Here is a 461,373-nt window from a genome sequence, read left to right as displayed (position 1 = left end):
GATGCCAATCAGCATCAGCATCCCGATCATGCTGCTCATGGATAAGGTTTCACCCGTCAGCATGAGCGCTCCGAGGGAACCGATCGGGACAAAGATGATGGAGGATAGGATGACCAGTGGTGTGATGATTCCACCGTATGTGATCGTTAAGGTTAAGAACACAAGTCCTACGGCGATCATCATCGCCTGCCCCAAGTCCCGGAAGCCGTCCGTCATCATGTCTTGACCGCCACCGACCTTCCATTCAATATCGCTCGGTAAGGATAGGGCTTCTAAGTCTTTCTTGACATCTTCTGTTACTTTTCCGACATCTTCCCCTTCGCTTTCTGCAGACAAAGTGTAGGCAGACTTGGTGTCCTTATGTTCGATCGTTGCCGGTATTTCCTGTTCTTTGATGACAGCAATGTCCGACAATCGTTGAATGCCACTAGGAGTGATAATTTCTACATTTTCCAACTCCTGCTTCGTTGACACCAAGGAATCATAAGACACCCATACTTCCTCTTCCAATTCAAGACTTCCGACAGGACGTGCGTTCATCTGTTCCTGGACCTGCTGATAAACTGCCTGTTGGGTCATGCCCTGCTTCTTGGCTTCCTCTTTCAGCTCCAGAATGATCTTTTTTTGCTGTTGAGCTGCGGTATTCGAGATATTGGTCAATTGATCGTTTTGCTCCATGAGATTCTCTACTTTATCCGCTGCTTCTGTTAAGTGAGCTGGATTCTCGCCATAAAGGGTGATATCGATGGTTTTACCCGATGGAGGTCCTTCCTGGCGTATTTCCTTCAATCTGATGGTGCTTTCAAGATCATGCTCTTTTACTAGATCCGAAACGGTCTCTTCGAGTTGGTCTTTCTGTTCTTCCACCGTTTCTCCCTCTGACAGTTGAACGGAGAAGGTAGCTGTTGAATCACTGCCACTCTTCATCTGTAACGGAGAGCTGTTGTTCGCCATGCCGACGGCTCCCTGAACGTACTCAACCTCTTCGTTTTTCATGAGCGCTGCTTCGATGTCCTTCGCGATTTTATCCGTTTCAGACAATGACGTCGTCACGGGAAGCTCGACCTCGAGTTCAAGAGCATTGGCCGAACCGCTCGGCAGGAATGACTTATTGATCCCAGGTACCATCGCTAAGGCACCGGCAAGCATGAAGATGGAAACCGTAATGACGACCCATTTATGGGAAAGGGACTTACGTAAAATTCGGTCGTACCCTTTTGCCAACCACCCTGTTTTCTCCTCCTGCTTTCCTTTCTTTAAAAACGTGAAGCTCAATACAGGGATGACCATGAATGCCACGAGCAGTGACAGAATGATCGATGTGACCACTGCAATTGAGAACGGTCTGAAGAACTCTCCTACAATTCCACCCACAAAGGCAAGGGGCAGAAACACGACGACAGTCGCAATGGTTGAAGAGGTGACAGCACCGATCACTTCTCTTGTCGCATTCAGAATGATCTCCCGTTTCGTATACGATTCTTCCTTGTGTAGCCATTTAAAAATGTTTTCAATGACGACGATGCTGTCATCCACGATTCGCCCGATCGCCACGGCCATTCCGCCAAGGGTCATGATGTTGAGGGAGTACCCCAGATAATCAAGTACCGCGATCGTCCCCAATATGGATAGAGGGAGCGATAAAATGGCGATCAGGGTGGCTCGGGTATTCCGTAAGAACAACAGAATGATCACAACGGTGAAAAACGCACCGAATCCACCTTCCTTAAGAAGGGAATCCACTGATTTCTCGACTTCTTTTCCCTGGTCGATGATGGTATAGGAATCATAGTCGAACGTCTTGTTAAAATGATTCCATTCTGTTTTTAATGCTTCTACCACTTCGGCTGTGTTGGCGTCCTGGGATTTCAACACTTCCACTATAATGGCGGGATCCCCATTATAGCGGGTAATGGCATTCGCTTCGTTCACCTTTTTTACTTCTGCGATGTCAGATAGGGCAATCGACTGGGCGGGTTGTGCCCCTTTAGAGGCAACAGGAATGGGGGTTTCTTTTAATTGTTCGATGGAACCCACATGCCCTTCGAGACTGACTGGAATCTCATCGCCTCCATTCTCCAGGCTCCCAACTGGAAGAACCACATTTTCCTTTTCCAAGGCAGCCGCAACGTCTGATGCAGTCAACCCAACCTGACGGCTTTTTTCTTTATCGACTTCCACAAACAGCTTGGTGTCCGTTGTTCCTGAAAGATTGACCTCACTGACGCCTGGTACATTCGTTAATGAGGGAAGTAATTCTTCGTTCACATCGTTCTGTAACTCCTCCAGATTCTCACCAGACAACGCCATTTTATAGATTGGCTTTGCACTGGCAGAGATCCGCTTATACGATAGGTCGACCTCATCCGGCAGATTCATCTTCCCAATCGAAGACTGGATGCTGCTTTCGATTTCATCCATATTCTCTCCGAACTCATAGGTCACCTGAATCATAAAGCTATTTTCTCTCGTGGTGCTGGTTAAGGAATCATACGGTTTGATCCCTTCAATTGCTTCTTCTACCGGTGTCGTCACCGCTTTCTCAATTTCTTCCGATGAGTGATTGTGATAGACTCCCTGTATCATGAGGGTCGGTGAATCAACATCCGGATAGGTTTCTACTTTAATGGATTGGGTTGAAACCAATCCTGCTGCTACCACCAATAGGGCCAATACAATAATGGCCACGTTTTTCTTTAGGCAATAATCCACTATTTTCTTCATCATGATCTCTCCTTTTCGATAGGAATCATCGTATAGGAGAATTGTGACCCCAATATGACCAATGGATTAAATCTGTTTCCATAGAAAAAAGCATGGACGTTAATCCATGCTTTTCGGAAGAGTGAATGTGAAGGTGGTGCCTTGGTTCGCTTTACTGGTAACGTCCACGCTGCCATGATGAACGTCGATGATTTTTTTCACAATCGATAATCCGAGTCCACTCCCCTGTTTCGAGCTTTCCCTTGCCCGGTCCACCATGAAGAAGCGATCAAAGATGTGAGGAACATCTTCCTCAGATATCCCTACACCTGTATCAGAGAAAACGACGACGATCCGTTCTCCTTCTTCTTTCAAAGAAACCGTTATTTCTCCACCATGATCCGTGAATTTGATACTGTTTGTCAGGAGGTTATGCCATACTTGCTCAAGTTGATCTTTGTCCGCTGACAGTTCTGCCGGATGTACATCTTCGAGATCGATGACGATCCCTTTGTCGAGCCACTGTGGTTGATGGCTGAGGAACACCTGTCGGATCTGCTGGTCGAGGCGGTACCATTCTTTGTTCGTTGGATTTTCTTTACTCTCGAGGACAGATAACTGCAGCAGGTTTGCACTTAGTTTACCCAGCCGTTCACTCTCCTTTTCAATGATGGTCAAGTATTGATCCTGCTGTTCTTTAGGAAAGGAATGTTCCTTTAAGGCTCTGGCAAATCCCTTAATGGACATCAACGGGGACTGAAGATCGTGAGAGACATTTGAAATGAACTCTCTCCGCATCTTCTCTACGCTATGTAATTCCTTATTCATCCTGTTAAAGCTCTCCGCAAGCTCACCGATTTCGTCTTTTCTCTTCACAGAAACCTGTTCATGAAAGTTCCCTTTCGCCACCTTCGACGTGAAGGCCGTCAATTTCTTGATGGGACTCACGAAATAAAGGGCTACGAATAGATAAAGGAGACTTCCAATCATCAACACGTTGAATAACACCGTCTTCAAGATTCTCCTCACAAAATCAAGCTTTCCGGCGAGACCAGGCTTTAAGAAGAGGGCATACTTCTTCCCGTTCAATTCAAAGGGTAGCCCCACTGATGCATAATGAAATAACTTTCTATCCTTATTGGTGATACGGTGAACCCCTCCCGCAAGCACCTCTTCTACCTCATCCGGTGTGGCATAGTTGTCGGGCTTTGCTTCTCCGTAAAACTTCGACTTTCCATCTTCTGAATAGAGTGCAATGTTATAGCGTATGGTTGATACTTTCTCTATGTAATTCTCGACGCTTTCCGGTTCCATCACTTTCGATAATTCAATGATCCCTTTACCCGCCACCATCAATTCTTCCTCGATTTCGGCAACGACCCGTTCTTCGTACATATTATAGGTGATAAAAAAAGACGCTGTAACGCTGATGAACACTACTCCGATAAACGTCAATACCATTTTGGAATACAGCGTATTAATCATCTTGTTCCATTCCTAACCGATAACCGAGCCCCCGGATGGTCGTAATCGACACGTTCGAGCTCTTCGCCTCAAGTTTTTTTCTGATCTTTTTAATATGAGAGTCGACGGTCCGTTCATTTCCTTCAAAATCGATTCCCCAAATTTCTTCAATCAGCTGCTCCCTGGAGAAAACGAGACCCGGGTTGGAAGCAAGCTTGTATAGAATCTGAAACTCTTTTAAAGGAAAGTCGATACGCTCATCTCCCAAAGCGACTTCAAGGCTTTTGCTGTCAATCGTCAGATTCCCGATCGACACCCGCTTCTCTGTGTGCACCTTATTGCGGCGAAGAAGGGCTTTCACCCGCATGATAAACTCTTTCGCCTCGAAGGGCTTCACAATATAATCATCCGTCCCGAGCTCGAATCCCTTCACTTTATCCTCGCTTTCACCCTTCGCCGTCACCATGATGATGGGCAGGTCATAGTCCTCCCGGATCTCCCTGCAAAGATCCCAGCCATCCTTCTTCGGCATCATAATATCAACGACCACTAAGTGAATCTCTTTCTGCTTCACAAGTTCCATTGCTTCTTCGCCGTCATTGGCTTGTAATACATTGTATCCTTCCATGGTTAAATAAAGATTGATCAGTTCTCTGATATGGGGATCGTCATCGACGATCAGGATGGTGATGAGTGACATGGTATCTACCTCTTTTGATTGGGGATTTCTATTTATTCTTTAACATTGTTTATCTGAATTTCCATTTACTGATATGTATTATAGCAATATTATTGATTGGGTTAAACTTGGTGTCAATTCAATACGATTTGAAAATGCTCTGTCATTGAGTGTGTGCTTGAGGGTGAGGGGAACTGCTTCGCTTTCCACGGACGTTCGGCCGAGCCTCCTCAGCAAAATTCGCTTCCGGGGTCTCGGCACGCCCGTTTTCCGTAGGAGTCTACGCAGTTCCCCTCACCCTCTTAATACATTTTTTGTGACAGAGCTAAATGGTTTTACTAATAAATCCTCAGTTAAAGTAAAAAACTTTGCATGGTAATCAACCACTTCACCATAGTTTAGAAAAACAGCCTATTAAAAAGATGCCTCCTTCACCGAAAGCGTCCTTATCCACCTTCTATAAGGTTCTCTTCACCCGATCAAAACGCTCCTCTTTTCCAACAGGGGTGATGTCTACCTTTTCAGGCTTCTGTAGACTTTTTGATGAAGACGCCTCTACATTCTGGTACCCTTCAAGCATCAGTTTAAATGCAAGGATTGTCAGGGTTAGTAAAAAAACGGGGCAGATGGCGATCCACCAGTACGTTGTAAATAGAAAGCGAAAGTTGTTGCCGATGATCCCTGACCACTCATTGGAAAAGGACACGAAGATCATATTTTGAAAGAGGTCTTCTTTCATTGTTCCTCCTCCGAAAAAGATGCCCAGGATTCCGAGGTGTGCGAGAAGGATCAGGACCTGGATCATCTCCCTGAGAAAGATGACGACAAGCTGAGGCTTCAAAAACGGCAGGATATGTTTCATGAGAATATGCCGGCGATTCCCACCAAGTACCTGAACACTCTCCATAAACTCTTTCTTTAGAATCAGATTGACTTCTTTTGAAATCGTCAGCGAAGTGATGGGAACGGCAGCGAGAGTCAGGACGAGGATCTCGATTGCAACCCTGGCTCCAAAGCCATAGGTGAATTCGCTATCAGTACCGTTAAACTCTCCGTCTGAAAGCAGCACCCAATACAGCATCAGGTAAGCAATGAGCGTGACCGGATAGTAGTAAAATGCCTCAAGGAACGGACGGGTCCGTTCATTCAGCTTTGGCAGATAAAGCTCCGATAACGTTCCCCATACAGATGAGATCACAAAGCGTAAAGCCGCAATCAGGAACGCGACACCGAGCGTATACTTCGCCCCAATCAGGAGGATATGGAAGATGCTTTCAGCGAGATTATTTGTCCCGAATGGCGGATACTCCCACGGGGAATAAGGCGGGCTCTTCACACCATCTTCCGTAAAGCGGAGTTCTGCCACCGGGATATGATTATCGAAGAACCAACCGTATATCAAGCTCCCGATAAGCGTGAGGAAGATAAATAAAAAGCCGGTCATAAAGAGTTTATTTCTCCACAATGCGATCATCCTCCCACCACCTTCGTTTTCATCTTTTTGACCCATTCCTCCAGTAGAAAAAGCGGGATGAACATGAGGATGACACTCATGGTGGCAATTTCATACGAGGGATGATTGATGACAAACCAGGTGAGACCGTATGTATTAAAGAGAATTTCCAGCATGATCAGATTGGAGAGCATAAACGAAATGATCATCTTCGAATGGTTGATCAAACTCACCACGCTGTTGCGGAACACATGCCTCATCAATACTTGAATGCCGGTCAGTCCTTTCCCCGTTGCAAGCTCCACATAAGGCTTCATCAATTCCTCTTCGAATATGAGGATCAGCGTCCGGTACAGAAAAATCGTCGGCAGGATGCTGTACGTTAGGAGCGGAAGGGCATAAGGCCGTTCCGCTCCCCCCACCACCTCGAAGACCAATATTCCGGTCTTTTTAAATAAAAACACAAAGAACATCTGGGCCAAGACGATGACGAACACATCCGGGACCGACTCAAGGATCGTCGAACTCCGGATCAACAGCTTCCTTTTATTCAAGGAAAGCTGAAACGTAATCAGAATCAATAAAATGGCGAGGCCCAATGACAATAGAAAGCCGAGGAATAAAATCGTCAGTGTGTAAAAGTAAAAGCCAAAAAAATCAGGAAAGACATCATACTTCGCCTCATGCATGAACGACTCGGTCTGGAAGGTCATCGATGCCGGATGGGTGAGCGTGTAGATGAGGTGGGTGAAGTTCTTCCAAAAGGATGCGAGACTGAGATGGATGCCGTTTTGGAAGAGGCTGATGAAGGCTCCGAGGATGAGGATCGTCAGCATGATGGATAGAATGCGGATGGTGGTTTTCATTGTGGTCACTCCTTTTTATCTAAAAAAGGAGTCTGCTTATCACAAACCCCTATTACTGAAACTGCTCATGAAACCATGTGGTAATGGTGGCATTCAACTCCTGCTGCTTATTCATGAGACCATGATCCCCATCAGGAATGAGTTTATATGTCGTATGTTCATTTTCTTTTTTCAGACGATCATAGAAAATCTCGACGGTATGCGAATCAATATGCGTATCGGCATCTCCTTGTACCATCAGGACCGGTACATCTATTTTTTCAACCTGGATGGACTCTTCTTTTGTTTCCTCCGAGTGTTGATCATAGTCACCATATGCTTCCTGAAACATATCCAGAAAACCGATGTCTTTATCGCGATTGTCCAACAGCCACGGATAGACCACATCCAGTCCGACATAGGGACTTACGGCCACAACATCTGCAATATCGTCCCGCATGGTGGCAAGCTTCAGTCCGACTCCACCTCCAAGCGATGTTCCGGATACAAACACTTTTCCGGTGCTCTTTCTTGTCTCATTTTTTTCAAGATAGGCGGTTAAAGCATCGATGGCATGACTTGTGTCAAGAGTGGCTCCCTTCAATCCGGGAACAGTCCCATCGCTTTCTCCGTATCCTCTGTATAGGGGCACGAGATTGATCATGCCGGGGGTTGAGGTATAGAGAAGCATATTTTCATCAAAAGTCAACCCCATCATATCCTGTACATGGGACAGATCTTTTGACGCTGGAAAACCGCCGTGTAATGAAAGATTCACATGATAGGCACCTGCTTTTTTCGGTAACGTCACGTAAGCAACGGCTTGTTCCCCTTCGCTGAAATAGGTCATTTTATATGAAAGCAAAGAGGAATCCAGACCGTCCACTTGTATCGGATCAAATGATAATACATCATGTTTGGCCGCTTTCTCCTTCTCACCAGAACAAGAGGCCAAAAGCAGACACAAGATGAATAGAAATAGAGATTTTGTGAATTTCATATTATCCCCCTTTAGATACATATATCAGCTCAATCAAACTCCCCTATCCACACTCTGCTCCACCAAAACAAAATCACTCTCAGCCAACGCCCCTTCACCTATCATCGAAGAAGATTCAGCCCTACCTGCTCCCGCTTTCACCTCATCCTCCTCCAACAATCCTTCAAGTCCCCTCGCGATTCCCGTCAGGGCAAGGATCGTCAAGGCAAAGAAGCTCATCGGAATGATAAAGATCCACCAGGCGTTGGTCAATTCCACAAAGCTCATGGACATGATGCTTGCCCACTCCTGGACGAAAGGTTGTGGAGGATCACATGCCGGGCCGTAGCAAACATCAGTGCCTCCGAAGAACAAGTCGAAGAATCCGAGGTGTGCGATGATGAGGAGTACCTGGATCGTAATCTTCGGAAAAATGATGAAAAGTCGCAGCTTCAAATGAGGCAGGACATGCTTCCGGAACAGGAAGAACCGGCTCCCGCCAAGGACCCGTGCGCTGGTCACGAACTCTTTATTCAGAATCTCCCGGGTTTCATTGGATAATAGAATCGCTGTGGTCGGTGCCGTGATCAAAGCCAGGGTGATCGACTGCCAAACGACGCGTTCTGTAAAACTCGTTTCAAATCCCTGTGGAGTTTCCCACAGCAAGGGATAAAGAATATTGTAGGCAATGATCGATTGCGGGATGAAATAGAAGGACGTAAAGATCGACTGCGTCCACTTTTTCACACGAGATGTTGTAAATCCTCCCGCTACTCCGATGACAAAGGAAAGCATGAAGCTCAAGAGGGAGATGAGGATGGCAGCGCCAATCGTATACTGCGCCCCTTCCAACACTTTGTAAAACAGGTCGTCCCCTTCCCGGTCCGTCCCAAATGGAAAATCCGCTGAAGGCGGGAACGGCGCATCCCCGATGATCCTGCCCTCATCGTCATACTGAACGAACGTATTCGGGATTTCCCCGTCCGTCACATTAAAGATCAGGCTCCACCCGACCAGCACGACAATGAATAGGAAGCAGAAGGCAATGGTGATATGATGTCGATTCCAGGTTTTCATAGACTCATCTCCCTGCCTATTTTTTTGGAAATCACAAGCTGCATGATTTTTAATAGGAAGTACAACGGCACAAATAGCATGATCGAGGTGATGGCAAAGATGGCCGGTGTGTTATAGGAAAACAAGAACGATGTGACCCCGAATACATTGAATAAATACTCCAGGATCAATAGATTCGACAGCATCATCCAGACGATCTGTTTTCCGTGATACGTTAAACTGACCAGCACGTTCCGCATCATATGGATGAACATGATCCTGAATTTGCCGAGACCCTTCCCCTTCGCCAATTCCACATAAGGGAGTCCCTCTTCTTCCTGCAAAAAAGACACCATCGATCCGAGGAAAAAGAATGTCGGGAGGATCGAGAGCGTGATTGCCGGGAACAGGATGACCTGATTTTCCCCGAGTGAGGCGATATCGATGACGAGAATGCCGGTTTGTTTAAAGAACCAGATGACGAGCATCTGCAGGATCCCAATGATAAAAATATCAGGCAGCGATGCGAGATAAAACGAGACTCCTTCGATTCCTTTCCGGATCCTTTTCCCCACTGAAAAATAGAGGATCATCAGGAGGATCGAACTCACGAGGGCCATACCCAGCGCCAGGAAAAAGATTCGCGCACTGCTCATGAACGCTTTTAATAGGATCGGAAATAGTGGACGTTCGACACCCGAGACAGGGTTTGAATAGACAAGCTTATGAGGTTCTACCAACTCTTTGCATAACGTGAGGAACTCCTGACCATAGCTCACGAGGGAAAACGCCTGATGCTTGAAGAGGCCGGATGTTGCACTGACGAGGATGATTCCTAGTATGATAAGAACAGCTTCCAGACTGGATTTTTTCATTATGTACCCCTTTTATCTTTCTAATAATTACCAGTATACTAGAATTGAAAATTCTGTCAATTGATCATATCTGTGTCAGAATGGCTTATATAGCAGGGTTCCAGCTTTTATTTTCGAATTCAGAATCATCTTCTCATATATCCGAAAAGGGATTCATACAGTATTCAAATCAGGTCATAAATGGAAAACCATGAACCAGTGACTCTTTCAATGAAATGTTTACAAAATGACGAGATTCATCAATCATTTCGCTTCCTTATTGGGAAATTTCGATAAGTAAGTGATTACTCACTTTTTTATTGACTTTCTTTCAAAACGGAGTAATATTAGTTGTGAGTGATTACTCACTTTTATCAATAGGAGGTTCATACATTGAGCATTTTTAAAAACAAACTGGTACTTGCATCCCCTCTCATTGCACTGGCCATCATCTTTATTTTTTCCCTGACGCTGTTCCCCTCGGTTCAGCCTCAGCCGAAAAATCTACCGATTGCAATTGTGAATGAAGATGAAGGTGTTCAAGTACCGGATCAACCGAAGATGAATATGGGGGAAACCCTCGTTGAAAAGATTCAAACGATGTCCAATACGACAACGGATGAAGACCCTGCCGTTAAGTGGGTGAACGTGAAAAGTACTGAAGCCGTGCAAAAAGGATTAGACAATCAGGAATACTATGCTGCCCTTGTCATTCCGAAGGATTTCAGCGCGAAGCAGGCTTCCCTGCGCACACCGGATCCGACTTCTGCTGAAGTGAAGATCTTCATCAATCAAGGGATGAACACGATGGCCTCCACTGCTGCAGGTCAGATCTTGAATGGCGTCGTGGACAATATGAACAACGTGGTCCGCGAACAGATCCTGGATGGATTCGAGAAGCAAGGTGCGACTCTGACTCCGACACAAGTTTCAAGTATGATCACCCCCATTACTAAATCGGTGACGAACGTCAATGAAATCGGAACGAACAGTGCAAACGGGAATGCACCTGTTTCCTTATTCCAGCCACTTTGGATGGCAAGCATGGCAAGTGCCGCGATCATCTATCTCGCTGTCAGCAAATTACCGGTCGCCGGCCGTAAAGAAAAGCTTACCGCTAAATTCGTCCAAATCCTGATCGGAGCGGTTGTGGCCCTGATTGTAGGATTCGGCCTGACCTGGCTAGCGGACGGATTGATTGGATTCCATATCCCGGATGTGAGTGATACCGCCTTATTCCTAAGTCTGACATCGTTCAGTTTCTATCTTATGATTTCTGCGATCCTATCACTGATCGGGATTAAGGGCATGCCGCTCTTTGTACTCATGCTATTCTTCGGGGCTCCGCTTCTCGCCATGGCTCCTGAAATGATGTCTTCGTTTTACCGGGACTGGTTCTATTCCTGGCTGCCAATGAAATTCATGGTGCAAGGATTACGTGAACTCTTCTACTTCGGAGAGGACTTATCATGGAGCTCTTCAGTATCGACGCTTGTTTGGATCGGGGTTGGGGGAATGCTGGTCATTCTTGCGACTGCGTTCAAACCTCAAACGTCCGGCAATACAACATCAGTAATAGAAAATGGTCAGGGCGTATAGCCTCTGACCATTTTTTATGAACCACTGGAGTATTTATTGATATCGCTAATCTTATACGCTTCACCGATTTTCGTAGCGTGCTCAGTTAAATCTGGAGGCGTCATGCCTGATTTTCTTTCTAAATAAATGGCGATGCCTGAGACGAGGATGACGGGCACTAATATGAATAGGAAAACCATGTGTGACCTCTCCTTTCTTCTATCTCCCGGTTCGTTCTTTCTCTAGAAACTCGACTCTCTGTTTTAAAGAATCGATTTCTCTTCTCCATGATAGTTGCTTATTTCTTTTTGACGTTTTTAATAAAGAGGTTAGACCCCAGTATGCGATGAATAAACTTAGTCCTAAAATAAAGAGAACGATTACGATTCCAAATACGGTTTCTACAATAATGGCCATCCCTTTCTTTTTAACGAATCTACTCAAGTGTAGATGAATGGAGATGATTAGTGTTTTTCATTCCGTTTCAATTCATTTTCCAAATCCTCGCTGTACTTCGACCAAAACCCGATAGCGACCAAGGAGATGATGGTAAGTACAGGGACAGCGAGCGCAATCATTATTTTCAATGCTACCTCCCCCTATCAAGCTTCAGAATCTAAAACGCCACATAACACTTCCGACAATGCTGACCATTCATCTGCCTTTTATTCTTCGCACCGCAATGGGGACAAGTGATCGTGACCGACTGCTGGTCCATCCCCTTCCGATTGTGCATGTATTGAAACAGAGCTTTATTGGCTAAAAAGATTGTCCCGACGATGGCACATCCGATTGCCATTAGGATGATGATCAGGAATATTCCATCCATTACAATCCATTCCTTTCATAGTGTTCCTTACTTATTCATACGTAAAAGATGGTAAAAAGTTTCAATAAACAAACCGGCAGACGCCGCTGCCGGTTTCAAACGTTATGAAAAATCGTTCTGGTCTACATTCAGTTCAATCAGATTCCCATCCGGATCGGCACAGAAAATCTGGGCGAATCCGCTTTTCGAATAGGGTTTCTCCAAGGTTTCCACATCATTCTCCTTTAGCCACCGAAGCGTATCATGGTAGCTCTCTACTCTAAGGGCAAAGTGACCTTCACGGCTTGATAAATGCTTGTCCTGTCGGATCGTCTGAGAGGTTGGGTCCAAGATCAGATGAAGCTGCTGCCCTTCTATTTCGTACCATGCTCCGGGGAAACCGAAATCCGGCCTTTCGATTTCCTTCAGGCAAAGGGTCTTTCCGTAGAATTCTTTCGCTTTCTCAAGATCGGTCACGTTCAGGCTTACATGGTGGAGACTTTTGTATGTAATCAATTGGGGTCACCTCTTTCTTTTGTATTGTTTTATTGTACAGAAGAAAAAGCTATTGAGCTAACAATCTCGTTGAACCTTAAAGGAAATAATGCCCATACCGCCGAATAACATAGAGTACTTTAGAATCATTTAATCAGAGGAGAGAGCTCATGAACAACCATCACAATAAAAGAAGAGACGACCTGGATTGGATCAAGGTAATCGCCACAGTCTGTGTGTTCCTGTATCATTGCTCTATGTTTTTCAATCCATTTGACTGGCATGTCAAAAACAATGACATCGACTCGCCCGTAATCCTGGCTTTTTCCCTTTTGATAGGAAGCTGGATCATGCCGGTCTTCTTTGTCATCTCAGGGATCAGCTCACATTATTCGCTACAAAAGAGGAGCCTGGATACCTATCTGAAAGAACGGTTCATCCGTCTCGGGATTCCCCTTTTATTCGGTGTGTTTATCCTGTCCCCACCTCAGGTTTACATTGAGAGGATATACAATCATCAATTCACAGGCTCATTTCTCGATTTCATCCCCCACGCGTTTGAGGGTCTATATTTGGAAATCGGCGGAAAGGGGAACTTTGCATTCTTCGGATTGCATCTATGGTATTTGCTTGCACTCATTGTTTTCTCTCTTTTGACTGCGCACGCCTTTGTCAAAACGGATTCATTAAAAAGAGTTACTGTTTTACACCTCCTGTCCCTACAGGTAGTCATCATTCTCGTGTCGACATTCATTGAGACGATTCATCTCGGTGGTTGGGATTTGCTTGTATATCTATTATTCTTTCTCGCAGGGTTTTATGTGTTCAGCAACCATTCACTCCTCCCCCTATTGCATAAGACCTTTCGATATCATCTTTCGCTAGGGGTCGTCTCTGTCGTCATCTATACAATATGGTTCATGACAGGACTTCCATCAGAGAAGTCGCTCAGTGCATTACTATTTACCTGCTTCATGGTGATCGGCAGCTTCCATTTGATCCTGACGTTTTACACTTTGGCAAACCGCTATTTATCCTTTACCAATATGGTGCTTAGGTATTGCAGTGAAGCTTCCCTGCCGTTTTACATCCTGCACCAGCCCGTCATCGTGACCATAGGATTCCTTATCAGGGACCTCAGCTGGCCGATTCCGGTAAAAGTGGTCATCCTTGTAAGCGGATCATTCTTCATCATTGCCTTCACTTACCACGTACTCATCCGCCGGGTCTCCTTCCTGCGGATCCTATTCGGAATCAGAGGGAAGAAAAGGTCCATCCCTCAAACTCCGCCTGTTCATCCGGATATGCTTACTTAGGTAGGGACGGACCTCCCAAAGCACAACCTAAAGCCCCAAACCAAGGGGTTTCCCCCTTGGTTTGGGCTGCAAAAGAAGGTCCGTCCCTCACTTAATGCAGTGAGGAGCGGACCTCTGTTGTTTGTTTGGGTGTATGTTCTTTTTGTTCTTTTTGGTAGGTGGGAAAGGACATGATGACGGAAGTGCCTTTGCCGGGTTTGCTTAGGACTTTGATGGTGCCTTTCATGCCTTCGACGAGCTGGAAGACGGTCATCATGCCGAGGCCTGTTCCGTTCTTGCCTTTCATGGAGAAGTACGGTTCCCCGAGGCGCATGAGCTGCTCTTTCGTCATGCCGATTCCTGTGTCGTTGATGACGATGATCACTTTTCGTTCTTCAAGATAGCTGAAGATTCGTAGAGTCCCGCCTGATTCCATCGCCTCTAAGCCATTTTTCATGACATTGATGAGAATCTGCTGCAGCTTATTAGGGTCTCCCATGATGGAATGGTGATGCAGGATGTTCGCTTTCAAAATGATGCCCTTTTTGACGGCAAGGGGCATGATGATCTCCTTCGACCGATTAATCTCATCCCGAATCGCGATTTCCTCCTCAAGCTCTGGATGCGGTCTGGCGAAATTCAAGTATTGGTTGATGACTTCAGTCGCCCGGTCGATTTCACTGACGGCGACCTCAGAAAGTACTTTATTATTGGTAATATTGGATGGATCTTCATTGATCAGCTGCAGGAAACCCTTCACCGTAGTCAGCGGATTCCGCACTTCATGACTCATGCTGGCCGCAAGGTGACTGACCACTTGCATTTTCTCATATTTGATCGATTTCAATTGAAGGATGTGAATGGTCCGGATGATTTCACATAAGTAATACACAAAGAACGTGGACCCTGTCAGAACGGCTGAATAGATCGCGAATGAACTCGGCTTACCGAAATCAAAGATCATTGCAGGTATCCATAAGGAAAGAATGGAATAAACGAACGACACTGCCGTATACGAATACACCCTCACCCTCAATGCTTTTGTCATCAACTTCGGGCGCAAATATAGAATGACCATGGTGAATACAATCGCAATGATCGCCGTAATCGCCAATCCCTCGCCTAACATCGGAACACGGATGGCAATCATTGTGGCGGCAAGCCAAGGTAAGACCCGTGTACCTCCATAAATTCCTCCTAAGAGAAAAGGGATGAACCGCAAATCATACAGGAATCCATCCTCCAACTGAACGGACAGCCCTAGACTAAGAATCATAAGAAACGAACTGATCAAGTAAAGCGAAAGAGGTTTCATATGAACTTTATGTACTTTATTCCTGGATAGAAAATGAAAATTCAACAGCAAAATAACAATCAAAATGACAAGGAGATTAATCAGTAAACCGGTCAGTAACTCATAATGATTCATCGGCTTGGCATCCCCACTTTCCATTTTCAAAATTTAAACATCATTCCACACTCCTTATTATAACCGAATTTGCAAAATTGTGAATCATCATTAAAAAGTCCCATCTTTCAATTTTAAAAATGTCGATTATTGTGGATAAAGCAGGAAAAACCACCCTGAAATACCTACATGATAAAGTTCTTGTAGCAAAGTTACCACCTCAAAGTGTAAGGAGGGGAGATTGTCAATACGTATAACTTGGGAAAATTTCGAACCAGGGGGACAGGCACCCCGGCTCCAAATACAAAAGTCTGTGCCAAGGTACCTGTCCCCATGGCTTCCCACAAAAAAAAAGAACAACCCCACACGCTCAAAGGGCTGTTCCCTTGATTTTTAGTTTCATAGGGTTGGTCTGGTTATAGATATCCATGATCTTTCCGTTTTCGCTTCTGAAACACACGATGGCCAGTGGCTCTTCGTTGCGTTTTAGTAACACCCCATAACCGGTATTGATTTTTACGCTTACCATTTTGAGGTCCTTGTAACTACTATGTTGAACTTGTTTAGAAAGATAGGAGAATAATTGGGCAAAAGCTTTATAAGGAAGTGGTTTGCGTGCGATGGGTAGTTCCCCTCCGCCTTCAGCATAGTACGTGACGTCTTCTGACAGTAACTTTAGGAAGAGAGACGTCTCACCTGTTTCCAATGCTTTGATAAAAGCTTCGCTCAGGTCATTTTCCACTTCTGTTTCTTCTTCCCGCATTGATCCTTCCTGTACTTTCTGCCTCGCCCTGCTATAGATCTTCCTTACAGCCGGATTGGATTTATGAAGGATTTCCGCAATCTGTTCATAGGGATATTCGAATGCCGAACGTAAGATGTAGACCGCCCTTTCGACTGGTGAAAGGCGTTCCAAGAGGAACATGAACGAATAGGACAACGTACGTTTCGTGATCAACACATCCAAAGGATCATCGTTTACAGAAAGAGGTTCCGGCAGCCATGTCCCTACACATACTTCCCGTTTTCGGGTGCCTGACTTTAAGACATCAAGGCATCGATTGGTCACGCTTTTGCAAAGAAAAGCCTGGATGTTTTCCACCCTGTCAAAAGTGTCCAGACCTAGATTTCGGGTAAATACATCGTGAACCGCATCACGCGCATCGTTGATGTCACCGAGCATGTGATAGGCAATATGGGTTAGCAGATGCTTGTTCTCTTCATAGATGGCTTCTATCTCACTCATGTTAATCTCCCTATCTATTTTTTTACCAAACTGGCTGAATCCCACGTGGATTTTCGAATAAAGAGAGCCAGCCTGTTTCGGAGCACCATGCTGTACTTCCCTTTTTTCATCCACACTAACGCTTTGTTTTGCCCGAGGCTTACACAGTAAAATTCAACCGGAATACTCTTGTGGGTGAGTCTCTTCCCACTTCCAGTCATATCCTTCACCATGATCCTGCTTAATTTGCCCGATTGATAAACAGCTTCTTTGCACGTCATATGGTCTATTCTGCCTGTCTTCACATCTGTAACGAGTGCACAGTCCCCAATCGAGTAAACATTTTTCATTCCCTTCACATGGTAAGACTCATCCACCATGATCCTGCCCTTTTCTCGGCTCGCAGATAATACATTGGATTTCAAACCGGTCGTCCAGATACACACATCAACCGTTTCTGTTGTTCCATCTGAATAATAGAGCGTTTTTGCCTGATCATCATACTGATTAACCTTGACTCCATGGATCACATTCACACCCACCTTTGTGAGTTCTTCTTCCATGTGCGCCGATACCTTCTTAGGAGCTGAGCTCAACAATCGACGATCTGCGTTCACCAACGTAACCTTAGCATCCTTAAGCCAGCCTCCGATTTCCGCAGCTGTTTCAATCCCAGAAATACCGGCCCCCACAATGGCTATGTGAATCGATTTTCCGGACTTGATCCCCTCTTCAATTCTGAGCCTGATCAAATCGGCAGCCTTGCTCGTTTCAAGGGCAATCCCGCCTTGATCCTCCTGATGGCGAGATGAACTCCCCATCGCTAATACAAGTTGATCATATGAGATATTTTCCCTTTTCATTCCATCGCGTGTTACGACAATCGCCTGTTCCCTCTCTTTGATTTCTTCTACTTCTCCCTGCACAAACGAAATACCTTCTCCTATATAAGAAGTAAGGGGTATATGCAGATTGAAATCCTTATCTGAAATGCGTCTGAATAAAAGGACTTTCCTTAAATGGTATGGCTGCTTATCAATGAGCGTCATCCGTATGTCCTGACCCAGTCTATTTCCAAACCGCTTCTTTAAATGCTCCAGCGTATTAATACCCGCATATCCTCCGCCTACAATCACAATATGTTTCATCTTACATCCCTCCATATCTACTAATAGAACGATTCAGGGATACAAAATGTGACCAAACGGAAAAAAAAGATAAAAAAGACCAGGGGAACAGGTACCCTGGCCCGGTTTCTTCTCAACAAGTTTGGCCAAGGGACCTGTCCCCATGGCCTCACATCGGCAGCCGAATCACAAACTTCGTGCCTTCTCCCTTCTGACTAAACACGTCAATCGTTCCTTCATGCATGAGCACCAATTGCTTCACGATGGAGAGGCCGATGCCGAATTCGCCGTACGGGTTGTTTGTCCGGGACAGGTCGGCTTTATAGAATCTGCGCCAGATCGACTTGATTTCATCCGGGTCCATGCCGATTCCAGTGTCTTCAATTTCAATTACCGTTTCGTTTCCATCAGAGGAACCGCTGAGGGTGATCATACCTTCGGTGGTGAACTGGATGCTGTTCTTCGTGATGTTGATCAGGATTTGGATAAGACGGTCGTAGTCGGCGTGGATCATCGCATCCGGATCTGCAAGGATTCTGATTTCATTTCCTTTTTCTTCAGCCTGGAAATCAAGTTGTTCCTTGATGACTTCGAAGACATCGAGGAGCGGCAGGGTCACTTTCGAGAGGACCACCTGATTGGAACGGATTTTTTCATAATCCAGGTTTTCGTTCACGAGACGGATAAGACGCTTCGTTTCCTCGCTGACGAGACCGAAGCTTTTCTCTTTCTGTTCTTCAGGGATCATGTCGTTCCGAATGCCCTCGATGACACCGCGGATCGTGGTCAGCGGTGTTCTCAGTTCGTGGGACACATCCGCCATGAACTGTCGCCTCCTGCTTTCAAGATTGTCGATTTCCTCCTTGGATGCCTGCAGCTTTGTCACCATTTCATTAAAGTCTTCGGCGAGGTCACCGATTTCATCGAAGTTGGAGCTTGGGACGTGTACATCGTAATCCCCTGATGATACCCGTGACGTCGCCTCTCTTATCCGCTGAATCCTTTTTACGTGAAGCTTCGATAAGAAAAGGCTCAGCAGAACGGAAATCGCCAATGCCAACAGAACGATATACAGCAGATAGTGATTGATCTCACTCAGCATTTCCCTCGTCCCGCTTATCGGGGAAATCAGTATCAGTCCGCCTGTCAGCTGATCATTGACGATCCGGGGCATGATCACAAGGGATACAGCTTGGTTAAAGCGCCCGAAATCTTTTTTCAACGGGACGGTTTCCCCGCTTTCAATCTTCTCCCATTCTTCCTTGGAGAGCTGAATCCGCGGATACACCCCTCCTCTTGAGAAGGATACTTCCCCCTGACGATTGAAGGTGATCACATCGATATTCCGGGCGTGCAGAAGGTTACTGTACTCTTCCAGGTACAGGGGCCTTCTCGGGCTTGGCCGTTCAAGGTCTGATAAAATCTTCTCTCCATACGTCCTCAGTTCCGTCACCTTATTTTCATACACAAGGTTTTCAACATATTGCGAAAACAGAAGACCGAGGATCATGAAGGCGATGATCAGGACGCTCGTATGACTAAGAAGCAGCTGATACAGATATCTAAACTTCATCTCCGGCCGCCGTCTCATCGAACTTATAGCCTACGCCCCACACCGTATGAAGATACGGCTGGTCCTTGCTGCCGATCTTATTCCGAAGCCGCTTGATATGGACATCCACCGTCCGTTCGTCCCCGTAGAAATCATATCCCCATACCCTCTCGAGAAGCTGCTCCCTTGAGAACACTTGACGCGGATGCTGGGATAGAAAATAAAGCAGTTCAAACTCTTTCGGCGTCAAATTCGTAAGGGGTGCGCCTTTCAGGAAGACTTCACGGGTTTCCTTGCTGATGCGGAAATCAGAAGATCCTTGTTCTGGAGTTCCCGAATTCGTTTTCTCCCCTTGATAACGGCGGGTGACGGCCCGGATCCTTGCCATCAGGGCAAGGGGCGAGAAAGGCTTGGTTACATAATCGTCGGCACCGAGTTCAAGTCCAAGCACCTGATCGGACTCACTGTCCTTCGCCGTCAGCATGATCACAGGAACTTGTGAGCCCTCTTCCCTAATCTTTCTGCAAATCGTCACGCCGTCCATCCCAGGGAGCATCCAGTCCAGGATGACAAGATCCCAATCCCCTTCCTGATAACGACGGTACCCTTCTGCCCCGTCGTGGACAAACTCACCCTTTATATCTTCTTTCGTAAAAAACATCTCCAGCATGCTGGTGACACTTTGATTATCTTCCACTACCAATACATTCATGAACATCGCTCCCTTCCGTGGCAAACCATGGGGACAGGTACCTTGGTTCCTGCGCCATGGTACCTGTCCCCATGGCTCCCTTTCTCTTTAAAGTATAGACGTTTTTCCCCTTACGTTCTATGTATTTACACACAATGGAAAAACCCCCGCTCACCCGGCGGGGATTCCCTGACTTATAACGTTGTGTTTGCAGATTCTTCTGAAGTCTGGTCACTTTGTTCCGCTTCATCTTCATGTGGTCCTTTTCCGTGTCCCGGACCATGATGGCCTTTGCCACCTTTGTGGAAAAAGAAGCCCTCTTCCTTATCCTTATTAAATGGGAAGAAGTCTAGATTCTTCGCTTCATCGGCATGTTCGGTCATAATTTCTTCCATCAGTTCTCTAGACGTCTTGCCATCGGTTTCGACGCCCAGTTCTTTCGCTGCTTTCAGGATGGACGCATCCATCACTTCATGGCGCAAATCGTGTTCATCTTTGCCTTCCGTTTCAATTCCAAGATCCTTTGCCTGTTTCATGAGAGCTGCTTCCCTCACCTCATCCGCAAGGGCTTCAAGATCCTTGCCGTCGGTTTCAACCCCAAGCTCTTTCGCCTTTTGCTTCAGTACGGTTTCCCTCACTTCTTGAGCCAGCTCTTCCTGGTCTTTTCCGTCAGTGGAAATCCCCAGTTCCTTCGCCTTATTGTTCAGTTCCGCCTGACGGATCTCATCCATTACGGCACGATGATCTTTTCCCTCGGTGTCGATCCCTAATTCTTTTGCTTTTTTCTCAAGTTCAGCATCCATGATCGCTTTGGCCAGTTCCCGAGTATCCATATCAGCGCTGTCGATCCCAAGCTCTTCCGCTTTCGTCTTCAACTGCTCTTCATTCAGATGAAACTTTCCTGGTCCACCGCCATGTCTTCCAAACTCATGGTTGCCTACAACCGCCGAGTCATTCGTCTTCCCTGCAGTATCCTCATCAGCGGCGAATGCTGGAAGGGACCCCAGAATTCCGACTGCCAAAGCACCAGTTAAAACATACGTTAGTTTTCTTTTCTTATTCATGTATTTTCCTCCTTTATTATGTTGCAGCTGCATGTACAGTATTTCCAACAATTATGACCAAATCATGAACAAACCATGACCGGTTTATGAATCTTTCAATAGATTCTCGATTTGATAATCCTCTTTCTTTTCCTGAAGCCATGTTCCATACTCTGTCTGTAGAGCCTGATCAAATAGGGTGTCTTTGATTTCGTCTTTATGATCGGCAAGAACGGCCTCTTTCGCTTCCTTCTTATCCGTCACTTTGATGATATGGTAGCCGAATTCCGTCTTGACCGGCTCACTGATTTCCCCTTTTTTCATGGAAAATGCCTTATCATCGAACTCCGTCACCATTTCACCTTTGCCAAAATAACCTAGCTCCCCGCCTGACTCGGCATTCGATGTATCCGTGGAGTACTCTTTCGCTAGTTCCGCGAATTCCCCACCGTCATCGAGCTTCGCCTTCACTTCCTTGGCGGTCTCTTCATCATCCACTAAAATATGACTGGCCTCTACCTGTTCCGCCTGAGCAAATGAGTCTTTATTCGCTTCGAAGTATTCCTTAATCTGATCATCCGTAATCGAGACTCTGTCTTTCAGTAGCTTCTCCGTCAGCAGGTACGTCTTGATATTCTCTTTGACGCTATCCAGATCTGCCCCGCTTGATGTGAGAGCCTCATTGAATGCCTCTTCACTGTCATATTGACCTTTTATGTTCTCCAGTTCCTTATCAATTTCACTTTCCTTCACCGCGATGTCCTTCTTCTCGCTCTCAAGCTTCACAATCTTCTCGGCAATCAACGTATCCAAAGCGCCTTCCCCGTATTGATCCACCAGTGTCGCATACAAGTCCTCTTTACTGATCGACTCGCTTCCGACCTTCGCCACCACCTCCTCCTTGGAAAAGCCAAACACCGCCAGCAGTGATCCGATGAGGACAACTCCTCCAATAATGCTCCAAATTGTGATCGATCGTTTCTTTTTCGTCACTTACCCGTACTCCTTTGTGATCTTTTCGTCGTTTTTTTGTAGATTCTTGGTGTTTTGGTATGATTGGTTTTTTGGGGTTTGGTGTCTGGTACATTTCATTTGATTTGTACCTGGTACATTCCATTCACTTTGTACCTGGTACATTCCAGCCCATCTGTACCAGGCACAACTCATCCCATTTTTAATTCATCATTTCATTACTAGTAAGCGTCAATCCCACACTCATCTCTTTTCCATCCCGGAAAATCTTCAGGGTGATTTTATCCCCAACCTTCAAGTCTCCATACAGCTGTCTTCTCAAATCGGCGACACTTCCAACAGATTCTCCGTTCAGCTCTGTAATGACATCGCCCTCTTTAATTCCTGCGTCGGCTGCTGCGGATGTTGGGTCGATATTCGCGACAATCACACCGGCTTCTACTGATTGTGGCAGGTTCGGCAGATAGTGACGTGGAACATCTGAAAGGTTTGTCATACCGATTCCGATATACGGACGTTCCACCTTACCTGTTTTGATGATTTCGCTGACGATCGGCATGAAATCCTTGCTTGGAATCGCAAACCCGAGTCCTTCGACACCGGAGTTCGAGATCTTCGCACTGTTGATCCCGATCAGTTCACCCTTGGAATTCAAGAGCGCGCCTCCGCTGTTACCAGGGTTGATGGCAGCGTCGGTTTGGATGACGTTAAGTTCCGATTCACCTTCAGAAGTTTGTACAGGAATCGTACGGTCGACGGCACTGACAATTCCTTGTGTCACCGTCCGTGATAGATCCAGTCCGAGGGGGTTCCCGATCGCGATGACCTGTTCACCGGCGCGCAGGGCACTGGAATCACCGACTTCCAACAGGTTGTCTGCATACTTCCCATCGATCTTCACAACAGCAAGATCCGTCAGTGGGTCGGCTCCAATCAGCTCACCATCCGTCTTTTCTCCATCATAGAGAGACACTTCAATTTTAGAGGCTCCTTCGATCACATGGTTGTTCGTGATGATATACGCGTTATCCCCGTCTTTTTTAAAGAGAACACCTGAGCCTGTCCCGGCCGCAGCCTCCTGTGATCCACCCATGCTGTTCTGCTGTTGATAGTTGACGATTCCGACGATGGATTCAGAGGCATCCTCCACGATATTGGCGATATCGCCGCTGTTCCCGGTAGAAACCGTTGTCGGCGTGATTCCTGAATCCGCTGCCGTATCCGCCTGTCCGGTGTCTGCCGATTGTTCAACACCAGACTGAGTCAGATTGTCGAAATAATTCGTTTGAGGGAGTACCGTCAGTGTCAGGACAGATCCGATGATCCCGGCGCCAACCGTGTTCAGGAAGCCACGTCCTTTAAACGTCTTCTTCGGCTTCGGGCTTCTCTGCATGTCTTCTTTCTTCACAGGTTCTTCTGATTCTATATGCGTCATTTCTTCGTTTTGATTGTGATTGTCTAGCATGTCGCTACCTCCTATTGTGGATTTGCTTAGTGTTCTTTGCTGTTAAATCCATCTTAGAAGGTAAATATTACGAAACTATTAACAATGTGTGTACATGCTGGGAAGATTGTGGGAAAGAAAAAAGAACCTTGTACGTTTGGTCTCACGTACAAGGTTCTGGTTACTTCTTATCTATATTACTCTGAGAATACCTGCTCCGGATTGTCAGCAATGAAATACCATAACCCATCATCCTCGAGCTTCCCTTCACCCGGAAGTTCCGACGATTCCATCTGTTTCATCGCGTGTGAATAGTCTGTGTATAATTCCTTCAGGTCTTTCTCCTGGATATTCCATTGAAGGTATGGAGAGACGGTATCGAGCAGTTCAAGGATTTTTCCGTAATCGTTCTGTTCCAGAAGCTTATCGACGGATGCCTTGATGACTTTCCGCTGACGTTCGTTCCGGCCTTCGTCACCCATCGGATCCTGCTTTCTCATTCGGACATAGGCGAGTGCTTCATCCGGGGACAGCGTCAATTCTCCTTCTGGGAAGTGGTATCCATCAAAGGTGAAGTCCAAATCATTCTCAAAGGTCAGTTCACCGACTTCTTTGATGACTTCTTCAAATCCGTTCATATTTACTTTTGCGTAGTAGTCGATGTTGATGTCCAATAGTTGTTGAACCGTCTGGACGGTGAGGGTGGTCCCTCCATATGTGTACGTATGATTCAGCTTGGTGCATTCATCTCGTCCCGGGATGGATACTTTGGTATCCCTGGGCAGACTGACTACCTTGGTTTTGTCGGATACGGGATCGATTTCGACTACCATCATGACGTCCGGCCTTCCTTTATCATGTGGTCGTTCATCGACTCCCATCAATAGGATATGGATTTTATCTTCGGGTGCCGTTTCACTTTTTTCTTCTTTAGCTTTGGGAACGTCAATCGGTTCATATGTTTCATCGAAGAATGCCCCCACCTTTGCAAAAACAAAGAACAGAAGCCCTCCCGATATGACGGTCAATCCAATCAGGATTGTGATGCCTATTTTCCATTTCTTATTCATGTGTTACAACTCCTCTTTCGTTAAAATGTCACGGGATCCATTTGCTGTGTGATTGCCTTCATGTCGTATCCCTTTTCTGTCAAGTCGATGAGAAGCTCCTCCAAATACTCAAGGGTCACATCTTTTTCATGAAGCAGGATGATTTTCGGTGAATCTCCATAAGGGAACGCATTGATTTGTTCCATCACATTCGGAACAAATTCTTTGCTTAACAGCCTCCAATCTTCGCTGTCGATGTTCCAGTCCCACATGTGAAATCCTGCTTGATCAACGGCTGCCCGGTAAGCAGGCGTCATATTCGGCACCGATCCGTAAGGGACCCTGATCAGGTTGCTGTGGATACCGGTGATCGATTCCAGGGTCGCTTGCCCTTTTTTCATTTCGCCGACTACTGATTGACTAGATTGATAGAATTTCGCCGCATCATGGGTCACACCGTGCATGCCGACTGAATGGCCTTCTTCAGCCATCTCTTTCACCGAATCTTGGAATCTCCTCATATTCGGCTCAAGCATAAAGAATGTCGCTTTCGCATCGTATTGTTCCAGGACGTTCAGGATGGCTTCTGTGTTTTCATTTGGACCGTCATCAAATGTAAGATAAACCGTCGGCTGTTCGTCTTGTGGAGTTTGTTCTTCCTGTGCTTGATCACCCTCCGTTGTTTCCTCCACTTCAGGCTGATCGACGGTGGATTGTGACTGCCCATCAACCGGAACGGACTCTTCTGCCTTCCCTTCTTGTTCAGGGGTATCCTTGCTCCCCTCTTCCACCTTCTTTTTCACATCATCATTCTGATCCTTGGCAGGCTTCTGCTCTGCTGTTTCTTTTGCCATTACTTTTTCCATATTCTCATTTGTTTTGGCTTCGCCTATATCCATCACCCAAATGGTCGATACTAGGATGAGAAGGGCCGATAGTAACCCGAATGTCATTCGTACACTTTTCTTTAATCTTCTTTTTCTTCGCATGTGATTCACCTTTCCTCCGGCTGTTTTGTTCTATATTCATCGTAAGAGAAAACCGGCGGGAAAGGGTTACTAGGCGGTTACAATCACTCTGCAAAATTTGTTACTTTCTTGTTACTTTTGTCGAATAAATTTACACTATACTATTGAAAGCAATTGGTAGGATGTGAAAAACAGATGAAAAAAATGATCTTTCTCTTGACCGGGATCCTGCTTGTCACAAGCGGCTGTTCCTTATTTCAATCCAACTCCTCCTTGATGAAGCCTCCGGAGCTTCCTGTCGAACAGCAGGAATTGAAGCAGGCCATTCAGGCATTCGTTCCTGCACAGGCGGAGTGGCTCTCTCCAAACGAAGATAAAACGGCAGACACGATCATGAAAACCGATCTGGATGGGGACGGACAAGAAGAGTTGATTGTCTTCTACCGCCTTCCCGACGAAACCTCTCAAATGGAGGGGATCATCCTTGAAAATAAAGAAGGCAAATGGACGAAGATGTCCGGCGTTAAAGATATTGGAAGGGAATTGATGAAGGTCGAAGCAGCTGATTTGAACGGGGACGGCACGAAGGAACTGCTGATTGGCTTTTCCTATGCAGCAGAAGCGTCTGACTCGGCCCTCGTCATCTATAATATAGAAGGCAAAAAGCCAGCCAAGCTGTTCGAGTCCCAATATAGTGCATTCTTTTCGGATGACTATGATGAAGACGGGCGTGAGGAGCTCCTGCTTTCATCGTTGATCCCGAATCAGGAGCATACCGTCTCCCTTTATACCTTTTCAAAAGAGAAACCGGAGAAGGTGGATGAACTGAAGCTCGATCCTTATGTCTATCCATACTATAACTCGGCATCCGGCTACGTCACTCCGTCCGTTAAAGGGGCGATATTCGATTCCACTGTCGGGGCCCATTCCTCGACTTCGTTCATCGTCGGTGTAAAAAACAAGAAGCTAGTGGAACTCGTTCCAAAGGAAATGAAAGATAAATTATTCCGTGCCACTTCCGCAAACAGTGAAGACAAAAATGGAGACGGCATTCTGGAATTTCCGATCCTGATCGAGGCGAATCCCGACAAACCGTATGTGGATATGCCTTTCATACACGAATACTATCAATTGTCTGATGGCGGCAAGCCGGAATTCGTCTCCCGTTCCTATCAGAACTATCCGTATCAGTATGAACTGACGATCCCGGAAGAATGGCCGGAAATCAAAATTGAAGCATCCGATGGAAGGAGATATGTCAAATTCCTCTCGGAGGAAGACGGCTCCCTCCTATTTGATCTATATGTCGTGGACAAAGATAAGAAAGATTCCCTTGAAGGCTGGAATGTCCTGATGGAAAGCAACCAATTCGTTTACGTGACGAAATCGTCCGCATCCGAATTCAAGGAATATGTACATGTATTATCTTCTGAATAACAGAAGCAGTCACTTTCAAATGAAATGCAGGTGGTAAGATTGAAGCGAATCATGATCATTGAAGATGAAGAAAGCATCAGGGGCTTCATTGAAATCAACTTGAAACGATATGGATACGACGTGCTGCAGGCAGACAATGCAGAGGCTGGCATCGAGCTGTTGAAACAACAGGTGGATCCGGTGGATATCGTCCTTCTTGATGTCATGCTGCCCGGGATGAACGGGTTTGAAGCATGCAAAGAGATCCGGGAGTGGAACCGGTCAATCGGCATCATCATGTTGACTGCGAAAGTCCAGGAAATGGATAAAGTTCATGGCTTAATGAACGGGGCCGATGATTATATTTCGAAGCCCTTCAGCCCGAATGAATTGATCGCCCGGATCGAAGCGCTTTTAAGAAGGATCCGCCCTGTTGAACCGGAAAAGCCGGCTACATCCATTTATCTCGATGAAAGCAAGCGGCTCCTAAAGTTAAAGGGGAAGGACGTCGATTTGTCCCCGGTGGAATATGATCTGATCAGCACCATCCTGAAAGCAAATGGAAAAGCCATCAGCCGTCACGACCTGCTCGACAAGGTATGGGGGATCAATTATATGGGGGACCCAAAAATCGTCGATGTCAACATCAGGCGGATCCGGCGAAAAATTGAAGAAGACCCCTCCAATCCGAACTATTTATTGACGGTATGGGGCTACGGATATCGCTGGGATGAATCCGGAGAAGGTAAGCATAATGGGAATTAGACGTCGTTTACTCATACAAAATCTAACGCTGATCACGATGACGATCTTACTGTTCCTAGGCATCGTCGCTTCCGGCATTTATCATTATTATTACAACGGCACGGCTGAAATCCTGCAAAACCATGCAGAGAATTCAGCAACATTCGCCAAGCGCTATGGTCATTTATCAACGTACAATCTAAGGGAGAATCTGCAGGACCTTCAGAGTAACTTCTCCATCGACCAGGCCGAGACCCAAATATTAAGCGGAACTGGAATCGTCTTATCGTCCTCGAGTGGATTCATCCCCGATGAAAAACAGGACTATCCCGACGTAAAGGATGCCTTTTCAAAAGGAGAAGGCACCTGGTTCGGCACCAATCCGGCAACAGGAGAGAGAATCCTTGCCGTCTCGGTCCCACTGGAATCCAGTGATAAGACGATCGGCATCCTCCGTTTTATCACATCCGTCGAAGGACTGGATGAAAATTTTCAAAGAATCTTGATCACCCTGTCCGCAATCGGGATTGGGATTCTTGGGATTGTCTTTATCGTCAGTACCTTTTTTTCCCGGATCATCACGGAGCCCGTCATCGAATTGACGAACGTCTCGAACCGCATGGCGGAAGGCGATCTGGAAGCAAGGGTGAACGGACAGTACAAAGATGAATTCCACACCCTGAGCCAAACATTTAACAATATGGGAAAAGAGCTTCTCAGGACGGAAAAAATGAAAAACGAATTCATTTCGTCCGTATCCCATGAACTCAGGACCCCCCTCACCTCCATCAAGGGCTGGAGCGAAACATTGCAAACAGGGGATCCCGAGAATGTGGAAGAAACCAAAACGGGTCTTTCCATCATCACGAAAGAAACCGACAGACTGATTGACATGGTGGAAGAACTCCTGGACTTCTCCCGCTATCAGAACGGGACATTTGAAATCAACCCGTCACCGTTTTATTTTGATCAGCTGGTGAAGGAAGTCATATTACAGCTCGATAAGAAGCGCCAGCAAAAAGAACAGGAAATCATCCTGATTGAGGACGGACCTCTTAAACTAATGGCTGATCAGAACAGGATCCGGCAAGTGCTCCTCAACCTGATCGAGAACGCCATCAAATATTCAGGTAAAAACAGCACCATCACGGTTCGATACTCAAAAGAAGAACATGACCTGAAATTTGAAGTGGAAGACCAGGGCGAAGGAATCGAAGAAGAACACTTACGGCATGTCTCCACCCTGTTCTATAAAGCCAACGAGAATACAGACGGCGTCGGACTTGGGCTGGCGATTTGCAAACAAATTATTGAACATCATGACGGTGAGCTATTCATCAGAAGTAAAAAGCATGAAGGAACAACGGTTGGATTCTCGTTGCCGCTTTTGAATAGTGGGCGGGGTTGATGGTGTTGGAGAGAGGCAGATCCGGTTGGGTCTGTCTTTTTTTGTGGGGTGGTGAGGTTGCTGTGCCGGGGGGACAGGTACCTTGGCTCATGATTGTCTAGCAGACAGTGTACCTGTCCCCTGATCTATGCCGCAACTTATCGAGAAAATGGACTTCATCGCTTCCGTAATAGAGTAAGCCTCTGTATATCATAGCGATGATGGCCACTCACCTCTGATAATAAGAGAATTTTAATCCATCAAACGACTTTCATGGAGGAATTAATCCGGTTTTAAAATGATTCACCCTTTTTCCAAAACGATTAATCCCTAATCCAGCGTATTCTACCCTCAATCCGTTTTATTAATCCGTTTTTCCATTTATTCAACCAACTTGTCGAATAATCTTTACGGAAAACCATGGGGGGGGACAGGTACCTTGACTCATGACCAATTGAAGAAGGGGACAACGCACCTCCCTGATTTGTTAATTTATGTTAACATTTAAATATAGAAAGATAGATAGACGAATAAGGGAGGACTTTCATTGAACACGTTGGAGTATCGATTGGAAAATCAATCAATCAAAACCTTTGAGGACCTATCCAGTTTGGAAACAAGTATCCGATTCTTTGTAAACTATTGGGTCCATGATGGAATCGTTTATGAAAATAAGGGTAATCATTTCAGAGATGGTCACTATGTGATGGAACTGCATGAATGCAAGGGCGAAGAGCCATATGCGGACGCTAGTGAAAAAGCACCCAACACGATTGAATACCGTTTGTTTCATTCAGGCAGAGAGATCATCAAGGAATCTACTGAAACGAACAAAGAGGATATCATGCTGGCGTTATCTTTAGACAGCGTCACGCTTGAGGATCGTACATATAATCGTTTATCTCTCGAGTATGATGAAGACCGAAACGTGTATGTCTATTATTTAAATGGATAATGAAAGCCAGGGGGTCAGACCCCCTGGCTCATCAAGACTGGGACAAGGAACCTGTCCCCCTGTCCCACTCTTCCTTAAACTCCTTCAGCGACTGCTGACGCTTCTCCCGATCATCACTCACTGCTTTCATCGCCACTTCATATAAGTCACTGCTCAATCTCCATTTTTCAATCGACCGGTCCCGCTCTCCGCCAAACAACGCGAAGGCGGTGGCTCCCATCAGATACACATTCGTGATGTTATCGATGACGGCACCTTGTTCGAATTCCTCGGGAGACATGAATCGGGAGGACCCCCACATTCTGCCCATTGGATTGATATAGGAGCGTTTCGAATAAAGGTCAATGTCGCAGATCACTGTCTTTTTTTTCACAAAATCATAGAGGATACTGCCGTCATAGAAATCGATGGCGACATACCCCTGCTCCGCTACATGGATATGAAAGTCGAGGATATCACGGAAGACATCCATTTTTGTGCTGTCCGGCATTTCCATAAATTTTTCCCGAGAGCGTGGATACATTTTCCCCATGCACTCCCCGTCCGTCCATTCAAAGATCGCGGCATATCCCCCACCGACTTCTTCCCCACGAATCAATGTGATCAAATGAGGATGTCGCAGATCTTCATACACCTTGACGGCAGCCTTCAACTCGGCGACTGCCTCTTCCGGTTTGCCCGCATAACGCGCTGTCGGGGCGCCGGCGAACTTGATAAACATTTTGTGTTCACCGTTTTGTACCCCGAAACAAATATTGCCCGAATCCTGATCGTCATACACCTTGAAGACCTCTCCATACTCCCCGATAAAAGAAAGGTCGTACGGGGACTTTAATTTAAACGGAATTTGATCGATATATTGAATATCAAAATCCTCCACATACCACGTCGGTACCGGATTCTTCATCCCGTCGAACCACTCCAGCACTTCCTTCGCCTGCTTCTTCATCGTATCCACTTCCTCTTCCCCGAACATCATCGCCCAGGGTATGGAAGACAGCATATTGCTGCTGATGTAAAAGGTCATGAGCTTGAAGAACTCCTCCGGCGGCCTTCCGTTAAAATAGCCGTTGAGCTGTCCCGTGGCAAAATGGGGACTTGCCGACGCACTGAAGGCGATGCGGTTAAACTCCTCCCATGGATCACCGAAGTCATGGCGATTGAAGTCGATGACGGAGAGCTCCCCTTCATTTGAAATGACCATATTTCCTACATGATAATCGCCGTGATGAAAGGTTTGCGGACGGCCGACGAGAAGATGCCGGTTTGCCTCTATGTATTCAAGAATGAGATCACCGGCTTCGATTTTCACCGGACAATCATGATATTGCTGAATCTTTTTGTCTACCTTGCGATTGAATTTCGTTTCCCACTTTTCATGATCGGGGGGTGCCTGCGTGGAGTGAATTTTCCGGAGATAGCGACCCGCCTTCAGACCGAGCTCGTACTGCTCCGTATCCGTCAGCTTAGGCAGCACCTCAGCCGCGTCGTCTCCTTCACACCATGTAAAAAGGGTATACACTTGATCATCGTCACACACACCAAACTCGAGGGGCTTTGACATTGGGATCCCCGTCTCGACCAGACGCTTCATCGCCTCGAACTCGCTCTTCTTACTCTCATATTCGGAAGCATCCGCCGTCCGGAGCAGCAGTCTTTCACCTGTATCTGCTTCTACATAATATTTCTTGTCACTTGACCAGCCTTTGGTGATGGGGTCTATTTTTTTAAAATGGTATTCGGTTTTGATATTGAGCATGTGGCACCTCCAGTTAGCCATGGGGACAGGTACCTTGGCTTTTTTAGTTTACTAGATTCATAAACCTAATTTTACCAGAAGGTGAGCTGTAATGGGTAAGGTAAACGAAAAGGTCTCGCTAGCATTTTTCGAAATTTAGTTGCCTGCCCTACGTTTTACTTGGAATGATAGATACACTCTTCTAGAACTCCCCCCTCACACTCCTCTTCATGATCCGGCTGTATACCCCAGGCACGATCCTGCTTGTGATCAATGACAGTTTGGCAATTGGACTTATATAGATCCTTTTCCGCTTGGCCATTACCCCTTTAACAATCTGTCCAGCTACAAACTCTGGTGTTAGAACGTTCCCGACGGTTTGTTTCTTCTGAACGACGTGGTTCCCATCACCTCCATAGGCTGTGTGTTCCATTGCTGTTTTCATAAAAGAAGGACATACCATCAAGACGTTCACCCCGTCTTCCTCCACTTCTACCCGAAGTGTTTCAAAGAAGCCATGCAGCGCATGCTTACTGGCTGCATATCCTGTTCTCCCCATTAACGGAGCAAAGCCTGCGACACTTGAAACGACGACATAGGTCCCTTTACTCTGGATAAGATGATCCAGGGTAAAGTGAGTAAGATTGATCGTTCCGCTTATATTGACGGCGATGATTCTTTCAAGCACATCCAGCTGTGTCTGAGCGAATGTACTGCGATGGGAAATGCCCGCATTGTGGATGACCATATCAAGGGTGATACCACTAGCCTCCACCTCTCTAACAACGCGCTGGCATTGATCCTTGTCAGCTATATCGCATACAAAGGTGCTGCATGAGATGTGTTTCTCCTCCAGAAAATCCTTTAATGATTGAAGGGGTTCAGGTTTTATATCCAAAGCGATGATCCTCGCTCCCCTGCTGCCGAATGCCAAGCTAAGTTCTTTTCCCAATCCACCTGCCGCTCCCGTAATCAAGACATTCTTACTCTTAACATCCATCTAATCCCTCCTAAAAAAGACCGGTATCAAACCGGTCCATTCCCATCTATGAAGCAACTGTTGATTCCCTTTTTGCATTGATTGATCTCTTTTCTAGAAAATAGCGGAATACTTCCTCAGAAGTAAGGGCAGGTGTATAGCCGAATTCCGTCTTTAACTTTTCATTCGCAAGAACAGGGCGATACCTTAAAAAATTCACCTGCTCTTCCCCGTATTGAGTCATAGACAATCGTTTCAGAACAAATAGCACAGACTTCAACAACCATGCGGGGATTCGAAGCACCCGCTTCCCAAGAATATCCGCAATTTCTTCAACAGAGAGTGCACCATCTCCTGCTACATTGAAGATTCCTGTATTCGTTCCAGTGATTCCTCTTAGAAGACACTCTATCACATCCTGATCCCAGATGAAGACGAAGGGGCTGTCTGAACCTGCCACCCCGATCATCATCTTCTTCTCAAATAGAGCCGTAATCTGATTGTTGGTTGAATCGCCGAGGATCGTGCCAATTCGAAAGATAACCTGTTCAAGTTCCGGGTGATTTTGGCGGTACTCAGAAAGCATTTCCTCCACCAGCCTCTTATGATAGGAGTAAGCAAACTCCTCGTTCCCGCGGATGGCATCCTCTTCTATCAACCATGCCGGCTGATCGGCATGATATCCATAAGCCGCACCGCTCGAAGTCAACACGATGCGCTTCACTCCATTATTCACACAGGCTTTTAATACATTTTCGGTTCCCAGTACATCAACGGAATACTCGAATTCCCGATTGCTCTTCCTTCCCGGCGTGACAATTGAAGCCAGGTGGACGACCGTATCAATACGGTGTTGTTTTAGCACCTCATTCAGTTTCTCTGAACGGACATCCAGTTCCACAAACTCCACACTCGGGTGGTGAACGGAAATGTCTTTAATATCGGCTGCGACAATCTTCCTTATCAGCCCACCATTCTCTGTCAAACGTTTCAGAAGAGTGCTGCCAAGATACCCGGCAGCACCGGTGATTAGTACATTCATGCCTCAACCCCTCCTTTGACTGGTGGAATGACTGCCGGTTCCCTTCTAGACCAAAATGCGGCAAGGGAAAGACCGGATATGAGATGCCACACGCCCCACCAGGCGGCAACGATAGCCATGCCGCCAAGACCGTCAAAGAAATTGAAGATCAAGACAAGCCCAAGTCCGGAGTTTTGGATCCCCACTTCGATTGCGATTGCGCGTCGGTCAGCTTCCGGAAGCTTGAAGGCCCGAGCGGAAAAATATCCGGACAGCATAGCAATCAAATTTTGAAGGAAAACGACCAGCACCACCATGCCGACAAACTGGACAAAATACGTAAAGTTTGAAATCAGTGCCGATAGGAGGAACAAGATGAAGAACGCTATGGATATATTCTTCATCCGTTTATTCACCTTCATGGCGAGTACCGGGTATTTATACCGGATGAACATCCCTATGACGAGAGGAAGCCCGAGCATCAAGAAAATCATGAACAGCATATCGACAGGATTAATGGTGAAGGACCGAAGCAGAGATTCCGTCCCCGGGTACAATGAGCCCCAGAACATCACATTCACCGGGGTCAAAAAGATTGCCGCAACAGTGGACACGGCTGACATCGAGATGGACAAAGGCGTATTCCCTTTGGATAAGTACGTGATGAAATTAGACAGGTTGCCTCCGGGGCATGCTGCCACCATGAACAAGCCCAACGCAATGCTCGGAACCGGATCGATCAATGAGACTAACACGAAAGTGAAAGCCGGGAGAAGCAAAAATTGTGCCGTCAGCCCGATCAACATCGGTTTAGGGGTAGAGAAAGTCCGTTTGAAATCCTCCAGCTTCAAATCCAGTGCCACTCCAAACATAATGAACCCGATCACCATGTTCAAAATGGTCAGCGTAGTCGGATTGAAATTCAACTGAACCTGATCAATACTCATTATTTGCCCTTAGGTTCCTGATGCATATCTTTGAAATACTTCAGCCCTGGCGCCCACATATGCTTGACGGGATCAACGTCTACGTGGATCACGGAGCATTTGCCCGTTTCAAAACAACGCTCAATTGCGCCCTTTAATTCCCTCGGGTCATTGACATGCTCCCCATGGGCTCCCATGCTTTCCGCCAGTTGATCAAATTGGATTACCCCTAAATCCGCATTGATGGTCTCTTCAGGGCTTAATGACTTTTTAATCAAAGTCTTCACTGGTTTTAAAGCGAATTGCTGGTTCATCTTGACCATTCCCCACTGCTTATCACACATCACAAGGAAAATGATGGGCAACTCATTTCTGACAGCGGTTTCAATTTCCTGTGGATGAAAGCCCATGGCACCATCCCCGATGATACAGCAGACGGGACGATTCCGATTGGCAGCCGCCGCTCCAAGTGCCTGCCCCGGTCCCGCTCCAAGCATACCGAATTTATAGGTCGAGAGAACCGTTCCCGGTCTCTTGACCTGATAAAAGAAGTTCGACCAAATCACCGTATTCCCCCCATCGAGTACAAACGTCGTATCCTCTGGGAACACATCCTGGCAGATGGACGGAATATGCGCGGGGTTCATCGGGACAGCCATATCTTCCAGATGCTGATCTAGTTTCTTTCGGTTTTTTTCCTTTTCTCCGATGATCTTTTGATTCTTCACTTTTCGTTCTCCTGCAGAAATTTCATTCCTCCGTGTCAGCAGGCGGTCATAGAGTTGGGTTAGAAACGTCTTAATATCCGCTTGGACCGCTAAGTCCACCGGCTTATTGGCTCCAAGAATCCCTGGATCCAGATCAACTTGTATCACCTTTTGTTCTGGGTTCCAATACGGCGCTTTCCCCCACCAGTCTGTTTCTCCAAGCCTGGACCCGAGAACGAGAACGACATCCGCTTCATTTCTTAATTTATTGTTGGTCGCGATGTGTATCATCGGAAGCATCAAATCATTCGTCTCTGGGATTGCCCCCCTCGCCGCCCAGCTTGTCGTAACCATGGACTGCAGGAGCTCCGCTGTCATTTCAAGCTCCTCATAGGCCCGGGAGTGAACCACTCCACTGCCGGCGTGAATCATCGGGTATTCGGCATGAATGAGCAATTCAACAGCCTTATCCAACTGCTGTTCTGATGCACCAGGCATTTCTGTAACCCTGTACTGATGAGGTTCCCAAAAGGCTATGTCACATTTATTCTTGGAGTTCAGGATATTTTCAGGGATATCAATATGAACGACACCCGGACGTCCTTCATAGCATTTCCTAAGGGCCGTGCGCATCATTTCAGGAATGCGCTCAAAGGAAGGAACGGCCTCACTCCATTTGGCAATGTTTGAGATGACCCCCGTCTGATTAAAGCATTGATACGTACCGCCGCGATCTGGATACATGATGCCCGTCCTTCGTGAGCTCGTAATCACAAGTACCCGATTTCCCTCACCTTCCTCGACAACCAGCCCTGGAAGGATATTCGCCACTCCCGGACCATTGCTCGCCATGCAAACACCAAGCTTCCCCGTCACCCTCGCATATGCACCTGCCATGTGAGCGGCGCTCGTCTCATGCCTCGGCGTAATGAGCTCAATCCCGTTATTCCCAAGATTCGAATAGAACCCGAAATACGTTCCATCAATGATTCCAAATACCTTTTCTACATTTTCTTTCCGCAGCATATTCGCAATAACTTCTCCACCCGTCATTTCTCCCATACTTGCCCTCCTATTATGGTTCGATTTAATTTCGTCTTTATGTTTCATATGAACCTATGTAAAACGTCACCTATATCGATAACGCTTCAGCCAGTCCGTTCATTACTTCTGAATCCCACTCATCCTCCACTCCTCTTTCAAACTGGTCAAAAGTTGCAAATAGATTCTCTCTATATCCCGTTCATCAGGTACCGTCTTATTCGTTAAAATACCGTTACCGGACATAGCATTCTGAATCAGAGTCGGCATGACATTTATAAAGGCTTCTCCATCAGGTATATACGCTGAACCCTCTTGAAGGATGTTAAATCTGTCATTAAACTCTCTCACTCTTTCAAGTACATACTCTGCCTTTTTCAGAGATTGTTCTTGGTTGCCCCCTAGCATATGGCCGATATCAGCATAACGCTCGGCTGCTGCCTCCAGTCCGAACTCAATGACATACGGCATCAATAATGCAACACTCAGACCATGAGGAATATGAAACCTTGCTCCGAGCGGTCTGGCAGCGGCATGTGCGAGATTCGTAGAAGCATTAGAAAACGCCACCCCTGCATAATAGCTTCCGAGAAGCATCATTTCCCTCGCCTCCAGGTCTTCACCGTTTTCATATGCCTCTGGCAGCCATTTCCCTATCAATCGGACCGCTTCAAGAGCGAAGTGATCACTTAATGGCGTCGCTTTTCTAGAAACATAGGCTTCCATTGCATGAGCGAGAGCATCAAGACCTGTATAAGCTGTCACGTGTTTCGGCAGACTGACCGTCAACACGGGATCCAGAATCGCTGCATCAGGGACCATTCCTTCATGACCGGGATTTTTCTTCACCTGACTTTCACGCTCCGTGATGACTGTCACCCGGGATGCTTCGGATCCAGTTCCCGCAGTCGTCGGCACCGCTATCAACGGGAGCCGCTCCAACACCCTCATCCCGGGGATTGAATCAAGGGTCGCCTCTTCAACAAGTCCCATGACTGAAAGAGCCTTTGCAAGATCTATGACACTTCCTCCACCAACCGCCACGATACAGTCGGCTCCACTCTGTTTGAGCTGTTTCAATGCTTCATTTAACTCCTCTGTAGTCGGCTCTCCCTTTATACCGGAGAAGAAGTCAGCCGTCAGTCCTTGGCGACTGAGCATCCCTTTGAATTGGGAGAGAAACGGTTCCCTCATCAACAATGAACCGCAGACTATAAATAGATGAGAAGCGTGCAACTCCTTCGCTACTTCCCCTACTTTATAAAACGAGCCTGCCCCTACTTTCAATCTTCTTGGTAAACATAGCTCCTTCATTCATACTCCCCCCTCTCCTAAAACAGTTTCTTCCGTCTCGTTTTGATCCTGAACACATACATATCCGGCCGGAACACACTCGTATAATATTCAATCGTTTCCCCATTCACATCCGTCATCATGCGTTCCACACACAGCACATTCGAGCCTGCCCGGACATCCAGTTCCAGCGCATCCTCATCTGTGACCACTTTACTTGAAATAAACTGTTCTGCCTCTTCCATTTCAATTCCCAAGTCATTCTCAAGCAAATCGTAAATCGCTGCAGCCTCCAAATCATATTCCGCTACCTTCATTCCGAGCTCCTTCGCATAATGATGCCGTTCAATCGCTATCGGGATGCCATCTGCCGTTCTCAAACGTTCAATCGTGAAGAACCTGTTTACGTTTAACATCTCAGAAACCAATTGATCCTCTTTCTCCATCCCACAATGAAGCAGTCTGGAACCTGGCACCATCCCCATCTTCTTCACCGTATCTGTCAGACTGTTCAATGAATCCAGCCACTCATGTACAGGGGGTTTCTGAGAAATGAACGTTCCTTTTCCATGGATTTTCTGAAGGACCCCTTCAGTGACCAAATGCGAAACAGCTTCCCTAATTGTCGTCCGACTCACGGAAAACCGATCCATCAAATCTCTTTCACTCGGAATCCGCTCCTTATGAACCCCTTCCCCAATCTCCCTCGTAAGGATATCTTTAATCTGAAGATGATAAGGAACAGGATTATTTGTATCAATCAAATGGACTTCACTCCTTTACGTGTCAAATACACATCGCGACGTCCGGACCAGTTGGAACATAAAGAATGCTTCAATTTCATGCCTTTGACCGGCGCTGCACTTCAAGTATATGAATCTAATCTGTAGGGTATGATCGTACAATGGTGTTGTTGGAAATTGTTCGAAAGAAGATTGGTAGTGGTAGATGGAACATAAGTAGTTGCATTCTATTCTTTAAAAAGAACAGTGGTGTAATTAAATAGTATTATAATTCAGAATTTTCAGCAAGTAGTTTTTTACTTCTTTACTTGTTGAATCTGGTGCATATTCGTTATTACTTTAAAATAATTCTTCAATCCAAACATCCTCCTTCCAAATCTCATCTCTTCTTTTCTACTTGATGAAAAATGAAAGCAGATACTATATTCCTAACTGCAATAAGAGCCATATTTACACAAAAACACAATACCTATTTATGTTAAAATAACCCAGTAATCTATTTTCAAAAGGAGCTGTAAGAATGAAGAAACATCGTGCATTTATTTTGGCCACATCATTCACCATTCTATTGTCAGCCTGTAGCCAGTCATCCGGGGATGCAGAGAATCACTCTGAGTCAGAATCTGTATCCGTAAGTAAGGAGGATCCGTCAACCGACACATCCTTGAAATCCGATGAGGACAGCAGCCAAACGGATTTCAACCAGGAGGAAGCTTCCGCTGAAAAGACCAAAGAAGAAGAACCTATCAATACCGTCACAAAAATAGAAGGAAAACAAACCTACATAGAAAGACTGGACAACATCCAAAAGGAACTGGATGCCATGCCGGATAAAAAGGATTCCGATAAAGGTGTCACTAACGCGATGAAAAACTATTATGGCGTGTCTTATGAGAAGTATGACGATGCCTTGAATGAGATCTATGCCCTGCTGAAGAAAGAACTGTCCCCTGAAGTCATGGCAGAGTTAAAAACGGAACAATTGAAATGGATCGAGGAGAAAAAAGAAAAAGCGGAAAAAGAAAGACTGAAGTATGAAGGTGGAACGTTTGAATATGTAGCGTGGTATATTTCGTTGTATGAGTCGACGAAGGATCGATGTTATGAGTTGGTGGAGGAGTATATGACAAACTAAAGCACGGGTGTTATAGAGGGGAGTTTCAGGACTTCCCTCTTTTTGTTTCACCTGAATAGGCTGTTGCACATACACTTTAAATGATCGAACTCACTGCACGGCAGTCTATTGAATAGGAGTTGACTAAAATGTTGGTTCACAGAGGAAACAATCAACCAGTGTATGCCAATGCCCCGGGATACTATCACCATGTACGTCAGTATCCAGGAGGCTATGAATCGGAGATAGATATTCTCAGGAAACAATATGCCATGCTGGATCGAAAGATTTATTCCTTAACTCAAAGAGTCGAGAGGATCGAGAGGCACCTTAGGATTCTGAGATAATTCTCATTTTTATAATAAGAATGCTTATCAGCAAACGGCAATCCGGGAATTGATCCGGATTCTCCCCTTTTTAATCCGGAATCAAAATGATTAATCCCTTTTAGCTATTATTAATCCAAATCAGAAAAAATTAATCCGTTATCCCATTTATTCTACGTTCGTGTCGAATTTTCTTTACGAAACGGACGTACTAGAACCAGCCTCATGTTCAACAGACCTCTCCTTCTTGATCACAATCACAAACAAGCTCGCTACGATACAAAAAAGACCCGCTAAGAAAAATGCCCACGTGTAAGAATCAAAGGCTTGAAAGATCACTCCGCCGCCAAAGGCCGCCACGGCTGCACCGGCCTGGTGGGAGGCAAAGACCCATCCGTATACGACCCCACTCTTCTTCACTCCGAATACTTGCCGGGATATCCCAATGGTCGGCGGGACAGTGGCGATCCAGTCCAGTCCGTAGAGAACGGCGAAAATGATGAGCAATGGATAGGATCCTTGCGATAAGGCGATCGGAAGTAACAGTAGCGACGCGCCTCTTAAAGCGTAATACCAGAATAATAGCCATCTGTTATCAAATCGGTCTGATAACCATCCGGAAAGGGTGGTCCCGACAAGATCAAAGATCCCCATGAACGAAAGTAGCGATGCAGCAGTGACAATAGGGATACCGTAACTGATGCAGTAGGACACAAAGTGCGTGCCGATCAAGCCGCTGGTGGAAAGCCCGCACACAAAGAAGCTGCCTGCCAGTAACCAGAATTCTTTTACTTTTACCGCTTCAAATAAACCTTTGAATGCAATCACAATCGGATTTTGCTTGGTATCTTCCTCTGTAGTTTCTGCTTCTTTTTCAAGACCATAAGGAAGGATTCCAACTTCCTTTGGGGAGTTTTTCATGAACAAAAGAATTATGACCAGCATGATGGCGCTGAGGAGCATAATCAAGGCGATCGCCCATCGCCAGGAATAGTGATCAATTAGCATAGCGAGGATGGGCAGCAGGATGAGCTGACCGGTTGCGGTACTGGCCGTCAGGATCCCTAACGCTAGCCCCCTTCTTTTTTCAAACCAAGTGTTGGCTACATACGGACTGAGGACGGTTAAAAATAGACCGGAACCTAACCCGATAATGATTCCCCAAATGAGGAGAAGCTGCCACGACTGCTGCATTAGGAACGTAAGCAGTGTGCCCGCCAGCAGGGTGGCCATGGATAACAGCATGATTTTCTTCAGTCCAAGCACCTCAATAAGGGCCGCCATGAATGGACCGGATATTCCGTATAAAAACAATCCGACGGCAAAGGCCAACGAAATGACGGAACGATCCCAATGAAACTCCTGTTCAAACGGCTCGATGAACACCCCGGAAGAGGACCTGACAATTCCGGCTGCAATGATCGAGAAAAAGACGATCATCAAGATGATCCAGCTATAATGCACTCGACTCCGACCCATACTTCCTCCCACATCCTTCAAAAAAATGTTATAATTAATATATTGAACAAATTGAACACTATACTGAATTTATTATATTGTACAATATGGTTATTATAATGTATATAGGAGGAATGCCCTTTTGGAAAAAATTCATGGAATCATTTCAAATAATCTAAAGAATATACGAAACAAGAGAAAGTTAAGCCTGGATGATTTATCCTCGATGACCGGTGTCAGCAAAAGCCTTTTACGCCAAATTGAAAAAGAAGAATCCAATCCGACGATCTCGACGATATGGAAAATCGCCGACGGATTGAAAATACCGTTCACTTCCTTGATGGAGCGAGAAATTCCAGAAACAGAAATCGTCCGGAAGTCAGAGATCGATCCTCTTATCGAGGGGAATGGGCTATATCGGTTATTTCCATCCTTCCGCTTTGAGGATGACAAGCCATTTGAAATGTACTCTGTCGAATTGGAACCAACGGCCAGCCTGAATGCAGGTCCTCATCACTCAGGAGCGATTGAATGCATCACGGTGTTCAGCGGTACTCTTTCTCTGACCGTCAATGAAAAGGACTATGTGCTGCAAACGGGGGACTCCATTAAATTCAAGGCAGACACCCCTCATACCTATTCCAATCCAGGCAGCGAAATGACAAAACTGAGCATGGTGATTTACTACTCCGAATCCAATTAAAAACAGAATGCCGGGTGTGGCATTCTGTTTTTTTCAACCATGGGGACAGGTACCGTGGCTCTTTATCATGATGATGCCAGGGTACCTGTCCCCCGGCTCAGAGGTCCGTCCCTCATCTATATACTACTCGGCAAAAACACCTTAAACGTCGTCCCCACACCAGGTTCACTTTCGACCTTTACTTCTCCCTTCATCCGTTTGACTATTTGATAACTGACTGTGAGTCCAAGTCCTGTCCCTTTTTCCTTGGTGGAATAATAGGGTCTGCCCAGTACCTTCAGCTGTTCAGGAGACATGCCGACTCCGTTATCCTGAATCATGATCAGCATCCGCCCGTCACGATGACGACTAGCCGTGGCCTTAATTTCCCCGTTCTCCTTTACCGCCTCGATGGCATTTTTCAGAAGATTAAGGAGGACTTGCTTCACCTCTAGCTTCATCCCCTGGATCATCAGATCATTCTCTACCTGTTTAGTGATCTTGATGCTGTTCATCACCGCATACGTAGACATGACGTCGACCGATTCATTCATGGTATCCGTCAAACTGAACACCTGGTATTCCTCTGTCTGAGGCTTGGCCAGGGAAAGATACTGATTAATGACCTCCTGGGCGTGATCCAGTTCCTGTATGGAGATGTCGATGAAGCTCTTTTGTTCTGCCGTTAACGATCCTTTCTGCAGAAGCTGCATGAATCCTCTGACCGTCGTCATGGGATTTCGAATTTCGTGTGCGACGGAGGCCGCGAGCTCGCTGACGACGTTAAACTTTTCCGCCTTGATGAGTTCTTTTTTGATTCTGAGTTGCTCCAGTCGATTCTCAATCAGATAGATGGAGAGGAGCAGCGTAATCCATATGATTATGGTGGAGCTTACCATAAATAGGAGTTGCTCCTTTTCATGGGTCTGAAGTAAATAAACGGATCTTGTCACCGGGATGAACAAATAAAAACCAGAAAGCAAAATGATTTTTTTCATCCAGGTAAACCGCCTATACCACTTAGATATGGGGATCAGCAACACGGTATAGATCGCATAATTCATTAGCAAAAACATCCATACATGTTCAGTAAATACCCCAATCACAAGCATGGCGATAAACGTACTAAACCCTACTCTTTTTCCTCCATAGAGAAAAGCGAGGATGATGGGTATCACTTTAAAATCGTATACGTATCCGCTGGAGTAGACCACTGGAAACGTCATGGTAAACACTAATACAGCACTATTCATCAAGATAAACGTAAGGACGAACCCTCTTGTGCCCCTGTCCGATTCGCTCATGAACATCTGAAAGACAAGAATCGCAAATAGAATAAATACCACATGCAAAATTAAATGATGAATCGTCTCTAACATAGGGGTATCTCCTTTAGGGAAAATAGCATTTATTCCTAACCCTTCGACATTTTCCCGGGAAATACCTCCTGTTTTTTGTGATTATTCGACAAAAATGGATGGACTGCTGCTTATTGGGTCAAAGGTCCGTCCCTCACCTTTTTGATACCATCGCATAATTCGTATGCTTTTTTCTTATACTAATCCAAAATATTTCCATTATGAATGAGGTGACACCACTGCATGGAAGCAACCAGTTTAACAACGAATGAACTGATTACAATCACCAGCGCCATCGTGATTGGTACATTGGCAAGAATCACGATCATGAAAGAAGATTTCAGGCAGTATCCAAGCTATCCGAATGGCTATCTGATTCAGATCATTACAGGATTTGTTGCAGCATCACTTGGTGCAGTCGCAATTCCCGCATTACTTAGCAAAAACTTCGTGGCCGTGACCTTCCTGACATTGGCTCTCCAGCAATTCAGGGACGTCCGCAAAATGGAAAAGGAAAGTCTGAGTGACTTGGAGGAAACAGAATTCACCTATCGAGGGAAGGCATACATAGACGGCATCGCGAAAACGTTCGAAGCAAGGAATTATATTGCCTTTATCGTCGCACTCGTCACATCCCTCACGATTTCCATTCTGCACAACGCACTGAACGTTAATAATCTGGTGATCTGCATAGCAGGTGGCGCCGTTACAGGCTTCGCTCTCCTCTATTACCTGCAGCGATTCACGAAAGGCAAGACGATTGGGGACATTGCAGAAGTAAAGGAAGGAAAAGTAGAAGTCAAAGAATCATCCCTCTATGTGGACGATATGTATGTCAGCAATCTGCTCGGAACGGACAACGCTGAGAAGCTTTTTTCAGAAGAAGGGATGGCCGTCGTCATCTACCCGAAAGAAAATCATTTCAGAATCAACCTGGATAATTTTGGTCAGAGACAGGCGGCACTCTTTGAAGCCTGCCGGGCACTCGGGGTCAAACGATATCAATTTACACGTAAGGACTATGTGGACGGAAAAGTCATGATCACCCTCGTCCCCATCAAGCGAGACATCGATGCCTTCATCGAAGCCGTAAAAAAATGTCCACTGCTCGAAAGCACAAAAAAATCTCATGCTGTAATGAAAACCAACTTGAAAGGGTGAGGAGATATGAGCAGGGAAAGTTCCATGAAACCAGCCTATCAAATATTGGCGTATCTAACCTCTGACCGTGACAGAGTGATCAGCGGAGGGCCCTTGCTTTTATACAGCGACAACCTTGAAGAATTAAAACAAATGACCGTCGACATCGCCAAAGGAATGAAAGCCGATGTTGTCCAAATGACAAATGGGGACTACCTGGTGATCAGAGTGTGAGGGACGGACCTCTATTTTCATAATTTGGGATAGATTATTTAGGGGTTTAAAGGTCCGTCCCTCTACTTCTTAGGAATTGATCCTGTTTGGAGTATTTTTAATCCTTAATTCCAATAATTAATCCAGTTCGAAATTTATTGCCCTTCTAACTCGATTTATTCATCCTATTTTTTGTTAATTGATCCGTCGTGTCGAATTTTCTTCATATCAGAATGAAAAAGGTGCCTGTTCCCTGATATTCTCGGAAGCCAGGCACCTATATTTATTATTATTGAATCTTGGAAGCAGCAGAACCGTCCCCAAGCTTCCCTCATCCAGCCACTTCACCAAATTGACTATTATACAGATCCGCATAAAAACCGTTCTTCCTTAGTAGTTCTGCATGCGATCCCTGTTCAATGACAGAACCCTGATCCATGACGAGAATCAGATCGGCATCCTTGATCGTCGACAAGCGATGAGCGATGACAAAGCTTGTTCGTCCTTCCATCAACCGGTTCATCGCCTGCTGAATCAAAAGCTCGGTCCGGGTGTCAACGCTCGAAGTCGCCTCATCCAAAATCATGATCGGAGGGTCAGCTAAGATCGCCCTTGCGATCGTGATAAGCTGCTTCTGACCTTGCGAAATATTGGATGCTTCCTCATTCAGGACTGTATCGTACCCTTCAGGCAAAGTACGGATGAAATGATCGGCATGGGCCATCTTGGACGCCCGCATAATCTCTTCTTCCGTAGCCCCCGTCTTACCATAAGCGATATTTTCCCTGATCGTCCCCTTAAAGAGCCACGTATCCTGCAGCACCATCCCAAAGCTTCTTCTCAGTTCACTTCGAGGGACAAGCCTCGTATCGATGCCATCAATCTTGATTTCTCCGCCGTTCAGTTCGTAGAACCGCATCAACAGATTGATCAGAGTCGTTTTTCCCGCTCCGGTCGGTCCGACGATGGCGACGGTCTGACCAGGCTTCACGTCGATGTTCATGTCGTTGATCAACAGATTCTCACCGTAACCGAAGTCCACATGTTCAAAGGCAACCGCGCCTTTAGGACGGGATAAGTGCGCCACTGTTTCTTCCTTCACTTCTTCTTCCTCATCCAACAGTTCAAATACCCGTTCAGCTGCCGCCACCGTTGATTGGATGATGTTCGCGATGTTTGCCGTCTGAGTGATCGGTTGGGTGAACTGGCGTGTGTACGTGATAAAGGCTTGAATATCCCCGATGGAAATCGCACGATTCGTGACGAGGATCCCACCGACGACACTGATCAGCACATAGCTAATGTTTCCGATGAACATCATGATTGGCATGATGATACCGGAGATGAACTGCCCTTTGCTACCCGCTTCATACAGTTCGTCATTCACCGAATCGAATTCTACACCGGCCTTCTTTTCATGACCATATGCCTTTACCACTTGATGCCCGGTGAACATTTCTTCAATATGACCATTCAGCTGACCAAGCGTCCGCTGCTGATCGGCGAAATGTTTCTGGGACCGTTTCAAGATTGGTCGGATCGCAAACATGGAAACCGGTAAGCTGACAACGGAAATCAATGTCAGCAGAGGACTGATGGAGAGCATCATAATGATGATTCCGACAATCGTCACAATCGACGTGATGAACTGCGTCAAACTTTGCTGAAGCGTACTGCTGATCGTATCGATGTCATTCGTCATCCGGCTTAGGGTCTCCCCGTTCGGACGACCGTCGTAATACTTCAATGGAAGCTTTTCAATCTTTTGATTCACATCTTCCCTCAAGTCATACGCTGTCAGCTGGGCAACGCTCGACATGATGTATTGCTGGATAAAATTAAACACACTACTGAACACATAAAGTCCGGCAAGCATCAAGAGAATCTCACCGATTTTGCCAAAATCGATTCCGGCACCGGGCACCCCTTTGAACTTCGCATAGGCTCCCTCGAATAATTCCGTAATGGCGTTCCCCATGATCTTAGGACCTACGATAGCAAAGACAGTACTTAAGATGGCTGCGAAGAGAACCGCCGTTAACTGTCCACGGCGCGGTTTTAAATACCTGAGGAGCCGTTTCAAGGTCGCCTTGAAATTCTTCGGCTTCTGCCCCATCATCATCATGTTGCCGCCACCCGGGCCGAATCCCATCTGACCGCCGCCTCTTTGAGGTTTTCGTTGATTACTCATGCCGTTTCCTCCTCTGAAAGCTGTGATGCGACAATTTCCTGATACACCTCATTGGTGTCAAGCAGCTCCTGGTGGGTACCGATACCGGCTACTTTTCCCTTCTCGAGCACGATGATCCGGTCGGCATCAACGACGGTGCTGACCCGTTGAGCGACGATGAGAACCGTTGCGTCTCCGTTTTCTTTTTTCAAAGTAGCACGAAGTCTGGCATCCGTTTTGTAATCGAGAGCAGAGAAGCTGTCATCAAATAAGTAAATATCCGGCTTCCTAACCAGGGCCCTTGCGATCGACAACCGCTGTTTTTGACCCCCGGAGAGATTGGAACCGCCTTGCTCGATTTCTGCCTGGAATCCGCCTTCCATCCGGCTGACGAATTCTTCCGCCTGGGCGATACGGGCAGCCTCTGCTACCTCATCATCACTCGCCTCTTCTTTTCCAAAACGGATATTCTCCGAAATGGTTCCCGTAAAGAGGGTGGCTTTCTGAGGCACGAGACCAAGCTTCGACCTAATTTCCTCTTGGGAAGCTTCTCGAATATCCACCCCGTTGACACGGATGGTTCCACTCGCCACCTCATAAAATCGCGGAATCAAGTTAATAAGCGTCGTTTTCCCAGAGCCGGTTCCCCCAATTATGGCCGTCGTTTCTCCCGGATTTGCGGTAAAACTAATATCCGACAGAGCAGGCTCTTCAGCACCCGGATAATGAAAGGTGACCGAATCGAATTCCAGTGTCCCCTTCAGAACGTCTGCTTTGTTCGTCCCTTTATCTTCAAAAGAAGGCTTCATTTCGAGTACCTTGTTAATCCGTTTCGCCGATACATCGGCACGGGGCACCATGACGAACTTCATCGACGCCATCACTAGAGCAAACATGATCTGCATGACATATTGAATGAAGGCCATCAAGTCCCCGATCTGCATGCCGCCGTTATCGATCCTAATGCCACCGAACCAGATCACGGCGACGACGGTCATATTCATGACGAGCATCATGACCGGCATCATGAATGCCATGATTTTATTCACCTTGATCGACACGTCGGTCAGTTCCTTGTTCGTATGCTTCAATCGTTCCTTCTCTTCCGGTTCACGGTTGAAGGCGCGGATGACACGAATACCGGTCAGGTTCTCACGAAGCACGAGATTCAACTGATCCAACTTTTTCTGAACGGTTTGGAACAACGGAATCCCTTTATACAAAATCAACAGGATCGAGCCGACCAATACCGGCATCGTCAGGATAATGACCAGGGATAACTTCGCATCCATCAACACTGCCATGATGATTCCGCCAACTAACATGATAGGAGCGCTGATGATCATCCTGAGCATCATGATGACGACCTGCTGTACCTGTGTAATATCATTCGTCGTTCTCGTAATCAGAGAAGCCGTTCCCACTTCATCAAATTCCTGCAGTGAGAATTTCTCAATTTGATAAAAGAGCTTTTGGCGGACATCGCGTCCTAAACCAATGGCAGCTTTAGAAGAATAGAAGCTTGCAATGATGGAAGCCACCGCACCGAAAGCGGACACGACAAGCATGAATCCACCAATCTTCCATATATAAGGGATATCCCCGACAACGACACCCTTGTCTATGATGTCAGACATAAGCGTAGGTAAATAAAGGGTCGACATGGATTGAATGAAGATCAGCAGAAAGATCCCGACGACCATCCATTTATACGCCGATAAGTGTTTTAAGAGCTTAATCATGTGGCATCCTCCTCTTTCGCTTTCTCATCAAAGAAGTCAGCAATCCGCTCATGAGCCAGCAAGAGTCCTGCAAACTCCTCTTCCGACAGATTGTCAACAGCGCCTGCTGTCAGCTGATGGATGCTTCCTTCCTGTTTGTGAATGCCTTTTAACATCGTCTCCCCTTCACGACTCAGAGAGAGAAGCATTTCCCTTCGGTTGTCCTCCACTTGCTTCCTTTGGAGGTAGCCTGCCTGAACAAGCCCATCGACGGCTTGACTTAGCGTGCTTTTTGGCAGGAACGTCCTTTCACCCACTGCCTTTTGAGTCATCTCTTTCTCAGGGGCAATGGTGACTAAAATCGTATATTGTGGAACGGATAGTCCATTTTGTGAAGCTGTTTTCTGGACGAATCGCATCATGGTTTTATTCACTCTCGAAAAGGAACGCAATAATTGAAGTGCAGGAGTGATCCCCTTATTTCCATTTTCCATCCATTTACCCTCACTTCTAATAGTTAATGTATTGAACTGTTCATAATGGAACTATTTTAGTGTATTCCTTTCAAGTTCGTTAGTCAACGAAATGCTTTCGACATGGGAAAATGGTGAAGGTCCGTCCCTCATGTTTCACCATGGTGGAGTCATATACTTTTCTTTAGAAGGGGGAGAAGCGAATGAATCCTGGTAATGAGCCAATAAGAAAAGGATTGAATGGAAAAGCGGTGGCGTCTTTTATATTGGGTATCGTATCCATTGTGATTGTGATTATTCCTATGATAGGAGCGATATTTGGGGTGGTGGGTGTCATATTGGGTATGATTGCCCGAAATGAAGTGAAGCGGAGTGGCCAGGAGGGGAGGGGGCTTGCCATTGCAGGGGTAATTTTTAGTTGGATCGGCATTTTGTTTTCAATCTGTTGGGTGGCTATGGCGTACATGACGTTTTCGAGTGGGATCTCATTTTAGCGTTAAAAAGGGAATTTTCGTATGGGAAGTTCCCTTTCTCCATCTCTATAATGGATGAGGGGAATGAGAAGCTCATCTCTATTTATGGTCATAATTCCGTATGGGTTTCAACATGATATGAAGGGAACTTCTTCTCCGTATAATATGGTATTCTTTATCTAAAATAGAAAGGAGTTTTATATGATCCAAGACTCCAACACAGTTACCCACACATTCACAGGAGAAACCATCTCTTTTTTAAAGAAAACCAAAGAAGCATTATTAATCGAAGTAAGTCTTCCTCCCAATACAGTGGGTCCGCCTCTTCATTTCCATGACCGTTTTACAGAACAATTCACCGTCATAGAAGGAAAACTCACTGTCACTCACAAGAAAGAACAACACGTCCTAACACCTGGTAAAACAATATTTGTTCCATTAAAAGAAGCCCACACATTTCATAATCAATCTACTAAACCTGTTCGATTCACCGTATCATTGGCGCCTGGTGAAGGTTTTGAAGAATCAGTACGCATTCATTATGGTTTAATGGAAGACGGCTTAACCAATGATAAAGGTATACCGAATAACCTGTTTAACACAGTGTATATTCTTTACCTTCAAAACACCTTAGTATCCGGTATCCCCATTTGGATTCAACGATTCTTGTTTCGGTTTTTCATTCAAATTGGAAAACGAACAGGTAGGTATAAGCTTTTGAATAAGTATCTCTCACATTAATAGGGATTGGCCGTGACAAGGGGCAGGCCCTTGTCACGGTCAAGAAACTCCGCCTGTTGTTATTGAGGTCTTCCTTATGTTCAAGGTGAATTACATACAAAAAAAGCACTGCCATCAGCAATGCTCACCTTTATTCAAATACGTGTCTTCTCCCTCAAGTAAAGACTTTCCACACCATCTCATTAAGAAAAACGAACGCAACCTTTACCAACCGTTAACACTCCCTCAACAATTGATTAATATCCAAATGCTACAGTAATACTTTCATCTCAATTTATAATGGAGGTTTTCTATTGCTATTCCCGGTGATAAAAGGACCTTTTTCCTCTAAAAAACATGCTATAAAGAATACCAAGGTGACGGAGTGCGGGATTCCTTATCCCGATTTTTTTGAAAATATCCGATCGGCGAAAAAGGCGATCTTTTTTAAAGAAATTAAAGAAATCTCTTGTCCCTTCTGTAGAGAAAAAATCAGCACCCTTTTCTAGAATAATGCAACTGTCTGTCTCGATTGGAGGCAGATTTTTTTATGGTGTGGTCCTACATCCAAAAAAAGGACCGTCCCCCCTGCGCGCCGAATACAGCACATAGAGGGACGGTCTAGGATGTAGGTTACTTCTGCTCCATCATCTGAATCAGGTTTCCACATGTATCATCAAACACAGCAATTGTGACGTTCCCCATTGCTGTCGGCTCCATTGTAAAGTTTACCCCTTTGTCCACTAATCGCTTATGCTCTTCATGAATATCCGAAACCCCAAACATCGTGACTGGGATGCCATCTGCGAATAGTTTCTCCTGAAATTCTTTCGCAGCCGGGTGTTCATTCGGTTCAAGCAACAGCTCGGTCCCTTCCTCGTGATCCGGTGAAACAAGTGTGATCCATCTGTGTGCCCCGGTTGGAACGTCATGCTTCTTAACAAAGTCCAGCGTTTCTGTATAAAACGCCAATGCTTTGTCCTGGTCCTGAACGAATATACTGGTAATGAAAATCTTCATCTGTAATGGCCTCCTCTGGAAGGGTGATTGAGTAATTCCTTATTCTACCCATCCTTTTAATAAATTCGTAAGCGGTTCTTTGTTAAACGTAAGCACTCGATATTTCCCCTTGCGCTGTGACAAGACGAGCCCGGCTTCTTCCAATAGGTTAAGATGTTTCGTAATGCCCTGCCTGGTGATGGAAAGATCATGCTTCATCACGAGACGAGCCGTTAGTTCATATAACGTCAACTCGTTCCGATCGGAAAGCTCATCCAGGATCAATCGCCGCGTCGAGTCGCTAAGGGCTTTGAATATAACGTCTTTATCCATACGTCCATTATAAGCAACCAAATAGTTGCTCGTCAATCAGGCAAAGTAGAGTCTTCCTCGAACCCAAGGTAAAAAAATAGACCTTCTTTCAATAAGAAAGCCTACCTCAGGTTCAGTCTAACTAGTAAAAAAAATCCCCTAAATGTCGTATTGTTTAATTCCCCACACTACGAATGAATCAGAATCACTTCATAAGAACCTTGAATGAATAAGATCAGATCACCAAATACACCTATACAAAAGAAAACAAAATAATAGCTCGCGTTACTGATATCCAGCTTGAAGAGTTCTTTGAATGCTTGAATAAATAAATGTTGAAACTTAAACCAAGTGAGCACCCATCCAATGAGTAGAAACGTGATAATAGCCAATGACGTATTCGTTCCTTTATCGGCAATTATTTTTACTAAACCGCCTAATTATTATGTTGATTCTATCATATCAATGGATGAGCCGTTGTATAACTTAAATATCTCTCTGACTTCCACACAGGAAAAATATGTTAAACTTAATGCGAGGGGGCGAGAAAAATGAGTGAACACGTTCAAACGTTGAAAGAACCTATCCATTTAGAAGGCGGATTCAAACTAGTTTATCAAGAACCAAAGGATTACATACGATATTATTCCATCTTTTATGGACAAAAATATGCAGACTACTATTTTAGAAGATCAGCTGCGACATTAATCGAACAAGCTTCGATTTTTGACTGCGGGCATTTCATTATGAAGGATGAAACCATCATTGGCGGTGTATTCCTGAAACCTAATTTCATGTCAGATTTATTTATTGTTCCACCTTATGAGGATTATAATGGGTTAGTCCAAATGCTATTACCCTATTTAAAAACGATATCAAAGACCGAAGATAAGATCCTCATTAGAGAAGTGGTAGAAGAACATGTGCCAACGTATGAACAACAAGGATGCCAGATTCATGAAGTGAATTATTGGATGACCCGTCCAACACAATCCATGTCGGCCATACTTCCTGAAGGATATGCATCAAGAGCGATTGTCGGTGAAGATACGGATGAGATAGCCACTTTGATTATGAAAGCCTATAGAGCGAATTCTGTTTATAAACACATCGCAGCCAAAGAGGATTATATGCTGCATGTGAAGGAATTTCTGGACTTACACCAAAACAATCCCATCATGGATGAGAGCTCACGAGTGATCATCGATACGGGAACGAACACCATCGTGGGTGTCTGCCTCCACATGGAATTTGAGGAGTATCCTCTCATTATGAGTTTAGCCGTAGACCCCGATCATCAGCATAAAGGTCTCGGTCGATTTCTATTAACCCATTCCATCAACAGTTCAAGTAAAGAATACCCGGCTACCCGCCTCGCTGTACTCAAAGATAATCCAGCGATTAAGCTTTACGATAGCCTTGGATTCATTCGAAATAAATCGATCACGGATATGTATGCAGAGTGACGAACGGGAAGAAAAAGGAGAAGTGCCATGAAAGGACTCATCATAAAATCCCCTTGGATCGAACACATATTGGACGGAAAAAAGACGTGGGAAATCAGGGGCTCCAACACAAAGATACGTGGAACGATTGCTCTCATCAAGAGTGGATCAGGTATGGTGTATGGGGAAGTCAATCTCATTGATAGTAAAGAGTTAACCTTAAAGGACTATCAGGAAAGCCAAGAGTTTCACTGCGTTCAAAGTGAGAATGCTCAAGACTTACCTTATCAAAAAACCTATGCCTGGGTTCTTAAAAACCCCAAGATCTATCCGGAGCCCCTACCGTACAAGCATCCGATGGGGGCGGTCATTTGGGTCAATCTTCCGGCGCAAACAATAGAGTCTTAGAGGTAAATCCTCTAAGACTCTATTGTTTCTGAGCTTTCATATACGCTCTATAACGCCATTGAAAAATAAGATGAGTCATCAAAAACAGAATGACCCCCACTATATTAAACAGAAAATATACATTTACGACATCTCTCATGGAATCCAGTGGATACATACCGCTCAGAAGCAACGTCGGAAAAACCGTTACCAGCATAAGCACATAATGAACGAAAATTTGTTTTATGAAACGCCAACCTTGACGCTTGTCACTCCAAAGAAAAAAGCGATGAGACCCATGAAAAAGGCGTGATTTGAAGCTACCGATAATCCTTGATAGGTAAGCCAAAGGGACACGAGTGTCAGGAGAATAAATGGGATCGTGCCTCTGAGTAATCCTTTTTTTAATAGATTCATTTGGGTTCCTTTCTTATGATCGATATTTCCCATCATCTAGAGCCACTCTTCAACGCAATGTACTAATTTGGTTTTGGTATCGAACCTTACTTTTTTTCCTATGGCTAAAGGATGCATGGGATGAGTATGACAGGTATCAAATTCTCCTAAAATAGGAATCTCTTTATCATCTAATTGCTCCATAAGGATCTCTATAGGTTTCTTTCCGGTCCCTAAATCATCATATCCCTCGTGCTTTCCTAAAATGATTCCTGATACCTTCTCAAAGATTCCATGCATTTTGAGCATCGCAAAGTTTTTTTCCACGATAGACGCGTCCTTCGCGCAATCCTCTATCAGTAAGATGTCCCCATTTTGAATAGGTGGGAAATACTCTGTTCCAATAAAACCATACATGGCATTTACATTTCCACCTACTAATCTCCCTTCTGCCGCACCGGTGTTTCTTGTTATCCACTCATTTGGATAGAGAGCTTTATCCCTGGTCTTTTCTAACCAATTAACAGGTTCATCAGACCAAAACTTCGGCATCGGGATTTCATAAGGAAGGTGACATTCACTCATAAAGTAATTTTCAAAATACTGATACGTATCGTTCACTAACGGTTCAAATTCACCAAACGAAGGAATAAGAGCAGGGCCATAATAGGTCGTTACATTTGTTTTATGATAAAGTGCAAGTAAAATGGCTGTTACATCTGAATACCCTACCACGATTTTAGGATTTCGTTTGAACTCCTCATAATCGATATACGGTAATAAGCTGTTAGAGTTAGTACCTCCGATCGTTGACATGACCATCTTAATTTCAGGGTCTCTCAATAACTCATTCAATTCATTTGCACGCGCTTTAGGTGAACCTGAGCGATAGACTTCAGACTTATCCGTTAAATTTCCTTCTACTATGCTGAACCCTTTACTTTCAAGGAATGCCTTAGCCCGTTCGTATCGTTTCCTTGCTGTAACCGTCGCAGGTGCTGATGGAGTGAAAATCCCTATCTTATCACCTTTTTTTAATGGAAGCATCGATGTCACCTTACTTTCTTAATAGCGTTATACATTGTTTTTCTTATTTTTGAACAAATCCTATTATTGGGCACTACCCAGCCAAGTATGTGCCAATCTGCCAAACCAGAACTCCGGCCGCAGCAAAGACAAAAATGGCATTCCCAATCATTGACTTCTTATGCCCATTCCTCTTATCTTCTATCAGATCAAACAAACCCTTATATAACCAAAATAGGATCATCATAATCCAACCTAAGCCGTCATTATAAGGATCTTCATCAAATAAATAACGGACAGAAATCAAAAGGATGATCGCAAGAGGAACCGTTCTAAAGAACGTCCACTTCTTTGATGTTGCTTCACTTTTCAATTTTATCCTCCTATTCTTGAACCACAGGGACAGGTACCGTGGCCCTGTGGTTCACATACCCAATTCGCGCTGCACAAAATTACGCCCCTCTATTGTTCATTCTCCTGATCTGATAGTTCACCTCGATTTTCCGAGTCAGAACATACACAAAATACCCAAGCATGGCACCGATTCCATTACAAATAACATCATCAATATCCGTCACTCGTCCCCATCCACCTTTCAAAGATTCCAGCAGTTGTAAGCACTCAATCGTGACAGAAACAACAAATCCCCATAGAACAATGCCCTTTAGACTTTTCGTTTTATCCCATAAGAATGGTGCCAAAAAGCCAAACGGCATGAATAATAGAATATTCCCTCCTACATTTCGAGCAATGAGGGAAACCATAAAGAGTACGTCTCCATCATAAGCAGTCCCGATCTGACTGATATCACCCATGATAGATACCAAAGGAACCAAATTTATACTACGGAACAGGAGATGGGATTCGTGCGGAAATCCAATAGGGAATGGAAATAACGTCACCGAAATAACGCAACCTATATATACAACAAAAAGCAAGTGAATCATTTCCCTTTGCCACTGGACTTGAGCGAGTTTCTGATATTTCATTCCAACCAAAATACCTCGTATTGTCATATAACATACGATCATTGGCACAATGATGACATTTCCATTTAGTAGAATCATTCTTTGACCTCTTCTTTTTCAATTAATATGAGCCATATGGACAGATACCTCGGCTTACTTTCATGGTAAGGCCACGGTGCCTGTCCCCCTGGCTTCCTACCCATCGATCTTCTCAATCAACCCAATAACCTCTTCATCCTCCCCCGCATCAACCGAAACTTTCTCCGCATCTTCCACGATTCCTTGCGTATACTCCTCCATCGACTCCTCTAGCTGTTCACTAGTTGGCCAGTGCGATGGAACATCATACACATTTATCGTGCCGTCCCCATTACCGCTGTATGTGACGACGCCATCGGCCATGGCTTTGCCGCTTAATACGATGACGTCTTCAGGATAAGAAACACTCTCTTCATCATAAGGATTCAACTTCTCCCCGGCTGAAATATGTCGGACATTCAGCTCTTCTACTACGTCTTGATTCCCGATCACCTGCAGCCAGACGCGGGCGTATTCGATTTTGTCTGAAGGGTATGTAGACAGAGGATCTTCTTCGCTGTCTGATTGGTTTTGAGATGTTGCCTCTTGCAAATCAACGGAATCAACCGGTTCATCTGCTTCAGCCTCTTCTGCACGTTGACTTTCTTCCTTTTCGGGCTCCGCTTGTTCCGTACTTCCACTTTGCTCCGCTGCCCCACTACATGCCATCAGGAGGAACCCCATGGCGAGTATCATGATAAGCAATAATCGTTTGTTCATTTTTCCTCCCCCAACACTCTTTGAATAAATGATGCTTTCCCTTCGGAATACGCCTCCCGATCATTGGAAAATTGCTCCGCCAGATGCTTTTTAAGCTCGGCGTACTCTTCTTTTAAGGAAGGGTTTTCATTTAATCGGTCTCGAAATAACCGCTGTTCCTCCCATCTCGGTTCCCCTTCCAGCATGAGGTGCAGATGGGCGACGCGCTTCTCATTCTCCACCTTGATAAAGAATCTTCTCCATGGCCGGTTATCGAGCTCCGTCGGTACATAATGCCATTGATCCTTCGCAAGCTTCTCGGATATCTCCTCAAGATCAGCAAAGGATGGAATCATGGCCATCACGTCAAGAACCGGTTTCGCCGGCAGGTCGCGTATCGAAGTGCTTCCGACATGCTCCACGTCCTTTACACCAAAGGGACTCAAATGGTGCAAAAGCTCCTTCACTTCCGTTCTCCCGGCTTCAATCCATTCCGGGTTTGGACGCTTTATCTCAATTGTTTCCACAGCCCATTTTGGCCAATTGTGATGTTCCATCCGTCACCCCACCCCCTTCTCGAGTTCAATCTCATCTCTGATCGGAATCCCTTCATTCCCAATCAAAGGGATCTCAGGCTAAATCTCTCTCGCTTTCTCCACGGCATTCCGGTGGATATTCGATAGGACAAAGCCCCTTTTTTGATAAAATTTCAACGCCAGCAGATTGTCATTGGTCGTAATCAGTGTCATGCGTGTGCATCGGTTCTCAGCAGCGACTCTTTCTACTTCTTTCATCAGGGCAGTGCCGATTCCCTTTCGTTCTTCCAAACTATCAAGTGAAATAATCTCACATTCTCCATCCCTAAACATATATGTAATCAAGCCCGTGATAACACTCTCTTCATTCAAAACGGCAAAGCCGTCTAAACGAGTGCAATCATAGACTCCGCTTGAAATCACTATCTTCGAGCTACCCCACTTCTGATTAAAAAATTCAATAAGGTCTTCTTTCGGTATCTCATTCAGCGATACAATGTTCATTCGTCCTCTCCCCCTTTTTTCCTTCTCACGAGGCACTCTACTGGAAGATACCATAGATTTAATTGTAAAAAAAGGAAAATATAAGAAGCTCCATGTTAAAATAGAATGAAAGACACACCAAAAATGGGGGATGTATAGATGTTTGATACATTTAATTTTGACACCATTTATCGTGAAAGAAATGATGTAACCCCTCTAGTGGTCATGATGTGTGGGATTGCCGGATCTGGGAAAACCACATTTTCAAAAATATTGGAACAGGAAGGGTTTATACGTCTTTCAGTTGATGAAGAAATATGGGCTACACACGGCCGCTGGGGGATTGATTTCCCCATGGAAAAGTTTGATGAATATAGAAAATCTGCAGAAAACAGATTACGTAACCGTTTAGTAAAGTTAATCCACGACAAGCAACAGGTGGTGATTGACTTTAGCTTTTGGGACCGCGTCAGAAGGAACCAGTACAAGAAACTGATTGAGGATTCAGGCGGTAAATGGAAACTGATTTATTTAAAAGTACATCCAAAGGATTTACGTGAACGACTAAAGCTACGTAACCAACGTTTTGATGCAAACTCCTTCCCTATTTCAGAGGAACGTTTAGCATCTTACCTTAATGGATTTGAGGTACCAAGTGGGGAAGGAGAAATGGTTATTGAAAATTAGACGTTCCCAACGACTAGACCACTTCAATACAAATCAAAAAGCTTGGGAAGCATCCCAAGCTTTTGTATGGCTATTTAAGATTTCTCCCAACGTGATCGTCTTTCAAAGGGACTTTCTCCCTCACTTCCCAACACTCTCTTCCAACACCTTCGCCCTCACCCAGCTCCGGCCAAACAACCCCGTATAAACGAGAACCGTTCCAACCATCACGATGAAACCGATATACACGCTCATCATCGTCGGCATCAGAAAAGCACCGATAATGATGGTGGATCGTGCGACCAGGTCCGCTCCGCTGAACGACAGATTAGAGAAGGCAGAGTAGGAGCCCCGCTTGTCGCTTGGGATCATATTCGCTTGCTCTGCGTTTCGGATTGGGGAGTAGATCAGTTCCCCCATCGTTGCAACCAAATTAAACGCGATCAGGATGTACCATGTGTTGGCCGATGTAACCGTCGCATAGCCGATGCCATACAGGATAAGCCCGATCAAGAGGGCGTTCTTTTTATTCAGGCGATCGGTGTAGCGATTGATGATGAATGTGAGGCATACGACGAGCAGCATGTTCTCGATGTTCAGGATACTGAGCATCCTGACCCCAACAATTTCAAAATTCCCGATACTCACGGCCTTGAATGTTTCCGCAAGGCGGATCCCGATATAACTGTTCAAAGAGAATTCCGCTGCGAAAATGAAGGTGGACCCTGCCACCACTTTGACAAACGCTGAATCTTTGAAGGCAATCCGGTAATTATTCACGAGATCGATGAACACATTTTCATGCTTTTTCTGCAGTTGGTCCTTGAAGTTGTCCTGAAGCCAAATCCCATAGGCAATGGGAATCGTCGTCGATGTGAAGGTCAGCATCATAAAGAGCTCAGTCTGATGGTTCAAGTACAGCAGTCCCCCGAGGGCGGCACCGATGGCCATGGACAGGTTTATTAACCAGTAATCCAGAGCGTAGACAGCTTTCCGGTTCTCCGGTGTCGTCGAGTCGATGATGATTGCATGCATCGCCGGTCGTCCCAGACTGCTCGTGATGATGAACCCGATATAAGCACCCGCAAACAGCATGATCAGATTATCTTTTGGAAATAAGCTTACCGTCATCATGAAGAAAAACAAGGCATTCAGCCAGGACGTGGTCAGCAGGACTTTTTTCCGCGGAAAGCGGTCTGAAATGTACCCCCCGACCAGATTAACGAAGAATCCGATCATCACGGTGGAGATCAGGAAGATCCCTGCCCAGATCTTATTCAGTTCTTGTGCAAAGAACAGCGCCATGAACGGCATGACGGCGGATGAAACGGCACGGTTAAAGAATGACGTAATCATCCGAACTTTAATATTTTGAGGTAATTCCTTCCACTTCATGTTGTTCCCCCTCCTCTATTTACAGTATAGTAAACTAGACGGAACATTATAAAAATAGACACTTTTCAAATCGATGTCCCCTTTTAGGAGGAGAAGCAACATGGAGAACAAATTACTCACCCTTTGGAGGTACTACCCTTCAGGCAGCATCCGTGTGGAAGAAATCTCTGAAACCCTTCAACTGAGCCACAAACAAACCACCCGCTATTTGAAAAAATGGAATGAAGAAGGCTGGATTGCCTTTACACCCGGTCGAGGACGGGGAAATGTATCGACCCTTTTATGGAAGAAGGATGTGGAAGAAGAATTTGAAGAAGAAGTCGTGAAGCTGATGGATGAGGAACCGATTGACGAGAGCAGCAAATATCTCATGTACAACTGGTCGACGGACAGCAAGCTGAGGCTGATGTCGCATTTCCACAGTAAACTCGGCTTTGTGAAGGAGTCCAAGGATAAGCTGATCGTACCGAAGAGGTATCCCTTTTTCTCCATCCATCCCTTGGAGGCAGCGGACGTCATGAGCGCCCACCTCGTGGCGAACATCTTCAACCGCTTGGTCTCCTTCACGGAAGAAGGAGACATCCTCCCGGAACTTGCCCACAGCTGGGACGTATCCCCTACCAAACTACGACTTTATATAAAAAAGGATGTCCGGTTTCACGACGGATCCATCCTGACAGCAAAGGATGTCGTCCATTGTCTCGAGCAGCTCCGGACCTGCACTCACTATCAGGAGCTATGGGAACCGGTTGTTCGGATAGAAGTGAAGGCTCCCCTCATCATTGATATCCATCATCCCAAAGGCTGTAGCTACATCCTCCCCATGCTCAGCATGATTTGTGCGAGCATCTATAAAGAAAACAAGGGACGGACCTTCGGGACAGGATGCTTTTCCCTTGAGGAGAATACCGATTCGAAGACGACCCTCGCTGCTTTTAAAGAGCACTTTCAGGAAAGGCCACTCCTCGATGCCGTAGAATTCGTCCAAGTGCCGAAAGACTTTAAGGGAATCTATCATTCTCACATCGAGGAGAATCAAGTCTCCTCCGTTGAAGTCGAAAGTGACTCTGGTTTCGGGATTGTCGTCATGAATGCCTTGCCGGGGCGAGATTCTCAGATTCAAAGAAAAGAAGTCCGGGATTATTTACACTGGGTGATTGCGAAGAACCGCCACAGCCTCTCTGACCTGGACCCCCGTCTGACACCGAACGGAAAGAGTATTCTGATCGGGCAGGATCAATCCATGACTATTTCGGAGGCGGACCGTCCACAGTTTACAGAACCGATCGTGATCCGCTGTGCCAATCATACAGCGAAAACCACCGAGTGGCTTGTCGAGATTTTTGAAAAAGAAGGCATCCCGGTCGACGTTCAATGGTTCTCCTTTGCTGACACCTTGACGAGACAGCCTGAAACTTTCCATGTGGACCTCTTCGTGCATGGTGAAATCTTTGAATCGAACCAGGATTTTTCGTTTTATTATTTTTTGAAAAACGGCTATTCCCCTTTGGCTGGACTTTTTGAAAAAGACTCTAAATGGGAGGCTTACTTAGAGGAGTATCGTCATACTCCATTTGCAGAATGGACTTCGTTGAATATGAATCTCGAGCGCAGGCTTATGACAGAATCGATCATGATCCCACTATATTATGAGAAACGCTACATTCCTTTTTCGACTGATATTATGAATATTGAGATCAAGCACTTTGGGTATGTAGACTTTTCGAAGTTGTGGGTGCGTCCGGAGGTATAGATTGAACGAGAAGCCGGACATATGTCCTTTTATTTTTTACCTGAAAACGGGTATCTTAAGGAAGAAGAAAAGATCGCTGAATGGAAGAGGAGATAACAATGACACCACCATCTATTTGTATGATAGGAGCAGGATTTCACGCCACAACCAATATTTATCCATCTTTGATCGAGGCAGGCGCGACGATCAAGGCTGTGGCAACCAGAAACATCGAGAATTCCAAGAAGACCTTGCTTCGTTTCGGCAGTACAGGGAATGCTTATGACCATCACATCACGATGCTTGAAGAGGAAGAGTGCGATGGAGTGATTGTTGTTGCCCAGCCTCAAGATCAAGCACGACTCGTAATGGATTGTATCAAATCAGGAAAGCATGTTTTTGTTGAAAAACCACTCGGAATGACAAAGGATGAAGCTCAGGCCATAGCCGATGCGGCAGAGGAAGCAGGAGTTCAGGTCATGGTCGGCTTTATGAAGCGATACGCACCGGTCTACAAAACCCTTCATACTCTTATCCAGGAAGAAGAACTGGGTGCTGTCCGATCGTTCGAAGCCCGCTTCGCTGTTGACAGTACTCCGTTTTGTGAAAACGACGAGCAGTATTTGAAATTCGCCGCAATCCACATAGTCGATCTTCTCCGGTACTTGTTTGGGGAAGTAAGGAACGTGAAAGGATTCAAGAACAGTGTGGGACCACATATTTCACAATGTTTAACCCTTAAGTTTCAAAATGGAATTGTCGGAACGGTTTTCCTAAGCGGAATGACCGCCTGGTCCAGAGAAAGCGAAAGGCTCCAGGTCACATTCGATCACGGTTTTGCGGAAGCAGTGGAAATCGAAACCCTTCGCATTCACGCATCCCAAACCTTTGAAGACCTTCCATGGAAAGGATTAAAGGAACAGGATACGGTCTTCACTCCATCTGCCTCCCCTATGTCTGGTACCATGAGGGACTTGTATCTTAGAGGATTTACAGGAGAAATGACACACTTCCTCGCGTGCTGTGAAGGAAAGGTAACTCCTATTTCCAACGCGAGAGACAATGTCGGGACCATGTCATTATGTGAAGATATCCTTAAGGCATTAGAATCGTAAGAGCCAAGAGACCTGTCCCCTTGGCTTTCCCTCTCTTAGAATTGGGACCCATCTGTCCTCATTTATCTGCTTTTTGAAGGGCAAAAGTGTTAGATTGTCTATTTTTAGCTGGAATCAGTTCCCGGAATAGTATGTTGGAGTGGATCTAGAGCCCAATGTCTCATGGGGATTCTCGATTTGATCCAATTTCGGCGAGATTTAATCCCTATTGATGATTATTAATCCCGTTCAGATTTTTTTAATCCTCTTTCCGAATTATTCATCCCCTTTTTAAAATAATTAATCCTCCGTGTCGAATTTTCTTTGAATCTTCACGCACACCATGAGTCAAAAGCATCTCTTCTCAACGGATCATTCCATCTGGTATGCTATCAGATATAGAGAAATCACCACCTAAGAAGGAGTCCCTTACAACCATGATTTCATTTTTTCTTACTGTGAAACGACTAGTCAAAGCGTTATGGCAAGCTTTTAAACTTAAAAACTTTCAAGTTCTTTTTACATTGGTTCTCATTCTTTTATTTTCAGGCACCACCTTCTATGTGAAACAGGAAGGACTATCCATCATCGACGCTCTTTATTTTTGTGTGGTGACCCTAAGCACCATCGGGCATCCCAGCTTTGAACCTCAAACCACCTTTGGGAAAGTGTTCACTATCCTCTATATCTTTTGCGGGAATGGAGCATTCATTGGTTTGATTGGGTATGTCGCGTATGCCATGATTCAGAAACCGGAAAAGAAGAAAAGGAATGCCAGGGAGTGAATGGCATTCCTTATTTGTTTCTCTTCAGCAGATATTCAGTTCGTCCTATGACAAAAATAAGGACCACAATACCCTGTTTCATGTGTTTGAACGTAAGTCCAGTTAAATTTTTTATCAACTACATAAACATCCTGTTCATCCATTAAGTCATCCACGCTAAGCCGCGAGGCATTTTCGAGAAGTAGAGCATAATCCGAATGCTGATAAAACACGTAACAACCCTTCTTTGGCTGCTGACGAAACGCATCTTGAGCCTTTTCTCTTTCCAAACACTCTTTCTTTTCATAACTAAACACATGCCAAAGATAGCCACAGAAGCTTCCATCATCATGAAGAAAAATCGATTCCTTATCTTCATCGCTAAGATGAGACACAAACGCTGCTTCCCATTTCTTACGTAAGTAAGGCCCCCACTTGGGAATTTCAATGCTCTTCATGTTTCGATCTTTCAATCTTTCGTACAGATCTTTCATGTTGTTCCTCCAATTTTCAAACCAATCCGAAAGCATTACACCAGAACCGGCCCATGCTCAAAACTTCAAAATCGAGTATACCTTTAAGTCCTTATGTTCTCCTTTCACATACATTGCCTTTCTGCTTATCCCTTCGAAAGACATCCCTACCTTTTTCATCACGCCCTCGGAACCTTTGTTTTCTAAAAAGCACCTCGCCTGAATACGAACCAAGTTCATACGGTCAAAACCAAAAGAGATGATGGCCTCAGCTGCTTCGGTCATTAACCCCTTGCCCCAGTATTCATGAGATAGGACATATCCCATTTCGGCACTATTGTGTTCTGACTGCCACCAAACAAAGTGAACGGTCCCAATAAACGTTCCATTTTCTTTAAGCTCAATTCCCCATAATGCATCATATCGAGGTAAAAACGTTTGGATAAACCGAACGGTATCTGATAGTGAAGAATGAGTATCCCACGTGACAAGTCTCGTTACTTCTCCATTCGAAGCATATACATACATATCTTCTGCATCATCCTCTGTGATTTTTCTAAGGATGATGCGTTCCGTCTCGATTTTAGGTACATCCGGAAACTTTTCTAAAATTTTCATAGATTCACCGCTTTATTGATAATTTACTCTTATACATTATGTATACCACAAACCTCTGCTCAATTGTTCTGTCTTTCCATCATGCTGTATCTTCAGGAAGCACTAGAACCGTCCCCCTGCTCCTTTCTCTTTTGGCATTAGATTGATTGGATATGTCGCGTATGCCATGATTCAAAAACCAGAAAAGCAAAAAAGGAATACCAGGGAGTGAATGGCATTCCTTTTTTGACTCAATCTGATTTTAGCTCGACTTATGGGTGAAATAAGGACCGAACTCCCCACTATCATGCGTTTGTACGTACGTCCAGGTGAACTCTTTATCGACAATATACACATCCTCTTCATCCAGTAAGTCTTCCATTCGAATCCCCGACGCGTTTTTCAGGAGAAGAACATCGTCTTTTAGTTGATAAAACACAAAGCATTCTTTTTTTGACTGTTTTTGAAAATACTGTTTGGCCTTCTCGCCAACAAAACGATCGGTTCTCTCATAACTAAACACATGCCAAAGAAATCCGCAGGAGTATCGGTCACTATGAAGAAAGATCGATTCCTTTTCTTCGTCGTTCAGGTGGGACACAAACGTCTCTTCCCACTTCTTCAATAGGTAGTTGCTCCATTCGGGCATTTCAGTGACCTTCATATGACGAGCGGTCAGTCTATCGTACAGGTCTATCATCTTCGTTCCTCCGTTAACTATGCGCTTACTCAAACTCCAACGTCACGCCGTCCCCATTCTCTTCATCGGCTTTCATGATGTTGACGGTTTGGATATATCCCTTCACTGCTTCATCCCCATGGGTCATCGATTTCTCTGAATCTGCTTCCTTTAATACTTGAAGTCCGGCCAGTTCATCCAGATTGCCGGCTTGTTCGATTAATTGCTGCTTGATTTCTTCCTCCTGCCCGGCAGGTTCAAAGAGTAATTCAAGTTTATAGCGGGTCGATGTATCCGGTCTTTGAAGGGTTTTCGTTGCAAGGGCTCCACCCTCTTCAACCGAGGTCCCAATCCCCACAATATTTGCAGGTACTTCATTCAGTGTACCGGCAGTATGACCTTCAATGTCTTTAACCGTTGCATTTCCTTTATAAGGCTTCAGACTAATCGTCAGTAAGGTATCAGCCGGTAAGTCCGTATTACCTGACAACACCATATTCTCTCCATTCAGTGTAAGAGACGCATCAATGTTAAACGCTGGTTCTTCTGGCTCTTCCTGAACGACTTCCTCCTGCTCCTGAACGTCCGCTTTTTGCCGATGTTCTTTTTGAATTTCCTTTTGCTCCGCGTTTTGGGCGAATGGATCAAAGACAACCCTGCAGGCCGTTAGGAAGAAACAGGATGAAACGAGTAAAACAAAAACCAATCTATTTCGACACATTCCATTATCACCTTCGACACTATTTTCTGAATCGTGTTTACTATTGAATGTCTTTATTGTAGCATGAAACTAGTAAAAAATGTAATTTTACCAGAGTTAGGAAGGTGGACTTCCATGATTAAAGCATTACGTGCGCCTCTTCATTTTGCAATTGTGTTCATCGGTTTGTTTCTACTCAGCGGAATCAGCGCTTTATTGGATTATGATACAGAGCTTGTCATCAACGTGGGAGCCTATGGCCTTCGTTTATGGCAGACGATACTTGAACTCGCTTCCCCCTCTTCTATCATCGTGCTGTGGGGCGCAGAGGATAAACAATACGGGATGTTCGACATTTTTCTCAAGACCTATCCGTATTCGTTTAGCCTATTGTTCATCTCATTTGCTGTCGCCATCCTAATTTCGGTTGTCGTGAGTTACCTAATGATGCTTATGCCGAGAAGGCTTTACAGGGTCTCAGAAAAAGTGGTCAACATCCTCGACGGAATACCGGATGTATTCCTCGTCGTGTTGTTCCAGCTGTTCATCATTTGGCTGTTCAAAAAAACAGACTTCCTCTTATTCGACATCTATACGACCGGTGAAGAACAGATTTATATGCTGCCCATCATTTGCCTCTCGTTTCTGCCCGTCGTGTTTTTAGTGAAACAATTCTTATTCCAGCTAAAGGAAGAAGAAAGTAAACCTTATGTAGAGTTCTCCTTTTCTAAAGGGTTCAAAAAGAGCTATACGATCTGGTTCCATGTGTTCCGGAATGTGTGGATCCACTTCTTCCTGCATTTGAAGCCGATCTTTCTTCTCATGCTTTCGAACCTGCTTGTCATTGAGGTTTTATTTAATATTAAAGGCTTCATGACGGTTCTGCTCAGAACGGCAACGTCGTCATCGCCGGCGTTTTTCATCGGGATGCTTCTGATTTTCGTCCCGTTTTACATCGTATTTACAATCGGGTCACTGCTGTTGAAGAAATGGCTGAAAGGAGGAGAATACCATGTCTAGGACACTCGTCAAACGGTTGGCTTTTCCTGTGTTGATCATCTTCGGTCTCCTTGTGGCAAGCTTTTTGATTCCATTCCTGAACCCTGACTATGATAAAATCACCCAATATTTAATGGATGACAACAATAAGGTGACGGCTGCACCGCCCTTTACGCCTGAAGAAATGCCGCTACTCGGAAGTGACCGTCTGGGCCGGAATTTCCTGCTCCTCCTGATTGCCGGTGCAAAATTCACGATTTTCGCTGCCCTTTTCATAGCAGCTCTCAGGATGATTTTTGGATTTGGATTCGCCCTTCTTTATACGTTTTTACCCGGTTCATTCACCCGCACATTGAAAGGACTGGGAGAAGCGTTTCAATACCTTCCTCTTGCCATTGTCGTGTTTGGGCTTTTAGCACCGTTAGAGGGGGCTTTCCAGGGAGACGCCCTCCCATCCGGCCGCTACTTTTTTATCCAACTAGCCGGGATCGCGGCCATCACGATTCCCTCTTTAGGGATCTATCTGGGAGAAGAAATGAAACTCTTTATGAAGCAGGAATTTGTTGATGTCTCGAAGACCATGGGCGCGGGCAGGTTTCACCTTATCCGGAAACATCTCCTGCCACAATTTCTGCGTCACTCCATCGTGTTATTTTCCGAACAGGTATCACAGGCCCTTTCCCTGCTCATTCAACTCGGTATTATCTTAATGGCTCTTGGTGGAATGAAGGTGGCGGAATTTGCTATCGGTCCTTTTGAACCAAGCAACCCGGTTTATTTTTCAGAAACGAATGAATGGGCTGCCACCATCAGCATGAACATCCAGCAAGTGTTCACCACTCCCTTGCTCGTGGTCGTCCCGTTGATTCTATTCTCCATCCTGATCCTGAGCATCAATTCCATCAGCACCACGTTAAAGAAGGTGTTGATTGATAGTGATCTTCCTTTTCAAAAAGAAGTGAGTGGAGAAAAGAAGGCCAACGAAAAAGTGGTACGTTCAGAGGAATTGTTTACGTTTAAGGGGTGAAGCCAAGAAGCACGGGGACGGTTCCTGTGCTTCCCTTTTTGATTCAAATGAAGCATTAGAACCGTCCCCCTGCTTCTTAAATATCTCGCGAAGAGAGCCATGGGGACAGGTCCCGTGGCTCTTTTTCAGGTTAGATGGACTTCGGGACCGGAAACAAAGCGATGAAATGTTCGAATTGGGATCTACCTGTCCTTTTTTAACTGCTTTTTGAGGGGGAAAGATGGTAGATTGTCTATTTCTAGCTGGAGTCGGCTCCTGGAAGGGGATGTGGTAATGGTTTGAGTGTGCAATACCCTACAAGGATTTTCGATTTGATCCAATTTCGTCGAGATTTGATCCGGATTGAAGATTATTAATCCAATTCAGAATTTTTTAATCCTCTTTCCGATTTATTAATCCCTTTTTTAAATAATTAATCCCTTGTGTCGAATTTTCTTTAAACCTTCTCACAGATTATGAACCAATAGGAAAGTATGATGACCACAGCCTTACACATCACGCGAATACCGCAACGATCGATACTCCCCCTCCTCATTCCCATAAACAGGCTGCTCCCTCTCATACCCAAACCCCTTCGCTTCGTAAAAAGGAATCCCTTTCTCGTTCCCTTTTTGCACAGACACCCATTGCTTGTTGGCATGGAATTCTTCTTTCTGCTGTTGAGTGATGGCCTCTAACAAGAGCGTCCCGATCCCTTCATTCCGCCTGGTTGGATCCAAGTATAGGACAAACAGTTCTCCATCGGTCTCACCGATCATACCACCTCCACCAGCGCCGATGACTTCATCGTTTTCAACGGCTACAAAATATCCTCCCCAATACCGGTCCGATGTTGTGACTTCGTTCAGTATTCGTTCATCGTTATAAAAATCTTCTATCACTCTTTCAATATATTCTTTCGTGTAGATATCGCGGTACGTTGCCCAATAACCATCAGAGCAGACTTTTTTTATACCTTGTATGTGGCTAGGGTTTGCTTTATGAATATGTATCATGATCCATCCTCCATTTCTACTTCAATAAAAGCTGAACAATTTTATCTATTTGTTTCTGATTGATCTTGAAAAAATGATCCCTACTATCACTGGAAATCAACGTTTCATTTGTATCGAATCCTTCGTGAAGAAATAAAACTTCCTTAGTCTCCTTATATTCCAGTTGAAGTTTGTAGGTTAGCTGCACAACAAGTTTATAATGTATATTGGTCATTTTATTCGACCGATTCAAAATGCCCGTGACGGTTGCGATGATTTCTTGATCGGTAATCTCTTCAGCCCCCTCAAATGTTTCATCGTACTCTTGTATGCTTATGCTTTTTACTCCGGAAAAACCGTTGTATAACATGGAATAGCTGATAAAACCAAAAAGAATGATAAAAACGAAAGTCAGTATTGTCCTTTTCATTGATCTCCCCCAAGCACACTCCATTTATCCAATTATTTCAAATTACCTTTGCCATATCCACTTATTTCTTCACAACTTCATCTAGTGATAACGTCACATAAAATGATTCTGAAGGTACAGGCATAAAGATTCATCTTTCTAAAAATACCATCGTTTACAAAATATTAACTTGTTAGAAGGTTATTCCATCCCCTATCATTCAAGTAGAAGCGAACACACTATATGCCATTCCTCATAAAAAAAATCATTTCTCACTGCCTGACTACATGGTTGTACTATGAACCTTCCATTCTCTAAAGGAATGAAAGGTTGATATAAAAAAATACATACAGGAGGCTTTCCCATGCTAAAGAAATCGATGTTGATTGTTGTTGCCCTACTTCTCTCGTTCGCTTTATCCCTGCCATCGGCGCTGGCATTCCCGCCTGGCACACCGTCGAAGTCCACAGCCCAGTCTCAATTAAATGCTCTTACTGTAAAATCAGAAGGTTCCATGACCGGCTATTCCAGGGACAAATTCCCTCACTGGATTGGCCAGGGTAACGGTTGTGACACCCGCCAGCTAGTCCTGCAACGCGACGCCGATAGTTACAGCGGCAGTTGCCCTGTCACATCAGGATCATGGTACAGTTATTATGACGGCGTGACGTTTACCGATCCGTCCGATCTTGATATCGACCACGTCGTTCCGCTTGCCGAAGCATGGCGTTCCGGTGCCAGCAGCTGGACGACACAAAAGCGCGAAGACTTCGCCAATGACCTAAGCGGCCCGCAGCTGATCGCCGTTAGTGCCAGCTCCAACCGCTCCAAAGGCGACCAGGATCCATCCACATGGCAGCCTCCTCGTTCCGGCGCAGCCTGCGGATACTCAAAATGGTGGATCAGCACGAAATACAAATGGGGCTTAAGCCTGCAGTCTTCAGAAAAAACGGCCCTTCAAGGCATGCTAAACAGCTGCATCTACTAATGTGAATAACGGAAATGCCCGTACGATCAGCTCGTACGGGCATTGTTCATATCCAGAATGGAGGGATACATATGGAAAAGAAATCAACTGTTTTTACGGCAACTCACGGGGTCATGACGTCTGAGGTCGGTGTGATCAGCGGGGAGCTTGAACTGGTGACGACCTGTGATGAGGATGGTGTGCTTACACTCGAAATCACCTATGTTGGAGCAGAAGAATGGTATTCGTTGCCCGGTGATGAATATAAGTTGCACGATGTGCGGGATCATGAGGTTGTGCATAAGATGCTGGCTGCTGTGTTGGAACGTCCATAACAAAGAGCCGCGGGGAACCGCGGCTCTTTTTCAACATTGTGCCAAGGTACCTGTCCCCTTGGCCCTTTATTTACTTCTTCTCCATCACCGCAAAATAATTATCTTCATCATCAGCAAAGTTAAATACTCTGCCAGCAGGCATATTGACAATTTCCCCTACTTTGATTTTCTTATTGGAAAGATCAGTATACAGATCATCGAAACGATCGGTGAAAAACATTAAGGAAGGCGTACCAAGATTGACCCCAGCTGACATCTTTGCCACGAATTCCTTGTTGTGCAGAATGATGCTTGTTTCGGCGTCCTTCGGGGCCACTTCAATCCATCTCATTCCTTGACCGTTATCTTCCTCAGCTTTTACTACAAATCCTACTTTTTCCGTCCAAAAGGTTACTGCCTCATCCTGGTTATTGACGTATAACATAATTTGACCGACTTTATTAATCATAGATTTTCGACCCCTTTAAAATAAGTTCATTTATTTATTTTACGATTTGAAGAGCTTCTTCCAAACGATCCCACGTTTCAGTGATTCCCTGTATCATTCCCATGTCCATAACGGTCTTAAGAGCGTCTGCCGATGAGTACACAGAACGGCTGACCAGCTTCGTCTTGCTGCCCATATCAATGAATTCAAGCGTCACTTCTGTTGATGGCATGTCTTCATTCGTATGGCCTTCTGCATCCGAGAAAGCATCGATGTAGACGATCTTTTCCGGCTCGATGATTTCTTGATAAACACCTTTTCCCCAAGATTCCATCCCGTAGAATTGACCCTGGCTTTGATCCACGCACTTCATGCAGTAGTGCCAGACACCGCCAGGACGGAAATCCACTCGGCATACCGGCAGCTCCCAGCCTCTTGGTCCCCACCAGTTCTTGAGATGCTCCGGTTCTTTGAACATCGAGAACACCAGGTCACGCGGTGCGTCGAAAACCCTCTCCAGCACTAGTACCCGGCTATCTTCTACTCTCGATACTTGATTGTTGACGGACATGTCGTTTCCTCCTCAGATTGAAATGTACATATGTGAAAACGTGATGGCTTTACCTTCAATAGCCCTGTAAAAAAAAGCAACCGATTGTAGTATTCTTCAGAGAATCCGTAACTCCTTCTTTCTTTCTAACTATGTTTCATTTTTCATACATACGGCTGCTTCATGAACAACTTCCGGCTATTCTTCCTCCACTTCCTTTCGCTGTACTTTGTGCAGGTAGTCCTCCAATCGGTCAAATCGTTCATTCCAAAGGTGTCTATACGATTCCACCCACGTATCCAACTCTTTAAACGGCTCGGGTCTTAGCTTGTAGTATCGTCGATTGGCGATTGGTTGAACTTCGACTAGCCCTGACTGATTCAATACTCTGAGATGCTTCGAAACTTGCGGCTGGTTCATTCGTAGTTTGTCGGTGATTTCCCCCACTGTAAGAGGGCCATCACGCAGAAGTTCGACTATTTGCAGGCGATTTGGCTCGGCGAGAGCAGTTAATATGGTTTTCATATATATAATATACTCCGAAAGGAATATTCCCGTCAAGGAATATTTAGAAAATTTTCAAAAAAGGGCAAAAGAACCATGGGGACAGGTACGGTGGCTCGTGGGACAAGGTACCTGTCCCCACGTCCCAGTTCATGTTCCAAATGAAAATGGAGCATATTATGCATAGGAGGTGATTCCATGGACAATAAGAAAAAGGAGAAAGACATAGAGAAGCACCGTATATTAGAGAACGAAAATCAAAACGATCGACATAATGAAAATGCGCGAGCAGCAGCTGAGCTTGAACCAGAGGCGCAGAGGATGAGTACCGATCATATATAGAGAAAAAAACCAGATCCACATGGTTCTGGTTTTTTTCTGTTACGTCTATGCCAGATAAGGTGAAAGTGCATCATGACTATATTGACCAGCCGCCTCTTGTTTCACTTCCTCCATGATGCCATCCATTTCAGTGATCAATGCATGTAAGGATTCTTTCACTGTACCATTTTCAAAAAGCTCAATGGAAGTGGGCAGCTCATCTTCATCTAAAATGGCATACCTTCCATCTGGATACACTAATACGTCCAAAATTAAATCTTCAAACGAAACCATCTCAGACGTAATTTTTGTATTTTTCACCAAGTTAAAGTACGCGCCCAGGAATCCTCCATCGCGGCTTCTCCAAAAATACACATTGTACGGTCGATCTTCCCAATAATAAGCTACGGTATAACTTCCTTTAGGAATCGTTATTTCACCCTTTTTACTAACTATGGAAAAAGGCGTTTCGATGAGATGAAAAAGCTTCGCCCTTCGATCCTGTGACTCTAATACCTTACATCTATAATCCACAACGTCTAAAGTATATTTAATCTTTCTTTCCAGAATATCTTTCATTTTCAACAACCTTTACTTAGTTTTGGGAAGCAGTAGAACCGTCCCCGTGCTTACCAGGTCGATGATATTTCAACTTGGAGAAACATATTAGAGAAGCATAACATTCAAATCCTGAAAGGGATACCGATACCCGGGTTCGAACCGTTTGAGTTCAGAGCCCCTTTTGGAAATTGGGTGGAAATGATACAAGCGGTTTGAGAAGCGGGGGAGAACCACTCCCCCGCTTTCTTTTGCAAAAGTTAAATCGAATCCGTCCCTGATCTTCCAAAAATCCCATTATTTCCCGACTGTCTTTTGTTTATTTTTCATTCCAAGTGGATATTGAATAGTAAGAAATCAAACCATAGAAATGAGGTAGTGAAAACATGCGGGAAAATCATGATCAAGTAAATGGAAAAACAAAGCAGGCAAAGGGAGATTTGAAGAAAGGGCTAGGCAAACTGACAAACGACGATTCTATGATTGCAGAAGGAGAACGCGACAAGGATAAAGGGAAGATTCAAGAAAAGGCTGGAGATGTGAAGGAATCCTTAAAAAAGAGTTGGTAACAGCCAGAAAGCGCGGGGGCTCTTCTCGCGCTTTCTTTTACGTCAAAATGAAGCAGCAGAACCGTCCCCCATGCTTTCCCTACAAATACTTCCTCAACCCTGCCTTCGCCTCATCGCTCGCAAAAGCAGCCTCCACACTGTTCAAATAAATCTCCCGATAATCCTCCTCACTCATCGCAAACTCACCCCAGACCAACTCACATTCCTTGGTCATCGTGGTATCGGACACCGTTCTGTTGTCTGTATTGATGGTGATCTTGATTCCGTCTCTGTGAAAATCATACAAAGGGTGATCGCAGAACTCTTCGACGGCTTTCGTCTGAACATTGCTCGTTGGACAGATTTCAAGCACAATCCCCTTATCCTTTACAACCTGATACGCTTCCGGACAGTCCGTAATATAGACACCGTGCCCGATTCGTTCTGCACCCAGCCATTCAACGGCCTCTAGCACATTTTTTCCGATTCCCGTTTCGCCGGCGTGGATGGTGACTCTGTAGCCGTACTCTCTCGCAAGGGCAATGGGTTCAATGAATTTACCACAGAATCCTGCTTCTTCGGATGCACATAAATCAATGGCGACGACTCCTTTTCCAAGGAAGCCCTTCCCCTTTTCCACAACCTCAAACGCACTTTCAGGCGACATCGTTCTCATACAACACAAAATGATATTTCCTTTAATATCAAATTTCTCTTCCGCTTCTTTCATCCCTTCAATGACACTTCCAATGATCTCTTCTACCGATAATCCTTTTTGTGTATGAAGCAACGGAGCGAACCGGACCTCCATATATTTCACCTGTTCCCTGGCTGCATCTTCATAAAGCTCATAGGTGATTCTTTTTAAATTTTCCTTTGACTGCATTACAGCATTCGGGATCGAGAATTTCTCCAAGTATTCATCCAATGATTCACAGTCTAATGGGGCAATCAGTTCTTCTTTGATCTCTTCTTTATCAAACGAAGGAATGTGGATACCGTCCTTCTTTGCTAGTTCAATGATCGTCTCGGGTCTGACACTCCCATCCAGATGGCAGTGCAGTTCAATTTTTGGCATTGTAGAATAATTCATCGTTGGACCTCCTCAATTTTTCTATAAAAAAAATCCTGATTACGAAGAAAATACAAATAACAGTACCTTCTTCGTAATCAGGATTTTTTGGTTCCTGGTAGAGACCCCCAACCCATATTGTTGGAGTTATACGAATGTGAGAAACATATGATGTTTTTTATTACGATAATAAAAATCGGTTGGAATGTCAAGGGAAGCGCGAGGACGGTTCTCGTGCTTCCCTTCAGATTAAAATCGAAGCAGCAGAACCGTCCCCATGCTTCCCCCTTGCTTCCTCAATTAATCTGCGACATATAGTCAAATGCAGTGATTCCATAGATGCTTTTAAAATGTTTGTTTAAGTGAGTGAGATCAACAAATCCACATTCAGCGACGGCTGTATAAATGTCACGATCCTTTTCGATGATCTGCTTCGCACGTTCTACCTTGCAGGTCAGATAGTATTGATAGGGTGAAATTCCGGTGTGGGCTTTAAAGGCTCGGATAAACTGATAGTTTGATAGCCCCAACTCTTTACATACTTCGTTAAGTGAGAGCACCCCTTCTACGTTAGTGTGAAGCATACCTTTCGCTTTTCGAATAAATGCGTTATCTTTCTTATACTCTGTAGTGAAACTGGTTGGAACGAGGCTGTCTGTCAGGGACAATAGTAATTCACTGCAGTATGCTTCGTCCTTTTCTCTTAATATGGCATGAGCAAGGTTTACGACTCTCTGTTCAAGCCTTTGGTTATACACAATCGGAGTTGTAAAAAGGACAGGCTCCTTTTTCTCACTCACTTCCAGAAGCAGCTCAGGATCGATGTAGAGCATGATGTAATCAAGTCCCCTGGCATCATGCGCCCTTCCATCATGTGTCTGTTCCGGATTGAAGAGCATCACCCCGCTTTGATGGGACAATTGAACACTTCCATTCAGTTTATACTGCTGTATCCCCCGCAGCGTAACCCCAATCGCATACTCTTGATGAGCATGGTTTTTATATGAGAAATCCGTAAAACTGGCCGATAGTGCCGTCACACCGGCCGATTTTTTATAAATGAATGACTCCATTCCATTCGCCCCTCCGTTCACCTTACAACCAGATCATGACGCCAGAATAAGCTAAAAACAAGGCCATCAGGACATTCACAACCTTACTATGATGCTGTAAAAACCGCTTGAAGATGGTACCGAATAAGACCCATGTGATAAATGCGGCAAACCCAATACACGTGATGGCAAATACCCCCATGCTCACAGCAGGCATAGCTGTATAGTGAGGCAAAATAAAACTGGGGATGACCGTCATGGTGAATAAAACGACCTTTGGGTTTAAAAACTGCATGAGGAATCCTGATATAAAAGTTCCCGTTTGCGCTACCGTTTTTGAACTGTCGGCGTTGTATAGTTGATACGCAAGATAGAACATATATATACTTCCGATCATCTGCATGACGATTAATAGTTTGGGTATGACCTCTATTAGTAAAGAGTTTACCACAGCAGAAATGACGAGCAATAGACCGAAAGCGATGGTGGCTCCATACGTATAGTCCATGGCCTTTTTAGCTCCAAATCGATGCACGGTGGACAATATGACGATATTGGTGGGCCCGGGTGTAAATGTCACAATCATACAATAGAGTAGGAAAGATGCCATATTCATGAGGACAACCCCTTTCAGAAATGTTTCTGATGTCATAGTACAACAATCCTTTTGATGGCTTATAGTATATTATTGCAGGATGCGTTTGCTTCCTTTAACCTCAAGGCATAGAATAGCACCGCCCATTCCCCCAAAAATATGGGTAGTCTCGTCGACCCTATGTCGTTATATAATAAGTTTTGAAGAAATCATTTGATTACTCAAATAGCAGGAGTAGATATCATGAACATTCGAAAGGCAACACCAGAAGATGAACCTGTCCTTAAAGAATGGTTAAACAATCCGGAGGACTGCATGCTTGTCACCGGAAGGCAACCCTATTCATCCGATATGTTCCATAGCTGGTATGAAGAACCTGATCAATTCGGATTTATGTTAATGGAAGACTCAAAAAGCGTTGCTTATGGTGAGATATGGGTGGATGAGGAAGAAGAAGATCTGGAGCTTGCCCACTTGGTGGTTGAACCTTCTTTACGAAATAAAGGCTTAGGCAAACAATTAATAAAAGCACTTCTTGAAAAGTGTAAGGACTATCCATATGAATGGGTGTATATGAGAATAGAGCCCTTAAATAAACAGGCGATTCAATGCTATAAAGGCGTGGGATTTGTAGAAGATCCCAGTCTACGATCGTCTTTTAATGGTAGATGGATATGGATGAAAAAGAAGAACATCGTGTCATCTTGATGATACGATGGGCAATGGTTTTTGACTGCTATTGCCCCATTGTTCCCCCTATTTTACTAGAGTCCCGTCGAGCTCGATCAGCACCTGGGTACCTTTTCCATATCGACATAAAAGCCATTGTACCTGTCCCCCTGGCTCAGCCCAACCTTTCCCTCTCTACCCCTCGCTCTTCATTATGTTAAAATATAATTGGAAACCACAGTAAAAGGAGAGATCTTGAGTACATGATCGATCAAGTGAAACTAGAATACAAGAAAGTAATCTGTGATAAAGTAATGAGTCAAAAGCAAGAGCTTATCGTTCAAAAAGACAATCTGAGAGTAAGCGAATATAGTAATATAGAGTCGAGGCTTCATAGTTGGCGTGAGGATATCATTGAGATTTATGCAAAATCAATTGAAAGTGGCTTAGACCCGGCCTTCGAACATTTACAAGAGTGGGGATCGGAAGCCGTCGATACACTTGTTAATTTCAATCTTCCATTGGAGATTGCTCTGGACGAGGTGAGAGATTACCGGAATTTAATCGGGCACATTATCAAAGAGGAAGCGTCGAATATTAACTTATCAATCGACCAATTCTATGACATGATTTCAGATTTTGACGCCGTGGTGGACAGGGCCGTCCATTGGCTGAGCATGTCGTATACAAGAAGATTTTATACACGGATCAATGCTGCCGAAGCGACAGCATTAGAACTATCGATCCCGGTGATTAAAATAACCGATGTAGTCGGTATCCTCCCCTTGATCGGGGACATTGACACCGAAAGAGCCCAAGAACTAATGGATAAGGCTCTCTCTAAAGGGAGCGCCTTATCCTTAGAGTACATGGTGATTGACCTATCCGGTGTTCCGATTATTGATACGATGGTAGCAGACCGCATCTTCAAGGTTGTGGATGCCCTATCCCTGATCGGAATCAAAACCATCCTATCCGGAATCAGACCCGAGATTGCCCAGACCATGACCCATCTCGGAATCAATAGCTCAAGAATCCCCGTCACCTCCAGCCTCCATATCGCCCTGGAGAAATTTCTAAGCCAAGGGGACAGGTCCCTCGGCTCCATATAAAAAGAAGCACAGGAACGTTTCCTGTGCTTCCTTTATTCTCAACTATTCTCAACGCGAAGCAGAAGAACCGTCCCCATGCTTCCCAAACGTCACCACAAACCGGCAACCGGCATCATACCTCTCATCCAACTCAATCGATCCGCCATTTTGCTCGATGATTTTCTTGGCAATCGCGAGCCCGAGTCCCGTTCCTCCGGTCTCACCATTTCGGGAATCATCCATCCGCACGAATGGTTCGAATATCTTTTCCTGGTAGTCGACGGGGATTCCACTTCCCCTATCTTCAATGATCAATACGGCCTGATTCTGTACCTCTTGTAGTGAAATGAACAGGTAACCATCACTGTACGTCATCCCGTTTTGAAGAATGTTCGTAATCGCCCTCTCAAGCTTCAAAGGATCAAACGTCACCATCAAAGGAGATTCGGTGATATCCAATTGGTACTCCAACCCTTTTTCCTCGAACTCTTCCACAAACGAAGACAGCAGGGTCCGGAGCCATTCGGCCATATCATGCACTTCAGGAGAAACGGCGTCATGCTCCATATCCAGATGGGACAGGTCGAACAGGTCATGAATGAGCCGGTTGGCTCTCTTGCTGTTTGATACGATAATGTCTGTATATTTCTGCTGATCCGCTCGACTCAGATGCTTGAAGCTATTTAACGTTTCAGCGTAGCCTTGTATATTGGTCAATGGCGTTTTCAGATCGTGGGAAATGTCCAGGATGAGCTGCTTCCTCAACTGCTCGGACCTTTCCTTCAATGCGATTTCCGTGCCGATCGTCTGTGCCATTTGGTTTACCTTGCTTCTGAGCTCATTCAATTCCTGATTCGCCTCGAACACGATCTTCTCTCCATAATTCCCTGATGAAATCGAGTCGATCCCCTTCAGGAGCTTTTGAATCGGCTGAATGAGCTGGACAGAGGTTCTCTTCACATACCAATACAGGATGGCCATCAGGCACACCATGAAGAAGAGGATCGTGAAGAAGAACACATCGTCTAATTGGATAAAATCATCTGCGGGAAAATAGAGCAATAGATACTCTTCCCCTTTTTCAGGTATAAATAAATCGGTATCGTACGTGTCAGTATGCTTAAGAAATGCATTCAACCCATAGCTAAACCCTACCTTGTGGGGACTGTTGAATTGGTCGATTACTTTATAATCGGTACTGACGATTTCAAGATACGCATAATCCGGCAGCTCATTCTCCTTGAAGGCTGCTTTTAACCCAGATTTCTTCGCATCTTTATACATCTCTTCTAGGAAATCTTGATCCAGGTCCTCATAGACGGTCTCCACGTACACGTAGTTCGCCAAGAGGGTGATCGTCCCTACTCCGAGCAGGATGATGAACAATAAGGCATAGTTGATAAAGAACTGTCTGCTAATGGATACGGACTTCTTAAGGAGAATCGGATTAGTCTTCATGGTCCTCCATCCGGTACCCTAGACCTTTTACCGTCGTGATGTATACAGGTGATTTAGGATCGGATTCGACCTGCTCCCTGATCCGGCTGATATGGACCATGATCGTATTGCTGTCACCGATGTAGTCGGTGTTCCACACAAGCTCATACAGCTGTGCTTTTGTATACAATCGGTTTACATTTTTCATAAAAATCGATAGCAGCTTGGTCTCCTTCGGGGTGAGTAAGAGCCGCTCCCCGTCCTTGGTCACCGTTTGATTGGTGGGATCATATTCGAGGGCTCCGTTTCGTATGATTCCTTCTTGTTCCGACACACTGTAATCCGTATAGCGCCGAATCTGGGCATTCACTCTTGATACCAGTTCCACCATACTGAATGGTTTCACCACATAGTCATCGGCCCCCAGTCCAAACCCAAGCACCTTATCCGCATCATCGGCCCTCGCCGTCAGAAGCATGATCGGAACCTTACATCTTTTCCGTACTTCCTTTATTACCTGAAACCCGTCCATCTTCGGCATCATCAAGTCCAGAATGAGAAGGCTCGGCCGCTCATCCCTGCACTTCAACATCACTTCTTCTCCATTATAAAACTGCTCGACCCGATACCCTTCATTCCGCAAATGAAGGGTGATCAATTCGTTTATTTCTACATCATCTTCTGCAATATATATTAACTCTGACATACGCTTACTCCCAGTCTTCTAAATTCTAATTCTATTTTACCATGAAAGCTGCGGCGATTTTTGAGATTTATCGTTAATTTAAGGTTGCCTTAAGGTTGGCGTTACATAAATTGTGTACAATGAATGAGTTAAAGGTCAGACTGACCAATTCCAATAAAATCGTTATAACGGGTGGGGAAAGAATCATGACCAAAGAACTGAATGACTACATATTAAAAGGACATTTTGAACAAGCCAAAATAAAAACAAAAGAACTTTCTTATTCAGAGCTTGATGAAGAACTAATGGATATTGCCTTCCAGGATTCAAGCATAGCGAACTATTCCTTCATCATGAGTTTACTAGTTGAAAATGAGACCGTACAGTTACATGAAATGGCGTTTCGATTGATGGTAAATCCACTAAGCTACCTGGATGGTGCCTATTATGCCGCCCTCTATCATGCAAGGCGGTGTATTGAATTGACCAATCGACAGGAGGTTGGCTACCTTTCCAATCTCTTATTTCTGCATATGATACCGGATCAAGTGGTGGACGAAGAGGAAGCGTATGAAACGGCAAAAGAGATCCTGATGTTGGATCCTGATGATAAGCTAGCGAAAGACTTTTTAGATAGACGATAGATGCAGTGAGATTTATTATGGGAGTGTCAGTATGAGGATTAAAATCATTTGTTCCATTCTAGTAACGGTTGGCCTACTCTTTGCTTATATTGCAACGAAAAGCAATGATTGGGAGAATACACTTGGTTACTCTTTTGTTGCAATCATTGGATTTGTGGATGCATATTTATTTTGGAAGCACAGGGACGGTTCTCGTGCTTCTTAGATGAAATGGAAGAATCGAAAGGACCTCTCAACATAGTAAGTAGTTCAGATAATGTGGAGAAAACTTATAATCGCGACTCAAATGACATACGTTTTCGCAACGTAAATAACAATGCAATTAACACACCAAAAAGCTTGGGACGGACATCCCAAGCTTTTTGGTATTCAATATGTTGTTCTTATTTAATTAAAGCCACAGTTAATCGAAGGACAATCAATCATTTCCCCAACCTTCTACCAAATTCCTTACCTAGTATTGTTCCAATAAATGATGAAACGGATACAAAAACTAATAAGAAAAAATACCCCATAATACTCCAACCATCTGTAGTAAACAAAGATGTTATAGCTAAAATGAAGGACACAACAGTTAAAATGGCACCAGGCAAAACGTGATGCTTTTTAGTTGGGTTTTTCTTTATTAAATATGCCGCTAATACTGAAACAAAGATTGTTATACTGATGAATATGACAAGAAAATACTTCATCAAACAAATCCCCTTTCACTGTTTAAAGGAATTTGAGTTTCTGTTTCCAAAAACAGCACTTTATTATTAGACGGATATTCGATTGTTTAAGTTTCATATCTTTTTTTATAACAAAACGAAAAATCATGCTAGTAAGGATATCATACATTTCAATTATTCCTTGTACCACAAATCTCCATTTTCAATCCCTTTAACCTAAATACCTACTACAATATAATTCATCTTCCGGAACTGGAATATTGTTTGAACGTGGGAAACAGAATTTAGCGAGAACCTCCAGTTTGACGGGGTACTCTACTTGTACATCTTTACAAAGCACTACTTTGAGAGGAATCATCGGTCCAAATGGATCAGGTCCCATCAGTACACCAGTAGTACTGCAGAGAACTTGGTAGGCTTTGACTTTCAGGTTATCATTTGAGATTCCATTTGGTACACACAGCATGATTTCATCAGAGAATTGGGTGCGGACCGTAAACGAACATTCTTCTACTCCATCAATGAGAATGGACACGGATACCGGTACTGTCCAGACGATCAGTACCTTTCCCGGGTTTCCGTTTTCCAGGATGGTTGCCGTGCTCTGCACTTCACTCGGATCTGAAGGAGTACACTGAACCTCTACTCTTTGACCAGCTGCCAATGCTGCACTAACAGCTGCACCGCAATCTGCGTCTGGGATGAAGTTCTTATTCTCATACTTGTTTGCAAAGAACACCCAGTCATATACTTTATTCACGAGAATACATTCTGGAGTTAAATCATTGGGGTCTAATGGAAGTGAAGAAGGGGTAGGCGTAGGGGTCTGGGAACCCCTGATAGGTTTACTCTTGTTCAAAAAAATCCTTCCTTTCAATTAAATGAATATAATTATACTCTATATCCTATGAACCATATCAACTGTTGTATAGCATAAACATCATGCTCGGGGTAATTTTTTGACTATTCCCCGTTGATTGAAAGATGAATGAAAATAGGCATAGTTTTATAGGCTATGAGGTAGTTCTTCCTATACATTTTACATAAAATGGTATAAATAACAGAGATTGATTCAGATTCAAGAACTCTATGACTGAATTTCAATAGGAAATAGAAGGAGATGCAGTGATAGGGTCTTTCTTGAGTGTTATTTAAATCTTATCAATATAGGAGTGAACGACATGAAAGAACCATCTAGAAATGGTTTACCCAAGTTAAGAAGAGCAACATCTTATCAAGTGAATCAAAGCCTTTATCCAGAAGGTTGTGATTTCTTCCCTTATAATTGTGATTGTCCTCCTGGGCCTGCAGGACCTCAAGGACCGACAGGAACTTCTGGAGCACCAGGCCCTCAAGGAGAGACAGGGTCACAAGGGGAGCCAGGACGTCCGGGAGAGCCAGGAGAACCAGGAGAGGCGGGACCTCAGGGTGAGACAGGGCCTCAGGGAGAACCTGGCCTACCAGGTACAGGTGCTATTATTCCCTACGCATCCGGACTTCCAGTTGAATTAACCACTGTTTTAAATGGACAAGTCGGTACAACCAGCCTGGTTGGATTTGGGAACAGTGTGACAGGCGTTACTCTTCTTTCAACTGGTCAAATAGATCTTACCGGAGCCGGAGGAACCCTACTAAACTTTGCGTTTTCAGTTCCCCGGGATGGGATCATTACTTCGATAACTGCATACTTTAGTGCCACTGCTTCCGTAACCCTTACGGGGGATGCGACGATCAGAGCACAGCTATATCGATCATCCAACCCTTCTACTAACATCTTCGACCCAATTCCCGGAACTCTTGTAATCTTAACCCCAACGATTCCGGTACCTATTATTCCACCTATTACGATTGCTGATATTAGTAGGGGAGAACTCTCATTAGCCGAAACAGTCGCTCAGGGCGATAGGCTATTAATGGTGTTTTCTGCGACCGTGACGGGAGGAACCAATTTGGTTGGTTCTGTTCTAGGATATGCTAGCGCTGGGGTTGCTATTAGCTAGTCTTGAAGCAGGGGGACGAAGCAGCGGGACGGTTCTTATGCTTCCTAGTTGAAATTGAAAACAAGAAAGGACCTCTCAACATCGGGAGGTCCTTTCTTACACTATACATTATCTTTCTATTCTCACTCGTTTCCATATAAGAACACTAAACATCACACTTGTGAGGATATAGTAGATTCCTATAATCGACAAGGCGTCGGTTAACACGGGCCATAGACCATTTCCTTGTATGACAAATCCCCATAATAAAAAGCTCGTAATTAGAAGGAGTGGGAATATGAGAAAGTATCCGAGGAAGTATAGGTTTTCTTTTTGTTTTTCCATCGTGATCATCCTTACAGTCGGGAATGAATTTCTAACACTACAAGTCTGTCAAATAGCAAAAATAACAGTAAAACATATTGTTTAATAATGGTAAATCTGAAATAATTAATCAACGATTCGTTCATTTTGAACAGGTTAGTATATCAATCGAAACAATAAAATGCCGTCTAAATATTTTATGTATGACATTGTGTGAAGGAAGGCGAAACGAATTGAAAAACCAGTTAAGAAAATCGCGAACAGATAAGTCTATAAGTGGGGTTTGCGGAGGTATAGCGGAATTTTTCGATATTTCTTCTTTGGGCGTAAGGTTAATATTTCTCATTTTACCTGCTAATGTACTTATATACATCATTCTTGCCAATACAATGCGAGACAGCCCCCCGTCATTGTAATAACTTATTCCATGATAATAGGGATTGCTGAATAGGTAATCCTACTATCTTCCAGACTCACCTCATCACCATATAAACAAAATTCAACCTTCATCTCCGTTTTCACTGGATGGGTCAATGTGTTTCTTTTTCATAATCAAAAAGCCCCAAACAAAATATATAACACCAACTCCCATTGTAAGGTACATCAATACATTAAAAATATCTGGTGTGAAAGATACATAAAAGGAAAAATCTTCTTCACTCCATGTACCACTATCTGCGCCGGCTATAGCAGCCGCAATGTATTTGGTACTATAAAGAATCGTAGTCATAAGGAAAAACATAGAACCAATCAGTTGTTTATTCATAATATTGATTTCTCCTCCATTTTCCTTCCCACTCTCAGGGTCCACTGCAAGAACTAAAAATCTATTAAATAGCAAAAATAAAAGACGTAATACTCAACGAAAAAAAGAGACTAATGAAAAACGAAAGTGCCCAATGTTCTTTATCTGTCAGCTTCAAAAGGATATTTAAGGATGAACTAATGGTAAAACAAACTATGAATAGAAATAGGACGATTAAAAGTATCGGCATCTCTTTCCTCTTTTCTGTAGATCAAATGATTCTAGTTCAAATAATAAATTACCATACAAAATCAGAGGATTCCGCTGAATATCAGAACATTAATTTTATTTAAGTTTCAAGAAGCACAGGGACGGTTCTCGTGCTTCTTTTCCGTCAAGACAGAACAGCAGTAATTTTAAGGTTGCTTTAAGGGTGGAATGAGGAATGTGCTGTACAATTATTAAGTAAATGGTCATGGAAATATATGAACTTGGAGGAAGACGTGTTGTTTTTTAAAAAAGACGAAAATATGAATATGAATAGTGTTAATACGGCATTTCAGAGTACATTTATATTTTGGGGAGTTTCCCTTTTTATTAATTCTCTCTTCGAAATGGTTCATAATAAACCGTTAATAAGCAGTTCATTTCTTATTTTATCTGCAGGATTAATCATTTTTTATTGTACTGAACAAATTGCTAACTACATTCATAAAAGAAAGAGTGATTCAAAACTTAGCCAATAATCCGTTTTCTTTTGTTCCATAGATTCATTTTTTTTACGAAGCAAGTGACGAATTCTATTTTCTGAGGGAAGCAGTAGAACCGTCCCCATGCTCCCACAAATAACAAAAGCGAGCTCACCCCTCATCAGGACAAGCTCGCTTCATCATTTAAAGAGCATCATACCACTCATCAGAAACCGGCTCCAGCCACTCAGGCGTTCCGGCCGTGATGGCCACATGCGAGAACCAACTGTCCTTCGTCGCCCCGTGCCAGTGCTTGACCCCATCATGGGTGACAATGACATCGCCGGCTTTCAAGAACTGAGCTTCTTTCCCTTCTTCCTGGTACCAGCCTTCTCCCCCAGTGACCAGCAGCACCTGATAGCCATCGCGATGAACGTGCCAATTGTTTCGGCACCCAGGTTCGAACGTGACGTTGCCGATCCCGACACTCACCTTGGGATCAAACACCAAGCCATTCAAATAACTCTGCCCAATAAAATACTGCGCAAAGGCTTCATTCTTCTCTCCAACAGGGAACAAGCCCCCTTCTTGCAACTCTTCATGTTTTGCCATAAGAAAATCCCCCTCCTATTATTTTTTGCTAAAGACCGGGAAGAAATTATGCTCCCCGTAGCTTTCAAGACTTTCCACCTGCTTCAATGCTTCCATGTCGCGATCGCTGATGACGAAATCAAGCTCGGCGTTATTCTTCATATGAACCGGATTCGCCGTCTTCGGAATGACCACAAGTCCAAGCTGGATGTCATAACGCAGGCAAAGCTGGGCCACACTCACTCCGTATTGATCTGCGATTGCCTTTACTTCTTCGTGATCGAGTACGGCTCCATGGCCAATCGGAGAATAAGCTTCCACGAGGATGTCATTCTGCTGACAGAATTCGATGAGCTCCGTCGGTGTATGGCTTACATGGGCCAGAATCTGATTGACCATCGGCTTGATCTTCGAATGCTCGAGTATGTTCTCAACATCATCCTGAAGGAAGTTGGACAAACCAATCGCCTTCACCTTCCCGGCTTCATACGCATCCTCCAGTGCCTTCCATACGTTTCTGTTTTCTTCAAAATAACGATTCTCTTCACGGAATTCCACCCACGGCTGCGGGCTATGAACGATCATCAGATCGATATAGTCCATCCCAAGCTTGTCTAATGACGCATCAATCGATGCTGCGACTGCTTCATACGTCTTCACCTCTCCGGCTACCTTTGATGTGACGAAGATCTCTTCTCTCGCCACTCCACTCAAGCGGATTCCTTCTCCGACGCCTGCTTCGTTTTCATACGCCTGGGCCGTATCGATGTGGCGATACCCAATGGAGATCGCCTCCTGAACCGCCTTGGATACTTGCTCGTCATCCAGAAGCCAAGTCCCAAGACCAAGCATCGGAATTTCGACTCCGTTTGATAATCTGCTTTTTTCGTTAAACATGTAATCGTCTCCCTTCTTTAAAATGCGAAATCGTATATTGATACGATACCGCAAATCTGTGTATAATATAAAACGACATAGAGAGATCTTCAATGATCAAAACCCCTTGATCTGTGCGTTTCCGCACAAAGAAGACCATATTGTACGAAATCTTTAAAGGAGTCACAGATCCATGACTAAGATTGACCGCAGGGTACAAAAAACACAAGAAGCCATCAAGCAGGCATTCATACAATTGATGTCGGAGAAAGGATTTGACCATATCACCATCCAGGACATCTCCGACCGGGCCAACGTCGGCCGCAGAACCATCTACGACCACTACCTCGACAAATTCGATATCCTGGATCGCCTTATCGAAGAGCATATCCATGAGCTCAGGAAACTATGCCGGGAAGCGGCCGATCTGAGCTTCGAGGAAGGCAACTTGATCTGGTTCGATTATTTTCAGCAAAACGAAGCCTTTTTCACGACCATCCTATCGAGCAAAGGCGCACCCACATTCCGTACGAGCTTCCTCGCTTTCGTCATTGAAGAATTGGAGGCGGACGTCGATACCACCGAAGGAATCAATCAAGGTTTGAGCCAAGAGCTTGTGCTCAAATTTTTTGGAGCCGCTATCGTTGAAATTGTTGAAGCATGGATTACGGGGGGACTCTCTGAACCTGCAGTGGTTGTGGCGAGGCAGATGGGGAGTTTGTTGGATCGAAATTTATGAGGAGCCGAGGGGACAGATTCCTCGGATTTTTTATTCAGAATCAAGAAAAAAGCCACGGTACCTGTCCCCGTGGCTTTCTTAATCTAAAGGATTATGCAAAATCATATCAATATGAGGAATTCCATCATCCAGATAGGTTTCCGTTACCGCCTTGAATCCAAATGACCCATAGAACTCCCTTAAATATTCCTGAGCCTGGATCTTCACGGTTTGTCCCCCCCACTCATCATGAATGAAAGCCAATCCTCTTTTCACTAACTCGCTTGCGAACCCTCTCCCACGATAGGCTTCCTTCACGAGGACTCTTCCAATGGACGGTTCTTTGTATGAAACGCCTGCAGGCAAGAGTCTGGCATAGGCAACCACCTCACCATTTTCTTTTTTATAAAGATGATGGGCGTGCAGATCTTTCCCGTCGACTTCCAGGTAGGGACATTCCTGTTCCACTACAAAGACCCCGGTCCTTACTTGTAACATTTCGTATAGCTCGTGGGTTGATAGTTCATTAAAGCTTTTCACCTTCCAGCTCATGACATAGGACACCTCTTCTGTATAGTTTCGAAAGTCACTGGGCTTATTATAGCAGTTTGCGGGGGTTAACCGAGAACGATCTACATCCTGGGACGAAACAATAAAAAGGTGCCTGATCATTAATTGATCGGGCACCTTTCCCTTTAAAATTTATGGTTCTTTTAAGGTAGGTATAAGTCCTACACTGCTATAATTACTATGTGGACCATCGAAGGAAATCATGAAGTTTTTTAAAAAGTCCGTTAACGCTCCAGAAAATATTTAAGATCTTCATTCCAAAAAAGCCTCCTCCTCCTTTTCTCATGTTAAAGAGGACATGTTACCTATAAAAGAAACAGGACTTTCTCATCAATTATTTAATAATTAAAAATATTTAGTTATTTTCGACACAATTCGTGCTATTATGACATTATTAAATAATGGAAAGGGGGTAAAATAATGGATATTTTCTTAGCTGTTCTGAATTTTGCTGCTAAAGCACTTCCACTCGTTATTGATTTGATCAAAGCATTATCTTAACATTCATGAACTCATACTTATCTGACAAACACCGCTCCTCTAGCCAGGAACGGTGTTTTCTGTTCTTCCCTATCACTCCACTTCAACAACCACACACCCATAAGAATCTCCATCCTCTATCTTCTGATTGGCCTCCGCAACCCGATCCAACGTATACGTTCCGGCAATACGATGCTGCAGACGATTATTCTCGAGAGCAGTTGTAATATCCTTGATAGCCGCCTGCTTCGCACTTTCCGGCATGGCATACACAATAATCAAGCGCAGTGTTAAATCCATAAACATCATTTCTTTAAAAGGCAATGTAGGTTCGGGTATAACCGTAGAGGAGTACGTCGCAATCACTCCCCCAATCCGGATCAACTGCAATACTCTCGGTAAATTGGCTCCAAATTCAACATCGATCACTCGATCCACCTTGACTCCGCCGGTAATTTTGAGCACCTCATCGACCATTCCGTCACTTCGATGATTGACTACATAATCCGCTCCTGCCTCCAAACAATGCTCACGAGCTATCTCGTTACTCGCTGTCGCAATCACCTTTGCACCTGCCTCTTTAGCCCATTGAATCGCATAGTGACCAACCCGACCGGCACCACCTGTGATCAACAACCATAGCCCTTCAACCGGCCCATCAGAGAAGACACTGCGATGCGCAGTCATGACTGGAATCCCTAAACAAGCCCCTTCCGCAAAGCTTGTGTTTTCCGGAAGAGAAACGGCACGATTACTTTCAATAGCTACGTACTCTGCGGCAGTGCCATGAAGTCGTCCATATTGAGCCTGGTACACCCAAACCCGTTCACCTATACGGGAATGAGGGACACCCGCCCCTACCGCTTCTATGATTCCTGCGCCATCACTATTGGGGATGACAGCACCATGATCAAGTAAATCCGGGAATGATGCAAGGCGCTTCTTCGTATCGGAAGGATTGACACCCGATGTGTGTATACGAATCAGAACTTCTCCATGTGATGGGACAGGAGTTTCTACCTCCCCTACTTGAAGAACTTCTGATGCTGGACCAAATTGAGTAAACCACGCTGCTTTCATAGATAACTTCCTCCTTCTTAACTATTCTTTTATCTTCACCACTACTAAGGTTGTTATATACGTTTTCAGAAGTATAGGGACGGACCTTGATCTTCCTTTTACTTCTCAATTCCCTTTGCCGAAACGAAGAAACCTCTCCATTTTTCACCATTTACCCCTGAGCCAATGGACCTGTCCCTATGGCTCACTCTACCACCTTAAGATAATAAAAAAAGCCTAGGGGCAATCCCCAAGACTGAGTTAAGCGTTAAGCTAATGACTTTCTTCTCTTATGACATATTGACAAATATCCATTTCCGCCTCTAAATCGTTCACGATAAATGATAGCATAGACGAAGAAAAATGCATGCCAGGAACATCGTCTTCATAAACCTTAATGACAATGGTCCATCTACATCCAAGCTTACCAGCTCGTTTAATCTCAATGATTTTTTCTTTCTTATCATGAAGGATGTCCTTCATTTTAACCAAAGCATCATTGATGTCTAGTGATGGAGCATATCCTGTTTCGATCTCCCAGCATCCCTCTACTCTTGTCATCGTTCCCTTTTCTTTAATGAGATCACCTTTTTTATAATGTAAAGAAGGTACCAACTCAAGAGACTCTGTAATATCATCTGGATTTAATTCATCACCATATAGGCAAAATTCCACATTAATTTCCGTATTCATTTATCTTACCCCTTTCTACATTACTTAATGAAGTCATCCCCAGCTTGATGCTAGAACCTTTCCCTTCAAAAAGAATTACATGCAGATACTAACCATGCAATCACGCAGTAAAATAGGAACCCTATTGTCCTCACCCACTTAACCTTCGATCAATTGTTGTACAGAACCTTATTATTATAATGTCCGTAAGTTAAACCAACCTTAAATAATCCTTAAATGAACCATAAATATGTTCATCCACCTTTATACGGCTGGCAGACACTCTTATCAATTCCCACCCTGCAATGAAACAACAAAACGGTGCCTGACCTTCTACTGATCAGGCACCGTTCCTATTTCTTAACTCTTTTCATTCACTCCCTAAAATTTATGGTTCATTTAAGTTATGCGTAACGGAAGATGCTAATTACCTTTTTAATAGTTTTCAAAATTAGAACCATCCTCAACCAGTGGACCTGTCCCTCTGGCTCAATCACTCTCCTTCGTAATCCCCCCGACACCCCAATACTTATGAGGGATTGGCTGCACAATCACCCGAACCTGTTCAGGTTTAACTCCGAGTGTTTCAACAGCAGTTTGAGTGATTCCAGCGACTAAATCCTTTATCTTCTCATCACTCCGCCCTTCAAGCACCTGTACTTGAATAATTGGCATCGAACCATCACCTCTTTGGTAAACATTCAGGTGGTGACACAGGCACCACCCTCAGCTATTAGAATCCTAATAATCTTGGAATGAACAATGTGGTCTGTTCCCAGTAAGTAACGATCAATAGCATTCCAATACCTAATAGGAGCATTGGCGTAACCGCTTTGATTAAGCTTTCAAACCTTACTTCGGCTATTGAGGATACGATGAATAATCCTGTTCCAACCGGTGGTGTCAGGAGACCAATCGTCAGGTTAATACAAATGATCACACCGAAATGAATCGGGTCGATTTGAAACCCGCTCACCAGCGGCATAAATACCGGCACCAGGATAATCAGCGCAGCAATGCCATCCAACAATGTGCCGATGATTAACAAGAAGAGATTGACCAACAGCAGAAATACAAACGGATTATCAGAGATGGACAACATTGAATTGGCAATCATTTGCGGAATCTGTTCAAACGCTATCAGCCAGCCAAACAAGTTCGCCATTGCGATCAAGAATGTCACCGTAGCTGTTCCAATTACAGTGTTAATCAATATCTTCGGCAAGCTTTTCCACTTCAATTCTCTGTAAAAAAACATCCCCACCACAAAAGCAATAACACTCGCTACCGCAGCAGACTCGGTTGCAGTAAAGGCCCCGCTCAGGATCCCGGCAATGATGACAAAGGGAACCAAAATAGCCGGCAATACTTTTACAAAGGAATTCCAAATAAGCCCAAAACTTGCTCTTTCACTACGAGGAAAATTATGTTTATAACCTAAATAGGCGATCAATCCAATAAAACCTATTCCGAAAATCGTTCCTGGAATGATCCCTGCCATAAATAGCCCGCCAATGGACGTCCCCGACAAGGTTCCATAAATGATAAAAATCATGCTTGGTGGAATAATGGGCGCAACAATGGAGGATGCAAGCGTCAATGCAGAAGAGAATTCACGGGTGTACCCTTCTTTCTCCATTTCGGGGACCATGACCTTACTCATCATCGCTGCCTGGGCATTGGCAGAACCCAGGATCGAAGCTAGGAACATATTCGCAATGACTGTAACATAGGCGAGTCCCCCACGAACATGTCCGACAAGCACCCTTGCAAAGACAACAAGCTTGTTCGTGATTCCCCCGCTATTCATCAACTCCCCGGTAAGCATGAACAATGGAATCGCAAGCAATCCGAAATTCTCCATGCCTGAATATAGCCTTTGTGGTGTTGATTCTAGCAACATGGTATTACCTGTTACTAAAAAATATACAACGGTCGTCATCCCCAGCACCAAGGCGATAGGAATCCCCATCAATAAAAATACGACAAAAGCCAATATGACAAGCAGCATCATTATTCTTCACTCTCCTTTGCGGCAGCTTGGAGATTATGGACCATTTCACTTTCAATACGTTGATTCTTTATAATCTCAAGCATATTGCTTAGTAAATGAATGGAAGCAAATAGCAGACCGACCGGCAGAATCGCATATGGAATCACCATAGGTAGCAATATTGCGCTCGATTTTTGGATTGCGACGGTAGGTGAAGTAATCCATGAAAAACAATAGAATAATAGAATGGCCATGAACAAGAGCATAAAAATATGTGCTGAAATCGCCACCCATTTATTTACCTTAGCAGGAAGATAATCCGTGATGAGCGTCATGGATGCCTGTGTCTTATACTTAAGACCAAGGCTCCCTCCTATGAACGTTATGTAGATTAGAATAAAAACCGATACTTCCCCTGCCCAGAATAGGGGTTCATTGAACACATATCTAAAAACCACTGCAGCCGCGACAATGACAGCCATTGCAAACATTAGGATAATAGCCAGTTTCTTTTCGAAACTGGCTACCATATTGCTGATGTATTTCACGCATTTCCCTCCATTAGGTTATTTGCGGAATGTATCGATGAATTCCTGAATCAGTGGATCAGTTGGTCCATACTTTTCATCGAATTGCTTGATATAAGGATCGAATAACGTTTGGTCAATTTCATAGATTTTCATCCCTGCATCACTAAGAGTCTTTTTGAATTCCTCTTCTTGTCCGGAACGGGTTTTTACTGCATACTCTGCAGCAGCCTTAATGGATTCATCAATAATCTTTTTATCACTATCAGACATTTTTTCATATTCTTCTTTGTTCATCATGGCAACTGCCGGCCATACCATGTGATTCGTCACCGCCCCATACTTGGCAACTTCATAGTATTTATTGGTGATGGAAGCGTCCAGGTCCATATCCATCCCATCGATGACACCAGTCTGGGTGGCAGCGTATACTTCGGGCAAAGGTAATGATTCAGGTGAAGCTCCCATTGATTTGTAAAAATCCTGAAGCGGCGGGCTAGGTGTTACACGGAAGGAAAGACCCTTCAAGTCTTCAGGCTTCTTGACTTCCTTATCCTTGAACAGCATGACCCGGTTCCCTGCAAAAAGGTAATCCAAACCTTGTAGTCCCTGGTCATCCAGTGTTGCAAGAATCTTCTTCGCGACTTCTGAATCACGTGCAGCATTCGCAGCTTCCAAATCTTTAAAAGCATATGGAGCGAACCATGCCGTAAATGCAGGAGCACGAGAGCTCATATAGGCAGCCGTTATGAATCCGAAGTCTACAGAACCTGAAGAAATTTGCTGTACCATATCTGCTTCTGTACCAAGCTGGCTCGCTGGATAAATCTCAAGTTGCATTCTTCCATCGGAACGCTTATCCAATTCTTCTTTGAATTTCTCTGCAGCCTTATGCCACATATGATCTGTTGGGGTAATGTGTGCCAGCTTGAATGTATACTTCTCACCAGATTCAGATCCAGATGCAGGCTTTGCATCGGTGTCATTGCCGCAGGCAGCAGCCGTCAGCACCAGCAAAAAAGTTACGAATGTCAGCCCTAGTTTCCTTAAACCCATCATTTCTTGCACCCCTTTTATCTCCTTTTTGAAAACGCTTCCGTAAAATTTCCCAAAGCTGTCTCTACCTGTGATTATAGTCACTTTCTCCTACACAATGTGTAAAGTACTTAACATAGAAAAAGAAATTCATCTATATATTTTGAATATTCTAAAATATAGAGACAGACACTTAGTCACAGGAACTAAGTGCTGGATTTGCAAGAAAAAGTGACACTGCCAAGCTCTGCGAATTGGACCAAAATCGTATCATTAGGTTCGAAGCTGATCGCTTCGGAAACGGCCCCACTCAGTATGACGTCTCCCTTTTTAATTCCCTTACCAACTTCACCAAGCTTGTTGACTGCCCATGCAACCGAAGTTGCCGGATGCCCCAGTACCGCTGCACTCGACCCGGTTTGGAGAACCTCTCCGTTTTTCGACATCACCATTCCGAGCTGCCCCAAGTCCAGATCCTTTGGAGACATCCACTTGCTGCCGATGAGGAATTTTGAGGAAGAACAGTTATCTGCGATGACATCAGCCAGAGTGAACTTAAAGTTTAAATAGCGGCTGTCGATAATTTCAATTGCCGGAGCGACAAATTTAGTCACTCTCAGTACATCCTCAGCCGTAACATTTGTCCCTTCCAAATCCTCTTCGATAAAAAAAGCAATCTCTGGCTCTGCTTTCGGGTGGATAAAATCGTTAAAATCGAGGGGTTCCCACTCCAATGCGAGCATGTCATCGGTCAAGTATCCATAAATTGCTTCATGGACCCCCATCATTTGCTGTTTTGCCTTGCTCGTCAAACCCAGTTTCAATCCGATTTTTCTAGCGCCTTCCTTCTCGCGTCTCTCGATCAATTTTTCTTGGATTAAATAAGCATCATCAAAACTCAATTCCGGATAACGGTCGGTTACTTTTACCACTTCACGACATTCTTTTTCTGCGGAATATAAGTATTCTACGATTTCCAGGTCGACTCCCTTTGTAATCGCCATCCTTTACACCTCCAGCTTTCGTGCTTTTGCCAATTCGGCAGCAACATCAAGGATCATATCCTCCTGGCCGCCTACAACTTTCCTTTTGCCTAACTCTATTAAAATATCTCTTGAATCAATACCAAATCTCTGGCCGGCCCGTTCAGCATGCAGCAGGAAGCTGGAATACACCCCGGCATATCCCAAAACCAGGCTGCCTCTGTTAATTTCCTGAGGCCTTGGAATCATTGGCCCAACCGTATTTTCAGCCAAATCCATCATTTTATAAATATCGATCCCTACGTCCATACCCATTCGGTCCAATACGGACAATAAAACTTCAGTTTGAGCGTTCCCCGCACCGGCACCCAGACACCTGACACTTCCATCGATTCTCGTAGCACCTTCTTCAATAGCAGCCAGTGTATTTGAAACGGCCAATGAGAGATTATTATGAGCATGGAAACCTACTTCAATAGACAATGTCTCTCTTAGTGCTGCGATTCTCTCTTTTACTTCATGGGGCAAAAGGGCTCCTGCAGAATCAGTCACATATACTGCCTGAGCTCCATAGCTTTCCATCAGTATCGCCTGCTCGACCAATTTTTCAGTCGGAGCCATATGGGCCATCATCAGAAATCCAAGTGTCTCCATTCCAAGCTCCCGCGCCATACTGATATGCTGGGCCGAAACGTCAGCTTCTGTCACATGTGTGGCTACCCGGACCAGACCGGCCCCTAGCTGATGTGCCTGCTTTAGCTCATGTACTGTACCGATTCCAGGTATAAGAAGCACAGCGACCTTTGAGTTTTTACATTCATCGACAGCTGCTTCGATCAGTTCCATCTCATCAACGAGGGACTTTCCATACTGCAGCGTCGAGCCTCCTATTCCATCGCCATGGCTCACTTCAATGAAGTGCATTCCTGCATCATCAAGTTCGCGGGTGACACGTCGCACCTGTTCTTTTGTATATTGATGCTGCATGACATGGCTCCCGTCACGCAGGCAAACTTCCGTAATCTTGATAGGCTTATCACTTTTGCGATTCAAAAAAATTCACCTAGCCTTTCGATTTGACACTCTGTTTATCAAGTATATGGATCGCAAAATCCTCAGCAACCCGGGTCGCCGCAGCCGTCATGATATCAAGGTTTCCTGCATACACCGGGAAATAGTCCCCCGCACCTTCGACCTCAATGAAAACCGTCACTTTGTTTCCATCAAATAAGGGATCCTGTTTGAGGCGATATCCAGGAACATATTGCTTCACCGTTTCGACCATATGCTCAATCGATTTTGTAACCGCACCTTCATCCATATTTTTCACTTCACAATAAATGGTGTCACGCATCAAAATCGGGGGCTCTGCGGGATTGAGAATAATCAGGGCCTTCCCCTTGTCGGCACCGCCCACTACTTCAATTCCCCGGCGGGTTGTAATCGTGAATTCATCAATGTTTGCGCGCGTGCCAGGTCCTGCACTCTTGGACGAAATCGTTGCTACAATCTCCGCATAACTTACATCGGCGACCGAGTTAATCGCATGGACAATTGGAATCGTCGCCTGACCTCCACAAGTAATCATATTGACGTTCTTTTCATCGAGGTAATGTTCATTTTTGACGGCTGGTGAGACAAATGGGCCTCTAGCTGCCGGAGTCAGATCAATGGCAAGCTTCCCCAATTCAGCGAGTACCTGAGCATGTCTTACATGGGTCTTTGCAGATGTAGCATCAAACACGATGTCTGCGATTTCAGGATGATCCTTTAATGCCTGGATGCCATTATCGAAGGCAAGATAGCCCCGTTCCTTCGCACGCTTCAAACCATCGGACTCGGGATCGATTCCAATCATCGCCTTGAGTTCGATGACTTTACTCCGTTCAAGTTTATACATTAGATCAGTTCCGATATTTCCAGAACCAATGATTGCTGCTTTGATTTTTGCCAATTCTTCCACTCCTCTATTCAAAAGTGACTGACACAGATCCGATCGGACCGAATTGAGCTGTAACTGTATCTCCTTCAGCTACTGTAATCGCCGCAGAAAGTGCCCCCGGCAAAATCAGTTCTCCAGCCTTAAGGGTAATTCCGAATTCATGAAGCTTATTTGCCAGCCAGGCAATCGCATGTGCCGGATGGCCAAGAGCAGCAGCACCTGAACCTGTCGCAATCATTTCACCATTCTTGGATAAAATCATCCCAATACTGCGAAGGTCGATTCCGGTGATGTCTGTCATTTGCTCTCCAACCACAACCATCGCCGATGATCCATTATCAGCAACCGTATCAACAAGACCGATTTTCCAATCAGCAATCCGGCTGTCGATAATCTCAAGGGTCGGTACCACGTAATCCGTTGCCATCAACACATCCAGAAAAGTAACATTCGGACCTTCTAAGTCTTCGCTTAATACAAAGCCGATTTCCGCCTCAATTTTAGGAATGAGGAAGTTGGACATCTTTACTGTTCCGCCATTTTCTACTTTCATATCATCCAGCAAATGACCATAATCAGGCTCATCCACTCCAAGCATTCTTTGCATCGCGACACTGGTCAGGCCAACTTTTTTGCCAATGACCGTGCGGCCTCCTTTAAGCTTTCTCTTTATGACCTCCAGCTGAACGTGGTAGGCGTCCGTTACATTAAGATTCGTAAATTGTGAAGTTAACGGTGATACCGCTTCTTTGCTTTTTTCCGCCTCTAAAAGCGTATGAGCAATGTTTTCGATCGACGCATTCATCGATTCACCCTCCTTTTCTACCATTTATTATTTTCTATCATGCTATGCGCTTCCTTCTATAGCTTCATGGTGATCGTCTTTGCTTCGGTATAAAACTCGAAGCTGTGCCTGCCGCCTTCACGTCCTATGCCGCTCGCTTTCGATCCGCCAAACGGTGTGCGCAAGTCGCGGTAATACCAGCAATTGATCCACAGCAGGCCAGTATTTACATTAGCTGCTACACGATGGGCACGGCGCAGATCATTTGTCCACACGACGCCAGCCAGACCGTACATGGAATCATTGGCCATTTGTACGGCATCTTCTTCCGTTTTAAAAGGAATGACAGTCAATACAGGGCCGAAGATCTCTTCCTGGGCGACACGCATTTTATTGTCTACATCATACAGAACAGTAGGTTCATAGAAATTGCCTTCTCCAAGGGAGGTAATAGTCTTTCCGCCAGTTGCCAGCTTTGCACCTTCTTGCAGACCGACTTGCACATATCCATCAACTGTCTCGAGATGTCCCTTTGAAACAAGAGCACCCATATCTGTATCCTCATCAAGTGGATTACCGACTTTGATGGCACGTGCTGCTTCCACGAACTTCTCCAAAAATTGATCGTAAATGCTTTCCTGGACAAGCAGACGTGATCCCGCCAGACAAATCTCACCCTGATTTCTGAAAATGGCTTCAATCGACCCGGCAACCGCTTCGTCCAAATCAGCATCTTCGAACACGATATTCGCGGACTTTCCGCCTAGCTCCAGAGAAACCGGAATCAGCTGAGATGCGGCATTCTGCATCACCGTGCGGCCAGTCGTGCTATCACCGACAAATGAAATTCGTCTTACGGATGGATTTCTAGTCAATTCTGTTCCGACTGTCCCTCCAGGACCCGTGATAATATTCAACACCCCTGGCGGCAGCCCTGCCTCATTGGCAATTTCCCCGAGCATCACTGCGCTTAATGGAGTATAAGAAGCTGGCTTTACTACCACTGTATTGCCTGCAGCCATTGCCGCCGATGCCTTCCATGTCATTTGCATGAATGGGAGATTCCATGGAATGATCAGGCTTGTCACACCAGCGGGAGCATATTTTGAATAAGACATGTATCGTGCCTGGTCATAATGCTCATGGTTTATGTAGTTAGCCATTTCAGCAAAGAAGCGCAAATTCGCAGCTGCCCGGGGAATATCAAACCCCCGGCTCTCCTTAATCGGCTTCCCTACATCGAGGGTTTCAACCAGTGCCAATTCATCCACCTTTTCCATGACCAGGTCAGACATTCTGCACAATATCTTTGACCTTTCAGCAACCGGCATCTTGCTCCAAACACCACTTTCGAACGTCTTTTGTGCTGCATCAATCGCGAGTTTAGCATCCTCAACACCAGCTTTAGCAACCGAAGCGAGCTTTCGATTGGTCGAAGGATCAATCGTATCAAAGGTTTCACACGACATCGCATCACGGTATTCACCATCAATAAAGAGTTTGGCATCTTTTACTTTTTGTGGTTGAGTCAGTTTCATCCTAAATCACCCTCCTCATCCTCGACTTCAACAATCATTTCAACCTCGACGGCATTGTTAAGGGGCAGCTGCGCCATGCCTACAGCAGAACGGCCATGCTTCCCGCACTCCCCAAACACCTGCACGAGCAGATCCGAGGCGCCATTCAAGACCTTCGGCTGATCAGTAAAGTCAGGGGTGCTGTTCACGAAACCAAGCACTTTTACAACCCGCTTCACTTTGCTTAACTCACCCAGTTCCTGCTTGAGAACGGTCAAAAGGTTCAGCATGCATTGTTTCGCTGCATCATAGCCGATTTCAACCGAAACATCCTCCCCAAGTCGTCCCCGGTATTCATTCGTTCCCTGGCCGGATGTGAATATCAGATTGCCGGTCCTTACACAGCTTACATAGTTCCCTGCTGCAGGGCGAGGAGCCGGCAAGTTCAGGCCAAGTTCCTTCAAGCGTTCTTCAGGTGTCACCTTTACCTGTTTCATCAAATCAACTCCCCACTTTGACTGGTATATTCAAGAACCGAAGCGCATTTTTACCAAGTATTGCTTCCGTTTGTTCCTTTGACAATCCAACCGTTTCATCAACGACCTTACCCGGCGGGACCTCTCTTAACAGGAATGGATAATCAGAGCCCATGATGATGCGTTCATGGCCGAAATTCTGTACTAAGTAGTTCAGGTTCACTGGTTCATTTACAAGGGAATCATAGTAAAACTGTTTTGCGTAATGGCTGGGTGGCTTATCCAGAAGACGCAGGTGCGGCCAGACTTTCCACCCTTGGTCAAGACGAGGCAGCAAATAGGGCAGCGAGCCGCCGCCATGAGCCAGGCAGATTTTCAGCTTGGGGAATTTATCCATGATTCCGCCAAGAATCAAACTCCCCCCAGCCAGAGCCGTTTCACTCGGCATCCCTACTGTATACATGAGGTTGTGACGAGGCATCCGCTCCTTGCCAAGTGTTTCCCATGGGTGGATAAACAATGGAACATCCCATTTTTCAGCCATCTCAAAAAACTCAATTAAACCAGGATCATCAAGGTTCATACCGTTTATATTTGTGCCAATCTCTATGCCGCTCATGCCTAATTCATGCTTGCAACGGTCCATTTCCCGGATTGCCACATCAACATTCTGCATCGGCACAGCACCCAGTCCAATGAACTTAGTCGGGTACTGGTTTACCAAGTCAGCGATAAAATCATTTTGAACACGAGCCAAAATTTCTGCTTCTTCAGCTGGTGCCCAGTATGAGAACGTTACAGGAATGGGAGAAAGAACTTGCATATCGACCCCTTCCCTCTCCATATCCTTCATTCTCTTCTCAGCGTTCCACACCTGGTCTGTCACTTCACGGAACACTTTCCCGGCAATCATGATGTTTGCACCGCATGCACAAGTACGCTCCAGCTTCGGCCATTTGTCGCCGCCGAAACGCTTCGTCAGCTCGCTGAAATCCTCAGGAATGATATGGGTATGGAAGTCTACTCGCATGTCCATTCACTCGCTTCCGGAGGCATCATGTATCCACAATTGTCGCACTTGCGAAGTTCCTCGTTTCCGTTAAAGCTTGCGATGGCTTCCTTTACCTGCTTTTCAATATTAGTCAATTGAATCGTGGCACGGTGCATTTCATGGTCGCACTCATCACAGAACCAAACAAAGTCCTCAAGTTCACCTTGTGCACGGTTGCGTTCGATCACAAGTCCGATCGTGTTCTCCACTCGGTGCGGAGAATGCGGAACGTTCGCTGGAAGAAGAAACATTTCACCTTCCTTTACCTCCACTACTTCACGCTTTCCTTCTGCATTGATCACCTCTACATAACAACTGCCCTGAATTTGATAGAAAACCTCTTCGGACGGATCAACGTGGAAATCGCGTCTTTTGTTCGGTCCTCCTAGAAGCATGACCATCAGCTCAGCATCCTTCCAGATCACCTTATTGTTGACCGGCGGCTTGAGCTGATCTCTATTTTCCTCAATAAATTGCATTAGATTAATCGGTACAAATTGACTTTTCATATTTCTTCGTCTCCCTTCGATTCTTGTAAAATCAGTTAAAGATTCTTCTTGGCATTACCAGCTTTTACTACCATTCATCTCATATCTCTGCTAGTACAATCAGTCTGCCATCTCGACCGGACTTCCTTTTAATGACCTTTGCATATGGACCACTTCATCTGCGAGAATGGAAATCCGATTCAACAAATCCTCATCTACGATTTGGTTTTCCAGGTTGAAATGATCGAAGGTTGCGTATACATGGCAAGGTGCAACGAAGGCCCGGAAATAACCAGCAATGGGCTTCAACTGGTTTTCGATTACGAGAAAATGCTGATACGTTCCACCATTTGCGACAAACCCCATCACCTTATTCCTAAAGGCAGCCGGGTGGATCAAATCAAATAGGTTCTTCAATACCCCTGGAATCGAGCCTTGGAAAATAGGTGTCCCAATCACATAAAAATCGGCAGAAGATACTTTTTCAATCACAGCCCTGGTATCGTCAGAATAGTTTTCAGCAGGACGGCCATCACAGAACTCAACGTTATAATCCATCATATCGAGCATTTCCACCTCGATATCAGGGTACTTCTTTGTCACTTCTTCAAGCACTTTACGGACCACAATCCCTGTCTTTGCTCCGATGATGGTGCCTGATATCCCCAGCAATTTCATTCGTACCGCCTCCTACTCTTGTAAAATATGATTCTTCGCATGAACTCCTGTCTCCCAACCTAGCAATGCTTTCGAGAGGTTGAGCTCCCCATCTGAAATCAGCTGGCGGATCCTGGATGAAGAGATCACGCTGCCTTGAGGGCAGAATACCGGTTTTGTTACGCGTACGTTAAAATAGTTTTCAAGAAGTTTTACATCTCCCAATCTATCTTTGCCAAAGCGGAAATCCCCGCCAACAATGATCTCCACCGGGTTAAGCTTCGCCAAACATACGATAAATTCGTATGCACTTCTCTCTGCATACACTTCATCAAATCGGGCAACCACTGCATGCCGGGTACCGAGTTTTCCGATTTTATCCAACTTTTCCTCCACGAGGGTCAGCATCCTTGCTCCTTGAAAAAACACACGGGGCGGCGGGTCGAATGTATACACGACACTCGGAACCCCGAGCTTCCTGCTTCTCTGTACGGACTGGCGGATGACGGCTTGATGCCCCCGATGGACACCGTCAAAAGCGCCAATGGCAACCACCGATCGTGGCAGTGCCAACGAAGAATAAACATGTGCTTCCATCCAGCCATCACCTCCTGAGAATGCTCATGAATTTGTAAGCGCTTCCTTATTATCCAAAAGACCGCCCTTCAACGCTTCATCAACCATTGTTAGTGGGGTCTGGCGTTTATAGTTGTTATAGAAAATCCCCCTCTTACGAATCGGATCACCTGTATAATAGCGCTCGTATTGAAGCAAACGCTGACCGAATGCCTCACCGCACAGATCCCATGCAAGCTTGAAAATGCTTACCCTCTCTAAAGAAGAGATGCCTTCACGTCCTACATAGTAATTGTCGATTGAATCTCTTAATGCTGTATGTTCAAAATCAGCTCCCGTCGGGGACATGAGCAAACCGCCTGCACCGATAATCTGGATGACTTCGATTGCCCGGGGATACATGGTAGGCAGCAAGCCACGGATGGTTTCAAGTGCGACGTAATCCGGCATTGCTTCTCCATGCTCGGTCATCGTATGCTCGTATTCAGCCACTTTTAACAGCGCTCTGATCGACTCAAGTGACTGGGCAAGCTCTCCAAGCTGTTCCTGAACATTCAAGTATCCATCGACGCCAATCGTATCCGCCACCTTCATGGCCACTTGCGTTGCGAATTCCAATTTCACAAGACCCCTGACCCCTGATTGATGTGCCGGCTGCTGACCAGCGCCTGTCATTGGATACAGCTTGTTGGCTGCTTCGACATTGTTATATAAGAAAATACGGTCCCAAGGAACGACCACATCATCAAACACCAGCAAGGCATCCATCTCTTCGAACCGTGAAGCGAGGGGATGATCAAAGAACGAACGTGTTCCATCCTGCATCGGCTCGCGGCAGATGATTCGCAGCCCCGGGGTATCAATCGGAATCGCAAAAGCCAGTGCATACTTTTCATCACCTGGGGCAAATCCAGGGAATGAGTAAATGATCACTTCATCTGTCACCGGTGCAAGGGTCGCAAGCATCTTTGCTCCCCTGACAACCAGGCCATCCGGAGTTTCCTTCACTGCACCAAGATGGGTATACGTATCCTTCTGTTCATGTGACGTTTTACTGCGGTCATTTTGCGGGTTGATAATGGCATGAGTCAGGAATATGTCGTTGTCACGGAGGTATTTATAATAGTTGCGGACATTATCTGCCCAGTTTTTGTTGTATTTTTCAAAGAACCAAGAATTGTAGTACATGGATGTGACCACGACGTTCAAGAAATCCGGAGTTCTTCCCATCAATCCAAAGGTTGCCTTGGCATATGCTTCGAAAACGTTGCGACGCTTCACTAAGTCATCGTAGCTTTTCGGCACAAGGAAGGAATTATTCACCCGCTCTCCCGTTTCCTCACATACATGAGTGATCTTATCCTGGAATTCAGGATCATGCTGCATGTCAAACAGCTTGGCGATTTCAAGTATCGGCTGCTTGAAAACCGGTTCCTCAAACACATTCTCAACCTTTTTACCTGAAAGCCAAACTTCAGGTTTGCGTGCTTTAACCGCTTCGATATATTGAGCTCCAGTCCTAATTCCCATATACACCCTCCTGAAAATATTATTTGAAAATTCATACTGATTTTAATACTAATTTTTCATCCTAACTGTAGCCTATTTAACGTTTTCCCTGAAATAGTTTTGGAAAAATCAAAATTATCCAAATACTTATAGAAATTCAGCGTTGTTTCCCCTATGCTTATCTTAGAAATCATCTTCACTTTTTGGGGAGGTAATGGTATGGCCACAGTTTACGAAGAAACTTTTCATTGGGAGGGTTATTTAAAATACGGGACACGCCAATTTATCAGAAAAAAAGAATGCATTTACCAGCAGGGCAATCTCGGAGAAGGATTTTATTATTTACATGAAGGCCTGGTCCGGATTGTTACCAAAACAGCCGCTGGCAAAGAAAATATGCTTAACATCGTCATACCCAACCAGCTATTAGGAGTCCAGTCACTTGACCAGAACACTCATTTCACAACCGCGATTGCCGTAAAGAATTCAGTCGTCTATCATTTCTCAGCAGACGAATTTCGAAAACTTATGATTGCCCACCCGGTACTCTTCAAACTCTTTTCCAAAAGCGTCATCCATAAAATGAAAATCCTCTTAGATCGCATAAATATGAATGCGCTTACATCAGAGCAAAAGCTTGCTGCTTTGCTCCACAATATCTGTGATGAATTTAAAAATTATGAGATTCCAATCTCACAGCAAGATCTCGCCTGCTGTACAGGCCTGACTAGAATCACCGTCTATAAAGTTCTAAAACAATGGCAGGAAGCAGGGATCATTGAGGTAGACAAGCGAAAATACTACATAAAAAAACCAGATTTCCTTAGAAACCTGGTTGGTTAATCTTTATAGAATTTATTGGCAATCATCCTGATTTCAGGAAAATCTTTTACGACGATTTTTCGTTTTTGAAGCTCGATGTACCCCTTCTGTTTCCATTTCTGAATGATTTTGTTCACGGTAATTCGGGACGTGCCAATGTATTTTGAAAATGCCGTCTGGTTCATCGAAGCATTTCCGTTTTCCTGAATAAGCTTTAGTAAATAGAAAGCCATCTGCTGCTCAATGGGACTATCCAGGTGAGCGATGATTTCAGCCAGGGTCCTGAATTTGTAAATCAATGAACCTGTATAGATGGCAGCTGCCTCTGGATGATCCTTGCAAATTGCATCAATCGCATCGTTGGAAAAATAGTAAATCGTTGATGGGCAGTTCGTTATCCCGCTTGTCAAATATGGCTCCCCATGAATCCCGTGCTCCCCAAACAACATCCCCGGGGGAACCATATTGATAATACGCTCATCCCCTTTGTCGGACAAGAGCGTAATCTTTATTTCACCCTTCTTCAAATAATAGATTCCCTGACCCGCCTGCCCTTGATGATAGACCACTTTATTCTTCCTAAACTCGAATACCTGCCCGTATGACAAATACGGCTCCCATTGGTGACGGAGGTAGTCCACACAATCACCTTCCTCTATACATGCAGTTTTAAAATTTTTATTATTTAGATAATTATAACATTTATTGAAATATACTGGACGACTATTTGTCGACTTTGCAAAGTCTGAAACTATGGGAGAACCACAGGGACAGGTAACTTAGCTTCATCGGCCTCAAAAAAACACAGCATCCGGGACCGAATGCCGTGTTTTACTTTCACTTCAGAAGCTTCTCACTCCGCTCACCCGTGTACTCAGGATAAACTACTGCCATCAACCTTCTGTGAATCTCTTTCCAAGAACCTTCCAAATCCACCGTCATCACTTCCATCCAGACATTCTGACTCCACTGATACTTCTCATCAATAACTCTTCCATTCGTCGGATAAATCAATATCCCCCTTAGTTGGAGCCCTTTCTTCTGGTGCATCAAATAGGTAAACAGCTGATACATGTTATCGCTGTGAAAAGTAGACTTCCCGAAATTCTCTTGAAACGCATTCTTATAAAATTTAGCGTCGATGATGATTTTCTCCACACCATTTTGATGGGTAAGAGAAACATCCGTTTTCATCTGAGGCAGGAAGGACGTGTTTCCTTCAAGCCTCCACCTTAATACTTCCGACGACACTCGATAAGCCTTCTGTTCAATTCGGTAAAAATGAAACAGAAACTTTTCAAAGATGCCATTCAAGGCTTTTTCATCTAGTTCCGCGGAAAATAAGCTCCACTTCCCTTGTTTGTGAGACAACAAGCTAAGCTCGAATAACATCTTAGCGAGGTGAATCATCCGCTTGTAATGCACATTATGTCTTCCAAAATAAATCTGGGAAAAAACCTTTTTCGTCAGTTGGATCTCCCCGACCTCATGAAGATAATCCAATTGCATGAAACTCTTCTTCCGCGTCTCTTTTTTCACATATCGATTCAAACAGATTGACTGCAACGTAGACTTCATCACTTGGTTGAGCAGAATATCGGGTGAATACTCATCCTTTTCACAAACAAGTACCGGCTTTCTCCCGACGAGATAAGGAATGGATTCATTGATAAGTATCCGGCCAGCCAGCCGGTTGGTCCCTTCCTGCTTCTCCACATAATCCTTTACGAACCCCCGCCGGTGAAGCCATTCCACTTCCTTAATGAATTGATTGACGATGAAGTCATACGTAATCAGATCTTCATCGACATCGTTCAGACTCTCAATCAGCTCCGGCATGTCATTGACATAGCTTAGAAGGCAGAACAGATTGCGGATTGGTACTTTGAACATCTGGTCCATCTTACAAACCTTCTACTAGTGAGGTGACAGTCTCCGGCCGGTCAAAAAAGTATTCTTCCAATAGGGGTTGGATTTCAAACATGAGGACCCCTTGATACCAAGCTTCTTCATCCATCTCCTCAGGCTTTCCTGCAAAGAAGGAATGACCAATTGCATACCCTGCACCAAGTTGAAAATCTTTCACAATCTCATCATTGATTTTTGTGACGGTATTCGTGATTCGCTGCATCATGGCTCCCGATACTCCTGTCTTCTGAACTGCTTTATACCACTTTTCATTAAAAGCAGGTTCAAGCGCAATAAAGGCAAACCGACGGCGAAGGGCAACTTCCAGCTGTGCGAGGGAACGGTCGGCCGTATTCATCGTACCGATCAAATACACATTGGAGGGCACTGTAAACTTTTTCTTCGAATAGCCCATCGTGACATACTCATCCCGCTTGTCACGCTCAATGAGCATAAATAGCTCTCCGAACACTTTGGACAGATTCCCACGGTTGATTTCATCGATAATGAAATAATAATCCTCACCCGGATTCTCCAATGCCCGCTGGCAGAAATCATAGAAAACCCCATACTGAAGGGAAAAGCCATGCTTATCCGGTCTAAACCCCATCACAAAATCTTCATAAGCATAATTCTGGTGGAACTGAACCATTTCAATCCGGGAAGAATCCTTCACTCCCATAAGTGAGTAGGCTAAACGCTTGGACACAAAGGTCTTCCCTACTCCCGGAGGACCCTGCAGGATGATGTTTTTCTTGTACCGTAGAAGACTGGTGATTTTGTTGTATTGGTCTTCATCGATGAATACTTCTTCAAGGAAGTCTTCTTTTGAGTAGGGTTGAAAGATTTCTTCAGTTTCTACAGGTATTGATGAAAGAGCCTCTTTTAAATTTGGTTTTAAAATCCATTTAAAGTGGCCATTCTCTTCATATTTGCCATTAAACAGGACGCACCAGTAACAATTTGACCCATCTTCATTCTTAACGGTACTGATTCCTGTAGATTCCATAACTCGTTTTGCTAATTGAACGACCGGGGTATTGAAAGAGGAATAATGTCTTCCAAGAGCTGCTGCCAACTGAGTAGGCGTAGCACCTCCACCTAACTCATTCATTTTTTGCAGATATACTAAATCACTTTTCATAAATACCGCTTCATTTTGTAGAAGTTCCAGCCACATTTCAATACTAAGGTTATCTTCGTAATAGTACTGAATATCCACGTTTTCCTCTTTCACTTGAAAACCTTCCCTGTTCACTTCTTTAAATAAAGTCAATATATTCACCATTTTCTCGTGAAGCTTGTCGTAGGTAAAAGAATCGATATTCCTCTCCCTATCAAAATCTCCATCTCCACTCCTCTGGTGTTCAGACCCAAAGAGTAAGCCATATCGAATGCCATTTTCATCCACTGAAACAAACAACTGCGGAGCCGTCTTATGACTGATATGCCCTTTCTCATATACCGCCAGCCAGCACTCCGAGCATCCAAAATTTTGATTCCAGTTAAATCCGTTCAATATCTTAACTTCATCCAAATCGAACTCCTGGAATTCCTTCATCTTTCTTAACGCCTCATGAATCTTCCTCTGTTCCTCCTGTACCTTTACTTTCTTATCGGCATAGTATAGCTGAAATAAGATCGTGAAATTATTCCATGAATTCAGGATATTCGTTTCGTATTTTACCTTCACTTTATTCTTGATCTCTTCAAGCTCTTCGATCGTCACAGAACCAAACTCGATTATCCCATCGATAACCTTGGACTTGATCAAGTTGACCTTCTGAGAGTTTTTGTACTGGCCTTTCAGATTTTGGAGACTCTCCGAATCAAACGTGGAGAGAGTGTCCAGCAACTTCTGAGGCTCCAACTTGTAGCTATGCAGTTCAGTCGCAATACCATATAAATAATCTACTGCACTTTCCACCTTGATTTGATCATATTGAGTACTGCAAAAGAAGAAATCTTGGATATCAAGCATCGTCAGATCCACGTAGCTCTCCTTTAAATAAGCCAGGGCAACCTCACACAATTGTAAGTAGGTCTGATAATTTGAGCCAACACTCGAAAGTTTCAAATCAATACCGTAAGACCGCTTTAAATCCATGAAGACTTCCTGCTTATACAATGAATATTTAGTGTAGTCGATTGCCGCCAGGATATATCCGAATAAAGGAGCCCCCAACGATATACTAGGATTGAATTCCTTCCCCTTCTCCCTGAAAACTTCAATCCTTTCCTCCAACGGAACAGTAGAATAAATCAATTCATTTAATAGATCAGCGACTTCATGCGGCCTCTCCTCTGCATACTTCGCCAAATCAGCCGTATTGCTCCAGTGAACAAAGCTGCCAGCAGTCGGATTTTCCTTCTGCAGCTTTCTTGTAATATCCACTACCGTGTATTCAGTGATATCCTGTTCTCCCATAAAAGTGTTTAAACTGGATAGGATCTCTTTTTTATATGACTCATCATAAAGGGAATTGGATTTAAATTGCAGATAACGTTTGAAGGAAATATCTATGTAAGAATCTTTTAGAAGTTTACGTTGAAGTTCTTGATTGATCATGGTAGGCACCCCTTTGATTTTTGTTAGTTTAGTAGGTTACAAACCTGATTTTACCAGTAGATAGTTTAGAATAAAACCTGTCTTGATTTAATATAAAATAGAACCCTAACAAAAAATGTTAAAGGGTTCTTAACATATATGATTTTATTCATCTATAACCGCAGCGCACGAACAGAGCTCAAATAAATCTACTTAATTAGTTATAGTCACCATTGGTTCAGGTAGAGAAGATTGAGTAGGAATATTTACATTCTCTAATTGATAACGACCGATCATTTTTGCTTCTTTAGAGAAAAATGATTCTAGATATTTAACATGGGATTTCGTAAGACTACTTGTTTTAAAACAGCTACAACAGCAAAATCCAAAAATCTTAATTTACATCTCTGTTATGCTGCTTCAAACGTTCAGAAACAATTTTCAACTTCTCCTATGTAGACGCTAGGTTTCACATCAGTATCTGATTTGCCAAATAAAAAATAAACCCCTACACTTTTCCCATCTTCTCTTTGACTCATCTCTGCAAGTTTATTTCGTGGGATTAAGATAAGTTGCACAATTCTTGTAGTGACTTCAGCAATTTATACTGGTGGGGGATCCATCAGGCATATAAATTTGTATGGTTTTACCTAAATTCAACTTGTTATCTCCTTTCTACTTTGACTTTCATTTTAAGCTTTCTCACATCTTCTTCTAGATTTAACGAATGCATCTTCCTATGGCAATTAGCACAAAGTGCAACTGTGTTATCTATTGAATCTGTACCACCATTAGCCAACCATTCAATATGGTGTGTTTCTAAAAATGGGGCTCCATTGGGTTTAATGAATGGGGCTGGCTGCTCGCATAGTTGACAATTACCTTTTGCTCTTCTCTTTGCCAATTCCGACACATATGCGTTTCTTTCGTATGTTTTGGTCATTGTATTTCTTGTGCCTGGTTGCTGCGGAGCGTACTTTGCTTTATCTTCTAGTACTTTATTCGAAATTCTTTTTACCAATCTTTCTTTAGCTTCGTCGATTGATTCCATTTCCTCCGCATGGACAATAGGTATCGGATTACCCTCTTTTAATTTCAAAGGAAAGATCCATACTAATCGCTCATTACCATCTCTATCAGGTTGTGTTTCCTGGAATGGTTCATTCGCTAGAAAAACTTCTCCTCTATAAATATAATTATTTGGTTGGAAAACCTCGAATAGGTACACTGTTACATCTGTTGAATTCGAATGATTCAGCGTTTTATTTTGGGCCGAATTTAACCCCTGGTCTCCTACCTGGCCCATCCCCGTATAAAACAACGTATCATCGATCCACCTGTCGTTATATAGACTTGTGTGATCTGAAATTAGTACTAATAGGTTATTTCTATTAGACTTTCTCATACCTCCAGAAGTAGATACTCCGAAAGTATCAATTAACTCTCTATGTGACAAAACTTCACTAGGCGATAATCCGTGGTTAAAGCTCATACTAGACACTCCCTAAGTCTTTATATAATTCTATTAAATAATAGCATCATTTTATCAAACAAGGAAAAAGTTGTATAATGCAGTTGAATTATTGAAATGTAAAATATGAGTTATAACTATGGAGGTTAAGATGAAAAAAACAATAAAAGTCGTCGCAGCAATTATTGATAATAAAGAGGATGAGATTCTTTGTGCGCTTAGATCTCCTGAAATGTCTATCCCAAACTTATGGGAGTTTCCTGGTGGAAAGGTTGAAAATAGTGAAGATATCTATTCAGCCTTAGAGAGAGAAATCTTAGAAGAGCTTGATTGTAAAATTGAAACTGGAGATATATTTAATCAAAATACTCATGAATACGCTTCATTCTTCATTCATCTAATTTCCATTAGAGCTAAAATTGTTGAAGGAACTCCCAACCCTTCTGAACACTCAAAGTTAATATGGTTAAAGAGAGCAAACCTCAATTCATTAAAATGGGCTCCTGCTGACATACCTGCAGTAGAACAATTAATAAAAGAAAAATAGCCTTCCTTAAAAGGAAGACTACCTGATTAATTGATTTCATCGGCACCCATCTGAATAAAAAACTTATAAGTATCATCAAAAGACGGATCAGAAGGGATGTACAGCACCATCCCTCTTCTCGCTCTTGATAATAGGATTCTATAAATATTTTGCATAATGACCTCAAAATCTTTAAATTTGTGGCTATGCTTACGATAGACTTTCGGTTCGATTATCCATTGACCTCTTTGCACAGAATAATCTCCACCAAAACATACAAGGGGAAAATCTAATTCTAGTCCTTGGCATACAAATTCTGTTGCACCAATTTTCCACTCTCTACTTTCTCTTAAAAACCATTTTCCTGCCTCTGTATCTTTCATATAGCTTGAGAATGAAGGATTTTCTGTAAACATACTTACCTGTGCTTGTTCTGCTTTTGAAGAGACCAATAATCCATACATTATTTCCTGGTATTCACTCTTTTTACTCTCAATGAATCGTTTACTTGCCTCATATGTCCGGGAAACTCTAAGGATATATCCTTTTTCTTGCACCTTTCCCAATTCACTTTTAGCTTTTGTTAAATTCAAATCTAAAATAGCTTCTATCCAGTTACTCGTATCAATAAAGTTACTTCTTATACTCGTGTCCAAAAATAATTCATTAACCGTTCGGTGATGTACGTTTTGGAAACTGTTTTTATAATTTTGAGGTATATAAACACGCCAGCCAGAATAGTTATTTAGTGCGTTCTCCCACAAGCTCATTCCTTGTTCTTCACCAATATGAATGGTTTGCCCATCTCCAATGAAGCATACGATGGTTACTGACCCATGCTTTTGATATATCTTTTCTCCAACATGAAGGAGACCCTCAGGTTCACTTAGTTGCCCACCCATCTTATTCTGGTCCCATGCTCTCTGTGCTTCATCAAAAAACACACAATGAAATGGAGGGTATTTTTGGTTGTTCAGATATTCCTGTTTAAAAGCATATACCCCTTTAATAAATGATTTTCCAACACTCCCATTAAACTGAGTGCTTTGAAGTTGTTCTTGTAGAACATTTACTAAAGGTCCATTACCTGATAAGTAAATAGCTCCTAAAGGATTTTTAAAATCCCTATATTGATAGGAATTGAAATCATATAAAGTTTTTAAAGCTACCAACGTCTTACCCGCCCCGGGCACTCCGGAAATAAAAATAATGTTCTTTTTTCCTTCAATGTCATTTTGGTAAATGTTCTTCTTTATATAAGTAACAGTCTTACTAATAGCTCCATCTTCTATATTTTTAATATGAGGAAGTTCTCCATACTGAAAAAGATCTAATGTTGCATTAATTACGGTTGGTAAAGGAACATAAGGGGAAGCTAACCACTCCAAGACATCTTCTTCATTTAGAAAAGAATGGCCGAGTTGTAATAAATGAAGAAAGTTATCCTGTGATAGAACTCTAATTCCTCTCACACCATTCTGTATGTTGCTTAAACCTGTTACAACTAGATATCCATCTATATTAATATTTTTTTCATATGTAATATGGTGAAATTTTGTTAAATCTTCTCTATAACCTATAGTCTGCTCAATATCTTCTAGTAATACTTCATTCTTTCCCTTAAACTCTAAAATAATTATTCGGCCTTCTAACATTAATAGAACGTCTGGCCTGCGCCCTTTTTCTAAAGGCAACATATACTCGAAGATAATATATAAATCTTTTAAGTCCTCTATACAAGGTGATAAAGCATTATATAAAAATTGATATGTATCTACCCATGAATCTCTATGTCCTTTATTAACTGGGAAGCCGTGATCTACTAAAAATGATTCCAAAATATAGACTAATCTCTCTTCTCCCATAATAAAGAGTTCACCTATTGTGCCTTTCCAACCGTAGTTATCTAACAACAAATTCCCTCCTTTAAACTTTTAGTTTTATCTACATATATTGTAAGGTAGCTGGAAACCCATTTCCAGAAGTTATTTTATTTATTTCAAGATACTTTAGAAATATTGGTTACAAAAAAAGGTATGTCCATAATACGCTATATTTATAGCATATTATGGACATACCCATTGTTCCGTGAAAAACGAAAAGATATAATAACTGATGAGTAAATGTATAGAGAAACTTTAATGAATGTTACTCAGGCTATCCTCTTTCCTCTGAAAATAAGCATGCAACCTATACTCACAAATCTCCCTAGTAAACTCAAAAACAATCTGCTCAAATCTCTCAGGCACCTCTAACTGAACCTCAAAACGTCCACCTTCAAACCTAAGTAACCCATCAGAACTCTCACTCCACTTAGTCATAGGCATCTTAGCAATCAATCCAGCAACCTTCTTCTCATCATACTCCCACATCTGCTTATGAGACTTCCCGGAGAAATCAATCCGCTTCCGATATTCCTCACTAGTTAAATACGAATGGAAATATGGAGCAACCTCAATTGGCGTTACAGGCATATACCACTCAGACGGTCCTCTTTCAAGCATTGCTTTTAATAGCACCATTTTATAGCTTCTGCTCATACTCGTCTTTTCTACATCCTTCAGCCAAGGTTCATACTGTAAATATACGTCCTGTTCTAACTCAGTCAACTCTCCCACTTCATAAAGAAAACGATGATATGATTTCCACTCATCATAATAAGCTTTCGCACCTATTCTTCCATTCAAGTGTAGCTCCAAGTAACTAGGTCGTCTCCCCATCTCATACTTAAGCTCGTAGTATGCATCCTTAAGAGCATCCCTTCTCGGCTGCTTTTTCCGTGCCATCTCGGCAAGAAGATCTACTACTTTCGTTTCTAAATTCAATGTACAACTGGCTGGAGTAGTTGGAATGACATTTGTTTTCCCCTTCTTCGCCTTCTCTCCTTGATCAAACAAAGACATCTTAATATCAGCATTTCGGTAGTTTCCGATCAGATCGATGATGACACACTGATCTTTGCTTTCGTGTAAACGAAGACCACGACCAACTTGTTGGGTAAATACAGTCAAAGACTCAGTCGGCCTTACGAATAGTAGGGTATCAACAGAAGGAATATCTACTCCTTCATTAAACAAGTCAACCGTAAAGATCGCATCAAGGGTTCCGTTTTCCAGCATTTTAATAACTTCAGACCGACTCATACCATTCGGCTTTGAAGTAAGAGCAATCGTGCGGTATCTTCTTTCATTAAAATACCCTGATAAAAATTCTGCTTGGCGAATGGATGAACAGAACACCAGGGATCTCTCTTGTTTGTGAGATTCCCACGCCTCGATAATCTTCTCAGCATAGCTTGTTCTTAATTGCACTGAAAGAAGTTCTTCTTCATCGTATCTCGAGCCTAGCCAGGTTAGCTGAGAATAATCCGATTCATCATAGACCCCATAATAATTGAATGGAGACAGCCAGCCATGACCAATCGCCTGGAGAAAATCGATCCGATAGGCCAGATTCCCTTCACAGATGGCATAGATATCACGGTTATCATTGCGATCAGGCGTGGCTGTGATACCTAGTAGAAATTCCGGTTTAAAATAGTTCAGCACCCTCTGATACGTGTTGGCTGCTGCGTGATGAAACTCGTCAATGATGACGAGATCAAAATCTTCAGGACTAAAACGCTTAATATGTTTTTGCATACTCAGTGTGAAAATTGAGGCAAAAACAGCATCCGCGTCCCCATCTTTTGTCGTCCCATTATATATCCCTGTGGTTAGATCAGGGAGCACATTCTTAAACGATCGCTCTGCCTGCTTTAAAATCTCTTCTCGATGCGCAACAAATAGAATTTTCTTAAAACGTTTTGCAAAGAACGCAGCTAGATACGTTTTCCCTAATCCAGTAGCCATAACGACCAACGCTTTATGGTACCCTTCGTCATACGTCTTCTCCAGTTCCTCTAGAGCTTCAATCTGAGCAAAGCGCGGGACAATCTCCCCGTAAGGTGCAGGAGTCTCTAAAACGACATTCTCTGAATGCTCCTTCTTTTCAGCAGGAAGCATCATGTTAACCTCTTCCTGCTCCGTCCATACTTTTGCTAGATTCCCATGATTTCGATGGAATTCTCTATAAGACACCTCATACTCTAGAAGGCTCTCAGCATTTAATGCGATGGTTTGCTCATGATAAAACAACCTCATGAACTCCTCTGATCCTTCCTCGAATATTTTTTTTTCATCATTGATTAAAACATTCCACTCAATACCCTTCCCCAAAGCTGAAGCAGATAAATTGGAAGATCCAATGAAGAAATGATCATGTACTGCCGTCTCAACCAGATACGCCTTTGGATGAAAGCTAACTCCCTTACTTTTCCACAGACGAATCTCTATAGAAGGATGGATAGACAGTAAACCCTTTAATGCTTCCGGCTGGGTGATGTAAAGGTAATCCCCAGTTAGGATCTTAATGTCTGCCCCCTGCTCGGCAGCAAAGTGCAGAGCAGGTTTCAATAACTCAACTCCAGATCTCATTGAAAAAGACGTAATGATGTAAACTGTCTTCCCTTTACGGATTCTGTCTTTTAATTCCTCGCCTAAGCGAGAAGTAATCAATTCAATTGAACTCATCTAATCAATCCTCTACCTCAATTAAAAAGATCTTTTCTTCAAACCCACCACGCTTCTCCGCTTTCTCTTTACGTACCGATTCAACTTCTTCTATAGATGATCCATGATGCTTAGATAGAGCTTGAATAATCTCTAACAGATCCGCAAGCTCCTCTACTGCTTCTTCACTCGATTCAGCTGCACAATACTCATCCAGTTCCTCATAGCTTTTTTCTTTCAAGTATTTTATGTAGTCCTGATCATTTAGGATTTCTGTTGAAAACTTCTTTCCTGTGTTCTCAATGATTTGTGGAATTTTATCTCTGACTAGTTTGTTGTACGTTGGCATACTGCTACCTCCTATTTTATGTATAAGAATAGTTTAACACGACATTTAGTTCACAATTGAAAATACTTTAGATGCACTACTAAAAAAATACTATTCCGCCATACTTTATTTCAAAATGTGGTGTTTAGTCTGTGTAAACTCTCGATTGCCCCTTGAATAATAGAGTTAGAGGTGGGTAGTGAGAGATGGATATACATAACGGATTAAACGACATTATTGGCAAGCAGATTCGTAAAGAACGAAAACTTCAGAATTTAACGATTGATGAATTGGCAGAATTAGCTGGTCTTCATCACACCCACATGGGAGACATTGAAAGAGGAAACGTTAATACTACTATCGTCACACTTTTCAATGTAGCTTCTGCGTTAAACCTTAATAATCCATCTGACTTGTTGACCAAAGCCACCCAAGATCTTTACCCTCACTTTCAAGAAGAAGTGAAAAAGCGTACAATTAAGAAAAGGTAAGCTTTCATAATATTATTCTCTATTTAACTAGGGAGGTATCATGATAAAAAGAGAATTTTACGTTATTAAAGATAAAGATACTACCCTTTATACCATTATGGGGTTTAATTGTAAGGACGGTTATGGAGAAGTATTTATTCGAGATAAAAACTCAACGACTTATGCTTTTAGGGGATTTAATAGACAAAAGACATTGAAGGAAGCTAAGAAACAGATTGATTCTTTACCTTAGATACCATCGCTAACCTTAATTATGCATTTAAAAGGGTGTCACACATTGTGTCACCTTTTTAAGTATTTATTTTCTCCCAAATCTTTATCCACAGCACTTATAGGACTTCTTTATAAACTGGAAGGAACGTTTAAAGATTGACAATAGAGGATGTTTGATTTTGGATTTTTCAGTTCCAGTGTAAACACAAACTTGAATAACATTAGCTAGCTCTTCCTAATAAAACAGTCTTGTATAGACTATTTTAACCTAATGGGAGTAACAATGTGAATTCAACAACAGCCTACTGTGGAGTTAGCCAAGATATCTTTGTAGCTGCGTCCGGCACAAAAACCTTCTTTAAAATGATTGATAAATCTTATTTGTGATACCGTTCACCATAATTAATTCCAAAGAACACATTGCTACAAGCCATCCACCAATACGGGGCTAGTTTATAGCTTCTTTCATTGAATAATGAATACCTTTAGATAAATGATTTCATTTATAATGCATAGAGTCATACTTACTTTATTTTTATATAGTAACAGCCTATGTTAAACGAATTATTATACAACAAACTTTAATAATTTATCACCACTTAATTCTTCCAAAAGTATTAAATATTCATTATAAAACTCTTTATATATCGTTGATAAACTTTCAACCTCATTTATAACAGTAATAATTTGTGGTGCCTCACTACTTTGCGTAAGCAAAGCCCTCTTTTCCATACTGCTAAGGCCCTGTTCTTCCATATAAGAAAGAATATTTTTCAACTCCTGAATAAACAAAGGGGCCTTTATTTGCAACTGGTCAAATCGCTCTTCTACATTTGGCTTCTGTGTAGTTTCCACCACTACACCTTCCCCAAAATAGGCTTGGAGAGATTCATACAACTTTCTGATCTCATCTTCCGAAAGCGTAACCCCTTTACCCATTTTAGAATGCGTTTCATCCCACGTACGAATATCAAACTTCGGTTTGGTATCATTCCAACTGACAAGATTGAGTTGTTTTTTCCATCCTTTGTTGTTGACAGACAGGGTTGTGATTTCTTCTTGGATTGTGTACTTGATGTTGGCCATTTGGAAGTCCTCCTTGGTTTACTGTTTGTAGATGGATTTATTGAAATCCTTGGCAACGTAGTCTTTTGTGTTAAAGTCGCGGATCATTTGACAAATCATCGTTGGTTTGGGTGCTGTGTACAGCATTTGCAGTTCTTTTTTTGCCCTGGTCATGGCGACATAGAGTAGTTTTTTCTCGTCATTAAAGATGTCATCGTAATCTTTGTCGTAGCTGTCTGTGTTGATTTTGCCATCACATCGCTGATTTAGTTCTTCAATCCTTTTTTGGTTCGGATAGTGATTGCGATCAAAGTGAATGACGAATACGTAATCGAATTCCAGCCCCTTTACGGAGAAGGCATCTGTATAGAAAATCGGTTTTCTCGCTTGATTAAAGTCGAACCGCTTTGCATAGTCATTGGTTTGGATGATATTGAACTCTCTTCTTAACATATCATACACCATGCAATCTCTTGCCTCATTTGCGTCGTAGTCGTGCCGGTGGATAATGGCGATAGATGCGCCTGGATCTTTTTGATGAATGTCTTTAATTTGTTTTAGCAAATAACGGTTTTGCCATTTTGTTTGAGAGAAATAGCGAATGATCGGAACAGCCCCTTCACGTACAAAGTGCTGATCATCATAACGGTCGTTCTCTTCGTCATCAAATTGAATACGTCCGGCCAGCTGCATGATCTGTTTCGTAGACCGGTAATTCGTTTTCAATGTTCTATTTTTCCTGCCTTCAATGTTTAATCCTAACTCTCTATATGAAAAAGGACTGCGTTTATAGATGCGCTGCTTAGGATCTCCTGATACGACAATCGATTTTTTCTGAAGAGCGATGAGCGATTTTAGCTGCATTGCTTGTAGATCCTGAACCTCATCAACAAAAATATAGTCATACTTCAACGATTCAGGTATCTCTTCCAGATGCTTCAGCAAAAGGAGTGCATAGTCTTCTAAATCCAAATGATTTTGGAATTTTTCTTTTAGCATGTCACGATATTGATTGTACAAGGTAAAGACCGTGTTTCGTTGTTCCTTTGTCAGCCGGGGGTTGGCCCCTCTTCCCGCACGTTCACATTCCGCATATTGCTCCCATGTAATGAACCCGTTTGCTTTCATCCACAATACTTCATCCATTAAGAACTTCCCTTGGTGAGTCTTATACAGTCTTTGTTCCGTTGGGAGCTTTTCATAGCCTGGTGATGATATAAAATTATCAACTAACACCATAGTTCTCCTGGTAATGGTGTCTTCAGCTTTTTTAATATTTTTCAAACTCATCTTCAAATACTGGGCATTGGCAAATCCAATACCTTGCAAGATATCTGTCGCTGCATTATGGAAGGTCTTTAAATGAACAGTATGCTTGTCTTTAATATCCTGAAATTTAGAAGATTGTTGGATCCGTTTCCGTGCATCTTCTATTAACGTTTGGTTATACGAGCAATAAAGGATACGCTTACGATCATTTTCCTGATCCATTACCTTGAGAAGTTTATAAAGAAGCGTTAAGCTTTTTCCACTTCCTGCTGATCCATTAATCAGCAAATGTTCTTCCTCTTGCTGCACTACAGAAATTTGTTCAGGACTTAAATGAATATTAGGAAGCAGCCCTTGTGCATCAAAGTAGTTTTGCCAGGCTTTGGCTGACCTTTTCGCGAACGTTTTCTGCTTCTCTATTAAACTAGTCATTGGCATCAACGGCATACTCCCCTTCCTTACAACTCATCAAGAATGGACACATTCTACAATGCTTACCACTGTGAGCATATATTTTAGTTCCTTTAATGGTCTTTGCAAGTTCATCCAAATGTGACTCCAGTTTAAAGGAATTGTTCTCATATTGATGTTTCGCTTTCCAGTTCTCTGTTACTTTATTGCTACTAAAGAGTTTTTGAACACGATCCATTGCTTGGGGATAATAGATATTTTCGTAAGACTTGTATTCTCTTAGTCCCTTTGCAGAGGATGTTTCGATTAGATTTTCTTTTAATGCATTCGTCCAATGGGGAAACAATGGATACACGGTCTCCCTTACTTCCTCTCTACCTTCCCCTTGCTCAGCAAGTAATTTCCCTATGATTGCAAATACCCGTTGTTGGTGAAAAGCATGCTCGTAGATAGGGTGCTGCTCAATAAAGGCATTAAGGAAAAATTTCTTTTTACAAAAGTCGCTATCCAGCCAGAGTAAGTCTGGAACTTGAGAAAGACGATCTTTATCGATTTCTTTATCGGAAGTTTCTGGCTCATCCCAGTCAAATTCAACTTGACTACTTTCTCCATCTTCTCTTTCAGTTGAATATAACTCTTGCAAAATAGATAGGTAGATACTCGGACCATCTCTATCTACTAACCCTTCAATGTAACTAAACGTGGTCATTCCATTCCCATAAGCGAGCAAGTGGTAAATGTTATATAGAGCAGTACTTCTTGTGACTCGTCGTGAGTAGAAATCAACCAGTAAGGCGTTTAATCGAATTTCCCGATTGATCGATATGTATTGATCATATATACTCTTCTTTAACCACGTATGATTCAACAAACTTGGTAGTTCCGGCGATTTCCAAGGGAACGTTTTGAAGGATAACCCGGTTACATGAATGTGATCCGTCATCAAGACTTTACCAGCAAGTTGGTCAAAGTTTCGAATTACACCTTGATCCTCGCTCTTGGAACCTAAATACAACGATAGATAGGCAAAGATCTCTTCTTTTCCATATTCCCAATGAGCGTTAATAGGTGCTTTAAAAACCTTTTCAAATCTAAGCTTTAGATCGTCTGGCCATGAACCATTGACCGATGCATAAACCACTTTTAACGTTTGAAAGTATTCGGCTACATTCACTTGCCTATCCTCTTCAATCAGCAGCTTGTTTAGCTTTCTTGCCAAGTCTTTCGTACACTCAATTAATTGTTTGATGGTGATGGAATACCTTGACCTGTGCAGAATAGGAAAGCTTCTCCAAGGATTTGTAAGATACCTTTTCATCCGATTACGTCCTGCCTGTTCTTTCCCTACCTCATCAAAAATATCTCCGACTTCTTGAAAGGTAACCAGAGCCTGAAAACGATTCATTAAATCGGGAAACGTTTCAACGTCTTCCAAATACGATCGCATATCAATTAATAGTGTCAGTGCTTGGTCTCCATTCATTCCTCCAGATTCCACCCAGCCGGAAGTCATCATGTTGACGTAATCGTCATAAGAGAAATGAATCCCATCACTTTTCTTCTCACAGCTCTGAAGTGATAGAAAGAACTGACCATACTTTGTTGAATAGAAAGAATCGTTACTTGTTAACGACGAATAGATGTTCAAGTTCTCATCAAATATGGCAAAGATCTCATGTTGATTCTCCACAATAGGATGATTTCTGACGTGCTCTTTAAAGCTGGTTGGATGTTCATACCAATGAAAATCGATATTAACTGAGTCACCCGAAGTATCATGAATGTTTTGATCAAGGTATTGAGCGAATTTGGCCCCTTTTTCAGGCACCGATTCTTCTGAGCACACCCATTCGTCCTTTGAAACCCCTAGGATATTTTCATATATACTTCTCCAGTTTTTATAGAGATCTGGAAAATCGGAATTATAAGGAATACAAAAGATGACCTCTAATCCGATTCGTTGGAATAAATGGAACAGGCTCATTCTTTCTGCATCCACATAGTCGAAGTGATGAACATATAATTTGGTTATCTTTTCAGACCGCTGAAACGTTTCCTTTAAAGTATCTGGAGACAGTGTCGCTCTACTTCTAAAGCAATCAATCATGACGTCTTCAGTCATCAGATTCTCTAATAATGTTATAAGGGCTTTTTGTTCAACGTTGAGTCCTTCCAAAGGAATTAATTTCAATCCGCCCATATTCATTAGGAAAAGGATAGAGTCTACGTAATCAATGATTACTTTTTCTCGTTGTTTTTCTTGTAGCGCAGGAAATCGCTCGTTTACAAATGATCTGACCTTAGATTGTATGTAGATCTCTACTTGTGGGCTTTTCCATTCAGGGAATAACTCTTTCGTAAAGGATTTATATCCAATTACTCGGTCAGTGTTGGATTGTTGCCTTAAATATTGAGCAAAGCTGGCACTCTGTGTAAGATGTATTTCGTTTTCTTGAGTAACGAAATCCTGATAGAAGTTTTTTGTATGTTTATAATAATGCACTTTGAACATGTAACTTCTCCCCACTTTTCACTAGGTCATTCCAGCATTCGACTCTCGAACCATTCATTTGATCACTTCCATGAATCAACACCGATTTTTTCGCTCGTGTTAACGCAACATACAGAAGCCTGGTTTCTTCCCCGATGGTTTCTGTGTTCTCATCTGTAATATTCATATTAAAGAGGTTATTTTGAAAATTCATTCCATACCACTTCACATCATATCCATAGTTCCAGTTCCCTTGTTCTTGAACCAATAAGTGGTTCGTAAAGTGATCGTGAAGGAATGACATCTCCGTTGAAGGCAGAATCACATAATCAAACTCTAACCCTTTCGCCTTATGAACAGTCATTACTTTAAAGCGGTGTAGCTTCTCGTCTCTCTTTTTCCATTCATTCTCTGACGTATCCGTCGCGATCTTAATCGACAGAAATTTTTCAATATCATAAATGGAAGCCGTAATATCACTAAATTCTTTCTTTAGGATAAACAATAAATGCTCTAAGTTTGCTTTGTATTCCTCATATCGTAAGATTGCCTCATCTTTAATGATAGAAGTGTCCTGATCGGGAAACTCCAGTCGTTTCTCCTGATAAAAGCGCTTACGATAAATGTCTGCAGGATCCGTTTTTTCAACGATCTTCTCTAGAAGCTGCAGAGCATTTTCACTGCTATTCATATTGGGATGTTTCTCTATCTCATCTAAAAGGTCAATGGTAGTATTTTTTTCATAGTCAAGCTGGTTAATAAAGGTCATTATTTCTACGCTATTTTCTCCGTAGGAAGATTGGTGAAAAGCAAAACGATCCTTTGGAACCTTAGAATGAGTGAACCTTCTTACTAAGATGTAAAATTCCCTAACCGGAACAGAACGGTAAAATGAACCTGAAAGATCGGCCTCACAGAAATACCCGGCCCTCTCAATTCTTCTCACTGTTTCTGTCGCTTGGCGGTTCGAACGAACTAGAAACGCGACTTCGTTTCCATACAATCTCTTTAACACGTGCTTCAGCGATGTGTCGTCTAATCGGATCGTATTCATCCCTTCAGAGTCTTCACCCTTTATCACGGGCTTCAAAACATCCGTTTCTTGATAAGTAAATCGCTTCACTCGTTCATCCCATTTCGTGAAGAGCTGATTAAATTGTGCCAACAAGAGAGTAGTAGAGCGATAGTTTTTCTGAAGGGAATATTCTGTGTATGGTTCATGGTTCAATTCAAGCTGATAGATCAACTGATTAAACGCTGTATAATCCGCTCCCCTAAATCGGTAAATACTTTGCTTCACATCTCCCACAGCAAACAGTTCGGCTGAATACTTACTGGCTAACCAGCTAACATATCGCACCTGTGACTCGTCTGTATCCTGAAATTCATCCACAAAGACGTACTTCAACGGTAGTGTCAATTCGTCTTCTCTTAAGAACCGAACCTCATCTAACCGACTAATCAGATCATGAACTTCCATCGTTCCTTCACGCTGCTTTAAATGTAGGAGTGAACTTGTCAAATGCCGAATAATAAATTGAGCATAAAAGTGAAACTGCTTTTCATCCAGCCCATAATTAATCCTCAAAATGTCTTTGTGACTAATCGCTTTATTGTGAATTTGCTCCATCATTTGAGAAAACAGTTTAACCATCTGATAATGTGGGACTCTCTTGAATGCATGATAGACATCTGGGTATTCAGAAGCAAATTTATCAATCGCCTTCTCAATCTGTTTTCGTTGCTCATGACGGTAACTTCTAATCTCAATCAAATGAGGAAAACCTAATGATTTCCCCTCATGGGAAAGAAAATAACTCGCAAACGCATGGATCGTCCCAATAAACATCGAACTCATCTCTTCCAGCCATTCAAGGTACTTCTTATCACGAGTCAATTCATAGTAATCCTTAAACTTTCCCATCAGTTTAGATCTCATGTGAATCGATGCTTCATTTGTAAATGTAATCAATACAAATTCCTTTAGATCCACTGAAGATTGGTGAAGGTGTTTCAAGAAGGCAATACGATTGATCATCGTCGTCGTCTTACCGGTTCCGGCTCCTGCCTTCACTAAAGAGTGAGATCTCGTTTCTTTGTGTTCAAGTATGTACTGTGGCAAATTAAATGAGCTAGTATGGTCAAAATACGTTAACCACTCATGTTGAGTATCATTTCCATCATATATCAACAATTCTTGATTCAATTCTTGGTTGTACTTTATTTGAAATGTATTAAGTAGTTTTTTCTTAGATGCTTGATTTAAGTATTGATCGGTAATCTTCTCTGCAGGATCATCAAAGGATAATAAGAAAACCTTATTCCCTTTCATTATGTATCTTTTTATAGCATCCATGATTTCTCGATTCACTTCAGGGACAAACCATAGAACTGAATAGAGTGCTTCGTTCATGTATTCCACACCTTTATTTTACATTTTAATTACATTGTTACATCACTATTACCATTTTACTATAATTTGTAAGGAGTCTAAAGATAGAAAATATAACCAACTTTAGTTTTCTAGTATATTTTAACTAATAACCTTATTAAAAAAAGGAAAGGGTTACAGTTATGATATACATCTTTAGCTATAGGTGAACACCCTTTGTGTATTCATCGTTTTGTCTATAACTTGCTGTTTAATAATTTCGGTGGACCATTTTAGAGTATCCTCCAAAAAAGTTAGTCAAGAGAAGTTATTTGTTAAAAGGACCTATCATGTGAGAGTTGCAAAAACTCTATTATTTATCAATTTAAATAAGAAGGTTTCCTTAATGCCCTTCCCAATGAAAGGTGTTATACATAACATATAGCATACAATTTTTGGATATTGGTAGGTGGTATCTATATGAAAAGTAACCCAATTCAAAGTCAAACAGATTTTTTTGAGAAAACACCTTTGTACTTTATCCCCAATAGTGGACAGTGGAGTAATAATAATATTTATTACTACGCAAAAGATGCTGACTGTGAAATATTTTTCACGGATAAAGGAGTTAGTTTTGTCTTTATTGACGCAGAGAAAAAAAACCAAATAAATAATGACAACGTGCCAAATAAATATAAAGGAGTTCGCCTTGATTTCCACTTTTTAAATGAAAACAACCCCGTGATTCCAATCGGACGAACAGAGCTTTCAGGAAAAATTAACTTTTACCAAGGATCCGACTCCAAAAACTGGCACACCAATATTACCCCTTATGGTGAAGTGGTCTATAATAATGTATGGGAAGGAATTGATCTTCATTTTCATGGTAAAGAAGGAAAATTTAAATATGAATTTTTAGTTCAGCCGAGATGTAAAGTAGAAGACATTCAATTCACATACAAAGGATTCGAAAATCTCTTCGTAGATAACGAAGGAAACTTGAGAATCCAAACGCACATTGGAGAGGTTGTAGACAAGCGTCCACTAAGTTTTCAAGGAAAAGGAAAGGAACTTAAACAAATTGACACGAAATTTAAGTTAAGCGATTATAACCTCCAAATAATATCACTTGGGTTTACTCTTGAGGATAATTATGACCCGCATATCCCCCTTCTGATAGATCCCGGTTTGGTCTTCTCCTCTTACTTAGGGGGGGCGGGGGGAGAAGACGGATATAGCATCTCTACAGATTCCACAGGGAACGCATATGTTACGGGACAAACTAATTCACTTGATTTTCCTACTCTAAACGCCTTTCAACCGATATATGGGGGGAATACAGATGCATTCATTACTAAGGTGGACCCGGCTGGAAACTTGATTTATTCCTCTTATTTAGGTGGAAATGGAGGAGATAGCGGGGATAGAATAGTTACAGATAACTTAGGGAATGCCTATATCACAGGCTTCACAAATTCAACTGATTTCCCAATTCAAAATGCTTTTCAACCAACCTTTGGAGGGAACGGTGATTGTTTTGTTACCAAACTTTCCCCTCTAGGAAGCTTAATTTATTCCTCTTACCTAGGAGGTTCGGGGGGAGAATTCGGATTGAGCATCTCTATAGACTCCACAGGGAACGCATATGTTACGGGGGAAACGGGTTCACTTGATTTCCCTACACAAAATGCGTTTCAATCGACCTTCGGAGGATTTATCGATGCTTTTGTTACTAAGATAAACCCAATAGGGGATTTGATTTACTCCTCGTATTTAGGGGGAACACAATCTGAATTTGGAGGTAGCATTCTAACAGATTCTATTGGAAATGCCTATATCTATGGCGTCACTGAATCAACGAATTTCCCCACACAAAATGCGTTTCAATCGACCTTCGGAGGAGTTAGCGATGTATTTATTACAAAGGTGGGCCCGACCGGAAGTTTAATTTACTCCACGTACCTTGGAGGAACGGACTTCGAATTTGGGGAGAGTATTGATATTGATTCCATAGGCAATGCCTATATCACAGGCTACACTGCTTCTAGCGATTTCCCCACACAAAATGCTTTCCAATCGACTTATGGAGGAAATATAGATGCGTTTGTTACTAAATTGAATCCCACGGGAGACTTAATTTTCTCCACGTACCTTGGAGGAACAGATGCAGAAAATGGGTATAGAATTATTACAGATTCAACAGGAAATGCCTATATCACAGGCTACACTGCTTCTAGCGATTTCCCCACACAAAATGCTTTTCAACCTACTTTTGGAGGAGGTAATGATGCGTTTGTTACTAAGGTGAGTTCAATGGGGGGGTTAATTTATTCCTCTTTTCTTGGGGGGACCGACGGAGAATTCGGAAATAGCATTTCCTCAGATTCTACCGGAAATGCTTATATTATGGGGACAACTAATTCAATAAATTTCCCTACTCAGAATGCCTTTCAACCGAATTACGGTGGAAATGGGGATATTTTTGTTACTAAAGTTAACCCGACGGGAGGTTTAATTTATTCTTCGTACCTGGGGGGGGCGGAATATGAATTCGGATATCAAATTATCACGGATTCCAATGGAAATGGTTTAGTCACAGGTTACACACAATCCCAAAATTTCCCTACACAAAATGCTTTTCAACCTAACCTTGAAGGTAGTAGAGATGCTTTTATTACTAAAATCGGCTTGATTTGTCCAAAAGATATTACTGTCGTTAACTCACCAGGGGAATGTGGAGCTATTATTGAATACAATAGTTCTCCCGGTGCAGTTTGCACTCCTCCATCTGGTTCTTTCTTTGAAGTTGGAAAGACTATTGTAGAGTGTTTAGAAGGCGACCAATCCTGTTCGTTTACCGTTACGGTCATTGACACGGAGCCACCAACCATTATTTGTCCCGATGATATCGAGCAGGACAACGATCCCGACGAGTGTGGGGCCTCTGTTACCTACCCTGCACCTACCATAACGGATAACTGCCCAGGCGTTACCTTTACCTGTACACCTTCTTCCGGATCGTTCTTCCCCGTAGGAACAACACCAGTGACTTGTGTTGCTACAGATGCATCTGGGAACCGCAGTGAACCGTGTACTTTTAACGTCACTGTCATTGACACAGAGCCACCCGTCATCAAATGTTCAGATTCTATCCTCATATTTGTTTCACCTAGTGAAAGTGGCACAGTAGTAACCTATCCGGCCCCAACTGTATCCGACAACTGTCCAGGAGTTACCTTCTCTTGTTTACCACCCTCAGGTAGTTTCTTTCATAAAGGTAGTACGATGGTGACTTGTACTGCTACAGATCATGCTGGTAACAAGTCCTCGTGTTTCTTTGAAGTGATAGTTAAAGATTCTCAGATGAACTCGACAGAATGTATTAATGTTATGAAAGTATTTGATTGGTTGTTCTATTCCAATAAATATAAGCAAATGAGTATAATTCCTTATGCAATATATCAACCCTCTTTATCAAATGCACTATCCCTTGATGGGTCGGTGATAGTTAAATGTATTCCTCCTGCATTAGATCAAATCCAATATCAGATATACATTATCCAATATGGGAACCCCGGAAAGGTCCTCATCAATTGGACAATACCAGTAAAAGTCTCAATTCAATTTCAGGATGATTTGACTTTTTCATACACAGTGCAAACTCAAGTACAGGATGAAGTTATGGCCTGTATTCCACATATAATTACTGAAGAGAACATCATATGCAGAGCTCACAAAATTCTGTGTCAAACCGATGAAGTATCGATGAACTCAGTGCCCTCTGGATCTATAATTCAATTCACCACCATTCTATGTAAGGAAATTGACATAACCTACCCCATGAACCTTAAAGTACCAGGGACAATCTGTTTTCCAAGATCGAATAATATCTTATAATTATGGGATTCATAAATGTGTTTCGACTTTCTTAAAGTCCGCTCCTCTACTAAAAAGTTTGTTAATAACAAAACGTTAAAGGAGGGGAAAAGGATGAAAGCTCCCCTTCTCAAATAATTGATTCTTTATAATCGGAACTGATTTACCAAGAAGTACTTTATGCTAGTTAAATCGACTCTTCTAATTCTGCACGCCTTGTTTTCCTTTAATTTGATCAAACAAATTTTCAATCGTTAAAGTCCCGGCATTAGCATACTTCGCTAAACTTACTAGCTCTTTTGGTAATTGTCCTACAGTCATAATGCCGTTTTGCTTAAGTTGTTTCAGCAAACTGGGTACACCGGAAAACTCTTCAGGACTTAAGGGAATCGCAGATAATTCTTCAGTGACCACTATATAGTCAGATTTATAGAAGAATAACAATTCTCCCCGCCGTGTGTGAGTAATATCTTTTCTGGTAAGCTCCTCTTGAACAAAGATAGATAATTCTTCAAAAAGAGTTTTGTCATTTTTTTCATTGTATCGTTTCACATGTTTGTGGAGATCGACCAGATCATGCGGTAGTTCACTTACAAATCGTGCCTGCTGCACTTCCCCTAATCTTATTAGAAACGTTTCAGACTTCTGGAACCGTTGTGGAAGTAAGAATGCATCTCTTAAGAAAAATGGAATTTCCACATGCTTATCCATATACGATATTCTTCTGATGGTTGAGTATCCCTCGGTTGTTGGATTTTCTTCCTCGGAAACCGTAGCTGCTACCTCTGCGTTAGACGGGTGCATGGTTGGGGTCTCTTTTGCTGAAAGTGTTCTTTCCAGAGATACCAACCTGGATAACAATTCATCAAGATCTAATTGTTCATCATGAGGAAGACGTGGTTCTTCATATACAGGAACCGCAGTACTGACCGGTCCATAACTTTCGATATACCACTTTACAACATTGAAGAGAGATTCCCATGACGTTAAAGACTCAGAGTAACGAAAAATCCGTGTTTGGTGGGCTGCTTGATTTCCTCTCATACGGATAGAGTGCAGGTCATTTAACACATCTTTGATCAATATCCCCTGTTCATTCAGGAGATTGATTCGGTCAACTATAGTCATTTGTGGAACCTCTGAAAGCCCCTCTTCCTTCATGACGCTTTTAAGTATATTCTCAATAAACACTCTAGAATGAGTTAGCATAGTGCGCGGACTTGTGAATACACTGTGTTCTAGTTCTTTTGCCAGTAGTGCCAGTTCGTTTGAGAGTGGTTCAAGGAATTGGTAAAAGTATCTATGATTCATTTCGTGAGATCTCCCCTTTTTAGCCTTTGCTTATATAAATATTACCAAATAACGGATGTACAAAGGCTAGATTCATTTACTCCATTTGATTATTTTTGCAATCTGAAGTTATACGCCTCATCAATAAATCTAGTTATCTGCTCTAATGTATCTACCCACTCCAACCTTATATACACTTCACCCGGCGTGAGCTTTCCTTTATCCGATTCTTTATATACACTGCCGAGCAACTTATCAATTTCTTTCTGCATGTTCATTGCCGTTTCAGTATGAAGTCTCTTACCAAGATGGAGCACAAAGCACGCCTTCCTTGCAGACGTGATAGTAGCGAATTTGTAATGAGATCTTCTACTTACATATCCTATGCAATCAGTACGAACCCCATTATTAGTACGTTCATGATAATCTTCTACTTCTTCTTTGTAAGGACTCTTCTCGTATAAGTAATGATCTATTTCCTCTGCCAAAGCAATAGCTTTATCTGTATTAAACAAGCTGTAATAATACTCTTTTGACTTCACTGGAATTGGTTCAGTGACCCATCCAAAATACAATTGTATTCCATCCACTTCTACCGGCCCAACAACAGAGTCTTTAATCGCTTTCAAACCAAATAAATCCACAAACTCCCTGTAATCTTCAAACCATTTTGCCTGTTGACTAAATGAATGTACCAGCATCACAGCATGTCGAGCATGAATGTTCCTGGCTTCAATTACTGCTGAAGCTGTACGATGAAATAACTGATACCTTTTATTCAAAACCTCTTCTTCATCAAGGTTCAACAACTCTAGAATTGAACGCAATCTCTTTACCTTCCCAATACTCGGGTTCTCACCTTTCCAAACCCTCACTTCTTCTCCAAACGGTTCAGACACTTTTCCTTCAATCATAATGGGAAGCAGTACACCACCTGCATTTGTCAGTAGGTAAAGATCATTTTGAGACGGAGTTCCACCTCCTGGAAGTGAAACTTTGTATTCAGGAAACCCATATAGGACTTTCACATCTTCAAAAAGTGGAATATCACTGTTTCTAAAGGCCCTTTCTACAATTGAAGGGAGATTGTCAGCACCCTCCCAAGACTTTGCTAATTCGTATGCAGAGTATGATGGTTTCCATTGTTTTTCGGGATCGGCTAAGAACTCTTTCCAAGAATCCATCCCTTTGGTTGGAACATAATATTTTCCCATGATTACCTCCTGATTTACTTATGAGATCTCTTCTTCAAATCCCATAAACCAATACCCAAAATCATCTTCCTTACAGAATGCTCGTCGCTCTTCTATCGTTTTATCAGTCTTAAACCAGTATGCTAATACTTCCTCGCACTCAGAATTCCCGTTATAAAAACGATAAATCATGAGCACGTGAGATTTTTGAATACTATTTTTCTCCGAAATAAGATTGTTAAGAAAAGCAATTCTCTCCTTAGACTTTATATATTGAATACCAATAACGTGCGTGGGTCTAAATCCTTCTTCTGTATCGGAAAATAATTTCTCAAGAGTTTTCACATCTTTGTGAAACTGACTCTCACGCTCTAAGTGCAAGTCTAAGGAAACATATACATCATCACTGATCCGCTTATCCCACTTCCACCAGGCTAAATCCATAGGACGTGACCGCCCCTTCGCCCTATCTACTTTCCCGTCTTCAATAAAAACATCGAAACCTAGCATCTCTCCCAAATTAGCAAAATAGTCGATTTCTCTCTTTGTAAACATGGATATATTATGATCCGAAGAGAGGTTTAGTCTTCTATAGTTCCTTACATAGCCCTCGAAGAATTGCATAAGATTAAAATGGTTCATTTGGTTCTCCTTAAAAAGTTTTCTTAACTCACTTCTTCCTTCAAAAAATACCGAACTACATTCGTCGTACTATGACCACTAGCCGTCCTATGCAAGACCTGAAATCTATACACACCTAATGACTCCATCGCATTGCATACAGGCGCTATTCTATTCCTTAACCCCATCTCTTTATGAATGTCCCCGGACCTCAAATCCAAAAACAGGCTCCCTTTACTAGCCTCTTCATTTAGGATGGTCCTAATATACTTTCTAATAGAATCCGTTAACCCTAATCCTTCAGAAAGCCTTTTATTATTTGATTCAACTTCTGCCATAGGTGCATTCAGCTTCTTTGATTTATACTGAGTCGCATACTGAACCACTCTACTGATTTCCTCCTCAAACTGATCTGAGTTATCCAGCATATACCCAATCTGCCAAAAATACATATCTACTAGTTTCATCGGCGTGTAGTGAATATCTTGTGAATTCAGAAGTTTTCTACATGCACTAAACTCATCGACGTGTTCATTGTGGAAATTTGCTAATTCTTTTAATGAGCGTGCGTTTAGCTGCATGTTGAAATCGAATAGAGCCATCCCCATTTTAAAGTACCTGTCATATGCAGGAACGTTTCCAAATACGCCAAGCATAATCTTTGTAACAAGAGTATCGGATACATTAATGTCTACTTCCTTCCCTTGCAACACTGAAATATTATTTTGATAAGTGTTTCTTATATCCTCAATCAGATTTTCTATATCTTTAGAGACAGCCACTTCGAGAAGTTCACACTGATTCATTTGAAATTGCTCTTTAAAGACGGGATTCTTCACCACTTCAGAAATAAAATACTGATGAACCTTATAATCTTTGAACAAAAGAAAAGAGCTTCCCCTTAACATCCCCCAGCTCGCTAGATAAAAAGCTAACTGCAGACAAGCCTGATCAGCAAGTTCTTTATCATCGAGGTCCTTATGATGTTTGGTGAAAAAACGATAGCAGTGTTCCCAGGATTTAAAACGATGATGTGGGTCGTGGGTAGTTTCTTGGTGGTAGTTTGATATGATTTCTTTTATCATTACCGCTCTCCTCTAAGTAATAATTACATGTAATTTTATGGTAACATATAAGGAGTATTTTACTAATAAAAAGTTAAAGTAAGAGAGGTAGAGAGAATGCTAACATTCAACGAAGCCAGATCAATATTTCTTTCCTATCCAGAACTTAAAGAGACTCGATCTGGAGATAGGTATAGATATGCGGTCAGGAAAAGTATCCACCGGGGAAAGCAGATCGCAAGGGAGATACGCTGCAATCAGGATGGAACATTTAATGGGTATATTTCTTCTAAATACATGAGCCCTCAAACAAAGCTGAAATATGTGGAACATACTGATATTAGAGAGATGATCAAGATAAAAACCTTTTCTAATGAAGGATTACACAATGTTATTAAAGATGCGATTATTTCAATGGGGCATGTGTCCATTGATAAAAGTGCAACCGATACTATAAGAATGAATTCCTAACAGAAAAAGATCACTCCATCAATTTACGGAGTGATCTTTTTCTGTTTAGTACATAACCAATAATCGTACAAGAAATGAGCTTAACTCTTCATTAGATTGAAATGTAAATGAATACCCATAGTTCATGAGAGTTTTCCCAGTATGTTTTCTCTTTGGAAAACATCTCAATGCTGTACTGTGATATTTCTTCTCAGCCTTTTCTTCTAAATCTTCATTACCTTCTACCACCTTAGGATTAACCACTAACGTTAATTCGTTATTAGGCAGTAAATAGACAACCTCTTTACTTTCGATGTTCTCGTACTCTGTTGCTTTTGATGTTTCATTTGTAAGTTTGAAGTTGTTTTCTTTGAATAGAGTATGTAGGTTTTGCATTAGTGACACTTCCTTTCATGTAACACTATTATATAATCTATTTATCAGTAAAAAGTTACTTTAATTTAAAGTCGAATTAAACTGATTTACTTTAGTTCATTACGTTGAAAGCATAGATGCGGTCTATCTTTGTGCAAGTTTAATTCTCACTCTTGCATAATCTAGTATCTTACATATAAAATCGGATCCTTCTTCAGAAGAAATAGACTTATTTGCTGGTAAGATTCCTAATTTAACTTTGTTATCCTCAACTAAACTTGGTGTGTATTTTTCAACCAATTTGATCACATCTTTACTCTTATAACCGTTCCGCCTTCCAGAATGAAATATTTCATAAGAGTGATTTTCTTGAGAGTAAATTAAATATTTGTCTATATTTAATTGAAGAATATTAGTTGAGGAACCAGACTCATCTAAAGCTACAGTTAAGTATGTATTTCCTTTTCGATTACCATATTTGGGATCATCTTTTAATATTGAAGTTCCGAATACCCCTATTCTTACTACTATTGGTTTTTGATCTAAATCCGTTATAATAAAACTTCTATAGTATCCTGGGTAACTGCCTCCACTTGCATTTCCGAAAGAAAAAAATCCATACGAGAGATCTTCAATAATACTATTTTGTTGGACATCAAACAGCACATTTCCACATAATATGAAATTTTGCAAGTCCGAAATAAACCCGTGCATATTCGTTGATGTCCCTTCTCCTATATAACCTAAATCCAATAAATGAATAACATATCGGCGATAAGTCGTTAACTCATATGGTAACCTTCTTAATTTTCTACTCTTTGAAAAAACAACTTTCTCTTCTAATAGATCAGAATAAGTATACAGATTACTAGTTAATGGAACAGCTTTCCCCTCTTGTATTTTATAGATATTAAAACTGTTCCCATTGGAAACCCCAACGTACCTAGCTTTTAGAATTTTATTGTATGACATTACTTGTTCTAAAGCATGATCTGTTAATTCTATATGCGCTGCTTTTACTTCGACAACTAATAAAGCTTCTTTGATACCATCTCTACCTCTATTCCAAACAACAATATCAGCTCTTTGTCCTGAATTTGAATCCACTTTATTAAGTGCGTACTCAGTACTGATTAACTCTATAGGGATCTTCATATCCTTAACTAATATTTCTATTAGGTTCTGCCTCACTTCCTCCTCAGGTGTAAACTTAAGGAGAATTTGTCTACAAGGATCAAAGATTACTTTTTCATTACCTTCTTTAAATACTTTCATGAAAGTTTTCCTTCACATAAATCTTCACAGGGAATTTATCAACAATACCTACGTCTATAAACTCAATATAACCCTTAACTAGAAATTGAATATCAGTGGTTACGGTAGTATGAGGTTGATTTGAAACGTCGTAAAGAATTACATTTTCTTGAAAATCATTAGAATGTAAAACTAGAAAGGTGGATATTATTTCTTCATTTTCTTCTATACTTTCATCCACCACCGCAAATACCTCGTATGGGTTTTCTCCAAATAATTGTGTTAACTCCCGTTTATTTAATTTCTTATCTATACGAAGATAATTCATTTTTCTTTGTTTAATTCTTTCTGGAAATTGCATGCTTATTTAATCCTCTCTATCATCTATTTCTCTAACCGCTTCTCTTTTGCATATTATTATTTTCAAGAGGTACATTAGATTTTTTTACATCAATAATATTTCAACATGTATAATTATGGTAACATAAAAGGAGTATTTTACTAGTATCCAATGAAACGAGGAACCACTAATGCCTATAGCAGAAAGAGACTACTGGAATGATGACCGATATCGATCCAAAAGCAAGAAAGCTCCCAAATGGTCATGGGGCGTCATCGGATTGACCCTCTTGGCGTTGTTCGTCAGCGGATTACCCATGAAAATCTATAACGAAATCACAATTCAACAGGAACAAAAAATACGCAGCTACCTGCAGGAGCGCGAACAATACTTCAGTTCCAGCGATCAAAGCTTCAAACAGCTACTGACCAAGATCAATGCTGCCAACGGAAACCTTTCATCCGTGACACTCGACATCAACGAAACCAACTTGATACTCACTCAAAATTATCAAAAGCTGATTGACCTCAATCCTCCGCGGGAATTTAAGGAGCTACATAACAAAACCGTCGAACTGTACATTATCAAACAGGCTGCCGTTGACTATCTGATGTCATCAGCAAATGCCAATACCTATCATTCCGAGATACTCTCTACTTACATAGAAGAAAGTAATCAAATGTTGAGCGATTTACGTCCATTGATGATTGAAGGTCTGCAGAAAGCCGATCTGCGTTATCGTATTGAGCAGGATGGGACGTTGACGTATTGGGTGAAGGATCATTATGGGGGGAGAATGGAGTAGGGTTTTCTTGTTCTTGAAAATGAAGAACATTAGGTCGTTGAGTAAAAGAAAAAAAGATTAGTGTATTTGAAATTTTTATAAGTGAGGTGAAAAAATGAAAAAGTTTTTGTTGGTCTATGGGAAAATGCTAATAACAACATTAACGATTCTGGTGCTAACTTCCATTGTTGTGAATATACCAAGTGAGAATAACTTGGTAACTAAAGTAATGTTCTTCCTGGAAAAACTACTTATATTAGTTCCTGTCATTGTTTTATATAGGCTTTTCGAGAAAAACAATTGGGGCTTAGGAATGAAACAAATGAACCCCTTGAGCAATTTCTCAAAAGGGGCTTTATTAGGACTTATTTCGATCACTATTTCTTTAACCATTTCTATATTATCTGTTAAACATATGATTGTACTGCATCATATAAATGATCAGTTGATATTATCGCTCATTTATTTTCTGGTAGTTAGCTTTTTAGTTTCTCTATCTGAAGAAGTATTGTTTCGCGGCTATATCCAAGGTTTAGCCTCATTTTATTACAATTACAAAGTTGGTATAGTGTTTTCAACCATATTTTTTGTTGCCATGCACGGATTAAACAATGGGATTACTCTATTTGCTTTCTTAGAATTAGTTCTTGGTGGAATATTCTTAGGGATACTACGAGCAAAAACCAATGGACTGTGGTTTGGTATTGGTTTTCATTTTCTTTGGGATTTCATACAGGTGGGCATTTTTGGATTATCTTTATCTGAGCAAAAAGGGATATCGCTATTATCTGTAACATTTTTAGAAGATAACATTTTACTAACAGGAGGTGTATGGGGGCCTGAGGCAAGTGTCATTACTACATTTGTTTTGGCGTTGCTACTTTTATCGATAATAATACGAGGATTTATAAGCGAGAAAAATGATAAATTGAATAAACTCAAAGCAGCTCAGTAATTAGTAATTGCTGAACTGCTTATTTTATTGGATCATAATGGTACTAGAACTACGGATTGGTTTATACTGGTAAAAACAGCGGATGCCGAAGCAAGCATCTTGCTTGTTCCTTGCAGCTATTAACAATCTTGAAAGGTGTGTCTGAAATGAAATACATAATCGGCATGTATGTGGTAATGTCTATGATGGTGTGTGTGAATTTGATAAGTGGGTATCTATTGAAGGGAGAGTACTGGGCGATTGCGAGTTGGTTGCTTATCGCACTATTTTTCTTCGGTACTTTATTCTTCATTAATGCTAGATATATATTTTCGAAGAAGAAGGTTGAAAGGTAAAAGAAGCACGGGAACCGTCTCCGTGCTTCCTTACTTAAAACGACGCACTCGACGAAGCCTCATCCGCCTTCACACAATCAATCGCAATCACAAGGGCAAGAATAATCGTTTCCATCTCTTCATTCAGTATTTCCACCCTGTAACTGTCACCCCAACTGAACCACTCTTTACCTACTTTCCCTACGACTCTGCCATTCTGTAATACCTGGAAGTCCATATCCAACCAGTTCCCCTGCACGTCAATGCCTGCCGCGTCAATTGAATAGCGTGCTTTTAAAAAGGATAGTTCCTTCTTGATCGTCAAGACCTCTCGACCGTTTACCTCAACGAAAAACTTGGGTAAAAAGCTTAATACCTTTTTCGTAATAAGCGCGACTTCATTTCGATCTTGATTCATGATGGAGAACGTTTTCGGGACCTTCATAAAGCTTCCCTCTACATAATAAACATCTTTCTCGTCTTGGTTCTTTACGGTGAATTTCTCGCTGAGACTGAATACCTTCTGCTTTATATATAGCTGTTTCATACTGCTTCCTCCCATCCCGTTTAGATGTATTACCAATATCTACGTTTGAGATGGGATTTAGTTCCACCATCATGCCCATTTTTATAACTGGAACAAAACAAAAGGGACAAGCCCCCTTGTCCCCTACTCCTCAATATACGGCTGCTCCCTCAAATGACTTGTCTGCTCCACCATCGCATAATAAAACTGGTGATACTCCACCCAGCGCATTGGAACCTTCATGGTGAGGACATTTTCTTTGTTGTATACACTGATCTGCTTCTTATCATACGTCACTTTCCTAATATCCTGCAGAGGAATGCTTTCCTTCTTCTCCCCTTTTGCCTTGATCAATTCTTTGCCCACGATGACGACGGCACTCCGCTTATTTTTCCACATTTCATAGATGGAGAGGATCGCTCCAAGGAATGTGAAGGCGAGGGATACGTAAATCTCTTCTTCCGTCACTCCGTTAACGAAGATTCTGATCCAGTGTGAAATCAGTATGGCGTAGAAGAACCATAAGCCTTTGGATAGTTTCGGTGAGCTTTCATAGTACACGGTGTGTTCATTTTCACGAGCAGTCTCTTCTCGCATGTTCAAGAAAAGCTGTTTATGCTCCTCGACGGTTCTGTCCTGTAAAGGTTCGAGGTCGGTGTGTGTTCCTTCCCACATTTCCGCACTGTCGTCTTCATCCTCCAGGTTGTAGCCTCCCACCCAGGCTGCGAGCACGTCGTCCCCATGGGAGAAGCTCATCAGATAATAGCGCAGGGGCTGGCCGTATGAGTTGGCGGTGTCCACTGTATCCACCACTTGGATATTCTCCGGATAGATATTCAGAAGCTCCCCTTCTTCATCACGCATGTAGACAAGATGGTCGAAAAGATGCGACTTGGCCAGCACCGGCTGCTTCGGACTGACCGGGAAGACATGTTCTTTATTGTGTTCCGAGAGCCCCCAGTACAACATTTCCGCGCTTTCGAGATTGGTAGAAAGCGATTCTAAGATATGGATTGGGACTTCGATATTTTTGTTCAAACAAACGATGACGGCATTGGTACTGATCCGTGGATCCTTGAACTGTACAGCCTCTTTCAGAAGATCAACCGTCTCATCGGTAAAATAATAGTTCATTAATTCGATCAGCACGTTAAGTCGATATCTCAACAGGAAATAAGATTCCTTCCACGATTGATACACAAATGCCGGTTTGTATTCACCGTCGTATACACGGTACTCTTCCCTCAGCTTTTTATAATCGGCAAGAAGCACCGGCAGGATTCTCGTCCTTTTATAGCCAGGATCCACACCCGACTCATTGATCGCAGTGATGAATTCATAATACACAAATTTATAATGAGATGATTCCAGTTTCTCAAACGTCTGATCGACAATCCCATTTACGAGCATCGGAAACCTACACAGTTCCTCGACCGGCAGTTTCACGTCCTCTTCTGTAATCAACTGTACCGTTTTATCTTGGACTTCTTGAAAAATCCCCTCATCCTTCGTGAGCAACAGACACTCCAGGGCACGAACCTTCGCATCAGGATCCAGTCCATCAAAGCGCTTGATAATCTCATCGATGATCTCAGGCATCGGATAATCACAAACAAAATCCATCAGCCCATAGGAAGGGTTATCCCAGGCGTCCACACGCTCAGGAAAAGAAGTGGCCGCGTCCTTCACCATATCCTTCAACACTTCCACCCGGATCTTCAGATCATCCTCCTGCTTCAACTCATACAACATCCCGAGCGCCTCAAACCGCTTCCCGGGATCGGAACTATGCAACTGCTTCAACTTACTTCTCAATTTAATCTCGTTCATATTTTCCCCTTCTTCAAAAGAAATTCACCATTTCTTTGTTATTTTAATGTGAGAAAACAGAGAATACGCGTGTCAATGTACCTATGAGAATAAAAAATTTTGACAGTTAGTTCTAGGTTTGATGAACTAGGATGTTTTTTTTTCTTCTACCCTCTGTAGTACTTTGTCAATCATGGTTTTTACGAATGAGATCACCTGTGGTTCCTGATCTCCAAGTTCTCCCCGAATCCAATCAAACTCACTCTCTAATAGACTCGCAATTTTCTTCGCAGCCTCCCCATTTCGGGACGGAGTCATCGTCTCATAAATCTCCACCACTCGATCCTGCACCTCTTGCGGCAGATCTCTGTGAATGGTCTTCAATCCAAGAACCGCCCGCTCCTTTACATATCTCGAAAGCAGAATGGTCGTCACGTTCCTCATGGAATGACGAAGCATTTCCGCAGCCCATGTATGATTCCCTCTCGCCGCTGCTTTCCCATGTTGAAATAGAAACCAGGCTGCGTCTAGGACATTACCCGTGAACTGTTCTTTTGAAATTGATAGGTTTTGGCTAGATTCGTATTTTCCCATAAGATGCTCAGGATCATATAACACCGTAAAGAAATCCTTCTCCTGAAACGTCTTCTCCGTTACCGTGAACAGATCGATGTGCAGCCAATCTTCATAGATGGCGATGATCTGCGGTGCGATGATGAAGATATCATCGTGAAAGATAAGGTCTTTGTACGCCTTCAAATGATCGAGGCGTCGTGTCAGAAATTCCTTCTCCTCCCCTTCCTTTACCAAACAGTACAGGTCGATATCTGAATGTTCATCGTGTTCATTCCGTCCCATGGATCCTTTTAGGAATACACTTCTGACACTGGGGTCTTTCTGTAGACTCTCCAGTACTTTTTCAACGGCCGTTTCTTGTCGCATGTCTGCTTCCCCCTATGTAAAAAATGGATATTACGCCATTATACCAATTTTTTCATATTGATTATAGGGTCAATTCTTTAGAGCAAGTCATAAAAAAACAGTCATCCGGTAAAAGGATAACTGTTTTTTGTGGATCTACTTTCGTTTCCCACGATGCTTCACTCTATAAAGGATGGAAGCAAAGAAATTGGCCAAGAAGAACAACGGATTTCCCTGCATATTCCCATGAAGACTCAGTTCTCCCGCATTCATGGCGTCATACATTTCCCCCTGCTTCTTTCCTTTTAATCGATTCTTTTGTTCTTCAGCTTTTAAAGCGATTAAAAAACGATATTGAATCGGTAAAATCAATAGTGACACCAGAACGTATAAACCAAAAACAGCTAGAAATATATACAATTCCATCTCGTATGCCTCCTCAAATCCAACGCTACGTTCATTCCTTATATATGTATACGACTAACTGAATTGCAAAGTTTCGTTAATGGAAATCTTTTGTCAGTTGGATTCATTTAGTATGATAGAAAAAGAGAATTCAACGCTTGGTAAAGAAAGGAATACATATGTACTTCACGTTAGATATTGAAATGGCTGTATATATATTTTCTATAATCATTTATGGCATCCTTGGTAGCCAGCTCGCCCACTCCTTTGGTTTTTTCATCATAGGTACAATTTTGCTGGAGCGCTACGAGAATGGTATTTCAGACCCACCCGTTACTGTATTGGATAGAGTCTTTAACGCCATGCAAAAGGGAATGTTCGGCATCGGACCCCGTGTATATAAAAAGCTAAATAGGTTCAATTGGCTCACAGGAAAGGCGCTCTTTCTCGTTTTCTTTTGTGTTCAAGGGATCCTGACATTCGTACTTGTTGAGATTATATCCTCTCTCGTAGATTTATTTTTTTAGGGAAGGAAGGGGACGGTCCCCTTCCTTCCCCTATCATTATTTTAAACTCTTCGAAAGCTCCGTAAAAATAACCCCCAACGCATAAGCACCGGCATCCGGATGTCCGAGGCTTCTTTCCCCTACGGTACCGGCACGTCCCATCCGGGCAACAATCTCCTTCGTTTTCTCGGCTCCTTCTACAGCAGCCGCAGCACCTTTTTCAAAAGCGGTCTTGAAGTCATCTCCGTCTGCGGCACTTTGTGACCAGGAGTCCGCACATGGAACGAGTGCATCGACGAGGGTCTTGTCGCCGACCTCTGCTCCTCTGCCGAAGGATCGTTCACCTGTATCCTGGATTCCCTTCACGGCTGCCTGCAGCATGTCTGCAAATTCTTCCACGGTCAATTCCTTTCGATCCTGCGCTGATTTTCCTGCCGCACGGAACGCGGAACCCCAAATTGGACCGGAAGCACCGCCGCAGTATTCCATAATGATCATGGAACTTGCATCTAAGAAGCTGCCGATGGTGAGGTTCTCTTGACTCAGGATGTCTTTCCACTCCCGCTTCAATTGCTTGAATCCTTTCGAGACGCTCATTCCGAAATCCCCGTCCCCGGCATGGGAATCCAATTCACAGAAAGGTACTTCTTTTTGGATGATGACATCACTCATTTTATCCACTAGGTAGATTATGTTTTCGAGTGTCGCTCTATTATGTTTAATCTCAGCATGTTCTTCCGGTGTTTCCACCTCGAAGGATACTGGTTTCGTGTCATCTTCCTCCTCAAGATCGATGTACTCCACACCCGGCACTGGTCCGTCTACTCTTAACGCTGACGCAGTACTCTCCCTTGACAGCAAGGTTTTCAACTCTTCGTCCAGCTTCATCACGGTCAAGGATGCACCTGCCATATCGATGCTGGTCATATAATTGCCGACAAAGGCACGGTTAATGGAAATCTTTTTTTCTGCTAAAATTCTGGTAACGGCATGGTTGAAAAGGTAGAGCTCTTGCAATGGCGTGCCACCAAACCCATTTACAAGAACCGCAATCTCAGAGGAATCATCATCTTCCATTTTGAGATCCTTCAGAAGATCATTGACCATACGCTGGGCTAATTCATCAGCAGACGCCATTTTTTCCCGTCTAGTCCCTGGCTCTCCGTGAATGCCAACACCATATTCGATTTCATCGTCACCCAACTCAAACGTCGGAGATCCGCTTGCCGGTACCGTACAGGAGGTGAGCGCGAAGCCAATGCTTCGGACATTTTCAGCGGCTTTTTCCGCCACGGCTTTGACTTCCTTCAAGCTTCTGCCTTCCTCAGCTGCCGCTCCGGCTATTTTATGTACCAACACGGTCCCCGCGACACCGCGGCGCCCTACTGTATAAAGGCTGTCTTCCACGGCAATATCATCATCCACTTTGACATATTCCACAGGGATTCCATCCTCTGAAGCCATGTGAGCCGCATTTTTAAAATTCATGATATCCCCGCTGTAATTCTTAATGACGAGCAGAGCACCCTTTTTACCGGCCGTCGCTTTGATCGCCTGATAAACCTGGATCTGCGAAGGCGATGCAAACACATCCCCACACACGGCAGCGTCCAACATCCCTTTTCCCACCAGTCCGGCATGGGCAGGTTCATGTCCGCTTCCCCCGCCGCTGATCAACGTGACCTTGTTTTCATCGAGGTCCTTCTTCTTCATAACCTTATACTTTTTCATAAATTCGAGCTCCGGATGAGCCATGGCCATCCCATTACACATTTCCACGATCAGATCTTCAGGTTTGTTCATGACTTTCTTCATTACGATTTCCTCCTCCAGTTTATTCACCGACTTCTTCATAACGAAAGCACCTCACCTTGTTCGCGATTGCTTTCTCTATTTTATATATCCGTTTAGGGGGTGGTTGAAAACCTGGAAGCAAAGGGACGGTTTTCCTGCTTCCAACCCATAAAAAAAGAAGCAAGGGAATCCCCTTGCTTCTTTTCTATTAAATCGTACTCGTATCAATCACAAACCGATACTTCACATCAGAACCCAATACCCGTTCATACGCTTCATCAATGTAATCAGCGGCAATCACTTCGATTGAAGGGACGATTCCATGTTCTCCGCAGAAATCGAGCATTTCCTGAGTCTCACGGATGCCTCCGATCAGGGATCCTGCAAATGAACGACGATGGCCGATCAATGAGAATACATTGACTTCCAGTGGCTCAGCAGGTGCTCCCACATTGACCATCGCTCCATCCAGCGTCAGCAGGGAGAGGTACGCATTGATGTCAATTTTCGCACTTACCGTGTTAATGATCAGATCAAATGTACCTGCCAGTTTCTCGAACGTCTCCGGCTCAGTGGTAGCATAATAAGCTTCTGCCCCGAATTCCAGTCCGTCTTCCTTCTTATTTAATGTACGGGAAAGAACGGATACTTCGGCACCCATGGCATGTGCAATCTTGACTGCCATATGACCGAGTCCACCCATGCCGACAACGGCTACCTTCTTCCCTGGTCCTGCATTCCAATGGTTCAATGGAGAATACGTCGTAATCCCCGCACATAGAAGAGGTGCCGCAGCATCCAGCTCGATGTTATCAGGGATGCGAAGAACGAAATCTTCCTCTACGACGATATGAGTTGAATACCCGCCTTGAGTAAGCTCACCATATTTGTCCACGCCTGCGTACGTCGGTACGTTTCCTTCCAAGCAGTACTGCTCTTCCCCTTCACGGCAGTTCTTACATTCGCCGCAGGAACCAACCATACATCCGACTCCTACACGGTCGCCGACTTTGTATTTCGCAACCTCTGAACCTACTTCTGTTACGATTCCCGCTATCTCATGTCCGGGAACGAGCGGATACTTCACTTCTCCCCACTCTCCGTGTGCCGTATGGATATCGGAATGGCAGATCCCTGCATATTTGATTTCAATCAGTACATCATGCAGATCCAGATTCCGCCTCTCGATTTCAGCCTCTCTGAAAGATTTGTCAGGACCGTCAACAGCTCGTGCTTTAGCAATTACCATGTATAAAAACCTCCTGTAATAGTAGCTTTCAAGAGAAAATGAACTCTTGTTACATCCATGGTAAACCCTATAGTGAACTCTAGGTCAAGAGATAACCCTTACTCAATCTGCTGAGTCGTTTTGCTTGGACAACAGGGGTTGACCGTGCTACGATTCTCCACAAATATAGAGTTAACTCGACGTCTAGATAACTAGAAAGGGAGCGCGAATATGAAGACCTATTCCATTGGAGAAGTGGCAAAGCAGTTGGACCTATCAATCTACACCCTGAGATACTACGACAAGGAAGGCCTCATGCCTTTTGTCGAACGGACTGAAAGTGGCACCAGACGATTTAAAGAATCGGATATCTCCGCACTACACATCATCGAGTGCCTGAAATCCACCGGAATGCCGATCAAGGAGATCAAGCATTTCATCGATTGGTGCTCGGAAGGCGATTCCACCCTGGAGAATCGATACAATATGTTCCTGGAAAGAAAAGCGACTGTGGAAGCCAAAATCAAGGAGCTACAGCAAACCATGGAAGTCATTAATCATAAGTGCAGCTATTATAAAACCGCAGTGGAAGCTGGTACAGAAGATGTTCATAAGGATAAAAAGATAGAGATTATTCATCCGTAAGGGTGCACAGGGACGGTTCTTCTGCTTCCATTTCATTTAAAAAGAAGCAAGGGAGCCGTCCCCTTGCTTCACTACCGCTGATTCAATACCCCTAAATACTCCTTCCAAGGCCCTACATCTTCCCCATATCGTTTCGAGAACACCCTCACTACTTGTGAAAGATGCGTCAAATCATGAACCACCCAAGTAGAGATGAGCTCCCGGGCCGTGACTTTTCCGAAAGCAGGATGCAATCCTGTTCGGTCAAAAGCATTTTCGTGGAGAGCCAACAGCTCATTTAATTTCTTAATATTTTCAGTTCGAAGAGCAGTAAATTCCTTTAATTTCTCATCAAGACTCCTGCTTGAAGCACCACCTTCAAGGTGAGAATGCCGGTCAAAAACAGGAAACACCATACTTTCCCCCTCTTGAAGAATCATCTTTAATCTCGGGATCCAATTCTGTTTTTCCCCTTCAATGAGATGATCCACTACTTGGACCGCATTCCAGGTACCATCGCCTTCATGGCATTCAAGCCATCCCTTCGACAAACCAGTCAAGAACGTTTCCAGAGTGACTGGAGTTCTCTCCAATATTTCGATTGCTTCATGTAGTGTGAAGTTCATCTGCTCTCCCCCTTGTAGTTTGATTACGCTTCTTCCAGTCCATCATACTTCAATAGTTGCCCTGGTTGATAGAATTTCTCAAACAATACGCCGAGGAAATAAGCAAACACAAGCCCAAAGACAATATGAATTATAGTGAATTTCATTCCAAAGGAAGCTAATTCATAAATCACAACCGGCAATTTGGAAGTTGACCAAACTCCAAGAAAAAAGACGATATAGCGTACGCTTGCCCCTTTTTTCAAAAACAGGATAGCCATTGGAAATGCTACGTATAATGGTCCCGCAGCGATGGTTCCTAATAGAAGAGAGAAAAGGATGCCATAGAATCCCGAGTCTTTCCCCATATAGCGGATCATCGTTTCCTTTTCCACCCATTTGTCCAATAATCCCACTAATAAAAGAACCGGGGGAAGAAGGTACAGCATATCCAACATGCTGTTTCCCGTCAGTTGTGCCGCTTTCCATCCTGCTGATCGGTTAACAAAAGTGAGGATGATAAAACCGACAAGCAAAAATAAAAATAAACGATACTTCTTCAAATTCTTCATACCATCACCATCCATATGAGAACCGCAAACAGAATGGACATGACAACGGCAGCTCCATTTCGTGCCAGTGCAAAACTTCTACCAAATACTTTTTGTTCCATAGGGAGCGTGACGATACCGACTGCCATGAACGAGGCCATCAATGCTGCTACTTGAGGAAGTCCAGCCCCGTTCTCCACCAGTGTTCCCCCAAGTGGGAAAACCACAAAGCTTGGGATGAGAGAAACCGAACCAATGACTGTAGAATAGATAATCCCCATAAGACCAGACTCCTTACCAACAACGGAAGAAATAAGATCGGGAGTAAGAATGGATAAAGATAAACCGACAAATAGCATAATAGCCAGCACATCAGGCATAATATTGCTAAACATTTTCCACGCCTTCTTAATGGCTTCTTTTGTTTTTTCCCTATCTTTACTGTAAGAAATCCCAGTTAAAATAAACGCTGTCCCATAAAGAATTAGACCGTTAATCATGGTGGGGTCCCATCTTCCAGTCTTCATATTTCTCTAAGAAAAAAGATAAGTTTTTGATCTTGCTTTCAATATCTTCATGAAACTCCTTCAATGTCTTTTTTCCCGATTCGGTTATTCGATACATCTTAATCGGCTTATCTGCCGTTGCATCAACATACGATTCAACCGCCTCTTCCGCCTCCAACTTTTTGAGTGTGCGATAAATAATCGCACTATCAATAGGATTTACCGGAATTTCTTCCTGGCATTTCTGAAGAAGCTGCCCTCCGTAACAATCACCTTCTGTTAAGAACATTAAAAGAAATGCACCGGTATGTCTTCCTGTATGTTTCATATATATCAAGCCTCCAACATAACTGTCATTAACAGTATACTGTTAATGACAGTTATATGTCAACAACAGTTATATATACTCGTAACGATAAGGTTAGATAAACTTATTCTTAAGTGCAACGGGAATGGTACCTGAGCCGACTTTAATGCTTCCTTTAGATTCACACAAAAAAGAGCCAAGGGACCTGTCCCCTTGGCTTTCTTTCCCTACATGGAAAACCCATCAACGTAACATGAAGAAATAAAAGTTGGCGGTGTTCCTACCCCAGGCCGTTCAAACTGAATTAGTCCCTCAAATACATTTTCTACAGTGGCATTTGTGAGATTCTGCAATGAACTACCGACTGTATTGACAGTAAATGTTGTGGATGAACCTTCGAAGTCTGAGAAAAAGGACGTAATCGGGTCTTCACAACAAGCACAGCTCCCGTTACTTTCCACCGGTTCCGGCAGACTGCTCAGATCAGGTAATGTGCTTCTCACTTGAATGGCGACAATTTGGCAGATTGGCACATAGTTCGTTTCATCATACCTTACGATGTAATCCTTTACGATCATATCCAGATTCACATTGGAGATATTGTCATCTTGCGTGAATATATTAACCGCATTGTCTTCATCCATGATCAGTAGACTGATTAGATCCTTCATGGTCTCGGTACAACAATCACAGTCTGAGTCTGCTGTAGGACCTTGTTCACCCTGAGGGCCTTGCTCTCCTTGAGAACCTTGTTCACCTTGTGGACCTTGTGGACCTTGCTCTCCTTGAGGACCTTGTTCACCTTGTAGACCTTGCTCTCCTTGAGGACCTTGTTCACCTTGTGGACCTTGCTCTCCTTGAGGACCTTCTGGCCCTTGTGGACCCTTCGATCCCTTTGGACCAGGCGGCCCTGATCTTCCTCTAGGTCCACGCTTACAGTATTTCGACATTTCGGAACAATCTTCTTCGTCTCGATGTTTCTTTTTATGTTTCTTACAATCCGACTTTCCTATTTCTTTGTCAGCCATGAGCCTCACCCACTTTCTCGTTTGGATTTTAAGAGTCACTCTACAAATGATCTCGACATCAAAATGATTCATAACATTATATGAGAAAAGTGGGTATAGGTGAGGACAACAACCCAGGGGAGGCGGAGCCGGCTTTAATGCATCCTATAGATTCCCACAAAAAAAGAGCCAAGGGACCTGTCCCCCCGGCTCTCTCTTTCTTCTATTATATAGCTGCTGCCACTCTTCGTTCTTGAACGTTTGTGACTTGGTCTCTTCCCATCGAGATATATTCGATCTCAAGGTTTGCTAGGTCTTCGTTTGAGTAGCAGTTACGCCCGTCAAATACAATCGGTGTTTCCATGAACAGGTTAGAGAAGATAAGTGTTTTCTCCACAATCTCTTTCCACTCGGTCAGGATGAACACGACCTCTGCCTGTTTGATGGCTTCTTCGATTTGGTCGACGTACTGCACTTCTTCTGGAAGTACTTTTTTCGCATTTTCGGTTGCAATTGGATCGTATCCAATGACTTCTGCTCCTTCTTCGATGAGTTCGCGGGCTACTGAGATGCTGGCAGCTTCGCGCATGTCGTCGGTTTCAGGCTTGAAGGCAAGTCCTAATAACGCGATTTTCTTTCCGTGCAGGGTGCCGAAGCGCTCTTTTGCTTTTCTGACAAGAGAGGTCTTCTGCTTTTCATTGACATTGATGACCGACTTTAATAGATGGAAATCATAGTCACGTTCTTCGGAGATTTTCACAAGGGCTTGGGTATCTTTCGGGAAGCAGGAGCCTCCGTATCCGATGCCGGCGTTCAGGAATTTGTTCCCGATTCGTGTGTCCATTCCGATTCCCCTGGCCACTTCTTCGATGTTGGCGTTCGTCCGTTCTGATAGATTGGCAATTTCGTTGATGAATGAAATCTTGGTAGCAAGGAACGCATTGGCTGCGTACTTGATCATTTCGGCACTGTGCAGGCTCGTCCGTAGAATCGGGATGCCGAATGGCTCGTTGATTTCCGCGACGATATCGCCTGCTCCTTCATGGTCAGATCCGATCACGATGCGGTCTCCGTTAAAGGAATCTTCAATGGCAGATCCTTCACGCAGGAATTCAGGGTTCGATACGACTTCTGCACAGACGTTGTCTTGTAGATTGGCCATGACGAGTTGACGTACCTTCGCATTCGTGCCGATTGGAACCGTACTCTTCGTCACGACGACCACATCTCTCGTGATGTTCTGTCCGATGCTGCGTGCAGCGTTAAACACATACGTCAGATCGGCTGCACCGTCTTCGCTTTGAGGGGTGCCGACTGCAATATAGACCGCTTCCTTGTCTTTCAGACCAATGATGTAATTGGTGGTGAAGTCTAGGCGACCGGCTTCACGATTCTTCTCCATCAATTCTTCCAATCCAGGTTCATAGATAGGGGAAATCCCTTTTTTCAGTTGATCGACCTTTTCTGGATTGATATCGATACATGTGACCTCGTGACCGATTTCGGATAGACATACACCTGTCACAAGTCCCACATATCCCGTTCCAATAATGGCAATTTTCATCGTAATTCCTCCTCAAATAAAGATTGTTCATTCTGGTTGTTGCCGCAAGCATTAGTGAATGCCCATGTACTCTTGATTGGTCATGATCTCTTTCAGATATCCTCTCACATCATCGCTCAAGTCAGGGCGACGCAGGGAGAAATCGATCGTAGCTTTGATAAAGCCGAATTTATCTCCTACATCATAGCGTTTACCAGAGAAATTATAAGCCAGTACATTTTGTGTTTCATTCAGGATTTTGATGGCATCTGTCAGCTGGATTTCGTTGCCGGAACCAGGTGGTAATGTCTCAAGGATCGGCAGGATATCCGGAGTCAGCACGTAGCGACCCATGATTGCATAGTTGGATGGTGCATCTTCGGTCTTCGGCTTTTCCACCACGGATGAGATCGCGACCAGATTTTCATCCAGCGTCCGGTTATCAAGTGGTGAGATGACACCGTACTTGGATACATCCTCTTGTGGAACCTCCTGCACACCCAATACCGATGACTGATATTTATCAAATACGTCAATCAGTTGCTTTAGGCAAGGTGTTTCAGACTTAACGATGTCATCCCCGAGTAGGACGGCAAACGGTTCGTTGCCGATGAAATGACTCGCGCATCCGATGGCATGTCCAAGTCCTCTTGGTTCCTTTTGACGGACGTAGTGGATGTTCGCCAAGGACGAGATGTCCTGAATTTCATCTAATCGGGTATATTTCTCTTTTTTCAAGAGTGTTTCTTCTAATTCATAGGATTTGTCAAAATGATCTTCAATCGCACGTTTTCCTCTGCCACTGACAATCAGAATATCTTCGATGCCTGATTTGACCGCTTCCTCTACTATGTATTGAATCGTCGGTTTGTCGACGATCGGAAGCATTTCTTTCGGCTGAGCTTTGGTGGCCGGTAGGAATCTTGTCCCTAAACCGGCCGCAGGAATGATGGCTTTACGTACTCTCATTTACAACATCTCCTTTAGTAGAATCATTGTTTTTTATAATGGTAAGGGGCTTCTTAGCCTCGAGTTCCCCAAGAAGTGGAACGAAGAGTTAATAGAGCCCAGAAACGCATCGGGCAAAGGATGACTAGGAACAGTATCCCGTATATAGGTGCCAGCAAGAAGGTCAATGGCCTCTTATAGGCGTAGAACACATTCCGTGCATAGGCACTGATTACCACGTACGCCAGGTAATAGACGAGCATGATTAATCCCATGGTTGTCGATGTATAATACACCGCGAAGATCAGGGACACACCAAAGGCGAGCCACAAGAACATTTCAAGCATGACCCATACGAACACATTCGGTTTCGTAAGGCCGATTTTCAGTGCGATCAAGCTTTCGCGGAAGAACGATTTGTTCCAGCGGTTTTGCTGCTTGATCAAGGTTTTCAAACTGGTCGGTGCATCGGTGATACAACGGGCCGTTGATTGGTATAACGTCTTTCCTTCCCGGATCGCATAGTTCGTAAGACAGCGGTCGTCTCCTAGCTGTACTTGTTGTCCGAGGAATTTCTGATTTCCATAATGATCTAGATTCTTCATAACCACTTCGCGGCGGTACGCACTAAGTGGTCCACTGCATACTAACACGTTATTCGTAACAGAATGCGCTGCACGTTCAACACGGAACGCATTGTCATATCGCATATCGATCAAGCGGGTCAACACATTATCCGTACGATTTCGGATGTTTACATGTCCCGTCGTCGCGACGACTTCTTTATCATTAAGAGGTTTCAATAACTCTCTGACTGCATTCGAGAATACGGTGCAATCGGAATCGACTGTGATGAATACATCTCCCGTCGCTCTTTCAAATGCCCAGATTTGCGCATGGCGCTTTCCTTTATTTTGCGGAAGACGGTGGACGATAAGATTCGGCATATGGAAGGATGGGTTATCCTTCTTCAATTCCGAGAATGTCGCTCCTACACCGGCTTGTAGATTTTCATGTAATTTCTGTACGGCGTGATAGGCAGATACATCCTTACTTCCATCATCGATGACGAAGATTTCATGAACCGGATAGTCCTGCTTCAATATACTTTCGATTGTTCCGAGAACCGCCTGCGGCTCTTCATTATAAGAAGGAATAACAACCGAAACCTTCAGATCAGGTGGATCACCCATGATTTCCTGGTATTTAAATGATAAAAGCATTTTTCCTAATAGGTAACTGATCATGACGGCACCGTAAAGTCCGATTGTTAAGTTCAGCTTATCTGAAGCTGTCCAGTTCACGTAGAACAGGGCCAAGACGGTAAGTAGAAACAACGTGATAACAAATGTCTTCTCTTTGGAGGAAAGTTTCTTCTGTGTTTGTAGATTGGTATTATCCATTCCTCCTGGCAGATCTTGTTCCAGTTTAGCCATTCCCATTCTCCTCTCGTATATAAAATGTATTTCTTTCCTTCGCTAATCTTCCCGTTTCCGATTTCCGTAACGGGGAGGTTTCACACACCGATCTTATAAAACCCAACCGGCACTTACAATCTATCTATTTACACCGAGACTATTCTCACTCTTCTTTCAAACCGTTCACCGGAAAGCTTTCATATCAACGTTGGAAACGATTACTTTTCCCGCGTTCATCATTACTTTATACTGTAACGCGTTTGTAACATTGTCACGAAAAAGGTCTGATCCTGCCGATTCATGTCAACGAAAAACAGGAAGAGGTCAGACGTTCGTCCGTTACTTTACAAACAACATATTCCTGTAATAACGCTGAAAAAATAAAAGTGGATTCTTTTCTATTTTTTTGTGTAGATCCCTATTTCCCCCAGTTGTGAAAAAATTCAGTCAAAAAATGAGACGTGTGGCATGCCCCTTTCTCGATGTATGCGCTTCATATTCCAATTTCACCCATATAACGTGTATTTCATATCATTCTATTATCATCCTCACGCTCTCGATAAGTAAATATTTGTAAGAAAAAGGACCAAATCTTCGTGAAGAAAGAATCATGGTCCCTCTTCTGCCCATCAACCCCCTGTTGCAGGTTACCCGCCTGGGTGCTATATATGGGGAGAGTTCAAGCTGAAAGGGGCCAATGAATGATAGAAGTGAAAAATGTATCAAAGAAATTTCCTAACGGAGAACATCAAGAATATGTCTTAAAGGACGTTCAATTTGAAATAAAACGGGGAGAATTGGTCGGGATCTTTGGCAAATCCGGAAGTGGTAAGTCAACCTTATTACACATTCTTTCGGGAATTGACACTCCGACTTCCGGCACCGTACAGATAGATGGATCGAATATTGCCAGTCTCTCTAACAGGGCCCTCACGAAATGGAGAGGAAAACATGTCGGAATCGTATTTCAGTCCTTTCATCTTATTCCGACCCTGACCCTGGTAGAGAATGTGATGCTTCCAATGGAATTTGTGAATAACCGAAAGCGAAAGAGGCAACGTGCACTGGAGCTGTTGGATCAAATGGGGCTCGGAATGAAAGCAGACAAGTTCCCGGCATCGGTCTCAGGCGGGGAGAGACAACGAACCGCTTTCGCCAGGGCACTGGCCAATGACCCGCCGGTGATCGCAGCAGACGAACCGACGGGTAACCTGGACTCCCAAACATCCAAAGAGATCTTCGAACTGTTCCAGGAACTGGCCGAATCGGGGAAAACGGTCCTGTTTGTCACACATGACCTCGACTTTTATGAGAAAGTCTCAAGAAGGCTTCATGTTGAGGATGGATCTGTTTATGAAACCCCTTCGCAAAGGGTGTGATAAGCATGCCGATATACGTAAGGCTTGCCTTAAGAAGCTTCTTTCACCAAAGAACAAAAGCATTATTGATGTTGGGATCGTTACTGTTCTGCCTGATTTCCATCGGTACGCTGCTCAACTCGAAATACTTATTTCAAGAACTGCTGGAGAACAGCCGGCAAACATCAAACCTAGCCGATATCACCTTTTACACCGGGCGATTTGATCAAGACATCGATTTTGTTTCTTCTATAGAAGGAGTCAAACACGCGGAAGCGAAGACCGAAGTGAGAAGCCGTGCGAAGCTCCATGGGGAGTATATGAATCTTCAGTTACTGATCGTACCGAATGATTCCCGCTACTCCATCAATCAAACGAAACTCATCGACGGTGATCCTTTACGGAATCAAACGATCTGGATCGAGAAAGCCACCGCCGAAGATACGGGATTGAAGCAGCAGGAAAAAATGGATATCATTCTGCCATCCCAAACTAAAGGGTCGGATCTTACCGTGGCCGGTGTCGTCCAGGATCAATCCCGGATTCCGGCGAAGTACAGCGGGATTGGGTACGGCTTTATTTCTGAAGCGACGGCAAAGAAATGGAATATCCCACTATCGAAGAACATGATTCACGTGAAGCTCGAGGACGGATCGAAACAGAATGAAATGGTCAAGAAACTGCAAAAAAGTCTGGAAGACAACGGAATCACGGTTTACCGTAGCGAAACCTCGTCCGAGACGTTTTTCATCAGGGAGACGATGGTCGATTCATTGTTGAACATCTTTATTCTCCTTGGATTGTTTGCGTTTGTTCTTGGTTTCATCTTAATCGTCCATATCTTCCATCGCATTATCTCGGAGGATATCTATTCCCTTAGTATTCAGAAGGTAACCGGGGCCACATACGCTCATCTCTGGAAACAGTACCTTCTATTGATATTCCTGATTGGAACGGTGATCAGTACGCTGTCTATTCCGATCATCAGCGTGGCCTCACGCTATTTCGTTTCATATCTCGGGGCAGAATTGAATTTCGGACGTGAGCTGACGCAATGGATATCACCGACCCTTGCCCTTGGGTTACTTATTCTGTCGTTCATCATCCCGTTATTCGGTGCCATCGTACCTGTCAGGAGCTTGCTTTCCTCCCCTATGGTGGAAGGACTGAAGGGATCGGGACGATTACAGATGAAGGCATCGGGCAGAAGCCGGCGACGATTCTTTCACCTGTCCCTTCTGTCCATTCGGAACATTTTATCAAAGAAGAGCCAGTCGATCCTGAACATCCTCATGCTTTCCTTCGGCGGAGCGGTCATCATTGCCTGCTTCTCCATGCAGGAATCACTGGGGCACACAATGGAAGAGATGGATGACTTCTGGCACCATGATGTGGAATGGTCTTTCAGCAGTCCCCTTCCCAAGAACGAGATCACTTCCCTGGCAGAAAGCATCGATGGCGTGAAAACCGTCGAAGGCTGGACGAAACGAAATACAGAGGTGAAGGATGCTTCTTCCTCTGATTATATAAATGCGTTACTGTACTCCCTTCCGGCAAAATCTGAATTCATCAAGCCGGAGCTTGTAAAAGGACGCTGGCTGAATCCGGAACACCCTGATGACATCGTGGTGAACTCGGAGCTTGCAGAGAAATTGGGACCGGTATCCACTGGCGACACCGTTTCGTTGCAGATTGGAAAAGAGAAAAAGGAATGGCGGGTGGCCGGTATCATCAAAAGCTCCCTGACCGGTCCATCGGTTTACATGGTTCAGCCCTCCTATCAGAGTTGGCTCGGACAGGAGACCATCAACCGTTTAATGGTGGAAAAGAAAGACGGTACAGACGTCCACTCTCTCCTGAATGATGGAGAAGACGTATTATCATCCAATGGGATTCGGATTGAAGGATCCGAAACGGTCGAGAGCATGAATGCACGACCGAAGGAGATCATCAAGCTCGTTCTGTTGACGATCGCCTGCATTGGCTGGGTGTTTTCCATCGTTGGAATCGTCAATCTGATGATTGCAGTCAGCATGAATATCTATGAGCGGACACAAGAAATCGGGATCATGAAGAGCCTCGGGGGATCCAATGCGAAGGTTTATGGATTATTTATCGGGGAAAGCACCATCGTCGCAGTATTAGGCTGGGGACTTTCGTGTGCGATGTCCTATCCGCTTAATTGGCTGCTCGGATGGAAGCTTGGGGATTCGCTCCTCCATTTCACGATCAATCCGCACATTTCACTGAAAGGCAGCATGATTTGGCTGTGCATCAGTTTACTGATCGGATTCGCATCCAGTGTCGTACCGTTAAAGAAAACGCTGAAACAGAAGCTTACAACCTTACTATAAATCGTATTGTCCCTGGAGGAATGATTCATGAAACGCGTACTATTTCTACCCCTTTTTCAAATGGAATCAGGACATCATCGAACGGCTGATGCGTTGATCGAAGCCTTTCACAAACAAGATCCTGACATCCAATGTACGAAAGTGGACTTTCTCAGTTACACGAACCAAACCCTGGAGAAGGTCATCTCACAGCTCTATTTGAACTGGATCACGAAATGGCCGTCTGCCTACAGCTGGATGTACACATCTTTCTTTCAGAAAGACAAATCTTTCATGCACTCCCTGTATGAAACGCTGTTCGTGGAAAAGATGGAGCAGCTCTTGGAGGAGGAGCAGCCAGACCTCATCCTCTGTACCCACAGCTTCTCTTCTCTCTTAATCGATAAACTGAGAAGCTATGGGATCGAAACGGCTCCCGTCGTGAATGTGTATACCGATTTCTTTATGAATGGGGTCTGGGGAAAAGAGCACGTGGATATGCATATCGTCCCCACCTCCGATATGAAGCAAACGCTGATCGAAGGTGGAGTCGATTCCGATTCGATCAAGGTCTCAGGAATTTTGACCAATGACACGTTTAAAAAACGGAAGCCAACGAAAAAGGATGCTAAGCTCCATGTACTCGTCGGCGGCGGAAGTCTCGGATTGGGGGATTCCCTTCAATCCCTTGTCACTAAAAAGGGGTCAAGCAAGATCGACTATACGATCCTTTGCGGTCATAATAAGGAACTCCTGGATCATGTCCAGGCATTGAAGTCTCCGAATATAAAGGGAATGTCGTATATAGCAGAAGCAGAACAAATGAATCACCTGTACAACTGGGCCGATGTCCTCATTACGAAACCCGGTGGAATCACGATGGGAGAGGCCATCAAGAAAATGCTTCCGATCTTTGTTCATTCGGTGCTGCCAGGTCAGGAAGAAAAGAATATGAAGTACTTAGAAGAGGAAGGATTGGTGCACAGACTGAACCCGAACACTCCAATCGACCGGCAGGTAATCGCCGTCCTGAAAGATGAGAGTGCTCAATTCTTAATGAAGAAATCACGACATCAATTTGTAAAGAACATCGATGTATCGTCCTGCAGCGAACTGGCTGGCCTATTGACCGAGACCTACTTACAGGAACATCCGGATGAACATATTCGCTTCATCGATGACGTATTTTCGAAGTTATATCAAACTCTTTAGTTATTTCGTTTTTTAAACAATTGATAATAGATGAAACTACAACCGACTAACATGATGATGGTATAAACAAGCTGGTAGCCGAATCGAAAGATCTCAAAAAAGGCAGACATATGGATCACTCGCTTTTTACTATTTTATTTCCATGTCTTCCACCGAACGGGATATTTCATCCTGGGGTAAAAGACCCTATTTCCGTTTCTAGTCTTATATCGGTATAAAGGTACTATTGTTTATAACCTATTCCATCAAAGTTACACACATCCAATTTTTGATAATTAAGAAGATTCCTTCTATTTATACTGATTATAACATCTGTCTATCAAAATCATACTGGAATACATCACCAATACCCGAGGAGGAATAGAATATGGCAGCTCAAACAGAAACGAAGCCAAGCAACAAAAAGTATATTTTCGAAATCCATTTCTTACGCGCCTTTGCCTGCTTACTGGTGGTAGGCGTTCACGTCTCTGCCACCCATTACGGAATGAACGATGAAACGTGGAATTGGTTCACCTATTTCCTGAATCAATATGGCCGATTTGGTACCACCATCTTTGCTGTCATCAGCGGCTTCCTGCTCTTTTATCAAGTCAAAAGACGTGGATTCGAGCTTGGCCGTTTCCTGCAATCAAGATTTTCAAAGATTGTCATTCCGTTTCTCATCTGGAGCGTCGCTTACCGCTATCTGCTCTTCCATTATGATAAGCAGACACTCGGAGACCCAGGAGCTGAAATCACGAAAATCCTGACGGGAGATTCATTCTATCATCTCTATTTCGTCGCCATCGTTGTGCAATTTTATATTATTTTTCCATTCTTGCAGAAGATCTTCCGGACGCAGACGCTGCTCTTGATCTTCACGTTCGTCTCATTGATCATCAGCTATCAGCTTTACGGCTTTCACCCTGACATTGATGGAGCGCTCGGGGAATTCCTTGCCAGCAAATCATTTATGCCGATCTGGATTTTCTACTTCGCCTTTGGCGGCTTTATGGCGTATTTCTGGGAAGAGATTGTCGCGTTCGCCACGAAACGCCCGTGGAAAATGCTTGGGGTCATCCTGTTGATTTCTGCCGGTGCCGTCTTTGAATATCAAACGAAAGGATACGTATCCAACCGTCGATTGACGAACCTGGTGAACATCCCCGTCCTCTGTATCGCGGTGGTAGGGATATACCCATTCCTGTCAAAACTAAACATCGTCAAAAAGACGTTAACCGTCATCGGCCAATATTCCATGGGGATCTACCTGATCCATCCGATGATCCTATATTTATTCGCCCGCCATCTTCCGGAAACCTATTGGCAGGCACAATATGTTCCACTGATGTTCTTAGCCGTCATGGTAATCGCAGCTGTCTTCATCCGGATCCTTCAGTTCATCCCGCTGAGCGGATTCATCATTCCGGTTCCGAAGATCAAGAACAGTAAACGAAAGCCAGCCGTACAACCAGAACACAAAGCATCCGCATAAAGAACCAGAAAGCAGCCCCTTGGCTGCTTTCTTTTATTGGTAAATATTGATAAATCCTTTCTTTTTGTGTAAAAAGGTTCATACCCTTCCGATACTATTGGAGGATATAATTCCTATTTTATTCAAAAGGAAAGGAAATACGTCATGAAAAAAGGATTGATTGTTATCGCCATGCTGATCCTGTGTGTTGCCGGAGCGTCAAACGATACCGCTGCGGACAACGGTATGATCAATGTCAAAGCCTATGGAGCCGTCGGGGATGGAAAAACGGACGACACAACCGCCATCAAAAAGGCACTCTATTATGGAAAGAACCGAACCGTTTATTTTCCAGAGGGAACCTACCTCATCACCGATACCGTAACCGTCAAAATGAATACAGAAGTCTATGGAGAAAATGCGGTCATCAAAGCAGCTGCACCGGGAGACACGATGTTTCGAATCTACGGGGAGAACATACACATACACGACTTAACGATCGATGGAGGTCGTACATTCCTACGCGGGATGACCATGATGAACGGAACAAGCAACCTGACAGTGAAGGATGTTGAGCTTACCCGCTTCAGCCAGCCCGATGATTCTCCTCTGTCCACGTCCACGCCGATTGCTATCCGTGTGGAAGGTGGCGTCCAGGAAGTGTTGTTCGAAGGTTTGACGATTCAAGATGTCTTTGCCAAAAACATTTCATCCAATGTCGGCTGGAACCATAAAGTCGCCCGTGGGATCCTCATCAGCCCTGCTTTATCTACCCAACCTGTGAGCCGGAACATCACGATCCAGCATTCGTTGATTTCAGATATTGGGCCTAAAGATGATGGAGACGGGATCGTCGTCCAGGGATTTCAGGATGATGTGCACGTGACCATCCAGCACAATACATTTGAACGAAATCATAAACGGGCGATCAAAATCCAGTCCCCGGGTGTGATTGTCGCTCATAACCAGATCCACAACAGCTTTTATCAGGATAATGTCTATGACACGTATAAAGAAACCAATGAATACGACATGTGGTCTGCTATATCGGTTTATGAAGACAATGTAGAGATCACGGAAAATACAATCGACGGCATTGGAAGATATTCGGCCGCCATTGATATAGCCGGTGGGAATAACGTCCGTGTCAGCGGGAATACGATTGCCAATCGGGAAGCTTCCCCTGCATCGGATGTAATCCGGATTAACAAAGGCTATGATGGGACGAGTTCATTCACCAACATATCCATTCAGGATAATTCTTTGAGAAATGGCCGTTATGGGATCAATGTTGTTGCTGGTGTCGAACAGCTGACTCTATCGGGGAATACGTATGATGGGGTAGAGCGCTTGGCTAGTAGTGGGATTGAGGCTAAATAATAGAAGAAATAACTTCCTTTTGGGAGTTATTTTTTTTGAGGGACGGACCTTCGCCGAGTTCTTTTTCTTATCTTTTATCGAATCAAAATCTCCCCATACCACTCTTGTAACAATTCTCTTAAAAATGTCACAGCCACACCGTTATATTACAACCTTCTATCATTTTAGTATGGACCCCATCCCCTTCCCTCAAAGTATGTTACCTTTACCAAACAGACTATCAGGATGAAAGGTGAGACGATTGACCATATCGAAGAAAACAACACTCATTTCACTGGCCATCATACTACTGGCGGCCATCATGATGCTTTTCATTCCTGACGATGAACAGGAAAAGCCTAAAGAAAACACCCTACCCAAATTGAAACAACGATATACTACCTATTTAACGGACTCGCTCAGCGACCAGGACATAGGTTCCCTCGAGAAAAAACTGAACAGTGAAGGAAAATTCTCGGATATCACGTACAAAGAGAGTGCTGAAAATCCGCGTGAAACCGTGCAGCACTTAGAGCGTTTGGAAACCATGGCAAAAGCCTATCATACACACCAGGATCAAGAATTGAAAAACGACATCCAGGCAGGACTGGAATACTGGAATTCTCATCCCGTAACAGCCGGAAACTGGTGGTGGAATAAGCTGAGAATCCCGATGCTCATGAGTAATATCCTCCTGCTGATGGACGGGGAACTCCCGACGAACACCGAGGAAGATTCGTTAAACCTACTGCAAAAATATACAGAATCCGAATCTCCCCCACAGCACGGTCTGAACTTAATTCAAGGTGAAAAAGTGAGGTATGTCACCGGTTTAGTGCGGGAAGATCCCGTGGCCATCAAGCACGCGGTCTCTTCCATTGAAGAATCATTAAAGGTGAGCAGTATCGGCATCCAGCCCGATATGACGTTTCACCAGCATGAACAATCCGTCCAGACCGGTACATATGGGATACGGTACGCATTAGAGGTGTCGAGGATGTTCACCTATGTGCACGGAACACCCTATTCTTTTTCCAGTAAAGACTATCATTTGCTCTCTCACTTTATCCTGGACGGCATTCAATGGTTCATCACCGGTGACACCTTCGATTACACGTCATTGGGAAGAGGGATTACTCGGAAGGATAATGAACTCCAGGATGTGATATCCACCGCCAGGATGATGGAAACATTACCGACCAACCGAAGTGATGACTTCAATCGTCTGATCGAACGCCTGGAAGGCAAGCGTCCCCCATTCACCGGCAATCGGGCGTATGAGAAATCCGGATTGATGGTTCATCATCAGAAGGAGTACTACAGCTCCGTCCGGGTACTGCCGGAGGAAATGACATCAAGCGAGCCGTACTATAACGGAGAAGGCATCAACAATCGTCATATGGCCGACGGTGCGAATCTCTTCTATTTAAAAGGGAACGGTTATGCAGGCATCTTTCCGGTCTGGGACTGGCGCAAGATCCCCGGGACCACCGTCGTCCACAGCGATGATAAGAAAGAACCCCTTTCCGGCAAAAACAATGACACCTTCATGTTCAGTGATGGGAAGAATGGGGTCTCTGCCATGAATATGAAGTATCAGGAATTATCCGCGAAGAAATCATGGTTCTTCTTCGGGGACAGTATCGTTGCCCTAGGTGCCGATATCCATTCGGAGAGCAAGCACCCGATCGTCACGACCATCGACCAGCGCATCTGGAATCAGCCGGTTGAAACGTCCGAAACACCAACACTCAATGATTCCACTCACGAGACGATTGATAAACCGAGCTGGGTCTACCACGACGGCATCGGATACCTGTTTCCCGGAAACAACGACCGCATCCACCTGATGCTGAACAAACGGGAAGCGAGCTGGAATAAAATCAATCAACGGTATGACGGCGAACCACAGGTCAAAGAAAAAGTACTGAGCCTTTGGATCAATCACGGTCACAAACCGAAGTCGAATCGCTATCAATATATCGTCGTACCCGGTGCGACGAAAGAGGAATTCAATGCGATCAAAAGCGACTCTCCTATAGAGATCCTTCGCAATGACCGGGATGTTCAAGTCGTGAAGAACAAGAAGCTACAGTTGACGGAAGCCGTCTATTGGAATGCCGATACGTTTAAAACATCTGATGGTTTACTCATCAGCATGAATCAAGCAGGGATTCTCCAGCTAAGTCGGAACGGAGACGATTGGAGCATCAAAGTCAAAGCCGCCAAACACTCTGCCAAACTGAAGGTCATCGTAAAAAACAAAGAGAGAACGCTGATTGAGCGGGAATCGAAAGCAGGATCCATCAATATGAAATATAACGCCAGATAAAAAATCAGCAGCCTTAAAAGAAGCGTAATGAACACAGAGCATGCTACAATAAAGTTGATTACATTAAAGGAGGAATTGCCATGTTCTCAACGAAAAATGATTTCTTACAAGAATGGAAACAAGAAGCTGCCGTCACTCAAAAGGTATTAGACGCATTGACGGACGAGTCACTGAAGCAAGAAGCGACACCTGATTTGTACAGCATCGGAAGCGTTGCCTGGCACATCACGGGAGCTACATACTACTTCCCTGCTCAGCTTGGCATCACATTCGAGGTGCCGGATCTTCGCAAAGACGCACCAGTGTCAGCTGCAGAAATCAGCGAAACGTATAAGCTCGTCAGCGACCGCCTTGCAGAAGCCGTTTCTGAGCAAGTGTCTGATGAGAAAATGAACGAAATGGTGAATCTCTTTGGAATGGACATGCCGGTTCAAGCCGTATTCCGCCTGTTAATTCAACATCAGGCTCATCACCGTGGACAATTGACGGTGTTAATGCGTCAAGCTGGTTTGAGAGTTCCTGGCGTGTATGGCCCGAGTAAGGAAGAATGGGAAGCGATGAATGCGCAGAAGAGTTAAATGAGTGAGGAACAGCCGGCTGAGGCCGGCTGTTTTTTATTTTCCAAGTACTTATATTGATCATTTAACCCGTTCTGGACCTAATTTGTGTAAATGGAACCTATCAAACTCTTTTTATTAACTATGTACGGGGCTAATGAAAGGTATTTGAGGGTTGCAAAGAGATAGAATGTGTCCCTCACCACAGGATATGAGCCAGTTTTGACCATTTATGAGCCGGAATAAAAATATATGAGCCCGTTTGAAAATATATGGGCCGGAATTTTGATATATGAGCCGTTTTTTCATTATATGAGCTGTTTGTCGAAACATGTAGTTGCATTCGCTTATAATCTTATGATAATCGTTTATTCTCCACCTCCACTTTTTCACGAAGATGAGAGATAAACGGTTCTGGATCCTCCATATAAACCAACGCCTTCTTCACCACTTTTTTCTGTCCGAAATACCCTCTCGCATTAATCGGTTCCTTGAAGATGATCTCATACCTCAATTCATCAATCATCCCGAATACACGTGTGAATACTCTCGGCAGCATAGCCACATGAAACACATGTTTCTCATGGATGATGCCGCCACTTTTGGCATATCGTGTCCTTGCCGGCTGTATGGCTGCGACATCTTCTATGTGAAACCGGAGTGACCTCCTCACGCCGACGTTCATGAGGACTTGATTATCTTTGAATTGAATCGGTAAGTTGCGGACAAGGTTATAGTCCCCGAGCATATAAAGGATACTGTAGACATGCAGTACGACGAGGATATCCGCTCGGAGTGGATCCACATCTTTTAAATAGTAATGAAAAGCGAACGCTTCGATAACCTGTTCATGGAGAAGGGCAATAAAGAGCCAGAAATAGTTGGAGCCTTTATGGTAGGCATACGTTCCTTCGGTCGGCTTTACCTTCCACCTGAAAAGGGCATAGTAGAAAATCTGAGCTTCTTTCTTCAGGATGGTGATGAATGGATTTACCTCCATGTCTCCTCTTCTAAATTTCACAAAGAGGATGATGGCACCGATGTCAGCTAGAATGATCAGAATAACGAGTGAGATGATTAGTTGAGTGTCCACGACCTTCCTCCTTTACGTGAGTGACTTCATATGAAACTATCTACATTAACCATTTTTATCCTATTATGTATTACCTTAAATGTAAGGGATCCCATACACGATGCACAGGACTATTTACTTTATTTTCTAATTAAATGATTAACTGTGACGAAATTGTTAATAATTGGTTGATACGTTGACAAGTGGACATATTTTCACTTACAAAAAAAAGAACCACAGAATCTGTCCCTGTGGCTCTTCTCTATTAAAATCCAAACCTCTCTTTTACTTCCTCACTCGCATCAGGAAGCTCCATCCCCTTTTTCCAAATCAGCGTTTTGTCCTTCGCCGTTCCGAAATAGATCGCTTTGATCTTCTGCCCCCGGGTATTTTCCTGATCAGGAACATCGATAAAATCATACCCTTTTTCAAGGGCAAATGGCTGCTGTGCTTCTTCCTTCATAACCGGACGCTTCGCCGTAATGTAGAAGTTCCCGTCATCGTCCATGCTGTACTTCAATGTATTCACACTGTATCCATCATCGATATTCAAGTGATACATAATTTTGCCGTCTTCCGTTTCACTGACATCACTGATTTCCACTTTGTCTGCCGGTACACTTGTAATCTGCCATCGAAATAAACCGACATAGACGAGAAGTAGAAACGTAATAGACAGGGCAGAGATAAAGATACCTTTCATAAACGATTTCTTCTTTCCCGCTCTCCACGTGGATGCCATTCCTTTAATCACACGTTCATCCGCCGTTGCATCCATTTCCTTTTTTTCCGGGATGGGAAGATCCGCTTTCATCCGCTCCCACTTCATCTTGCACTGTTCGCACTGGGCAAGATGCTCTTCTACCATCTTCCTGCTTTCTTCACTGCATACGTCATCCACGTAAAGTGGCAATACATCTTCAATGATCTGACATGGTACGTCACGCATCCTCACTCCCCCTTTACTGCATCCTGAATTTTTTGTTTGGCACGATGAAACGTGACTCTTGCCCAGCTTTCCGTTTTCCCGAACAGCTCGCTGATTTCCCGGAAGGATAGTTCCCCGAAGATCCGCAGGGTGAACACTTCCTTGTACGGCTCCGCTAAGGCATGCAGGGCTTGATGAACACGGAATGCCTCTTCTTTTCGTTCCATGAGCTCTTCGATGACGATGTCGCCAGAGCGGTCCGTCATCTCTTCCGGAGCATACCGCTTTTGCTTGGAGTGATGGGTGAAGTAAGTATTCTTGGCGATCTGGCACAACCACACACTCATCTTGCACTGACCCTGAAACCGTTCCATGCTCTTCAATGCTTTGAAAAACGTCTCCTGCGTGATCTCTTCCGCCAGCTTCTCATCCCGGCTCAAGGAGAGTACAAACGCGTACAGTTCCCGAAAGTACTGCTCATAGATTCTCTCAAACTCTATCACCCGCCTGCCTCCTTTCCTATGTAAGACTAAGCTTGTGTGATTTTGTTACAAAAAAAATTCGGGACAGAGGGACAGGTCCCTTGTCCCACCACCTCAAAAAAAGCACCAACGGACCTGTCCCCCCGGCTACCCATGTGCTATAGTATCCTAGTATTCAACGAGAATGGAGTGATGATATGAATACGACAGCGAAAGAAATGACATTGATTATTATTGGCTCCTTATTCTTCGCCCTCGGGGTCAATTTGTTTGCGATCCCGAATGAGCTTGGGGAAGGCGGCGTGACGGGGATCTCCATGACCCTTTATTATGTATGGGGATGGTCGCCGGGTATCACCAACTTCGTCATGAACGGCATCCTGCTCGCCATCGGGTATAAGGTATTAAATAAACGGGTGACATGGTACACCATGCTCGCCATCTTCTTTACGTCCCTCTTCATTCATTTGACAGAAGGAATGGGGCATTCCGTCGACATCATGCTCGGCACCGTTTTTGCCGGTGTGTTCATCGGGCTCGGGCTCGGCCTTGTGCTTCGTTCAGGTGGTACGACGGGCGGTTCGACCATCATTGCCCGCATGCTCAATCAGCATTTTGGCTGGGCCGTCAGCACGACGATGTTCGTGTTCGATATCCTTGTAGTACTTGGTTCTTCGTTCGTCATTGGAATCGAGAACACGATGTACACCGGGATCTCCATTTATATTAGCACGAAAATCCTCGATTATTTGATCGATGGTTTCGATACACGAAAGGCGGTCACGATCATTTCACTGGATACCGATGCCATCGCGCAGAAAGTGAGTGCCGAAATGGACCGCGGGGTGACCGTCATCAATGCAAGAGGACATTATTCCAAGGAATCGAAGGATATTCTGTATGTGGTTATCAATAAGCAGGAACTCTTCCTACTGAAAAAAATGATTCAGCAGATCGATGAGAAAGCATTCGTCGTCGTTCACGATGTGCGGGATGTATTTGGGGAAGGATTTACGTTTCCGAAGACGTAAGAAGCAGGGGATGTCCCGTGGTCGGATTGCCGTACCGCGGGATGTCTTTTTTTTAGTATAATTTGAACTCGATTCGTTCTAAGAAGCTATTTCACTGGTTTAACCACCTGTCCATGACCCTCTCCTTTTATTTATGATCAGCTTCTAGTATCATTTTATCTAGATTTATGGGGAAACTCTATTTTCATAGATATGATCTCTATATCGAATATCTCGCCCTCCCCCATTATGTAGTCCACAGGACCTGTCCCCTTGGCACATCCACATTTTCAATCCTTCCATTTACACCTTTTTAACAAAAAATGAGTCTAACCTCCCCTTCTGAAGAGGAAATCTTTACAATAACCCTCAGGATACTGGGAGTTTTTTATGATAGATTAATAGTTGCCCGGCCAGGCTAGTACATATTAGGAGGATCATCACATGAAGAAAACCGGACTACTTACATTATCTTTAGCTTTATCCATGACATTCTTACCGAATGCGACAAGTGCATCGACTGAGACAGCGATCACCGATTCCCAAGGGAACACGGTGGAAATCGGACATGTGCTGCCGAAAGCGAAAACAAAAAGGAAGCAGACATTTGACGTCCCCTCCCGCGTTGAGAGCAATACGACCGCGGATGTTTTGAATGAAAAAGGGAAGAAAATCAAGGAGAAATCCATTAAAAAGTCGAAGGAAAAAGATCCATCCTCTGAAGAATTATTCGGCTTGTTCGACTGGCTTGGAGGAGGCGGTACCGGAACTGGAACCGAGGAGCCGGCAGCGACAACAGACCGCACCGTTACAGTACTCGTAGCCGTGGATGAAGAATACCGCGCGGCGCATCCTGATTGGCAGACGCTGACGACGAATATCGTTGAGAAAGCGGATGACGGCTTCACGCGTGATCACGGCATTGATTTTGAAATTAAAGCCTTTGCACAATGGGACTCTAACGGAAACAGCGCCTCTGAAATCTTGCAGGATCTTGACCGCGACTTTAACGGAAACGGCTATGATTTCGTGGCAGGCTTCACACGTGATGTGAACTTCAATTCAGGCGGTATCGCATACGTGTACCCTTCTGCACCTAACGGAAGTGCCATCAGTGTCAACCTTGATCAAGGAGCCGAGAACACATGGCATGCGGCACAGCACGAATTCTCCCACAACTACGGTGCGGGTCATGACGCTCAGGGCAGTGGAATACAGTGTATTATGAACTATGATTATTCGTATCAAGTAGACTATTGGGATCAAGAGCACGACAACGAAATCGAAGCGCATAAAACGTGGTTCGGAAACTAATGATTGAACCTCCTCATAAAGTTTGTGAGGGGGTTTTTATTTATCAAAAAAAAAGCGATCTTCCACCATGCTGAAGATCGCTTTTCATATCCGTGCTTGTACCATCACTATTCAGGCGCAAACAACACCGTCTTAGTACTACCCATTGATAATGTATTCCCGTTGTTGTTGAAAAAGTAGTTGGAGGCCCCATCGACAAACAAGTCCCCAGTCCAAATAATGTGATCGAAATCACTATTGAATATACCTGCCGGAGGAAGATCACTTCCCACCTCAGGGATCGTGACGTTGCCCCCGAACAATGTGGCGTTAATATGATTATAGGCGGCAACAGCTATGACTCCGTCTGCCCGGGATTCGACCATCCGCTGAATCCTTAACCCGTCATGAATCATCCGGTTGATCCGGGTACTGTAGAGGTACGCGTTCACATCCCTCATGTTGCCGGCCTGCTGGATGTCTCCGACTACCCTGGCATTTAATAGTTGAAATTCAACAGCGGTAGCCGGATCGACCTCGTTCACATTTTGAAAGGTGATATCCCCACTTATGATGGCTCCATCTGTGTAATTGGAATTCGTGCTGACAGAGGTTCCATTGTTGATCGTACCCACCACTGTCACAGGACTGGCCACAAATTCCGGTCCCTGGGACGTGTACGCCTGTTCAGCTGCAATACTGGTCTCAATGGTAATGCTTCTCGGAACCGCTGAAGCAAAATCGGCCAGAGTCGAATCACCTAGTTGCCACGGTCCCACGCCGAGCATTTGAACATGTCGTGCAGGAGGAATGACCACATCTTCGTTAAAGGCAGAGTTTGCGGCGATAAGAACAATAACCCTCGCCCTCATCCCGGTTGCAACAGCCTCTGCACTATTCGTTCCGGCATCAACGGCTGCCTGGAGGGACGTGTACGGATCCGATGGAGTCCCATCTCCCGGGCCCGGCGCATTGGAATCTGCCCATATCACCAGTTCCCCCCATTCAAATACACCTGATCCTTCGGGTCCCTGTGGTCCTGTTTCACCCTGTGGCCCCTGCGGCCCTTGTGGACCCTCACTTTGATAAGGAAAAAAGTCACAACTCTCGGGAGGAAGTAAGCCTGCACTTTTATTTAAGCTTCCTCCTTTTCTTAGCTTCGGCAATAAATTGTAATCGTTAAATTTTTTCATCGTTTTCACCTCTATCCTATTCTATTCAGCAGAGGGATAGAGGCATGGACCATTCCATTAGTACAGGACAAAATTCCATGGTATTTTTCAAATAAAGCCTATTTTTTCAAAGGTTGTTGGATCTCATTGGTTTTTTCAGTTCCGATCTCCTTTATAAGTATGGACACGGTGGACTTCAAGTCTCCAGCCGAACTCCTCCCCCGCTTCCACTTGGACCGATGGATGCAGGGACGCTACCCGGATCGCTTCTTCCAAGTTCACCGCTTCAAGAATGAACACACTGCCGATCTTTTCTCCGTCCTCTTGTGAAGCTGTCACCTTCACCTGCCCACTGTTTCTCCTTACCTGTTTCTCACCTTGTTCCACGCCCACGTCCAGCAACACTTGACCCGTCTTGTAAAATGTATCAAGATGTGGTCCACATTCTGACATGACTGTCTCGATCACTCCCTTTGGTTTTGCATCCATCTTCTGCGCATTATAATAGCCGATACATAGGAATTTCATAGAATTCTCTCCTTTTCTATTCCTTTTCTTCTCCTCATACCATTCGACGCCCTGTGCCGGTGACCCTCTATTAAAAAGACGGATCTGCTTTTACCAATAAGCATATCCGTCTTTATTAACACCTCACATACTTCCTCTTAAACCCGATCCGTCCCTTCTCCACCTGCTTTTCAATATCATCAGCAGCCTTCAGGACACTGTTCTTCTTTCCTTCCCGCACCATTTCAACCGGTCCGATTTCCTTTGCTGTCTGGAGGGCTCTTTCATGAAGGGGAACATAGGATACCCCTACGGTCGTGACGAAGTTATTCATCGCGGATTTCGTCCGTTCCGGTGCATCATGGATGGTGTCTTTCACTTTCTGGAGCATATGGTCAAGCTTTGTTTCGGAAAATTCTTCGTCCTTCCGACTTCCGAGGAGCCAGCAGTAGCAGCTCCATCCTGCTGACATTTTCAGCTCTTCCCCGCTTGCGATCCACTGATCGGCCACTTCTTGAGCGATATCGGCTTCTGAGAGTGTCACCGCCACTACGTAGTCCGATAGCATGTAGAAGTAGGCACCTTCGATCCAGCGTTCGAAGTCTGCTTTTGTCATCTCTTTCGGATCGGCGATGATGCCGGCAAAGTACATGGCATCGTAATTCCCTGTAGCATACAGTTCTTCTGCGAGCGCCTGATCTTTCTTGATTTTCTTCGCTATCCGCTTCATGGCACCCGTCGCGACGCCAAACACCGGCTCATGGGCACCATTTGATATGTACATTTTCTTCGATCGTTCCTTCCCGAGGGCTTCGAGCTCCCCCATCACCGTTTCCAGATCCATCCTATCCACTTCCTTTATTTAATCCTTCTTATTTATGTATTCTCTCTCCATTCTACTGTCCCTTCTATTTTATAGAAAGTTTACCCGGTTGTTTTTTTCCTATTTTTCACGAACGCAATCAGAAGAAGGAGGATCGGAAAGATGACAAGAAGAGGCAAATGGACGACATACATGGCTACCTTCATTCCTTCATGGATATGCTCCTGAAAATTACTCGCAATCGACATCGAGATAAATAGAACGATCAGCCCTAGGGGATAAGCCAATCTAGAAGGCGATTGAACCTTGAATAAGCTGGAGGTCCCGATGACGGCCGCGTAAAACAAAATACTGATCTTAAAGAAAATACCGATGACTAAACCAAGCATGAAAAAGACATCCAGCCGTTCCAGAAAATCGGCTACCTGGATCGTCTGAACCGTACTGAGCAGGGGAAATTGGGAACGTGCCGTCAAATCCACACCAAGGACACTGATATTAATGAGCATCGTCAGAATCAAATTGATTCCACTTAATCCTGTTGCACACATCATCGTCAACTTCGCCTTCTTTGGATTATTCAAGTACGGCAAAATCATCGTGAAAACAATAACTTCTGTAAACGGGAAATATAAGGTTTGAGTAAGGGCGACTTTCAGGACAGGCATAAGCCCTTCTTCAAGTACCGGTTGCAAGTTGCTGAAATCGATCAGACCGGAAACGACGATCAAAATAAATCCAACGACCGAAAGGCTAAACATGAACATAAACAGCAGCTCTCCTGATCGTCCGATGACCTCGATCCCTTTTCGAACCATATAGATGATGACAAGCATTAACAGGGCATTGGCAATGAATAAAGGCGTTTCCGGATAGGCTGAAGATAATAACATTTCACCAAAGTCGCGCAGAACCCTTGAAGCATCATACATGAAGTAAAAAATATACAGGAGCGCAAGGATCGTTCCTGCTACTTTCCCCAGGATCTTCTGCACGTACTCTGTCGGCAATAGGTCTGGGTAATACCAATACAGTTTATGATAGACGAGCAATAGAACTAAACTGACGACCATTCCGATCAGGATCGCCAGCCACGCGTCTTTTTTGGCATCTATGGCAAGAGGGACGAGTAAAGCACTCCCCATTTCAAATAAAACCATCAAGACAAAGAGCTGAATACTGCTGATTTTTGCCTTTTCCACTTTACTGGTCCCTCCTTTCTCTTACTCTTCGTCCAAGCTCGAAAGAAACGATTTATTTCTGAGGCCGGCACGACGAATGTACGCTTCCACTTTTACATCCACTTTTAATTCCGGAAAATACACATCGTTCCACATCGGCTTCAGCTTCTGCCAATCATCCCGTGCAGAACGCCGGATAACATCATCAAAGCCAAAGACATCGGCTTTGTTTGCCTGAGCTTGTTCAATGGCTTGCTTGATTTCCCCTTTGATCTTTTTCTCCAACTTTTTTTCCATCTTCGAAATGATCTTTACATCCGTGATATCAAGAGGCACATTCATTTCCCCTATGCTTCCTTCCACCCTCGTATGAACGGAAATATGAGGCTGACCATATTTCATTTGCCCGGACACGGTTGTTTTCTGGCGGATCGTTTGATAGGCGATAGCCTCTTTATGCTCTTTCCAATCAATGTTGATGTCTGTACCCTGGATTTCATCCTTAATCCATACCGTTCCTCTCGCCGTTTGGCCGTACGCCCAGTCCACTAGTTTTCCTTTTTTCAAAATGGCGATGCCACTGGCTTCGAGTGTGGATTCCGGCTCACTTTCCTGAATATTGTCCAACTGGCTGGCTCGCTTCGGATCTCCTACAAGACGAAACCCCGATACCACCGTAGCCCCATCGGATGATTGCAATCCCTTCATCACGTCCTGAATTGACGTCTTCAAGCTATGACCCCATTTCTTTTGGGAGAATTCCAATGCTTTTAGAATTTTATTGGCTGGAATTTTATCAATCGGGGTTAACGTTCTAAGCAGATCTTCTGCGGTAGAAGAATTCGCAATCACCATGGTCGTCGTGATCCGAAATTCATGATCTCGGTCGATGGCATCGATGATTTTCGCTACACCTTCTTCTCTGGCAAGATTCTCTCCCACCACCACGAGATTCGCGTGGGCATAATATAACCTGCGGGAAATTTTGCCCGAGGCACGCCTGCTTGCTTCCACTAGATTATCCCCGGTTGCCGAATAGATGGAAACGGGCGGACTTTGTGAACCATGCATCCCCCCGGCGACGTTCCCGGGATTGATGATTTGCAGGGTCATGGCATATTTTCCATCTTCTGTTTTATCCACCCCCATCGCGGATACGATGGCAAGGTCGGTCAGTTCTTTCTTACTCCAACAGCCCGAAAGCAAAACAGTCACGGTCATCATGATGAAGAAAATCATCCCTTTACTACGACCCATTGCTGCCACCCTCCTTCCGACCCCGGTTGACCATTTTACGGGATGCAGGCGTCTTCGGACCTTGCTGCGTCCCTTGCCTTGTTGTATTCGCACTCATTAACCGTGGTCGTTGTCTTAACGTCCACCACGGTAATCGTACAAAGGTATCTTTATTATTGACGGGGATGAATGGAGCAAGCGGCGCCATATAGGGCACACCAAAGGAACGCAGACTGGACAAATGAACGACCATCATCAGGAAGATCAAGATGATACCGTAGAAACCAAATGTGGCAGCCCCAATCATGAACAAAAACCTGATCAAACGGGCAGAAATTGCCATGTCAAACGATGGGGTCGCAAAGCTTGCAATCGCCGTCATCGATACGATGATGACCATCGCCGGTGACACAATGCTCGCTTGAACCGCCGCCTGCCCAATAACAAGTGCCCCTACAATCGATACGGCGGATCCAATCGCTTTCGGCAATCGAATCCCTGCTTCCCGCAGGATCTCAAACGTGATTTCCATCAGGAGGGCTTCCACGAATGCAGGGAAGGGGACGGACTCCCTCTGAGCGGCGATGGCGACAATGAGCGTCGTCGGCACCATTTCCTGATGAAAGGTGGTGACGGCCACAAAGGTCGCAGGGGCAATCAGTGAAATCGCAAACATCAGTATCCGTAACAGACGGATCGACGTCGCAATATCGAAGCGGGCATAATAATCCTCCGCCGACTGAAAGAACTGAATAAACACAGCAGGGGCAATCAGCACAAATGGACTTCCATCCACAAATATGGCGACACGTCCCTCAAACAGATTCCCTGCAACAACATCAGGCCGTTCCGTATTAAAAATAGTCGGAAACGGGGTCATCGTTTGATCTTCTATCAACTGTTCGATATAGCCTGATTCCAATATGCTGTCGATATCAATCTTGTTTAACCGCTCACGAACCTCTTTGACCACTTGATCATTCGCAATGCCATGTATGTACATCAGGTTCACATCTGTCTTCGTGACGCGCCCCACCTTGAAGGACTCCATCCATAAATCAGGGGACTTGATGATGCGGCGTACCATGGCGGTATTGGTCGCGATCGTCTCTGTAAAGGCCCCTTTCGGACCGCGGACCACCATTTGAGTGGTCGATTCTGAAATGGACCTCGTTTCCCCGCCTTTCGTGCATGCACGTAAAGCCTTTGAAATTCCATCGATCAGAACAACGGTGTCCCCTTCCATTAAGTAATGAAACAGATCCACCCATGTATCAAAAGATGACACGTGTCCAACGGTCATCATGTTATCTGAAATCACTTCCAATGCATCGTGCTCGTTCAGTGTTTCTTTATGCTCATCTTTCATCATCGATTGCAGCAAGAACTCTTGAATGAATTGATCGTCCACAATTCCTTCAATATAAACGATCGCCGCTTGAATGGTGGACTTCTCCCCCATTTTCACATGACGAATGACAACATCTGAACTATTTCCTGTTTTCTGTTTGATGAACTCAAGATTAGCGGATAAGGACTCCTGTATATGGTCTTCAGAGTGCCCGGATGCTGGCTCAGAATCCGGCTGTTGGTTCTTCTTTGGTTTCCTACCTTTAAAGAACGAAGGCATAAGTGATAGCACCCTTCTTCTACTTTTTTTATTACTTTAACCATATCCGGGGTTTCTATGTAATTTTTAACAAAAGGAAGAGAAGTATGAACCACCCACTAAGAGAAGAACCTAATAGCAGGAGTGTGATCGGCATGAAAATCATGGGCATTACCTTTTTAATGATGGGATGTTTAACGGCGTTTTCCATGGGTCTCGACCTTCTACAGGGATATGATGTTTCGAAAGCATGGCAAAATGCCTTCAGTCCCTTTCGAGTGATGGAATTAGCCGAGTTGTTCGTGCTCTATTTACTACTTTTCCTTTTTTTCACGGGGATTGGGTATGATTTTTATAAAAAGAAGAAAGCAAACACAAAAAGATGAGCTGCACACAGCTCATCTAAAATGGAATTTCCAAGATATTCGTTTTCGCCCCATCCTTTGCCGAGTAGAAAAACAACTCAAGTTTCATTTCATTTTTGGTGACCAAGTCATTTTTAAACGTAAGGGTAAATTCACCCCAGGCAGGTGCCCCTTCAGTTTGGTAGTGATCCTCTGCCAACACGATTTCTCCATTATAAAGAGCGTATTGAAAAACCCCCTCAAATACTCTGGCCTTCCCTGTTACAATGATTTCATCTTCAGATTGAGTGACGACTACCTCTTTAAAGGAATCATTTGCATAAGCGACTGGATTTTCTTCTATGACGTCTTTGGTCCCCACTGGTTTCCCCTTTCCAGGTGGTTGTAGATTACAAGCAGCCAGGCTAACAGCTACAGCTAAAATCAAAACCCATCCCTTCATCATTCCGCCCCCTTTTTATGTTATAAAACACACTTATACAGGACATTTTATAAGGAGTACTACTTAACTAGTATTCCATTCCATATACAATCATGCTCTTCCGGCCAGGCTCAACGCGTCTAAAAATCTCGATTTGTTAACACCATGTTAAAATTCACCATCCTTGGAAGCTTCACGCTTTCAATAAACATTCTAATCTTTTATAATGATAATTAAGAATTATTATAATTATCACACTATTTATGTGGTAGTTGCTTTGTCCATCATTTTAAAACAGGAAGGTGAATCGTAATGGAAAACCAAAATCGCCCTGATCAAAAGGATCACTCAGCAGCATCTGGAGAATGTCCTTTCACTCATCACAAGGACAGTGCCATCACGACGACGACAGCTCCTGGAGGTACGACGAACAAACACTGGTGGCCGAACATGCTCAACCTCAGCATTCTTCGCCAGCACGACCGGAAATCCAACCCGATGGGAGAAGACTTCGATTACAAGGAAGAATTCGCAAAGCTTGATTACGATGCCCTGAAGCAGGATCTTCACAATCTGATGACAGACAGTCAGGATTGGTGGCCGGCCGATTATGGTCACTACGGTCCATTCTTCATCCGTATGTCATGGCACGCGGCAGGTACATACCGTGAAACGGACGGACGCGGAGGTGGTTCGTCAGGTTCACAGCGCTTTGCACCATTAAACAGCTGGCCGGATAACGTCAACCTGGACAAAGCCCGCCGCCTGTTATGGCCGATCAAGCAAAAGTATGGGAACAAAATCTCCTGGGCGGACCTTCTCGTCTTTACAGGTAACGTCGCCCTTGAATCCATGGGCTTGAAGACATTCGGATTCGGAGCTGGACGCGAAGACATCTGGCATCCTGAAGAAGATGTGTATTGGGGAAATGAAAAAGAGTGGCTCGCCGACAACCGTTATTCAGGTGACCGCGAGCTTGAAAATCCATTAGCAGCCGTCCAGATGGGACTTATCTACGTCAATCCGGAAGGCCCGAACGGAGAGCCGGATCCACTAGGAAGTGCCCGTGATATCCGCGACACGTTCGGACGCATGGGGATGAACGACTATGAAACCGTCGCCCTTGTCGCAGGCGGTCACACATTCGGTAAATCACACGGAGCCGGAGACGCTTCCCTTGTCGGCGAAGATCCGGAAGCGGCAGATATCGAAAATCAAGGATTTGGCTGGATCAGCTCATACGGAAGCGGAAAAGGCCGCGACACGATTTCAAGTGGTGTCGATGGTGCCTGGACAACGAACCCGACGAAATGGGACAACGGCTACTTTGACCTTCTATTCGGATACGAGTGGGAGAAAACAAAGAGCGCAGCTGGTGCATCCCAATGGGCTCCGGTCGGCATGACGGAAGAACATATGGCGCCGGATGCTGAAGATCCATCCATCAAAGTGAAAACGATGATGACAACGGCGGATATGGCGCTCCGTATGGACCCGGATTATGAAAAAATCTCCCGTCACTTCCACGAGAATCCGGACGAATTCGCAGACGCCTTCTCACGCGCCTGGTTCAAGCTTCTTCACCGTGACATGGGGCCGAAAGCAAGATACTGGGGTCCAGAAGTTCCGGATGAAGAATTAATCTGGCAAGACCCCGTTCCAGCCGTGGACTACGATCTATCAGATAGTGAAGTAGCTTCATTGAAAGAAAAGATCTTAGATACTGGCTTAACGGTTAGTGAGCTCGTAAAAACAGCCTGGGCATCCGCCGTTACCTATCGCGGTTCCGACATGCGCGGAGGCGCAAACGGGGCACGCATCCGCTTAGCTCCTCAGAAAGATTGGGAAGCGAACGAACCGGCTCAGCTTGAAAAAGTCCTGGGTGTGTTCGAAGATCTTCAAAGCAAGCTTGATAAAAAAGTCAGCCTAGCGGACTTGATCGTATTAGGCGGAAACGCGGGGATTGAAAAAGCCGCTCGTGATGCTGGCTTCGACGTAACCGTACCGTTCTCACCTGGCCGCGGTGACGCCACTGCCGAACAGACCGACGTCGAGAACTTCGGTGTACTGGAGCCGGTATCAGACGGATTCCGTAACTATCAGAAACAGGAATTCGCCGTCAGCCCGGAAGAAATGCTGGTGGATAAATCACAGCTTCTTGGTTTGACTGCACCGGAAATGACCGTCCTCATCGGAGGCATGCGTTCCCTTGGCGCCAACCACGGCGACTCGAAGCACGGTGTCTTCACAGACCGGGTCGGTACATTAAACAACGACTTCTTCGTGAACCTGTTGGATATGGGCATTGAGTGGAAACCAACCGGATTCAATGAATACGAAGGCCGCGACCGCAAGACGGGTGAAGTCGTGAGAACGGCTACACGCTTTGACCTTGTTTTCGGTTCGAATTCTGTTTTACGTGCCCTTGCGGAAGTATATGCACAGGATGATAATCAAGAGAAATTCGCCCGTGATTTTGTTGCCGCGTGGGTGAAAGTGATGGATGCGGATCGGTTTGATTTGAGATAGTGAGTGTCACGCCTTGTCCTGTGGGATGAGGCGTGTTTTTTCTTTTATAGTAGTTTGGATTTTGTTACCATTATCTTACAAACACGTAGTAAGGGGGAAATCCATGAAGAAGAAATTATTCTTCACCCTTCTCTTTTTATTGCTCAGCTCCTGTATAGGATATTTGTTTACACTTTCATCCATGTCGATGGCCCATAAAATCAAATCTCATTTTTCAGTCGAAGAGAAAGTCATGGAATCAGACGCTCCCCCTGTCAATGTAAATTCAAATTCGAAGTGGGAGGAATGGAATGGAGAACTACCTAAATGGAGAGTTTTGTATAGAATCATAGGTGGCCCCGATCTAGTAGCAGACTTCCGAAACAAAGGTGGATCACGTAAGAAAGCTGCCATTGGAGCCATAGTACTGGTGCTCCTATTACTTTATTTCTTAGCTAAAAGACGCAAAAAGCATCGGGATGAGTCACAGGAAAATGTCATGGAGCAACGCACCCCTTTACCTAAAACGGATGTGTATGAGGAGGATATTCCAGAACCACTGTCGTTTCAAGATTTGGATGAGGTCAGGGTCTTACTCATAAAATGGGAGCAGCGTTTATCCGCTTCTCAAAAGAAACGGCATCACGAAACACTATCTGAATGGTTTAAGAGAATCGAAGGACCAACCGAGATCATTCCCATTTATGATAAAGTCAGGTATGGTCTGCTGAGGAGTTCAAAAGAGGAATATCAATTTGTAAAAGAGCAATTTTTTTCAATCAAAGTCCCCCCTATCCGTTGATGAGAGGGGCTTTTTAGTTAGATTAAAGAAAATTCGACACGGAGGATTAATTATTGTATTTTTGGATTAATAAATGAGAATTCAGGATGAATACATTCATTTGAGGATTAATAATCAGGAAACCGGTTTAAAAAAAGTCAAAACCCGTTTAATTCCTCTGCGAAGACCGTACTCATCAAGAATGACACTTCAAATCCAGCCATCTGAGACCCTTTCAAGATACCACTCCAGCTAAAACAGACCATCCAAAGACCTTCCCCTCCAAAAGCAGACAAAATAACGCCATCCGGATCCTTTTTCATCCCACCACCTCTTCCCCACAAATCCATTGACAAATCCCCCTTCCTCCATTATTATCAACAAATCGAACAGACGGATGAAGGAACACTCATACCATCCCTTAAAGGACGTGACCATACATGATTAGGACCACATTTTATCGAAAAGTATTCGAATTGAACGGACATCCCGTCATCGCAAATGGACTACGACGATTCGCTCAATCAAAAGTGAGCAAACCGTTCATCGCCTCTTTTGCCAAACTCTATAAGCTGAATATGGACGAAGCCACACGGGGACTCCGTGACTATGGCACCCTTCATGATATTTTCACACGGGAATTAAAGCCTGGTGCGCGACCGGTCGCCGATTCCCCCGATGCTTTCGTCAGTCCGTGCGACGGATATCTTTCTGTCGTCGACGATTTGACCCCGGAGAGCACGTTTATGGTCAAAGGTCAGGATTATACGGTGGAAGAACTATTGGGATCTAAAGAGAAAGCAGCACCCTACGCGGGCGGACAGGTTCTCATCTTCTACTTGAGCCCGACTGATTACCACCGCGTTCATGTACCGATCGATGGGAAAGTGGAGGAAGTCTACACGCTCGGGAAACACGCAGATCCCGTGAACGAGCTCGGACTGCAGCACGGTCTCCGTCCCCTAACCCGGAATTATCGACTTGTCTCCCGGTTCGATGTGGCAGGATCTCCTCTTGCCCACGTCATGGTCGGGGCACTGAATGTGAACTCGATCGTGCGGACGAATGAAGCGGACACCGTTCATCGCGGTGATTCGTATGGGTACTTCTCATTTGGCTCTACGGTCGTCATCTGTGTTCCTAAAGGGAAGTTCATCTTCACCCGGGAAAAAGGCCCGGTGAGGATGGGTGAGGAAATTGGAAAGTGGCATTCATAGACGAAAAGGCGCATGCCCCCATTAAGGAGCATGCGCCTTCTCTATGTTATTGGGCATCACGCCCCTATACTTTCTCTTTCTTCTTCAATCTGCTCCTCATTCTGCTTCTCCAGCTTATACACCAACACCCCGCCAATCAACAGGACAATCCCGAGAAGTTTCTCCCAGGACAATGAAGACGGTTCAAACCCGAACCAGCCTCCTGTGTTGACCATGAACGCGATGGTGATTTGTGAAATAAGCGCAATGGAAATCGCATACGCCGGTCCGATCAGCGTGACTCCCCTCATGAGAAAGAACACGATTCCGACACCGAACACTCCGCTAAAAAGAAACACGGGATTCACACCGCTGAAGTCCAAGAGACTTTTATCTTCCATTGTATAGAAAACCGGCAGGGAACACACGAGGCCGAGTCCGAGGACAAGACTCGTGGTCGCCCATGGGCCTGTTTTTTCACTGACACGGGCGTTGAATACGTTTTGCAGACTGATCAGGATGCCTGCTATGATGGCTAATCCGATTCCGAACATATGAGTTCCTCCTTATTCGTAGATGTTTCCTTTTCCAAGGATGCTGAGTTGCGCAAGGTCCTTAATGGTGATGGAGCCGTTTACCCGTTCGATGAGACCGTCCGTTGCCATCTTCTTCAGCACCCGGTTCAGGTGGCGGTAGCTTGTGCCGATCCATTCGGCAAGCTCCATGAGATTGGACGTATGCATTTCCTGATGAAACATGGTCCCTTCGCCTGCTTCGGAAATGGATAGCAAGTAGCTTGCGAGCCTTACTTCGACGGGATACAGCATATGCATGCTTGTGATACTCATTTCGGTATAAAACTTGTGGGCCACGGTATCAAACAGAAAGCGCATGATCGCCGGGTTCTCTTTCTCTAGCCTTGCCAAATCGGTAAAACCTACTGACAGGAACACCCCGTCCGTAACGGCTTCCACCGAATTAAGAACCGCAGTGCCTTTTGAATATTCCACATCCCCAATCAGGGCAAGGGGCCGTTTGAATCGGTTGATTAACAGCTTTCCTTCCGGTGAATGGGTGAAGATCTTAATTTTCCCTTCCATGAGAAAATACAGTTCGTCGAGCTCTTCTCCTGTGGAAAATAAAACGTCTCCTTTTTCAAAAGAGTACATGTTGATCTTTTTTCTGAAATCAGCTGGAAATAAATCGTCCAGCTCAAACTGTGTAATATAGCGGTCTGGTTGAGCACCTTGGATTTCTTTCATCATCAGACTCCTTTTCTACAATTGAAACAGAATGACTCCTGCAAGCATCATCGTGAGTCCGACAACCTGCCTCGTTGTTACAGGGATCTTCTTTTCACCGAACCATCCCCTTGATTCAATGAGGAAGGCCGTTCCGATCTGTGCGACGAGCAAGATTGCGATCGCCGCTGCCGGCCCGATACTGTGGATCGCCGTCAGTTCCGAGAACACCACGATCACTCCGAACGTGCCACCGATCAAATACAGGAACGGCACCTGCCTGAAACTCTTTCCTTTACCATCCCTGACTTTCATATATATGGTCATCGATATAATAAACGCCACCAGGTGGACCATCGAAGTCGTATGCCACCCGCCGATCGCGTCACTCATCCGTGCATTGAAGATCCCCTGCATCGTGATGCAAAGTCCTCCTAACAGAGCAAATAAAGCACCTTTCATCGTTCATCCTCCTATTCTTTGTTCTATTTAATAGGAGGTTGGGGTTTTGTGAAAGGACATATGTCCTAAGGGTGCGCAGATGGGGGATTGGGTATGCGTTTACATATGATATTTCTTGCCTCTTTCTCATTTATCAGCGAAATTTTCGATATATCAGCGAAATCCCCATTTTATCAGCGATTTCAAATTTACTAAGTCATCCCTCTCTCGCAGTCAACCCCTATGGTAAAATATAACAAGGAGGGGATGCATTTGAAAAGAGTGTTGGTGTTTATCACAGACGGCTTCGCCGATTGGGAAGCAAGTTACGTCACGGCGGAGTTGAACAAATCGTGGACGGGCTATCAGGTTCAAACGATTGCCATCGATAAGGAGCCTAAGGTTTCCATGGGAGGATTGAAGGTTCTTCCCGATTACAGCTTGGAGGATGCGCCATCGGACTTCAGCATGTTGATCATGCCAGGCGGAACCACATGGCGCGAAGAAAAGAATCAACAGGTAAAGAAGATTGTACAGGATTGCTTCGAAAAAAACATCCCAGTCGCGGCCATTTGTGATGCCACGACATTCCTTGGCATACACGGATTCCTCGATCACCATAAGCATACGGGAAATTCTCTTCCTTATTTAAAAGAGGGAGCGCCTCAATATCGCGGCGAGGAACACTACATTGCCAAACCATCGGTACGCGACAATGGGCTGATCACGGCGAATGGAACCGCAGCACTCGAATTTTCAAGAAACATTTTACTGGAATTGAATGTGTGTGAGGAGAAAGACATTCAAGGATGGTATGAACTCTTTAAAATCGGGTCCGTCCAGGAATAGAAGAAAGAGCCAGGATACCCTGGCTCTTTTTCAATAAAAGCCCGCGGGACATGTACCTTGGATTCCTTTCACCATTTCAACTATCGTAAGAATGACTTACACCCCTTCAGCGCATACTATCCTATTGACACTACCAAAAGGGTGAGCGTAATGAATCAGAACTTAGCAGAAAGAGTCTCAGGCCTTCTTGCATCCTTCGGGGAAAGCTCGGATGTTAAATCCCGGTATTTAAAGCTACCCGGCGGTCACCTTTCAGCCTGCCTGCTTTACATAGAAAACATTGTGGATACGATGTCCATTCAGGAACATATTATCGAACCTTTGCTGCAAAAATCAGTGCCTGAGAAAGAGGAGTTTTCCTTCCCTTTTCTAATCCAAGAGGTCCTTCAGGTTAGAGATATAGAGATCGTTCAAGACACGAGCAAGGTCATTGAAAAGCTGGTGAATGGTGCCACTGTCATCCTTTTTGAAGGCGAAGCGGACGTTCTCTCTGCAGATACATCAAAATGGATGGAACGGTCCCTCTCCAATCCTAAGGGACAACGCACTGTCCAGGGGCCGGATGTCGGCTTTACCGAGAGCCGAAGCGGGAATGTAGCCCTTATTCGGAAATACATCAAAAATCCGACGCTAAAGGTTGACACCCAAACTTACGGGAAGATCACCAATACGTCCGTCACGCTTGTTTACCTGGAGAACAAGGTCGATTCCGAGATTTTATCCAGCATTAAAGAGAAGCTAAACGAGATGCCGTATGATTCTGTCATCGGTTCGAATTATATTACCGAGTATTTGACAAAAGAGTCAAAATCGCTTTTTCCCTTGGTCTTGAACTCTGACAGGCCGGATGTGGCAGCAGCGGAAATCCTTGAGGGTCGGGTGTGCATCGTCGTAGATGGAACCCCGTTCGTTCTAATTGCGCCGGCTGTTCTTATTCAGTTCTTCCAATCGCCAGATGATTATTACTTAAACAGCGAAGCCACCAAATACGTACGGCCATTACGATTTATTTTCTTCTGGTTATCGCTCTATATCCCTGCCTTGTATGTGGCATTCACAACCTTTCATAAAGGTCTTCTGCCGGTAAATTTATTGGTGGGTTTCACGGCACAGCAGCAGTCCGTCCCGTTTCCCACCGTTTTTGAAACACTTCTTGTATTAAGTCTGACCGATGCCATCTATGAAGGCTCGAGCCGTCTACCACAGAATCTTGTCATCACCATCTCTCTGTTTGGTGCCATCGTTTTCGGCCAGGCATCCGTGGAAGCACAGCTCGTACAGCCCATCACTCTGGTGATCATCAGTATTTCGTTCATCTATTCTAGCATCATCCCAATTGCCTCCATGAATTATTCCGTTAGGATTCTTAAAATCAGTTTGATCTTGATTGGAGCTTTGCTTGGATTATACGGAATTGCCTTATTCACATTAATGTTATTGGTTCATCTCTGCTACCTGAGATCATTCTCGGTCCCGTACCTTGCACCGATCTCACCCTTTACACGACGGGATTTGCAAAAGGATGTCTTCATCCGTAAGCCAATACCTGAAATTAACCAGTCCATTCCCGCATTTCATAAAGAGGAACAAATGGAAGATCAGTCGAAAAAGGAGAATGACTCGTGAATTTATCCAAATTGCGTCTCATCACCATTTTGTTCATCCTGTTGGGATCGATTATTGTGGGATATATAAAGAATAGCCAATTAAATGAAGTCGAACTGGTGTCTGGCCTCGGGATTGATCAATTGGATGACCAGTATGTCGTTACCCTGCAGGTTTTCAACCCTTCGGCCAACCAGAAGAATTCAGTGGATCCGACAGGCGGATTCACCTACACCCAAAAAGGCAAAACCATACCGGAAGCCATCGAAAAAATCAAGAAAGAAACGTTGAAAGAGCCGATTCTCGATACTCTACAAGTGGTTACCTTGAGCGAAAGACTTGTAAAACAGGAAGGCTTGAATGAAACATTGGATTTTCTCGTCCGCAATCCCAGGGTTCCGGCGAGCATTAACACTATCATTGTCAAAAATGATCGTCCCGAATTATTTTTAACATTGTTCACCCCCCAGGAGAAACTGACCGCCTTATATACGAATACGATGCTGAAAAATTCGAAAGAAGTCTGGGGAAATCTAGTGAACTCTTCATCGGAACGGATCCTAAGTTATTTAACAGACCATACGTCGGATATCATCATCCCTTATGTGGAGATTCACGGCGATATCGATAAAGGCATGACCAAGGGGAATATAGAGGAGTTTTCCCCAGCCGCCCATATTTCTCTTGAAGGGTTTGCCACATTTAAAGGAGAGAAGATGTCTTCCTACTTAACCAATGAAGAAAGCAATACGTTGGCTCTTATGAAAGGAATAGACCAGGTCGTAAATATATCTGCTCCATGTCCGGATTCAGATGATGAATTCACGATGAATACAATTTCCACTTCCTCCTCCCTGAAAGCAGAAACCCAGCCGGTCTCATTCCGCTTAAAAGTGCTGGTCAAAGGAAATCTCGAGCAAATCGGGTGCGGGAAGGATCTGACAAAGCTCTCACTTAACAAAACACTGGAGTCTCAATTGGAGAAAAAAATCAAGGCTGATATCGATTCTGTCATCAAAAAGGCACAGGAAGAAGGCACAGACGTACTTGGACTGAAAGATGCCCTTTACCGTCAGGAGCCGAAGATTTGGGCAAAAAAGCGGAACGAGCAAGATTTTCTATCGAATGTAAGTGTGGACACCAGTGTCAATGTCGAATTCATTCGATTCGGCCATATTAAACAATAATACAAAAGGAGGAGGAAAACATGAATAAGGTATCTATGTCCACGCTTGAAGTATGTTCCATGATGCTTCTTTTTCTTACTGGAAGTACCATTGTGGTCGGCCTGAACTTCACCGCCATGGAAGACAGCATTTGGGCCGTTGCGATGGAAATTGGATTTGGGATCATCTTATTCTACTTCTATCTTCTTATCGTAAAGAAAAGCTCATGGAAGGAATTTGTGCCCCTATTGCAAATGGGGTTCGGTTCCTTTTTGGCCAAGATCATTGCTTTCATTTTTAGTTTTTACTTTCTTTACATAGCAGCCAGGGTCATGAATGACTTTGCCTTTTTCACTACTCAGATTCTTTATCCCGATGCCCCAAACTGGATTGCTTCTGTTCCTTTTTTGCTCATTGTCGGCTATAGTGTGATGCTTGGGATCGAGGCGATTGCGAGAAGCGCAGTGATCATGACCTTCTTTTCCTTTTTGATCCTGGTCATATTGTGGCTGCTCGGTTTCTTCTCGGAAGAATTTCAGGCACGGTACCTGCTCCCTCTTTTCTCACATGGTTGGAAACCAATCAGGACCATGATTTTCCCGACAGGACTGACTTTTCCATACGGAGAACTGGTCGTATTTCTCGTGTTGCTTCCATTCACTGCCCAAAAAGAAAAGCTGCAAAAAGTCGTTTGGATTCCAATCGTCACTGCCGGCGTGATCATTATGATCACTATGGAACTGGTCATCGGGATCCTGCATGCTCCCTTCGCCAACACCTATTACTTCCCTTTTGTAAAAGCGATGGAATTGGTCACATACTTAGGGATCATCGAGCATATGGAAATCTTCACCTACCTCCTGTTAATCGGAGGAGGTTTCATAAAAGTCTCCGTCTTCATGTATGCTGCACGAGTCGTCCTCACCCAGCTGTTCAAAATGAAACAGAAGAATTGGCACGTCTTCCTCTTAATGGCGGCCGTGTATCTCCTGTCCCTCCATCGAAGCCGAGACATTGCCGAGCATTTATATGTTGGTTTGAAGCTTGTCCCATATTATCTTCATATTCCGATTCAATTCGTCCTGCCGTTTCTATTGGGGGTGGTCGTGTTTTGGAAAACGAGAAAGGGGAAGGGAGAACAGCGTTCAGGATAAAAAAAGCCAAGGGGACAGGCACCGTGGACCGGATTGGTCCGTGGTACCTGTCCCCTTAGTACGTTGGTGGGACTTCATGATGAAGGGTTTATCGGCGATATTTTGGATATCGGCGATATTTTAAATTTAACGGCGATATCTGGATTTTATCGGCGATATCTCAATTTTAACGGCGATATCTCAATTTTAACGGCGATTTCCGGATTTTATCAGCGATATCTCAATTTTAACGGCGATTTCCGGATTTTATCGGCGATATCTCAATTTTAACGGCGATTTCCGGATTTTATCGGCGATATCTCAATTATATCTACGAAACCCGAATTATATCAGCGAAATCTCAATTATATCAGCGAAACATCCAATATTTCATCTGTCCCCATCCTACTCCACTACACCCAATCCCCACTTCAAATATCCTATTAACAACTCCGTCTGCTCTTTCAGCTGAATCGTCTCAGAATCCAGAATGGCATGATCCATTGCCATCCCATCTATATGGGAGATGATAGCCTTTGCCATCACCTCTGGATCAAACCTAGGAGAGAACTCCCCCGCTTTAACACCTTCTTCGATGATGTTGACAGTCATCTGATACGCCTGAGCAAATCGTTTCCTCGCGTGTTCCTTCTTCCTCTCATCATTCCGTCCCGTGATGAAGTATTCAAGCTTGGAAGGGGCGAGGGCATCCATCTCATTCGTTGCCTTCTTACTTTCCCCGAGAAAGCTCATAAGCAGAACGTCCCAATAACTCCCTTGCTGTTTCAGCATCGCCTGGACGCTTCCCTCGATGACCTCCACCTGCTCTGCTTCGATCAAGGCTTCAAAGAGATCCTCTTTATTTTCAAAGTATTGATACAATCCGCCCCTGCTGACACCTGCCTTCTCCATGACGTGCTTCATCGTGGTGTTTTCATATCCATGCTCGATGAAAACGTCACGGGCGGCCTGCAATAAGTTAGAGCGGCGCTGCTCCTTGTGTTCCTGACTGACTTTCGGTGACATCTGGCTCCTCCTCTACTTTATTTTTAACTGCGATAGATATGAAGAATAATACGATCAACAATGACCCGGTCACGATAAAGGACGGGATAATGCCGATCAACGTGGCAAGGGCTCCCCCGGCCAGCGGACCTATGATCGTCGCCGTTGTCGTCGTGCTGTTGACGACGCCGAATACCCTACCCGTCATGTGAACGGGCGTTTTCTCCTGGGTCGCTGCCTGAAACGGGATGAAGACGAAGCCGGCAGATGCTCCTGCCATTAGACCAAGAGCGGGCACCCAGAGCATCGACAAACTCAGGTCAAAATACGTCAGAACCCCCATCAATCCAAATCCAAGACCGATCCCAAGCACTCCGATACACATCAAGACAAAAGCATTGTACTCGGTTTTCCTTGAAAGATAAATTCCTGTTAGCAGCATCCCGACACCTGCACTCGACACCAAATACCCGAGGAGATTAGGTGAAACGTCCGTCAATTGACGAAGCAAAACAATGAACTGTGAATCCGATAACTGCAGAATCAATAAACTGACCCCCAGCAAAAACAATCCATATAATAAGAAGCTGCTTTTCTTAATGAACGAAAATCCGACTTTGACTTCTTCTTTGAAGGAAGGTCCGTCCCTCTTCTCGACTTCTACTTCTACTTCCACTTCCTTGACGGCTTTCGGCAACAGGAAGATGAGGATTGCCGATAGGAAGAAGGTGGCGGAATCCAGATAAAAGACGTTGTATGTGCCGATCAGTGATACGAGGATCCCGCTCACAAGTGGACCGATGACCTTAGTGCCTGAATCGATTGTAGATGAAAGCGACATGGCCCCTTTGATGTTCTCGTTGGCCACCAGTTCCTTCAACTTCCCATTCTTCGCTGGAATGAAGACCGAGGAGAACATCCCCGTCAGAAACAAGCATCCATATACCATCCACACATTCGTCGCCAGGGTCAGGAGCAGAATCAATACACCCCTCACCACATCGGAAAACACCATCAGCGTCTTCCGTTCCATCCGGTCAGCAATTGTACCCGTGACCGGTCCAAGGAGAGCCATCGGCAATGCCAGACTCAAAATGATCAATGACATCTGCATCGGTGTTGCTTCCCATTTTAACCCGACCAGCGTAATGATCGCCACAATACTCAACCAATCCCCAAGACCCGAAATGGCCTGTGCCGTCATCAGTGTGATGAACGATTTGTTTTTTCGTAAAGAGTTCTCCATTTGAATCTCCCCTTTTAAAATGACATTAGTGTCGTTTTGTTAATCTCATTATATCGACACCAGTGTCATTTTGCAACCTACTTTTTAAAATTTTCTAAAAATAATCAATAAACCCACTCTTCATCATAGTGAAAAGGAGATCTTCTTATTCCTCAATCAGTATGTCTGACTTTACTCCACCAGCAGCACTCCATAATAATATCCTGCATCCTGAAGCGCTGCCTGCATTTCGATATAATTCGTAACCGCAAAATAAACCGCACCACAAGCCAGAAAGGCAATGAACAATCTCAATTTCCAAAAGATATTCCTTCTTTTTTTATAAAGTATCCATGCTATAATCCCGACAAAAACAAAATACCCAGCCGATGCCACCAGAGTAAAACGGTGAACTTCTGCTTCACTCACAGCTTCCCGAAAACTCTCCACATATCCTTTATTCTCACTGTTTTGCTTGAACGTCTTCTCATGTTTCTCAGAACCAATTTCCCAAAATATCGTACGGTCTTCCTTGATCATTTTATAATGGAAACCACCCGCACTTCCCTCTACTATAACCTTTGATGTAGCAGCATTGACCTGCATAGGAAACAAAGCGAGCAGGAATACTATTATCATTGCGTTTTTGAACATGAAAATCCCCCTTTTCTAAATATAGAAGCTTTTCCCTTGACAAAAAAACGTAAATATATAATAATGAATATCGAATTAGAATTATTACAATCTGTTAATGATTCTCAATCAAACACCACTACTTAGGAGGAATTTACACTATGTCATTAATCGGTTCACAAGTCGTACCATTTAAAGCAGAAGCATTCAAAGATGGTGAGTTCATCACTGTTACAGACGAAAGCCTAAAAGGTCAATGGAGCATTTTCTGCTTCTACCCTGCAGACTTCACATTTGTATGCCCGACAGAACTTGAAGACCTTCAAAATAACTACGAAACACTTAAAGAGCTTGGCGTAGAGGTATATTCTGTTTCTACGGACACGCACTTTACACATAAAGGCTGGCACGACAGCTCTGAAAAAATCGGTAAAATCAAATACGCAATGATCGGTGATCCGTCTCAACGCATCACTCGCGGTTTCGATGTACTTAATGAAGAAGATGGTCTTGCTGACCGCGGAACATTCATCATCGATCCAGATGGTGTCATCCAAGCAGTTGAAATCAACGCTGGCGGAATCGGCCGTGACGCAGACATCTTAGTAAGCAAAATCAAGGCTGCACAATATGTACGTAACAACCCAGGCGAAGTTTGCCCGGCTAAATGGCAGGAAGGTTCTGAAACTCTTAAGCCAAGCCTTGATCTAGTTGGTAAATTATAAGGAGTGCTACGCATGCTCGAAGCAGATATTAAAGCACAATTAGAACAGTACCTGCAGATGATGGAAGGCGACATCGTCCTGAAAGTCAGCGCAGGAGAAGATGACATTTCAAAGGATATGGTGGCTCTTGTTGATGAGCTATCTTCCATGTCATCACGCATCAGTGTTGAACACACTGAACTGACAAGAACACCTAGCTTCAGCGTGAATCGTCCTGGTGAGGAAACCGGCATCATTTTTGCCGGGATCCCTCTTGGGCATGAATTCACATCCTTGGTTCTAGCCCTTCTTCAAGTGAGCGGCAGAGCACCGAAAGTGGATCAAAGCGTCATTGACCAGATCAAGAGTGTCAAAGGCGAACACCACTTCGAGACGTATGTCAGCCTAAGCTGTCATAACTGCCCTGATGTCGTGCAGGCACTGAACATCATGAGTGTCCTGAACCCGAACATCACGCACACGATGATTGACGGAGCTGCCTTCAAGGAAGAAGTGGAACGCAAGAACGTTATGGCAGTCCCTGCTGTCTACCTGAATGCGGAATTCTTTAACGGTGGGCGCACGAGCTTAGAAGAAATTTTATCTAAAATTGTAGAAGGTCCAAGTGCCGATGAGCTATCGGATAAAGACCCATATGACGTCCTTGTCGTAGGTGGCGGTCCTGCTGGTGCCAGTGCGGCTATTTATGCTGCACGTAAAGGAATCCGTACAGGAATCGTCGCAGAACGCTTCGGTGGTCAGGTCCTTGACACGATGAGCATCGAGAACTTCATCAGCGTGAAGCAGACGGAAGGTCCTAAACTTGTGGCGAGTCTTGAAGAGCATGTGAAGGACTATGGCATTGATGTCATGAATCTTCAGCGTGCAAGCCGCCTCGAGAAAAAAGACCTTGTGGAGCTTGAGCTTGAAAACGGTGCTGTCCTGAAGAGTAAAAGTTTGATCATCTCAACAGGTGCACGCTGGCGCAACATCGGCGTTCCTGGTGAAGAGAAGTTCAAAAACAAAGGAGTGGCATACTGCCCTCACTGTGACGGACCTCTGTTCGAAGGGAAAGATGTCGCTGTCATCGGCGGAGGAAACTCCGGTGTCGAAGCAGCCATCGACCTTGCAGGAATCGTCAAGCACGTAACGGTCCTTGAGTTCAACTCAGAACTGAAAGCCGACGACGTGCTGCAAAAACGTCTTTACAGCTTGCCGAACGTGACAGTGATCACGAACGCTCAAACGCAGGAGATCACGGGTACGGATAAGGTGAACGGCATTACCTACACCGAGCGTGATACTCGTGAAGAGAAACACGTCGAACTGCAAGGCGTATTCGTCCAAATCGGTCTTGTTCCTAACACAGACTGGCTCGGCGATCTTGTAGAACGCACGAAATTCGGTGAAATCATCGTGGACAAACACGGTGCCACCAACGTCCCTGGCGTATTCGCCGCAGGAGACTGTACAGACAGTGCCTACAACCAAATCATCATCTCCATGGGATCAGGAGCAACCGCTGCACTTGGCGCGTTTGACTATCTGATTCGGAACTAACTGGACATATGATGTTGGATATTAGAGGTCCGTCCCTTGAAACAAGGGACGGACCTTCTTGTATTCAGGACAACTTCTTACGAAACGAATAACACCATTTCTCATATCCCAGTTTTTCTTCATAAAATCTGTGGGCATCTCTTCTTGCAAGTCCAGACTCCAGGGCCACATACTCTACCCCGAGTTCACCTGCCAATCGATGTACATACTCTAATAACAGCTTTCCATATCCCTTGGAACGGTGGTTGGGTGACGTAATCAAATCATAAATGTAAATATGATGTTTGTTGTAAAAATTGACACGCTCCCCGATGCCGGTGAGGGAAACGATCTCTTCATCCACATACAAAGCGAATAAACGATACCCCTCTTTCCCCATCTCCCCGAACAATGCCAGATACGTTTCTTCCGACAAATCAGTACGTAACTCATGCATAACCGGGTAGGCTTGAATTATTTCACTCCGAGTTTGAAGTTCTTTAATGGTTTCCATCTCTCATCCCTCTTTATGAATCATCTATAAAAATCAAAATGCCAACTGCATTCTAGTAAATTTTAACATATCCACAATCCATTAGTTTCTAAAATAATTGAGGGACGGACCTCTGTTTCACCGAAACAGAAGGTCCGTCCCTCCGATTTTATTTTCCCAATACATATGTTTTGTAGCCGCCGCTCAGATTGCTGACTTGGAAACCGTTGTTGGTGAGGATTTTGGTTGCAAGATATCCTCTTAATCCTACTTGGCAGTTGATGTAGATGTGCTGCTGTTCAGGGAGTTCATCCAACCTGTCCCGCAGCTGTCCGAGTGGAATATTAACAGATCCCATGATGAAGCCACACTCTCTTTCTTCCGGCTCCCTCACGTCCAGGAGATACCCGCCTTTTTTAACGATGTCATCAATCTCGTGATGATGCACAACGCTCAGTTCACCATCGACAACATTTCCTGCTACATACCCTGCCATGTTGACTGGGTCTTTGGCAGATGAATAAGGAGGGGCATAGGCAAGCTCAAGATCGGCCAAGTCCCATACCTTCAACTTCCCTTTGATGGCGGTTGCGATGACGTCGATCCGTTTCTCCACTCCCTTGTATCCGACGGCCTGGGCACCGAATATCTCACCTGTTTCAGGATGGAATAGTAATTTTAGAGAAAGCTGACTTCCTCCTGGATAGTACGTTGCATTGGAGTTTGGATGAATGTGCACCGCTTCATATTCTATTCCAAGGCGATTCAACACTTTTTCATTATTACCTGTTGCCGCCACGGTCAAATCGAAGACTTTAGCAACGGATGTTCCGAGACTGCCTTTATACTCTGCAGCTTTTCCATTGATATGATCTGCAGCTAGTCTACCCTGACGATTCGCCGGCCAAGCAAGCGGTATCATCGCAGGAACTCCCTGTACATAATCCTTCACTTCAATCGCATCCCCGATAGCGTAGATGTCAGGGTCATCGGTTTGAAGATGGGAATTAACCACAATCCCTCCGCGTTCACCAAGTGTAAGTCCCGCTTTCCCGGCAAGTTCATTTTCAGGTCTGACCCCGATGGACAGAATGGTCAGGTCACTGTGTAATTCCTTTCCGCTTTGAAGGACGATGGTACGTCCGTTATCTTTAAAGGCTTTCACTCCATCATTTAAGTACAAATCCACATCGGCATTCTTCAGTTCACGGTGGACAATCGCTGCCATTTCATAATCAATCGGTGCCATCACCTGGTTCCCTAGCTCCACCACCGTCACGTTGACTCCCCGATGATGCAGGTTTTCAGCCATTTCAAGGCCGATGAATCCTCCGCCGATGATCACCGCTTCTTCCGGTTTCGTTTCATCGACCCATGCTTTGATTCGGTCTGTATCAGGGACGTTGCGTAGAGTGAAGACATTTTTTGCTTCCTCTAGACCTTCTAGTGGTGGAACAATTGGACGCGCACCGGGAGAGAGGATTAGTTTATCGTAGCTTTCTTCATACATCTCTCCCGTTTCCACTTTCTTAATTGAAACGGTCTTACGGTCACGGTGGATCTCCACTACCTCACTAAGGTTTCGAATATCCAAATTGAACTTCTTGGACATCCCCTCCACAGTTTGAACCAATAGTGCCTCTCTGTTCGTAATGACCTCCCCGATATAATACGGTAGCCCGCAATTAGCGAAAGAAATGTATTCTCCTTTTTCCACCATGATGATCTCATTTTCCTCACTTAAACGGCGAAGCCTTGCTGCTGCAGTGGCTCCCCCGGCAACTCCACCCACAATCACGATTTTCTTCTTCATGACCCTTTCCCTCTTTCCGAATAAAGTTTGTTAAGTGTTTCACAAATCATCCAATAAGTATTCCTTACACTTTTATTATATGACTCTTTTTCTGGAAATCAATATACCCCTGCGTGTATATTTTGTGACACATTGAGGTACGGACCTCCATTCGCATCAAATACTCATACACTCAAGCCTGTGTGGAGGTCCGTCCCTCTCTATACACCCTATCCATTGTTCCAAACCTTACTTCATAGGTCCGTCCCTCTATCAAACTCCAGCACGATGCCGGCTTTGTCGTCGCTTTTTTTGAATCGTGGGTAGGTGATGCATTGGGGGTCTGTTTCTTCTAGGTTGATGAGGTCTTGGGCATATTGCTTGATTCCTTTTTGGAGGACGCTTTCGGCTGTGTGTTCCCAGTAGGATTCTCCTTCTGGAATTGATTCCGCCGGCAGGAACAGTCCGTCCGTCATCAGGATTAGATGGGTAACGCCCACCTTATTGATCTTTCCGTATTCGAAATAGTCCACAGCTTCCTCTTCCCCATTCAAAACACCATACCCTTCTACCGTATTACTCTTCTTTCGGTTGGCGATTAACTGTTCTTTCACGTGAGGTATGATGTCATCCCTGGTCCTGAATCCCCTTCGGATGCACTCCCTCCATATTTCAATTGCATACTCTTCCAAGTGCTCGACCTGAAGTCTTGTTAAGGGACGGACCTCTCCGCTCTCATACACGGCGAGGATCATGCAGTCCCCTGTTTGGATGAACTCGATCCCGTTCTCCACTAACCGAACCACAGCAACGGCGGTCCCCCAAAGATCATCTTTATTCTTGAGCTCGATTCCATATTCCCTCATTTTGTTATGTAAACATTCATTACTCTTCGTTAAAATTTGAAGCAATGACTGATTATCCAAATCACTGGACTCCATATGTTCTTTTACCATGTGGGAAGCCATATACCCACCCGTCAGGTTCTCTTCTAAAATGAACGGCACTAAAGAAGATACACCGTCTGCGACTCCGAATAATGATAGCTTCTCATTCATAATCAACGCGTCTTCGTTTAAAGGTCCGTCCCCTTTAATCGTGATGTGATGTAATTTCATGTGATTCCCTCCTAGTAGGTTGTGTAATCAACTTCTATCATTCATTTCCGGATATGTAAATCAATTGTCTTATTGAAACCTACACCTCCCATATTACACGTTTCCATTATATTCTGATAAAAAATTGTCCTATTACGATCGCATTTACCCCTCTGCCTTTTCCAACTATCGAACATAAAAACACCATTTCAGGCAACCATAAAAGAAACACTAACTGAACGGCGGGTGAGCCATGAATGAGTTCTTCAGACAAACTATCAACGATCATGAAAGAAAATATCGAAGCAATAAAAGCCGCCGTCTATGAGGCTGAAGATTTTAAGATCAGGGATTTAACCTTTCTGAATACCCCTTGCCAACTCATTTATATTGATTCTTTAGTGGATAAAAACTTAATAGAACGAAATATTATCGAGCCGCTCCTGAACTCCCAGGCAGAAACAATCCCGGAAACGGTCATTAATAGCGCAGAATATAGCAGGACAAGCGATTTAGAATCCACAGTGAAAAGTCTACTCCAAGGAAGCTGTGCTCTCGTTGCAGAAGATGACCCTACCGCTCTTTTGATACCTGTTGGTGCAGATAATGAAAGAGCCATCCAAGAGCCTCAAAACGAGCATACCATCACAGGGGCCCATGATGGATTTACAGAAAATATGAACAAGAATATCTTCTTGCTCAGAAAAAGAGTGAAAGATCCCAGCTTCCAAATAAAAAGTTACACTCTCGGATCTAAAACCAATACAAAAGCATCGATTGTGTATATTGAGGAATTGGTGGAGCATGATCCTTTAAACGTCTTATTTCAAAGAATGGACAGCATAGATGTAGGAGAAATCCAATCAACCGGGGAGCTAGAAGAATTAATCGAGGATAATCGTTATTCCCTTTTCCCACAACTACTGACAACAGAAAGGCCTGATCGTGCATCCTCCTATTTATTAGAAGGGAAATCCATAATCATAGTCGATGGAAATCCTAACGTCCTCATCTCCCCGATCGACTTTTTCAGTTTTTATCAATCACCTGATGATTATAATAGCAGGTGGCTGATTGGATCTTTCTTCAGACTGATCCGGATTTTCAGCTTTTTAGTAGCACTTTGTTTACCTGCCATCTATATTGCGGTCGTATCTTTTCATTCAGAAGTTCTTCCTCTTTGGATTTTATATGCGATCAGGATTCAAATTGCCTACGTGCCGCTTCCACCATTGTTTGAAGCCATGGCGATGCAGCTTGTCCTCGAGCTGTTGAAGGAAGCCGCCATTCGTCTTCCTTCGCCTATCGCCCAAACAATTGGGATCGTCGGCGGGTTAGTCATCGGAACGGCCATCGTAGAAGCCGGTTTTGTTTCCAACACGATGATTGTCGTCATCGCACTTACGGCCATTGCCTCTTTCGTAGCACCTGTCAATGAAATGGGAACAGGTGCCAGAATTATGGCTTTTCCGATCATGCTAGCCGCCAATACGTTTGGTTTCTTAGGAATTGTTCTCGCCCTTACCGTCGTATTGATCCATTTATGCCGATTGGAGTCGTTCGGAAAGCCTTACCTGCAGCCAGTTGCACCATTACATTTAAGGGGACTGAAAGATTCCATCATCAAAACCAAGAAGAAAAATCATTCCTTAAAACAAACATAGGAAATTTAGATAAGGAAAGTGTGGAATTGCCCATGTCAAAGACAGAATCCCTAACGAACGTGCAAATTTTCTTTCTTATGGTTCAAACCCAAGTCGGGTTCGGCATTCTGACATTGCCAAATGTGTTGCAAGCGACCAGTAAAGGAGACGGCTGGATGTCAGTCCTTTTGGCAGGATTGGTGATCCAGTTGTTTCTAGTCATCATTTGGCTGTTATTAAGGCGGTTTCCCCAATTGACCTACCCCGAAATCAACACATTTTTACTTGGAAAAATGACGGGGACTTTTGTCAATATCATTATCTATGTTTATTTTATTCTGGCCGCGGCATTTGTCTTATTACAGTATTCAACCATCATCAAAGAACATCTGTTATTGGACACTCCTTATTGGGTCCTCGGGCTTGTCATGATGCTGACTTGTACCTATTTAGCCATTAGTGACATCCGGATCATCGCCAGGTTCTTTGTGCTCATATCCCTTCTCATTGTAGCTAAATTCGGGTTCTCCTTTTTTTCGTTTTCTTTGCCTATGGACCTCCATCATATTCTTCCTCTGGGGAGCAGTGGCATGAAGAACATTATTCTCGGAGGTAAAGATTGTCTGCTATCCGTATTAGGATTTGAAATCATCCTGTTTTTATATCCACTTGCCTCCAAGAAGGGAACCACGTTTTTAAAAGTGGTCACATGGGCCAATGTCTTCGTAACAGGGTTGACCTCCTATTTTGTGATGCTCTGTATATTGATTTTCAGCGAATCGGCCTTGGATAAAATCAAATACCCGGTTATCTATTTTTTGCGTCCACTCCATTTTCAAATGATTGACCGTCTTGACATGCTCTTTGTATCCATCTGGATTGTGCCCCTGGCAGTATCGATCGTCATCTTTATACATTTAGGCGGTAAAAGTCTCACATTCTATAAAGGGAAACCTCAACACCTGGTCATTATGAATAGCGCATTAGTTTTCGTTCTATTTACCATTGCAAAAAAAGATCCAGCTTCCCAAAAGCTGTATTCACTTACCTTAGAATACTTAAGCTATGGTGTCGTATTCACCATTCCAGGCCTGTTGCTATTACTTTCATTCCTATTTAAAAAGCACGGAAAGGAGGTATCCTCTTGAAAAAGATTCCCATTTTGTTCATTGCGATGTTCTTACTGTCAGGGTGCTGGGACCAAAATCAGTTAAAAGACAATCGTCTTGTGAACGGCGCTAGCTTTGACGTAGCAGAAGAGTCCGATGACATCCTCGGAACAGTAAGGGCGATTAATGTTCGCAGTTCTGGTGCAGGGAACCTCGACGTGAAGGATGAATTTTACATATCTGAAAGTAAAACCGTATCGGAAATCGAAACGGATTTTCAAAATAAAGTATCCGGCAATTTGGACGTGGGGAAAGCGTTTATTCTGATTATGGGGGAAGATCTGGCCAAGACAAAAGGACTGACTCCCATAGTTGAACCGATTATTCGCTCCACCCATGCGTATATTTCCTCTCGAATTCTGATAAGTGAGGGATTGGGGAGCGATATTCTCTCTTTGGATATTCAAGATAGCCCTATCGTATTTCAGATTGATAACCTGTTGACCGGTGGTGTCAAGGATGGCTATATTCCTGAACATACGGTGTTTACAGCTTGGAATGAAATATCAGACGACACAAAGGATATCATCATTCCTTATATTAAAAAAGATAAGGGGGACAACCTGAAGCTTGCGGGTTCTGCTTTATTCAATGGAGACCAATTCAGCGGGCACACCCTCTCCACCGGTCAGACCTCGCTGCTCTTACTATTACGAAATGATATTAAGAGAGGAACGAAGCTAAGCATCGAATCAGATAGGTTAAGCCAGCCATTAGTCATTGCCATTGAAAAAGCCAAGACAAATATAGAAGTAACAAAAGATGGTGAAACAGTGATCTGCACGATTACCACTGACTTTAAAGCCAGGATCGTAAGTTACTATGAAAACAAAACCAATAAATCAATCAACACCCTCAATACCATTGCCTCAAAAGAACTGACCAAAAATACGAAAGAACTAACCGACTTATTACTAAAAGCCAATAGTGACGCTTTAGGTGTCGCAAAATATCTCTCTACAAACAATTATGAATCCTGGAATCCTGACACGTGGAAACAAGATTACCAACAAGTGGTCTTTAAACCAAAGGTTCGCGTTGATATTATTGAGACTCAAAGTCTCCAGTAGAAGGAAAACGGCCAAATTTCCTTTGGCCGTTTTTACATTCAATCATTCGTATAGAGTTTGATCACTTAATCGGCACAACATCCCTATATAAAAACCGATCTTTATTTGTCAGATAATCCGGCGTCACCCGCTCCTCTCCCAGCTCGTACGGAATCGGACATTCAAAATTCGGTCCGTCAAACACAAACGTGTGAAATTCGCCATTTTCTCCGCAAACATCGCAGCTTTCAGGATAATCTGTTAGAAAATCCTCATCATATACTCTTCCCGCGAAGGATCGATCCAGCTGCTCCAGATCGACGCAGGTAAGAACGGTTTTGAACCCAAGTTCGATAAATTCACGTCCCAGTTCTTGGACAGGTCGACCCCAAATAGGAAAGACCGGTGTAATCCCCGTTCCTTCAAGCATCTCTTGCCGATACGCCTTCACATCCTCGAGATGAATATCCCCGAAGATCATATGAGTGATTCCGTCATCAAGCATGCCGGAGACCGCCTTTCCCATCCGTTCCTGGTACACCTCATTCGGGCAATCTTGCGGAATCCATACTTCCCTGAGCGGAATGCCAAGGGCCTTCGACTGCTGCTTTAACATTTCATAGCGGACACCGTGAATCGATACACGGTCGAAGCCTTCCGTGAGTGTGACAAGAAGTGAATCCACCTCATAATCGGGATTTTGCTGAATTTTATATAATGCCAGGGTGGAATCTTTTCCACCACTGTAGGCGATGACTGTTTTCATATGGGACCTCCGTTTTTTCGAGTTTTCTCACTATTCATTATTCCAAACCCTGTCTTATAACTCAAATAAAAAAAGCCGGAGTGTGCTTCAGCCTTCAGTTGATGATTTTTTCTATAAATCGTAATAGATCTCCCTGTACTTAGGACATCACTCACCACTTTTTACCGTTTTCATCAGTAAAAATGCCTCTTTATGTTAAAAAACGATAACTTAGTAACCGAAATACTGGAATCTTCCAGCCCTTGAAGGTCCATCAACCACCTGCACATCCATTTATCAGCGAAATTCGGATTTTATCGGCGAAATCCACAATATAACGGCGAAATTTTCATTTTATCGGCGATATTTCAAATTTATCGGCGAATTACCCTATTAAGAGGGACGGACCTCCAATCTCCAAGCAAACGAACTCTCACAAGCCCAATTTGAGGTCCGTCCCTCTAGCAAGTCCTCTCTCAACTCCCGTCTCGATGTAACTTCTGACTAGCTTCCAATTGTAATCTTCATTCTTGAAGGTATCGAAGAATAGGTTGCCGGTTTCCATCGGTTTACTATCGAGTACGATGGTGGCAAACAAGACAGCCATGACCTCATCTTCTTTCATGGGTATGACCGCCACTTCCCGGATCTCCCATGCTGCACCCTTCCCTTTCACGAAATCAAATCCCTGCCTCCAGCCTTCGATTGATTCCGCGTATCCGAATGCCTCCATTTCTCCATCCCTGACTTCCCGCGCTTCATATTCAGTAGAAATATATCTCTCCAATTCTGTGAGTGACGATTTCTCCCAAGCTTGTAAAAATGCATCTAGAACGTCTCTAAACGATTGATTGTCCATGATAACCTCCTAAACTTCGTTCCTACCAATTATTTCAAATCACCCTATTAATCTCAATCCCCATAAAAAAGAAGCCTGACTTATTCAGTCAAGCTTCCATACTCATCTAAGTATTTACCGATTTCTCGTCCCTGTGCAGAGTATCTTTCATACCCGTGTGAGGAAAATTCTTCACCACATGCAGAATTCGTCACCTGGAATTCATCAAATACTCTCTCTTCTCCATCGGAACTAGTCACTGCTCCACCCCCGCTATGGTAAATGCAGTCATCTTCAAGAAGCGTTCGATTTCCTTCTTCATCCACATAGTAATATTGATTTTGACTGATTTGAAGAATTTGGTTCTGAGTAGATGTTTGATAAAGCCCGTACCGTTCAATATCCGTACGCATGAGCGTGGGTAAACTCTCGATTTCTACAGGGACCACGGAGAAATCTCCCACCTCTTCAAGGGCAGGACGATTCTCTATCCCATAGAGGATGACAACCGTCCCCTCAAAACCTTCGGGGATCAGATACTGAGACTTGATTCCCTCTTCCCTATCCATACCAGGTATCCAATTCACAGCCACAATCACGACTGCCAATAAGAAAATAACACTCAATAATTGCAGATAAAATCGCTTGTTGTCACGATCAACCCCCGACGAATCCTTCCTTTTCAACCATTCATCAATGAAGAAAAAGATCACCGCACAGATGACCGCAAACCAGGCAAACCCGTCGATGACAAAATATGTAACGCCCCCAAAGAACGCGTGGATAAAGCCAGCAGCCAACATCCGCCCCTTCGACATCCTTTTCGTCAACCAATCAGAAAGAAGAGATACGGGAATACCATATGCCATGTTTCCTGCCAGGGAATAGATCAGGACAATTGGAAAAATCCAGAGCCCGCCGTCCGTAATACTTATGATCATCATGAATGTAGAGAGAATCAGACTTGTGTAAAGTGCCGGTTTGATTTTATTCATGGAAGCAACCTCCCAATGAGATTGTGAACATTTTCACATTATAACTTTACCATATATTGTGATTATCCTCAATTAAAATTACACGAATTTCCTATTCCACTTCACCATCACCAACATCACTAATCCATGAATCATTGAAACAAGCACTAACATCGCATAAGGAGACAGTCCATCCCAAGCATCCACTATATACTGTTTGTCGGAGGATGCGATGACCACGATTCCGATCACGAGCAGAAAGAAGACCTGATAAAATACCATCGGGTACAGTCCCCTTTTATAAAAATTTCCTTGAGGATACCAGATCGAAACGAATAGCCCATTCAGCAGCACTGATCCAACAGCAGCAATAAGAATCGTTTTCCACGACAAAGTATTGCTAAGGATGTCAGTGAAAACAAATATACATAGATTCATAAGCAGTACACACATAAAGGAAAATAGAATCTTCTTCATTGGACTCCCCCATTCCAATCCATTTGTACGTTTGACGCACAGTTCATTAGTGTAATTTTACACTTAATGGAGATTATTTCCAAGCGTTTTTTTTTGAAATGATATATAAAAACAAACAAAAGACCTGTCATCAATCCCTGACAGGTCTACATTTATTCCCGAAACGATCCGGCTGCTAGATTTAATTGTTTGAGTTATTCGATCCGCCAGAATTACTGGATTGTCCGCCTTTCGCCCCGATTTCCTGATAGAATTTCTTGTTATGATTCTCTGAAGTTGCTTCTCCACCTTTTTCACCGATCTCTTGGTAGAATTCTTTGTCGTGATTTTTCGCTGTTTGTTCTCCGCCTTTGCGGCCAGCTTCTTCGTAACTCATTTTGTTTCCGTTATTGTTACTGTTAGACATAAATAAAATCCTCCTTAAGTTTAGTAAAATGGTGTTGTACGATTGTACATTGGTTATATACCTCGTGATTTTAATAATAAACAGATTTGGGTTCTTTTAACATATATGTAATTTAATTTACACTCAACAAGCAACTGAATAGAAGTGCTTTCCGGGGAGGTGTATGATGGGGGTACAAGAATCGATTAAAGGAGACTTGCTTTATGGAATACATCAAGCGGGGAACATCAGCCTTTAAGAATACAAATCTCGCTTTGTTTGCTGGCGGGTTCAGCACTTTTGCCATTCTGTGGGGGACGCAGCCTCTGCTTCCGGAAATTGCTCGTGAGTTCGATGTTTCACCTGCAATTTCTAGTCTTAGCCAGTCTTCCACCACCATCGCCCTCGCCATCAGTTTATTAATTGCGGGATCGCTATCGGATGTGTACGGACGGAAATCCGTGATGACCTTCTCTTTACTAGCGTCTTCGATCCTTGCCATCTGTACGGGATTCGCCACGGGGTTTCACACGCTTGTAGCCGGACGCATTCTACAGGGGATCACGCTTGCAGGACTACCAGCTGTTGCTATGGCATATTTAGGAGAGGAAATTGAAGCGAAGAGTCTCGGGATGGCGATGGGACTATACATCAGCGGAAACTCCATCGGCGGAATGTCGGGACGAATCATCAGCGGTGTCCTCACCGATTATTTCAGCTGGCACTTCGCACTGATGGGAGTGGGGATCATCAGCCTGCTTTCGAGCATTATTTTCATGACCCTGCTTCCCACATCCAAGCATTTCAAACCCCAGACCTTCAAACTGAAATCATTGGCAGGTTCCCTGTTCAGTCAGTTCAAGGTACCTGGGCTCACGTTTCTCTTCACAATCGGATTTCTGTTGATGGGCGGATTCGTCTCCCTCTACAATTACATCGGATTCGAGCTGATCGCACCGCCCTACTCCCTCAGCCAGACCGTCGTCGGTTTCATCTTCATCGTCTATATCGTCGGCACGTTCAGCTCGACCTGGATGGGGATGCTGGCGGATCAGTATGGAAAAAAGAGAATCCTGCCTTTATCCCTGGTCATCATGCTAGCAGGCGTCGTGACAACCTTGCATCCAAACCTTTTGATAAAAATTATCGGGATTTCCGTCTTCACGTACGGTTTTTTCGCCGGCCACTCGATTGCAAGCAGCTGGGTCGGACGCCTCGCCGTCCACGACAAAGCACAGGCTTCGGCACTTTATTTATCCGCCTACTACGCAGGCTCAAGTATCGGCGGTACCGTCAGCGGAAGCTTCTATCATCAATGGAACTGGCCGGGTGTCGTGTGGATGATCGTGCTCCTCTCCCTAATTTCCATTGGGATATCCATGAGGCTCGGGAGAAGAAAGCTCCCGGGAACAATATAAAAGAGGACTTCCCAAGAAGTCCTCTTCTCTCATTCACCCTTTCACTCCGGCATCCGTATTCCACCATATAAAATCGCACTGACCACTAAGCATGTTAACCCAACCCATAATTGTTTCATCTCGACACACCCTATCTTCCAAAAAACTCCGGCAAATGAACCCCCAGATCGAACAGAGCGCTCGTTACAAGGAGGATCAAGACCGGGATGAGACACAGAATCAGGATCAGGTTCCAGGTTTTGTTGGAAGAACCCTCCTGTTTTCGTTTTCGATATAACCTTTGAATCCGCTTACGCTTTTCATTTATATGCCTCATCATGTGTCCCTCCTTCATGATGGTCACTTTAGAATCCGCTCCCCATCAACGCAACCATAAACAACACAATAAAAAGGATGAACCCAACTGGAAGCACCACCAGAATCACGGCCGATGCCTTCCTCCAAAAACCAGGTGCACTATACCAAGATGCAAAGGCTGCACCGGCATACCCTATTGCGATGATTCACACCCATAGATGTCCGATTTGTTTTCCAACGAGGGATTGTAAGATCAAGAACGTGACCAATAAAATGAATATTGATAAGAGACCTAAATATTTTCTCATTTCGCCCTCCATTCATATTGAATATCCGGCAGATTTTCTTCATTCTCATGACCCCTGCCGATCACCGCAAATCCGTTCTTTTCATAAAACCTCTGTGCGTTTTGATTTACTTCAAAAGTGTAAAGAGTCAAACGCCCGCTGGACTTCGCTTTCGCTTGATCCAGTAACATCTGCCCGATTCCCAACCCTTGATAATGACAGTGAATGTAAAGCTGATTGATTTCCGTATCATTATATGCGACGATCCCGACTACTTTTCCATCCAGCATTGCCAAATCGATTTCACATTCCTCCGGCAGGATATGGGTTAAAAAATAAATGTGACTGTCCACGCTATGTATTTCCTTTTGGCCAATGGCCCTTTCTTTACTTTCCCGCCACATGGCTACGGTTTCTTCGGCATACTGCCGGCTGAAGGGAATAATGTCTGCTTTCATCCATGCACCTCCTCATGAGTCTTTTGTGTATTGAAAAGCAAGGCTTGATAATATGAAGGACAATCCCATAAGAATAGGTGTCACAATAAACAACATCGCCATATCCGTTTTAAAGTTCCACGGCACGAACTCCTCCCATAAAAATGCCGTCCCCTTCCATAACACGATGAAGATAAACAGCGTGAAGACAAGATATATGAGCCTTTCCACCAATCGTTTCATCATGGCCTAAAGCATCAGGGAGTAAAAAGAATAGAATAAAGCGATAATCCCCCTTACCATGCCAAGACTTTTCACGTTCTTTGCATTATCCAGCATAAAAAAAAGGCCCGTACAGAGAAAAGCAATGAAGAATCCGAGTTTAAATTGGAAAATCCCTAATACACAACCTGCCACACCAATCATTTGAAAAATCATAAGCCAATTCTTTTTCAATTTCATATAATGCTCCTCCAGAACCCTATTTTCCCTTTCTTAAAACCGTAAAAATCAAAAAGGAGATCAAAATTAAAAAGACGATGCCGACCCCACTCAGGATGTCGAAGATGCCGTTTACAAGATAGACCATGCCTTTCTCATCCCCTTCTTCTGTTTTTCCTAATTATTTCAAATATTGAAATCTTTCTCAATCTTTTTTGTGCAAAAAGAGAGCTTAACCGCTATAGGTAAGCTCCTTCCTTTATTCTTCCGGTATGATCCTCAATTTCTTAAGCACCCTTAACGTTACATTTTTCACTTCTTCCAGATTGACGACACAATAACCTTTATTAATAAACATAAAAGCGACCTTCTCCCTCCGGTGAAGACTCCGTTATACATAATAACAGAATCAAGATGATATTGACTTTGTATTTATTACTGTCGTTTATCGACAAAAGAAAATGATTAATTAGATCGTCGGTATGGAGCAAGGGTAAGAAAAGTAGTCGTCAAATATAAACAGGAAAATAGTTTCATGGTAAGATTTCTAACACTTTTTTACACGAGTTTCTTTTATTTACTTTAGATACCTCATGAATACTATTTGAAACAAAGTTTACTTTTTATAAATATAGCCTCTATCTTTTACAGAACTGGGACTAACATATTTAGTACGTTGCAAATTCCAATTTGCCTCTTAGGAAACCAAAGTTTTATAGAATAAGATATATATTTAAGGATTATTTAAGGTCGTTTTTTAATATGTTAAATATTTAATATGGTAATATTTATAATTGTTGTAAATAAAATGGATAAATGGAGGATGTTTAAATGATTAAAAAAGCTTCTTTAACCGGATTAGCATCAGTAATGCTAGTTTCAGCAATTGCACCAGGTGTTTCTGCATCAAATGGAGAAACTCAAAAACTAGAAATTAATGAAACTGAAAACATGAACGAGCTTAATTTAACTGGAATAGAAGGGGACGTCGTTATTACAGAAAAAGAAAAAGTAAAATTTGAACAATATGTTAAACTTAGAGATAATTCGGAGTATATCATTAGTGATGAAGCCAAGGTCAAACTAAGTAAACAAGAATACGAAAAATTACAGTCTGTCCTTGATGATACTAACATTTTCATAAGTAATAATTATGGGAACATAAACATTATTGATCCTAATCAAGAGAGTATAAAAAAAGATTCAGATAAAATGATGGTAAGTATTGCTGCTTTTAAAAATGGCAAAACAGATGTTGATACATTCTGGTGGGGAGTAAGAATATATCTTAGTAAGTATACAATTCGGGCTATTGGAGCTGGGGTAACTATTGGGGGTATATGGGTACCAGAACCATTAATAACAAAAATTTTAGCTACTCTCGGAGTAGTAGTTGCTCTTTGTCCCGGTGGAATCCAATTTGATATGAACTGGCTTCAAATCAGTCAAATACCAAATCCTTCCATACCTTTATCTAGTAAGTACAAAAATGCAAAATTCCAATAAAATATAAAAGGTTGGCGATAATAAATGCTTAGCTTTGTTAAAAAAAATTTTTTGAGGTTTATAACGACGCTAATCCTAATCACATTATTCCTTTTATCAACAGAGGGATATATTAGTCACTATCTGGATTTGGGATTATTATTGTTCACCCTGCTCGCTTTTTTTATTATCCAAAATTATTTGGATAATAAAAAATAGTTTTATTTCAAAAAAAGGCGCTTAAAAGCGTCCTTTTTTTTAGAAGAAAATTTTTTGCTGTAAATTTTAAGTTTCATCCATAATCAATAGCCGGAAGACTCCCCTCTTCCGGCTCTACTCTCCATTACTTTATGATCGTCGACCCCTGCAGCAGTTCCGGCTTCGCTCCAAGGATCAATAAGAATAATTTCGAGTCACTGATTTGTCTATGTTTTTTCATGATGTCTTTCAGCTTTACAATATTCGGGTGTTCTTTTAATTTCTGCACTTCTTCCTGATAGAGTGAGAGAATCGAGTCCCGTACAAACTGTGGTTCGTAATCCGGCAGCTCTTTGTCACGGAGTAATGACCCCATATATCCGTACTTCAGCTGCAGTTGACGTGTCAGGCTAGTGACGTGAACAAGCTGTTCATTCAGCTCCGGGTAATCCTGTTTCAGTGCTTCCACGTCTTTTTTCGCTTCGTGGAGTTCGTTCATTCCCGCTACCATTGTGGTCATGATGCTTCCCCTCCCATATTCCAAGGTTTTTCTAGTCCGATGATGCCATTCAGGATTTTACTTTGTTTGCGGCGGATTCTTCTTCTTTCCGCCCGTTCTTTTCCTGATTCGAACAAGAATTTCTCTTCTTCCGTTTCCGGTACGATTTCCGGAACTTTAACAGGTATTTTATTTTCATCAAGAGCCACGAAAGTAAGGAAGGCCGTTGCCGCCATTCGTCTTTCCCCTGTGATCATGTCTTCTGCGATCACCTTGCAAAAGATTTCCATTGATTTATTTCCGACGTAAGAGACGAAAGATTCGACGCATACGGAATCGGATTGGTGAATCGGATACAGGAAGTCAATGGAATCGGTTGATGCCGTCACGCACTCCTTAACCCGTGCATGGCGTCTGGCGGATAACGTCGCGTTGTTATCAAGCTTCTTCATCAAAACGCCCCCGAATAGGGTGTTATAGTTGTTTAAATCATTGATCATAACCTGATCGGTACTGACGACCAGACTTTCTTTCGGATGTTTGGTTTGAGGCATGAAAACAAGTCCTTTCTGTGTGTAAATGGTATTTCAAACGTTTGATACCCAAAGTGTACGCCCCTGATTCCGATAAGTGAAATGAATGTTCCTCATCATCACCATAGATGCTGTCTATGCAACGGCTTACAACTGAATGGTATCAATCCCCATTTCCCCTAAATCGAGGCAAAAAAAAGAGCATTCCTCAGTCGGAAATGCTCCCCATTAATCGTTCCTGGGTAAAAGTCAGCCACTCTTTAGTGGCATAGGATAAGTATTGATTTTTCCTCCAAATGATGGCGAGGTCCCACTCGATGACGGGTTTCACGACGCGAATCGCGATCAGATCTTCTTTCAACTGCTCGTACACGCTGAAAGGCAGGATCGAAATCCCAAGTTCCGCCTCGATCATCTTCCCGATGAAGTCCCACTGCGAGCTTTCGGATACTACTTTCGGGATAAAGCCGGCTTTCTTGCATGCCTCCCGGATCCGGTCATTCAAGGCAAAATCTTTGTTAAATAGAATGAGCTGTTCGTCCTCAAGCTCCATCAATTTGACTTGCTTTCTTCCCGCCAATCGGTGGGTTCTCGGCACCACGAGCCGCAGTTCCTCTTTCATGAACGAAAAGTGATGGAAATCTTCCTCAGCAGCAGGCAGCACACCGACACCGACATCCAGTTGATCAGCGAGGATATCCTCTTCAATCCGTTTCGTCCCGTTCTCAATCAGCTGGAACGTGATGCCGGGATAGAGCGCATGGAATTCCCCGAGCACCTTGATGAACTGACCTGCGTCCATGATAGGCGGGAGTCCAATTCGGATATGCCCCCGCTGAAGGCCGATCAGGTCATCCAGCTCATGCTGGACATTCTCGAATGCTTTATCGATCGTCTGGGCTTGCTTCAAAATAGCCCGGCCTGCATCCGTCAGCACGAGCTGCTTCCTGGAACGGTCAAACAGCTCAACGCCAAGCTCATCCTCCAGATTCCGGATCATCTTACTAATCGTCGGCTGCGTCACAAACAAGTGATCCGCCGCGCGGGTGAAACTCTTAAAACGAGTCACCTCTATGAAGTATTTTAAGTGTCTGATGTCCATTTGCTCACCTTCTTATGTTGAATCATATGACATCATCTTATCATACCCTCCAAATAAAAAAGGAAAGCCTAGCAAGCTCTCCTATTGTTTGCACTCATTTAAAACGATAACTAATCCAACATCTTTAATTCCCTTTTAAGAAAAGCACGCCTGGCTTTAATGAATTCAAAAATAAACGAAGGCTCCCGGTCAAACTGCCGGATATCTTGCTTAATATGAGGATCATCCAGTACATATGGCCGCAGGTTGGCATGTAACGCCATAACGCTCTCTTTTAAGTACTTCACGGTAAATTTCGTTTCAAGGATTTCTTCTAATAACTCTTTATATTGCCTTCTGAATTCGGGAACCTTCATAAGCCGAGTGGTTAGTTTATTTTTTTCTTTCCCCGTTAAGGGTACGTAATCGTAATTCATGACTCCGCCGCTGACTTTTCTCCCGAATGTAGCATCATAATCCCAGGGGATGATGCTAAACAGTCCGTTTTCTGGATTGCGATACAACGCGTAGTTATGAGTGAAGCCATCGTTATTCATTGTACAAACAGCTCCTGCGAGCCATTTTAAGTAATTTTCAACGTCTAGAAGGTTGGGAAGGACATCTGAGAGGGAAGAGCTAGGTGTGGTATTGATTGTCTTTACAAGGTCGATGAGGTATTCATCCTCTTGCTCATTTCCATATTTTTTTTGATAACCGGAGAGTAAAGATTTTTTCTTTTTTCCTTTTCTTTTTAAGGAGAAATTCGCATTATTACTGGTCGCGTAATAAATAGGACCCAATGGGAGGTTACGACTTTCTAAGTAAATTTGGTCAACGGATTCAAGTTGGAGGTAAAGGCCTAGTGGCTTACCGTTCTGAATAAGGAAAATATGCTGGCTTTCTGGAGTGTGGATGCCAATATCCCTCATGAAATCCAGGGAGAGCTTGTTCCGGAAGTGCGAAGGATCATACAATTCCGCATTTAAATGGATATCTAATTTGCCATCATATGTCCTCGGATTCACAAACTCTACATAATAGGATTTCTTTTCTAATTCCCTTGTGTAGGACCCTCTGTAACAAATATCGATATCATAGGTTTCTTGATCAATTTTGATATGAGCAGGTACCGGCAGATCATTCCACACATCGCTTTGAAGCTCCCTTAAATCATTTTTCTCAAATAGCAATTCATATAAAGGGAGGGAAAAAGTCATGTCCATGATGCTCCTTTCATCGTAATATTAGTCCTCTAATGAAATCTCGAAACAAAAAGTAGAAGAAACAGGAACGTATCTTCTACTTTTTTGTCCCTCTTAGTTCCTCTGTTAGCAGTTTCTTCTTCCGCGTGAACTGCTTGAACTACTTGAACTACTTGAACTACTTGAACTGCGTGAACTGCGTGAACTGCGTGAACTGCTTGATCCAGTAGATCTACTAGAACCAGTAGAACTAGATGATGCTGTAGAACTTTTCGAGTGTTTTTTCGGCTTTCTTGGTGGCATATCTTCTCCTCCTTTAATTCAAGATAGAATATTATATTTGGTATTTGTCCTTGTTGACACGTCTCTTGTCCTGATTTTTATTTATTACTCAAATTCAGATCGCAATTTTGCAAAATGTTTGTACTTATAGCCCCTATTTCATAAAAATTCATTTCCCTTCAAAATAAAAACAGCTCAGAGCATATGATTCATGCTCTGAGCCTCTGAACTTCATTACTTTCCTAAACTATTTCAAGTGCCTGATATTCACTTGCTTATCTTCTTTTACATGGTCAGTTCCTTTATAATAGTAACAAACTTACTATAGCTGTTAAGGATGGGAATCAAATGAATACGAAACCAAACTATCAAACGTGGATTCGAATGAACAAACTACTTATTTTCTTATGTCTTTCTCTCCTTCTTCTCCTGGGCACCTTATTTCCCATACCGGTATACCTACGCGTCTTATCCGGCGTGCTTTCGCTGCCATTTCTTTATATCGCCTTTATTCTCTCTTATTCTATTTATCAATTCTCGGCTTTCGGAGGAAACTATCAATCGAGGATTCATGATTTGATTGTGTCCAAAGTGGATGGTGGGGCTGAAAAAATCCTTGATATCGGTACAGGGAGCGGTTCACTGATCATTAAACTTGCCAAGCACTTTCCGAGCTCCACATTGACTGGAATCGACTACTGGGGTGAGAACTGGGAATATTCGAAAGTTCAATGCGAGCAAAACGCTGAGATTGAAGGAGTATCGAATCGCATCCATTTCTTGAAAGCTAGTGCTTCTAAGCTTCCTTTTCAAGACGCTGCATTTGATGTTGTGGTCAGCTGCCTTACGTTTCATGAAGTAAAGGATTCCACTGATAAGACCGCGGTCATCAAAGAGGCGCTTAGGTGCTTAAAGCCCGGTGGCGATTTCGTCTTTATGGATTTGTTTCAAGATGAGAAAACATTCGGGGATGTAAACGAGCTTATCGCTTCCTTGATGAAGGATGGTGTTTCTGACATCGAATCCTATACTCTTGCAGAGTATATTCCTATGCCAAGTATTCTATTAAATAAAAAAGTTCTAGGTCATGGAATGATCATAAGTGGAAGGAAGTAAAAAATCCCGGAGCACACACGCTCCGGGATTTCTTTATAAGACTTTGTTATCCTAGGATATTAAGGAAGCATCCAAGCGACATTATAATCGTTTTCTCCCCCGAAGTACTGCCAAATTTCCGCCCGCTCGTCCGTTCCCGGAAATTCAAGCCATTCCGAGTTGTCCGTTGTCAGGTCTGTCGGCACTTCCATCGGGTAGTATGCAACCCAGTAAGCACCAGGCGTGTTGGGAGTGTATTCTCCCATCGACACTTCCCAGCTCCATGGAGAAGAGTATGTACCAGGTTTGACGCCTTCCCCATACTTTTCAAGATAATCAATGAATGCACTGTAAATCAATTGATTGTTCGCATAATCATAGCTATTCATGCCCGTATATGCCGGTTCAACATCAATGAAGATGACAGGTCTGACTTTCGTGCCATAGACACTCTTCATTGCTTCATAGGTTTCTAGAGCAAGTGCCGCCTGATTTTCTCCCCATTCAATCGGAGAGATGCCGTCAGGTGCGATTTGCATACCTGAAAGGAACCAGTATCCGTAAAGGTACGTAGCTTCCTCTGCTCTATCACTGTTGAAGAAAATGCCGCCGCCAGTCGTCGTGTCAAACTGCACCTTGCTTCCATACCCTAACTTCCCGATATAAAAATCCTGCCCTTCAGGGTTTGCGGTTGAAGCAGAGTCCGATCCGTATGCATAGTCCGCAGCTGCCTCAGCTTCATTGGATTCTGTCACTACTTCGGATTCTTCTCCCGGCACTTCCGGCTGTTCAGGTGTTTCTTCTGTCGGAGCTGAAGATAAAATCGCTGAATTCACGTTTGCATGCTGGACAGCTGTTTCACTTGCATGCTCGCTTGCCTGTGAGTTCACTCTTTTGTTTTCAGCTTTTTGTGGTTTTTCAGCCTTTTTTTCTGTATTAGGCTTCACGTTAGGTTTAGCAGAGTTGGCTTTTTCTTCAGCTTGTCTTTTAGGCTCTTCCTGTTGCTTCTCTGCCTGATGTTGATTTTCTTCTGCTTTCGACTGTTCAGGAGCCTCAGGTTTTACATGAGTTTCTTTTTCTCTTTCATGTTCAAGCTTTGAATGGACGGCTTGTTCAGCCTTCACGTTTTCCCCTTTTTCTTTATCCATTCCCGCTGCCTGAGCGAACGTGCCTCCAGACATAAGTCCAAATGATAATGCAGTCGTAACAACCATTGATTTCATCCATTTGTTTGATGTTTTCATCTTCGTTTTTCTCCTCTTCTATATCGTTATTTAAATTCGTATTAAACGGTAAGAAAAGGAGCTTTTTCCGGCGGTGGCGAAGGCGGGGCATTCATCCACTGATACCAGTATTGAACGTCAGAAGCATGATAAATGTTGCCGAGGTACAACCCTGTTTCCCAAAGGAATCCGACTGCAATGAAGCTTGTCGCACTTGACCCCGTACCGGGAAGGTCTTGAGTCTTCCCCCCAGAAGGCTGGTTCCGGTGTGTAGAGGTGTGAATCACTTCTATATCGACTAGCTGCTTCTTGGATGGGGAGTGGTTATCCGGTTCTGGAATCGGCTTCTGAACAGAGGTTCGAGTTGAGGTCTTCTTTTTAACTGGAGGAGATTCTACTTCTTTCACGACCGCCTTTACAACAGCAAATGAAGGCTTCTCATCCGAGTGTTTCACCTCATGTTTTTCGGTAGTGAGAGGTTTGGCAGATTCTTTACGCACAGGTTGCCTGATGGTATCCGCCTCTCCTCTTACTCCCTTTGCATCTATTGACTCTTTGACTATTGCAGCAGCCTTCACAGACCGCTTTTCCTGAGCATTAGCCTTTTGGTGGACACTAGGAGGCACAGCCTTTTCAGGCCGCTTACCCTTTTGAGGTGTCTGAGCCTTTGCCGGCAAAACCTGAGGTGGACCGGGAGTCTTCACCTGGCTTTCTTCTTTGCCTTGTTTCTCAGGAAGGTTTTTCTTCTCCTTATCCTCTGCATCCGTATGTATAGCAGCTTTCTCTGATCTATGGTCGTTTTCCCTGTGATCTTGTGCATATGTATGAATCGGCAGGATTGCCGCTGCCCCTATCAAAATACTCATAAAGAGGATTGATCTGATGTGCATGATTTCACCCCCTTTCATAGACACTATTCGACATTTTCTGTTTATTTTTGTCGGTAGTACCACCTTCTCTCACGAAAAAAAGCCGATTTTCAGTGATGAAAATCGGTTTTCGTAAAGTTTTATTTAAGTTCTTATTATTCTTCTTTAAATGCCAAGCCCTTCTCGCCAAGTGCCTTCCGAAGCTTAGGAATAGAAGAAGGCCCCATCCCGTGAAAAGCAAGAATCTCTTTCTTACTGTAGGCAGCCAGCTCTTCCAACGTCGTGATCCCGTTATTCTCCAATGCCCTTCTCGCTGGACTTGAGAGGACCGATAGAAAACCGGTCTCAGGTTTCCGTTCTTTTTCACAGACAGGGCAGGTCGGGCAGTCGCTCTTTTTTACATAGGTATGCCCTTTATCGCAAATCCTTACGTTTTCTTTCGAAGTCATGATATCACTTCTTTCTTATGACGGATCATTGTCATGGTATTTAACAGAATCGTTACGATGATCAGGATCGCCGAAGCGAGCGCCACGGATCCTGTTACATCCATTATTGCCGACCAGTCCCCAATTTTGACCAAATGATAGTGATAGAAAATTTGAAAAGATAGAGACAGTGCACACGCCCCCATGCTCATGACGGCAAGGGTGAGGTGATTTTTTCTATACGTCACAAGCGTCACTACCGGAAGGGTCCAGGCAAGAATTCCAAGCAACAAGCTTCCTACATTGAGCCAAACCATCATATTATTTCCTCCTCATTTGCTTTCTTATTGTTTCTCCAAACCCATGAAGACAAAAGCAGAACCATCGCAACACAAGTCGCGATCAGATTGTACACAAGAATATCTCCTGTTTTTATGTAAAAAATCGCAAGCGCCCCGCCGAAGATCAGCATGATGGAGAATGATAAACGGATGAGATAGGCATTGATTTTCATAGTACTCCTCCTTATCTTTATTATTCCAAAATTTTCTATCCTCTTCAATCGTTTCTCAGTAATAAAATTGTTACGTTTGTAGAATAGAGAAGCAGCATAGACCTTTAGATGAGTTTACTGTATTCATTATTAAAGAATTTTCGACAAAGAGCTTATAAAAGTAAATAACGGATTATTAATCTAGATTCTGGCTCATATTTTGAAAATCCGGTTCATAAATTTTTAAATCCAGCTCATAAGTGGGCAAAACCGGCTCATATCTATGTACAGCCTTGGTAAGCTCTTTACGTTTTGGTCTAAAAACCGACATACAATCTCAAAAAAAGCAGGAGATGCTCTCCTTATGGCGAACTATACCTATGAATACCTCATCAAAGGAGTGATTTTTTGATTATAAAAGAAAGACAACCCCCTCAAAGACTTCTCCAAACCGAGGCTCTATTAAAAAGGCTGGTTCCCATAAACCATTCAAAACGGCCAGACATTGAACAAGACCTCAAGAAACGAAAAGCAGGTTATAATGGTGAAAAAGCTGTGGATTACCAGCTTAGGTTTCTGACCGACAAGAAATATATGATCTTCAGTGATTTACGACTCCCCATGAAACCGGATTTCTTTCAAATAGACTCCCTTCTTATTACTTCATTCTACTCACTTCCTATCGAAGTAAAAAACATCTCCGGCACCCTGACCATAGACCCGGAATTCAATCAATTCACTAAGTCTTACAAAGGAATTGAAACGGGATTTCCCGATCCCATTACACAGGCAAACCGCAAGAAACTATTTCTTCAAAGATGGTTTTACAACAACAAACTACCCTGTCCCCCTATTGAATACCTAGTCGTATTCAGCAATCCCTCTACTATTCTGAAAATGGCGTCTGGCCACAAGCTCCTTCCCCCTCATGATAAAATCATCCATGCCCAAAGCCTTGTCAGTGAAATAAGCAAACTAAATACGAAATATATCCGGGATGACAACCAAGTCATTGATCTGAAGAAGACTAAAAGACTTTTATTGAATCAACACCAAGAACCAAACTCTTCAATACTAGCTACCTATCAATTACAACCATCAAACATTAAACGTGGAGTTCTCTGCGAACAATGTACCCATGTCATGACCAGAATGACCGGCGTGTGGCATTGCCAACACTGTAACCACTTCTCTAAAACGGCTCATGTGCAGGCCATTGAAGATTATTTTCTCTTAATCAAGCAATCGATCACCAATCAGGAATTAAGAGACTTCCTCCTCCTTCCTTCTCGTAAAACGGCGTCAAATATTCTTCAATCACTCAATCTCACTAAGATAGGAACCAAAAAGGGAGTGTTCTATACTAAAGGATCTTAGTCTACTCAGGAAGTTTTCATTTCCATTCATATATTGAGAATCTTTTTCCTACATGTAAAAACAATCATAATACAAACAAAATAGGGTGCCCGTAAATTCAAGGCACCCCCTTACAAAAATTATCGCTACAATCCAACATTGAATCTATCTCTTTTTCTTAAGAGAGAGTATCAATACCACACCAAACAGAATCGCAGACACCAATAAAGTGGTTCCCGATCCAATCGGTGTCAAAAATCCAGCTATCAAAAGAAGAATAGCCACTATCAACAAACCAATAACCATCCCTATCCCCCTATCTTAAATTTGAATACCACTCCCCGAACTTCCTCATCCCCGACGTCTCCTTCACCCGGTTATACTCCAAGAAATCCCCTTCATCAAATTCAGCCATCGTTTTACGAAAGTGCCGCGGGATAAAGATATACCAAAGATCGGACCAGCTATTCTCATTCTCTGAACCTCTTATTTTCTCTGCGACGACTCCGGGGGATTTACTCTCAAAGAATCTCAATTCCTCACCGTCATAATAAGCTAGGCAAGATCTGAATTCACAAACTCTGTTCTCCACACCATGCATCAGCTTTAATATCCCCTCGATGCCGATTGTATCCAGCATGTGGTTGACGTATGCTCTTGGAAAACCGTTTAGCGACTCTATAAAAAATCCGGAATCCAAAGCGATGCAGGGTCGATTCACAATTGAATATGCCTGTAACACCTTTTGCTTCGCGATTTCTTTAATATCATCGCTTCTCGGTTCACTTAGTTCAGCCTCAATCGGCAAAACCTTTATGTTGGTTAACTCCTTCTGTGCAGAAGCAACTTTTCCTTTATTCGTTGTGACGAAAATGATTTCTTTCATCGTTTTCTCATGTACTTCTATCAACGTTACTTCCTCCCGATCCTTCTAAGAACTTTCATCCAAATGTGAGTCACTGCTTTTTTTATACTGAAGCTGATGATACCCCAAGACGATAGCTAGCACACCTATCACGGATAAAATGCTGCCGCCAACTAAAAAGGTATTGATATATCCCTTTACTATAACGTTGTAATATTCAGGGTCCGCACCACCACGATTGAACAACCAAGCATCAGCCTTAGCAGTTCCAAAATATACACAAAAGAAAAGCATAATAAAACCCGCTATCGCTGATAAAACACCTAAGATGATAATAAGGTTCAAGTTATCTTTTGACATTGGATTTTCCCCTTTCGTGATCATCTTCACTTCACTCTTTGATCAATCCGCGCCAGCACCTCCACCGCCGCCGTCAAATCCGCCTCCTCCATCAGAATATCCTCCAATAAACGAACCGGACTCACCAGGAGGTGGACCGCTCCATTTCCATGAATTGGTGAGGAACTCATGGGGATTCTGATCTGAGATCATGAGAGCAGAAAGTGGCGCAGCCGGTAACACGGTATGGTTCTCCACCCACTCACCTGTCATATGTCTTAATTTCCTCTTCCGTTCAAAAAGAAGGATCCGGATCGTCCATATGTCCATTTCCTCTCCATTCCCAGCGGGGAACCCTTCTCGTTTCACCTGTTTGCGGAACCGGCGGATACCCGCTTTTACATCAAGTGCCGCTCCCGACATCGTATGGCGAGGGACCGTGAACATAAGAGTGATAGTGAGAAATAGGCATAAAAGCAGGAACGAGCCCGCTGTTTCATTATGAAGTTGAGCCATGGCAAAAAAGGTTATAACACCAAAAATAAAAATCGGCCACTTCTTTTCTTTCTTCCACCATAGCAATGCAAGGGATCCACTACCTATGATTCCATACATCCATAGAGCAAATGCCGATTGCATGTCAAAATAATAGGCACATAAGGTCCCGATTACAACGGAAAGAGGCACGAGCTTCGTGACAAAATGGAACCAGCGGTCATGCAGGAGTCCGGCTTCCTTTGCTTCTTTTAATACTTCAGCAAACCATTCCTTCTCCTGCTCTTTGAGAGCCTTGACCTTGGTATGATATTTCTTTACATGGCGGCTGAGATCTTTCTCACTCTTCGTAGCCCCGGCAAGGTCCGTCATGGCAAATGCGGCCGATCCGTTCTTTCCTTTTCTCTTAAAGATCCATGACACCAGCTTTGCTTCAATTGATGATAGTGATTTGTCTTCAGAGATCAGTGTGAAGAACAAGGTCTCATCCGGAGCCCAGCTATCACTCAGAAAACGGGTCGTCGTTTTCTGTTTATGAACCTTCACTTTCCCTCTTTCCACCAACGAGTACAACCCGGCCATCAACGCTCCGTGTCTGAACTTCCCACGCCTATGGACCATGTACAAGAGAAGGGGATCCGCTTCCAACACATCCCTCGTTCTGCCACTTCCTCTTATTCTGCCTATCAGGAATCCCAGTATCATGATGAATAAGATTCCGCCTAAAGTGAGTGCGAGCCCACCAAGTACTTTTTTAACTGTATTCATTTGAGTTTTTCTTTTCTCCACGAGTGCCATCCGGTCTTCTTCTTCTTGAATGGCCTCTTCCAATGATTTCGAAGCAGCGGTCTTTGTCTGCTCGGTCATGATTGAAGAGGGAAAGAAAAGCCGCGTTTCCGTTAAGGAATACATGTCAGAAACAGGGGTCGTAAAGCGAACGACCTCTGGCCCCTCCTCTTCCACCTTCCCCTTTTGATCGTGGAAGAAAGCTTCATACTCGGCAGGGTCGACTTTTTCAGGGAATACAAAGTCGATCGTTACGTTATGTAAATCGATGTCATGATTGCTGTCTGTTCCGAAGAAAGGAACCGTCAGATCGCTGTATGTATTATACGATTTCACGGCATTTTTCAGCTCATAGGCGTAAAAAATGGTCTTCTTGGTGTCCTCCACCGGAAATGGTGAACGATACGTACCATCCTCCCGTTTCACATCAAGCGGACGCAGATCCGCATCCTTGGTGAAGCCAAGCTCCGCCTCATCATTGATCAGTTCATAGGCTTTAAACCACTGAACTCCCTCGTGGTGATCTTCAGGAATGGACCTCCTGACACTCTTAAACTTCCCATTAAAGGTGTACGTGAACATTTCGTTGATCATTAGATTTCCGTTGGGCTGAATCCATGCCCGGATTTGGACTTCATCGATACTGTAGGACTTGGCATAAGCTGTTTGACCAAAGGAGAAAAGAATGAGGAGAAGGATGATGAGTTTTTTAAGCATATTCGTTTTCCTCCTTTCAAAAATCTTGCCTTACGCTAGGAAGTACCTTCGCACTTCCTCCCAATTATTCACACGTTCATACCCCGTCTCATACTTGTTATGGGGAGCTGAAAATAATATGCCCCTACCTTTAAAGTTCTTAAAGTGTCTAGGGCTGTCGTCAATTAAATAATCCGCATGAATAATGCTTTTGTTCCCACAAAAGACAAATTGTAAGTCTGATAGAAAGGGGAAGTGTTCTTTTAACCATTCGTATTTAGCGGTGAAAGAAGTAGGATGCTCCATTGCCGCAGTCGTGATATAAATCTCATAGGATTCATTCAATTCCTTTATGACTTCCTGACTCCCTTCCATCACTTCCAAGTCCCGAAAAAATGTCGGATCATCTACATACGCAAGGATGTCATCTGCAGAGCGTGGCCGGATTTTCCAAAGTCTTGTTCCAAATAAATCATCTGTTGTCAGTGTTTCGTTGTAATTCTTATTAAATAAATCCAGATGTTTTTTATGTAAATCCGCCATCACCTCATCCATATCAATGGCTATTCTTTTCATATGCCCGCTCCTTTCCGTCCAACATACTCCTCCCGCAGCATCCCATAAACTGCACAGTCTTTATACTGACCTTTCGCATTTCGAATCATATGCCGTATGATTCCTTCCTGCTTCATCCCGACCTTTTCCATGATTCTGCCCGAAGCCGGATTATCTGTATTATGGGAGGCTGACAACTTGTGAAGGTTCATATGAATAAAAGCAAACTCAACGACCGCTTTCAACGTTTCGGTCCCATACCCCTTATTCCACCAATTGTATCCAATGGAATAACTGACCTCACAGTTCCCAGTAGCGTGGTCAAAGTCATATAAATCAATCTCTCCAATGAGGTCATGACCATCTTTGAGCTCTATACCCCAGTAACAGAACTTTTTAGAATCGTACCCACTCACAATCTTCTCAACCCGTACCTTTGTTTCTAAAACATTCTTGTGTGCAGGGCTGATACGATGATCTGATATTCGTTCGTCTGAAAGCCACCGATCAAATACGATCTGCGTATCGTCTTGGCGCATCCTCCTAAGAATGAGTCGATCGGTTTCTAATGTGGGGGTTCCACAAAAATCCAGCATGATGTCCCTCCTATCTGAAACAGACTCTCACTAAAAATAACTCACCATCATTACAACAAAGCTAACACTCGTAAATAAAAGAACCCCATAAAACACTGCCCCCACATTCGCCTTCAGATCATTATCCTTCTGAACCTTCCACCCTGCTTGACTCGCATTTAGAGTGGCATTTTTAGATAACGCCCCGCCGCTACTGTTAAAAAAGAAGAGTACCACTGTTATACCAAGACCTATAAAAAAGCTCCACTCACCGTACGAAAAGGCGAACAGGAGGCTTCCTATCCAAATCGCAATTGCAAGTGCCACAGCCGTCACTAATGATGTTCTTGAGATGAATTTTTTCATATATATTCCCCCTCGTATTTCTCATATTTACGAATGGGGCTGTGAAAAAGTTTCAATTTTCAGTCAAATACATTCTTCCAAAACTCTTCATGATTCAACTTCTCCACACACCATTGATAATGACCGTCCTCACACGTTGGAGAATAAAGATTCGCCGTCATCAAACTAAAGATTAATACATAAAAATATAAATCCTTCTTTACCCCTTCCCCTAAAGAGGATAGGATGATTTCCAAATATCTTTCGGTAAGATCAGTATTCAGTTGATTATACATATCCAGACACACCCAGCCGATGGCCACATCAAATAAATAATCCCCATACATGGTCAGCATTCCAAAATCAATCACCCCCGTAATCTTGTGGTTCTCATTGATTAAGATATTCCCAGGATAGAAGTCTCCATGTATGATTGAGTACTCGCCATTATATCCCGCTGCCAATCTTTCCATCACGAGCTTCATCTTTCCCTCGTAATCCTGGACATCTCTCATAAAATAAGGTTTCAACTCGAGCTGTTTCAGCACAATGGTTTCACTTAATAGATCAAACCAATTATCCATATGGTCTAACAATACTCGAGAATCACGGAATAGCTGGAAGCCTTCGATGGTAGAGTTCCCTTGTACAGATTGCAGTGCCATATTTGCCTGAAGATACGCCTTCATCATGTTTGTTTGCTCATCGTATGTCATCCCAGGAAGCTTACTTTGCATATCACGGCCATTTATCCGCTTTTCAATCGTCACTAACTTCCCCTCTTCCACAAAGATATCGTGAATATAAGGAAGCTCGTAGCTCAGCTGACTTGTATCTATCTTGGAATAGAAATCCCTCAAGGATTCCTGCTTTTTAAAATCTGACTGATCATTATACACTTTTAATATTCGGTCGTGGCCCAGTGCATAAACCTCCGCTTCCATTCCTGAACCCAGGAAATCGGCTTGAGACAATTGAAACCGATCCAATAGAAGTTGTTTCGACTTGTCTTGATTCATGTTTTTTCACCTCTCTTTTATGAACGATTTTGACGGAAGAAGCGTAAGTTCCTCCATCGTCCATTCTCGATGTTCATCCATATACCACTCTATCAAGTGATATCCTAATGAATACCCACTCCAAAATGGCAAGTTCATTTCTTTATTTCCGAACATATAGGAATTTGTTATCTCCCCTTGCTTATGGATGTGATGCCTGAATGTTGAGTTCCACAAATCCCGAGCTTCCTTTATTGAAAGAACATCCCTATAAGGTCCCAGGAAATGAACGCCTAATTCATACCGTACAAAATGCTCAGCCAGTCCTTCTAACACCAGCCGATCCAACAGGGTTTCTTCTCGTTCCGTGCCCTTGAGCTTACTCATTCTCCAGTGGTGATGGTACTCATGATAAACCACTGATTTCAATGTGTTTTTTACACCTTGATTCGCTTCCACGATAAAACACATCTTCCCATTCCAATCAGTAAACGCCGAAACGCCACCAAGCTTGTCTTTTACAAACGAATCATGCTCATCCAACATAAACAACTCAAGCTGAATGGATTTATCAGACGGATATTTCATCATTAATCTCTTTAATTCAGCTACAATATAGGATTCAAAATCTAATAAACTCATTCTGTCAAACTGCTTACGTAAAGATTCAAGATCTGAATGAACATCAAACATTCCAAAAAATTTCATGGAATCAAGCTCTTCTTTCGTCATCTGGAACGTTTCCATGAAAAGCCCTTCTCTATCGCTCATCGGCTCTTTCTGCAATTGAAGGATGAACTGTTCCATCTGAATCATTCTCGGTGTTGTACCCACTTCACTCATGAATTCTCCCTCTCTTCCCCAGCACGTCCCCTTACATTCAAATACTCCTCATACACTTCTCCCACTCTACCTTTACCAGGAGCTATTCCCTTCAACCTTTTATGAATATCATTCAGCAGATACAACCCTCTAAACAAAGTACCCATTACAATTCCGAGCGCTATCACTCCCCCTACAAGAGGTCCCAGCATGAGCAGGACATATCCCAACATCAAGCTTAGAAAGATCCAGAATACCAAATTCAACTCAATCCCCCTTAGAATTCAACATAAAACGGCTGCTGCGCATTCAAACAGTGCTCAATCCGTTCTCTGAAATTCAAATGGGTCACCATTTCAAGCGCCTCGTCAATCGGAAAGAAGCCTACCTCCAGGCTCTCCGAAGAAGTCGTCGGCTCCCCTCCAACAGGCTTTGCAAGAAACAGCGTATTGCAAATCGACCGTTTCACATTCTGAAATACCCCGCAAAATGCTACGATCTCAACATCAATACCTGATTCCTCTTTCGTCTCCCTGATCGCCGCGTCCTTCAACGACTCTCCTTCTTCAACCTGACCTCCAGGCATTTCCCAGCCTCGTCTTGGTCCTTTGATTAATAGAATTTCCTGTTGATCATTGATGACAATCGTCGCAGCTGAAACGATATGTTTTGGTGGTGTGTATGTTTGGTGTGTCATAATACTTCCCCCTTCATATAAAAAGGAGCTTATCTTCCTAGATAAACCCCCACTGTTTTTATCCGTGATTCATGTACCAAATGAGTAATGGCCCTAATCCAAAACCTACTATTACACTCACAACACTTAAAACCATAAAAAACATTCCGTACCTTTTCTCCCCGTAGTCCCTTTTCAGGACAAGACCAACGCAAAAGACGATGACACCTGCCAGGATGGATGGAGAGATGACAGCAAGCAGGATGGAAATCCAACCGGCGAAGATCAGAATGTTGTTGCTCTTTTTTTCTTCCATAGAATCCCCCTTTTTTTAAATAGGCTGAGCGTTTTCAGCAGTCGTGAAAAATGCCTTTTTCACATAGATCGTATAGATCAAGACAACCACTGAAAAAACAACATTCCCTATAAATGGCTGTTGGGGTTGATTCGTTGCTAAAATGGAACTGATCAGACCAAATAGAGCAGAGTAAGATACTAATAACCAGAAACCCCATTTTTTCAATTTCATGTATCCATAAACCATCAACAAAGAAAAGAATGCCAGGATGATTCTCATCATCCGTTCAGGCAGGATGGATACTCCAAACCGTTCTGAAATGCTGATGGCATCTGCACCACCTTGGTAAAAAATAGCTGTGAATAATAAAACGATGCTACCGAAAATATAAAAATAGCCTATGATTGATACACCAAGCGGCCTTTTCATGCCTTCTTTCACCTCAATGTTTTATAGTACAACGCACTACTACCAATTATGTCAAAATAACCCATTATACTCAATCACTAATTCTATTAAAAGAAGCTCCCCCTTCTAAGATAAGCTTCTCTTTGATATAGACTACAATCCCTTTTCCACCCAAAACCCCTCATCCGAATTCCTCACCACCACATCAAAAAGCTCACTCTTCGTATGCATAAACACTTCATATTGAATTCTCCGCTCGTCATGGGTTTTCCGTAAATAGTCTACATCCATTCCTCTTTCGTTTACGTCTCGGATGCCCCTTCTCATGAGCTCCGTCTCGCCATCTGTGTAGAAGTAAATCTTCAGATCATATAACTCCGGTTGGCTGAACGCAACCGACATCCCTTCTACAATCGTCAGGTTGTTTTCAGAAGAGATAAGCCGACTCGGTTCATAGGGGACGTCCAGGGTGTAGAAATCCATTCCGTCCCTCACCATCTTGACGTCCCGGTCGAGGGCGAATAGATGGTGAGCGTCAGGATGACATGCGGTCATTTTAGATTGATGTTTTTCATTCATATACTCATATTCAATGACGGAATGCTTTCTGACTGCAGAACTCACGATATAAGGATCGGTATTGATATAGTTGGCTTCTCCAATCAGCGTCAACAAATTCTTCGCAAACGTTGTTTTACCTGAAGCGCCGTGACCTGAAATGCCGATCACCATTCTTCCTTTTTGTTTCGTCAATCGATCGGCTATGATATGTAAGATGTTCTCCATGGATTTACTCCTTCTTTCAACTATTCATTGTCTTGCTGATATTTCACTTGAAACCCGCCAGTCTCACAAATTCCTCACTATCCTTCACACACAACTCCATCCCTTTTTCCCAAAAGGCTTCGTTCGTAATGTCTTCCCCTAAATGCTTCATGACAAGGTCTTCTGCCGACATACGTCCCGAATCACGCAGGAGGTCCATGTACCGCTCCTCAAAGCCTTCCCCTATTTCCTTCGCCCGGGCGAAGAGGTGGAGAGCCAGCAAATATCCAAAGGTGTACGGAAAGTTATAGAAAGGAGAATCTGTTCTATAAAAATGTGGCGTCCATATCCACGAATGAACCGGGACTTCATCAAGGGCACCAGCATATCCCTCTTCTAAGGCAGACTCCATCAGTTCATTCAGACGAGCAGCCGGGATGAATCCTTTCCTCCGTTCTTCGTGCACATTCTTCTCAAAGATGAATCTGGCCTGCAAATTCATGAAGTTCATGACGCTTCTCTTTAATTTCTCATCCAGGAGGAACAGCTTTTCTTCGTCGGTCTCCGCTTTGTCCATGGCGGCTTCCAGGATGACCATCTCCGCGAAGGTCGACGCTGTTTCTGCCATGCTCATGGGATAGGACTTGTTCATGCCGTTTACCGATTTCATCGCATGGTTATGAAAGGCATGACCTAGTTCATGCACCAGGGTCAACACGCCTTTAAATGTGCCGGGGAACGTCATGAACACCCTCGATTCCCCCGTCAAAGGGAATCCAGCACAAATGGCCACGGCAGACTTTCCAGGACGATTTTCCGCTTCGACCCAGCCTTCCCGGAATGCCGTCTCCGCAAATTGACCCATTTCAGGACCGAAGGCACGAAATCGCTCCTCGATGAGCGAAGCGGCTTCTCCGTATTCCATTCCTTGATGATCATGATTCATCGGGGACCAGAAATGATACGACTTCATTTTCGTATCGCCATTTAGGCGGGCTTTCACGTTCAGATACTCGGCAAATGGCTCTTTATACTTCTCCATGACCGAAAGCATCGCATTCAGCGTTTTCGGCTTGAGCCGATTTTGAGTGAGTGGGATTTGCAGGACATCCTCGACGCCCATGCTCTTATACATATTCAACCTGAATCCTGTCAGATGATTGAGGATCTGTGCGAACTGCCCTTCAAGCTCAGTCCACTTTTCTACAAGTGCCTCATGAGATTCCTTTCTGACTGACTCATCCGCATGGGATCGAAGGTTGATGGCCTGGCCGACGGAAAGTTCCTCTCCTTTTACCCTGACTCTAATGCTGCTCATGAAAGATTGATAGAATTGTCCCCACGCATGGTAGCCGTCTGTCATGAGGTCCAATACTTCCCTTGATGGCTCCCGCTCGGCCTCTGTCCTCCATTCTTCGAGCACGAACTGATACTCCTTTAAGTTCTTGGAATCAAGCATGCTCTTCCACTCTTCTTCTCCAATGCGTGCTAATTTCCTTTTCAATTCACTGATTATCGATTCATATGTAGATTGAAGGGTTGTGGTTTCCCCTCTATAAAACTGTGCCCCCTGGTCTGTTGGGTTCACCGAAAGAAGGCAGATTGAAAAGGATCTTGCCTGTGAAATCGACACCTTTATGACCCTTAGCCTTTCAAGAACATCAGGTAGTTGCTCCGGCCCCGGCGTCACCTTTTGCATAAGCTCTTCCAATTCAGAGATGTTGTCTTCTGTCCATTTCATATGTTCCTGTAGTTCAGGTGATGCACTTCCACCTCCAAAAATGCTATCAAGATTCCATACCGGATTATATTCTTTTATCATCGTAAGCTCCCCCTATTCTCTTCCGAACAAAACATACGTTCTTATTTTATCCCAACTTGAACTTTTTTCCAACTTTTATTTGTCCTAAAATTCCAAATAAACTATAATTTGTTCATACTACTGAATCGGAGGATCACACATATGTCACACATTACTTTAGCAGAATATCACCCATCATTTGAACGCAAACTTAGCGACTTTCACCTGCCGGAGGATCAGCTGCAGTTCACGAGTATGCCACTCGATAAAATCCATAACCCTTCCATCTCGAAAGACACTAGCCATATTGTCATCCTGCATAATGAAGAGCCCGTCGGTTACTTCGCATTGGAAAAAGGAGAAAAGCTTCATAAATACTCTTCTAATCCAAAAGCCAGACTACTAACCTCGTTCTCTATCGATGCAAGACATCAGGGACAAGGTATCGCCAAGAGCGGACTTAACCAATTACCAAGCTTCATCAAGGAACACCTGCCCGACACGGACGAAGTAGTCCTTGGCGTGAACAAACGAAATCAAGCTGCCATCAGCCTCTATCTCAAGACAGGTTTCACAGATGAAGATGAAATCTACGAGGGACCTAAAGGACCTCAGCATATTCTCCATCTGATGATATAAAAAAACAGGAATGCCCGTTATCTGGGCATTCCTGTTTCATTATCCTGTGCAGATCATCACCCGGTTTCCATCGGGATCCCCAATGACGAAGAAGGAAAAATCATCAAACCTTGTAATCTCAGAGACGATCTCATAATTCAGCTGTTCTACATATGAATAGGCTTCCTCAATGTTTTCAGTGTGAAAATTGAAGAGTGGATGGTTATGACCAGTCTCTTTTTTTACTCCCTCAGGTCCTGCATCCAAGGTCAATCCCGTAAAATGATTGATCGCCAGGTTGTATACAGGATCCTGCACCTCTTCCAGGTCGTAGGGCTGCCCCAATAAATCCGAATACCACCGGACGGATTCCTTCAAGTTACTGACATGGACAAATACAGTATTGATTTGATTCAAGATTGGACTTTTCATTGATTCCGCTCTCCTTTCATCATCAATATGAAATGCTCTTAGACGAATGACTTTGAACTCCTCGAACACCCAGAGAATAGAAGTTCTTCTCCGTACATAATCTCCATCCAAAAGAGTCAGAACACCGTTTGACATCATGGTTAATGAGTCACTATTAGTACAATTAAAGACAGGCAAACTCACGCCCTTTCACCCACTCCAAACAACGATGGAAAATAAATCCAATCTATACTTTCATGGTAATATAAAGCTCACCGATAAGACAACCCCATCGTTACCAGATCGTAACCGAAAATATCCTTTGTATGATCAAGAAGGAATTCTTCTACTATGACTTGAAATAGTTAAAGATACAATCTAAGGAGATGAGACAATGAACGTCCAACATGTGCTTGACCAATACAGTAGCAGCATCCAAGAAAGGGACATCGAGAGATTCCTCTCAATCTATGATTCCGAAGTCCATATCTATGACTGCTGGGGACAATGGGAGAGTAAAGGAATTGCTGCATGGCAAGAGAATGTGACCGAATGGTTCATCGGATTGAAGGCTGATGAAGAAATCCTGGAAGTCGATTTTCAGGATGTCATGATCGAGGAAACTTCTGATCTCGCCTTTGCCCACTGTGCCGTGACATTCGCTGCACATAAAGAATCGGATGGGGAAAAACTCCGCCAGATCACCAACCGTTTTACCTTTTGCATGAAAAAGGTGGAGGATACATGGCTGATCGTCCACGAGCATTCTTCATTGCCGATCAATATGCAGGATGGCAAAGGGATGTTCGGATTAAGATAAGAATCGGATGGAACTTAGCTCACAATAGAACGAGCTAAGTTCCATTGTTGTTCTAGAGGGTACCAGAATGGGAGGATCATATGCATATTCAACAGATTGACAGTTCAAAGATTCCGCACTATGCGACCATCTCTATTGCATACGAAGTGACCACCATACTTCAAGTAAGCCCCGTTAACGACGGGCTTGAGGGACTTCGGTTGGTCGAAAAACCGTGTGCATCCTATGTAAAGGACTATGATCTCTTACCGGACTGTCATCCACTGACTTGGACAGAACAGTTTGATTTAGACGGATGGGGATTGTTCTTAGCGTTAGAAAACGGTATGTATGTTGGCGGGGCTGCAGTGGCTCCAGAAATGGATGGGTTCAAGAAAGGTGCCGCAACCTTATGGGACTTACGTGTTCAGCCCGAAACGAGGGGGAAGGGAATTGGCGGGAAACTGCTTGAAACGGTGATCCTTTGGTCCAAGGAACGGGAATACACCACACTAATGGTTGAAACCCAAAACGTAAATACACCTGCATGTAAATTTTACTCTGAAAAGGGATTTGTACTAGAAACGATTGATCAGCATGGATATGGTGATTCTTTGGTAGAGAATGAAGCGAAATTGATCTGGACTTTGAAGATCTAATCGGGTCATCTCCCGTTATAGTTCTCCTGCATGTAAGAGAATGAGAATGAATGGCAGAAGCGATATCCCTACTACTGAAGGCAGACAAATGAACATGATTCTTTTTAGCGGAATATCCCAAATGAAGCGTAAAGCTGCCCCTAAGAAGAAAACAACCCAAAAGAGACCAACCAACGTACCGATCGGCTCTGATATACCCCAATGTGATTGGATAAAGGAGCCTTGATTCACATCAAATGAAGTGAAGTTCACCCCTAACATGAGGAACATCAAGAGTCCCATTCCCAGCGAGGCATAGCCATACGATTTCTTTTTCATTCCTTTACACCCCTTTCTTCTATTCGACTTCCCTTAACCATCTCAATACTACCGGAATTCTGTTTCCATACTCCCCAAGCTCCTGGATCGTTTCAATGACTTGCATGGTCCCCAACCGTTGCTCTTCTTCATCCGTACATTCCATCCTCAATGACCGCTTTAGGTTGTACTCTAGCCACAGCAATTTTCCAGAGAAGCCTTTCGCCAACACAACCTCCCAGTTCGCCTTTAGACCTCCGAGTTTCCTTTGGTACCCACTGATAAACGCTGAAAATTTGTCTTGATCAGACGTTCCGGACCAGTATAGGGCTGTCTCCACCAGATCGTGCATCGGATGGATGTAGCCCGCCGACTCCCAATCAATCAGGATCGGTTTCCCCTTTAGCCACATCACATTCTTCGGATCTAAATCCCGATGGCTGATCACCGAGTCGGATCCAAGCCTTGCCTCAGCTTTCCGGGCCCTAGCATCCCACTCTTCCAGATTCTCGATACTGCCCTTGAAAACCTCCAACCACTCTTCTTTCACATCCTGGCCTTTTTGAAGATAATAATGCCAATCAATCGAGGAACGTACCTCCTCCTCTTCTTTTTCTAAGTCGAGCCCTTGGAAATCTGCACGATGAATATCTGCCAGAATTGCCCCCATCACTTCACAATGACTCATGCTGATTTCACCAGCCTTTATACTTCTGCCTTCTACCCAATCAAACACAAGAAACCACTGATCATCCACTTTCAGAACGGCATCACCGTTGTACGTTACAGCGGGAAGTGCCGGTACATTTTCAGATGCCATATGGGCGATTTGCTCTGAACGGGTGTAGTTACCTAGGGCATCCGGTCTCTTCATGATCGAAGGATTCAATGCTTTTATAGCATATTTTCCTCTCGTCGTTTCCACAGCGTACATTGTATGTAAGAGACCACCCGACACTTTTTTCGGATCAGTAATCCAATCGCCGAGTTGAGTGATGTGGCATAATTCTATTAAAGTGTGCTGTCGATTATCCTTACCTTCGCTCACTATTGACACCCACCCTTTGAACGATTCTTTGGGATGCTCAATACAATCCAATCCTCGTCCTTTATTTGCTTCCCAATATACAGTATCTGGCCAACATGATAACTCACATGGGCCACTTCTATTTGGATCGCACTCATCACACTTAGCGGCTTACCTCTTAATGTTACAATCTTTTGCAAATCTTCTTCTCCAAGAAAGTTAATCGTTTTGAACAGCAACTCCCAGCCATCATTCCATTCCTGCAAGAGGACGTCTTTCGTTTTGAATTGATGGATAAATTCCAAATCTCGATCACGAAAGTCCTTTTCACCATCACTATGTAAAAAATCGATCCAACGCGAATGCATATTCCCACTTAGGTGTTGCATGATGATGGCTACGCTATTTGATTCCCGACCTGGTGTCCAATGTAAATCTTCCTCAGACAATTGGGCTATGGCTTGTTCTGCGCGTATTTTAAAATGATGGAATTGCTGTTGAATTGTTGTAAGGTATTCTTGACCTATAGTACTCACTAATAACCCTCCTTTTGCTCTGCCATAGAACAAAAACTTAAAACTACAACCTAAAGCCATAAGCCTTAAAATGAATGATATGCAGAAAAAATAAGCGGATCCGTCTATCATACCCAGCCCATATTACAGTCTCTTCATTAACTCAATATCTGCAAAGCTATCTTCTCCATACACAGGATCGCCATAAATTCCATTAACCTTATCAATCCCAAGCTTTGTCCAGAACCTTAGTGCTCCCCAGTTCTTCAACGCAACATTTGCCCGCACTTCCTTAAAATTGTGCTGCTTCACGATATCCAACAATTCCTTCACCACTTCCCGTCCCAACCCTTTTTTGTGATAGTCAGGGTCGATGGTAAAATAATTGATGTAAAAGGATTCCGGAGCAGGGTAACCGTGATAGGTGAATAGCAGCCCGACTAATTCATCGGATTCCTTTATCCTGACCACTTGAATCTTAAAATGTTCTTTTGTTCCTCCAGGCGGCAGATCACCTTCCAGAAAACAGCGTTTGATGTATTCCTCATCCAGGTTGCTCCCGTCCCATTGATGGATGTAGCTTCCCTTTTCATAGATAGATTGGGCATCATCTATTTCTTCTTGCCGAATGTCCTGTATTGAAAGCCTTTCTGTCTCCCATGTATTCGGAATTATTTTCATACGTATTCAACTCCACTATCCATTGTACCTCTCCTTCTTTCTAATACATTACATCTCTTTCACTTCGATCATCTATCACTCTATTCTTTCCGTTCATATTCTTTTCCAATGACCGTCTTTTGATCCTTATCAATATACACAACTAGTCTACCTAAAGACTCATCTTCAGTACCATTAAAGGCAACTTTATAAATAGACCGCCCAATCCATTTCTCACCTATATGTTTGCCAAGACCTTTACCAACCGTAACTTCCTCCACATCAGAATCCTTGGGGCTGACCGGGATTTTGGTCTTCTCCTCCTGACTTAAATGGTTAAAGGCAACCATCTCAATTGATAACTGTCGGTAGCATCCGCTCATAAGAACAAAGAAAGTATATATCAATATGAACCGGGACGATTTCAATCTTCCTCACCACTTCCTTCTAAAGGCTCAGGATATCGTTTATTTATCTATCTTCAAGTTTGGAATCAACCTCCACACCAGTCGGTTTTTTTTGAAAAGGAGTTTCATATTCTTTAAACGTCAAAGTCACACCGGATAGATTTATTACAATAATGGCCCATCCTTATCCGTTACGGTCACAAACCATGGCAGTATGATCATATATCCCAACATCATCACCATAAACAAAGGCATGTATCCAAGCATGAATGAAAGAATAAAGAGAAGGGGTATCAGTATGGTCATGCCCACCAGCCACTTTTGGGAACGGTTTGTGAAATAAAGTCTTTTATGGCAGGCTGGGCACTGAGTGTCAGGTCTTTTGATGATAAACAGTTTCTTAAAAATTAAAAACCATGACAACTTCGCATCACAATATACACACCGCGCCACCTATTGTTCCCCCTTCACTCTTCCTTTTGATTCTGTTTTTCCAAAAGCTCTATGATTCTATCCAACTTCTTATTCATCTCATCAGAAGCATGATGACTGCTTTTACTATTTACCACGATCTTTCTAATGAAGAGAGTGAAGGATAGTGCTCCCACCAGCAATAATAATAGAATAACGATTAAATAGAGTACATCACCTATATACATTGGCATCTCACCGACTTATCTTTATTTTTTAATCAAACACAGTGTCCTTTTGAGGATCCCTCAAGAATTCAAACATCATCTTAATCTGCGATTCTGTATTTCGTCCAACCGACAGCTCCGGCAAATGCTCTTCCTCAAAGAATCCGATTCCCTTCGTTTCAACACCACTTTTGGCTTCCCCACCCGTTATTCTGCATTGAATGAATATTTTGTAGTAGTGGTATGCCTGAGGGGGATGTGGATGCTTATTCAGATCAAGCAGTGCGAGTAATTTGACCGGGGTCACATCATATCCCGACTCTTCTCTTATTTCCTTGACGATGTTTTCACCCGGAGACAGACCAATGTCACAGAAGCCTCCTGGCAGAGCCCATTTGTCATCGATTTTCTCTTTAACCATCAGAATTTTATCATCCTTGAACACGACACCCCTCACATCGACTTTCGGTGTCTGATAGCCCTTTTCGTTCGTGAATAAATCCTGGATCTTCTTCATCTCGAGACCCGTATATTCCTGCATGATCTCTGTACTGATCGCCCTTAATTCTTCATATCTCTCAATATCGTAAACGCTCTTTGAAAAGGCCAACCCCGATTGAGACAGAGCCTGAATCCGCTTCGCACATTCCAGCCATTTATCACTCATCGCTCTGCACTCCCTTCATATTCCGATTTGCACAATCGGTAATGATGGTACTTTTCTTGATCAATCGTCACTTGCACCTGATAGGTGAATCCACATTTTCCAATGACTTTCATAGACGAAGCATTGTCGATGAGAGCTACCGCGTTCAGGATTTCAACCGTTGTTTGAGTAAACAAATAATGGATCAATCCCAAAGAGGCTTTCGTTGCATAGCCCTTCCCTTGATGTTCACCCGAAATGGCATACATGATTTCCCGATTCGGTTCAGGCAGTTCTTCTTTTATTCCTGTACAGCACCAGCCGATGAACTCATCTTTACCTTTGAGAAAAACCCCCATCTTCAAAAAATGATTCTCTATATCCCCTGTTTTCGCAGCAGACTGAAGGAATGCTTTATTCGCTGGCATTTCGTAATGGGTTACCCAGTCGAGTCTTTGTTCTAGTGTTGATTTCCAGTCAGGCAGGTAATGAGCTATTTCAGGTTCGTTGGAGATCCTGTGAATATGTATGGCATCGGCCTTTGAGAACTCCTGTAGATAAATATCTCCACAATCGATTCTGAAAAGGTCGCTGATTTCTATATAATGAGTAGAATTGGGATATCGATTGCCTTTTACAAACCCAAATGAAGTGTAGAAATGATCCGCCTGCTTGGTATCGGTATTAAGCACCAGAACGTGGAAAAAACGACTAGCATCATTGATAATTTGGTTTAATAGAAGTGTCCCTAACCCTTCATTTCTGCATTCTCTTTTCACATAAAACCTTCGTACTCTGCCAGCTTCAGCCGTATCGGGATCGATCGTAAGTCCACCCACCGATACCAACTCATTCTTTTCATTATAAATACCGTATAAAGCTTCCCCTTGTTTGTTAAAACGATTGGTTCCTTCTTGATAATCGTTTATGAGTCTTTCTACAAAACGAAAACCCTCTTCCTTGCTTTCTTTCACTAGCGTATTTAAGTCGTGCTCAAATAGATTGGTTATGTTAGCTATCCTGTATTTTTTCATATGCTCTCCATAAGATTTCAATTGTTTTATTAAAAATGTGATGACCAGCTCATTTTAATAAATGATTAGCCTTTGAATTCTATGTCATCAACCGTATCCTTATTTCGACAAACGATCCACCCAACGTACTAAATCCCCGATCATATCCTGTGTAATTTGATGATTCACACCTTTATACACACGGAAATCTACATTCCTACTATTCGCTCTTACATAACGAGCATAATCTCTTTGTCCATCGATTGGCATGATGTCATCACTGTCCCCATGCATGAGAAGAACCGGGGAAAAACCAGATTCCCTTGCAACCGGATCGTACTTCATTAATCGGTTTTTCAGTTCGTCAGGAGTTTGCTCCCGTTGATCTCTTTCTCTGAACAGCTTCTCTGACAAAACAAATGAGCCAGATCCGTTTATATTGATCAGCCCCCCTGCCATTGGTTCACGGGCAAAAATTCCGTTCGCAATACAGCCGCCCATGGAACTTCCCAGCAGGATCACATTCTCTTTGGTCATTCCTAAGGTCGCCATAAAATCAGGAAATTCATCAATCGTCGCCATGATCGTTTCCCAAAAATAAGTCTGTACCGTTTCTTGGTCAAAGTGGTTTGCCAACGGCTGTCTCGTATCGTGATGGACGATTTCTGGAATGATCACATGAAACCCTTCCCCCGCGAGCTCCGCTGCCAGGTCCCTGTATCCGAGAGCACTTCCTCCCCATCCGTGGTAAATGAGGATGACTTTATTGGATTCGTTTTGGTTCATTGGATCAACCGAATAATAGCTGAATCCATTGATGGTGTTTTTTTGCATTACTTTTTTCTCCCTATCTTCACCGACAATGTCGCCTCTTCTTTAAATACTCCCGATTCACTCAGTTCGAGCATCGCCTCTCTCACTTCGCGCTCAAATAATGGTACATTCGTACCAAGGAAACGCTTCGAACCATATGAAGTTGAGTAAAGGTTCCCCAGTAGCGACTCTATTGTCCAGGTGATTTCATACGTAGGCAGTGTGTGGGATTCCAGGTGGAATTTAGATTGTGAAATGATGTCTTCGTGACTGGCGACAGGGTGTGTATAGGTAGAGTTCCCGGCTTTCCGTTCATTTCCGTACCATTTTTCAACCACATCCTTAAATCTTTCTTGCCAAGGAGTTAGTAACTTATCAGGTTCATAATTGTCAATGATCGCTACCCCTCCACCTGGAGAAATGATTTCATATAATTCATCCAACACCTCCCGCCTGTCCATCCAGTGAAACGCTTTGGCAATCATCACGAGATGATATTGATCCGTGTGTTTATATTCTTCTAACCTTCCATTGAACCATTGAATCTGACCGATCCTTATTTCATCATGGAGACGTTTCGCTTCTTCTATCATTTCCGGTTCAAGATCGATCCCGACGATCTCCTTACACCAATCTGAAAAACGTATGGTCAGATGTCCTGTCCCGCAACCGAGATCCAGGAGGTGCTGCTCTCCATTTAAAGAGAATGTTTCAACCAGGAATCTGATTAACGCAGAAGGATAGATGGGTCTATTTTTTGAATAATAGGTTGCCGCTCCCTTAAATAATTCCGATCCATACATGTTCATATGTTTCCTCCAGAAAAAAGTTATGTATATCCAATACCAATTATTTCAAATAAAGAGTGTGATCACAATGATTATTTCAAGGAACACTGTTGGCGTTAGCCCTTTAAAAATAAAAAGCCCATCCACTGATGAACTAAAGTGAATAGGCTTTGATTGTTGTTCTTTCCGTTATGGTAATACGAGTATGCCGTCTGACACAGGGCGTTCACCCGTGGCGTCTGATGGTTGGTTCACCAGTCGGTCATGAACCACCATCGCGGAAGAACCTCCGCCATCAAGATTCATTCCTTTAACCGCCCCCAGAGATTGTAGGATTTGAGCACTTTCATAGAAGCTGACACCAATGCTCTGTTCAGGGTTACGGCCCTCTACAGTGACCAACAGAATATTCCCGTTATCTTTTACACCTGCAAAAGATCTCGGATGACGATATTGTGCAAAATGATAATAGAAGTCATGACTCCATGCAAATCCTTCTTCTTTTGCCTGGATGTCGATCTTTCCATCTTCAAGTAGTTGAGGTGCCCCGCCGATGATATCTAAATCAGTTGAAGCCTTAACCTGCTTCCCATCGGCTAATACGTTTCTAGCGATTGACAACGTCTCTCCTTCTGAGACATTCTGCTTCAACCAATCTGCCTGAGCACCTGTTGCTGAAAGCACGCTTCCATTCTCAGGGATAGCATGTCCACGCTCAGTGTATGAATCCACCACTTTCCCCTTGTCATCCAGCACGACTTCAAAGCCGTCTCCTTTGGGAGTTGCATCACCGAAGTAGGAGTTATATTCGATGATTTCATCTGGATCCGTACAGGTCACATCATGCTTTGGCTGATTGGTTTCCATGTCCTCGATTCCTCCGCAGCTGCGGATCTGTCCAGGTTTCCGGTTAATCCCATCCATCATTGAGCTCTCGCCACTTTCGGTTTCGACTTTCAATGAAGTGGAGGTATTGGCAATCTCTGCTTCGTTACTAGTTAGAAGAAGACTTGTACGATCTCCAACTGCCTCGCTTACCAATTGGCCATTCACGACCGAAATCCCCGCCGGATCACCAGGAATTCCATCCTCGGATCCTACGACGAAGTAGCCTCCATTCAAGCCGGCTAACGCTTCACTCCGACCCGACATGGATGACACGGTTTCGCGACCTGTAATTGAATCATTTGCTAATGTATTGGTCAGCTCACCCTGAAATTCATGAGGATCAATTTCAAGAACATCGATTTTCCATGGGCCCGTTGATTTCGTTGTTCCATCATATTCCGAATAAGTGGCTTTAGCCTTCTCAAAGCCTTGAGTTTTCAGCTGATCAGCCACATCATTCGCTGAATTTTCTTCTTTGAATTCCCCGGTACGAACCACATATCCAATGGTTTTGTCCTGGACATCTGTGTTTTGCGAGTATTGATTCTCTACTTTATGAAGCTTTGCTTTGTATCCTACTTTCTTCAGATCTTGGATAAGAGTATCGGCTTCTTCCTTTGTATCAAAGAACGCGACATCTACCGTAAAATACGATTTGTCTGAAACGTACCCTCTATTAATATCTGTATATGTCACTCCTTTAGCTAATTGCTGTGTGTTTCGCGTTTCAGGTAAATGGTTCTTACCGATTGAAAGCTCCTGAGAATTCGCAGCCTCGGCATCCTGTCCCTGCCAACCCACTGTCAGAATAGTAGAAAGGGATAACGCAGATACAATGGCCGTTTTTAAGAAAGAACGGTGCATAATGTAAAACCTCCAAACAAATTTTTAATGCACCTTCATAGTAGAGGCAAATTGAAAATAGAACGTTACAGTAGTATAAAGAGTTGGTGAATTTCCATGAGATTTTATTTACTTTATCGTACGGGGTTGGATAAAATGCTCACCCCTACAGCCAAATCTAAAAAAAGGTTAAACATTTACATATTAGCTATCCAAGAATGTATCGATGATCTTATCACACACATCATGATGGGTAGTCCCGTCAAAGTTAAGCAAAACCACTATTCCCAAGTCGAGTTCAGGTACCATGGTCATAAGGGATCTGACAGCCATTTGACCGCCTCCATGTTCGACAATCCGAAGACCTCTATACGTGTCCGTAAACCATGCAAGCCCATAACTTCTCACTTCACTCCCAAACCGCCATTCTTCACTGACAAGATGAACAGGTTGTTGCATTTCTTCAATTAAATCTGTCCGTAAGACATCCGACTCTTTCGAAAGATGAAACGCTACATACCTCCCTAAATCATTGGCTGTAGAGTATAAATAACCTATCGGAGCAGATAGAGCATTTTTTGGAAATGGCGTTTCGACCTTCTCCTCACCTAAGTAATACCTGGCACTGTTTGCATCTTCTTCAACATTCTTTGAGTCACTCGTTGTCCGATACATATGTAAGGGAGAAAGAATTTTATCTTCAAGATGTGATTCCCACTCTTCCCCTGTAACCTTTTCGAATAAATCTGCCAGAATCACATACGCATCGGTGCAATAATTCCACCCCTGCCCTACTGGATGCTCCAACTCCACCTTTTGGAACCACCTCGTTACATCCTCTCTCGTTTTCACACTATCAATCTCTTCTTCTGTAAGATCATAGTGGTCTAATGCTTCTTGAAATTCAGTAGGTGTATCCGAAAATATGTCTCTCACATTCGGGGCTGTCATATTAGCAATCCCCAATTCTGAAGGAAAGCCCGCCGTATGGGATAAAAGATGGCGTATCGTGATCCTATCGCTTTGTTGTTTATTCTTCGTTCTGAAGTATGACAGATATTGAACAACGGGATCATCCAATGAAACCAAGTTCTCTTCTACAAGCTGCATGATGGAAAGGGCCATGAAATTCTTTGAAATACTTTGGATACTCATCTTAGTATCTCCATCCATCGGTTGGTTCATAGGTTGAACCTGTGAGTAGCCAAACCCTCTGGAGTAGATGATGTCAGAGCCTTTTACGATTGCAACGCTTAATCCGGTTCCGTTTTGATCAGCTAGTTTATGATTAATATATCTTGTTATATAATCTAGTTTTTCATTTAGTTGATTCATATTTGTCTCCTTTATTACTCAATGGTCACGAATCAGATTCCATCCTATGAAAATACTTTTTCTGTCTTTACTAGAATAAAAATGATTCAAACTCAATCTTATTATGTATAAGAGAAAGGAGAGACAACCGCCTTCGGGAGCGATTGCCTCCAATACTTAAATATATTTCTCCGTCTCCCTTAAGTATCTTTCAATTGCTTCCTCCAACGGCCTTATTGATTTTCCCCAGAAGTTCGTCCCTAACTCTTCCTGCAGGAACCCGACACTCAGCTCTTCCATGGATTGGTTCCCTGATGAGGTAAGAAGCTGATCGTATCGTTCAGGGAAGGTTTCTTTGTCCTCCTGGTAGAGAGAATAAACACCGTTACTGAACAAGTAGCCAATCGTGTATGGCAGGTTGTAGAAGGCTTTCTCTGTATTAAAGAAGTGAGGTATGCTCATCCAATTATGGGTATTCACTTCTTCCAGAGAATCCTTGAACCAGACCCTTTCTGTTGCTTCCATTAGTCGAACGATTTCGGATGCTGAAAGCTTTCCATCTAAGCGCTGTTCGTAAAAAGCCGCTTCGAACTCAAACTTGGCCGGAATGAATGTCGTGTATTTCAACCCATTCGTGATTTTCATTTCTAAAAGAGATAGTCGGTCTTCTTCTGTTTCCGCCAGATCTATGGCCGCATCGAGGACGAGATTTTCAGCGAACGTTGACGCCGTTTCAGCCAGGCCTGTACCCACTTTATGTGAAAAACCAGGCTGATCATGAAGGAGCGAATTATGGTAGGCATGTCCCAGTTCATGGGCAATGGTGACAACATCATTGTAGTTACCGGTGAAAGAGAGCATCACTCTGCTTTCCTTCGCATTGGGGAACGAAGCACAAAATGCGCCATGACGCTTATGCTCTGCGGGATTAGCATCGATCCACCCCTCTTCGAATGCGTTCTTTGCAAACTCTCCAAGTTTCTCACTAAAGCGAGTGAACTGCCCGATCACGATGTCTGCCGCTTCTTCATACGTCAAAGTCGTCTTGGACGTGAAGGTTGGAGCGTAAAGGTCATACCAGCTCAACTTATCAACTCCGATCAGTTTAGCTTTACGTTTCATTAATTGATCCAACAAAGACTTGTGTGAGTGGAGCGTATCCATCATGCTTGTGACCGATGTTTCAGATATCCGGTTTTGCTCGAACATCTCCTTCAGCGGATTCTTCCATCCTCTCAACCGGTACAGCTCATTTCGGAAACCGGCAAAATGGTTAAAGATTGATGCGAACCTGTCTTCATTTTCACGGCATACTTTTGCAAGGGATGCTGCGATCTCTTGTCGCTTACTTCTGTCATTTGACAGCATTCCGAGAATATAGGCTTTATCAAAAGAGATATCTTCCGTGACCTCATCATTCTTCACCGGCACTGTGAGGCGAGCATATTCCTGTCCGTATTGATCCTCCCAACCGCTAAACCCATCGACTGAAAGGGCGTTGATCAACGTTTCCATCTCAGGAGCGAGCTGATCCTTTACCTTTCTCCTTTGTTCCTTCAGAAATCGTTCGCTTCCCGCTAATTCTTTGCTCTCGATGAATGACTGCCACTCATCTTTTGACATCTCGGCAAGACGTTGACTGTATGCAAGGAGTAGCGTATCCATCTTCGCCTTAAGGTGATTAATTCTGGCCATAAGATCCTGGGCTTCCTCGTTCAACACATTTTCAGATGCCAGGCAGAAGATGTATTCATCCATGTGAAACACCTTCGTATATAGGTTCTGCACTCGATCCGTCATCTCTACTGCTTGATCAATGCCTGTCCCAGGTTGCAATAATGCTTGTGTATCCTCGATATGTAGAAGAATTTCATGAATTTGATCCTTTACTGGATTCTGCCCTGGACGGACACCTTCCAGATTCCATTTCATTGTATGTACTTGGTTCATGTTTATCCCCTCCTATGAATCTATTTCTATTGTGAAATAAAATGGAAAATTTTACATCAGGCGGAGGTCGGAGTATTGATTGAATGTTCAATCATTTGAGGACACTCCTTCATAAGCCGTGATTTTCTCAAAGTCGCTCCCTGCTATGATTTCGGCTTCATGCATGCTGGTCCATCTCTCAATTGATGTTTCCGGATGATTCTTTCGATAGCTCTGGACGATTTCATAACCGATTTTGTAGTTGGCCCATTGTGGGATATCTTTAGAAGAGATTCCCTCTCTTAACTTTTCGTAGCTCTTCATATCACTTGAATATCTAAGCTCCGTAATCTCAGCCACTACCTTTTCCCTTTCCTCCGTTGTCATTGGTTCTTGCCAAGGGACTTCAATCTTTGGATAAATGGTATGGGCAAATGCATCTGCCTTCCCTTCCAACACAACCCCACCGAGGATGCCCCTTATCATTCCCCGATTACTTTCTTCTGCGATGAGATGGTTGTATTCATGAGCGACGGTGTACTTCAAAATGTCTTCTTGCACGGAAGGTGAAAGTTGCAACACAATGACATACTCTGATAAGACAAACCCGGAGACACCCCCCATTTGTTCCACTGTAAACGTGTCCTCTGGGTTCGCTGGCAAAATAACATATTTCTTATCCTTACCAGGGAGTTCTTTTGCGGATTTAAGCAATGCTTCTTTAATAATCCGGTTCGTCATATCTTTGTTCTTTTCCAACTCCTTTATGGATTGTCCAAGCTTGTCCACTTCTGAGGACGGTTTAAAAGTATATCGTAAGCTGATTTCCTCCATATTGGACTTCTTTTTAAACGGTTCAAATACCTTTTCAATAAACACGGTCTCATTACTTTTCCCCGTCTGTTCACGTACGGTGTCTATGTAATCTTGCATTTCATCATACATATAAATAATTTCGAATTTCTGTTCTTCTTGTGAAAAAGTGATGTGCGAATCTTCCGGTTCTTTCTTTTTAACTGGCTCATGATTGGAACATCCCATAAACATGAAACAAAATGCTGGTATAAGTAGCACCTTCCCTAAAGTTTTCAAATTCGCACCTCTCCACCCATTTCCATTTGTTACCTACCTATACGTTTTACATTTGGAAATAGTTTCAAATAAATGAGAATAAAAAAAGAACCACCCGATTACAACCAGGAAGTTCTCATCATCCTCACCCGCCCGTATACACACTTGCACAAGTCCCTGCCGCCGGCTCATAGTAACAATGATTCTTGAATTGTCCCGCAAACGGCTGGCCGTACCATGTCGGGGGACACGGTGCATAAGGATTGAAATACCATAGGGAATACTTCGCCGGGTGCTGGGCCCAGTAATCCAGATTCTGTTTAGCTAACTTTTTCTCGACAGATCTTGCTCTGTTATAGAATAAATTCCCTTTTTGAACCGCTTCAAAGGAGTAGTTCCCGCCCTGGACCTGGAAGATGACTTGACGAATGCTTCTTACATCCTTGAAATCCAGACAGTCTGCTTTCGCACGGTTCACGATAACATTGCCAACGTACAACATCCCTTGCTTCCCTTCGCCTTCTGCTTCCGCTCTCATCATCCTCGCCATCAAGGCCACATCAGCATCGGTGTATTTGACTCTTGGCATTTTACTCACCTCAGGATATTTTATGAAAAATGCCGGGTTTCATGTCAGGAATTATTCGATATGGAGAAATGGGATAAGCTTTCGGTGCTTATTTTGACATGATTTTCTCTTTAAATATGATCTCTTTTTCTGACTTATGATCCATCTTGATCAGCCGATCGTAACTAATCGCACTATCGTCCACCGCATAGTCCACTCTTGCCGTTACCACCATACTTCCGGCTTTCCACCTCATATCGAGGCTCGTGGTTATATAATCATTTCTCATGTCATTGCTTTTGTAATAAACGTAGGTATATGACCCTTCTTGAAAAACTCGAAAGCCTGTCAGGTCTGTATTTTCATGAATCTCATTCCGGATTGTCTCAGGTGCTTCTTCAAGAGAAATTTCTTCATCATCCACTTTAAAACCTATAGTCATATAATAAAAGAAACCTAACCCCAGGAAGAAGGTTAAAAGAATGAGTCCTTTTTTCATGATCTTACCTCTCCATCTTTCCGCATGTCATCATCTCTAAAAACGGTCTGCCTCTTCAGCAAGTAAGAACATTCTCTCATTGGAACCAACCGTGATATCTTCAATCGGCCTGGAGTAGGTAATAGATTAAGCCGATGGTGACGATCATCACCGCTATTTTTTTGATCATGGTTACCCCCTCCCGATGAAGAATCAATACCTTTCAAGTTCCTTTAGGAAGATATTCATCCGCTCGTCTATCTGTTCTTTTGTTCCATACCGAATCATTTGCTCCTTGCTTAATGTTTCCTGCTTCAGCAACTGATCATGTTCATGGGTCATGGTGACGAGTTTCAGATACACTTCCACGTTCAGATCATTCCATTTCTGCTTGGAACCGTTCGTATATCCTTCCACGAATCCTTCTGCACTGGCCTTCAATTGCCGGAGCAGGCGATGATAGTGATTCTTTGCGTGCCGTTTTGTGTTGTGCAAGGCGTGAAAAAGCGTCTGATAGTTGAAGACATAATTAGCAGCAAGGGACGTCCCCGTATAAATAATCGGGAACGGATCGATCATTCTGACACCACTTTCCGTAAAAATCATATTCTCCGGTGACGTATCCTGATTGGTCAGGACACGTTTTTCCCGGTCGACGGAACGGGATGAAAACAGTTCTTCACCGGTCCTTCTCACTTTTTCTTTATTAAATATATAGTCACTTTCAAGGAGCGACTCCCATTCTTCCCGGTACTCTCCGGTTTCTTCCCGGATAAACGCACTCAACTCTCCTTCGTACAGCCCTTTGATGTTTCCCTGTTCTCCTACGGTTATGTATCCAATGCCAGGAATGGGAGATTCCAAGTCTTCAAGGGCCAAGAAGAACTCTCCTACTTTTCTTCCATACCGGTTCGATTGCTCCGGGGTTTGTCCAGCTAGCCCGATCGATTTTCCCACATATGATTCGATCGTATAGGTTAGCTCTTCGGAAACATGGTATTCGTAAAATCCAGGACACATGCCTTTTCCGGTCCGATTCGCATGCTGATAGAACGCCTTCGTCCCAGCATAATCAGCCGTCAACTCATTCCGGTTGAAAACGACCTCCTTCTCATAGGCGATCCTTTTCGGAATACGGAGAACGAGCTGCTCCCGTTCAATTAAGTAAGCGTAGTGCCAGGCACCTTCTCCTAATCTAATGATCTCCGATTCGCTTGAGATTTCTTTTAACCCTGAATTTTTCAGGGCTTTGTTAATCAGTTCCCATTCTGTTTGTGCGGTTGTTGTGAGGAATTGCATACTATATAAACTCCTTTTTCTTTACTCCGTACCTTTTTTGCCGACTCCCAGAAATTTCGACAAATAGGATCAATTATTTCTATAATGGATTAATTATTTGAAAGGAAGGGTTAATTAAATGAATATAGGATTAATTCTCTCTAATCCGGATTAATCATTTTCTCATTTGGATTAATTCTTACCGATGGAGAAATTCCCCTGAGATTCCCTGGCTCTCTGCCCTGCTTCTACCGGTTCAGATTGCACCACAGCAAAAATCCCTTACAATCCTCCACCAAACCCATTACTATTCGACTTCACCCGCTCCAATTCCTGAAGCTGTTCCTCTTTGCTCCCCCGTAACGTCCTTCTGCCGAGTGCACCTGCAAGACCGAGGAATAGTATGATTCCGATAAAAAGTCCCATTCTTGTCTCACTCCTGAATAAATTGGAATTTTCTTGATATTATATCATAAAAATTAGAATTCACCCCTAATATAAAAAAAAGTCGAAGGTCCCCCATACAGACCTCCGACTTCCCATGACACATTGCTGCCTAACAACAGCCACCGTCATGAGGGTGTGTCACATATGTCGTTATACAGTATTCAAGGTCAAAGATGATTTCACCCGTGCACGTTCCTGGACCAGGCTGTTTGCACCTTTCTTTACCACAAGCGATATCAAGTGAAATTAATCCTTCGACAAAGACTGGGACGGATGATCCGGGAGTGACGATTGCCACAAGGTCTGAACCGCACCCATCCGTTACACACACTTCCATGGCACAGCCACTGGTGGGATTGCCTGTGTTTTTAACGACTATCAAACCGCTGAATTCCAGGTTCGCCCTGCTGGTAAAATGGTTATAGCTTTGGCAGTCACAAGGTTGAGAAATGGGAGCACAGTGCTTAAAACACTTCATTTCTTCTTTTTTCTTGCAAAGATCCAGTCCTTTGATTTCTTCCGGGCAGTGCTTGGGTAACTCTTCACACTTATCTTCGTACAAGCCCTCGCAGCCGCAGATGATGGTATGTCTTTTACAGTCCCCTGTAGGACATGTATGTTCTTTGCATTTACATTCATGTTTTTCAACATGCGTACATATGCATACTTCATGTTCACACTTTGAGCATTTGCTCCTTTTCTTTACACAATAACAGCATGTGCATTTATGTGATCCTCCATGTTCGCACACGCATTTCTGCTGCACACAACGCGAGCATGTGCACTCTTGTTTCACACAGACGTCGTGGCAGTCCTTATCTTTATGATGGCAGATACATATTTCTCTCTCACAAGTGATACATACACTCTTCTGCTTCACACATACCTCATCGTGACATTTGTTCTCACAATCCCTGAGTTTAACAACACATTTCGATTTCCCCGTATTCTCTACTTTATTAATGAACACTTTCGGATGATCGTCGTTCCACCGGCAGTGATGGCACCGTTTTGACCCTTTGCACCCACAGGATTTCTTTCTAGAAACCATATAAATAGCCTCCTCCCCTATACCCGTGATAAAGATACTATCATGTTATGTATCATGCCTTGAATGGCACAGGCGAATGCCTTAGTGCAAACGTCTATTTTGGTTACACCCCTATCATCCCCAGCACGAAAAGAGAATTCCCACCCCATGGATTCAGGCAGAAATTCTCTTGGATGAATAAAGCGAATCATTCATTACAAGATTGGTATCTTATTGCGATGAGCATTCTTCTATGACTTAAAGGCAAACTTTAGTCGCACAATACTCTAGGTCAAAAATGACTTCACCGCTGCAAGTAGTTGGTACAGGAAGCTCTGAATCCGCTGAAATACAAGCAATATCAAGAGAAATGAGTCCTTCTACAAAGATGGGAACCGATGCACCTGGACTGACGTTTGCAACTACTTGAGAAGAACCGCCACCTGCTCTATCTGTCACACGGACCCTCATTGAGCAACCACTCGTCGGATTCCCTGAATTCGTGACAACCACCAGGCCACTGAATTCAAAATTTGTCCGGCTGGTAAAATAGTTGAAGTATGGTAGTGGATCGGCTGAAGCACTGCTACATGGCTGGGAAATCGGTTGGCACTGCTTAAAGCATCTTAACTCATTTCTTTTCTTGCACAAGTTGAACCCTTTCACACGATCAGGACAGGATTCCTTTTCGTGGGTCCAGTTTCTTTTCATATCACATGAACTGTATTCATGTTTCATCATATGAGAATCCTCCCTTTTTTTATTGCACGAGCATTTGTCCTTACAACCACATTGATTACCATCTGTCTGATACACCTTCACTTGTTTTCCTCCTCGAGTCTTGGGTTTTTTAGCTTCCCTTTCAATATATGTGTCATGGTATTATGTGAACAGGCTGATTCATCAGCACAATCGTCTAATTTCCTATTCCGAGGAGATCTTAGCTTCAAATGGAATTTTATGGGTTACCTATCATTTGATCAACGACTGTGAATCCGCTGATGGCGCATAAGGAGAACACGCATATCTCTGGCGGATCGGCGGCGTCTGTAAAATAAACCAGACAGTCTTTGACTGCCAGCACATACAGTGAAAGTGCTTCGGTTTGCCCCTTTACAAAAACATCCAGCAACAGTCCGTAATTAGCCGTACATTTCAACTCTTCTCCGATGCCAGTAGCACAGCAAGGGCATGTACAGGATCTCTTTTTGTTACAAGAGTCTTCATCCACTTCTTCGATGGCGTTGGCTTTTGCTAAAAGGAAATCATACACGTCTGGTGTATCGGCTATATCTTCTGCACAGATTCCCGCCACATCACATAATTGCACGGCTGTATTCGGAGCAACCGGTGTCTGGTCTGCCGGTCTGAACCTGAGGACGGAACAATCCACCACCTGGTTGATGACTTGATCTTCAGTAGGGTTATCCATACCGCTTATCGTCGTAAAATAGATATCGATTGCTTTGGCATTCGAATCTGTCAAAGTAGACTGATAAACTTGAACCTCCCTCAACAAATCTGCAAGATTTCGCACACAGCAATCACAGTCCTTTGAACAACGATCCTTTTTATCCATGTCTTCCCCCCTTTTATCTCCATGTCTTTTCCTTTTCTCAAAAAAATCATCATCGAATATAATGACGGGCTTGCAGTCACCGCACTTCGTATCCACTGTGACTCCGTCGACATCAACCGGGGTGGAAATGCTTTGATCATTGGTCATGGTCTGGTCGCCATGTCGCTGGTCTTGGGTTTGTGGCCCTTGTTGCTGGTCCTGCTCTTTATTCTGACCTTGGGTTTGCGGTCCCTGCGTTTGAGGACCCTGTGACTGATTCCCCTGTGTCTGCGGACCTTGCTGCTGTTCCTGCGATTGGGGTCCCTGATGTTGTCCTTCCTGAATCTGCCCCTGTGTCTGCGGACCCTGCTGCTGATCAAGTCCTCCCTGCTCCTGGGTTTGCTGTTGTTCCTGTTCTCCAATGGATTGACATTGAGGATTATGCTCCGAGAACGTTTGGTCCGTATGCTCCGTAAACTCCTGGTTCGTTATTTCACATGTACAAAACGATTTCTGCTTAAAACATCCCTTACATAATCCATAGCTATCATTCTGGGAATAGCTCATACATGTCACCACCTTTCTGCTGTAGTATATGAAGAGAAGAATTTACTCGTATGGACAAACCGACCAGGTAAAAAAAATGGGCAAAAAAAGAAGCTGCCCTTACAGGCAACTTTTTTCTTCATTTTCTTCTATTATACGTTTCTATGTAATGCCGATTTGCCTCATTCAACCCATCAGGCAGATCATCCAGCTTAAAATACCGACGATCAATCGATTCTGTTTCATCCATGTCCATCGATCCAATCGCATGGGATGTCACGTAAACCGCCGTTACGGAATAAATCTCATCCCCATTCGGCAGTTGCAGATAGTATTCAGGACTCGAGCACATCCCCACAAGTTCCATTTCCCCGATTTAAAGTCCCGTCTCTTCCTTCACTTCTCTCCTCGCCGTCTCCTCCAGGCTTTCTCCCAACTCCATCAGACCGCCCGGCAATCCCCATGCACCGTCCCGTCTGTGCTGAAGGAGCAGTTCGTTTTCTTTATTCATTATGAGGATAACGGCTCCAGGCATAATCAATGGGGTGGAACCGACTAATCTTCTTAAATCCATAACGTAGCTCATTACGCCCCCCTACATGTCTATCGCTTTTTTTACCGCCCAATCATGGTGTTCGTGGAAAAGAAGCTGACTCGCCTCCTCCAAATCAATCCACTCTGTGACATGTTCACTTTGCTCCTGCACCTTTTCGTTCAGCTCAACCTGATAAAAGAAGGCGTCACTCAGGAGGGGCTCTTCTTTCCTTGTAAGAAAATAGCGCATCGCATTTCCTACGTAAGAGCCAATCGTTCCACGGTAACCCGTTTCCTCCATCAGCTCCCTTTCCAGGCACTCCACCTGACTTTCATCACCTTCCATGCCGCCACCCGGCAAAAAATAGTGACCCGTCTCGTTTCTCACCACCAGCACTTGATCCTTTTCATGATGAAAGGCAATGGCATAGACACCTTTTCTTTTTCGATAGTTCAAACCTGGAATCATTTCTCCGAAGACCATTTTCATTGATTCACCTTCATTCTCTACTTTCTCATACACGGTTTCATCACATACTGATTATATCCCTATTCAACTTGTATTCTGTCCTCTTCCAAGCTCAAAAAGTTCATAACCAGCACATAAAAAGGATACGACACCAGCGCTCCGATCATCACTAAACCTGTTGCTGGATTCGGGGCATCGCCTCCGTTTGTCACCGGAAATAAAAAGGCGATGATAAAAGCAGAGAGGAGAAAGTACGGAAACCAAAGTACCGCCGTCCAATAGACAGCCTTTCGTCCCACCATCCACTTCTTGGTGAGAAAATGTATGATTACTGTCCCTAGGATGACGACCACTCCAGTCATGAACCCACTTACATTCTGGACTGTATCCATTCCAAAGCCCGTCAGCCTCGTTAATCTGTATACATTCACCATGAGCTCTACAGGGATGAGGATCATAAGGGCATAGATTATGCTGAGCACATTTATTTTTATAAAATGGTTCATTTAAGTTCACCTATCTTCTACTACCAATTATTTCAAATCCAAACCATATTCTCAACTAAAAAAGAATGACCCGGTAGTGGATCATCCTTTTTTAATAGTCTAATATATTCCCTGTTCCAGCTGTTCCTTACTAAGCCTTTGCATATGCTCTTCATGAAAATTTCCATTTGTGTAACCGTAGCTGTTCATATGTTCCATCAAGTCGGCTTCCTTGCCATTAGCCGCGAGGGGAATCCAGCCGAATGTCGAAAACATCCCTAAATCGAACTCATCCCAAAAAGAATCGGCCTGGCCTTCACTTCCGTTTGATAATTTCATGGCATATACCCATTCTTTCGGAAGCTTCATCATCCCATATGATGTTCCTTTCATGGAGACCTCCGAATTCATCAGAATACTGGGGACATAATGCTGCTGACCACCGCTAATCGAGAATCCCCTATCTCTCATGAAGTAAAATTGAAGGGTTTGAATATGATTTCCAGGTGCCATATTCCAGACAATACGAAAGCTCGAAGGATCATCTTCATCTACCATCCACACTTTAGGCTCCCCATTGGTCCGGATACGCTTAACCTTCCATCCTGTTATATTCCTCTTCCAATAGCTTATGCCGTAACCACCTGAGTCCGAGCGAAATGGAGCTACCCCGTGCCGGCTATCAACCTTTATAAAATCCTGGATCTCGATTGCCTGAACATTCTGCACGGTTGAATTAATACCGGAAAGAAGATCTTCGTCTTGCGGAAGCGAATCTGTTTCCATATACAACCAGTAAACTGCCAGTAATCCTACTACCAGCAATCCAACAACTAGAAAAAGGATCCTTTTCTTCTTCATCGGCCCACCTCCTCTAGCACTGTGTGAGGCATGCGGAAATAGTACTGAGTCTTCCAGGTGGAAATCAGAATGCCTTTCCCGTCGGTTTCCAGATAGATGTCAGGTTCCAGTCCACTTCCCCATTTAGGATTAGTACCGATCAACTGATATGGAAAACGTTCAGACTTGTTATTACGGCCGTTCATCTCTCCGTACCACACCTGACTATCGAATTCGACCTGTTTCATCTCAGTAAGTTGCTTCATCAGTTTCTCCTGGTCCAAGGTCCGTCCCTCTCCAGATGGATGAATGACGTTAATGGAAGCGTCTTTGGCCCTTGTTATGTAGGTGGATAGTTCATTTTCAGGATAGATAATTGAATGAACTGGGATGGTAAGTAAGGTTCCTGCCAGGAAGATGAAATTGGCCAGGAATCCGATCCAGGCAAACCGGCGATACGTGTCCCATCGCCCTTCCTTACTTCTCAGCACACCATAGAGAATCCATACACCGAGTGGTAAAATCGGGATTTTCACTAATGTATGAAACCATTCCATGTTGATGGTAAACGAAAACACACCTATCAAAATGGCGAATAACACTTTCCACACCTTTGGCTTTGTTCTGAGCCTTCTATATACTCTATAGGCGAGATAGCCGATCAAAGTCCATTCAATGATGGATATGACAAAGGCTACGATATTAAACGAAACATCGATGTTGACGATAGGATCTCCCCCTTTTTTATATACCTTCCTATTTTACCATCTATATCCATATCGCAGACAAAAAAAGAATGACCATCGAATGATGATCATTCCTTTCTTTTATTTATACGTTTTGAACAGCCTCTTCTATTCCTGTACTTCCTGAAATAAGATCGAATCCCTTATTGAATGTGCTCGCTTCCGTTAACGATGCCACGATCGTACTCGCCACATCTTCACGGGGGATCGAACCTCGTTCCAGATTTTCAGCGGCTGATACTTTCCCCGTTCCTTCTTCATTCAGCAGTCCGCCTGGACGGATAATGGTGTAGGTGAGCCCGCTGTCCACCAGTGCACGATCGGCAAAATGCTTCGCTACATAATACGGCTTCAGGGAATCGTTCCAATTCTCACGGTGATGAGCCTGCAGGGCACTTACCATCACAAAACGTTCGATTCCAGCCTGCTTTGCGGCCTCCATTGTTTTCACCGCTCCGTCAAGATCGATGAGGAGCGTCTTGTCTGAACCTGTGCTGCCACCGGATCCCGCAGTGAAGACAACAGCATCAGCGCCTTTCAATCCATTTGCGATCTGGTCAACCGTTCCCTCCAAATCAACCAGTTCAGCCTCCACGCCTTCCTTTTCAAAAGACTGCACCTGCTCTTCCTTCCTCACAATTGCTCTCGGCGTATGTTCGCTTCGCTTCAAGAGTCCGATCACTTGCTTCCCGATCTGTCCATTTGCTCCAACAACTGCTACATTCATCCTCTCATCTCCTTATTCCGATAATTTTAGTATGAATTCATCATCACATGTTTGCCCGGTTGATGACAAATCATCTGTTTGATGTGTGCTCATATAATGTATCCGAAATGGAGAGATTTAAAACGGAGTGAGTGCTTATCTTAGTGCGAGTGGGAAGATTTCTTCAAAAAAGAAAGAATCATAGACTTTTGAGTAGCGGATATATGTTTAGAAAGGAGCGTCACGGGATTTGCGTCGTTTTTTTATTTATTGCGTCATTTTCTGAGTATTTGCGTCGTTTTTTAATTTATTGAGTCGTTTTCACCATATTTGCGTCATTTTTTTGTTTTATCCGTCTTTTACCAAAAATACCCACAAAAAAAAAAGACTATTAAGGTCCGTCCCTCAATAGTCCAATCTTTAAATAATCCTATACAACTCCTCCACACTCGTCACCACATAATCAGCATGAGGATTCTCTACCATTCTATCCGTAAAGTAGCAGGAACTGATCCCCGCATTCTTCCCTGATTCCAGGTCCAAATCCCTGTCCCCAATCATGATCGCTTCCGACTGGTTGATACCATGTGTTCGGATCAAGTGCTGAATAGCATCTGGACTGGGCTTTCTCTCAAATCCATGCTCTGAGGTGATGAAGTCTGAGAAGTAGCCAGTCATCCCGTAATCCTCCAACATTTTCATAGAAGACTCTCCCCTGTGGGTGTACAGATAATTCCGTCTGCCCGTTTCATGAATATACTTACAAAGCTCCATCATTCCTTCAAAGGGCTTGGACAAATCAAATTCGACTTCTTTTCTGCGAGAATCATAGGCTGCGATAAAATCGTTCCCGATTCCGTACTTCTCTCCGTAGTGATTGAAAGCATATGTCATTGATACCTTCATATGTTTCATGATTTCCTCTAACGGTTCATCAATTCCATCCTTTTCAAGGGTTTCCTTGAAGCTTCCCGCCATGACGGGATATGTATCAAAATGCGTCCCGTCGAAATCCCATATGATATGTTTGTACATGTCCTTTCCCCCTTCTTATGTAAACTATCCTAATTTTACCACAACGACTGTTATCTTCGTTCAACATGCAAGAGAATTCATACAAAATAGGAAAATTATGCTAAACTATTGTCAAGAACGACCAAGGAGGACCTCCATGATCCGCCCACAGCAAACGATTTTTCTTATAAGCACCGCCATCTTATTTTTCACAGGAATCATTCTTTTTTCTTACAGAACATATGAATGGGGAATGGTACCGCTACTGGGTCTCCTCATCCTTTATCTTTTCACTCAAAAGAATCGTTCCGTCGTTCCTTTGTTTTTCTTTTTCCTTCTAGGTTTCCTACTGTTCCAGTTTGCAAACGGGTGGGTGAACGGCTGGGACGTTTCAAAAGAAACGAAAATCCTGTTGAACAGAGCTTTTCTTCTCATTATCCTACTCACCGCAGCACTCTCACAATGGATATCACATGAAAAAGTCTGGTTGTATACCGTATTCCCGCATTGGAAAAAGCGTGTATCCATGCCTTCTCATACCATCTCTCTGCCCTTTTTCTTACTGATCGGGCTGGCGGGATCATGCACCATTTTCATCCCCCTCCTCTGGTCCGGGGAAATCAGCGAGATGAGGTCCTTATTCTTATTCGCTGTAGGATTCACCATCCTCAACGCCACACTTGAAGAGCTCATTTGGAGAGGAGTCATACTGTCGTCACTGATCCGGAATACCTCAGTCGTTTATGCCGTCGCGGTGACCAGCATCGGGTTCGGACTACTGCATCTATCCATCGGGATCCCCCTCTTCCTCAGTCTACTATTCTCATTTGGGGGAGTCTTCTACAGCTTCGTAGTGTTGAAGACGGAAAGCGTCTATCCTTCGATCGCCTTTCATATGGTGATGAATATGGGGATGGTGTTGAATGGGTGGATAAATTAGAATGCAAGGAGAAAAAACAAATGCATACTATAGAATATTGGGATCTGTGTAAACCTACAATAGGTGAAACCTACCGTTCCCTCATTAAAACACTCTGCGCTAATTCTGATACGTTTTACTTCATTACAAGAAAAGAACTTTCATACGATCAGGATGTTCTTAAAAAATTCAACCCGTATATTGTTAATAGGTACACAACAAAGGAATGGGCAAACACCATGACAATGGGACCTCCAGCCACTATTTATCAAATGGAAGCTATTGAACAGACCTGTTTGCTACTGCAACAATGTGCCCACGGATTATACGACTGGGTCGCTCCTACGTTGCCCGAAGACTTGACTTTCATCAAGAATGACTTTCCTTGGTTTTCCTCGACTACTCATGAGGAACTAGCCGGATTTGTCATTCGTTCTAAATATTACAGAAACATAATCCTAAATGTCCCAGGATTACACGTATTGAGAACAGAATAACAAATATGTACTGGAGGAAAAAATGAGTTCAAAAGATCAGGCAGCTCTCTTTTCCAACGGCGCGTTCATATGGCTCGGTAATGAAAGGCTTCAGCTGGTCATGGATGAGGACCAATCCTTCTCATTCCCTAAAGGAACGGGTTCCTACGTACTGGAGGTCGATCTTCAAACAAATAGAGGCAGTGCACAATATGTTGGGAACATTGTCATACAGTAAGTTTGGAGGTGAAAACATGGGAATTCCATTGATTATTTTAGGTATAATCCTTGGTCTATCACTCTTCTATATGATCATAGAAAGAGCGGTGCGGGACGGGATCAATAATTCCGTGATCGGGCATTATTTCGATGAAAAGCAAGGAATCAAGGAACCTGATGGAGATGAAGAATTAATCGATGATACGTTCAAGGGGGAATGATTTTGTTCGGGATGACCGTTGAAGAAACGCTGATCTTAGTATGGTGTGCTATTTTATTAATCAATAATGTAGAGCTGATCTTCAGATATCGCTCGAATAAGGATAAGTATATCGAGCTTCAGGATTCCGGTGCCTTCTTCCCTATCAGTCAGTTTAGATTAACACTGGGAATCCTGATTGGTACTTTTATTTTCAAAGGGCTTATCTATATCATTCCCGCGTTTATCCTACAAAATATTTTCGCCAAAGTCATTGGATTTCTCTTGTTGGTCTTCAGGTTGGTCATCGGCATTCAAGATGAAGAGTCTTTCAGGAAGAATAAGTGGGATCTGGTCGTGTTACTTTGTGAAACGATGTTTGTTGTGTACTTTGTGCTGGCTTATTTCTTTTTTGGGTGGTAAATCCTTCATTAGAATCTATGTATTGAATAGACCTTCAGCCCTTATATAATGCGCCCAGTACCCCACCTGATTTCCGTATAAACCAGATATCTCAGAGACGTCAGCTGCCTTTCCATAAAGGGAAAGAATTTTATTCTCTAACATTTTTTCACTCATAGGCAATTTCTCCATTCTCCCGATTCCTCTCAACATGATAAATGAAGCTGACCAATCACCAATTCCATTTATTTTTTTCAGCCAATTATGTACCGTTTCGTAATCCTCATTTTTCAAAAATTCATCCGACACCTTTGCAAACTCCCTGGCTGCAGATAAAATATACTGTGTTTTACGTTTTGAAAGAACAATCTTTAATACCTCGTTCTCTGCAGAATTCAATAGGTGATTAGGTTCTGGAAACGCAGTGTAGGTGCAATCATTCCTTTGAATTGATTTTCCAAAAGCATTGGCTAATTGATGCTTTATATTGCGGGCTAAAGGGACTGGGGTTCGTTGAGAAAGAATTGCCCAACAGGCATTTTCAAATGGTGTTAAAAATTTGACATGGTGGTATCCATAGAGCTTCTTCACTATGGGATAAAAGTGCGGGTCGGATTCAGATAGGCGATAAAATGGTTTCATATCATCATATAAGCTAAGAAACATAGATATCCTGTTGATTGCCTTTTCTTCTACTCTTTTCGTGACGAACGTGTCTGAATACAACCTGAATTGTAATGTAGGGCTTTCTATATTCCCCGTGGACAATAAATGAAACAGAATAACCTGATCATGAACCAAGATTGCCTTTGTATAAGAATGGTTTACACTTTCTTCTTTTGATGGAGGAAATTTGCTTATGAATGCAAGAGTTTTATCAAAATCATAAGGGGGTTCTGGAAACAATGTTCCTTCCTTCTTAACAGCCACAGCTTGAATCCTCAACATTAAGCCTCTCCTGTGGGAAATTCATCTTTTCCCACGCAGCCATTCCTCCTGTTAATTCCTGTACTTCTTCATATCCCTTTGTTAAAAGGGTTGAAGCTACTTTTGCAGCCGTATTGCACCATACATCCCAACAATATACCACCACTTTTTTATTCTTTGGAATCTCATCAATGCGATTGTCGAGCTCTGACTGGGGAATCACGAGCGCACCTTGAACCTTAACTTTCCTAGCCTCTACCGGTCCATTCCTAACATCAATGAGAACCACATTTTCAGGTTGACTTTTCTTTAATTGCACATAATCCATAGGACTCAAGGTAGCTTCAATTCGGGCATTAAAATATTCTAATCTATTCATTAATCCTACTCCTTCGTTATGATATAAATTCACTCTTCAGTGGATGTAAAATCTGAAATTCCATCTCTCATCTTCCTTAACAGCTGAACAAAAACTGTTCGTTCAGCTTCAGACAACCTGCTGACAAGCTTTGCAGTTTTTTTATAGTGGTCCGGTAATATTTCTTCTAATACATCAATTCCTTTATTGGTTAGAAGGACCGTTTGCTTTCGTCGATCTTTCGAATGGACCGAGCGTCTGACAAATCCGTCTTTTGAAAGGCCATCTATTAAACCCGTAATGGTTGCTTTAGTAACGTTGGCGCTAATAGCCAGCTCCGATGGTGATACCGGATTTTCCACATCTCGATAAAGGAGCATCAGAATTGTAAATTTCCCTTCTGAAAGACCCTTTTGTGAAAAATGTTTTCCATAGGCACTGTTCACTTCCTTAGCAATGCTTAAGAACTCCAAAGTTAACAGCACTCCCTCTACGTCCACTTTAGGGAATTTATTTGAATAGTTCAGTAACGTTTGAGACGAGGGGAGATTTTTAAGATTAAAATCAGTAAACAACATGATCACCTCCTATTAGTTTGTCACCTTATTGTAAGGCACCTAACTATAATTGTAAACCTTTTTATGGAAATAATGTATTTTACTACAAATTAATTGTGCACTACCCCATTAAAATAATGAACTGTAACGTTTCCCTTCTTCCTCCCGACTGATTCATCGAGGTGAACCCAATGAAAATAATTCGCATTTTCATTCTACTAATAACCATCCTGCTTCTAGGTTGTCAAGATCAGGAACTAGTGAATAACCACTTATCTGATGACAAAATACTTCACGGGAACGTCCTTGAAAAACATAGCAATGGATTGACTCTAGCACTAACCGGGGAATCAAAGGAAAAATACTCTGATATAATATCTGTTTCTGTTCCGGATGAAGGTATGATCAAACTTGTAAAGGAAGGACAGAGTCTATCCGTGTGGTATGATTTCATCCGTGAATCCAATCCACCTCAGACTAGAGCTTTGAAAGTAGAAATTAATATCGTCTCGGACTAAAATATGGCAGTATTAATGATCAATAAATGGGAATGACAAAAAAGCATCATCAACAAATACGTCAATGATACTCTTCTTTCTTTTCATCATATCTTCCCATCAACCTCAGACGTATCAACATCTTCCCCGAACCAATCGGCGAGCTTCGCCTTAGCTTTCGCTTTCACTTCGTCATCGATATACATCGACACCTGCAATAACGCGACACCCAGCGCACCAAGATCGTCTGTGAAACCAATCCCCACAGCCATGTCGGGAATGAAATCCGTTGGAAGGATAAAATACCCTAGTGCCCCGATGATGACCATCTTCGACTTCTTCGGAACATCCGGCTTCTGCAGGACATAATAAAGAAGCAGTGCGGTATACACAACGGAATGTCCCGCCTTCACACCATACCTTTTCAGCTTATCCCAAAACTTTTCCTCTGAATAATGCTTTTCGGTGTTAGCCATTCTACTTCCACCTCCGTATTGAGACGAGGTTCCATCTCTTATTCCTCTCATTGTAGAAGGTTTGGAGGAAATAGACAAATGTTTGCACATCTAAATTTACGTTATAATGCAACTATCCAAATAACTACTGGGAGTGAGGAACATGCTAAATGCCATTATCTTATTCATCCTTGCCGGTATTGCCGAAATCGGCGGAGGCTATCTCATCTGGCTATGGCTCAGAGAAGGCAAACCCTCATATTGGGGGCTGGCAGGCGGAATAGCCCTGGCACTATACGGAGTCATCGCCACCTTTCAATCCTTCCCTTCTTTCGGCCGTGTCTACGCCGCTTATGGAGGGGTCTTCATTGTCCTGTCTGTTCTATGGGGATGGGTTATTGATAGGAAGACACCTGATGTGTATGACTGGGTCGGTGCGGGAATATGTCTGATCGGGGTTGGTGTGATTCTGCTTGGACCAAGGCAGTAAAAATAGCCCCCGCACCTTCCTGTTGAAGGTACGGGAGGCTTTTATCTTCTAAAGTTGCGTCAACGTATTCGTCACTGTCATAATCGTAATGATGAAAGCATTGATGAATCCTGCTAGATAAGGATTCCCTGTCACCTTGTAAATCTTACGGGAGACAACGGCCGCCACCATCAGGATCACGATGATTGGGAACAACCAGATTCCGATGATGTGGGACAGATCATTGTAATACACTTCCCCGGTCACAAAGAAGGCAATATACTGTATAGCCACCAGGATGATGATGGCAAGTGAATTGAACAGGGTTAATACGGCCGTGTTCATCCATTTTTTCTGCCCGAGTTTAATAAAGTTAAAGCTATTGATGGCAATAGAATTCGCTACATAGAATACCAGGAAGAAAGGCAGATATTTCAAAGCAATCAACAGCTTATCCGGAGTGAAGGCTTTCACGGTCAGCACCCATAACCGGAAGTCTGTCTTGAAGAAATAATCCGCTATGAACACGATGCTGTACGATAATGCCGTAACACAAAGAGCAAGCCCGATCGTTTTTACCAGTGTTCGGAAGCTGATGACTACCCCAGACGCCCTTAGATCCATTCCGTTCTTCTTGGAATAGAAGAAGTAGCACGCTCCCACAACTATGAGCGTAAAGAGACCTGTGACCAAACACCACATCCCGATATAAAATGGTGGGAACTGTGGAAAGAACGGTGTAATATGTTCCACTGACCAGGTAGATAACTTTAAATAACTGAAATAAGACACGAGGGCACTCACGAAGAGACCACCCCAGAACCAAAGCTTTCCTCGTCCATCAGCGAATGTCATTGGCTCCGCTTCCCTTACAGCTCGCAGTGAGGCAAATGCTTCAGTGAAAAGAAGCCACTTTGTGATGCTTACGATGAACATGACAAACCCGACCAAGCCTACGGCATTAAAGAACACTTTGTATTGCCAGACCTGGTTGTCTGCTGCGATTGGATGAGGCGCCCCGAGAGAATCTTCGAAAAACGCCAGGGTACTCGTCACGACATTCTTGGAAATATGGTTCCACGGATGGATTTGAGCAGGATTATAAATGACCCTTGCTGCTTCCTGACCGTCTACGTCCTTCTTATAAATCTCGTAGCTCTTCCGCTTCTCCCCGCCGGATGGATCAATCCCGAAATTCAGGAATGATTGGGCTGGTTCTGTATCGATAAAATCCCTTGGAACGGTGGCAGTACCGTCTTCCTTCAAACTTCTGAAGAAAAATTCATCATACTGAGCGGCTACGATGCCGACGTCCCTCGATCCATACACGTTTACATATTCCTTATCTTTCGGCTGCATCGACCAGTACAATGGTTCTGCAGGATCACTCGTATACATGGCATCATTCGCAACTAATAATATTGACGAAATCAACGGCTCATCTTTCTTATTATCTTCATTGATGGACCAGTTCGCAGCCCGTGCCCCATTGGAGTGACCCGTCACACCAATCTTACTCCTATCCACATATGGAAGATCCGCCAGAAGCTCCACAGCATCATACATGCCCGTGCCCCTGTTGATCCATTCCTCCGGTTTCACAGCATCCGAATTCCCGTGTCCGTACATATCGATGGATATGACCACATATCCCCGCCTAGCAAGCTCAACATAATTCAGATCCTGCATTTCCCGTGTATTGTACCAGCCGTGACTTGTCACAATCCCCGGTACCGGATTGTCCTTCGACACCCCATCCGGAACATATAGCAATGCACTCATCATATGGCCCGAAGGCGTTTCCCACCGCAGATCCTTTACGGTCACCTTCCCACCTGACGTTTGTACAAATGAAGCGCCTATCGCGCTAATTAAACACAAGACCAAAGCAATGACAACCCAACGAAACGACTTTTTCCTGCTCATCTGTTTCCCCCCTGTAGCTCGTTCTTATAGGTTTGTGATTAGATAACCCTACAGTACAAGGATATTGGGGTTGTCAGAAAAAAAGACCAGGGTGTATGGGATGACTACATGTAAAGAAGGTCCGTCCCTCGAAAATGAGGGACGGACCTTCTTTCTTACTCAGTCATCCGATTCCAGGAAGCGGTCTGTGACTTCGTCGTGCTTGTTTAGAAAGCTGTCTCTGTTTGTATCATACAACTCCAGAAATTGATCTCTTGCCTCATCTGCTATGGTAAGAAAATAGTTTCTGTAAATATCCATCATGTCAAGGAATACAGAATCATCAATGATTCCCTGCGTATTGAGGTAGTTTGTTACCTGCTCAAGGTTATTGATTTCTCGATTACTATTCTCTTCCTGTTCGTTATACCAATTATCCAGCTGCATTTTGACAGTATCGTACAAATCATTCAACGCCTTCACCGAATCCTCATGCCACTGTGACCAAACCTTCGCCATATCTGCCGTCTGCTTGAACTCTGTCACCAAGTCGTCATGGCTTCTTGCATTGATGTAATTTCCACCAGTAGCATCGGCCATTTCCTTCAACTGTGCCAGTCCCTCATTGTCTACCTGATACCCAATGATATTCAGAACCGGGCTGATATTGGAATCTGCCAGAGATTTGGCTGCTTTCACAGGGTCCCCGTCACAGGTCTCGACTCCGTCACTGACTACGTAAATGATATTTGTATTTTGCTTCCCGTCATATTGTTGGAAATCTGCTTTGACCTCATCGATTGCCTTAGCCATTGGTGTCCATCCAGCGGGTTTGAACTGACTCAGTGCATTTGTGAATTTCCCTTCGTCATATTTCCCGAATGGATAAACCTCTTCAATTTTAGAACAGGATGCATTTTTATCCTTATCATTCCCAGTACCGACGTGCCCATAGACCCTCAATGAAACATTGGCATCCTCAGGAAGATCCTGAACAAACTGTTGAATTGCATCCTTCGCCAGATCCATTCGTGTCTTACCGTTTTCCATCTTCCCCATGCTTCCACTAGAATCCAACAGGATGGCGACATTGTAGTTCTCCTTTAATTGAATCTCACCCGGTTCACCGGTAGGATCTTCAAACTGCATGGACTTCCACTGGTCGATCGGGACATCCACCTTCGTCAAATCCTCTTTAAAAAGGGAATACACATACCGTTGCATATTCTCGATGTCCTCTTTAGGAGATTTCTCCGTTAACTTCGGCAAACTATCAAGCTTCTTTTTAATGTCATCTTCCCCGGGAAAACCTTTCTTGTACTCCTTACCAGAAAACTCCCCAATCGTTGGATATTCGGCTGATTCTGAGAATTTCGTAGGGACCGGTGGATAGTCTTGGTTGACTTCTTTACTTTCCTTCGGAGCCTCTTCCTCCATATTTACCTTTTCTTCTTTTTTAGATTCTTTCCCTTTAGATTGAGATGTTGCAGATTCATTCGAACTGCAGGCAGCTAGTCCAACCAGCAGCAACATAACAATCAACGTGTAAATAACTTTTTTCATGAAGTTCTCCTTTCAATTTTCAGATGGTTTATGTATGTTCGTTAAATTGCCCATCTATCATTATTTTCCAAAGTACCCTTGTGGTTCAATAGGAAAACATATCCATTAATTTTTGATGAGTTCAATTTGGAATACTAGTAAAATAGAAAAAGATAGGGGGAATAACATGATTCAACTTCAACAACATTCTAATACTCTAGTAATTGTGATTCACGAAATATACGGAATCAACCAACATATACAAGACTTCTGCACATTCATTTCAAATCAGGGTGCTGACGTCATCTGTCCAGATCTACTAGAGAATAGAGGTCCTTTTGATTATTCACAAGAAGAGATGGCTTACCAGCATTTCAGAGACAACATTGGATTCGAACGCTCGTCAGAAAAAATAATGGCCATTCTCTCAACCTATCGACCGAAATACAAACGAATCGTCATCATAGGATTCAGTGTTGGCGCAACGATTGCCTGGTTATGCAGTGAAGATGAAAGGGTTGATGGAGTTATAGGTTACTATGGTTCACGTATCCGAAACTATTTGGAGGTCACACCTCTGTGTTCGACCATGTTGTTCTTCCCAGAAGAAGAACCCTCCTTTCAGGTGGACGAAGTCATTGCGGCATTAGAACAAAAGCACATCGACATTCAGAAATATAGCGGTAAACATGGATTCAGTGACCCTTATTCGCCAAACCACCATAAAGAATCAGCTCAAAAAACAAGGGATAGAATCATAGATTTTTTGGATGGTTGAATAGATTTATGAATCTTGCTTGTTTCCATGCCCCTGAATCAACAGCAACAACGCGCCCACTACAGGCGTGTTGTTGTTTACTAACTCTTCTTTCTTTAAAGATCTACTGTTTGTTTTGGCCACGTGGAATGGAAGGTCGCCATGACCCTTACAGAATTTGAGTTTATCCTTACTCCCTTCTCCCCTCACCCCATTCACCCTCAACCTTAATTAAAACTGGATCCCTTAAAATAAAAGGTTTTTCCAATTAACCTGATATAATTTTCAGAAAATTAACTTTATTTTTCTTTTACCCCAGCATACAATGAATGTATCGAAACTAAAGGAGGCTGTTTTCATGAGAAACAAGGCTATGGTAACCGTACATTCATATAAGGGTGGGATACCTTTTTAACGATGACGGTCTTCCCCCTTATATGTGTTCTGTGAACTAACACATAAAGGGGTATCTTATGTCTTTTCCAGTGAAGAAATTTTTTTCGTATTACAAACCGTATCGCTCGATTTTCCTTTTCGTATTGTTCTGTGCGTTGATGACGTCTTCCCTGACGCTCGTTTTTCCGTTGCTTGTCCGCTATGTGACAAAGGATGTTTTGGCAGGAAGTCTTTCCACTGCTTTGGCCGATGTTCTTTGGATCGGCGGTGTGATGATTCTTCTTGTGATTGTGCAGAACGTCGGAAATTATATTGTGGATTACAAGGGCCACGAGATCGGGGCACGAATGGAGAGCGATATGCGAGGCGAATTATTCGCCCATCTGCAGAAGCTGTCTTTCAGCTTCTACGATAGAGAGAAGACCGGCCGGCTGATGAGCCGGGTGACGAATGATCTCTTGATGGTATCTGAGCTTTATCATCACGGTCCTGAAGATTATGTGAAATACCTTGTTCGCTTTCTTGGGGCATTTGTGATTCTATTTTGGATCAATGCTCCGCTTACCCTTACCGTCTTTTGTTTCTTTCCGGTCCTCGGTTTCTTCTCCCTGTATTTCAATAAGAAATTGAACCGTGCGTTGACGAATAATAAAGAGCGGATCAGCGATATCAATGCCCAGGTGGAAGATTCCTTATCCGGCATTCGCGTCGTTCAGTCGTTTGCCAATGAAGCGCTTGAAATCAAGAAATTCAATGTAGAGAATCACCGTTTCCTGGAAAGCCGGAAGGGAACGTATCGAGCGGAGGCTTACTTCTATAACGGGACGGAAGCCTTCATTCAACTGATCACAATCACCATCGTCATCTTCGGATCCATCCAGATTGTGAATGCTTCTCTTGACCTGCCTGACTTGATTACGTTTCTGCTGTATATCGGCTTTATGATTGAGCCCATTCAGAGACTCACTCACATGAGCACTCAATTACAGGAAGGTGTCACTGGTTTTCAACGATTCTTGGAAATCATGAATACCAAACCTGATATTGAGTCTGTTTCAGAGGCAAAGACCCTCACAACCGTTGACGGGCATGTTTCACTGAAAAACATATCCTTTCAATACGATCTATCCTTAGAACCTGTCTTCGAAGGTTTATCCCTTGAGGTCCTTCCAGGGGAATACGTTGCCATCGTCGGACCATCAGGTGCCGGAAAAACGACCCTTGGTTCTCTGATCCCCCGCTTTTACGACGTAATGGGTGGCGGGATTTATGTAGATGGTATAAATGTGAAAGATTTGGACTTACATTTTCTCAGAAGCAACATCGGAATTGTGCAGCAGGATGTATATCTTTTTTCCGGTACCGTCATGGAGAATATCCGTTACGGTCATCCCGAAGCGACAGACGACGAGGTGATGAGGGCTGCCCGGCAGGCAAATGCCGACGAATTCATTACAGGTTTGCCAAAAGGGTATCATTCCGACATCGGCCAGCGTGGCGTCCGGTTATCCGGCGGCCAGAAGCAACGTCTCAGTATCGCCCGTGTTTTCTTGAAGAATCCGCCCATTCTGATTCTCGATGAAGCGACGAGCGCTCTGGATAATGAAAGTGAATGCATCGTCAAGGAATCATTGGAGATGCTGGCCAGGGGACGAACGACCCTCGTCATTGCCCATCGATTATCGACGATTCGGAACGCTGGTAGAATTGTTGTTTTGTCAGAAGGAAAGATCGTGGAGGAAGGGACTCATGAAGCGTTGCTGAAGCGAGATGGACCATATTTCCGACTGTATTCAAGGCAGTTTGAGACGCAGGTGTAAACGGAAAAGGCTCTCATACCCATTTGGTGTGAGAGCCTTTTTAACATTTTACGATAAGGTAAACTTATAGATTTTCATAAAATAATACTCATTAACTAATAAGGTGAATTCAGTTAGCATAGGAGATATAAAGACGTCTTCACGAAAAGGAGAATTCATTTGGAAAGAGAATTGCGATTCAGAGAAGCTGCCGAAAAAGATGTCGATTGCATTGTTGCCATGCTCGCCGATGACGTACTGGGCAGGAAACGTGAGCGTTATGAACATCCCCTTCCCCAAAGTTACTTACAAGCGTTCAAAGCAATCAATTCTGATCCAAATAATGAGTTGGTGGTCGCTTGTGACGGGAAAGAAGTAGTCGGGGTACAGCAAATCACGTTCACACCATACCTCACTCACCAAGGTGGATGGCGAGCGACGATTGAAGGCGTGAGAACCTCTGCTTCCGTGAGGGGTGAAGGGGTTGGAACGAAACTGATCCAGTGGGCCATCCGTCGGGCAGAAGCACGTGGCTGTCACCTCATTCAACTGACTACGGATAAGCAAAGGCCGGATGCACTGAGATTTTATGAGAGATTGGGCTTTCAAGCCACGCATGAAGGGCTGAAGCTCAAATTGTAAGACATGACAAAACGCTTGGAGCTCCAAGCGTTTTGGGAAATCCTCCATTCACTTCACTTTCACGGAAAACACATAACTTCCGTCCCCTTGCTTCCAGTGTGCCACTAGATGATACACATAGATTCCTTCCTTTTCTGGAACCACGATCAAATGGTCCTTCACTTCCACGGTTTCTACATGGGAATCCCCTACCCACTGCTCTGCTACCATTTTCTTAGGCTGTTTTTTAAATGTTACTGTGACATTTTCACCTGGAGCTACGGAGGCGGACTGCTCTTCCCCTGCCATCGCTACGATACTGGAATACTTCTTATCCACGCACTTACCTGAAAAAGGTCCATCCCAGCAATAGGAACCCTCTGTTACCGGAATGACAGTCTCTCCTGATGTCACTTTCGGTGTCGGCGGCGCTGTGCTGAATGGTTGGATAATAAATAGAAGAATGACAATAATACCAAGAACATTACCGATAACGAGCATCTTTCTCATAGAGTTCCCCCTTTTTGTTCGAAAAACCAATACAACGGGTAAATATGCGTCCATTCCAGCCCGGTTATGGCGATTCCCCCTGTCCTCTATTATATGAACCGGTTCTGTTCATATATGAGCTGGTTTTGAAATGTTTGAACGGGTTGCCGAATCAAAAAAAATTACCCTTTGACCCTCTCCCGCTTTAAAAGCATCCCCATCGGGACATACGTCATGAAAAACACGACAAGTGCCGCTATTTCCAGATTAATATAATAGATGATCCCCGTTCCGAAAAAGGACAAGATCGTCTTCGATTCAGTCGGATTCGCCAGGTAGAAGAAATTTGTTTCAAGAAGAATGTTTAGGAAGAAAATCGGAAGGGCGAGAAGGTTGACCATCAAAAAGCCGGTCCAGACCGCTTTCCTTGGTACCCGGTATCCCTCATATACGATGAAATAAAGGACGGACCATGCAATGGCTGCGTGATGAAGAAAATATTTAAGAAAGCGGAAATGAGGAAATTGGTACGCCATTTCAGGTGTCACCATGCTCAAGATCGGAGGGAGAAATCCAATAAAGAAGAGCAGATAAAACGGCTTCGGTTTCGGTTTCAGGAAGAGAAAAAGGGCGATGAATGTACTGATGGAACAAAGCTGGAGAGGTAGGTCTCCCACTTCCCACGTACCTGTTGCCACAAGCCAGACATGCCCCGACACTTCATTCAGGACCAGCATCCAAAACAGCGTCCACTTCAAGACTGACTGATATCTCTTTAGGAAATGCCTGAATATCACCAGCCAAAACGATATCGCCACAAACATCAAAAGCACCGAGACATGGGGAACAGAAAACAACTCAAACGTCTGCATTTCTGTCACGGAAAACATCATGCCACCCCTATTCCTTTTGAAAAGTGGTTATCATGGATAGTTTATTCGGCATAGAGGTTGACTAAGACTGCATTCTTCAAATAGAAAAAGCCCCCCAAAAGGGACTATCCTAGTGTAAACGGTGGAATATACCTCCCATCCACATCCGTAAAGTCATACTCTTTCGCAAGGTCTCCCGCTTTCAACACTTGCCCCGTCTTCTCCATCACCCCGGGATCCATGGCGAGTTCAGTGATGGCACGTCCTACATAATAAGGGGTTTCGGATTGCTTTAAGTCTTCTGATTCCTCCCAGTTGTCCTCGCCCACCCCCATATGCTCGAGCACTAGCTCTGTTCTCATGAACCCGGGAGATATCGACATGACCGCAATCCCGCCTTGTTTCAACTCTTCTGATAGTCCATACGCCATGCGGACGAGGGCGTTTTTGGCGAGGTCATAATAGAATTGTCCTGTGTATTTGCCGTCATCCCAGAACGTCGTATGAATGATCAATGCTTCTTTATTTTCCCTAAGTAACGGAATGGCAAAATGATTGGTAGCAAGCTGTGCCCTGACGCCTGCAGTGAACATCGTATCCCAAATCTCTAGTGGCAGTTCCCAGAAAGCACCGGGTTTAACGATGAGATCATGACCGCCCCATACATTATTGATGAGAATATCAAGCTTCCCCTGTTCTTCCCGAATTTGACCGATAACTACCTCTGTCTCAGCGTCGATCATATGATCACATTGGATGGCAATCCCTTTTCCACCTGCTTCATCAATTTGAGCAGCCGTGTCATCAATCGTCCCCGGAAAGTTTTGCGTCGATTTCCCTTTCGTACTGCGTCCCGTTACATATACAGTGGCCCCGGCTCTTCCCAATTCAACGGCTATTGCACGTCCAGCTCCCCGGCTCGCCCCTGTTACAAGTGCTACTTTTCCTGTCAGTGATTTCATCCAACCATTCCTTTCAACATGTGAGATACACCCATTATACGATTCCATTCTTGACATCTGTTGTCATATTTCATTTAATAAAACTAAATGATTGAAAAGGGTGAGGCAAATGAGAGGCGACCGATTAGTATCGATTCTATTACTACTGCAAACACACGGCCGGATGACTGCGAAAGAACTGGCTGAGAAATTGGAGGTATCCGAGCGGACCATTCACCGGGACATGGAGGCCCTTAGCGGCACAGGGATTCCCGTGGTGGCGGAACGAGGCCAAAACGGGGGTTGGTCGCTTCTTGAGGACTACCGGACGGATCTGACAGGCTTGAAGGAAGCAGAAATCCGTGCTCTGTTCCTGTCTCCATCCGTTCAACTTCTTGACGACCTCGGTCTGACCCGCACGACCGAGGAAGCACGGAACAAACTGATCGCCTCCCTCCCATCCACTTACCGGGAAAATGCCCAAGACGTATGGAACCGGATCCACATCGACACAAGTTCATGGAGAAAACAGAAAGACAAGCCTGACTCTCTTGAAATCATCAAAGAAGCGATCTTTCAGGAAACCAAGTTGAAGATTTCCTATGAGCGCGCTGACGGAGAAAGAAATGACCGCTCCGTGGAACCACTCGGGCTCGTCGCGAAGGGGGATCTCTGGTATCTCGTCGCCGCCAAAGAGAATGGGGATATTCGTAATTACCGGGTCTCCCGGATTCACCATGTCGAAACGTTGGACGAGCAGTTCAAAAGACCTCAAGGCTTCAATTTATCTCAGTACTGGTCGTCCTCCACCACATCCTTCATTAAGAAGCTGCCTTCTTATGAAGTGAGAGTCAAGGTATCACCGGATGCTTTATCCAGGCTTACATTCACGGGACGGTTTGCCAGGATCCTTGAAGTCGGTGAGCGAAGTGGCGCAGCATGGATACCCGTGACGCTTTCTTTCGATACCGAAGAAGAAGCGAAGGCGTATCTCCTGGGGTTTGCCGATCGGGTAAAAGTGATAGAACCTGCCGACCTCAAGCATCACATCCTGGAAATGGCTGAGGCCACTCTTTCATTCTACCGGAGACAGGAATAATTCTCGCGATTCTCCGATACGTTATAGAAATACGACTATCGTGAGGAGAATTCCCATGAAGAACATCATTCTATTTGCAGATCCCGGCATCGATGATTCTGTGGCGATCATGTATGCCCTCTTAAATCCGGACATTAACGTCCTCGGCATCGTATCCAGTTACGGTAATGTCGAAAAGGAGCAGGCCACTGATAACATTGCCTATCTGCTCAAGCTTGCCGAAAGGACGGATATCCCGATCATCGGTGGATCCAACACCCCTTCATCAGGCAAAATCCCCACCTACTATCCTGAAATCCACGGACAGGAAGGATTGGGACCGATTCGTCCCCCCGAAAACTTCTCGGGAGAGCTAACCAACTTTTCAACAATTTATAAAATCATCGAGGAAAACAAGGACGTTACGATCGTTGATGTGGGTAGAAACACATCACTCGCCACCCTTTACGTGTTAGGAGAAAATATCGCCAAGGAAGTAAAGGAGTTTTATATCATGGGAGGGGCCTTTCTCGTACCAGGAAATGTCACTCCTTCAGCAGAAGCCAACTTCTACGGAGATCCCATAGCATCAGAACTTGTAGTCAAAAAACTCGACAATCTATATATAGCCCCTTTAAACGTCACGAATAAGGCCATCGTCACCCTTGATCACATCAAGACCATTCAAGAGATGACTGATAACCCCCTTGTCCAGATTGCGGATGACGTCATGACCTACTATATCAATGCTTATAAGAAGCTGGTTCCCGGTATAAACGGGGCACCGCTCCACGATGTTGTCACCCTTTCCCTCATGGTGAATCCGGACATGGGAAAAACCATCCGAAGGGACGTCGAGGTACTGACCTCAGGAATCGGTCAGGGCACATCCATCGCCGACTTCAGGGTCAGTTCCAAGCCTGCTGAAAGAAATATCAACATTTATCTAGAGATTGATTATGAAATGTTCCTGAAGGATTTTATCGGGGTGATGACAGGGAAAAAGGGATGAGGCAGTAGATGCCTCATCCCTTTTTCTATCTTTAATAAATTAACCCTTCAACAGACACAAAGAGGAGAAAAGCTGATACACCATAATACAAATAACTCCTGTATAACTTCGGATCCTTCTGGCGGTCTTCGAGTCCCATGATCACCATCATGATTGCCAACCCCGCCATTGTAAAAGGAAGCAAATCGTTATTGTCCGAAAACAGTCCATAGATTGATACTGCCAGGACGATTGATACTGCCAGGACGATGGAGGCTATCGTTTGTCTCAATATTTTCAGCATGGTAGATTCCCCATTTCTTCTCAAGTAAACAATGCTCTTAAAATAAAGGGTAAGATGCCAGATGTAGAAATACCAATAAAAATGGATGCGGTCACCGCCCATCGATAATTTCGTTTCAACAGCTCTTGCCGTTTGTAGGCGACCGAGAAAAGTTTAATCAAGGATTGCACGGTTCTATAGATGATTGAAAAAAGCGTGAGGATGTAGACATCCTTATGGGATTTTCCTTCTTCGTTTAACATCCTTATTTTACCACAAATTCAAACGGACTTCCCCAAAAACATAGAAAAAGTGTTTGACCCCATTCAGGCCAGATACCCCATCTATCTACTTCATCATTCAGCCTCTTTTTGTTTTCTCTGTAGATAATCTCTCAGCAGGTCTTGTTCGATCAGATAAGAACGATTTCCAGATTTATACTCATAGTTCACTTTAAACCTTCCTTCTTCAACATAGGTAATAGAAAGCCTCTTATTCGTATCGAGTTCAATCCGGATGGCAGAAGCAGATAATGGATCTTCAGTAGGTTTTAAGACCTCTGGATTTTCTATTTCTGAAATATAGGTAGAATCATTGTATAGCTTGATGATATGCTGAATTTCTTTTGCACTAATGTTCGGAAAGAACTTGAATCCCTTTTTTTCAAAAACAATATCAACATCGGCAGTAACTACTTTTTCATCATTCACTTTTTCAATGTCTTTACTTAGACACCCTGTAAGGAAGAGTGTAGCAACCATTATTAGAGTGCAGCATACTACCCATTTCCCATTCAAACTTCCCCCCTCCCTTCCATGCAAACCACGACGAATCGTTATGATCCTTTTCCGTCGCACAACATTCATTAAAATACGTATATACTTTATGACTTCGTTTAACCACAAGAATCATATATTCAGGGATATCCCCCTATATGATAAAAAAAGTGCCTGACCCATTCAGGCCAGACACCCCACCTATCTACTTCGCATCCTTATCCGGCTGATGAATCCCAAACACATTTCCTTCTGTGTCTATGTAGTATCCCTGCCACGCCATTCCTGGAAGAGCATACTTCGGCATCGCCACCTTGCCTCCGTTTTCAAGGATGAGCTTCTCGGTTTCATCATAATTCTCTACACCCATCGTACATGAATACCCGTTCATCGGCTGATTCGCTTGAGGTGGAGGACTTTGACGCTGCATCAATGCACCATTGATCCCCATCTCATTCTCATCTCCGGTCACAGCCCCGAAGTAAGGCATTCCGGCGTATTCGCTCCAGTCCTCGAACTTCCAGTCGAATACTTCTCCGTAGAACGTCTTTGCACGGTCCATGTCATCTACATGTACTTCAAAATGTACCATTCTCCCCATTATTCGTACCTCCCAGAATATTGTCTTTCACACTATCATTTCGGTATCTCTGAGAGAATCCCTTCTTTTTTCCAATTAATATTCAGAGCTATTTAGGATTTCTCCACCAACAAATCCTTCAGTTGCTCTCGCAGTGCCCTCTTCAGGAATTTACCCACCGATGTTTTCGGGATTTCCTCCATAAAGACAATCTCATCAGGCAGCCACCACTTGGCGAATTGCGGGGCAATGAAATCGAGGAGTTCTTGTTTGTCGACTTTCCCTTTATACGGTTCCTTCAACACTACGCAGGCAACCGGGCGCTCCTGCCACTCTGCGTGAGGCACGGCCACAATACTCGCTTCGAATACGGCATCATGCGCCATTAACGCATTCTCAAGATCAACAGACGAGATCCATTCCCCGCCGCTCTTGATCAGGTCCTTCGTCCGGTCGACAAGCTTGATGATGCCCTCTTCATCGACGGTCGCAACGTCACCTGTGTAGAGCCATCCATCCATGAACGCATCTTGGGAACGCTCGTCCTTATAATATTCATCTGCAATCCACGGGCCGCGGAGCAGAAGCTCTCCCATTTCCTCGCCATCCCATTTTACTTCTCCGTTGATGCCCACCACTTTCATCTCAAGTCCTGGAACGATGAGCCCTTGCTTGGAACGGATATCGAGGATTTCCTCCTGATCAAGATCGGTCTGGTAACTCTTGAGCCGTGAAACAACCGCCAGGGGAGCCGTCTCTGTCATCCCGTAGGCATGTAGGAATGGAATGTTATACTTCGTTTCAAACGCTTTGATCATGCCCCTCGGCGCTGCTGACCCTCCGCAGACGATGGATCGCAGGGAAGAAGTATCATATTCTCCCTTTTCCAGTTCATTCAGAAGGCCAAGCCAAATCGTTGGAACTCCGGCAGTAAAGGTGACCTTTTCCTTTTCAATCAGTTCAGCCAGTAGTTTAGGGGTAAACAGCGGACCAGGCAACACTTGTGTCGAGCCGAACCAGGTGGCAGCGAAAGGCAGTCCCCATGCATTCGCGTGAAACATAGGCACGACCGGTAAGACGACATCCCTTTCTGACAAGGCCGCCGTATCCGCCAAACCGAAAGCATAGCTGTGCAGGACGATCCCTCTGTGGGAATAAACGACACCCTTTGGTTGACCCGTGGTGGCGGAGGTGTAGCACATTCCGGCTGGTTCATTTTCGTCGATATCCTTCACGAACTCGAAATTCGGACTGGCTTCACGCAGCAGCTCTTCATAAGAATAAACGGGTTCCAGTGTCGTTTCCGGAAGTTCATCTTTGTCGGTCATGATGATATACGCTTCGACTGTTTTGAACTGGTCCTTGCTTTTTTCAATGAGGGGCAGTAAATCCTCATCTACCAACAACACCTTGTCTTCCGCATGATTCACAATGTAAGAAATGTGTTCAGCCGACAGGCGGATATTGATGGTGTGGATCACCGCTCCCATTCCCGGTGCGGCAAAGTAGGCCTCCAGATGGCGATGATGATTCCATGCAAACGTCCCGACCCTGTCCCCTTTCACGACACCCAGCTTCTCGAGTGCGCTCGACAGCCTCCGGGTACGCTCACCGATTTCCTTATACGTGAAGCGATGGATTCCAGAAAGTGTCCTTGAAACGACCTGCTTTTTTGGAAAAAACTTTTCGGCTCTCTCCAAAAGTGAACCTACTGTTAATGGAACATTCATCATACAAACATTTCCCCTTCCGCTACTCTTAATCTAATATTCATCCACGACGTGAAGCCAGTCCTTCAACACCGCTTTCGTATGCTCCCCTTTTCCCGGAGCTTGTGTGACGGCCCCTCGATGATCCCCGTACATATTCACTAGCCCTTCATCTGTGATAAAATCCTTTTCTTTAAAAACAGGATACTCCGCAAGCTCTCCCGCCTCGAGAACCGGGGTAAGACAGCAGTCCACCGCCTGCCCAAATTCTGACCACTCCTCACGTGTTTTACTCTTGAACAAACCGACCAATTCACAGTAAACGGGATTTTCCGTTTCCGGCTTCGAATAGTGGGCAGACACCCAGTCTGCCCTGCCGATGGCCACACAGAAATTACGCCAAAATTTCGGTTCCAGAGCAGCGAGTGTAACGTATCCATGATCTTTCGTTTCGTACAGTCCGTATGAAATGACGGTACCGTTTAATACCTGAATTCCATTGGGATATCCTGTTTCCTTTTCCAACAGGACGTGGTTCGTCATCAGGGAAGCCATCGTTTCCGCAAGGGATATGCAGTGATAGCTCCCCTCACCTGATATCCCTCTCGACACTAGCCCGGCAAGGATCCGTTCGCTTGCCGCCATTCCCCCGATATAGTCGGCAATGGTATGACTCGGATGAACCGGCATTCCTCTCTTATCCTTCAACTGGGTAAGGGCGCCGCTTACACTCATATAATTCAGATCATGACTACCGAGTTGCGACATCTTTCCCTTTTTCCCGTAGCCTGTAATGGAGCAATAGATGAGAGTAGGATGGATGTCTCTGACAGCTTCGTACCCGAGGCCGAACTTTTCCATGATGCCTGGCCGGAAGCTTTCCACAAGTACATCGGCCTTCCGGATCAGGTCAAAGGCGATCCTTTTTCCTTCCTCCTGCTTCAGATCCAGGACGATGCTTTTTTTGCCCCGGTTATGAGCCCTGAACACCACACCGTTTCCATTATGTCTTGCGGGATCTCCTTCAGGGGATTCTACCTTGATTACTTCCGCACCAAGCTCCGCAAGTCTTAAGGTCGTGAAGGGTCCGGGTATATAGTTTGTAAAGTCAATTACTCTAATTCCCTTTAGCATGTCGGACACCTCACACCTCCTCTATTGGATCTCTGTTCATTAGATCCGCTCGATGATGGTGGCATTCGCCATTCCATGACCTTCGCACATCGTCTGTAAGCCGTATCGGCCTCCCGTTCGTTCAAGCTCACTCATCATAGTGAGCATCAAGCGTGCACCGCTAGCACCGAGGGGGTGACCAAGGGCAATGGCTCCACCGTTTGGATTCAACTTCTCCGGATTTGCTCCTGTCTCCTTGAGCCAGGCCATCGGGACGGACGCAAAGGCTTCGTTGACTTCAAACACATCAATATCCTCAAGGGTCAATCCTGACTTCTTCAATGCTTTTTCCGTTGCCGGGATCGGTCCTGTGAGCATCAGTGTGGGATCGGATCCTACCACTACCCGCGTATGGACCTTAAAGCGCGGTTTTAATCCGAGCTCCTCCGCTTTTTCACGGCTCATCAATAGAAGGACCGCTGCCCCGTCACTGATCTGGCTCGCGTTTCCTGCATGAATGACACCGTCTTCCTTGAAGACTGTCTTCAATCCGGCCAGAACATCCGGAGTCGTTCCTTCTCTCGGACCTGAATCTTCGGTAACCATGATGGTTTCACCATTTTCATCCGTGACCTGGAGAGGCATGATCTCATTTTTAAAATGACCTTCAGCCTGCGCCTTCAACGCACGACGATGGCTTTCGGCAGAGAATTCATCCAGCTCCCTGCGGGTGAATCCATAATTCTCGGCAATCCGTTCCGCCGATAATCCCTGGTGGATGACTTCGTAACGACTCTTCAGTTTCGGACTGAACGGGACGGCATCCCCATAGTTGGACCCCATCGGTACCCTGGACATATTCTCCACACCTCCAGCGATCACGACATCCATATCTCCTGCCAAAATCGCCTGGGCAGCGAAATGAACGGCCTGCTGGCTCGAACCGCACTGGCGGTCAATCGTCGTTCCCGGTACCTCAATCGGGAAACCAGCAATCAGGGCAGCAACACGGGCAATATCCCCCGCCTGTTCACCGGACTGAGACACACAGCCAAGAATGACATCTTCCACAAGCCCGGGATCGATCCCCGCCCGTTTGACCACCTCTTCAAGGACCAGTGCCGCAAGATCATCGGGACGGATATCCTTTAGTAGTCCCTTCCTTCTTCCGACTGGTGTCCTCACACCTTCAACAATGACAACTTCACGCATATCCATCTTCCTTTCTGTTATTCCACAATCTATAATCCTAAGTTTTTCGCAATGATCGTCTTCATGATTTCATTGGTTCCTGCGTAAATGCCCGCCACGGGAATATCGCGGAATCTTCTCGCAATCTCGTATTCTTCCATATATCCGTATCCCCCATGGAGCTGCATGCATTCCGCTGCAATCTTCTTGGCGATATCGGTCAGTTTCCACTTGGCCATGGATACCTTGGCCACAATATCCTCGCCTGCGATATGTTCTGCTATCAGCTGATCAAGGAACGACCTGCCCATTTCGATTTCTGTTGCCATCTCTGCAATTTTAAACTGGGTATTCTGAAATTTGCTCACCGGCTTTCCGAACGCTTCCCGGCTTTTCACATAATCAATGGTCTGGTTTAGCATCACTTCCGATGCGGTCTGGGCGGCAATAGCAACAAGCAGGCGTTCCTGCTGCAGCTTTTCCATCAAATATACGAAGCCTTTTCCCTCTTCTCCAAGCAGGTTTTCTTTCGGGACGCGACAGTCTTCGAAGATGAGCTCCGCCGTATCCTGGGAATGCAGCCCCACCTTATTCAGCTTCCTTCCCCGTGAAAAACCGGGTGCGTCCCGTTCGATCACAATCAGGCTGACACCTTTATGCTTCGGGTTCGCTTTCGGGTCCGTTTTGCAGGCCACCACAACGAGGTCTGAATGAATGCCATTCGTGATGAACGTTTTGGCACCATTGACGACATAGTGGTCACCGTCAAGGATCGCCGTCGTCTTGATGTTGGCAAGATCGGATCCGGTTCCTGGTTCCGTCATGGCAATCGCCGTGATGATTTCCCCCGTTGCACATTTAGGGAGCCAGCGTTTCTTCTGCTCTTCCGTGCCATATGCCGTGATATAAGGAACCACGATATCATTATGAAGACCGATGCCGACAAGTCCTGAGCCCACTCTCTCAATCTCTTCGTTGATGACGACAGAAAATCCCCAGTCCACGCCGCTTCCTCCATATTGCTCCTCGATATCCGGGCAGAGATAGCCCTGCTCCCCCATCTTCGTCCAGAAGGAACGGGGAATCATCCGCTCCTCCTCCCACTGATCATAGTGGGGATACGCTTCTTTTTCTAAAAACTTCCGTAATGACTTGCGGAACATGTCATGATCATCTGTTAAATAAAGATGTTTCATTTTCCTCTCTCCTCTATGAAAATCGCCGTTTATTGTTTGACTCCGGCAAGGGACTGTCGGAGCTGGTATTTTAATATTTTCCCTGATGCATTTCTCGGCAGGGCCTCTTCTACGAAGATTCTTCTGGGAATCTTATAGCCTGCAAGCTTTTGACGGCAGAAATCTTTCAGTTCCTGTTCATCAATGCTTGCACCTTGCTTCGGAACGATGACGGCACAGACGGCTTCCCCCCATGTTTCATCAGGGAGTCCAATGATGGCGGCCTCGAGCACGGAAGGATGCTCATAAAGGACTTCTTCGACTTCGATGGAATACACATTTTCACCGCCTGAAATGATCATGTCCTTTTTCCGGTCCACAAGGGTGATGTAGCCTTCTTCATCAATGGTCGCGAGATCCCCCGTATACAGCCAGCCATCCTTCAGCGTTTTTGCCGTCTCCTCAGGCTTTTTATAATATTCCTTCATGATCGATTCACCCTTGATGATGAACTCGCCGACGACACCTGGTGAAATGTCCTTTCCTTCCTCATTGACCACTCTCGCTTCGGTAAGGAAGGCGGCTTTCCCACCCTTTCCAAGGTGAGCTTTGTGTCCCTCTGGATCCAGCAGGATTCCACCGGGACCCGCTTCCGTCAGACCGCAAAGATTATAAAACTGGTCTGTCTTGAACAATTCGATGCTCTTTCTTACGACCTCAGGAGCCATCGGAGCCGCACCATATCCACATCGTTTAATGGAAGACAAATCATACTCGGCAGCATTCGGCACCTGAAGCATGAAGGTATACATAGCAGGTACCCCGAAGAAGTGGGTGACCCCATGCTCCTGTATCGCTTCAAGGGTTTTCACTGGATGGAACTCCCGGTGGATGACATGGGTCGCACCGAGTACGATCCCTGAGAGAAGGAACAGGTTCAGCTGTGCTGAATGGAACAAAGGAGCAATATGAAGGAAGTTCTCTTTCTCATTGATGCCCATGCTGATCATCATCGTGAGACCGACATTGAATACCCGTTTGTGATCGAATAGCGCCCCTTTTGGTCTTCCCGTCGTACCGGAAGTATAGAGAATTTCCAAATCATCATCGTCACTGACGTGAACGGAAGGTTCCTCTGTATTCTCTGCAAGCACCCGGTGAAATGAATGGTGTCCAACTGTGCTCGGGGTCCCTGTCGTGATGACATGCAAGACTTGGGTTTCTTCCCTGGCAGCCGTGATTGTCTCCTCGAACTCCCCGTCACAGAAGACGGCAGCCGCCCCGGACTGATCGAGAATATAATGAACCTCGGATGACGTCAGGCGGAAATTGACAGGTACGTTCACTGCCCCGATCTTGGCACCGGCCAGGAAAGCAAGCACAAACTGATCGGAATTCTTCATCATCAGAGCCAGTTTGTCACCTTTTTTGATTCCAAGATGGAGAAGTCCATGAGCCAGTTTATTCACTTCTTCGTTCAACTGTTTATACGTATAGGTTCTTCCTTCACATACAACCGCCAGCTTCTCCGGCTTTTTCCTCGCATTTTGTGCTAAATAAGACCCGATATCCATTCTTCATTTCCCCCTATTGGCAAATAGTTTGAAAACGCATTCATTTTCTTGCATGCAATAATTATGCCAACTTTCAGAAAACAATTACCATAAGGAATGGACAGATCCTGCAGTAATCAAGGTGTCCAGAATTTGGACACCTTGATTTGGACACTTCTACGATAATTGACACGCACTATACCGTCAGCTGGTACTTCTTCAGCTTTTCATATAATCCTGAACGGCTTATGCCGAGGAGCCTGGCTGCCTGAGCTTTGTTTCCTTTTGATTGATTCAGGGCCTGTTTAATGGCGCCAAGTTCAGCATCCTCAGCCAGACTGATGGACGGATTAGCCCGTTCTGACACCTTTGATACAAGATAATCCGGAAGGTCCTCGACCTGGATATGTCCATGCTCCGCAAATGTCATCGCACGCTCAAGCACATTTCGAAGCTCCCGGACATTTCCCGGCCACTCATATTGAAGAAGGGCCGTTTTCACTTTACCCGTAATGCCGGTGACACTCGTACCAAGCATGGAATTGAGTTCGATCATCAGATTATGGGTGAGATGCTCCACATCATGGACACGTTCACGAAGTGGGGGGATATTCAAGGAAATGACGTTCAGCCTGTAATAAAGATCCTCCCGAAAATCCCCTTCCTTCACCATTTTCTCCAGGTTCCGATTGGTGGCGGCGATAATCCGCACATCGACTTTGATGCGTTCATTTCCCCCAACACGGTAGAATTCACGCTCCTGGAGAACGCGTAATAGCTTTGCCTGAAGCGAAATCGACATATCACCAATTTCATCGAGAAACAGCGTTCCCCCATTGGCCAGATCAAACTTCCCGACTTTTCCCCGCTGCTTGGCTCCCGTAAAAGCCCCTTCTTCATATCCGAAAAACTCGGATTCCAGTAAATCCTCAGGAATCGCTGCACAGTTGACGATGACAAATTTGCCGTCGCTCCGTGCGCTGCTGTTATGGATAGCGTGGGCAAACAATTCCTTTCCGGTCCCGCTTTCCCCCCTGACCAGCACAGTCGACCTGCCCTTCGCTGCCTTGGCGGCACTTTTCTTTAGTTTTTCCATATAAGGGTATTCACTGAGAATATGATCCCAGGTGAACCGCGCGGATTCAGATTTTTGCAGCTGCCCCTGGTAGTAGCTCGCCTTGTTTTCAGCTTTCTGCAGCCTCTTAAAGAGCTCGCTCACCTCGTTTAATTGACGGAACATCACCTTCCCAATGGCTCCGATGACCCGGCCATCCTTCTTAATGGGGATTCTGTGCACAATATATTTAATGCCTTTTCTTTCGTGAAAATCACTGATTTCAGCGGCTTCCGTCTTAAAGACTTTGCGAAGCTTCAACTGTGGCAGCACATTGTCTGCATCTTTGTTAAGCACCTCCGCCTTTTCCAGGTTGAAAAGTTCAAGCAGCGGAGGACTTACCATCGTGATCGTATTCCGTTCATCTGTCATCAGGATGCCATCGTACGCATGCTCTAATGAAGTCTCGATAGTCAGCTTCAGCTTTTTGACCGTCTGCAGCTCTTCCGCCATCTTTTCAATTTCAGAAATATCCTGAAAGAGAACGATTTTCCCCTGCTTGTGGTTCACGGTTTCGTAGGATGAAACATGCAGGAGGCACTGATACGTTTCGTCATGATGATGGCCATTGTCTTCAAGGGACAGGTTTGGCATTACTTCGTGAAGATGATGATCGTGAATGCTTTCGATGGAGTGACCGGTGATCTTTGAAAAGGAATCATTGGCATAGACGACCTGTAACTGTTCATCCGTCATTAATACTCCCACACTGGAGTGCATCAAGATCGTCTCCAGCTGATCCTTTAATGTATTGGCTGATTTCAATAAGGCCATCACCATTTCCGTTTTGGTCAGTAGCCCCATCACTTTGTCTTCCTCATCCAGGACGATCCCCGTCCCCGCTTTGCTCGTTTTCACCTGTTCCTCAATTTGGTGATACGGCGTATCGATCCGGATCGTTCGGGCTTCTTTTTTTATGTAGGATTTAATGGGTGTATCGAGTGGCATCTGGTCCAGGATCATTTGATATAATCCGCTTCGTGTAAACACCCCCTGAAGATTCCGCTCACTGTCTGTAACCGGCAGGAGGTTCCATTTCTTTGCTTTTATGATTTCAATTGCTTCTTTCAATGGTGTTTCAGCCGTCACTACACAATCGACGGACGTGACCATGTCACGGAATTGAATCATATCCATCCCCCCTTTGATGAAATCTGAAAATTCAATCTGTTATGTTCATTATAAGGTTTCGGGATCCAAAGGTCACTTCCTGGTGGAAATATTCTGGGGGGTGTAGCGTTTGATGGAAATCGATTGTTTCAAATGAAATTCACAAAAAGCACTACAAAAAAATCAGAGGCTTAATCAACCTCTGATTCTCTACCTACTTATCTTGGCTGCATACGAATAGCTCCGTCAAGACGAATCGTCTCCCCGTTCAACATCGGGTTCGTCAGGATACTTCCCACCAGCTGGGCGTATTCATCCGGCATCCCCAGCCGCTTAGGGAAAGGCACCATTTTTCCGAGAGACTCAATGGCCTCCTCAGGCAATGATTCAAACATTGGGGTGTGGAACAAGCCTGGCGCGATCGTCATCACCCGGATGCCGTACGAAGCAAGCTCCCTTGCGATCGGAAGTGTCATTCCGACGACACCACCTTTCGAGGCACTGTAGGCCGCCTGCCCGATCTGCCCTTCAAAGGCTGCTACCGAAGCTGTATTGATGATGACACCCCTCTCTCCCGATTCGCTCGATTCATTCTTGGCCATGTGTTCAGAAGCCAGTCGGATCACATTGAATGTACCGATTAAATTGATCGAGATCACTTTTGAAAACATATCAAGAGAATGAATTCCTTTTTTCGAGATCAGCTTGGATGCAATTCCGATCCCTGCACAGTTGACCACCGTATTCACCGCTCCGAATGACTCCACGGCTTTTTGAATGGCTCCGGAAACTTCCTCCTCACTCGTTACATCCGTTCGGACAAATATACATCTTTCTCCGAGTTCATCCACAAGCTCTTGGCCTCTTTCATCAGATACATCCAAGATGGCTGCTCTCCCGCCACCTTTAATGATCTGCCTCACTGTCGCTTCCCCTAAACCTGACGCTCCGCCCGTCACAATGGCAATTGATTCACTGATCTTCATTGAAGTGTCCTCCCTTTGTCTCTATTCACCTCCTACTTTGCAAGAACTGTGCCAAGCTTGATATATCAGTGTTCATGACTTTAGAGGGTCTGGAACTGTCCAGAAAAAAGACACTTTATAAACAATGATGGAAAAACCGTCCCATAAAACCGGAGTCAAGAATGATCCAATTCCTCAACATTCACGTTTACTGTTTGACTCTCTCATCTTTCCTCACGCTAATTGTGTGGAAAATAAAAAGTTTCTTTGTACATTATGTTACACATCAACATTTTTTCACTTTTTTTCACAGTAAATCTATTGAACGATTTATGATGCTTATCTAAGATTAATCTAGCAACCAACACTGAAAGGATGATCCTCATGCTGCCAATTGATCGACAGGAACAAATTTTGACATGGCTCAAAGAAGAGGGAACGCTTCGAGTGTCTGACATCAGTTCCCGCCTCGATGTATCGGAAATGACAGTCTACCGGGACCTTAAGCCCCTAATGGAAGCCAATAAGATCAGAAAGACCTCGAATGGTATTTCAACAATGGAATCACACAGCCTCCCAGCTGATACGTGTATGTATTGCCTGAAACCGACAACTTCAAGAAGATCGGTTCAACTTGTAAAAAAGGATCATACGATCGAGCAGACCTGTTGCCCTCACTGCGGCTTACTTCGCTATGAAGACATCAAGGAGGATGTGGTGCAGATCCTCTGCCGGGACTTCCTGACGGATATGACCATCAGCGGAAAAACAGCCACTTACTTGATCGGTGCAGACCTGAACCTGAATTGCTGTCAGCCACAGGTCATCGCCTTTGAATCAAGGAAACAGGCAGGACAATTTCAAACCGGGTTCGGGGGTAAACTCCATAACCTTCAAGAAGCCATAACGGCCATCTCAACAGACATGCAAGGATCGGGCTGCTGCCACGACTAAGAAAAGAGGAAAAGTGAATGGAAAAAAAATCATATCAAACGATTTGGAGATGGCATCTCTACGCAGGCATCATCATTGCCCCATTTCTCATCATCCTGGCTGTAACGGGATCGATTTATCTCTTCAAGCCCCAGATCGAACAGAATCTCTATCAAAAGTATTATGAAGTCAACCCACAGGGAGAAAAGCTTCCTGCCACTGAACTAGTCAATAAAGTGAAAACGCTTCACCCCGATGCACAGATCACAAGCTTCCGTCCCGGGGAAAGTGCCGACCGTTCCAGTGAAATCGGCATCAGCACCGAAGAAGGATCCACTACGGTCTTTATGGACCCCTATACAGGAAAATCCCTCGGTGAGATGAAGCCTGAGGACCGGTTTATGAATAAAGTCGTAGAAATCCACGGAGAATTGATGGCTGGTACCCTTGGCGACCGGATTGTCGAACTTGTCGCCTGCTGGGTTGTCGTCTTGATTGTCACTGGGTTATTCTTATGGTTTCCACGAAAGAAAGACAAGCTTTCGGGTGTGCTTCTTCCCCGATTCAATAAAGGTAAGAAAATCTTCAGAAGGGACCTTCACGCTGTACCGGCTTTCTGGGTCACAGCGGGCATGCTGTTCCTGGTTATGACTGGACTGCCATGGTCAGGTTTCTGGGGAACCAACTTCCAGAATCTCATGACGAATGCAGGGGCCGGCTATCCTCCATCCATCTGGTCAGGTGAAGCTCCACAGTCCGTCGTCAAAACAAAGGAAATCGCCGACGTCCCATGGGCAGCGGAAAACCTGAAAGTACCAGTCTCCGCACTTGAAGGCTATACACCATTATCACTGAATGATGTTGTGAAGATTGCAGATCGAGAGGGAATCGACCCGAGCTATAAAGTATACATCCCTCAGGATGAAACGGGCGTTTATACGTTATCCGCTTTCCCTGCCAAAGCACAGAACGAGGTCACGATGCACCTTGATCAATATACTGGTGCGGTCCTCGCTGATTACCGTTTCGACAACTACGGAATCGGCGGAAAAATTGTCGCCATGGGGATCACCCTCCATACAGGCACACAATTCGGATTCATCAATCAACTGTTCAGCTTGTTCATCTGCCTCGGCATCATGCTCGTATCAATTAGCGGATTCTATATGTGGCTGAAACGCAAACCGAAAAAAGAAATGGGTGCACCGAAATCACCAGGCATCCTGAAAATGAAGTACTTCCTGCTTGTCATGATCGCACTCGGTATCCTGTTCCCACTTGTCGGGGTTTCCTTGATTGTCGTATTGCTACTTGACCGGTTATTGATCAAACAAATCCCTGCTACGAAAAAATTCTTCGGTGCGGCATAAGAAAGGACGATGCGTCATGAAAACAACTGTTAAAACCATTAGTATCCTCTTCCTATGCACCCTTCTCGGAGCCTGCGCCCCGAAAGAAGATGCAGCGGAATTGTATCATCAGGAATCGCCGTTACAGGCTGATATCAGCTTGCCAAAGAATTTTTCTGGCAACGAGCCGATTAAGGTCGAACTTACACAAAACGAGAAAAAAGTGGCTGATGCCGACTTCGTCCATGTGGAAATATGGAAGAATGACGGAACTTTCCATGATGGAATGGAAGAAGCGGAGAATGCCGGAGATGGTGAGTACACATACAAGAAGAAACTGGCGGAAGACGGACTGTATTACATCAAAGTCCACGCAGGAAACAACGGCTCCACCATCATGCCGACACTGCCCTTTGCTGTCGGTGAACTATCCAAAGCAGACGTTGAAGCCTTGAATGATCAAGCTCCGGCTGAGAGTGGAGATCACAGTCAACACCATTAACGATAAAAGATCGAAAGCACATGCTGCTTTCGATCTTTTTTTGACTGAATAGAAGATGTCTAGTTTGCTATAATGGTCATAAAAAGGGTGTTGATTCGATGATTATCCGAGAAACCGAAGAATCCTTCCTTATGGTCAAACAACACGACCACGCTTATGTATCCGGCGAAACAATCAAACATTTCAATCGGAATCTACTAAAATCCGAAGATCTCTTCGATGACTTCGTATATGCAGCCCATCAACACGACCGGAGCTGGATCGGACTTGACGACACGCCGATCTGGAATGACGTGAAGCAGATTCCCTTCACTTTTTCAGACTATCCCCTCCTCCCTAAACTTGCATTCTATAAGATTGGTGTGGATGAGATTGAGGAGGTTAACCTCAATGCGGCACTCCTGTGCAGTCTCCATTTCTGCTCCTTCTTTGCCAAATCCAAGGATCCAAACTGCCTGCATTTTTTACAGGATGAAGCGATTAGGCAGAAGAACATCCGTCAGCACCTGCAGAATCTCGACGAAGAACTGCTCACCCAACATTTTCAGCTGCTTCAACTGTCCGATAATCTCTCCCTATACTTTTGCCTGAACGAACCGGGAGTTGTGAAAGAAACCGAGCATCCCTGGTTCAGGGACGGATTCAAGAATACAGAGAGCTTTCACCCTGATAATCAAAAGCTACAGGCAAGGTGGGTGAATGAGCATGAGGTGACGTTTGATGCTTATCCTTTTGAAAGGGATTTCCGAGTGAACTTACCGTACAAAAAAGTCTCTAAGAGTGCCACTGAGAAGGTGGGGATTGCGGAGGCCTATGAAAAAAGTGAGATGGAGGAAAGGATGATTATATTGAAGCAATAAGAAAACGAGGTCAGCATGTTTATAAAGGGGCTGACCTCATTAAGCGTTAATCTGTTACAATTCCTTCACCAAACAAAATGGTTTGGGTTTGAGACTGACCAAATTTTTTATAGAATATCCGTACAGAACTGATATCGTGATCAGGTTCAATATGTTTTGGTTTTACCCTTAATACTAAGGAGAAGTCGTTATCTGGTTTGTACCCCTTCACAGGGAGCAAGGATTGAACCAGCCCTTCTTTTATTGCTTCATTCTCTTCCATTGATCCAAAATCCATTTTACTTATAAAAGACTGAACGAAATCGGGATCATCTTCTGTCCCATCACTCAGAATCAGCTCTACTCCCTCCAGTATAGGGGTCCCGATCCCCTCCCATTTGATTAAGTAGCCAAGATAAACAACCTGGTTTTCGTTAAAGATTTCCTTATCAACTGACACGTGACTTACTTTTTCGAACTTCCCTTTATGACTTAATAGATTGAATGCTCCGAGAGAACAAATGATCAATAGGAATAAGATTCCCCATCTTTTGAGATACTTTTTCATCCCGCCATCCCTCTGATTCCTTTATTTCTGCTTATATTCGATTCATCTTTGAATCATTCCTCAAACTCGTGTTGTTGCTACGAAGAAACCGATGCTTTCACTTCCTGCACCACTTCACCCTTTGCTTCCAGCGTTTTCGTAATCATATGATACATGACGGTCCCGGCCATACCGAGGATCAACAGGATACCTCCCATCATCAGCGGGCTGACCCATTCGCCTACAATGATGAGAAGGGATGCAATGATCATGGCACCATAAAAGGTCAGACTGTAAAAGGCCATGTACGTACTGCGGGCGTTGGACGGAGCCAGATCCCCGATCATCGCCTGTTTGATCGGCACATACATGAGCTCCCCGAACGTTCCGACAAACCCCAGGATAAAGAGGAATAAAATATTGTTTGTGAAGGCAAAGGCGCTGAAACACACAGAAAAGATGAACATCCCAGTCACAAGCGTCCAGCGGTCCTTCCACTTTTTAAAGAGAAATAAGACGACGGCGGATAGCAGCACGACGATAATCGTATTTTCCGTCCGCAGGAATCCGAGCATCCGCGTACCGTCAAGGGTGAAGTCAAAGCCTAAGAGAGAAGACTGCTGTTCGGGTATATCCCTCTCCAGACGGATCCCGACGTAATTGGTCAACGATTGCTCCAGCGTCAAAATAAAGACGGCACCGATGATGTACATCATGAATAATTTATCTTTCAATACGGTTGAATAGCTCTGAACCATCTTGTTGGAAGAAGATGTGCTTTGAGTAGTAGAAGGTTCCGGTGTGTAGGTTTCTGAGATGAAGAAAATGGTGATCAGGACGGACAGGAATGTGATCCCTGTAATCCCGAGGAATAATTCAAACAGGTACTCTTTAAATAGAAAAGCTCCAACGATGCCCCCGATGGCCGTGGCAAGATTCCCAAGCCAGTAGCTGACCGTGAACACGAGCTTTCTTGAAACCGAATCGGTCACATCGATGATCATCGCCTGTGCAGCAGGCTGGAACATCCCGCCGGCAAACATATTGAATACGAAGAACGTCGCCGTGACGTACGGAAGGTCGAACCACGGTGAATTGCACAGGGCAATGAATAAGTACGTCGCCATGATTCCGAGTTCGGCATAAATCATAATCTTCCTGCGCCCTACCTTATCGGAAATATGCCCGCCGATAAATCCGCCGATGATTCCGCTGATGACGATCAGGACAAGAATGACCCCTGTTTGGGTGGCACCGATTTTCTGGGCGAAATAGATGGCCATGAATGGAATGACGGCCATGGATACAAGTCCACCGATGAACTGCATGGCAAGCCGCAACTTCAGATTCGGATGAATATCCCGTATTCTCATTACGATTCCCACCCTTCCGTTACAGGACCAAATAGCCGCAGGGCCTGTATTTTCATATTGTTCCAGATCAGATTCGTGTGGTCATCGACAAAGGTTAGCCGCAATCCATTTAAAAGGGATATGTAGGATTGAGCGATCAATACCGGCGATCCTTCATAGAAAACCCCTTGCTTCTGTCCCTTCTCGATGACGGGATAAATACGTTCTGCAAAGACATCGACAAAGGCACTCAAGTCTGCAAACAGCACAGGATAGCGGTCAGGCCTCGCCAATACCTGCTGGGAGAGGCGGAGGAAATCCTTATTTCTTGCAAACACATCCAGCTGGCAATCGATCATGCTTCTGACCATCTCCATCGGGCTCCCGCTGTACCGTTCCTCTATCTCACTAAAGTACGGCTTGATTTCCTCCAGGGGCTCCAGGATCGCCGCTTCAAAGAGCACTTCCTTTGTGGCAAAATACGTAAACACGGATCCGAAGCTGACCCCTGCTTCCTTGGCAATAGCCGAGATGGTCGTTTCGGCAAATCCGTTTTCGCTATATGTTTTAACGGCCGCTCCCAGGATCGCCGCTCTCTTTTTCATCATTTTTTCCTCTCGTGACATAATGCTCCCCCTTTTCTCAAAAATGATTGATTAATCAATTTTTATTTTACTGTTAGATATTTCCATAGTCAACGGTTATTTTTCGACAAAAAAAAGGCTGCCTCCTGATATCTGCACATACCAGAAAGCAAACCTATTTCATTCATCAAATGCCCCGTTCATCCGGACCAAAAGTTCCCCGAATACTTTCTTCTCCTCATTGGACCAGCCTTCAAGCAGGTCTTCATACCACTCGAGCCTCATCCGACTGTCGATTACAAGCTTTTCCTTTCCTACCTCCGTCAGATCAAATACGCTTACCCTTCCGTCACTTGGATCTGAAAAACGCTGGATGAACTCCTTCGCCTCAAGGGCAGACGCCTGTCTGGACAACGTCGAAATATCGAGCTGGAACGCTTCGGCAAGCTCCTTCAATCGTGATGGTCCGTGTTCATCCAGCTTCCTCATCAACAGGTAGGCAGACCGCTCCAATATCCCGATTTTCCGTTCGGACTGATCCCGGAATACTGCTTTTCTGATCAGGGTCGTCAATTCATATTCAATCCGCTCAATAGAGTTCTCTTCGGACACAGATATCCTCCTTTTTTTGTCAGTCAATCTAACAGATTCATTGACATCAATTCAAGTACTTGTATAATACAAATATATATAGTTGTATCGTACAAGTAATCTCAGGAAAAGTAAAGCGTTTTCATTGAAAGGTGGGGAAAAAGGGCTTTCCAGTAGAAGCCCTGTGTTATGAAAATCATTCGGATACTCATCCAAATTGGCATTCTTTATGCCTTTTCCTTTATAGGGGGAGCCGTAGAACAGGTCCTTGATCTACCTGTACCCGGGAGCATCATCGGGTTGATCCTGCTTCTTGCATGCTTGTCGTTCAAAATAGTCCCCGTGATGATCGTGGAAGATGGAGCAAGCTTTTTACTCGCCATCCTTCCGTTATTATTCATTCCGGCTATGACCGGGGTCATAAACTATCCGTCTCTACTTTCCGGGACCGGTGCCATGCTCTTTTTCATCGTTGTGGTGAGCACCGTCGTGACCATGGCCGCATCCGGATTTGCCAGCCAGCACTTAGAGAAACGATCTGAAAGAAGGGAATATCTATGCAGCAAGCATTTATCGCAATCCTGATTATCACCCTCACCGCTGTCCTTTATTTTGCCATGGTAAAGGTGTATCAGCGGTTTTCGTATCCCGTACTGATCCCGGTACTGACGACCACGATCGTAATCGTCGGACTGCTGTTCTCTCTGCATATACCCTATGAGGAGTATATGATCGGCGGGAAGTGGATTCATTCCCTCCTTGGTCCGGCCGTCGTCGCCCTCGCCTATCCCCTGTATAAACAGCGGAAAATCCTGATGAAGTACCGGTTCCCGATCATCGGTGGCGTCTTCGCCGGACTTCTGACCGGAATGGTGAGTGGACTTCTGTTCGCCCGGATTCTCGGCATCGACCATGACTTAATCCTGTCCATCGTTCCGAAATCGATCACGACACCCGTCGCCATCCAGATCGCATCAGGTATCGGCGGCGTTCCATCCATGACCGTCGTCTTCGTCATGATCGCCGGCTTCTCGGGCGTCATACTCGGACCGATGATCCTAAAGATGGTGCGCATCCACAGTTCCCTTGGACGCGGCATCGCCCTCGGCAGTGCATCCCACGCCCTGGGTACCTCGAAAGCAATGGAATACGGGGAGCTGACTGTCTCTATGAGTTCCGTGTCCATGACGCTCAGTGCCCTCTTTGGATCAGTGTTTGGTCCGATTGTGGTGTGGATGTTTCAGATTTAGATGATGCGTTCTGAGTGTCCGCAAAGATTTTTCGACAAAACGGTTGAATAATTGAAAATCTGGATCAATTATTCGAATCGAGGATTAATTATCGGATATCAGGATCAAATCTAAGTAAAATTGGTTTATATAACGCATTCCAGCACATATCAGGAGTGTTATGCTGGAAGAAAAAGAGTGAAAATGACTAAAAGACCCGTTCATACCGGGTCTTTTTCTATTTTTCCGTTTACAGCACAGCAGATACGAACAGAATGATACCAAGTATCCAATATCGAAAGGAACATCAATATGTCAAAAAAAAAGATTGGCTATTCCCTTTTAACCGTCATGATCTTAGTATTCATTCTGTCCTATTTCGCCATCAACCCGATCGGGGGTAAAAACCGGGAAGATCACCACCATTCCTTGATCTCCAACATGACCCTCGATGAAAAAATCGGCCAGATGCTCGTAGCCGGTGTCAACGGGACCCAGATGGATGAGCCTACGAAAAAACTGATCCAGACACACAAAGTCGGAGGTTTCATCTTCTTCTCGGATCATTTGAAAAGACCGGAACAAACCGTCCGATTCCTGAACCAACTGAAGGACGCCAACGCCGATAACCCTCTTCCCCTTCTATTGAGCGTCGACCAGGAAGGAGGGAATGTGACGAGACTCCCTGGGGGGCTCGCGAACTTCCCTACTAATCAAAGGATCGGAAACGCGAACGATCCCGACATTTCTTATGAAGTGGGTTCCCTTCTTGGTCAAGAGCTGAAAGAGTTCGGATTCAACCTGAACTTCGCACCCGTTCTCGACGTGAACAGCAATCCGGATAATCCGATCATCGGCGATCGGTCCTTCAGTGCTGATCCGGATATCGTCAGCGAATTAGGGATCCAGACGATGAAAGGAATAGAGTCCCAAGGAGTCATATCGTCGATCAAGCACTTCCCCGGCCACGGGGACACTTCCGTCGACTCCCATCTTGCGCTCCCCGTTGTCAACAAGAGCCTGCAAGAACTCCAGTCCCTTGAACTGATTCCATTCAAGCGTGCCATCGATGAAGGAGCAGACCTCATCATGGTGGCACACATCCTGCTTCCCAAGCTTGATGACACCTATCCGTCATCATTATCGGAAAACATCGTGACCAATCTTTTACGAAATAAAATGAACTACAAAGGCGTCGTCATCACCGATGATATGACCATGAAAGCCATTGCGGATAACTACGGAATGGGAGACGCCGCAGTTCAAGCCGTCAAAGCCGGCAGCGACCTGATCCTCATCGCCCATGATGCCCAAAAGGCCGTGACGGCTTTGGAAGCACTGAAATCAGCGGTGGAAAAGGGTGAGATCTCAGAGGAACGGATTGATGAAAGTGTAAAAAGAATCATTCAATTAAAACGTTCATACAGTCTGGAAGATACCCAGACTGACGACGTCGACCTGACGGATCTAAACCAATCGATCGACGCAGTCAACTCAAAAATCCTTCAATAATTCAAAAAGGGCTGACCCCAAACATCGATATCAATCGATGTTAAGGTCAGCCCTAATCTACCTACCCTACTAGAAAGAATCGCCGATAACTTTCTAAATGCCCCTTACATGTTCTATTTTTTTGCACACTCTTTATTTCTACTCACTCTCACAACTACTACTTCTCTATCCAGCGTTTCATTATTATTACTATTTTTTAGTTCAACATAAAAATAATATAATCCTCGTCGATTAAACGTGGTGACAATATTTGCACAAGAGTTTAGCGTGGCAGGATCAAATATATGAACTCCGACACTATTAAACTCAATCGGAAATCCATTACTGAATGAAAATTCAATATCGTGCCTTTGTTCCTTGTCCCCTAAAGTCACTTGAACATATGTTGGCACTTCGACTTCTTCCGTTGACAAAGCACAAACCTGAAGAGGCTGCTGCTGCCCAACAGTCGTGAAAGACGGTGCTCCTACTAACTTTACAGCATAAGGCATACTATTCACCTCCTTTGTAAGAGGATGATGTAGTATATGATGGTAGTAGCTTCATTGCTTAGATGAATAACCATTGTGATAGAAAAAATGATAGAGGAACCCATGGTTTCTATGGATTCCTCTATCTTTTCAATCAACTTTCTTCTTTATGCCATTCACGATATCGATCTTTCAAAAATGATTTCATAATCCGTCGGTTTTCCGTTCCCGTTGTACTTGAGCGGCAGCACCTGGACCAATCGCCATCCGTCAGCAGCATACTCCTCGATGATCTCCCTGTGCCTCGGCTCGGTGAAGAATCCGCCTAAACTGGTTTGGACATATGTATATTCGTACATGGTTGCACCTCCGTGGGTTTTCTTATTATACGAATGAGAGTACGTGTTGGTTTCATGTTGTTTATGCAACTCTCCACTTCCATGTAAAAAGAAAATCATACGATGTTGTTTTTAATAGGGATGAATCCTCTTTATATTCTCGAAGTAGACTTCTGAAGAAGACCAATCGCTAAACAACGGAGGGATTGCAGCATTTTCTATATCTTGAATGGACAATAGGTGCGTAATATAGTCAATCATTTTATCAATATCTTCTTTCATCCCGATCGGCCCGTGTCCTGGAATGACCGTTTCAATATCGAGAGCCTTCACTTCTTGTAAAATCTCCATCCACTTCTTCGGATCGGTTTCATCAAAGAATGTCGGATGACATTGAACAAATACCAAATCTCCCATGAAGATTACCTTCTCTTCAGGAATATAAAGCATGCTATCACAGAAAGAGTGTCCTCCCCCCAGAGTAAACCATTTTGCGCTTCGCTTTGTTCCCGTCAAAGTTCCCTCTTTCAGAAATGTTTCATTAGGTAAGACCAGCTCCAGGTCCGGCAACGAACGTTTCAATTCATGTAAAAAGCTAATCTGATCTTGAAGCTTCGAGTCACCGTCTTCATCAAGCTGCTTTTCAAGAGATTCTATATATTGATTGAGTCCCTCGAGGTCTGCTTTCTGCTTCTCTATTCTGGGAGGATGGATTTCTTTCATTTTTGCCAAAGTGGTCTCGCTTGAGATGATAGGAAGATCCTTAAACGTTTGATTACCACGAATATGATCTCCGTGCCAATGACTATTGATAACAAATGTGACCTTCTGATTCGTGATTCTTTCAGCGATATCCCTCAGGTCTTTCGAAGCTTGCTGCGTGTTAAACGTATCAAACACAATAAGCACATCGCCCAAATCCACAAACCCTGCATTTCCTACTGCCCCGCCACCAGGCTTTGATATGGCTGCATAGATGCCATCCTTGATCTTTTCTAGTAAGAAGTGTTTACTATTTAGATCTTCGTTCATCCGTTTCACCCCCTATTTATCTATTCAATTACTTCAAATAATCATTTGGAGAAACCACGTCCACCAACCCACTCTCCTCCAAAAACTGAGTCACTAAGTGAACATGGGCCGCCCCGATTATCAAAAGTGTCCGCTCATTAGGTGAAGAGGTGATTTCAGCAAGGTTTGAGTAAATGCTTAGATTCCTTTGATACCACCATCTCACCCAATCGATCCCAATATAGTTCGTCCCTTTACCAATACGGGCGACTGCCATATACATTTCGTGATCAAGCTTGGTCCTAGTCTCTGAATTGGATTGCTTGACCATTTCATAAATATTGGGAGGATCGACGTTCAATTGGAGCTTCGCACGGTATGTATCATTGATGTGTTGATACATATCCGGCTGTTCTTCCTTCGCCCACTCCATGACCTGTCCTAAGCCCATATTTCCGACACTCTCCATCCAGTCGATGGGAAAGAGTCTCTCATGTCCCAATTCAGATGCGGTCCGGAATCCAAACTGATGAATCTCATCCACTTCCAAAATCAAATCACCGTTTAGATACTTGTGGTACTCCTCATTAAGAGATTCATCCTGATTCTTCTCGACTTCCAATGCTATTTTAGTAGGATTGAACTCTTTCAAACAGTTCACGACTTCCCTGATTTCTTTTTGCCGATCACTCAACAATACATCATCTAGCTCCACCCGCTGTAAATCTGGCGTATAGCGCATATGGAATGTGCCAAGGACCATTACTTTTGGGTTTGTATTCATATTATTCATTTCCATCCCTTCGTCTCTAACATTTCTGTCACCCTTTCAATCTCCCCAATCTTCCAATCTATGATTTTTTGAATCTCCTCATCCGACGCATACCCTTGAAAATACTTCTCCACTTCCCAAGCAAGCATCATCGTCAAATGGTCTATGTATAGATAGCCCCAATCACTCCAAAAATCGTCATCAGTCAGATCTATTCCACGTTCTCGTAAACATTCCCGGTAGAATGCAGGAACGAATGACACCAGATCATTGTCGTATAAATCCTGCATCAGGATCGTGACATCTCTTAAAGGAGATCCCATGGCTGCCCATTCCCAATCGATGAACCAAATCTCGTCATCCTTATAGAAGACATTTTCCAGATGAGGGTCCCCGTGAGTGATGACAGCTGGACACTTTGTTTGATAATAAGGGATATTCAATTGCTCATATGCTTCCAGGATGGTTTTCTCCCATCCTGGAAGTGCCCACGATTTTCTAGAGCTCAATCTCCTTAATTGATCCAGGCACCAATCCCTCCATTCCGAGCTGACCCTATGAATAGGCAATTTATCTTGAGAGGGACTCATATTATGAAGTAAAGCTAATCTTGTTAAAACATCACCGATCATGACCTTCTTTTCCTCTGCTGACAGTGCATAAAATCCCTCTTTTACTGGAGACCCCAAATCCCACATCAACATTGCTTGTGGAGGACCATCCCATACGTTCACGACTCTACTAAATGGCTTCACCCGATCAGCTAGATCCATATGTATCTCTACTTCTTTGTTCCGACCATGAGCAAACTCTTTATAGATGTATCGGAGTATTGCATTCTCACTTTCACGCAGGGCTTCCACTTTATAGATCTTTCCTGCATGGGCACCGACAATTTCTTTCTTGCTCAGAAGCTTCAAGTTCAATTCCTTGAACCTGCGGACTACATGACTCACATGTTTCCCTCCTCCTCCGACCCCTTTTAATGTCATTATTTCAAATTATTGGTATGAACACAAATAAAGACGGCCCCACTTGAGCCGTCTACTTTCCTTCACTATTCTGTATATCTAACTTCTGATTGATTTCATGTAACAGATACAACCCTCTCACCATACACCCCATGATGATCCCAAAACCGATGACCAGGCCGAAAACGTGCAATGGGATTAATAAGAACCCGATGATGGAGGCTGTAATGATGAGAAATAGTAAAAACAAAAATTTGACCTCCGACTAAACAATTTAAATACGATATTCCATCAACCAACAATCCTGATATATACCTTCATGAAGCTCACGCTCGGGGAGAAGTTTCACCTTTTTAAACCCGCACTTCTCATAACATTTAATCGCCCTCACATTTCTTGCTTGAGGATCCATAATAATATTATCAGCGTGCTTATTGGTGGATAAAAATTCGATCATTCCTTTAACAAGTGATGTCCCAATCCCTTTGTTCCAGTACTCTGGTTCACCGATGAATTGATCAGTACCATAAATGGTTCCGTCCCCATATCCGTATTCCTGTTTCGTTACATCATCGATTTTGTAAAATTGAACATATCCTACTTCTGTTTGCCCGTATTCAACTATACACTTACTTCATCCCCTGCATCCTCAAAGAATACCTCTTTCACTTTAACGAGATCAAAGGGGTTATCCCTACCTTCATAAAATTCTAATACCCGTGGATCGGATAGCCATTTTGCCAACAGATTGGCATCCTTCCGTTCCATTTCTCGAACTCGCAATGCTTCATTCTGAAACAGCATCAGTCACTCCCCCTCAATGAAAACAAATACAAGAATCGATCAAGAGCCTGATCCCAATTCACATGTTGGTCCTCCTTCATCGCATACACCAACTCATGAAAAATCGGCTGAAGCCCATAAAAATCTTGTACTCGTTTGAAGATTGCTTCTTTATTTTCAGCTTTGTAGTGAGACAAAACTTCTTTTGTCACACGAGGTCCATAAGACCAATACAATCCCGCAAAATCAAATGCCGGATCCCCCCATTGGGCATCTGTGAAATCTATGATGCCACTCACTAAACCCGTTTTTGGTTGATATAACATATTAGCTGTCGTTAGATCACCATGGATGACAACTTGCTTTACCTTTCCTTTTTCATACACCGACAGGAACTCTTCAAAAAAGCATTTGATTATCAATCTATGGTTAGAGGTCAGATGAGGATAAACAAATGTCTTTACCGCAAGAAATAATTCATACCAATATTCTTTAGTGTGAATTGTCTTTAGTTTCGGCATGCCTGATTTCCTCAAGCCGTGCAGCTTTGTCAAAAAATCCCCGATTAACAAGGTACTAGAATGAATAGGGTGTAAAAACTTCCCCAGCGTATCCCCCTCAAGATAAGGATATTTAACCCCTGCCACCTCACCATTAATATGGATGAGTTCGTATTGAGGAATTTCGAGCAAGGGCTTTTTTGTTGCCAATTTTTTCAGTAAATCGGCTTCATCTACCACTTTAGATGCTATTTCACTCGTCTTTGGAAACCTGAAGACGATTTCTCCGTTTGCAATTAGGATGTCATTATCCCAGCCGTTTGGATTGACCTTTACACAATGAATAGGAATACCAGGAATAGTCTCATTGACAACACTCATCATTTGTTCCTTATTCATTGATTTATCCCTCCATTTTCATCAACCGATTAAGATATGCTCACAGAGAAATCGTTTCTTTGATGCTGTCATAATACCTTTCCCAGTCCCCTTCACCATTCTCAACCAACACGTTCCTAATCGGCAACCCCTCAAGAATTCTCATCTCCATATCCCTCCGCATCTCAAGAAACTCCACGAGCCCTTGATACCCCTGCAATCCATTCTCTTTTCCATATCCTTGACTAACATGGTAATCCATGAAGAAATCACGCCACTCCTGACTGCGTTCTTGATAGACATGTTGGAACGATTGACCAACATCCTCCTGATAAAAATAGATCAATAGAGGATTCAATGGTGAGATCAACGAGCTGATTGTCTTTAAATGGTCTTCCAGCCTTTTTGGCTCTGCATTATGCATGGCGATGAACTTGGTAAACGGATTTTGCAGGAAACAGCATTCAAATATGTATACTTCATCACCAAAGTCGGTATCAACGAACTCTTCCCAATAATCGAAGGAGACTTCTTCAAACCGATCGAGGTCCAATTCGTAGACATCCATGGAAGCCAATGCATCCACAAGCGCAGAATCAACATTCACTAGATTACGATATCGAATGAAATACAGTTCGCCTTTCTTTTCGGCAACATCCTCGATTTCCTTCCGATCTTCAGGAAATCTTTCTATCATGTCATTAAACTGATTTTCATTTAAACATGCTGTCGATTCATAATCAGCAGGATGACTTGTTTCTCCTTCTTGAAAGAGTTTAACCTTGACCCCTTTTTTCTCTAAGTGATCTTTAATGAAATGAGCTGTTGTCGACTTCCCTGAGCCAGGGACCCCCTCGACGATCATTAGATTTGTGTTCAAACTTGCTCCCCATTTCCTTCTTAATTTTTCTTTTGTTTCATTTCCTCCAACAACTCTACAACTCGTTCATTCATTTTATTCATTTTCCTCACCTGTACTTCAATGGAGAAGAGGGTGATGAGTGCTAAAATTCCAATAACTATCATGATGCAATTCTCCCTAAAACAACATTTCTATATATGGTTTGACAAGGCCAATCACCATAACCATGGCCGCTGCCAGAAAAGCGTATCCAAGTTTTCTGTCACGTTCTTTTTCCCTTATACCGTCTATCCCGAATAACAGAAACATCAGGGCTAAACAGGAAAGGATGCTAGTACCCGAAAAATCGAGATGCTCAATAAAAAAGTGATATAAACAAGCCCCCATCCCCACAAATGCAAGGATGATGTTTACCTTTTTCAACAAAAACTACCGCCTCCAAACACCCTTATTTTACCACTAATGGACCATTTCGTGTGACGGTTCCTGGAATTTACGCCATAAAAAAATACCCTGGGAACATCCACAGGGCATTTCTCCTTATTCACTTAGCTATACGCTACCTCTTTATCCCTCAAACCCAGCGCCTTCGCAGTAGACGTATGGATGTCTCTGAAGAGTTCAGGATTTTCTCCTAATGCCACTCCATAAGAAGGAATCATTTCTTTGATCTTCGGCTCCCACTCTTTCATATGCTGCGGGAAGCATTTATCCAATACTTCAAGCATGACGTGAACGGCTGTGGAGGCACCCGGAGATGCTCCTAATAGGGCAGCGACGGATCCATCAGCAGCACTTACCACTTCTGTACCGAACTGAAGGGTTCCTTTGCCTGCATCTGTGTCTTTGATGACCTGAACACGCTGACCGGCTACAACGATATCCCAGTCTTCGCTCTTGGCGTTCGGGATGAATTCGCGTAATTCTTCCATGCGTTTTTCATTGGACAGAAGAACCTGCTGGATCAGATACTTGGTTAATCCCATTTCCTTCACACCAGCTGCAAGCATTGTGAAAAGATTATTCGGTTTCACGGATGTAATCAAATCCATATTCGAACCTGTTTTCAGGAACTTTGGTGAGAATCCGGCAAATGGTCCGAACAGAAGTGATTTTTTATTATCGATGTAACGGGTGTCAAGATGCGGAACCGACATCGGAGGAGCTCCGACCTTCGCTTTTCCGTATACTTTCCCGTGATGTTTTTCAATGACTTCAGGGTTGTTACACACCATGAAGAGTCCCGATACCGGGAATCCGCCGATTTGCTTGGACTCAGGGATACCGGTCTTCTGAAGTAACGGAAGACTTCCGCCCCCGCCTCCGATGAAGACGAATTTCGCCGTATGATATTCCATCTTGATGCCGTCGATATCATGAACCTTTACTTCCCATGACCCGTCGGATTTGCGTTTGATATCTTCCACACTGTGGTTATAGTTGATTTCTACGCCTTGATCCTTCAGATGATCAAACAATTTGCGGGTCAGTGCCCCGAAATTGACGTCCGTTCCGGAATCGATCTTCGTTGCTGCGATCGGCTCATCCGATTCACGGCCATCCATGATCAAGGGAATCCATTCCATCAATTTCACCGGATCATCGGAAAATTCCATGCCCTCAAACAAAGGACTATCTGACAGCGCTTCCAATCGCTTTTTCAAAAACTCCACATTTTCTTCACCTTGAACCATGCTCATATGAGGGATCGGCATGATGAAGTCCTGTGGCTTTCCAATCAGGTTGCGGTTGACAAGATAAGACCAGAATTGTCTTGAAAGTTGAAACTGTTCATTGACTTTGATTGCTTTCGTAATATCTATAGATCCATCAGGCTTTTCGGATGTATAGTTGAGCTCGCATAGTGCAGCATGTCCGGTTCCGGCATTATTCCATTCGTTCGAGCTTTCTTCTCCCGGCTTCGCGAGCTTTTCAAACACTGTGATTTCCCATTCCGGCGCCAACTCTTTCAGGATTACCCCTAAAGTCGCACTCATGACACCAGCACCAATTAAGATAACATCTGTTTTCTTCTGTAAGCTGCTCATTATAACCTTCCTCATCCACTATATTTGCAGGCGCTTTCAATCCAGCACCCTCATGTGTCCAAAAAAAACCATACCATCGTCTATTATAATGATTCATAGGGTAAAATATCTAGTATTATCTGATTATTATAAACTATTTTAAGAAAAAACAAAAGTGCAAATAGTGTCAGAAACGCTTGAAGATAAAGGTCTGGAAGAACTCATATCACCCTTCAACCTCAGTGTTGTCATAGTAATCCGACTATACTGGTAGAGATAAAAAATAGTTTTTCAGAAAAATATTTTTCAAATCGCACTTTCATTGAAAAATTAGAAGTTTTAGTCTATATCGGGGCATTTTCAGAACTAGATTTTATAGCACATCCTACTTCCAGCTAATAGATCACAATTTACGGCAGTTTATCGGCTTTCCAATTATCTATCCTTCAGTTATGAGCCGCTTTTCCCTACTTATGAGCCAGATTTCAAATATATGAGCCGCTTTCGAGCATTTATGATCCCCAATCTAAATTTATAAGCTGCTTCTCCCCTTTTATGAGCCGTTTGTCGAAAAATGTCCAATCAAGAGTGCCCGCTCCATCCATCAGAGCAGGCCCCCTATCAATCTACTACTCTTTTTTCGGTCTGAACGGCCACCAAACCCCGTTACCGAATGAGACGGTCATGGCCGGTATCAATAACGGCAGGACGATCAGTCCGTACAGAAGCAGACCCGTAATGACGATGGTGGCAATCTGTACGAGACTGAGGACTCCGGATGGAATCATCGCCCCGAACGTTCCGGCCAGGATGATGGCAGCGGTGATGATGACGGTCCCCATCTTGGCCATGGAAGCTTTGATGGCGTCTGTGACCGACATGCCGCCTGATGTTTCTTCACGGAAACGGTCCATGAGGAAGATTGAGTAATCTACCCCAAGGGCTACCAGCATGACGAATCCAAAGAACGGAACGGCCCAGCTGATGCCGTCATATCCCATTCCCTCCACGAAGATCCACTCGGCTACGGCGACAGATGTGAAGTACGTCAGAAGCAGAGATCCGATCATGTAAAGCGGCATGATGAAGGAACGGAACAGAATCGCTAGGACGACGAACAAACTGATAAGCATGATCGTGACCGTCTGGGTGAAGTCACTCGTTGAGATATCACTTAAGTCTCGGTTAATGCTCGAGACCCCTCCGATGGCGACTTCGGCATCTTCAAGTGGCGTATCCTTGATGACGCGCTCCGTCGTTTCATTGATGCGATCCACGGTATCGATAGCCTCCGGTGAATACGGATTATCGGACAGGATGACCTCGAGCTTCATCCCTTTTTCGTCTCCGAAGGAATAGCGGTCGATCACTTGGGCAAATTCTTTATTTTCCAATGTGCCTGGAGGAAGATACAATCCTGTATCACGGATCGTCTGGCTGTCACTCATTCCTTGAAGCTGATCACCTGCTTGATTCAATCCACCAGTGATCTGGTTCAACCCATCCAACGGATTCGGTGCACCTGCTGGCGGAGTCTGCCCCTGACCGCCCATGGCTGCCTGTTGGCTAAGGCCTTTTACCGCCTGATCGAGACCATCAGCGGCTCCGTTCACACCTTCCGCAATCTTTCCTAGCTGGTAGTCCGCATTGAACTCTTCAATTGCATCCCCTGCAGGACGTGTGATGGAACGTACGCTCTTCACCCCGTCGACTTTCGCAAGCTCACGGCTCAGCTTTTCAACATAAGGGACGGTACCCTCGGTCACAAGCTTCTCATCGCTTGAAAGGAGCACCTGAACCGGCAGGGAATCCCCTTTGCCGAATCCGTCTTCAATCGCTTGCAAACCTTTGACAGAATCATAACTGTCCCCGATTTCATCCACAGTATTAAAGGAAAGGGCATCGTCATAGGTGAACAATAGCGGCACCGTGATGATCGCCACTACTGCCATTGAAAGCAACGGACGATTAACGGAAAGCTTGCCCATCCACGCCCATAACTTGCTGTCATGGTGAGAAACGGATTTCTTCGATGGCCAGAACAATTTTTCCTTCAATGTGGCCATAAAGAACGGCATAACCGTGCTTAACACCAGAAGCAACACCGCAATTCCGACTGCCACGGCCACGGCTGATTTAAAGATTGGAAAATCGGCAAAGCCGATGGCGAAGAATCCGATGAACACGGCGAGTCCGCTTATGTAAAGCGTGCGTCCCGCAGTCTTATACGTACGGATGATCGCTTCATTGATGGGCTGACCTGCTCCCAATTCTTCCTTGAACCGGCTCAACAGCAGGATGCAGTAATCCGTCCCGATTCCGAACAGGATGGCCACAAGGAAGATTTGCGTATAGTTCGAAACGGGAAAGCCGAACCAATCGATGAAAAAGGCGACGATCGATTGACTGAGTAAATAGGTGATCCCTACGGCCACAAGCGGGATCAATGGTGTCACGATGGAACGGAATACAGCTAATAATAAGGCAAAAATCAGCACGACCGTAATGATTTCCGTCCGTTTCAATCCTTCCTGTGCGCTCAGGTTTACATCGTTATTGATGATGGCTTCCCCCGTGAGGTAAACGGATGACTCGCCATTCAGGATGTCTGATTTTATAGAGTCAGCAAGCTCCACCACTTCCTCCTGTGTCCCGTCTACTGTGATCGGTATGAGGACGGTTTTCCGGTCTTCAGAGACGAGCTGGTTCTCCAGTTCTTGGCTTTCAAACGGATCGAGGACCGAGCTGACCGGATCCCCCAGTTCTTTCAATTCTTTTACATTCGATGCTATGTCTTTCTTCAGAGAATCCGATAATTTTTCATCCAGTGAGTACACCAGAGAGATCGTTTCATCCCCGGCACCGGCATCATTCAGCATTTCCATCGCCTTCTTCGATGCCGCATCATCCGGGAGCTGGAACGTGCCAGCTTCTTCTGCCTGCTTCGTCAGGTTCGGCGATACGATAAACAACAAAACCGTTACAATGAGTAAACCAATCGTAATTGGCCACTTGAATTTGATGATTGATTTCATCCTTTTTCCCCCTCAAGTTTCAAGATCGATTTAATCTTGCGGAACATGCTCAGGAATTGATCCAGTTCCTCATCCTTCACGTGGTCGGCAAATAAGTCTTCAATATAGGTATAGACCGCTTGATCAGACTCTGAAACGACCCTGTGTCCTTCATCCGTGAGGCATACGAGCTTGGTGCGCTGATCTTCTTCCGCCTTCACGATTTCAATCAGCTTCTTATCCTCCAGCTTCTTCAGGCGGTTGGAAATCGCACTCTTATGGACCCCCTGAAGCTCTGCAATCACCCCGGCTGCAATCGGTCCGTTCTTATTCACTAACTTCAACACTTGAATCTGCTCAGGGGAATATTCCTGCCACACCTCAGCCTTTACATTCTTCAGCACACGATCTGTCCCGAACACCATCACATCCTCGAACAGCTCGACTGCTTCAATTAACCGCTTATCCAACTAGTTGACCCCCTAAACTAAATATCACTTGATTATAGTTTAGGGGGTCAACTAGTTATAGTCAAGAAATATGTTGTAAATGATTACAAATAAAAAACCTTGAGCTGAACATTCGCCGCTCAAGGTTCTTTTAATCCCGGTAACCCTTACCGATGACTTCCTGTTTGTCTTTCGAAATGTACACGTCAATATCTCCTAATGAATGATTGTTTCCTGTATAGAAAACGATGATGTACGCCTCTTCTCCTTCATAATTATGATCCGTTAAGACACCCATCTTACTATTCACAGTCCCCTCTTTCAGGGTAGCGTTTTTCCAATCTCCTTTTATTTCGTTCTTTTCTGAAGATGACAGGGAATCATAGGCGGTTTTGATCATTGGATTTACTTCTTGATCATCCTCGAGGATACACCCGCTCATGAAAACACTCATGAATAATACAACCACAATGACCTTCCTCATCGGCATCCCTCACCCTTTTTCCTCATTATCTCGAATGATCAGGAAGAAGACAATTATTTTCAGAATTTATTGACAAATACATCTAGTAAGGTCATATAATGGTATTACCACATATAAAATTGGTATTACCAATCAGGAGGTCCAATAATGAAAGAACGTTCTTCGGATATCATCTCCAGGGACATTTCCCGCTCCATATTGAGAGGGGAACTGGCTATCCAGGAATCCCTTCAATCGGAAAGGGATCTCGCTGCCCATTACAAAGTGGGACGCCCCACCATCCGGGAAGCCCTGCAACGGTTGGAACGAGACGGCTGGATCACGAGCCGGAAGGGGATGCCCGCTATCGTGAATGATTACTGGAAGCAAGGGAACTTGATGACGATTGTCACCATTCTTCAGCATGAGGAGGAGATCCCGGATGCATTCATCATTCACATGCTGGAACTGCGCGTAGCGATTACTCCCGCTTATTTCAGGGACGCTCTGGAGAATAACAGACTGAAGGTCATTTCTCTCTTCGCTCCATTCAAAGACGTGGCAGATACAGCAGAGTTGTATGCAGAATTCGACTGGCATATCCAGCATGGGGTGGCCATGCTGTCTCCAAACCCTATTTACCTATTAATCCTGAACAGCTTTAAGGATGTTTATATCAGGATGGCGGAGAAATATTTCAACGATTCCACCCATCGTGCCGCTTCACGAGATTATTACGATCACCTACTTAAGAGAGTGTTAGATGGGGATATCCAGCAAGCCGAACAGGCAGTCCGGGACATGATGGAAACGAGTATAGAGCTTTGGAAACAAAAAATGAATGGGGGCAGAAAAAAATGAAGAAGAATCGATTGTATCGGGATTTCTTTTTGCATTTTGATATTTTGGTTATGGTGGGTATTTTTCTTGTGGTACTCGGATTTCTGGTCACGATGGAGCTATCATTATTCAGCTTATTATGTTTCGCGGTAGGGATTGTCACCTACATGTTCAGCGAATACCTCACCCACCGATTTCTCTTCCACATCAAGGCACCGAAGAACCCTTTTTTACTAAAATTAATCCAGCGCTTACATTATGATCATCATAAAATGCCAAATGACTTGAAGCTCCTGTTTCTTCCGATCTGGTACAGCGCTCCCAATCTCTTTGTCCTGTGTCTGGTGTTTTATTTCCTGACAGGGTCAATGTCTCTCACCCTTGCTTTTACCACCGGGATTCTCTTCATGTTCTTTGTGTACGAATGGAAGCACTATGTCGCACACCGGCCTATGAAGCCGAAGACCCGGTTCGGCCGCTGGCTTAAGAAAACGCATGTCCTCCATCATTATAAAAATGAGAACTATTGGTACGGCGTTTCCACCCCCTTTGTCGATGTGTTGTTCGGGACCTATAAAGAAGGGAACGACGTGGAGATGAGTGAGACGGCGAAGGATCTGGAGAAAAGAGCATAAAAAATGTCCGATCGTGTTGAGACGATCGGACTTTTCTTCTATTCCCACTTAAACACATAGCTAGCCAGGGCAAACCCGCCTACGAGCCATGCTCCTAGAATCAACGTCTCTGTTCCTAATTCCCAAAACGGCGTCCCGAGATTCATCGTCTCCCGCAATGCGGAACTCAGATGGGCAATCGGCAGCACCTTCACGATGGGCTGGATGATGTCAGGCATATCATTGATCGGGAAGAACACCCCGCCGAGAAACAGCATCGGGAACGTAACGAAGCCCGCAATCGGCCCCGCACTTTCAGGGTTCTTCGCCATACCGGCAATGATGAAGCCGAGGGACATAAACGCCAGAGTCCCAAGAATGATGAAGAAAATCATTGCAAGCCACGAGCCTGCTACGTTTATGTCAAAAATCAGATCGGCAATCAGTACGACAAGCAGTGCCTGTGTTCCGTTCAGCATCAATCGCGCCGTGATCTGGGCTGCGATGAAGGTGGAGGCTTTCAGTCTCGTTCCCTGCATCCGTCGGAGGATCCCCCGTTCACGCCACGCGGAGATCTGACCTGCCACCCCGTTCATATTATTGCTCATGATCATCATCGCGACGATCCCGGGTACAAGGAAATCGACATAGCGAATATTCAATGCCTCAATCCCAACCTTTTCAACCGTCACGACGGGCTTGTAATCGACGAGGTCCTTACTGTATTGGTCGATGATTCCATTCACGACCGTAAGCCCCAGTTCCGCTGTCGCCAGGTTCTTTTCATTATAATAGACGGGGATCGAGAACGCCTCTTCCCTGTCCTTCACGTTTTCCCCGTACCCTTCCGGAATTTCGATCAGAAGCTGGACATCCCCATTTTTCACGGCTTTTCTTCCGGCTTTGTCGTTCTCGAATGCCGTTGTTTCGATTCCCTCATTTTTATGAAATAAGTTCTTTAATTCCTTAGAGGCATCCGTTTGATCGCTGTCGACCACCCCGACATCGAGTGAAACGGAATTACCACCGCCTGCGAACGACCCCAGTGCTACCATCAGGATCACGGGGAAAAGCAGGGTGAAGAATATTACTTGCTTGTTTCGTGCAAAAATCCTTAACTGTGCCAGTGTCAGCTGCCAATACGCTCTCATGATTCCCGCAGCCTCCTTCCTGTCATATGAATGAAGACATCCTCTAATGTCGCCTGCCGTGTTTGGAGGTCCTCGATCTTCAAGTCATGCTCTGTCGCAAGGGCGATCAAAGAGGTCAACGCCTGTTGCAGTTCATCCGTATAAAGCTGAACGAATGTATCCTTGATGGCCACTTCCTCGACTCCTTCCATCTTCATGAACCATTCCTCTTCAGGAGGATTGTCCAGATGAAACTCGATCGTACTTGTCGATTGCAATGTTTTCACGAGATTATCAGGCGTATCGAGGGCAATGAGCTCCCCTTGATCCATGATGCCGATCCGGTCGCAGAGCACATGGGCTTCATCCATATAGTGAGTGGACAGGATGACCGTCTTCCCCCGCTCCTTCAAGCGAAGCACAATGTCCCATAACGTCCTCCTCGCCTGTGGATCCAGTCCCGTTGTCGGTTCATCGAGAAACACGATATTCGGGTCATGGATCAAGGCCAGGGCAATCGCCAACCGCTGCTTCTGTCCACCGGATAACCCCTTGATCCGGTCCTTCCTTTTTTCCGTCAGCAGCATATCTTCAATCAATTGATCAATATCCACATTTTTCGGGTAAAAGCTCGCATACAAATGGAGGATCTCCTCCACCTTGAGCAGTTCAAACAGCGAGGTCGACTGAAGCTGAACCCCGATCACTTCCTTCACCTTGTTCACATCTTTCCGTACGTCAAAACCGTCCAAGCTCGCCGTTCCTTCATCGGGCTTCCGGAGTCCCACGAGCATCTCGATCGTCGTTGTCTTCCCCGCCCCGTTCGGCCCAAGCAATCCGAAGATTTCACCCTTCTCCACCTGGAAGCGGACTCCCTTCACCGCCGTGAAGGAGCCATATCTTTTCACTAAATCTTTTACATCTACCATGATTTGCGGCATAACGAGCCTCCTTTAAAAAAACGTAACCGCCCATTCATGAGCGGTCCAATCTCTGTTGTTTATACGCGATGATGATCTGCACGCCAATTTTGTACAGCTTTCTTAATGTCATTCGGTGATAAATTTTCCGTTCGTGTCCGTTCGACCAACGCCGGGAACTCTTCATTCGGTGCGAACCGGAGAGCGATGATCTGCTTCAGAGATAGATTGCTATCCAGCTCATTCCCCGTCAAACGATAATATCGGAAATTCTCTTCTGCACGGATCACGCGGTCCTGAACCTGAAGTGCATACGTACGGAGTCTCACTCCGACCAGGATCAACGTGATCACAACGAATAGCACGATAAAGCTTAGCAATGTCTCCGTACCCACATTCATCACAAAAAACGTGATCGTCAAAATGAGAGTGATCAGGGCTGACAGGGCAATCCCTACATGGAACACCGGATCGACCTTGCTGTGATTTTCATAGTTTTGTTGTTTCATATGTACCTCCTGAGGGTTATAGATTCATTATATACCAGATGGCGGGTGGATAGGACAATGGTGTAAAAAAGAGCATACTTAATATGCATATTCTGAAGTGTATCAGGATATGCAGGTGGATCATATGAGATCAATGAATTTCTAGTTCTCTTTCATCAGTACTTGCACGTTCTTCCGGTGCCGACCAAACCACATACTTCTTCCAATACTCCCTTACATCCGTACCAAAGACTTCACCCTTTTTCTCAAATAAAAGGGAAGCGTGTGATTCCCCTTGGTACACCCAGCCTTTTCCCTGCATTTTTTCTTTAATGGTTTTGTACGGGTCTGTTTTCCCTGACTTTGAAACGTATGTCAGAAGGTCCTGCTCTTCTCTTAAAATCACTGTACTTGCATCCCCATGTTCCAATTTGATGATCGATGTAAGCACTTGAACTGGAACTCCCTCTGCAATTCCTAATGATAGAGCTAAAAATATGAATACTATTATTATCAATCGACTTTTTCTCATGATGTGAATTCTCCTGTTGTAAAGTGATGCGATTGGTATTTTTTGTTAAAATCCGCAATAAACGAAAAAAATGACGCAATTATGTTCCAAAACGACGCAATAAATTTAGAAATGACGCAATTACAGCGAAAATGACGCAATCAATGTTAAAAATGACGCAATCCCCTTCAACAGATGTCATTCTCTAACCCTAATACTCCCCTAATATACTATCTCTAGCTCTCTTTTCATCCTGGCACCCCATAACAAACACTAAGAATAACTTACCCACAAAATATTCAACCAAAATGCCTTTAAAAACTACTCTTTCTACTCATGCCACTTCAAATCTTTATCATCAAAAATATTCACAGCCTCTTTCGGATACCCATAATAATAAAGCTCCTGCCCACTTTCATCAAAGGCCTTCGCATCAAGCTGATCGACCTGCTGACTGTATGGGAACAGAAACGATACGCGCTGCCCCGCTTCGACTGCTTTTCTTTTTCGATCCGCCCCTATTCCTGCCTCTATGTACGCCACGCGCTTATCGCTTGAAACGACACTTAAAAAGGTCAGAGCACCCTGATCGGAAGTAGAGCTCATACCTCCGACGGTTTGAACCTTATCTGAGAGATACGGAATGTATGTCGATGCACTGCTTCGAAAAAACAATCCGGACTTTTCCGCCAATACGGTGCGGTATTCTTTTTTGTCATCACTTTTGTATAACAATATCGCTGATGATCCTGTTTCGTGCTGTTCGATCAACTCGAAGTCACTTGTCACCATATCATTCGCCTCAGCTGCCCCAATGGCCGTAAACCTATTTCCTGAAATATAATAGACTGCTAACAGGATCACCGCAATTAAAAGGAGGGATCTCCATCTTTGCATATCTTGTCTTCCCCCTTTCCATTCACCGATTGCTACTATTTTAACATTATATTCCACCATAAGGTTACTCCCGCAAAGAGTAACCCTCCTTATCCACGATTTCTCAATCCCCACTTCCTTGCACCAAACGCATAGATCATCATCATGACTAATCCCACCGCAACCGCAATAAAAAATCCCATAAAACCTATCAACCGTGCCCATCCGACGGTCGTCACTTGAAATAGGAAGGCATACCAGGCACCTCCTACCACCATGGCACAGGGAACATTATAAGGAAAAAGTCTTTTCCAAAAGAAAAGAAGCAAAAGGGTGATCCCCCCCAATACCACTGCAAACATGATCTCGGGCTGTTCCCATTGAATCTCATAACTTGTTTGTCCCTGAGTTTCTTCTTCTAGAGTCATATTCTTTAAGCCGCCAAGTGCCCTGCCGGCAGAAACAAGACCGGCCAATGCCAGCACCCCCAACATCGTCCAATTAATCGTCTGTATTTCTTTTTTTGCACTCAAGGAAATTCCTCCTTTGAATTTTCTCGCCCTATCCTACTTCTTTCGGTCCCCTTATGGAAAAACCCTTCCAATTAATTGGAAAATTATTCATTTCAGAATACCTCTTTTCAATTTTTCATCGCATTTATCTTATATTTCGAGACTTAAATGAGACCGATGCAACCGTCTTTTCCATCACATCCCTGCAAGGAAATTGCCTCCGCTCCTTTCCTTGACTCTTGATTGAGGTTCGATACCTCACCTTAAAATATGAAAATAGTAATAAAAAAAGAAAGCCCCTTCTCCGGCTTTCTCATCAAAACGAATTTTACTAGACTTACTTATACACATCCTCCCGCGAATGAAAACCATCCGCGATAATCGTACGATCCAGGTTGTCCCGATTCACTGCGATCGGTTCCAGCAGGACGGAAGGAACTTCGATTTTACCGTTATTGATTTTTTTATCTGTATCGATGTACTCGTTTTTGGCGAGTGCGATGGCGAGTGATGCCGCTTCCCGTGCAAGGGTGTTGATCGGTTTGTAGACGGTCATGGTTTGGGTGCCTTGAACGATCCTTTGAGCAGCGGCAAGCTCTGCGTCCTGGCCCGCAATCGGGATCTTCCCTTCGAGACCGACTTCTTCCAATGCTTTTAATGCCATGCCTGCGGTTGCGTCATTGGCTGCAATGACGGCGTCGATATGATTGTGATTGGCTTTCAGGGCTTCTTTCATATTGATATAAGCGTTCTCTGGGAGCCAATTATCCGTCCACTGATCATATACAACCTGAATTTCACCGTTATCTATTGGAGAGTTCAGGACGCTGAAGACGCCTTTCTTCATAAGGTGGGCATTGTAGTCGGTATCAGCCCCACCGATATATACATACTTGCCCTTGGGTACACGTTCTTTGATAGCCTTGGCCTGAAGTTCTCCTACCCTTTCGTTATCGAAGGAAACGTACAGGTCAATGTCGGCATTCTTTACGAGCCTGTCATATGAAACCACTTTGATGCCTGCGCGATGGGCTTTTTGTACGATGGCCGCTGCGGCTTCTGCGTTATACGGAACGATCACCAGTACATCGATCCCCTGGTTGATCAAGGTTTCTGCCTGAAGCACCTGAAGGGCATCGTTTCCCCTCGCTTCCATGATGTCCACTTCCGCACCAAGGTCTTCCACGGCCTTTTTAAACAGGTCACGATCCCGCACCCATCTTTCCTCTTCAAGTGTATCCATTGAGAATCCGATTGTGACGACGTCGGAAGGTGCTTCCTCCTTTTCCTGATGCACCTGTTCGACGGGATTCTTCTCCTCGCAGGCCGCAGCAAGAATCAGGACAATAATCAATATCCATCCTATGTTTAACCTTTTCTTCCAATGGACCATGGCGTCTCTTCCCCTTTATGCATGTTGGCCGAGCAAACTCTTTCGGTATTCTTTCGGAGAATATCGGGTGACCTTTTTAAAGACCTTGCTGAAATAATTCGGGTCATGATATCCCACTTCGAATGTGATTTCCTTAATGCTTTTCTCTATGTCGCCCATCAGTGCCTTCGCCTTCTCCATCCGGCACTCTGTCAGGAAATCGATGTAGTTCATCCCCTGTTTCTCCTTGAACATCTTACTGATGTAAATGGGACTCAAGTTCACTTTTTGTGCGAGGGTATCCAATGAAATGTCTTCATGGGAATGATCTTGAATGAATTGTTTGATCTGCTGGAACGTATCGCTCTCCATGCGGTTGAAGCGCTCTACATAGGAATCCTTCATCCCGTTAATGAGTCGTTCGGTTTCTTCCCGCAGCTGACGGTAATCCATCGGCTGTATCGGGAAAAGCGGCGTGTCCGTTTCGACGCCGCATTCACTCAAGGTCATTGAAATCATCCACAGTACCTCAAGGGTCCGCTGCTGGGTGTAGACGAGAGGTGTTCGTTCTTTCTCCAATAAAGAAAAGGCAGTATGGAACTGTGAGAGCACCTGATCCCACTTGCCGAGCCTGATCTTCTCCATTAACTCCTTCTGGTCCATCATGGCCCGCTTCCGCTTCTCCGGCTCCAATGGTATGTCTTCAAAGAACCGGTATTTCTGCCGCACCCCTGTATCGACAGTCGCAAGCATGGCTTCCTGATAGGAGTGACGGACCTGGTCCAGGGAATGGTACGTTTTCCCGATTCCGATGAACCATTCGCTGCCCTTAGAGAGCGAGAGCAGCTCCCTCGCCAAGGTGGTTGCCTGGGACCTGTATGTGATGCCGGGCTTCCTGAATACGATCATGGGGAGCTGTCTGCCATACAAAGCCCCGGTCCATCCACACTTCAGAACCTTTTTCCTGATGTCGGAATACTGGTTTTCCACCCCTTCAGGAAGGAAGAGGACCATCACGAACATTTCCTCCGAAGAAGGTACTTCCATCATTTCCATGAGCATATCGACATGAACATCGTGGACGTGATCAAATAATAACTGGGTCACCACATCCGTTTCGACCAGCATCTGTGCCTTTTGCCATTTTTCCTTATCCTGCCGGCTTTCCACTAACTGCTCACGTTCTTGTTCAACTTCCTCGAGCACTTTTCCAATCGTGTGGACGATCTCAGACGCTTTGCTCGGCTTTAACACATAGTCTTTAGCACCGAGCTTGATGGCTGTTTTCATGTAGGTGAAGGTATCATAGGCCGTCACCATGATAAATTTGATCTCCGGCCGTTCTGCTTTGATAGTTTCCATGGCTTCGAGTCCATTCATCCCCGGCATTTTAATATCCATTAAAATCAGATCAGGGGAATACTCTTTCGCCAATTCTACGGCCATATTCCCATTCTTCGCCTGCTGGATGCCGACATGAGGGAAATGCTTCTCTAAGATCGCCTGCATTCCTTCCCTTTCCAACTGTTCATCATCGACTATAAGAAGCTTGATCATAGGTATCTGCTCCTTCCCTTGTAATTCTCAGCATAATAGTGGTCCCTTCTCCTTCGACACTTTCAATCCGGAGGACATCCTCAAATCCATAATATAATTGAAGGCGCTTTACAACGTTACTAAATCCGATCCCGGTTGAATGTCCTTCGGGAAGCGTTTCTTCATGGAGCACCTGGCGGATTTTATCCGGTGACATCCCCACGCCATCATCCTCTATCTCAATCAAGATAAAATCATTCTCTTCACGGACACGGAACCAGATCGTCCCCCCGTCCTCTTTCGGTTCCACCGCATGTATCACGGCATTTTCAACGATCGGCTGCAGGGTCAGTGCAGGTATCCTCGCGTCCAGACAGGTTTCATCGACCTCCATATACAGCTGCAGGCGGTCTGTAAAACGTGCTTTCTGAATGTGCATATATTGCTCAAGAACCTGGATTTCTTCCCTTAACGTAACGGAACGATTCTGCCGCTTCAGATTATATCGTAGGATACCCGCCACGCTGACGAGTAGGTCGCTCGTTTCCTCCGACCCTTCCAGGTACGCTTTCTTTGAAAGAGTATTTAATGTATTAAATAAAAAGTGCGGGTTGATTTGACTCTGAAGGCTTCTGAACTGGCTTTCCTGCAAAAGAAGTTTACTTTCCTGTAGTTCCCGTTCCAATGCTGCTTTTTGCTTGATTTCTGAGATAAGATTATTGATATTGATCCGCATCCGGTCGAACGTTTTAGCCAAAAAGGCGATCTCATCGCTTCCCTCTACCTTTACCTGTCGGCTGAAATTCCCCTTGGACAATTCATTGGCGGCTCTCGTCAACTGGAAGACCGGTCGTGTGATTCCGAGTGAGAACCAATATGAAGCAATCAGGAGAAGACATGTTATGAGCAGGAGCCCCCAGATTCCGAGCTTGATGACTTCTGCCGACTGTTCCATGATGCCCCTGTACATCACGTTATACGTCGTCAATTCTTTGTCGATCAGCGTGAGTGTCATCTCAGAGATATAACTTGATATCCGGTTGGCTTCGGCAAACTCCTGTGCAGAAGCTTCTGCATCCCTTTCTTTCTGGAACAGGATGAAGCGGTCCGTCGTTTCGACCAGGCTGTCAATCAAGTTAAGGTAGTTGGTCAGTGTAAAGTCGTTATCCCGGTTTCTGAGGGAATAGATCCCGGTCTTGGCTCTTTGGACACCTTCCTTGCTTTCCTCTAACTGCTGCAGGGTTTCGGCATTGGCATCGACCATATAGTTATTCAAGTCGGTGACGACCTGCTGACTTGCCCTTGATACTTCGTTCATATCCAGATAGCGCTTGAGAATCTCATTGTACTGCTCATGTGTGCGGTAGTTATAATACGTTAGCGCAAGCCAGATGGCGGACATGATGACCATCACCACCGTCGTGAGTGTCAGGATTTTTTTCTGGATGTTTGTCATTGGTCCTTCTCCACTTTCAAGATCTTGAGTCCCGTCAGATACCCGTTCTCATCCAGGGGGACGGTTTCTCCGTTCAGCCACTCTTCCATAAGGCGTACGCTCCATTTGCCCATTTTCTCCGGTTCCTGCTCGACCACCCCATCGATCAGTCCCTGTGATAATAACGTCAATGATTCCGGTCCATCATCAAAGGAATAAATGAAATACGATTCTTCTTGAGAGCGCTTACTTATTTCATCAATCATAGCCCCAAGATTGCTCGCATTGACAGAGATGAATGCATCGATATCGGGATGGAGGTTCATGACGTCCCGGGTGGCCGTTATGATTTGATCCCTGGCCCTTCCCGTTTCCCCTTCCACGAGCTCTATGCCGGAGTATCCTTTCATGACATCCCTGATGCCTCTTACCCGTTCTTTCTGATAATATTCCTGATCACGGTCCACCATGAGGACAATCCTGCCTGAATTCCCCATCTTGCGGACAAGCTCCTCGGCAACCAGCTTTCCTGCTTCATACTGATCAGATCCCACATATGTCCGCCTGAGGCTATCCTCCATCGGCACATCGTTGGCGACGGTAATCACCGGAATTCCATTGAAGGAGGCCTTCACCTTGGTGAGCTCCTTGAACTCTGGTGTATCCGTCCCCTGAATCAGGATGCCGTCGACCTTCGATTGAATGGCGATTTCGATGTTTTTCAGGAACTCTTCCTGATTTTTCCCGAAGCTTCCCCAAACTTCAAGGCTCACACCCTCTTCTTCCGCCTGGCGTTTTGCACCTTTCGCTACCTTGTCCCAAAACGGGGTCTGAGTGTCCTGAGTGATGAGCACAAGCCTGTGCCGATCCTCACCTGTCATACCGATTCCTTGCGGGAGATGCGCCTCGGCTTCGAACACTTTTTTCGCTGATAAAAATGTTAAATGACACAACAAAAGTACGACTACTAACAGTCCGACAAACCGAATTTTCCGCACCTGACACGTCCCCTCCCAACAGTTAGAACTATTACTTTTATCATAGCACAGGAATCCTAGGTAAGGTTCGAGTACTTTTTGGATATTCACCTGTACATCCGTACTTTTTCAAAAAATAACGAGGCCGGACCCCCAAAGGGATCCAGCCGATTCATTACCTTTTCTTACGGGTCATCACATCAAAGATGACGGCCCCTGCAAGCACTCCTCCGCGAATCATGTATTGATAGGAGATACCTACACCAAGAAGATTCATTCCACTTGTCAATGAAGCCATGACGATGGCTCCTATAATGGCACCCGTTACTTTCCCGACACCACCGGCAGAGGATACTCCCCCTACGTAGGCAGCAGCGATGGCATCCAATTCGAATAACGTCCCGGCAGTGGTCGTAGCCGATTGAAGACGGGAAGTGAATAAAATCCCGGATAGGGCAGCAAGCATCCCCATCGAACCAAAGACGATATACGTGATTTTCTTAACGTTGATCCCGCTCAGATGAGCCGCTTCCGGGTTGCTTCCCACCGCATATATATGGCGGCCGAGAACCGTCCTGGATGTCAGGAAGTGGTACACGATAACGACGATCAGGATGATGATGACCGTCCATGAGAAGCCGTGGTATCCCGCAAGGATCCATGTCACATAGCCGATGATGGCTGAAACGAAGACGAGCTTCAATGCAAAAATCGGTGCAGAGATGACTTCGAAATCGTATTTGATTTTGTTTCGTCTCGTTGAGAATTCACTGTAAATATAAAGGATGATTCCAACTAACCCTACGAGCAGGGATAGAAGATGAAGTCCGTTCACTTCCATAATGGAAGGGATGAACCCATTTCCGATGGCATTGAAATGATCGTCCTGAATGATGATGGTCCCCGTCTTTTCCGTCACCTGCAAAAGCGCCCCGCGGAAAATCAGCATTCCGGCTAAGGTCGCCACGAAAGATGGAATCCCGATCTGAGCCACGAGCAGACCGTTGAACAACCCGACAATCGCTCCGATGACGAGAATGATCGGAATCGTCAGCCATGTTGAAAGACCGGCCTGTGTCAGCAGGATCGCTGCAATGGCACCGAGGAATCCCGCCGCATATCCAACAGACAGATCAATATGCCTGATGACGATGACAAGGGTCATCCCGACAGCAAGCACGGCGATATAGCCTGCAGAATCCAATAGATTACTAATGTTTCTTGACGTGATGAATAAACCGTCTGTCATAAACGTAAATGTCAGTATGATAACGAATAGTGCAATATACATGCCGTAGTCACGGATGTTGTCGCGAATCAGCATTCTAGCTTCTTGAAAGATATTCATATGTCTTTACCCCCTTATTGCGTTGCAAGCTCCATTATTTTTTCCTGGTTGGCGTCTTCCACCGGCAGTTCCCCTTTGATCTCACCCTGGGCCATGACGTACACACGGTCACTCATCCCGAGTACCTCCCCGAGCTCGGAGGAGATCATGATGATGCTCAATCCCTGTTCGATCAGCTCGTTCATCACCGTATAGATTTCAAACTTCGCCCCGACATCGATTCCACGTGTCGGCTCGTCAAGGATGAGAAGCTTCGGTCCGACAAAGAGCCATTTCCCGATGGATACCTTCTGCTGATTTCCCCCGCTCAAATTCCCGACGAGCTGTTCAAGGGAAGATGCCTTAATATGAAGAGACGAATGATAGCGTTCCGCCACTTTGATCTCCTCATTGTCATTGATGATTCCTTTGGTAGAGATCCCGCCTAAGTTGGCAGCTGAAATATTGCTTTTAATATCCTGCAGTAGGAATAGCCCGTCATCTTTTCGGTCCTCTGTGACATACGCGATTCCCGCTTTGATGGCATCCTTCGTATGCTTCAGCGTGGTAAGGCTGTTATCCCAAACAAGATTGCCTTCAAGCTTATAGGATTTCGCATTACCGAAAATACTCAGTGCAAGCTCTGTTCTTCCTGAACCCATAAGCCCGGCAATTCCGACAATTTCTCCTCTCTTCACTTGAAGATTTACGTCCTTGACCACCTCTCTGCCAAGCTGAGGATCATAAGCAGACCAGTTTTGAAGTTCCAAAATGGTTTCGCCGTGGGATTTATTTGGTCGTTTCGGATAGATATCTTCAATGGCCCGGCCCACCATGTTTTTGATAATGATTCCTTCTGATACTTCCCCTTTTGATGCATCCAGGGTGCAAATGGTCTTTCCATCCCGGAGTACGGTCGCTTTGTCAGCGATGTGAATGACTTCCTTCAACTTGTGGGAAATCATGATACAGGTGATGCCCTGTTTTTTCAGATCTTTTAACAGCTCCAGGAGATTTTCACTGTCGTCTTCATTCAGTGCCGCAGTCGGTTCATCCAGAATCAATAATTTCACGTCTTTACTCAACGCTTTCGCAATCTCGACCAGCTGCCGTTTTCCTACGCTGAGGTCCCTCACGAGCGTGTCCGGATTCACATCGAGCTTCACTTTCTTCAGGAGCTTCTGTGCTTCCACAATGGTACGATTCCAATCGATGAATCCGCCTACCTTCACTTCGTTTCCTGCAAAAATATTTTCATATACTGTTAGATCCGGAAAGAGAGCCAGCTCCTGATAGATGATGGCAATCCCTGCGTTGACACTGTCACTGATTTTGTTAAATTGCTGAACGGTACCATCGAACACGATGTCACCAGTGTACGTCCCATAAGGATAAACACCGCTCAGCACCTTCATTAACGTGGACTTCCCAGCCCCGTTCTCACCTATCAAACAATGAATCTCTCCATCTTCCACCTTGAAATTCACATCACTCAGTGCTTTCACACCGGTAAATTCCTTGGAGATATCATTCATTTCTAACAAATACTTGTTCATTACAGTTAACCCCCTTTAACAAAAGCAATGACAATACGGAATGGCGGCGGACATCCCAGCCACCATTCCGCTTACTGTTATTCTTTTAATCCTGTGAATTCTTTCGCTTCGTAATATCCTGAGTCGATCAGCTCCGCTTTCACGTTGTCTCCATCAACCACGATGACTTCTGTTTGCTTTGCTTCTACATCTTTCTTACCATTGTCATAAGAACCTGTTGTTTCAGGTGTTTTTCCATCCAGTACATCAACGGCAATACCCATTGCATCCGTTACGAGCGTACGAACATCCTTGAAGACAGTCATGGACTGCTTGCCATCGATCACATATTGAACAGACGCTTTCTCCGCATCCTGACCTGTCACGACGAAGCTTGTTACTGCCTTGTCAGAAGCAAATACATCGGCGATGGAACGAGCTGTACCATCATTCGGAGCAAGAACGGCCACATCACCCTTCATATCTGCACCTGCAGCTGTCAGATGTGTTTGTGATTTGTTCTTTGCTTCGTTTGGATCCCAGTTCGTTGTCACCTGTCCTAGGATTTTACTCATCTCGTCACGGCTTAACTCAGCTTTGTCTTTAAGTGATTCCGCTTCACTTGAATTGGCGATCTTGAAAGTGCCATCCGCGATTTTCGGTTGAAGCACATTCCAAGCTCCTTCAAAGAACAAGAACGCATTATTATCAGAAGCTGCACCGGCATACAGATAAAGTGGTACATCCTTCCCTTCAGCGTGATCGATCAAGTATTGCCCCTGTGCTTCCCCAACGGCCACGCTATCAAATGTTACATAATAATCAACTGCATCTGTATTCGTAATCAGACGATCATACGAAATGACCGTAATACCTTCCTTCTTCGCTGACTCCACAGCAGCTGCTGCTGCATCCCCATCCTGTGGAGTGATGATCAGCACGTCGATCCCTTTGTTGATCAATGTTTCTACATTTTCTTTTTCCTTGGCAGAAGAACCTTGGCTGAACAGGATTTCCGTTGTATACTCGGAATCCTTCAACGCATCTTTAAAGCGCTTTTCATCCTGAACCCATCTAGGCTCGTCCTTAGTAGGTAAGACGATCCCCACACTGACACCTTTCTTACCACCTGTACTGCTGCTGCCACACGCCGCAAGCATACCCACAAATAGAATGAGAACCATTAACAATGAAAACTTCTTCACTTCTTACTCCCCCTTTGTTATCAAGCTCAAGGTTAATTATATGGAGAATTCAGAATGTTTGTAATCGCTTTCACTAGTACTCTTTTGGTATTGTCTGGACTTTTTTGGTGTAGGTCATAAAAAGAGGGACGTGCCGATTTCGAATCGGAACGTCCCTTTTGTTACTTCAGTTCATTGATCTGTTTTGTTAAATCGATAAACTTCTTGTCGAGTTCTGCATACGCTTCATCCCCCGGAAGCATGAAACTCAAGCGACCCAGCACTTCCTGTCTGTCGGTCTCGAGCTTCATCCGCCGGTCTTCCTTATCATCCCGTTCAGATACTGGCTCATCCAGCTGCTTCCTGATACTCCCGTTATCGATCACAAGCTTAATCTCCGACGTTTTCTCAAGAAAATATCGATCGTGGGAAACGATAAGAAGCGTTCCGTTGTATTCGGAGAGTGTTTCCTCCAGCTGTTCCCGGGAAGCAAGATCCAGGTGGTTCGTCGGTTCATCCAGGATCAACACATCTTTTTCCTCAAGGATGTATTTCATTAGCTTCATCTTCACCCTCTCCCCCATGCTCAAGTTCCGGATCGGCGATTGCCAATGGGAGGTCTGGAATCCAAGATGCTTCATTAGTGTCTGTACTTTTCCTCTTTCAGTAAAGGTTTCTTTATGGAACATCTCCCCCGGTGTCTGATCAAGGGGTAAATCGAATACTTCCTGCGTCAGATATCCGATATTGGCTGAAGGCGACATCCATACCTCCCCCTCGGCGACTTCCATTCCCATGAGTATCTTCAAGAGCGTCGTCTTTCCGCTTCCATTCGGTCCGGTGATCGCAACCTTTTCTCCATGTTGGATCGTAAAATGGGCGTTTTCGAATAAGGTCCGTCCCTCGAACGATTTTTTCAGGTTCTTTACTTCGAGGAAGCGTTTCCCGGTTTTGTGGGTGGATTGGATGGAGAATCGTACGGTATGCTCCTCTTCAACCGCTGTCACGTTGGCTCTCTCAAGTTCCTTTTCCAAGCGTTTTTGCTTGGATTTGATCTGGGTGTCCATGCGTTTGGCTTTGACGCGGTAATGTTCTTTATATCCTTCCTGTTTCGTTGACTGGGCGTGGGCTTTTTCAGACCAGGAGGTGAGCTCTTTCATCTGGTTCTCAATCCGCTCCACCATTTTCTGTTGTTTTTCATACTCCCGTTGTTGAGTCAGCCTTTTCTGCTTGCGGGCCTCCATGTAGCTGGAATAATTGCCTTTATGCTCAATAATTTTCTTTCCTTCGATGGACCAGATCTTCGTCACGGCTTCATCTAGAAAATAACGGTCATGCGACACGAGCAGGATCGTACCTTTATACTCTTTGATCTGTCTCGTCAGAAGCTCCATACTATCATGATCAAGATGATTGGTCGGCTCATCCAGTAAGAGCAGGTCTGCTTTCTCAGAGAACCCTTTTGCGAGCCTCGCCTTCAGTTTTTCTCCCCCGCTTAACTGTTGGAATTCCTGCTTCGGTACCTGCCATTTCTCCAGCAGCTTGACTTGTGAAGGAATCATTCCTTCTATGGAATAGGTTTCGGTTTCCTGCTCCACCATGGTCATACTCACATCATGATGTAACCACTGGATCTGGCCCTCTGTAGGAATTCTATCACCTGCAATCAATTGGAGAAGCGTCGACTTTCCTGCTCCGTTCACGCCGATGATTCCGATGACGTCCCTTTCCTGGACGCTTCCATTCACCTCATCCAATATCTTCCCGTCCATCACTTCATAGCTTATATTCAATAATTTCATGATCTCTCTCATAACATCTTCCCCTCTCTTTGAAAAAGGGAGAACAAAAAAATCCTCCCAATGATTCTGGAAGGATTAGCCGGCAACGTACACAAAGAAAGCTATCAAGTATCAATAGCAAAAAACGCATATAAAAATGGGCAGACTAATCCTATTTAGGTTGATTTGAAATATGGAATTTCAAACGTCTCGAAAATAAGATTAGTTCTTCATCGTCCACCCATCACTCCTGTCATATTTAGTAAATTTACTATACCATGAAAGTCTCAGTTGTTAAAAGCTCTTTTTGAATCGTATTAGATGGAAAATAAGTGGTAAGATAAAATAATAAGAACTTTTTCATGAAATCCTTGGCTTACATTGTAGATGGGAGCGATACGCTTGGAATCAATTTGGTTGGAATACGGATGGACATTATTAATCCTTATCGGTCTCGAAGGATTATTATCAGCAGATAATGCCCTTGTTCTCGCGGTCATTGCGAAGCATTTGCCTGATGATGAAAAGAAAAGAGCCATTAAATACGGGATCTTCCTGGCATTTGCTTTCCGGTTTGTCGCCCTGTTCGCGATTTCCTTCATCGCAAATGTTTGGCAGATCCAGGCGATCGGCGCAGCGTACCTGCTTTATTTGGGTCTCAAACATGTCATCACAGCAAAGTTCGGGAAGGTTAATGAGAAGAATCAGGAAGAAACGGAAGAGAATGCAGCCGGTAAAGGATTTTGGCCGACAGTCGGGAAAATTGCCTTGGCGGACCTGGCATTTGCCATCGATTCCATTCTTGCCGCTGTCGCCCTTGCCCTCGGTCTTCCCGATTCTCCACTCGGGGACTTCGGAGGCATGGACGGTGGACAATTCATCGTGGTGGTTCTTGGCGGGATTGCCGGATTGATCCTGATTAAGTACGCGGCAACCTGGTTTGTTCAGCTGTTGGAAAAACGACCGGCACTGGAAACGACGGCTTATGCCATCGTCGCCTGGGTCGGGGTGAAACTTGCGGTCATCACCCTTGCACATGAAGATATCGGGGTGCTTAATCATGATTTTCCACATAGTACCCTGTGGACATTCATTTTCTACGGAGTACTTGTAGGCATCGCCTTGTTGGGTTGGTTTACTCCCGGCAAAAAGGGTTCTGAGCAGAATGTGGGGTAAAAAGCAATGAAAGAGAAAAGAGGATGGGACAAAAGGGTTTCAACTAAAGAAAAAACCGAACGATAGATTTAATATAAATCTATCGTTCGGTTTTTTAATTTTGCGTTCATGGATAATTCATGTATTTAGCACTTTCTAGCTGTTGATTGGAGTGCAAGACGAAGACTCCTGCGGGAAAAGCGGAGAGATGAGACCCCGCAGGAGCGACAGCGACGAATAGGCTCATCCGAACGCCCGAGGAAAGCGAAGTCTTGTACGGAAATCAACAGCGGTGTATCAAATGATCCTAAAAAACTCATATTGAATGTTCGTCTTTAGAGTGAAGTAATTTAGTTATGTCCCAGCATTTTTTTGAAAATCTATTTCTTTCTTCTTCTTAAAATAATGACTGTGGTTAATACAATAATGAGTAAAAACATTCCATTGGCCATTTTTACCTCCACCTCTCTTCATGTATTTACTTCCACGACCACAAGGAATAACATCTGATCCTCTTACGTTTCTTTCGTGATATGTCGAAACATCAATGGAGCGAACAAGGATAAAAGCAGAATACCCAGCGTAATCCACCACCCGATTGATTCGAAGATATCCTCCGGAATGATAAATGAGTATCCCAAATACGATAGAAACAAAACCCCTTGAAGTAACTTAAGGGCTTTGGCATCGGCTTCATTTTTCTCTGCTACCACTCGTTCATCGGTCTCGGACACAAGAACATTGGGATCCTTTTTTATTTTCAATAGTTTGAGGAAAGAAGCCAGGGCTGCGCTAAAAGGAATGAGGGAAAGGGCTAAGAGGGATTTGTTGGCGAATGGAATATCCGATATTTCGAAAATGAACCACGTGACTAAAAGGGCCATGCTGACAAGCAACGATACAAAAATGGTCCATTTTATTTCTTTCACAATTTTTTCAACACTCATTCTTCATTCCTCCCAGAATAAATCATTTAACGTCTTATTCAGTGCTTTACTAATATCAACACATAGCTTCAGACTAGGGTTGTATTTGCCGGCTTCGATTAAATTAATGGTTTGCCTAGTCACTCCAACAATCCTTGCCAATTGTTCTTGAGATACATCCGATTCAACGCGGGCTATCTTCATCCGTTTATTCTTCAAGGAAATTCATCTCCTTCCATATATATACTATTATTAAGATTACAAAATGTCAATTATAAATGACATTTTGTAATCTTATTTGTGCGGATTTCATTAAGTTACCTTCGATTCAATAAAAAAAAGAAAATGACGTGTCGGATGGCACGCCATTTTCTTTCAAAGGTTAGGCTTGATCGAAATCTTATACTCCCGGGAACCAGCCCGGTGCATTCATAATCGCATTCCATAACGGATCAGGAACGACCAGTTCTTCCTGTTTTCCTTTATCAATCTCCGTCACAATTTCATCTTCTTTTCCTTCTTTGATCTTCTTCAGCCAATCAGGTTCGATGATCAGTTCACGTCCGAGAGCGAGTAAAGGAACACCTGAACCGAATGCTTTTACGGCATCATCCGCAGAATAAATCGAACCTACCCCGATTAGTGGTGTGCGGTCGCCGATTGTTTCCAACAGATAGTCGATTCTTGCTTTCTCAAGATCCTCCACATCTTTTCTTGGCTTCGAGAAGAAGTCGAACAGGGATACATGAAGATAATCCAGGTCCTTATTTGCAAGGGCATCCACGAGAGTTAGGGTATCACCCATTGTGAACCCGTTGTCTTCAGGCTCCTCCGGTGAGAAACGGTAACCTACTAAGAAAGATGGGTCAGCATGCTCAGCGACCACGCTTTTCACTTTATCCACTACGGCAAGTGGGAAAGTCATGCGATTTTCCAGGCTGCCTCCGAAACGATCTGTGCGTTGGTTCGTCATAGGTGAGAAGAACTGATGAATAAGATACCCATTCGCTCCGTGAATCTCCACGCCATCATAGCCTGCTTCAATCGCGCGGCGGGTCGTCTCACCGAACGCTTCGATGATATTTTCGATTTCTGCTTCTGATAATGCTCTTGCTTTTTTCTCTCCGTTTTCACCCATGACATCACTCGCACTCACCACATCTCCGTCAGGAACCAGTTCTGGTGGGCATTGTACACCCCCATGGAAAATTTGGAGAACCGCTTTTGCCCCCTGAGCTTTGATACCTTTGGCCAATCGTTCAAGGCTTGGGATCATTTCATCCGTATCCCCTCCAAACTCACCAGGGAACCCTTTTCCATCAGCTGTTACATAAGTACAGGCCGTGATCACCATGCTGACATCTTTTGAACGTCGCTCATAGTAGGCAACCTCTGCATCCGTGACATTCCCCTTCTCATCCGATGAAAAGTTCGTCATCGGTGCCATGATGATGCGGTTCTTTAATTCCACACCATTTTTAAATGTATAGGGAGATAATAACTCTTTGTATTTGCTGTTCATGTTTTTGCCTCCTTGTGGTTGTTCAAGGGAAATGTTAATAGAAGAATCCGTTTTTGAACAGACATCTGCTTGGAGGGTGTGTTGGCAAGAGCTAAAATGGGTATCCCTCGATGATTGAGGAATACCCATTAAAAAGAGAATGTAAAGTTTTTTATTTAAGAACCAGCTTTGCCACAACCTCTACGTGCGCAGTTTGAGGGAACATATCCACCGGCTGTAAGTATTCCACCCGGTACTGTTTCTTCAAGTAATCGATATCCTTTGCCAGCGTAGACGGGTTACAGGAAACATATACAAACGTCTTCGGTTTCACTTCTTTCAACGTATCAAGAAGCTTATTATCACAACCGGTCCTCGGCGGGTCCACCACGACGACATCGGGACGCCAGCCTTCGTTTTTCCATTTTGGCATAAGGGTTTCGGCGCCGCCGACGAAGTATTCGGCATGTCCGACTCCGAATTTCTCTGCATTCTTCTTTGCGTCATCGATTCCTTCCTTGATGACGTCCATGCCGCGGATTTCTTTCGCCCCGTCCGCGAGCCACAGGCCGATGGTACCGACACCACAGTAAGCATCGACGACTTTTTCTTCACCTGTGAGTGCCGCTGCTTTTTTTGCTTCTTTATACAGCTTGCTTGTCTGAATCGGGTTCAACTGGAAGAACGCGCGGGCTGAGAGTTCGTACGTGAACTCTTCCAGACGCTCTTCAATGCTTTCCTTTCCTGACAGGTGGATTGTTTCATCTCCAAATACAAGAGCCGTTTTCTTCGGATTAATGTTTTGTGCGATGGAAACGACTTCAGGAAGACGCTTCTGGATTTCATTGATCAGCAGTTCCTTGCGTGGAATTTTCTTTTCTGATGTGACGAGCACAACCTGAACTTCCCCAGTTTCAAAACCGACACGTGTGACGATCGTTTTCAGGATCGGCTTTTTCTTGTTATCATCAAAAACTGGGATGTTGAAGTCGTTGATGATCCGCTTGATTTCCGTTGTCACTTTATTCGTGAGCGGGTGTTGAACGATACACTCGTCGATGTCGATGAGCTTGTTGGAGTTCATACTGTACAAGCCTGCGATGGCCTTGCCATTTTGAGTCCCCACTTGGAACTGACTTTTGTTTCGGTAGTGCCAAGGGTTTTCCATGCCGATCGTCGGACGGATGTCCATGTCTTCAAGCTTGAGCTTTGTGTGACGCTCAAGGGATTGAAGGAGGATATCACGTTTCGCGTCTAGCTGGCCTTCATAGGACAGATGCTGAAGCTGGCAGCCTCCACATTGCTCATAGACCGGGCATGGGGCTTTCGTGCGCTGTGGTGACTTCTTCCGGATTTTTTTGATACGGGCTTCGGTGAATTTCGGATGGACCTTGGTCACTTCGACGACCACTTCTTCACCTGTGAGAGCTCCCGGTACGAAGACGATCTTACGCTTGAAGAAACCGACTCCCTCCCCGTTGATGCCGATTTTTTTTATAGTCAGAGGAAACTGCTGTTTCAGCTCGATTTTCACTTCTTTATTTTGTGGCTTTTTTGCGTATTGTTTTTTCATTGGTTCACGTCCGTTCTATTCGATACTTCTCCATAAATACAGTGATGCATAGCTTAAATAAGGATGCCAGGATGCGCTCAGTTCATCCAGCTCGTCCATGGTTGGCTTTTGTTCCATCTGAAATAGTTTCTTGATGGCGTTTTGGATGCCGATGTCCGCTTTTGGGAATAAATTTGGGCGGCCAAGTCCAAATAGCAGGAAGCTTTGAGCCGTCCATGGGCCGATCCCGCGGATTTTGGTCAGTTCTTTGATGACTTCTTCGTCTGGTTGAACGGCCAGATGATTTAAGTCCAGTTCACCGCTCGACACCTTCTGCCCGATGCCGATCACATACTCCGCTTTACGCTGACTGAACTGAAGTTCCCTTAGTTCTTCCACTGTGAGATTCGCTACTTTTTCAGGAGAGGGATAGAACCATACTCCGTCCTTTTCCCAACCGTACTTGGTGACAAATCGATGGGTCAGGGTGAAGGCGAATTTCAGGTTCAGTTGCTGGTGGATGATGCTTTTGATGATGGTAGCGAACGGATCGAACTCTAGGATGATCGGAGTTCCCACATGTTCTTCGAAAATCGGCTTCAGATCGGTCTGTAGAAAATGTGCATGCATTTCGTTGAGGCCGGTTTGCCATTGAAAGAGATCGGAAATGCGTTGATGCTTCTGTTCAAGATTCTCATCGTTTTCAAAGGTAATGCTGAACTCAGGCTCAGCTGTTGTGCCTCTTGCCTGAACCTCGATGACCTCACCTTCCCCATCAGGAAGATAATAAGGGACTTTCACACTTCGGTCCTCCTGATCCACCGCATTCAACGGATCCAGAGCCAGCCTCTCCAGCACCCGATCAAAATCATACGGACCCTCAATCTTCACATTCCTCACTGCCATAACCCTCACCCTTCCGTACAAAACTTGTATGTGTATTATAGCACATAGCCGAAGGAACAGAAGAGGGACGGACCTATAAAAGGTCCATCCCCCAATCGAAAAGGTATTCATTTTAGGGACGGACCTCGTTTCCTAGGATCAGGTCCTAGGAATGAAGGTCCGTCCCTCTTATTTCATCATCGGATGCTCGTCGAGGCTTTTGAAGGTGTAGCCCCGTTTTTTGAGGTCCTGGATGGCTTTTTCTAGGGCGTCTGCGTTGTCTTTTGAGACGGAGTGCAGCAGGATGATGGCACCTGGATGAGCCTGGGCCATGATGTTGTCATAGGAATATTTCCATCCTCTTTGCTGATCGGTCTTCCAGTCAATGAAAGCCAGTGACCAAAATACGTGGGTATAGCCTTCCTCTTTTGCAATTTGAAGCGTGCGTTCAGAAAAAACGCCCCTTGGCGGACGCAGGTACTTCATTTCTTTCTGCCCGGTCAATTCTTTCGTTTTTACTTTCACTTTTTCAAGCTCTTCCCGGATCTTCTGATCGGAGCTTGCCGTAAAGTCAGGGTGATGCCAGGAATGGTTTCCGACGATATGTCCTTCTTTCACCATCCGTTTGACGAGATCTTCTGCACTGAGCAAATAGTGGCCCGTTACAAAGAATGTAGCCGGTACTTTTTCCTGCTTCAAGACATCGAGGATTTTTTCGGTATAGCCATTTTCATATCCGTTGTCGAATGTGACGTAAAGCACTTTATTATCCGGCGATCCTTTATAGAAAGCATCGTACTTCTCAAGGAGCTGGTCATACGCTGCTCCCGCCTCTGGCTGTTCTTCATTTTGACTTTTTTTGAATCCCCAGCCGATCGGATTATTCGATACTGCATAAGCCTCGGCCGGTATGAGCAATACTAAGATTGCCGCTATAATCAACACTTTTAGTGATTTTCGCAAATTTGAACCCTTCTTTCGCTTCCGTTTCCTTTAGTTTTTGAGAAGCGGAAGGATTCATGTGTACTAATAGTATCCATAAATGGGTTCATGCGATGATTATGCTTTGATTCGGGACCGAGGCATATGATGAATGGTGTGTTTTTGGGCTTTGTTGCGGCAGTTTCAGGTTTTGTTGCGGCACTTTTGACGATTGTTGCGGCACTTTCCCAATTTATTGCGGTACTTCTAACGATCGTTGCGGCACATTCCAACTTATTGCGAAACTCCTAACGGTTGTTACGGCTCCAACTCCGCCCAACCCAGAGGTCCGTCCCTCTATTCAAAAAACGTTTGATACTTCGTCGCCATTTCGGTCAGTTTGCCTTCGTGATCTTTGATGAAGGTGGAGACGGCTTTTTTGTCCCAGATGTCTTTTCCTTTTGGAAAGTCGCTGAATTGCTTGGAAAGGCCTGCTACCATTTTGTCCCTGGAGATCGATACCATAGATTCATCGACGGTGAAGTGATATTCTTTCGCGTTGGGGACGAGGAGCGTCAGGTAAATGGCGTTGTAGTAGAAGTTTTTCCGGTTGACGTTTGTGCCGTCGAACCAGTACTCATTCACATCGCTTTCTGACAGCTTCCCTTCTTTCTCAAAGCCGTAGGTCACCTTGACCATTTCACCGGAAAGGTCGATTTCCTTAATTGTTTCACCACCAGGCAGTTCTTGTAGGATCGCCTGAACTTTCGAGTTATCTCCTACATAGGTTCCGCTATTTTCCTTTAAAGTATCCAGGTTCACATCCTCGATGGAAGTAATATCCGCTTCTTTTTCAGGATTGGTGGCACACCCGGTCAACAAAATCATCAAAGTCAGAATCAACATGCCAAATAGTTTGTTCAAGATCATACGAATTCCTCCAGCTTTTGTTTGTATCATATACGGATGAACGTCCTTTCAAGTTTCATTTCTTCACTTATATTAACATAATTACCCATAAGAAAAACCACCTCGCAGCCTGTACGAGGTGGTACCAATTTCTTATTTGAATACCTTTTCCTTAAACTGTGCCAGTTTTTCCAAGGAAGATTTATCAACTTCTTCATGAAGGCTGTTTCCGTGAGAATCCATCGTCACAACGGCCGTAAATCCTTCTACATTCAGATGCCACATTGCTTCTGGAATACCAAATTGCATCAGATCCACTCCGTCTACACCTTTGATGCAGTCTGCATAGTATTGAGCCGCGCCACCGATGGCATTTAAGTACACTCCACCGTGATCTTTCAAAGCAGCAAGGGTTTTAGGACCCATTCCGCCTTTCCCGATCACAGCACGAATACCGAAGCGCTTCATGATGTCCCCTTGATAAGGTTCCTCACGAATGGATGTTGTCGGGCCTGCTGCCTTCACATGCCAGTTGCCTTCATCGTCTTTCAGCATAACCGGGCCACAGTGATAGATGATTTGACCAGCCAAGTCTACTGGTGCGTCGTTTTCGCTTAGATGCTTATGGATCGCGTCACGGCCTGTGTACATGCGCCCGTTGATTTTAACTACGTCTCCCACTTTCAGCTCACGGATTTTCTCTTCCGTTATCGGTGCTTCAAGAACGACCACATTTGGCTGTTCCCCTGAACTTGCCGCTGCCGTTTCAAGCTCGGCCACTGATCCTTGAGTCAGGTCGATTTTGTCACCTTCCTGATAGAACCACTCGTCGATGCCGCCTGACTCCACATCCAGCTTCACGCCTAAACGACGGAACGCCCAGCAGTTATACGCAACGGATACGAAGAAGCTTGCAGGGATACGGTTCATGACGCCAACCTTACATCCTAGAAGCGTCGTTTCACCGCCGAATCCCATCGTGCCGATGCCAAGCTCGTTCGCATTGTCCATCACGTACTCTTCCAGTATACGAAGATCTTCGTTTGGATTCACATCCTCAACAGAACGGAATAGTTGTTCTTTTGCTAAGTCGTAACCGGAAGAACGGTCTCCACCGATTCCGACACCAATGAACCCGGCACTGCAGCCTTGTCCCTGAGCCTGATACACCGAATGCATCACGCATTTGCGGATCCCGTCCAGGTCACGCCCTGCACGACCAAGTCCTTCAAGCTCACACGGAAGGCTGTACTGAATGTTTTTATTTTCACAACCGCCGCCCTTTAAGATCAGGCGGGCATCGATATAATCCTTTTCCCACTGCTCAAATTTGATAACAGGAGTCCCAAGACCAAGATTGTCCCCTGAGTTTGCCCCAGTTAATGAATCAACAGAGTTTGGACGAAGCTTTCCGTCCTTTGTCGCCTGTACCATGGCCGCATAAATCGCTTCTTTGATTTCAAGCTGATTGACGCTGACCGGTGTTTTTATTTTAAAAGTAGGAAGTCCTGTATCCTGACAAATCGGAGATACATTGTCATCCGCCATTTTCACGTTATTTGAAATGGTATCAAGGCTCATCGCCGCACGCGTTCCTGCATTCTCACGGGCTTTCGCCGAGCGAATCGCGCGTCTGACATCCTTCGGCAGGTTCGTGGACGTTTCCACAATCAAGTCGTACATGCTTTGCTGTAATGTCTCTTTATTCATCGTTCTCCCCCTCAACCGTCTTAATTTTCATACATCATTATACTCCTATAAGATTGAGATTGAAAGGGATTTCACACGGGAATTTCCTTCTCGAAATAACACGAAACCTCGTCCTCTTCTATATATGTAAACCCGTTATTTTTATAAAATTGAATGGCGTCCGCCCATTGCTTGTTCGTTTCAAGGATGAGCCTTCTTGCGCCAAGGGAGTGGGCTTTTTTCTCCAAATGCTGAAGCATGATACGGCCGATACCTCGTTTTCTATAGGAGGAAAGCACAGACATCCGGACAATTTGATAGGTGTGATCTGATTCTTTACGGATTGCACCGGTACAGATGATTTCGTCCATCTCTTTTCCTACAAAAAAATGATGCTGCATGCCGTCATACTCAAGTGTTATGTCATGGATATCGGGGTTCAGGGTATGATCGATGAATCCGAACCGCTCGAGGAAACCTGAGAGGATCACGTTTTTTGCCTGCTCGCTTTGGTGTTTTTCGATGGGTGTGATGATCATGGGGTGTCGCTCCTTTAATAGTTGGTTTTGTATTAAAGTTAGACATGTTGTTGTGGAAATCCTGCTTGTGCATGCTTGTCTTGGGGAGTGCATAGAATGGAGTGTCGGGGTTATCGGAGGTTGGGGGATTTATCGGCCGTTGTTTTTGGATATCAACCGTATTTTCATTTTATCGACCTTATTTTCAATTTATCAACCTTTCATTTCAATTTATCAACCGAAATCACTCAGATACCGACCGTTCTGCAAAAAACAACAAAATCCGCAACACCTCCCCACCAAGGTCCGTCCCTCAAAAAAAAAAGAGCCCTATAAAGAGGACTCCTACTCATTTTTCTTAAATTGCTCGCATTTTACTTCTATGTCATCGATCATGGCGATCAGGCGATCGATATCCTCAATGTCCGCTTGTTCAGGGTCGATTGAATCCAGAACGTCGACGAAAAGGTTCAGGCGTTGTTTCAGATAGCTCACTTGTGAGTCTTTATCGTTGATAGCTTTACCCAAGAGTTCTCTCTCCTTTCAATACGTTTACTATGGTAACCAATAACTTTCCGATTGACAAGGGCTGACCCTTTCTCAATAATGGATAGATGACTGAATCATAAAGGAGCTTTTACGAATGAAAACTGACACTCTCTCCAAGAAAATGTCGATTGATCATGATCCTTGGGAGGCTTACTTAGATGTGGATGAGCACGGAGATATTACGCTTTCCAATATCGAATTCACCACCACCACGCTCTGCAATATGAGATGTGAGCACTGCGCCGTCGGATACACTTTGTCACCGAAGGACCCGAGTGCCCTTCCCATTGAACTGATCCTCGGAAAATTGGATGACATCAAAACACTTCGTTCTCTTAGTATTACCGGTGGAGAGCCGATGATGTCAAAGAAATCCGTTGAAAATTATGTCTTACCTTTACTGAAGTATGCTCATTCCAGGGGCGTACATACTCAGATTAATTCGAATCTGACCCTGGATCTGGATCGATATTTAATGATTGCACCATTTTTGGACGTCCTCCACATCTCCCATAACTGGGGAACCATCGACGAATTTATCGATGTCGGATTCGCCAATATGGAACGAAAACCGACGAGGGAGCAACGTCAGAAGCTGTTTGACCGCATGATCGAAAACAGCCGAGCCCTATCTGAACGCGGGGTGCTCGTTTCAGCGGAAACCATGTTAAATAAAAACACTCTGCCATACCTCGAGAAGATCCATCGCCAGGTTGTCGATGAAATGAAGTGCGGACGCCATGAAATCCATCCGATGTATCCTTCTGATTTTGCTTCAAGCCTTGAGACTCTTTCATTAGAAGAAACTCGTGAAGCAATCCGGAATATTCTTGTGTTCCGTGATGAAAATGTGTGGATGTTATTCGGTACACTGCCCTTCTATCCATGCAGCTCTTCACAGAAAGACCTGGATTTCCTGAAGGAACTTTACAGTGCTAGAAATGTAAGCGTCCGGAATGATCCCGATGGCCGTTCCCGTCTGAACGTGAACATCTTTACAGGAGATGTCATCGTGACCGACTTCGGTGACACGCCGCCACTCGGTAATATTACGAAAGATACACTGCCTGAAATTTTTGATAAGTGGAAAGGGCAGCCACTCGCGAAAGAACTGAACTGCCACTGTCCAATGGCCCGCTGCCTGGGTCCGAACGTACTTGTGAAGTCGATGTATTATCAGGATGTAGACTTTTCGAAGCGTGAAGCGAAGGTTTCCCGTTAATAATGACGTTGAGAGCTCAAATCTGTTATGGATTTGGGCTTTTTTATGATATTGGGTTCTGGTATGGGGGGTTGGGTACTTCTTTATGAATGAATTGGGCCGCTTTTGGGGCTTTTTGGGCCGGTTTCTATCAAAATTGGGCCACTTTCCTTATTTATTGGGCCACTTCTAACAAAATACGGTCCACTTCACTGATGTATTGTGCCAAATTGTGAACACCCAGCTGCTACCTCAGATTACCCTCTATAGGTCCGTCCCTCTAAATCACCCAATAAACCCTTATACAGCGCAATTCCTACCTCCAAAACCAAGGTCCGTCCCTCATAAAACCCTCATCTATTTCAAAAAAAAACACAACGGATATTTATCCGATGTGCTTTTTATCCGATGGGTTTGCGGTCGTTGGTTTGAACGAGTTTATCGAGTGCCGGATCCATGACGGTGTATTTTTGTTTTTTGATTTCGGCATAGATTTTGGCTCTTCTGGCTCCGAACCATACGCGCAGGGTGATGAATGCCACTAGCAGACCTCCAAAGATTAGAAGATACTCCATGATATTACTCCCCTCCTTCAATTCTGAATATTCTAATTATTATAACATATTAAAGAAAATAATAAAAGAGTGAAATAAGGGTTTACCCGATTTCACTCTTCTTTAAACATTTATCTTGGTGTTTCGCTTGCCATGAATCCGAAGTGAACGTGATCCTGAACCGGAATCCAGGCTCCGACTCCTTGAGACGTAACGTTTTTTACGACGATGGAGCGTTTGGTTCCTTTCATGACGAGGTATACTTCCCCGTAGGTTACTTTCCCTTTTTCGTTGATAGCAGGAGCATATGCATACAGGTAACCAAGTCGTTTAGGTGAGATGTTATACACTTGGTCCTTCTTTGTCCCTGCTCCTACGATGGTCTGGAATGCGAGGGGCAGCTTGGATTTATCCATGGCCCTGATGAGCATCATTTTTTCCACATCATCGGCATGGGGAACCTTCGCCGTGAGTCCACCCTTAACGACCTTTTGTGCTTCCTGGACGTAGTGAATCTGATAATTGTTTTTTCCTCCACGGTTATCAAAATAATTTGTATTAACTTTTTGATACTCCCAGTTCGGAGATGTTTCCGTTGAAGCATAATTCAACGGCCATTCCCCGAGATAGATTGTGGCGCGAAGTCCGATCGTCGGTGCTTTATTAACTGTGGACTCGTTTAACATGCGGATCAGGTTTGGATTTTCGATTCTCACATTGGAGGTTTCGATCAGTTCCTGAGACCATTCGCTCGGTTGAAGATACGGCTGATCCTGTGTGGAATTGGGATACGTATTCTCCTTAGCGATATTTAGAACTGAATTAGGGATCTTTATGCTGGTATCTTCTCTAACTTGCGGAGCTTTCTCCGCTGCTTTTGGTTTTTCATTGGACTTTTTAGAGCTGCTTTCAGCATGTATGCCTGTTGTTGCAACAAAAAATGCGAGAATGACCATAAGAACAGTGCGCATTATTTTCATCATTTTGACTCCTTTCAATCTTAGCTTAAGGGTTTGCCGTTAGTTTTTCCTAGAACCATCACCTTATCCAAAAAACTTTATTTGAAAGAATATTTACAAAATTCTAATTTTACTTTATACTAATGAATGAAGAGAAAACGTTAGGCTTCTCCTACAAAGCATACTGACGTTTTCAATCATTCCTACATTCCCTAAAAAAGCAGTGGAATCCATAAATGGATTCCACTGCTTTTTTTATTCATCACATAAACAATTTAGATTGATGCAATATGGCTTTGAAACAATCTTCTTTCCTTCCCATAAGATGAATGCTCTGACGGTAATACTTTCATTCATCCCTTGCTTAGTGTTTATTTCTGTTGAATATTCCCCGTCTTTTCCTGTCATAGCAGGGTTGGGCTTGATAATTTGTTTTAACTGTTCTTCTAGTACTTCAAAAAACACTTCTACATTCTCAAGGGGAGATTCATCGCATATTACTTTACCGGTTATACATGCTCCATCGCATTCCACCATATCAGGCGCACATAGGGTCAATTCAGGTTTCCTGCAAATTTCGCATCCGGCCCAGACAAATGCCTTATCTGAAATCATCGTGCCTTCCACTAAAGCACTCGCGAAATAAGGGACGTCTTGAAAGATTGTATTCGGAGGTACTGAAGCTTCACTCAAAAACCTGCCGTTTCCATCTGTTTTTACAACCCTTTCCGAAAACTGAAGAATGGGACTGTTCAAGACAACCTCAACATCGGCAAGGGGCATACCGTCACACGACACTTCCCCCTTCACTTTTCCACAGCAATCGATTCTGTCTATTTTATCGAGTTTGACCGTCGGGTGCAGACATGTGCAACGAATCTTAACCTTTTTCATTTCTGTTGCCATTTCCATTCCTTTGATTTCTGCCGTCGCCCGGATTTCAGCTTCTTCCGATACATGAGAATGAGGGATCAGCTTTGCTTCATACTCTCCATTGTTATTTGTTTTCATCCCATCGGGGGTTATGGTACCAACATCAGGTGTAATCTTCAGCTTGATGTCTACACCGGCAACCGCCTTTCCATTACAGGTGAATTTCCCCGTAATGGGTGCACCACAGCATTCGATGCAATCTGGTATGCAGAGGGTCAGCTCCGGCTTCTCACATATGCGACAACCGGCCAGAATGAATACCATTTCAGAAACCGCTATTCCATCTACCATGGCTGTTGCTGTAAATGGTACCTCCTTAAATGGTGTATTTGGAGGTACGAAGGCGAGGGTCGAGAATTCGCCATTCTCATCTGTAACCACGATATCAGGCTTGAACGTGATCACTGGACTTGAAAGAGTGACTTCCTGATTCGCCAGCGGAACTCCTTCACAGGAGAGATAACCTGCTATGATCCCTTTACAATTAAGTTTTTTTATTTTCTGGATATCAATCTTCGGATGTTTACAACGACAATCAATCGCGACCTCTCCAGACGCTACAACCTGTTCCCCTTCAACCGTTGCCTTCGCTTTGATTATGATGGTTTCCTGGACCCCGAGTTGCGGTCTGATCATGGTGACATACCTTCCATCTTCATCGGTGAATGCCGGATTTGGATCCACCTCCACTCCATCAGGTGTCGAGGAGATGACGGTAAACGATATCCTGGCACGCTGAATGGGTTTGCCATCGCATGTCAGCCTTCCGAACAGTTTTGCTCCTTCACAGGTTACGGTCTCACACGGAACTTCAAGCGTTAACTTCGGCTTTCGACACTTTTTACACCCTGCTATTACGGTATCACTGTCACTGATTGTTTTGCCTTCAATTTCCGCTGTTGCTGTATAGGAAGCCGTTTGAAACGGAGTTCCTTTTTTCACAGTGACAACAGAGGAAAATCTTCCGTCCTCATCCGTTATTGGATGCGGTGTTTGGAAAGTCAGGATGGGTGAACCCGTCAGTGTGACCGGTATATGTGCCAGGGGAACACCATCACAGGTGACTTTGCCTGATACGGTGGCGTGGCAGTCAATTTTTTTCAGCTTCTTTAGCTTGATGGCTGGATTCTTACATTTCACACAGCGCACCACCACTTCCCTCGTTTCCGAGCACACCTTTTTTCCTCCGATTTTTGTCACAGCTGTAATGCGAATGGTTTCATTCACATCAGGAAACGGGACCAGAGTTGCCGTGTATCTTCCATCACTCTGTGTTATGGCAGGATTAGGAGTGATGACGACTCGGTTGGAATCGGATTCAATGATGAAGGTGATGGCTGCATTTCCGATTGCAAGCCCATCGCACAATAACCTACCCCTGATCTTTGTTCCTTTACAGCCAACAGGACAAGGAATGGGATCTAACGAGAGGTCAGGATTTTTACATTTGATACAGTCCACTCTTACATAAATGGAATCACTGATGGTCTTTCCAATGACGACAGCCGTAGCTGTAACTTCGACATTTGGTGTAATCGGAGTCCCGGGTGCAACGGTCACCTTCGTTGAAAAACGACCCGTGCTGTCGGTGACCGGTGTCATATCATCAAAGTCCAAAAGACCCATAGGCGAAGGTGTCAAAGTGACCGTCACACCCTGAAGGGGCTGAAAATCACACAACACTCTTCCACTGATGATGCCTTTGCAGCTGATGATACCGATATCGTCTAATTGTATGGTTGGATTTTTACACCCTTTAAAGGGAAAGATCCCTTGACATCCTCTAGGCGGTAAATCGATTTTGCAATCGATGACTTTACCGTTCGTCGGTTTTTTCCTTTTTTTCACGCTACTCATTCCTTTGCACAGAAACTCTCTTGGTATCTTATTCAGAAATGGGTAGGCGGTTCTCACAAAATGATTTCCTTGCAATAGAAAAAGCCCCGGCAGGGAAACTGCCGGGGCTTTTTTGGATTACAGTAAATAAAAACCGATTCCCATGATGAAGTAAGCGGCAAGCAGGGTCAACCCTTCAAACCAGTTGGTTTCCCCATCATTGGAAATGATCACCGTGAGTAAGACGGCGGATACCATGGCCACGAGTTCCGGTAACGTAAACACGAGTGACATGCTTTTTTCGAAAAATAACGAAACCAGCACCAGCACAGGTGCCACAAACATCGCGACCTGCAAGGTGGAGCCGACAGCAATTTCCACTGCGACATCCATCTTATTTTTATACGCCATAATGACCGCTGAAGCATGCTCAGCCGCATTTCCGACGATGGCGACGATGATGACCCCAATGAAGAGTTCGCTCCAACCGAACGCTTCCCCTACTTCTTCAAAGGTATGGACGAGTCGTTCAGATACATACGCAACGGCGAGGGTCGATGCAGCGAGGATAAGTAACGCTTTCCCCTTGCTCCATTCAGGTTCCTCGTCATGACCGTGGGCACCATCTCCACCTTCACTCTGATTCTGATACACACCGCGATGAGTGACGAGTTTGAAGAATAGGGCGAATAAATAAAGGAGAATCAAAATGATTGAGATCCCGATGGAAAGACTCATCGTTCTCCCTTCATTCATATCCATGGAGAACACTTCGGGAATGACGAATGCGACGATGATCGCAAACATAAGAAGACCTGAATTATGACGGGCGTCGAACACGTTGAATTTCTGGCGCTTGAACTTGACCCCTCCGACGAAGAAGGAAAGTCCGGCGACCAAAAGTAGATTCCCGAGGACGGACCCTGTCAGGGAAGCCAATACAACCCCGATCAAACCGGCTTTCAGCGCAAAGATGGAAATAATCAATTCAACGGCATTACCGAATGTGGCATTTAAGAGTCCGCCGATGCGGGGACCCGATACAACGGCCAAGCTTTCCGTCGCCCTTCCCATGAAGGCTGCCAGTGCGATGATCGTGACACAATAGACGACGAACATGATGACACTTGGCCAATGAAGCAGGGAACCGATCACAGAAACCGGGACACCTGCGAATACAAGCAGTGTAAATACTTTATTCACGTTAACGATCCATCCTTTATCAGAAATTTGGTTAAAACCGTCCTGATTAGACACATTATAGATAGAACCCAATTAGGAGGGAAATTCATGGCACATTCATTGAAAGATAAAATAGTAGAACTGTTTTCCCATCATAAGATCGGCACCATTGCCACCATCCGTGACAACAAACCGTACTCACGTTTTATGATGTTCGATCATGACGATCTTACTCTCTACACGGCAACCAACGAATATGCCCATAAGGCGGAAGACATCGCACAGAATCCTCATGTGCATATCCTTCTCGGGTATGACCGTGACTCTGATCATGAACATTATGTAGAAATCGAGGCAGAAGCATCGGTCGAAGACTCTTCGGAACTGAAAGCGAAATTCTGGAACGAAAAGCTTAAGCACTGGATCGCAAGTCCGGACGACCCGGAATATCTGCTTCTCAAACTCATCCCCAAAACCATCCTCTACTACGAAAAACCTGGCAGCGAACCCCAAGAGCTGTAGAGGAGATCGTTCTGGAGAGGGACGGACCTTTGAATCGGTAGAAACCACTATTCTTTTCTCACCATTTAGAGGTCCGTCCCTTTTCCACCACACATTTCACTTGATGTGCACCATCTATGAGGGACGGACCTCTACAAATCCGAAACACTCTTGTTACAACTCTCAAGAATAGGTCCGTCCCTCACACTCCATTACCCCACCAATTCAAACGTTTCTTCAATCTTGATGCTGTCTTGAACAGATTGCACCATGGAGCAGTTTTTGCGTGTGAGCTTCATGGCTTTTTCGATTTTCGCTTCGTCAAGGTCCGTCCCTCTGATCGTGAAGTGGAGGGAGATGGCTTCGACGCGGTTGGCTTCGTCTTCGTTGCGGGTGACGTCGGCTTTGATGTGGATGTCGTCGAATTGGATGCGCATCTTTTCCAGAACTTTACGAAGGACACCTCCACTGCAGACGGCCACGGATGATACGAGCAGCTGGAACGGACGGAATCCATATTCTTCGTTACCCGATACCTCCAGTTTTCCAAACCCTAAATCTGTGTAAAATCCGCCTTCTTGCATTTTATATTCCATTTTTTCTTCATTCCTTCCTTTATATGTTAGTAGATGTTTTGATTTTACTCTATTCATCCCGTATTGCCAAACATTGCAATTGAGGGTACCATCAAAGAAGATATTTACTACGATTGGGAGTTCTGACAAATGAATCAAACATTATCCTTCCGTTTCAAGGTCCTTGTTGGGATCGTTGCCATTTCCGGTTTTTCACAAGGAATGCTCCTTCCCCTCATCGCCATCATATTCGAGCAGGACGGCTTGTCCTCCTCCCTGAACGGATTAAACGCAACAGCCCTTTACATCGGAATTCTGCTGGCTTCTCCTTTAATGGAACGACCCCTGCAGAAAATCGGATACAAACCGATGATCATCATAGGCGGCATTGTCGTCGCTGCATCACTCTTATTGTTCCCGGTATGGAAATCCTTCTGGTTCTGGTTCATCCTCCGCCTTCTGATCGGAATCGGTGATCACATGCTCCATTTCTCTACCCAGACGTGGATCACGTCGTTTTCACCGAAAGAGCATCGCGGACGGAACATATCCATTTACGGGGTTTCCTTTGGAATCGGATTCGCCGTCGGACCGATGATGACTCAGCTCATCACGATCCATCAGGCATTGCCGTTCATCATTTCTTCATTATTAAGTATCACGGTATGGATGTTTGTCTTTAAGTTACAAAATGAATACCCTGAGCAGCAAAACATCGGCAATGCTTCGTTCCTGGGATCATTCCAACGATTCGGGAAGGTTCTCAAATATGCATGGGTCGCCCTGTTGCCTCCCCTCGGATATGGATTCCTGGAAGCTTCCTTAAACGGAAACTTCCCTGTTTTTGCCCTACGAAACGGTCTTTCCATTGAAGCCGTGGCGATTCTTCTCCCTGCATTCGCCGTGGGAAGTATCATCTCACAGGTGCCCCTTGGCATTCTGAGCGATAGATACGGCAGACAAAATGTCCTCCTCATCGTCATGATGATCGGATTTCTCTGCTTCTCGGCTGCCGGAATTGTAGCCGGGTCCACCATCGGACTTTTTATCTGTTTCACATTGGCCGGCATGGCCGTCGGGTCGACGTTTTCCCTCGGCATCAGTTATATGACCGACCTTCTTCCGAAAGAATTACTGCCTGCCGGAAACATCATGTGCGGAATCTTCTTCAGCTTCGGCAGCATGATCGGCCCGTTCATCGGCGGAGTCACCATCGACTGGCTCAAGGGCTCAAGCTTCTTCTACTTGATCGCCAGCATGATGCTAGTGATTTTTATGAGCTTACTCGCCTTTTCGCTGCAAAGCAGGCGTAGAGAAATAACCCAGAATAACTAGCACAAAAAGCTTCCCATCCACATATACATGTGGTAGGATTAGATTATAATAATTACAAATTACAACTTTCATATATTATCAACTAAGAGCACGTGCCGTTTTGCTGTCACCTTTCACTGGTGGCAGCTTTCGTCGTTTTATAGGGGTAATGACGTTGATTATTATTCTCAATGAGAAACGCCCATTTTCAATTAATTAAAGGAGGAACACACTATGAGCTCACAATCCAAAGCACTATCCATGGGGACAACGAATGATAAAATCCACTTCCTTGAAAAAATAAAACCTCATGCGGAATTGATCGCCGCCCTCATCAGCGGTGTGTTTATACTACTCGGATGGTTGACATCAAATGATGACTCGAGCATGAGCATCATCTTCTACCTCCTTGCCTTTGCCATCGGCGGTTTTGCCAAAGCAAAAGAAGGCATCGAGGAAACCATCGAAAATAAAGAACTGAATGTGGAAATGCTGATGATCTTTGCCGCTGTTGGATCCGCCATCATCGGGTACTGGACGGAAGGGGCGATCCTCATCTTCATCTTCGCCGTCAGCGGTGCCCTTGAAACGTATACGATGAACAAAAGCCAGAAGGAAATCTCCGCACTCATGCAGCTGCAGCCGGAAGAAGCATGGCTCGTTACAAGCTCAGGGGAAAAGAAAGTCAATGTTTCAAGCCTTGAAATAGGGGATCATATCCTCATCAAACCAGGTGAACGGGTACCAACCGACGGAGTCGTCGTAAGAGGAACGACTTCCATCGATGAAGCAGCAATTTCCGGTGAAGCCGTTCCGGTTTCAAAAGGACAACGGGATGAAGTCTTCGCGGGAACGGTCAACATCAACGGTGCCATCACAGTAGAAATGACCAAACCGAGCAGCGAAACCCTTTTTCAAAAAATCATCGACCTTGTCCAATCGGCTCAAAGCGAAAAATCCCCTTCCCAGCAGTTCATTGAACGCTTTGAAGGAACGTATGTCAAAATCGTGCTCGCCGTTGTATTCCTAATGATGTTCCTCCCTCACTTCCTTCTCGGATGGAGCTGGACGGAAACATTCTATCGGGCCATGGTCCTCCTTGTTGTCGCTTCACCATGTGCCCTGGTCGCAGCCATCATGCCGGCGAGTCTTTCGGCCATCTCAAACGGTGCCCGTCACGGAATCCTTTTCAAGGGTGGCGCCCACCTCGAAAACTTAAGTAACATCAAAGCGATTGCCTTTGATAAGACAGGAACATTAACGAGAGGGAAACCCGTAGTGACAGATATTCTGATCGCCAACGATATGAATGAACGAGATGTGTTGAGCATTGTGGCATCGATTGAAAACCAATCGAATCACCCACTTGCACAGGCCATCGTCGGTCACGCCACCCGTGAGCTGAACGTGGAACTGACTCAGCCTGATTCTCTTGAAGATGTATCCGGATGGGGAGTCAAAGCTCTTATGGACGGATCGGAATGGAAAATAGGGAAAGCCGATTTTGTGGATAAACTGTTAGCAGAACAGTTTATGAACGGTGCATACGGACGAATTGCCGCAGAAGGAAAAACGACCGTATTTGTTGCAAAAGAGAATGAAATCATTGCTCTCATCGCGTTAAAAGACGTGGTCCGCAATGAAACCATCGAAGCCTTGAAGCTCCTGGAAAAAGAAGGCGTCGAGACGATTATGCTGACCGGTGACAATGAAAAGACAGCCCGTGCCATTGCAGAAGAAGCCAAGGTCTCAAGCTTCATTGCGGAGTGCCTCCCTGAAACGAAAGTAGACGAACTGAAGAAACTGAAACACCAATTTGGTACGGTCGGAATGGTCGGAGACGGCATCAACGACGCCCCTGCCCTAGCAACGGCCAACGTTGGGATTGCCATGGGCGAAGGAACGGATGTCGCCTTGGAAACAGCCGATGTGGTGTTAATGAAAAACGACCTGACCCGGATTGCCGAAGCCATCAAGCTTTCTAAAAAAATGAAGCGCATCGTCCAGCAGAACGTCGTGTTTTCCATCACGGTCATCATGCTGTTGATCGCCTCTAACTTCCTTCAGATCCTCGACCTCCCATTTGGAGTCATCGGACATGAGGGTAGTACGATTCTGGTTATTCTAAACGGCCTGAGATTGTTGAAATAATATGTAGGGCATCCAATCTTGAAGATTGGGTGCTTTTTTTATCCCAAAATAAGAAGCGGATACCTATCCACACCTCAATTCCCTACCGTTTTATCCACATGTGAATAACTTGTCTGCACAGATTCCTATCTACCTACTGCTAAACAACTAGACTCCTTTTCCACTCCCCCAAGTCTCTACCCTCCCCTACCAAGGTCCGTCCCTCTTCGTACTAATATTTTACTAAAATAATAATTTCTTGTTGCTTTCTTGAAAGGGATATCATAAAATGTGTTTAGTTAGTGCAAACGGTTGCATTTTTATTGCATCCTCTTCATGTACATATCCACATTAAATGAAGACACAGCGACACACATTTCATTTTAAACTGAAATGTAAACGCACACATGTCATGCATGTAAGAAATATAGTCCAATAGATTGATATTAAAGGAGGAAACAGGTTTATGAAGAATGTATTGTCATTTGATTTTTGGCAGAAGTTCGGGAAAGCATTGCTTGTGGTCGTGGCGGTCATGCCAGCTGCAGGAATCATGATTTCCCTCGGTAAGTTGATTGCCATGATGGGTGGAGACATCACATTAGTGCAAACGATTGCAAGAGTAATGGAAGACATTGGTTGGGGAGTCATCACCAATCTTCACATTTTATTCGCCGTCGCCATCGGTGGCTCATGGGCGAAAGAACGTGCAGGCGGTGCCTTCGCCGCCCTGATCGCATTCATCTTGATCAACCGGATCACGGGTGCTATTTTTGGAGTAAGCGGAGATATGCTCGGGGATCCTGAAGCAACGGTCTCTTCCCTTTTCGGACAAACACTCGTCGTTTCAGAGTATTTTACATCGGTCCTGGGAGCACCTGCCCTTAACATGGGTGTATTCGTCGGGATCATCTCCGGTTTCCTCGGAGCCAATCTTTTTAACAAATATTATAACTACAGTAAATTACCTGATGCCCTTTCCTTCTTTAATGGAAAACGCTTCGTACCATTCGTCGTAATTGTTGGCTCGATCATCATCGCCGTCATCATGTCGATTGTTTGGCCATTTGTCCAAGGATTACTGAATGACTTCGGTCAATGGATCGCTACATCCCGCAACACGGCACCGATCGTCGCACCATTTGTATTCGGTGCATTAGAGCGACTGTTATTGCCATTCGGTTTGCATCATATGTTAACGGTTCCGATCAACTACACAGAACTTGGCGGAACATACACGATTCTGACAGGTTCCAGCGCAGGATCGACGGTAGCCGGTCAAGACCCATTATGGCTTGCCTGGATCGCCGATTTAAACAACTTCCTGGCTGCAGGAGACACAGCAAGTTATAAACAGCTGTTGAATGATGTTACACCTGCCCGTTTCAAAGTCGGTCAGATGATTTTATCCACAGCTGCCCTGATTGGGATCGCGTACGCTATGTACAGAAATGTGGATAAAGATAAGAAGAAAAAATACAAATCCATGTTCTTCTCAGCAGGTCTAGCCGTATTCTTGACAGGTGTAACCGAGCCGATCGAATTCATGTTCATGTTTGCTGCCCCACTTCTATATGTGGTGTATGCCATCATGACAGGACTTGCCTTCGCGATTGTGGATATCATACACATCCGCGTTCACTCATTCGGATCCATAGAGCTTCTGACTCGTGTTCCGATGATCATCAAAGCAGGTCTGTGGGTCGACCTAGTCAACTTCGTCATTGCCTGTATCGTATTCTTTGGCCTGAACTTCGCGGTTGCCAACTTCCTGATCAAGAAGTTCAACTTCCCGACACCAGGTCGTAACGGGAACTACATCGAAGATGAAGCGTCAACCGGCGGCGGTACGGTAAGTGCCGATTCCATCGCTCCGAAAGTCGTTGCCATGCTTGGCGGAAAAGAAAACATCGTAGACGTAGATGCCTGCATGACACGACTTCGCGTGACGGTAAAAGACACCTCACTCGTCGGAACAGAACAAGAATGGAAGAGTAATGGAGCACTTGGACTCATCCTTAAGGACAAAGGCGTTCAGGCGATCTATGGTCCAAAGGCAGACGTCATCAAGTCGGATATTCAAGATTTATTGGGAGCTTAATTTATGAAATTACTCACGTTGAATTGTCACTCATGGCAGGAAGACAACCAACACGAAAAAATCTCAATCTTAGCCGATGACATCGCGGAGAAATCCTATGATGTCATCGCCCTTCAGGAAGTCAGTCAGCTGATCGAAAGTGAAACCGTCCAGGGGCTGATCAAAAATGACAATTTTGCCCTAGTCCTCCTTGGAGAACTAGAGAAACAGGGTGTGACAGATTACTCCCTCGTCTGGGACTTCGCTCATATCGGATACGACATTTATGAAGAAGGCGTCGCCATATTAACAAAGCACCCGATTGTGGAAGACCACCGCTTCTTTATCTCAAAAAGTCATGACCAATCCTACTGGAAAACCCGTAAAATCGTAGGAGCCACGATTTCATATGAAGGAAAGCCCCTCACCTTCTACTCCTGCCACCTCGGCTGGTGGACGGACAATGAAGAGCCATTTCAGTTTCAAGTCGATAACTTGATGGAGCAGGTCACGGCTGAATCCCCGTTCTTCTTAATGGGCGATTTTAACAACAACGCCCTGATCCGTGGGGAAGGATACGATTATCTTATTTCCAAAGGACTGCATGACACATTCGATACCGCAGCAGAAAGAGACAGTGGCATCACCGTTCAAGGAAAAATCGCAGGCTGGGATGAGAACAAACTCGACCTTCGTATCGATCTTATTCTCTCCAGTGAAAAAATGCCGGTGAAATCATCCCAGGTTATCTTTAATACTGTAAATAAACCTGTCGTTTCGGACCATTTCGGTGTGGAAGTGGTGTTGGGATAAGCAACTGATCTTAGATCGGTTGCTTTTTTTGTGTTCAGAAAGGTTATCAACCTTTATCAGGATTTATCAACCTTATTTTCATTTTATCGACCGTTCATTTATCAATCGGAACCCTCGGGATATCGATCGTTCTACATCCATCTACAAAAGTTGCACCACTCCTTCGCTCAACGTTTAACAAATCTCCAACGGTGGTAAAAAATCACTATTCAATCAAAGGAGGTTCCACTATGGCACATAAACTCTCAGGACAGGCAGCAGCAGACATCATGGAGCAATGGAACATCAAGCATGTATTCGGTCTTCCCGGTGATTCCATCAATCATTTTGTCGACGTGCTCCGAAGTGAAAAAGAAAACATTGAGTTCATCCAGGTCAGACATGAAGAAGTCGGAGCACTCGCCGCCTCATCTTATGCAAAGCTCACCAGAAACATCGGGGTATGCTTATCCATCGGCGGACCTGGAGCCATCCACTTATTGAATGGTTTGTATGATGCAAAGGCAGACGGTGCGCCCGTATTGGTTTTGGCAGGACAGGTGGCAACGGAAGAGCTCGGCATGGATTCATTCCAGGAAGTTCATCTCGATCGCGTTTTTGCAGACGTCTCCGTTTACTGTGAGCGGGTGACATCACCTGAGTCACTTCCCGATTTGATGAATCAGGCGATCCGGACCGCTTACGCGAAAAAAGGTGTGTCCGTGCTGATCATCCCGGACGACATCCCCGGACAGAAAATCAAGGACAGCGTGAAGGCTACATCAAGCATCCCGGCTGTAACCATCCCCGCTCCCCTGGACAAAGACATGAAGACCGGAATGGAATACGTACATAAAGCGAAGCGTCCGGTCATCCTTGCAGGAACGGGATCAAGGCATGCGGCCCGTGAACTAGAGGCTTTTGCCGAAAAAATAGGGGCTCCTGTCATCTTTACACTCCCTGCAAAAGGCATTTTCCCGGACAGGCATCCCCATAATCTCGGCCAGCTCGGCCAGATTGGAACGAAGCCCGCCTACGAAGCCATGGAGGAATCCGACCTCCTCATTATGATCGGTACGTCTTTCCCTTATCGTGATTACCTTCCTGACGATACCCCGGCCGTCCAGATAGATGCGGACGCAACTCAAATCGGAAAGAGATATCCGGTTTCCGTCGGGATCGTCGGTGATTCCAACCTGGTCCTGAAGCAATGGAACGAGCAGTTACCTGTCAAAGAAGACCGCTCTTTCTTGGAAGAATGCCAGAACAATATGAAAAACTGGTGGAAGCATATTGAAAAAGATGAAGTCGAAGTGACGACACCCATGAAGCCACCACAAGTCATCGCTGCCCTTCAGAAGATTGCCGCCGATGATGCAACCCTATCCGTGGACGTGGGCAACGTGACGGTCTGGACCGCCCGTCATTTCAAAATGACCAATCAGAAAATGATCATCTCGAGCTGGATGGCAACAATGGGCTGTGGACTTCCAGGAGCCATCGCAAGTGGCATCTCAGAGCCCGAACGCCAGGCGATTGCCGTTTGCGGAGACGGAGGTTTTACGATGGTGATGCATGATTTCGTCACCGCTGTGAAATACAAGCTCCCGATCATCGTCGTCATCATGAACAACCGGAAGATCGGCATGATCAAGTATGAACAGGAATCCATCGGCCACCTGGAATATGAAACAGACCTCCAGGACATTGATTTCGCCCAATTTGCCAAAGCGTGCGGCGGTGAAGGTTACCGAGTCGTTAAGCATGAAGACCTGCAGCCTGCCTTTGAAATGGCTGTAAAGTCCAATAAACCGGTCATCATCGACTGTGTCATCGAAGACCAGCCTCCCCTTCCAGGCAAAATCAATTTCGAACAGGCGTCAGGCTACTCCAAGCACGTCATGAAGAAATTTTTCAAGAAGCATGAAGTCGAAATGCCACCACTGCGAAAAGCGTTGAAACGACTATTTTAAAAAGGGATTGAGCCTGTAAAAGGCTCTTTCTCCCTATAGGAGGTATGAAAGTGAACAGCATTTCTGTCATTCAATGGATTCTCCTTACCGTCATCGTTCTTGCACTCGCGATTCCAATCGGACTGATTCTTTATTTATGGTTCACAGACGAAAAACAAAAAGAGCATGCGGTGTTGCGGAATTTCCCTGTTCTTGGAAAAATGAGATACATCCTCGAGAAAATCGGACCCGAACTCAGACAGTATCTCTTCCATCACGACAACGAAGGAAAACCCTTCTCAAGACTGGAGTATACCCATACCGTCATGGCCGGGAAATATAAATCAAGGATGCTCGGATTCGGCTCTGAGCGGGACTTCGAAAAGGAAGGCTACTACATACGGAACACCCTTTTCCCTGTCCAGCGGGACGAACTCCGCATCGATCACTCTCAAAAAGTCAAAACCAAAATCTACAAAATCGATAAAGATAACCTGCTCAGCCGCAGGGAACACAGGGAAGAAACCGAAGTGGATCCGTTTCTCCTGAAAGACGAAGACGCACCGGTCATCGGCGAGCATACGTGCAGACATCCGTTTAAAGTGAAAGGACTCGTCGGTCAATCCGCCATGAGCTACGGCTCCCTCGGTGAAGCGGCCATCACGGCCTTATCCACCGGCTTAAAGCTCGCTTCCGGATCGTGGATGAACACCGGGGAAGGCGGATTATCAAAGCATCACCTCAAAGGCGGCGTCGATATCATCTGCCAAATCGGCCCGGGTTTATTTGGAGTCAGAACGAAGGACGGGGAATTTTCCTGGGAGGAATTCAAAAAGAAAAGTGAGCTGAAAGAAGTGAAGGCCTTTGAATTAAAACTGGCTCAAGGTGCCAAGACCCGTGGTGGCCACGTTGACGGAAAAAAAGTAACAGAGGAGATCGCCAACATCCGTAACGTGGAGCCTTGGAAATCCATCGACAGCCCAAACCGATTCAAGGAATTCAACAGCAACGAACAGATGATGGACTTCATCGAACAACTGAGGGAAGTAGGGGGCAAACCCGTCGGAATCAAATTGGTAGTAGGAAACACAAATGATATTGAAGACCTTGCCTCCTATATGGCCACCTCCGGAAAACATCCCGACTTCATCACCGTGGACGGAGGAGAAGGCGGAACAGGCGCATCCTATCAGGAACTCGCTGCATCGGCTGGGATCCCAATCAAATCGGCACTTCCTTTCCTCCACGATACCCTGGTGAAATACGGGGTACGGAACAAGGTGAAAATCTTCGCATCTGGAAAACTATTAACACCCGATAAAATCGCCTTCGCCCTTGCCCTGGGAGCCGACTTTGTCAACATTGCCCGCGGGCTGATGTTCTCTGTTGGCTGCATCCAGGCTCAGGTGTGTCACACGAACAACTGCCCCGTCGGCGTTGCCACCACGGATAAGAAACTGCAAAAGGCACTTATCGTCGAAGAAAAATCATTTCGTGTGTGTAACTACATCATCTCCCTGCGCGAAGGCCTGTACAACCTGGCCGCTGCCGCTGGAATCGATACTCCGACGAAGTTTGGCCGTGAACATATCGTATTTCGGGATGAGGACGGACGACTTCATCCAATCAAGCCGGAAAAAGCACTGACATAAGGGTATGAAGCAGCCGATTGTGGATCGGCTGCTTCTCTTTTCGGGGGATGGGCGGCTGTCGGATTGGATATCGACCGTTATGGAGATTTATCGACCTTATTTTCAGGATATCAACCGTTTTTTCAGTTTATCGACCCTTCATTTGATTTTATCGACCGAAATCACCCGGATATCGACCGTTCTACCTTTTTCGACAAATTCCTCCGCCCTCCTGACCTTTGACCGAGCGCTCAATCAGCCTACGCCCAAACAAAAAGCACAGCGCCCCAAGACGCTGCACTCCCCTAACTATCTACTTCAACACCACATTATCAATCTCCACATCATGAGCTCCGATCGACGATCCGCTTTTACCCAGCAGGAACTTAAGACTCGTTGAATCACTAGCAGGCATCGTAAACGTATACTCATAATGCGCTTTATCTCCACCAAGCTGAACGACTTCTGATAAGTAGCGATGATAACCGGCATTTTCCACTGTCACTTCCATCGTCCGGTCAACCGTCGAACTCGCATCAAAGGAAAGCGTGTATTCCACTCCCGGCTCAAGCTTCAATCCACCCTGATAAAGCTGAACACTCCAGGTTTCATTTCCTTCATTTCCAATCGAGATCTTCGCCTGCCCATCTTCACTGGAAATACCAGCTGAAGCATCATAATGAAGGTAATTGTCCCAGAATTCCAAATCGGTATCGAAAGAGCCATTTTGAATCATATTCGCACCCGGCGCTCCCGCTATTTTCTTTAACTTGAAGTTATCCAGCTTTACCTCATCAGTGCTTCCTCCGAGATGGATGATCAGCTGGGATTCAAGATCTGTTACATCCGGCATCGTAAACTTCATGGCGTGATTATCCCAATCTGTAGTCAGAGAAATTGTTTCCGATGCATAGACCTCTTCCCCGTCTTTGCTTCTCAGCTCGATCACAAGGTCACGATCACTCTCAGCCACCCCGTCAAACGTCAATTCATACTCGTTCAACGCCTTAAGCTGTACCCCTTTTTGTACCATTCCAACCTCGTCTGTTTCACTTGATGGCTTGACCGCGAATACCCGCTCCTCAGGATCTACTCCAATGGATTCGGCACTCTCGGAACCTATCAGATTCCAAAACAGCAGACGGTCAGGGAATCCCTGATCGAACGTTCCATTATAGAGAAGGTTCCCGTTTGAAAGGGCTGGCTTGGAAGCATCCGGATCTACTTGTACAGGAGGGATCTCTTCCACCCGGACATTCCCGAGCCACACTGGGAGCTTGGACAATCCGAGATTAAACTCCACGCGTGCTGCAAGATCATTTGCCTCGGTCATCTGGAATACCATTTCATAGGATTCCAGCTCGTCCGTTAATGAAAAGGCTTCGCTGTTTGAATAAGCGCTGTACCCCCTGTCCGCTCCACCGCCTACTTTTACATTGATCGGTCGTGAACCGTTCGACTTCGCATCAAAAGACACACGGTAGTATCGGCCTTTACCGAGGGAAACATCTTGGATGAGCTGCACGGAGTAAGGCTGGCTTCCCGGCTCTTCCACATCCACTTTGGCAAAATGACTTCCATCAACCTGGTCAAGGGACACATTCGCCTTCCCTCCGAAATCAGGTACGGTCAAGAAGTACCAGTAATCCGTATTCTCCACTCCAGGAATACCGTCAACGTCTTCCCATTCTTGATTAAATCCATTGTTGTAAATCAAGTTACCATCTTCCAATGGCTGTTTCGCGTCATCCGGTAATGGTGCCTGTTCAAATACAGGCAGTTCCGGCGATTGATACGGTCTTCCTGTCAAATCATACACACGTACATAGTCCACATCCATCGATTGAGGGAACATCGTCTCCTCTGTCGGATCGCCATCGAAATTTCCGCCGATCGCCAGATTCAACAGCATATGGAACGGCTGGTCGAATGGAGCGGGATACGTGAAATTAGCGGCATTTCCTGTGCCTTTACTGTACCAGTTGTTCTGGGTCTGACGGAGTTTCCCGTCAACATACCAGCGGATTTCCCCCGGCTCCCATTCAACCGAGTACACATGCTCGTCGGCGATGGTCGATCCATTTTCAAAGGCATAGTGAGTGCCGGTATATTTATTATTCGGCCACGATTCACCGTAATGAAGCGTTCCGATGGCTTCACCCGGATTGCTTCCCTGTGCTTCTAAAATATCAATCTCACCGGAAGCAGCCCATCCGCCGTACCGGTCATCTTCAGGCAACATCCAGAACGCCGGCCAATATCCCTTTCCAACAGGCAGAGATGCCTTCATTTCAAATTTCCCGTAAGTCTTTGAAAAAAGCCCCTTCGTCTTAAGACGGGATGACGTATAGGCATACCCTTTATAATCTTCCTTCTTGGCTGTGATCAACAGCTTCCCGTCTTCCGTCCTTGCATTTTCCGGGCGATCCGTATAATATTGCCGTTCATTGTTCCCCCATCCCGGAATGAAGGTTCCGTTGGCATTGGTATAACCGTTGCCGATATCAAACGTCCACTTATTACGGTCGATCTCTTCCTCATTGAATTCATCATTCCAGACGAGGGACCATGGTGTAACAAAAGAAGCAGCGTCACTTGTTTCTTTCCCATTGAATTCGATTTCACTGTTCAATGTTGCTTTTTCAATGGATCCTTCTCCGTCGATGGTCGATCCTTTACCTGTTTGCGACACCAGAAGTTCTTTTACCACTCCGTCAGACGAAAGAGCGACAGATGAAAGCGTGTTCAATTCTAACCGCTCTGCAATACCGTCAATTTCTACTTGCGCTTCCCCCTTTTTCCCTGTCGTCGAAACCGTATCGAACTCACCTTTCAAATCGGCTTTTTTCGTTTTGACATGTGATGCCGATACAGTTACGTTCTGAAACCCGTCAGATGTAATCTCGTTTTCTTCTAATATAACATTTCCTTCCAACTCAGTCTCTTCAACGACCGATTCTCCCGAAACTGTGATTTTTGCCAAGTGACCGGGTCCTTGAACCGAGAGGCTATGCAACTCGGAATCTGTCAATTGCAGGGTATCCGGTGCTTCCCCTTTGATCAGGGTTTCCCCTAGCACCGTCACGTTTTCAAGTGTAATATTCTCTCCGGCATCCGGTGTGATCACCAGGTCCCCCTCAATCGTTTTATCCCTCAGGATTGAATCCTTTAGATGATAGGGCTTGTCTTTTTGTACGGCTTTTCCTATGGTTCCTGGTGGCAGAGTCATGATGAGACATGCAGCGGTAAAAGAAGTGACTGCTTTTTTTAACATGTGAACGCCTCCTGTATTTGTTTATGTCTCACGTGGGACATTTGTATATAACTATAAAACCCTCACGATGGATTGACAACATTTTTTTACAATAACAATCTCATTTTCTACAAAAAAAGAGCCCGTTCCCAAGGGGAATCAGGCTTACTTTTTACGGCAGGACTCCCTGCTTACGAGAGTCGCTTGAAACGGCTTCATCTTTTCATCCGGTACTCCTTCGACCCTGTGTATCAACTGTTCTACCAAAGAAACCGCCATCTCCACTCTTGGCACATTCATGGTCGAAAGGGAAGGAGACGTGTATTCCGTCAGCAGGATATTGTCAAAGCCGATGAGGGAAACGTCCTGTGGAACATTCCGTCCTGCCTCCTTCAATGCTTTGAGGGCACCAAAGGCAATATGATCATTGGAACAGACGATGGCAGACGGCAGCATCCCCTTGTCCATCCAATGGTGGACCGCTTCCCGTCCCGATTCTTCCATAAATCTTCCCTTAAATATGTACTCAGGCTTTATTGGGATCCCCGCTGCCTTCAATGCTTTCCGAAATCCACTGAGTCGCTCCCTTGCAGCATGATTGTCTTCATCCCCTGTGATGATGGCGATATCTTCATGTCCAAGCTGGATGAAGTGATTCGCCGCCTCCATCGCCCCCTTTTCATTTTCCAGTATCGGCATCGGAATGGAAGGTGTACGCTCGGTGAGATTGTTCTGATCGAAGACCCCGACCAAAAAGCCGGCCGACAGGATATTGTCCACAATGGGCTGTACGTTGCTCCAGCTGATAATGATGCCTGCATCGATACTTTTCTCCCGGTACAGCTTCATCACCGGAGACGGATCATCCAATTCGGTAATCGTCACGAGCACCTTGTAGCCCCGGAGAGAGCAGGCATTGATCACTGCCCCAATCACGGCGCTGTAAAAAAGATCATCCGAATAGATCCGGTCTTTCCGTGGATCCTGAATGATGAACAATCCGATCGTATGGGTCTTCTTCTTCACCAGCCGTCGCGCTGACACATTCGGCTGATACTGATGTTCTTCCATGATCTTCATGATCCGCTCACGGGTCTCTGGCCGCACCTGATCGGAATCGTTCAACACCCGCTGCACCGTCTTCCGCGACACCCCCGCAAGCCTCGCAATATCAAAAATATCCATAACTTCCTCCTGAATGGTTGCTTCTTCCTATTATAGCGGATGAAGATTGGGTTGGGTATATGGTAGTGGTAATCGGGTTGCCATCGTTCAGCGCTTCTGATCATATTTGCAGCCGACCTCCCTAATGAACGAAGCCTCCAGAAAGCGATATCTGCCAAATTTTCATTTTATCTGCCTTTCTGGTGATTTATCTGCCAGAATCTCTTTTTATCTGCCGTTCTAGAGGGATATCTGCCAAATTCCGATTTTATCTGCCATTCTACATTTCTCGACATCAATGACTCCTCTTCATCCTTTGACCGAGCGCTCAGTCAAAACCAATCACTCTCCCCAAAAAACAAGTGAAACCTCCCCACCCCCTCATCCGTATATACACTATAAACAGAATCACAACCTTGAAAGGGGAACATTATGGGAAACATTTTATTATTTTCACTGATTGTCGGATTGGTCATGGCGCTGCTGCTCGTACCAATGACCATCATGAAAAAACAACATAAAAAAGAGGGGTATCCATCCTTCCCGGCCCTGTTCGGAGCGACCCTCATCATTACTTCTCTTGTAGTATTTGTCTTCTACTACCTGACGAATCTCGATCAGAACTTTACGAGCATGTGGATCCTCCTGATCATTGCGTCAGGATTCGGGGCCGCATTTTCAACAGGAAAAGAACGAATGGTGAAAGGTCTTCTGTTTCTGGCAACCCTCTGCGTTGGTGCATATTTCATGACAGCCTTCGTCTTCAATGCCGATAAGAAATTCGAATCGGCCAAAATGGAGATCAAAACAGAGATCAAAGCTTTTGATGAAAAGGAAACGCCGGCAAGCGTCCCTCCACAATTCGCCCGGAATAAAATGAAGAAAGCGTTCGGTCAAGTACCGAATACGAGTTATTATGAGCTCGGCAATCTGCAGATCCAGAAGGTCGATGGGGAGTATGTGTACATCGCGCCTGTTGAATTCTCCGGTTTCTTCAAATGGCTTAAGGGGGATGAAACTCCTGGATACTTCAAGCTGAGTGCGACGGATTCAAACGCGAACCCTAAGTTCATCAAAGAAGAAATGGTGTATACACCTTCTGCTTTCTTCAATAAGAAAATCGAGCGTCATATCCGTTTGAATTATCCGAAGGAGATTTTCAACGGGGATGTTCAGCTTGAAATCGACGATGATGGAAAACCGTTTTATATCCAGACTTACGGGGATTTCATCTCGGCACGTAACGGATTCGAAGTGGAAGGAATCGTCATGGTTGACCCTCAGACAGGGAAAACGAAATCCTATGCCATTAAAGACGTGCCGGCATTCATCGACGGCGCAGTTTCCCCAGAAACGGTCAGCCTTCAAAACAGCTACTTCGGTAATTATGTTAAAGGTTTCTGGAACAGCCGCTTCGGAAAATCTGACGTGAAACTTCCTTCAGATGAAGGAACGGAAGCGAACGTGAGCCCGATCTTCGACGAAAATGGTGATATGTACTACTTCACCGATTTCACATCGCCAAAAGAAGGCGTCGATTCCATGCTCGGATACTCTCTGACCAATTCACGAACCGGAGAAGCGACATTCTACACAGGAAATCTGGAAGAATCGTATATGGATTCACAAGGTGCCCTGCAGATCATCCAGAAGAAATTTATCGAAAAGAAATGGGACGGCGAGATGCCGGTTCTTTATAACTTCTACGGTGAAGCAAGCTGGCTGACTCCGGTACTCGATGCGAATGGTTTCTTGCAGAACTACTTCATCGTGTCGGCCGCCAATCCTGAAATCTCTGCTTACGCAGGCACCCCGAACCAGGCATTGAAAGCCTATAAAACTGCCCTGCAAAGAGGCGGTGGAAGTGTCGACGGCAGTTCCAAAGCAGAGGAGAAAAAAGCCAACGGTACGGTCGTCCGGGTCTACAAAGAAAAATCCGGTGACTACACCGTCGTGTCCTTCCTCCTCGACAACGGAAAGAACTATATCGTTTCTTCCGAAAACAGTTTACTTGCCATCTACCTGAAGGAAAATGACAAAGTGAATGTCACGTATATGGATACAGGTGAAGCCTTCCTGCCTGTTAAAGACATGACGATTGAAGGTTTGCAACAATAAGGAAAAGGCCGGAATCATAGCGATTCCGGCCTTTTATTTATTCCCCTGCATTCACATAGTACACCAGATTATCCGTCCATTCCCCAAATTCATAAATGAACCCTTTCCTCGTACACTCATACTGCATCCCAACACCTTCCGCAAGGCGGATCGACGGTGTATTATCCAAATTGATATGGGCTTCAATCCGGTGAAAATTCAATTTCACAAACGCAAGCTGAAGGGCAGCTTTCACTGCTTCCTTACCGTACCCACGATTCCAGTGACGATTATGAAGGGTATATCCGACCCTTCCCCAATTGAAGTTGTACCTCATGAGCGTCGAGAAATCGATGGTCCCGATATTTGCCTCATCCTCCTTCCGGAAAATTCCGAGGATATACACTTGATCCCCATCGATCATTTCGTCATGCTTCTCAAGCATCTCCCGGAACCAGAACTCCGTGCACTCGCTCATATCCTGATATCCCACATCATATTTATGCTGTGACGGGAGCCTGTTCAGATGTTCCCTTAACCAGTTTTCATAATCGCTGTTTACGAAGGGCCTGATCACCAGTCGCGGTGTTTCTATGGTTAAGTCCTTATGCTTCATCTCCTGCACCATCCCTTATGTACGCCTATTTCTCATCCAATTTCGATTGTATCTTTTTTAAAAGCTCTATTTGCGCGCGATGACTTTCCAACATTTTCCCCGTTTGCTTTTCAATCGTGATGGTAATCGACCAAAGGGAAAGTACGATGACCACAACAATGACCAAAGTCTCCATGCCCCTCACCACCTTATATGTTTAATAGTACCAACCACCCAACTGGAATGATAGCTCTTTTTTTCAAAACAGAAGGCGCCCCTCTTTACGAGAAACGCCTTCATCGTCATTTATCTTTATACCATTCTTCTTCTAATTCTTTCTCGATCTGTTCATCGGATAAATACTCCTCATCCATCTGCTTCACATGCTCGGTGATCCGGTTAAGCTTGGAATGCACGATCCATAGGCTGATTACCACGAATACCATGAAAAAAATGATGATAAGTCCTACATCCATATAATCGACGCCTCCTTTACCTATATTTATTAAAGAAACATAGGAAAAAGAAGGCTTTAGCAAGAAAAAGTACGGAAAGGTTCGAAAGTCCTTTTTTATCCGGAACGCACAAAATACCAGTGTTCAGCCAGTGGTTCTATCTCGATGAAATCTCCTCCAAAGTCTCCTGAACGGGGTTTCTCCCCTGAAGATGAGTAGACAAATCCTGAAAAGCTATCCAGTAATCCACGAAAGGTAAAGAAGAGAATCAGCATTTCATCATTCCGCTTATCAATCACAATGTCTCCCCCTCCTTTAGACAACGCACCATATTCCTCCGGGAGATGAATGACGGAATCATTGTAGGAGACGTTGGAAGTGAGCGTACCTTCCATCACTTTCTTCACCACCGCATCCCGCTCCTTACGATGTTTTTCAAAATCCAAATTCAGTACCACTTTGTTAATTGGGAAAAAGATGATGAAGATCACGGTCATAGCTTGAATGAGCACCGGCTTCCATCCCTGCTTCTTGAATAGAGCAATGATGGAGAAGATGGCTGTGACAAGGAAAATACCTGCCACCGCCAACCAAAGAAACGGCATCAAAAACGGTGTCAGAATGTGAACGAGATCCCACTGAAAAAACGCCAGTGCCACCATCATGGCACTACTGACTATCGACAATACAAGAAAGATATTACCTTTTCTCAATATGCCTTTGCCCAATACACCAGATGTTTCGCATCCTTTTCACAGCACACGCACGTATCGGATACCTGCTCCTGCTCAAACGGCATACAGCGTGAAGTGGCACTCGTTTCTTCCTTGATCTTGTCTTCACAGGCCAGATCCCCGCACCACATCGCTTTGATGAAGCCGCCTTTCTCGCTTACAATCGTTTTGAACTCTTCAAAGTCCTTGGCTACCGTCGTCTTTTCTTCACGGTGAACTCTCGCCTTTTCCAGGAGATTTTGTTGGATGTCTTCCAGAAGTTCAGCAACTTTCCCTTCCAGTTCTTCCATACCGACCGTGATTTTGTCACCGGTATCGCGTCTCGCCAGCACCACCTGTCCGTTCTCGATATCACGTGGCCCGACTTCCAGGCGAAGTGGGATGCCTTTCATTTCATATTCATTGAACTTCCAGCCAGGCTTTTTGTCGCTCGCATCTATGCCGACACGGGCAACGGCTGCCAGCTTACTTTTCAGATCATAGGCAAAATCAAGGACGCCTTCCTTATGCTGGGCGATCGGTACGATCATAAGCTGTGTAGGTGCAATCCTTGGCGGCACCACAAGACCCCGGTCATCCCCGTGAACCATGATCATCGCCCCAATGATGCGGGTGGTGAGTCCCCAGGATGTTTGCTGAACATGCTGCAGCTTCCCATCGCGGTCTGTAAATTGAATGCCGAATGACTTTGCAAACCCGTCACCCAGATGATGGGATGTCCCTGACTGCAGGGCTTTTCCGTCATGCATCAGACTCTCGATCGTATACGTATATTTCGCACCGGCAAATTTCTCTTTCTCTGTTTTCTGGCCTTTGATGACTGGAATCGCCAGCATTTCTTCACAAAGCTCTGCGTACACTTCAAGCATCTTCACTGTTTCGTCGTGGGCGTCCTGATCCGTCTCGTGGCACGTATGCCCCTCCTGCCACAGGAACTCCAATGTCCGCAGGAATGGACGGGTCGTCTTCTCCCAACGGACAACATTGGCCCATTGATTGTAAAGCTTAGGCAAATCGCGATACGAATGGATGATGTTTTTGTAATGCTCACCGAATAACACCTCGGACGTAGGGCGCACACAAAGTCTTTCCGTTAACTCCTCATCCCCTCCATGGGTCACCCACGCGACTTCCGGAGCGAATCCTTCGATGTGATCCTTCTCCTTTTGCAACAGGCTTTCTGGAATGAACAAAGGCATATACACATTTTCATGCCCGGTTTCTTTGATTCTGGCATCAAGGGCATCCTTGATATTCTCCCAAATCGCATACCCGTAAGGTCTGATGATCATCGAACCACGGACGCTTGAGTAATCGATGAGTTCCGCTTTCTTGACGACATCGGTGTACCATTGGGCGAAGTCTTCCTCCATGCCCGTTACATCTTTAACAAATTCTTTAGCCATTTTGAGCACCTCATTTTTCGTTGGATTGTATTTAACGGCGATAAATTGATTTTATCGGCGAAAATTTGGATTTAACGGCGAAATCGCGATTTTATCGAGCGAAATCACGAATATAACGGCGAAAATGTTGATATATCAGCGAAACTTTCAATTTATCGGCGATTTTCCGGATATATCAGCGAAATTTTCATTTGATCAGCGAAATCTCAAATATATCAGCGAACCACCAGACGGAAACAAAAAAAGCCCTGCTTCTCATCAGGGACCATTTCTGGCGGTACCACCCTGATTCAAAGCAAAGCTTTACACTCATTCCATGATAACGGTTTCGGACCGCTGATATCTTCATTCGATACAGAACTTAGAGGCAGGTTCAAAGGTTCATCAATGAGAGCTTTTCACCACGTTAGCTCCCTCTCTGAAAAGACAAGATCCCTTTACTGATCCTCTTCAATGTTTCAGTTATTTTAGATGATTATATAGAGATTTGATGGGGGTGTCAATATACATTAAAGCAAATAAAACCTCTCCATCTCTCTTTCATAAAAATCATTCCCATTCCGCGCATCAAAATCCGCCGCGATCTCCTCTGCCACCTCACTCATCACATCCACCGCAAAACCCGGACGATGCCCGGCTTCCAAAAGCTTGCGATGAAGGACGATCGCACTCATATAAAAATAAAACATCCCATACGGGTCCTTCCCGCTATCGGCATACTCGATGTGACGATCAAGTACCTTTATTCCCTTAAGAGGCTCTGTTAATGCAAGGAAGCGGATATGTTCGGATGCTTCCACCAGGAAGTGGGGTTTATCGTAAATAAAGAAATATCCCTCGGTCTGATAACGTCGGGCTTCCTCCACCTTCCCATGCTTATAATAAGGAAGAAGCAGCTTGCTATACGTCAGATGGGGAATTTCACCGCAGGTCACTTCCTTGGATAATAAAAGCTTTTCTATGGGAGCCGCTTTTTCGATTTCTCCCGTAATATAATAATACTCAAGCTCCGTCTGATATTCACACGCTTCACAATCTGCAAGGGAATCACGTTCAGCAGCGGTCCATTTGAGATAGTGGGCATGGGCTTCTTCCATTTCGCCGGTTTTTAAAGCTCGTTTATGCAAATGCTGATAATAAGGGCGAAGACTATATCCATAACGGTCATATGCGTCTTTAAAGTCAGTGAAAAAGTCATCTAAGATCTCCATCTCGATACCAGGCATCTTCACCAGATGCTCTGCCACCCACTTATACATCCACAGAATGTCTTCCACCCACTCCTCAAGATTCTCTTCATTATCATAAAAGAAGTCGCTGCACCACTCGAAATGATCAAATAACTCCTCGTACTCCCCAAGGTAGTTGACAGTCCCCATGATCCCGAACCGGCAGCAGAACTCCTTATATAGATCCCCTTCTTTTTGGGCAATGAACAACAGATCCTCCAAGTCATCCCACTTCTCAAAGCTCGCTTCTACCCGGTTCATCAGTTCTTCCCATCTGTCCCAATACTGATCTACTGTCATCTTCATCCGCGAACCCCCTTGTATGAGTGTGTTTTTATTTATTATAACATTCAGAATGTTGTTTTAACTGTTTTTTCCAAGAATTATTTTGCAAGCACATATTCAATATCAGCGTAATCAATAGCATGAAAAGGGAACCTCCTGCCACGGCACCTCGAATTGAAAGAGCTTCTGCTCCGACTCCGATCAGAACCGTCAACAGAATGACGAGAACTCCTTCAAGCAATCCATAAAGGCTGCCCACCCGGCCCATGATGTCCACAGGAATATGTTCTTGATAAAAGGTTTCAAATCCTGTAGTCGCAAAGGCAAGAGCGAAGGATAAAAGAGCAAATCCAATCGCAATTGTCAGGAAGTCAGATGAGCAAGCATAGATGATATACCCTAGGGAAACGACCAAAGAGCCTGCTCCCATCAGGTGCATATGATGAAGCTTATGAGAAAGCGCCGTATTCAGGAGTGACCCCAGGACGAATCCTCCACCTGCAATACTCACGAGATATCCGTACGTGCTGTCTGAAAGGTGCAGGACTTCCTTTGAAAAAGCGGCTTCAAGGGAATCGATCGCAGCTGTCATCACCAGCATCCCGGTAAACAAAATGTAGAGGACCATCACAAGGGCTGTGCGGCGGCTAAAGTTCAATACAACCTTCCAATCTGCCTTGATCATCTCCCATTTGGTACCGGTTGTATGAACCGCAGAACGATCGTCAAGCTTCGGTAAAAAGAGGGTGATCACTCCCGATAACAGAAGAGCCATGGCATTCAGATAAAGGGCAAACGTCGGAGTCCCCATCATGAACATCAATCCGGCAATCCCCGGTCCTATCAAAAACGCACCGGACCCAATCAGTCCCCGAAGAGCATTGAACCGCTGTCTATCGTTCCCCGGGATCAAGGTCGTGATATACGTCATCGCCGCTGGATAAAAGATCGCACTCCCCATATTGATGAAAAGCACGACCACATACATCCACCACCCTGTCGAAAGGAACGGTAACGCAGCAATCAGCACAGCCCTGAAAAAGTCCAGGGTCGCCATCAGGTTCCGCTTATTTACCCGGTCAATCAAACTTCCTGCCCATCCATTCGTTAAAAGAGCTCCCGCCGGCTTCAACACATATAACAAAATAACCGCCATGGGCGATCCCCATTCATCCAATACAATTAAATTAAGGGCAATTAAATAAATCCACCCGCCGATATTTGAAATCCCGATCCCCAGCAAAAGCAATAAAGGATTCTTCCATTTTTTCATACACTATTCCTCCCCGCGATTGTGTTTGTGAAACAAAAAAATCCCACCCCCAAGACGTTTATCTTGGGGGCGAGATTTCAAATCGCGGTGCCACCCCAGTTCGCCGAATATGTCACCATACCGGCCTTTTCGGGTACGGTTCTTTGACGTATACCCTAGCTCTACAACGGGAGCTCCCGTCACACCATCCCCTCATCGGTTCCGATGCGCTGCTCAGAGTCTTGGTTCAATATCGTCCTTCCTGCCCTTTTTCAGCTGCCGGGGCTCTCTGTTGAAGAATTCTGGATATCTACTCTTCTCTTCATGGCATTTTTTTGAAATTTTTATAATGGTAGCATGAATGGGGCGGTGGTGTAAATGAAAAGATCACATAATAAACTTTTGTTCCAACAATTCATCATATCCTGGTTTTTTCTTGATAATGTCAATGATAAGCTCACGGAGTTCATCGAGTTCCCTGGCATCAGCATTCGTATTGCAGTCTGAATATAGGAATTCATACCGGTCACGATTCATCCTTATTTTCATCATGTAGTTTCGACTCGGTTGGATCGCACATCTGTCTCCGTCCGAAAGATGCTTTTCTTCTTTCACATCCAAACTCTCCACAACTGTATATATCTCTTTGATTTCCTCCTCTGTGAAAATCAACTCTTTACTCTCTCCATCTTCGCTGGTGATAGAGTCAGAAAATGTACTTATCACCATCCCCCCACCGTACTGTATCTCCACATCAAAATTAGCCTTATTGGTAAAGAAACCACTTAGCTTTTCGTTCCCAAAGACACCCCATTGCTCCCCCTTCACTACAGCAAACACAAATACAAGGATCATGATGATGATCAAACTGACAAGGGGGGCATACCATCTGCGGCGATATTCCTTTTTGGGTTCCCCGTCTTCTACGCTATTCCTCACCCGTTCCTTCATGCTGTTGTTAAAATCAAATCCTCTCAATCCTTCATCCGTCATTTTTCTAATCTGTCGCTGAAGCTCCCTATCCATCATAAGGCACCCCTTTTGGATACATTTTTTGCAGTTTATCTATTCCTGTTTTCAATCTCGTCTTAACCGTATTGATGTTAAGTTCCAAGCATCCTGCAATTTCTGAAATCTTAAGTTCCTCATAATAATACAGAAACAGAACTTCCCTATACTTAACCGCAAGGGACAATAACTTCTTATGCAGCTCTCTGCTTGTTTCTTTATGTATGACTTTGGATTGGGCATCATTACCAGCGAACTCATGCAACATGCCATGTAGTTTATTCGTAAACAGCAGCTTCCTCGCTTCCCATTTCTTGAGATGATCCTTGCTCTGGTTGATTGCAATCTGAATGATCCATGTCTTTAAAGAGGATTCATGTCGAAACGAATCATACCGCTGATAAAACCGGATAAACACCTCTTGGGCAATATCTTCAGCTAAACGGTAATCCTTTACGTAGGAATACGCTATATACAACACTTCTTTACCGTATAGACACATCGCTTCTTCGAGCAAGTCATCCTTAGACTTATTCATTTCGTAGGCTATATCCTCATTCAATGGGAAATCACCTCCATTTTCTAATACTTTGACGATTATGTAGGGGAAAAGGTTTGATTTTTTTGAAAGATTAGATTTTAGATGTGCTTCAGTGCGGAGATTATTAATTATAGAGAGATAAATTCAGACCTGGTACCCGTTCCTTGTATGGTTATCTGCCATATCCAGGATTTATCTTCCATATTGAAGATTTACCTGCCATATTTTACTTTTATCTGCCGAAATATCATTTTATCTGCCATATTCGCGATATATCTGCAATTTTACAAAATCCGACAATTCTCTCCCCTCAAATTGATCCCCACAAACAAAAAAAGAGCACTCCCAATTCCGAGCGCTCCTCTCCCATTAGCTTCCCATTTTACGGCGGGTATTGCTGGGCTTCTTCGTCTGCTGACTTTGCATGCGTTGATTGGATGCAAGTCCTCCTGTGTTTTGCTTGCCGCCTGACTGGGCTTCTTTCTTCTTGGCAAGCTGCTGTTTCATGGCTTCCTGCAGGCTGATTTTTTTCTTTTCTGGCTGTATTGGTTGTTCATTATTCGACATAATGGGATCTCCTTTTGAGACGACTAAATTTTTGAAACTATCTCCATTATAAACCATCCTCCAGAATAAAGACATCTGCTCTATAAATAAAAAAAGCCAACCCGTGAAGGATTGGCGATGATTGTCTAGTGATATCCGTTCTGACCGTTTGCAGAACCGGATGTTTTTTGTTTCGGTGTGTGTTTACCGTTTTGCTTTGTGCCGCCGTCTTTTTTCGTTTTCTTTGTCATGCTGAATCACTCCTACGATATAGTTTGTGAATCATCATTATTTTGTGCAAAAAAAGAAAAGAGTTTCCCGGTAATAACCGGAAAACTCTCCAATTACGCTGCTGGCTGTGGAACTTCTTCGTCGACCTGGATGACCGTACCATCGTTTAAGCGCTTTCTCAATGTGTAGATAAAGGCCAGGATCGCCACAATGGTTACAACTGATGCACCCATGTAAGCTATTCCCATTGAAAGCCCGAATCCGATCGGAGCGCTCAGGATGTACGTGAACGTCACCATTGTCATGAAGATCGCCGGGATCGTTGCGACCCAGTGCGGTTTCTTTTGAAGACCGAGGTACATGGCGCCTACCCATAGAGCAATCATCGCTGTCGATTGGTTTGCCCATGAGAAATATCTCCATAACAGGTTGAAGTCCATGCGAGTCAGGACAACTGAAATCACGAATAATGGAATCGCAATCCAAAGACGGTTGGACATTTTCACTTGTCCGACTTTGATGTAGTCGGCAATGATCATACGTGCACTCCTGAATGACGTATCACCGGATGTGATCGGCAGGATGATGACACCAAGGATGGCAAGTGTTCCACCGATGGAACCAAGCATCAGAACAGACACTTCACTTACGACTGCTGCCGGTCCGCCTTCTTTTAGGATGGTATTCAGTTCACCAGGCTCGAACAGGCTCATGGCTGCCGCTGCCCAGATCATGGCGATGATCGCTTCTAGAATCATCATACCGTAGAAAATTTTGCGTCCGTTCTTTTCGTTTTGAGTCGTTCTTGAGATGATCGGTGACTGTGTGGCATGGAAACCTGAAAGGGCTCCACATGAAATCGTCAAGAATAATAATGGAAAAATAGCAACGGAATCAGGGTGCATATTCGTTAAGGAAACCTCAGGAATATCTGCTCCCGTGATGACTAACCCTGCTCCGATACCCACCGCACTGATGAGAAGAAGTGCTCCAAATAGCGGGTATACTTTACCGATGATTTTATCGATCGGCAATAATGTTGCGACAATATAATAAATGAATATCGCAGCGATGATTACACCAAGTGAAATCCATGCGGGTGTCAGGTTCGCAATCAATGCGGCAGGCGCGGTAACGAACACCGTACCAACCAATACTAGTAAAAGAATCGAAAATGCGTTCACGACATGCTTCATTGTTTTACCAAGGAATCTTCCTGCAAGCTCCGGTAAATGAGCTCCCCCGTTACGGATCGAAATCATTCCCGTTAAATAATCATGAACCGCTCCGGCAAAAATCGCCCCGAGTACGATCCAAAGGAAAGCAACCGGTCCGTATAATGCTCCCATGATTGGACCGAAGATCGGGCCGACACCAGCGATGTTCAATAGCTGGATCATGGAGTTCCGCTTCGTGTCCATTGGAACGTAATCGACTCCGTCCGCCTTTGCATATGCAGGCGTTGAACGTGTTTCATTAATACCAAAAATCTTTTCAATTAATTTTCCATATGTGAAGTAACCTATGATTAAGACAACAATCGAGACCAGAAATGTGACCATGCTTATGATCCCCTTTCGTTCATTTATGAATACGCTTTCATTATAGCAAGCGTTTTCACAGATTCGTCACATTCTGTTTAAGATGTCGGTAATTAAGGTTGAAGTGTGGTGAGAGGGTGTTGACGTGCATCGTATAAAACACCAAATCGCAACAAAAAAAGTGTACCAGGTACAAAAACGACTCATTGTACCTGGTACACACGGCAAACTCTACAACTCCAACCGCTCCCGCAGCTCCTTCACATAGTTCCGACTCACAGGGATCGCTTCATCCGCGCCGTGTACCTTCAGCTGATACACGCCACTCCCCCATGGGATCAATTCTTCCACAAATGGCAGCTGAACGAGGTAGCTTTTGTGGACCCGGAAAAATGGATAGGTAGTGAGCTTTGCTTCAAGATCCTTGATTGGGAGCCTGCACGTATACTTCTTTTTTTCCGTACAGATGAACGTTTCCCTCTCCTCACGGAATATATAGAGAATGTCTTGAGGATGGATGAACACGATCTTATCTTCATCCTGGACTGCCAGTTTGCCCATGGATGCACTTTCTCGGGGCTCTTTTTCTTCCACTTTCAATAAGTGCTTGAGTCTTTCCATCGTCTGGGCAAGCTGGTCCTCTTCAAATGGCTTAAGTAAGTAATCAATAGCTTCTACCCGGAACGCTTTCAAGGCATAATCCGGATAGGCCGTGGCAAAGACGATTTCAGGCTTTTTCTTCATCTTTTGCAGCGTTTCCGCGAGATCCACTCCGCTCATACCGGGCATTTCAATATCAAGAAATAGGACGTCCGGTTCTTTTGTCAAAATGATTTCCAGCCCTTTTTCTGCTGAACTTGCTTCTCCGACCACTTCCACCCATGGATAACTACCCAGGAGATGTTTCATCTCCTCACGGCTATAGGGTTCATCATCGATGATTGCGACTTTCATTCCCTTTCCCTCCTTATAGAGAATTCAACGGTGGTCCCGTTTCCTTTTGAAGATGAGATCAACAGTCCGGCTTCTTTCCCCATCATCATTTGCAGGCGTTTGCTCACATTGTAGAGACCGATGCCCGTACCCGACTCCGATTCCACAGGTTGTGTCAAAAGGGTTTGCACTCTGCTTTCATCGATCCCTGCTCCGTTATCTTCAACGCGTACGGTCACTTCTTCCCCGTTCTCAGCAATCGAAATTTTCAACACAAACCCCTCTTCTACATTCCTCATACCATGCTTGACGGCATTTTCCACAAGGGGCTGCAGGGTGATGGATGGGACTTTTGTCTGCAAGGCTTCACCTTCCACTTGATACACCACTTCGAGACGGTCAAAAAACCGCGCTTCTTCAATGGCGAGATACGATTTCACGTGCTGTACTTCTTCTTTAAGGGTGGACGTGGACTTTGTGCTCCCCGTCAAATTCTGCCTGACGAATTGAGAAAGGGAAATCAACAGGGTCCTTGCCTTATCCGGATTGATCCGGGTCAACGACACAATCACATTGATCGTATTGAACAGAAAGTGAGGATTGATCTGGGCCTGCAGTGCCTTTACTTCCGATTCTTTCGCGAGTTCTTTATGAGTATCGATTTCCGCCAGCTCCAATTGATGGCTAAGGAGGGTCGCAATCCCCTTCGTTAATTCCATCAGGATCGGAGAAATTTCTTTTTCCGAGTGAAAATAGAATTTAAGGGTTCCGACGATCTCATCTCCTTTTAGAAGAGGGGCCATGATAGCTGCTCCGAGTGGACAACCGGTCCTGTCACACTGGATATCCTCCCGTCCCACTTTCATCATCTCCCCGGTTTCGATGACCCTTTTCGTCGCTTCGGTTTGAATCGGCCGTCCTTCATGATGATGGTCTGAAGCCAGTCCCACATGAGCGAGGATATGGGATGTATTGGTTATGGAAACGGCCAACGCATTCACATCCCTCATGAGGATTTCGCATGTGGCCTGGGCTGACGAGGCATTCAGCCCTCTGCGCATATATTTCACCGTGCTGTCGGCTAAACGGAGCGCTTTTTGTGATTGAGCCGCTCCCATACGTTCTTCTTCATAAAAAACACTTTTGATGATGAGTAGGAATATCCCGGTTCCGATCCCATTTGCTAGAATCATCGGCAAACCGATATCAGACACCAGTAAAGAAGCGTCAGCAAATGGTTTTGACAGAAGAAGGATGAGGAGCATCTGCATTCCTTCTGCCAGGAAGCCTACGAGAAATGCTTTTTGCGGGGAGACGAGTCGGTTCTTTTTTTCCCGTTTCCCGATCCAGCCTGCCAGTAATCCGGCTAAAACCGTGGAGATTCCGCAGGAGAAAGCCGTAAAGCCACCGAGGAAATAACGGTGGACTCCCGCGACCAATCCGGCACCTAGACCGATCCACGGACCACCGAGGAGCCCCGCTACCACGACTCCGATGACCCGTGAGTTCGCGATCGCTTCATTCTGCTGCAGATGCCACTGCCACTTCGTATATTCTTCCTGAAACGGATTCACGATCAATCCTGTATATGTACCAACGATCCCGAAGAAACCAAACAGCAGGATGAGGAGAAGTGTCTGGGATTTCTTCACATGGGTCCGCTTTTCAATCAAATGACGGAAGAAGCTGATCCTCGTCATCACAAAGGCTATCGTCACGATGATGCCAAGCCTCTCGACCATGGCTGCAATCAGCATATGCCTCCTCCTTTCGGTTTTCATACAAAAAAAGAAGATTCACTAAACGTTTCGTTTAATTGAATCTTCCCCTTTTTTATCTTCTGATATGTCAGGGGAGTATGTTTCCCCTATTTTAACATGAATCGTTGTCCTTGATTGTCACGAGGGCATTGATTTCCCCGCCGATCATGATGATGATCCCGGTCAGATAAAACCAGATCATGAGGACGATGATTCCCCCGATGCTCCCGTATGTGGCCGAGTAGTTTCCGAAGCTCCCTACATAGTAGGAGAACGCAAGGGATACAAGCACCCAGCCGAGCGTTGCGAAAATCGCTCCAGGAAATGCACTTAAACATTTGATTCTTTTACTAGGCGCAAAATAGTACAAACCGACAAAAATGATGAAGAGAATGATGGGACTGATCGCCCACCGGATTCCATTCCAAATGGCGAGAAATTGATCTGAAAATCCAAATTGAGAAAAAAGAAAAAGTCCGATTTGCTTTCCGAATACCGGTAGCAAGAGCGCAATGACGAAAACAAGGATCATGGCGAATGTTAAGAGGATCGACATCAGGCGCGTAGCAATGAATGATCTCGTTTCCTCTACCTCATATGCACGATTCAAACTCTTCACAATCGCATTCATCCCGTTGGATGCCGACCAGATCGTAGCAATGATACTGATCGATAGTAAACCGGAATTACGGTTCGACATGACATCCTGAAGCGTCTCCTCGATCATCGACATCGTTTCACCGGGAGCAAAATCCCTGACCACCCCAAGAATATCTCCCTGTTCAACCGGCAGATACGGGAGGAGTGTGACGATAAATATCAACAGTGGAAAGAGCGATAATAGAAAGTAATAAGCAATTTGAGCGGCAAGTCCCGTCACATCATTTGCACTGATATTGGAGAAAAGACTTTTCGAGAATCCTTTCCACTCTCCTTTGACCGTTTCATTCGTCATGCTTTCACCTCATTTCTTTAATACCCCTTAAAGGAAGAAGCAATCGGCTGGCTGTCTTCATCCTGAGCAGTTAGTTCATTCGATGTTTCCCGTTCAGAAAACGTTTCTTTATATGCTTCTGATGAATCTTCAAAGGTTTCTTTCGTCTCCTCGATGATCTCTTTGACTTGAGGGGTCATCCCCTTGATTTCATCTACCTTCTCACTGATGAAATGAATGTCCCTGCTGACCTGATCGGCCGTTGTACGTAATTTTTCATACACTTCCCTGGATGTGTCCACAAGCCTCTGAGGGTTTTTCGAATATGCGGAAATGTAATTCCCGCTGTTCTTTAATGTGGAACCCACTTCCTGTCGCGTTGTCCGGTCCAAGAGTGATAGAAGTCCTCCTGCAACGGCACCCAGCATGACCCCTTTAAAAAATTTGTTACTTCCCATATGTATTACCCTCCTTCAAATGATTGTCCTCTTTTATTGTATTCAGTAATCGGCTGCAGCCGGATTCCACCAGATCATACACTTCCTGAAAATTCCCCGTATAGTATGGGTCGGGAACGTCCTTCTCCGGGCTTTCGTCCACCAGGTCTAGAAGCTTGAACACTTTTCCATGATGGTCCGGTTCAAGGATCTTCTTCATATCCTGTTCATTTGAGGCATCCATGGCCACGATGTAGTCATACTTCTTGTCTTCGCCATGAAATTGTCGTGCGATGAGTCCATCCGTCTTTATATTATTTTCTCTAAGAATGGCTAAAGTTCCTTCATGAGGTTTCTTTCCTACATGCCAGTCTCCTGTCCCTGCCGAATCCACCTCGATTACATCACTCAGGTTCTCTTCCTCTACCTTAGCCCTGAAGATCGCCTCTGCCATCGGGGATCTGCAAATATTCCCCAAACACACAAACAGCACAGATACCATGAACTCACCCTTTTCCATCGTATTAGCTTACCTACTCATTTCCCATTCCTTAATAGTGTAAAACATTCTCCGAAAAAAATCCTCCAAGAGTCACTCATGTTCAGTGGGCTTGTTGACAGGATGAAGGAATCATGGAAAGATTAATGGTATTAAAGGCACGTCAGAAAGGACGATTGGGAAATGGATTTAACACAAAACACGACCGAAAACATCGAATTCATGGTCACGGCCATCAAAGAAAAATTACGAATGGTCAATGCGGGTGCTGTTAAGCCTGAGGATTTTAATGAAGAGATGTACGAAGACCTCCATGACCTGTATGTTATGGTGAATCGCAAAGATCATTTCAGCCCGAGTGAAATGAATGCGATCATCGAAGAAATGGGGAACCTTAGACGAAAAGCATAAAAGAAGACACTTAGTGTCAATAAAAAAGGGGACATTCCCATAAAGGTATAACATACCTTGGGGAATGTCCCCTTTCATTCATCTGTCTTATTTAGAAAGAAGCGCCAATGCTTCACGATTGAATGCTGGAAGATCGTCCGGTGTTCTGCTCGTTACGAGCTGATTGCCGCAAACGACGACTTCTTTGTCCTCGTATGTGACACCTGCATATTCCATATCGACTTTAATGGACTTAAAGCCCGTCGCTTTTCGTCCTTCCAGTGCTTTTGCCGTAATCAATAATTGAGGACCGTGGCAAATCGCGAATACCGGTTTCTTCTCATCCATGAAATGCTTCGTGAACTTCACAAAGCGATCATCTGCACGGAGCTGATCCGGAGAAAATCCACCTGGCAACAAGAGGGCATCAAAGTCTGAAGGGTTCACGCTGTCGATGCTCTCATCGATCTTCACGGTGGCATCCCCCTGCTTGCCCTTGACTGATTTTCCTTTTTCCTTTTCAATCGTCACCACTTCATGACCCGCTTCTTTAAACGCTTTTTCAGGATCTGTAAATTCCACGTCTTCAAACATGTCTGTAAGTAACGTTGCGATCTTAGCCATAAAATGAAACACTCCTATTTATTGTTTGTTTTGAACACATTTGTACTTTACCCTGCACGTTTAAAATAAAACCCTTATTTATCCATCGTAAATTGAGAAAAGATCGTCTTTCTCTGTGCAATATATACTTCTTCCCCGACGATATCATTGATGATCTGGATATTCCGGTCAACGGCAAGACCAAGATTCGTCGCCCCGGCACCGTGGGAATGTTCCAGATTCGTTACCGTGTAAAAATGATGTTCACGGTCCGGGTTCTCTTTAAACTGAAGCTTATAGTTCCTTGAAACTTTGAATTTCTTCTCATCTTCCCAGACGATTTTATCCTCGAATTCATCAAAGAACCACCCGGGAATATTCGGCTTGTAACCCGTCGCTAGAATTACCTTGTTACTCTGATAGGAAAAATCACGATCTTCCTGCCATTGACGGCAATCCAAGACGTATCCCTCCCCCTCCTTATGAATCGCATTCACTTCCGTCAAGGGTTGAATCGTAATGCTCGGCGATTGATCGCTCACAGAATGGTTATATAAAATGTTGTAAATGTTATTAAGCGTATCGGGGTCGATCCCATTCCTGAGCTGATCCAAGGTTTTCAACGCTTCCATACGTTTTTTAAACGTCAAACCATGGAAATAATCCACATAATCAGGAGCAAAGAATTCCTGCCCGAGCTTCGACGACTCCAGCTGCAGAATCCCTTCTGAACGGGTCAGCCACGTAAGCTGATAGGAATGGTTCTCCTGCTCCTTCAATAAATCGAAGAACACCTCGGCAGCACTTTGACCAGATCCGACAATTGTGATCGAGGAGCCTTTCATCGTGGTGTCTTTATGAAACAGGTACTTGCTTGTATGATGGACATCACCATCGGGCAACCCTTCCATGCCATCCAGGATAAGAGGCTTGCTTCCGGTCCCCATCGCCACATGCTTGGCATAATAGACTTCACGAACGTCCCTTAACCTGTTATCGACTTCCACCTTATAGCAGTCCCCAACATCCGTTACCCCGATTACTTCGCTGTGAAATTGACAAGTTGTGAGCTGCCCCACCACCCATCGGGCATAGTCATTGTACTCCTGGCGGGGCATTTCAAACTTATGAAAAAAGAAAAATTTATATAAACGATTGTGGGTATGTAAATAATTCAAATAGCTGTACCGGCTCTGGGGATTTGCGAACGTCACCAGGTCGGCGATGAACGGCACCTGCAGATCCGTCAGATTGATCAGCATCCCCGGGTGCCACTGGAACTCAGGTGTCTGATCGAAGAACCTCACCTTCAGATCCGTCTTCTCCTCCATCAGGGCCGCCAAACTTAAATTGTATGGCCCGACTCCAATTCCGATACAGTCATATATGTCATGTCTACTCAATTGGCTCTCCTCCACATTCAGAATCTACTTTTTTATTTTTACCCTAAAATGATGGAGGGATATCCTGTTTTGGCAAATTAATTTGAGTGGATGTGTTTGAGAAACTCAGCTGCTGATGTTGGCTTGATTTTCAGCTGCTGAATTTCTTGTGGATTTTGACAAGTGAATTCTCCTAGCATTTCAGCTGCTGATTTCCATCCATTATTCAGCAGCTGAGCCGACCCCAAACAAAATAACAAGGATCAGTTTCTCCTAAAGGTCATCGCATACCATCCTCCCTCTTTCACGATCGGTTCCACGGACTCGACTTTGAATTCCGTTTTCCCGGCGAGTGTTTCCATCTCCTTCTGGGAAGGGATCGGGTAGAGGTTCTGGAATGTCATGAAGAAGCTGTTGAAGGCACTCGAGAATTGCTTCCCATGCTTGGACTTCTGCATCGGGGTCAGGACGAAGAACACACCGTCCGGCTCGAGCCATGATGATGCTTTATCAAAGAATTGCAGGCGCTCGGAAGGATCGATATAGTGAAATAGATTATTGGCCATGATCATATCAAAGCGCTGCCCGGGTTCATATTCATGTAAGTCCTTGCAAAGGATTTCCACATTTTGAAAGTGTTGAAGGGATTCTTCTGCTGCCTTGGCGACGGCTTCATGGATCTCGATCCCGACCATTCGTTTGTCAGGAAAACGGTCCCCTATCCTTTTCACATATCCACCTTCCCCGCATCCTAAGTCCAGGATGGAATCTACATTGTATTTTTTGATCGCTTTCTGTACTTTTGGAAAGGCAAAGCGCTCCAATAGAATGGACGTCTTCGCAACGGTGGATCCGTGAACATCCGAATTAAAATGCTGCTTTGTCTGGTTCCGAAGTAGTTGGGGATAAGATAACAGTGCCGGTATATGAAGCTCCATCATTTCTTTCAGGAGGATGCCTGATGAGTGGGGATCTTTTTTGGAAGTTGGAAGCTTCCACCTGTTTCTCGTTGTGATTTTTTCAGCCTCCACCCGCTTAAGATGCTTGATGGTGATGCCTACTTCCACCCATTGTTCAAGAAGATCCATTTCAATGTTTTGTGAGAGTGCCACTTCCTGAATGGACGCAGGCTCTGAGAAACGATCGAACAGGTCCATTTCGTAACCGACGTAGGCATGCCAGCTGTATAGAAACGGGACATTCTTCTTCATCCAGGTCCTTGCCCTCCATACTTTCACCATTTCTCCAATCATTGTAATGCCTCCTTTCCTTTCCATGGGTAATCCTGTTCTTCTGTAAAGGTTGGTGCTGTTTTCTCTTCTTTCGTCAACGAGTCATGTCTGATCGGGAGCATTCCCCCCTGGATCATCCGGTCATAAAGAGTTTCCCGCCACATGCCGAGACCCGATATATTGAGCATCTGTTTGTAATGAGAAATCGAATCCCTTTCCATCCTCTGCAGGCTCTTATTACGAAGCCATCCCACCGGACGATAAGGATATGAATAAACGAGGGCTGATAAGTGACTGAGGTGCATCTGATGGGCAACCCTATTTCTTCTGACCTTCGGGTACCACGTAAGATTAGCAGGGTCCAATTTTCCTTCTGCATACATATCACATAATAATTCCCCAAGGATACTTCCATCCTGGATCGCCATATTCATCCCTTCCCCTGCCATGGGATGGACGGTGTGGACGGCGTCCCCGATGAGGGCAAGATGATCCTTTACATATGTTTCCGCATGATATTTCAATGGGACCATCAGCTGGATTTTCTTCCAATCTTCTATTTGGTTCACATACCCTTCAAGGTCAGGGCACATTTCGATATACAGTTTATGAAACTCTGAAACCGGCTTTTTCCGTAGTGTTTTATACTCACCTGCCGGAATGAGATAAACGGATCTCACTTCATTGTCAGGGAGGGGAAACAGACCTAAGAAAGATTGATATGTAGAAATGATCCGCCCCTTCACCATGTCTCTTGGCCTGGGGAATGTGACGGTCAGGAAATGATGATTGTACTTTTTCTCCTTTACATCGATCCCCATATAGTCCCGTGTGACAGAGCTTCTCCCCTCGGCACCAATAATGAAGTCACTATGAATCTCCTGTACCATTTTCGTCTCGCGGTCCTCGATGGTAACGGTATGGTCATTGATTTTCTTGCAGATGGTGTTCGGCCGATAATGAAAGGTTGGATATTCTTTCCCTTTCTTCCTCAGGATGTCTTTTAGCGTTTCATGGTGGATCATGAGGGAAAACGGATATTGCGTCGGGAGGATCGAATAGCTCATCAAGGAATGGTCCGCCTTCGATTTCGCCTTTTTCAATTCAATCAATTCTAAATCGGAAATGCTGTGGCCGTTTTGAAAGACCTCGCCGATGACTCCCAGAGAATCGAATATTTCCAGGCTTTTCGGCTGAAGGAGTTCTCCTTTGTAGACAGAACCCGGCCCAGGCAACCGTTCGACGACGGTTACATCAATGTTGCACCTGGCCAGTTTCAGCCCGAGGGTCAACCCTCCGATCCCTCCGCCGCTTATAAAAACATTCGTCTTCATTTCTTCTCACCTCTTCTCATCCTTTATCCTGTTTCCAAAATGTTGAAACTTGCCGATGTGCTCTCGCCATGAGGTGACAATTTACTTTCAGTGGTGGCGCAATAAAAAAATTTGTAGAACTCACTATTTCCCGGAAAATATCAGCGATTCCATCAGGCGATTTTCAGGATTTGTCGGATGATCTCCCTTTAAAATATCGACAGAATCCAAGTAAACAAAAAAACTCTACGACAAGATTCATCCCTCATCGTAGAGTAGTATTATTGATCATTTGCAATTGGCAGCAGAATCGTGACGGTGGTCCCTTCGTTCACGTTGCTTTGGATGGATAATGAGCCATGATGCTCTTTGATGATCTTTTGACAAATCATCAGTCCGAGGCCCGTCCCTTTTTCTTTCGTACTGTAGAACGGTTCGCCCAGATGCTTCATTCTTTCAGGTGGAATACCGTTCCCATTATCCTGAATCGTAATTTTGCCGTAGCCGTCTTCCTTCTGAAGTTGCACACTGAGGAGTCCACCTGCAGGCATGGCTTCAAGGGCATTTTTCATCACATTCAAAATCACTTGTTTCATTTGATGGGAATCACAGTAGATTTCGGCTTCTTCCACGGAGAACCTCACATCCACTCCCTGCTTCAAGCACTCCATCTTGATGAACTCGACCGAGCTAGTGAGAAGGGTCGTCAACGATGTGAGTGAGAACTTAACGGCTCTTGGTTTCGCGAGCGCAAGGAACTCATTCGTGATGATTTCGATTCGGTCAAGCTCTCCCTGGATGACCCCAAGGTAGAAATCATCTTCTGCATTTTCCTTCATTAGCTGAAGGAAGCCCTTCAATGTGGTCAAAGGATTCCTGATTTCATGGGCGACACCCGCTGCAAGCTGGCCGATCATCGCAAGCTGCTCTGATTTCTTAAGTAAGTCTTCATTCCGCTTCTTCTCAGATAGATCACGGATGATGGCGGAAATTCCGATCAAGCGTCCATCATCATTTAAGATCGGATTCATATTAAAGGCGATCTCTACCGGTGAGCCGTCCTTCCGGTAGCGGACAGTTTCATAATCTTTGATCCGTTTCCCAGCTTTCACCGTGGCAAGATTCTGTTTGAATTGTCCGACCTGATCTTCCTGATGCAGGAACGTGATGACCTCACCCGTTATCTCATCCTTCGACCATCCGAACATTGACTCAAATTGTTGATTCACCTTTAGTACATTTCCTTCGGGATCAAGGAGGGCGATACCATCTCCGGCATGTTCAAAATATGCCTCAAGTAATTCCTTCGCTTCTTTCAGCTCTTCCTCCATCTGCAGTTTTTCCGTGATGTCCTGGCCAAAGCCGTAGATACCGATGACCTCATTTTTGACACGGATGGGAATATTGGTTACCGCTACATGGCTTTTGCCACCTTCCCCATTTTCGAAGGTGGTTACAAACCTTGACGCTTCTCCTTTAAGAGCGACTTCAAACTGTTTGATGGCTGTCTCTTTGCTGCCCTGTGCGATGAATTCACTGAAATGACTGCCGATCATATGAGGGGATATATGATCCCACTGCGTTTTCACTGCAGGGTTCACCTCTTGGATGATTCCGTTTGTGTCGACCATATAGATATTATCCGGACTGTATTTAACGATTGATTTATATTTTTGCTCACTCTCAATCAGCTTTCTCTGAATATCCTTGATCAGGGAAATATCCGATATAGATACGATGATCTCCACCACAGTACCCTGCCTGAATACCGGGACAATGGAAGCCAGATACTCTAATTCTTTGTATTCATCTTCGTACGTCAGTTCTTCCCCTGTCTCCCAGATCCGTTTCAGCTTTGGCTGAATCTTCCCTAAGTGATGGGAATCGAACACTTCCTGGATGGTTTTCCCTATAACCTTGGACGGGTTGAGATTCAGCTTTTTCAAGAGTTCTCCCGCTGCCATCTCAATGACAAAATCCTGATCTTTTTTCTTAATCTTGTAAGTGATGGTCTTCTGAAGGCGGAGAGTATTCTCAAGTTCCACCTTCAGTGACATCAATTCATTTTCATACTCTTTCTTTTCCGTGATATCGTGAAGGATGATCCCTACACTGTCAACCGTTCCATCACTCTTATAATTAGCAGGGGAAATGGTGATATTGCATGTGATTTTACGGAGATTTCCTATATCGAATGTCACTTCTTCCCCTGTTGTATTCAAACCTTTCAATCCATTCCTGACGATGGTAGTGAAGGGCTGGTTCTGAAGCGGGGACTGCCTGCACAAAGTCTGCCCGAGAACGTCATCGGAAATGTGGAACAGCTCCTGAAAGGAATCATTCATTTCCATGACCTTTCCGTTTTTATCGATGATACACACACAAGTCGGAGTATTGTGGATGAGGGATTCATACACAGCCGATTGAGAATCGGTTGAATCTTCACGTTTCGTTCCTTTAGGGATCATCATGACTAATTCTTTGGATTCATCCAGTCGTTTGCGTTTGAACCCATAGGGTTGATGATTCAAGCGGATTGAATAGTCCTCATCCTCTATTATCTTCAATAGAAGATTTTCTTCTTTCAGGATGATGCCTCTCCACTCTTCATTTTCTTCTATATACGATGGGTTGTTCACATCGATGATTGCTGCCGGGACGGGAATTGAATCAACATTCAATGCATGATAGGGGTGCATTTCAGCCATAGTACCTTCCTTTTTCGTAACGTTATTTACCATCATTTTACCCTACCTTTTCCAACATATAAATGGTGAATGTCAATTCATCTAAAAAACCCGGGCGCACTTTCCCCCGGGTTTCGCCTCTCTCTCTGATATTAGTTTGCCTCTACTTTACCAAGCCTGGCGAACCGAACTGCGATATCCGCCCCTACATGGGCATTATTCTTCACAAGGGCGATATTCGCTTTCAGGCTTCTTCCATGGGTCAATTCTTTCACTTTCCCAAGCAGGAAAGGCGTCGCTTCCTTGCCTTTGATCCCTTGTTCATCAGCTTCTTTCAGAGCTCGTTCAATGATGGAAGTCATTTCACTTTCATTCATGGCGTCCGCTTCAGGAATCGGATTGGCCACAACCACCCCACCCTTGAGCCCGATATCCCATTTTGCTTTTAAAAGAGCGGCTGTTTCTTCTGCTGATTCGACTTTATAGTTCACGGAATAAGGGCTTGTCCTTGTATAGAAAGCCGGTAATGAGTCTGTTTGGTACCCCAGTACGGGTACGCCCTTTGTTTCCAGGTACTCCAGTGTCAAACCGATATCGAGGATCGATTTTGCTCCCGCGCAAACGACGGCCACATTCGATACAGCAAGTTCCTCTAAATCAGCCGATATATCCATGGTCACTTCTGCATTCCGGTGCACCCCTCCGATTCCTCCCGTCACAAAAACAGGGATGTCTGCAATTTCTGCACATATCATCGTGGCTGCCACCGTTGTAGCTCCGTCTTTTCGAGATGCCAGGATATATGGGATGTCCCTGCGGCTTGCCTTGATCACCCCTGTCGCCTGCCCCAGATACTCAAGCTCCTCTTGGGATAAACCGATTTTTATTTTCCCATTCAGGATGGCGATTGTCGCAGGAACGGCACCTTTTGATCGGATGATATCCTCTACTTCTCTTGCCGTCCTCACATTTTGCGGGTACGGCATTCCATGTGAGATGATGGTGGATTCCAATGCCACGATGGCCTGACCCTTTTTCCTGGCTTCTCTGACCTCTTCTGAAAATTCTACGTACGATTCTATGTTCACACACATTTCCCCCTTAATAATAAAGACTGAATTCCTGTTTCAGCTTGCTTGTATTCAAAGTGGGTGCCACCGTATACCTCGATTGAAGTGTGATCGACGAACATATCACGCCGATCCGACATGCACCGTCTGTATCGGATCCTTTCAAATAGCCAAATAATATCCCAGCGACGAGAGCATCCCCTGCTCCTGTCACGTCCTGCACGTCTACTTTCGGAGGCAATATAGCCGTTGCTTCTTTATAGGTGGTGTAATAAATCAGCCCTTGATCTCCACGGGTGATGACTACCCGTTCAGCGCCCCTTAAGGTAAGCTCCTTGGCAGCTTTAAAATAATCACCCTCCGTTTCAATCTTCATATCAAGATACATTTCTGCTTCTCCTTTGTTACAGATGAACCAGGAAACACCTTCTAATGAAGAAGGAAGTTTCTTTACCTTCGGAGCGGAAACCGGTATCACCGTCAGTGGGACCCCTTCTGATTGACACCTCCGAATGATATACTTCAGCACATCCTCGGGAAAATTCGTATCAATCAGAACCATTTCAGAAGATGAAATCAACCCCCATCTTTTCTCAATGAATCCAATGTCAACGCTTTCATAAATGTTCATATCAGCGAGGGCAAACAGCATTTCCCCCCGTTCATCCAATATGGCAGAATACGTTCCTGTACGTTGATTCAATACCCTCTGTGAACCGGATACATCGGCAAAGGATTTCGTTTGCTGCAATAGCCAGCTGCCTTCTGTGTCTTCTCCCACAACCGTGATCAAGTTTGCCGTTCTCCCCAGCCTTCCCAGATTCTCGGCAATATTCCGTGCCACTCCGCCACTTGTTTGCTCGGTCTTGGCCGGATTGGAAGTTTCGGGAATCAGCTTGTCCTCAAGCTGCATTTTTCGATCGATATTCGCCCCGCCAATGCAGGTGATCCCATTCTTCTTTGGCATCACATACGCACGTCCCAGGATCTTCCCCTGCCTGACCAGATTTGAAATATAACCGGCCACTGCCGAACGCGAAATCCCACTTCGCTCTGATAACTCCTGCTGCGTCATGAACGGATTCTCTTCAATATATGACAATAAAAGTTTTTCTTTGTCGTTCACTTTCTCCCACCCCTATAAAGAAAAGTAACTTTTGTTAATATTCTAAACTTTTGTCTAATTTTACACAAGTTGGAAGTGGGAAATGTCATAAAAAAGATTGTTGTTCATCTAATCCCAGACTATGATTTGCAAACGCTCTGTCATAGAGGCTGTGCCAGAGGAGGCTCACCTCCAGACCCGCGGAAAGCGAGCACCTCTCGTTTGTTTAAAAGCAACAATGTTTACGAAAGCATAAAAAAAGGCTTGTTTTCCCGTCTAAGGAAAACAAGCCTCGCTATTCAAGATACTTTCTTCTCTTTCACTTTCCCTGTGTCCTTCAAATAATAGTCATCTGAAGTAAAGAATTCATCCGTAAGTTTTTTCACTTCTTTGCTTAGCAGAAGGACTGCAATGATGTTTGGAATCAAAATGGCAGCTAAGGCTAAATCAAGGAATTGCCAGATGACCTTTGCCGCTCCAACGGAACCGAGGACGATGGCCAGTGTATACACCACTTTAATTCCTTGGGATGCTTTCCAGCCGAATAAAAATTCTGCCTGTTTGGCTCCATAAAAGACAATGACGATGATCGTTGACAATACGAAGAAGATCAGTGAAATCGTAACGAGAATCCCTCCGAACTCCCCAAAATAGTTCGTGAATGCCTCTGTTGTAAGGGCAGATGGATCGTCAAGGGCATTCTCTGCTGTCCATACACCTGATGATAATACAACAAACGCTGTAGCCGTACAGACAATGATGGTATCAATCACGATTCCGACAATGGCCCAAAGACCTTGCCTGACAGGATGATCCGTTTGTGCGGCCGCGTGAGCGATAGGCGCGGTTCCAAGTCCAGCTTCATTCGAGTATAATCCCCGGGCAAATCCCCATCGGATCGTCTCAGCCACGGCCACTCCGGCAAAGCCACCCATTGCCGACATCGGCTGAAAGGCATTTGAAAGTATGAGACGGAAGAATTCAGGTACTGCCCCAACATTCATGAATAGAATCACTAATGCACCGCCGACATAGATCAATGCCATGAACGGAACAAAGATCTCTGTTACTTTTCCAATCCGTTTAATCCCCCCAAATACGATCAATACGACGATAAGGGCAACGGCAATACCAGTGATCAGGCTGCTTACATTAAAAGTTTCTTCTACTGTCGATGCAACCGCATTCCCTTGCACCATCACGCTGGGGATCAGCTCGATCATAAGGGCAAAGGCAAACCAGACACCTAACCACCTCATGTTCAGACCTTTCGTCATATAGTACATGGGACCACCCACATACTCCCCTTTTTCATTCTTCTCACGATAGCGGACGGCAAGAACACTTTCTGAAAACTTAAGAGCCATCCCGATCAGGGCTATCATCCACATCCAAAAGACGGCTCCCGGACCACCGAACATGATCGCAGCAGGGACACCGACGATGTTTGCCGCCCCGATTGTGGACGATAATGCCGAAGTCAACGCCTGCAATGGGGTGACGGTCCCTTCTCCTTTGGGCTTTTTAAACACGCTTCCCACGGTTTGCTTAAAAATATAGAGAGGATACCGAAATTGTATGAATTTCAATAGAAATGTCAGATACAAACCTGTTGCTCCAAGGACGATGATCAACGGGGGACCCCATAACCATGCCGAAACCTTACCGATGATGTCAAAAAACGTATCCAATTATGCTCCTCCTTCGATAGAGACAGTGGCTAATGCTTGGAATTCACCTAGGGGAAAGTGTCTACGTATGTATAAAGTCGATCAGCTTCTTAGTAAAGGACCCCTGATTCTTAAATATTAGCCACTGCACCTACATGCTTTTCCAGACTTTCCCCTGAAATGGGAACTATAAAACATTTTAAGGGAAATTCGCAGTTGAAAGTGTATTACCTCTACGAACTTCGACAGCATCCAGCCATTTCCCCGGAAATATGACAAAACGCAAAAAAACTGCAGCCGTTAACCAGCTGCAGTCACCATCTTGTTATTCTGTTACTCTAGGTAGAATCAACACTTCCACCCGGCGGTTCTGCCCACGACCTTCTGCCGTCCCGTTATCGGCGATCGGCTCGAATTCCCCGAAACCTTTGGCACTGAACCATTTAGGGTCAAGCTCGGGATTATCCAGGATGATTTTCATAAAGTTGACCGCCCGCATGACGCTGAGCTCCCAGTTTGAGTCAAATTCCGCATTTCTGATGGGCACATTATCTGTATGACCGCTTATGATGATATTCCGTGGTGGATTCATGACAAGGAGTTCGGATAATTCCCCGGCCACGCTTAGGTCACTTCCCTGGACCGTAGCAGATCCCGAATCAAATAGAACGTTATCACGAATGGTCAGGAGCAGCCCCTCATCGGTCAACTTCGTGATGAACTGTACCTCAAGATGATTCGTTTTGATATATTCGTTAATCTTTTTCTGAATCTCCTTCAGCTCTTCTTGATCCTTCAGGAAAGCCTGCTTATCAATCTCTTCTTTACTTAATTCCTTCTCTCTTTCTACTTCATTAGCCGATGAAGAAGCCTGCTTCTCTTCCTGATCACTCGACTGCTGAGGAGCCACGGGACTAGGGTACTCCATCATTCCCGTACCCCCTGTGAAGATTTCACTGAATACCTGGGACAGTTCCTTGAATTTTTGAGCGTCCACGGAACTTGATGCATAGAGGACGATAAACAGTGCCAGTAACAGAGTGAGCAAGTCAGCATACGGAATCAGCCAGGACTCATCCATGTGGTCGTCGTCATGTTTCTTCTTACGCCGCCTCATCCTCATCCCCCTTTAATAGCATGATCCTCTCACTTACAGGTAAGTAGGAGGCAAGCTTCTGTTCGATGACCCGGGGAGATTCTCCCTCGATGATGGAGAGGATTCCTTCCACCATCATCATCTTCAACTGAACCTCCACCTTTGATTTTCTTTTCAACTTATTGGCAAAAGGGTGCCACAGGACGTATCCCGTGAAGATCCCGAGGAGTGTCGCAACGAATGCCGCTGAAATGGCATGTCCAAGTTCTTCTGTATTGTCCATATGACTGAGGGCTGCGATCAACCCAATGACCGCTCCGAGCACACCCAGAGTCGGTGCGTATGTACCCGCCTGTGTAAAGATGAGCGCTCCCGCACTGTGCCGTTCTTCCATGGCGTCGATTTCTTCATGCAGGACATCCCTTATGTAATCTGCACTCTGTCCATCCACCGCTAATGAAAGTCCGTCCCTAAGGAAGGGATCTTCCACTTCCTGTGTCTTCGCTTCAAGTGCCAGTAATCCTTCTTTCCGTGCTAGATCGGCCACTTGTGAGAAGAATTGGATCGTTTGTTTCGGGTCCTGTATTTTTTGCTCTTTAAACAGTATGCCGAAAAGCTTCGGTACTTTTTTAATTTCATGTGTCGGGAAAGCAATGGTCACAGCGGCCACTGTCCCAAGTACAATAATCAGTATGGCAGCAGGGTTCAATAATGCAATAGGGCTTACCCCTTTGAATACCATCCCCACCCCAACTGCTATCAATCCTAAAATGACTCCTATCAAAGACGTCTTATCCATCTGATCGCTCCACCTTACTCATCGTAGTCTATTACTAATATCGGATAAACCTGCTGAATATTGAGAGATAGTTCAATTCAAATTTTTTTTGAAATTCCCTTAAATCGTTGTGAAAGCGCAAACTATTTTTGTCGATATATGGAATATACGGGTTTTATATTAAAAGGAGAGAAATGTCATGACCCCTAAGCAAGTGAAAGAAGTCGATAGTAAAAGAAAGAACCTTCTGCTGCTGATCACCTACGGAATCAGCCTGGCAGCCGCCCTCACGTATTCCATACTACATGAATCGGGCACCATCACCGTGGCTGTGTTTGCAGCTCAGATCCTGTTTCTGGCCGGATATTTTGTTGTTCTTCAATTAATCCTGAAAAAACCGAATCTCTTTGTGTATTTCAGCATCCCTACAACGTATATCATCATGGGAATCTGGCTTTTTCTTGAAGGATCCAATCCGCCTGATTTAGTCATCCTATTATTTTTAGCTGTGATCAGCGCCATTCACTTTAATACTGTCATTTTCGGAATCGGCTTTACGTCCGGTCTCGTACTGCTCGTACTGAATGGTGTATTGGCTCCAGATGGAGATCCGGTCTTCGCTGAATTATTTGTCCCTGCTCTATTGAGCTATGTGCTGCTTGGCATCGTCCTGGGTGTCGTCATCCAGCTGAATCGTACACAATTCAAGCAGCTTCAGGAATTTATCCACACGACAGAAAACGAAAGTAAGAAAAAAGAGGACCAACGTAATTTCTTACAAAAGGAATTGGCTACCATCTCAGCAAGCATTCAGCAAATCAACGAACAGGTGCAAACCCACCTCGTCTCACATGATGAAATGAAAACGGCTGTGACTGAAATTTCAGCGGGAAGTGTCACCCAAAGTGATCAGATCAATAACATCGCTCTCGTGACCGAAACGACCATGAGTAAAATGGAAGAAGTAGCAAGGCTTTCGGATGATCTTACCGCCCACTCGACCGATGCAAATGCCATCGCCGTTACAGGAAGTGAACGGGTCATGGATCTCCAGGAAAACATGATTGAGCTGAAAAATATCATTGAAGGTCTTCATCAAACCTTTAAAGAGCTCACAAGCAAAATCGAAGAAACCAACACCTTTATCGGAAGCATCCAGGACATTACGGACCAAACTAATTTGCTGGCTTTGAATGCGTCCATCGAGGCGGCACGTGCAGGTGAAGCTGGGCGCGGCTTCAGTATCGTGGCCGATGAAATCCGGAAATTGGCGGAGATCACCCGGAACACGGCTACCCGCATCAACGACAACCTGGCTTCTGTTAACGCGGTGAACTCTTCTGCCGTTGAAATCATGAATCTGAGCTCTGAAAAACTCAATGAAAATGTAGGGGCTACAGGAGAAGTAACGTCATACTTCCAGACACTTCGTGAGAAGCTTGATGCCCTGTCAAATGAATTCCAGCGCTTAACGTCCACTGCTTCTGAAGTAAGGGGACAAACGGAAGAAGCCGAGTTGTCAACGAAAGAACTGGCAGCCGTCATTCAACAGACATCTGCGGGCCTTGAGGAAATCAGCGCCACCATCGAAACCCTTCATGGTGACAACCGGACAATCGCCCAATATGTTCAAGATACTGCCACAAGTGCCGAGCGGATTCAAAACAGTGTAAATGCCTAACCTGTGGTAAACTAAGAAGAGTAGCTTTAAAGGATGTGGCACTTTTGAAAAAACGATTCACCATGATCATTCCTATCATGATACTCGTAGCCGTCGCTTCATATTGGATGCTCGGCAAATATTACTCCGAGATTGAGTTCGGTTCGAAAATCATGCTCACCATCGGGGGCACCCTTCTTTCGGGTGTGATTTCCTTTTTCTTATTTAAAGAAGACGAGGGACCACAATAACGAAAAAACACCACTTTCTTGGAGAAAGTGGTGTTTTCTTTATTTCAATAGCTTATTTTCTAATTTATGTTCATAATTTTTGAATAGCGAACTATTCGTGTTGACCCGTTTTTTTGAAAGCATGCTGTTGTACTTCAGCATTTTCTCATTCAGGCTTTGCTGAAGTTCCAGCTTTTCTTCGTCATCATCACACGCCCTGATCATGTCCTCGATCCGCATCATTTCTTTTTTCACATTCATTTCATCCATCGTGTAGCCTGCGTTCTTCATCATCCTGTGGGCCATTTTCAATTCCTCGGGCACACCTAAATCATCGTCCAGATTCAGCGGTTTGCCAAATCCGGGCAAGTGGCTAAACTCTCCGTCCTCATAAGCTTTCTTGATCCGTTGCTCCGAAACAATCATTGAAAAATCCAACTATACCCCTCCATTCAGTGGAATCGGTTGATTCTTAGCAGCAAGTAACTCGTTAGTATCATTATATCCAATCCGCACATTTTCTGATCGGTGGAGATGCGTCTATTTTCTGACAATTCACATTCACATATTTTCGGCCCACCTGGAAAAACTACCTGTATCACGAACGAAAAGGAGTGGCTGACAATGGCACGTGGTAAATCGTACGAATCAAAGAAAAAGGGACATCCAGGGAACTTCCCTCAAAATAGTACCGCTCAAAAACATTCTGAAGATGCAGTGGGCGATGAAGAATTGATCGTAACACAAGAAGCGTTCAAAAACCGTGAAGATGATGATGAACATCGTTATTAAAAGCGAAAAACGCTAGGGATCCCTAGCGTTTTCTCCTTGAAATGACCGAGAATCTGGATGAGGAGCAGGCTCCACAGCATTTTATTTTCAAAAATGGAGGTTTTATTTTCAATTATTCGATTTTATTTTCAAAAACGATGCTTTTATTTTCAAATCGTCAAACCGGCACACTTTCTTTCTTTGTAAAATCCATTGCCGGACCGAAGAATTCGTATCGGATCTTTGACACTCCCATTTCCTGCAACATCCCGATGACCGCCTTCATGAACGGAGCCGGACCACACACGTAGCATTCCGTCCCTACATCTACGTATTGTTTCAGGATTTCCTTGTTCAAGTACCCTGTAAAATGGGACAGAGATTCATCAAGGGGATTTTCATAGATATAGCCCACTTCCCCGTTCTCAATTCCGGTCATGTGCGTGTCGACCTCTTCTTTAAAAGCATGCACTCCTTCATTTCTGCTTGCATGGATAAACGACGTTCTGCGTTTCGGCGTGGTTCTCGCCACCTCTTCAAGCATGCTCATCATCGGTGTAATTCCAACACCACCGCTAATAAACGCTACAGGTAATTCCCCATTTTCAAGATAAAAATCTCCTGCCGGTGCACTTACCTCGATCTCGCTTCCTTCTGCTATTTGGTCATGTAAGAAATTAGATACTTTCCCTATAGGATTCTGCTCTGCTTCTCTTTTAACCGAAATCCTGAAGTATTCATCCATCGGAGCACTTGATAAACTGTACTGACGGATATGAGTGAACTCTTCACCAGGGATTCTCACACGCACTGATATATATTGACCCGGCATATAAGTTGGGACGTTTCCGCCTTCTTTTGGTTGAAGATAGAAAGAAGTGACACACTCGCTTTCCATTACTTTCTTTGCCACGATAAATGGTTTAAAGTCCCTGTATCCAGCCTCCTGGTACATATTTTCTTCCACATCGATGAATACTCCGGCGATGACACCGTACGCTTCTCCCCATGCCTCGATGATTTCATCTGTCGCTGCCTCTCCAAGAACCTGCTTGATCGCTTGAAGAAGATGCTCCCCTACGATCGGATAATGCTCTGGCTTCACACCTAAACTTCTATGCTTATGGGCAATCTGCTTCACAACAGGAAGAATGCTCTCGAGCTTATCGATATTCTGAGCCGCAGCGTAAACCGCATTGGCCAATGCCGTCTGCTGTCTTCCCTTTTTTTGATTGGCATGATTAAAGATATTTAAAAGCTCTGGATGATTGGTAAATAAATTTTTATAAAAAGTCGACGTAATTTCCGTTCCTTTGACTTCTAGGACAGGTGCAGTTGATTTCACGATTTCAATGGTTTTTTGAGATAGCATTTTGGTCACCCCTAAAGATATATTTTTAATACATATTTAAGTTACTCCTCTTCCGCTATTAAAGCAATATATAAAATACATCTTTAACAAAACAGTCACATTTAGACACAAACTTACTTCCTTCTGTATAATGGGGGTAACGGAACGGAAAGGTGAGATACATGAGACTAACTTTATACACCGACTACTCACTGAGGGTCCTGATTTTCCTGGCTTCCAAACCGAAAGAAGAACTCTCTAATATAAAAGAAATCGCAGATGCGTACAGCATTTCAAAGAATCACTTAATGAAAGTGACGTATGAGCTCGGAAAAATGGGGATGATCGAAACGATCAGAGGTAGAAACGGCGGAATCAAACTTGCCAAGTCCCCAGAAGACATAAATATAGGAAAACTCGTCCGGCTGACCGAAGAGGACTTTCATCTTGTTGAGTGCTTCGACAGTAAGAACAATTCCTGCATCATCACGCCTGTGTGCGGATTGAAGCATGTTCTCGGCAAAGCATTGAATGCCTACCTCTCCGTCCTGGACGAATATACCCTGGCCGATTTGATCCAGAACCCAATGGATTACCGGTTCCTCTTCCAGGAGCAGGGACAGGATGAATCGTCCATCTGAAAAAACTTCTCACCAATTGCGGTGAGGAGTTTTTTTATTGGCGGTTTATTCAGCTGCTGATAAAACCCGAATTATCAGCAGCTGACCATTACTTCTTGCTCTCGCTATATGTAAATGTCATAAGCACAAATAAGAAAAAGCTAAGTAATAGAGTACTTCCTCCGACAATGTAGAAAACCGTTGTGAAGCTTGATGGCAGGTTGAATGGATTTAAATTATACATCCACATCCCGACGGTCAACCCGACCGAACCAATGATCGCCGTCCACACATGGGCAAATGCCAGTTTAGAAGATTTCGGTACATCATAGGAGCGGTAATAGGAAGAATACGCAAATAAACTCAACCATCCCACAACTAAAATATGAGCGTGAATCGGCTTGAACGCATATGATCCTGCTCCTGCCATATGAGACCCGAGAAATGCTCCGATAAACCCATAAATGGCAGCCATTCGTAATAATAGGACATTCCACCGCATTATGCCTTACCTCCTTTTTTGAATAAAATATCGCTCCCATCATTATAGAATAGTTGTCCGAAATCAGGCTATGATTCTTGATTCAATGCCATAGAACGTTCACAATCTTTCCTCGATGCCAAATTATTTCCTCCACTTTTACACAGAATACAAACATAGGTGTAAACACTTGCAAACGGTGCCGGCACTGATACAATAAGAATGTAATAGAACATTCTGAAAAAAAGGAGAATACATATGACTAATTTCCAACAAAATCTTGAGAAATACGCAAGTCTAGCCGTAGAAGTCGGAGTGAACGTCCAGAAGGGTCAAACCCTTGTGATCAACACATCCCTTGATTCCGCAGAATTCGTACGCTTAGTAGTAAAAAAAGCCTATGAAGTCGGAGCAAAGCATGTTTATGTGAATTGGAGCGACGATTTCGTCAACCGCACAAAATATGACCTTGCCCCGGATGAAGCATTTCAGGAGTTCCCTGAGTGGAAAGCACGTGAAGTAGAAACGCTTGCTGAAGGCGGAGCGGCATTCATGAGCATCGTTTCATCAAGCCCTGACCTTTTAAAAGGGGTAAATCCTGAACGCATCTCAAACTTCCAGAAGGTTGCAGGTAAAGCGATGTCCAAATACCGTCAGTTCATTCAATCGGACAAAGTCAGCTGGTGTGTACTGGCCGCTCCTTCTAAAGACTGGGCTGCCAAAGTATTCCCAGATGCCTCTGAAGAAGAACAAGTAGATCTATTATGGGACGCGATCTTCAAAGCAGTGCGTGCCGACCAAGCTGACCCTGTACAAGCTTGGAAAGATCACGATGCAAACCTTCACGAAAAAGTGGAATACTTGAACGAAAAGAACTACCAAAAACTTCATTACACAGCACCAGGGACGGACCTTACCATCGAGCTTCCTAAAGGTCACCTGTGGGTTGGAGCTGGAAGCGTGAACGAAGAAGGAACAACTTTCATGGCGAACATGCCAACAGAAGAAGTATTTACGGTTCCTCTTAAAACTGGTGTTAACGGTACAGTATCGAGCACGAAACCACTTAGCTACGGCGGTAACGTGATCGACAACTTCACGATCACCTTTGAAAACGGACGTATCGTGGACGTAAAGGCTGAAGAAGGCGAAGAAATCCTGAAGCGTCTTGTCGATACGGATGAAGGATCTCACTACCTTGGAGAAATCGCCCTTGTGCCTCATCAATCACCAATCTCTCAATCGAATGTGTTATTCTACAACACATTATTCGATGAGAACGCATCAAACCACCTTGCGATCGGTAATGCCTATGCATTCTGTATCGAAGGCGGGAAGAAAATGAGTGAGGAAGAGCTTGAGAAAAACGGCTTGAACAATAGTATCACTCACGTTGACTTCATGATCGGTTCAGATAAGATGAACATTGATGGAGTAAAAGAAGACGGCTCGACTGAAGCAGTATTCCGCGATGGCGGTTGGGCGTTTTAATATGTAGGATGAATCCCCGGGAGGCGGCTTGGCTGCTTTTTGGGGGTTTTGTTTTTTGATGGGTGAGTTGGATTGAATTTTTTTGACCGAGCGCTCAATCAAATGGGTTCATTTGTAAAATGACGCAATAAACCTTATTTTGACGCAATCCCCTAAGAAAATGACGCAAATATCAAAAAAACGACGCAAATAATTTAAATTTGACGCAATAAACCCGATAAATGACGCAATTCCGGGCTCATACCCAATCGAATCACCCATCCAACCACTAAACACTGAGAAAAATACCCACAATCACTACTACCCATACTGCTTCGTCAACGCAATCGCAGCGATTGTCGCTCCTGCTGCCTGGGCATAGCTCCCGAATGTCGTCACCTGCAACCCAATATCCTTCATTTCCTTCAAAATATATACTTCCCCTACCGCTTCAAGGGCTGCCCCCAGGGATTGAAGTGTATTTCCATACGAGAGGAGCTTTGAATAGGCACGCGGACTCAAGGTTGCTCCATATGCTTCAAGCCCCGCGCCGGCAGATTGAACGACATCTCCAAAGATATCCAGATTCAACCCTTCCAGCTCTTTCCCGGAAAATTGAATTTCAGCGGCAGCGACATTTGTCACGTTCCCAGCTGCTTGAATCCAGTCACCAATCACCCGATAGGTCTCCCCAATGGAGCCATCTGACAGCTTTTCCGCCCCTACCGCCTGCAGGGAATTCCCTGTCGCTTCGAATCCATTCCCGATTGACACCAAGCGATATCCGATAGGCTCCAGTTCCAAACGTTCTTCCCGTATGATCATGGTTTCACCGATGGCAGCGATCACAGTTCCAACAACCTGGGTCCACACTCCCGTAATGAGAATTAGTCTATCGATCACCTCCGTCCACCGATCCTTTCATCATTCATACATTCAATGTATTCAAAGGATCGAAATTGGTATCTTTGGACTCATGTCCTTCTTGAGTGGATATTTTACAAATACCAGTAAATGAGTCTTGTTAAATTTGTCCCATCAGGCTATGATAATCTAGTTCATCTAGAGTTTCATAAGGGGAGGGAATGGGATGAGAATTAGGGATTGGGACCGTAATTTAAAGGTCCGGCTGTTTGGGGAAGCAGCGATTAACATTACCTTCTGGATGTTCTTTCCGTTTTTGACGATTTATTTTACTGAATCGTTTGGAAAGCAGACGGCAGGTTTATTATTGGTTCTTTCACAAGTATTCGCCGTGGTTGCGAATCTGATGGGAGGCTATTGTGCGGACCGCTTCGGACGTAAGCGGATGATGGTCATTTCGGCGTTCGGACAAGGCTTTGCTTTTTTAATCTTCGGACTTGCCAGTTCACCTTGGCTCGATTCTGCCATGATCGGCTTTATCTGCTTTAGTTTGGTTGGTGTGTTTGGCTCATTTTATTGGCCGGCCAGTCAAGCCATGGTGGCCGATGTGGTGGATGAGAAGGACCGAAGCCATGTGTTTGCCGTCTTTTACACGTCCATTAATATCGCTGTTGTCGTCGGACCGATATTAGGGGGCATTTTCTACGTTCATTACCGCTTTCAATTATTGATCGCAGCCGCACTTATATGCATGCTTTTAGCTCTTCTTTTATACAAAATGACGAGGGAAACGGCGCCGGATGATAAGAATAAACTTCTTGTCACAGAAGGAAAAAAGAAAGCTTGGCATAGTGTGATGACGGATCAGTTTAAGGATTACAGCGTTATTTTTAAAGATAAAACGTTTTTATTGTTTATTTTAGCCGGGGTTTTGGTAGGTCAAACGTTCATGCAATTAGACCTCTTGATTCCTGTATATATAAAAGATGTGATGGATAAAGCCACTCTGTTCAGCTTTGGGGATTGGTCATTGACACTCGTGAGTGAGCAAGTATTCGGTTTGATCCTGTCGGAAAATGGATTTCTGGTGGCTCTTCTTACAGTGGTCATTACACGATGGATCACAAAATTCCGTGAGCGTAATGTGTTCATTCTGTCTTCTGTCATTTATGCGGTTTCGATCTTTATGTTTGGTCAAACGAGTTCCGTATGGATGTTTGTGATCAGTATGGCGGTGTTCACATTTGCAGAGCTGATGACTGCCGGTATCCAACAGAGTTTTGTATCAAAGCTTGCACCGGAGCATATGCGCGGGCAGTATTTTGCCGCAGCGAGCCTGCGTTTTACGATTGCAAGAACGATTGCACCTCTTTCCATCACCCTGTCTCTTTATGTAGGGTATGATTGGACGTTTATCATCTTGTCGATTCTAGCTCTTGTGAGTGCCGGACTTTTCTTTATCATGTTTGAGCGTTTTGAGAAAGAAAATTTGGAACTGAAGAAAGCTGCTCATTAAAAAAAGGAATGATCCGAGATGGATCATTCCTTTTCTTTTCTATTACAGTCCTAGATCAATTCCTTCATCGTCAGACTGCAGCATTGTATTTAGACCAAGATCTGTCGAAAGTCCAAGGTTGAATTCTGAATCTGAAGACTCTTCATTTTCCCATTGAGTGTAGCTTGCATCTGCATTTACACCAAGGTTTGATAGAAGAGAAGATTCATTGTCCTCGTCAGAAGATAAGAATCCAAGAGCAGTATCTGTACCCGCATTTAATCCGGCACTTGTATACTCTTCTTCTTCAGAATCCATTGATTCAGCCCATAGTCCTGCTTCCACTGCGTTCATGACAGTAGCAGCAGATTCGTTATCTTCATCGTTCGTCATTGCACCAAGCATCAGGTTGTTCGCTGCATTCGCTTCGAACTTGGAATAGTCGTCACTGTTTTCAACCGTCGTCATGACAGAAGTATCGTTCATTGCTTCTACCTGAGAAGAATCTCCATCTTCTTTGTCCATTGTTCCAAGTACTAGACCATTTGCAGATTCAGTACCGATGAACGTTTTAGAAGAATCGTTTTCTTCACTGCTTTCTGTCATCACCCATACATTGGAATCAGTCATAGCATCAGCCATTACTTCATTCTCTTCATCAGATGCAGAAGCATTCAGACCAGAAGTAAGGTTCCCTGAAGTCTTAGAAGTATAAGAATCATCTTCTTCATTGTACATTGTTTCGTTCATGATTCCAGCGTCGGTCATAGCGTCTACTGCTGCTGATCTGTCTTCTCCTTCAACCGCTGCGTTTACATCTTGGGATGCTCCTGCTTCAGTCATGGATGTGAAAGAATCATCTTCTTCACTGTACATCGTTTCGTTCATGATTCCAGCGTCCGTATCAGCATTCACTTCTGCTGATTCGTCTTCTCCTTCAACTGCTGCATTTACATCTTGAGATGCTCCCGCTTCTGTTTTAGAAGTAGCTGAATCTTCTTCTACCATTGTTTCGTTCATGACCCCAGCGTCAGTTTCTGCATTCACTTCTGCCGATTGATCTTCTCCTTCAACAACTGCGTTGACATCCTGAGATGCTCCCGCTTCTGTCTTGGAAGTAGCTGAATCTTCTTCCACCATTGTTTCGTTCATGACTCCAGCGCCAGTTTCTGCATTCACTTCTGCCGATTCGTCTTCTCCTTCAACTGCTGCGTTGACATCTTGTGATGCTCCAGCTTCAGTCTTAGAAGTCGCTGAATCTTCTTCCACCATTGTATCATTCATGACTCCAGCGTCTGTGTCTGCATTCACTTTTGCCGACTCGTCTTCTCCTTCAACGTTTGCATTCACATCTGAAGTTGCTTCTGCACCATTGTTAGTCGTAACAGAATCATTCTCTTCATCTACAACCGTTTCATTTACGACGTTTGCATCAGCATTGGCATCCGTACTCGATTCTTTGTCTGATCCACCGATGTTAAGTCCATTCAATAAACCATCTTCGGAATCAAGGATGTTGACGTTTTCCAATAATCCATCATTGCTGTTTAGCAGTGAATCATTCCCTGCCGCTAAGCTTGTGTGACCTCCGATAGCAAGACTTGCTGCTAATCCACCTGTCATAACCAATGTTCTAAATACGCTTTTTCTCATTTTATTTTTCTCTCCTTTTAAAAGTTTTTAAGCTTATATACTTTTGAAAAGAAGAGAATCTTGAGGTGGTTGGGACGGTGGTGCGTTTAACCACTGATCATAGTAGAGATTCTTTTTCTCATACATATTGGCTTTTTGGAAGTTGACGGCCGTTGCATACTGCTCCGACACAACCCATAAAGAAGTTGATCCTGTTACCTGACTGCTCATTCCACCAGTACTGGAAGACTGACTTGGTGAGTTCATTGAAGTTGTCATCAGGACCGGTTCCATCTTTTTACGGGGTGGAAAAGGATGTTCGTTCTGATTTTTAGGTTCTGCCATCTTAACGGCTTCCTTTTCCTCAACTTTAACCGGTTTTGTAAGTATGGTTTTACTTAGTCTTTTTGCTTTGCTTATCTTATTGGAAATCTTATCAGGTTCGACCGTAACTTCTCTGATCGGTTCCTCCTGAACTTCTTCTCTCTCCATTTCGACATCCTCTGTGTCGTTCAAAGGCCCCTCGGGCACTTCTGTTTCAACGCCCACTTTAACAGCTGGTTCCTTTGAAACATCGGCGTCGACTACACCGGTATCCACTTTGACCTGTGGATCTTTGGAAACTTCCACATCAACGACCCCTGTATTCACTTTCACTTCAGGATCATCGGACAGGTCTACTTCCAATAAAGGTTCATCATCTGACAATGCGTCGGTCACGGGTTCCGTTGTCTTTTCCACCGTATTGGTGACCGTCTTCGTCGTTGAATCCACTGTACCGGTTACAGATTTCGTTGTTTGTTCAACGGTATTTGTAACGGCCTTGGTAGTGTTGTTCACCGTTTCCGTTACAGGAGCCGCTGAGTCCCCTACGATATCTGTAACTGGCTTTGTCGTGTTCTCAACGGTCTTGTTCGCTGTGTTTCCTACGGTTTTCATTGCGTTGTTCACTGTGCCTGTAACCGATTCTGTCGTCTCATCGACCGTATCTGTCACCGAATCAATCGTATTGGAAAGGACATTTCCATTCGACTGATGACCATCCTCAGAAGGCTTGTCCTTCTCCTCGTCAGGAGCGGACACGGCATTATTCACAGTCGTTGTTGCGGTGTCAGTGACAGTATTGACTTCATCCGTCACATTAGAGAGAAGCCCTCCCTCTGCTGAAGCAAAGGTTGGAATACTGATGACTCCAAGAAAAAGCAAAGCCTGAATTAGGCGTTTTTGCACTGCGTCTTGTCACCTCCTTCCGATTCAAATAGCGGATGCTGAAATGTTTTTTTGGGGGTGGTGCCGTATCTGTTGTACCTGGCACAAAAAGAATTGATTGTACCTGGCACACTTTTCGATAATCACTCTAAAAACCCACCATGCATCCGATTTTCACCAAGCTAACGAAGGTGGTTCATATTTGGATCACTTTTTTTATAAAAAAATTTTATTTTTCTTCTAAGAAATTTTCAGAAAAGGATGAATCCGAAAAATTCCGTTTACCCCCTTTCCCCATAAAAAGTGAGATGTTACAATGTACAACCGTAAGCAATCTTATCGTAGCTCGTAAAGAGTTAGTCGGAGATTCCAATCAATACTACGCAAAGAAAGGATGTTTATTTCAATGCATATCGGAAGCAAAGGCTGGTACGTACAAGAGCTAAAAAAAGCAGGCGTACGCCGTTACGAAGAACGCTATGTCGAATCCTACAAAAAACACGTTCTTGCAAATCTACTAGAACGCACTAAATAAAATGAGAGGGACGGACCTCGATTCCTATGACCTGGTCATAGGAATGAAGGTCCGTCCCTTTTTTATTTCAGCCATTCCCTAGCACTCTATTATTTTCGGAATTTTGTTAAAAATGGTTCTTATGGAGCACCACGTTTTTCCAACCTTATCTTTTTGAAAAAACGGTTGTGGGGGGCTTTCATCCTGTGATAAAGTAAAGAACATATTTTGAAAATAACTTCATACGAATTCCTTATATATCTATGGTGATATGGACCATAAGTCTCTACCTGGCAGCCGTAAATTGCTGGACTATAAGGAAAGTCTATATGCGATCTAGAAGTGTATGGAGACTTTCCCTATGTGTAGTAGAGAAAGTCTTCATGCACTTTTTTATTTTGATTTTTCAAGAAGTCTGACATCATACGACATACATCTGAGGATTCGGTGAAGAAACCACTTTTGGAGGATTGGTATTGTGAGTTTAGTGTTTGGCATCTTATCGTTACTTGGCGTTATATTCCTGGCATGGCTTTTGAGCAGCAATCGCTCTGCCATTCAATGGCGCACGATCGTCATCGGCATCTGCCTTGAATTTCTGCTTGTGCTTTTTGTGTTAAAGGTTCCCTTTGGGCAAACCGTATTGAAGAAAGCATCCCTTGGAGTCCAGAAAGTCATCGATTACAGTAATGAGGGAATCATGTTTGTTTTTGGTGGTTTTTTTGAAAAAGGGACGAATATTTCATTTGTTTTCGCCATCAATGTATTAGGCGCGATCATTTTCATTTCAGCTTTGATCTCAGCTCTTTATTACTTACGGATCATCCCGTTTTTCGTTAAATATATCGGAATTGGACTGGGGAAAATCCTTGGCACGACGAAGGTTGAATCATTTAATGCGATCGGGAATTCGTTTCTCGGATTGGCTGAGGCCCCATTATTGATCAAGCCTTACTTAGCGAAGCTGACCCGTTCCGAACTATTTGCCGTCATGGTAGGGGGAACTGCTTCAGCAAGCGGGGCCATCCTGATTGGATACTCATTGATGGGAATCGACATGAAATTCCTGCTTCTCTCAGTGTTCAGTGTTCCCATCGTTTCTCTTGTCATTTCAAAGATCATCGAGCCTGAAACAGAAGAATCCCAAACCAATGGAGATATTTCATTAGGGAAAACTACTCATACAAACGTATTTGAAGCGATCTCAGAAGGCGCACTGAGTGGAACGCAACTGGCCATCAACATCGGTGGACTACTGATTGCATTCATCGGGATTCTTGCCGCTGTAAATGGTTTACTCGGATTAGTCGATACGAGTCTTTCAACGGTATTCGGTTATGTATTCTATCCACTGGCACTCCTAGTCGGCATCCCGATGGACGAAGCATTCCGTGCCGCTTCCATCATCGGAACAAAGCTGTCTGTCAATGAGTTTGTGGCATACAAAGAGCTGTCAGGAATCATGAACGACTTGTCACCCAAAACGGTTGCGATCCTTTCAGTGGCTCTATGCAACTTTGCGAACCTGTCTTCCATCGGTCAGCTGATCGTCGGATTGGGTTCATTAGAGCCTACCCAACGTCCGATGGTATCCAAACTAAGCTTGAAAGCCATCATTGCAGGAACGCTTGCGAGCTTTATTACAGCCATCATCATTAGTATATTTCTATAACTTTTTCTCTCATTTAGGTTTCTTCCGGTGCCATTTTGTGAATAGTATAAGGTAGCAACCTTTTTGCACATTGAATACGGAAGGTGAAACCATTGAGAGAAAAAAAGACCATGAAAGAAACCAAAACTAGTAAAACGACCCACGTTCTTCCCCCGGACACGAACCATCACGGCACGCTGTTTGGTGGAAAACTGATGGCCTATATAGACGATGTGGCCTCGATTGCAGCCACCCGTCATGCCCGTAAGCCCGTCGTAACGGCTTCCACTGATTCCGTCGACTTCCTTCAGCCCATAAAGGTCGGTGACGCCGTTACATTGGAAGCTATCGTCACTTATACCGGGCGGAGTTCGATGGAGATTTGTGTGAAGGTGACATCGGAGGTACTTCTGACAGGCGAAACCAATGTGGCTGCCATTTCCTTCTTGACGTTTGTCGCACTGGAAGGAAATAAACCCGCCGTCATCCCTGAAGTCGTACCGGAAACGGAAGAAGAAAAATGGCTGAACGAAACAGCCAAAAATCGTGCCGAACACCGTAAAGCACGAAAGAAACATAGTGAAGAGCTGGCGGAGTTCTTCCGGAAAGCGTATTAGTTTTGAAAGAGATGCTTGTTGTGAGCATCTCTTTTTTTTGTGCGGTGAAATCGGCGTTCGCTGTTATATTCGGGATTTCTCCGTTAAAATTGACATTTCGCCGTTATATCCAGGATTTCGCCGTTAAATTGTTATTTTCGCCGTTATATCCTGGATTCCGCCGTTAAATTAACATTTTCGCCGTTATATCCTGGATTCCGCCGTTAAAATTGACATTTCGCCGTTATATTCGGGATTTCGCCGTTAAATTACCATTTCCGCCGATATATCCAGAATTCCGCCGTTAAAATTCAGATTCCGCCGTTATCCCCCTCCAAGAGCTATGATCCCCCCTTATCATCCACACCCATCAACCAAAATCACAACCTTCTTCCCTTTTTTCACCTCCCCCCTTCAAAATAGGTCCGTCCCTCCGATAATACAGAGGTACGGACATGTGAAGTGTCTTATCATTTTTATTTTTGGAGGTTACGGTTTGAAAAAAATAGTGAGTATGTTTCTTCTTGTCATGCTTTTGATGGCAGGGTGTTCTTCGCCTATGACGAAAGAAACCAGCAAAGAAAAGCAGCATAGTATCGGAATTCTTCTCTCGGACACGGGTCTTGGGGATGGTTCTTTTAATGATTCCGCCTTCAGGGGCCTTGAACGTGCCCGTGATGAGTTGGGGATTATATTTGATTATCGGGAAGCGCCGGACGGGGATTTCGAAGGAGCCCTACAGGAGCTTGTCGATCAGGATCATGAACTTGTCATCGGGCTTGGATTCTCCATCCAGGATGCCCTTGAAAAGGTTGCAGAAGAAAATCCCGATCAAAAATTCCTTTTGATCGACGGTTTTTCAGAACTCGATAATATTACATCCATTACGTTTAAAGAACATGAAGGAAGCTTCCTTCTCGGTATGGTGGCCGCAATGAAATCAAAGACAGGTACGATCGGATTCATCAGTGGAGCCGATGTTCCCGTCATACAGCGCTTTGAACAAGGCTATATACAGGGAGCGAAGTATATCAATCCTTCTATTAATATTATAAAAGATACGGCCAACAACTTTGGTGACGCCGGTTTAGGGAAGACCCTCGCTGAGAAGCAAATGAAACAGGGTGCCGACTTTCTTTATCCTGCCGCCGGTTTTACTGGTGTCGGTGCGATACAAGCTGCTCAGAAAGCAGGCATTTTATCGGGAGGGGTCGATTCAGATCAGTATTTCATCGCTGAAAAATCCGTCGTCACCTCCATGGTCAAAAAAATCGACAACGCTGTTTTCAACATAACAGAGGAACTTATGAACGAACAAAAAATTTCTCAGCATGCCTATGAACTGGGCATTAAAGAAGACGGTGTCGGACTTGCCCCGATCCGTGTCGTGAGTCTTTCACCGGAAGAAACAAAAAAACTGGAAGACGCTAAAAACAAAATCATCTCTGGTGATATTACCGTCAACATGCAATAAATCTACTTAAGGAGTAATGTCATGGCATTAAAAAAACGTTTATTGATCTTGGGGTTGATCCCCCTTGTCCTATCAACCATCATCATTGGGTATATCGTTTCACAATTGGTTTCCCTGCAAAATTCCACCAAAGACGATGTAGAGGTGCTGCTCGAGACTGAAACCTTGCGCGGGGATCTCATCGTGACGAAGCAGGCCCTATCGAATTATTCGGTGAACTCAACAGAGGAAAATAAGCAAATGGTCGAAAGTTTGCTAAAACAAACCTCTGCTCAAATCACCGACCTGAAGAAACTCATTTCAGTAAAAAACCAAAAACAGACTCTTTCTTCCATAGAGTCTAAATTCACCGATCTGAAATCGGCATCGGACAATGCTCTCAGCGAAATGGACAAAGCGGAAATCAAACGGCAGTCGATACGAATTTCCGGTGTTTTGAACGACATGTATCTATTGCATAAGCAAACAAACGAATGGTATGAAGATTTACTAGAAAAAAATAAGAGTCAGATCCAATTTATCGTCTGGGCCTCCATCATCGGTTTTATCGTGACGGTCCTTCTCTCTCTGGCAGCATCGAACCTGCTCAGCCGAAGAATTGTCAAACCACTGAACCGGATGGTGGATAATGCTGAAAAGATGGCTAATGGAGATTTAACGATCACGATCGATTCGGTCAAGGAGAAAAACAGCCGATTCGAAGTGGATAAGCTCCAAACAGCCTTTCAGCATATGGTCGAAAATCTGCGAAGTACGGTTCAATCCGTCCATGACATCGGAACCAATGTCGAACGGTTCACCCAGGATGTGCGCACACAGATGACAAGTCTGACGGAAAGCAGCAATCAGGTGGCACTTTCCACTGAAGAACTTGCGAAAGGAAGTCAATCGATTTCTGAGGATATCCAATCCACCGCTGCTCTTATGGCGGTGATGGGCGATGATTTCGCTCAGACTGTCGAACAGAGCGTCGAATCATCCGAGAGCAGTAAAGTGGCCCTTTCATCTGTCGGGAACGGTCGTACGTCTTTAAATCAGCAACAGGAGTTTGCCGAAATGATCGCTGAATCATCGTCCTCCATCATGGAGTCCGTTGAATCCTTCGCCCAATATACAGGGGAAATTGAGGATGCCGCCCAGGCGGTAAAAGAAATTGCCGATCAAACGAACCTACTTGCGTTGAATGCAGCCATCGAAGCCGCCCGTGCCGGCGACGCAGGGAAAGGTTTCGCCGTCGTGGCCCAGGAAGTGCGTAAGCTTGCTGAAGACTCTTCCGTTGCCACCGAGCGCATCGGTAGTATGGTTGGGAACATCAAACAGGGCATCCATTCGATTATGGATGCTTCCCAAAAAGGGAAGACTCTTTCTAACCAGCAGGTGGATTCCATGAGCTTGACGGAGCGGGCTTTTGAAGAGATCTCCGGTAATGTTTCTACGATCTTTGATAATCTGTCCAAGCTTGAAACCGGGATGCATGCCTCTTCCGAGCGGACCAATCAGGTGATTGCCGCCGTCGAAAACATTTCGGCCATCACGGAAGAAACCGCCGCCGGTACGGAAGAAATCTCGTCTTCTACAGAAGAACAGCTTCGTTACTTTGAACGTATGAATGAGCAAGTGGGCGAGCTGAACAAGATGACCACGGAAATGAAGAAACAACTGGAGCGATTTACACTTTAATAGATTGGGAGAATGCCTCGTGATGGGGCATTCTCTTTTTTAAAAATTGAAGGGTAAATGGATGGCTCGCCGATAAATTAGGATTTTCGCTGATATATCGGAAATTTCGCTGATAAATATAGTTTTTCGCTGATATAACCTACATTCCGCTGATAAATGAGGTTTCCTCCGCTACCTAGGTATAGAAATGCCCACGAAACCACCAATCAATCTCCTATATTCCGGTAATTACCTCACACCATTCCCCTACGACTCCCTTCCCCACTCTTTATGACTAGTTAATATAACCCCATATTATTATTACAGAACGTTTAAATTTTTTTAACGAACAATAAAGGAAGGTCCGCCCTCTTATACATACCAGGGTATAATAAACCCCTGTATGAAGACTTTTTATTTTTTGATTGGCGCTTTCACTTCTGTCATACTTTGTAACAATATGTCGGTGGTAAATATCTCCACCTACACAACCCCCGAAAATCTCCTATACTGTATAGAAGGTTATACTGTCTAGAATTCTTATAGTTGGAGGAATACTGATGTTATCAAACTCTGAAATTGGGATCGATTTAGGAACTGCAAATATACTTGTTTATAGTAAAAATAAAGGAATTATACTTAACGAGCCATCTGTTGTGGCCATCGACACTGAAAACAAAACGGTATTAGCTGTTGGAACCGAAGCCAAAAGCATGATCGGGAAAACACCAGGCAAAATTGTGGCTGTGCGCCCTCTTAAAGACGGTGTGATTGCCGACTTTGATGTGACAACTGAAATGCTGAAGCAAGTCATGAAAAAAGCGAGTAAAAAACTTGGATTCTCTATCCGTAAGCCTACGGTTGTTGTATGTACGCCATCTGGTGCGACAAGTGTTGAGAGAAGAGCGATTCAGGATGCGGTGAGAGGAAGCGGAGCGAAATCCGTGACCCTTATTGAAGAGCCTGTCGCTGCCGCGATCGGTGCAGATTTGCCAGTAGGCGAGCCTGTTGCCAACGTCATCGTTGATATCGGCGGAGGTACGACGGAAGTGGCGATCATCTCTTACGGAGGCGTTGTATCTTGTAATACGATCCGTATCGGCGGAGACCAAATGGATGAAGATATCGTTCAATACGTGCGTAAACGCTACAATCTGCTGATCGGTGAAAGAACGGCAGAATTAGTGAAAATCGAGGTAGGTCAAGCACTTATCGAGCATGAAGAAAGAACGATGGATATTCGTGGACGTGATCTTGTCACAGGTCTTCCAAAAACGATTGAACTTTCATCAAATGAAATCCAGAATGCCTTGAAAGAGTCTCTTCTACACATTTTAGAGACCATCCGTGCAACATTGGAAAATTGTCCTCCAGAATTAAGTGGGGACATTGTTGACCGCGGGGTCATCTTAACAGGTGGTGGATCCCTTCTGAATGGACTTCAGGATTGGTTGAGCCAGGAGATCGTTGTACCGGTTCATCTAGCTCCGAACCCGCTTGAATCTGTGGCAATCGGAACAGGACGTTCTCTATCCGTGATCCACAAATTGCAAAAAGTAAAATAAGCAGAAACCATCCCCCATTTGATTGGGGGATTTTTTTATCCTCTCACACAAAACCCCCTATTTACCCCACTAACATTTTCTTCAAACATTTGTGATCCAAATTCTTATTCCTCTCGTTAGCTTATTAAAATTGAGTTCTACTCCGTTGTCTAGTATCCTTATTTTATATGTCAAAGATAAGGAGCGTATTATGCCCGATGATCGTCAGGATATAAAACTATATCAACAAGTTTTGGCAAAAGACTCGACTGCATTACGACATCTCTATCAGCAATATGAAAAACTGATCTATTCATTCTCATACAAAATGACTGGAGACCGCGAAATCGCTGAGGAAGTGATCCAGGAGGTCTTCATGAAGCTGTGGAAAAAGCACTCTCCATATGACCACACCAAAGGAAAGTTTTCGTCATGGCTGTTGACGATGACGAGGAACACGTGCCTTGATGCGCTACGCAGACGAAAAAAACATGAATCGGTTGAATATATAGAGAAAGACTCCCTTCAGGTTTCCTATGAAACTCCCGCCGATCAACTGGAGTGGAAAGAAAAAGGAACAGCCATCAGGGATTGTATCCAAACATTGAAGGACGACCAGCAAAGAATCGTGCAATTATTCTACTTTAAAGGATTGACTCAACAATCCATTGCTGAGTCCACAGATACTCCACTCGGAACAGTCAAAGGAAGAATCCGCTTAGCCCTGAAACATTTACACACGTGTTTAAAAGGGAAAGGAGGTACATTTGAATGACAACACAACCATGCGATCAATTACTGGATTACTACAACGGACATTTATCTGAACTTGAGAAAGCTCAATTTGAGAAACATTTAAAGAGCTGCGCCCAGTGTCAGGAAGAGCTCCATGAATTGGAACAGCTAATAGAATTCATGCCTTTCGCCTCTGATGTTGTGGAACCTCCAAAAGACTTGGAAGACCGTGTTTTCGCTCATATTCTGGCTGATGAGAAATCGGCAGGCGTTGAACCAATCAAGAAAGCGAAGAAGAAAAACTCGTGGTTCCTTCCTTCTGTCGCGGCAGCATTAGCTCTTTCCCTCATCGGGAATGCTTATCTATTTACACAGCTCGAGGATCAGGAAGAAGTCGTAGAACAAGCTACAATCGATCAGGTCGTCCAATACGTCGACCTCGCCGCCGTCAACGGCAACGCTAAGGGAACCGCCAGCATCATCAAGCAAGGTACACAAACGAGCATGGTCGTCCAGGCTTCGGAGCTTCAGGACCTTTCAGATGAAGAAGTGTATCAGGTATGGCTCATAAAGGATGATAAGCCGGAGCGTGCCGGCACATTTGTCACTAGTAAGGATGGCAAAGGCTCTGTTGTATTTAAATTCAATGAAGAATTCACGAAGAAGGATTGGGATACGGTGGCCATCACCCTGGAACCGGATGCCAATAGCCAGCTTCCCCAGGGAGACATCGTGTTAGCCTCGGAAATATAAAAAAGTTTCATAAATGTTTTTTCGTCCAGCAGTCCTATACTGCTGGGCTTTTTTTATGGCTTATCTATCACGGGCTTAAATATTTTCGCCTATCGAAATGTTTGAGATATTCGAACTAGGGAATTAAGTCCTATGTAACAGAAGTTATACAAATAATAAACAAATGTTTTACTTATTTCCATTCTACTTTTTTTAAAAAGGATTACATAGTAAAAGAAGCTAGATCCATTCTACATCTATCACCCTACTTTTAACCTAATTAAAAAGAATAGAAAAAGTTTTAAAAAAAGTGATCCATGTTTCAACTTCTGTCGTTAGCTCTATGAAAATATAAAAAAACAAAAGGAGAGATTCCATTATGAAAATGAAAAAAAGTTATTTAGCCGTCCCATTAAGTATGACATTATTGATTCCGACTGCAGGTGCAGTATCAGCACATAACGGTGAAGATCATTCTCATGATGCCAAAGTGGATACACCGGCAGGAGAATTAAGAACAACATTGGATCGCTTACTTACCGAGCACGCATACTTAGCAGTCGAAGCAATGAGACGCGGAGCTGAAGGAGCAGAAGATTTCGACGCAGCAGCCGGTGCTTTAAATGATAACGCGGCAGACTTAAAGGCAGCCATCGCTTCAGTATACGGTGAAGAAGCCGGAAACCAGTTCAACACAATCTGGACGAATCACATCGGATTCTTCGTGGATTATGTAAAAGCTACCGGAGCTAATGATCAAGCAGCGAAAGACGAAGCCCTTGCGAATCTCGCGGGATATAAAGAAGAGTTCTCTAATTTCCTAGAAACGGCAACGGGTGAACGTTTGAAATCGGATAGTCTGGCAGAAGGTCTTCAAATGCATATCAACCAGCTGATTGGTGCATTTGATAGTTATGTTGCAGGAGACTATGAAAAGGCTTACGAATATGAGCGTGAAGCGATCAACCATATGGCCATGGTATCAAAAGGATTATCCAGTGCCATCACAGACCAATATCCGGACAAATTCGAAAACACGATGGCGGTGACTCCGGCAACGGACTTACGCTCTACTCTTAACCATCTGTTAACCGAGCATGCTGCTCTTGCGACGATGGCCATGCAAAATGGAATTGATGGTTCAAAAGACTTTGACGCTTCGGTTAATGCGCTGAATGCCAACACGGAAGATCTTTCAGCAGCCATCGCATCAGTATATGGTGAAGAGGCCGGTAACCAATTCAAAGAAATGTGGACGAAGCATATCGGATTCTTCGTGGACTATGTAAAAGCAACGGGTGCTGAAGATGAAGCTGCCAAAAAAGAAGCGATTAAAAATCTTGATGGATACCGTGCTGAATTCTCTAAATTCCTAGAAACAGCCACAGACGGACGTTTGAAATCCGATGCCCTTGCAGACGGTCTTCAAATGCACGTAGAGCAACTGACTGGCGCATTCGACAGCTACGCAGCAGGTGACTATGAAAAAGCATGGGATGGCATCCGCATGGCGTATGAGCATATGTTAAACCCGGCAAAAGGTTTATCAGGAGCTTTCGCTGATCAATTCCCTGATAAATTCAAAGCCAACATGCCTTCAGAAATGCCTAATACGGGTATGGGTGGAACCGCTGACGAAAACGAATTCCCATTCGAATTCCTTCTTGCAGCCCTTCTCATCATCGCGGGTGGAACAACACTTGGAATGAAAAAATACGCTTCACACAAACAATAATCTTTAACATGAGAGGGACGGACCTATTAAAGGTCCGTCCCCCAGTGTGAAGATGAAAGGAGTGGCTTCACATAATGTATACTATGAGGGTTGTACTTCTTGTGCTTGTACTATTGCCCATTTCTGCCTGTTCTGCTGGAATTAGTTCAACTTCTACAGGAGATCATCAAGCAGCTACGCAAACAGCAGAGAAGCAGGAAATGCCGACAACTCAGATGGCCAGTACCACAACCTCCCCTTCTCCATTTGCAGATACCATCATTAAAGATGAAAGAAGTGGAATCGTACCCGCTACCATTGAAATCCCTGCCATTGGTGTTTCCACATCCATTGAATCGGTAGGATTAAAGGAAAATGGTGAGATGGCCGTTACTGAAAGCTTTAAGACGACCGCCTGGTATCAGGGCGGATACAAGCCTGGTGAACCCGGTAATGCCGTCATCGGCGGGCATGTGGACAGCCGGAATGGTCCAGCGGTATTTTATAAGCTGAACAAGCTTTCAAAAGGGGACGAAATCACGGTAAAAAATAAAGCTGGAGAAAAGAGGACATTTGTTGTTATAGACAAGAAAGAATATCCTTGGGACGACGCTCCCTTGAAATCAATCTTTGGATATTCAGCTGCAAGCTCTCTCAATCTCATCACCTGTACAGGAGACTTTGATCACTCTGCACGAAATTACAGCAAGCGTCTGGTCGTATACACCGAATTGAAATCCTGACGGAAACAGCACGGACTCCCTCCGATGCTGTTTTTTTATGGATATTTTTAGAAAGAATTGAAATCCTAACAGTAAGGAAGGTGATACCATGAATGAAGAACAACTGGAAGATCTGTTCAGCTTCTATGGATATGAGGATTTATATAAACGATTCAAGACACCCCTTTATGTCACTGGAATCATGGATGATGCCGACACCGAATTACTCGAGGATTTCTTTGAGAACTTTACATTCGATGGCCGGGTATTGTTTGATGAGTTCAGATTCTGGTTTCAATATTATGAAGTATCAAAGCGACCGCCTTTTACTCTTTGACTCATAAAAAAAGCTGTTCTCTGCACATTCACAGAAAACAGCTTTTTTCAGTATGGTTTATCCTGATAGAAATAATTGGTCGCGTTCCACGCATTCCCATATTCTTTATGAAAAATATGAGTCGTCGCCGGTGAAACAGGCGGGATCAACCATGTCCAGTCCCCGGTTACCTCACGATCAGCTCTCTCCTCGTTTTCTTCAAACAGACGGAATTGCTGAGCAGCCGTATGGTGGTCCACAATGCTTACTCCATCTTCTTTAAAGCTGTGAAGCACAGCAATGTTCAATTCGATCAGGGCCTTGTCCTTCCACAATGTGGCGGCTCTCGATGTATCCAGTCCCATGCAGCTGGCCACTTTCGGAATGAGGTTGTAGCGGTTTTCATCCGCAAGATTTCGCGCTCCGATTTCCGTTTCCATATACCAGCCGTTGAACGGGGCCGCCTTATAGGAGATTCCGCCAATTTTCATTTCCATGTCAGAAATGATCGGGACTCCATACCACTTCAGCCCGAGATCCCGGAACCAATCAAATTCGGGGTGACGGAGAGATACCTGCAGTGTAAGAGATGGCTCGATTTCCCGTAGTTTCGGAGCCTCTTCCCCAATCTGCACGACGAACGGAAGAACGTCAAAGTCCGTCCCTTCTCCTTTCCATCCAAGCTCCTGGCATTTCCGTGTGAATTCAGTGGAATGGGGGTCACCGATGTACTGTCCATTTTCCTTATAACCTGCATACCGGATCAGTTGATGATTCCATAACCGTATGTCAGGCTTATTCGGGTGTGATGATCTGAATACCGTGATTGTTGGACGGATCCTGCCGCCGTTCGACGCAAATTCCAAATGCCGCTCAAGTGCCTGGAACACCTCCTCTTCCGTATCTGCTTCCCGCTCATCCAACACATTCAAGGAATTCCAGAACAGGCGGCCGATGCAGCGGTTGCTGTTTCTCCAGGCCAGCTTTGCGCCAAAGGAAAGCTCTTCTTTTGTATGGGTATAGGTTCCTTCTGTCGCTAGTTCATTTTCTATTTGTTGTAAACGAAACGTGATGTCTGCTTCGCTTTTATCCAGTTCTTTATACATTTGTTCAATGAAGACTTTCGCCTCATCCATAATCGGTGTCAATATAATCGCTTCCCTACTATCTTATTCAGCGCATACTGTACCTTCAAGTATACCATTTTTCCCATACCTTTTTCCTTGGTACATTTGAACAACCGTTGAATTCTAGAGAGTCACGGCTTTCTCATAGCATCGGTATTCCTGGTGTCCCTCAGGCTTTGTGGTGAAATGGACGGAGCCACGGTATTCATATCCCATTTTCTCATAAAGAGCCTTCGCTCCTGTGTTCCTTGAGTAGGCATCCAACCGGATACTCCTGTATCCTTTCTCACCTGCCAGCTCCTCACATTGTTCCATGAAAATCTTACCGAGGCCATTCCCCTGCTGAAGCGGATCGAGAAACAAAGCGTGGATTACCCATTCGTCTTTAAGTTCCCATGGAATTTCCGACCATTCAGGTGACTGCCACTCATTTAAAGTAGCTGATCCCGCCACTTCGCCGTCCACCATCAGCACATAAAGATTCCCGTTATCCATCACTTCTTCAAAATACTCCCTGCTCGGGTACTCGTCATTCCATTGAAGCATTCCTTTTTCATCCAGATCTTTTTTGCATCTTCTATACACATCCATAATCGTGTCGAGCTGCTCTCTACTTGCCTTGATCAATTGTATCGTCATCGTATGTCTCCCGCTTATCGATTGAATTATGTAGCTCTTTGTAGTGTTTGTCCTGAATGTGGTCGTTATGCGGGTATATCATATTCCCTTCCGCTTCTCTGCTACCCTTTCCCCTGCAGAAATGCCGGATAAATAGGCACTCTCAAAGCGTGTTCTTCCCGCTTCATCTTGTTCACGGAGAAACGCATCTCCGCAGATGATGATCCGGTTATCGCAGCCCGTTTCTATGAATGGCTTTCGGATCACAGTCTCTGCTTCTGCATATCTCCAACGTTTCAACTCCGCTCCTGCAATCTCACTTCCCTCTGCAAGGTAACGTTCTGCCACCTTTTGGATTTCTTTCAGTACCCCATTGTCTTCGAACTGTTCATTCTTCTTTGACCACTCACCTGTCATATACACACTGACCGTTACGGACTGTGAGATACCTTTCTTATGGTGATCCACCACCCTCTCTACCCCTTGAGGCAACTCATCATCCAAATGTCCTGGTTCGGGGATACTGCTTGGACCTTCAAGGGTGAACATGCCCACGAAACAAGGAGCAAAAGAAATCGTCGATAGCTCGTCTTGTTCCATTCCCTTAAGCAACGATAAAGCCTGGGGCGCTGGCGCCGTCACAACGCAATGATCCGCTGAAATGGTTTCACCATTCTCCAGTTCCACTTCCAGAGGTCCGTCCCTCCTGTCACGAATGGCACTTACTTTCGTGTTCTGTTTGACAGGGATGGTTTCTGCCAATTGTTTTGCAAGGGCATTCATCCCGTTGACGGATGTGTATCGGGGATAGGGGTTCCCGAACCACCGCTTTACCCATCCTGCTTCTAGCCACCTCTCCACATCCTTTTGAAGCTCCGAAGATCGCACAGTGAAAAATAGGGCACCGTGGTCAGCTATTCCTTTATCGATCCTCCTTGTGGCGAGCCTTCCGCCGACGCTCCTGCTCTTTTCTACTATAAGAATATCTTTTATCCCCTTGTTCAAAAGGGTTCTGGCCGCCATGATCCCTGACAGGCCCCCTCCGATGATGATCACTTCTTTCTTCTCCATGTTCCTCATCCTTTCTTTGGTTTCTTTATACGGATTCCTTCTTAGAAATTGAAAGGGAGATGACTGTTGTCGTCATCTCCCTTTTCCTATGCCAATATGTCTTCTAAGTCCTGATACATTCTGTTCCGTTCCTGCTCTTTCTGTTCTTTGTCCTTGTAAAGTTCTTGAAGGACATCAAGATCTTGTTCAGAGAGAAGCTTTTGTTCAATGATAAAGATCTCCTCTTCCATCCGTTCGAGGTCAGCTTCTATTTCGTCCATGTTTCGTGCAGGTTTTTCTGGAGCCGGTTTAGGCGGTGTATCCTTCACCACCTTTACAACAGGCTCTTCCGGTGCGATTTCGGGAAGCTTTTCCTTCGCCCAGCTATAGGGTCCGTCGAAGAAATAAAGCTCGCCCCGGTGAATCCAGTATGTTTTATGAAACAGTTTATTTAAAAAGTAGCGGTCATGGGATACGGCAAGGATCGTGCCCTTGAAATCGTCCAGTGCATCCTCAAGCACCTCTCTCGAATCGATATCCAAATGATTCGTCGGCTCATCAAGGACAAGGAAATTAATGTCCTGATGCATGAGCTGGGCAAGTCTGAGCCTCATCTTTTCCCCTCCACTTAATTGACCGACCTTCCTGAACACATTCGGTCCATAAAACAGGAACTTCGCGAGGATATGACGGGCATCCCCTTCTGTGACAGGTACTTCTTCCCTGAAGGCATCAATCAACCTCACTGAAGGATCGGCCACTGTAAAGTGCTGAGACAGATATCCGAGCTTCACATTGCTTCCGAGTTTCACCACGCCGTTATCCGCGGTTTCCTCCCCAAGGAGCATCTTGATGATCGTCGACTTCCCTGTTCCATTCTGGCCGACAATCGCTGTACGGTCCTTGAAATGGACGTTGAGACCTGCTTTTTCAAATAAAGTTTTTTCCCCATAGGCTTTCGAGACATCCTCCATGGAAAAGACGATTTTCCCGCTTCGATCACTTTCCTCAAATTCCAACCCCATCTTTTTCCGGTCAAGAATCGGTCGCTTGATTTTCTCCATTCTCTCCAAGGCTCTTTCCATATTACGTGCGCGCTTGTGTAGGGCTTCATTCGGGGGATTAGCCTGATTCGCCCATTCTCTCAGCCTTTTAATGGCTTCCTTCATTTTCTTGATTTTCTTCTGTTGCTCCTGATAGGCCTGAAACTCGATCATCAGACGTTCTTCCTTTTCTTTCACAAATCCGGAGTAATTCGTATGATAAACCGTCAGCTCGCCGTCCTCTAAGTCGTACACTTTGTTAATGACGTGATCGAGGAAATATCGGTCATGGGAAATGCACATCACGGTTCCTTCATACTCTTTCAAAAAGTCCTCCAGCCATTCGACTGCACCGATATCAAGATGGTTCGTCGGTTCGTCCAGAAGCAGTAAATCCGGCTTTTGCAATAAGATCAGACCGAGACAAAGCTTTGTCTGCTCTCCTCCGCTACAGCTGGTGAAATCTTTTTCCACAAGCTCTTCAATATCAAGACCGTTCACGATTTTCGCGATACTGGACTCGATCTCATACCCTCCTAAAAGAGTGAATTCATCTTGACGTTTTCCGTATTCCTCTAGTAATCGATTGAGCTTCTCAGGATCCTGCTCGGCTCCCATCTTGCTTTCCAGCTCTTTTAAACGCTCTCCTATTTCGATGAGTTCAGAAAACGCTGATCTCAGGACGTCGATCCCCTTCGTTCCTTGCCCGTACTGAGGAATTTGTGCAAGGTAGCCTACCTTCGCCCCCTTTTTTAAATGAACGAGTCCTTTATCCGGTGTTTCCACTCCTGATAGAAGCTTAAAGATCGTCGTCTTTCCTGTCCCATTCCGACCGACGAGTCCGATCCGGGATCCTTCCGGTATTTCAAAAGATAAATCTTCAAATATGAGATTTCCACCAAACATCTTACTTAATTCCTGTGCGCTGCAAATAATCATTTTCCTCTTCCTTTCGGGTATCTTTATATAAAGGTAAGAGATTCAACAAAAAAGCCATGGAGAAGCAGAAGGCTCCCCCATGGCTGATGGACATGCGGAATGGAATACACCGCACCCCCTCTTTTTATAAAAGAAGATATAAAAAAAGAGAGCGAAAATGCCCCCTTTTTCCGATTCTTTCATCAAAAAGTGATTGGAATTGAGACCTCTTACCGTTCAGTATTCATATTCACTTGCTGAAAAAGGGCATACGTGTCCCCTTGAACGCAAATGCATGAAAAATTGCACGGCAAAGGTAAATAAAATCTAAATACTTCCCACGCAATCCTACAGAACGATTCATCTCAATTCCACCTCCTTTTCTTAATCACGATCGTTATTGGTTCTATTATATAATTATTCTGAAAGCTTTTGCAACGTGTTATTTCTTTTTATAGAGAATCCTTGATAATACGAGACCGATCACACCGATTGGAATCAGGATCATGGCTCGGATCGTGAAGTCCAGGAACACAAGGTCGGCAAGGAAGAATTTCACCAGCGCCAGGGCCAGGAAGCTGATCCCCACCCAGCGGTAAAACACATCCTTTCTGCTTTCCCCATAAATGAGATAGCCGATGGACAATGTTGCGATCGCTACAGTGAAGGCCGTCGTCCTCGGTGTATACTCCCAGCCGATGACGATAAAATCGGTCAAACGCAGGATAAAGAACATCACGAGACCTGTCAGAAAGACTTTCACCGTGGTCGTTGAAACATCCAAGAAAGAAGATTCCTCTTTGTTAAAACGGGAGAACACATACACATAAGTAAATGCAAAAATGAAAATCGGCAGCTCCACACTGAAGAAATCTTCCGACGCACTGGTCATCATCCCCAAGAACGAAAACATCATCAAGAGAAATGAACCGGCAAAGCTGACATAGCTTTCTCTTCTCCCTGCAAGCCACAACAGGGCATTCGCCTCGATGGCCACCAGCACGAAGCGCCAATCGTACTCAAACCATTCGAACAGGAAGAGCAGCACATGCAGGAATCCAAGGACAAGCAGGACATCCTTCGTCCGCTTCTTTTCCTTTGGCTCAATGAAGGAGACCCCGATATACACAGCAGCAAACGCGACATAGTAGAGAAGTGGAATCTCTGCATAAATATCATTCAACAATCCAAGAAGGATGAAGCTGCCTGTCACGAGAGCCGGAATCATCTCGGCACTCACCCGTTCATCCCGATTAAGGACAATCAGCAGCAGGATGTAAGCGTGCTGGATCGCAAATGGGATCAGCACGGTCAGCGTGACCTCCCCAACTCCAAAGGCCGCAAAGAAGAATAGTGAAAAATAGAGTAAATAATAATGAATATTCCAGGCGATCCGGTATCTCTTTAACGTACTGAACGTCATCAGCACAAAGAACAGCACAAGCTCGTAGCCGTAAAACAGCCACTCATTCCGTTCATCCCCTGCAAAAATGAATGGGAACAGATAGGCACCTGTCCCGATCAAGCAAAGGATCAATTGAGAACGGTGCTTATGGGATGCCCACAGTCCCACAGAAATGATCAGGATTAATAAAAGATTCGTGATGAGTCCACCTATATATCCGTAAAGGATATTGGCTGAAAATAACGTGATGATCGCAAGGACAATGCTTCCCGATATAAGCGTGATGGATAGTTTACGCTGATCCCGGCTGTACCTCTCACCAAGTGCGAACATGACGATACTGATCAGGGCTCCGGTCAACACCCTCAACCCTGGTGTCACCCAGCCGTTTTGGGAAGCCGCCATGAACCCCCAGATACTCCCTATTAAGAGAACGAACAGAAATACTTTTGGAAGCCAGCGTTCGACTGAGAAGTCAAATGGCTCTTTCTCTATAAAAGGCTCTGTTGTTTCATCAGCTGTGATCTGCGTTTCAGGCTCCTTGTACACCTCCGCTTTTTGTATAACGGGTGATTCTTTCTCGCTCTTTGCCTGAATCAACTGCCTTTTGACAAGATACAGTTCTTTTTCCAGAAAGCTGATTTTTCTCTCGAGCCTCTCAAGTTCTTCTTTTTCCAATATTTCCACCCCCTTACTTCTATTTATACAAGAAGATTGAAATATTTCCCTTTATTTTTTCCGCTCTTTTTGCATAGATTGTTGCTATAAACAGGCGAGCAGTTGTTGATTTCCGCTCCAGGTGCTCGCTTTCCGCGGGGCTGGCGGTGAGCCTCCTCGGGCTAAAGCCCTGTGGGGTCTCACCTGTCCAGCGTTTCCCGCAGGAGTCGAGCACCTTCCACTCCAATCAACTTTCTGAGTATCAGTTTTTTGTACAACTAAAATATTCAAAAAAAACTCCACCTCATAAAAAGGTGGAGTTTCTTCTATGCTAATCTCTTAAAGTTTTGACCCAAGATTTCATTCATCGTGTGAACAGTGATGAATGCACGGTTATCAACCTGGGTGATGAAGCCTTTCAGCTTGGAGAAGTCCTTACGCCCAAGGATCGTCGTGATGACTTCTTTCTCGTCGGACGTGAACGCTCCCGTTGCTGTGTGGATCGTCGCCCCTTTACCAAGTTCATGGACGATATAGGACTTGATTTCATCACTGTAGCGGCTGATGATGACAATCTCTTTATTGGAATTGAATTGCTGCAGCGCATAATCGATGACGAGTCCGTTCAGGATGACACCGAAGAACGCATACATGCCGACTTGCGGTCCAAATAGTACAGCAGATGAAAGGGCAATGGACAAGTCCGCTAAGAGGACGCCACGGCCCACATCTATATTGAAATATTTATTAAAGATCAAGGCAATGATATCTGTTCCACCTGTTGATGCCTGCTGGTTGAACACGATGGCCATACCGGTTGCGGCAATGCACTGACCAATGATCAATTGAATCAAAATATCATTGCTGAGCGGCGCACTCATCGGAGCGAATTTCTCCAGTAACCAGACATAGAATGAAAGAGCAAAACTCGCATAAATCGTTTTTGCACCGAAATTGAAGCCGAGAAAGATCACACCGACGATAAACAGGATGACATTGATGATAATCATGAACAGTCCAAGAGACATTCCCGGGAACAAATCGTTCATGATGATCGACAATCCACTGACTCCCCCTGTCGCTAAATTATTAGGCGATAAGAAAAAATGGACATTCACCGAAACAAGAAATGCACCGAGATTCATCAATAAGAAGGATAATATTCTTTGTCGCATCACCGCAACCTCCTTTTTCTTTTAGATTTTTTTGGTTTTCCGTAAATGGTTGAACAACGGGATTATAAAGCCCATGAAGACCCTTTGTAAAGGGAATCCGGCTAAAAAAATAAGGTTTAATAATTGTGACAATTGGAAGGGTTTGCAGATGTGTAGAGGATGGGATTTTGGTTTCTTGCGGTAGTTTCTGTGGGAATTGGGTTGCGAAGGGAAATTGTCGTATTTTGTAGAACGGTCGATAAGTTGTGGTCTTCGGTTGATAAAATGAAAGAACGGTTGATATCTTGAAAATTCGGTCGATATATCCTGATAACGGTTCAAATTTCTCCATAAAGGGGCGATAAATCTCGCCAACCACAAAAGAAGCCCCCTTCATCCAAGAAGGGAGCTTCCATTTACCCAAATTGTTTTCGTGATCGGGTAGGTCTTATATCAAATTGAGGGATTGCGATTCCAATTAATATGAGCAGTATTCCCAGGAACTGAAGTGGAAGAACCTGTTCCTCCAGGATCCACATGGCTGCAAGGATGGCCGCCGGAAGTTCCGCCGCCCCCATGATCGTCGATAAACTCGAATCGATATGCGGTGTGCCGATGGCGAAAAACACAACGGGAAGGATGCTCCCGAATATCCCAACGAGCATACCGAAGTCAGCCATCTCTACAAGCTGTACCGGCTCATGTAAAAAGTCGGGGCGAAACGCGATGAGTACGACAAGCAGACCACCAAGGGTGATCATCATGCTCTTTTGAATCGTCGGAACTTCTTTTGCCACTTTTCCACTGAAGAAAAGAAACAGGGCGAAAGTGATGGCTGCAAAAAATCCAAATAGGATACCTATACTGTTTTCAGCCCATCTGAAGTCTGATGAAGAGCCGATCCCGCCCGCCAACAGGGTCCCCATCCAAAGAAACAATACTGACAGTAACTTTTTATTAGAAGGAAGTTTTCTTAAGTAGATGGATTCAATCAACACGCCGATCCACGTAAATTGAAAAAGCATGACAACCGCAATGGATGCAGGAACTGCTTGAAGACTGAGCCCATAAAAGATCCCCGTCATGCTGAGTAATAGTCCGACTCCAAGGAGCGAGATCCAATGCTTTTTACTCAACCTTATTTTTTTCGTAAAAAGAAACGCCAGGAACAGCATGGCCACTCCAAATAAATATTGAACACCCGTCACCTCTGACACCGAGTACCCCTCGGCGAATCCCAGTTTTACGACAGAAGCATGAATCCCGTAGGAGCCCGCTCCGATTAATACACAAAGAGAAGCGTTTAATGGTCTCATCCTGCCCCCTCCTTTTCTATCTCTCAAGCAAGTATAATCCCCGTTATTTATTTCGGCAATAGAAATATCCGCCTAAAAAAAGAACGATTCTTTAAAGAATCGTTCTTACATTTTATCGATTATCTATTTTCTCAGGGTACAAATCATGGTTCATCAAGCGATGGTCGGCCATTGTTTCGTATTTCGTACCAGGCTTTCCGTAGTTGCAGTAAGGGTCGATGCTGATACCACCGCGTGGAGTGAATTTCCCCCATACTTCGATATAGCGCGGATCCATTAATTCGATGAGATCGTTCATGATGATGTTCATGCAATCTTCATGGAAATCCCCATGGTTACGGAAGCTGAACAGATAAAGCTTTAATGATTTACTTTCTACCATCTTCTCACCTGGAATATAGCTGATATAGATGGTTGCAAAGTCCGGCTGTCCTGTCTTCGGACAAAGGCTTGTGAATTCCGGGCAATTGAATTTAACGAAATAATCCCGGTTCGGATGCTTATTGTCGAATGCTTCCAGAATGTGTGGAGCATATTCAAATAAGTAATTGGTTCCTTGATTCCCTAATAATGATAAATCTGTTAAATCTTCGTCTTTTCGTCCTGACATATAAAAATCCTCCCTTTCAGAGTGCTTCGAATGAAGGAGGACATAGCATTAGCCTAAGAATCGACATAACAGGCGGGCAAATTGCAAAAAATGTTTGTTCCTGTTACGCTTAAAGGATACTTGGCGGAAAATAAGCCAAGGTCAGATTCGTAGAACCATAGTTTTTTATAGAGGGTTAATGCTATGAACCTCTCTCAGGCAGTTAAGCGATATATAGTGTTACAGTGGTAATATTAAATAAGAATGATGGGAAAGTCAATCCAATTATAGATTGAGCTAGTGGCAGGAATTTCAATTCGATCTATTGAATATAGTAATTGGTATTTTCACTAGGAGTGATCAAACATGAATCAACTGGTCCAGGCTTTCACCAAGTCCATCCTTGCTGGAGATGTGCATGCACTGATGGAATTGCATTCCTCTTCCATTCACTCAAAAGTAGATAATTTCACTTTTTACGAGAAAATTATTAAGCCATCCATGTACAGGATCGGTGACCTTTGGGAGAAAAATCAAATTACCGTTGCAGATGAGCACCTGGCCACTGCAACTTTAAAGTATTTACTTGCTCATGTTTTTACCCACCACGAAGCTTTTGAAAACCATCCGAAAGCTCTTTTATTTTGTATAGAAGGCGAGCAGCACAGCCTTGGTCTAGAGCTTGCAAATGAAGTATTCAAAGAAAAAAAGTGGAATACCCGCTACCTGGGTTCCAACGTACCAATCAAGGATGCCCTGTCCTTCATCGGTGCATGGGAACCACATGTCGTGGGGATCTCGATTGGTATGACAACGGAACTGACTAGATTAAAAGAGTGCATCGAAGGAATCAGGTCTCAACATGAAGAAATTGAAATCCTTGTCGGAGGACGGCTGATTTCAAACTATTCCCTTGATTTCTTGGATAAATCAAAGGTAACAAGCTTTCACGATCTGGTAGAACTCAATGAGTATCTAACGGATATGTCAAGTGGACTTGTTTCCATGAAGGGCTAACTCCTTAATCACATGCAGCCTAACAATATAAGGTTCACACAGGAGTGATCATGTGGAAAATTTGCATTTATGCCCAATTCCTTATCTGATACTGGATAGGCAATTCAATTTAATAGATGCCTCAAATTCAGGCTATGATTTCTTAATGCCCGGTGAAAATTTCATGTCCATCATAGAAGAGGAAAGTTCACCGAAGTTTGCCCGGATCATCCATAAAGATTCTCAAGGTGAAATGGAACTGAACTTGAAGAAGAACCATTCTTTTGAGCTTTTCGACCTCTTCTTTCAATTTTCAGAAGTACAGCAATATTTCCATGTAGCCATCATTGCAAAGGATGATCAGTATAAAAAGGTATCGGAGCAAATGAACGGCCTGTTCGATCTGATGGGAAAGTCCACTTATCCAAGGAAACAACCAAACCTGACAGAAGTGCTGGCAAAGGTTTCATCCTTATATTTAAAGCTTTCCAATACATCTGATTGGAATCGGCAAGAGATTATGGATAAAATAAAAGAGATTGAACATCACATTCAAAAAAATGTGAAATAATTTCATTTATAGGAGAAGACGATATGACTTTATTAACGGACATACTAGATTACAATCAGCAATTTGTAGAAGAACAATCATATGAAGAGTACCGGACAACAAAGTTTCCGGACAAGCGCCTGGTCATTCTCACTTGTATGGATACTCGTTTAGTAGAGCTCTTACCTAAATCCATGAACATGAAAAACGGTGACGTTAAGGTTGTCAAAAACGCTGGCGCCGTCGTAAGCCACCCATTCGGAAGCATCATGCGCAGCCTGCTCGTTGCAGTCTATGAACTTCAGGCAGATGAAGTACTAGTGATCGGTCACCATGACTGCGGCATGAGCGCCATCAACAGCGACCAAATCCTGAACAAAATGACGGAACGCGGCATCACGCAAGATACACTCGACACCGTCAACTACTCAGGGATCGACCTACACGACTGGTTGAAGGGCTTCAACTCCGTACAGGAAAGCGTTGCCCACAGTGTCGACATGATCAAAAACCATCCGCTGATGGATAAAAAGATCCCTGTCCACGGACTTGTCATCAGCCCAGAAACAGGGAAGTTGGATCTTGTTGTAGAAGGGTATTAAAGAAGAAAAGCGGAAGGGGCTTGCCCTGGGGCGACAAGCATAAGACGAGTCACCCAGAAAGGCGTTTTTTGCCTTTTTGGGTGACTTGGCTTATGACCTCGAGCCCCAAGCCCCTGGAGCTGGACAAATCGAAAAGCGGAGGCGGCTTGGGCAGCCCCGACAAGCATAACTGGAAAATCCCTGAAGGCGTTCTTTGCCTTTGGGGATTTTTTTGTATCACCTTGGAGGGACGGACCTCCAAAATCACCACTATTCACTAGAGGATCCTTATCATATCAATGTTTCTGTTGTTAAATCAGAGGTCCGTCCCTCTGGCAAAACCCTTCAATTCTTTCAAGATCGGCATTTTTCCCATTTCGTCTGCGGTTACGTGGTCCCACTCGATTCCTAGTGGTTTTGGGTATGGGGTGTTGGTTTCTTTGATGCCTTCTTCGGTTATGATCCAGTCGACTGCGAGATCGTAGGAATCTCTTGGGATGTTGTCTTCTACGAGCTGCCTGCTATTAATGGTTGTGATGACCGGTACCGGCTTATTCCCGATTTCCCGGAGTATGGCATATTCACGGTCGGCATAGCCCTCTCCCTTCCCAAGCCTCCTACCGTCGGGGTGGATGGCAACGGAACCCACCACAATCAGGTCGATGTTAGGTATGTCCGTCAAGGGTACGACTTTTCCATATGTATTCATATGCTTGATGCTCGCAGCTTTTCTCTCTTCCCCGCCAGGGACCCATTCAGGCTTGATCATGACAAACCCGTCCTTTAAGCGTGGCGTCGGAATGAGCAGGGTTTTACCGTCCTTTAGGATAGCTGCCCGGAGAGGAAGCTGAGGGGCATCCGGATTCACTTTTACTACACCTGCCGATTTATAGATATCCATACTTTGTACATGTGAGGCCGCTTTTTCTGCCCCTTTAACATTTGGGATCCTCCCCACTAACGGAAATGGAAACCTGCCAAGCTTCTCTTCGGTCAGGCGGCTCCATACTTTGTGCCTAATTTCATCCTTCACACTCATACTTTTCTCTCCCCTTTTTTCAAAAAAACCTGGAAACAGGTACTATTTTACTATACAATGAAGTCTGTTTAAAATTCCCTTAAATGGAGGTGAATAACATGTCTATCTACGGACTATTGATTCTTGTCCACGTTATTGCTGCAGTGGCTGGACTTGGTGCAAGCTTTTCCATGCCCGTCGTGATGAAAACACCGGAGACGGCTCATCAGGCAAAATTCTCTTTAGAGCTTAGCAAAAAAATCGAAACCTTTGCAAAGGTCGGCAGCATTGTATTGCTTATCACCGGGCTCATCATGGGGATCATGAACCCTTATTTATTCAAAGCCGGTTGGTATATTGCATCCATCATCATTTACATCGGTGTACAGTTCATCGTTGCCGGGATCATGCCTAAGAAAGTAAAGCGGATGGCTGAAATCATCCATAACCATGAAGGTGACGACGTTCCTGAACCTTATGGAAAAATCAACTCAGAGTTAAAACCATTCAATATCATTATACATAGTGCTGCTATTATACTTATCATCTTAATGTCTATCAAACCATTTTAATCTGAGTCGCCAGCCTGCTTGTATCGCAGGCTGGTTTTATTATGTGATTTTAGGAAGAGTCATGCATTTGGATATCCCTTTTTACCATTTTATGTATTATTACGCATGAACACTTAAAAATGACGCAATTATCCTCATTTCACGTGACTCATAGCCTATTTCCCCTTCGAACCTCTACTCCTGAACTGTTTTTCCATTCCAAGCAGCCTCTTTTTCAACTCTAACCCGCTTTTCCCTCACCCTTTTCCATTTAATATCGAACATCACCGGCATGTTCTCACCTCATGCTCATAAAATAGTGAATGTAAGGAGTGATTCGAATGAAGATATCACGCGCCCGCCTTTCAGACTTGGAAGGACTTGTGGAACTGTTTAATGGCTATCGTATGTTTTATCATCAGATGACGGATAAACTCGGGGCAAGGCAGTTTCTCGAAGACCGTCTATCACATGATGAATCCGTCATCTTTGTCGCGATTCAGGATGACGAATATGTAGGCTTCACCCAGCTGTATCCTTCTTTCTCTTCCGTTTACATGGAGCGGATATGGAAGCTGAACGATCTTTATGTAACTTCCGGGGCACGGAACCGGGGGGCCGGTCAGATGCTCTTGGAAGCAGCCAAAGAACATGCTGAACAAACGAATGCGAAATCGCTCATTCTGGAAACGGACTCGGACAATATGCAGGCACAGGCACTGTATGAAAGAAACGGCTATAAAAAGGATGACTCCGTTTATCATTACACCCTGAAACTCAAATAGAAGGTCCGTCGAGGGACGGACCTTCTATTAATTTATATCCAAGACCCTCTGCACCGTTCCCTTCCACATCGCTCTTCCCTGCACTTAATCTTCGTCTGAAACTTCATGTATTGATAAAAAAGAAAAGCATGTCTTCCTTCCCGTGAACCATGATCGATTTCACTCTCCAGTTTCCTCATGAACATCCGGTCACACTCACAGGTCGGGCCGTACCGCTCATAGCACAGGTCATGGGCTTTACACGCTGCATCCACTGAATTGATGGGTGCACCCGGTCCGCTGCAACCCGGTCCACACCATTTATATTCAGGGAAGATACATAATTTTGGCCCCGCATTGTTTCTTCTCATCGAAATCTTCCTTTCTGAACATTCATACGTTTTATTTCGAACATAAAGGGAAATACACTCTATGTAAGAAAATACAAGTACTATACTGTATGAATTTCCATCTGCTCAGGTTTGTCCTAATGCCTATATGAATCGAAAGAAAAACTAGGAGGAATGAATAATGGCAACTTTTCAATTAAATGATACGGTACCAAATTTCACGCTCCCGGCAGTTTCAGGAGAGACATTCTCGTTTGAGGAGCACCAGAAGGAACATCAAAGCTGGCATCTCATCGTCTTCTTTAGAGGATCTTGGTGCCCGGTCTGTCAGGAAGAATTAAGAGAGCTGCAGGCCAATAAAGAATACTTCGAAAAACATAATGTACATCTGTTGACGATTTCCAGTGATAAGATGGAAGACCTGCAGGAATTTGCGAATAAGGAAGATTTGACATTCCCAGTATTGGCCGATGAAAAACTGGAAGCCATTAAAGCCTATGATGTTTTCTATCATGGGGAAGATGCACCTTATGAGGATCACGGACAGCATGGTGAACCTGCCTACTTCCTTATAAATGAAAAGGGTAAGGCCATGTATCAGCAAAGACAAACAAGTCCGTTCGGCCGCCCCCATGCCAATGAACTTCGTAAAATCGTGAAATACATTCAAAAAAACGTGAAATAAGAAAAAGCCTGGTTGCTGTAATCTCAACCAGGCTTTCTTCATGTCAGCGCAAGTTCCAGGCTTTTCTGTGCTTCCCTGACTGTATGGGGCTGTTTTTCATGATAACCAAATAGAAGCAACACGACATTTGTATACACGGCTTTGAAGCGTGCATATTCCAATTCGATTTCTTCAACCTGCCCGTATTCCTTGAAAAACAAATCACGACCATTTGAACCAAGAAAGCTATAAACAAGATTTAAATCAACAGCTCTTTGACCGAGATGAACATCTCCCCAATCAATGATCCCCGATAAGACTCCTTCTCCATCCAAGACTATGTTTTTAAAATGAAGGTCGCCATGGACCAATGTGGATTTTTCAGGCAGAACTCTATGAGGTAGATGATGTAGATATTCCTCTAACAATTCCACTCCATGAAAGAGGTTGTGCTTCCTGATTTCTTCCGTGTTCTTTTCCAAAACAGGACGACGTTTCTCAACATCAAGCCGATCGAGCTCATCATAAGGGACTCCCTGTTCTTCTGCTTCACTGACACTTGTACAGTGAAGCTTTTTCAGGAACCGCGCGAGCCTGATGGCTGACGCCCCTTCGCGTAATGCTATTTCTGCCATGGAAGGAATCGTTCCCTTCACGAATCGATATCCGAGAAACGGCCATTCGTATGGAAACGAAGGCTTACCATAATAGAACGGAACCGGAATCTGAAGTCCCAGCTCATTGGATGCAAGCAGCGGTAATAACCGTCCTTCCGTTTCCAAAAGCTTGACCGCTATCTCCCGGCGGGGAAATCGGAATACCCATTTGTCACTCACTTTTATCACCGTATTGTCAAAACCATAGTCGATGATCTCAAGGTCAGTCGGGATCAAATCCGGAAACTGAGACTCAATCAGCTGTCGAGCCAGACGAGTGGTGACCTCAGCCTCTGCATCCCATACATTAGCCATCATTATCACACCTTTCTCAAGTGTTATTCTTTGTAGAATCAGAACTTCTTGTGATAGATTTCAAGTAATCGGAAAAAATGAATATAGTCAATTTCTAAGGAGGAATCGTTATGCTACCTGAAAAACAGCACCAAATACAATTAGTCTCCCGTCCTGAAGGAATGCCTGTGAAAGAAGATTTCCTTTATAAAGAAATCGATGTGCCACAGCCTTCCAAAGGAGAAGTGCTCGTCAAGACACTTTACCTTTCCGTGGACCCTTATATGCGGGGAAGAATGTCCGATGCCAAGTCATATGTCGAGCCTTTCAAACTCAACGAAGCTTTGGCTGGCGGTGTGGTAGGTGAAATCGTGGAGTCACAGTCTGAGCATTTCCAAAAAGGGGACTTTGTAGTGGGCATGCTGCCTTGGCAGGAGTATTCCATTGCCAATGAGAAAGAGGTCCGCGCCATCGATCCGAACGTTGCACCTGTTTCAACTCACTTAAGTATCCTTGGATTGACTGGATTGACTGCCTATTTCGGACTATTGGACATCGGTCAACCGAAAGAAGGCGAAACCGTTGTGGTTTCCGGAGCTGCAGGCGCAGTCGGGTCTGTCGTTGGACAAATCGCCAAGATCAAAGGAGCCCGTGTCGTTGGGATTGCAGGATCTGATGAAAAAGTCAGCTACCTGACAGATACACTCGGATTTGACGAAGGAATCAACTATAAAACAACTGACAATATCTATAAAGCGTTAAAAGAAGCATGCCCGGGCGGTATCGACGTGTATTTCGAAAACGTCGGTGGTGAAATCGGTGACGCTGCCCTTAGTTTACTAAATAAACATGCACGTATACCAGTGTGCGGGGCGATTTCTTCTTATAACAAAACAGATCGGGACCTTGGACCGCGTGTCCAAACGAGACTGATCAAATCAAGCGCCCTCCTGAAAGGCTTCGTGGTCAACGACTACAGTGACCGTTTCAAAGAAGGCGCAACCGAACTCGGCCAATGGCTGTCACAAGGAAAACTTCAATACGAAGAAACCATCACAGAAGGTCTCGACAACGTAACCGACGCCTTCCTAGGACTCTTCCAAGGAAAAAACATCGGCAAACAACTCGTCAAAATCGCCGAACCAAGCCAATAACCACTCCTGAGGGACGGACCTCCATATTCACACCCTAAACCCTGATATATCAAGGATCTCGGGTGTGTGATGGGTGTCCGTCCCTCACCTTTTGCACATCCCCAGGTTTACTCCTCCAAGCTGACCGGGAAAAGGGTGTGTATGTGATGAATCAGTTCAACGAGGAGGAGTAGTTGTGAAGAAGTATCAAATGTATGTGAATGGTGAGTTTGTTGATAGTATGTCGAAGGAGACGTGGGATGTCATAAATCCGGCGAATGAGGAGAAGATTTCATCCATTCAGTTGGGGACGGAAGACGATGTTAATCACGCCGTAGATATTGCCCATACGGCTTTCCTTTCATGGAGTAAGGTTCCTTCCAAAGAACGGGCTTCGTACTTATATCGTATCGCTGATAAGCTGGAGGAACGCCGTGATTCATTTGTTGAGATGCTAACAGAGGAGAACGGGAAGACACTCGCTGCCTCTGAAGGCGAAGTCGACCTTGCCATCGAGTACTTCCGCTATATGGCGGGATGGGCACTCCGCTACGAGGGTGAAATCCTGGAGAGTGAACGCTCGAACGAGAATATTCTTGTCTATAAGAAGCCGATCGGTGTCGTGGCTGGAATCGTACCGTGGAACTTCCCGATGTTCATCCTCGCGAGAAAAGTGGCGCCCGCACTCGTGACAGGGTGTACCATCGTCCTGAAACCAAGCCAGTACACTCCCAATACGGCATGCGAATTTGCCAAGATCATAGATGAAATAGGACTTCCCAAAGGCGTATTCAATCTTGTGACCGGAAAAGGTTCTGATATCGGGAACCCGATGTCAAGCCATCCTAAAGTTCGAATGGTGTCCATGACGGGAAGCTACCCGGCAGGCTCGAAAGTGATGGAGGCAGCCTCCAAATCGATCACGAAAGTGAACCTGGAATTGGGCGGAAAAGCCCCTGCCATCGTCACCAAGCATGCGAATATCGATCTAGCCGTTGAGAAAATCAAAACGTCCAGAATCACAAACTCCGGACAGGCGTGTACGAACGCGGAACGGGTATATGTCCACGAGGATGTGGCTGAAGAATTCATCAGCAAGATGACAGAAGCGATGAAAAACACAAAGGTTGGGGATCCAACAAACCGCGACAACGACATTGGCCCCCTTGTAAATAAAGACCGCCTTGAAACCGTGACGGAGATGGTCAACACCGCTGTCGAAAAAGGGGCAAGGATCCTGACCGGAGGAAAGCCGGTTAAAGTAGATAAGGGGTTCTATTTCGAACCGACCGTCCTAGTAGATGTGAAGCAGGAGATGGATATCATTCAGGAAGAAATCTTTGGACCAGTCCTGCCCATCATGACATACAAGGATTTCGATGAAGTCATCGAGCTTGCCAATGATACGGAGTACGGACTGTCTTCATCGATCTTCAGTGAGAACCTCCATGAAATCATGAGAGCGGCGAACGAACTTCGTTACGGGGAAACGTTCGTCAACCGGGAGAATTTCGAAGCCATCAATGGGTTCCATGCCGGCCGCGGGCAATCGGGAATCGGCGGAGCCGACGGGAAACATGGTCTGAATGAGTACCTTGAAACGCATGTCGTTTATCTCGAATATGATGAAAATTACAAAGGATAACAGTACGAAGAGCCTGGCCGCATAACGGTCAGGCTCTTCTCTAATTTACTTTAGCCCAATAAAAAAAAGCCCTCCACAACGGATAGGGCTTTTCAACACATTATGAAATAATAAAGAAATTTGCTAAAGCAATTAAGAATAGTATGATGGCAACACCTGAACTCATCCAAAGAATATCCTGAAAATCCATCTTCATATCAGCCAGTTTATCCCTGTTTAGCAACGGACTTCACTTCCTTGAAGATTTTCAATAAATCCAATCACTTTAAAGAGTGATAGGTCCAATTTAGGATCTGTTGAAGTGGAGCAGTTGGAGCATTCGATTTGACTGACATTCATCGTCGACCTAAATTCTTTCTCACAGCGCGTACATTCCAGTATATGTAGATCCTTTTTCTTTCCCTTGCGATCAAATTGAATTCGCTCTCTTCCCTGGTTAATATATCTCATCCTATTCTCTCCCGTCGAATGTTATTTAGTACATATTTACCCGGTGTAAAGAACATAAAACATGATTTATCTGATTTCTTGGAGAAAATGATACTGCAAGCCTCCTCTATGCTACAATGATCCCAGGACCATATTGACAGGAGGCTGCGACATGATCAATCAACCAGCAGGTTTTTGGATTCGATTCGGTGCAGGCATTGCCAATGGGATTTTTATAAACCTCCCATTGATTGTTCTTTTTGCGATTGTGACGGATGAATTCAATCCCGACGACCCAGGTGTTTCGTTCATCATGTTTCTCTACTTACTATTAACGCCCGTTTTCTGGAAGGGATACGACGTCGGGAAAAAGACGATAGGCATACGAATTGTAAAGAAAGATGGAAGCAATGTACATATAGGGAATATGTTGATGAGGAATGTGGTTGCGGGAATATTCTATTTGATCACCTTTGGCTTTGGTGCCCTCATGAGTGTCTTTTTCGTTATATTCCGGGATGATAAACGTGCGATTCATGACTTTATGGCCGGAACGTATGTAACCAAATCGACTCCAGAAGAAATGTCCCTTGATTCAGGGAATTAAAAACAACCAGCCACGGCTGGTTGTTACAATCTCTTCTCCATAAAATGCTGACTCTGTCCCTTCGGAAAATCCTTAAGGACCCCAAACTCTTTATACCCCAATTTTTTATAAAATGCCGGCGCCTGAAAGCTGAACGTGTCCAGCATCACAAGATGACAGCCTTTCTCCCTTGCATACTCTTCTGCCTGGTGAATTAATTTTGCCCCGTAGCCACCACTCCGGTATTCCTCTGCTACCCAAAGAAAATCCACGTGCAGATGATGCCAGAACATCTGACCAGTCACACCGCCGACGATTTCACCTTCGTCATTTCGCATGACAAAACTGATCTTCTCAAGCTGCGTTTTCGTCTCTTCATCAACCTGGGACACATTGTACTCGATCAACTTTTGACGTATGTAATCACTATCTTCCTGAACCCACTGTTTCTTGATCTCCATCATCATTCCTCCTCAATCACTCTATTCTTCCTCAAAGAAGATTACCAGTCAATTCCCTTTTTTACAAAATCATGTTTAAACCCCTCCTCAACCGTTTATATGAAAAGTAAGGAAATGATAAGGAGGAGTTCCATGTCTTTAAGCAAAACCTTACATGTTCTTGAAAATTTGCACTTGCAGAAACCCGATAAGTTGCTGACCGTCTATTTGAATACGGACCGGAGCGACCCTGATCAGCAGGGAGGCGAATGGAAGATCGCTCTTAAGAACGGGTTCAATCGACTCGAAGAATATCTCGAAAGCGCACCTGAGGAAAAAAAACGGCTTCAAACGATCCGTCCTAAAGTGGAAAACTATTTGCACAGCCTGGAACGCGAACTGCCACGGAGCTTCATCATCTTCGCTTCAGCAGACAGCGGCATCTGGGAGACGTTCGAACTGCAGGTTCCCGTGAAAACGAATTTCTATTGGGAGGAAAACCCCCATCTCGATCAATTGAAGTCCCTGCATGAAGAATATCCTTATACGGGCCTCGTGCTTCTTCAGCAAAATCAAATCAAAATCCTCACTTCGGCATTCGGTGAAATTCAGTCCAGTGAATTCATGGAATTCGATCTGGAAACCGACGGCTGGCGAAAGCATGAAGGACCTCATCATGCAGATGTCAGCATGGGGAGCGGAGGCGGAAAGGCCAATCAGCAGGAGGAATTCGAAAGCCGCTTGAAAGCCAACCAACAACGCTGGTGGAAAAGCCTCGGCAGCATCCTCGACAAAAAGGCAGCGGATGAAAACTGGGAGCGAATCGTCCTTGTCGGCGATAAAGAAGAAGCCGCTGTATTGGAAGAAAGCATGAATAAAAATGTTCATGAAATCATCGGGAAAAACTTGTTGAATGAGAATGAGCATAGAGTGGTAGAGAAACTGCTGGCATAACCATCGTGTCCACCGTCTTTCGTCTAGGCGGTGGTTTTTTTGTTTGGAGAATATCTGCCGTATTGGGGATTTACGTGCCATTTTTCGGATTTATCTGCCTTATGTTCATTTTATCTGCCGGTTTCTACTTTTATCTGCCAAATCCCCAATATATCTGCCATTCTACAAAAATCGACACATCTCACATCCCCCCTCCCACACCCAAAGCCCACTAAAACAATTTCCTCAATACAGGCACACACACCTCTTCCCTTCATACACTGAGATAAGGAGGTGTGTGTCCGTGCTTTCACGTATAAAATGGTTGTCGTTTTCAATTGAATTATTTTTGGCTGTTCCCATCTTCGGTAATGTCGCCGGAGAAGCAATTCCTTTTCTCCTCTGTTTAATAGCTCTGTGGCATGCCAGTGTATTGTATATTTCCAGGTCGGAAGATCAGCCGATTCTCGGTAGCATTCTTGGGATTCTTGCTTCCTTCTTGAACTTCTTCCCGATTATCCGATTGATTGCCCATGCGATCACTGCAATTGTACTTATTTTCGAGATACAGAAGGCCCCCGGGATGGAGTAAAGGTAAAAAGGGTGATCCTCACTTTGAGGATCACCCTTTTTTCTTTTATTGCACCACTCCGCCAGCATTCACGTATCTTGCGTTGAATTCTTGCAGGAATTGGTTCGTGATGGCATCGTCATGGATGATGAGCATGTTCTCATCATTCACATTATTTCCGTTCTCACTCCAGTTGGTCGACCCGACGATCACGGTTGGATCACTGTTTGTATCTGCGTCGATCAGCATCGTCTTGGCATGGAGCTTACGGCTTTCATTGGCTGAGTATACAGGCGCCGGATTGGCCCAACGCGTGTTAGGATTATTCGTACTCGTCTGAGAAGCCGTTCTTCCCGTCATTTCAATACTCGCCGACCACCATTGGTTCCAGAAACTTGGATCGAAAACACCTTTCACGTCAAAGCCAGTCAGCGTTCCCTGGTTATCCACATAGCTTCCTTCCCATTTGTTCTTTAATTCGTCCACCAGTGCCTGGTCACTCCATGCAAAGATGGTGAAGTATGCATTCTCGTCTGCTTCTGTTTTGACAAGTTCTGTCATGCGTCCAACGGCATCATCCCCTGAAGAGAAGTAGATTTCGACCGTATCTCCTCCTATTGTAAGGGTATGAGGCGTATTATCAATTTTGCGGGTGCTGAAATTAGATACCGTATAATCAGGCGTCGTTGTCCCACTTCCCCACATTTCTTCAAATTCCGTTTTATAAATTGAGGCAAGTTCAGGTGAGTGAACTTCTACGACATGCTGTTGATTTCCGTCCAGGATTCCTTGATTCATGTTTTCTTCTGAGCCATAAAGTCCTGTCACCGTATAGTTCCAGCTGCCTGTGAAGACCCATTCACCATCGATCACGGCAAATTTGTTATGCATTTGATTGCCTGGAGAATAGTAGCTGTCCGTATCTTTATATTCTCCTTCCACAAACATATAGCCGGTTGTCGCTGTGCTTCCGACTGTTACATTTCGTTGTGGAAAGTCTGTGAAGCTTGCCGGCAGATTGTATTCCGCCCGTTTCGTTGCATCTTCTACGACAAACATAGGAGAATCCGATAAGATATGGGCATCATCCCCTGTTCCGACTACGCCATCCTGACCGCGGACGAGCTTTTCTAAATATAAGCGCATCGTTTCATAACGTTCAGTATAATGTGGGTCCGTTGCGTCTTTTGCATCCGCAAGAATTCTCACATCCACCCCTTGGGCTGCTTTATTCATCAGTGCATCAATCACTCGTGGCAAATTGATTTCATATGTAGCTAAATCAATGGATGTCGTTGCAGCGTTTAAACGTTTCAGCAAGCGATCCTCCAGGTTGACATTGTAATTCGCTTCGTTACCAGGCATCGCATATTGCGTCGATGCACTTTTATTGAAATATACGTTGATCGCACCAAGCTCCTCACTCACATTCGTAAGGGATTCAGTGCCGCCACCAGAAGGAGCAGAAGAATTGGCAGCTTTAGGTGTTCCAAAACCACCTTCATAAGAAGTCGTTGCTGTACTCCAATTGGTTGAAACCGTTCCGCTGACAGAAGAATCAATTCGTGCCAAAGTGGCTTTTGTCGTATTGTCCCCTGCATACCAGCTGTCTACTTCATCGATAACAGCGCCTGTTGCATCTTTTAAATACAGGATTTCATTAGAATTCCCAAGGCTTCCTGTATAAATCTGATCGGCTGCTACCGTTGAAATCGTGTTGTCGCTTGTTCTTTCCAATAAAAAATAATCCTGTGCAGGGACCGTTCCACTTAAAGCAATACTCGGAGATCCGTCCTGAGCTTCAAGGGTCCACCCATCCAAAGATAGATCTGTTGATGTAGTATTGTACAGTTCAATCCATTCATCATTATATGAACCCGTCGTCCCCATCCAGGCCACTTCATTGATGACAGCTGTCTGAGTCGCTGCTTCCACACTTTTGTTTATACCTAGAGGTTGAGCCAACACTCCAGTCAGTAAGAACAGCATACTGATAATCGATAATGAAACTTTTTTTGTCCTCATACCTTTCCCCTTTCGAATACAAATGTATAAAAATGATTACAAGTTCAAGTATATTTTGTCGCATTTTGTAATGTAAGGGGAGAATGGACATGATTTTTCTAATAATTTTGTAAATTTTGTAGAGAAAGTGTAAATCGACGCCACTATCCTCCTACTATTTTCCCTATATTTACTAATCTATTTAGACTATTCGGAAAGAATCCTTTAGATAATAGGAATGAATCTTTTATAAGCATAAAGACTCACACAAAAAAGCAAAGTCTTCCTCAGACTTTGCTTTTTTCACAATTCGATTTCCCATTCTTCCCTTAATGCCACATATAGAAGAAGAAGCGTGTTTTCCAATTCTTCATACGTCTTGCCTTCCATATCGATTCCCAGTTTCGGAAATAAGATATCCGCCAATTTTTTGCTCAGGTGATTCCGTTCTGCCAGTGGCAGCTGCGAGAATCTGTTGGCGTACGTTTTAATCAGGCTCCATTCTTTAGAACCGAGCTGCTTTAACGTCCATTCCTCTACTGACAGGTCTTCCTTTTGAAGCCCCCGTTGACGTATTTCTTTTTCAATGGTTTTTTCTTTTCGCTTCCCTTTCACCCGACGTTCATGAACGACGATGGTTCCTGCGACAATATCGCCTAACCGTTTATGCTTGGAATGAAGGAAGATCATGATCATTCCGAGGAAATAAGCGGCCGGCAGCGAATCGATGATTCTTAATAGATTTCGGATGAAGCAGGATAGAAGGGTCACACTATGACCGTTTTCTTGCATCACTCGTATCCCCAATAATCGCTTGCCTACAGTCTTTCCACCCCAGAAGTATTCAAGGGCAAAGAAATATCCCCAGTTCAATACAAAGAGGCCGATGATGGCGATTCCCCAAAGGGTTGAATTAACATCAAACAGATACCAAGCAAATGGACTGTTTCCACCAGTGGTAGCGAAGACCAACAGGACCACGATCAGAATATTGAGGATGCCCAAAATGATCTGATCGATCATCAGGGCTGCGGCCCGGCTTCCTAGGCCGGCGGGTTGAAATTGAAGGGAAACATATTCAGGGGTCCTGATATCGACTTGTTCTTCAAGCATGTCCTTCCCCTCCTTTTGGTTGATTTTACCTTAAATAGTTTCTATTTTTTTCTAAACTTACTATAATAGGAAATAAGAAATCACAAGAACGAGTAGGTGGCACAATGAACGTAAAGCAGTTTGTCAAGCAGCACCGGGGCGATTGGAAGGCGCTTGAAGATCTCCTTGGAACCCTTCGCAAAAAGAAAAACATAACGGGGAGCTCCATAGATCAATTCAATCGTCTCTATCAAAAGGCTGCCCAGAATCTATCGTACAGCCAGACGTATTTTCCCAATGAAGAAGTGACGGATTATTTAAACGGCCTTGTGTCGAAGTCTCATAATCTATTATACAAAGATCAAGTCTCCAGCGGAAAACAGGTCCGTCATTTTTTCTCCACTACGTTTATCGGACTGCTTCTAGAGCAGTGGAAATTCGTCATCCTGGCGATGGCATTATTTACGATCGGTGCGCTTGGTGCCTTTCTTTCGGTGGTGAATGATTCCCTTCATCTTTATTCGATCCTGCCGCCTGAAATGTCCCAGGGAGTGGATCCGGGTAATCTGGGTAAAAGCGACGGACAGGTGGAATCCTCCATCATGTCCGCTGGCATCATGACCAATAATATCAAAGTGGCCTTTCTGGCATTTGCAGGCGGTGTCACATTTGGTTTATTAACAGTCTATATGCTCATATACAACGGAATCATCGTCGGGGCCCTTGCAGCCGTTTTCTGGCACCAGGGCATGAGCTACGAATTCTGGGCTTATATCGTCCCCCATGGGATGATCGAGCTGACGGCCATCTTCATTGCAGGCGGTGCCGGATTGTTGATGGGCTATAAGCTCTTTGTACCCGGTCGCTTCACAAGGGGGTATCAATTGAAGGAGCAGGCGAAGCGTTCCGTTCAGCTGCTCCTCGGTACGATTCCGCTGTTTGTCATCGCCGGGACCATTGAAGGCTTCATCACACCTGCCGCGATCCCCCTTACTGCGAAGTATATGGTCGCATTATTGACGGTCATCGGTCTGATTCTCTATATGATTGTCGGGAAGCTTCGCCTGAACAAAGCGATCCTACACTAAACCTCGGTTCATCATATCGATATAATGCGAAACGGCCATCGTGGCCAGTTTCTCTTCTCGGGCCTCCACCATCAGGAGGCCTTGTTTTTCCCACTTGGCTTTCTCCCTCTTCTTGACGAGCATCTGCTTCTGGGCCATGCTTTTCATCATGGCCTTGATGTCATCAACCGGCTCATCCTTGATTTGCTTCATCAACAGCTCATCCTCTATTCCTATCATTAAAAAAAGATGCTGTCTTCTCAAACGCTGCAGATAGTATAGAGCATTGTCCTCATGAAGGAATGTGTGGATGTCGCTGAATAATAGCAACAGGCTCCGTTTCTTCTGAACCGTCTGGACATAATGGAGGACCGCTGCATAATTGGATTCCGCCGCATCCACCTCAAGATTGTAGATACGGTGGAGAATGGTCTGCAAATGGGCCATCCCTTTTGCCGGGGGAATGTAGGCCTTCACGTTTTTACTAAAGGCGAGGACCGACACATAGTCTCCGTTTTGGAGAGCAGCGGCGGCAACCGTCATGGCTGCTTCAAGGGATTTTTCCAAGCGGTTCCCTTTTTTTAGCTCTGCCCCCATCATTCTTCCGCAATCAATGAGGATCGTAATATATTTTCCATGCTCAGGTTCATATTCGTTCGTCATCACTTCCCTGAGCTTTGCCGTCTGACGCCAATTGATCTTTCTCGGGTCATCGCCGACCACGTAATTCCTGATCTTCGAAAACTCCCCTGCTCCACTCTGCTGTTTCCGGATTTTCACCCCTTCATATAATAAAAAACGCTGGGCATCTTCCAGTACCCTTCTCGTCTCTGTCAAGTCTGGGATGACTTTCACATGATCCTGACTCTTCACCGTCTTTTGTTTCTCCCATAATCCGAGGGAGCTTCGATAGCGAAAGTACAATCTGGTCAATACATAGTCTCCTCTAACCGGTGTCACCACTCCGTAGGAATGGTTCCTGGACGAATGACCTGCTAGGGTCCCGTTAAGGGGTAAGGACGCCTGAAAGCTTTGCGGCGTCCCGTCCAGGAGGCGATAGGTAAGCTCACGATGAGACGTGTTGTTGATAGTCAGGTCCACCTTGTATTCAAGACCCCTTTCCATTTGATCAGGAATACTCCGCTTCACCCCGACTTCTTTATTCGAAGGGGAAAATGTTAAATCAATGAGACTCAATCCGATAAACAGACCATTCAGGATCATAATCCACATCCATGATAAACCGAACAATGAACCAACCAACAGGATGCCGGAATAACACAGGTACCCAATCAGTAGCCTACCCGTCGGCAAGATCCCCTTATCTTGGAACAGTAATCGACCCAATAAGCTCCTGGATGACTTGGTCAATGGTCAGTCCCTCCAATTCTACGTGCGGGGATAGCTGGACGCGATGTCTGAGGGCGGGTCTTGCCACCATCTTAATATCATCCGGTGTGACGTAGTCCCGTCCGGACAGATACGCCCATGACCTTCCTGCCTTCCCAATCGATATGGCCGCCCTTGTACTCGCTCCGAAGCGAATCGATTCCGTTTCCCGGGTCTTCCTGACAATCTGCATAATATAATCCAAGACCGAATCATTTAGTGTGACCTCTTCGATTTCCCTTCTGATCGTTAAAAACGTTTCCATATCGAGGACCGACTCCACATCACTACGGTCGGCATGATTCACGATCACTTGCCTTAAAACGGATTTCTCTTCTTCAAATGAAGGAAAGTCAATATCAAGCTTGAACAAGAACCGGTCCTGCTGTGCTTCCGGTAGCGGATAAGTTCCTTCAAACTCGATTGGATTCTGGGTCGCCACCACAAAGAATACATCTTCAAGGGGATACGTCTCCCCCTGGATGGTGACCTGCTTTTCTTCCATGGCTTCTAACAGGGCAGCCTGGGTCTTGGCCGGTGTCCGGTTGATTTCATCCGCCAACAGGACATTGGTGAAGATCGGTCCCTTGATTGTTTGGAAGCTGCTGTCCTTCATGTTATAGATTGTACTTCCCGTTATGTCGCTCGGCAGCAGGTCAGGTGTGAATTGAATCCGGTTAAAGCTTCCCCCAAGTAAGCGGGACAGCGTTTTAACCATTAGAGTCTTCCCGGTTCCTGGCACTCCCTCGATCAATACATGTCCTCCTGCCAGAACGGATGACAACAAGAGCTTCAGATTCGTTCCCTGGCCAACGATGCGTTCTTCAAATTTCTCCATTAAGGATGTGATTTCTGGTTTCAATGATCCTCCACCTCTTTCCTGAATAATTCGATTTTCTTCGACCACACTACATATTCTTGCTTATTGATTCGTTCTTTCTTTAACACAGCATTCAAACCGGTTACAAAGGAATTGATTTCCCCTACTGAGAAAGTGACCAATCTTCGTTCCAACGGTCCTTTCAGTTCTGTCCATTCCCTGCTTGTCGGGATCCCCCACCGTTCCTGAAGGAGAAGCCTTAGATAATCGGACTGGATATGAAGGGAGGTCTTATACTGTTTTCCTTTCAAATACCAGGCTGAGAGAGCCTTGATTCGCTCATCGCTGAAGCGGACCATCTCCTCCCGGGGGACAAGAATGCTTCCAAACCGTTTCCCCTTCATCCAGAGCCACAGAAGGGTCAAGATCGACAGCTGAAGGAGGAGCAGCAATAGCCATTGAGGATAAAGGGTCGTCAGGGAAGCCTGACTCTCTCCACCATGGAGATACTCATCAATCAGGATGGGTCCGTCACCCGCTCCCCCGTTTTGTAACAGGAGAAGAATCATAGAAAGATGGTCTTTCTTGAGAATATTCCCATTTGTCATCCATGCCGGGGTGGTGGAGACGATCAGTTTCCCTTTCCCCACTTCCGAGCTATAGGAAATCGTACCTGCCACATCCTCCAATAAGACCTTATCCTCTTCCTCCACTTCCAAGCGGACATTTGATAATACAGTAGACTGATATGTATTTCCCTTGCCATCCCTTAAATGATGAACCTCAGTATCATCGCCTGCGGAGATTGTTTTCGTACCGAACATCCCTTTTGGATTGTCCATCATAAGAAGAATTGTGTTGCCCCGCCTCATGAAATCCTCGTACTCTTCCATTTCTTCCTGTGCCGGTATCGTAAACGGTCCTGCCATGATCAGAAGCTGACCAGATTCTTTTTTGGTTAACCGATCGGGCGACAGGGTCCAGCGTCGGACCGTTTCTCCTTCTTTCTCCAAGTACGTGTACAGGGCCTTGATTCCCGTAGGGGAAGGGGACTCCGATACGTATGCCGGATACTCCTTCAGCTTTTCCGGTGAAAGAAAGATTCCGACCCCGATGAATAAACCAAGAAACACCAGGAGCCAGATCCACGCTTTGATAGTTGACTTCAATGCTCATTCCTACCTCCTTTCTCTGAAACTATGTATCTATGAAGATCCATTCTCTAGCCATCCATGAGCTTCCTGTTTATAGTGGATGTACTCGTCTTCGCTCACTTCACGTTCACCATATGCCACCTCGTCGAACAGGAGGGCAAGCATGTAAAATCGATCCGCCCACTTTTGATTTACTTTACGCAGTTCGTCGTAGTATTCCCAATTCGTTTTCCATACCCTGGCCTCAAGGTATTCCTTTTCATGAAAATAAAGCAGCAGTGCCAGGAACATGTGACGGGTCGCTTTCGAATAATTTCCCAAAGCATCCTGCTCATGGGCTTCCTCCAAATGACTCGAATAGGACCATTCCATTTCGTTCATGGATTGAAGGGGCTTATTTGAGCGGAATTTTCTCTTTCTCACTCCATTGCGGACCGCCATAAATGCGAAGTATAGGAGAATGGCCACACCGATCACCAGCAGGGTAATCAGGATACCCGATGCAGTCCCGCCTGTCGGTTCAAGAGCGGGATCAATGTTCCCGAGAAGATCCCGGATCCAATCCTTTGCCTTTTCCCACCAACCAGCAAGCAATCCTTGATTACTCTGGAGATAAGCCTGGTATTCTTCCCCTTCCAGAATGTCCTTGATTCCATCCCTTGCGTTATTTTCATTCAACAATTTCTTCACCTAGCTTTCAGATCAAAGCCCGGAACCCCGGGCCAGACTGGATACTTCCGTATTTTAAACCCGATGATAATCATCGATCATTTCATTTAGATCATCAGCGTCATGTCTTGTTTTCAGGTCAAAGAAGATGACTCCGAATCCGACAGCGCCAAGCATGCTCGTAAACAGGGTTACCACATTGATAATCATTCTGTAGAGAACACTGTTCCCCAATACCAACCCAAACGTAAACTCAAATGCCGTACTGACGATTCCGATGATCAAGGCGAACACAATATATAATCCGATGATCGTAAAGACGCGCTTCTTCGTCAATCTCCAGCTTCTGCCGAGACCGGGTGCGTCCTGCTCGATGGCCGCAGCACCCAGGTAGAAGCTCCAGCGTGTACATAGGTAAGCGATAACGAGGGCGAGGACAAGAAACAGGATAATCGCTGTGACGATAATTCCAACACCTGGGTCAAGAAATGCAGCACTAAATACTCCTGCAAAAATACCCGAGACAATTGGAATGAATATCAATCCGAAAATAATCAGCACGAATAGGATGCTGCTTCCGATGATTGGCCAAAAGCGGGAAAATGCTTCTTTAAGGACAAGCTTCACAGAGTACTCTTCATTTTTCCTCATATGATTCAGGGTGAATAATATGGCAGCTTGGGCAATGGGGGTTAGAATCATCGTGATCAGTCCTATAAGACCTGCTCCCATTTCCTCCGCCAAATTCACATCCTGTCCGGTTTCAGCTGAAAATTCTCCTGAAAAGCTGTTGACGATCCCGTCAAACCAGGTTTCACCAGATCCGACCGTCCGGAAGAAATCGACACCTGCCGCCAGTTCAATGAGTGCCTGCAGCACATAAACAGGACCCAATAATATAAGAAAAATAAGGAAAAAATCTTTAAAATGGTTCTTACTTAATCGAAATGTATGATCCAGAATTTCACCGAATCTTTTTGGTTTGCTGAATTGAACGTTCATGTTTTGATCCCCCTACCGATATTTTTTCAAATTTTTACAATATATCGCTTATTTTAACATTATTCCTCCCTCAGATGATGAAATATTTGTCATTTTCAACACTTGCAGCATCAGGACTCTTTAGATGTATATTGCTCCATTGTTTTTTGATGCTTGTGGCAAGTCTTATTGCCTTCTTCTTTCTATACGAAAAAATGACCCGAAAAGTTTTCATTTCGGGTCATTTTCTTACATTATTTAGCTAAATCATGTTTAAAGGCATAGATTACGGCCTGCGTTCTGTCCTGTACACCAAGCTTAGAGAGGATATTGCTCACATGGGTTTTCACTGTTTTCAATGCAATGAACAACTCATCGGCAATTTCCTGATTCGTCTTGCCCTGAGTCATGAGAAGGAGGATCTCAAGCTCTCGGTTCGTCAACTCTTCATGGGGATGGGAGACACTCTTCTGCCTCATCCTCGTCATCATCTTACCCGTCACTTCGGGTTCCAGGATGGATTGACCATTATGAGTTTTACGCACTGCCTCTGCAATCTCACTTGCTTTAGATGTTTTCAGCATATAACTGACAGCCCCTGCTTCGAGGGCGGGATACACCTTGTCATCATCCAGGAAGCTGGTGACGATGATAATCTTTGCATCCGGCCATTCCTGGATGATTTCCTTTGTCGCCTGAATGCCATCCATCTCTTTCATCACAAGATCCATCAGGATGATGTCAGGTCGCAGTTCAAGAGCCATTTGAACACCTTCTTTGCCATCAGATGCTTCCCCGACGACATCAATATCCGTCTGGGCTGATAAATAAGAAGAGACTCCGATCCTCACCATTTCATGATCATCCACAAATACCACTTTAATCATTCTTTTCACCTTCATTCTCCACTACGGGAACCTTCACTTCCAGACGGGTCCCCTTATTTGGCACACTGATGATTTTAAACGTCCCACCTATTTCGATGGCCCGTTCTTTCATATTTTGAAGCCCATACGAGCTGGTCACCTTCGATTCATTTACATCAAACCCTTTGCCATCATCCACCACCCTCAATATGATGATGGATTCCCTTTTTATGAGGCGGATGTCCAGAGAAGTCGCTTTGGCATGTCGGAGCGTATTCGATACGGACTCCTGCAGTATTCTGAACAGATGATCTTCAATCCCCTTATCAAGACTCATGTCTTCGATTTTCCACTCGATATCGAGGGGTACCTTCTGTGCTAATTCGACCAAGAGCTCCTTCATTCCTTCTTGAAGATTCTTTCCTTTTAACGCCACTGGGCGAAGATGGAGTAGAAGCGCCCTCATTTCAAGCTGCGACTGATGGATCATCTGCTCGACCATTCCAAGCTGCTTCTCTTCTTGGGGTGTTCGTTGTGGGGAAGGAGTTTCTTTGATCGCTGACATGAGCATTGATGCGGCGAACAACTGCTGACTGACCGAGTCATGCAACTCCCTTGCCAATCGGTTCCGCTCCTGTGAGACAATTTCCTGGATCCGCTTTTCCTGCTCCTCGGCTTTTTCATTGGCGAGCTTCTGGGAGTACCGTGCTTGATCCGTGAGGTGCTTTCCTAAAGCCTCCACCTTCTTCCACACCTGCTGCGCTTCAGAGGTTGCCGTATCAGGGATCGAGATGGCACGTCCCTGTTCCGCATGGTGGAGGGCATCCTCCATTTCCCGAAGCTGACGCTTATCCTTTAATCCCGTCCGGATTCCGAAAATGATACCGATCAGGATACTGACCACCAGAATGAACCCTGCACCAGGTATATCCATGATCTCTTCTTCCCATAATAGGGACCATTCCTCTAACGGATATAAGTAAAAATAGGATAGAGATAAAAATAACACCATGATGAGGGAAAAGAGAATACCCGCAACGACCTGTTTACTGACCGTACTCATATCCTCTTCACCTCTAAATCCCCGATCCACATCGAAGTGATGATCTTCACCCGTTGCACGGCCTCATCGTAACCCGGTGTTTGATAATAAAGGGACTGATTGATCGCTTTCGGCTCGACTTCATCAAAAATTTCAATGGATCCCGCCAGGACAGAGTGATGGACACTCACTTCCACATCATACGGGATGAGAATCTCGATATTCCCCAATATATTCCGGATCGATACAACGGAAGTACCTTTAGGAAGCACCGTATTCCCGACGTCGATGACCGAGTCCCCGATCACGCCCTGAATATTAATATCATTCCATTCATATACGTTCTCCGGCGTCCGCTTTGGACCGAACCATTCATTCTGAAGAGCGGATCTCTTCATGACGAGTGGTTCATGGGATTGAGAGAATGTCTCCTTGATGGTCGGAGAAATATACTTAGGATGTTTCTTGGAATCAGCAAATCTAACTATCACAAAGAGCAGAATGCCGAATAACAAAAATTTAAATGCCACCGTATTGAAGATATTGATGGCCAGACTGATGATCCCGAACCACAGCAGGATCTTCCCGGATGTCCGGGGCAGCTTTTTACGTCCTATATAGATGCAAAAAGCCGCGATCGATAGAAAGACCAGAACCCCCCCATCATAAAAGGAGACTTCCAGCAGTATAAGTAATGTTCCGATTAAAATGATCCAACTGATTCCGTCTGAGCGTAAGCGATTGAACATGAGGGGTTCCTCCTTTCTGGTTATGTATATGACTTATTTAGAAGCTTATATCCTATGATAAAACGGGGTGAACCCATGATGAGCTCCCCCTTTTTTTGATTATCATGTTTTTCTTAACTTAGAATACCATGTTTCACGATGGAATGGCTTCTGTTTCCTCATTTTTCATGTCTTTTTCTAATTTGGCGACCTTTGCGTCGATTGTGTTCCGGTAATAAGAGGAATTCACTCCATGCTCCAGCTGGTCTAAGTAGGTTTCAATCTCAGTAAACTTAGAAAACGCATGGTTATTATAACCGGAAGAAGATTCAAGGACGGAATTCATTTTATTATGGGCACGTGCGATATTTTCCCTGCCCATCAGCTCCATGCGCTTGATGTACATATCCTTCAGCTTGTGCTTCATCTCTTCGTATTTCCGCTCAAGCTCTTCAAGTTCTTTCGTTGCTTGCAGCTTGGATTCCTTGATGCGCTCGGCGCGCTCTTCGTAGTATTTCTGTTCCTGCAGGGCAAATTCATACAAGCCTTCTTCTCCTGCTTTGGATGCTACCTCAGCCTGATGCTTTCTCTTATCAGCTAAAACGGATGCCTGCTGATATTCTTTTTGGAATTCCTCTTTTAAAAGGTACTGTCTTTCAACCAGCTTTCTTACTTTTTCCACTTCCTGCTCACACTGTCTTAAGTAATGATTCAGAACCGCTATCGGGTTTTTCTTTTCTTTCTTATCTATTGCTTCGTGAAGGTCGGACATGACGGTATTTTTTAATCGTTGAAATAGGTTTGCCATTGTATAATCGCTCCTTTAGTTTTTTAATTGTGACCATTCTCTTTCGAAATTCGTGAAAGGATCAGATGATGATTCTTCCATGATGACTTCTTCTTTTTTCCAGTTTTTATAGATGACATACAGGACATACAGAGCAACAAGCCCGATGATGGCCGGGAAGTTCGATACGGTTGCACTGAATGCTGCAAGACCGATCAATGCCCATAGAATCTTTTTGCCTGTCGAATCTGTTTTGATAAAACCTTTGAAGCTGTAATACATGATCAATAACGAGATCGCAAGCCCTACGATCGGTCCTAAATTGGCAAGCAGGACAATGGCTGCAATCCCTCCTGCTAAAAGCAATCCAAATTTTTTCATATGTTTGTTGCCTCCTTTCTTCTTCATGTCTTTATCCTACCTATTTTGCGGATTTCCCATAACGAGCCGGAGCTTTATTTTCGTATCGGACTTGAGGCTTAGAAGGGGTAGGACTATGCGGTTTGGAAGGGGATTTGGTTATTTGGGGAGGGATGAGAGGGACGAGTGCGAATTTTGTCGTATTTGGGAGAACGGTCGATATAGTGAAAATTAGGTTGATAAAATGAAAAAACGGTTGATAAATCTGGATGAAGGTTAATAAATTCCCGTAAAGGGCCGATAACCGGAGAGAAAGGTCGACAACCCAAACAAAGGTCCGTCCCTCAACTCCAGGGACGGACCTCGACATGCTTATTTAGTTTGTCAGTTCAAGGAATTCTTCCACATCGGCGATGCAGAGGTTGATTCCTTTTTCCCAGAATTCTTCTTTAGTGATGTCCTCGCCGAGGTGTTTCATGGCAAGGTCTTCAACGGTCATGACGGCGGTGTCGCGAAGCAGAGCCATATATTTCTCTTCATAGCTTTCTCCGGACTTCAGTGCCTTGGCGTAAATGCTCAATGAGAACAGGTAGCCGAATGTATATGGGAAGTTATAGAACGGCACCCCTGTAATATAGAAGTGTAGCTTCGATGCCCAGAAACGCGGGTGGACTTCGCCAAGGGAATCAGCGAAGGCTTCCTTCTGGGCTTCCACCATCAAATCATTGAGGGTATCGACGGATACAATCCCTTTTTTACGCGATTCATAGAAACGTGTCTCGAATAAGAAACGCGCATGGATATTCATGAAGAAAGCGACACTCCGCTGCAGTTTATCTTCAATGAGAGCGATCTTATCTTCTTTTGTTTTGGCTTCCTTGACAGCTGCATCTGCCACGATCATCTCGGCAAACGTCGAAGCGGTTTCCGCCACATTCATGGCGTAATTCCGATTCAGCGTGTGCATCGGCTTAAGGGCATACGAGTGGAAGGCGTGGCCCAACTCATGGGCAAGCGTCGATACATTCGACATCGATCCCGAGTACGTCATAAAAATACGTGATTGATCACTTAAAGGGAAAGATGTACAGAAACCGCCCGGTCGTTTTCCGGTACGATCCTCCGCTTCAATCCACTCATCCTCAAATGCTTTCTCTGCAAACTCGGCCATTTCACTGCCAAAACGAGCGAACTGCTTGAGAATAAACTTCGCGCCTTCGTCATAGGACATGGTGCCCGTTGATTCCGCAACCGGAGCGTCCAAGTCAAACCAGTCCAGCTTCTCCTTACCAAGTAGTTTCGCTTTCCTGTCCAGGTACTTCACGAATGGTTGTTTATGTTTTGAGATGGCACCCCACATGGCATCGAGGGTTTCCTGCTTCATTCGATTGTATTCAAGGGGCTCTTTCATTAATTCATCCCAGCCCCGCTTCTTGTAAACATTCAAACGGAAACCGCCAAGATGATTGAGTGTACGGGCAAATAGCTCTTCATTCGTTTCCCATGCTTTCTCCAATTGATCGAATACCTCTTTACGGATCTTCGCATCCGGACTCGAGAGTAAATTATTTGCCTGCCCCACTGACAGAGTTTTACCGTCGTGAGTGATTTCCATCGCTCCGACAATTGTGTCGTACATCTGACCCCAGCCGTGATAACCATCAACGGCCAACGCTTGGATCAAGGATTCTTCTGTGCTTGATAGCTTGTCTTTCGATTTCCGTCTCCACTCATTCAACACAAAACTGATTTCATTTAGCCGTTCATGCTTCAGTAGCTCTTCCCATACTTCCCCTGTACAATCAGAAAGCTGCTGCTGAAACTTTGTAAAGGTCGATGAAAAGTCGGCACTCTGCGTTGTGACTTCACTGCGCAGGGAATCTGCCTTCCGGTCATGCATGTTCTGGGCTTCCAGACAGCTGACGAATGCACCGGCCTGCCGAAGATACAGCATGACTTCCTTCGCTTCTTCAATCAGCTTCCAAACGAGTTCTGCATCATTCGCCGATTGAGGCGGATGAAAGGCAAGGGCGTTTTCGGCGAAAGCATTTTTCTTCTTCTCTAACGTATCCAGATGCTGCCTAAACTCCGATGATTCACTTCCACCTTTGAAAAAAACATCTAAATCCCAAACATTTGAATATGTATGTGTTTTATGGTCCATAATGTCCCCCTATTTGAATTGTGTCAATTGTCCCTATCCTTTTTTAAATTCTCGATAAATCCTCTAATTCCTTCATCATCTTTCACGATTCCTTTCACCTAAACTCTCTCCCTATGGTTTTTAAATGGAGAAAAGAGGAATAGTATATATCACAGCACCTCATGAATCCCCCACACTTTCAGAGGAGGAATGACGATGAAATTATTATGAAATCTTGTTGCTTTTGCTTTGGTGATTGTCATGAATACGCTGGCTGTTACCTTGCCTTTGAATAATCAATCAACCAGGGAGATAAGTGACAGGCTCGATATCATGATCACCCCGGCAGGGTATGTCTTTTCGATTTGGAGCCTGATTTATCTTTTACTGGCGATTTGGATCATCAGGCAGTTTCCTAAAGACAGGCGGGATCTTCCTCTTTATCAGGAAACAAGCGGATTATTCGTCTTAAGCTGCCTGCTCAACTCCACTTGGATCCTTGTGTGGCACTATAACTATTTCCTTGTATCAGTCTTTATTATGCTCGGACTTCTACTTACCCTGATCGCCCTATATAAACGGATCAAAAGCACAGGTCCGTCCCTCTTAGATTTAGCACCGTTCTCGATATATTTGGGTTGGATTTCGATTGCTACGATTGTGAATATCACTTATTATTTAACGGATATCGGCTGGAACGGATTTGGGATTTCCGAACTCGTTTGGGCGTACCTTGGATTGATTGTCGCTACCGTACTCGCCTACTGGTTCCGTATCACACAGCACGATCTCCTTTATCCACTGGTCTTCGTTTGGGCCTTCATCGGGATCGGGGTGAAGAACATGGCAGAGCACTCCACCTATTCGTACACGGCCTATGCTCTTGCTATCATCATTCTGGCCTTTGACCTCGTATACAAGCGGACACGGTAGATGAGGGACGGACCTTTATCACTGTATAGAATTCACCCCTATGACTGACATTAAGTGATAGGGGGTGTTGGAATGAATCAGCCAAAGAGGAATGTAACGAAATCCGGGACGGATATTGATGAGGTCAAACGTCAGAACGCACAGTCCGGTCTGACGTACAACCAGGTGAAGCAGCTGCTGGGAGAACAATACACCGGTAAAAAGTAAAAGAAAGCGTCGACTCAGTCGGCGCTTTCTTTCTTTTTGTCTTCTTTTGCCTTTGTTTCCCGCTGAACAGTCAGCTTTTCCTGGATCTTGTTAAGCTCTTTACACGGTTGAGTCAGGCTGACAACGACGTCCCCCACCTCGATCTTCGGAGATGAACCTTCAGTGAAGAATTCAATCCTTCCCGTTGGTTTATGAGCAAATAACAACAGGGTATGTTCATTCCGTTCCTTCAGATAATCTTCAAACGTGTATTTTTCCGTGATATTCGTCTTTCTGAATACATCTCCCCGCTCGACACGTTTATTCAGCTCTTCCCACGTCACATGATTTTGAAATAGGATACGGCCACCGATCGTATGGACCATGTCCTCGAGATCATCATCATTCTTGCTTCTCAGGCTCAGCTGAAACAGGTTATTCCTGCCGATCTCAGGCACAAAGGTCGTACAAACAAGGGCGTTATAGGAGTCGAGCTCCGTCGCCGCAATCATATACTCATACGGAGTCATATCTAAATAATATTCGGTTTGTTCAGACAGGATCTCCCCTCTGTAAAATGGAATCCCTGCTTTCCTTACCGAAAATAACCGCTGCCAGGATGAATCCGTGATCAGGACGGGAATTTTCATGGTCTGAAGGGTCTTGGCAAATTCGGTACTGAACTTACTTCCCCCTACGATGACAACCCCAGGCTGGTCACTGATGGCCAGATCAAGTTTCTTCGCCAGCCATTTAATTGAAAATCCGTGTGCGCACACCGTCGAGAACACCAGGGCAAAGGTAAGGGACGTCAATATCCTTGCATCCTCAAACCCCTTGTCCAATAGTACAGAGGCAAAGTAACTCGAAACGGTCAACGCAACGATCCCTCTCGGTGCGATCCATCCGACTAGGATTTTTTCCCTGACGGAGAGGTCCGTCCCTATCGTAGACAGCCAGATGGATATCGGCCTTACGATGAAGAGCATGAGCAGGACGAATGATACGATGTTCCAGTTAAAAATCTGGAATAAGGTATCTACGGTTAATGATGCTGTCAGCATAACGAATATGGTCGATATTAGCAGAACCGAAATGTTCTCTTTAAAGTGACGCATATCATCAATCGATGATATATGCATATTCGCGAGCGTCATTCCCATGGCTGTAACAGCAAGGAGTCCCGTTTCATGTGTGATATGATCTGAAATTGTGAAACAAGCCAGGACAAGGGCAAATACAACCGGTGACTTCAGGAACTCCGGTACATGTCCTTTTTCAAAAATGAATCCGGTGAATTTCCCCAGTGCCCATCCAAACACGACAGCAAACAGGGAAGCCGCAAAGAACAGCAGTAGAGATAATCCTGTTACATCATCACTGATTAAAAAGTTGATAATTTCAAAAGCAAATACGGCAATCAATGCACCGAATGGATCGACGACGATCCCTTCCCATTTCAGAATCGCAGCAGGTCTCGGCTTAAGCTTCGCCTGTCTGAGCAGCGGCAGGATGACCGTTGGCCCCGTAACGATGAATAAACCACCGATCACAAAGGCCACGGCCCAGGATAAGCCGGCTACATAGTGAGCCCCTAATGAACCGAGAAGCCACGCCAAAAGGGCACCGATCGTGACGATCCTGAAGACTGGTTTCCCCAGTCCCCTCACTTCACGGAAATCCAGGTTCAGGCTTCCTTCAAATAGGATGATGGCAACAGCCATCGAAATGATGGGTTTGAATACATCCCCGAAATCGTCCTTTGGATTGATGAGGCCGAAGATGGGACCTACGAGCAACCCGACAATCGACATGATGACGATGGCAGGCAGCCTGAATCTCCAGGCAACCCACTGGGAAGCAATCCCCAGTACTCCTACTAACATGATGTTAAATAAAATAGAATCGATCATAGACTTCTCCTTTGAGGGTTTGATCATCCATTGTAATAGTGAATGGTATGTACATGTTGTTGAATACAACTAGAATAAAAGGTCCGTCCCTCATTATGCAAAACAAATGCCTTCCGATCTGCACATCCGTTTTATATAGTTTACATTTTTATGGCTGATTTTAACCAAAGAGTCGTTTCCAGTTCCCGACAGATGGTCACGTAATGGAGCATGGTGATGAGAACGGCTCCAGCATTCATGCCGAGGATGACCCCTTCCATTCCGAAACGGGATCCGAGCAAGTATATGAGCGAAAATGAAAAGATGCTCGACCAGACGGTATGCAGGAGGGCGTCCTTCACCAATCCCAATCCAATTAAAAAAGCCTGAAGGGGAAATACCAGAAAATGAAACAGGAAATACGGCCACAAGAGCTTCAAATAATACGCTGAAGAAACCGAGTGAAAAAACGTTCCTGTAATGTAGTCACCAAGGGAATAATAAATAAACACAGCTGGTACACCGTAACCCAATGTGATCCACAACACTTGTTTAAGGTGTGACAGGATACCCTCAAAATCATTGGATGATACTTTTTCCGATACGGTCGGGATCAGGACGATCAGCATCGAAAACGCAATGAATGACGGAAAGAATCCGATGGTAAGGGCAATACCTGCAAGCATCCCAAAATGCTCATTCGCTTCTACTGCCCCCAATCCTGACAGAACGAGAGCCCATTTTATCAAAAAGGGCTGAATCGCATGGGTAAGGGCATGAAAGATGCGCAGGGCGGTTGTTGGAATCGAAACCGATAAAACTGATTTCCTCATATCACCTTTTGGTAATACGGAATGGCTGTTCTTTCTTTTACCCTTAATTTCAAGAATGTAAGCATGGATTAAATAAACAAATACGACCGCTTCACTCGCAATCAATGTCCCGAGGGCAATAAAGATGGATGTATCCATGCTGAAGGACAAAAATTGATAGATCGACACCAATAAACCTAATTGGATGCCTCTACGAAGGAAATTCGCTGCCGCTATTTTCCCCATCTGCTGGATTCCCATGAAATATCCCCTTGTGATGGAACTGAAGGCCACAACGGGAATCACAATCAAGATCAGCCAGCGGATGCCGGGATGATAACCTTGAAACAACGGCGTCCAGGCATAGACCATCACCATGACTAACAGAAGGATGCATGTCGTGATCACCGCAAATCTGAAAGCATAATGGAGCATCCCCCGATGATATCGTTCTTCCCGCTCTGCAAAGAATTTGGAAAGACTGATCGGCAGCTCCATGCTCGATAAAATCACAATCAGAAACACTGTAGGGAGAATCGACATGTATGTACCAAGCCCCGCTTCACCAAGCTCCCGGGCCAGGATCATATTGATCACAAATTCTAAACATTCGCCTATGAAAGCCGTCACCACCAACACCAATGTACCTCTTAGAAACAAACTCATATGTTTGTACCCTGCCTTTGTTTTAGATGGTCTATTCTATGATGGTTGTCCGGGGAATATGTGATGGGGTGAGATTGGATGTTTTTGTTGCCGTATCGCATTGCACTATGGAGATATTAAGAAAGTATGGGCTATTGTTCGGCAAGCTTGTGCCACTTTCAGAAAAACTTGTGCCACCTTGGGCGAAACTTGTGCCACTTTCAAGAAAACTCGGTTTGACCCCCTAATTCCTAACGTTTACTCCATGGGTCTTAATTGTTCTTAGTTTTTCATTTTGTTTTTCCTTCCTCGCTTTAGTGAAGAAGGAAAAACCTTCATTTTAAAGGCTTAAAGCCATTTCTTCAGGAAAACCACTATCTTTGTATTTCTCATAAAACTTCACGGGTGACATTCTTCCAAGGCCCCGTGATATCTACGGTGGTTATAGAATTCCATAAACTCATCAATTTCGTAATATGCTTCTTCAAAATAGGTAAATTCGTATCGCCTGAATAAATCTCGTTCCAAAATACTAAAAAAGGATTCGATATAGGCATTGTAGTTTGGTGATCTCGGAGGAATCCGTTCATGAAAAACGTTGTTTTTCTCACAAAACTCCCCGAATAGATTACTGATAAATTGCGGACCATTATCTGTTCTTACCACAATGCAATGTCGTCCATTAGAGTCATCAATAACCTGTAACTGTCGTCTAATAATGGCTTCATTAAGCATTCCAGTTATGTCTTTGGCTGTACACCTTGGTCCTCTGTAATATCCAACGATGGAGCGATCGAAGACATCAATTGCACATGCGACAAAGAAAAATCTTCTGCTTCCAACGATGTTTCCATACTTAATATCAAGCTGCCAAAGTTGATTAGGGGCAGTTATAATACGGTTCCGGACAAGCCGTTTAGGGTATTTAGGATTTCCCTGTCGTTGTGGAAGTAGAATTCCTAGTTCTTTGCACAACCTAGCTACCTTTTTATGATTAATTTGAAGGTCATGTTCATCTTTTAATAATTGGGTGAGATTCTTTATACCATACGTGGCACCGTCTCCCTCAATGGCCTCCATCAAGAATTCTTCAATTTGCTCATCTGGGATGAAATCTCCTGAATTGGTCATTCAATAACCTGGAATTGGGCGGCCCCTTTTCTCTACCATTTCAACTGGTTCCTCAATCGCATTATGGTAATAATACAGGGATCTGTTTGTCCCTGTGACCTCTGTCAGCTTAGTAATATGAAACCCCTCCCTTGCCCATACTCGAATCTCTTCTAAAACGCTTATGGCCGGTATTGGGTTTTTTTTAATAAGTTTCTAAGCATCGCAACTTCAAGTTCTTTTTCGCCAAGCAGTTTCATAGCTTGTTCATATTTTGCTTTTAGTTCTTCTTTAGAAGGCTCAGTGGATAGGACAGCCGAAGATGGATCTTCCATTTGATTACGTACTTCATCCTCATATTCCTTGATCCACCTTGTCAAAGTGGACCTTGAAATCCCAGCATTTCGAGAAATAGATGAGTAATTCCCACTCTCTAAAGCCATCCGGACATAATTTCTTTTTACTTCTTCTAAGGCTTCAATCTTTTTCGACATGGAACAGCCCTCCAAAATCCCTCTGTATTTATGGTTCTAGTGTACTGTTTTAAGTACAAATGTGTCCAAAGGAATTAAGGGGTCGTAAAGAACTCGTGCCACTTCCGGCGAAACTTGTGCCAAACTGCCCTCCAATACCCATTTAGGTACTTAAACACACAAAAAAGCAGCCCCCAATAGGACTGCTCTCCAACTACCGAATAATAAAAGTAGCAATCGAATGCAACGGAAGACTCGTGCTGAAGTTATTAACCCCGCACTCTAACGAAATCTCTTCCTCACGGTCACCCGCATTCATCACAACCACGACAATCTCCCCGTCTGCATTTTCAAAAGAAGTGGCCAGTACAGCGTCACCGGAAACCTCACACCCGATGCGTCTTGCACCTTTTTTAATGTATTTACTGAAATGCCCGATGTAATAATAAGAACTATTGTAGCGGACATCATCGTTCACAGTATCGACGATCACCGGCGCATCGCAATAGTTCCCGACGTGATTCGGACCGCCTACTTCATTCAGCACCATATTCCAATCGATCCACGCTTCAAGGTAATTGTTCAAGTCACCGATGATGTTCCGTCCATAGCGTTCACCTGTATCCCAGGCACCAGGCTGAACCCCGCCTTCAATGCACCCTTCTGTGAAAATCAAATGCTTGTCGGGAAAATCATCATGTACCTTTGAGAGGTTTTCAAACTCCTCGGAAACATACCAGTGGACCCCTGTTCCCCAAACATACTTAGCCGCTTCGGGATCGGACAACACAGCTTTTGCACGCTCATAAATCACATCACGATTATGATCCCAAATAATGACCTTCACATCCTCATGGCCATGTTTCTCGAGGGACGGACCTAAATGATTTTTAATAAAGTCCCGTTCTTCTTCCCCCGTATACAGGCATGAATCCCAAACCTGCTTCGCTTCCGGTTCATTCTGGATCGTCAATCCCCAGATCGGAATCCCCTCTTTTTCCATCGCATCTATATACTTTGAATAATAGTCCGCCCAGACGGATTCATATTGAGGTAACAGTTTCCCGCCATTGTTCATTTCTCCGTTCGTTTTCATCCAAGCAGGTGGACTCCAAGGGGAAGCAACGATGGAAAGTTCCCGTCCGGCCACTGTCATCGCTTCCCGGATTAGAGGAATCACCAGTTTCTTCTCCCGCTCGATAGAGAAGCTTTCTAACGAATCATCCCCATCCTCCACATATGTATAGTTTTCTAACGAAAAATCACAGCTGTTGATATGGGTCCGACCAAACCGATACCCAAGTCCCTCTACCGGATCAAAATACCTGCGAATGATTTCTTCCCGCTTCTCCGGGCTGATGAGGGAGAGGCTGTGAGCCGCCGATTCAGTGAACGCACCGCCGAACCCAAGCATTTCCTGATATTTACGCTCTGGATCAAGCTGAATGTGGGTATTGGCACGACCTTCTGAAAAAGAAACCGGTTCTTTTTCAGAGAACCGATCTCCTGTTTCTTTGGCTGTCAGAATCATCTTCATATTCATTGCGCGATTTCCTCAGTATGAAGGTTATGCTTCACTTTATGATCCCGGATGATTTCAGCGTAGCGGAAGGCGCTGTCTTTCCAGATCCGCTCCTGTGTATCGAAATCGACATACAGGATACCGAAGCGCTTGTCATATCCGAAGCTCCACTCAAAATTATCCATCAGTGACCATAAATAGTATCCTTGAATGTTCATGCCTTCTTCATTCAGGTCGGAAACGGCCTGAAGATGCAGATTCAAGTAGTTCACACGATCATGGTCATGTACGCGTCCGTTTTCCAGCACATCGTCATATGCCGCCCCGTTTTCAGTGATGTAGATCGGCAGATCCGTATATTCCTGCCTTAGACGGCGGATGAGGTCCTTGAACTCATTAGGGGCGATATCCCAGCCCATGCCTGTTTTCTTATAATCCGAGTAAGCTCCTTTATGAAGGAAATCATTGGCTGCACTGAACTCGACGATCCCGCGGCTGTAATAGTTGATACCGAAGAAATCACATTCCGTTGAGATCAGTTCCATATCCCCTTCTTTAATGAAGTCATACGTATGAACGTATTTTGAGAATAAGTTCATCATATCTTTCGGGTATTCCCCTTTGAATACGGGATCAAGGAACCAGCGATTGGAATATCCGTCCGCGTTGTTGGCAGCAAGTGCGTCGTTCACTGAATCCGTGTTTGGATAAACGGGTGAGAGGTTCAACGTGATGCCGATCTCCGTCTCGGACTGGAATTCCTTCTTAAGCATTTCCACTGCTTTTCCGTGTGACAACAGCATGTGATGAACGGCTCTTACTGCTTCATCCATATTGGTATGACCCGGTGCATGAACACCCTGATGGTAACCGAGGAACCCTGCACACCAGGGCTCATTGTGAGTGATCCATGAATCAACGATGGAATCAAGCTCCTTGAAGCAGGCTTCTGCATAATCCAGGAACCATTGTACGGATTCACGATTGACCCATCCGCCTTCCACATGTGCCCACAACGGAAGATCCCAGTGATACAACGTTACAGCAGGCTTGATTCCTTCTTCTTGAAGTCTTGTCGCCAATTTTTTATAAAAGTCCATTCCTTCCTGGTTATACTTACCCTTTTCAGGAAAGATGCGCGGCCAGGCAATGGAGAAACGATACGTATCCACGCCCAAACGCTTAATATGCTGGATGTCTTCTTCTAATCGGTGGTAGTGATCACAGGCAACGTCACCATTATGCTGCTTATAGACTTTCCCCGGAATGTCACAGAACATATCCCAGATGGACGGTGTTCTTCCCCCTTCATTATGTGCTCCCTCTATTTGATACGATGATGTTGCGGTTCCAAACGTAAATGTTTTATCAAATTGCATAGGTCATTCTCTCCTCTATTCTTTGATTGATCCTGCTGAAATACTGTTTACGATATATTTTGATAGGAATAGGAAGGCAATCATGATTGGCACAACGGAAATCGCAATCCCTAAATACATTGATCCTAAATTTTGTGCTACTTGAGACCCTTTTAAGAATCCCATTAAGACCGGCAGCGTATATTTCTCAGGCGAGAATAGGATGACGAGCGGCATGATGTAGTTATTCCATGATCCGATGAATGTGAAAATCGACATCGTCGCGACTGCCGGCATCATAATCGGAATCGCCACTGTATGGAAAATCTTGAACTCACTCGCCCCATCAATACGTGCTGCTTCTATTAAACTTGGATGAAGGGTAGTCTGGATATATTGTCTGAGAAAAAAGACGACAAACGGACTGGCAATCGCCGGAACGATCAGTGGAATGAAGGAATCCAGGATCCCCAGATTCTTACTCAGTTCGTAAAAGCCGATCAGTCCCAACTGTCCTGGGACCATCATCATCACAAGCATGAAAACGAATAAGAAATTCTTCCCTCGGAATCTGTAAAACGCAAATCCATAAGCAGTCAAAGCGGAAAAATATCCTGATAAAACAGTCGTGAGGACAGAGATGATCAGACTATTCTTGAACCCCGACCAAATGTTGACGTATTCCATCATCGTCGAATAGTTTTCCATTAAGGCACTGCCTGGGATCAGGGTGAAACCTGACAGGATCGCTTCATTTGACCTTGTGGCGTTCACAAGCATCATAAGGAATGGAATGAAGCAGACAATCGCCATCAAGACAAGCAGGATATAGATGATGCTCTTCACAATGGTATTTCTGGTCTTTAGTTTCGACTCATGTGGAAGAAGTTCGGGCTTTGACTTCTCTACCTTCTGGGTCGGTACATCTTTTTCAACGGCTGTTTTTCCCAACATGCTTTACACCTTCCTTGCTTGTTTGCGTTCATTTCCATACATCCCTTTGAAGACAATCGCCGAGAAGATCAAGGTAATGACAAACAATCCATATGCGACAGCTGATGCATATCCGTAATTGTTAAACTTGAATGCCTGATTGTATAGATACAGAACCATGGTATTTAATGATCCATCTGGAGAACCGATTCCATCTGTCAGGAGCATCGGCAGATCAAACAGCTGAAGGCCTCCGATCAAGGATGTGATCATGATATAAAGTAAAATCGGTTTTAATAAAGGAATCGTGATTTTCGTAAAGGTTTGCCACCTGTTTGCCCCATCAATCAATGCAGCTTCATAGTAGTCCTTAGAGATTCCGGAAACACCCGCCATGACGACGATGAACGAATGGCCGAACCACATCCAGGTGAGGATCAGGGAAACGGAAAGCTGTGCAGTCGCGGGCTCGTTCAGCCAATTAATCGGTTCTGATATAAGACCTATATTTAATAGAATCATATTTAATGATCCGTGCTGCCAGTCCAGTAGAATCCCAAACAGAAGGGCAACAGAACTAATGGTGATTAAATTAGGTAAATAAAAGATCGATCTGAAAAATGCCAAACCTTTTAACTTCATTCTCATATCAGAGAAGATTAATGCGAGTATAAGGGCAAGACCGATTTGCAGGGCAAAATTGACACCCCAGATTTTCCAGGTGTTAAAAAACGCTTCTACAAAGTAGCTGTCTGTGAGTAATCGGGTATAGTTCGCAAGACCGACCACTTCTGCGGTCCCGCTCCCGGAATAGTTTGTAAAGCTGTAATAAAATGTGAGTGCAACGGGATAAATACTGAATATTAAAAAGATGATCCAAAATGGGGCAATAAATAGATAACCATAGCGATCTACTTTTTTCATTCCCCAGCCCCCCTAGTTGTTAGATTTGGCAGGCAGCGTGAATCCATGCCGCCTGCCCTTAAATTTTACTACTTAGTTTTTTGGTACTTTCAAGTCTGGATATGCGTTTTGTGCTTTTTTATAGAACTCTTTAATTGCATCTTCTTTGGATTTTTTACCGTCCACGTATTGCTGAACAGCGTTTCCATAGAACGTGTCAAGCTGCTGGTCGTATTTCGTTACGATACCAGGTTCGATATCTTTCGCCTGCTCCAGGAAGAATTGATAGTTGTTTTGACCACCAAGGAATTCGTCACTGAAATCATCTTTGATTTTGTTCGTTACAGGCAGGTAAGAAAGTACATCCCCAGTTTCCTTCGCCCAATCTGTCAGGAATTCATCATCCTGTGTCATCATTTTCACAAAGTCATACGCAAGTTCTTTGTTTTCAGATTTATTGTAAACTCCTAACCATGTGCCACCCCAGAAGTATGGGCTTGGTCCACTCGTCACTGCCCAATCACCTGCAGATTCCTTGACGTTCGTTTTAAGAACACTGTGAAGTCCCCAAGTCGGAAGAACATAAGAGAATACTTGTGTTTCTTTTTCCTTGCCGTTTTCTTTCATTTTGATCGGTTTATCCATCGCCTCGAACCATGATGGAGACCACTCAGCTGCAAGCGCTGTATAGCTGTTTTCACGTAATTTCTTAGCAGAGTCCATATATTCGATCTTTTGATCTGTTAACTGCAATTCATTCTTATCGTTCACCCATGGTTGCGGGTTATCTCCCTGAGCGAACCAACGGATGGATCCTTCATCAGGGAACATGCTGTAGCCTTTCTCTTTCATCTTTTCCGCTACTTTAAAAACGTTGTCCATTGAATTCATCATGTTACCTACTTCGGTTGGATCGTCAGTACCAAGCACTTCTTTCGCGATACTTCTCTTGTAATAGATTCCGCCCGGTGTTGTCTGCCATGATAAAGCCCTTACATTTCCGTCTTTATCTTTACCTAAGTCAAATACATAAGGTACATATTTATCTTTGATTTCATCTACGTTGTATGGTTTTTCTGATAAGTTTTCCCAGTAACCTGCGTCCACCCATTGTTTAAGGAACGCGATTTCTCCCGTGAATACGTCCGGTGCTCCTACGCCACTTTCAAGAACCGGCTTTAATTTCGTCGGGTAGTCGGCAATCGGAACGATCGTCAATTCTACTTTTACACCGTTTTTCTCTTCAAACTTCGTGATGGGTTTCTTCAGTTCATCCGTGAATGACCATACCTTCAAATCTACATCTTTATCCGACTTGGAACTGCCGGATGACTTGGAATCTCCCGAACAAGCGGAAAGCACTCCAGCCACTAGTACAAACGTCATGAATAATGCTAGAACTTTCTTCATCATAATCCCCCTTTTTTCATTTGAAAATATTGATACGAAATCGGTTTCGTTCACTTTCACTCGAAAAGTCCGAAACCGGTTTCGAACTATCTTAAAAAAATATAAGATTATATCTTTTTTTCTTCTTTTAGTCGTGCACAAGATTCTCTGATGATAAGTTCAACCGGAATGACCTCGGTCGTAAGCAGCTTTTTCTTCTGGATGATCTGGTTCATCAGTAATTGTCCGGCACGGATACCGATTCGGTCCGTGTCCTGTTTGACCGTAGTCAGCTTTGGCGTGAGGTAGGCAGCCATTTCGATGTCATCATATCCGATGATGGAAATATCCTCAGGAATGCTTAAGCCATTCTGTTTGATGGCTTCCATGGCACCGATCGCCATATGGTCACCAGCTACAAAGACTGCGGTAGGTACTGTTTCAAGCGAGAGAAGCTTTTCCATCGCCGTTTTTCCTTCCTCGATGGAGAACATGCCACCGTTCACAAGATACCCTTCTTGTATGGGCAATCCCGACTCTTCCATCCCTTTCGTGAACCCTTTGATTCGCTGTGCACCGGCATCGATTGAAGGATCGCCCGAAATATGGGCGATTCTTGTATGCCCCAGTGAATGAAGGTACTCAACAGCCAACCTTCCACCCTCAATATTATCCGAGTAGACTACACTGCAGTTCTGGTTGCTCATATCGATCACAACGATCGGCACATGACTATTGATCATGTCCTGAACCTGAGGATCGCTTGGATCCGAGCAAATCACGACGATCCCATCCACAGCACGATATAAGAAATGCTCCAGATAACTCGTATCCCGATTTCTAAGATTACGAGAAGCAAAGATTAAATCATACCCTTCCCGCTCCACAAATTTGCGGAAACTTTCAATAAGGGCGCTGAAGAACGGATGCTTCAAGCCGACCTCATTGTCCTCTGCGAACATGACTCCGATCGTCCAGGACTTCTTCGTCGACAAGGACTGAGCATGAGCGTTAGGTAAATAGCCCATTTCTGCCGCCGCATCAAGAATTTTTTGCTTTGTTTTCTGGCTCACGTCGGAATAATTATTAAGAGCCTTAGATACTGTCGTACTGGAAAAACCAGTTCGTTTTGCTAAGTCATAGATTGTAACCATTACTGTCTCCTCTTCATCGAAAGCGCTTTCGTTAATTGTTATTATAGTGCAGACTTTTGAGGGAATCAATATAATTTTTAGAAAACTTTTATTTTTTGTTGGTTTCTTTTTTGCCATTCCTTTTAGAATTCCTCGCTTGTACGAGAGCAGCACTGGTATTTTTCAGTTACATATGCGCTTATTGGGCCACCTTCTTTTTTCGCAGACCCCATAGTGGACGGAATCAAGTCGAACCCTTATCCATATATTGGTACATCAACCCAGTCCTCCTCGTGCCAGCCCAAACAAAAGTTGTCCAACTGAAAGAAAATTCCCATAAAGAACCCTCGACCCCCCTAATAAAAAAAGCAGCCCCACTAAAGGACTGCTTTTCTCTTAAACTATTCTTTCACCGCTTTCCGCTTCCGTCTACCAATCTTCCCTTTGATTTTCATCAAAGTTTCATACACGATCGGCACAACGACAAGCGTTAAGAGCGTCGAGCTGGTCAATCCACCAATAACGGTTACACCGAGTCCTTTCGAGATCAATCCGCTTCCTTCAAGACCGAGTGCCAATGGGAACAGGGCTCCGATTGTGGCAATGGCCGTCATGAGAATTGGACGAAGTCGGGTGGAACCTGCTTCGAGCAAGGCTTCCCTTGTGGATAGACCTTCGTTTTCTTTGTGAATCACACGATCGACTAACACGATCGCATTGGTGACGACGATTCCGATCAGCATAAGTGCTCCGATCATAGACGAAATACTGATCGTTTCTCCTGCAATCAATAACGCTACCAACGCTCCGATAATCGTGAATGGTAGTGAGAACAGGATGGCAAATGGTGCTAGACCGCCGCCGAATGTGATGACAAGAATCAAGTAGACAATCGCGATCGCTGCAAGCATCGCTAAACCTAATTGTGTGAAGGATTCCTTGATATCTTCTGTTACCCCGCCCATGTTCACATCGATACCGGATGGAATATCCATATCCTTGATTTCTTTCTGGATATCTTGAGATGCTTTCGACACATCGTCGGTTTTCAGTTCTCCACTCACTTGAGCAAAGACTTTTCCGTCCCGTCGCGAAACGGTATCAGACGTCTTCCCTTCTTGAACTTCAACAACGTCTTTAATTGGAACTTCCACACCCAGTGGTGACTGGATGGTCTTATCCGTCAAGTCGTTGATGCTTTCATACTTTTCTTTCTCAACATCCAGGTAGACATTCACTTCTTCGCCGTCTTTTTCAATCGTCGTAAGGACCGGACGCTGACGTGTCTGACCAAGCTCCATGGCAATTTGACCTGCTGTCAGACCAAATTCGCTCAGCTTTTCCTGGTCTGCGACGAACGAATACTCATCATAGGATTCAGAAATGCTTGATCCGACTTTTTTGAAATCTTTCTTGTCTTTCATCATGTCTTGAATATCGTTGACAACCGGTTCGATGTCTTTCAGGGTTTCCCCGTACACATACACGACAATTTCATTGCTGCCGGCACTTGCAGAGAAGTCCTGTGAAGCCCATTCCCCTTTGTCAGTTGCTTTCTGCAGATCTTTGATGACCTTTTCTTTTTCTTCTGAGAAATTCTCTGTGTCGTCGTTATATTGAACGTAGAAGATGGCATTATTATTGCTTCCCGGACTCATCGGATTTTCACCGCCGACAGAGTACTGAATGGTTTCAGCCCCTTTACGGTCCTGGAAATACTCCTCTGCATCCTGTGCGATTTTTTGGACATCATCTTCTGTTTGACCAGGTTCTGGTTTATACGTCGCCATGATCATCTTCTCTTCATCGGATGGAAGGAAGCTGACGCCAATCAATGGTACTAGGAATAAGCTCCCGACCAGCATAGCGATTGCAAGGATCGACGTGATGATTTTATGATTCAGAGTCCAGTTCAATACGCCCTTATACCAAGTCGCTAAACGGCTTTTCTTCTCTACGTGCTTCTTGCCTACACCCTTTTTAAACATGGAGTGGGCAAGCATCGGTACGATCGTAACGGCTACAAGAAGGGAAGCCAGTAGAGCAAACACGATCGTTAAGGCGAATGGAAGGAATAGTTCCCCGATCATTCCTTGAACAAGTCCTAGCGGAAGGAACACAGCAATCGTGACAATTGTGGAAGACGCGATCGGAACAAACATTTCTTTCGTTGCTTCACGGATCAGGTCTTTTCCTTTCAGAATCTCACCTTTCAGTGACATTCTTCGATAGATATTTTCTACCACAACAATGGAATCATCGATTACCCTCCCGATGGCGACCGTCATTGCCCCAAGGGTCATGATATTTAACGTAATGTCCATCTGTTTCAGAAGTAAAATTGCGATTAATAGAGACAGTGGAATCGATACGACTGAAATGAGCGTCGATTTGATATCCCGTAAGAACAGAAGGATGATGATGACCGCGAATACGGCACCGAATAAGGCTTTATTCAGCATGGTGCTGACAGATTCTTCGATCGGTTCCCCCTGGTCAAAAGTAGAAATGATTTCTACACCATCAATGTCTTCTTCAAATGTTTTGATTTTTTCTTTGACCGCATTGACAACATCCACCGTATTGGCATCTGCTGTTTTCACCACTTGAAGGCCGATGGATTCTTTTCCGTTCGTTCTTGAAATGGATTCTGCTTTCCCAATCAATTCAATATCAGCAATATCTGAAAGTTGAATGGTAGGGATCTTCATGCCCGCAGGTGCTTGCGGTGTTTGCCCCTGCGCGGACGGCTGCTGTCCTTGCGCCGTAGCTCCACCTGTATTTGGAGTTACAGGGATCTTCATTTCTTTCAAATCTTCAATCGTCGTAATATTTCCGTCGACCACAACGGATTTCTGGCTGTCTTTGAACGTATAAAGTCCTAATGGAGCCGTTACGTCCGAGCCTTTGATCATATTTTGGACCGTCTCTTCTGTCAGACCGTACTTCGCCAGTTTTTCTTCATCAAATACAAGCTGAGCCTCTTGTACCTGCTGACCTGATGCCTGTACAGAAGCTACCCCGTCCACTCCTTCAAGTTCCGGAACAATTGTGTCTTCTACTGTAGACGTTAATTGCGCCAATGACTGTTCTTCATTAGCTACACTAAGGGCGATGACTGGAAAGGCGTTGAAGTTAAGTCTTGAAACTTCCGGCTCATTGACTCCATCTGGAAATGGTAGATCGGAAAGAGCCTCTTCCACTTCGGTCTTGGCTTCATCCATATCCTTTGAAAACTTGTATTCTATTTGGACGGCTGAAGCATTCTGGTAAGAGGTGGAACTGACTACATTCACTCCATCTAAATTCTTCAAACGTTTTTCAATCGGTTCAGAAACCTTGTCCGCAACATCTTCCGGCGTAGCGCCAGGATACACGGTTGTCACACTGACAATCGGTGTGTTGATGTTAGGTAAAGTTTCCAGCTTCATATTAAATCCTGAATATAAGCCTGCCACAATGACAATGATCGTCATTAGCCAAACAGCAAACTTATTCTTAAGCACAAAATTAATAATACTGTTCACGTGTATTCATCCCTTCTCTTTATTTCTGACCGACTAGTCATAACATATTTTAATATAACTGACCACTCAGTCATAAGTCAATATACTTACAAAAGAAAAGGTTTATTTTTTGTGACCAATCGGTCATAATATACGTAAGGAGTTTATCAAGGAGAGGAAAGTATGAAAGAAAAAGAAAAATTGATTATCGAGACATCCATTAAGCTCTTTGCCACGAAGGGATTCAACGCTACCTCCGTTCAAGAAATCGTGAGCGAATGTGATATATCAAAAGGTGCATTCTATCTTTATTTCAAATCAAAGGAAGCACTGCTGCTGGCTATCATGAATTACTATTTTAAAATGATCACGGACAAAGTGAATGAAATAGAAAACGAGGATATACCTCCTTACGAGAAATTCCAAAAACAATTAGAATGTCAGCTCATTGAAATATGCAAACATAAAGAATTCATCATTATGCAGATTCGTGAGAACGCCATGCCGTTCAACGATGAAATCCATGATCTTCTCAGCGAGATGAAAATGAACACCCATCGGTATTATAAAAGAAGGTTATTTGGGATCTACGGAAAAAAGATTGAGCCGTATTTCTGGGATATCACGATGATGATTCAAGGATTTTTCCATTCATATTTAGAGTTGGTCATGCTTGATAAAATCGATTTGGACTTTTCCTACTTGTCTCATTTCATATTGAAACGTACGGATGACTTGGTGGAAGGATTAATAAAAAGCGGGGATGAACCAGTTCTTTCCTTTGAAAAGCTGGACGATCTCGTCAATGACTTCACGTCTTCTGCCCGAATGAACGAGTCGACCCTCATTCATATGGTCGAGGATGCGCTTGAAGTGGCTGAGGATGAAAATATCCGGATTTCACTGGAAGTCATAAAAGAAGAAATACAAAAGGACGAAACCCGCCCTGTCGTCATCAGAGGGATGCTGGGGAATCTGGATGAGGACCCTGCGTTGAAGCATTTGATGAATGCTTTAAGACATTTTTATAAAATCTAATGACCGTGTTCGGTCTCTTGTAACACCGCCGCCCGATTTCCGTGCAAGACTTCGCTTTCCTCGGGCGGAAGGAGTCTTCGTCTTGCACTCCAATCAACAGCTAGAACCTGCTTTATTAATGACTTATGCTTTTTCAACAACAATAAAAAATCCGAACGATTTCGAATGGTCGTTCGGATTTTTCTATGACTAAGGTATTTCTGTCCCAGCCTATCTCTGTTAAAACTACATTCTTATAAGAACTCACGCCAACACTTTCTCCCGCAATGCTCCGATCCCTTCCTTGCACACTCCATACTCCAGCCAGGAGCAGCCTTTACATAGATGGTCAAGATCTTCAGGTTTGACCTTTTGGGCCGTTGCGTTGATCAATTCGGATTTCAAATAAACTTCACCGTGCTTCACTCCTAAGTGGTTCAGCACCCTGCTGTCTAATGCAAGGACATGGTCATTGGAGGCGACACTTTTTTCACATGCTGATTCCCCTTTATGAGGGCAGGCGCCACAGGCATCATCGAAAGCTTGAACGACCTGGATGGGAAAGTCCATGTTGTCGTTGCGTATGTCTTCCACTATCTCAGCCATCTTCTGAACAAATTCAGGACTGTACCCCATGCCTTTAAATCCGTGAGTACACAGAAGATGATGTCCTCTCAGTATTCTCTTCATGGTATCCCCCTTTTTTAAAGCTGTTGAATTTGATCTGATTCATGGATGGTTACTTTCTCACTGGTTGAGCTTATGGCTGCGCGGTACATCCCATACGCAACCTGCTTGCCTGAAATACTTCTGTACCGCTTCAACCTGCCAACCATGACCGGACGGACGGCCCTGGAGAAAAGTTCACCCGCTTTTTCTCCAAGACGGAATTCCTGTCTCTCCCCCAATAAAAGGGAGGGTCTGAAAATGTGAAGGGAGGGATAATGAAGTTCCCTTAAGCCTTCTTCCAATTTCCCTTTCACCTGACTATAAAAGAATGAAGAACCCGTGCTTGCACCAATGGAAGATATGACGAGGTATTGTTTTGCTCCATGTTCTTTTCCAAGCTTACCGAGTTGAATGGGATATTCATAGTCCACTTTCTTAAATGCTTCTTTCGTCTTCGCTTTTTTAATCGTAGTACCGAGGCAACAGAACACATCATCCACTTCTTCATGAGGCAAAAGCTTCATCCCATCAAACGAAATGATTCGTTCATCCAGCTTTTCATGCTTCAAACCGCTAGCCCTTCGAACAAAGGAAATCACTTTTGTATACTCCGGACTCTTTAGCAGGATATCCGTCAGATGGGAACCGACCAGGCCGGTTCCCCCTGCAACCAATGCTACTTTCGACATCATTCAATCCTCCTCTCTTATTCCGATAAATCCTTCCAGCTCCCGTAATGATGGACGGCGATTCCTTTGTAGGAAGAATGGGTTTCATACTCCGCATCAACCAGCGCAAGCTCATCAAGCATGGTAGCCGCCCCTTCTTCGTGAAAGGTCAGGAAATTCCCCTCAGCAGATGGAGCTGTCTCCACTCCAACCTTCACTTTTTTTCCTGCAGACTGGGCGAAATCCATTTCATTTCTGACAAGTTCTATGATCCCGTTCTCTCCAATGGCCAGATCCCGATATGCCATGATACCAACTTCTTCTGTCTGCCCAATGACCCACTGAGCAAGATTCCCTTTTCCAAATTCATTATTGTATGTTTTCCCATCAAACCAAAATGGAATGTCCATCCCTAATGGGAGTTGAAGCGAATGAGAACGATTTACCGCTACCTTTACCATCTTTTGATAATTCAACACCGTCTTCCCGTAAGCGGTTGTCCACCCGGGTAAAAGGTAAGGCTCTACATCCAAATGAACCCCTGTAAATCGTTGAGCCTCACTTGCTTCAAGCTGGTACGCATAGAGCCAATCAAAAAAGGCATTAAGGGAAGTTTGTCCTTTTAAGGTTGCCCATTTCGGTGCTCCGTCCAATGCATATACGTGTATATTTTCAGCACTCGCCATTTCGATAAATTGGTGATAGTATTCCTTTTCAACTGCCGGATTCACTTGCAAGTATACTTCATCTACATGATGAGATCTAAAAAAGTCGATGATTTCTTCTCTCTGTGTGACGATTTCCACTGTATTCCAAAGCCACGTACTTTTCCCTCTCATGTCTACACCAGCTGCCTTTTCAGTTGATGGGTAAGAAATCATACTCATCATGATCAAACAAATACAAACCCATTTCAAACATCTACTCATCTTTCATTCTCCTCTTCCTGAGCCTTGGCTCTTTTGAGGAGCCTGGCAGCTTGGCGACCATTCGAATCGATTAGGCCCATAGCTTTGCGTCCTTGCTTTTCAACAAGTTTGCCTTTTTCAGTTTTTGTTTTATCCTTCCTCTTTAGTATAGTCCTTTTTTCACCGGTGAAAAGATGTAATTTTCAAAATTATCACGTGACAGAAATTGCCTTTTTTGAATTCTTTCTATATCCTTTACAACTCTTTTTCACCTGTGAGATAGTTGGAACTTGTGTTTTTCAAAGAAAAAATAAAGGAGTATTTAATATATGTCTAAAACGCATCACACATCAAAAATTGATTGGCCTGTCTTTGCTATCAGTGGTGGATTGCTCATTCTTTTCGTCATCGCCGCTTTCATCAGTTTGGACAGCGTCACTGCATTTGTTAATAAAGGTTTCGCCTGG

474 protein-coding genes, 5 pseudogenes, 3 riboswitches and 2 other annotated features (2 of these 484 only partly in view) are annotated in these 461,373 nt (G+C 44.4%); of the genes and pseudogenes, 138 read left to right on the top strand and 341 right to left on the bottom strand.

Going from position 1 to position 461,373, the window contains the following annotated elements; genetic code table 11:
* The 8 genes from ACIGG7_RS03280 to ACIGG7_RS03245 all read right to left on the bottom strand — a co-directional run.
* Positions 1–2,727 carry the 5' portion of an efflux RND transporter permease subunit gene (locus ACIGG7_RS03280; protein ID WP_397548796.1) on the bottom strand. The gene continues 294 nt to the left of window position 1, outside the view, so only the first 2,727 of its 3,021 coding nucleotides appear in the window; it begins with the start codon at positions 2,725–2,727; its stop codon lies off the left edge, out of view.
* A gap of 96 nt (positions 2,728–2,823) precedes the next feature.
* Positions 2,824–4,188: a HAMP domain-containing sensor histidine kinase gene (locus ACIGG7_RS03275; RefSeq protein ID WP_224942580.1), complete on the bottom strand. Its 1,365-nt coding sequence runs from the start codon at positions 4,186–4,188 to the stop codon at positions 2,824–2,826.
* Positions 4,181–4,867, bottom strand: a complete 687-nt coding sequence (locus ACIGG7_RS03270) for a response regulator transcription factor (RefSeq protein ID WP_224942578.1) — start codon at positions 4,865–4,867, stop codon at positions 4,181–4,183. Before ACIGG7_RS03270 ends, ACIGG7_RS03275 begins: the two co-directional genes overlap by 8 nt.
* Positions 4,868–5,303: 436 nt before the next feature.
* On the bottom strand, positions 5,304–6,320 hold the full coding sequence (locus tag ACIGG7_RS03265) for an ABC transporter permease subunit (protein ID WP_397548795.1): 1,017 nt from the start codon (positions 6,318–6,320) through the stop codon (positions 5,304–5,306).
* Positions 6,317–7,165 (bottom strand): ABC transporter permease subunit, encoded by an 849-nt coding sequence (locus tag ACIGG7_RS03260; protein WP_397548794.1) that lies wholly within the window; start codon positions 7,163–7,165, stop codon positions 6,317–6,319. The genes ACIGG7_RS03265 and ACIGG7_RS03260 overlap by 4 nt, the downstream gene beginning before the upstream one ends.
* Positions 7,166–7,217: 52 nt before the next feature.
* Entirely contained in the window at positions 7,218–8,144 is a 927-nt protein-coding gene (locus ACIGG7_RS03255) for an alpha/beta hydrolase family protein (protein ID WP_397548793.1), read from the bottom strand.
* Positions 8,145–8,177: 33 nt separating this feature from the next.
* Complete coding sequence (locus ACIGG7_RS03250) at positions 8,178–9,200, bottom strand: ABC transporter permease (protein ID WP_397548792.1); 1,023 nt, start codon at positions 9,198–9,200, stop codon at positions 8,178–8,180.
* Positions 9,197–10,054 (bottom strand): ABC transporter permease subunit, encoded by an 858-nt coding sequence (locus ACIGG7_RS03245; protein ID WP_397548791.1) that lies wholly within the window; start codon positions 10,052–10,054, stop codon positions 9,197–9,199. Before ACIGG7_RS03245 ends, ACIGG7_RS03250 begins: the two co-directional genes overlap by 4 nt.
* Before the next feature lie 378 nt (positions 10,055–10,432).
* On the opposite strand from ACIGG7_RS03245, the gene ACIGG7_RS03240 reads away from it, so the two are divergent.
* Positions 10,433–11,632, top strand: a complete 1,200-nt coding sequence (locus ACIGG7_RS03240; RefSeq protein ID WP_397549087.1) for a YhgE/Pip domain-containing protein — start codon at positions 10,433–10,435, stop codon at positions 11,630–11,632.
* Positions 11,633–11,646: 14 nt separating this feature from the next.
* Here ACIGG7_RS03240 and ACIGG7_RS03235 read toward each other — a convergent pair whose 3' ends face one another.
* From ACIGG7_RS03235 to ACIGG7_RS03220, 4 genes are all read right to left on the bottom strand, one after another.
* Positions 11,647–11,811, bottom strand: a complete 165-nt coding sequence (locus tag ACIGG7_RS03235; protein ID WP_224942552.1) for a hypothetical protein — start codon at positions 11,809–11,811, stop codon at positions 11,647–11,649.
* 264 nt (positions 11,812–12,075) lie between these two features.
* Positions 12,076–12,198 (bottom strand): hypothetical protein, encoded by a 123-nt coding sequence (locus ACIGG7_RS03230; RefSeq protein ID WP_263628194.1) that lies wholly within the window; start codon positions 12,196–12,198, stop codon positions 12,076–12,078.
* A gap of 29 nt (positions 12,199–12,227) precedes the next feature.
* Positions 12,228–12,440, bottom strand: coding sequence for a hypothetical protein (locus ACIGG7_RS03225; protein WP_397548790.1), 213 nt, complete (start codon positions 12,438–12,440; stop codon positions 12,228–12,230).
* A 102-nt stretch (positions 12,441–12,542) separates the two neighbouring features.
* A complete protein-coding gene (locus ACIGG7_RS03220; protein ID WP_397548789.1) occupies positions 12,543–12,935 on the bottom strand; it encodes a VOC family protein in 393 nt (130 codons plus the stop codon).
* A gap of 149 nt (positions 12,936–13,084) precedes the next feature.
* Here ACIGG7_RS03220 and ACIGG7_RS03215 point away from each other — a divergent pair, with 149 nt between their 5' ends.
* On the top strand, positions 13,085–14,230 hold the full coding sequence (locus tag ACIGG7_RS03215; RefSeq protein ID WP_397548788.1) for an acyltransferase family protein: 1,146 nt from the start codon (positions 13,085–13,087) through the stop codon (positions 14,228–14,230).
* A 91-nt stretch (positions 14,231–14,321) separates the two neighbouring features.
* Here the strand turns inward: ACIGG7_RS03215 and ACIGG7_RS03210 are convergent, their stop codons facing one another.
* The 10 genes from ACIGG7_RS03210 to ACIGG7_RS03165 form a co-directional block, all read right to left on the bottom strand.
* Positions 14,322–15,662: an ATP-binding protein gene (locus tag ACIGG7_RS03210; protein ID WP_397549086.1), complete on the bottom strand. Its 1,341-nt coding sequence runs from the start codon at positions 15,660–15,662 to the stop codon at positions 14,322–14,324.
* 325 nt (positions 15,663–15,987) lie between these two features.
* The gene (locus tag ACIGG7_RS03205; protein ID WP_397548787.1) at positions 15,988–16,863 is read right to left on the bottom strand and encodes a sigma-70 family RNA polymerase sigma factor; all 876 of its coding nucleotides are present in this window, start codon (positions 16,861–16,863) and stop codon (positions 15,988–15,990) included.
* Positions 16,864–16,877: 14 nt separating this feature from the next.
* Complete coding sequence (locus tag ACIGG7_RS03200) at positions 16,878–17,990, bottom strand: NAD(P)/FAD-dependent oxidoreductase (RefSeq protein ID WP_397548786.1); 1,113 nt, start codon at positions 17,988–17,990, stop codon at positions 16,878–16,880.
* 148 nt (positions 17,991–18,138) lie between these two features.
* Complete coding sequence (locus tag ACIGG7_RS03195; protein ID WP_397548785.1) at positions 18,139–19,542, bottom strand: sensor histidine kinase; 1,404 nt, start codon at positions 19,540–19,542, stop codon at positions 18,139–18,141.
* Positions 19,532–20,233 (bottom strand): response regulator transcription factor, encoded by a 702-nt coding sequence (locus ACIGG7_RS03190; protein ID WP_224942532.1) that lies wholly within the window; start codon positions 20,231–20,233, stop codon positions 19,532–19,534. The genes ACIGG7_RS03195 and ACIGG7_RS03190 overlap by 11 nt, the downstream gene beginning before the upstream one ends.
* Positions 20,234–20,406: 173 nt before the next feature.
* Positions 20,407–21,276: a hypothetical protein gene (locus ACIGG7_RS03185; protein WP_397548784.1), complete on the bottom strand. Its 870-nt coding sequence runs from the start codon at positions 21,274–21,276 to the stop codon at positions 20,407–20,409.
* Between the two features lie 84 nt (positions 21,277–21,360).
* A complete protein-coding gene (locus ACIGG7_RS03180) occupies positions 21,361–22,248 on the bottom strand; it encodes a peptidylprolyl isomerase (RefSeq protein WP_397548783.1) in 888 nt (295 codons plus the stop codon).
* Positions 22,249–22,429: 181 nt separating this feature from the next.
* Positions 22,430–23,692 carry a S1C family serine protease gene (locus ACIGG7_RS03175; RefSeq protein WP_397548782.1) on the bottom strand — a complete coding sequence of 421 codons (1,263 nt, stop codon included), beginning with the start codon at positions 23,690–23,692 and terminating at the stop codon, positions 22,430–22,432.
* A gap of 176 nt (positions 23,693–23,868) precedes the next feature.
* Positions 23,869–24,741 (bottom strand): LCP family glycopolymer transferase, encoded by an 873-nt coding sequence (locus tag ACIGG7_RS03170; RefSeq protein WP_397548781.1) that lies wholly within the window; start codon positions 24,739–24,741, stop codon positions 23,869–23,871.
* A 20-nt stretch (positions 24,742–24,761) separates the two neighbouring features.
* Positions 24,762–25,709: a polysaccharide deacetylase family protein gene (locus tag ACIGG7_RS03165; protein WP_397548780.1), complete on the bottom strand. Its 948-nt coding sequence runs from the start codon at positions 25,707–25,709 to the stop codon at positions 24,762–24,764.
* A 174-nt stretch (positions 25,710–25,883) separates the two neighbouring features.
* Here ACIGG7_RS03165 and ACIGG7_RS03160 point away from each other — a divergent pair, with 174 nt between their 5' ends.
* The 4 genes from ACIGG7_RS03160 (at position 25,884) to ACIGG7_RS03145 (ending at position 30,190) form a co-directional block, all read left to right on the top strand.
* Positions 25,884–27,125 (top strand): FG-GAP repeat domain-containing protein, encoded by a 1,242-nt coding sequence (locus tag ACIGG7_RS03160; RefSeq protein ID WP_397548779.1) that lies wholly within the window; start codon positions 25,884–25,886, stop codon positions 27,123–27,125.
* A 39-nt stretch (positions 27,126–27,164) separates the two neighbouring features.
* A complete protein-coding gene (locus tag ACIGG7_RS03155; RefSeq protein ID WP_397548778.1) occupies positions 27,165–27,869 on the top strand; it encodes a response regulator transcription factor in 705 nt (234 codons plus the stop codon).
* Positions 27,859–29,256, top strand: coding sequence for a sensor histidine kinase (locus ACIGG7_RS03150; protein WP_397548777.1), 1,398 nt, complete (start codon positions 27,859–27,861; stop codon positions 29,254–29,256). Before ACIGG7_RS03155 ends, ACIGG7_RS03150 begins: the two co-directional genes overlap by 11 nt.
* Positions 29,257–29,782: 526 nt before the next feature.
* Positions 29,783–30,190 carry a hypothetical protein gene (locus tag ACIGG7_RS03145; RefSeq protein WP_397548776.1) on the top strand — a complete coding sequence of 136 codons (408 nt, stop codon included), beginning with the start codon at positions 29,783–29,785 and terminating at the stop codon, positions 30,188–30,190.
* Positions 30,191–30,221: 31 nt separating this feature from the next.
* Here ACIGG7_RS03145 and ACIGG7_RS03140 read toward each other — a convergent pair whose 3' ends face one another.
* The 7 genes from ACIGG7_RS03140 to ACIGG7_RS03110 all read right to left on the bottom strand — a co-directional run bounded on the left by ACIGG7_RS03140 (position 30,222) and on the right by ACIGG7_RS03110 (position 38,659).
* The gene (locus tag ACIGG7_RS03140; RefSeq protein ID WP_397548775.1) at positions 30,222–31,949 is read right to left on the bottom strand and encodes a phosphotransferase; all 1,728 of its coding nucleotides are present in this window, start codon (positions 31,947–31,949) and stop codon (positions 30,222–30,224) included.
* Positions 31,950–32,130: 181 nt separating this feature from the next.
* Positions 32,131–32,928, bottom strand: a complete 798-nt coding sequence (locus ACIGG7_RS03135) for an SDR family oxidoreductase (RefSeq protein WP_397548774.1) — start codon at positions 32,926–32,928, stop codon at positions 32,131–32,133.
* A gap of 46 nt (positions 32,929–32,974) precedes the next feature.
* Positions 32,975–33,949 (bottom strand): SDR family oxidoreductase, encoded by a 975-nt coding sequence (locus ACIGG7_RS03130; RefSeq protein WP_397548773.1) that lies wholly within the window; start codon positions 33,947–33,949, stop codon positions 32,975–32,977.
* Positions 33,946–34,875 (bottom strand): bile acid:sodium symporter family protein, encoded by a 930-nt coding sequence (locus ACIGG7_RS03125; protein ID WP_397548772.1) that lies wholly within the window; start codon positions 34,873–34,875, stop codon positions 33,946–33,948. Before ACIGG7_RS03125 ends, ACIGG7_RS03130 begins: the two co-directional genes overlap by 4 nt.
* Entirely contained in the window at positions 34,875–36,623 is a 1,749-nt protein-coding gene (locus tag ACIGG7_RS03120) for a thiamine pyrophosphate-binding protein (RefSeq protein WP_397548771.1), read from the bottom strand. Before ACIGG7_RS03120 ends, ACIGG7_RS03125 begins: the two co-directional genes overlap by 1 nt.
* Before the next feature lie 102 nt (positions 36,624–36,725).
* Positions 36,726–37,916, bottom strand: a complete 1,191-nt coding sequence (locus tag ACIGG7_RS03115) for an iron-containing alcohol dehydrogenase (protein ID WP_397548770.1) — start codon at positions 37,914–37,916, stop codon at positions 36,726–36,728.
* 17 nt (positions 37,917–37,933) lie between these two features.
* Positions 37,934–38,659 carry a GntR family transcriptional regulator gene (locus ACIGG7_RS03110; protein WP_397548769.1) on the bottom strand — a complete coding sequence of 242 codons (726 nt, stop codon included), beginning with the start codon at positions 38,657–38,659 and terminating at the stop codon, positions 37,934–37,936.
* A gap of 499 nt (positions 38,660–39,158) precedes the next feature.
* On the opposite strand from ACIGG7_RS03110, the gene ACIGG7_RS03105 reads away from it, so the two are divergent.
* A complete protein-coding gene (locus tag ACIGG7_RS03105; RefSeq protein WP_397548768.1) occupies positions 39,159–39,773 on the top strand; it encodes a lysozyme inhibitor LprI family protein in 615 nt (204 codons plus the stop codon).
* Between the two features lie 128 nt (positions 39,774–39,901).
* The gene (locus ACIGG7_RS03100; RefSeq protein WP_224942515.1) at positions 39,902–40,099 is read left to right on the top strand and encodes a hypothetical protein; all 198 of its coding nucleotides are present in this window, start codon (positions 39,902–39,904) and stop codon (positions 40,097–40,099) included.
* Positions 40,100–40,273: 174 nt separating this feature from the next.
* On the opposite strand, the gene ACIGG7_RS03095 is transcribed toward ACIGG7_RS03100, so the two are convergent.
* The gene (locus ACIGG7_RS03095; protein WP_397548767.1) at positions 40,274–41,557 is read right to left on the bottom strand and encodes an MFS transporter; all 1,284 of its coding nucleotides are present in this window, start codon (positions 41,555–41,557) and stop codon (positions 40,274–40,276) included.
* Positions 41,558–41,678: 121 nt separating this feature from the next.
* Here ACIGG7_RS03095 and ACIGG7_RS03090 point away from each other — a divergent pair, with 121 nt between their 5' ends.
* Positions 41,679–42,239, top strand: coding sequence for a helix-turn-helix domain-containing protein (locus ACIGG7_RS03090; RefSeq protein WP_397548766.1), 561 nt, complete (start codon positions 41,679–41,681; stop codon positions 42,237–42,239).
* Positions 42,240–42,355: 116 nt separating this feature from the next.
* On the opposite strand, the gene ACIGG7_RS03085 is transcribed toward ACIGG7_RS03090, so the two are convergent.
* On the bottom strand, positions 42,356–43,597 hold the full coding sequence (locus ACIGG7_RS03085; protein WP_397548765.1) for an ATP-binding protein: 1,242 nt from the start codon (positions 43,595–43,597) through the stop codon (positions 42,356–42,358).
* Positions 43,598–43,819: 222 nt separating this feature from the next.
* Between ACIGG7_RS03085 and ACIGG7_RS03080 the strand changes: the two genes are divergently transcribed.
* Positions 43,820–44,737 (top strand): YIEGIA family protein, encoded by a 918-nt coding sequence (locus tag ACIGG7_RS03080; protein WP_397548764.1) that lies wholly within the window; start codon positions 43,820–43,822, stop codon positions 44,735–44,737.
* Positions 44,738–44,743: 6 nt separating this feature from the next.
* Positions 44,744–44,950, top strand: a complete 207-nt coding sequence (locus ACIGG7_RS03075; protein WP_397548763.1) for a capping complex subunit for YIEGIA — start codon at positions 44,744–44,746, stop codon at positions 44,948–44,950.
* Between the two features lie 310 nt (positions 44,951–45,260).
* On the opposite strand, the gene ACIGG7_RS03070 is transcribed toward ACIGG7_RS03075, so the two are convergent.
* Genes ACIGG7_RS03070 through ACIGG7_RS03060 form a run of 3 tightly spaced genes read right to left on the bottom strand, consistent with a single transcriptional unit; the run spans position 45,261 to position 49,314 of the window.
* Entirely contained in the window at positions 45,261–47,120 is a 1,860-nt protein-coding gene (locus ACIGG7_RS03070) for an ABC transporter ATP-binding protein (RefSeq protein ID WP_397548762.1), read from the bottom strand.
* Entirely contained in the window at positions 47,117–48,841 is a 1,725-nt protein-coding gene (locus ACIGG7_RS03065) for an ABC transporter ATP-binding protein (protein WP_397548761.1), read from the bottom strand. Before ACIGG7_RS03065 ends, ACIGG7_RS03070 begins: the two co-directional genes overlap by 4 nt.
* The gene (locus tag ACIGG7_RS03060; RefSeq protein ID WP_397548760.1) at positions 48,838–49,314 is read right to left on the bottom strand and encodes a MarR family winged helix-turn-helix transcriptional regulator; all 477 of its coding nucleotides are present in this window, start codon (positions 49,312–49,314) and stop codon (positions 48,838–48,840) included. The genes ACIGG7_RS03065 and ACIGG7_RS03060 overlap by 4 nt, the downstream gene beginning before the upstream one ends.
* 182 nt (positions 49,315–49,496) lie before the next feature.
* Between ACIGG7_RS03060 and ACIGG7_RS03055 the strand changes: the two genes are divergently transcribed.
* Together ACIGG7_RS03055 and ACIGG7_RS03050 are read left to right on the top strand one after the other, a co-directional pair.
* The gene (locus ACIGG7_RS03055; RefSeq protein WP_397548759.1) at positions 49,497–49,787 is read left to right on the top strand and encodes a DUF4190 domain-containing protein; all 291 of its coding nucleotides are present in this window, start codon (positions 49,497–49,499) and stop codon (positions 49,785–49,787) included.
* A gap of 180 nt (positions 49,788–49,967) precedes the next feature.
* Complete coding sequence (locus tag ACIGG7_RS03050) at positions 49,968–50,507, top strand: cupin domain-containing protein (protein ID WP_397548758.1); 540 nt, start codon at positions 49,968–49,970, stop codon at positions 50,505–50,507.
* Positions 50,508–51,119: 612 nt separating this feature from the next.
* Here the strand turns inward: ACIGG7_RS03050 and ACIGG7_RS03045 are convergent.
* The gene (locus tag ACIGG7_RS03045) at positions 51,120–51,506 is read right to left on the bottom strand and encodes a VOC family protein (protein WP_397548757.1); all 387 of its coding nucleotides are present in this window, start codon (positions 51,504–51,506) and stop codon (positions 51,120–51,122) included.
* 39 nt (positions 51,507–51,545) lie between these two features.
* On the bottom strand, positions 51,546–51,818 hold the full coding sequence (locus ACIGG7_RS03040; RefSeq protein ID WP_224942490.1) for an ArsR/SmtB family transcription factor: 273 nt from the start codon (positions 51,816–51,818) through the stop codon (positions 51,546–51,548).
* 530 nt (positions 51,819–52,348) lie between these two features.
* On the opposite strand from ACIGG7_RS03040, the gene ACIGG7_RS03035 reads away from it, so the two are divergent.
* Together ACIGG7_RS03035 and ACIGG7_RS03030 are read left to right on the top strand one after the other, a co-directional pair.
* Complete coding sequence (locus ACIGG7_RS03035) at positions 52,349–53,263, top strand: GNAT family N-acetyltransferase (protein ID WP_397548756.1); 915 nt, start codon at positions 52,349–52,351, stop codon at positions 53,261–53,263.
* Positions 53,264–53,290: 27 nt separating this feature from the next.
* Entirely contained in the window at positions 53,291–53,650 is a 360-nt protein-coding gene (locus tag ACIGG7_RS03030; RefSeq protein WP_397548755.1) for an ASCH domain-containing protein, read from the top strand.
* A 222-nt stretch (positions 53,651–53,872) separates the two neighbouring features.
* On the opposite strand, the gene ACIGG7_RS03025 is transcribed toward ACIGG7_RS03030, so the two are convergent.
* The 7 genes and pseudogenes from ACIGG7_RS03025 to ACIGG7_RS02995 all read right to left on the bottom strand — a co-directional run bounded on the left by ACIGG7_RS03025 (position 53,873) and on the right by ACIGG7_RS02995 (position 57,836).
* The gene (locus ACIGG7_RS03025) at positions 53,873–54,082 is read right to left on the bottom strand and encodes a hypothetical protein (RefSeq protein ID WP_397548754.1); all 210 of its coding nucleotides are present in this window, start codon (positions 54,080–54,082) and stop codon (positions 53,873–53,875) included.
* Positions 54,083–55,072, bottom strand: a complete 990-nt coding sequence (locus ACIGG7_RS03020; protein WP_397548753.1) for a S66 family peptidase — start codon at positions 55,070–55,072, stop codon at positions 54,083–54,085.
* Between the two features lie 73 nt (positions 55,073–55,145).
* Positions 55,146–55,424 (bottom strand): hypothetical protein, encoded by a 279-nt coding sequence (locus ACIGG7_RS03015; RefSeq protein WP_397548752.1) that lies wholly within the window; start codon positions 55,422–55,424, stop codon positions 55,146–55,148.
* Between the two features lie 79 nt (positions 55,425–55,503).
* Positions 55,504–56,118, bottom strand: coding sequence for a VanZ family protein (locus tag ACIGG7_RS03010; protein ID WP_397548751.1), 615 nt, complete (start codon positions 56,116–56,118; stop codon positions 55,504–55,506).
* 96 nt (positions 56,119–56,214) lie between these two features.
* The gene (locus tag ACIGG7_RS03005) at positions 56,215–56,817 is read right to left on the bottom strand and encodes a hypothetical protein (protein WP_397548750.1); all 603 of its coding nucleotides are present in this window, start codon (positions 56,815–56,817) and stop codon (positions 56,215–56,217) included.
* Entirely contained in the window at positions 56,814–57,353 is a 540-nt protein-coding gene (locus ACIGG7_RS03000) for a GrpB family protein (protein WP_397548749.1), read from the bottom strand. Before ACIGG7_RS03000 ends, ACIGG7_RS03005 begins: the two co-directional genes overlap by 4 nt.
* 3 nt (positions 57,354–57,356) lie before the next feature.
* Positions 57,357–57,836 (bottom strand): annotated as a pseudogene (locus ACIGG7_RS02995) (GNAT family N-acetyltransferase).
* 138 nt (positions 57,837–57,974) lie between these two features.
* On the opposite strand from ACIGG7_RS02995, the gene ACIGG7_RS02990 reads away from it, so the two are divergent.
* On the top strand, positions 57,975–58,502 hold the full coding sequence (locus tag ACIGG7_RS02990; protein WP_397548748.1) for a P-loop nucleotide/nucleoside kinase family protein: 528 nt from the start codon (positions 57,975–57,977) through the stop codon (positions 58,500–58,502).
* Between the two features lie 120 nt (positions 58,503–58,622).
* Here ACIGG7_RS02990 and ACIGG7_RS02985 read toward each other — a convergent pair whose 3' ends face one another.
* Positions 58,623–59,876 (bottom strand): MDR family MFS transporter, encoded by a 1,254-nt coding sequence (locus ACIGG7_RS02985; protein ID WP_397548747.1) that lies wholly within the window; start codon positions 59,874–59,876, stop codon positions 58,623–58,625.
* A gap of 100 nt (positions 59,877–59,976) precedes the next feature.
* Here ACIGG7_RS02985 and ACIGG7_RS02980 point away from each other — a divergent pair, with 100 nt between their 5' ends.
* From ACIGG7_RS02980 to ACIGG7_RS02970, 3 genes are all read left to right on the top strand, one after another.
* Entirely contained in the window at positions 59,977–61,629 is a 1,653-nt protein-coding gene (locus ACIGG7_RS02980) for an ABC transporter substrate-binding protein (protein WP_397548746.1), read from the top strand.
* A 98-nt stretch (positions 61,630–61,727) separates the two neighbouring features.
* The gene (locus ACIGG7_RS02975; protein ID WP_397548745.1) at positions 61,728–62,723 is read left to right on the top strand and encodes a Gfo/Idh/MocA family protein; all 996 of its coding nucleotides are present in this window, start codon (positions 61,728–61,730) and stop codon (positions 62,721–62,723) included.
* Positions 62,724–63,139: 416 nt separating this feature from the next.
* The gene (locus ACIGG7_RS02970; RefSeq protein WP_397548744.1) at positions 63,140–63,487 is read left to right on the top strand and encodes a potassium channel family protein; all 348 of its coding nucleotides are present in this window, start codon (positions 63,140–63,142) and stop codon (positions 63,485–63,487) included.
* 35 nt (positions 63,488–63,522) lie between these two features.
* Here ACIGG7_RS02970 and ACIGG7_RS02965 read toward each other — a convergent pair whose 3' ends face one another.
* The 4 genes from ACIGG7_RS02965 to ACIGG7_RS02950 all read right to left on the bottom strand — a co-directional run bounded on the left by ACIGG7_RS02965 (position 63,523) and on the right by ACIGG7_RS02950 (position 65,936).
* A complete protein-coding gene (locus ACIGG7_RS02965; RefSeq protein ID WP_397548743.1) occupies positions 63,523–63,960 on the bottom strand; it encodes a DUF4275 family protein in 438 nt (145 codons plus the stop codon).
* A 57-nt stretch (positions 63,961–64,017) separates the two neighbouring features.
* The gene (locus ACIGG7_RS02960) at positions 64,018–64,557 is read right to left on the bottom strand and encodes a GNAT family N-acetyltransferase (RefSeq protein WP_397548742.1); all 540 of its coding nucleotides are present in this window, start codon (positions 64,555–64,557) and stop codon (positions 64,018–64,020) included.
* A gap of 241 nt (positions 64,558–64,798) precedes the next feature.
* Complete coding sequence (locus ACIGG7_RS02955; protein WP_397549085.1) at positions 64,799–65,233, bottom strand: DUF4275 family protein; 435 nt, start codon at positions 65,231–65,233, stop codon at positions 64,799–64,801.
* A 28-nt stretch (positions 65,234–65,261) separates the two neighbouring features.
* Complete coding sequence (locus tag ACIGG7_RS02950) at positions 65,262–65,936, bottom strand: hypothetical protein (protein ID WP_397548741.1); 675 nt, start codon at positions 65,934–65,936, stop codon at positions 65,262–65,264.
* A 114-nt stretch (positions 65,937–66,050) separates the two neighbouring features.
* Here ACIGG7_RS02950 and ACIGG7_RS02945 point away from each other — a divergent pair, with 114 nt between their 5' ends.
* Together ACIGG7_RS02945 and ACIGG7_RS02940 are read left to right on the top strand one after the other, a co-directional pair.
* Positions 66,051–66,935 (top strand): ABC transporter permease subunit, encoded by an 885-nt coding sequence (locus ACIGG7_RS02945; RefSeq protein ID WP_397548740.1) that lies wholly within the window; start codon positions 66,051–66,053, stop codon positions 66,933–66,935.
* Positions 66,928–67,941, top strand: coding sequence for a hypothetical protein (locus tag ACIGG7_RS02940; protein WP_397548739.1), 1,014 nt, complete (start codon positions 66,928–66,930; stop codon positions 67,939–67,941). The genes ACIGG7_RS02945 and ACIGG7_RS02940 overlap by 8 nt, the downstream gene beginning before the upstream one ends.
* 488 nt (positions 67,942–68,429) lie before the next feature.
* Here ACIGG7_RS02940 and ACIGG7_RS02935 read toward each other — a convergent pair whose 3' ends face one another.
* Together ACIGG7_RS02935 and ACIGG7_RS02930 are read right to left on the bottom strand one after the other, a co-directional pair.
* Positions 68,430–68,936 carry a GNAT family N-acetyltransferase gene (locus ACIGG7_RS02935; protein ID WP_397548738.1) on the bottom strand — a complete coding sequence of 169 codons (507 nt, stop codon included), beginning with the start codon at positions 68,934–68,936 and terminating at the stop codon, positions 68,430–68,432.
* A gap of 16 nt (positions 68,937–68,952) precedes the next feature.
* A complete protein-coding gene (locus tag ACIGG7_RS02930; protein ID WP_397548737.1) occupies positions 68,953–69,345 on the bottom strand; it encodes a cell division protein FtsQ/DivIB in 393 nt (130 codons plus the stop codon).
* A gap of 343 nt (positions 69,346–69,688) precedes the next feature.
* On the opposite strand from ACIGG7_RS02930, the gene ACIGG7_RS02925 reads away from it, so the two are divergent.
* Both ACIGG7_RS02925 and ACIGG7_RS02920 read left to right on the top strand, forming a co-directional pair.
* Entirely contained in the window at positions 69,689–70,312 is a 624-nt protein-coding gene (locus ACIGG7_RS02925) for an HNH endonuclease family protein (RefSeq protein WP_224942449.1), read from the top strand.
* A gap of 71 nt (positions 70,313–70,383) precedes the next feature.
* On the top strand, positions 70,384–70,626 hold the full coding sequence (locus ACIGG7_RS02920; RefSeq protein ID WP_397548736.1) for a hypothetical protein: 243 nt from the start codon (positions 70,384–70,386) through the stop codon (positions 70,624–70,626).
* 70 nt (positions 70,627–70,696) lie between these two features.
* Here the strand turns inward: ACIGG7_RS02920 and ACIGG7_RS02915 are convergent, their stop codons facing one another.
* From ACIGG7_RS02915 to ACIGG7_RS02905, 3 genes are all read right to left on the bottom strand, one after another.
* A complete protein-coding gene (locus ACIGG7_RS02915) occupies positions 70,697–71,074 on the bottom strand; it encodes a VOC family protein (protein WP_397548735.1) in 378 nt (125 codons plus the stop codon).
* A 34-nt stretch (positions 71,075–71,108) separates the two neighbouring features.
* Positions 71,109–71,624 carry an SRPBCC domain-containing protein gene (locus ACIGG7_RS02910; RefSeq protein ID WP_397548734.1) on the bottom strand — a complete coding sequence of 172 codons (516 nt, stop codon included), beginning with the start codon at positions 71,622–71,624 and terminating at the stop codon, positions 71,109–71,111.
* A gap of 177 nt (positions 71,625–71,801) precedes the next feature.
* The gene (locus tag ACIGG7_RS02905; RefSeq protein WP_224942445.1) at positions 71,802–72,128 is read right to left on the bottom strand and encodes an ArsR/SmtB family transcription factor; all 327 of its coding nucleotides are present in this window, start codon (positions 72,126–72,128) and stop codon (positions 71,802–71,804) included.
* Between the two features lie 177 nt (positions 72,129–72,305).
* Here ACIGG7_RS02905 and ACIGG7_RS02900 point away from each other — a divergent pair, with 177 nt between their 5' ends.
* Positions 72,306–72,449 (top strand): hypothetical protein, encoded by a 144-nt coding sequence (locus ACIGG7_RS02900; protein ID WP_397548733.1) that lies wholly within the window; start codon positions 72,306–72,308, stop codon positions 72,447–72,449.
* A 45-nt stretch (positions 72,450–72,494) separates the two neighbouring features.
* Here ACIGG7_RS02900 and ACIGG7_RS02895 read toward each other — a convergent pair whose 3' ends face one another.
* Positions 72,495–73,007: a DUF402 domain-containing protein gene (locus tag ACIGG7_RS02895; RefSeq protein ID WP_397548732.1), complete on the bottom strand. Its 513-nt coding sequence runs from the start codon at positions 73,005–73,007 to the stop codon at positions 72,495–72,497.
* Between the two features lie 365 nt (positions 73,008–73,372).
* On the opposite strand from ACIGG7_RS02895, the gene ACIGG7_RS02890 reads away from it, so the two are divergent.
* Positions 73,373–73,555, top strand: coding sequence for a CsbD family protein (locus ACIGG7_RS02890; protein ID WP_397548731.1), 183 nt, complete (start codon positions 73,373–73,375; stop codon positions 73,553–73,555).
* Positions 73,556–73,634: 79 nt separating this feature from the next.
* Here ACIGG7_RS02890 and add read toward each other — a convergent pair whose 3' ends face one another.
* The 3 genes from add to ACIGG7_RS02875 form a co-directional block, all read right to left on the bottom strand.
* Positions 73,635–74,627 carry an adenosine deaminase gene (gene add / locus ACIGG7_RS02885; protein WP_397548730.1) on the bottom strand — a complete coding sequence of 331 codons (993 nt, stop codon included), beginning with the start codon at positions 74,625–74,627 and terminating at the stop codon, positions 73,635–73,637.
* A gap of 54 nt (positions 74,628–74,681) precedes the next feature.
* Positions 74,682–74,781: riboswitch (purine riboswitch) on the bottom strand.
* Positions 74,782–74,902: 121 nt separating this feature from the next.
* A complete protein-coding gene (locus ACIGG7_RS02880) occupies positions 74,903–75,679 on the bottom strand; it encodes an AraC family transcriptional regulator (RefSeq protein ID WP_397548729.1) in 777 nt (258 codons plus the stop codon).
* A gap of 22 nt (positions 75,680–75,701) precedes the next feature.
* Entirely contained in the window at positions 75,702–76,274 is a 573-nt protein-coding gene (locus ACIGG7_RS02875) for a LysE family translocator (RefSeq protein WP_397548728.1), read from the bottom strand.
* Between the two features lie 222 nt (positions 76,275–76,496).
* Here ACIGG7_RS02875 and ACIGG7_RS02870 point away from each other — a divergent pair, with 222 nt between their 5' ends.
* Together ACIGG7_RS02870 and ACIGG7_RS02865 are read left to right on the top strand one after the other, a co-directional pair.
* Complete coding sequence (locus ACIGG7_RS02870; RefSeq protein ID WP_397548727.1) at positions 76,497–76,961, top strand: GNAT family N-acetyltransferase; 465 nt, start codon at positions 76,497–76,499, stop codon at positions 76,959–76,961.
* 224 nt (positions 76,962–77,185) lie between these two features.
* Positions 77,186–78,034, top strand: a complete 849-nt coding sequence (locus tag ACIGG7_RS02865; protein ID WP_397548726.1) for an STAS domain-containing protein — start codon at positions 77,186–77,188, stop codon at positions 78,032–78,034.
* Positions 78,035–78,082: 48 nt separating this feature from the next.
* On the opposite strand, the gene ACIGG7_RS02860 is transcribed toward ACIGG7_RS02865, so the two are convergent.
* Both ACIGG7_RS02860 and ACIGG7_RS02855 read right to left on the bottom strand, forming a co-directional pair.
* The gene (locus ACIGG7_RS02860; protein ID WP_397548725.1) at positions 78,083–79,471 is read right to left on the bottom strand and encodes a HAMP domain-containing sensor histidine kinase; all 1,389 of its coding nucleotides are present in this window, start codon (positions 79,469–79,471) and stop codon (positions 78,083–78,085) included.
* Entirely contained in the window at positions 79,461–80,156 is a 696-nt protein-coding gene (locus tag ACIGG7_RS02855; RefSeq protein WP_397548724.1) for a response regulator transcription factor, read from the bottom strand. Before ACIGG7_RS02855 ends, ACIGG7_RS02860 begins: the two co-directional genes overlap by 11 nt.
* 95 nt (positions 80,157–80,251) lie before the next feature.
* On the opposite strand from ACIGG7_RS02855, the gene ACIGG7_RS02850 reads away from it, so the two are divergent.
* Both ACIGG7_RS02850 and ACIGG7_RS02845 read left to right on the top strand, forming a co-directional pair.
* The gene (locus ACIGG7_RS02850; protein WP_397548723.1) at positions 80,252–80,779 is read left to right on the top strand and encodes a hypothetical protein; all 528 of its coding nucleotides are present in this window, start codon (positions 80,252–80,254) and stop codon (positions 80,777–80,779) included.
* Positions 80,780–80,810: 31 nt separating this feature from the next.
* The gene (locus ACIGG7_RS02845; protein ID WP_224942426.1) at positions 80,811–80,984 is read left to right on the top strand and encodes a hypothetical protein; all 174 of its coding nucleotides are present in this window, start codon (positions 80,811–80,813) and stop codon (positions 80,982–80,984) included.
* A 217-nt stretch (positions 80,985–81,201) separates the two neighbouring features.
* On the opposite strand, the gene ACIGG7_RS02840 is transcribed toward ACIGG7_RS02845, so the two are convergent.
* Together ACIGG7_RS02840 and ACIGG7_RS02835 are read right to left on the bottom strand one after the other, a co-directional pair.
* Positions 81,202–81,471 (bottom strand): YesK family protein, encoded by a 270-nt coding sequence (locus ACIGG7_RS02840; protein WP_397548722.1) that lies wholly within the window; start codon positions 81,469–81,471, stop codon positions 81,202–81,204.
* 190 nt (positions 81,472–81,661) lie between these two features.
* Positions 81,662–82,309 carry a BMQ_0737 family morphogenetic spore coat protein gene (locus ACIGG7_RS02835; RefSeq protein ID WP_397548721.1) on the bottom strand — a complete coding sequence of 216 codons (648 nt, stop codon included), beginning with the start codon at positions 82,307–82,309 and terminating at the stop codon, positions 81,662–81,664.
* Between the two features lie 322 nt (positions 82,310–82,631).
* Here ACIGG7_RS02835 and ACIGG7_RS02830 point away from each other — a divergent pair, with 322 nt between their 5' ends.
* Together ACIGG7_RS02830 and ACIGG7_RS02825 are read left to right on the top strand one after the other, a co-directional pair.
* Positions 82,632–83,450, top strand: a complete 819-nt coding sequence (locus ACIGG7_RS02830) for an exosporium glycoprotein BclB-related protein (protein WP_397548720.1) — start codon at positions 82,632–82,634, stop codon at positions 83,448–83,450.
* Positions 83,451–83,956: 506 nt separating this feature from the next.
* On the top strand, positions 83,957–84,169 hold the full coding sequence (locus ACIGG7_RS02825; protein WP_397549084.1) for a PspC domain-containing protein: 213 nt from the start codon (positions 83,957–83,959) through the stop codon (positions 84,167–84,169).
* Between the two features lie 83 nt (positions 84,170–84,252).
* On the opposite strand, the gene ACIGG7_RS02820 is transcribed toward ACIGG7_RS02825, so the two are convergent.
* The 3 genes from ACIGG7_RS02820 to ACIGG7_RS02810 all read right to left on the bottom strand — a co-directional run bounded on the left by ACIGG7_RS02820 (position 84,253) and on the right by ACIGG7_RS02810 (position 86,675).
* Positions 84,253–84,519: a hypothetical protein gene (locus ACIGG7_RS02820; protein WP_397548719.1), complete on the bottom strand. Its 267-nt coding sequence runs from the start codon at positions 84,517–84,519 to the stop codon at positions 84,253–84,255.
* 872 nt (positions 84,520–85,391) lie between these two features.
* Positions 85,392–85,799, bottom strand: coding sequence for a cupin domain-containing protein (locus ACIGG7_RS02815; protein WP_397548718.1), 408 nt, complete (start codon positions 85,797–85,799; stop codon positions 85,392–85,394).
* Positions 85,800–85,817: 18 nt separating this feature from the next.
* Complete coding sequence (locus tag ACIGG7_RS02810; RefSeq protein ID WP_397548717.1) at positions 85,818–86,675, bottom strand: aldo/keto reductase; 858 nt, start codon at positions 86,673–86,675, stop codon at positions 85,818–85,820.
* 172 nt (positions 86,676–86,847) lie between these two features.
* On the opposite strand from ACIGG7_RS02810, the gene ACIGG7_RS02805 reads away from it, so the two are divergent.
* Positions 86,848–87,393 carry a TetR/AcrR family transcriptional regulator gene (locus ACIGG7_RS02805; RefSeq protein WP_397548716.1) on the top strand — a complete coding sequence of 182 codons (546 nt, stop codon included), beginning with the start codon at positions 86,848–86,850 and terminating at the stop codon, positions 87,391–87,393.
* Positions 87,394–87,471: 78 nt separating this feature from the next.
* Here ACIGG7_RS02805 and ACIGG7_RS02800 read toward each other — a convergent pair whose 3' ends face one another.
* The 18 genes from ACIGG7_RS02800 to ACIGG7_RS02715 all read right to left on the bottom strand — a co-directional run bounded on the left by ACIGG7_RS02800 (position 87,472) and on the right by ACIGG7_RS02715 (position 103,712).
* Positions 87,472–87,924 carry a GNAT family N-acetyltransferase gene (locus ACIGG7_RS02800; protein WP_397548715.1) on the bottom strand — a complete coding sequence of 151 codons (453 nt, stop codon included), beginning with the start codon at positions 87,922–87,924 and terminating at the stop codon, positions 87,472–87,474.
* A 591-nt stretch (positions 87,925–88,515) separates the two neighbouring features.
* Positions 88,516–89,502 (bottom strand): NADPH:quinone reductase, encoded by a 987-nt coding sequence (locus ACIGG7_RS02795; RefSeq protein WP_397548714.1) that lies wholly within the window; start codon positions 89,500–89,502, stop codon positions 88,516–88,518.
* 252 nt (positions 89,503–89,754) lie between these two features.
* Positions 89,755–90,174 (bottom strand): DUF4279 domain-containing protein, encoded by a 420-nt coding sequence (locus ACIGG7_RS02790; RefSeq protein ID WP_397548713.1) that lies wholly within the window; start codon positions 90,172–90,174, stop codon positions 89,755–89,757.
* Between the two features lie 468 nt (positions 90,175–90,642).
* Complete coding sequence (locus ACIGG7_RS02785) at positions 90,643–90,828, bottom strand: 2-hydroxymuconate tautomerase family protein (RefSeq protein ID WP_034761828.1); 186 nt, start codon at positions 90,826–90,828, stop codon at positions 90,643–90,645.
* Positions 90,829–90,886: 58 nt separating this feature from the next.
* Complete coding sequence (locus ACIGG7_RS02780; RefSeq protein ID WP_397548712.1) at positions 90,887–92,167, bottom strand: TRAP transporter large permease; 1,281 nt, start codon at positions 92,165–92,167, stop codon at positions 90,887–90,889.
* On the bottom strand, positions 92,167–92,694 hold the full coding sequence (locus ACIGG7_RS02775; RefSeq protein WP_397548711.1) for a TRAP transporter small permease: 528 nt from the start codon (positions 92,692–92,694) through the stop codon (positions 92,167–92,169). The genes ACIGG7_RS02780 and ACIGG7_RS02775 overlap by 1 nt, the downstream gene beginning before the upstream one ends.
* Before the next feature lie 18 nt (positions 92,695–92,712).
* Positions 92,713–93,732 (bottom strand): TRAP transporter substrate-binding protein, encoded by a 1,020-nt coding sequence (locus ACIGG7_RS02770; RefSeq protein WP_397549083.1) that lies wholly within the window; start codon positions 93,730–93,732, stop codon positions 92,713–92,715.
* Between the two features lie 182 nt (positions 93,733–93,914).
* Positions 93,915–94,712: a 2-keto-4-pentenoate hydratase gene (locus tag ACIGG7_RS02765; RefSeq protein WP_397548710.1), complete on the bottom strand. Its 798-nt coding sequence runs from the start codon at positions 94,710–94,712 to the stop codon at positions 93,915–93,917.
* A gap of 3 nt (positions 94,713–94,715) precedes the next feature.
* Positions 94,716–95,744, bottom strand: coding sequence for a 4-hydroxy-2-oxovalerate aldolase (gene dmpG / locus ACIGG7_RS02760; protein ID WP_397548709.1), 1,029 nt, complete (start codon positions 95,742–95,744; stop codon positions 94,716–94,718).
* A gap of 10 nt (positions 95,745–95,754) precedes the next feature.
* Positions 95,755–96,645 (bottom strand): acetaldehyde dehydrogenase (acetylating), encoded by an 891-nt coding sequence (locus ACIGG7_RS02755; RefSeq protein WP_397548708.1) that lies wholly within the window; start codon positions 96,643–96,645, stop codon positions 95,755–95,757.
* Between the two features lie 13 nt (positions 96,646–96,658).
* Positions 96,659–97,438, bottom strand: a complete 780-nt coding sequence (locus ACIGG7_RS02750; RefSeq protein WP_397548707.1) for a 2-keto-4-pentenoate hydratase — start codon at positions 97,436–97,438, stop codon at positions 96,659–96,661.
* A 56-nt stretch (positions 97,439–97,494) separates the two neighbouring features.
* On the bottom strand, positions 97,495–98,955 hold the full coding sequence (locus tag ACIGG7_RS02745; RefSeq protein WP_397548706.1) for an aldehyde dehydrogenase: 1,461 nt from the start codon (positions 98,953–98,955) through the stop codon (positions 97,495–97,497).
* Positions 98,952–99,431 carry a RidA family protein gene (locus ACIGG7_RS02740; RefSeq protein WP_397548705.1) on the bottom strand — a complete coding sequence of 160 codons (480 nt, stop codon included), beginning with the start codon at positions 99,429–99,431 and terminating at the stop codon, positions 98,952–98,954. The genes ACIGG7_RS02745 and ACIGG7_RS02740 overlap by 4 nt, the downstream gene beginning before the upstream one ends.
* A 4-nt stretch (positions 99,432–99,435) precedes the next feature.
* Complete coding sequence (locus ACIGG7_RS02735; protein ID WP_397548704.1) at positions 99,436–100,446, bottom strand: amidohydrolase family protein; 1,011 nt, start codon at positions 100,444–100,446, stop codon at positions 99,436–99,438.
* On the bottom strand, positions 100,431–100,970 hold the full coding sequence (locus ACIGG7_RS02730; protein WP_397548703.1) for a 3-hydroxyanthranilate 3,4-dioxygenase: 540 nt from the start codon (positions 100,968–100,970) through the stop codon (positions 100,431–100,433). The genes ACIGG7_RS02735 and ACIGG7_RS02730 overlap by 16 nt, the downstream gene beginning before the upstream one ends.
* Before the next feature lie 99 nt (positions 100,971–101,069).
* A complete protein-coding gene (locus tag ACIGG7_RS02725; protein ID WP_397548702.1) occupies positions 101,070–101,627 on the bottom strand; it encodes an NADPH-dependent FMN reductase in 558 nt (185 codons plus the stop codon).
* A 12-nt stretch (positions 101,628–101,639) separates the two neighbouring features.
* Positions 101,640–102,203 (bottom strand): FAD synthetase, encoded by a 564-nt coding sequence (locus ACIGG7_RS02720; protein WP_397548701.1) that lies wholly within the window; start codon positions 102,201–102,203, stop codon positions 101,640–101,642.
* A gap of 24 nt (positions 102,204–102,227) precedes the next feature.
* A complete protein-coding gene (locus tag ACIGG7_RS02715) occupies positions 102,228–103,712 on the bottom strand; it encodes a 4-hydroxyphenylacetate 3-hydroxylase family protein (RefSeq protein WP_397548700.1) in 1,485 nt (494 codons plus the stop codon).
* Between the two features lie 198 nt (positions 103,713–103,910).
* Between ACIGG7_RS02715 and ACIGG7_RS02710 the strand changes: the two genes are divergently transcribed.
* Positions 103,911–104,534, top strand: a complete 624-nt coding sequence (locus ACIGG7_RS02710) for a Crp/Fnr family transcriptional regulator (RefSeq protein ID WP_397548699.1) — start codon at positions 103,911–103,913, stop codon at positions 104,532–104,534.
* On the opposite strand, the gene ACIGG7_RS02705 is transcribed toward ACIGG7_RS02710, so the two are convergent.
* The 4 genes from ACIGG7_RS02705 to ACIGG7_RS02690 all read right to left on the bottom strand — a co-directional run bounded on the left by ACIGG7_RS02705 (position 104,531) and on the right by ACIGG7_RS02690 (position 110,461).
* A complete protein-coding gene (locus tag ACIGG7_RS02705; RefSeq protein WP_397548698.1) occupies positions 104,531–105,154 on the bottom strand; it encodes a Crp/Fnr family transcriptional regulator in 624 nt (207 codons plus the stop codon). The two genes, ACIGG7_RS02710 and ACIGG7_RS02705, sit on opposite strands and share 4 nt — an antisense overlap.
* Before the next feature lie 196 nt (positions 105,155–105,350).
* Positions 105,351–106,415, bottom strand: a complete 1,065-nt coding sequence (locus ACIGG7_RS02700; RefSeq protein WP_397548697.1) for an McrC family protein — start codon at positions 106,413–106,415, stop codon at positions 105,351–105,353.
* 1 nt (position 106,416) lies between these two features.
* A complete protein-coding gene (locus tag ACIGG7_RS02695) occupies positions 106,417–108,990 on the bottom strand; it encodes an AAA family ATPase (RefSeq protein ID WP_397548696.1) in 2,574 nt (857 codons plus the stop codon).
* 643 nt (positions 108,991–109,633) lie between these two features.
* Complete coding sequence (locus ACIGG7_RS02690; RefSeq protein WP_397548695.1) at positions 109,634–110,461, bottom strand: HNH endonuclease; 828 nt, start codon at positions 110,459–110,461, stop codon at positions 109,634–109,636.
* Between the two features lie 130 nt (positions 110,462–110,591).
* Between ACIGG7_RS02690 and ACIGG7_RS02685 the strand changes: the two genes are divergently transcribed.
* Positions 110,592–110,987: a (deoxy)nucleoside triphosphate pyrophosphohydrolase gene (locus ACIGG7_RS02685; RefSeq protein WP_397548694.1), complete on the top strand. Its 396-nt coding sequence runs from the start codon at positions 110,592–110,594 to the stop codon at positions 110,985–110,987.
* A gap of 26 nt (positions 110,988–111,013) precedes the next feature.
* Here ACIGG7_RS02685 and ACIGG7_RS02680 read toward each other — a convergent pair whose 3' ends face one another.
* The 3 genes from ACIGG7_RS02680 to ACIGG7_RS02670 form a co-directional block, all read right to left on the bottom strand.
* Positions 111,014–112,879 carry a DNA/RNA helicase domain-containing protein gene (locus ACIGG7_RS02680; protein ID WP_397548693.1) on the bottom strand — a complete coding sequence of 622 codons (1,866 nt, stop codon included), beginning with the start codon at positions 112,877–112,879 and terminating at the stop codon, positions 111,014–111,016.
* A gap of 225 nt (positions 112,880–113,104) precedes the next feature.
* Entirely contained in the window at positions 113,105–115,537 is a 2,433-nt protein-coding gene (locus ACIGG7_RS02675) for a DEAD/DEAH box helicase family protein (protein WP_397548692.1), read from the bottom strand.
* Between the two features lie 4 nt (positions 115,538–115,541).
* On the bottom strand, positions 115,542–115,865 hold the full coding sequence (locus ACIGG7_RS02670; protein WP_397548691.1) for a phosphoribosyl-ATP pyrophosphohydrolase: 324 nt from the start codon (positions 115,863–115,865) through the stop codon (positions 115,542–115,544).
* A 185-nt stretch (positions 115,866–116,050) separates the two neighbouring features.
* Here ACIGG7_RS02670 and ACIGG7_RS02665 point away from each other — a divergent pair, with 185 nt between their 5' ends.
* Entirely contained in the window at positions 116,051–116,335 is a 285-nt protein-coding gene (locus ACIGG7_RS02665; RefSeq protein ID WP_397548690.1) for a helix-turn-helix domain-containing protein, read from the top strand.
* Between the two features lie 40 nt (positions 116,336–116,375).
* Positions 116,376–116,567: a hypothetical protein gene (locus tag ACIGG7_RS02660; RefSeq protein ID WP_397548689.1), complete on the top strand. Its 192-nt coding sequence runs from the start codon at positions 116,376–116,378 to the stop codon at positions 116,565–116,567.
* Positions 116,568–117,430: 863 nt separating this feature from the next.
* On the opposite strand, the pseudogene ACIGG7_RS02655 reads toward ACIGG7_RS02660, so the two are convergent.
* From ACIGG7_RS02655 to ACIGG7_RS02640, 4 genes and pseudogenes are all read right to left on the bottom strand, one after another.
* A pseudogene (locus ACIGG7_RS02655) lies at positions 117,431–117,634 on the bottom strand (YdbC family protein); the annotation flags it as partial.
* 18 nt (positions 117,635–117,652) lie between these two features.
* A complete protein-coding gene (locus ACIGG7_RS02650; protein WP_397548688.1) occupies positions 117,653–119,320 on the bottom strand; it encodes a UvrD-helicase domain-containing protein in 1,668 nt (555 codons plus the stop codon).
* Positions 119,307–121,805 carry a hypothetical protein gene (locus ACIGG7_RS02645; protein WP_397548687.1) on the bottom strand — a complete coding sequence of 833 codons (2,499 nt, stop codon included), beginning with the start codon at positions 121,803–121,805 and terminating at the stop codon, positions 119,307–119,309. The genes ACIGG7_RS02650 and ACIGG7_RS02645 overlap by 14 nt, the downstream gene beginning before the upstream one ends.
* Positions 121,783–124,197 carry a UvrD-helicase domain-containing protein gene (locus tag ACIGG7_RS02640; protein ID WP_397548686.1) on the bottom strand — a complete coding sequence of 805 codons (2,415 nt, stop codon included), beginning with the start codon at positions 124,195–124,197 and terminating at the stop codon, positions 121,783–121,785. Before ACIGG7_RS02640 ends, ACIGG7_RS02645 begins: the two co-directional genes overlap by 23 nt.
* Before the next feature lie 438 nt (positions 124,198–124,635).
* Here ACIGG7_RS02640 and ACIGG7_RS02635 point away from each other — a divergent pair, with 438 nt between their 5' ends.
* Complete coding sequence (locus tag ACIGG7_RS02635; protein ID WP_397548685.1) at positions 124,636–128,052, top strand: DUF7948 domain-containing protein; 3,417 nt, start codon at positions 124,636–124,638, stop codon at positions 128,050–128,052.
* 180 nt (positions 128,053–128,232) lie between these two features.
* On the opposite strand, the gene ACIGG7_RS02630 is transcribed toward ACIGG7_RS02635, so the two are convergent.
* The 4 genes from ACIGG7_RS02630 to ACIGG7_RS02615 all read right to left on the bottom strand — a co-directional run bounded on the left by ACIGG7_RS02630 (position 128,233) and on the right by ACIGG7_RS02615 (position 132,220).
* Positions 128,233–129,342, bottom strand: a complete 1,110-nt coding sequence (locus tag ACIGG7_RS02630; RefSeq protein ID WP_397548684.1) for a DUF4145 domain-containing protein — start codon at positions 129,340–129,342, stop codon at positions 128,233–128,235.
* 89 nt (positions 129,343–129,431) lie between these two features.
* On the bottom strand, positions 129,432–130,535 hold the full coding sequence (locus ACIGG7_RS02625) for a DUF6946 family protein (RefSeq protein ID WP_397548683.1): 1,104 nt from the start codon (positions 130,533–130,535) through the stop codon (positions 129,432–129,434).
* A gap of 18 nt (positions 130,536–130,553) precedes the next feature.
* A complete protein-coding gene (locus ACIGG7_RS02620; RefSeq protein WP_397548682.1) occupies positions 130,554–131,156 on the bottom strand; it encodes a hypothetical protein in 603 nt (200 codons plus the stop codon).
* 23 nt (positions 131,157–131,179) lie between these two features.
* The gene (locus ACIGG7_RS02615; RefSeq protein ID WP_397548681.1) at positions 131,180–132,220 is read right to left on the bottom strand and encodes a hypothetical protein; all 1,041 of its coding nucleotides are present in this window, start codon (positions 132,218–132,220) and stop codon (positions 131,180–131,182) included.
* A 96-nt stretch (positions 132,221–132,316) separates the two neighbouring features.
* On the opposite strand from ACIGG7_RS02615, the gene ACIGG7_RS02610 reads away from it, so the two are divergent.
* Positions 132,317–132,670 (top strand): hypothetical protein, encoded by a 354-nt coding sequence (locus ACIGG7_RS02610; protein WP_397548680.1) that lies wholly within the window; start codon positions 132,317–132,319, stop codon positions 132,668–132,670.
* Positions 132,671–132,715: 45 nt separating this feature from the next.
* On the opposite strand, the gene ACIGG7_RS02605 is transcribed toward ACIGG7_RS02610, so the two are convergent.
* The 3 genes from ACIGG7_RS02605 to ACIGG7_RS02595 form a co-directional block, all read right to left on the bottom strand.
* A complete protein-coding gene (locus tag ACIGG7_RS02605; RefSeq protein ID WP_397548679.1) occupies positions 132,716–133,045 on the bottom strand; it encodes a hypothetical protein in 330 nt (109 codons plus the stop codon).
* 123 nt (positions 133,046–133,168) lie between these two features.
* On the bottom strand, positions 133,169–134,299 hold the full coding sequence (locus ACIGG7_RS02600; protein WP_397548678.1) for a type I restriction enzyme HsdR N-terminal domain-containing protein: 1,131 nt from the start codon (positions 134,297–134,299) through the stop codon (positions 133,169–133,171).
* Positions 134,286–134,639: a hypothetical protein gene (locus ACIGG7_RS02595; protein ID WP_397548677.1), complete on the bottom strand. Its 354-nt coding sequence runs from the start codon at positions 134,637–134,639 to the stop codon at positions 134,286–134,288. The genes ACIGG7_RS02600 and ACIGG7_RS02595 overlap by 14 nt, the downstream gene beginning before the upstream one ends.
* A gap of 169 nt (positions 134,640–134,808) precedes the next feature.
* On the opposite strand from ACIGG7_RS02595, the gene ACIGG7_RS02590 reads away from it, so the two are divergent.
* The 3 genes from ACIGG7_RS02590 to ACIGG7_RS02580 all read left to right on the top strand — a co-directional run bounded on the left by ACIGG7_RS02590 (position 134,809) and on the right by ACIGG7_RS02580 (position 136,692).
* Positions 134,809–135,423: a hypothetical protein gene (locus ACIGG7_RS02590; RefSeq protein ID WP_397548676.1), complete on the top strand. Its 615-nt coding sequence runs from the start codon at positions 134,809–134,811 to the stop codon at positions 135,421–135,423.
* A gap of 94 nt (positions 135,424–135,517) precedes the next feature.
* Entirely contained in the window at positions 135,518–136,357 is an 840-nt protein-coding gene (locus tag ACIGG7_RS02585; RefSeq protein WP_397548675.1) for a CPBP family intramembrane glutamic endopeptidase, read from the top strand.
* A gap of 146 nt (positions 136,358–136,503) precedes the next feature.
* Positions 136,504–136,692 carry a hypothetical protein gene (locus ACIGG7_RS02580; protein ID WP_397548674.1) on the top strand — a complete coding sequence of 63 codons (189 nt, stop codon included), beginning with the start codon at positions 136,504–136,506 and terminating at the stop codon, positions 136,690–136,692.
* A 34-nt stretch (positions 136,693–136,726) separates the two neighbouring features.
* On the opposite strand, the gene ACIGG7_RS02575 is transcribed toward ACIGG7_RS02580, so the two are convergent.
* From ACIGG7_RS02575 to ACIGG7_RS02550, 6 genes are all read right to left on the bottom strand, one after another.
* Entirely contained in the window at positions 136,727–137,218 is a 492-nt protein-coding gene (locus tag ACIGG7_RS02575; RefSeq protein ID WP_397548673.1) for an LURP-one-related/scramblase family protein, read from the bottom strand.
* Between the two features lie 123 nt (positions 137,219–137,341).
* Complete coding sequence (locus tag ACIGG7_RS02570) at positions 137,342–139,027, bottom strand: hypothetical protein (RefSeq protein WP_397548672.1); 1,686 nt, start codon at positions 139,025–139,027, stop codon at positions 137,342–137,344.
* 126 nt (positions 139,028–139,153) lie between these two features.
* Positions 139,154–139,948 (bottom strand): nucleotidyltransferase domain-containing protein, encoded by a 795-nt coding sequence (locus tag ACIGG7_RS02565; protein ID WP_397548671.1) that lies wholly within the window; start codon positions 139,946–139,948, stop codon positions 139,154–139,156.
* Between the two features lie 135 nt (positions 139,949–140,083).
* Complete coding sequence (locus tag ACIGG7_RS02560; RefSeq protein WP_224942354.1) at positions 140,084–140,353, bottom strand: DUF3949 domain-containing protein; 270 nt, start codon at positions 140,351–140,353, stop codon at positions 140,084–140,086.
* A 542-nt stretch (positions 140,354–140,895) separates the two neighbouring features.
* A complete protein-coding gene (gene dhaK, locus ACIGG7_RS02555) occupies positions 140,896–142,653 on the bottom strand; it encodes a dihydroxyacetone kinase subunit DhaK (RefSeq protein WP_397548670.1) in 1,758 nt (585 codons plus the stop codon).
* 187 nt (positions 142,654–142,840) lie between these two features.
* Positions 142,841–143,881 carry an NAD(P)-dependent alcohol dehydrogenase gene (locus tag ACIGG7_RS02550; RefSeq protein WP_397548669.1) on the bottom strand — a complete coding sequence of 347 codons (1,041 nt, stop codon included), beginning with the start codon at positions 143,879–143,881 and terminating at the stop codon, positions 142,841–142,843.
* A gap of 210 nt (positions 143,882–144,091) precedes the next feature.
* On the opposite strand from ACIGG7_RS02550, the gene ACIGG7_RS02545 reads away from it, so the two are divergent.
* Entirely contained in the window at positions 144,092–144,505 is a 414-nt protein-coding gene (locus ACIGG7_RS02545; RefSeq protein ID WP_397548668.1) for a MerR family transcriptional regulator, read from the top strand.
* Positions 144,506–144,576: 71 nt separating this feature from the next.
* On the opposite strand, the gene ACIGG7_RS02540 is transcribed toward ACIGG7_RS02545, so the two are convergent.
* The 8 genes from ACIGG7_RS02540 to ACIGG7_RS02505 form a co-directional block, all read right to left on the bottom strand.
* Positions 144,577–145,110 carry a DinB family protein gene (locus ACIGG7_RS02540; protein WP_397548667.1) on the bottom strand — a complete coding sequence of 178 codons (534 nt, stop codon included), beginning with the start codon at positions 145,108–145,110 and terminating at the stop codon, positions 144,577–144,579.
* A 23-nt stretch (positions 145,111–145,133) separates the two neighbouring features.
* Complete coding sequence (locus ACIGG7_RS02535; protein ID WP_397548666.1) at positions 145,134–145,661, bottom strand: permease; 528 nt, start codon at positions 145,659–145,661, stop codon at positions 145,134–145,136.
* Positions 145,658–146,140: a hypothetical protein gene (locus ACIGG7_RS02530; RefSeq protein WP_397548665.1), complete on the bottom strand. Its 483-nt coding sequence runs from the start codon at positions 146,138–146,140 to the stop codon at positions 145,658–145,660. Before ACIGG7_RS02530 ends, ACIGG7_RS02535 begins: the two co-directional genes overlap by 4 nt.
* Entirely contained in the window at positions 146,133–146,474 is a 342-nt protein-coding gene (locus ACIGG7_RS02525) for a PadR family transcriptional regulator (RefSeq protein WP_397548664.1), read from the bottom strand. The genes ACIGG7_RS02530 and ACIGG7_RS02525 overlap by 8 nt, the downstream gene beginning before the upstream one ends.
* A 206-nt stretch (positions 146,475–146,680) precedes the next feature.
* Positions 146,681–147,481 (bottom strand): hypothetical protein, encoded by an 801-nt coding sequence (locus tag ACIGG7_RS02520; RefSeq protein ID WP_397548663.1) that lies wholly within the window; start codon positions 147,479–147,481, stop codon positions 146,681–146,683.
* 205 nt (positions 147,482–147,686) lie between these two features.
* Positions 147,687–149,024, bottom strand: a complete 1,338-nt coding sequence (locus ACIGG7_RS02515; RefSeq protein WP_224942344.1) for a UDP-glucose dehydrogenase family protein — start codon at positions 149,022–149,024, stop codon at positions 147,687–147,689.
* A gap of 51 nt (positions 149,025–149,075) precedes the next feature.
* A complete protein-coding gene (gene galU, locus ACIGG7_RS02510; protein WP_397548662.1) occupies positions 149,076–149,972 on the bottom strand; it encodes a UTP--glucose-1-phosphate uridylyltransferase GalU in 897 nt (298 codons plus the stop codon).
* Between the two features lie 53 nt (positions 149,973–150,025).
* Positions 150,026–151,387, bottom strand: a complete 1,362-nt coding sequence (locus ACIGG7_RS02505) for a glycosyltransferase family 2 protein (protein WP_224942340.1) — start codon at positions 151,385–151,387, stop codon at positions 150,026–150,028.
* Between the two features lie 683 nt (positions 151,388–152,070).
* Here ACIGG7_RS02505 and ACIGG7_RS02500 point away from each other — a divergent pair.
* From ACIGG7_RS02500 to ACIGG7_RS02470, 7 genes are all read left to right on the top strand, one after another.
* Positions 152,071–152,748, top strand: a complete 678-nt coding sequence (locus ACIGG7_RS02500; protein ID WP_397548661.1) for an ABC transporter ATP-binding protein — start codon at positions 152,071–152,073, stop codon at positions 152,746–152,748.
* Between the two features lie 5 nt (positions 152,749–152,753).
* Positions 152,754–155,081 (top strand): ABC transporter permease, encoded by a 2,328-nt coding sequence (locus ACIGG7_RS02495; RefSeq protein ID WP_397548660.1) that lies wholly within the window; start codon positions 152,754–152,756, stop codon positions 155,079–155,081.
* 27 nt (positions 155,082–155,108) lie between these two features.
* Positions 155,109–156,272: an MGDG synthase family glycosyltransferase gene (locus ACIGG7_RS02490; RefSeq protein ID WP_397548659.1), complete on the top strand. Its 1,164-nt coding sequence runs from the start codon at positions 155,109–155,111 to the stop codon at positions 156,270–156,272.
* Between the two features lie 367 nt (positions 156,273–156,639).
* Complete coding sequence (locus tag ACIGG7_RS02485) at positions 156,640–157,749, top strand: acyltransferase (protein ID WP_397548658.1); 1,110 nt, start codon at positions 156,640–156,642, stop codon at positions 157,747–157,749.
* 144 nt (positions 157,750–157,893) lie between these two features.
* Positions 157,894–159,108 (top strand): glycosyl hydrolase family 28-related protein, encoded by a 1,215-nt coding sequence (locus ACIGG7_RS02480; RefSeq protein WP_397548657.1) that lies wholly within the window; start codon positions 157,894–157,896, stop codon positions 159,106–159,108.
* A gap of 241 nt (positions 159,109–159,349) precedes the next feature.
* A complete protein-coding gene (locus ACIGG7_RS02475) occupies positions 159,350–161,419 on the top strand; it encodes a polysaccharide lyase family 8 super-sandwich domain-containing protein (protein WP_397548656.1) in 2,070 nt (689 codons plus the stop codon).
* Positions 161,420–161,499: 80 nt separating this feature from the next.
* Positions 161,500–161,997 (top strand): DinB family protein, encoded by a 498-nt coding sequence (locus ACIGG7_RS02470; RefSeq protein ID WP_397548655.1) that lies wholly within the window; start codon positions 161,500–161,502, stop codon positions 161,995–161,997.
* A 334-nt stretch (positions 161,998–162,331) separates the two neighbouring features.
* Here ACIGG7_RS02470 and ACIGG7_RS02465 read toward each other — a convergent pair whose 3' ends face one another.
* The 3 genes from ACIGG7_RS02465 to ACIGG7_RS02455 all read right to left on the bottom strand — a co-directional run bounded on the left by ACIGG7_RS02465 (position 162,332) and on the right by ACIGG7_RS02455 (position 164,479).
* Positions 162,332–163,069 carry a hypothetical protein gene (locus ACIGG7_RS02465; protein ID WP_397548654.1) on the bottom strand — a complete coding sequence of 246 codons (738 nt, stop codon included), beginning with the start codon at positions 163,067–163,069 and terminating at the stop codon, positions 162,332–162,334.
* Positions 163,070–163,313: 244 nt separating this feature from the next.
* Complete coding sequence (locus tag ACIGG7_RS02460) at positions 163,314–163,997, bottom strand: zf-HC2 domain-containing protein (RefSeq protein WP_397548653.1); 684 nt, start codon at positions 163,995–163,997, stop codon at positions 163,314–163,316.
* Between the two features lie 2 nt (positions 163,998–163,999).
* Positions 164,000–164,479 carry an RNA polymerase sigma factor gene (locus ACIGG7_RS02455; RefSeq protein WP_397548652.1) on the bottom strand — a complete coding sequence of 160 codons (480 nt, stop codon included), beginning with the start codon at positions 164,477–164,479 and terminating at the stop codon, positions 164,000–164,002.
* A gap of 176 nt (positions 164,480–164,655) precedes the next feature.
* On the opposite strand from ACIGG7_RS02455, the gene ACIGG7_RS02450 reads away from it, so the two are divergent.
* Positions 164,656–165,489: a YitT family protein gene (locus tag ACIGG7_RS02450; protein ID WP_397548651.1), complete on the top strand. Its 834-nt coding sequence runs from the start codon at positions 164,656–164,658 to the stop codon at positions 165,487–165,489.
* 423 nt (positions 165,490–165,912) lie between these two features.
* Positions 165,913–166,782 (top strand): zinc-dependent metalloprotease, encoded by an 870-nt coding sequence (locus ACIGG7_RS02445; protein WP_397548650.1) that lies wholly within the window; start codon positions 165,913–165,915, stop codon positions 166,780–166,782.
* Positions 166,783–166,889: 107 nt separating this feature from the next.
* On the opposite strand, the gene ACIGG7_RS02440 is transcribed toward ACIGG7_RS02445, so the two are convergent.
* The 6 genes from ACIGG7_RS02440 to ACIGG7_RS02415 form a co-directional block, all read right to left on the bottom strand.
* Positions 166,890–167,954, bottom strand: coding sequence for a pectinesterase (locus ACIGG7_RS02440; protein ID WP_397548649.1), 1,065 nt, complete (start codon positions 167,952–167,954; stop codon positions 166,890–166,892).
* 135 nt (positions 167,955–168,089) lie between these two features.
* Entirely contained in the window at positions 168,090–168,461 is a 372-nt protein-coding gene (locus tag ACIGG7_RS02435) for a YciI family protein (RefSeq protein WP_397548648.1), read from the bottom strand.
* A 115-nt stretch (positions 168,462–168,576) separates the two neighbouring features.
* Positions 168,577–169,284, bottom strand: a complete 708-nt coding sequence (locus tag ACIGG7_RS02430; protein ID WP_397548647.1) for a DNA alkylation repair protein — start codon at positions 169,282–169,284, stop codon at positions 168,577–168,579.
* A gap of 80 nt (positions 169,285–169,364) precedes the next feature.
* A complete protein-coding gene (locus ACIGG7_RS02425) occupies positions 169,365–170,465 on the bottom strand; it encodes a GerAB/ArcD/ProY family transporter (protein WP_397548646.1) in 1,101 nt (366 codons plus the stop codon).
* A gap of 21 nt (positions 170,466–170,486) precedes the next feature.
* Positions 170,487–171,701 carry a Ger(x)C family spore germination protein gene (locus tag ACIGG7_RS02420; RefSeq protein WP_397548645.1) on the bottom strand — a complete coding sequence of 405 codons (1,215 nt, stop codon included), beginning with the start codon at positions 171,699–171,701 and terminating at the stop codon, positions 170,487–170,489.
* Positions 171,691–173,310 carry a spore germination protein gene (locus tag ACIGG7_RS02415; RefSeq protein WP_397548644.1) on the bottom strand — a complete coding sequence of 540 codons (1,620 nt, stop codon included), beginning with the start codon at positions 173,308–173,310 and terminating at the stop codon, positions 171,691–171,693. Before ACIGG7_RS02415 ends, ACIGG7_RS02420 begins: the two co-directional genes overlap by 11 nt.
* An 86-nt stretch (positions 173,311–173,396) precedes the next feature.
* On the opposite strand from ACIGG7_RS02415, the gene ACIGG7_RS02410 reads away from it, so the two are divergent.
* Positions 173,397–173,675 (top strand): YczF family membrane protein, encoded by a 279-nt coding sequence (locus ACIGG7_RS02410; protein WP_397548643.1) that lies wholly within the window; start codon positions 173,397–173,399, stop codon positions 173,673–173,675.
* Between the two features lie 16 nt (positions 173,676–173,691).
* Here ACIGG7_RS02410 and ACIGG7_RS02405 read toward each other — a convergent pair whose 3' ends face one another.
* Complete coding sequence (locus tag ACIGG7_RS02405) at positions 173,692–174,099, bottom strand: Gmad2 immunoglobulin-like domain-containing protein (protein WP_397548642.1); 408 nt, start codon at positions 174,097–174,099, stop codon at positions 173,692–173,694.
* A gap of 288 nt (positions 174,100–174,387) precedes the next feature.
* Between ACIGG7_RS02405 and katG the strand changes: the two genes are divergently transcribed.
* The gene (katG, locus tag ACIGG7_RS02400; RefSeq protein WP_397548641.1) at positions 174,388–176,604 is read left to right on the top strand and encodes a catalase/peroxidase HPI; all 2,217 of its coding nucleotides are present in this window, start codon (positions 174,388–174,390) and stop codon (positions 176,602–176,604) included.
* Between the two features lie 103 nt (positions 176,605–176,707).
* A complete protein-coding gene (locus ACIGG7_RS02395; RefSeq protein WP_397548640.1) occupies positions 176,708–177,385 on the top strand; it encodes a hypothetical protein in 678 nt (225 codons plus the stop codon).
* Between the two features lie 137 nt (positions 177,386–177,522).
* Here the strand turns inward: ACIGG7_RS02395 and ACIGG7_RS02390 are convergent, their stop codons facing one another.
* Complete coding sequence (locus ACIGG7_RS02390) at positions 177,523–177,714, bottom strand: hypothetical protein (RefSeq protein WP_397548639.1); 192 nt, start codon at positions 177,712–177,714, stop codon at positions 177,523–177,525.
* A 90-nt stretch (positions 177,715–177,804) separates the two neighbouring features.
* Between ACIGG7_RS02390 and ACIGG7_RS02385 the strand changes: the two genes are divergently transcribed.
* Positions 177,805–178,581 (top strand): phosphatidylserine decarboxylase, encoded by a 777-nt coding sequence (locus ACIGG7_RS02385; protein WP_397548638.1) that lies wholly within the window; start codon positions 177,805–177,807, stop codon positions 178,579–178,581.
* 56 nt (positions 178,582–178,637) lie between these two features.
* Here ACIGG7_RS02385 and ACIGG7_RS02380 read toward each other — a convergent pair whose 3' ends face one another.
* Genes ACIGG7_RS02380 through ACIGG7_RS02370 form a run of 3 tightly spaced genes read right to left on the bottom strand, consistent with a single transcriptional unit; the run spans position 178,638 to position 180,263 of the window.
* Positions 178,638–179,114, bottom strand: coding sequence for a DMT family transporter (locus ACIGG7_RS02380; protein ID WP_397548637.1), 477 nt, complete (start codon positions 179,112–179,114; stop codon positions 178,638–178,640).
* 12 nt (positions 179,115–179,126) lie between these two features.
* Positions 179,127–179,825: a Crp/Fnr family transcriptional regulator gene (locus ACIGG7_RS02375; RefSeq protein WP_397548636.1), complete on the bottom strand. Its 699-nt coding sequence runs from the start codon at positions 179,823–179,825 to the stop codon at positions 179,127–179,129.
* A gap of 12 nt (positions 179,826–179,837) precedes the next feature.
* Positions 179,838–180,263, bottom strand: a complete 426-nt coding sequence (locus ACIGG7_RS02370; RefSeq protein ID WP_397548635.1) for a DMT family transporter — start codon at positions 180,261–180,263, stop codon at positions 179,838–179,840.
* Positions 180,264–180,515: 252 nt separating this feature from the next.
* On the opposite strand from ACIGG7_RS02370, the gene ACIGG7_RS02365 reads away from it, so the two are divergent.
* From ACIGG7_RS02365 to ACIGG7_RS02350, 4 genes are all read left to right on the top strand, one after another.
* Positions 180,516–181,091 (top strand): type 1 glutamine amidotransferase family protein, encoded by a 576-nt coding sequence (locus ACIGG7_RS02365; protein ID WP_397548634.1) that lies wholly within the window; start codon positions 180,516–180,518, stop codon positions 181,089–181,091.
* A 150-nt stretch (positions 181,092–181,241) separates the two neighbouring features.
* Positions 181,242–182,717 (top strand): spore germination protein, encoded by a 1,476-nt coding sequence (locus tag ACIGG7_RS02360; RefSeq protein WP_397548633.1) that lies wholly within the window; start codon positions 181,242–181,244, stop codon positions 182,715–182,717.
* Positions 182,714–183,883, top strand: a complete 1,170-nt coding sequence (locus tag ACIGG7_RS02355; RefSeq protein ID WP_397548632.1) for a Ger(x)C family spore germination protein — start codon at positions 182,714–182,716, stop codon at positions 183,881–183,883. Before ACIGG7_RS02360 ends, ACIGG7_RS02355 begins: the two co-directional genes overlap by 4 nt.
* Before the next feature lie 20 nt (positions 183,884–183,903).
* Positions 183,904–185,016 (top strand): GerAB/ArcD/ProY family transporter, encoded by a 1,113-nt coding sequence (locus ACIGG7_RS02350; protein WP_397548631.1) that lies wholly within the window; start codon positions 183,904–183,906, stop codon positions 185,014–185,016.
* A 384-nt stretch (positions 185,017–185,400) separates the two neighbouring features.
* On the opposite strand, the gene ACIGG7_RS02345 is transcribed toward ACIGG7_RS02350, so the two are convergent.
* From ACIGG7_RS02345 to ACIGG7_RS02335, 3 genes are all read right to left on the bottom strand, one after another.
* Positions 185,401–186,021 carry a TetR/AcrR family transcriptional regulator gene (locus ACIGG7_RS02345; RefSeq protein ID WP_397548630.1) on the bottom strand — a complete coding sequence of 207 codons (621 nt, stop codon included), beginning with the start codon at positions 186,019–186,021 and terminating at the stop codon, positions 185,401–185,403.
* Positions 185,975–187,246, bottom strand: a complete 1,272-nt coding sequence (locus ACIGG7_RS02340) for an MFS transporter (RefSeq protein ID WP_397548629.1) — start codon at positions 187,244–187,246, stop codon at positions 185,975–185,977. The genes ACIGG7_RS02345 and ACIGG7_RS02340 overlap by 47 nt, the downstream gene beginning before the upstream one ends.
* Positions 187,247–187,417: 171 nt before the next feature.
* Positions 187,418–187,879 (bottom strand): geobacillin-26 family protein, encoded by a 462-nt coding sequence (locus ACIGG7_RS02335; RefSeq protein ID WP_397548628.1) that lies wholly within the window; start codon positions 187,877–187,879, stop codon positions 187,418–187,420.
* Positions 187,880–188,019: 140 nt separating this feature from the next.
* Here ACIGG7_RS02335 and ahpC point away from each other — a divergent pair, with 140 nt between their 5' ends.
* Positions 188,020–188,583 (top strand): alkyl hydroperoxide reductase subunit C, encoded by a 564-nt coding sequence (gene ahpC / locus ACIGG7_RS02330; RefSeq protein WP_034761584.1) that lies wholly within the window; start codon positions 188,020–188,022, stop codon positions 188,581–188,583.
* A gap of 12 nt (positions 188,584–188,595) precedes the next feature.
* Complete coding sequence (gene ahpF, locus ACIGG7_RS02325) at positions 188,596–190,122, top strand: alkyl hydroperoxide reductase subunit F (protein WP_397548627.1); 1,527 nt, start codon at positions 188,596–188,598, stop codon at positions 190,120–190,122.
* 64 nt (positions 190,123–190,186) lie between these two features.
* Here the strand turns inward: ahpF and ACIGG7_RS02320 are convergent, their stop codons facing one another.
* The 3 genes from ACIGG7_RS02320 to ACIGG7_RS02310 form a co-directional block, all read right to left on the bottom strand.
* Positions 190,187–190,615: a GNAT family N-acetyltransferase gene (locus tag ACIGG7_RS02320; protein WP_397548626.1), complete on the bottom strand. Its 429-nt coding sequence runs from the start codon at positions 190,613–190,615 to the stop codon at positions 190,187–190,189.
* 148 nt (positions 190,616–190,763) lie between these two features.
* Positions 190,764–192,407 carry a CoA-disulfide reductase gene (locus tag ACIGG7_RS02315; protein WP_397548625.1) on the bottom strand — a complete coding sequence of 548 codons (1,644 nt, stop codon included), beginning with the start codon at positions 192,405–192,407 and terminating at the stop codon, positions 190,764–190,766.
* Between the two features lie 233 nt (positions 192,408–192,640).
* Entirely contained in the window at positions 192,641–193,504 is an 864-nt protein-coding gene (locus tag ACIGG7_RS02310; protein WP_224942283.1) for a protein phosphatase 2C domain-containing protein, read from the bottom strand.
* Between the two features lie 236 nt (positions 193,505–193,740).
* Between ACIGG7_RS02310 and ACIGG7_RS02305 the strand changes: the two genes are divergently transcribed.
* Genes ACIGG7_RS02305 through ACIGG7_RS02295 form a run of 3 tightly spaced genes read left to right on the top strand, consistent with a single transcriptional unit; the run spans position 193,741 to position 197,365 of the window.
* The gene (locus ACIGG7_RS02305) at positions 193,741–195,147 is read left to right on the top strand and encodes a spore germination protein (protein ID WP_397548624.1); all 1,407 of its coding nucleotides are present in this window, start codon (positions 193,741–193,743) and stop codon (positions 195,145–195,147) included.
* A gap of 32 nt (positions 195,148–195,179) precedes the next feature.
* Positions 195,180–196,274 (top strand): GerAB/ArcD/ProY family transporter, encoded by a 1,095-nt coding sequence (locus tag ACIGG7_RS02300; RefSeq protein ID WP_397548623.1) that lies wholly within the window; start codon positions 195,180–195,182, stop codon positions 196,272–196,274.
* Complete coding sequence (locus ACIGG7_RS02295) at positions 196,271–197,365, top strand: Ger(x)C family spore germination protein (protein WP_397548622.1); 1,095 nt, start codon at positions 196,271–196,273, stop codon at positions 197,363–197,365. The genes ACIGG7_RS02300 and ACIGG7_RS02295 overlap by 4 nt, the downstream gene beginning before the upstream one ends.
* 61 nt (positions 197,366–197,426) lie before the next feature.
* On the opposite strand, the gene ACIGG7_RS02290 is transcribed toward ACIGG7_RS02295, so the two are convergent.
* The 5 genes and pseudogenes from ACIGG7_RS02290 to ACIGG7_RS02270 form a co-directional block, all read right to left on the bottom strand.
* On the bottom strand, positions 197,427–198,110 hold the full coding sequence (locus tag ACIGG7_RS02290) for an adenine nucleotide alpha hydrolase (protein ID WP_224942279.1): 684 nt from the start codon (positions 198,108–198,110) through the stop codon (positions 197,427–197,429).
* 412 nt (positions 198,111–198,522) lie between these two features.
* Positions 198,523–198,948: a nuclear transport factor 2 family protein gene (locus ACIGG7_RS02285; RefSeq protein ID WP_397548621.1), complete on the bottom strand. Its 426-nt coding sequence runs from the start codon at positions 198,946–198,948 to the stop codon at positions 198,523–198,525.
* Positions 198,949–199,028: 80 nt separating this feature from the next.
* On the bottom strand, positions 199,029–199,922 hold the full coding sequence (locus ACIGG7_RS02280) for a DUF6843 domain-containing protein (RefSeq protein WP_397548620.1): 894 nt from the start codon (positions 199,920–199,922) through the stop codon (positions 199,029–199,031).
* A 78-nt stretch (positions 199,923–200,000) separates the two neighbouring features.
* Complete coding sequence (locus tag ACIGG7_RS02275; protein ID WP_397548619.1) at positions 200,001–200,378, bottom strand: hypothetical protein; 378 nt, start codon at positions 200,376–200,378, stop codon at positions 200,001–200,003.
* 211 nt (positions 200,379–200,589) lie between these two features.
* Positions 200,590–200,784 (bottom strand): annotated as a pseudogene (locus tag ACIGG7_RS02270) (KGG domain-containing protein); the annotation flags it as partial.
* 203 nt (positions 200,785–200,987) lie between these two features.
* On the opposite strand from ACIGG7_RS02270, the gene ACIGG7_RS02265 reads away from it, so the two are divergent.
* Complete coding sequence (locus ACIGG7_RS02265) at positions 200,988–202,181, top strand: MFS transporter (RefSeq protein ID WP_397548618.1); 1,194 nt, start codon at positions 200,988–200,990, stop codon at positions 202,179–202,181.
* A 130-nt stretch (positions 202,182–202,311) separates the two neighbouring features.
* Here the strand turns inward: ACIGG7_RS02265 and ACIGG7_RS02260 are convergent, their stop codons facing one another.
* The 3 genes from ACIGG7_RS02260 to ACIGG7_RS02250 form a co-directional block, all read right to left on the bottom strand.
* Positions 202,312–202,500: a hypothetical protein gene (locus ACIGG7_RS02260; RefSeq protein WP_397548617.1), complete on the bottom strand. Its 189-nt coding sequence runs from the start codon at positions 202,498–202,500 to the stop codon at positions 202,312–202,314.
* Between the two features lie 282 nt (positions 202,501–202,782).
* Positions 202,783–203,223 (bottom strand): GNAT family N-acetyltransferase, encoded by a 441-nt coding sequence (locus tag ACIGG7_RS02255; protein ID WP_397548616.1) that lies wholly within the window; start codon positions 203,221–203,223, stop codon positions 202,783–202,785.
* A gap of 228 nt (positions 203,224–203,451) precedes the next feature.
* Entirely contained in the window at positions 203,452–203,664 is a 213-nt protein-coding gene (locus ACIGG7_RS02250) for a hypothetical protein (RefSeq protein ID WP_397548615.1), read from the bottom strand.
* 810 nt (positions 203,665–204,474) lie between these two features.
* On the opposite strand from ACIGG7_RS02250, the gene ACIGG7_RS02245 reads away from it, so the two are divergent.
* The gene (locus ACIGG7_RS02245; protein WP_397548614.1) at positions 204,475–205,149 is read left to right on the top strand and encodes a hypothetical protein; all 675 of its coding nucleotides are present in this window, start codon (positions 204,475–204,477) and stop codon (positions 205,147–205,149) included.
* A 322-nt stretch (positions 205,150–205,471) separates the two neighbouring features.
* Here the strand turns inward: ACIGG7_RS02245 and ACIGG7_RS02240 are convergent, their stop codons facing one another.
* The 4 genes from ACIGG7_RS02240 to ACIGG7_RS02225 all read right to left on the bottom strand — a co-directional run bounded on the left by ACIGG7_RS02240 (position 205,472) and on the right by ACIGG7_RS02225 (position 208,656).
* Complete coding sequence (locus tag ACIGG7_RS02240; protein WP_397548613.1) at positions 205,472–205,846, bottom strand: hypothetical protein; 375 nt, start codon at positions 205,844–205,846, stop codon at positions 205,472–205,474.
* Entirely contained in the window at positions 205,843–206,379 is a 537-nt protein-coding gene (locus ACIGG7_RS02235; protein ID WP_224942265.1) for an acyl-CoA thioesterase, read from the bottom strand. Before ACIGG7_RS02235 ends, ACIGG7_RS02240 begins: the two co-directional genes overlap by 4 nt.
* Before the next feature lie 187 nt (positions 206,380–206,566).
* Complete coding sequence (cidR, locus tag ACIGG7_RS02230) at positions 206,567–207,460, bottom strand: cidABC operon transcriptional activator CidR (protein WP_397548612.1); 894 nt, start codon at positions 207,458–207,460, stop codon at positions 206,567–206,569.
* Between the two features lie 110 nt (positions 207,461–207,570).
* Positions 207,571–208,656, bottom strand: coding sequence for a CotH kinase family protein (locus ACIGG7_RS02225; RefSeq protein WP_397548611.1), 1,086 nt, complete (start codon positions 208,654–208,656; stop codon positions 207,571–207,573).
* Between the two features lie 615 nt (positions 208,657–209,271).
* Here ACIGG7_RS02225 and ACIGG7_RS02220 point away from each other — a divergent pair.
* Positions 209,272–210,039 (top strand): class I SAM-dependent methyltransferase, encoded by a 768-nt coding sequence (locus ACIGG7_RS02220; RefSeq protein ID WP_397548610.1) that lies wholly within the window; start codon positions 209,272–209,274, stop codon positions 210,037–210,039.
* A 59-nt stretch (positions 210,040–210,098) separates the two neighbouring features.
* On the opposite strand, the gene ACIGG7_RS02215 is transcribed toward ACIGG7_RS02220, so the two are convergent.
* The 5 genes from ACIGG7_RS02215 to ACIGG7_RS02195 all read right to left on the bottom strand — a co-directional run bounded on the left by ACIGG7_RS02215 (position 210,099) and on the right by ACIGG7_RS02195 (position 213,052).
* Positions 210,099–211,262, bottom strand: a complete 1,164-nt coding sequence (locus ACIGG7_RS02215; protein ID WP_397548609.1) for a hypothetical protein — start codon at positions 211,260–211,262, stop codon at positions 210,099–210,101.
* Positions 211,263–211,303: 41 nt separating this feature from the next.
* Positions 211,304–212,131, bottom strand: a complete 828-nt coding sequence (locus tag ACIGG7_RS02210; RefSeq protein WP_397548608.1) for a hypothetical protein — start codon at positions 212,129–212,131, stop codon at positions 211,304–211,306.
* A gap of 134 nt (positions 212,132–212,265) precedes the next feature.
* Complete coding sequence (locus tag ACIGG7_RS02205) at positions 212,266–212,559, bottom strand: RNA polymerase alpha subunit C-terminal domain-containing protein (RefSeq protein ID WP_224942254.1); 294 nt, start codon at positions 212,557–212,559, stop codon at positions 212,266–212,268.
* Positions 212,556–212,858 (bottom strand): hypothetical protein, encoded by a 303-nt coding sequence (locus ACIGG7_RS02200; RefSeq protein ID WP_397548607.1) that lies wholly within the window; start codon positions 212,856–212,858, stop codon positions 212,556–212,558. The genes ACIGG7_RS02205 and ACIGG7_RS02200 overlap by 4 nt, the downstream gene beginning before the upstream one ends.
* Entirely contained in the window at positions 212,855–213,052 is a 198-nt protein-coding gene (locus ACIGG7_RS02195; RefSeq protein WP_397548606.1) for a hypothetical protein, read from the bottom strand. The genes ACIGG7_RS02200 and ACIGG7_RS02195 overlap by 4 nt, the downstream gene beginning before the upstream one ends.
* A 387-nt stretch (positions 213,053–213,439) precedes the next feature.
* Here ACIGG7_RS02195 and ACIGG7_RS02190 point away from each other — a divergent pair, with 387 nt between their 5' ends.
* Positions 213,440–214,408, top strand: a complete 969-nt coding sequence (locus ACIGG7_RS02190; RefSeq protein ID WP_397548605.1) for a nuclease-related domain-containing protein — start codon at positions 213,440–213,442, stop codon at positions 214,406–214,408.
* A gap of 144 nt (positions 214,409–214,552) precedes the next feature.
* Here the strand turns inward: ACIGG7_RS02190 and ACIGG7_RS02185 are convergent, their stop codons facing one another.
* From ACIGG7_RS02185 to ACIGG7_RS02115, 15 genes are all read right to left on the bottom strand, one after another.
* Entirely contained in the window at positions 214,553–214,693 is a 141-nt protein-coding gene (locus tag ACIGG7_RS02185; RefSeq protein ID WP_397548604.1) for a hypothetical protein, read from the bottom strand.
* A gap of 10 nt (positions 214,694–214,703) precedes the next feature.
* On the bottom strand, positions 214,704–215,297 hold the full coding sequence (locus ACIGG7_RS02180; protein WP_397548603.1) for a non-canonical purine NTP pyrophosphatase: 594 nt from the start codon (positions 215,295–215,297) through the stop codon (positions 214,704–214,706).
* A 21-nt stretch (positions 215,298–215,318) separates the two neighbouring features.
* Positions 215,319–215,612, bottom strand: coding sequence for a hypothetical protein (locus ACIGG7_RS02175; RefSeq protein WP_224942244.1), 294 nt, complete (start codon positions 215,610–215,612; stop codon positions 215,319–215,321).
* Between the two features lie 42 nt (positions 215,613–215,654).
* Positions 215,655–217,589 (bottom strand): DUF2207 domain-containing protein, encoded by a 1,935-nt coding sequence (locus ACIGG7_RS02170; protein WP_397548602.1) that lies wholly within the window; start codon positions 217,587–217,589, stop codon positions 215,655–215,657.
* A gap of 30 nt (positions 217,590–217,619) precedes the next feature.
* Positions 217,620–218,144 carry a 5' nucleotidase, NT5C type gene (locus ACIGG7_RS02165; protein WP_397548601.1) on the bottom strand — a complete coding sequence of 175 codons (525 nt, stop codon included), beginning with the start codon at positions 218,142–218,144 and terminating at the stop codon, positions 217,620–217,622.
* Positions 218,141–218,719: a GNAT family N-acetyltransferase gene (locus ACIGG7_RS02160; protein WP_397548600.1), complete on the bottom strand. Its 579-nt coding sequence runs from the start codon at positions 218,717–218,719 to the stop codon at positions 218,141–218,143. The genes ACIGG7_RS02165 and ACIGG7_RS02160 overlap by 4 nt, the downstream gene beginning before the upstream one ends.
* A gap of 30 nt (positions 218,720–218,749) precedes the next feature.
* Entirely contained in the window at positions 218,750–219,064 is a 315-nt protein-coding gene (locus ACIGG7_RS02155; protein ID WP_397548599.1) for a hypothetical protein, read from the bottom strand.
* A 59-nt stretch (positions 219,065–219,123) separates the two neighbouring features.
* Positions 219,124–220,062 carry an aminoglycoside phosphotransferase family protein gene (locus ACIGG7_RS02150; protein WP_397548598.1) on the bottom strand — a complete coding sequence of 313 codons (939 nt, stop codon included), beginning with the start codon at positions 220,060–220,062 and terminating at the stop codon, positions 219,124–219,126.
* A gap of 6 nt (positions 220,063–220,068) precedes the next feature.
* Positions 220,069–220,884, bottom strand: a complete 816-nt coding sequence (locus tag ACIGG7_RS02145; RefSeq protein WP_397548597.1) for a DUF2268 domain-containing putative Zn-dependent protease — start codon at positions 220,882–220,884, stop codon at positions 220,069–220,071.
* Entirely contained in the window at positions 220,881–221,129 is a 249-nt protein-coding gene (locus ACIGG7_RS02140) for a hypothetical protein (protein ID WP_397548596.1), read from the bottom strand. Before ACIGG7_RS02140 ends, ACIGG7_RS02145 begins: the two co-directional genes overlap by 4 nt.
* An 11-nt stretch (positions 221,130–221,140) precedes the next feature.
* Positions 221,141–221,560 carry an NUDIX hydrolase gene (locus tag ACIGG7_RS02135; RefSeq protein WP_397548595.1) on the bottom strand — a complete coding sequence of 140 codons (420 nt, stop codon included), beginning with the start codon at positions 221,558–221,560 and terminating at the stop codon, positions 221,141–221,143.
* A 58-nt stretch (positions 221,561–221,618) separates the two neighbouring features.
* Positions 221,619–221,855 carry a hypothetical protein gene (locus tag ACIGG7_RS02130; RefSeq protein WP_397548594.1) on the bottom strand — a complete coding sequence of 79 codons (237 nt, stop codon included), beginning with the start codon at positions 221,853–221,855 and terminating at the stop codon, positions 221,619–221,621.
* A 15-nt stretch (positions 221,856–221,870) separates the two neighbouring features.
* Positions 221,871–222,266 carry a hypothetical protein gene (locus tag ACIGG7_RS02125; RefSeq protein ID WP_397548593.1) on the bottom strand — a complete coding sequence of 132 codons (396 nt, stop codon included), beginning with the start codon at positions 222,264–222,266 and terminating at the stop codon, positions 221,871–221,873.
* Between the two features lie 132 nt (positions 222,267–222,398).
* The gene (locus ACIGG7_RS02120; RefSeq protein WP_397548592.1) at positions 222,399–223,031 is read right to left on the bottom strand and encodes a uridine kinase family protein; all 633 of its coding nucleotides are present in this window, start codon (positions 223,029–223,031) and stop codon (positions 222,399–222,401) included.
* Positions 223,032–223,074: 43 nt separating this feature from the next.
* On the bottom strand, positions 223,075–224,832 hold the full coding sequence (locus ACIGG7_RS02115; protein WP_397548591.1) for a M3 family oligoendopeptidase: 1,758 nt from the start codon (positions 224,830–224,832) through the stop codon (positions 223,075–223,077).
* A 141-nt stretch (positions 224,833–224,973) separates the two neighbouring features.
* On the opposite strand from ACIGG7_RS02115, the gene ACIGG7_RS02110 reads away from it, so the two are divergent.
* Positions 224,974–225,450 (top strand): GNAT family N-acetyltransferase, encoded by a 477-nt coding sequence (locus tag ACIGG7_RS02110; protein ID WP_397548590.1) that lies wholly within the window; start codon positions 224,974–224,976, stop codon positions 225,448–225,450.
* Positions 225,451–225,489: 39 nt separating this feature from the next.
* Here ACIGG7_RS02110 and ACIGG7_RS02105 read toward each other — a convergent pair whose 3' ends face one another.
* Positions 225,490–225,861 carry a VOC family protein gene (locus tag ACIGG7_RS02105; protein ID WP_397548589.1) on the bottom strand — a complete coding sequence of 124 codons (372 nt, stop codon included), beginning with the start codon at positions 225,859–225,861 and terminating at the stop codon, positions 225,490–225,492.
* A gap of 373 nt (positions 225,862–226,234) precedes the next feature.
* Here ACIGG7_RS02105 and ACIGG7_RS02100 point away from each other — a divergent pair, with 373 nt between their 5' ends.
* Both ACIGG7_RS02100 and ACIGG7_RS02095 read left to right on the top strand, forming a co-directional pair.
* Positions 226,235–226,660, top strand: a complete 426-nt coding sequence (locus ACIGG7_RS02100; RefSeq protein ID WP_397548588.1) for a YybH family protein — start codon at positions 226,235–226,237, stop codon at positions 226,658–226,660.
* Positions 226,661–226,740: 80 nt separating this feature from the next.
* The gene (locus tag ACIGG7_RS02095) at positions 226,741–227,298 is read left to right on the top strand and encodes a GNAT family N-acetyltransferase (RefSeq protein WP_397548587.1); all 558 of its coding nucleotides are present in this window, start codon (positions 226,741–226,743) and stop codon (positions 227,296–227,298) included.
* A 15-nt stretch (positions 227,299–227,313) separates the two neighbouring features.
* On the opposite strand, the gene ACIGG7_RS02090 is transcribed toward ACIGG7_RS02095, so the two are convergent.
* The 21 genes and pseudogenes from ACIGG7_RS02090 to ACIGG7_RS01990 all read right to left on the bottom strand — a co-directional run bounded on the left by ACIGG7_RS02090 (position 227,314) and on the right by ACIGG7_RS01990 (position 243,480).
* Positions 227,314–227,616, bottom strand: coding sequence for a hypothetical protein (locus tag ACIGG7_RS02090; RefSeq protein ID WP_397548586.1), 303 nt, complete (start codon positions 227,614–227,616; stop codon positions 227,314–227,316).
* 19 nt (positions 227,617–227,635) lie between these two features.
* Positions 227,636–228,643 (bottom strand): phosphotransferase, encoded by a 1,008-nt coding sequence (locus tag ACIGG7_RS02085; protein WP_397548585.1) that lies wholly within the window; start codon positions 228,641–228,643, stop codon positions 227,636–227,638.
* Positions 228,643–229,158, bottom strand: coding sequence for a DUF1572 family protein (locus ACIGG7_RS02080; RefSeq protein WP_397548584.1), 516 nt, complete (start codon positions 229,156–229,158; stop codon positions 228,643–228,645). Before ACIGG7_RS02080 ends, ACIGG7_RS02085 begins: the two co-directional genes overlap by 1 nt.
* A gap of 123 nt (positions 229,159–229,281) precedes the next feature.
* Positions 229,282–229,818, bottom strand: coding sequence for a GNAT family N-acetyltransferase (locus ACIGG7_RS02075; protein WP_397548583.1), 537 nt, complete (start codon positions 229,816–229,818; stop codon positions 229,282–229,284).
* A gap of 80 nt (positions 229,819–229,898) precedes the next feature.
* Positions 229,899–230,225, bottom strand: coding sequence for a hypothetical protein (locus tag ACIGG7_RS02070; protein WP_224942211.1), 327 nt, complete (start codon positions 230,223–230,225; stop codon positions 229,899–229,901).
* Between the two features lie 144 nt (positions 230,226–230,369).
* Positions 230,370–230,657, bottom strand: a complete 288-nt coding sequence (locus ACIGG7_RS02065; protein WP_397548582.1) for a TIGR04104 family putative zinc finger protein — start codon at positions 230,655–230,657, stop codon at positions 230,370–230,372.
* A 14-nt stretch (positions 230,658–230,671) separates the two neighbouring features.
* Positions 230,672–230,863: a DUF4083 domain-containing protein gene (locus ACIGG7_RS02060; RefSeq protein ID WP_397548581.1), complete on the bottom strand. Its 192-nt coding sequence runs from the start codon at positions 230,861–230,863 to the stop codon at positions 230,672–230,674.
* Between the two features lie 28 nt (positions 230,864–230,891).
* On the bottom strand, positions 230,892–231,509 hold the full coding sequence (locus ACIGG7_RS02055; protein WP_397548580.1) for an NUDIX hydrolase: 618 nt from the start codon (positions 231,507–231,509) through the stop codon (positions 230,892–230,894).
* Complete coding sequence (locus ACIGG7_RS02050; RefSeq protein ID WP_397549082.1) at positions 231,506–232,090, bottom strand: GNAT family N-acetyltransferase; 585 nt, start codon at positions 232,088–232,090, stop codon at positions 231,506–231,508. Before ACIGG7_RS02050 ends, ACIGG7_RS02055 begins: the two co-directional genes overlap by 4 nt.
* 42 nt (positions 232,091–232,132) lie before the next feature.
* Positions 232,133–232,522 (bottom strand): annotated as a pseudogene (locus tag ACIGG7_RS02045) (GNAT family N-acetyltransferase); the annotation flags it as partial.
* A 99-nt stretch (positions 232,523–232,621) separates the two neighbouring features.
* Positions 232,622–233,335, bottom strand: a complete 714-nt coding sequence (locus ACIGG7_RS02040; protein ID WP_397548579.1) for an alpha/beta fold hydrolase — start codon at positions 233,333–233,335, stop codon at positions 232,622–232,624.
* Complete coding sequence (locus ACIGG7_RS02035; RefSeq protein ID WP_397548578.1) at positions 233,335–234,123, bottom strand: class I SAM-dependent methyltransferase; 789 nt, start codon at positions 234,121–234,123, stop codon at positions 233,335–233,337. Before ACIGG7_RS02035 ends, ACIGG7_RS02040 begins: the two co-directional genes overlap by 1 nt.
* A gap of 168 nt (positions 234,124–234,291) precedes the next feature.
* Positions 234,292–235,854, bottom strand: a complete 1,563-nt coding sequence (locus tag ACIGG7_RS02030; protein WP_397548577.1) for a phosphodiester glycosidase family protein — start codon at positions 235,852–235,854, stop codon at positions 234,292–234,294.
* A gap of 183 nt (positions 235,855–236,037) precedes the next feature.
* Positions 236,038–237,168 (bottom strand): serine hydrolase domain-containing protein, encoded by a 1,131-nt coding sequence (locus tag ACIGG7_RS02025; RefSeq protein WP_397548576.1) that lies wholly within the window; start codon positions 237,166–237,168, stop codon positions 236,038–236,040.
* Between the two features lie 156 nt (positions 237,169–237,324).
* The gene (locus tag ACIGG7_RS02020) at positions 237,325–239,097 is read right to left on the bottom strand and encodes a M3 family oligoendopeptidase (protein WP_397548575.1); all 1,773 of its coding nucleotides are present in this window, start codon (positions 239,095–239,097) and stop codon (positions 237,325–237,327) included.
* Between the two features lie 87 nt (positions 239,098–239,184).
* Positions 239,185–240,168, bottom strand: coding sequence for a DUF2268 domain-containing putative Zn-dependent protease (locus ACIGG7_RS02015; protein WP_397548574.1), 984 nt, complete (start codon positions 240,166–240,168; stop codon positions 239,185–239,187).
* A gap of 124 nt (positions 240,169–240,292) precedes the next feature.
* Positions 240,293–240,736 carry a cell wall hydrolase gene (locus tag ACIGG7_RS02010; RefSeq protein WP_397548573.1) on the bottom strand — a complete coding sequence of 148 codons (444 nt, stop codon included), beginning with the start codon at positions 240,734–240,736 and terminating at the stop codon, positions 240,293–240,295.
* 88 nt (positions 240,737–240,824) lie between these two features.
* The gene (locus ACIGG7_RS02005) at positions 240,825–241,214 is read right to left on the bottom strand and encodes a hypothetical protein (RefSeq protein WP_397548572.1); all 390 of its coding nucleotides are present in this window, start codon (positions 241,212–241,214) and stop codon (positions 240,825–240,827) included.
* A gap of 192 nt (positions 241,215–241,406) precedes the next feature.
* The gene (locus tag ACIGG7_RS02000; protein WP_397548571.1) at positions 241,407–242,492 is read right to left on the bottom strand and encodes a hypothetical protein; all 1,086 of its coding nucleotides are present in this window, start codon (positions 242,490–242,492) and stop codon (positions 241,407–241,409) included.
* Between the two features lie 261 nt (positions 242,493–242,753).
* The gene (locus ACIGG7_RS01995) at positions 242,754–242,897 is read right to left on the bottom strand and encodes a hypothetical protein (RefSeq protein ID WP_397548570.1); all 144 of its coding nucleotides are present in this window, start codon (positions 242,895–242,897) and stop codon (positions 242,754–242,756) included.
* Positions 242,898–243,027: 130 nt separating this feature from the next.
* Positions 243,028–243,480: an S-Ena type endospore appendage gene (locus tag ACIGG7_RS01990; RefSeq protein ID WP_397548569.1), complete on the bottom strand. Its 453-nt coding sequence runs from the start codon at positions 243,478–243,480 to the stop codon at positions 243,028–243,030.
* Between the two features lie 225 nt (positions 243,481–243,705).
* Here ACIGG7_RS01990 and ACIGG7_RS01985 point away from each other — a divergent pair, with 225 nt between their 5' ends.
* Positions 243,706–243,933 (top strand): hypothetical protein, encoded by a 228-nt coding sequence (locus tag ACIGG7_RS01985; protein ID WP_397548568.1) that lies wholly within the window; start codon positions 243,706–243,708, stop codon positions 243,931–243,933.
* Between the two features lie 273 nt (positions 243,934–244,206).
* Here the strand turns inward: ACIGG7_RS01985 and ACIGG7_RS01980 are convergent, their stop codons facing one another.
* The 10 genes from ACIGG7_RS01980 to ACIGG7_RS01935 form a co-directional block, all read right to left on the bottom strand.
* Positions 244,207–244,689: an S-Ena type endospore appendage gene (locus ACIGG7_RS01980; protein ID WP_397548567.1), complete on the bottom strand. Its 483-nt coding sequence runs from the start codon at positions 244,687–244,689 to the stop codon at positions 244,207–244,209.
* A gap of 217 nt (positions 244,690–244,906) precedes the next feature.
* Complete coding sequence (locus ACIGG7_RS01975; protein ID WP_397548566.1) at positions 244,907–246,073, bottom strand: hypothetical protein; 1,167 nt, start codon at positions 246,071–246,073, stop codon at positions 244,907–244,909.
* A gap of 118 nt (positions 246,074–246,191) precedes the next feature.
* A complete protein-coding gene (locus tag ACIGG7_RS01970; RefSeq protein WP_397548565.1) occupies positions 246,192–246,419 on the bottom strand; it encodes an NUDIX hydrolase in 228 nt (75 codons plus the stop codon).
* Between the two features lie 9 nt (positions 246,420–246,428).
* Complete coding sequence (locus tag ACIGG7_RS01965; protein WP_397548564.1) at positions 246,429–246,638, bottom strand: NUDIX domain-containing protein; 210 nt, start codon at positions 246,636–246,638, stop codon at positions 246,429–246,431.
* A 9-nt stretch (positions 246,639–246,647) separates the two neighbouring features.
* Positions 246,648–247,109 (bottom strand): NUDIX hydrolase, encoded by a 462-nt coding sequence (locus ACIGG7_RS01960; RefSeq protein WP_397548563.1) that lies wholly within the window; start codon positions 247,107–247,109, stop codon positions 246,648–246,650.
* A gap of 26 nt (positions 247,110–247,135) precedes the next feature.
* The gene (locus tag ACIGG7_RS01955; RefSeq protein WP_397548562.1) at positions 247,136–247,561 is read right to left on the bottom strand and encodes a hypothetical protein; all 426 of its coding nucleotides are present in this window, start codon (positions 247,559–247,561) and stop codon (positions 247,136–247,138) included.
* A 99-nt stretch (positions 247,562–247,660) separates the two neighbouring features.
* On the bottom strand, positions 247,661–248,401 hold the full coding sequence (locus ACIGG7_RS01950) for a hypothetical protein (RefSeq protein ID WP_397548561.1): 741 nt from the start codon (positions 248,399–248,401) through the stop codon (positions 247,661–247,663).
* Entirely contained in the window at positions 248,398–248,982 is a 585-nt protein-coding gene (locus ACIGG7_RS01945; RefSeq protein WP_397548560.1) for a hypothetical protein, read from the bottom strand. The genes ACIGG7_RS01950 and ACIGG7_RS01945 overlap by 4 nt, the downstream gene beginning before the upstream one ends.
* A 229-nt stretch (positions 248,983–249,211) precedes the next feature.
* On the bottom strand, positions 249,212–249,853 hold the full coding sequence (locus ACIGG7_RS01940) for an SDR family oxidoreductase (RefSeq protein ID WP_397548559.1): 642 nt from the start codon (positions 249,851–249,853) through the stop codon (positions 249,212–249,214).
* Between the two features lie 399 nt (positions 249,854–250,252).
* Positions 250,253–250,867, bottom strand: coding sequence for an HAD-IA family hydrolase (locus ACIGG7_RS01935; protein WP_397548558.1), 615 nt, complete (start codon positions 250,865–250,867; stop codon positions 250,253–250,255).
* 136 nt (positions 250,868–251,003) lie between these two features.
* Here ACIGG7_RS01935 and ACIGG7_RS01930 point away from each other — a divergent pair, with 136 nt between their 5' ends.
* The 5 genes from ACIGG7_RS01930 to ACIGG7_RS01910 are packed head-to-tail and all read left to right on the top strand — an operon-like array spanning position 251,004 to position 253,082.
* Entirely contained in the window at positions 251,004–251,786 is a 783-nt protein-coding gene (locus ACIGG7_RS01930) for a CPBP family intramembrane glutamic endopeptidase (protein WP_397548557.1), read from the top strand.
* A 20-nt stretch (positions 251,787–251,806) separates the two neighbouring features.
* A complete protein-coding gene (locus ACIGG7_RS01925) occupies positions 251,807–252,262 on the top strand; it encodes a hypothetical protein (protein WP_397548556.1) in 456 nt (151 codons plus the stop codon).
* 22 nt (positions 252,263–252,284) lie between these two features.
* Positions 252,285–252,479 (top strand): hypothetical protein, encoded by a 195-nt coding sequence (locus ACIGG7_RS01920; RefSeq protein ID WP_397548555.1) that lies wholly within the window; start codon positions 252,285–252,287, stop codon positions 252,477–252,479.
* Between the two features lie 16 nt (positions 252,480–252,495).
* Positions 252,496–252,681 (top strand): hypothetical protein, encoded by a 186-nt coding sequence (locus tag ACIGG7_RS01915; RefSeq protein WP_397548554.1) that lies wholly within the window; start codon positions 252,496–252,498, stop codon positions 252,679–252,681.
* Between the two features lie 2 nt (positions 252,682–252,683).
* Positions 252,684–253,082 carry a hypothetical protein gene (locus ACIGG7_RS01910; RefSeq protein WP_397548553.1) on the top strand — a complete coding sequence of 133 codons (399 nt, stop codon included), beginning with the start codon at positions 252,684–252,686 and terminating at the stop codon, positions 253,080–253,082.
* Positions 253,083–253,097: 15 nt separating this feature from the next.
* Here the strand turns inward: ACIGG7_RS01910 and ACIGG7_RS01905 are convergent, their stop codons facing one another.
* From ACIGG7_RS01905 to ACIGG7_RS01895, 3 genes are read right to left on the bottom strand one after another with little or no spacing between them, the layout of a single operon-like run.
* The gene (locus tag ACIGG7_RS01905) at positions 253,098–254,009 is read right to left on the bottom strand and encodes a DNA-3-methyladenine glycosylase family protein (protein ID WP_397548552.1); all 912 of its coding nucleotides are present in this window, start codon (positions 254,007–254,009) and stop codon (positions 253,098–253,100) included.
* A complete protein-coding gene (locus ACIGG7_RS01900) occupies positions 253,981–254,367 on the bottom strand; it encodes a rhodanese-like domain-containing protein (RefSeq protein ID WP_397548551.1) in 387 nt (128 codons plus the stop codon). Before ACIGG7_RS01900 ends, ACIGG7_RS01905 begins: the two co-directional genes overlap by 29 nt.
* Positions 254,368–254,396: 29 nt before the next feature.
* Positions 254,397–254,924, bottom strand: a complete 528-nt coding sequence (locus tag ACIGG7_RS01895) for a MarR family winged helix-turn-helix transcriptional regulator (protein ID WP_397548550.1) — start codon at positions 254,922–254,924, stop codon at positions 254,397–254,399.
* A gap of 170 nt (positions 254,925–255,094) precedes the next feature.
* Between ACIGG7_RS01895 and ACIGG7_RS01890 the strand changes: the two genes are divergently transcribed.
* Positions 255,095–255,421 carry a DUF3221 domain-containing protein gene (locus ACIGG7_RS01890; RefSeq protein ID WP_397548549.1) on the top strand — a complete coding sequence of 109 codons (327 nt, stop codon included), beginning with the start codon at positions 255,095–255,097 and terminating at the stop codon, positions 255,419–255,421.
* A gap of 86 nt (positions 255,422–255,507) precedes the next feature.
* Here ACIGG7_RS01890 and ACIGG7_RS01885 read toward each other — a convergent pair whose 3' ends face one another.
* Positions 255,508–255,876 carry a YkvA family protein gene (locus ACIGG7_RS01885; protein WP_397548548.1) on the bottom strand — a complete coding sequence of 123 codons (369 nt, stop codon included), beginning with the start codon at positions 255,874–255,876 and terminating at the stop codon, positions 255,508–255,510.
* Positions 255,877–256,018: 142 nt separating this feature from the next.
* Here ACIGG7_RS01885 and ACIGG7_RS01880 point away from each other — a divergent pair, with 142 nt between their 5' ends.
* Positions 256,019–256,345 (top strand): YnfA family protein, encoded by a 327-nt coding sequence (locus ACIGG7_RS01880; RefSeq protein WP_397548547.1) that lies wholly within the window; start codon positions 256,019–256,021, stop codon positions 256,343–256,345.
* Positions 256,346–256,393: 48 nt separating this feature from the next.
* Here ACIGG7_RS01880 and ACIGG7_RS01875 read toward each other — a convergent pair whose 3' ends face one another.
* Complete coding sequence (locus tag ACIGG7_RS01875) at positions 256,394–258,250, bottom strand: dienelactone hydrolase family protein (RefSeq protein WP_397548546.1); 1,857 nt, start codon at positions 258,248–258,250, stop codon at positions 256,394–256,396.
* Positions 258,251–258,409: 159 nt separating this feature from the next.
* On the bottom strand, positions 258,410–259,792 hold the full coding sequence (locus ACIGG7_RS01870) for a vWA domain-containing protein (RefSeq protein WP_397548545.1): 1,383 nt from the start codon (positions 259,790–259,792) through the stop codon (positions 258,410–258,412).
* 166 nt (positions 259,793–259,958) lie between these two features.
* Here ACIGG7_RS01870 and ACIGG7_RS01865 point away from each other — a divergent pair, with 166 nt between their 5' ends.
* From ACIGG7_RS01865 to ACIGG7_RS01855, 3 genes are all read left to right on the top strand, one after another.
* Positions 259,959–260,549: a dienelactone hydrolase family protein gene (locus ACIGG7_RS01865; RefSeq protein WP_397548544.1), complete on the top strand. Its 591-nt coding sequence runs from the start codon at positions 259,959–259,961 to the stop codon at positions 260,547–260,549.
* Between the two features lie 452 nt (positions 260,550–261,001).
* Positions 261,002–262,744 carry an ABC transporter ATP-binding protein gene (locus ACIGG7_RS01860; protein WP_397548543.1) on the top strand — a complete coding sequence of 581 codons (1,743 nt, stop codon included), beginning with the start codon at positions 261,002–261,004 and terminating at the stop codon, positions 262,742–262,744.
* A gap of 159 nt (positions 262,745–262,903) precedes the next feature.
* Positions 262,904–263,365, top strand: coding sequence for a GNAT family N-acetyltransferase (locus ACIGG7_RS01855; protein ID WP_397548542.1), 462 nt, complete (start codon positions 262,904–262,906; stop codon positions 263,363–263,365).
* Positions 263,366–263,413: 48 nt separating this feature from the next.
* Here the strand turns inward: ACIGG7_RS01855 and ACIGG7_RS01850 are convergent, their stop codons facing one another.
* The 3 genes from ACIGG7_RS01850 to ACIGG7_RS01840 all read right to left on the bottom strand — a co-directional run bounded on the left by ACIGG7_RS01850 (position 263,414) and on the right by ACIGG7_RS01840 (position 265,667).
* Positions 263,414–263,854 (bottom strand): hypothetical protein, encoded by a 441-nt coding sequence (locus ACIGG7_RS01850; RefSeq protein ID WP_397548541.1) that lies wholly within the window; start codon positions 263,852–263,854, stop codon positions 263,414–263,416.
* Positions 263,855–264,015: 161 nt separating this feature from the next.
* The gene (locus ACIGG7_RS01845; protein ID WP_397548540.1) at positions 264,016–264,726 is read right to left on the bottom strand and encodes a YwaF family protein; all 711 of its coding nucleotides are present in this window, start codon (positions 264,724–264,726) and stop codon (positions 264,016–264,018) included.
* A gap of 104 nt (positions 264,727–264,830) precedes the next feature.
* Positions 264,831–265,667, bottom strand: a complete 837-nt coding sequence (locus tag ACIGG7_RS01840) for an SDR family NAD(P)-dependent oxidoreductase (RefSeq protein ID WP_397548539.1) — start codon at positions 265,665–265,667, stop codon at positions 264,831–264,833.
* Between the two features lie 109 nt (positions 265,668–265,776).
* Between ACIGG7_RS01840 and ACIGG7_RS01835 the strand changes: the two genes are divergently transcribed.
* Both ACIGG7_RS01835 and ACIGG7_RS01830 read left to right on the top strand, forming a co-directional pair.
* A complete protein-coding gene (locus ACIGG7_RS01835) occupies positions 265,777–266,745 on the top strand; it encodes a helix-turn-helix transcriptional regulator (protein WP_397548538.1) in 969 nt (322 codons plus the stop codon).
* 55 nt (positions 266,746–266,800) lie between these two features.
* Positions 266,801–267,736 carry a nucleoside hydrolase gene (locus tag ACIGG7_RS01830; RefSeq protein ID WP_224942159.1) on the top strand — a complete coding sequence of 312 codons (936 nt, stop codon included), beginning with the start codon at positions 266,801–266,803 and terminating at the stop codon, positions 267,734–267,736.
* Between the two features lie 31 nt (positions 267,737–267,767).
* On the opposite strand, the gene ACIGG7_RS01825 is transcribed toward ACIGG7_RS01830, so the two are convergent.
* From ACIGG7_RS01825 to ACIGG7_RS01780, 10 genes are all read right to left on the bottom strand, one after another.
* Positions 267,768–268,019: a hypothetical protein gene (locus tag ACIGG7_RS01825; RefSeq protein ID WP_397548537.1), complete on the bottom strand. Its 252-nt coding sequence runs from the start codon at positions 268,017–268,019 to the stop codon at positions 267,768–267,770.
* A 335-nt stretch (positions 268,020–268,354) separates the two neighbouring features.
* Positions 268,355–268,795 (bottom strand): hypothetical protein, encoded by a 441-nt coding sequence (locus tag ACIGG7_RS01820; protein ID WP_397548536.1) that lies wholly within the window; start codon positions 268,793–268,795, stop codon positions 268,355–268,357.
* Positions 268,796–268,979: 184 nt separating this feature from the next.
* The gene (locus ACIGG7_RS01815; protein WP_224942153.1) at positions 268,980–269,375 is read right to left on the bottom strand and encodes a VOC family protein; all 396 of its coding nucleotides are present in this window, start codon (positions 269,373–269,375) and stop codon (positions 268,980–268,982) included.
* 92 nt (positions 269,376–269,467) lie between these two features.
* Positions 269,468–271,087 carry a long-chain fatty acid--CoA ligase gene (locus tag ACIGG7_RS01810; protein WP_397548535.1) on the bottom strand — a complete coding sequence of 540 codons (1,620 nt, stop codon included), beginning with the start codon at positions 271,085–271,087 and terminating at the stop codon, positions 269,468–269,470.
* Between the two features lie 30 nt (positions 271,088–271,117).
* Positions 271,118–272,197, bottom strand: coding sequence for a CaiB/BaiF CoA transferase family protein (locus ACIGG7_RS01805; RefSeq protein ID WP_397549081.1), 1,080 nt, complete (start codon positions 272,195–272,197; stop codon positions 271,118–271,120).
* A gap of 39 nt (positions 272,198–272,236) precedes the next feature.
* Positions 272,237–273,388 carry a thiolase family protein gene (locus ACIGG7_RS01800; protein WP_397548534.1) on the bottom strand — a complete coding sequence of 384 codons (1,152 nt, stop codon included), beginning with the start codon at positions 273,386–273,388 and terminating at the stop codon, positions 272,237–272,239.
* A 29-nt stretch (positions 273,389–273,417) separates the two neighbouring features.
* Positions 273,418–274,563, bottom strand: coding sequence for an acyl-CoA dehydrogenase family protein (locus tag ACIGG7_RS01795; protein ID WP_397548533.1), 1,146 nt, complete (start codon positions 274,561–274,563; stop codon positions 273,418–273,420).
* 29 nt (positions 274,564–274,592) lie between these two features.
* On the bottom strand, positions 274,593–276,116 hold the full coding sequence (locus ACIGG7_RS01790) for a class I adenylate-forming enzyme family protein (protein WP_397548532.1): 1,524 nt from the start codon (positions 276,114–276,116) through the stop codon (positions 274,593–274,595).
* 175 nt (positions 276,117–276,291) lie between these two features.
* Positions 276,292–278,340 carry a sigma 54-interacting transcriptional regulator gene (locus ACIGG7_RS01785; protein ID WP_397548531.1) on the bottom strand — a complete coding sequence of 683 codons (2,049 nt, stop codon included), beginning with the start codon at positions 278,338–278,340 and terminating at the stop codon, positions 276,292–276,294.
* Positions 278,341–278,537: 197 nt separating this feature from the next.
* Positions 278,538–279,305, bottom strand: a complete 768-nt coding sequence (locus ACIGG7_RS01780; RefSeq protein WP_397548530.1) for a 3-hydroxyacyl-CoA dehydrogenase — start codon at positions 279,303–279,305, stop codon at positions 278,538–278,540.
* A gap of 363 nt (positions 279,306–279,668) precedes the next feature.
* Here ACIGG7_RS01780 and ACIGG7_RS01775 point away from each other — a divergent pair, with 363 nt between their 5' ends.
* The 4 genes from ACIGG7_RS01775 (at position 279,669) to ACIGG7_RS01760 (ending at position 282,928) form a co-directional block, all read left to right on the top strand.
* Positions 279,669–280,238, top strand: a complete 570-nt coding sequence (locus tag ACIGG7_RS01775) for a DeoR family transcriptional regulator (protein ID WP_397548529.1) — start codon at positions 279,669–279,671, stop codon at positions 280,236–280,238.
* A 17-nt stretch (positions 280,239–280,255) separates the two neighbouring features.
* Positions 280,256–281,587 carry a PepSY-associated TM helix domain-containing protein gene (locus ACIGG7_RS01770; RefSeq protein ID WP_397548528.1) on the top strand — a complete coding sequence of 444 codons (1,332 nt, stop codon included), beginning with the start codon at positions 280,256–280,258 and terminating at the stop codon, positions 281,585–281,587.
* A gap of 16 nt (positions 281,588–281,603) precedes the next feature.
* Positions 281,604–282,068, top strand: coding sequence for a FixH family protein (locus ACIGG7_RS01765; protein WP_397548527.1), 465 nt, complete (start codon positions 281,604–281,606; stop codon positions 282,066–282,068).
* 98 nt (positions 282,069–282,166) lie between these two features.
* Positions 282,167–282,928, top strand: a complete 762-nt coding sequence (locus ACIGG7_RS01760; RefSeq protein WP_397548526.1) for a DUF3891 family protein — start codon at positions 282,167–282,169, stop codon at positions 282,926–282,928.
* A gap of 46 nt (positions 282,929–282,974) precedes the next feature.
* Here ACIGG7_RS01760 and ACIGG7_RS01755 read toward each other — a convergent pair whose 3' ends face one another.
* From ACIGG7_RS01755 to ACIGG7_RS01740, 4 genes are all read right to left on the bottom strand, one after another.
* Positions 282,975–283,475, bottom strand: coding sequence for a hypothetical protein (locus ACIGG7_RS01755; RefSeq protein ID WP_397548525.1), 501 nt, complete (start codon positions 283,473–283,475; stop codon positions 282,975–282,977).
* 77 nt (positions 283,476–283,552) lie between these two features.
* Positions 283,553–284,827, bottom strand: a complete 1,275-nt coding sequence (locus ACIGG7_RS01750) for an MFS transporter (protein ID WP_397548524.1) — start codon at positions 284,825–284,827, stop codon at positions 283,553–283,555.
* Positions 284,827–285,432, bottom strand: coding sequence for a TetR/AcrR family transcriptional regulator (locus tag ACIGG7_RS01745; protein ID WP_224942134.1), 606 nt, complete (start codon positions 285,430–285,432; stop codon positions 284,827–284,829). Before ACIGG7_RS01745 ends, ACIGG7_RS01750 begins: the two co-directional genes overlap by 1 nt.
* A gap of 138 nt (positions 285,433–285,570) precedes the next feature.
* Positions 285,571–286,002, bottom strand: coding sequence for a MarR family winged helix-turn-helix transcriptional regulator (locus ACIGG7_RS01740; protein WP_397548523.1), 432 nt, complete (start codon positions 286,000–286,002; stop codon positions 285,571–285,573).
* Between the two features lie 168 nt (positions 286,003–286,170).
* On the opposite strand from ACIGG7_RS01740, the gene ACIGG7_RS01735 reads away from it, so the two are divergent.
* The 3 genes from ACIGG7_RS01735 (at position 286,171) to nagZ (ending at position 288,722) form a co-directional block, all read left to right on the top strand.
* Positions 286,171–286,566 carry a CidA/LrgA family protein gene (locus ACIGG7_RS01735; RefSeq protein WP_397548522.1) on the top strand — a complete coding sequence of 132 codons (396 nt, stop codon included), beginning with the start codon at positions 286,171–286,173 and terminating at the stop codon, positions 286,564–286,566.
* Complete coding sequence (locus ACIGG7_RS01730) at positions 286,539–287,231, top strand: LrgB family protein (protein WP_397548521.1); 693 nt, start codon at positions 286,539–286,541, stop codon at positions 287,229–287,231. The genes ACIGG7_RS01735 and ACIGG7_RS01730 overlap by 28 nt, the downstream gene beginning before the upstream one ends.
* A gap of 291 nt (positions 287,232–287,522) precedes the next feature.
* A complete protein-coding gene (gene nagZ, locus ACIGG7_RS01725; RefSeq protein WP_397548520.1) occupies positions 287,523–288,722 on the top strand; it encodes a beta-N-acetylhexosaminidase in 1,200 nt (399 codons plus the stop codon).
* Positions 288,723–288,835: 113 nt separating this feature from the next.
* Here nagZ and ACIGG7_RS01720 read toward each other — a convergent pair whose 3' ends face one another.
* The 15 genes and pseudogenes from ACIGG7_RS01720 to ACIGG7_RS01650 all read right to left on the bottom strand — a co-directional run bounded on the left by ACIGG7_RS01720 (position 288,836) and on the right by ACIGG7_RS01650 (position 300,781).
* Positions 288,836–289,213 carry a hypothetical protein gene (locus tag ACIGG7_RS01720; RefSeq protein ID WP_397548519.1) on the bottom strand — a complete coding sequence of 126 codons (378 nt, stop codon included), beginning with the start codon at positions 289,211–289,213 and terminating at the stop codon, positions 288,836–288,838.
* Positions 289,214–289,368: 155 nt separating this feature from the next.
* Positions 289,369–289,551, bottom strand: a complete 183-nt coding sequence (locus ACIGG7_RS01715; RefSeq protein WP_397548518.1) for a DUF4177 domain-containing protein — start codon at positions 289,549–289,551, stop codon at positions 289,369–289,371.
* A gap of 111 nt (positions 289,552–289,662) precedes the next feature.
* Positions 289,663–290,562 carry an MBL fold metallo-hydrolase gene (locus ACIGG7_RS01710; protein ID WP_397548517.1) on the bottom strand — a complete coding sequence of 300 codons (900 nt, stop codon included), beginning with the start codon at positions 290,560–290,562 and terminating at the stop codon, positions 289,663–289,665.
* Positions 290,563–290,590: 28 nt separating this feature from the next.
* Positions 290,591–291,325: a DUF5694 domain-containing protein gene (locus ACIGG7_RS01705; protein WP_397548516.1), complete on the bottom strand. Its 735-nt coding sequence runs from the start codon at positions 291,323–291,325 to the stop codon at positions 290,591–290,593.
* Positions 291,326–291,330: 5 nt separating this feature from the next.
* On the bottom strand, positions 291,331–292,269 hold the full coding sequence (locus ACIGG7_RS01700) for a phosphotransferase family protein (protein ID WP_397548515.1): 939 nt from the start codon (positions 292,267–292,269) through the stop codon (positions 291,331–291,333).
* An 88-nt stretch (positions 292,270–292,357) separates the two neighbouring features.
* Positions 292,358–292,534: a hypothetical protein gene (locus ACIGG7_RS01695; RefSeq protein WP_397548514.1), complete on the bottom strand. Its 177-nt coding sequence runs from the start codon at positions 292,532–292,534 to the stop codon at positions 292,358–292,360.
* A gap of 24 nt (positions 292,535–292,558) precedes the next feature.
* A pseudogene (locus ACIGG7_RS01690) lies at positions 292,559–293,088 on the bottom strand (GNAT family N-acetyltransferase).
* A complete protein-coding gene (locus ACIGG7_RS01685) occupies positions 293,088–293,966 on the bottom strand; it encodes an aminoglycoside phosphotransferase family protein (protein ID WP_397548513.1) in 879 nt (292 codons plus the stop codon). The pseudogene ACIGG7_RS01690 and the gene ACIGG7_RS01685 overlap by 1 nt, the downstream one beginning before the upstream one ends.
* Positions 293,967–294,006: 40 nt before the next feature.
* A complete protein-coding gene (locus ACIGG7_RS01680) occupies positions 294,007–294,825 on the bottom strand; it encodes a P-loop NTPase family protein (RefSeq protein WP_397548512.1) in 819 nt (272 codons plus the stop codon).
* Between the two features lie 20 nt (positions 294,826–294,845).
* Complete coding sequence (locus ACIGG7_RS01675; RefSeq protein WP_397548511.1) at positions 294,846–294,971, bottom strand: hypothetical protein; 126 nt, start codon at positions 294,969–294,971, stop codon at positions 294,846–294,848.
* 13 nt (positions 294,972–294,984) lie between these two features.
* Positions 294,985–295,233 (bottom strand): hypothetical protein, encoded by a 249-nt coding sequence (locus ACIGG7_RS01670; RefSeq protein WP_397548510.1) that lies wholly within the window; start codon positions 295,231–295,233, stop codon positions 294,985–294,987.
* Between the two features lie 122 nt (positions 295,234–295,355).
* Positions 295,356–296,855 carry a malate:quinone oxidoreductase gene (locus ACIGG7_RS01665; RefSeq protein WP_397548509.1) on the bottom strand — a complete coding sequence of 500 codons (1,500 nt, stop codon included), beginning with the start codon at positions 296,853–296,855 and terminating at the stop codon, positions 295,356–295,358.
* 608 nt (positions 296,856–297,463) lie between these two features.
* The gene (locus ACIGG7_RS01660; protein WP_397548508.1) at positions 297,464–299,869 is read right to left on the bottom strand and encodes an MMPL family transporter; all 2,406 of its coding nucleotides are present in this window, start codon (positions 299,867–299,869) and stop codon (positions 297,464–297,466) included.
* The gene (locus tag ACIGG7_RS01655; RefSeq protein WP_224942122.1) at positions 299,866–300,318 is read right to left on the bottom strand and encodes a MarR family winged helix-turn-helix transcriptional regulator; all 453 of its coding nucleotides are present in this window, start codon (positions 300,316–300,318) and stop codon (positions 299,866–299,868) included. Before ACIGG7_RS01655 ends, ACIGG7_RS01660 begins: the two co-directional genes overlap by 4 nt.
* A 130-nt stretch (positions 300,319–300,448) precedes the next feature.
* Positions 300,449–300,781: a hypothetical protein gene (locus tag ACIGG7_RS01650; protein ID WP_224942121.1), complete on the bottom strand. Its 333-nt coding sequence runs from the start codon at positions 300,779–300,781 to the stop codon at positions 300,449–300,451.
* Between the two features lie 147 nt (positions 300,782–300,928).
* On the opposite strand from ACIGG7_RS01650, the gene ACIGG7_RS01645 reads away from it, so the two are divergent.
* Both ACIGG7_RS01645 and ACIGG7_RS01640 read left to right on the top strand, forming a co-directional pair.
* Complete coding sequence (locus ACIGG7_RS01645; protein WP_397548507.1) at positions 300,929–301,621, top strand: GntR family transcriptional regulator; 693 nt, start codon at positions 300,929–300,931, stop codon at positions 301,619–301,621.
* The gene (locus ACIGG7_RS01640) at positions 301,618–302,235 is read left to right on the top strand and encodes a sterol desaturase family protein (protein WP_224942119.1); all 618 of its coding nucleotides are present in this window, start codon (positions 301,618–301,620) and stop codon (positions 302,233–302,235) included. The genes ACIGG7_RS01645 and ACIGG7_RS01640 overlap by 4 nt, the downstream gene beginning before the upstream one ends.
* A 38-nt stretch (positions 302,236–302,273) precedes the next feature.
* Here the strand turns inward: ACIGG7_RS01640 and ACIGG7_RS01635 are convergent, their stop codons facing one another.
* From ACIGG7_RS01635 to abc-f (ACIGG7_RS01570), 14 genes are all read right to left on the bottom strand, one after another.
* A complete protein-coding gene (locus ACIGG7_RS01635) occupies positions 302,274–303,365 on the bottom strand; it encodes an ABC transporter permease (protein WP_224942118.1) in 1,092 nt (363 codons plus the stop codon).
* Positions 303,362–304,285, bottom strand: a complete 924-nt coding sequence (locus ACIGG7_RS01630; RefSeq protein WP_397548506.1) for an ABC transporter ATP-binding protein — start codon at positions 304,283–304,285, stop codon at positions 303,362–303,364. The genes ACIGG7_RS01635 and ACIGG7_RS01630 overlap by 4 nt, the downstream gene beginning before the upstream one ends.
* A gap of 59 nt (positions 304,286–304,344) precedes the next feature.
* On the bottom strand, positions 304,345–304,773 hold the full coding sequence (locus ACIGG7_RS01625) for a DUF6526 family protein (RefSeq protein WP_397548505.1): 429 nt from the start codon (positions 304,771–304,773) through the stop codon (positions 304,345–304,347).
* A 130-nt stretch (positions 304,774–304,903) separates the two neighbouring features.
* On the bottom strand, positions 304,904–305,284 hold the full coding sequence (locus ACIGG7_RS01620) for a hypothetical protein (RefSeq protein ID WP_397548504.1): 381 nt from the start codon (positions 305,282–305,284) through the stop codon (positions 304,904–304,906).
* A gap of 309 nt (positions 305,285–305,593) precedes the next feature.
* On the bottom strand, positions 305,594–306,220 hold the full coding sequence (locus tag ACIGG7_RS01615) for a hypothetical protein (RefSeq protein WP_397548503.1): 627 nt from the start codon (positions 306,218–306,220) through the stop codon (positions 305,594–305,596).
* A gap of 29 nt (positions 306,221–306,249) precedes the next feature.
* Entirely contained in the window at positions 306,250–306,672 is a 423-nt protein-coding gene (locus tag ACIGG7_RS01610) for a hypothetical protein (protein WP_224942113.1), read from the bottom strand.
* Between the two features lie 316 nt (positions 306,673–306,988).
* Positions 306,989–308,044 carry a D-xylose ABC transporter substrate-binding protein gene (gene xylF / locus ACIGG7_RS01605; protein ID WP_397548502.1) on the bottom strand — a complete coding sequence of 352 codons (1,056 nt, stop codon included), beginning with the start codon at positions 308,042–308,044 and terminating at the stop codon, positions 306,989–306,991.
* 15 nt (positions 308,045–308,059) lie between these two features.
* The gene (locus ACIGG7_RS01600; protein WP_397548501.1) at positions 308,060–309,580 is read right to left on the bottom strand and encodes a response regulator; all 1,521 of its coding nucleotides are present in this window, start codon (positions 309,578–309,580) and stop codon (positions 308,060–308,062) included.
* Positions 309,555–311,015 (bottom strand): sensor histidine kinase, encoded by a 1,461-nt coding sequence (locus ACIGG7_RS01595; RefSeq protein ID WP_397548500.1) that lies wholly within the window; start codon positions 311,013–311,015, stop codon positions 309,555–309,557. Before ACIGG7_RS01595 ends, ACIGG7_RS01600 begins: the two co-directional genes overlap by 26 nt.
* A complete protein-coding gene (locus ACIGG7_RS01590) occupies positions 311,012–311,992 on the bottom strand; it encodes a sugar ABC transporter substrate-binding protein (protein ID WP_224942109.1) in 981 nt (326 codons plus the stop codon). The genes ACIGG7_RS01595 and ACIGG7_RS01590 overlap by 4 nt, the downstream gene beginning before the upstream one ends.
* A gap of 154 nt (positions 311,993–312,146) precedes the next feature.
* Entirely contained in the window at positions 312,147–313,319 is a 1,173-nt protein-coding gene (locus ACIGG7_RS01585) for a sugar ABC transporter permease (RefSeq protein ID WP_224942108.1), read from the bottom strand.
* A 14-nt stretch (positions 313,320–313,333) separates the two neighbouring features.
* Complete coding sequence (locus tag ACIGG7_RS01580; RefSeq protein WP_224942107.1) at positions 313,334–314,854, bottom strand: sugar ABC transporter ATP-binding protein; 1,521 nt, start codon at positions 314,852–314,854, stop codon at positions 313,334–313,336.
* Between the two features lie 77 nt (positions 314,855–314,931).
* Complete coding sequence (locus ACIGG7_RS01575; protein WP_397549080.1) at positions 314,932–315,993, bottom strand: sugar ABC transporter substrate-binding protein; 1,062 nt, start codon at positions 315,991–315,993, stop codon at positions 314,932–314,934.
* A 206-nt stretch (positions 315,994–316,199) separates the two neighbouring features.
* A complete protein-coding gene (gene abc-f, locus ACIGG7_RS01570) occupies positions 316,200–317,831 on the bottom strand; it encodes a ribosomal protection-like ABC-F family protein (RefSeq protein WP_397548499.1) in 1,632 nt (543 codons plus the stop codon).
* Between the two features lie 369 nt (positions 317,832–318,200).
* On the opposite strand from abc-f (ACIGG7_RS01570), the gene ACIGG7_RS01565 reads away from it, so the two are divergent.
* Positions 318,201–318,974 (top strand): TerC family protein, encoded by a 774-nt coding sequence (locus ACIGG7_RS01565; protein ID WP_397548498.1) that lies wholly within the window; start codon positions 318,201–318,203, stop codon positions 318,972–318,974.
* A gap of 494 nt (positions 318,975–319,468) precedes the next feature.
* Here ACIGG7_RS01565 and ACIGG7_RS01560 read toward each other — a convergent pair whose 3' ends face one another.
* The 6 genes from ACIGG7_RS01560 to pdaA all read right to left on the bottom strand — a co-directional run bounded on the left by ACIGG7_RS01560 (position 319,469) and on the right by pdaA (position 324,762).
* Positions 319,469–319,900, bottom strand: coding sequence for a hypothetical protein (locus ACIGG7_RS01560; protein ID WP_397548497.1), 432 nt, complete (start codon positions 319,898–319,900; stop codon positions 319,469–319,471).
* A gap of 3 nt (positions 319,901–319,903) precedes the next feature.
* Positions 319,904–320,098 carry a helix-turn-helix transcriptional regulator gene (locus ACIGG7_RS01555; protein WP_224942103.1) on the bottom strand — a complete coding sequence of 65 codons (195 nt, stop codon included), beginning with the start codon at positions 320,096–320,098 and terminating at the stop codon, positions 319,904–319,906.
* 181 nt (positions 320,099–320,279) lie between these two features.
* A complete protein-coding gene (locus tag ACIGG7_RS01550) occupies positions 320,280–321,401 on the bottom strand; it encodes an NADH-dependent flavin oxidoreductase (protein ID WP_397548496.1) in 1,122 nt (373 codons plus the stop codon).
* 151 nt (positions 321,402–321,552) lie between these two features.
* Positions 321,553–322,953 (bottom strand): 23S rRNA (uracil(1939)-C(5))-methyltransferase RlmD, encoded by a 1,401-nt coding sequence (gene rlmD / locus ACIGG7_RS01545; protein WP_397548495.1) that lies wholly within the window; start codon positions 322,951–322,953, stop codon positions 321,553–321,555.
* 15 nt (positions 322,954–322,968) lie between these two features.
* Entirely contained in the window at positions 322,969–323,838 is an 870-nt protein-coding gene (locus ACIGG7_RS01540; protein WP_397548494.1) for a DNA-3-methyladenine glycosylase family protein, read from the bottom strand.
* A 168-nt stretch (positions 323,839–324,006) separates the two neighbouring features.
* Positions 324,007–324,762, bottom strand: coding sequence for a delta-lactam-biosynthetic de-N-acetylase (gene pdaA / locus ACIGG7_RS01535; RefSeq protein WP_397549079.1), 756 nt, complete (start codon positions 324,760–324,762; stop codon positions 324,007–324,009).
* 141 nt (positions 324,763–324,903) lie between these two features.
* Here pdaA and ACIGG7_RS01530 point away from each other — a divergent pair, with 141 nt between their 5' ends.
* The gene (locus ACIGG7_RS01530; protein WP_397548493.1) at positions 324,904–325,050 is read left to right on the top strand and encodes a hypothetical protein; all 147 of its coding nucleotides are present in this window, start codon (positions 324,904–324,906) and stop codon (positions 325,048–325,050) included.
* Between the two features lie 45 nt (positions 325,051–325,095).
* Here ACIGG7_RS01530 and ACIGG7_RS01525 read toward each other — a convergent pair whose 3' ends face one another.
* The 4 genes from ACIGG7_RS01525 to ACIGG7_RS01510 form a co-directional block, all read right to left on the bottom strand.
* The gene (locus ACIGG7_RS01525) at positions 325,096–325,668 is read right to left on the bottom strand and encodes a DUF4825 domain-containing protein (RefSeq protein ID WP_397548492.1); all 573 of its coding nucleotides are present in this window, start codon (positions 325,666–325,668) and stop codon (positions 325,096–325,098) included.
* A gap of 132 nt (positions 325,669–325,800) precedes the next feature.
* A complete protein-coding gene (locus tag ACIGG7_RS01520) occupies positions 325,801–327,357 on the bottom strand; it encodes a fumarate hydratase (protein ID WP_397548491.1) in 1,557 nt (518 codons plus the stop codon).
* A gap of 71 nt (positions 327,358–327,428) precedes the next feature.
* Positions 327,429–327,875: a GNAT family N-acetyltransferase gene (locus tag ACIGG7_RS01515; RefSeq protein WP_224942095.1), complete on the bottom strand. Its 447-nt coding sequence runs from the start codon at positions 327,873–327,875 to the stop codon at positions 327,429–327,431.
* A 324-nt stretch (positions 327,876–328,199) separates the two neighbouring features.
* Positions 328,200–328,382, bottom strand: coding sequence for an SE1561 family protein (locus ACIGG7_RS01510; protein WP_169212263.1), 183 nt, complete (start codon positions 328,380–328,382; stop codon positions 328,200–328,202).
* Between the two features lie 115 nt (positions 328,383–328,497).
* On the opposite strand from ACIGG7_RS01510, the gene yfkAB reads away from it, so the two are divergent.
* Positions 328,498–329,625: a radical SAM/CxCxxxxC motif protein YfkAB gene (gene yfkAB, locus ACIGG7_RS01505; protein WP_397548490.1), complete on the top strand. Its 1,128-nt coding sequence runs from the start codon at positions 328,498–328,500 to the stop codon at positions 329,623–329,625.
* Between the two features lie 380 nt (positions 329,626–330,005).
* On the opposite strand, the gene ACIGG7_RS01500 is transcribed toward yfkAB, so the two are convergent.
* The 4 genes from ACIGG7_RS01500 to cax all read right to left on the bottom strand — a co-directional run bounded on the left by ACIGG7_RS01500 (position 330,006) and on the right by cax (position 335,089).
* On the bottom strand, positions 330,006–330,179 hold the full coding sequence (locus tag ACIGG7_RS01500) for a hypothetical protein (protein ID WP_224942090.1): 174 nt from the start codon (positions 330,177–330,179) through the stop codon (positions 330,006–330,008).
* Between the two features lie 110 nt (positions 330,180–330,289).
* The gene (locus ACIGG7_RS01495) at positions 330,290–331,138 is read right to left on the bottom strand and encodes a YfkD famly protein (RefSeq protein ID WP_224942089.1); all 849 of its coding nucleotides are present in this window, start codon (positions 331,136–331,138) and stop codon (positions 330,290–330,292) included.
* 234 nt (positions 331,139–331,372) lie between these two features.
* Positions 331,373–333,898, bottom strand: a complete 2,526-nt coding sequence (locus ACIGG7_RS01490) for a transthyretin-like family protein (protein WP_397548489.1) — start codon at positions 333,896–333,898, stop codon at positions 331,373–331,375.
* A gap of 126 nt (positions 333,899–334,024) precedes the next feature.
* A complete protein-coding gene (gene cax / locus ACIGG7_RS01485) occupies positions 334,025–335,089 on the bottom strand; it encodes a calcium/proton exchanger (RefSeq protein ID WP_397548488.1) in 1,065 nt (354 codons plus the stop codon).
* Between the two features lie 87 nt (positions 335,090–335,176).
* Between cax and ACIGG7_RS01480 the strand changes: the two genes are divergently transcribed.
* Positions 335,177–335,590: a pyridoxamine 5'-phosphate oxidase family protein gene (locus ACIGG7_RS01480; protein ID WP_397548487.1), complete on the top strand. Its 414-nt coding sequence runs from the start codon at positions 335,177–335,179 to the stop codon at positions 335,588–335,590.
* Positions 335,591–335,781: 191 nt separating this feature from the next.
* Here ACIGG7_RS01480 and ACIGG7_RS01475 read toward each other — a convergent pair whose 3' ends face one another.
* Entirely contained in the window at positions 335,782–336,165 is a 384-nt protein-coding gene (locus tag ACIGG7_RS01475) for an OsmC family protein (RefSeq protein WP_320322795.1), read from the bottom strand.
* Between the two features lie 129 nt (positions 336,166–336,294).
* Here ACIGG7_RS01475 and ACIGG7_RS01470 point away from each other — a divergent pair, with 129 nt between their 5' ends.
* The 6 genes from ACIGG7_RS01470 to ACIGG7_RS01445 all read left to right on the top strand — a co-directional run bounded on the left by ACIGG7_RS01470 (position 336,295) and on the right by ACIGG7_RS01445 (position 346,064).
* Positions 336,295–337,479, top strand: coding sequence for an MFS transporter (locus ACIGG7_RS01470; RefSeq protein WP_397548486.1), 1,185 nt, complete (start codon positions 336,295–336,297; stop codon positions 337,477–337,479).
* A gap of 213 nt (positions 337,480–337,692) precedes the next feature.
* Positions 337,693–339,609 (top strand): heavy metal translocating P-type ATPase, encoded by a 1,917-nt coding sequence (locus ACIGG7_RS01465; RefSeq protein WP_397548485.1) that lies wholly within the window; start codon positions 337,693–337,695, stop codon positions 339,607–339,609.
* Positions 339,610–340,054: 445 nt separating this feature from the next.
* A complete protein-coding gene (locus ACIGG7_RS01460; protein ID WP_224942083.1) occupies positions 340,055–341,689 on the top strand; it encodes a PTS transporter subunit IIBC in 1,635 nt (544 codons plus the stop codon).
* Between the two features lie 3 nt (positions 341,690–341,692).
* Complete coding sequence (locus ACIGG7_RS01455) at positions 341,693–342,481, top strand: endonuclease/exonuclease/phosphatase family protein (protein ID WP_397548484.1); 789 nt, start codon at positions 341,693–341,695, stop codon at positions 342,479–342,481.
* Positions 342,482–342,711: 230 nt separating this feature from the next.
* Positions 342,712–344,433, top strand: a complete 1,722-nt coding sequence (locus tag ACIGG7_RS01450; protein WP_397548483.1) for a pyruvate oxidase — start codon at positions 342,712–342,714, stop codon at positions 344,431–344,433.
* Positions 344,434–344,492: 59 nt separating this feature from the next.
* On the top strand, positions 344,493–346,064 hold the full coding sequence (locus tag ACIGG7_RS01445) for an FMN-binding glutamate synthase family protein (RefSeq protein ID WP_397549078.1): 1,572 nt from the start codon (positions 344,493–344,495) through the stop codon (positions 346,062–346,064).
* Positions 346,065–346,356: 292 nt separating this feature from the next.
* Here ACIGG7_RS01445 and ACIGG7_RS01440 read toward each other — a convergent pair whose 3' ends face one another.
* Together ACIGG7_RS01440 and ACIGG7_RS01435 are read right to left on the bottom strand one after the other, a co-directional pair.
* Entirely contained in the window at positions 346,357–349,317 is a 2,961-nt protein-coding gene (locus tag ACIGG7_RS01440; RefSeq protein WP_397548482.1) for a carbohydrate binding domain-containing protein, read from the bottom strand.
* Positions 349,318–349,461: 144 nt separating this feature from the next.
* Positions 349,462–350,481 carry a LacI family DNA-binding transcriptional regulator gene (locus ACIGG7_RS01435; protein WP_397548481.1) on the bottom strand — a complete coding sequence of 340 codons (1,020 nt, stop codon included), beginning with the start codon at positions 350,479–350,481 and terminating at the stop codon, positions 349,462–349,464.
* Between the two features lie 411 nt (positions 350,482–350,892).
* On the opposite strand from ACIGG7_RS01435, the gene ACIGG7_RS01430 reads away from it, so the two are divergent.
* Positions 350,893–352,578 (top strand): hypothetical protein, encoded by a 1,686-nt coding sequence (locus ACIGG7_RS01430; RefSeq protein WP_397548480.1) that lies wholly within the window; start codon positions 350,893–350,895, stop codon positions 352,576–352,578.
* 37 nt (positions 352,579–352,615) lie between these two features.
* On the opposite strand, the gene ACIGG7_RS01425 is transcribed toward ACIGG7_RS01430, so the two are convergent.
* The 16 genes from ACIGG7_RS01425 to ACIGG7_RS01350 form a co-directional block, all read right to left on the bottom strand.
* Complete coding sequence (locus ACIGG7_RS01425) at positions 352,616–353,173, bottom strand: GNAT family N-acetyltransferase (RefSeq protein ID WP_397548479.1); 558 nt, start codon at positions 353,171–353,173, stop codon at positions 352,616–352,618.
* Positions 353,174–353,198: 25 nt separating this feature from the next.
* Entirely contained in the window at positions 353,199–353,348 is a 150-nt protein-coding gene (locus ACIGG7_RS01420; protein WP_397548478.1) for a hypothetical protein, read from the bottom strand.
* A 106-nt stretch (positions 353,349–353,454) separates the two neighbouring features.
* Entirely contained in the window at positions 353,455–353,628 is a 174-nt protein-coding gene (locus ACIGG7_RS01415) for a hypothetical protein (protein ID WP_224942075.1), read from the bottom strand.
* Between the two features lie 95 nt (positions 353,629–353,723).
* Positions 353,724–354,320 carry a hypothetical protein gene (locus tag ACIGG7_RS01410; protein WP_397548477.1) on the bottom strand — a complete coding sequence of 199 codons (597 nt, stop codon included), beginning with the start codon at positions 354,318–354,320 and terminating at the stop codon, positions 353,724–353,726.
* The gene (proS, locus tag ACIGG7_RS01405) at positions 354,317–355,747 is read right to left on the bottom strand and encodes a proline--tRNA ligase (protein WP_397548476.1); all 1,431 of its coding nucleotides are present in this window, start codon (positions 355,745–355,747) and stop codon (positions 354,317–354,319) included. The genes ACIGG7_RS01410 and proS overlap by 4 nt, the downstream gene beginning before the upstream one ends.
* A 257-nt stretch (positions 355,748–356,004) precedes the next feature.
* Positions 356,005–356,210, bottom strand: a binding site (T-box leader).
* A gap of 46 nt (positions 356,211–356,256) precedes the next feature.
* A complete protein-coding gene (locus tag ACIGG7_RS01400; RefSeq protein ID WP_397548475.1) occupies positions 356,257–357,282 on the bottom strand; it encodes a hypothetical protein in 1,026 nt (341 codons plus the stop codon).
* 28 nt (positions 357,283–357,310) lie between these two features.
* The gene (locus ACIGG7_RS01395) at positions 357,311–358,534 is read right to left on the bottom strand and encodes an MFS transporter (protein WP_397548474.1); all 1,224 of its coding nucleotides are present in this window, start codon (positions 358,532–358,534) and stop codon (positions 357,311–357,313) included.
* A 62-nt stretch (positions 358,535–358,596) separates the two neighbouring features.
* Positions 358,597–358,848: a binding site (T-box leader), on the bottom strand.
* Positions 358,849–358,900: 52 nt separating this feature from the next.
* Positions 358,901–359,542 (bottom strand): hypothetical protein, encoded by a 642-nt coding sequence (locus ACIGG7_RS01390; protein ID WP_397548473.1) that lies wholly within the window; start codon positions 359,540–359,542, stop codon positions 358,901–358,903.
* A complete protein-coding gene (locus ACIGG7_RS01385) occupies positions 359,532–360,083 on the bottom strand; it encodes a sigma-70 family RNA polymerase sigma factor (protein ID WP_397548472.1) in 552 nt (183 codons plus the stop codon). Before ACIGG7_RS01385 ends, ACIGG7_RS01390 begins: the two co-directional genes overlap by 11 nt.
* A gap of 348 nt (positions 360,084–360,431) precedes the next feature.
* The gene (locus tag ACIGG7_RS01380) at positions 360,432–360,629 is read right to left on the bottom strand and encodes a hypothetical protein (RefSeq protein ID WP_224942068.1); all 198 of its coding nucleotides are present in this window, start codon (positions 360,627–360,629) and stop codon (positions 360,432–360,434) included.
* Between the two features lie 323 nt (positions 360,630–360,952).
* Positions 360,953–362,401 carry a carbon starvation CstA family protein gene (locus tag ACIGG7_RS01375; RefSeq protein WP_397548471.1) on the bottom strand — a complete coding sequence of 483 codons (1,449 nt, stop codon included), beginning with the start codon at positions 362,399–362,401 and terminating at the stop codon, positions 360,953–360,955.
* 210 nt (positions 362,402–362,611) lie between these two features.
* A complete protein-coding gene (locus ACIGG7_RS01370) occupies positions 362,612–363,334 on the bottom strand; it encodes a LytR/AlgR family response regulator transcription factor (RefSeq protein WP_224942066.1) in 723 nt (240 codons plus the stop codon).
* The gene (locus ACIGG7_RS01365; protein ID WP_397548470.1) at positions 363,331–365,070 is read right to left on the bottom strand and encodes a LytS/YhcK type 5TM receptor domain-containing protein; all 1,740 of its coding nucleotides are present in this window, start codon (positions 365,068–365,070) and stop codon (positions 363,331–363,333) included. The genes ACIGG7_RS01370 and ACIGG7_RS01365 overlap by 4 nt, the downstream gene beginning before the upstream one ends.
* Before the next feature lie 115 nt (positions 365,071–365,185).
* Positions 365,186–366,028, bottom strand: coding sequence for a YihY/virulence factor BrkB family protein (locus ACIGG7_RS01360; RefSeq protein ID WP_224942064.1), 843 nt, complete (start codon positions 366,026–366,028; stop codon positions 365,186–365,188).
* A gap of 17 nt (positions 366,029–366,045) precedes the next feature.
* The gene (locus tag ACIGG7_RS01355; protein WP_224942063.1) at positions 366,046–366,465 is read right to left on the bottom strand and encodes a YtxH domain-containing protein; all 420 of its coding nucleotides are present in this window, start codon (positions 366,463–366,465) and stop codon (positions 366,046–366,048) included.
* A complete protein-coding gene (locus tag ACIGG7_RS01350) occupies positions 366,455–366,964 on the bottom strand; it encodes a low molecular weight protein-tyrosine-phosphatase (protein WP_397548469.1) in 510 nt (169 codons plus the stop codon). The genes ACIGG7_RS01355 and ACIGG7_RS01350 overlap by 11 nt, the downstream gene beginning before the upstream one ends.
* Positions 366,965–367,126: 162 nt before the next feature.
* Between ACIGG7_RS01350 and ACIGG7_RS01345 the strand changes: the two genes are divergently transcribed.
* Positions 367,127–367,354 (top strand): DUF1128 domain-containing protein, encoded by a 228-nt coding sequence (locus ACIGG7_RS01345; RefSeq protein ID WP_224942062.1) that lies wholly within the window; start codon positions 367,127–367,129, stop codon positions 367,352–367,354.
* Positions 367,355–367,441: 87 nt separating this feature from the next.
* Here ACIGG7_RS01345 and ACIGG7_RS01340 read toward each other — a convergent pair whose 3' ends face one another.
* The 10 genes from ACIGG7_RS01340 to motA form a co-directional block, all read right to left on the bottom strand.
* Positions 367,442–367,957: a type 1 glutamine amidotransferase domain-containing protein gene (locus ACIGG7_RS01340; protein WP_224942061.1), complete on the bottom strand. Its 516-nt coding sequence runs from the start codon at positions 367,955–367,957 to the stop codon at positions 367,442–367,444.
* 74 nt (positions 367,958–368,031) lie between these two features.
* On the bottom strand, positions 368,032–369,339 hold the full coding sequence (locus ACIGG7_RS01335) for a lysine N(6)-hydroxylase/L-ornithine N(5)-oxygenase family protein (protein WP_397548468.1): 1,308 nt from the start codon (positions 369,337–369,339) through the stop codon (positions 368,032–368,034).
* Between the two features lie 242 nt (positions 369,340–369,581).
* The gene (locus tag ACIGG7_RS01330; protein WP_397548467.1) at positions 369,582–370,571 is read right to left on the bottom strand and encodes a class I SAM-dependent methyltransferase; all 990 of its coding nucleotides are present in this window, start codon (positions 370,569–370,571) and stop codon (positions 369,582–369,584) included.
* Entirely contained in the window at positions 370,568–371,884 is a 1,317-nt protein-coding gene (locus tag ACIGG7_RS01325) for an FAD-dependent oxidoreductase (RefSeq protein WP_397548466.1), read from the bottom strand. The genes ACIGG7_RS01330 and ACIGG7_RS01325 overlap by 4 nt, the downstream gene beginning before the upstream one ends.
* Before the next feature lie 260 nt (positions 371,885–372,144).
* Positions 372,145–374,607 carry a PAS domain-containing protein gene (locus ACIGG7_RS01320; protein WP_397548465.1) on the bottom strand — a complete coding sequence of 821 codons (2,463 nt, stop codon included), beginning with the start codon at positions 374,605–374,607 and terminating at the stop codon, positions 372,145–372,147.
* Between the two features lie 95 nt (positions 374,608–374,702).
* Entirely contained in the window at positions 374,703–375,632 is a 930-nt protein-coding gene (locus ACIGG7_RS01315; protein WP_397549077.1) for a pseudouridine-5'-phosphate glycosidase, read from the bottom strand.
* Between the two features lie 19 nt (positions 375,633–375,651).
* Positions 375,652–376,746 (bottom strand): carbohydrate kinase, encoded by a 1,095-nt coding sequence (locus ACIGG7_RS01310; RefSeq protein WP_397548464.1) that lies wholly within the window; start codon positions 376,744–376,746, stop codon positions 375,652–375,654.
* Between the two features lie 278 nt (positions 376,747–377,024).
* Positions 377,025–378,416: an alanine/glycine:cation symporter family protein gene (locus ACIGG7_RS01305; protein ID WP_224942054.1), complete on the bottom strand. Its 1,392-nt coding sequence runs from the start codon at positions 378,414–378,416 to the stop codon at positions 377,025–377,027.
* Between the two features lie 304 nt (positions 378,417–378,720).
* Positions 378,721–379,512: a flagellar motor protein MotB gene (gene motB, locus ACIGG7_RS01300; protein ID WP_397548463.1), complete on the bottom strand. Its 792-nt coding sequence runs from the start codon at positions 379,510–379,512 to the stop codon at positions 378,721–378,723.
* Positions 379,499–380,290, bottom strand: coding sequence for a flagellar motor stator protein MotA (gene motA, locus ACIGG7_RS01295; RefSeq protein ID WP_224942052.1), 792 nt, complete (start codon positions 380,288–380,290; stop codon positions 379,499–379,501). Before motA ends, motB begins: the two co-directional genes overlap by 14 nt.
* 178 nt (positions 380,291–380,468) lie before the next feature.
* On the opposite strand from motA, the gene ACIGG7_RS01290 reads away from it, so the two are divergent.
* Entirely contained in the window at positions 380,469–381,950 is a 1,482-nt protein-coding gene (locus ACIGG7_RS01290; RefSeq protein WP_397548462.1) for a methyl-accepting chemotaxis protein, read from the top strand.
* A gap of 44 nt (positions 381,951–381,994) precedes the next feature.
* On the top strand, positions 381,995–382,180 hold the full coding sequence (locus ACIGG7_RS01285; RefSeq protein WP_263628185.1) for a histidine kinase: 186 nt from the start codon (positions 381,995–381,997) through the stop codon (positions 382,178–382,180).
* 39 nt (positions 382,181–382,219) lie between these two features.
* Here the strand turns inward: ACIGG7_RS01285 and ACIGG7_RS01280 are convergent, their stop codons facing one another.
* Positions 382,220–382,597: a DnaJ family domain-containing protein gene (locus tag ACIGG7_RS01280; protein ID WP_397548461.1), complete on the bottom strand. Its 378-nt coding sequence runs from the start codon at positions 382,595–382,597 to the stop codon at positions 382,220–382,222.
* Between the two features lie 186 nt (positions 382,598–382,783).
* On the opposite strand from ACIGG7_RS01280, the gene ACIGG7_RS01275 reads away from it, so the two are divergent.
* A complete protein-coding gene (locus tag ACIGG7_RS01275) occupies positions 382,784–382,951 on the top strand; it encodes a hypothetical protein (protein ID WP_224942048.1) in 168 nt (55 codons plus the stop codon).
* 157 nt (positions 382,952–383,108) lie between these two features.
* Here the strand turns inward: ACIGG7_RS01275 and hmpA are convergent, their stop codons facing one another.
* Positions 383,109–384,302, bottom strand: a complete 1,194-nt coding sequence (gene hmpA / locus ACIGG7_RS01270) for an NO-inducible flavohemoprotein (RefSeq protein ID WP_397548460.1) — start codon at positions 384,300–384,302, stop codon at positions 383,109–383,111.
* Positions 384,303–384,463: 161 nt separating this feature from the next.
* Between hmpA and ACIGG7_RS01265 the strand changes: the two genes are divergently transcribed.
* The gene (locus ACIGG7_RS01265) at positions 384,464–384,922 is read left to right on the top strand and encodes an RrF2 family transcriptional regulator (protein WP_224942046.1); all 459 of its coding nucleotides are present in this window, start codon (positions 384,464–384,466) and stop codon (positions 384,920–384,922) included.
* A gap of 88 nt (positions 384,923–385,010) precedes the next feature.
* Here the strand turns inward: ACIGG7_RS01265 and ACIGG7_RS01260 are convergent, their stop codons facing one another.
* Positions 385,011–385,403 (bottom strand): hypothetical protein, encoded by a 393-nt coding sequence (locus ACIGG7_RS01260; protein WP_397548459.1) that lies wholly within the window; start codon positions 385,401–385,403, stop codon positions 385,011–385,013.
* 237 nt (positions 385,404–385,640) lie between these two features.
* On the opposite strand from ACIGG7_RS01260, the gene ACIGG7_RS01255 reads away from it, so the two are divergent.
* On the top strand, positions 385,641–386,873 hold the full coding sequence (locus ACIGG7_RS01255) for an aminopeptidase (protein WP_224942044.1): 1,233 nt from the start codon (positions 385,641–385,643) through the stop codon (positions 386,871–386,873).
* Positions 386,874–387,173: 300 nt separating this feature from the next.
* Here ACIGG7_RS01255 and ACIGG7_RS01250 read toward each other — a convergent pair whose 3' ends face one another.
* Complete coding sequence (locus tag ACIGG7_RS01250; protein ID WP_397548458.1) at positions 387,174–387,755, bottom strand: DUF6944 family repetitive protein; 582 nt, start codon at positions 387,753–387,755, stop codon at positions 387,174–387,176.
* Positions 387,756–387,942: 187 nt separating this feature from the next.
* Between ACIGG7_RS01250 and ACIGG7_RS01245 the strand changes: the two genes are divergently transcribed.
* Complete coding sequence (locus tag ACIGG7_RS01245; protein WP_397548457.1) at positions 387,943–389,232, top strand: MDR family MFS transporter; 1,290 nt, start codon at positions 387,943–387,945, stop codon at positions 389,230–389,232.
* A 42-nt stretch (positions 389,233–389,274) separates the two neighbouring features.
* On the opposite strand, the gene ACIGG7_RS01240 is transcribed toward ACIGG7_RS01245, so the two are convergent.
* A complete protein-coding gene (locus tag ACIGG7_RS01240; protein ID WP_397548456.1) occupies positions 389,275–390,864 on the bottom strand; it encodes a hypothetical protein in 1,590 nt (529 codons plus the stop codon).
* A 33-nt stretch (positions 390,865–390,897) separates the two neighbouring features.
* Positions 390,898–392,073 carry a hypothetical protein gene (locus ACIGG7_RS01235; protein WP_397548455.1) on the bottom strand — a complete coding sequence of 392 codons (1,176 nt, stop codon included), beginning with the start codon at positions 392,071–392,073 and terminating at the stop codon, positions 390,898–390,900.
* A gap of 385 nt (positions 392,074–392,458) precedes the next feature.
* Here ACIGG7_RS01235 and ACIGG7_RS01230 point away from each other — a divergent pair, with 385 nt between their 5' ends.
* The 11 genes from ACIGG7_RS01230 (at position 392,459) to ACIGG7_RS01180 (ending at position 403,730) form a co-directional block, all read left to right on the top strand.
* The gene (locus ACIGG7_RS01230) at positions 392,459–392,587 is read left to right on the top strand and encodes a YflJ family protein (RefSeq protein WP_224942039.1); all 129 of its coding nucleotides are present in this window, start codon (positions 392,459–392,461) and stop codon (positions 392,585–392,587) included.
* A gap of 212 nt (positions 392,588–392,799) precedes the next feature.
* Positions 392,800–392,901, top strand: a riboswitch (purine riboswitch).
* Positions 392,902–393,044: 143 nt separating this feature from the next.
* Entirely contained in the window at positions 393,045–394,238 is a 1,194-nt protein-coding gene (locus ACIGG7_RS01225) for a NupC/NupG family nucleoside CNT transporter (protein ID WP_224942038.1), read from the top strand.
* A 92-nt stretch (positions 394,239–394,330) separates the two neighbouring features.
* Complete coding sequence (locus ACIGG7_RS01220) at positions 394,331–394,834, top strand: acyl-CoA thioesterase (RefSeq protein ID WP_219167735.1); 504 nt, start codon at positions 394,331–394,333, stop codon at positions 394,832–394,834.
* A 475-nt stretch (positions 394,835–395,309) separates the two neighbouring features.
* Complete coding sequence (locus ACIGG7_RS01215) at positions 395,310–396,287, top strand: BMP family lipoprotein (RefSeq protein ID WP_397548454.1); 978 nt, start codon at positions 395,310–395,312, stop codon at positions 396,285–396,287.
* A gap of 21 nt (positions 396,288–396,308) precedes the next feature.
* Positions 396,309–397,967, top strand: a complete 1,659-nt coding sequence (locus tag ACIGG7_RS01210) for a methyl-accepting chemotaxis protein (RefSeq protein ID WP_397548453.1) — start codon at positions 396,309–396,311, stop codon at positions 397,965–397,967.
* A gap of 539 nt (positions 397,968–398,506) precedes the next feature.
* Complete coding sequence (gene mreBH, locus ACIGG7_RS01205; RefSeq protein ID WP_224942034.1) at positions 398,507–399,511, top strand: rod-share determining protein MreBH; 1,005 nt, start codon at positions 398,507–398,509, stop codon at positions 399,509–399,511.
* A gap of 190 nt (positions 399,512–399,701) precedes the next feature.
* Positions 399,702–400,265, top strand: coding sequence for an RNA polymerase sigma factor (locus ACIGG7_RS01200; protein WP_224942033.1), 564 nt, complete (start codon positions 399,702–399,704; stop codon positions 400,263–400,265).
* The gene (locus tag ACIGG7_RS01195; RefSeq protein ID WP_224942032.1) at positions 400,262–400,978 is read left to right on the top strand and encodes an anti-sigma factor; all 717 of its coding nucleotides are present in this window, start codon (positions 400,262–400,264) and stop codon (positions 400,976–400,978) included. Before ACIGG7_RS01200 ends, ACIGG7_RS01195 begins: the two co-directional genes overlap by 4 nt.
* 358 nt (positions 400,979–401,336) lie before the next feature.
* Positions 401,337–402,692 carry a copper amine oxidase gene (locus tag ACIGG7_RS01190; protein WP_224942031.1) on the top strand — a complete coding sequence of 452 codons (1,356 nt, stop codon included), beginning with the start codon at positions 401,337–401,339 and terminating at the stop codon, positions 402,690–402,692.
* Positions 402,693–402,766: 74 nt separating this feature from the next.
* On the top strand, positions 402,767–403,414 hold the full coding sequence (locus ACIGG7_RS01185; protein ID WP_224942030.1) for a class F sortase: 648 nt from the start codon (positions 402,767–402,769) through the stop codon (positions 403,412–403,414).
* A gap of 88 nt (positions 403,415–403,502) precedes the next feature.
* Positions 403,503–403,730 carry a hypothetical protein gene (locus ACIGG7_RS01180; protein WP_224942029.1) on the top strand — a complete coding sequence of 76 codons (228 nt, stop codon included), beginning with the start codon at positions 403,503–403,505 and terminating at the stop codon, positions 403,728–403,730.
* 47 nt (positions 403,731–403,777) lie between these two features.
* Here the strand turns inward: ACIGG7_RS01180 and ACIGG7_RS01175 are convergent, their stop codons facing one another.
* The 10 genes from ACIGG7_RS01175 to queF form a co-directional block, all read right to left on the bottom strand.
* Positions 403,778–404,845 carry a nitric oxide synthase oxygenase gene (locus tag ACIGG7_RS01175; RefSeq protein WP_397549076.1) on the bottom strand — a complete coding sequence of 356 codons (1,068 nt, stop codon included), beginning with the start codon at positions 404,843–404,845 and terminating at the stop codon, positions 403,778–403,780.
* A gap of 114 nt (positions 404,846–404,959) precedes the next feature.
* A complete protein-coding gene (locus ACIGG7_RS01170) occupies positions 404,960–405,475 on the bottom strand; it encodes a GNAT family N-acetyltransferase (RefSeq protein WP_397548452.1) in 516 nt (171 codons plus the stop codon).
* A gap of 78 nt (positions 405,476–405,553) precedes the next feature.
* Positions 405,554–406,525 (bottom strand): NAD(P)/FAD-dependent oxidoreductase, encoded by a 972-nt coding sequence (locus ACIGG7_RS01165; protein WP_397548451.1) that lies wholly within the window; start codon positions 406,523–406,525, stop codon positions 405,554–405,556.
* 86 nt (positions 406,526–406,611) lie between these two features.
* Positions 406,612–408,486 (bottom strand): ribosomal protection-like ABC-F family protein, encoded by a 1,875-nt coding sequence (gene abc-f / locus ACIGG7_RS01160; protein ID WP_397548450.1) that lies wholly within the window; start codon positions 408,484–408,486, stop codon positions 406,612–406,614.
* A 229-nt stretch (positions 408,487–408,715) separates the two neighbouring features.
* Entirely contained in the window at positions 408,716–408,829 is a 114-nt protein-coding gene (locus ACIGG7_RS01155) for an RAxF-45 family protein (RefSeq protein WP_318246429.1), read from the bottom strand.
* Positions 408,830–408,907: 78 nt separating this feature from the next.
* On the bottom strand, positions 408,908–410,548 hold the full coding sequence (locus ACIGG7_RS01150; protein WP_397548449.1) for a DUF2339 domain-containing protein: 1,641 nt from the start codon (positions 410,546–410,548) through the stop codon (positions 408,908–408,910).
* A gap of 305 nt (positions 410,549–410,853) precedes the next feature.
* Entirely contained in the window at positions 410,854–411,702 is an 849-nt protein-coding gene (locus ACIGG7_RS01145; protein ID WP_397548448.1) for a YitT family protein, read from the bottom strand.
* Positions 411,617–412,060, bottom strand: a complete 444-nt coding sequence (locus tag ACIGG7_RS01140; protein WP_397548447.1) for a hypothetical protein — start codon at positions 412,058–412,060, stop codon at positions 411,617–411,619. The genes ACIGG7_RS01145 and ACIGG7_RS01140 overlap by 86 nt, the downstream gene beginning before the upstream one ends.
* Before the next feature lie 37 nt (positions 412,061–412,097).
* Positions 412,098–412,997 carry an EamA family transporter gene (locus tag ACIGG7_RS01135; protein ID WP_224942023.1) on the bottom strand — a complete coding sequence of 300 codons (900 nt, stop codon included), beginning with the start codon at positions 412,995–412,997 and terminating at the stop codon, positions 412,098–412,100.
* 112 nt (positions 412,998–413,109) lie between these two features.
* Positions 413,110–413,607 carry a preQ(1) synthase gene (gene queF / locus ACIGG7_RS01130; protein ID WP_034761195.1) on the bottom strand — a complete coding sequence of 166 codons (498 nt, stop codon included), beginning with the start codon at positions 413,605–413,607 and terminating at the stop codon, positions 413,110–413,112.
* A 345-nt stretch (positions 413,608–413,952) separates the two neighbouring features.
* Here queF and ACIGG7_RS01125 point away from each other — a divergent pair, with 345 nt between their 5' ends.
* Genes ACIGG7_RS01125 through ACIGG7_RS01115 form a run of 3 tightly spaced genes read left to right on the top strand, consistent with a single transcriptional unit; the run spans position 413,953 to position 415,734 of the window.
* Positions 413,953–414,603, top strand: a complete 651-nt coding sequence (locus ACIGG7_RS01125; protein ID WP_224942022.1) for a cobalamin B12-binding domain-containing protein — start codon at positions 413,953–413,955, stop codon at positions 414,601–414,603.
* A 52-nt stretch (positions 414,604–414,655) separates the two neighbouring features.
* Positions 414,656–415,153: a hypothetical protein gene (locus ACIGG7_RS01120; RefSeq protein WP_397548446.1), complete on the top strand. Its 498-nt coding sequence runs from the start codon at positions 414,656–414,658 to the stop codon at positions 415,151–415,153.
* Positions 415,154–415,176: 23 nt separating this feature from the next.
* Positions 415,177–415,734 carry a beta-class carbonic anhydrase gene (locus ACIGG7_RS01115; protein ID WP_224942020.1) on the top strand — a complete coding sequence of 186 codons (558 nt, stop codon included), beginning with the start codon at positions 415,177–415,179 and terminating at the stop codon, positions 415,732–415,734.
* A 295-nt stretch (positions 415,735–416,029) separates the two neighbouring features.
* Here ACIGG7_RS01115 and ACIGG7_RS01110 read toward each other — a convergent pair whose 3' ends face one another.
* Positions 416,030–416,752, bottom strand: a complete 723-nt coding sequence (locus ACIGG7_RS01110) for a 5-formyltetrahydrofolate cyclo-ligase (RefSeq protein WP_397548445.1) — start codon at positions 416,750–416,752, stop codon at positions 416,030–416,032.
* A gap of 98 nt (positions 416,753–416,850) precedes the next feature.
* Between ACIGG7_RS01110 and ACIGG7_RS01105 the strand changes: the two genes are divergently transcribed.
* Together ACIGG7_RS01105 and ACIGG7_RS01100 are read left to right on the top strand one after the other, a co-directional pair.
* Complete coding sequence (locus ACIGG7_RS01105) at positions 416,851–417,303, top strand: DUF2269 family protein (RefSeq protein ID WP_397548444.1); 453 nt, start codon at positions 416,851–416,853, stop codon at positions 417,301–417,303.
* 320 nt (positions 417,304–417,623) lie between these two features.
* Positions 417,624–418,067, top strand: coding sequence for a GNAT family N-acetyltransferase (locus tag ACIGG7_RS01100; protein ID WP_397548443.1), 444 nt, complete (start codon positions 417,624–417,626; stop codon positions 418,065–418,067).
* 32 nt (positions 418,068–418,099) lie between these two features.
* Here ACIGG7_RS01100 and ACIGG7_RS01095 read toward each other — a convergent pair whose 3' ends face one another.
* Positions 418,100–418,417 (bottom strand): phospholipase, encoded by a 318-nt coding sequence (locus ACIGG7_RS01095; RefSeq protein WP_397548442.1) that lies wholly within the window; start codon positions 418,415–418,417, stop codon positions 418,100–418,102.
* A gap of 160 nt (positions 418,418–418,577) precedes the next feature.
* Here ACIGG7_RS01095 and ACIGG7_RS01090 point away from each other — a divergent pair, with 160 nt between their 5' ends.
* On the top strand, positions 418,578–419,081 hold the full coding sequence (locus ACIGG7_RS01090; protein WP_397548441.1) for a peroxiredoxin family protein: 504 nt from the start codon (positions 418,578–418,580) through the stop codon (positions 419,079–419,081).
* Positions 419,082–419,119: 38 nt separating this feature from the next.
* Here the strand turns inward: ACIGG7_RS01090 and ACIGG7_RS01085 are convergent, their stop codons facing one another.
* Positions 419,120–420,031 (bottom strand): phosphotransferase, encoded by a 912-nt coding sequence (locus ACIGG7_RS01085; protein WP_397548440.1) that lies wholly within the window; start codon positions 420,029–420,031, stop codon positions 419,120–419,122.
* Positions 420,032–420,141: 110 nt separating this feature from the next.
* Here ACIGG7_RS01085 and ACIGG7_RS01080 point away from each other — a divergent pair, with 110 nt between their 5' ends.
* Positions 420,142–421,164, top strand: coding sequence for an NADP-dependent oxidoreductase (locus ACIGG7_RS01080; RefSeq protein WP_397548439.1), 1,023 nt, complete (start codon positions 420,142–420,144; stop codon positions 421,162–421,164).
* Positions 421,165–421,339: 175 nt separating this feature from the next.
* Entirely contained in the window at positions 421,340–422,788 is a 1,449-nt protein-coding gene (gene aldA, locus ACIGG7_RS01075; protein ID WP_397548438.1) for an aldehyde dehydrogenase, read from the top strand.
* A 216-nt stretch (positions 422,789–423,004) separates the two neighbouring features.
* Here the strand turns inward: aldA and ACIGG7_RS01070 are convergent, their stop codons facing one another.
* On the bottom strand, positions 423,005–423,238 hold the full coding sequence (locus tag ACIGG7_RS01070) for a hypothetical protein (RefSeq protein WP_224942010.1): 234 nt from the start codon (positions 423,236–423,238) through the stop codon (positions 423,005–423,007).
* Between the two features lie 151 nt (positions 423,239–423,389).
* Between ACIGG7_RS01070 and ACIGG7_RS01065 the strand changes: the two genes are divergently transcribed.
* Positions 423,390–423,824 (top strand): RDD family protein, encoded by a 435-nt coding sequence (locus ACIGG7_RS01065; protein ID WP_397548437.1) that lies wholly within the window; start codon positions 423,390–423,392, stop codon positions 423,822–423,824.
* 23 nt (positions 423,825–423,847) lie between these two features.
* Here ACIGG7_RS01065 and ACIGG7_RS01060 read toward each other — a convergent pair whose 3' ends face one another.
* On the bottom strand, positions 423,848–424,264 hold the full coding sequence (locus ACIGG7_RS01060) for a GNAT family N-acetyltransferase (protein WP_397548436.1): 417 nt from the start codon (positions 424,262–424,264) through the stop codon (positions 423,848–423,850).
* 132 nt (positions 424,265–424,396) lie between these two features.
* Between ACIGG7_RS01060 and ACIGG7_RS01055 the strand changes: the two genes are divergently transcribed.
* Together ACIGG7_RS01055 and ACIGG7_RS01050 are read left to right on the top strand one after the other, a co-directional pair.
* The gene (locus tag ACIGG7_RS01055; protein WP_397548435.1) at positions 424,397–425,197 is read left to right on the top strand and encodes a VLRF1 family aeRF1-type release factor; all 801 of its coding nucleotides are present in this window, start codon (positions 424,397–424,399) and stop codon (positions 425,195–425,197) included.
* Between the two features lie 283 nt (positions 425,198–425,480).
* Positions 425,481–425,768 (top strand): hypothetical protein, encoded by a 288-nt coding sequence (locus ACIGG7_RS01050; RefSeq protein ID WP_224942006.1) that lies wholly within the window; start codon positions 425,481–425,483, stop codon positions 425,766–425,768.
* A 45-nt stretch (positions 425,769–425,813) separates the two neighbouring features.
* Here ACIGG7_RS01050 and ACIGG7_RS01045 read toward each other — a convergent pair whose 3' ends face one another.
* Both ACIGG7_RS01045 and ACIGG7_RS01040 read right to left on the bottom strand, forming a co-directional pair.
* Complete coding sequence (locus ACIGG7_RS01045; RefSeq protein WP_397548434.1) at positions 425,814–427,772, bottom strand: phospholipase D-like domain-containing protein; 1,959 nt, start codon at positions 427,770–427,772, stop codon at positions 425,814–425,816.
* Positions 427,773–428,054: 282 nt separating this feature from the next.
* Positions 428,055–428,864 (bottom strand): RDD family protein, encoded by an 810-nt coding sequence (locus ACIGG7_RS01040; protein ID WP_397548433.1) that lies wholly within the window; start codon positions 428,862–428,864, stop codon positions 428,055–428,057.
* Positions 428,865–428,968: 104 nt separating this feature from the next.
* On the opposite strand from ACIGG7_RS01040, the gene ACIGG7_RS01035 reads away from it, so the two are divergent.
* Positions 428,969–429,931 carry a stage II sporulation protein M gene (locus ACIGG7_RS01035; RefSeq protein ID WP_397548432.1) on the top strand — a complete coding sequence of 321 codons (963 nt, stop codon included), beginning with the start codon at positions 428,969–428,971 and terminating at the stop codon, positions 429,929–429,931.
* On the opposite strand, the gene ACIGG7_RS01030 is transcribed toward ACIGG7_RS01035, so the two are convergent.
* The 11 genes from ACIGG7_RS01030 to ACIGG7_RS00980 form a co-directional block, all read right to left on the bottom strand.
* Positions 429,923–431,281 (bottom strand): DUF58 domain-containing protein, encoded by a 1,359-nt coding sequence (locus ACIGG7_RS01030; protein WP_397548431.1) that lies wholly within the window; start codon positions 431,279–431,281, stop codon positions 429,923–429,925. The genes ACIGG7_RS01035 and ACIGG7_RS01030 overlap by 9 nt on opposite strands.
* Positions 431,232–432,161, bottom strand: a complete 930-nt coding sequence (locus ACIGG7_RS01025; protein WP_397548430.1) for an AAA family ATPase — start codon at positions 432,159–432,161, stop codon at positions 431,232–431,234. The genes ACIGG7_RS01030 and ACIGG7_RS01025 overlap by 50 nt, the downstream gene beginning before the upstream one ends.
* Positions 432,158–433,288 (bottom strand): DUF4350 domain-containing protein, encoded by a 1,131-nt coding sequence (locus ACIGG7_RS01020; RefSeq protein WP_397548429.1) that lies wholly within the window; start codon positions 433,286–433,288, stop codon positions 432,158–432,160. Before ACIGG7_RS01020 ends, ACIGG7_RS01025 begins: the two co-directional genes overlap by 4 nt.
* A gap of 36 nt (positions 433,289–433,324) precedes the next feature.
* Positions 433,325–433,951: a DUF4129 domain-containing protein gene (locus ACIGG7_RS01015; protein WP_397548428.1), complete on the bottom strand. Its 627-nt coding sequence runs from the start codon at positions 433,949–433,951 to the stop codon at positions 433,325–433,327.
* 66 nt (positions 433,952–434,017) lie between these two features.
* Positions 434,018–434,944, bottom strand: a complete 927-nt coding sequence (locus tag ACIGG7_RS01010) for a hypothetical protein (RefSeq protein ID WP_224941998.1) — start codon at positions 434,942–434,944, stop codon at positions 434,018–434,020.
* 233 nt (positions 434,945–435,177) lie between these two features.
* On the bottom strand, positions 435,178–435,810 hold the full coding sequence (locus ACIGG7_RS01005; RefSeq protein ID WP_397549075.1) for a response regulator transcription factor: 633 nt from the start codon (positions 435,808–435,810) through the stop codon (positions 435,178–435,180).
* Positions 435,803–436,852: a sensor histidine kinase gene (locus tag ACIGG7_RS01000; RefSeq protein WP_397548427.1), complete on the bottom strand. Its 1,050-nt coding sequence runs from the start codon at positions 436,850–436,852 to the stop codon at positions 435,803–435,805. Before ACIGG7_RS01000 ends, ACIGG7_RS01005 begins: the two co-directional genes overlap by 8 nt.
* Positions 436,849–437,580 carry a cell wall-active antibiotics response protein LiaF gene (gene liaF / locus ACIGG7_RS00995; RefSeq protein ID WP_397548426.1) on the bottom strand — a complete coding sequence of 244 codons (732 nt, stop codon included), beginning with the start codon at positions 437,578–437,580 and terminating at the stop codon, positions 436,849–436,851. Before liaF ends, ACIGG7_RS01000 begins: the two co-directional genes overlap by 4 nt.
* A 133-nt stretch (positions 437,581–437,713) precedes the next feature.
* The gene (locus ACIGG7_RS00990) at positions 437,714–438,367 is read right to left on the bottom strand and encodes a PspA/IM30 family protein (protein ID WP_397548425.1); all 654 of its coding nucleotides are present in this window, start codon (positions 438,365–438,367) and stop codon (positions 437,714–437,716) included.
* Positions 438,368–438,382: 15 nt separating this feature from the next.
* Positions 438,383–438,727, bottom strand: a complete 345-nt coding sequence (locus ACIGG7_RS00985) for a lmo0954 family membrane protein (RefSeq protein ID WP_397548424.1) — start codon at positions 438,725–438,727, stop codon at positions 438,383–438,385.
* A gap of 355 nt (positions 438,728–439,082) precedes the next feature.
* Positions 439,083–440,870, bottom strand: a complete 1,788-nt coding sequence (locus tag ACIGG7_RS00980) for a M3 family oligoendopeptidase (protein ID WP_397548423.1) — start codon at positions 440,868–440,870, stop codon at positions 439,083–439,085.
* A 240-nt stretch (positions 440,871–441,110) separates the two neighbouring features.
* Between ACIGG7_RS00980 and ACIGG7_RS00975 the strand changes: the two genes are divergently transcribed.
* Positions 441,111–441,782: a TspO/MBR family protein gene (locus tag ACIGG7_RS00975; protein ID WP_397548422.1), complete on the top strand. Its 672-nt coding sequence runs from the start codon at positions 441,111–441,113 to the stop codon at positions 441,780–441,782.
* A 72-nt stretch (positions 441,783–441,854) separates the two neighbouring features.
* A complete protein-coding gene (locus tag ACIGG7_RS00970) occupies positions 441,855–441,989 on the top strand; it encodes a hypothetical protein (protein ID WP_263628184.1) in 135 nt (44 codons plus the stop codon).
* Positions 441,990–442,003: 14 nt separating this feature from the next.
* On the opposite strand, the gene ACIGG7_RS00965 is transcribed toward ACIGG7_RS00970, so the two are convergent.
* From ACIGG7_RS00965 to ACIGG7_RS00915, 11 genes are all read right to left on the bottom strand, one after another.
* Positions 442,004–443,881 carry a cation:proton antiporter gene (locus ACIGG7_RS00965; RefSeq protein ID WP_224941991.1) on the bottom strand — a complete coding sequence of 626 codons (1,878 nt, stop codon included), beginning with the start codon at positions 443,879–443,881 and terminating at the stop codon, positions 442,004–442,006.
* A 140-nt stretch (positions 443,882–444,021) separates the two neighbouring features.
* Positions 444,022–445,338, bottom strand: a complete 1,317-nt coding sequence (locus ACIGG7_RS00960; protein WP_397548421.1) for an oligosaccharide flippase family protein — start codon at positions 445,336–445,338, stop codon at positions 444,022–444,024.
* A gap of 378 nt (positions 445,339–445,716) precedes the next feature.
* Positions 445,717–446,448, bottom strand: coding sequence for an IS3 family transposase (locus ACIGG7_RS00955; protein WP_397548420.1), 732 nt, complete (start codon positions 446,446–446,448; stop codon positions 445,717–445,719).
* Between the two features lie 161 nt (positions 446,449–446,609).
* Positions 446,610–446,921 carry a helix-turn-helix domain-containing protein gene (locus ACIGG7_RS00950; RefSeq protein WP_397548419.1) on the bottom strand — a complete coding sequence of 104 codons (312 nt, stop codon included), beginning with the start codon at positions 446,919–446,921 and terminating at the stop codon, positions 446,610–446,612.
* A 193-nt stretch (positions 446,922–447,114) separates the two neighbouring features.
* Positions 447,115–448,443 (bottom strand): glycoside hydrolase family 30 protein, encoded by a 1,329-nt coding sequence (locus ACIGG7_RS00945; RefSeq protein WP_397548418.1) that lies wholly within the window; start codon positions 448,441–448,443, stop codon positions 447,115–447,117.
* Positions 448,440–449,801: a GH1 family beta-glucosidase gene (locus tag ACIGG7_RS00940; protein ID WP_397548417.1), complete on the bottom strand. Its 1,362-nt coding sequence runs from the start codon at positions 449,799–449,801 to the stop codon at positions 448,440–448,442. The genes ACIGG7_RS00945 and ACIGG7_RS00940 overlap by 4 nt, the downstream gene beginning before the upstream one ends.
* Positions 449,802–449,816: 15 nt before the next feature.
* Positions 449,817–450,593 (bottom strand): carbohydrate ABC transporter permease, encoded by a 777-nt coding sequence (locus ACIGG7_RS00935; protein ID WP_397549074.1) that lies wholly within the window; start codon positions 450,591–450,593, stop codon positions 449,817–449,819.
* A 144-nt stretch (positions 450,594–450,737) separates the two neighbouring features.
* Positions 450,738–451,637 (bottom strand): carbohydrate ABC transporter permease, encoded by a 900-nt coding sequence (locus ACIGG7_RS00930; RefSeq protein WP_224941987.1) that lies wholly within the window; start codon positions 451,635–451,637, stop codon positions 450,738–450,740.
* Between the two features lie 72 nt (positions 451,638–451,709).
* Positions 451,710–453,026, bottom strand: a complete 1,317-nt coding sequence (locus ACIGG7_RS00925; RefSeq protein ID WP_224941986.1) for an ABC transporter substrate-binding protein — start codon at positions 453,024–453,026, stop codon at positions 451,710–451,712.
* A gap of 107 nt (positions 453,027–453,133) precedes the next feature.
* Entirely contained in the window at positions 453,134–454,159 is a 1,026-nt protein-coding gene (locus tag ACIGG7_RS00920; protein WP_224941985.1) for a LacI family DNA-binding transcriptional regulator, read from the bottom strand.
* A gap of 380 nt (positions 454,160–454,539) precedes the next feature.
* Positions 454,540–457,665, bottom strand: a complete 3,126-nt coding sequence (locus tag ACIGG7_RS00915; protein ID WP_397548416.1) for an efflux RND transporter permease subunit — start codon at positions 457,663–457,665, stop codon at positions 454,540–454,542.
* A gap of 162 nt (positions 457,666–457,827) precedes the next feature.
* Between ACIGG7_RS00915 and ACIGG7_RS00910 the strand changes: the two genes are divergently transcribed.
* Positions 457,828–458,682, top strand: coding sequence for a TetR/AcrR family transcriptional regulator (locus ACIGG7_RS00910; RefSeq protein ID WP_397548415.1), 855 nt, complete (start codon positions 457,828–457,830; stop codon positions 458,680–458,682).
* A 243-nt stretch (positions 458,683–458,925) separates the two neighbouring features.
* On the opposite strand, the gene ACIGG7_RS00905 is transcribed toward ACIGG7_RS00910, so the two are convergent.
* The 3 genes from ACIGG7_RS00905 to ACIGG7_RS00895 are packed head-to-tail and all read right to left on the bottom strand — an operon-like array spanning position 458,926 to position 460,927.
* Positions 458,926–459,351, bottom strand: a complete 426-nt coding sequence (locus ACIGG7_RS00905; protein ID WP_397548414.1) for a DUF1284 domain-containing protein — start codon at positions 459,349–459,351, stop codon at positions 458,926–458,928.
* A 14-nt stretch (positions 459,352–459,365) separates the two neighbouring features.
* Positions 459,366–460,022, bottom strand: a complete 657-nt coding sequence (locus ACIGG7_RS00900; RefSeq protein ID WP_224941981.1) for an oxidoreductase — start codon at positions 460,020–460,022, stop codon at positions 459,366–459,368.
* Between the two features lie 14 nt (positions 460,023–460,036).
* Positions 460,037–460,927 (bottom strand): amidase, encoded by an 891-nt coding sequence (locus ACIGG7_RS00895; RefSeq protein ID WP_397548413.1) that lies wholly within the window; start codon positions 460,925–460,927, stop codon positions 460,037–460,039.
* Positions 460,928–460,968: 41 nt separating this feature from the next.
* Positions 460,969–461,050: riboswitch (cyclic di-GMP riboswitch) on the bottom strand.
* A 185-nt stretch (positions 461,051–461,235) separates the two neighbouring features.
* Here ACIGG7_RS00895 and ACIGG7_RS00890 point away from each other — a divergent pair.
* Positions 461,236–461,373: the 5' portion of a BCCT family transporter gene (locus ACIGG7_RS00890; RefSeq protein ID WP_397548412.1), read on the top strand. 1,392 nt of this gene lie beyond the right edge of the window; the window shows 138 of its 1,530 coding nt (coding positions 1–138); it begins with the start codon at positions 461,236–461,238; the stop codon falls past the right edge of the window.

The organism is Rossellomorea sp. NPDC077527 (assembly GCF_044542955.1).
Taxonomy (GTDB): Bacteria; Bacillota; Bacilli; order Bacillales; family Bacillaceae_B; genus Rossellomorea; species Rossellomorea aquimaris_E.
Note: the sequence above shows the minus strand (reverse complement) of the source record. Positions and strands in the feature narration are given on the sequence as shown.

Coding starts and splice junctions, on each gene's coding strand:
- ACIGG7_RS02275 (WP_397548619.1), bottom strand. CDS start 200,378: ATGAAGAAGATTCTATTTTCCTTTATGTGTGTACTGCTTATGAATCTA.
- ACIGG7_RS01730 (WP_397548521.1), top strand. CDS start 286,539: ATGCAGCAAGCATTTATCGCAATCCTGATTATCACCCTCACCGCTGTC.
- ACIGG7_RS02665 (WP_397548690.1), top strand. CDS start 116,051: ATGGATATACATAACGGATTAAACGACATTATTGGCAAGCAGATTCGT.
- ACIGG7_RS02855 (WP_397548724.1), bottom strand. CDS start 80,156: ATGTCAGAGTTAATATATATTGCAGAAGATGATGTAGAAATAAACGAA.
- ACIGG7_RS01500 (WP_224942090.1), bottom strand. CDS start 330,179: ATGGAGTATCTTCTAATCTTTGGAGGTCTGCTAGTGGCATTCATCACC.
- xylF (WP_397548502.1), bottom strand. CDS start 308,044: ATGGTCCATTGGAAGAAAAGGTTAAACATAGGATGGATATTGATTATT.
- ACIGG7_RS02320 (WP_397548626.1), bottom strand. CDS start 190,615: ATGGAAACCATTAAAGAACTTCAAACTCGGAGTGAAATAATTCAAGCC.
- ACIGG7_RS03100 (WP_224942515.1), top strand. CDS start 39,902: ATGTTGGTTCACAGAGGAAACAATCAACCAGTGTATGCCAATGCCCCG.
- ACIGG7_RS01920 (WP_397548555.1), top strand. CDS start 252,285: ATGAGTTCAAAAGATCAGGCAGCTCTCTTTTCCAACGGCGCGTTCATA.
- ACIGG7_RS02960 (WP_397548742.1), bottom strand. CDS start 64,557: ATGAAAATTTTAGAAAAGTTTCCGGATGTACCTAAAATCGAGACGGAA.
- ACIGG7_RS02745 (WP_397548706.1), bottom strand. CDS start 98,955: ATGAAACTGACTCAACCACAAAAAGTAAAAGATGCCAAACTCTTTATT.
- ACIGG7_RS03120 (WP_397548771.1), bottom strand. CDS start 36,623: ATGGGAGAAATGACGGGTGGAGAAGTTATTGCGAATATGCTGCGGAAA.
- ACIGG7_RS02285 (WP_397548621.1), bottom strand. CDS start 198,948: ATGGACAATCAATCGTTTAGAGACGTTCTAGATGCATTTTTACAAGCT.
- ACIGG7_RS01070 (WP_224942010.1), bottom strand. CDS start 423,238: ATGAGATATATTAACCAGGGAAGAGAGCGAATTCAATTTGATCGCAAG.
- ACIGG7_RS03135 (WP_397548774.1), bottom strand. CDS start 32,928: ATGGATGTTAAGAGTAAGAATGTCTTGATTACGGGAGCGGCAGGTGGA.
- ACIGG7_RS03105 (WP_397548768.1), top strand. CDS start 39,159: ATGAAGAAACATCGTGCATTTATTTTGGCCACATCATTCACCATTCTA.
- ACIGG7_RS01095 (WP_397548442.1), bottom strand. CDS start 418,417: ATGAGAAGAAACAATGCGGGGCCAAAATTATGTATCTTCCCTGAATAT.
- ACIGG7_RS03070 (WP_397548762.1), bottom strand. CDS start 47,120: ATGAGTAATCAACGAAAACCTCAAAGAGGCGGCGGTCAGATGGGATTC.
- ACIGG7_RS01060 (WP_397548436.1), bottom strand. CDS start 424,264: ATGGAGATCAAGAAACAGTGGGTTCAGGAAGATAGTGATTACATACGT.
- ACIGG7_RS01955 (WP_397548562.1), bottom strand. CDS start 247,561: ATGAACCATTTTATAAAAATAAATGTGCTCAGCATAATCTATGCCCTT.
- ACIGG7_RS02200 (WP_397548607.1), bottom strand. CDS start 212,858: ATGATGGTTTGGCTCAATGTAGGAAGCTTGTTGCTTGGAATTCTTGCC.
- ACIGG7_RS03235 (WP_224942552.1), bottom strand. CDS start 11,811: ATGGTTTTCCTATTCATATTAGTGCCCGTCATCCTCGTCTCAGGCATC.
- ACIGG7_RS02255 (WP_397548616.1), bottom strand. CDS start 203,223: ATGAAAGCAGACATTATTCCCTTCAGCCGGCAGTATGCCGAAGAAACC.
- ACIGG7_RS02135 (WP_397548595.1), bottom strand. CDS start 221,560: ATGACACACCAAACATACACACCACCAAAACATATCGTTTCAGCTGCG.
- ACIGG7_RS01775 (WP_397548529.1), top strand. CDS start 279,669: ATGCTGCCAATTGATCGACAGGAACAAATTTTGACATGGCTCAAAGAA.
- ACIGG7_RS03005 (WP_397548750.1), bottom strand. CDS start 56,817: ATGAACAAACGATTATTGCTTATCATGATACTCGCCATGGGGTTCCTC.
- ACIGG7_RS02725 (WP_397548702.1), bottom strand. CDS start 101,627: ATGAAATTGCTGGGGATATCAGGCACCATCATCGGAGCAAAGACAGGG.
- ACIGG7_RS02950 (WP_397548741.1), bottom strand. CDS start 65,936: ATGTGTCGAAATAGATTGGTTTTTGTTTTACTCGTTTCATCCTGTTTC.
- ACIGG7_RS02025 (WP_397548576.1), bottom strand. CDS start 237,168: ATGAATCAACTAAATGAAAAACTAGATTATATAACAAGATATATTAAT.
- ACIGG7_RS01665 (WP_397548509.1), bottom strand. CDS start 296,855: ATGAGCAGCTTACAGAAGAAAACAGATGTTATCTTAATTGGTGCTGGT.
- ACIGG7_RS02515 (WP_224942344.1), bottom strand. CDS start 149,024: ATGAAAATTGCCATTATTGGAACGGGATATGTGGGACTTGTGACAGGT.
- ACIGG7_RS01800 (WP_397548534.1), bottom strand. CDS start 273,388: ATGCGTGAAGTTGTCATTGTTGAAGGTGTGAGGACACCAGTCGGAAGA.
- ACIGG7_RS01260 (WP_397548459.1), bottom strand. CDS start 385,403: ATGCGGTGGAATGTCCTATTATTACGAATGGCTGCCATTTATGGGTTT.
- ACIGG7_RS00955 (WP_397548420.1), bottom strand. CDS start 446,448: ATGACCAATTCAGGAGATTTCATCCCAGATGAGCAAATTGAAGAATTC.
- ACIGG7_RS01190 (WP_224942031.1), top strand. CDS start 401,337: ATGAAAATGAAAAAAAGTTATTTAGCCGTCCCATTAAGTATGACATTA.
- ACIGG7_RS01630 (WP_397548506.1), bottom strand. CDS start 304,285: ATGCCGCAAATCATGGTAGATGTAAAAGATTTAGTGAAAAGATATGGC.
- ACIGG7_RS00930 (WP_224941987.1), bottom strand. CDS start 451,637: ATGAAAAAAGTAGATCGCTATGGTTATCTATTTATTGCCCCATTTTGG.
- ACIGG7_RS01420 (WP_397548478.1), bottom strand. CDS start 353,348: ATGGAGACTTTGGTCATTGTTGTGGTCATCGTACTTTCCCTTTGGTCG.
- ACIGG7_RS02505 (WP_224942340.1), bottom strand. CDS start 151,387: ATGGCTAAACTGGAACAAGATCTGCCAGGAGGAATGGATAATACCAAT.
- ACIGG7_RS03170 (WP_397548781.1), bottom strand. CDS start 24,741: ATGAATAAGAAATGGAAAATAGGCATCACAATCCTGATTGGATTGACC.
- ACIGG7_RS01745 (WP_224942134.1), bottom strand. CDS start 285,432: ATGTCACGAGAGGAAAAAATGATGAAAAAGAGAGCGGCGATCCTGGGA.
- ACIGG7_RS01105 (WP_397548444.1), top strand. CDS start 416,851: ATGTCTATCTACGGACTATTGATTCTTGTCCACGTTATTGCTGCAGTG.
- ACIGG7_RS01040 (WP_397548433.1), bottom strand. CDS start 428,864: ATGCTTGAAGAACAAGTCGATATCAGGACCCCTGAATATGTTTCCCTT.
- ACIGG7_RS01475 (WP_320322795.1), bottom strand. CDS start 336,165: ATGGAATATAAAATGCAAGAAGGCGGATTTTACACAGATTTAGGGTTT.
- ACIGG7_RS02900 (WP_397548733.1), top strand. CDS start 72,306: ATGGACAATAAGAAAAAGGAGAAAGACATAGAGAAGCACCGTATATTA.
- ahpC (WP_034761584.1), top strand. CDS start 188,020: ATGTCATTAATCGGTTCACAAGTCGTACCATTTAAAGCAGAAGCATTC.
- ACIGG7_RS02090 (WP_397548586.1), bottom strand. CDS start 227,616: ATGAAAAAGAAATCGTATGGCTATGCCTCGCTGGGAATGGGACTCTTG.
- ACIGG7_RS01200 (WP_224942033.1), top strand. CDS start 399,702: ATGCCCGATGATCGTCAGGATATAAAACTATATCAACAAGTTTTGGCA.
- ACIGG7_RS02020 (WP_397548575.1), bottom strand. CDS start 239,097: ATGAACCAAGTACATACAATGAAATGGAATCTGGAAGGTGTCCGTCCA.
- ACIGG7_RS01750 (WP_397548524.1), bottom strand. CDS start 284,827: ATGAGAATACGGGATATTCATCCGAATCTGAAGTTGCGGCTTGCCATG.
- ACIGG7_RS01350 (WP_397548469.1), bottom strand. CDS start 366,964: ATGGAAAAGGGTGAGTTCATGGTATCTGTGCTGTTTGTGTGTTTGGGG.
- ACIGG7_RS01125 (WP_224942022.1), top strand. CDS start 413,953: ATGAATCAACTGGTCCAGGCTTTCACCAAGTCCATCCTTGCTGGAGAT.
- ACIGG7_RS01185 (WP_224942030.1), top strand. CDS start 402,767: ATGTATACTATGAGGGTTGTACTTCTTGTGCTTGTACTATTGCCCATT.
- ACIGG7_RS02670 (WP_397548691.1), bottom strand. CDS start 115,865: ATGCCAACGTACAACAAACTAGTCAGAGATAAAATTCCACAAATCATT.
- ACIGG7_RS02880 (WP_397548729.1), bottom strand. CDS start 75,679: ATGGAGTCATTCATTTATAAAAAATCGGCCGGTGTGACGGCACTATCG.
- ACIGG7_RS02335 (WP_397548628.1), bottom strand. CDS start 187,879: ATGTTCAAAAACGCAATGATAATAGTATTCCTGCTCGCTTTGTTTCCT.
- ACIGG7_RS02150 (WP_397548598.1), bottom strand. CDS start 220,062: ATGAATCAAGACAAGTCGAAACAACTTCTATTGGATCGGTTTCAATTG.
- ACIGG7_RS01495 (WP_224942089.1), bottom strand. CDS start 331,138: ATGAAAATAATGCGCACTGTTCTTATGGTCATTCTCGCATTTTTTGTT.
- ACIGG7_RS01275 (WP_224942048.1), top strand. CDS start 382,784: ATGGCACGTGGTAAATCGTACGAATCAAAGAAAAAGGGACATCCAGGG.
- ACIGG7_RS02720 (WP_397548701.1), bottom strand. CDS start 102,203: ATGGAAGCACATGTTTATTCTTCGTTGGCACTGCCACGATCGGTGGTT.
- ACIGG7_RS01455 (WP_397548484.1), top strand. CDS start 341,693: ATGAAATTACTCACGTTGAATTGTCACTCATGGCAGGAAGACAACCAA.
- ACIGG7_RS01425 (WP_397548479.1), bottom strand. CDS start 353,173: ATGAAGCATAAGGACTTAACCATAGAAACACCGCGACTGGTGATCAGG.
- mreBH (WP_224942034.1), top strand. CDS start 398,507: ATGTTATCAAACTCTGAAATTGGGATCGATTTAGGAACTGCAAATATA.
- ACIGG7_RS00920 (WP_224941985.1), bottom strand. CDS start 454,159: ATGGTTACAATCTATGACTTAGCAAAACGAACTGGTTTTTCCAGTACG.
- ACIGG7_RS02860 (WP_397548725.1), bottom strand. CDS start 79,471: ATGAAGACTAATCCGATTCTCCTTAAGAAGTCCGTATCCATTAGCAGA.
- ACIGG7_RS02985 (WP_397548747.1), bottom strand. CDS start 59,876: ATGAAGTGGAAGGAATTACCTCAAAATATTAAAGTTCGGATGATTACG.
- ACIGG7_RS01995 (WP_397548570.1), bottom strand. CDS start 242,897: ATGGGACTTTTTATCGGAATCATACTATTCCTCGGTCTTGCAGGTGCA.
- ACIGG7_RS01340 (WP_224942061.1), bottom strand. CDS start 367,957: ATGGCTAAGATCGCAACGTTACTTACAGACATGTTTGAAGACGTGGAA.
- ACIGG7_RS03000 (WP_397548749.1), bottom strand. CDS start 57,353: ATGGAACATCACAATTGGCCAAAATGGGCTGTGGAAACAATTGAGATA.
- ACIGG7_RS02305 (WP_397548624.1), top strand. CDS start 193,741: ATGAGTTCTTCAGACAAACTATCAACGATCATGAAAGAAAATATCGAA.
- ACIGG7_RS00980 (WP_397548423.1), bottom strand. CDS start 440,870: ATGGACCATAAAACACATACATATTCAAATGTTTGGGATTTAGATGTT.
- ACIGG7_RS01660 (WP_397548508.1), bottom strand. CDS start 299,869: ATGAAATCAATCATCAAATTCAAGTGGCCAATTACGATTGGTTTACTC.
- ACIGG7_RS01710 (WP_397548517.1), bottom strand. CDS start 290,562: ATGAACGAAGATCTAAATAGTAAACACTTCTTACTAGAAAAGATCAAG.
- ACIGG7_RS02500 (WP_397548661.1), top strand. CDS start 152,071: ATGATAGAAGTGAAAAATGTATCAAAGAAATTTCCTAACGGAGAACAT.
- ACIGG7_RS02990 (WP_397548748.1), top strand. CDS start 57,975: ATGTTTGATACATTTAATTTTGACACCATTTATCGTGAAAGAAATGAT.
- ACIGG7_RS02130 (WP_397548594.1), bottom strand. CDS start 221,855: ATGGAAGAAAAAAAGAGCAACAACATTCTGATCTTCGCCGGTTGGATT.
- ACIGG7_RS02495 (WP_397548660.1), top strand. CDS start 152,754: ATGCCGATATACGTAAGGCTTGCCTTAAGAAGCTTCTTTCACCAAAGA.
- ACIGG7_RS03160 (WP_397548779.1), top strand. CDS start 25,884: ATGAAAAAAATGATCTTTCTCTTGACCGGGATCCTGCTTGTCACAAGC.
- ACIGG7_RS01595 (WP_397548500.1), bottom strand. CDS start 311,015: ATGACAAACATCCAGAAAAAAATCCTGACACTCACGACGGTGGTGATG.
- ACIGG7_RS00900 (WP_224941981.1), bottom strand. CDS start 460,022: ATGATGTCGAAAGTAGCATTGGTTGCAGGGGGAACCGGCCTGGTCGGT.
- ACIGG7_RS01240 (WP_397548456.1), bottom strand. CDS start 390,864: ATGAGAAAAAGCGTATTTAGAACATTGGTTATGACAGGTGGATTAGCA.
- ACIGG7_RS03175 (WP_397548782.1), bottom strand. CDS start 23,692: ATGCTAGACAATCACAATCAAAACGAAGAAATGACGCATATAGAATCA.
- ACIGG7_RS01685 (WP_397548513.1), bottom strand. CDS start 293,966: ATGAATAAGGAACAAATGATGAGTGTTGTCAATGAGACTATTCCTGGT.
- proS (WP_397548476.1), bottom strand. CDS start 355,747: ATGGCTAAAGAATTTGTTAAAGATGTAACGGGCATGGAGGAAGACTTC.
- ACIGG7_RS02185 (WP_397548604.1), bottom strand. CDS start 214,693: ATGGTTATTGGTTTGTTGATAGTGGCTATTCTTCTTTTGATAGCTGGA.
- ACIGG7_RS01375 (WP_397548471.1), bottom strand. CDS start 362,401: ATGGTCACATTTCTGGTCTCGATTGTTGTCTTAATCATAGGTTACTTC.
- ACIGG7_RS01435 (WP_397548481.1), bottom strand. CDS start 350,481: ATGGATATTTTTGATATTGCGAGGCTTGCGGGGGTGTCGCGGAAGACG.
- ACIGG7_RS01255 (WP_224942044.1), top strand. CDS start 385,641: ATGACTAATTTCCAACAAAATCTTGAGAAATACGCAAGTCTAGCCGTA.
- ACIGG7_RS01265 (WP_224942046.1), top strand. CDS start 384,464: ATGAGACTAACTTTATACACCGACTACTCACTGAGGGTCCTGATTTTC.
- ACIGG7_RS01810 (WP_397548535.1), bottom strand. CDS start 271,087: ATGATGAATGTTCCATTAACAGTAGGTTCACTTTTGGAGAGAGCCGAA.
- ACIGG7_RS01640 (WP_224942119.1), top strand. CDS start 301,618: ATGAAGAAGAATCGATTGTATCGGGATTTCTTTTTGCATTTTGATATT.
- ACIGG7_RS01180 (WP_224942029.1), top strand. CDS start 403,503: ATGAATGAAGAACAACTGGAAGATCTGTTCAGCTTCTATGGATATGAG.
- ACIGG7_RS00935 (WP_397549074.1), bottom strand. CDS start 450,593: ATGGCGATTGTCTGCTTCATTCCATTCCTTATGATGCTTGTGAACGCC.
- ACIGG7_RS03200 (WP_397548786.1), bottom strand. CDS start 17,990: ATGAAACATATTGTGATTGTAGGCGGAGGATATGCGGGTATTAATACG.
- ACIGG7_RS02765 (WP_397548710.1), bottom strand. CDS start 94,712: ATGGCGATTACAAAGGGAGTCGACCTGGAAATCGTAGAATACTTATAT.
- ACIGG7_RS02395 (WP_397548640.1), top strand. CDS start 176,708: ATGAAGAAGAAATTATTCTTCACCCTTCTCTTTTTATTGCTCAGCTCC.
- ACIGG7_RS01765 (WP_397548527.1), top strand. CDS start 281,604: ATGAAAACAACTGTTAAAACCATTAGTATCCTCTTCCTATGCACCCTT.
- ACIGG7_RS02005 (WP_397548572.1), bottom strand. CDS start 241,214: ATGAAAAAAGGACTCATTCTTTTAACCTTCTTCCTGGGGTTAGGTTTC.
- ACIGG7_RS01155 (WP_318246429.1), bottom strand. CDS start 408,829: ATGAATCGTTCTGTAGGATTGCGTGGGAAGTATTTAGATTTTATTTAC.
- ACIGG7_RS02550 (WP_397548669.1), bottom strand. CDS start 143,881: ATGGTAATTGCTAAAGCACGAGCTGTTGACGGTCCTGACAAATCTTTC.
- ACIGG7_RS02780 (WP_397548712.1), bottom strand. CDS start 92,167: ATGATGCTGCTTGTCATATTGGCTTTTGTCGTATTTTTATTGATGGGG.
- ACIGG7_RS02145 (WP_397548597.1), bottom strand. CDS start 220,884: ATGAGTGAAGTGGGTACAACACCGAGAATGATTCAGATGGAACAGTTC.
- ACIGG7_RS02790 (WP_397548713.1), bottom strand. CDS start 90,174: ATGAATACGGAAATTAATGTGGAATTTTGCCTATATGGTGATGAATTA.
- ACIGG7_RS03025 (WP_397548754.1), bottom strand. CDS start 54,082: ATGATGGGAAATATCGATCATAAGAAAGGAACCCAAATGAATCTATTA.
- yfkAB (WP_397548490.1), top strand. CDS start 328,498: ATGAAAACTGACACTCTCTCCAAGAAAATGTCGATTGATCATGATCCT.
- ACIGG7_RS03165 (WP_397548780.1), bottom strand. CDS start 25,709: ATGCGAAGAAAAAGAAGATTAAAGAAAAGTGTACGAATGACATTCGGG.
- ACIGG7_RS01600 (WP_397548501.1), bottom strand. CDS start 309,580: ATGATCAAGCTTCTTATAGTCGATGATGAACAGTTGGAAAGGGAAGGA.
- ACIGG7_RS02735 (WP_397548704.1), bottom strand. CDS start 100,446: ATGGACATGCGAGTAGACTTCCATACCCATATCATTCCTGAGGATTTC.
- ACIGG7_RS01805 (WP_397549081.1), bottom strand. CDS start 272,197: ATGCTAAAGGGAATTAGAGTAATTGACTTTACAAACTATATACCCGGA.
- ACIGG7_RS02580 (WP_397548674.1), top strand. CDS start 136,504: ATGAAATACATAATCGGCATGTATGTGGTAATGTCTATGATGGTGTGT.
- ACIGG7_RS02660 (WP_397548689.1), top strand. CDS start 116,376: ATGATAAAAAGAGAATTTTACGTTATTAAAGATAAAGATACTACCCTT.
- ACIGG7_RS02535 (WP_397548666.1), bottom strand. CDS start 145,661: ATGAAGAATTTGAAGAAGTATCGTTTATTTTTATTTTTGCTTGTCGGT.
- ACIGG7_RS02120 (WP_397548592.1), bottom strand. CDS start 223,031: ATGGAGAACATCTTACATATCATAGCCGATCGATTGACGAAACAAAAA.
- ACIGG7_RS02250 (WP_397548615.1), bottom strand. CDS start 203,664: ATGAAATTGAAAAAGAATTGGCTTATGATTTTTCAAATGATTGGTGTG.
- ACIGG7_RS01890 (WP_397548549.1), top strand. CDS start 255,095: ATGAAAATAATTCGCATTTTCATTCTACTAATAACCATCCTGCTTCTA.
- ACIGG7_RS02740 (WP_397548705.1), bottom strand. CDS start 99,431: ATGAAACAGGTAAAGGTGACACCTGAAGAACGCTTGAAGGAACTTGGC.
- ACIGG7_RS02115 (WP_397548591.1), bottom strand. CDS start 224,832: ATGATAAAAGAATATAATCCGGTATGGAATCTTGATAGCATTTTTGGA.
- nagZ (WP_397548520.1), top strand. CDS start 287,523: ATGTCAAAAAAAAAGATTGGCTATTCCCTTTTAACCGTCATGATCTTA.
- ACIGG7_RS01450 (WP_397548483.1), top strand. CDS start 342,712: ATGGCACATAAACTCTCAGGACAGGCAGCAGCAGACATCATGGAGCAA.
- ACIGG7_RS01525 (WP_397548492.1), bottom strand. CDS start 325,668: ATGATCTTGAACAAACTATTTGGCATGTTGATTCTGACTTTGATGATT.
- rlmD (WP_397548495.1), bottom strand. CDS start 322,953: ATGAAAAAACAATACGCAAAAAAGCCACAAAATAAAGAAGTGAAAATC.
- ACIGG7_RS02730 (WP_397548703.1), bottom strand. CDS start 100,970: ATGAAAAGTCAATTTGTACCGATTAATCTAATGCAATTTATTGAGGAA.
- ACIGG7_RS03250 (WP_397548792.1), bottom strand. CDS start 9,200: ATGAAAACCTGGAATCGACATCATATCACCATTGCCTTCTGCTTCCTA.
- ACIGG7_RS01770 (WP_397548528.1), top strand. CDS start 280,256: ATGGAAAAAAAATCATATCAAACGATTTGGAGATGGCATCTCTACGCA.
- ACIGG7_RS02840 (WP_397548722.1), bottom strand. CDS start 81,471: ATGAAGTATTTTCTTGTCATATTCATCAGTATAACAATCTTTGTTTCA.
- ACIGG7_RS02125 (WP_397548593.1), bottom strand. CDS start 222,266: ATGAAAAGGCCGCTTGGTGTATCAATCATAGGCTATTTTTATATTTTC.
- ACIGG7_RS01925 (WP_397548556.1), top strand. CDS start 251,807: ATGCATACTATAGAATATTGGGATCTGTGTAAACCTACAATAGGTGAA.
- ACIGG7_RS03065 (WP_397548761.1), bottom strand. CDS start 48,841: ATGATTAAGCTCTTAAAACACTTATCGGCGTATAAATGGATGGTCGTC.
- ACIGG7_RS00970 (WP_263628184.1), top strand. CDS start 441,855: ATGAATCAGCCAAAGAGGAATGTAACGAAATCCGGGACGGATATTGAT.
- ACIGG7_RS02640 (WP_397548686.1), bottom strand. CDS start 124,197: ATGAACGAAGCACTCTATTCAGTTCTATGGTTTGTCCCTGAAGTGAAT.
- ACIGG7_RS02940 (WP_397548739.1), top strand. CDS start 66,928: ATGTCTAGGACACTCGTCAAACGGTTGGCTTTTCCTGTGTTGATCATC.
- ACIGG7_RS01400 (WP_397548475.1), bottom strand. CDS start 357,282: ATGAAGATGACAGTAGATCAGTATTGGGACAGATGGGAAGAACTGATG.
- ACIGG7_RS01905 (WP_397548552.1), bottom strand. CDS start 254,009: ATGTTGAGGATTCAAGCTGTGGCTGTTAAGAAGGAAGGAACATTGTTT.
- ACIGG7_RS03190 (WP_224942532.1), bottom strand. CDS start 20,233: ATGAATGTATTGGTAGTGGAAGATAATCAAAGTGTCACCAGCATGCTG.
- ACIGG7_RS02595 (WP_397548677.1), bottom strand. CDS start 134,639: ATGCAATTTCCAGAAAGAATTAAACAAAGAAAAATGAATTATCTTCGT.
- ACIGG7_RS02830 (WP_397548720.1), top strand. CDS start 82,632: ATGAAAGAACCATCTAGAAATGGTTTACCCAAGTTAAGAAGAGCAACA.
- ACIGG7_RS00905 (WP_397548414.1), bottom strand. CDS start 459,351: ATGAAGAGAATACTGAGAGGACATCATCTTCTGTGTACTCACGGATTT.
- ACIGG7_RS01320 (WP_397548465.1), bottom strand. CDS start 374,607: ATGATGGTAAATAACGTTACGAAAAAGGAAGGTACTATGGCTGAAATG.
- ACIGG7_RS02490 (WP_397548659.1), top strand. CDS start 155,109: ATGAAACGCGTACTATTTCTACCCCTTTTTCAAATGGAATCAGGACAT.
- ACIGG7_RS01825 (WP_397548537.1), bottom strand. CDS start 268,019: ATGCTGAAAATATTGAGACAAACGATAGCCTCCATCGTCCTGGCAGTA.
- ACIGG7_RS02245 (WP_397548614.1), top strand. CDS start 204,475: ATGATTAAAAAAGCTTCTTTAACCGGATTAGCATCAGTAATGCTAGTT.
- ACIGG7_RS01875 (WP_397548546.1), bottom strand. CDS start 258,250: ATGAGCAGGAAAAAGTCGTTTCGTTGGGTTGTCATTGCTTTGGTCTTG.
- ACIGG7_RS01845 (WP_397548540.1), bottom strand. CDS start 264,726: ATGATGTTTTCCGTGACAGAAATGCAGACGTTTGAGTTGTTTTCTGTT.
- ACIGG7_RS02010 (WP_397548573.1), bottom strand. CDS start 240,736: ATGCCAAGAGTCAAATACACCGATGCTGATGTGGCCTTGATGGCGAGG.
- ACIGG7_RS02385 (WP_397548638.1), top strand. CDS start 177,805: ATGATTAGGACCACATTTTATCGAAAAGTATTCGAATTGAACGGACAT.
- ACIGG7_RS01165 (WP_397548451.1), bottom strand. CDS start 406,525: ATGGAGAAGAAAGAAGTGATCATCATCGGAGGGGGCCTGTCAGGGATC.
- ACIGG7_RS02875 (WP_397548728.1), bottom strand. CDS start 76,274: ATGAATATGGCATCTTTCCTACTCTATTGTATGATTGTGACATTTACA.
- ACIGG7_RS01460 (WP_224942083.1), top strand. CDS start 340,055: ATGAAGAATGTATTGTCATTTGATTTTTGGCAGAAGTTCGGGAAAGCA.
- ACIGG7_RS02390 (WP_397548639.1), bottom strand. CDS start 177,714: ATGGATTTGTGGGGAAGAGGTGGTGGGATGAAAAAGGATCCGGATGGC.
- ACIGG7_RS01415 (WP_224942075.1), bottom strand. CDS start 353,628: ATGGATGTAGGACTTATCATCATTTTTTTCATGGTATTCGTGGTAATC.
- ACIGG7_RS01965 (WP_397548564.1), bottom strand. CDS start 246,638: ATGAGCTACGTTATGGATTTAAGAAGATTAGTCGGTTCCACCCCATTG.
- ACIGG7_RS02430 (WP_397548647.1), bottom strand. CDS start 169,284: ATGGATCTGGAAACGGTGATGGGGGAGCTCGAAGCCCTCGGGAAGGAA.
- ACIGG7_RS02590 (WP_397548676.1), top strand. CDS start 134,809: ATGCCTATAGCAGAAAGAGACTACTGGAATGATGACCGATATCGATCC.
- ACIGG7_RS03085 (WP_397548765.1), bottom strand. CDS start 43,597: ATGTTAGAGACGATTCATCATTTAATTTTGCATGTGGTATTTATTCTA.
- ACIGG7_RS01975 (WP_397548566.1), bottom strand. CDS start 246,073: ATGAGCTATTCCCAGAATGATAGCTATGGATTATGTAAGGGATGTTTT.
- ACIGG7_RS01795 (WP_397548533.1), bottom strand. CDS start 274,563: ATGAAACATCTTTATTTAACAGATGATCATGACATGTTCCGCAAGTCA.
- ACIGG7_RS01880 (WP_397548547.1), top strand. CDS start 256,019: ATGCTAAATGCCATTATCTTATTCATCCTTGCCGGTATTGCCGAAATC.
- ACIGG7_RS01835 (WP_397548538.1), top strand. CDS start 265,777: ATGAGAGGCGACCGATTAGTATCGATTCTATTACTACTGCAAACACAC.
- ACIGG7_RS02825 (WP_397549084.1), top strand. CDS start 83,957: ATGACATTGTGTGAAGGAAGGCGAAACGAATTGAAAAACCAGTTAAGA.
- ACIGG7_RS03080 (WP_397548764.1), top strand. CDS start 43,820: ATGGAAGCAACCAGTTTAACAACGAATGAACTGATTACAATCACCAGC.
- ACIGG7_RS01085 (WP_397548440.1), bottom strand. CDS start 420,031: ATGGCTAATGTATGGGATGCAGAGGCTGAGGTCACCACTCGTCTGGCT.
- ACIGG7_RS02545 (WP_397548668.1), top strand. CDS start 144,092: ATGAAGACCTATTCCATTGGAGAAGTGGCAAAGCAGTTGGACCTATCA.
- ACIGG7_RS02715 (WP_397548700.1), bottom strand. CDS start 103,712: ATGGGAATTAGGACTGGAGCTCAATATATCGAAGCGGTTAAAGCACGC.
- ACIGG7_RS01970 (WP_397548565.1), bottom strand. CDS start 246,419: ATGGAACTTGTGGGGATGTGCTCGAGTCCTGAATACTATCTGCAACTG.
- ACIGG7_RS01440 (WP_397548482.1), bottom strand. CDS start 349,317: ATGTTAAAAAAAGCAGTCACTTCTTTTACCGCTGCATGTCTCATCATG.
- ACIGG7_RS02820 (WP_397548719.1), bottom strand. CDS start 84,519: ATGAATAAACAACTGATTGGTTCTATGTTTTTCCTTATGACTACGATT.
- ACIGG7_RS02690 (WP_397548695.1), bottom strand. CDS start 110,461: ATGAGCTTTAACCACGGATTATCGCCTAGTGAAGTTTTGTCACATAGA.
- ACIGG7_RS01230 (WP_224942039.1), top strand. CDS start 392,459: ATGCATATCGGAAGCAAAGGCTGGTACGTACAAGAGCTAAAAAAAGCA.
- ACIGG7_RS02030 (WP_397548577.1), bottom strand. CDS start 235,854: ATGCACCGTTCTTTCTTAAAAACGGCCATTGTATCTGCGTTATCCCTT.
- ACIGG7_RS01175 (WP_397549076.1), bottom strand. CDS start 404,845: ATGGATGAGGCGAAAGTCTTCATTGAACAAATGTATAAAGAACTGGAT.
- ACIGG7_RS02240 (WP_397548613.1), bottom strand. CDS start 205,846: ATGACCACAATGGTAGCGGGAATGAACGAACTCCACGAAGCGAAAAAA.
- ACIGG7_RS02350 (WP_397548631.1), top strand. CDS start 183,904: ATGAATAAGGTATCTATGTCCACGCTTGAAGTATGTTCCATGATGCTT.
- ACIGG7_RS02695 (WP_397548696.1), bottom strand. CDS start 108,990: ATGATCAATCAAGAACTTCAACGTAAACTTCTAAAAGATTCTTACATA.
- ACIGG7_RS03040 (WP_224942490.1), bottom strand. CDS start 51,818: ATGGATAAAGACGTTATATTCAAAGCCCTTAGCGACTCGACGCGGCGA.
- ACIGG7_RS02155 (WP_397548599.1), bottom strand. CDS start 219,064: ATGAAAAAATTCATCTCAAGAACATCATTAGTGACGGCTGTGGCACTT.
- ACIGG7_RS01900 (WP_397548551.1), bottom strand. CDS start 254,367: ATGAATAGATTAGAATATTTTAATGCCCGAATTGAAGCTACCTTGAGT.
- ACIGG7_RS01355 (WP_224942063.1), bottom strand. CDS start 366,465: ATGGGAAGTAACAAATTTTTTAAAGGGGTCATGCTGGGTGCCGTTGCA.
- ACIGG7_RS03130 (WP_397548773.1), bottom strand. CDS start 33,949: ATGAATGTACTAATCACCGGTGCTGCCGGGTATCTTGGCAGCACTCTT.
- ahpF (WP_397548627.1), top strand. CDS start 188,596: ATGCTCGAAGCAGATATTAAAGCACAATTAGAACAGTACCTGCAGATG.
- ACIGG7_RS02260 (WP_397548617.1), bottom strand. CDS start 202,500: ATGATGAGGCATATAAATGAAAAGCGTAAGCGGATTCAAAGGTTATAT.
- ACIGG7_RS03260 (WP_397548794.1), bottom strand. CDS start 7,165: ATGAAAACCACCATCCGCATTCTATCCATCATGCTGACGATCCTCATC.
- ACIGG7_RS03010 (WP_397548751.1), bottom strand. CDS start 56,118: ATGATTCTACTAAATGGAAATGTCATCATTGTGCCAATGATCGTATGT.
- ACIGG7_RS02360 (WP_397548633.1), top strand. CDS start 181,242: ATGAATCAGAACTTAGCAGAAAGAGTCTCAGGCCTTCTTGCATCCTTC.
- ACIGG7_RS01635 (WP_224942118.1), bottom strand. CDS start 303,365: ATGAGAGCGTATTGGCAGCTGACACTGGCACAGTTAAGGATTTTTGCA.
- ACIGG7_RS02560 (WP_224942354.1), bottom strand. CDS start 140,353: ATGGAATTGTATATATTTCTAGCTGTTTTTGGTTTATACGTTCTGGTG.
- ACIGG7_RS02925 (WP_224942449.1), top strand. CDS start 69,689: ATGCTAAAGAAATCGATGTTGATTGTTGTTGCCCTACTTCTCTCGTTC.
- ACIGG7_RS01885 (WP_397548548.1), bottom strand. CDS start 255,876: ATGGCTAACACCGAAAAGCATTATTCAGAGGAAAAGTTTTGGGATAAG.
- ACIGG7_RS02460 (WP_397548653.1), bottom strand. CDS start 163,997: ATGCGTGACGTACCATGTCAGATCATTGAAGATGTATTGCCACTTTAC.
- ACIGG7_RS01935 (WP_397548558.1), bottom strand. CDS start 250,867: ATGTACAAACATATCATATGGGATTTCGACGGGACGCATTTTGATACA.
- ACIGG7_RS01785 (WP_397548531.1), bottom strand. CDS start 278,340: ATGATTCAATTCCGTGACATGGTCACGTCCGTCGATTGTGTAGTGACG.
- ACIGG7_RS02615 (WP_397548681.1), bottom strand. CDS start 132,220: ATGATAAAAGAAATCATATCAAACTACCACCAAGAAACTACCCACGAC.
- ACIGG7_RS01195 (WP_224942032.1), top strand. CDS start 400,262: ATGACAACACAACCATGCGATCAATTACTGGATTACTACAACGGACAT.
- ACIGG7_RS00975 (WP_397548422.1), top strand. CDS start 441,111: ATGAATACGCTGGCTGTTACCTTGCCTTTGAATAATCAATCAACCAGG.
- abc-f (WP_397548450.1), bottom strand. CDS start 408,486: ATGATTATTTGCAGCGCACAGGAATTAAGTAAGATGTTTGGTGGAAAT.
- ACIGG7_RS01940 (WP_397548559.1), bottom strand. CDS start 249,853: ATGAATGTAGCAGTTGTTGGAGCAAATGGACAGATCGGGAAGCAAGTG.
- ACIGG7_RS01860 (WP_397548543.1), top strand. CDS start 261,002: ATGTCTTTTCCAGTGAAGAAATTTTTTTCGTATTACAAACCGTATCGC.
- ACIGG7_RS02575 (WP_397548673.1), bottom strand. CDS start 137,218: ATGAAACAGCTATATATAAAGCAGAAGGTATTCAGTCTCAGCGAGAAA.
- ACIGG7_RS02370 (WP_397548635.1), bottom strand. CDS start 180,263: ATGAAAGGTGCTTTATTTGCTCTGTTAGGAGGACTTTGCATCACGATG.
- ACIGG7_RS01650 (WP_224942121.1), bottom strand. CDS start 300,781: ATGAGGAAGGTCATTGTGGTTGTATTATTCATGAGTGTTTTCATGAGC.
- ACIGG7_RS03055 (WP_397548759.1), top strand. CDS start 49,497: ATGAATCCTGGTAATGAGCCAATAAGAAAAGGATTGAATGGAAAAGCG.
- ACIGG7_RS02280 (WP_397548620.1), bottom strand. CDS start 199,922: ATGAATAAAATCAAACCGGCACTTTACACAAGTCTGATTCTCTCTACA.
- ACIGG7_RS01005 (WP_397549075.1), bottom strand. CDS start 435,810: ATGATTAAAGTGGTATTTGTGGATGATCATGAAATGGTGAGGATCGGA.
- ACIGG7_RS02035 (WP_397548578.1), bottom strand. CDS start 234,123: ATGAACATGTATGGATCGGAATTATTTAAGGGAGCGGCAACCTATTAT.
- ACIGG7_RS01170 (WP_397548452.1), bottom strand. CDS start 405,475: ATGACGATACAATTGATCAAGGCAAGTAGAGAGCAGCTCGACACGATT.
- ACIGG7_RS01865 (WP_397548544.1), top strand. CDS start 259,959: ATGATTCAACTTCAACAACATTCTAATACTCTAGTAATTGTGATTCAC.
- ACIGG7_RS02520 (WP_397548663.1), bottom strand. CDS start 147,481: ATGGCTGACAAAGAAATAGGAAAGTCGGATTGTAAGAAACATAAAAAG.
- ACIGG7_RS01580 (WP_224942107.1), bottom strand. CDS start 314,854: ATGAACAAGTATTTGTTAGAAATGAATGATATCTCCAAGGAATTTACC.
- ACIGG7_RS02450 (WP_397548651.1), top strand. CDS start 164,656: ATGAATACGACAGCGAAAGAAATGACATTGATTATTATTGGCTCCTTA.
- ACIGG7_RS00945 (WP_397548418.1), bottom strand. CDS start 448,443: ATGAATATGAAGATGATTCTGACAGCCAAAGAAACAGGAGATCGGTTC.
- ACIGG7_RS02345 (WP_397548630.1), bottom strand. CDS start 186,021: ATGTCACCGAAAGTCAGTCAGGAACACAAGGAGCAGCGCCGCTCTAAC.
- ACIGG7_RS01520 (WP_397548491.1), bottom strand. CDS start 327,357: ATGAATAAAGAGACATTACAGCAAAGCATGTACGACTTGATTGTGGAA.
- ACIGG7_RS02710 (WP_397548699.1), top strand. CDS start 103,911: ATGGCCACAGTTTACGAAGAAACTTTTCATTGGGAGGGTTATTTAAAA.
- ACIGG7_RS01550 (WP_397548496.1), bottom strand. CDS start 321,401: ATGAACAGCAAATACAAAGAGTTATTATCTCCCTATACATTTAAAAAT.
- ACIGG7_RS01790 (WP_397548532.1), bottom strand. CDS start 276,116: ATGGATATCGGGTCTTATTTAGCACAAAATGCGAGGAAAAAGCCGGAG.
- ACIGG7_RS02265 (WP_397548618.1), top strand. CDS start 200,988: ATGGAATACATCAAGCGGGGAACATCAGCCTTTAAGAATACAAATCTC.
- ACIGG7_RS02870 (WP_397548727.1), top strand. CDS start 76,497: ATGAACATTCGAAAGGCAACACCAGAAGATGAACCTGTCCTTAAAGAA.
- ACIGG7_RS01110 (WP_397548445.1), bottom strand. CDS start 416,752: ATGAGTGTGAAGGATGAAATTAGGCACAAAGTATGGAGCCGCCTGACC.
- ACIGG7_RS02470 (WP_397548655.1), top strand. CDS start 161,500: ATGTTCTCAACGAAAAATGATTTCTTACAAGAATGGAAACAAGAAGCT.
- ACIGG7_RS02845 (WP_224942426.1), top strand. CDS start 80,811: ATGAGGATTAAAATCATTTGTTCCATTCTAGTAACGGTTGGCCTACTC.
- ACIGG7_RS00960 (WP_397548421.1), bottom strand. CDS start 445,338: ATGAGTTTGTTTCTAAGAGGTACATTGGTGTTGGTGGTGACGGCTTTC.
- add (WP_397548730.1), bottom strand. CDS start 74,627: ATGAATTATTCTACAATGCCAAAAATTGAACTGCACTGCCATCTGGAT.
- ACIGG7_RS01290 (WP_397548462.1), top strand. CDS start 380,469: ATGACCCCTAAGCAAGTGAAAGAAGTCGATAGTAAAAGAAAGAACCTT.
- ACIGG7_RS02310 (WP_224942283.1), bottom strand. CDS start 193,504: ATGAAATTACATCACATCACGATTAAAGGGGACGGACCTTTAAACGAA.
- ACIGG7_RS03270 (WP_224942578.1), bottom strand. CDS start 4,867: ATGTCACTCATCACCATCCTGATCGTCGATGACGATCCCCATATCAGA.
- ACIGG7_RS01210 (WP_397548453.1), top strand. CDS start 396,309: ATGGCATTAAAAAAACGTTTATTGATCTTGGGGTTGATCCCCCTTGTC.
- ACIGG7_RS03255 (WP_397548793.1), bottom strand. CDS start 8,144: ATGAAATTCACAAAATCTCTATTTCTATTCATCTTGTGTCTGCTTTTG.
- ACIGG7_RS02650 (WP_397548688.1), bottom strand. CDS start 119,320: ATGCCAATGACTAGTTTAATAGAGAAGCAGAAAACGTTCGCGAAAAGG.
- ACIGG7_RS01055 (WP_397548435.1), top strand. CDS start 424,397: ATGTCTTTAAGCAAAACCTTACATGTTCTTGAAAATTTGCACTTGCAG.
- ACIGG7_RS01360 (WP_224942064.1), bottom strand. CDS start 366,028: ATGACGAATGAAACGGTCAAAGGAGAGTGGAAAGGATTCTCGAAAAGT.
- ACIGG7_RS02540 (WP_397548667.1), bottom strand. CDS start 145,110: ATGAACTTCACACTACATGAAGCAATCGAAATATTGGAGAGAACTCCA.
- ACIGG7_RS02810 (WP_397548717.1), bottom strand. CDS start 86,675: ATGTTTAACGAAAAAAGCAGATTATCAAACGGAGTCGAAATTCCGATG.
- ACIGG7_RS03030 (WP_397548755.1), top strand. CDS start 53,291: ATGAAAGGACTCATCATAAAATCCCCTTGGATCGAACACATATTGGAC.
- ACIGG7_RS02205 (WP_224942254.1), bottom strand. CDS start 212,559: ATGACTTCGAAAGAAAACGTAAGGATTTGCGATAAAGGGCATACCTAT.
- ACIGG7_RS02685 (WP_397548694.1), top strand. CDS start 110,592: ATGAAAAAAACAATAAAAGTCGTCGCAGCAATTATTGATAATAAAGAG.
- ACIGG7_RS02905 (WP_224942445.1), bottom strand. CDS start 72,128: ATGAAAACCATATTAACTGCTCTCGCCGAGCCAAATCGCCTGCAAATA.
- ACIGG7_RS00925 (WP_224941986.1), bottom strand. CDS start 453,026: ATGAAGAAAGTTCTAGCATTATTCATGACGTTTGTACTAGTGGCTGGA.
- ACIGG7_RS01065 (WP_397548437.1), top strand. CDS start 423,390: ATGATCAATCAACCAGCAGGTTTTTGGATTCGATTCGGTGCAGGCATT.
- ACIGG7_RS02920 (WP_397548736.1), top strand. CDS start 70,384: ATGGAAAAGAAATCAACTGTTTTTACGGCAACTCACGGGGTCATGACG.
- ACIGG7_RS01645 (WP_397548507.1), top strand. CDS start 300,929: ATGAAAGAACGTTCTTCGGATATCATCTCCAGGGACATTTCCCGCTCC.
- ACIGG7_RS02480 (WP_397548657.1), top strand. CDS start 157,894: ATGAAAAAAGGATTGATTGTTATCGCCATGCTGATCCTGTGTGTTGCC.
- ACIGG7_RS03210 (WP_397549086.1), bottom strand. CDS start 15,662: ATGGAAAGTGGGGATGCCAAGCCGATGAATCATTATGAGTTACTGACC.
- liaF (WP_397548426.1), bottom strand. CDS start 437,580: ATGTTCAATCGCTTACGCTCAGACGGAATCAGTTGGATCATTTTAATC.
- ACIGG7_RS03265 (WP_397548795.1), bottom strand. CDS start 6,320: ATGATCGCATTGTGGAGAAATAAACTCTTTATGACCGGCTTTTTATTT.
- ACIGG7_RS03150 (WP_397548777.1), top strand. CDS start 27,859: ATGGGAATTAGACGTCGTTTACTCATACAAAATCTAACGCTGATCACG.
- motB (WP_397548463.1), bottom strand. CDS start 379,512: ATGAGGCGGCGTAAGAAGAAACATGACGACGACCACATGGATGAGTCC.
- ACIGG7_RS01470 (WP_397548486.1), top strand. CDS start 336,295: ATGAATCAAACATTATCCTTCCGTTTCAAGGTCCTTGTTGGGATCGTT.
- ACIGG7_RS03095 (WP_397548767.1), bottom strand. CDS start 41,557: ATGGGTCGGAGTCGAGTGCATTATAGCTGGATCATCTTGATGATCGTC.
- ACIGG7_RS02980 (WP_397548746.1), top strand. CDS start 59,977: ATGGAGAACAAATTACTCACCCTTTGGAGGTACTACCCTTCAGGCAGC.
- ACIGG7_RS01585 (WP_224942108.1), bottom strand. CDS start 313,319: ATGAATATCTTTCAAGAAGCTAGAATGCTGATTCGCGACAACATCCGT.
- ACIGG7_RS02625 (WP_397548683.1), bottom strand. CDS start 130,535: ATGGGAAAATATTATGTTCCAACCAAAGGGATGGATTCTTGGAAAGAG.
- ACIGG7_RS01850 (WP_397548541.1), bottom strand. CDS start 263,854: ATGAGAAAGATGCTCGTTATCGGTAATGTTCTTGGTATTATTGTCATT.
- ACIGG7_RS02975 (WP_397548745.1), top strand. CDS start 61,728: ATGACACCACCATCTATTTGTATGATAGGAGCAGGATTTCACGCCACA.
- ACIGG7_RS02060 (WP_397548581.1), bottom strand. CDS start 230,863: ATGTATATAGGTGATGTACTCTATTTAATCGTTATTCTATTATTATTG.
- ACIGG7_RS01615 (WP_397548503.1), bottom strand. CDS start 306,220: ATGGTGGAATATAATGTTAAAATAGTAGCAATCGGTGAATGGAAAGGG.
- ACIGG7_RS00910 (WP_397548415.1), top strand. CDS start 457,828: ATGAAAGAAAAAGAAAAATTGATTATCGAGACATCCATTAAGCTCTTT.
- ACIGG7_RS01915 (WP_397548554.1), top strand. CDS start 252,496: ATGGGAATTCCATTGATTATTTTAGGTATAATCCTTGGTCTATCACTC.
- ACIGG7_RS03060 (WP_397548760.1), bottom strand. CDS start 49,314: ATGGAAAATGGAAATAAGGGGATCACTCCTGCACTTCAATTATTGCGT.
- ACIGG7_RS02570 (WP_397548672.1), bottom strand. CDS start 139,027: ATGAACGAGATTAAATTGAGAAGTAAGTTGAAGCAGTTGCATAGTTCC.
- ACIGG7_RS00990 (WP_397548425.1), bottom strand. CDS start 438,367: ATGGCAAACCTATTTCAACGATTAAAAAATACCGTCATGTCCGACCTT.
- ACIGG7_RS02785 (WP_034761828.1), bottom strand. CDS start 90,828: ATGCCAATTATTCAAGTACAGGTGCTTGAAGGGCGGAGTGATGAGAAG.
- ACIGG7_RS02055 (WP_397548580.1), bottom strand. CDS start 231,509: ATGAGTGATAAATGGCTGGAATGTGCGAAGCGGATTCAGGCTCTGTCT.
- ACIGG7_RS02405 (WP_397548642.1), bottom strand. CDS start 174,099: ATGATGAAGGGATGGGTTTTGATTTTAGCTGTAGCTGTTAGCCTGGCT.
- ACIGG7_RS02605 (WP_397548679.1), bottom strand. CDS start 133,045: ATGCAAAACCTACATACTCTATTCAAAGAAAACAACTTCAAACTTACA.
- ACIGG7_RS03045 (WP_397548757.1), bottom strand. CDS start 51,506: ATGAAGATTTTCATTACCAGTATATTCGTTCAGGACCAGGACAAAGCA.
- ACIGG7_RS02965 (WP_397548743.1), bottom strand. CDS start 63,960: ATGAAAGATCTGTACGAAAGATTGAAAGATCGAAACATGAAGAGCATT.
- ACIGG7_RS01135 (WP_224942023.1), bottom strand. CDS start 412,997: ATGAGACCATTAAACGCTTCTCTTTGTGTATTAATCGGAGCGGGCTCC.
- ACIGG7_RS01045 (WP_397548434.1), bottom strand. CDS start 427,772: ATGAGGACAAAAAAAGTTTCATTATCGATTATCAGTATGCTGTTCTTA.
- galU (WP_397548662.1), bottom strand. CDS start 149,972: ATGAGAGTACGTAAAGCCATCATTCCTGCGGCCGGTTTAGGGACAAGA.
- ACIGG7_RS01675 (WP_397548511.1), bottom strand. CDS start 294,971: ATGATAGTTATTGGAATTTTAGCACTCATCACCCTCTTCTCCATTGAA.
- ACIGG7_RS02235 (WP_224942265.1), bottom strand. CDS start 206,379: ATGCCTCAAACCAAACATCCGAAAGAAAGTCTGGTCGTCAGTACCGAT.
- ACIGG7_RS01145 (WP_397548448.1), bottom strand. CDS start 411,702: ATGCGACAAAGAATATTATCCTTCTTATTGATGAATCTCGGTGCATTT.
- ACIGG7_RS02435 (WP_397548648.1), bottom strand. CDS start 168,461: ATGAAATTCCTATGTATCGGCTATTATAATGCGCAGAAGATGGATGCA.
- ACIGG7_RS02420 (WP_397548645.1), bottom strand. CDS start 171,701: ATGGGTCGTAGTAAAGGGATGATTTTCTTCATCATGATGACCGTGACT.
- ACIGG7_RS03115 (WP_397548770.1), bottom strand. CDS start 37,916: ATGAAGGAGCTATGTTTACCAAGAAGATTGAAAGTAGGGGCAGGCTCG.
- ACIGG7_RS01755 (WP_397548525.1), bottom strand. CDS start 283,475: ATGAAAAAGTATCTCAAAAGATGGGGAATCTTATTCCTATTGATCATT.
- ACIGG7_RS02525 (WP_397548664.1), bottom strand. CDS start 146,474: ATGAAACATACAGGAAGACATACCGGTGCATTTCTTTTAATGTTCTTA.
- ACIGG7_RS02815 (WP_397548718.1), bottom strand. CDS start 85,799: ATGGCAAAACATGAAGAGTTGCAAGAAGGGGGCTTGTTCCCTGTTGGA.
- ACIGG7_RS02195 (WP_397548606.1), bottom strand. CDS start 213,052: ATGAAAATCAATGCCTATCTCATCCGTTTATCATTCTCCATCATGCTG.
- ACIGG7_RS00895 (WP_397548413.1), bottom strand. CDS start 460,927: ATGAGTAGATGTTTGAAATGGGTTTGTATTTGTTTGATCATGATGAGT.
- dhaK (WP_397548670.1), bottom strand. CDS start 142,653: ATGAAGAAAGTCATGAACAAACCTGAAGATCTGATCGTGGAAATGTGT.
- ACIGG7_RS02530 (WP_397548665.1), bottom strand. CDS start 146,140: ATGATTAACGGTCTAATTCTTTATGGGACAGCGTTTATTTTAACTGGG.
- ACIGG7_RS01035 (WP_397548432.1), top strand. CDS start 428,969: ATGAACGTAAAGCAGTTTGTCAAGCAGCACCGGGGCGATTGGAAGGCG.
- ACIGG7_RS01100 (WP_397548443.1), top strand. CDS start 417,624: ATGAAGATATCACGCGCCCGCCTTTCAGACTTGGAAGGACTTGTGGAA.
- ACIGG7_RS01540 (WP_397548494.1), bottom strand. CDS start 323,838: ATGGCAGTGAGGAATGTGAAGATTGAGGGTCCGTATGATTTTGATCGG.
- ACIGG7_RS02175 (WP_224942244.1), bottom strand. CDS start 215,612: ATGTCAAAAGATAACTTGAACCTTATTATCATCTTAGGTGTTTTATCA.
- ACIGG7_RS02800 (WP_397548715.1), bottom strand. CDS start 87,924: ATGAGCTGGAAGGTGAAAAGCTTTAATGAACTATCAACCCACGAGCTA.
- ACIGG7_RS01000 (WP_397548427.1), bottom strand. CDS start 436,852: ATGAGTACGGTCAGTAAACAGGTCGTTGCGGGTATTCTCTTTTCCCTC.
- ACIGG7_RS02170 (WP_397548602.1), bottom strand. CDS start 217,589: ATGCTTAAAAAACTCATCATCCTTCTCCTCATTCTTTTCTCCTTTGGT.
- ACIGG7_RS02300 (WP_397548623.1), top strand. CDS start 195,180: ATGTCAAAGACAGAATCCCTAACGAACGTGCAAATTTTCTTTCTTATG.
- ACIGG7_RS02375 (WP_397548636.1), bottom strand. CDS start 179,825: ATGATGAAAGAAATCCAAGGTGCTCAACCAGACCGCTATATTACACAG.
- ACIGG7_RS01560 (WP_397548497.1), bottom strand. CDS start 319,900: ATGAGTGTTGAAAAAATTGTGAAAGAAATAAAATGGACCATTTTTGTA.
- ACIGG7_RS02620 (WP_397548682.1), bottom strand. CDS start 131,156: ATGAACCATTTTAATCTTATGCAATTCTTCGAGGGCTATGTAAGGAAC.
- ACIGG7_RS01245 (WP_397548457.1), top strand. CDS start 387,943: ATGAGAATTAGGGATTGGGACCGTAATTTAAAGGTCCGGCTGTTTGGG.
- ACIGG7_RS03215 (WP_397548788.1), top strand. CDS start 13,085: ATGAACAACCATCACAATAAAAGAAGAGACGACCTGGATTGGATCAAG.
- ACIGG7_RS02225 (WP_397548611.1), bottom strand. CDS start 208,656: ATGACTTTTTCCCTCCCTTTATATGAATTGCTATTTGAGAAAAATGAT.
- ACIGG7_RS03185 (WP_397548784.1), bottom strand. CDS start 21,276: ATGAATAAGAAAAGAAAACTAACGTATGTTTTAACTGGTGCTTTGGCA.
- ACIGG7_RS02075 (WP_397548583.1), bottom strand. CDS start 229,818: ATGAAAATAATTCCGAATACATGGGAGACAGAAAGGCTTTCAATACAG.
- ACIGG7_RS02340 (WP_397548629.1), bottom strand. CDS start 187,246: ATGGAGAACTCTTTACGAAAAAACAAATCGTTCATCACACTGATGACG.
- ACIGG7_RS02095 (WP_397548587.1), top strand. CDS start 226,741: ATGCATATTCAACAGATTGACAGTTCAAAGATTCCGCACTATGCGACC.
- ACIGG7_RS03050 (WP_397548758.1), top strand. CDS start 49,968: ATGATCCAAGACTCCAACACAGTTACCCACACATTCACAGGAGAAACC.
- ACIGG7_RS02645 (WP_397548687.1), bottom strand. CDS start 121,805: ATGTTCAAAGTGCATTATTATAAACATACAAAAAACTTCTATCAGGAT.
- ACIGG7_RS02410 (WP_397548643.1), top strand. CDS start 173,397: ATGAACCACCCACTAAGAGAAGAACCTAATAGCAGGAGTGTGATCGGC.
- ACIGG7_RS02930 (WP_397548737.1), bottom strand. CDS start 69,345: ATGAAAAGGACAATACTGACTTTCGTTTTTATCATTCTTTTTGGTTTT.
- ACIGG7_RS01390 (WP_397548473.1), bottom strand. CDS start 359,542: ATGATGGATAGGGAGCTTCAGCGACAGATTAGAAAAATGACGGATGAA.
- ACIGG7_RS02565 (WP_397548671.1), bottom strand. CDS start 139,948: ATGCGACAAGAAACGGCCGTTGAAAAAGTACTGGAGAGTCTACAGAAA.
- ACIGG7_RS01840 (WP_397548539.1), bottom strand. CDS start 265,667: ATGAAATCACTGACAGGAAAAGTAGCACTTGTAACAGGGGCGAGCCGG.
- ACIGG7_RS01115 (WP_224942020.1), top strand. CDS start 415,177: ATGACTTTATTAACGGACATACTAGATTACAATCAGCAATTTGTAGAA.
- ACIGG7_RS02485 (WP_397548658.1), top strand. CDS start 156,640: ATGGCAGCTCAAACAGAAACGAAGCCAAGCAACAAAAAGTATATTTTC.
- ACIGG7_RS01365 (WP_397548470.1), bottom strand. CDS start 365,070: ATGCTGATTGCAGCCATGGTCGAGAGGCTTGGCATCATCGTGACGATA.
- ACIGG7_RS02380 (WP_397548637.1), bottom strand. CDS start 179,114: ATGTTCGGAATCGGATTAGCCATCATAGCAGGCATCCTGATCAGTCTG.
- ACIGG7_RS01930 (WP_397548557.1), top strand. CDS start 251,004: ATGATCCGCCCACAGCAAACGATTTTTCTTATAAGCACCGCCATCTTA.
- ACIGG7_RS01950 (WP_397548561.1), bottom strand. CDS start 248,401: ATGAAGAAGAAAAGGATCCTTTTTCTAGTTGTTGGATTGCTGGTAGTA.
- ACIGG7_RS01760 (WP_397548526.1), top strand. CDS start 282,167: ATGATTATCCGAGAAACCGAAGAATCCTTCCTTATGGTCAAACAACAC.
- ACIGG7_RS00940 (WP_397548417.1), bottom strand. CDS start 449,801: ATGCAATTTGATAAAACATTTACGTTTGGAACCGCAACATCATCGTAT.
- ACIGG7_RS02600 (WP_397548678.1), bottom strand. CDS start 134,299: ATGAAAGTATTTAAAGAAGGTAATGAAAAAGTAATCTTTGATCCTTGT.
- ACIGG7_RS02675 (WP_397548692.1), bottom strand. CDS start 115,537: ATGAGTTCAATTGAATTGATTACTTCTCGCTTAGGCGAGGAATTAAAA.
- ACIGG7_RS01430 (WP_397548480.1), top strand. CDS start 350,893: ATGGGAAACATTTTATTATTTTCACTGATTGTCGGATTGGTCATGGCG.
- ACIGG7_RS01530 (WP_397548493.1), top strand. CDS start 324,904: ATGATGAATGGTGTGTTTTTGGGCTTTGTTGCGGCAGTTTCAGGTTTT.
- hmpA (WP_397548460.1), bottom strand. CDS start 384,302: ATGCTATCTCAAAAAACCATTGAAATCGTGAAATCAACTGCACCTGTC.
- ACIGG7_RS02865 (WP_397548726.1), top strand. CDS start 77,186: ATGATCGATCAAGTGAAACTAGAATACAAGAAAGTAATCTGTGATAAA.
- ACIGG7_RS01715 (WP_397548518.1), bottom strand. CDS start 289,551: ATGTACGAATATACATATGTCCAAACCAGTTTAGGCGGATTCTTCACC.
- ACIGG7_RS02105 (WP_397548589.1), bottom strand. CDS start 225,861: ATGAAAAGTCCAATCTTGAATCAAATCAATACTGTATTTGTCCATGTC.
- ACIGG7_RS01345 (WP_224942062.1), top strand. CDS start 367,127: ATGGATTTAACACAAAACACGACCGAAAACATCGAATTCATGGTCACG.
- ACIGG7_RS02910 (WP_397548734.1), bottom strand. CDS start 71,624: ATGTCCGTCAACAATCAAGTATCGAGAGTAGAAGATAGCCGGGTACTA.
- ACIGG7_RS02415 (WP_397548644.1), bottom strand. CDS start 173,310: ATGCCTTCGTTCTTTAAAGGTAGGAAACCAAAGAAGAACCAACAGCCG.
- ACIGG7_RS01380 (WP_224942068.1), bottom strand. CDS start 360,629: ATGTCGAATAATGAACAACCAATACAGCCAGAAAAGAAAAAAATCAGC.
- ACIGG7_RS03140 (WP_397548775.1), bottom strand. CDS start 31,949: ATGCTCAATATCAAAACCGAATACCATTTTAAAAAAATAGACCCCATC.
- ACIGG7_RS01080 (WP_397548439.1), top strand. CDS start 420,142: ATGCTACCTGAAAAACAGCACCAAATACAATTAGTCTCCCGTCCTGAA.
- ACIGG7_RS01780 (WP_397548530.1), bottom strand. CDS start 279,305: ATGAAGATCAGTGAATCAATTGCCATTGTGACGGGCGGAGCGTCAGGT.
- ACIGG7_RS02795 (WP_397548714.1), bottom strand. CDS start 89,502: ATGAAAGCAGCGTGGTTTACTCAATTTGGTCCAGCATCAGAAGTTCTT.
- ACIGG7_RS03195 (WP_397548785.1), bottom strand. CDS start 19,542: ATGAAGTTTAGATATCTGTATCAGCTGCTTCTTAGTCATACGAGCGTC.
- ACIGG7_RS01830 (WP_224942159.1), top strand. CDS start 266,801: ATGAAGAACATCATTCTATTTGCAGATCCCGGCATCGATGATTCTGTG.
- ACIGG7_RS02935 (WP_397548738.1), bottom strand. CDS start 68,936: ATGATACATATTCATAAAGCAAACCCTAGCCACATACAAGGTATAAAA.
- ACIGG7_RS02315 (WP_397548625.1), bottom strand. CDS start 192,407: ATGAAGAAGAAAATCGTGATTGTGGGTGGAGTTGCCGGGGGAGCCACT.
- ACIGG7_RS02165 (WP_397548601.1), bottom strand. CDS start 218,144: ATGAAAAGAATAGCCATTGATATGGATGAGGTGATGGCGGATTTACAT.
- ACIGG7_RS02000 (WP_397548571.1), bottom strand. CDS start 242,492: ATGCAATTCCTCACAACAACCGCACAAACAGAATGGGAACTGATTAAC.
- ACIGG7_RS01980 (WP_397548567.1), bottom strand. CDS start 244,689: ATGATGAAACATGAATACAGTTCATGTGATATGAAAAGAAACTGGACC.
- ACIGG7_RS01870 (WP_397548545.1), bottom strand. CDS start 259,792: ATGAAAAAAGTTATTTACACGTTGATTGTTATGTTGCTGCTGGTTGGA.
- ACIGG7_RS02220 (WP_397548610.1), top strand. CDS start 209,272: ATGAATACGAAACCAAACTATCAAACGTGGATTCGAATGAACAAACTA.
- ACIGG7_RS02440 (WP_397548649.1), bottom strand. CDS start 167,954: ATGAAAAAATTTAACGATTACAATTTATTGCCGAAGCTAAGAAAAGGA.
- ACIGG7_RS01625 (WP_397548505.1), bottom strand. CDS start 304,773: ATGAAACAACAAAACTATGAAAATCACAGCAAGGTCGATCCGGTGTTC.
- ACIGG7_RS01465 (WP_397548485.1), top strand. CDS start 337,693: ATGAGCTCACAATCCAAAGCACTATCCATGGGGACAACGAATGATAAA.
- ACIGG7_RS00965 (WP_224941991.1), bottom strand. CDS start 443,881: ATGATCGATTCTATTTTATTTAACATCATGTTAGTAGGAGTACTGGGG.
- ACIGG7_RS02160 (WP_397548600.1), bottom strand. CDS start 218,719: ATGCTGGATTTTTGTGGAACCCCCACATTAGAAACCGATCGACTCATT.
- ACIGG7_RS01515 (WP_224942095.1), bottom strand. CDS start 327,875: ATGATCATCACACCCATCGAAAAACACCAAAGCGAGCAGGCAAAAAAC.
- ACIGG7_RS03125 (WP_397548772.1), bottom strand. CDS start 34,875: ATGAGTATTGATCAGGTTCAGTTGAATTTCAATCCGACTACGCTGACC.
- ACIGG7_RS03035 (WP_397548756.1), top strand. CDS start 52,349: ATGAGTGAACACGTTCAAACGTTGAAAGAACCTATCCATTTAGAAGGC.
- ACIGG7_RS02100 (WP_397548588.1), top strand. CDS start 226,235: ATGAACGTCCAACATGTGCTTGACCAATACAGTAGCAGCATCCAAGAA.
- ACIGG7_RS02805 (WP_397548716.1), top strand. CDS start 86,848: ATGACTAAGATTGACCGCAGGGTACAAAAAACACAAGAAGCCATCAAG.
- ACIGG7_RS01575 (WP_397549080.1), bottom strand. CDS start 315,993: ATGCTTGCGGCGTGTGGCAGCAGCAGTACAGGTGGTAAGAAAGGTGTC.
- abc-f (WP_397548499.1), bottom strand. CDS start 317,831: ATGAGAGAGATCATGAAATTATTGAATATAAGCTATGAAGTGATGGAC.
- ACIGG7_RS02750 (WP_397548707.1), bottom strand. CDS start 97,438: ATGAATGCGTCGATCGAAAACATTGCTCATACGCTTTTAGAGGCGGAA.
- ACIGG7_RS02610 (WP_397548680.1), top strand. CDS start 132,317: ATGCTAACATTCAACGAAGCCAGATCAATATTTCTTTCCTATCCAGAA.
- ACIGG7_RS01720 (WP_397548519.1), bottom strand. CDS start 289,213: ATGCCTTATGCTGTAAAGTTAGTAGGAGCACCGTCTTTCACGACTGTT.
- ACIGG7_RS03205 (WP_397548787.1), bottom strand. CDS start 16,863: ATGAGTGAGATAGAAGCCATCTATGAAGAGAACAAGCATCTGCTAACC.
- ACIGG7_RS03275 (WP_224942580.1), bottom strand. CDS start 4,188: ATGATTAATACGCTGTATTCCAAAATGGTATTGACGTTTATCGGAGTA.
- ACIGG7_RS02290 (WP_224942279.1), bottom strand. CDS start 198,110: ATGAAAACAGTCATCGCCTACAGTGGTGGAAAAGATTCCACCCTGGCA.
- ACIGG7_RS01620 (WP_397548504.1), bottom strand. CDS start 305,284: ATGAGAAAAAGTCGATTGATAATAATAGTATTCATATTTTTAGCTCTA.
- ACIGG7_RS01895 (WP_397548550.1), bottom strand. CDS start 254,924: ATGTTGTTTACTGATTTTAATCTTAAAAATCTCCCCTCGTCTCAAACG.
- cidR (WP_397548612.1), bottom strand. CDS start 207,460: ATGGACATCAGACACTTAAAATACTTCATAGAGGTGACTCGTTTTAAG.
- ACIGG7_RS02945 (WP_397548740.1), top strand. CDS start 66,051: ATGATTAAAGCATTACGTGCGCCTCTTCATTTTGCAATTGTGTTCATC.
- queF (WP_034761195.1), bottom strand. CDS start 413,607: ATGTCAGGACGAAAAGACGAAGATTTAACAGATTTATCATTATTAGGG.
- katG (WP_397548641.1), top strand. CDS start 174,388: ATGGAAAACCAAAATCGCCCTGATCAAAAGGATCACTCAGCAGCATCT.
- ACIGG7_RS01705 (WP_397548516.1), bottom strand. CDS start 291,325: ATGAATACAAACCCAAAAGTAATGGTCCTTGGCACATTCCATATGCGC.
- ACIGG7_RS00950 (WP_397548419.1), bottom strand. CDS start 446,921: ATGTCGAAAAAGATTGAAGCCTTAGAAGAAGTAAAAAGAAATTATGTC.
- ACIGG7_RS02635 (WP_397548685.1), top strand. CDS start 124,636: ATGAAAAGTAACCCAATTCAAAGTCAAACAGATTTTTTTGAGAAAACA.
- ACIGG7_RS01395 (WP_397548474.1), bottom strand. CDS start 358,534: ATGAAAAAATGGAAGAATCCTTTATTGCTTTTGCTGGGGATCGGGATT.
- ACIGG7_RS02040 (WP_397548579.1), bottom strand. CDS start 233,335: ATGCAAAAAAACACCATCAATGGATTCAGCTATTATTCGGTTGATCCA.
- motA (WP_224942052.1), bottom strand. CDS start 380,290: ATGGATAAGACGTCTTTGATAGGAGTCATTTTAGGATTGATAGCAGTT.
- ACIGG7_RS02890 (WP_397548731.1), top strand. CDS start 73,373: ATGCGGGAAAATCATGATCAAGTAAATGGAAAAACAAAGCAGGCAAAG.
- ACIGG7_RS03225 (WP_397548790.1), bottom strand. CDS start 12,440: ATGGATGGAATATTCCTGATCATCATCCTAATGGCAATCGGATGTGCC.
- ACIGG7_RS02585 (WP_397548675.1), top strand. CDS start 135,518: ATGAAAAAGTTTTTGTTGGTCTATGGGAAAATGCTAATAACAACATTA.
- ACIGG7_RS00985 (WP_397548424.1), bottom strand. CDS start 438,727: ATGAAAAAATTTGGATTGCTTTTAGCAGGAGGGATTGCAGCCATTGTC.
- ACIGG7_RS02210 (WP_397548608.1), bottom strand. CDS start 212,131: ATGCACATCAGATCAATCCTCTTTATGAGTATTTTGATAGGGGCAGCG.
- ACIGG7_RS02895 (WP_397548732.1), bottom strand. CDS start 73,007: ATGAAAGATATTCTGGAAAGAAAGATTAAATATACTTTAGACGTTGTG.
- ACIGG7_RS01010 (WP_224941998.1), bottom strand. CDS start 434,944: ATGAACGTTCAATTCAGCAAACCAAAAAGATTCGGTGAAATTCTGGAT.
- ACIGG7_RS01330 (WP_397548467.1), bottom strand. CDS start 370,571: ATGATTGGAGAAATGGTGAAAGTATGGAGGGCAAGGACCTGGATGAAG.
- ACIGG7_RS02215 (WP_397548609.1), bottom strand. CDS start 211,262: ATGAAAACATCAAACAAATGGATGAAATCAATGGTTGTTACGACTGCA.
- ACIGG7_RS02915 (WP_397548735.1), bottom strand. CDS start 71,074: ATGATTAATAAAGTCGGTCAAATTATGTTATACGTCAATAACCAGGAT.
- ACIGG7_RS03020 (WP_397548753.1), bottom strand. CDS start 55,072: ATGCTTCCATTAAAAAAAGGTGATAAGATAGGGATTTTCACTCCATCA.
- ACIGG7_RS01480 (WP_397548487.1), top strand. CDS start 335,177: ATGGCACATTCATTGAAAGATAAAATAGTAGAACTGTTTTCCCATCAT.
- ACIGG7_RS01325 (WP_397548466.1), bottom strand. CDS start 371,884: ATGAAGACGAATGTTTTTATAAGCGGCGGAGGGATCGGAGGGTTGACC.
- ACIGG7_RS02445 (WP_397548650.1), top strand. CDS start 165,913: ATGAAGAAAACCGGACTACTTACATTATCTTTAGCTTTATCCATGACA.
- ACIGG7_RS03075 (WP_397548763.1), top strand. CDS start 44,744: ATGAGCAGGGAAAGTTCCATGAAACCAGCCTATCAAATATTGGCGTAT.
- ACIGG7_RS01735 (WP_397548522.1), top strand. CDS start 286,171: ATGAAAATCATTCGGATACTCATCCAAATTGGCATTCTTTATGCCTTT.
- ACIGG7_RS02970 (WP_397548744.1), top strand. CDS start 63,140: ATGATTTCATTTTTTCTTACTGTGAAACGACTAGTCAAAGCGTTATGG.
- ACIGG7_RS02630 (WP_397548684.1), bottom strand. CDS start 129,342: ATGAATCATAGATACTTTTACCAATTCCTTGAACCACTCTCAAACGAA.
- ACIGG7_RS02110 (WP_397548590.1), top strand. CDS start 224,974: ATGTCACACATTACTTTAGCAGAATATCACCCATCATTTGAACGCAAA.
- ACIGG7_RS01090 (WP_397548441.1), top strand. CDS start 418,578: ATGGCAACTTTTCAATTAAATGATACGGTACCAAATTTCACGCTCCCG.
- ACIGG7_RS01815 (WP_224942153.1), bottom strand. CDS start 269,375: ATGGGGAGAATGGTACATTTTGAAGTACATGTAGATGACATGGACCGT.
- ACIGG7_RS01370 (WP_224942066.1), bottom strand. CDS start 363,334: ATGAAAGTCGCAATCATCGATGATGAACCCTATAGCCGTGAGGAGATG.
- ACIGG7_RS02770 (WP_397549083.1), bottom strand. CDS start 93,732: ATGATGGGTTTAAGGAAACTAGGGCTGACATTCGTAACTTTTTTGCTG.
- ACIGG7_RS02700 (WP_397548697.1), bottom strand. CDS start 106,415: ATGGACCAGATGTTCAAAGTACCAATCCGCAATCTGTTCTGCCTTCTA.
- ACIGG7_RS03245 (WP_397548791.1), bottom strand. CDS start 10,054: ATGAAAAAATCCAGTCTGGAAGCTGTTCTTATCATACTAGGAATCATC.